Annotated in this window: 395 protein-coding genes, 2 tRNA genes, 1 rRNA gene and 2 pseudogenes (1 of these 400 only partly in view); 235 read left to right on the forward strand and 165 right to left on the reverse strand. The window is 33.8% G+C overall.

Translation table 11 applies throughout. From position 1 onward, the window contains the following. The 3 genes from NCC77_RS05795 to NCC77_RS05805 form a co-directional block, all read right to left on the reverse strand. Positions 1-590, reverse strand: the 5' portion of a protein-coding gene (locus tag NCC77_RS05795) for an ankyrin repeat domain-containing protein (protein WP_250834739.1). 592 nt of this gene lie to the left of the window's left edge; the window shows 590 of its 1,182 coding nt (coding positions 1-590); it begins with the start codon at positions 588-590; its stop codon lies beyond the left edge, outside the window. Positions 591-865: 275 nt separating this feature from the next. Next, positions 866-1,702: a hypothetical protein gene (locus tag NCC77_RS05800; protein WP_250834740.1), complete on the reverse strand. Its 837-nt coding sequence runs from the start codon at positions 1,700-1,702 to the stop codon at positions 866-868. A gap of 220 nt (positions 1,703-1,922) precedes the next feature. Further along, the gene (locus NCC77_RS05805) at positions 1,923-2,759 is read right to left on the reverse strand and encodes a hypothetical protein (RefSeq protein ID WP_250834741.1); all 837 of its coding nucleotides are present in this window, start codon (positions 2,757-2,759) and stop codon (positions 1,923-1,925) included. Positions 2,760-3,049: 290 nt separating this feature from the next. Here NCC77_RS05805 and NCC77_RS05810 point away from each other — a divergent pair, with 290 nt between their 5' ends. The 6 genes from NCC77_RS05810 (at position 3,050) to NCC77_RS05835 (ending at position 12,152) form a co-directional block, all read left to right on the forward strand. Then, positions 3,050-4,456 (forward strand): PSP1 domain-containing protein, encoded by a 1,407-nt coding sequence (locus NCC77_RS05810; protein WP_250834742.1) that lies wholly within the window; start codon positions 3,050-3,052, stop codon positions 4,454-4,456. Next, positions 4,440-4,919, forward strand: coding sequence for a gliding motility lipoprotein GldH (locus NCC77_RS05815; protein ID WP_095930250.1), 480 nt, complete (start codon positions 4,440-4,442; stop codon positions 4,917-4,919). The genes NCC77_RS05810 and NCC77_RS05815 overlap by 17 nt, the downstream gene beginning before the upstream one ends. 10 nt (positions 4,920-4,929) lie before the next feature. Continuing rightward, a complete protein-coding gene (locus NCC77_RS05820; RefSeq protein WP_250834743.1) occupies positions 4,930-7,236 on the forward strand; it encodes a penicillin-binding protein 1A in 2,307 nt (768 codons plus the stop codon). Between the two features lie 165 nt (positions 7,237-7,401). After that, positions 7,402-8,103, forward strand: coding sequence for a CoA transferase subunit A (locus NCC77_RS05825; protein WP_250834744.1), 702 nt, complete (start codon positions 7,402-7,404; stop codon positions 8,101-8,103). 124 nt (positions 8,104-8,227) lie between these two features. Beyond that, positions 8,228-8,884 (forward strand): 3-oxoacid CoA-transferase subunit B, encoded by a 657-nt coding sequence (locus tag NCC77_RS05830; protein ID WP_250834745.1) that lies wholly within the window; start codon positions 8,228-8,230, stop codon positions 8,882-8,884. 484 nt (positions 8,885-9,368) lie between these two features. Then, entirely contained in the window at positions 9,369-12,152 is a 2,784-nt protein-coding gene (locus tag NCC77_RS05835; RefSeq protein ID WP_250834746.1) for a M4 family metallopeptidase, read from the forward strand. A gap of 101 nt (positions 12,153-12,253) precedes the next feature. Here NCC77_RS05835 and NCC77_RS05840 read toward each other — a convergent pair whose 3' ends face one another. Then, positions 12,254-12,781, reverse strand: a complete 528-nt coding sequence (locus NCC77_RS05840) for a DUF6646 family protein (protein ID WP_250834747.1) — start codon at positions 12,779-12,781, stop codon at positions 12,254-12,256. Positions 12,782-12,830: 49 nt separating this feature from the next. Further along, positions 12,831-13,565, reverse strand: a complete 735-nt coding sequence (locus tag NCC77_RS05845; RefSeq protein WP_250834748.1) for a metallophosphoesterase family protein — start codon at positions 13,563-13,565, stop codon at positions 12,831-12,833. Between the two features lie 140 nt (positions 13,566-13,705). Between NCC77_RS05845 and dinB the strand changes: the two genes are divergently transcribed. Both dinB and NCC77_RS05855 read left to right on the forward strand, forming a co-directional pair. Continuing rightward, the gene (gene dinB / locus NCC77_RS05850; RefSeq protein WP_250834749.1) at positions 13,706-14,788 is read left to right on the forward strand and encodes a DNA polymerase IV; all 1,083 of its coding nucleotides are present in this window, start codon (positions 13,706-13,708) and stop codon (positions 14,786-14,788) included. Positions 14,789-14,892: 104 nt separating this feature from the next. Next, positions 14,893-15,393: a PAS domain-containing protein gene (locus tag NCC77_RS05855; protein WP_250834750.1), complete on the forward strand. Its 501-nt coding sequence runs from the start codon at positions 14,893-14,895 to the stop codon at positions 15,391-15,393. Positions 15,394-15,523: 130 nt separating this feature from the next. On the opposite strand, the gene NCC77_RS05860 is transcribed toward NCC77_RS05855, so the two are convergent. The 8 genes from NCC77_RS05860 to NCC77_RS05895 all read right to left on the reverse strand — a co-directional run bounded on the left by NCC77_RS05860 (position 15,524) and on the right by NCC77_RS05895 (position 24,012). Further along, positions 15,524-17,128, reverse strand: a complete 1,605-nt coding sequence (locus tag NCC77_RS05860; protein WP_250834751.1) for a fumarate hydratase — start codon at positions 17,126-17,128, stop codon at positions 15,524-15,526. Positions 17,129-17,204: 76 nt separating this feature from the next. After that, positions 17,205-17,951: a hypothetical protein gene (locus tag NCC77_RS05865; RefSeq protein WP_250834752.1), complete on the reverse strand. Its 747-nt coding sequence runs from the start codon at positions 17,949-17,951 to the stop codon at positions 17,205-17,207. A gap of 217 nt (positions 17,952-18,168) precedes the next feature. After that, positions 18,169-19,608: a nucleoside recognition domain-containing protein gene (locus NCC77_RS05870; RefSeq protein ID WP_250834753.1), complete on the reverse strand. Its 1,440-nt coding sequence runs from the start codon at positions 19,606-19,608 to the stop codon at positions 18,169-18,171. 275 nt (positions 19,609-19,883) lie between these two features. After that, positions 19,884-20,954, reverse strand: coding sequence for a winged helix DNA-binding domain-containing protein (locus NCC77_RS05875; protein ID WP_250834754.1), 1,071 nt, complete (start codon positions 20,952-20,954; stop codon positions 19,884-19,886). A gap of 69 nt (positions 20,955-21,023) precedes the next feature. Continuing rightward, positions 21,024-21,737, reverse strand: a complete 714-nt coding sequence (locus NCC77_RS05880) for a 3'-5' exonuclease (RefSeq protein WP_250834755.1) — start codon at positions 21,735-21,737, stop codon at positions 21,024-21,026. An 86-nt stretch (positions 21,738-21,823) separates the two neighbouring features. Then, positions 21,824-22,300, reverse strand: coding sequence for a methylated-DNA--[protein]-cysteine S-methyltransferase (locus NCC77_RS05885; protein WP_250834756.1), 477 nt, complete (start codon positions 22,298-22,300; stop codon positions 21,824-21,826). 185 nt (positions 22,301-22,485) lie between these two features. Then, positions 22,486-23,061: a hypothetical protein gene (locus NCC77_RS05890; protein WP_250834757.1), complete on the reverse strand. Its 576-nt coding sequence runs from the start codon at positions 23,059-23,061 to the stop codon at positions 22,486-22,488. 129 nt (positions 23,062-23,190) lie between these two features. After that, positions 23,191-24,012, reverse strand: a complete 822-nt coding sequence (locus NCC77_RS05895; RefSeq protein ID WP_250834758.1) for an SDR family oxidoreductase — start codon at positions 24,010-24,012, stop codon at positions 23,191-23,193. Between the two features lie 186 nt (positions 24,013-24,198). On the opposite strand from NCC77_RS05895, the gene NCC77_RS22955 reads away from it, so the two are divergent. Then, a complete protein-coding gene (locus NCC77_RS22955; RefSeq protein ID WP_284705079.1) occupies positions 24,199-24,324 on the forward strand; it encodes a rhodanese-like domain-containing protein in 126 nt (41 codons plus the stop codon). A gap of 116 nt (positions 24,325-24,440) precedes the next feature. On the opposite strand, the gene NCC77_RS05900 is transcribed toward NCC77_RS22955, so the two are convergent. The 5 genes from NCC77_RS05900 to NCC77_RS05920 are packed head-to-tail and all read right to left on the reverse strand — an operon-like array spanning position 24,441 to position 30,044. Continuing rightward, the gene (locus tag NCC77_RS05900; protein WP_250834759.1) at positions 24,441-24,860 is read right to left on the reverse strand and encodes an SRPBCC family protein; all 420 of its coding nucleotides are present in this window, start codon (positions 24,858-24,860) and stop codon (positions 24,441-24,443) included. A 2-nt stretch (positions 24,861-24,862) separates the two neighbouring features. Next, positions 24,863-25,732 carry a tetratricopeptide repeat protein gene (locus tag NCC77_RS05905; protein ID WP_250834760.1) on the reverse strand — a complete coding sequence of 290 codons (870 nt, stop codon included), beginning with the start codon at positions 25,730-25,732 and terminating at the stop codon, positions 24,863-24,865. A 29-nt stretch (positions 25,733-25,761) separates the two neighbouring features. Further along, positions 25,762-28,155 (reverse strand): M28 family peptidase, encoded by a 2,394-nt coding sequence (locus tag NCC77_RS05910; RefSeq protein ID WP_250834761.1) that lies wholly within the window; start codon positions 28,153-28,155, stop codon positions 25,762-25,764. 15 nt (positions 28,156-28,170) lie between these two features. Next, positions 28,171-28,518, reverse strand: a complete 348-nt coding sequence (locus NCC77_RS05915) for a hypothetical protein (RefSeq protein ID WP_057115356.1) — start codon at positions 28,516-28,518, stop codon at positions 28,171-28,173. Beyond that, on the reverse strand, positions 28,515-30,044 hold the full coding sequence (locus NCC77_RS05920) for a bifunctional GNAT family N-acetyltransferase/carbon-nitrogen hydrolase family protein (RefSeq protein WP_250834762.1): 1,530 nt from the start codon (positions 30,042-30,044) through the stop codon (positions 28,515-28,517). Before NCC77_RS05920 ends, NCC77_RS05915 begins: the two co-directional genes overlap by 4 nt. 177 nt (positions 30,045-30,221) lie before the next feature. On the opposite strand from NCC77_RS05920, the gene NCC77_RS05925 reads away from it, so the two are divergent. Next, positions 30,222-30,554, forward strand: a complete 333-nt coding sequence (locus tag NCC77_RS05925; protein WP_250834763.1) for a single-stranded DNA-binding protein — start codon at positions 30,222-30,224, stop codon at positions 30,552-30,554. Between the two features lie 320 nt (positions 30,555-30,874). Here the strand turns inward: NCC77_RS05925 and NCC77_RS05930 are convergent, their stop codons facing one another. The 11 genes from NCC77_RS05930 to metG form a co-directional block, all read right to left on the reverse strand. Beyond that, entirely contained in the window at positions 30,875-31,567 is a 693-nt protein-coding gene (locus NCC77_RS05930) for a DUF2461 domain-containing protein (protein WP_250834764.1), read from the reverse strand. Positions 31,568-31,650: 83 nt separating this feature from the next. Next, on the reverse strand, positions 31,651-31,836 hold the full coding sequence (locus NCC77_RS05935; protein ID WP_029271150.1) for a hypothetical protein: 186 nt from the start codon (positions 31,834-31,836) through the stop codon (positions 31,651-31,653). Positions 31,837-31,919: 83 nt separating this feature from the next. Further along, positions 31,920-32,438 carry a ferritin gene (locus NCC77_RS05940; RefSeq protein WP_095930276.1) on the reverse strand — a complete coding sequence of 173 codons (519 nt, stop codon included), beginning with the start codon at positions 32,436-32,438 and terminating at the stop codon, positions 31,920-31,922. Positions 32,439-32,624: 186 nt separating this feature from the next. Next, the gene (locus tag NCC77_RS05945; RefSeq protein ID WP_250834765.1) at positions 32,625-33,761 is read right to left on the reverse strand and encodes an OmpA family protein; all 1,137 of its coding nucleotides are present in this window, start codon (positions 33,759-33,761) and stop codon (positions 32,625-32,627) included. A 157-nt stretch (positions 33,762-33,918) separates the two neighbouring features. Then, positions 33,919-35,313, reverse strand: a complete 1,395-nt coding sequence (locus NCC77_RS05950; RefSeq protein ID WP_250834766.1) for a hypothetical protein — start codon at positions 35,311-35,313, stop codon at positions 33,919-33,921. 33 nt (positions 35,314-35,346) lie between these two features. Next, positions 35,347-35,976 carry a chloramphenicol acetyltransferase gene (locus NCC77_RS05955; RefSeq protein WP_250834767.1) on the reverse strand — a complete coding sequence of 210 codons (630 nt, stop codon included), beginning with the start codon at positions 35,974-35,976 and terminating at the stop codon, positions 35,347-35,349. Next, positions 35,976-36,683, reverse strand: coding sequence for an HAD family hydrolase (locus tag NCC77_RS05960; protein WP_250834768.1), 708 nt, complete (start codon positions 36,681-36,683; stop codon positions 35,976-35,978). Before NCC77_RS05960 ends, NCC77_RS05955 begins: the two co-directional genes overlap by 1 nt. A 267-nt stretch (positions 36,684-36,950) precedes the next feature. Then, positions 36,951-37,835 carry a DMT family transporter gene (locus NCC77_RS05965; RefSeq protein ID WP_250834769.1) on the reverse strand — a complete coding sequence of 295 codons (885 nt, stop codon included), beginning with the start codon at positions 37,833-37,835 and terminating at the stop codon, positions 36,951-36,953. A 120-nt stretch (positions 37,836-37,955) separates the two neighbouring features. Further along, positions 37,956-39,407, reverse strand: a complete 1,452-nt coding sequence (locus tag NCC77_RS05970) for a hypothetical protein (RefSeq protein ID WP_250834770.1) — start codon at positions 39,405-39,407, stop codon at positions 37,956-37,958. A 146-nt stretch (positions 39,408-39,553) separates the two neighbouring features. Then, a complete protein-coding gene (locus NCC77_RS05975; protein ID WP_250834771.1) occupies positions 39,554-39,832 on the reverse strand; it encodes a hypothetical protein in 279 nt (92 codons plus the stop codon). Between the two features lie 370 nt (positions 39,833-40,202). Beyond that, entirely contained in the window at positions 40,203-42,338 is a 2,136-nt protein-coding gene (metG, locus tag NCC77_RS05980; RefSeq protein WP_250834772.1) for a methionine--tRNA ligase, read from the reverse strand. Positions 42,339-42,786: 448 nt separating this feature from the next. Between metG and NCC77_RS05985 the strand changes: the two genes are divergently transcribed. Continuing rightward, a complete protein-coding gene (locus NCC77_RS05985) occupies positions 42,787-44,286 on the forward strand; it encodes a family 43 glycosylhydrolase (RefSeq protein WP_250834773.1) in 1,500 nt (499 codons plus the stop codon). Positions 44,287-44,604: 318 nt separating this feature from the next. Beyond that, positions 44,605-44,832 carry a CDGSH iron-sulfur domain-containing protein gene (locus tag NCC77_RS05990; RefSeq protein ID WP_012022943.1) on the forward strand — a complete coding sequence of 76 codons (228 nt, stop codon included), beginning with the start codon at positions 44,605-44,607 and terminating at the stop codon, positions 44,830-44,832. A 63-nt stretch (positions 44,833-44,895) separates the two neighbouring features. Here the strand turns inward: NCC77_RS05990 and NCC77_RS05995 are convergent, their stop codons facing one another. Together NCC77_RS05995 and NCC77_RS06000 are read right to left on the reverse strand one after the other, a co-directional pair. Then, positions 44,896-45,486 carry a hypothetical protein gene (locus NCC77_RS05995; RefSeq protein ID WP_250834774.1) on the reverse strand — a complete coding sequence of 197 codons (591 nt, stop codon included), beginning with the start codon at positions 45,484-45,486 and terminating at the stop codon, positions 44,896-44,898. 15 nt (positions 45,487-45,501) lie between these two features. Further along, a complete protein-coding gene (locus NCC77_RS06000; protein ID WP_250834775.1) occupies positions 45,502-46,404 on the reverse strand; it encodes a PhzF family phenazine biosynthesis protein in 903 nt (300 codons plus the stop codon). A gap of 288 nt (positions 46,405-46,692) precedes the next feature. Here NCC77_RS06000 and NCC77_RS06005 point away from each other — a divergent pair, with 288 nt between their 5' ends. Beyond that, complete coding sequence (locus NCC77_RS06005) at positions 46,693-48,192, forward strand: patatin-like phospholipase family protein (protein ID WP_250834776.1); 1,500 nt, start codon at positions 46,693-46,695, stop codon at positions 48,190-48,192. Between the two features lie 16 nt (positions 48,193-48,208). Here NCC77_RS06005 and NCC77_RS06010 read toward each other — a convergent pair whose 3' ends face one another. From NCC77_RS06010 to NCC77_RS06020, 3 genes are all read right to left on the reverse strand, one after another. Beyond that, a complete protein-coding gene (locus NCC77_RS06010) occupies positions 48,209-48,469 on the reverse strand; it encodes a hypothetical protein (protein ID WP_250834777.1) in 261 nt (86 codons plus the stop codon). 30 nt (positions 48,470-48,499) lie between these two features. Further along, the gene (locus NCC77_RS06015) at positions 48,500-48,949 is read right to left on the reverse strand and encodes a protease complex subunit PrcB family protein (RefSeq protein ID WP_250834778.1); all 450 of its coding nucleotides are present in this window, start codon (positions 48,947-48,949) and stop codon (positions 48,500-48,502) included. A gap of 330 nt (positions 48,950-49,279) precedes the next feature. Then, positions 49,280-49,783: a hypothetical protein gene (locus NCC77_RS06020; protein WP_250834779.1), complete on the reverse strand. Its 504-nt coding sequence runs from the start codon at positions 49,781-49,783 to the stop codon at positions 49,280-49,282. Between the two features lie 216 nt (positions 49,784-49,999). Between NCC77_RS06020 and NCC77_RS06025 the strand changes: the two genes are divergently transcribed. The 9 genes from NCC77_RS06025 (at position 50,000) to proC (ending at position 59,293) form a co-directional block, all read left to right on the forward strand. After that, positions 50,000-50,539, forward strand: coding sequence for a DMP19 family protein (locus NCC77_RS06025; protein WP_250834780.1), 540 nt, complete (start codon positions 50,000-50,002; stop codon positions 50,537-50,539). A 78-nt stretch (positions 50,540-50,617) separates the two neighbouring features. Continuing rightward, positions 50,618-51,538 (forward strand): hypothetical protein, encoded by a 921-nt coding sequence (locus NCC77_RS06030; protein WP_250834781.1) that lies wholly within the window; start codon positions 50,618-50,620, stop codon positions 51,536-51,538. 158 nt (positions 51,539-51,696) lie between these two features. After that, entirely contained in the window at positions 51,697-52,968 is a 1,272-nt protein-coding gene (gene serS, locus NCC77_RS06035) for a serine--tRNA ligase (protein ID WP_250834782.1), read from the forward strand. An 84-nt stretch (positions 52,969-53,052) separates the two neighbouring features. Further along, positions 53,053-53,898, forward strand: a complete 846-nt coding sequence (gene lgt, locus NCC77_RS06040; protein ID WP_250834783.1) for a prolipoprotein diacylglyceryl transferase — start codon at positions 53,053-53,055, stop codon at positions 53,896-53,898. Positions 53,899-53,945: 47 nt separating this feature from the next. After that, a complete protein-coding gene (locus tag NCC77_RS06045) occupies positions 53,946-55,727 on the forward strand; it encodes a tetratricopeptide repeat protein (RefSeq protein WP_250834784.1) in 1,782 nt (593 codons plus the stop codon). Positions 55,728-55,853: 126 nt separating this feature from the next. Beyond that, entirely contained in the window at positions 55,854-56,165 is a 312-nt protein-coding gene (locus NCC77_RS06050; protein ID WP_008465514.1) for a DUF4286 family protein, read from the forward strand. A gap of 121 nt (positions 56,166-56,286) precedes the next feature. Then, entirely contained in the window at positions 56,287-57,072 is a 786-nt protein-coding gene (gene rsmA, locus NCC77_RS06055; protein WP_095930325.1) for a 16S rRNA (adenine(1518)-N(6)/adenine(1519)-N(6))-dimethyltransferase RsmA, read from the forward strand. Next, on the forward strand, positions 57,056-58,405 hold the full coding sequence (gene mgtE, locus NCC77_RS06060) for a magnesium transporter (protein WP_095930296.1): 1,350 nt from the start codon (positions 57,056-57,058) through the stop codon (positions 58,403-58,405). The genes rsmA and mgtE overlap by 17 nt, the downstream gene beginning before the upstream one ends. A 111-nt stretch (positions 58,406-58,516) precedes the next feature. After that, entirely contained in the window at positions 58,517-59,293 is a 777-nt protein-coding gene (proC, locus tag NCC77_RS06065; protein WP_250834785.1) for a pyrroline-5-carboxylate reductase, read from the forward strand. Positions 59,294-59,469: 176 nt separating this feature from the next. Here the strand turns inward: proC and nhaA are convergent, their stop codons facing one another. Continuing rightward, on the reverse strand, positions 59,470-60,609 hold the full coding sequence (gene nhaA / locus NCC77_RS06070; RefSeq protein ID WP_250834786.1) for a Na+/H+ antiporter NhaA: 1,140 nt from the start codon (positions 60,607-60,609) through the stop codon (positions 59,470-59,472). Between the two features lie 208 nt (positions 60,610-60,817). Here nhaA and NCC77_RS06075 point away from each other — a divergent pair, with 208 nt between their 5' ends. From NCC77_RS06075 to NCC77_RS06115, 10 genes and pseudogenes are all read left to right on the forward strand, one after another. Then, positions 60,818-61,768, forward strand: a complete 951-nt coding sequence (locus NCC77_RS06075; RefSeq protein WP_250834787.1) for a 2-hydroxyacid dehydrogenase — start codon at positions 60,818-60,820, stop codon at positions 61,766-61,768. A gap of 186 nt (positions 61,769-61,954) precedes the next feature. Further along, positions 61,955-62,371: a DUF805 domain-containing protein gene (locus NCC77_RS06080; protein ID WP_250834788.1), complete on the forward strand. Its 417-nt coding sequence runs from the start codon at positions 61,955-61,957 to the stop codon at positions 62,369-62,371. A 16-nt stretch (positions 62,372-62,387) separates the two neighbouring features. Next, entirely contained in the window at positions 62,388-62,666 is a 279-nt protein-coding gene (locus NCC77_RS06085; protein WP_111284944.1) for a TM2 domain-containing protein, read from the forward strand. Positions 62,667-62,865: 199 nt separating this feature from the next. After that, positions 62,866-63,204: a DUF805 domain-containing protein gene (locus tag NCC77_RS06090; protein WP_250834789.1), complete on the forward strand. Its 339-nt coding sequence runs from the start codon at positions 62,866-62,868 to the stop codon at positions 63,202-63,204. 155 nt (positions 63,205-63,359) lie between these two features. Further along, positions 63,360-63,755: a DUF4240 domain-containing protein gene (locus NCC77_RS06095; protein ID WP_250834790.1), complete on the forward strand. Its 396-nt coding sequence runs from the start codon at positions 63,360-63,362 to the stop codon at positions 63,753-63,755. A gap of 222 nt (positions 63,756-63,977) precedes the next feature. After that, on the forward strand, positions 63,978-64,949 hold the full coding sequence (locus NCC77_RS06100; RefSeq protein ID WP_250834791.1) for a hypothetical protein: 972 nt from the start codon (positions 63,978-63,980) through the stop codon (positions 64,947-64,949). Continuing rightward, a complete protein-coding gene (locus NCC77_RS06105) occupies positions 64,942-65,151 on the forward strand; it encodes a hypothetical protein (RefSeq protein ID WP_250834792.1) in 210 nt (69 codons plus the stop codon). The genes NCC77_RS06100 and NCC77_RS06105 overlap by 8 nt, the downstream gene beginning before the upstream one ends. A 149-nt stretch (positions 65,152-65,300) precedes the next feature. Then, positions 65,301-65,600: a hypothetical protein gene (locus NCC77_RS06110; protein ID WP_250834793.1), complete on the forward strand. Its 300-nt coding sequence runs from the start codon at positions 65,301-65,303 to the stop codon at positions 65,598-65,600. A gap of 147 nt (positions 65,601-65,747) precedes the next feature. Beyond that, a pseudogene (locus NCC77_RS23030) lies at positions 65,748-65,843 on the forward strand (TM2 domain-containing protein); the annotation flags it as partial. 153 nt (positions 65,844-65,996) lie between these two features. Next, a complete protein-coding gene (locus tag NCC77_RS06115; RefSeq protein WP_250834794.1) occupies positions 65,997-67,094 on the forward strand; it encodes a suppressor of fused domain protein in 1,098 nt (365 codons plus the stop codon). A gap of 65 nt (positions 67,095-67,159) precedes the next feature. On the opposite strand, the gene NCC77_RS06120 is transcribed toward NCC77_RS06115, so the two are convergent. Further along, positions 67,160-68,962, reverse strand: coding sequence for a GNAT family N-acyltransferase (locus NCC77_RS06120; RefSeq protein WP_250834795.1), 1,803 nt, complete (start codon positions 68,960-68,962; stop codon positions 67,160-67,162). Between the two features lie 119 nt (positions 68,963-69,081). Here NCC77_RS06120 and NCC77_RS06125 point away from each other — a divergent pair, with 119 nt between their 5' ends. The 5 genes from NCC77_RS06125 to NCC77_RS06140 all read left to right on the forward strand — a co-directional run bounded on the left by NCC77_RS06125 (position 69,082) and on the right by NCC77_RS06140 (position 72,982). Beyond that, positions 69,082-69,843 (forward strand): exodeoxyribonuclease III, encoded by a 762-nt coding sequence (locus tag NCC77_RS06125; protein ID WP_250834796.1) that lies wholly within the window; start codon positions 69,082-69,084, stop codon positions 69,841-69,843. A 113-nt stretch (positions 69,844-69,956) separates the two neighbouring features. Continuing rightward, entirely contained in the window at positions 69,957-70,901 is a 945-nt protein-coding gene (locus tag NCC77_RS06130) for an OmpA/MotB family protein (RefSeq protein WP_250834797.1), read from the forward strand. Positions 70,902-71,150: 249 nt separating this feature from the next. Beyond that, on the forward strand, positions 71,151-71,402 hold the full coding sequence (locus tag NCC77_RS06135; protein WP_250834798.1) for a hypothetical protein: 252 nt from the start codon (positions 71,151-71,153) through the stop codon (positions 71,400-71,402). A gap of 37 nt (positions 71,403-71,439) precedes the next feature. Next, positions 71,440-71,688 carry a type II toxin-antitoxin system RelE/ParE family toxin gene (locus tag NCC77_RS23035; protein ID WP_432442303.1) on the forward strand — a complete coding sequence of 83 codons (249 nt, stop codon included), beginning with the start codon at positions 71,440-71,442 and terminating at the stop codon, positions 71,686-71,688. Positions 71,689-71,944: 256 nt separating this feature from the next. After that, positions 71,945-72,982, forward strand: coding sequence for an aldo/keto reductase (locus tag NCC77_RS06140; protein ID WP_250834799.1), 1,038 nt, complete (start codon positions 71,945-71,947; stop codon positions 72,980-72,982). Positions 72,983-73,277: 295 nt separating this feature from the next. Here NCC77_RS06140 and NCC77_RS06145 read toward each other — a convergent pair whose 3' ends face one another. Beyond that, on the reverse strand, positions 73,278-75,242 hold the full coding sequence (locus tag NCC77_RS06145; protein ID WP_250834800.1) for a transglycosylase domain-containing protein: 1,965 nt from the start codon (positions 75,240-75,242) through the stop codon (positions 73,278-73,280). Positions 75,243-75,497: 255 nt separating this feature from the next. On the opposite strand from NCC77_RS06145, the gene NCC77_RS06150 reads away from it, so the two are divergent. After that, positions 75,498-75,983, forward strand: a complete 486-nt coding sequence (locus NCC77_RS06150) for a DUF6252 domain-containing protein (protein ID WP_250834801.1) — start codon at positions 75,498-75,500, stop codon at positions 75,981-75,983. 85 nt (positions 75,984-76,068) lie between these two features. On the opposite strand, the gene radA is transcribed toward NCC77_RS06150, so the two are convergent. The 4 genes from radA to panC form a co-directional block, all read right to left on the reverse strand. After that, entirely contained in the window at positions 76,069-77,430 is a 1,362-nt protein-coding gene (gene radA, locus NCC77_RS06155; RefSeq protein ID WP_250834802.1) for a DNA repair protein RadA, read from the reverse strand. After that, positions 77,430-78,584, reverse strand: a complete 1,155-nt coding sequence (locus NCC77_RS06160) for an alpha/beta hydrolase (protein WP_250834803.1) — start codon at positions 78,582-78,584, stop codon at positions 77,430-77,432. Before NCC77_RS06160 ends, radA begins: the two co-directional genes overlap by 1 nt. 202 nt (positions 78,585-78,786) lie before the next feature. Next, positions 78,787-79,137: an aspartate 1-decarboxylase gene (gene panD / locus NCC77_RS06165; protein ID WP_008465481.1), complete on the reverse strand. Its 351-nt coding sequence runs from the start codon at positions 79,135-79,137 to the stop codon at positions 78,787-78,789. Between the two features lie 14 nt (positions 79,138-79,151). After that, on the reverse strand, positions 79,152-80,000 hold the full coding sequence (gene panC, locus NCC77_RS06170; RefSeq protein WP_250834804.1) for a pantoate--beta-alanine ligase: 849 nt from the start codon (positions 79,998-80,000) through the stop codon (positions 79,152-79,154). Between the two features lie 106 nt (positions 80,001-80,106). Here panC and NCC77_RS06175 point away from each other — a divergent pair, with 106 nt between their 5' ends. The 19 genes from NCC77_RS06175 to NCC77_RS06265 all read left to right on the forward strand — a co-directional run bounded on the left by NCC77_RS06175 (position 80,107) and on the right by NCC77_RS06265 (position 106,385). Then, on the forward strand, positions 80,107-80,913 hold the full coding sequence (locus tag NCC77_RS06175) for a glycogen/starch synthase (protein WP_095930313.1): 807 nt from the start codon (positions 80,107-80,109) through the stop codon (positions 80,911-80,913). Positions 80,914-80,934: 21 nt separating this feature from the next. Next, the gene (bamH, locus tag NCC77_RS06180) at positions 80,935-82,566 is read left to right on the forward strand and encodes a BamH family beta-barrel-assembly machinery protein (protein ID WP_250834805.1); all 1,632 of its coding nucleotides are present in this window, start codon (positions 80,935-80,937) and stop codon (positions 82,564-82,566) included. Positions 82,567-82,575: 9 nt separating this feature from the next. After that, positions 82,576-84,426, forward strand: coding sequence for a glutamine--fructose-6-phosphate transaminase (isomerizing) (gene glmS, locus NCC77_RS06185; protein WP_250834806.1), 1,851 nt, complete (start codon positions 82,576-82,578; stop codon positions 84,424-84,426). Positions 84,427-84,571: 145 nt separating this feature from the next. Further along, positions 84,572-85,018, forward strand: coding sequence for a T9SS type A sorting domain-containing protein (locus tag NCC77_RS06190; protein ID WP_250834807.1), 447 nt, complete (start codon positions 84,572-84,574; stop codon positions 85,016-85,018). Positions 85,019-85,024: 6 nt separating this feature from the next. Beyond that, the gene (locus NCC77_RS06195) at positions 85,025-91,408 is read left to right on the forward strand and encodes an FG-GAP-like repeat-containing protein (RefSeq protein WP_250834808.1); all 6,384 of its coding nucleotides are present in this window, start codon (positions 85,025-85,027) and stop codon (positions 91,406-91,408) included. Between the two features lie 16 nt (positions 91,409-91,424). Beyond that, entirely contained in the window at positions 91,425-91,919 is a 495-nt protein-coding gene (locus NCC77_RS06200; RefSeq protein WP_490019313.1) for a PH domain-containing protein, read from the forward strand. 127 nt (positions 91,920-92,046) lie between these two features. Continuing rightward, the gene (locus tag NCC77_RS06205) at positions 92,047-92,262 is read left to right on the forward strand and encodes a hypothetical protein (RefSeq protein WP_250834810.1); all 216 of its coding nucleotides are present in this window, start codon (positions 92,047-92,049) and stop codon (positions 92,260-92,262) included. A 15-nt stretch (positions 92,263-92,277) separates the two neighbouring features. After that, positions 92,278-92,772: a PH domain-containing protein gene (locus NCC77_RS06210; RefSeq protein WP_250834811.1), complete on the forward strand. Its 495-nt coding sequence runs from the start codon at positions 92,278-92,280 to the stop codon at positions 92,770-92,772. Between the two features lie 455 nt (positions 92,773-93,227). Further along, positions 93,228-93,906, forward strand: a protein-coding gene (locus NCC77_RS06215) for an IS1 family transposase (RefSeq protein ID WP_432442304.1) whose coding sequence is annotated in 2 segments (ribosomal slippage) — positions 93,228-93,722 and positions 93,724-93,906 — 678 coding nt in all. Because the reading frame shifts where the segments join, the coding sequence is not laid out codon by codon here. 565 nt (positions 93,907-94,471) lie between these two features. Beyond that, entirely contained in the window at positions 94,472-95,392 is a 921-nt protein-coding gene (locus tag NCC77_RS06220; RefSeq protein ID WP_250834812.1) for a hypothetical protein, read from the forward strand. A 302-nt stretch (positions 95,393-95,694) separates the two neighbouring features. Then, positions 95,695-98,523, forward strand: coding sequence for a TonB-dependent receptor (locus tag NCC77_RS06225; protein ID WP_250834813.1), 2,829 nt, complete (start codon positions 95,695-95,697; stop codon positions 98,521-98,523). A gap of 84 nt (positions 98,524-98,607) precedes the next feature. Beyond that, on the forward strand, positions 98,608-100,134 hold the full coding sequence (locus NCC77_RS06230) for an SGNH/GDSL hydrolase family protein (RefSeq protein WP_250834814.1): 1,527 nt from the start codon (positions 98,608-98,610) through the stop codon (positions 100,132-100,134). Between the two features lie 235 nt (positions 100,135-100,369). After that, positions 100,370-101,881: a F0F1 ATP synthase subunit beta gene (atpD, locus tag NCC77_RS06235; protein ID WP_250834815.1), complete on the forward strand. Its 1,512-nt coding sequence runs from the start codon at positions 100,370-100,372 to the stop codon at positions 101,879-101,881. A gap of 96 nt (positions 101,882-101,977) precedes the next feature. Then, entirely contained in the window at positions 101,978-102,259 is a 282-nt protein-coding gene (locus tag NCC77_RS06240; RefSeq protein ID WP_095928500.1) for a FoF1 ATP synthase subunit delta/epsilon, read from the forward strand. Between the two features lie 190 nt (positions 102,260-102,449). Next, positions 102,450-103,088 carry an NAD(P)-dependent oxidoreductase gene (locus NCC77_RS06245; protein ID WP_250834816.1) on the forward strand — a complete coding sequence of 213 codons (639 nt, stop codon included), beginning with the start codon at positions 102,450-102,452 and terminating at the stop codon, positions 103,086-103,088. A 73-nt stretch (positions 103,089-103,161) separates the two neighbouring features. Beyond that, a complete protein-coding gene (locus tag NCC77_RS06250; RefSeq protein ID WP_250834817.1) occupies positions 103,162-104,298 on the forward strand; it encodes an aminotransferase class I/II-fold pyridoxal phosphate-dependent enzyme in 1,137 nt (378 codons plus the stop codon). A 105-nt stretch (positions 104,299-104,403) separates the two neighbouring features. Beyond that, a complete protein-coding gene (locus NCC77_RS06255) occupies positions 104,404-105,270 on the forward strand; it encodes a TraB/GumN family protein (RefSeq protein WP_250834818.1) in 867 nt (288 codons plus the stop codon). A gap of 7 nt (positions 105,271-105,277) precedes the next feature. Next, the gene (locus tag NCC77_RS06260) at positions 105,278-105,781 is read left to right on the forward strand and encodes an RNA polymerase sigma factor (RefSeq protein ID WP_250834819.1); all 504 of its coding nucleotides are present in this window, start codon (positions 105,278-105,280) and stop codon (positions 105,779-105,781) included. After that, a complete protein-coding gene (locus tag NCC77_RS06265) occupies positions 105,771-106,385 on the forward strand; it encodes a hypothetical protein (RefSeq protein WP_250834820.1) in 615 nt (204 codons plus the stop codon). Before NCC77_RS06260 ends, NCC77_RS06265 begins: the two co-directional genes overlap by 11 nt. A gap of 39 nt (positions 106,386-106,424) precedes the next feature. Here the strand turns inward: NCC77_RS06265 and NCC77_RS06270 are convergent, their stop codons facing one another. Both NCC77_RS06270 and NCC77_RS06275 read right to left on the reverse strand, forming a co-directional pair. Continuing rightward, a complete protein-coding gene (locus NCC77_RS06270; RefSeq protein ID WP_250834821.1) occupies positions 106,425-110,648 on the reverse strand; it encodes a DUF8693 domain-containing protein in 4,224 nt (1,407 codons plus the stop codon). Between the two features lie 406 nt (positions 110,649-111,054). Then, complete coding sequence (locus NCC77_RS06275) at positions 111,055-111,537, reverse strand: regulatory protein RecX (RefSeq protein ID WP_250834822.1); 483 nt, start codon at positions 111,535-111,537, stop codon at positions 111,055-111,057. A gap of 278 nt (positions 111,538-111,815) precedes the next feature. On the opposite strand from NCC77_RS06275, the gene NCC77_RS06280 reads away from it, so the two are divergent. The 3 genes from NCC77_RS06280 to NCC77_RS06290 all read left to right on the forward strand — a co-directional run bounded on the left by NCC77_RS06280 (position 111,816) and on the right by NCC77_RS06290 (position 126,800). Continuing rightward, on the forward strand, positions 111,816-116,654 hold the full coding sequence (locus NCC77_RS06280; protein ID WP_250834823.1) for a DUF8693 domain-containing protein: 4,839 nt from the start codon (positions 111,816-111,818) through the stop codon (positions 116,652-116,654). Between the two features lie 152 nt (positions 116,655-116,806). Beyond that, a complete protein-coding gene (locus tag NCC77_RS06285; RefSeq protein ID WP_250834824.1) occupies positions 116,807-120,673 on the forward strand; it encodes a DUF8693 domain-containing protein in 3,867 nt (1,288 codons plus the stop codon). Positions 120,674-121,127: 454 nt separating this feature from the next. Then, positions 121,128-126,800 (forward strand): DUF8693 domain-containing protein, encoded by a 5,673-nt coding sequence (locus tag NCC77_RS06290; RefSeq protein ID WP_250834825.1) that lies wholly within the window; start codon positions 121,128-121,130, stop codon positions 126,798-126,800. Between the two features lie 44 nt (positions 126,801-126,844). Here the strand turns inward: NCC77_RS06290 and NCC77_RS06295 are convergent, their stop codons facing one another. The 3 genes from NCC77_RS06295 to NCC77_RS06305 all read right to left on the reverse strand — a co-directional run bounded on the left by NCC77_RS06295 (position 126,845) and on the right by NCC77_RS06305 (position 129,357). Further along, positions 126,845-127,711 carry a cupin-like domain-containing protein gene (locus NCC77_RS06295; RefSeq protein WP_250834826.1) on the reverse strand — a complete coding sequence of 289 codons (867 nt, stop codon included), beginning with the start codon at positions 127,709-127,711 and terminating at the stop codon, positions 126,845-126,847. Positions 127,712-127,873: 162 nt separating this feature from the next. Further along, positions 127,874-128,311: a hypothetical protein gene (locus tag NCC77_RS06300; protein WP_250834827.1), complete on the reverse strand. Its 438-nt coding sequence runs from the start codon at positions 128,309-128,311 to the stop codon at positions 127,874-127,876. A gap of 98 nt (positions 128,312-128,409) precedes the next feature. Then, a complete protein-coding gene (locus NCC77_RS06305; protein WP_250834828.1) occupies positions 128,410-129,357 on the reverse strand; it encodes a bifunctional riboflavin kinase/FAD synthetase in 948 nt (315 codons plus the stop codon). A 192-nt stretch (positions 129,358-129,549) separates the two neighbouring features. On the opposite strand from NCC77_RS06305, the gene NCC77_RS06310 reads away from it, so the two are divergent. After that, on the forward strand, positions 129,550-132,225 hold the full coding sequence (locus tag NCC77_RS06310) for a zinc-dependent metalloprotease (protein ID WP_250834829.1): 2,676 nt from the start codon (positions 129,550-129,552) through the stop codon (positions 132,223-132,225). Positions 132,226-132,239: 14 nt separating this feature from the next. On the opposite strand, the gene NCC77_RS06315 is transcribed toward NCC77_RS06310, so the two are convergent. Further along, entirely contained in the window at positions 132,240-132,920 is a 681-nt protein-coding gene (locus tag NCC77_RS06315) for a ComF family protein (protein WP_250834830.1), read from the reverse strand. 98 nt (positions 132,921-133,018) lie between these two features. Between NCC77_RS06315 and NCC77_RS06320 the strand changes: the two genes are divergently transcribed. From NCC77_RS06320 to NCC77_RS06340, 5 genes are all read left to right on the forward strand, one after another. After that, complete coding sequence (locus tag NCC77_RS06320) at positions 133,019-134,560, forward strand: glycine--tRNA ligase (RefSeq protein WP_250834831.1); 1,542 nt, start codon at positions 133,019-133,021, stop codon at positions 134,558-134,560. A gap of 270 nt (positions 134,561-134,830) precedes the next feature. Next, complete coding sequence (locus NCC77_RS06325) at positions 134,831-135,640, forward strand: LytR/AlgR family response regulator transcription factor (protein WP_250834832.1); 810 nt, start codon at positions 134,831-134,833, stop codon at positions 135,638-135,640. Positions 135,641-135,815: 175 nt separating this feature from the next. Beyond that, on the forward strand, positions 135,816-136,091 hold the full coding sequence (locus NCC77_RS06330) for a hypothetical protein (protein ID WP_250834833.1): 276 nt from the start codon (positions 135,816-135,818) through the stop codon (positions 136,089-136,091). 96 nt (positions 136,092-136,187) lie between these two features. Next, positions 136,188-138,242 carry an ATP-binding protein gene (locus tag NCC77_RS06335; protein WP_250834834.1) on the forward strand — a complete coding sequence of 685 codons (2,055 nt, stop codon included), beginning with the start codon at positions 136,188-136,190 and terminating at the stop codon, positions 138,240-138,242. Further along, positions 138,232-138,930: a response regulator gene (locus tag NCC77_RS06340; protein ID WP_250834835.1), complete on the forward strand. Its 699-nt coding sequence runs from the start codon at positions 138,232-138,234 to the stop codon at positions 138,928-138,930. Before NCC77_RS06335 ends, NCC77_RS06340 begins: the two co-directional genes overlap by 11 nt. A 118-nt stretch (positions 138,931-139,048) precedes the next feature. Here the strand turns inward: NCC77_RS06340 and thiL are convergent, their stop codons facing one another. Continuing rightward, positions 139,049-140,095, reverse strand: coding sequence for a thiamine-phosphate kinase (thiL, locus tag NCC77_RS06345; RefSeq protein WP_250834836.1), 1,047 nt, complete (start codon positions 140,093-140,095; stop codon positions 139,049-139,051). A 292-nt stretch (positions 140,096-140,387) separates the two neighbouring features. On the opposite strand from thiL, the gene NCC77_RS06350 reads away from it, so the two are divergent. Together NCC77_RS06350 and NCC77_RS06355 are read left to right on the forward strand one after the other, a co-directional pair. Then, positions 140,388-140,867: a DinB family protein gene (locus NCC77_RS06350; RefSeq protein ID WP_250834837.1), complete on the forward strand. Its 480-nt coding sequence runs from the start codon at positions 140,388-140,390 to the stop codon at positions 140,865-140,867. 47 nt (positions 140,868-140,914) lie between these two features. Then, a complete protein-coding gene (locus NCC77_RS06355) occupies positions 140,915-141,415 on the forward strand; it encodes a DinB family protein (RefSeq protein ID WP_250834838.1) in 501 nt (166 codons plus the stop codon). 48 nt (positions 141,416-141,463) lie between these two features. On the opposite strand, the gene NCC77_RS06360 is transcribed toward NCC77_RS06355, so the two are convergent. Continuing rightward, on the reverse strand, positions 141,464-142,423 hold the full coding sequence (locus tag NCC77_RS06360; RefSeq protein WP_250834839.1) for a helix-turn-helix transcriptional regulator: 960 nt from the start codon (positions 142,421-142,423) through the stop codon (positions 141,464-141,466). Positions 142,424-142,616: 193 nt separating this feature from the next. Here NCC77_RS06360 and NCC77_RS06365 point away from each other — a divergent pair, with 193 nt between their 5' ends. The 3 genes from NCC77_RS06365 to NCC77_RS06375 are packed head-to-tail and all read left to right on the forward strand — an operon-like array spanning position 142,617 to position 144,943. Further along, entirely contained in the window at positions 142,617-143,360 is a 744-nt protein-coding gene (locus tag NCC77_RS06365; protein ID WP_250834840.1) for a prolipoprotein diacylglyceryl transferase, read from the forward strand. Further along, positions 143,350-144,741 carry a radical SAM protein gene (locus NCC77_RS06370; RefSeq protein ID WP_250834841.1) on the forward strand — a complete coding sequence of 464 codons (1,392 nt, stop codon included), beginning with the start codon at positions 143,350-143,352 and terminating at the stop codon, positions 144,739-144,741. Before NCC77_RS06365 ends, NCC77_RS06370 begins: the two co-directional genes overlap by 11 nt. Before the next feature lie 4 nt (positions 144,742-144,745). Further along, positions 144,746-144,943, forward strand: a complete 198-nt coding sequence (locus NCC77_RS06375) for a hypothetical protein (protein ID WP_250834842.1) — start codon at positions 144,746-144,748, stop codon at positions 144,941-144,943. 93 nt (positions 144,944-145,036) lie between these two features. On the opposite strand, the gene NCC77_RS06380 is transcribed toward NCC77_RS06375, so the two are convergent. The 4 genes from NCC77_RS06380 to NCC77_RS06395 all read right to left on the reverse strand — a co-directional run bounded on the left by NCC77_RS06380 (position 145,037) and on the right by NCC77_RS06395 (position 149,304). After that, positions 145,037-145,654 (reverse strand): outer membrane beta-barrel protein, encoded by a 618-nt coding sequence (locus NCC77_RS06380; RefSeq protein ID WP_250834843.1) that lies wholly within the window; start codon positions 145,652-145,654, stop codon positions 145,037-145,039. A gap of 238 nt (positions 145,655-145,892) precedes the next feature. Next, complete coding sequence (gene lepA / locus NCC77_RS06385) at positions 145,893-147,689, reverse strand: translation elongation factor 4 (RefSeq protein ID WP_095928470.1); 1,797 nt, start codon at positions 147,687-147,689, stop codon at positions 145,893-145,895. Between the two features lie 162 nt (positions 147,690-147,851). Further along, the gene (locus NCC77_RS06390) at positions 147,852-148,553 is read right to left on the reverse strand and encodes an NUDIX hydrolase (RefSeq protein WP_250834844.1); all 702 of its coding nucleotides are present in this window, start codon (positions 148,551-148,553) and stop codon (positions 147,852-147,854) included. A gap of 34 nt (positions 148,554-148,587) precedes the next feature. Continuing rightward, positions 148,588-149,304, reverse strand: coding sequence for an NUDIX hydrolase (locus NCC77_RS06395; RefSeq protein WP_250834845.1), 717 nt, complete (start codon positions 149,302-149,304; stop codon positions 148,588-148,590). Between the two features lie 425 nt (positions 149,305-149,729). On the opposite strand from NCC77_RS06395, the gene NCC77_RS06400 reads away from it, so the two are divergent. The 12 genes from NCC77_RS06400 to NCC77_RS06455 all read left to right on the forward strand — a co-directional run bounded on the left by NCC77_RS06400 (position 149,730) and on the right by NCC77_RS06455 (position 173,307). Then, on the forward strand, positions 149,730-149,870 hold the full coding sequence (locus tag NCC77_RS06400) for a hypothetical protein (protein WP_250834846.1): 141 nt from the start codon (positions 149,730-149,732) through the stop codon (positions 149,868-149,870). 44 nt (positions 149,871-149,914) lie between these two features. Then, a complete protein-coding gene (locus tag NCC77_RS06405) occupies positions 149,915-153,004 on the forward strand; it encodes a SusC/RagA family TonB-linked outer membrane protein (protein WP_250834847.1) in 3,090 nt (1,029 codons plus the stop codon). A gap of 12 nt (positions 153,005-153,016) precedes the next feature. Continuing rightward, positions 153,017-154,597 carry a RagB/SusD family nutrient uptake outer membrane protein gene (locus tag NCC77_RS06410; RefSeq protein WP_250834848.1) on the forward strand — a complete coding sequence of 527 codons (1,581 nt, stop codon included), beginning with the start codon at positions 153,017-153,019 and terminating at the stop codon, positions 154,595-154,597. Between the two features lie 18 nt (positions 154,598-154,615). Next, positions 154,616-155,485, forward strand: coding sequence for a hypothetical protein (locus NCC77_RS06415; protein WP_250834849.1), 870 nt, complete (start codon positions 154,616-154,618; stop codon positions 155,483-155,485). A 137-nt stretch (positions 155,486-155,622) separates the two neighbouring features. Further along, on the forward strand, positions 155,623-158,109 hold the full coding sequence (locus tag NCC77_RS06420) for a glycoside hydrolase family 2 TIM barrel-domain containing protein (protein WP_250834850.1): 2,487 nt from the start codon (positions 155,623-155,625) through the stop codon (positions 158,107-158,109). A 125-nt stretch (positions 158,110-158,234) separates the two neighbouring features. Next, a complete protein-coding gene (locus NCC77_RS06425; RefSeq protein WP_250834851.1) occupies positions 158,235-160,634 on the forward strand; it encodes a glycoside hydrolase family 31 protein in 2,400 nt (799 codons plus the stop codon). A 298-nt stretch (positions 160,635-160,932) separates the two neighbouring features. Next, complete coding sequence (locus tag NCC77_RS06430; protein ID WP_250834852.1) at positions 160,933-162,939, forward strand: glycoside hydrolase family 97 protein; 2,007 nt, start codon at positions 160,933-160,935, stop codon at positions 162,937-162,939. Between the two features lie 139 nt (positions 162,940-163,078). Then, on the forward strand, positions 163,079-164,650 hold the full coding sequence (locus NCC77_RS06435) for a GH39 family glycosyl hydrolase (RefSeq protein WP_250834853.1): 1,572 nt from the start codon (positions 163,079-163,081) through the stop codon (positions 164,648-164,650). A gap of 98 nt (positions 164,651-164,748) precedes the next feature. Continuing rightward, on the forward strand, positions 164,749-166,986 hold the full coding sequence (locus NCC77_RS06440; RefSeq protein WP_250834854.1) for a glycoside hydrolase family 3 C-terminal domain-containing protein: 2,238 nt from the start codon (positions 164,749-164,751) through the stop codon (positions 166,984-166,986). 95 nt (positions 166,987-167,081) lie between these two features. Next, positions 167,082-168,572, forward strand: coding sequence for a cellulase family glycosylhydrolase (locus tag NCC77_RS06445; RefSeq protein ID WP_250834855.1), 1,491 nt, complete (start codon positions 167,082-167,084; stop codon positions 168,570-168,572). Between the two features lie 114 nt (positions 168,573-168,686). Further along, complete coding sequence (locus NCC77_RS06450) at positions 168,687-170,633, forward strand: sialate O-acetylesterase (protein ID WP_250834856.1); 1,947 nt, start codon at positions 168,687-168,689, stop codon at positions 170,631-170,633. Positions 170,634-170,910: 277 nt separating this feature from the next. Beyond that, positions 170,911-173,307, forward strand: coding sequence for a glycoside hydrolase family 95 protein (locus tag NCC77_RS06455; protein WP_250834857.1), 2,397 nt, complete (start codon positions 170,911-170,913; stop codon positions 173,305-173,307). Positions 173,308-173,561: 254 nt separating this feature from the next. Here the strand turns inward: NCC77_RS06455 and NCC77_RS06460 are convergent, their stop codons facing one another. Further along, positions 173,562-174,107, reverse strand: a complete 546-nt coding sequence (locus NCC77_RS06460) for a CvpA family protein (RefSeq protein ID WP_250834858.1) — start codon at positions 174,105-174,107, stop codon at positions 173,562-173,564. A 243-nt stretch (positions 174,108-174,350) separates the two neighbouring features. Between NCC77_RS06460 and NCC77_RS06465 the strand changes: the two genes are divergently transcribed. The 7 genes from NCC77_RS06465 to NCC77_RS06500 all read left to right on the forward strand — a co-directional run bounded on the left by NCC77_RS06465 (position 174,351) and on the right by NCC77_RS06500 (position 180,132). After that, on the forward strand, positions 174,351-174,707 hold the full coding sequence (locus tag NCC77_RS06465; RefSeq protein WP_250834859.1) for a hypothetical protein: 357 nt from the start codon (positions 174,351-174,353) through the stop codon (positions 174,705-174,707). 172 nt (positions 174,708-174,879) lie between these two features. Continuing rightward, positions 174,880-175,329 carry a hypothetical protein gene (locus NCC77_RS06470; RefSeq protein ID WP_250834860.1) on the forward strand — a complete coding sequence of 150 codons (450 nt, stop codon included), beginning with the start codon at positions 174,880-174,882 and terminating at the stop codon, positions 175,327-175,329. An 84-nt stretch (positions 175,330-175,413) separates the two neighbouring features. Further along, positions 175,414-176,433 carry a phenylalanine--tRNA ligase subunit alpha gene (locus NCC77_RS06475; protein ID WP_248728619.1) on the forward strand — a complete coding sequence of 340 codons (1,020 nt, stop codon included), beginning with the start codon at positions 175,414-175,416 and terminating at the stop codon, positions 176,431-176,433. A 162-nt stretch (positions 176,434-176,595) separates the two neighbouring features. Continuing rightward, on the forward strand, positions 176,596-177,003 hold the full coding sequence (locus tag NCC77_RS06480; protein WP_111365565.1) for a hypothetical protein: 408 nt from the start codon (positions 176,596-176,598) through the stop codon (positions 177,001-177,003). A 246-nt stretch (positions 177,004-177,249) separates the two neighbouring features. Further along, a complete protein-coding gene (locus NCC77_RS06485; RefSeq protein ID WP_250834861.1) occupies positions 177,250-178,026 on the forward strand; it encodes an isocitrate lyase/PEP mutase family protein in 777 nt (258 codons plus the stop codon). Between the two features lie 6 nt (positions 178,027-178,032). Further along, the gene (locus tag NCC77_RS23015) at positions 178,033-179,070 is read left to right on the forward strand and encodes a bifunctional transcriptional activator/DNA repair enzyme AdaA (RefSeq protein ID WP_349306040.1); all 1,038 of its coding nucleotides are present in this window, start codon (positions 178,033-178,035) and stop codon (positions 179,068-179,070) included. Between the two features lie 363 nt (positions 179,071-179,433). After that, entirely contained in the window at positions 179,434-180,132 is a 699-nt protein-coding gene (locus NCC77_RS06500; protein ID WP_250834862.1) for a hypothetical protein, read from the forward strand. 56 nt (positions 180,133-180,188) lie between these two features. On the opposite strand, the gene NCC77_RS06505 is transcribed toward NCC77_RS06500, so the two are convergent. The 3 genes from NCC77_RS06505 to NCC77_RS06515 all read right to left on the reverse strand — a co-directional run bounded on the left by NCC77_RS06505 (position 180,189) and on the right by NCC77_RS06515 (position 183,640). Continuing rightward, the gene (locus tag NCC77_RS06505) at positions 180,189-181,184 is read right to left on the reverse strand and encodes an NAD(P)H-dependent glycerol-3-phosphate dehydrogenase (protein ID WP_250834863.1); all 996 of its coding nucleotides are present in this window, start codon (positions 181,182-181,184) and stop codon (positions 180,189-180,191) included. Positions 181,185-181,542: 358 nt separating this feature from the next. Next, the gene (locus tag NCC77_RS06510) at positions 181,543-182,700 is read right to left on the reverse strand and encodes an iron-containing alcohol dehydrogenase (protein ID WP_250834864.1); all 1,158 of its coding nucleotides are present in this window, start codon (positions 182,698-182,700) and stop codon (positions 181,543-181,545) included. Between the two features lie 178 nt (positions 182,701-182,878). Beyond that, complete coding sequence (locus NCC77_RS06515; RefSeq protein WP_250834865.1) at positions 182,879-183,640, reverse strand: type 1 glutamine amidotransferase domain-containing protein; 762 nt, start codon at positions 183,638-183,640, stop codon at positions 182,879-182,881. Positions 183,641-183,725: 85 nt separating this feature from the next. Between NCC77_RS06515 and NCC77_RS06520 the strand changes: the two genes are divergently transcribed. The 14 genes from NCC77_RS06520 to NCC77_RS06585 all read left to right on the forward strand — a co-directional run bounded on the left by NCC77_RS06520 (position 183,726) and on the right by NCC77_RS06585 (position 195,189). Then, positions 183,726-184,631, forward strand: coding sequence for a LysR family transcriptional regulator (locus NCC77_RS06520; protein WP_250834866.1), 906 nt, complete (start codon positions 183,726-183,728; stop codon positions 184,629-184,631). Between the two features lie 114 nt (positions 184,632-184,745). Next, positions 184,746-185,114: a PKD domain-containing protein gene (locus NCC77_RS06525; RefSeq protein ID WP_250834867.1), complete on the forward strand. Its 369-nt coding sequence runs from the start codon at positions 184,746-184,748 to the stop codon at positions 185,112-185,114. 110 nt (positions 185,115-185,224) lie between these two features. Then, the gene (locus NCC77_RS06530) at positions 185,225-185,917 is read left to right on the forward strand and encodes an NUDIX hydrolase (protein WP_250834868.1); all 693 of its coding nucleotides are present in this window, start codon (positions 185,225-185,227) and stop codon (positions 185,915-185,917) included. A gap of 74 nt (positions 185,918-185,991) precedes the next feature. After that, positions 185,992-186,825, forward strand: coding sequence for a ribose-phosphate diphosphokinase (prs, locus tag NCC77_RS06535; RefSeq protein ID WP_250834869.1), 834 nt, complete (start codon positions 185,992-185,994; stop codon positions 186,823-186,825). 17 nt (positions 186,826-186,842) lie between these two features. Continuing rightward, the gene (locus NCC77_RS06540) at positions 186,843-187,682 is read left to right on the forward strand and encodes an ADP-ribosylglycohydrolase family protein (protein ID WP_250834870.1); all 840 of its coding nucleotides are present in this window, start codon (positions 186,843-186,845) and stop codon (positions 187,680-187,682) included. Positions 187,683-187,830: 148 nt separating this feature from the next. Next, positions 187,831-188,166 carry a hypothetical protein gene (locus NCC77_RS06545; protein ID WP_250834871.1) on the forward strand — a complete coding sequence of 112 codons (336 nt, stop codon included), beginning with the start codon at positions 187,831-187,833 and terminating at the stop codon, positions 188,164-188,166. Positions 188,167-188,168: 2 nt separating this feature from the next. Next, a complete protein-coding gene (locus NCC77_RS06550) occupies positions 188,169-188,978 on the forward strand; it encodes a hypothetical protein (protein WP_250834872.1) in 810 nt (269 codons plus the stop codon). Between the two features lie 210 nt (positions 188,979-189,188). Continuing rightward, positions 189,189-190,271, forward strand: coding sequence for an adenylosuccinate synthetase (locus NCC77_RS06555; protein WP_250834873.1), 1,083 nt, complete (start codon positions 189,189-189,191; stop codon positions 190,269-190,271). Between the two features lie 9 nt (positions 190,272-190,280). After that, positions 190,281-190,808: a riboflavin biosynthesis intermediates N-glycosidase gene (gene ybiA, locus NCC77_RS06560; protein ID WP_250834874.1), complete on the forward strand. Its 528-nt coding sequence runs from the start codon at positions 190,281-190,283 to the stop codon at positions 190,806-190,808. 52 nt (positions 190,809-190,860) lie between these two features. Continuing rightward, on the forward strand, positions 190,861-191,409 hold the full coding sequence (locus NCC77_RS06565) for an RNA 2'-phosphotransferase (RefSeq protein ID WP_250834875.1): 549 nt from the start codon (positions 190,861-190,863) through the stop codon (positions 191,407-191,409). A 66-nt stretch (positions 191,410-191,475) separates the two neighbouring features. Then, complete coding sequence (locus tag NCC77_RS06570; RefSeq protein ID WP_250834876.1) at positions 191,476-192,036, forward strand: prolyl hydroxylase family protein; 561 nt, start codon at positions 191,476-191,478, stop codon at positions 192,034-192,036. A 3-nt stretch (positions 192,037-192,039) separates the two neighbouring features. Continuing rightward, positions 192,040-192,771, forward strand: coding sequence for a metallophosphoesterase family protein (locus tag NCC77_RS06575; RefSeq protein ID WP_250834877.1), 732 nt, complete (start codon positions 192,040-192,042; stop codon positions 192,769-192,771). A 1-nt stretch (position 192,772) separates the two neighbouring features. Beyond that, a complete protein-coding gene (locus NCC77_RS06580) occupies positions 192,773-193,708 on the forward strand; it encodes an ADP-ribosylglycohydrolase family protein (protein ID WP_250834878.1) in 936 nt (311 codons plus the stop codon). A gap of 11 nt (positions 193,709-193,719) precedes the next feature. Beyond that, entirely contained in the window at positions 193,720-195,189 is a 1,470-nt protein-coding gene (locus NCC77_RS06585) for a nicotinate phosphoribosyltransferase (protein ID WP_250834879.1), read from the forward strand. A gap of 220 nt (positions 195,190-195,409) precedes the next feature. Here NCC77_RS06585 and nadD read toward each other — a convergent pair whose 3' ends face one another. The 4 genes from nadD to NCC77_RS06605 form a co-directional block, all read right to left on the reverse strand. Next, the gene (nadD, locus tag NCC77_RS06590) at positions 195,410-195,991 is read right to left on the reverse strand and encodes a nicotinate (nicotinamide) nucleotide adenylyltransferase (protein ID WP_250834880.1); all 582 of its coding nucleotides are present in this window, start codon (positions 195,989-195,991) and stop codon (positions 195,410-195,412) included. Positions 195,992-196,103: 112 nt separating this feature from the next. Continuing rightward, positions 196,104-196,676, reverse strand: coding sequence for a guanylate kinase (gmk, locus tag NCC77_RS06595; protein WP_250834881.1), 573 nt, complete (start codon positions 196,674-196,676; stop codon positions 196,104-196,106). Positions 196,677-196,745: 69 nt separating this feature from the next. Beyond that, positions 196,746-197,606, reverse strand: coding sequence for a YicC/YloC family endoribonuclease (locus tag NCC77_RS06600; RefSeq protein ID WP_095928434.1), 861 nt, complete (start codon positions 197,604-197,606; stop codon positions 196,746-196,748). 95 nt (positions 197,607-197,701) lie between these two features. Beyond that, positions 197,702-198,049, reverse strand: coding sequence for an arsenate reductase family protein (locus NCC77_RS06605; RefSeq protein WP_095928433.1), 348 nt, complete (start codon positions 198,047-198,049; stop codon positions 197,702-197,704). A gap of 79 nt (positions 198,050-198,128) precedes the next feature. On the opposite strand from NCC77_RS06605, the gene NCC77_RS06610 reads away from it, so the two are divergent. Further along, positions 198,129-198,584 (forward strand): DinB family protein, encoded by a 456-nt coding sequence (locus NCC77_RS06610; protein WP_250834882.1) that lies wholly within the window; start codon positions 198,129-198,131, stop codon positions 198,582-198,584. 29 nt (positions 198,585-198,613) lie between these two features. Here the strand turns inward: NCC77_RS06610 and NCC77_RS06615 are convergent, their stop codons facing one another. The 14 genes from NCC77_RS06615 to uvrC all read right to left on the reverse strand — a co-directional run bounded on the left by NCC77_RS06615 (position 198,614) and on the right by uvrC (position 216,526). After that, on the reverse strand, positions 198,614-199,102 hold the full coding sequence (locus tag NCC77_RS06615) for a septal ring lytic transglycosylase RlpA family protein (RefSeq protein WP_250834883.1): 489 nt from the start codon (positions 199,100-199,102) through the stop codon (positions 198,614-198,616). A 91-nt stretch (positions 199,103-199,193) separates the two neighbouring features. Continuing rightward, positions 199,194-199,616: a hypothetical protein gene (locus NCC77_RS06620; RefSeq protein ID WP_250834884.1), complete on the reverse strand. Its 423-nt coding sequence runs from the start codon at positions 199,614-199,616 to the stop codon at positions 199,194-199,196. Positions 199,617-199,724: 108 nt separating this feature from the next. Next, entirely contained in the window at positions 199,725-202,463 is a 2,739-nt protein-coding gene (locus tag NCC77_RS06625) for a TonB-dependent receptor (RefSeq protein ID WP_250834885.1), read from the reverse strand. A gap of 321 nt (positions 202,464-202,784) precedes the next feature. Continuing rightward, complete coding sequence (gene pgi, locus NCC77_RS06630) at positions 202,785-204,428, reverse strand: glucose-6-phosphate isomerase (protein ID WP_250834886.1); 1,644 nt, start codon at positions 204,426-204,428, stop codon at positions 202,785-202,787. 112 nt (positions 204,429-204,540) lie between these two features. Next, positions 204,541-204,873, reverse strand: a complete 333-nt coding sequence (locus NCC77_RS06635; protein ID WP_250834887.1) for a hypothetical protein — start codon at positions 204,871-204,873, stop codon at positions 204,541-204,543. Between the two features lie 28 nt (positions 204,874-204,901). Then, entirely contained in the window at positions 204,902-205,516 is a 615-nt protein-coding gene (locus NCC77_RS06640; protein WP_250834888.1) for a hypothetical protein, read from the reverse strand. Between the two features lie 24 nt (positions 205,517-205,540). Continuing rightward, positions 205,541-206,347 carry a hypothetical protein gene (locus NCC77_RS06645; protein ID WP_250834889.1) on the reverse strand — a complete coding sequence of 269 codons (807 nt, stop codon included), beginning with the start codon at positions 206,345-206,347 and terminating at the stop codon, positions 205,541-205,543. An 18-nt stretch (positions 206,348-206,365) separates the two neighbouring features. Beyond that, positions 206,366-207,586: a M23 family metallopeptidase gene (locus tag NCC77_RS06650; RefSeq protein WP_250834890.1), complete on the reverse strand. Its 1,221-nt coding sequence runs from the start codon at positions 207,584-207,586 to the stop codon at positions 206,366-206,368. A gap of 26 nt (positions 207,587-207,612) precedes the next feature. Further along, positions 207,613-208,554: a tryptophan 2,3-dioxygenase family protein gene (locus NCC77_RS06655; RefSeq protein WP_250834891.1), complete on the reverse strand. Its 942-nt coding sequence runs from the start codon at positions 208,552-208,554 to the stop codon at positions 207,613-207,615. Then, positions 208,554-209,324, reverse strand: a complete 771-nt coding sequence (locus NCC77_RS06660) for a DUF3108 domain-containing protein (protein ID WP_250834892.1) — start codon at positions 209,322-209,324, stop codon at positions 208,554-208,556. Before NCC77_RS06660 ends, NCC77_RS06655 begins: the two co-directional genes overlap by 1 nt. A gap of 297 nt (positions 209,325-209,621) precedes the next feature. Next, positions 209,622-210,782, reverse strand: a complete 1,161-nt coding sequence (gene hppD, locus NCC77_RS06665; RefSeq protein ID WP_198855313.1) for a 4-hydroxyphenylpyruvate dioxygenase — start codon at positions 210,780-210,782, stop codon at positions 209,622-209,624. Positions 210,783-210,979: 197 nt separating this feature from the next. Beyond that, positions 210,980-212,137, reverse strand: coding sequence for a homogentisate 1,2-dioxygenase (locus tag NCC77_RS06670; RefSeq protein WP_250834893.1), 1,158 nt, complete (start codon positions 212,135-212,137; stop codon positions 210,980-210,982). 317 nt (positions 212,138-212,454) lie between these two features. Beyond that, positions 212,455-214,725 carry a patatin-like phospholipase family protein gene (locus NCC77_RS06675; protein ID WP_250834894.1) on the reverse strand — a complete coding sequence of 757 codons (2,271 nt, stop codon included), beginning with the start codon at positions 214,723-214,725 and terminating at the stop codon, positions 212,455-212,457. 7 nt (positions 214,726-214,732) lie between these two features. Next, on the reverse strand, positions 214,733-216,526 hold the full coding sequence (gene uvrC / locus NCC77_RS06680) for an excinuclease ABC subunit UvrC (protein WP_250834895.1): 1,794 nt from the start codon (positions 216,524-216,526) through the stop codon (positions 214,733-214,735). A 137-nt stretch (positions 216,527-216,663) separates the two neighbouring features. Here uvrC and NCC77_RS06685 point away from each other — a divergent pair, with 137 nt between their 5' ends. From NCC77_RS06685 to NCC77_RS06695, 3 genes are all read left to right on the forward strand, one after another. Then, a complete protein-coding gene (locus tag NCC77_RS06685) occupies positions 216,664-217,641 on the forward strand; it encodes a succinylglutamate desuccinylase/aspartoacylase family protein (protein WP_250834896.1) in 978 nt (325 codons plus the stop codon). Further along, positions 217,628-218,197, forward strand: coding sequence for a 5-formyltetrahydrofolate cyclo-ligase (locus NCC77_RS06690; RefSeq protein ID WP_250834897.1), 570 nt, complete (start codon positions 217,628-217,630; stop codon positions 218,195-218,197). Before NCC77_RS06685 ends, NCC77_RS06690 begins: the two co-directional genes overlap by 14 nt. Positions 218,198-218,810: 613 nt before the next feature. Next, positions 218,811-220,361: a vWA domain-containing protein gene (locus NCC77_RS06695; protein WP_432442305.1), complete on the forward strand. Its 1,551-nt coding sequence runs from the start codon at positions 218,811-218,813 to the stop codon at positions 220,359-220,361. An 84-nt stretch (positions 220,362-220,445) separates the two neighbouring features. Here the strand turns inward: NCC77_RS06695 and NCC77_RS06700 are convergent, their stop codons facing one another. From NCC77_RS06700 to NCC77_RS06740, 9 genes are all read right to left on the reverse strand, one after another. Next, positions 220,446-221,192, reverse strand: coding sequence for a tetratricopeptide repeat protein (locus NCC77_RS06700; protein ID WP_250834898.1), 747 nt, complete (start codon positions 221,190-221,192; stop codon positions 220,446-220,448). Positions 221,193-221,282: 90 nt separating this feature from the next. After that, the gene (locus NCC77_RS06705) at positions 221,283-223,031 is read right to left on the reverse strand and encodes a BatD family protein (protein WP_250834899.1); all 1,749 of its coding nucleotides are present in this window, start codon (positions 223,029-223,031) and stop codon (positions 221,283-221,285) included. 108 nt (positions 223,032-223,139) lie between these two features. Then, positions 223,140-223,901, reverse strand: a complete 762-nt coding sequence (locus NCC77_RS06710) for a tetratricopeptide repeat protein (protein ID WP_250834900.1) — start codon at positions 223,899-223,901, stop codon at positions 223,140-223,142. 39 nt (positions 223,902-223,940) lie between these two features. Then, positions 223,941-224,975, reverse strand: a complete 1,035-nt coding sequence (locus tag NCC77_RS06715) for a vWA domain-containing protein (RefSeq protein ID WP_248728578.1) — start codon at positions 224,973-224,975, stop codon at positions 223,941-223,943. Positions 224,976-225,118: 143 nt separating this feature from the next. Continuing rightward, positions 225,119-226,120 (reverse strand): vWA domain-containing protein, encoded by a 1,002-nt coding sequence (locus NCC77_RS06720; protein WP_250834901.1) that lies wholly within the window; start codon positions 226,118-226,120, stop codon positions 225,119-225,121. After that, the gene (locus tag NCC77_RS06725; protein ID WP_250834902.1) at positions 226,120-227,757 is read right to left on the reverse strand and encodes a hypothetical protein; all 1,638 of its coding nucleotides are present in this window, start codon (positions 227,755-227,757) and stop codon (positions 226,120-226,122) included. Before NCC77_RS06725 ends, NCC77_RS06720 begins: the two co-directional genes overlap by 1 nt. 87 nt (positions 227,758-227,844) lie before the next feature. Continuing rightward, entirely contained in the window at positions 227,845-228,201 is a 357-nt protein-coding gene (locus NCC77_RS06730) for a four helix bundle protein (protein ID WP_250834903.1), read from the reverse strand. Between the two features lie 74 nt (positions 228,202-228,275). After that, positions 228,276-229,139 carry a DUF58 domain-containing protein gene (locus NCC77_RS06735; RefSeq protein WP_095928411.1) on the reverse strand — a complete coding sequence of 288 codons (864 nt, stop codon included), beginning with the start codon at positions 229,137-229,139 and terminating at the stop codon, positions 228,276-228,278. A gap of 80 nt (positions 229,140-229,219) precedes the next feature. Next, on the reverse strand, positions 229,220-230,224 hold the full coding sequence (locus NCC77_RS06740; RefSeq protein ID WP_095928410.1) for an AAA family ATPase: 1,005 nt from the start codon (positions 230,222-230,224) through the stop codon (positions 229,220-229,222). A 212-nt stretch (positions 230,225-230,436) separates the two neighbouring features. Between NCC77_RS06740 and NCC77_RS06745 the strand changes: the two genes are divergently transcribed. The 4 genes from NCC77_RS06745 (at position 230,437) to NCC77_RS06760 (ending at position 233,949) form a co-directional block, all read left to right on the forward strand. Further along, the gene (locus tag NCC77_RS06745) at positions 230,437-231,312 is read left to right on the forward strand and encodes an aldo/keto reductase (RefSeq protein WP_250834904.1); all 876 of its coding nucleotides are present in this window, start codon (positions 230,437-230,439) and stop codon (positions 231,310-231,312) included. 19 nt (positions 231,313-231,331) lie between these two features. Then, on the forward strand, positions 231,332-231,838 hold the full coding sequence (locus NCC77_RS06750; RefSeq protein WP_250834905.1) for a GNAT family N-acetyltransferase: 507 nt from the start codon (positions 231,332-231,334) through the stop codon (positions 231,836-231,838). A gap of 97 nt (positions 231,839-231,935) precedes the next feature. Next, entirely contained in the window at positions 231,936-232,691 is a 756-nt protein-coding gene (locus NCC77_RS06755; RefSeq protein WP_250834906.1) for an SDR family NAD(P)-dependent oxidoreductase, read from the forward strand. 112 nt (positions 232,692-232,803) lie between these two features. Next, on the forward strand, positions 232,804-233,949 hold the full coding sequence (locus NCC77_RS06760) for an ATP-binding protein (protein WP_250834907.1): 1,146 nt from the start codon (positions 232,804-232,806) through the stop codon (positions 233,947-233,949). Positions 233,950-234,304: 355 nt separating this feature from the next. On the opposite strand, the gene NCC77_RS06765 is transcribed toward NCC77_RS06760, so the two are convergent. Then, positions 234,305-235,048 (reverse strand): DUF3298 and DUF4163 domain-containing protein, encoded by a 744-nt coding sequence (locus tag NCC77_RS06765; RefSeq protein WP_250834908.1) that lies wholly within the window; start codon positions 235,046-235,048, stop codon positions 234,305-234,307. 104 nt (positions 235,049-235,152) lie between these two features. On the opposite strand from NCC77_RS06765, the gene NCC77_RS06770 reads away from it, so the two are divergent. Next, positions 235,153-236,295, forward strand: a complete 1,143-nt coding sequence (locus NCC77_RS06770; protein WP_250834909.1) for a cystathionine gamma-synthase — start codon at positions 235,153-235,155, stop codon at positions 236,293-236,295. Positions 236,296-236,464: 169 nt separating this feature from the next. Here NCC77_RS06770 and NCC77_RS06775 read toward each other — a convergent pair whose 3' ends face one another. After that, on the reverse strand, positions 236,465-237,256 hold the full coding sequence (locus NCC77_RS06775) for a THC0290_0291 family protein (RefSeq protein ID WP_250834910.1): 792 nt from the start codon (positions 237,254-237,256) through the stop codon (positions 236,465-236,467). Between the two features lie 327 nt (positions 237,257-237,583). Here NCC77_RS06775 and gdhA point away from each other — a divergent pair, with 327 nt between their 5' ends. The 3 genes from gdhA to recO all read left to right on the forward strand — a co-directional run bounded on the left by gdhA (position 237,584) and on the right by recO (position 242,160). Beyond that, positions 237,584-238,927, forward strand: a complete 1,344-nt coding sequence (gene gdhA / locus NCC77_RS06780; RefSeq protein ID WP_095928401.1) for an NADP-specific glutamate dehydrogenase — start codon at positions 237,584-237,586, stop codon at positions 238,925-238,927. Positions 238,928-239,052: 125 nt separating this feature from the next. Next, the gene (gene porZ, locus NCC77_RS06785; protein ID WP_250834911.1) at positions 239,053-241,335 is read left to right on the forward strand and encodes a type IX secretion system anionic LPS delivery protein PorZ; all 2,283 of its coding nucleotides are present in this window, start codon (positions 239,053-239,055) and stop codon (positions 241,333-241,335) included. A gap of 111 nt (positions 241,336-241,446) precedes the next feature. After that, a complete protein-coding gene (gene recO, locus NCC77_RS06790) occupies positions 241,447-242,160 on the forward strand; it encodes a DNA repair protein RecO (RefSeq protein ID WP_250834912.1) in 714 nt (237 codons plus the stop codon). An 82-nt stretch (positions 242,161-242,242) separates the two neighbouring features. On the opposite strand, the gene NCC77_RS06795 is transcribed toward recO, so the two are convergent. Next, positions 242,243-243,016, reverse strand: a complete 774-nt coding sequence (locus tag NCC77_RS06795) for a T9SS type A sorting domain-containing protein (RefSeq protein WP_250834913.1) — start codon at positions 243,014-243,016, stop codon at positions 242,243-242,245. A gap of 300 nt (positions 243,017-243,316) precedes the next feature. Between NCC77_RS06795 and ileS the strand changes: the two genes are divergently transcribed. Together ileS and NCC77_RS06805 are read left to right on the forward strand one after the other, a co-directional pair. After that, positions 243,317-246,718: an isoleucine--tRNA ligase gene (gene ileS / locus NCC77_RS06800; RefSeq protein ID WP_250834914.1), complete on the forward strand. Its 3,402-nt coding sequence runs from the start codon at positions 243,317-243,319 to the stop codon at positions 246,716-246,718. Between the two features lie 6 nt (positions 246,719-246,724). Next, positions 246,725-247,105 carry a TraR/DksA family transcriptional regulator gene (locus NCC77_RS06805; RefSeq protein WP_012022792.1) on the forward strand — a complete coding sequence of 127 codons (381 nt, stop codon included), beginning with the start codon at positions 246,725-246,727 and terminating at the stop codon, positions 247,103-247,105. Between the two features lie 258 nt (positions 247,106-247,363). Here the strand turns inward: NCC77_RS06805 and NCC77_RS06810 are convergent, their stop codons facing one another. Together NCC77_RS06810 and NCC77_RS06815 are read right to left on the reverse strand one after the other, a co-directional pair. Beyond that, positions 247,364-247,744, reverse strand: coding sequence for a hypothetical protein (locus tag NCC77_RS06810; protein WP_250834915.1), 381 nt, complete (start codon positions 247,742-247,744; stop codon positions 247,364-247,366). Between the two features lie 35 nt (positions 247,745-247,779). Further along, positions 247,780-248,136, reverse strand: a complete 357-nt coding sequence (locus NCC77_RS06815) for a roadblock/LC7 domain-containing protein (protein ID WP_091494460.1) — start codon at positions 248,134-248,136, stop codon at positions 247,780-247,782. Between the two features lie 180 nt (positions 248,137-248,316). Between NCC77_RS06815 and NCC77_RS06820 the strand changes: the two genes are divergently transcribed. From NCC77_RS06820 to NCC77_RS06850, 7 genes are all read left to right on the forward strand, one after another. Further along, the gene (locus NCC77_RS06820; RefSeq protein ID WP_250834916.1) at positions 248,317-248,532 is read left to right on the forward strand and encodes a hypothetical protein; all 216 of its coding nucleotides are present in this window, start codon (positions 248,317-248,319) and stop codon (positions 248,530-248,532) included. A gap of 119 nt (positions 248,533-248,651) precedes the next feature. Further along, entirely contained in the window at positions 248,652-249,248 is a 597-nt protein-coding gene (locus tag NCC77_RS06825; RefSeq protein ID WP_250834917.1) for a lipoprotein signal peptidase, read from the forward strand. Positions 249,249-249,390: 142 nt separating this feature from the next. Beyond that, complete coding sequence (locus NCC77_RS06830) at positions 249,391-252,549, forward strand: UvrD-helicase domain-containing protein (RefSeq protein ID WP_250834918.1); 3,159 nt, start codon at positions 249,391-249,393, stop codon at positions 252,547-252,549. A gap of 81 nt (positions 252,550-252,630) precedes the next feature. Then, the gene (gene kbl / locus NCC77_RS06835) at positions 252,631-253,824 is read left to right on the forward strand and encodes a glycine C-acetyltransferase (protein ID WP_201999468.1); all 1,194 of its coding nucleotides are present in this window, start codon (positions 252,631-252,633) and stop codon (positions 253,822-253,824) included. Positions 253,825-253,937: 113 nt separating this feature from the next. Then, positions 253,938-255,419: an OmpA family protein gene (locus NCC77_RS06840; RefSeq protein WP_250834919.1), complete on the forward strand. Its 1,482-nt coding sequence runs from the start codon at positions 253,938-253,940 to the stop codon at positions 255,417-255,419. Positions 255,420-255,483: 64 nt separating this feature from the next. Further along, positions 255,484-258,246, forward strand: a complete 2,763-nt coding sequence (locus NCC77_RS06845) for a PD-(D/E)XK nuclease family protein (RefSeq protein ID WP_250834920.1) — start codon at positions 255,484-255,486, stop codon at positions 258,244-258,246. Positions 258,247-258,601: 355 nt separating this feature from the next. Then, positions 258,602-259,219, forward strand: coding sequence for an ATP-binding cassette domain-containing protein (locus NCC77_RS06850; RefSeq protein WP_284705087.1), 618 nt, complete (start codon positions 258,602-258,604; stop codon positions 259,217-259,219). Positions 259,220-259,225: 6 nt separating this feature from the next. Here NCC77_RS06850 and NCC77_RS06855 read toward each other — a convergent pair whose 3' ends face one another. Beyond that, positions 259,226-259,369 carry a hypothetical protein gene (locus NCC77_RS06855; protein WP_248728558.1) on the reverse strand — a complete coding sequence of 48 codons (144 nt, stop codon included), beginning with the start codon at positions 259,367-259,369 and terminating at the stop codon, positions 259,226-259,228. A gap of 273 nt (positions 259,370-259,642) precedes the next feature. On the opposite strand from NCC77_RS06855, the gene NCC77_RS06860 reads away from it, so the two are divergent. Continuing rightward, complete coding sequence (locus NCC77_RS06860; RefSeq protein ID WP_250834922.1) at positions 259,643-259,978, forward strand: roadblock/LC7 domain-containing protein; 336 nt, start codon at positions 259,643-259,645, stop codon at positions 259,976-259,978. A gap of 24 nt (positions 259,979-260,002) precedes the next feature. After that, entirely contained in the window at positions 260,003-260,377 is a 375-nt protein-coding gene (locus tag NCC77_RS06865) for a hypothetical protein (RefSeq protein ID WP_095928390.1), read from the forward strand. Positions 260,378-260,461: 84 nt separating this feature from the next. On the opposite strand, the gene NCC77_RS06870 is transcribed toward NCC77_RS06865, so the two are convergent. Both NCC77_RS06870 and NCC77_RS06875 read right to left on the reverse strand, forming a co-directional pair. Next, positions 260,462-261,238, reverse strand: a complete 777-nt coding sequence (locus NCC77_RS06870) for an alpha/beta fold hydrolase (protein ID WP_250834923.1) — start codon at positions 261,236-261,238, stop codon at positions 260,462-260,464. A gap of 169 nt (positions 261,239-261,407) precedes the next feature. Next, complete coding sequence (locus tag NCC77_RS06875) at positions 261,408-262,211, reverse strand: TIGR00266 family protein (protein WP_250834924.1); 804 nt, start codon at positions 262,209-262,211, stop codon at positions 261,408-261,410. Between the two features lie 177 nt (positions 262,212-262,388). Between NCC77_RS06875 and NCC77_RS06880 the strand changes: the two genes are divergently transcribed. Both NCC77_RS06880 and NCC77_RS06885 read left to right on the forward strand, forming a co-directional pair. Beyond that, complete coding sequence (locus NCC77_RS06880; RefSeq protein ID WP_250834925.1) at positions 262,389-262,745, forward strand: hypothetical protein; 357 nt, start codon at positions 262,389-262,391, stop codon at positions 262,743-262,745. Between the two features lie 89 nt (positions 262,746-262,834). Next, the gene (locus tag NCC77_RS06885) at positions 262,835-263,353 is read left to right on the forward strand and encodes a ferritin (RefSeq protein ID WP_095928386.1); all 519 of its coding nucleotides are present in this window, start codon (positions 262,835-262,837) and stop codon (positions 263,351-263,353) included. A gap of 60 nt (positions 263,354-263,413) precedes the next feature. Here NCC77_RS06885 and NCC77_RS06890 read toward each other — a convergent pair whose 3' ends face one another. Continuing rightward, positions 263,414-264,706, reverse strand: a complete 1,293-nt coding sequence (locus tag NCC77_RS06890; RefSeq protein ID WP_250834926.1) for an aminopeptidase P family protein — start codon at positions 264,704-264,706, stop codon at positions 263,414-263,416. Positions 264,707-265,441: 735 nt separating this feature from the next. On the opposite strand from NCC77_RS06890, the gene NCC77_RS06895 reads away from it, so the two are divergent. After that, positions 265,442-265,993, forward strand: coding sequence for a hypothetical protein (locus tag NCC77_RS06895; RefSeq protein ID WP_250834927.1), 552 nt, complete (start codon positions 265,442-265,444; stop codon positions 265,991-265,993). A 116-nt stretch (positions 265,994-266,109) separates the two neighbouring features. Here NCC77_RS06895 and NCC77_RS06900 read toward each other — a convergent pair. After that, positions 266,110-266,464: pseudogene (locus NCC77_RS06900) on the reverse strand (helix-turn-helix domain-containing protein). Between the two features lie 150 nt (positions 266,465-266,614). Between NCC77_RS06900 and NCC77_RS06905 the strand changes: the two are divergent. Genes NCC77_RS06905 through NCC77_RS06920 form a run of 4 tightly spaced genes read left to right on the forward strand, consistent with a single transcriptional unit; the run spans position 266,615 to position 269,486 of the window. After that, entirely contained in the window at positions 266,615-267,985 is a 1,371-nt protein-coding gene (locus NCC77_RS06905; RefSeq protein WP_250834928.1) for a polymer-forming cytoskeletal protein, read from the forward strand. Next, positions 267,982-268,578 carry a hypothetical protein gene (locus tag NCC77_RS06910; protein WP_250834929.1) on the forward strand — a complete coding sequence of 199 codons (597 nt, stop codon included), beginning with the start codon at positions 267,982-267,984 and terminating at the stop codon, positions 268,576-268,578. Before NCC77_RS06905 ends, NCC77_RS06910 begins: the two co-directional genes overlap by 4 nt. A 57-nt stretch (positions 268,579-268,635) precedes the next feature. After that, the gene (locus tag NCC77_RS06915) at positions 268,636-269,076 is read left to right on the forward strand and encodes a GNAT family N-acetyltransferase (RefSeq protein ID WP_250834930.1); all 441 of its coding nucleotides are present in this window, start codon (positions 268,636-268,638) and stop codon (positions 269,074-269,076) included. 38 nt (positions 269,077-269,114) lie between these two features. After that, positions 269,115-269,486 (forward strand): hypothetical protein, encoded by a 372-nt coding sequence (locus NCC77_RS06920; RefSeq protein WP_250834931.1) that lies wholly within the window; start codon positions 269,115-269,117, stop codon positions 269,484-269,486. Between the two features lie 453 nt (positions 269,487-269,939). On the opposite strand, the gene NCC77_RS06930 is transcribed toward NCC77_RS06920, so the two are convergent. Beyond that, positions 269,940-271,301, reverse strand: coding sequence for a hydroxymethylglutaryl-CoA synthase family protein (locus NCC77_RS06930; RefSeq protein ID WP_250834933.1), 1,362 nt, complete (start codon positions 271,299-271,301; stop codon positions 269,940-269,942). A 356-nt stretch (positions 271,302-271,657) separates the two neighbouring features. On the opposite strand from NCC77_RS06930, the gene NCC77_RS06935 reads away from it, so the two are divergent. The 5 genes from NCC77_RS06935 to NCC77_RS06955 all read left to right on the forward strand — a co-directional run bounded on the left by NCC77_RS06935 (position 271,658) and on the right by NCC77_RS06955 (position 276,982). Further along, positions 271,658-272,323: a succinate dehydrogenase cytochrome b subunit gene (locus tag NCC77_RS06935; protein ID WP_248728545.1), complete on the forward strand. Its 666-nt coding sequence runs from the start codon at positions 271,658-271,660 to the stop codon at positions 272,321-272,323. 11 nt (positions 272,324-272,334) lie between these two features. After that, positions 272,335-274,335 (forward strand): fumarate reductase/succinate dehydrogenase flavoprotein subunit, encoded by a 2,001-nt coding sequence (locus NCC77_RS06940; RefSeq protein WP_201999492.1) that lies wholly within the window; start codon positions 272,335-272,337, stop codon positions 274,333-274,335. Positions 274,336-274,386: 51 nt separating this feature from the next. Continuing rightward, a complete protein-coding gene (locus tag NCC77_RS06945) occupies positions 274,387-275,133 on the forward strand; it encodes a succinate dehydrogenase/fumarate reductase iron-sulfur subunit (RefSeq protein ID WP_095928369.1) in 747 nt (248 codons plus the stop codon). A gap of 267 nt (positions 275,134-275,400) precedes the next feature. Beyond that, positions 275,401-276,177 (forward strand): DeoR/GlpR family DNA-binding transcription regulator, encoded by a 777-nt coding sequence (locus NCC77_RS06950; RefSeq protein WP_250834934.1) that lies wholly within the window; start codon positions 275,401-275,403, stop codon positions 276,175-276,177. Between the two features lie 37 nt (positions 276,178-276,214). Then, positions 276,215-276,982, forward strand: coding sequence for an amidohydrolase (locus NCC77_RS06955; RefSeq protein ID WP_250834935.1), 768 nt, complete (start codon positions 276,215-276,217; stop codon positions 276,980-276,982). On the opposite strand, the gene NCC77_RS06960 is transcribed toward NCC77_RS06955, so the two are convergent. Further along, entirely contained in the window at positions 276,979-278,667 is a 1,689-nt protein-coding gene (locus NCC77_RS06960) for an Ig-like domain-containing domain (RefSeq protein WP_250834936.1), read from the reverse strand. The genes NCC77_RS06955 and NCC77_RS06960 overlap by 4 nt on opposite strands. Positions 278,668-278,960: 293 nt before the next feature. On the opposite strand from NCC77_RS06960, the gene NCC77_RS06965 reads away from it, so the two are divergent. The 5 genes from NCC77_RS06965 (at position 278,961) to NCC77_RS06985 (ending at position 283,366) form a co-directional block, all read left to right on the forward strand. Next, a complete protein-coding gene (locus tag NCC77_RS06965; protein ID WP_250834937.1) occupies positions 278,961-279,836 on the forward strand; it encodes a hypothetical protein in 876 nt (291 codons plus the stop codon). Next, entirely contained in the window at positions 279,796-282,156 is a 2,361-nt protein-coding gene (locus NCC77_RS06970; RefSeq protein ID WP_250834938.1) for a hypothetical protein, read from the forward strand. Before NCC77_RS06965 ends, NCC77_RS06970 begins: the two co-directional genes overlap by 41 nt. A 7-nt stretch (positions 282,157-282,163) precedes the next feature. Then, the gene (mce, locus tag NCC77_RS06975) at positions 282,164-282,568 is read left to right on the forward strand and encodes a methylmalonyl-CoA epimerase (RefSeq protein ID WP_095928359.1); all 405 of its coding nucleotides are present in this window, start codon (positions 282,164-282,166) and stop codon (positions 282,566-282,568) included. Positions 282,569-282,715: 147 nt separating this feature from the next. Then, positions 282,716-282,789 (forward strand) — tRNA-Ile (locus NCC77_RS06980). A 157-nt stretch (positions 282,790-282,946) separates the two neighbouring features. Continuing rightward, complete coding sequence (locus NCC77_RS06985; protein ID WP_284705081.1) at positions 282,947-283,366, forward strand: very short patch repair endonuclease; 420 nt, start codon at positions 282,947-282,949, stop codon at positions 283,364-283,366. On the opposite strand, the gene dcm is transcribed toward NCC77_RS06985, so the two are convergent. Continuing rightward, a complete protein-coding gene (dcm, locus tag NCC77_RS06990) occupies positions 283,363-284,349 on the reverse strand; it encodes a DNA (cytosine-5-)-methyltransferase (protein ID WP_250834940.1) in 987 nt (328 codons plus the stop codon). The two genes, NCC77_RS06985 and dcm, sit on opposite strands and share 4 nt — an antisense overlap. 477 nt (positions 284,350-284,826) lie before the next feature. On the opposite strand from dcm, the gene NCC77_RS06995 reads away from it, so the two are divergent. Then, on the forward strand, positions 284,827-285,096 hold the full coding sequence (locus NCC77_RS06995; protein WP_250834941.1) for a hypothetical protein: 270 nt from the start codon (positions 284,827-284,829) through the stop codon (positions 285,094-285,096). A gap of 32 nt (positions 285,097-285,128) precedes the next feature. On the opposite strand, the gene NCC77_RS07000 is transcribed toward NCC77_RS06995, so the two are convergent. Beyond that, positions 285,129-285,719, reverse strand: a complete 591-nt coding sequence (locus NCC77_RS07000) for a riboflavin synthase (protein WP_250834942.1) — start codon at positions 285,717-285,719, stop codon at positions 285,129-285,131. Positions 285,720-285,776: 57 nt separating this feature from the next. Here NCC77_RS07000 and pdxA point away from each other — a divergent pair, with 57 nt between their 5' ends. The 12 genes from pdxA (at position 285,777) to NCC77_RS07060 (ending at position 294,265) form a co-directional block, all read left to right on the forward strand. Next, positions 285,777-286,826 (forward strand): 4-hydroxythreonine-4-phosphate dehydrogenase PdxA, encoded by a 1,050-nt coding sequence (gene pdxA, locus NCC77_RS07005; RefSeq protein WP_250834943.1) that lies wholly within the window; start codon positions 285,777-285,779, stop codon positions 286,824-286,826. Positions 286,827-286,931: 105 nt separating this feature from the next. Continuing rightward, positions 286,932-287,474, forward strand: coding sequence for a YceD family protein (locus NCC77_RS07010; protein WP_250834944.1), 543 nt, complete (start codon positions 286,932-286,934; stop codon positions 287,472-287,474). 9 nt (positions 287,475-287,483) lie between these two features. Then, positions 287,484-287,678 carry a 50S ribosomal protein L32 gene (gene rpmF, locus NCC77_RS07015; RefSeq protein WP_008465217.1) on the forward strand — a complete coding sequence of 65 codons (195 nt, stop codon included), beginning with the start codon at positions 287,484-287,486 and terminating at the stop codon, positions 287,676-287,678. 175 nt (positions 287,679-287,853) lie between these two features. Then, positions 287,854-288,852 (forward strand): beta-ketoacyl-ACP synthase III, encoded by a 999-nt coding sequence (locus tag NCC77_RS07020; protein WP_095928351.1) that lies wholly within the window; start codon positions 287,854-287,856, stop codon positions 288,850-288,852. 23 nt (positions 288,853-288,875) lie between these two features. Further along, entirely contained in the window at positions 288,876-289,361 is a 486-nt protein-coding gene (gene accB / locus NCC77_RS07025) for an acetyl-CoA carboxylase biotin carboxyl carrier protein (RefSeq protein ID WP_095928350.1), read from the forward strand. Positions 289,362-289,471: 110 nt separating this feature from the next. Next, positions 289,472-290,818, forward strand: coding sequence for an acetyl-CoA carboxylase biotin carboxylase subunit (gene accC, locus NCC77_RS07030; RefSeq protein ID WP_095928349.1), 1,347 nt, complete (start codon positions 289,472-289,474; stop codon positions 290,816-290,818). 344 nt (positions 290,819-291,162) lie between these two features. Beyond that, on the forward strand, positions 291,163-291,459 hold the full coding sequence (locus tag NCC77_RS07035; protein WP_250834945.1) for a hypothetical protein: 297 nt from the start codon (positions 291,163-291,165) through the stop codon (positions 291,457-291,459). A gap of 75 nt (positions 291,460-291,534) precedes the next feature. Next, positions 291,535-291,831, forward strand: a complete 297-nt coding sequence (locus tag NCC77_RS07040) for a hypothetical protein (protein ID WP_248728511.1) — start codon at positions 291,535-291,537, stop codon at positions 291,829-291,831. A gap of 28 nt (positions 291,832-291,859) precedes the next feature. Further along, entirely contained in the window at positions 291,860-292,150 is a 291-nt protein-coding gene (locus NCC77_RS07045) for a hypothetical protein (RefSeq protein ID WP_248728510.1), read from the forward strand. A gap of 18 nt (positions 292,151-292,168) precedes the next feature. Continuing rightward, positions 292,169-292,462 carry a PepSY-like domain-containing protein gene (locus NCC77_RS07050; protein WP_250834946.1) on the forward strand — a complete coding sequence of 98 codons (294 nt, stop codon included), beginning with the start codon at positions 292,169-292,171 and terminating at the stop codon, positions 292,460-292,462. 14 nt (positions 292,463-292,476) lie between these two features. Continuing rightward, positions 292,477-292,773 (forward strand): PepSY-like domain-containing protein, encoded by a 297-nt coding sequence (locus tag NCC77_RS07055; protein WP_250834947.1) that lies wholly within the window; start codon positions 292,477-292,479, stop codon positions 292,771-292,773. 136 nt (positions 292,774-292,909) lie between these two features. Continuing rightward, positions 292,910-294,265 (forward strand): sigma-54-dependent transcriptional regulator, encoded by a 1,356-nt coding sequence (locus NCC77_RS07060; protein ID WP_250834948.1) that lies wholly within the window; start codon positions 292,910-292,912, stop codon positions 294,263-294,265. 39 nt (positions 294,266-294,304) lie between these two features. Here NCC77_RS07060 and NCC77_RS07065 read toward each other — a convergent pair whose 3' ends face one another. Continuing rightward, positions 294,305-296,743 carry an ATP-binding protein gene (locus NCC77_RS07065; RefSeq protein WP_250834949.1) on the reverse strand — a complete coding sequence of 813 codons (2,439 nt, stop codon included), beginning with the start codon at positions 296,741-296,743 and terminating at the stop codon, positions 294,305-294,307. 176 nt (positions 296,744-296,919) lie between these two features. Further along, the gene (locus tag NCC77_RS07070) at positions 296,920-298,821 is read right to left on the reverse strand and encodes a S9 family peptidase (protein WP_250834950.1); all 1,902 of its coding nucleotides are present in this window, start codon (positions 298,819-298,821) and stop codon (positions 296,920-296,922) included. 245 nt (positions 298,822-299,066) lie between these two features. On the opposite strand from NCC77_RS07070, the gene NCC77_RS07075 reads away from it, so the two are divergent. From NCC77_RS07075 to NCC77_RS07085, 3 genes are read left to right on the forward strand one after another with little or no spacing between them, the layout of a single operon-like run. Next, on the forward strand, positions 299,067-300,182 hold the full coding sequence (locus tag NCC77_RS07075) for an NAD(P)/FAD-dependent oxidoreductase (protein WP_250834951.1): 1,116 nt from the start codon (positions 299,067-299,069) through the stop codon (positions 300,180-300,182). After that, the gene (gene mtgA, locus NCC77_RS07080) at positions 300,179-300,970 is read left to right on the forward strand and encodes a monofunctional biosynthetic peptidoglycan transglycosylase (protein ID WP_250834952.1); all 792 of its coding nucleotides are present in this window, start codon (positions 300,179-300,181) and stop codon (positions 300,968-300,970) included. The genes NCC77_RS07075 and mtgA overlap by 4 nt, the downstream gene beginning before the upstream one ends. Next, positions 300,945-301,916 carry a lipid A deacylase LpxR family protein gene (locus tag NCC77_RS07085; RefSeq protein WP_250834953.1) on the forward strand — a complete coding sequence of 324 codons (972 nt, stop codon included), beginning with the start codon at positions 300,945-300,947 and terminating at the stop codon, positions 301,914-301,916. The genes mtgA and NCC77_RS07085 overlap by 26 nt, the downstream gene beginning before the upstream one ends. Positions 301,917-302,103: 187 nt before the next feature. On the opposite strand, the gene tnpA is transcribed toward NCC77_RS07085, so the two are convergent. The 5 genes from tnpA to NCC77_RS07110 all read right to left on the reverse strand — a co-directional run bounded on the left by tnpA (position 302,104) and on the right by NCC77_RS07110 (position 305,476). Beyond that, the gene (gene tnpA / locus NCC77_RS07090; RefSeq protein WP_250834954.1) at positions 302,104-302,556 is read right to left on the reverse strand and encodes an IS200/IS605 family transposase; all 453 of its coding nucleotides are present in this window, start codon (positions 302,554-302,556) and stop codon (positions 302,104-302,106) included. Between the two features lie 195 nt (positions 302,557-302,751). After that, entirely contained in the window at positions 302,752-303,336 is a 585-nt protein-coding gene (locus NCC77_RS07095) for an SMI1/KNR4 family protein (protein WP_250834955.1), read from the reverse strand. A 35-nt stretch (positions 303,337-303,371) separates the two neighbouring features. Beyond that, the gene (locus tag NCC77_RS07100; protein ID WP_250834956.1) at positions 303,372-304,403 is read right to left on the reverse strand and encodes an oxidoreductase; all 1,032 of its coding nucleotides are present in this window, start codon (positions 304,401-304,403) and stop codon (positions 303,372-303,374) included. Positions 304,404-304,445: 42 nt separating this feature from the next. Further along, the gene (locus NCC77_RS07105) at positions 304,446-304,853 is read right to left on the reverse strand and encodes a hypothetical protein (protein ID WP_250834957.1); all 408 of its coding nucleotides are present in this window, start codon (positions 304,851-304,853) and stop codon (positions 304,446-304,448) included. A gap of 179 nt (positions 304,854-305,032) precedes the next feature. Next, positions 305,033-305,476 carry a hypothetical protein gene (locus tag NCC77_RS07110; protein WP_250834958.1) on the reverse strand — a complete coding sequence of 148 codons (444 nt, stop codon included), beginning with the start codon at positions 305,474-305,476 and terminating at the stop codon, positions 305,033-305,035. Between the two features lie 198 nt (positions 305,477-305,674). Between NCC77_RS07110 and NCC77_RS07115 the strand changes: the two genes are divergently transcribed. After that, positions 305,675-305,851 carry a hypothetical protein gene (locus tag NCC77_RS07115; protein WP_250834959.1) on the forward strand — a complete coding sequence of 59 codons (177 nt, stop codon included), beginning with the start codon at positions 305,675-305,677 and terminating at the stop codon, positions 305,849-305,851. Positions 305,852-305,945: 94 nt separating this feature from the next. Further along, positions 305,946-306,962: a hypothetical protein gene (locus NCC77_RS07120; protein WP_250834960.1), complete on the forward strand. Its 1,017-nt coding sequence runs from the start codon at positions 305,946-305,948 to the stop codon at positions 306,960-306,962. A gap of 72 nt (positions 306,963-307,034) precedes the next feature. Here the strand turns inward: NCC77_RS07120 and NCC77_RS07125 are convergent. Then, positions 307,035-307,108 (reverse strand) — tRNA-Ala (locus NCC77_RS07125). 188 nt (positions 307,109-307,296) lie between these two features. Between NCC77_RS07125 and NCC77_RS07130 the strand changes: the two genes are divergently transcribed. From NCC77_RS07130 to NCC77_RS07145, 4 genes are all read left to right on the forward strand, one after another. Continuing rightward, a complete protein-coding gene (locus NCC77_RS07130; protein ID WP_250834961.1) occupies positions 307,297-308,061 on the forward strand; it encodes an enoyl-CoA hydratase/isomerase family protein in 765 nt (254 codons plus the stop codon). 90 nt (positions 308,062-308,151) lie between these two features. Next, complete coding sequence (locus NCC77_RS07135) at positions 308,152-308,328, forward strand: hypothetical protein (protein ID WP_008465178.1); 177 nt, start codon at positions 308,152-308,154, stop codon at positions 308,326-308,328. Between the two features lie 33 nt (positions 308,329-308,361). Further along, the gene (locus tag NCC77_RS07140) at positions 308,362-308,814 is read left to right on the forward strand and encodes a 6-pyruvoyl trahydropterin synthase family protein (protein WP_201999534.1); all 453 of its coding nucleotides are present in this window, start codon (positions 308,362-308,364) and stop codon (positions 308,812-308,814) included. Positions 308,815-308,912: 98 nt separating this feature from the next. After that, positions 308,913-309,656, forward strand: coding sequence for a UDP-2,3-diacylglucosamine diphosphatase (locus tag NCC77_RS07145; RefSeq protein ID WP_250834962.1), 744 nt, complete (start codon positions 308,913-308,915; stop codon positions 309,654-309,656). Here the strand turns inward: NCC77_RS07145 and NCC77_RS07150 are convergent, their stop codons facing one another. From NCC77_RS07150 to NCC77_RS07190, 9 genes are all read right to left on the reverse strand, one after another. After that, the gene (locus tag NCC77_RS07150; RefSeq protein ID WP_250834963.1) at positions 309,657-310,865 is read right to left on the reverse strand and encodes a cytochrome c3 family protein; all 1,209 of its coding nucleotides are present in this window, start codon (positions 310,863-310,865) and stop codon (positions 309,657-309,659) included. Positions 310,866-310,948: 83 nt separating this feature from the next. Next, on the reverse strand, positions 310,949-311,305 hold the full coding sequence (locus NCC77_RS07155; RefSeq protein ID WP_111425144.1) for a hypothetical protein: 357 nt from the start codon (positions 311,303-311,305) through the stop codon (positions 310,949-310,951). A gap of 98 nt (positions 311,306-311,403) precedes the next feature. Then, positions 311,404-311,760, reverse strand: coding sequence for a hypothetical protein (locus NCC77_RS07160; protein ID WP_250834964.1), 357 nt, complete (start codon positions 311,758-311,760; stop codon positions 311,404-311,406). A gap of 160 nt (positions 311,761-311,920) precedes the next feature. After that, positions 311,921-312,835 carry an alpha/beta fold hydrolase gene (locus NCC77_RS07165; protein WP_250834965.1) on the reverse strand — a complete coding sequence of 305 codons (915 nt, stop codon included), beginning with the start codon at positions 312,833-312,835 and terminating at the stop codon, positions 311,921-311,923. After that, positions 312,836-314,119, reverse strand: a complete 1,284-nt coding sequence (locus NCC77_RS07170; RefSeq protein WP_250834966.1) for an MFS transporter — start codon at positions 314,117-314,119, stop codon at positions 312,836-312,838. Further along, the gene (recJ, locus tag NCC77_RS07175) at positions 314,106-315,809 is read right to left on the reverse strand and encodes a single-stranded-DNA-specific exonuclease RecJ (RefSeq protein ID WP_250834967.1); all 1,704 of its coding nucleotides are present in this window, start codon (positions 315,807-315,809) and stop codon (positions 314,106-314,108) included. Before recJ ends, NCC77_RS07170 begins: the two co-directional genes overlap by 14 nt. 124 nt (positions 315,810-315,933) lie before the next feature. Further along, a complete protein-coding gene (locus tag NCC77_RS07180; protein ID WP_207294492.1) occupies positions 315,934-316,278 on the reverse strand; it encodes a HopJ type III effector protein in 345 nt (114 codons plus the stop codon). A gap of 168 nt (positions 316,279-316,446) precedes the next feature. After that, positions 316,447-317,166 carry a 16S rRNA (cytidine(1402)-2'-O)-methyltransferase gene (rsmI, locus tag NCC77_RS07185; RefSeq protein ID WP_250834968.1) on the reverse strand — a complete coding sequence of 240 codons (720 nt, stop codon included), beginning with the start codon at positions 317,164-317,166 and terminating at the stop codon, positions 316,447-316,449. A 111-nt stretch (positions 317,167-317,277) separates the two neighbouring features. After that, the gene (locus NCC77_RS07190; RefSeq protein ID WP_250834969.1) at positions 317,278-318,324 is read right to left on the reverse strand and encodes a DUF8457 domain-containing protein; all 1,047 of its coding nucleotides are present in this window, start codon (positions 318,322-318,324) and stop codon (positions 317,278-317,280) included. A 236-nt stretch (positions 318,325-318,560) separates the two neighbouring features. On the opposite strand from NCC77_RS07190, the gene NCC77_RS07195 reads away from it, so the two are divergent. Continuing rightward, positions 318,561-319,151, forward strand: coding sequence for a thymidine kinase (locus NCC77_RS07195; RefSeq protein WP_095928508.1), 591 nt, complete (start codon positions 318,561-318,563; stop codon positions 319,149-319,151). Positions 319,152-319,197: 46 nt separating this feature from the next. Beyond that, complete coding sequence (locus tag NCC77_RS07200) at positions 319,198-319,617, forward strand: DUF8479 domain-containing protein (protein ID WP_250834970.1); 420 nt, start codon at positions 319,198-319,200, stop codon at positions 319,615-319,617. A gap of 355 nt (positions 319,618-319,972) precedes the next feature. Here the strand turns inward: NCC77_RS07200 and rpoN are convergent, their stop codons facing one another. The 5 genes from rpoN to NCC77_RS07225 all read right to left on the reverse strand — a co-directional run bounded on the left by rpoN (position 319,973) and on the right by NCC77_RS07225 (position 326,896). Beyond that, positions 319,973-321,433: an RNA polymerase factor sigma-54 gene (gene rpoN / locus NCC77_RS07205; protein ID WP_095928315.1), complete on the reverse strand. Its 1,461-nt coding sequence runs from the start codon at positions 321,431-321,433 to the stop codon at positions 319,973-319,975. Between the two features lie 119 nt (positions 321,434-321,552). Further along, the gene (locus NCC77_RS07210) at positions 321,553-321,948 is read right to left on the reverse strand and encodes a GxxExxY protein (RefSeq protein ID WP_250834971.1); all 396 of its coding nucleotides are present in this window, start codon (positions 321,946-321,948) and stop codon (positions 321,553-321,555) included. Positions 321,949-322,144: 196 nt separating this feature from the next. Then, positions 322,145-323,590, reverse strand: a complete 1,446-nt coding sequence (gene asnS / locus NCC77_RS07215; protein WP_012022674.1) for an asparagine--tRNA ligase — start codon at positions 323,588-323,590, stop codon at positions 322,145-322,147. Positions 323,591-323,910: 320 nt separating this feature from the next. Further along, the gene (locus NCC77_RS07220) at positions 323,911-324,492 is read right to left on the reverse strand and encodes a DMP19 family protein (protein WP_250834972.1); all 582 of its coding nucleotides are present in this window, start codon (positions 324,490-324,492) and stop codon (positions 323,911-323,913) included. A gap of 37 nt (positions 324,493-324,529) precedes the next feature. Further along, positions 324,530-326,896: an efflux RND transporter permease subunit gene (locus NCC77_RS07225; RefSeq protein WP_250834973.1), complete on the reverse strand. Its 2,367-nt coding sequence runs from the start codon at positions 326,894-326,896 to the stop codon at positions 324,530-324,532. Positions 326,897-327,117: 221 nt separating this feature from the next. Between NCC77_RS07225 and NCC77_RS07230 the strand changes: the two genes are divergently transcribed. The 3 genes from NCC77_RS07230 (at position 327,118) to NCC77_RS07240 (ending at position 330,994) form a co-directional block, all read left to right on the forward strand. After that, positions 327,118-327,879, forward strand: a complete 762-nt coding sequence (locus NCC77_RS07230) for a sensor histidine kinase (protein ID WP_250834974.1) — start codon at positions 327,118-327,120, stop codon at positions 327,877-327,879. Continuing rightward, the gene (locus NCC77_RS07235) at positions 327,842-328,561 is read left to right on the forward strand and encodes a LytR/AlgR family response regulator transcription factor (RefSeq protein WP_250834975.1); all 720 of its coding nucleotides are present in this window, start codon (positions 327,842-327,844) and stop codon (positions 328,559-328,561) included. Before NCC77_RS07230 ends, NCC77_RS07235 begins: the two co-directional genes overlap by 38 nt. Before the next feature lie 162 nt (positions 328,562-328,723). Continuing rightward, positions 328,724-330,994 carry a cation:proton antiporter gene (locus NCC77_RS07240; RefSeq protein ID WP_095928309.1) on the forward strand — a complete coding sequence of 757 codons (2,271 nt, stop codon included), beginning with the start codon at positions 328,724-328,726 and terminating at the stop codon, positions 330,992-330,994. Between the two features lie 347 nt (positions 330,995-331,341). Here NCC77_RS07240 and NCC77_RS07245 read toward each other — a convergent pair whose 3' ends face one another. The 4 genes from NCC77_RS07245 to pyrH form a co-directional block, all read right to left on the reverse strand. Continuing rightward, positions 331,342-331,566 carry a hypothetical protein gene (locus NCC77_RS07245; protein ID WP_250834976.1) on the reverse strand — a complete coding sequence of 75 codons (225 nt, stop codon included), beginning with the start codon at positions 331,564-331,566 and terminating at the stop codon, positions 331,342-331,344. Positions 331,567-332,012: 446 nt separating this feature from the next. Continuing rightward, positions 332,013-334,508: a DUF5686 family protein gene (locus tag NCC77_RS07250; protein WP_250834977.1), complete on the reverse strand. Its 2,496-nt coding sequence runs from the start codon at positions 334,506-334,508 to the stop codon at positions 332,013-332,015. 120 nt (positions 334,509-334,628) lie between these two features. Next, entirely contained in the window at positions 334,629-335,192 is a 564-nt protein-coding gene (gene frr, locus NCC77_RS07255; RefSeq protein ID WP_095928306.1) for a ribosome recycling factor, read from the reverse strand. A gap of 75 nt (positions 335,193-335,267) precedes the next feature. Continuing rightward, positions 335,268-335,975: a UMP kinase gene (gene pyrH / locus NCC77_RS07260; protein WP_057122376.1), complete on the reverse strand. Its 708-nt coding sequence runs from the start codon at positions 335,973-335,975 to the stop codon at positions 335,268-335,270. 139 nt (positions 335,976-336,114) lie between these two features. On the opposite strand from pyrH, the gene NCC77_RS07265 reads away from it, so the two are divergent. Both NCC77_RS07265 and NCC77_RS07270 read left to right on the forward strand, forming a co-directional pair. After that, complete coding sequence (locus NCC77_RS07265) at positions 336,115-336,645, forward strand: hypothetical protein (RefSeq protein WP_250834978.1); 531 nt, start codon at positions 336,115-336,117, stop codon at positions 336,643-336,645. Between the two features lie 214 nt (positions 336,646-336,859). After that, positions 336,860-337,477, forward strand: coding sequence for a thioredoxin family protein (locus NCC77_RS07270; RefSeq protein WP_250834979.1), 618 nt, complete (start codon positions 336,860-336,862; stop codon positions 337,475-337,477). 336 nt (positions 337,478-337,813) lie between these two features. Here NCC77_RS07270 and truB read toward each other — a convergent pair whose 3' ends face one another. The 7 genes from truB to NCC77_RS07305 all read right to left on the reverse strand — a co-directional run bounded on the left by truB (position 337,814) and on the right by NCC77_RS07305 (position 345,021). Continuing rightward, positions 337,814-338,503, reverse strand: coding sequence for a tRNA pseudouridine(55) synthase TruB (gene truB, locus NCC77_RS07275; protein WP_095928300.1), 690 nt, complete (start codon positions 338,501-338,503; stop codon positions 337,814-337,816). Continuing rightward, complete coding sequence (locus NCC77_RS07280) at positions 338,503-339,300, reverse strand: undecaprenyl-diphosphate phosphatase (RefSeq protein ID WP_095928299.1); 798 nt, start codon at positions 339,298-339,300, stop codon at positions 338,503-338,505. The genes truB and NCC77_RS07280 overlap by 1 nt, the downstream gene beginning before the upstream one ends. Before the next feature lie 103 nt (positions 339,301-339,403). Next, positions 339,404-339,661 carry a DUF3098 domain-containing protein gene (locus NCC77_RS07285; RefSeq protein WP_095928298.1) on the reverse strand — a complete coding sequence of 86 codons (258 nt, stop codon included), beginning with the start codon at positions 339,659-339,661 and terminating at the stop codon, positions 339,404-339,406. A gap of 107 nt (positions 339,662-339,768) precedes the next feature. Then, positions 339,769-340,644 (reverse strand): cell division protein FtsX, encoded by an 876-nt coding sequence (locus tag NCC77_RS07290; RefSeq protein WP_250834980.1) that lies wholly within the window; start codon positions 340,642-340,644, stop codon positions 339,769-339,771. Between the two features lie 635 nt (positions 340,645-341,279). Further along, on the reverse strand, positions 341,280-341,870 hold the full coding sequence (locus NCC77_RS07295; RefSeq protein ID WP_250834981.1) for a molybdopterin-dependent oxidoreductase: 591 nt from the start codon (positions 341,868-341,870) through the stop codon (positions 341,280-341,282). Positions 341,871-341,882: 12 nt separating this feature from the next. Further along, positions 341,883-344,438, reverse strand: a complete 2,556-nt coding sequence (locus NCC77_RS07300; protein ID WP_250834982.1) for a TonB-dependent receptor — start codon at positions 344,436-344,438, stop codon at positions 341,883-341,885. A gap of 235 nt (positions 344,439-344,673) precedes the next feature. Continuing rightward, a complete protein-coding gene (locus NCC77_RS07305) occupies positions 344,674-345,021 on the reverse strand; it encodes a winged helix-turn-helix domain-containing protein (protein ID WP_250834983.1) in 348 nt (115 codons plus the stop codon). A gap of 250 nt (positions 345,022-345,271) precedes the next feature. Between NCC77_RS07305 and leuS the strand changes: the two genes are divergently transcribed. The 4 genes from leuS (at position 345,272) to NCC77_RS07325 (ending at position 350,549) form a co-directional block, all read left to right on the forward strand. Beyond that, the gene (gene leuS / locus NCC77_RS07310; RefSeq protein ID WP_250834984.1) at positions 345,272-348,136 is read left to right on the forward strand and encodes a leucine--tRNA ligase; all 2,865 of its coding nucleotides are present in this window, start codon (positions 345,272-345,274) and stop codon (positions 348,134-348,136) included. A 505-nt stretch (positions 348,137-348,641) separates the two neighbouring features. After that, positions 348,642-349,487, forward strand: coding sequence for an alpha/beta fold hydrolase (locus NCC77_RS07315; protein ID WP_250834985.1), 846 nt, complete (start codon positions 348,642-348,644; stop codon positions 349,485-349,487). A gap of 5 nt (positions 349,488-349,492) precedes the next feature. Continuing rightward, positions 349,493-349,966: an RNA polymerase sigma factor gene (locus NCC77_RS07320; RefSeq protein WP_250834986.1), complete on the forward strand. Its 474-nt coding sequence runs from the start codon at positions 349,493-349,495 to the stop codon at positions 349,964-349,966. Continuing rightward, entirely contained in the window at positions 349,953-350,549 is a 597-nt protein-coding gene (locus NCC77_RS07325) for a hypothetical protein (protein ID WP_250834987.1), read from the forward strand. The genes NCC77_RS07320 and NCC77_RS07325 overlap by 14 nt, the downstream gene beginning before the upstream one ends. Before the next feature lie 74 nt (positions 350,550-350,623). Here NCC77_RS07325 and NCC77_RS07330 read toward each other — a convergent pair whose 3' ends face one another. Continuing rightward, complete coding sequence (locus NCC77_RS07330) at positions 350,624-351,025, reverse strand: MmpS family transport accessory protein (RefSeq protein ID WP_250834988.1); 402 nt, start codon at positions 351,023-351,025, stop codon at positions 350,624-350,626. Between the two features lie 167 nt (positions 351,026-351,192). Between NCC77_RS07330 and NCC77_RS07335 the strand changes: the two genes are divergently transcribed. The 3 genes from NCC77_RS07335 (at position 351,193) to NCC77_RS07345 (ending at position 354,612) form a co-directional block, all read left to right on the forward strand. Then, complete coding sequence (locus NCC77_RS07335) at positions 351,193-353,205, forward strand: ATP-binding protein (RefSeq protein WP_250834989.1); 2,013 nt, start codon at positions 351,193-351,195, stop codon at positions 353,203-353,205. Further along, positions 353,195-353,824: a response regulator gene (locus tag NCC77_RS07340; RefSeq protein ID WP_250834990.1), complete on the forward strand. Its 630-nt coding sequence runs from the start codon at positions 353,195-353,197 to the stop codon at positions 353,822-353,824. Before NCC77_RS07335 ends, NCC77_RS07340 begins: the two co-directional genes overlap by 11 nt. 101 nt (positions 353,825-353,925) lie before the next feature. Next, entirely contained in the window at positions 353,926-354,612 is a 687-nt protein-coding gene (locus NCC77_RS07345; protein WP_095928287.1) for a zinc metallopeptidase, read from the forward strand. Between the two features lie 224 nt (positions 354,613-354,836). Here NCC77_RS07345 and NCC77_RS07350 read toward each other — a convergent pair whose 3' ends face one another. From NCC77_RS07350 to NCC77_RS07360, 3 genes are all read right to left on the reverse strand, one after another. Further along, positions 354,837-355,307 carry an Lrp/AsnC family transcriptional regulator gene (locus NCC77_RS07350; RefSeq protein ID WP_095928286.1) on the reverse strand — a complete coding sequence of 157 codons (471 nt, stop codon included), beginning with the start codon at positions 355,305-355,307 and terminating at the stop codon, positions 354,837-354,839. 381 nt (positions 355,308-355,688) lie between these two features. After that, positions 355,689-356,438 carry a uroporphyrinogen-III synthase gene (locus NCC77_RS07355; protein ID WP_109190797.1) on the reverse strand — a complete coding sequence of 250 codons (750 nt, stop codon included), beginning with the start codon at positions 356,436-356,438 and terminating at the stop codon, positions 355,689-355,691. Between the two features lie 14 nt (positions 356,439-356,452). Continuing rightward, positions 356,453-357,121 carry a DUF4271 domain-containing protein gene (locus NCC77_RS07360; protein ID WP_250834991.1) on the reverse strand — a complete coding sequence of 223 codons (669 nt, stop codon included), beginning with the start codon at positions 357,119-357,121 and terminating at the stop codon, positions 356,453-356,455. A 107-nt stretch (positions 357,122-357,228) separates the two neighbouring features. Between NCC77_RS07360 and NCC77_RS07365 the strand changes: the two genes are divergently transcribed. The 3 genes from NCC77_RS07365 to NCC77_RS07375 are packed head-to-tail and all read left to right on the forward strand — an operon-like array spanning position 357,229 to position 359,806. Continuing rightward, a complete protein-coding gene (locus NCC77_RS07365; protein ID WP_095928284.1) occupies positions 357,229-357,954 on the forward strand; it encodes a polyprenol monophosphomannose synthase in 726 nt (241 codons plus the stop codon). A 10-nt stretch (positions 357,955-357,964) separates the two neighbouring features. Beyond that, positions 357,965-359,305 carry a dihydroorotase gene (locus NCC77_RS07370; protein WP_250834992.1) on the forward strand — a complete coding sequence of 447 codons (1,341 nt, stop codon included), beginning with the start codon at positions 357,965-357,967 and terminating at the stop codon, positions 359,303-359,305. A gap of 9 nt (positions 359,306-359,314) precedes the next feature. After that, positions 359,315-359,806, forward strand: coding sequence for a DUF4296 domain-containing protein (locus NCC77_RS07375; protein WP_250834993.1), 492 nt, complete (start codon positions 359,315-359,317; stop codon positions 359,804-359,806). Here the strand turns inward: NCC77_RS07375 and NCC77_RS07380 are convergent. Further along, the gene (locus tag NCC77_RS07380) at positions 359,801-360,802 is read right to left on the reverse strand and encodes an NAD-dependent epimerase/dehydratase family protein (RefSeq protein ID WP_250834994.1); all 1,002 of its coding nucleotides are present in this window, start codon (positions 360,800-360,802) and stop codon (positions 359,801-359,803) included. The genes NCC77_RS07375 and NCC77_RS07380 overlap by 6 nt on opposite strands. A gap of 136 nt (positions 360,803-360,938) precedes the next feature. After that, positions 360,939-362,174 carry an outer membrane beta-barrel protein gene (locus NCC77_RS07385; RefSeq protein WP_250834995.1) on the reverse strand — a complete coding sequence of 412 codons (1,236 nt, stop codon included), beginning with the start codon at positions 362,172-362,174 and terminating at the stop codon, positions 360,939-360,941. 360 nt (positions 362,175-362,534) lie between these two features. Between NCC77_RS07385 and NCC77_RS07390 the strand changes: the two genes are divergently transcribed. From NCC77_RS07390 to NCC77_RS07400, 3 genes are all read left to right on the forward strand, one after another. Continuing rightward, a complete protein-coding gene (locus NCC77_RS07390; RefSeq protein WP_250834996.1) occupies positions 362,535-362,966 on the forward strand; it encodes a hypothetical protein in 432 nt (143 codons plus the stop codon). Between the two features lie 162 nt (positions 362,967-363,128). Continuing rightward, complete coding sequence (tyrS, locus tag NCC77_RS07395; protein WP_250834997.1) at positions 363,129-364,424, forward strand: tyrosine--tRNA ligase; 1,296 nt, start codon at positions 363,129-363,131, stop codon at positions 364,422-364,424. Positions 364,425-364,602: 178 nt separating this feature from the next. Then, positions 364,603-364,947, forward strand: coding sequence for a hypothetical protein (locus NCC77_RS07400; RefSeq protein ID WP_095928277.1), 345 nt, complete (start codon positions 364,603-364,605; stop codon positions 364,945-364,947). A gap of 46 nt (positions 364,948-364,993) precedes the next feature. Here the strand turns inward: NCC77_RS07400 and NCC77_RS07405 are convergent, their stop codons facing one another. The 4 genes from NCC77_RS07405 to NCC77_RS07420 form a co-directional block, all read right to left on the reverse strand. Further along, entirely contained in the window at positions 364,994-365,974 is a 981-nt protein-coding gene (locus NCC77_RS07405) for a LuxE/PaaK family acyltransferase (protein WP_250835067.1), read from the reverse strand. Between the two features lie 125 nt (positions 365,975-366,099). Next, positions 366,100-366,438, reverse strand: coding sequence for a T9SS type A sorting domain-containing protein (locus NCC77_RS07410; protein WP_248728456.1), 339 nt, complete (start codon positions 366,436-366,438; stop codon positions 366,100-366,102). A gap of 107 nt (positions 366,439-366,545) precedes the next feature. Continuing rightward, positions 366,546-367,727, reverse strand: a complete 1,182-nt coding sequence (locus tag NCC77_RS07415) for a hypothetical protein (protein WP_250834998.1) — start codon at positions 367,725-367,727, stop codon at positions 366,546-366,548. A gap of 249 nt (positions 367,728-367,976) precedes the next feature. Next, the gene (locus NCC77_RS07420; RefSeq protein WP_250834999.1) at positions 367,977-370,733 is read right to left on the reverse strand and encodes a TonB-dependent receptor; all 2,757 of its coding nucleotides are present in this window, start codon (positions 370,731-370,733) and stop codon (positions 367,977-367,979) included. A gap of 243 nt (positions 370,734-370,976) precedes the next feature. Between NCC77_RS07420 and NCC77_RS07425 the strand changes: the two genes are divergently transcribed. From NCC77_RS07425 to NCC77_RS07435, 3 genes are all read left to right on the forward strand, one after another. Further along, positions 370,977-371,660: a response regulator transcription factor gene (locus tag NCC77_RS07425; RefSeq protein ID WP_008465097.1), complete on the forward strand. Its 684-nt coding sequence runs from the start codon at positions 370,977-370,979 to the stop codon at positions 371,658-371,660. A 253-nt stretch (positions 371,661-371,913) separates the two neighbouring features. Beyond that, positions 371,914-372,999, forward strand: coding sequence for a sensor histidine kinase (locus NCC77_RS07430; RefSeq protein ID WP_250835000.1), 1,086 nt, complete (start codon positions 371,914-371,916; stop codon positions 372,997-372,999). Positions 373,000-373,162: 163 nt separating this feature from the next. Further along, positions 373,163-374,473, forward strand: a complete 1,311-nt coding sequence (locus NCC77_RS07435) for a porin (RefSeq protein WP_250835001.1) — start codon at positions 373,163-373,165, stop codon at positions 374,471-374,473. Between the two features lie 184 nt (positions 374,474-374,657). Here the strand turns inward: NCC77_RS07435 and NCC77_RS07440 are convergent, their stop codons facing one another. The 4 genes from NCC77_RS07440 to NCC77_RS07455 form a co-directional block, all read right to left on the reverse strand. Next, positions 374,658-375,737 carry a glycosyltransferase gene (locus tag NCC77_RS07440; protein ID WP_250835002.1) on the reverse strand — a complete coding sequence of 360 codons (1,080 nt, stop codon included), beginning with the start codon at positions 375,735-375,737 and terminating at the stop codon, positions 374,658-374,660. A 215-nt stretch (positions 375,738-375,952) separates the two neighbouring features. Next, positions 375,953-376,507 carry a hypothetical protein gene (locus tag NCC77_RS07445; protein WP_250835003.1) on the reverse strand — a complete coding sequence of 185 codons (555 nt, stop codon included), beginning with the start codon at positions 376,505-376,507 and terminating at the stop codon, positions 375,953-375,955. Positions 376,508-376,570: 63 nt separating this feature from the next. Beyond that, on the reverse strand, positions 376,571-380,005 hold the full coding sequence (locus tag NCC77_RS07450; protein ID WP_250835004.1) for a DUF8818 domain-containing protein: 3,435 nt from the start codon (positions 380,003-380,005) through the stop codon (positions 376,571-376,573). A gap of 99 nt (positions 380,006-380,104) precedes the next feature. Then, positions 380,105-380,323 (reverse strand): hypothetical protein, encoded by a 219-nt coding sequence (locus NCC77_RS07455; protein WP_250835005.1) that lies wholly within the window; start codon positions 380,321-380,323, stop codon positions 380,105-380,107. A 93-nt stretch (positions 380,324-380,416) separates the two neighbouring features. Between NCC77_RS07455 and NCC77_RS07460 the strand changes: the two genes are divergently transcribed. Further along, positions 380,417-381,475: a helix-turn-helix domain-containing protein gene (locus tag NCC77_RS07460; protein ID WP_250835006.1), complete on the forward strand. Its 1,059-nt coding sequence runs from the start codon at positions 380,417-380,419 to the stop codon at positions 381,473-381,475. A gap of 111 nt (positions 381,476-381,586) precedes the next feature. Next, positions 381,587-383,833 carry a TonB-dependent receptor domain-containing protein gene (locus NCC77_RS07465; RefSeq protein WP_250835007.1) on the forward strand — a complete coding sequence of 749 codons (2,247 nt, stop codon included), beginning with the start codon at positions 381,587-381,589 and terminating at the stop codon, positions 383,831-383,833. Between the two features lie 4 nt (positions 383,834-383,837). Here NCC77_RS07465 and NCC77_RS07470 read toward each other — a convergent pair whose 3' ends face one another. The 3 genes from NCC77_RS07470 to NCC77_RS07480 form a co-directional block, all read right to left on the reverse strand. Continuing rightward, the gene (locus tag NCC77_RS07470; protein ID WP_250835008.1) at positions 383,838-384,029 is read right to left on the reverse strand and encodes a hypothetical protein; all 192 of its coding nucleotides are present in this window, start codon (positions 384,027-384,029) and stop codon (positions 383,838-383,840) included. Positions 384,030-384,171: 142 nt separating this feature from the next. After that, positions 384,172-385,431: an aspartate kinase gene (locus NCC77_RS07475; RefSeq protein ID WP_095928265.1), complete on the reverse strand. Its 1,260-nt coding sequence runs from the start codon at positions 385,429-385,431 to the stop codon at positions 384,172-384,174. Positions 385,432-385,581: 150 nt separating this feature from the next. Then, a complete protein-coding gene (locus NCC77_RS07480) occupies positions 385,582-386,070 on the reverse strand; it encodes a GNAT family N-acetyltransferase (RefSeq protein ID WP_250835009.1) in 489 nt (162 codons plus the stop codon). A 171-nt stretch (positions 386,071-386,241) separates the two neighbouring features. Here NCC77_RS07480 and fbp point away from each other — a divergent pair, with 171 nt between their 5' ends. Together fbp and NCC77_RS07490 are read left to right on the forward strand one after the other, a co-directional pair. Next, the gene (gene fbp, locus NCC77_RS07485; RefSeq protein ID WP_250835010.1) at positions 386,242-387,246 is read left to right on the forward strand and encodes a class 1 fructose-bisphosphatase; all 1,005 of its coding nucleotides are present in this window, start codon (positions 386,242-386,244) and stop codon (positions 387,244-387,246) included. A gap of 184 nt (positions 387,247-387,430) precedes the next feature. Further along, positions 387,431-387,805, forward strand: a complete 375-nt coding sequence (locus NCC77_RS07490; RefSeq protein WP_250835011.1) for a hypothetical protein — start codon at positions 387,431-387,433, stop codon at positions 387,803-387,805. 138 nt (positions 387,806-387,943) lie between these two features. On the opposite strand, the gene NCC77_RS07495 is transcribed toward NCC77_RS07490, so the two are convergent. Further along, on the reverse strand, positions 387,944-388,375 hold the full coding sequence (locus NCC77_RS07495; RefSeq protein WP_095928262.1) for a TerB family tellurite resistance protein: 432 nt from the start codon (positions 388,373-388,375) through the stop codon (positions 387,944-387,946). Positions 388,376-388,543: 168 nt separating this feature from the next. On the opposite strand from NCC77_RS07495, the gene NCC77_RS07500 reads away from it, so the two are divergent. The 6 genes from NCC77_RS07500 to NCC77_RS07525 all read left to right on the forward strand — a co-directional run bounded on the left by NCC77_RS07500 (position 388,544) and on the right by NCC77_RS07525 (position 392,582). After that, entirely contained in the window at positions 388,544-389,137 is a 594-nt protein-coding gene (locus tag NCC77_RS07500; protein WP_095928261.1) for a HupE/UreJ family protein, read from the forward strand. 5 nt (positions 389,138-389,142) lie between these two features. Beyond that, positions 389,143-389,574: a deoxycytidylate deaminase gene (locus tag NCC77_RS07505; protein WP_095928260.1), complete on the forward strand. Its 432-nt coding sequence runs from the start codon at positions 389,143-389,145 to the stop codon at positions 389,572-389,574. Further along, positions 389,574-391,151, forward strand: coding sequence for a S41 family peptidase (locus tag NCC77_RS07510; RefSeq protein WP_250835012.1), 1,578 nt, complete (start codon positions 389,574-389,576; stop codon positions 391,149-391,151). Before NCC77_RS07505 ends, NCC77_RS07510 begins: the two co-directional genes overlap by 1 nt. Positions 391,152-391,167: 16 nt before the next feature. Next, positions 391,168-391,533: a nuclear transport factor 2 family protein gene (locus NCC77_RS07515; protein WP_095928258.1), complete on the forward strand. Its 366-nt coding sequence runs from the start codon at positions 391,168-391,170 to the stop codon at positions 391,531-391,533. 91 nt (positions 391,534-391,624) lie between these two features. Continuing rightward, positions 391,625-391,942, forward strand: a complete 318-nt coding sequence (locus tag NCC77_RS07520; RefSeq protein ID WP_250835013.1) for a hypothetical protein — start codon at positions 391,625-391,627, stop codon at positions 391,940-391,942. Positions 391,943-391,967: 25 nt separating this feature from the next. After that, complete coding sequence (locus tag NCC77_RS07525) at positions 391,968-392,582, forward strand: hypothetical protein (RefSeq protein ID WP_250835014.1); 615 nt, start codon at positions 391,968-391,970, stop codon at positions 392,580-392,582. Positions 392,583-392,587: 5 nt separating this feature from the next. Here NCC77_RS07525 and NCC77_RS07530 read toward each other — a convergent pair whose 3' ends face one another. The 3 genes from NCC77_RS07530 to NCC77_RS07540 form a co-directional block, all read right to left on the reverse strand. Continuing rightward, positions 392,588-393,193 (reverse strand): FAD-dependent oxidoreductase, encoded by a 606-nt coding sequence (locus tag NCC77_RS07530; protein ID WP_095928505.1) that lies wholly within the window; start codon positions 393,191-393,193, stop codon positions 392,588-392,590. Between the two features lies 1 nt (position 393,194). After that, positions 393,195-393,398, reverse strand: coding sequence for a hypothetical protein (locus NCC77_RS07535; RefSeq protein ID WP_095928256.1), 204 nt, complete (start codon positions 393,396-393,398; stop codon positions 393,195-393,197). Positions 393,399-393,505: 107 nt separating this feature from the next. Then, positions 393,506-394,084 (reverse strand): MarC family protein, encoded by a 579-nt coding sequence (locus NCC77_RS07540; RefSeq protein ID WP_008465051.1) that lies wholly within the window; start codon positions 394,082-394,084, stop codon positions 393,506-393,508. Positions 394,085-394,468: 384 nt separating this feature from the next. Between NCC77_RS07540 and NCC77_RS07545 the strand changes: the two genes are divergently transcribed. From NCC77_RS07545 to NCC77_RS07645, 21 genes are all read left to right on the forward strand, one after another. Then, positions 394,469-395,038, forward strand: a complete 570-nt coding sequence (locus NCC77_RS07545; protein ID WP_250835015.1) for a DUF3109 family protein — start codon at positions 394,469-394,471, stop codon at positions 395,036-395,038. Between the two features lie 336 nt (positions 395,039-395,374). Continuing rightward, positions 395,375-396,352, forward strand: coding sequence for a ribonucleotide-diphosphate reductase subunit beta (locus NCC77_RS07550; RefSeq protein WP_248728436.1), 978 nt, complete (start codon positions 395,375-395,377; stop codon positions 396,350-396,352). Positions 396,353-396,617: 265 nt separating this feature from the next. After that, positions 396,618-399,011 carry a ribonucleoside-diphosphate reductase subunit alpha gene (locus NCC77_RS07555; protein WP_250835016.1) on the forward strand — a complete coding sequence of 798 codons (2,394 nt, stop codon included), beginning with the start codon at positions 396,618-396,620 and terminating at the stop codon, positions 399,009-399,011. A 672-nt stretch (positions 399,012-399,683) separates the two neighbouring features. Continuing rightward, positions 399,684-400,970 carry a reverse transcriptase domain-containing protein gene (locus NCC77_RS07560; RefSeq protein WP_250835017.1) on the forward strand — a complete coding sequence of 429 codons (1,287 nt, stop codon included), beginning with the start codon at positions 399,684-399,686 and terminating at the stop codon, positions 400,968-400,970. Positions 400,971-401,279: 309 nt separating this feature from the next. Then, complete coding sequence (locus tag NCC77_RS07565; protein ID WP_250835018.1) at positions 401,280-402,677, forward strand: DUF1800 domain-containing protein; 1,398 nt, start codon at positions 401,280-401,282, stop codon at positions 402,675-402,677. 12 nt (positions 402,678-402,689) lie between these two features. After that, positions 402,690-403,853, forward strand: a complete 1,164-nt coding sequence (locus tag NCC77_RS07570; RefSeq protein WP_250835019.1) for a DUF1501 domain-containing protein — start codon at positions 402,690-402,692, stop codon at positions 403,851-403,853. A 437-nt stretch (positions 403,854-404,290) separates the two neighbouring features. Then, positions 404,291-405,118: a prephenate dehydratase gene (locus tag NCC77_RS07575; RefSeq protein WP_250835020.1), complete on the forward strand. Its 828-nt coding sequence runs from the start codon at positions 404,291-404,293 to the stop codon at positions 405,116-405,118. 168 nt (positions 405,119-405,286) lie between these two features. Continuing rightward, positions 405,287-406,432, forward strand: a complete 1,146-nt coding sequence (locus NCC77_RS07580; protein WP_250835021.1) for a pyridoxal phosphate-dependent aminotransferase — start codon at positions 405,287-405,289, stop codon at positions 406,430-406,432. Positions 406,433-406,622: 190 nt separating this feature from the next. Next, on the forward strand, positions 406,623-407,483 hold the full coding sequence (locus tag NCC77_RS07585; protein WP_250835022.1) for a prephenate dehydrogenase: 861 nt from the start codon (positions 406,623-406,625) through the stop codon (positions 407,481-407,483). 12 nt (positions 407,484-407,495) lie between these two features. Then, positions 407,496-408,578, forward strand: a complete 1,083-nt coding sequence (locus NCC77_RS07590) for a bifunctional 3-deoxy-7-phosphoheptulonate synthase/chorismate mutase type II (protein WP_095928247.1) — start codon at positions 407,496-407,498, stop codon at positions 408,576-408,578. Positions 408,579-408,798: 220 nt separating this feature from the next. Continuing rightward, positions 408,799-412,197 (forward strand): DUF2135 domain-containing protein, encoded by a 3,399-nt coding sequence (locus NCC77_RS07595; protein ID WP_250835023.1) that lies wholly within the window; start codon positions 408,799-408,801, stop codon positions 412,195-412,197. Between the two features lie 140 nt (positions 412,198-412,337). Next, the gene (gene rsgA / locus NCC77_RS07600; protein WP_250835024.1) at positions 412,338-413,315 is read left to right on the forward strand and encodes a ribosome small subunit-dependent GTPase A; all 978 of its coding nucleotides are present in this window, start codon (positions 412,338-412,340) and stop codon (positions 413,313-413,315) included. 145 nt (positions 413,316-413,460) lie between these two features. Further along, entirely contained in the window at positions 413,461-413,913 is a 453-nt protein-coding gene (gene dtd / locus NCC77_RS07605) for a D-aminoacyl-tRNA deacylase (protein ID WP_250835025.1), read from the forward strand. 65 nt (positions 413,914-413,978) lie between these two features. Next, positions 413,979-415,886, forward strand: coding sequence for a DUF3858 domain-containing protein (locus NCC77_RS07610; protein WP_250835026.1), 1,908 nt, complete (start codon positions 413,979-413,981; stop codon positions 415,884-415,886). Between the two features lie 32 nt (positions 415,887-415,918). Continuing rightward, positions 415,919-417,928 carry a DUF3858 domain-containing protein gene (locus NCC77_RS07615; protein ID WP_250835027.1) on the forward strand — a complete coding sequence of 670 codons (2,010 nt, stop codon included), beginning with the start codon at positions 415,919-415,921 and terminating at the stop codon, positions 417,926-417,928. A 2-nt stretch (positions 417,929-417,930) separates the two neighbouring features. Then, positions 417,931-419,919, forward strand: a complete 1,989-nt coding sequence (locus NCC77_RS07620; protein WP_250835028.1) for a DUF3858 domain-containing protein — start codon at positions 417,931-417,933, stop codon at positions 419,917-419,919. 4 nt (positions 419,920-419,923) lie between these two features. Continuing rightward, positions 419,924-420,250 (forward strand): nucleotide pyrophosphohydrolase, encoded by a 327-nt coding sequence (locus NCC77_RS07625; protein WP_095928239.1) that lies wholly within the window; start codon positions 419,924-419,926, stop codon positions 420,248-420,250. Between the two features lie 134 nt (positions 420,251-420,384). Further along, positions 420,385-421,614: a 3-phosphoshikimate 1-carboxyvinyltransferase gene (locus NCC77_RS07630; protein WP_250835029.1), complete on the forward strand. Its 1,230-nt coding sequence runs from the start codon at positions 420,385-420,387 to the stop codon at positions 421,612-421,614. Positions 421,615-422,003: 389 nt separating this feature from the next. Then, a complete protein-coding gene (queA, locus tag NCC77_RS07635) occupies positions 422,004-423,053 on the forward strand; it encodes a tRNA preQ1(34) S-adenosylmethionine ribosyltransferase-isomerase QueA (protein ID WP_095928237.1) in 1,050 nt (349 codons plus the stop codon). A 351-nt stretch (positions 423,054-423,404) separates the two neighbouring features. After that, positions 423,405-424,679 carry a kynureninase gene (gene kynU / locus NCC77_RS07640; RefSeq protein WP_250835030.1) on the forward strand — a complete coding sequence of 425 codons (1,275 nt, stop codon included), beginning with the start codon at positions 423,405-423,407 and terminating at the stop codon, positions 424,677-424,679. Between the two features lie 353 nt (positions 424,680-425,032). Next, the gene (locus tag NCC77_RS07645) at positions 425,033-425,467 is read left to right on the forward strand and encodes a YMGG-like glycine zipper-containing protein (protein WP_250835031.1); all 435 of its coding nucleotides are present in this window, start codon (positions 425,033-425,035) and stop codon (positions 425,465-425,467) included. An 83-nt stretch (positions 425,468-425,550) separates the two neighbouring features. Here NCC77_RS07645 and NCC77_RS07650 read toward each other — a convergent pair whose 3' ends face one another. The 3 genes from NCC77_RS07650 to NCC77_RS07660 all read right to left on the reverse strand — a co-directional run bounded on the left by NCC77_RS07650 (position 425,551) and on the right by NCC77_RS07660 (position 430,063). Beyond that, positions 425,551-426,123, reverse strand: a complete 573-nt coding sequence (locus NCC77_RS07650; protein WP_250835032.1) for a hypothetical protein — start codon at positions 426,121-426,123, stop codon at positions 425,551-425,553. Positions 426,124-426,298: 175 nt separating this feature from the next. Next, entirely contained in the window at positions 426,299-428,095 is a 1,797-nt protein-coding gene (locus tag NCC77_RS07655) for a hypothetical protein (RefSeq protein ID WP_250835033.1), read from the reverse strand. 411 nt (positions 428,096-428,506) lie between these two features. Beyond that, positions 428,507-430,063, reverse strand: coding sequence for a hypothetical protein (locus tag NCC77_RS07660; RefSeq protein ID WP_250835034.1), 1,557 nt, complete (start codon positions 430,061-430,063; stop codon positions 428,507-428,509). A gap of 108 nt (positions 430,064-430,171) precedes the next feature. On the opposite strand from NCC77_RS07660, the gene NCC77_RS07665 reads away from it, so the two are divergent. Further along, the gene (locus tag NCC77_RS07665; protein WP_250835035.1) at positions 430,172-432,562 is read left to right on the forward strand and encodes a penicillin acylase family protein; all 2,391 of its coding nucleotides are present in this window, start codon (positions 430,172-430,174) and stop codon (positions 432,560-432,562) included. 327 nt (positions 432,563-432,889) lie between these two features. Here the strand turns inward: NCC77_RS07665 and NCC77_RS07670 are convergent, their stop codons facing one another. The 4 genes from NCC77_RS07670 to NCC77_RS07685 all read right to left on the reverse strand — a co-directional run bounded on the left by NCC77_RS07670 (position 432,890) and on the right by NCC77_RS07685 (position 437,643). After that, positions 432,890-433,333: a hypothetical protein gene (locus tag NCC77_RS07670; RefSeq protein WP_250835036.1), complete on the reverse strand. Its 444-nt coding sequence runs from the start codon at positions 433,331-433,333 to the stop codon at positions 432,890-432,892. 159 nt (positions 433,334-433,492) lie between these two features. After that, positions 433,493-434,941: a serine hydrolase gene (locus NCC77_RS07675; RefSeq protein WP_250835037.1), complete on the reverse strand. Its 1,449-nt coding sequence runs from the start codon at positions 434,939-434,941 to the stop codon at positions 433,493-433,495. A 323-nt stretch (positions 434,942-435,264) separates the two neighbouring features. Further along, complete coding sequence (locus NCC77_RS07680; protein WP_250835038.1) at positions 435,265-436,776, reverse strand: serine hydrolase domain-containing protein; 1,512 nt, start codon at positions 436,774-436,776, stop codon at positions 435,265-435,267. Between the two features lie 78 nt (positions 436,777-436,854). Further along, positions 436,855-437,643 carry a helix-turn-helix domain-containing protein gene (locus NCC77_RS07685; protein ID WP_250835039.1) on the reverse strand — a complete coding sequence of 263 codons (789 nt, stop codon included), beginning with the start codon at positions 437,641-437,643 and terminating at the stop codon, positions 436,855-436,857. Between the two features lie 195 nt (positions 437,644-437,838). Here NCC77_RS07685 and NCC77_RS07690 point away from each other — a divergent pair, with 195 nt between their 5' ends. Further along, positions 437,839-439,323 (forward strand): DUF1254 domain-containing protein, encoded by a 1,485-nt coding sequence (locus tag NCC77_RS07690; protein ID WP_250835040.1) that lies wholly within the window; start codon positions 437,839-437,841, stop codon positions 439,321-439,323. Between the two features lie 72 nt (positions 439,324-439,395). On the opposite strand, the gene NCC77_RS07695 is transcribed toward NCC77_RS07690, so the two are convergent. The 3 genes from NCC77_RS07695 to NCC77_RS07705 form a co-directional block, all read right to left on the reverse strand. Next, positions 439,396-440,226, reverse strand: coding sequence for an alpha/beta fold hydrolase (locus NCC77_RS07695; RefSeq protein ID WP_250835041.1), 831 nt, complete (start codon positions 440,224-440,226; stop codon positions 439,396-439,398). A 174-nt stretch (positions 440,227-440,400) separates the two neighbouring features. Then, positions 440,401-441,495: a hypothetical protein gene (locus NCC77_RS07700; protein ID WP_250835042.1), complete on the reverse strand. Its 1,095-nt coding sequence runs from the start codon at positions 441,493-441,495 to the stop codon at positions 440,401-440,403. 45 nt (positions 441,496-441,540) lie between these two features. Beyond that, complete coding sequence (locus NCC77_RS07705) at positions 441,541-442,146, reverse strand: GNAT family N-acetyltransferase (protein ID WP_250835043.1); 606 nt, start codon at positions 442,144-442,146, stop codon at positions 441,541-441,543. Between the two features lie 218 nt (positions 442,147-442,364). Between NCC77_RS07705 and NCC77_RS07710 the strand changes: the two genes are divergently transcribed. Beyond that, on the forward strand, positions 442,365-443,708 hold the full coding sequence (locus NCC77_RS07710) for an FAD-dependent oxidoreductase (protein ID WP_250835044.1): 1,344 nt from the start codon (positions 442,365-442,367) through the stop codon (positions 443,706-443,708). 108 nt (positions 443,709-443,816) lie between these two features. Here the strand turns inward: NCC77_RS07710 and NCC77_RS07715 are convergent, their stop codons facing one another. After that, entirely contained in the window at positions 443,817-445,334 is a 1,518-nt protein-coding gene (locus NCC77_RS07715; RefSeq protein WP_250835045.1) for a helicase HerA-like domain-containing protein, read from the reverse strand. A 381-nt stretch (positions 445,335-445,715) separates the two neighbouring features. Between NCC77_RS07715 and NCC77_RS07720 the strand changes: the two genes are divergently transcribed. From NCC77_RS07720 to NCC77_RS07755, 8 genes are all read left to right on the forward strand, one after another. After that, entirely contained in the window at positions 445,716-446,540 is an 825-nt protein-coding gene (locus NCC77_RS07720; RefSeq protein WP_008464979.1) for a MotA/TolQ/ExbB proton channel family protein, read from the forward strand. 41 nt (positions 446,541-446,581) lie between these two features. Next, a complete protein-coding gene (locus tag NCC77_RS07725; RefSeq protein WP_095928222.1) occupies positions 446,582-447,193 on the forward strand; it encodes an ExbD/TolR family protein in 612 nt (203 codons plus the stop codon). Between the two features lie 19 nt (positions 447,194-447,212). Continuing rightward, positions 447,213-447,773, forward strand: a complete 561-nt coding sequence (locus tag NCC77_RS07730; RefSeq protein ID WP_250835046.1) for an ExbD/TolR family protein — start codon at positions 447,213-447,215, stop codon at positions 447,771-447,773. A gap of 38 nt (positions 447,774-447,811) precedes the next feature. Then, complete coding sequence (locus tag NCC77_RS07735; protein WP_250835047.1) at positions 447,812-448,612, forward strand: energy transducer TonB; 801 nt, start codon at positions 447,812-447,814, stop codon at positions 448,610-448,612. Next, positions 448,612-448,839, forward strand: coding sequence for a hypothetical protein (locus NCC77_RS07740; protein WP_095928219.1), 228 nt, complete (start codon positions 448,612-448,614; stop codon positions 448,837-448,839). Before NCC77_RS07735 ends, NCC77_RS07740 begins: the two co-directional genes overlap by 1 nt. A gap of 5 nt (positions 448,840-448,844) precedes the next feature. Further along, positions 448,845-449,768 carry a PstS family phosphate ABC transporter substrate-binding protein gene (locus NCC77_RS07745; protein WP_250835048.1) on the forward strand — a complete coding sequence of 308 codons (924 nt, stop codon included), beginning with the start codon at positions 448,845-448,847 and terminating at the stop codon, positions 449,766-449,768. A 16-nt stretch (positions 449,769-449,784) separates the two neighbouring features. Next, positions 449,785-451,452: a tetratricopeptide repeat protein gene (locus tag NCC77_RS07750; RefSeq protein WP_250835049.1), complete on the forward strand. Its 1,668-nt coding sequence runs from the start codon at positions 449,785-449,787 to the stop codon at positions 451,450-451,452. Positions 451,453-451,554: 102 nt separating this feature from the next. Continuing rightward, the gene (locus tag NCC77_RS07755) at positions 451,555-452,187 is read left to right on the forward strand and encodes a 7-carboxy-7-deazaguanine synthase QueE (RefSeq protein WP_198855500.1); all 633 of its coding nucleotides are present in this window, start codon (positions 451,555-451,557) and stop codon (positions 452,185-452,187) included. A gap of 76 nt (positions 452,188-452,263) precedes the next feature. Here the strand turns inward: NCC77_RS07755 and NCC77_RS07760 are convergent, their stop codons facing one another. Both NCC77_RS07760 and NCC77_RS07765 read right to left on the reverse strand, forming a co-directional pair. After that, positions 452,264-452,809: a YfiT family bacillithiol transferase gene (locus NCC77_RS07760; protein WP_250835050.1), complete on the reverse strand. Its 546-nt coding sequence runs from the start codon at positions 452,807-452,809 to the stop codon at positions 452,264-452,266. A gap of 21 nt (positions 452,810-452,830) precedes the next feature. Further along, positions 452,831-453,538 carry a class I SAM-dependent methyltransferase gene (locus NCC77_RS07765; protein WP_250835051.1) on the reverse strand — a complete coding sequence of 236 codons (708 nt, stop codon included), beginning with the start codon at positions 453,536-453,538 and terminating at the stop codon, positions 452,831-452,833. 71 nt (positions 453,539-453,609) lie between these two features. Between NCC77_RS07765 and NCC77_RS07770 the strand changes: the two genes are divergently transcribed. From NCC77_RS07770 to NCC77_RS07785, 4 genes are all read left to right on the forward strand, one after another. Beyond that, on the forward strand, positions 453,610-454,104 hold the full coding sequence (locus NCC77_RS07770; protein ID WP_198855503.1) for a YkgJ family cysteine cluster protein: 495 nt from the start codon (positions 453,610-453,612) through the stop codon (positions 454,102-454,104). 102 nt (positions 454,105-454,206) lie between these two features. Next, positions 454,207-455,442 (forward strand): ABC transporter permease, encoded by a 1,236-nt coding sequence (locus tag NCC77_RS07775; RefSeq protein ID WP_250835052.1) that lies wholly within the window; start codon positions 454,207-454,209, stop codon positions 455,440-455,442. Positions 455,443-455,966: 524 nt separating this feature from the next. Next, complete coding sequence (locus NCC77_RS07780; protein ID WP_250835053.1) at positions 455,967-456,155, forward strand: hypothetical protein; 189 nt, start codon at positions 455,967-455,969, stop codon at positions 456,153-456,155. A gap of 311 nt (positions 456,156-456,466) precedes the next feature. Then, positions 456,467-456,772: ribosomal RNA gene (locus tag NCC77_RS07785) — 16S ribosomal RNA — on the forward strand; the annotation flags it as partial.

Below are 456,772 nucleotides of genomic sequence, written 5' to 3' on the forward strand. Positions count from 1 at the left end.
TTGTTTCTTTTTACAGCGTACATCAGCGGTGTTGTACCCACTACATTTTTCTCGTTGATGTCGACTCCGTTTTCGAGAAGTATTTTAATATATTCTTTGCCTTTTTCGGCATTTAAAGAATAATTGTTTACGATTTTATGAATTAGATTTTCTTGAGCGTTGTTTTGGTATTGCGCATTGCATCCAAAATCTTCTATCAAGCTTTTAATGACTTCTGGAACGGCTTCTTTTTCTATAAAATAACCCAATAAAGTCTGATCGCTGATTTCGTCATTAATATTGTCGACTTTTGACATTATCTCTTTGAAGAAAGAAAGAGATTCTTCGTCATTTTTTATATTTCGAGAAAGCGGATTGAATATCGATTTGTCAAAACTGTCCAATTCGTAAATATCGGTTTCAATGAAGCCCGCTTTTATTAGTCGTTGGATGAAATCCATTTCTTTGGCTTCGATAATTTTGGCCGCTATTTGAGAGAAATTGTTTTTAAGATACTGATCGTTAAAGTTTTCTCCGTTATTTAGGCATTCTCTGGCCTCGTCAAATTTTCCCTGGAAAAGGAAATTTTCAATCTGGTTTTGTGTTTGCATTGGAAATATATTTAAAAATGATTATAAGTTTTACTCGCAATTTTGGCTTGTAATTAGTGGCCTCACAAACATTGCTGTAAGATAAAACATAAAAATGAGAAATATATTTCAGGATAAAAATTAAAAATGGCTTTTTATGGCATAAAATAGACAGAATAGATATTTTAAGGTTTTTTTTGGTCTGATTTTTTTTAAAAATAGACAGAAAGTATATTTAAGAGAAAACCCTATTTTGCAATTGAAGCAAAATAGGGTTTTTTATTTGTGGAGATTTATCAGTCAATACATCCCAACTTTTTGCAAGCATACAAAAAATCCTGTCGAAATGCAGTTGCATTGAATGCATCAAGTTTTTTCTGCTTATCGACTAAAACTTGAGTTGATTCATATAATAACTCAAATACATATGAGCAAATTGATTCTTCAGATGAAAGCTTTCTTAGTTTTTCAAAATCTGGTTTAACACTATAATGGCCTACATTGTAGGTGTATAATTCGGTATGAGATTCTGGATTATCAACTCTTTTTTGAAAACGAAAAGGCCAAGAATCCCTACTTTTTAAATGACTTTCAACTAATTCTAAATCTATCCAAAGATGTTCTAAAATTCCTCCATAATCTTTGTGTAATTCCTTTTCAAGATTAGAGAAATGATCTTCAATGGCATCAGCAACTTTCTTGGTGCTTGAATCCAAAATGTTTGCGTGAAATGCTACCTTTAGAGGTGTTCCATCAGTTCTTAAACGGCTTTTAGGAAAATCTCTAATTATTCCACTACTAAAGACTCCGTAGGTGGTAAAATGGATAATTTTTGTGCATGAAGTATTCATTACACCAATTTCTTTTTTGTGCAAAATTTTACCGATTTCTTCGACAACAATTGATTTTGAAACCAATGAACTTTTATTTGATGAAATAAAAAGATAAACTTCATCTTCTTCAAAAGTGTCATTTATTGATTCTTTAACTATTTTGGAATTAAAATCTTGATTAATTCCACAATAGACCCATTTTACTTCGCCATCGTTTTGAGCCAATTCGCCATTATCATTCAACCAGTTTGCCTTGAAAAATTTGCTGTGATATAATCTGAATAATTGTTTTGAGTCCATTTTAATTAAAATTTATTTTTTTGGATTTCCCCGATCGCGTATCTCAGCAACGATAGCGCGGATTTGCAATCCGTGCCCGCAAAGATTGGTTTATTCTCTTTGTGAATATAAAAAGTACATTAATTCGTGTATCTTTTTTAATGATTTGTTTTGTGTCTTACTATTGCTGGCACGGATTGCAAATCCGCGCTATCGGGGTTATCGAGGTTGAGCCAAGTATTTAAATTTCTTCCACTCTTATTTTTGCGTCTAAAAAAGTAAGATAATTTATTAATTCTTTTTTATTATCGCCATATCCCTCAGTTAAAAAAAAAGGAGTGTTTTCTAATTCTTTAATTATTTCATTGAAAGACAATCCGGTTTCTTTTTTTATAGCTACTATTACTTTAGAACGGTTTTTGCCCACGTCATCTAAATAGATATATTTCTTTTTAAAGTTATCAAATTTTGGTAGTGAATTAAAAGTTTTGTTAGCCTTTGCAATAGGGAGAAATTCCTTAATATTTTGAATTTCTTGTTCAGTTAGTTTAACTTTCCACTCATTTTCCAAAGAATCATAATATTCGGATTTATATTTACCATTGTGATAATATTCATCATTGTGCTTACTAAGCCAAACACCTAGAAAATAATCGAATTTTTCAAGTGAATCTACTAATAATTGTGGAGAAAAATCTCCGCCCACATAATCATAATAGATTGGTGTTTTAGGTTTAGCTATATCTGCGATTATTGGATTGCCATTAATAGTTGAAATAATAATCCAATTGCGTTGCCATTGCATTTCTACAAGATCTTCCCAATTTGCATTGTTTTTAATATATCGAAAACCCTCAAGAGCAACATTTAAGTTATTAGATGCAATTATATCAAAATCATTAGTCCAAAAAAATGTAATGTTTTCATCTTGTGGTAAATCTATATACCATTGTGTCAAATCTTGATTTAAAGTTGGAATTTGAAAGTTTTCCAAAAGTTCCTTTTTAGTTTTTTCGGAAACTTCATAAGATTTAATTTTCTCTTGATTGTTTTTAATAGAATTTGCTAAATAATTCATATTTCTATCCAATTTTTGGTTTTAAAAAATTACCCACAAAATTAATTTTGAAAAGAATTGAGAACGTCCCTAATAAGCCATAAAACAAACAGAATAAGTCTTTTATTTAGAGAAGAATAAAATGTTTTTATCAGTGAATTTTAAAACTATTATTTTTAAAAACCGAGTCAAATTTTATTTAACAACCCTTTAGAACTAATCTATAAATAGCCAAATAAAAAAAATACTATCTTTACCGATCAAACGTTTATGAACTTAAGCTGCATTCTGGCAGCACTACATATATAATTATGGCATGTACAAGTTGTTCAACCTCAGATGGTGGCGCACCAAAAGGTTGTAAAAATAATGGGACTTGCGGCACCGATAGCTGCAATAAATTGACGGTTTTTGACTGGCTTTCGAACATGAGTCCGTCTAATGGAGAGGCGATTTTTGATTGTGTTGAGGTTCGTTTTAAAAACGGACGTAAGGAATTTTTTAGAAATTCGGAGAAATTAACTTTAAGTATTGGCGATATTGTAGCAACTGTTGCTTCGCCAGGACATGATATTGGAATTGTGACTCTTACAGGAGAATTGGTTAAGATTCAAATGAAGAAAAAAGGAGTGAATTACGAAAGTAATGAGGTTCCAAAAATTTACAGAAAAGCATCTCAAAAAGACATCGATATTTGGTCTGTAGCGCGTGATCGTGAGGAACCAATGAAAGTTCGTGCTCGTGAATTGGCAATTCAGCACAAACTGGAAATGAAAATTTCGGATATTGAATTTCAAGGTGACGGATCTAAAGCAACATTTTACTACACAGCAAACGATCGTGTCGATTTTAGAATGCTGATTAAAGATTTTGCTAAAGAATTCAGCACTAGAGTAGAGATGAAACAAGTTGGTTTCCGTCAGGAAGCGGCTCGTTTAGGAGGAGTTGGATCTTGTGGACGCGAACTTTGCTGTTCGACTTGGCTAACCGATTTTAGAAGTGTAAATACATCAGCAGCTCGTTATCAGCAATTATCTTTGAATCCGCAGAAATTAGCAGGGCAATGTGGTAAATTAAAATGCTGTTTGAACTATGAGTTAGACACTTACATGGACGCATTAAAAGATTTTCCGGATTACGATACCAAACTAATCACAGAAAAAGGAGATGCTGTTTGCCAAAAACAGGATATTTTTAAAGGATTAATGTGGTTTGCTTATACAAACAACTTCGCAAACTGGCATGTTTTAAAAATTGATCAGGTAAAAGAAATCATTGCAGAAAATAAACAGAAAAATAAAGTTTCTTCTTTAGAAGATTTTGCTGTTGAAGTAGTTGCAGAACCAGAAAAAGATTTCAATAATGCAATGGGTCAAGAAAGTTTAACCCGTTTTGACCAGCCAAAAAGAAAGAAAAAACCAAATCGCAAGCGCAAGCAAAATGCAGAGGCGGCTATCGTTGCAACTCCAGCAAAACCACAGCAGGAGAAAAATACAAACCACGCTAAACCAGCAGGAAATAGCAATCCGAACAATGGTAATGCAAACAATGGCAATGGAAATAAGCCAAATAATCAGAATAATCCAAATAAGCAAAATCATAAGAAAAAGCATAATTCGAATAAGAACAATCCGAATAAGCCAAATTCTAATGAAAACAAACCTGCTGCTGAACCTAGAAAACCAATAACGAATACTAAAAATGAGAATAAAAAATAGCGGAATTCTTCTTTTGGTAGCCATACTTCTTTTTTCTTGTGATAAAAAAAGAGTATTTGATCAGTATAAATCTGTTGGAAGTGCTTGGCACAAAGACAGTATTGTGAGCTTTGATCTGCCAGTTTTAGATTCTACGAAAAAGTTCAACCTCTTTGTAAACATAAGAGACAATAACAATTATCCGTTTAATAATTTGTTTTTGATTGTAGCTTTAGAAACTCCAAGCGGTTTTACAAAAGTGGATACATTAGAATACCAAATGGCAGAGCCAGATGGAACATTGTTAGGAAATGGATTTTCTGACATAAAAGAAAGTAAGCTTTATTACAAAGAAGATGTGAAGTTTACAGGAAAGTACAAAGTTCACATCAAACAAGCGGTTAGACAATCGGGTAAAATTCCAGGTGTTGAAGCTTTGCAAGGAATTACAGACGTTGGTTTTAGAATAGAACAAAAAGATTAGATAAATAGTTATGGCTGCTAAAAAAAACAATCAATCCAAAAACGTTAAGGATATTAATTATTATAAAAAGAAATTTTGGCGGGTTTTTGCCTACTCTTTACTAGGAGTTTTAGCCTTCTTCTTATTTGCTTCTTGGGGTTTGTTTGGATCTATGCCTTCATTTGAAGATTTAGAAAATCCAGATTCAAACCTTGCTACCGAAATTATCTCTTCTGATGGAGTGGTACTTGGTAAATATTTCAAGACCAATAGATCGCAACTTAAATATTCTGATTTGCCTAAAAATTTAGTTGAAGCACTTGTTGCAACTGAAGATGCACGTTTTTATGACCACTCGGGAATTGATGGGCGCGGAACTTTAAGAGCTGTTTTTAGTTTAGGAACAAATGGTGGAGCGAGTACATTGACACAACAGCTTGCAAAACAGTTGTTTCACGGTGAAGGATCGAAATTTTTACCTTTTAGAATTGTACAAAAAATAAAAGAATGGATTATTGCCATTCGTCTGGAAAGACAATATACAAAGAACGAAATCTTAGCGATGTATTGCAATGTTTATGATTTCGGAAATTATTCTGTTGGAGTAAGTTCTGCCGCTCAGACTTATTTCTCAAAAGAGCCAAAAGACTTGACAGTTGACGAATCGGCTATTTTGGTCGGAATGTTCAAAAATTCAGGTTTGTACAATCCGGTAAGAAATCCGCAGGGCGTAAAAAACCGTCGTAATGTGGTTTTGTCGCAAATGGCAAAAGCAAAAATGATTTCGGAAGCTGAAAAAGAAAGACTTCAAGCACTTCCAATTACGCTAAAATTTAAATTGGAAAGCCACCGTGAAGGTATCGCTACTTATTTTAGAGAATATCTTCGTGATTACATGAAAAAATGGGTTGCTGAAAACAAAAAACCTGATGGATCTGATTACGATATTTACAAAGACGGTCTTAAAATTTACACTACGATAGATTCGAGAATGCAGACTTATGCTGAAGAAGCTGTTGCGGCACACATGCAAAATCTTCAACAGCAGTTTTTTATTGATCAGAAAAACAATAAAAATGCTCCTTTCGTAAATATTACACAAGCTGAGACAGACAGGATCATGATGCAGGCAATGAAAAATTCTGTTCGTTGGGCTCAGATGAAAGATATGGATAAAAGCGAAGACGATATCATTGCGTCATTCAAAGTAAAAACTAAAATGCGTGTCTTTACTTGGAAAGGCGAAAGAGATACCACTATGACACCACTAGATTCTATTCGTTATTACAAACACTTTTTACAATCTGGTTTAATGTCTATGGAACCTCAAACAGGAGCAATTAAAGCTTGGGTTGGAGGAATCAATTATAAATATTTCCAATATGATCACGTTGGACAAGGAGCAAGACAGGTAGGTTCTACTTTCAAGCCTTTTGTTTATGCAACAGCAATCGAAGAATTAAATATGTCGCCATGTGATTCTATTCTTGATGGACCTTTCATGATTCATAAAGGACGTCATCACGTAACAGAAGACTGGGAACCAAGAAACTCTGATTACAGATACCGCGGAATGGTAACTTTAAAACAAGCTTTGGCGGCTTCTATTAATACAGTTTCTGCTAAATTAATTGATAGAACAAGTCCAGAAGCAGTTGTAGAATTGACTAAAAAATTAGGGGTAAAAACAGAAATTCCAGTTCAGCCTTCAATCGCATTAGGAGCGGTAGATATTACAGTTGAAGATATGGTTGCGGCGTATAGTACATTTGCAAACCAAGGAGTTTATGTAAAACCACAGTTTTTAAGCAGAATTGAAAACAAAAGTGGAGAGGTTATCTACGAACCAATTCCGGAATCTCACGACGTTTTAAATAAAGATATCGCTTTTGCGGTAATCAAATTGCTTCAAGGGGTTACAGAAAGTGGTTCTGGTGTACGTTTACGTACGCAAGGCGGCGGAAGCGGTGATAATCGTTGGACAGGATATCCATACATGTTTACAAATCCAATTGCAGGTAAAACAGGTACAACGCAAAACCAGTCTGATGGTTGGTTTATGGGAATGGTACCGAACTTGGTAACTGGAGTTTGGGTTGGATGTGAAGATCGTTCAGCACGTTTCAAAAGTTTGACTTACGGACAAGGAGCAACTGCAGCTTTGCCTGTTTGGGGGTATTACATGAAAAAGTGTTATACTGATAAAACCCTTCAGGTTTCTAAAGGCGAGTTTGAACGTCCCGCAAACCTTTCTATAAAAGTGGACTGTTATGCTAGACCAGTTATAGTGAAAGATACCACACAGACGGAACAAAATACAGATGAGTTCGAATTGTAACATTGTTGCAATAAATCTTATCTAATTATACATCAATCCCTTTGCCAGTCTTCTAGAAGATTTGTAAAGGGATTTTTCTTTTCATTTTATTTTTACGAAATCGTTATAATTTCACCTAAAAATCTTATTTTTATCAAAAATATTCAGCAATAAAGATAGTTTGTTATGATAACAAAAAAAGTAAATAGCGTTCATGAAGCTATTGAAGGAATCGATAGCGGTATGACCATTATGTTTGGTGGTTTCGGATTATGTGGCATTCCTGAAAATACAATCGCAGCTTTGGTAAATACATCCATTTCAGATTTGACCTGTATTTCCAACAATGCTGGTGTAGGCGATTTTGGTTTGGGATTGTTGTTGCAGAAAAAGCAGATTAAAAAAATGATTTCTTCTTATGTGGGAGAAAACGCCGAATTCGAACGTCAGATGCTTTCGGGAGAATTGGAAGTTGAATTGACGCCTCAAGGAACTTTGGCAGAACGCTGTCGTGCGGCTCAGGCTGGAATTCCTGCTTTCTTTACACCAGCAGGTTACGGAACTGAAGTTGCAGAAGGAAAAGAAGCGCGCGAGTTTAATGGAAAAATGCATATTATGGAAGAAGCTTTCAAAGCCGATTTTTCTATTGTAAAAGCTTGGAAAGGCGATGAAGCCGGAAATCTGATTTTCAAAGGAACAGCTAGAAACTTCAACGCTTGTATGGCGGGTGCAGGAAAGATCACAATTGCAGAAGTAGAAGAGTTGGTTCCTGTGGGTACATTAGATCCAAATCAAATTCATATTCCTGGAATTATGGTACAGCGCATCTTTCAAGGAGAAAAATTTGAGAAGCGAATTGAACAACGCACAGTAAGAGCTAGAAATTAGATAATTAGAAAATGAGGCAATTAGATAATTAATTTAGATTGCATATAGAATTATCTTATTATCAAATTGACTAATTGACACATTAAAAAAATTGACACATTAAAAAAATTGACACATTAAAACTATGGCACTTAGTAAAGAAGATATAGCAAAACGAATTGCAAAAGAAGTAAAAGACCGTTATTTTGTAAATCTTGGAATTGGGATTCCGACTTTGGTCGCAAATTATGTTCGAGAGGATATAGCGGTTGAATTCCAAAGTGAAAATGGAGTTCTCGGCATGGGGCCTTTTCCTTTTGAAGGAGAAGAAGATGCAGATGTGATCAATGCAGGAAAACAAACTATCACGACACTTGCAGGGTCAAGTTTCTTTGATTCTGCTTTTAGTTTTGGAATGATTAGAAGCCAGAAGGTAGATTTGACGATTCTTGGAGCAATGGAGGTTTCTGAAAACGGTGACATCGCAAACTGGAAAATTCCAGGTAAAATGGTGAAAGGAATGGGAGGTGCAATGGATTTGGTGGCTTCCGCCGAAAATATAATCGTGGCTATGATGCATGTGAATAAAGCAGGAGAGTCAAAAATCTTAAAAAGATGCACTTTGCCATTAACGGGCGTAGGATGCGTTAAAAAGGTTGTAACCGAGCTTGCAGTTCTCGAAGTAATAAAAAAAGGTTTTAAGCTCTTAGAACGAGCGCCAGGTGTCTCAGTCGAGCACATCATCGCCTCAACCGAAGCCGATTTAATCATTGAAGGAGAAATTCCTGAGATGTCGATTTAAGAGAAATTGCCACGAAGGCACAAGGACTCGAAGTAATTTTAAGGAGAAAAATAAAAAACTGCCCCAAAAGGCGGTTTAGCCTTAAAAAAAACTTGGTGACTTGGTGCCTTTGCGGCAATCATACTTTTTTCTAAAAAACCGATCAAGGCCAGCTTTTAAAAGAGCTGGCCTTTTTTGTAGGAATTAACAAGAGGATTTACAGCTATTGTTTAATGAACTATAGTAGATTCAAAAACTTATTTTTAAATATAAATAACTATTAATCAATCAAATAATTATTTTTTAAGGCATTTTCTTACGGGATTGTTATGGTTTGTTAAATAAAAATGGAATTAATGTAAAAAATGTTGCGTTTTATCGATTAACGACATATTTAATCGATTATATAACATAAATAAAATATTTTTACACAAAAATAAAGTATTTACCTACATTAAATATTTTGTTTGTAATCCATTTAACCAAAATTAAATACCACATTATTATGGAAAGAAAATTACTTAAGATTATGGCGTCAGCCGTTATTATTCTTACATTTTCAGCGCCTGTATTTGCTCAGAATACAGACAAGCGGATAAGTCAGAAAAATTTATCAGAAAATGGACAACCGAGTCTAATCACTTTTAGTGATAAATCTACCTACAAGGGAACCGATTACAATACTGTTTTTAAAGAGCAACTTGGACTAAAAGATAATCAGTCTTTTTTGAGAGTTAAAACCGAATCAGATAGAGAGGGGTTTACTCATGAAAAGTTTCAGTTGTATGAACAGGGAATTAAAGTAGAATTTGCCAATTATACATTACATTCTAAAGAAGGTAAATTAGTTTCTATGAATGGTGAGTTTTATGCTTTTAATAATGTAAAAACTACTCCAAAATTATCAAGTCAGGATGCATTTGCTAAAGCGATTGCTTACACGGGAGCAAAAGAATACTTATGGGAAAAACCCGAAGATGCTGCTGCAATGGATTATGAAAAACCAAAGGGGGAATTGGTTTTATTGCCAGATATGGAAGAACAAGGACAGGATAGAAAATCAGACAAAGTTAGATTGGCTTATAAGTTTGATATCTATGCTACGAATCCGTTGAGCAGAGGTGATCTCTATATCGATGCTGAAACCGGAAATGTTTTGTTTTATAATGCTACAATAAAACACCTTGGAGAACATAGTCACGGAGGGAAATTGGAATCTGCGAAAGCAAAGCAAGAGGTAGCATCTAATGCAAAAGTTGCCATTGTTGCAGCAAATGCAGCGACACGTTACAGCGGAACTCAGACGATTCAGACTACTCTAAGCGGATCTTCTTATATTTTATCTGATGGAACTCGAGGAAATGGAATTCAAACCTATAATTCTGCCAGAACAGCGACATACCCAACAACCAATTTTACAGATGCTGACAATAACTGGACAGCTGCAGAGTATAATAATACAAATAAAGATAATGGAGCTTTAGATGCACATTGGGGTGCTGAAATGACCTATGACTATTGGTCTGCTGTTCATGGAAGAAACAGTTATGACAATGCTGGAGCAAAAATTAAAAGTTATGTTCACTACAATTTAGTAGCTGCTGGATATCCAAATAATAATAATGCATTCTGGAACGGAAGCGTTATGACCTATGGTGACGGAACAGGAACAGGAGGGTTTGATATTTTGACGTCAATAGATGTTGCTGGACATGAAATAGGGCATGCGGTTTGTACTTATACAGCAAATCTTGCTTATCAAAAAGAATCGGGGGCAATGAATGAGGGTTTCTCTGATATTTGGGGAGCTTGTATCGAATATCGTGCTGCACCAACAAAATCAACATGGTTAGTGGGAGAAGATATTGAAAGAAGAACTGGTCATCTTGCTTTGCGTTCTATGAGTAATCCAAAATCTGAGGGGCAACCAGATACTTATGGAGGAACTAATTGGGTGAGCCAAAGCTGTACACCAACTAGTAGTAATGATTATTGCGGCGTTCATACCAATTCTGGAGTTCTGAATCATTGGTTTTATATTTTATCAGTTGGTAAATCAGGAACAAATGATATTGGAAGCACCTATAATGTGACTGGTATTACTATTGATAAAGCAGCAAAAATTGCCTATCGTTTAGAGAGTGTGTATTTAACCGCAAATTCTACTTATGCAAATGCAAGGACATCGGGAATACAATCTGCAATAGATTTGTATGGTGCAGGTTCGGCTGAAGTTATAGCAACAACCAATGCTTTTTATGCAGTAGGTATTGGCGCTGCTTATGTAGGTTCTAGTGATACTGTTGCGCCTACAGCTCCAACAAGTCTTGCAGCTTCGGGTACTACAGGAACAACGACTAATTTATCGTGGACAGCATCAACAGATAATGTTGCTGTTACAGGGTATGATATTTACCAAGGAACAACATTAAAAGGTTCTTCTACAACAACTAGTTATACCGTAACTGGTTTAACAGCATTAACAGCTTATAGCTTTAGTGTAAAAGCTAAAGATGCTGCAGGAAATGTTTCGACAGCGAGTAACACAGTTAATGTTACAACTACTTCTGCCGCACTAGCATATTGTACATCTCAGGGGAATAGTACAGCAGACGAAAGAATTGGTAAAGTTGTATTTGGAACAATCAATAATACATCTACAGGAACAGCGGGTTATGAAAATTATACCGCAATTTCGACAAATGCAGCAAGAGGAACTGCATATACAATTACGATCACACCGAGCTGGACATCTACAGTTTACAGTGAAGGATATGCTGTATTTATAGATTACAATCAAGATGGTGATTTTGCCGATTCTGGTGAAACGGTTTGGACAAAAGCTACATCAACAGCAACTTCGGCATCTGGAACTATTACAATTCCGGCAACGGCAACTCTTGGGACAACAAGACTTAGAGTTTCTATGAAATACAATGGAGTTCCAACATCTTGCGAAAGTTTTTCTTATGGACAAGTCGAAGATTATTCGATAAACATAACAGCTTCAGGAGCAATTGTGAATGAAGAACTTGTTGCGGGATTGATAGAGACTAATGAAAATTCTGAATTTGTATTATATCCAAATCCTGTTACAAATGAGCTAAATGTTTCATTTCTAAACAATAAAGGATATACATTTAGAATTACAAATGTTTTAGGGCAGCAAATTAGTAATGGTGAACTTTCTGAAAGCCCTATAGATGTAAGTCAACTAAGTACAGGAATTTATCTTATAGAATTGAACAACGGTACAAAAAGAATCGTTAAGAAATTCGCTAAAAAATAAAATAATAATACTATAAAAAGTAAAAAACCGCCTACTTGGGCGGTTTTTCTTTTTCAAAATCTTAGAAACTTAGGATCTCAGTATCTTAGAAATTTTAAAAACTATAAATTAAATGAAGCTCCTAAACTAAAAGTAGCTTGATTATTCAAATGATAAAAAGGATCATTGTTTGAACCGTATTTTGCAATTGGGAATCCGATTTCTGTGAAAACACCAAATCCATCAGTGAAGAAATAACGCCCACCAACGTGTCCGCCGAAATTATGTAAACCTAAGCTTAATCCAGGGTAAACATCCAATTCTTTTACACCAATTACGCTAGATAAGTTAGCATTGATTCTTGCTTTTGCATCAAAACGATCAGAGAAATCTGGCTCAGCGTCACGGTAAGGATTTGTGCTGCCGTGGTAGAAACCGTTAAAATTATCAAATCCTAGTATGTAGTTGGCAACAAAACCAAAAGAGAAATTTTCTCCTAAACCAAAATCAACAGAACCTTGAATTCCAGAACCACCATCTTGTAAATTAGCTCCTACGTTTACTTTAATATCTCCCTTTCCTTTAAAAGCTTCTTGAGCATTAACAAATCCGAATGTCACTAAAAATACAAGTGTAATAACCTTTTTCATAAAAATTTAATATTAATTATTTGGGTAGCAAATGTAAATTTTAAATAAATTAATTCCTACCTTTTTCGTTAAAATAGAGTTCGTTTAGTGGTTCACTTTGCCAGTATTCTTTCGTGTCAACATCTAAAATCGTAAGCGGACCTCTAAATGCTGCGCCTGTATCTACATTCCAGACACAAGCTCTGTTGACAGGAACCGTTTCTCCTATTCGGGTAACAGGCGTGTGGCCAATATAAACTTCCTTATAAACGGTAAATCTTTTTGGATAGTGTAAATCGTCTTCTTTTAATTTGGGGTCTAATGAAAGTGCTGTTTCCCAAAGGGTTCTGTCCCAATAAAATAGTTTAGAAAAATATTCCCATTTTACACCATTTAAATTAGTGAAGCCAGCATGAACAAACAAACGATTTTGGTCGTCAAGATGAAAATCCTGAAGATTTTCTAGAAATTCGATATGCGCTTTCTTTTTCTCTTCAGAAATTTTAGCATAACCTTCAACAGTAGCTTTTCCGCCATGTTTGTACCACATTTCTTCGTCAAAATCATCATGCCTGTTTTCGAGCCAGTCCAAAGCCAGCTGATCGTGATTTCCTCGTATGCAGATGCAGTTTTGTTTGCTTTTTAAATCAATCAAATAGTCGATCACTTCAACAGACTGACTCCAGCCGTCAACATAATCGCCCAAAAAAATTAGAGTATCTTCTGTGGTAACGTTGGCTCTCTCGAGTACTTGTTCAAGTGCAAGTAATCCGCCATGAATGTCACCTATAACAAATGTTCGCATTATTTAATTTTTCGAGTAGAAGAACAAAAATAGAAAGAATAATTGGTTTGAACTCATCGAATTCAGATTCTTTAAAAATTGATATGATTTATAACTACTTACAATACTTTTTTATTGTTTTTCCTCAGTAAATTTGCAAAATGTCTGAAACACCAACATATCGCAAAATTATCCATATTGATATGGATGCATTTTACGCATCTGTAGAACAAATGGACAATCCGGAATTAAGAGGCAAACCGGTTGCAGTTGGAGGTTCTGAAAATCGCGGTGTAGTTTCGGCGGCAAGTTACGAAGCTAGAAAGTTTGGTGTGCGAAGCGCTCTTAGTGGGGCTTTGGCCAAAAAATACTGTCCAGAAATTATATTTGTCAGACCGAGATTTGATCGTTACAAAGAAATTTCATCCAAAATTCATAAAATCTTTCATGATTATACCGATTTAGTCGAGCCTCTTTCGCTTGACGAAGCCTATTTGGACGTTACTCAAAATAAAAAAGGAAATCCTAGCGCAAGCCTTTTGGCACAGGAAATTAGACAAAGAATTTTTAATGAAGTAGGGTTAACCGCTTCGGCTGGAATTTCGATCAATAAATTTGTGGCTAAAATTGCCAGCGATTATAACAAACCAAACGGACAAAAAACGGTAAATCCCGACGAGGTAGAAGCTTTTCTGGAGGATCTTCCCATTCGTAAATTTTACGGAGTTGGAAAAGTAACTACAGAAAAAATGTATCAGCTCGGAATTTTTACTGGAACCGATTTGAAAAGCAAATCTCTGGAGTTTTTAGAAAAGCACTTCGGAAAATCGGGAACATTTTATTATCATGTGGTTCGAGGTATTCATAATAGCGAAGTAAAATCTTCACGAATTACCAAATCTGTTGCTGCAGAACACACTTTTGATGTGAATTTGTCTTCGGAGATTTTTATGATGCAGCAGTTGGAGCGTATTGCAACTTCGCTAGAGAAACGTCTTCAAAGGCATAACATATCTGGAAAAACGATCACGCTCAAAATCAAATACAGCGATTTTTCACAACAGACGAGAAGTAAAACGCTGCCCTATTTTATTTCCGATAAAAGTCTGATTATGGAAAACGTTGAGGAATTATTGTATCAGGAAAAAATGAAAGATTCTGTACGATTGCTCGGAATTTCGTTGAGCAATTTGAATAATGAGGTGAAAAAAGCGGTGGTAGTACAGCTTAAATTTACTTTTTAATAACAATTTTGAAAAGTTTAAAATAAGGTCTAGATTATGAATAGCAAGATTTTTCTGCTATCTTTGAGTAAAAAGATGATATCTGTCTTCTGAATTGATTTTGTATGAAAAATAGAAATTCCGACGATCCGTTACAGCGAAATTCAGTTCCAATTCTTTCTTGGGATTTTCACTACGAATATCTAAATGAGCTAAAAGCATTAAGCACTGATTTAAAAAGGGTAAGCGAAATCTCAGATGAGTTTATCTGGGATGAAAAAACGCTCAATATTCAGGAAAGAATCAAAAATGAAGTGGTTTTAATAACCGATTTAGATTTGAAAATAGTTTTCGCGTCAAGCGGAATAAAAAAAATGACGGGTTACAAAGAAGAAGAAATCTTAGGAAAAACGCCTAAGATGTTTCAGGGCCCAGCAACTTCAGAAAAGGATTTAAAGGAAATTAGAGATGCCGTAAAAAAGAAGATTCCCTTTGCCAAAACCATCGAGAATTATAGAAAAAACGGTCAAACCTATAAATGTAAAATCGATGCTTCGCCAGTTTATAACCTGAAAGGTGAAATATCTCATTTTATAGCCTTCGAAAAACAAGACATAAGCGCGTAGTTATTTTGCCACAAAGGCACTAAGACGCAAAGATGTTTTTTAAAGAGAAGAAAAAAATAAAGCTATCCGTTAGGGATAGCTTTATTTTTATAAAAAACTTTGTGGCTTAGTGCCTTTGCGGCAAAGACCCCTATAAGTTAGCAAAGAAATCATTTCCTTTATCATCTGTAATAATAAAAGCAGGGAAATCTTTAACGGTAATTTTACGAACAGCTTCCATTCCTAATTCTTCAAAGTCAACAACTTCTACTTTTAAGATATTATCTTGAGCCAGAATCGCAGCAGGCCCTCCAATAGAACCCAAATAGAATCCGCCGTATTTGTTGCAAGCATCAGTAACTTGTTTGGTACGGTTTCCTTTTGCCAGCATAATCATACTTCCGCCATTTTTCTGGAATTCATCCACATAAACGTCCATACGTCCAGCAGTTGTTGGTCCGAAACTTCCTGAAGCCATTCCATCTGGAGTTTTTGCAGGACCGGCGTAATACACTGGGTGATTTTTGAAATACTCTGGCATTGGTTTTCCAGCGTCTAACAATTCTTTGATTTTTGCGTGAGCAATATCTCGGGCAACAATTACAGTTCCGTTTAGTTTTAAACGAGTTTTAACTGGATATTGAGATAATTTAGCCAAAATATCTGCCATTGGCTGATCTAAATCAATTTCAACAGGAGCTTCTAAATGTGGAGCTGTTTCTGGTAAAAATTGTTTTGGGTTTACTTCTAATTGCTCAACAAAGATTCCGTCTTTAGTAATTTTTCCTTTAATATTTCTATCTGCCGAGCAAGAAACTCCAAGTCCGACCGGACAAGAAGCTGCGTGACGAGGCAAACGGATTACACGAACATCGTGCGTGAAATATTTTCCTCCAAATTGCGCTCCAATAGCACTTTCTTGGCAGATTTTCTGAACTCTTTCTTCCCATTCAAAATCACGGAAAGCTTGGCCCGCCATGTTTCCAGAAGTTGGAAGGTGGTCATAATATCCAGCAGAAGCTTTTTTAACAGCGCTTAAGTTGGCTTCGGCAGAAGTTCCGCCAATTACTAAAGCTAAGTGATATGGAGGACAAGCAGAAGTTCCTAAATCTTTAATTTTTGTGCGAATGAATTCATCTAATGATTTTTCATTCAACAAAGACTTTGTTTGTTGGTATAAGTATGTTTTGTTTGCAGATCCTCCACCTTTTGCCATGAACAAAAATTCGTAAGAAGTTCCTTTTTTAGCATAAATATCAATTTGTGCTGGCAGATTTGATCCTGAATTTTTCTCTTCAAACATCGAAATCGGAACAATCTGAGAATAACGTAAATTTCTTTTTTGATACGTATTAAAAATACCACGGCTTAACCACTCTGCATCATCAACACCAGTAAAAATACTTTCGCCTTTTTTAGCCATTACAATCGCAGTTCCAGTATCTTGACAGCTCGGCAACTGACCTTCAGCAGCGACAGAAGCGTTTTGAAGCAAGTTGTAAGCTACAAATCGATCATTGTCTGTTGCTTCTGGATCGTCAAGAATTTTTCTTAGTTTCTGTAAATGCGTTGTTCTTAGCATAAACGAAACATCTGTCAAAGCTTCTTCAGCCAATAATTCTAAACCTTTTGGGTCAACGGTTAAAACTTCACGTTCTCCAAATTGTTCTACTTTCACAAAATCAGAAGTGATTTTGCGATACTGCGTATCATCCTTTAAGATCGGATAAGGATCTTGGTATATAAAATCGATCATTGTTTTGTTTTTTTACAAATTTAGAAATTATTTACCTAAGAAAGAATTTGAATTAGGACTCTTGTGCAGATGTTTTTTACTCTGCAGCGTTAAATTGATCAAACGTCATCTTTTTTTCGAAGTATGGTTTGTCTTTGGCAGACAGTAACATCTTTTTCCATTTATTATCTTTTAATTCAAAAGCTATGGAGTCTGAGTGCTTAAGGATGCCCATATCCATGTTTTCATCTTCGTCTGCAGGTATAAACGCAACAGTTTTGCAATAAAAGGATTTAGGTTCAGATTTGGTAGAAGGATTTACGATTTCAACCCAGCTACCCCAACCGCTGTCGGTCATAGAGCTCCATTGGTGTACCAATTGTAATCCGCTGTTTTTTAGATAATACAAGTAGTTGTCATGCGAATAACCACAAGCAGGAAATCCAACGGTGATTTGTATGAATGGCGAATTTTTAGAAGTTTCAGATGTTAATCCGTAAGAAGCCGTCCACTCAGAACCTTTCTCAAAACCTTTTATAGCAACTTTAGAAGATGCTGTTTTGGTTTTATTTTGATAAAAGTCTAATCGGTATTTTACCGTAACGATACTGTCCTTGTCTGCTTGCTGATCTACCAAATGCGCCAGGATAAAATCTGTAGAAGATTCTGTTCCGTCTGTGTAAATGGCTACGGTATCGGTTTTAATGATCTTTTCATCAGCAGAAACCTCTAATGTCTCTTGTGGTTCAATTATCTCTGCTATTGGTGGCGCAGCATCTGTTGGTTTTGTTTTTTGACATCCGATAAAAATAAGTAGGGAGAAAAATAGAGTGTGGATTTTCATCTTTGGGGAGATATTTAATTGTTTTTTTAATTCTAGCGAAACCTCTAAAGTATAAAATTATGAGATTTTTTTGAAGAAAAAAGAAAAAGAAGCACTTGAAAAATAAGTTTAATTACTTTCAAGGCTTCTTTTAAAACTTTAATTAATTAGTCTTTATTCTTTGTAATAAAGGTATTTAGATTGTTTTTTTTAAGGAGAAAAAAATGTTCTTAATTTTTTAAAAAAACCAAGTCGCTACAAAAATCGCTGTAATCACACAGATTAAATCTACCAAAAGCATTGTACCCAAAGCGTAACGAGTGTTTTTGATGTTTACAGATCCAAAGTAAACCGCAATTACGTAGAAAGTACTCTCGGCGCTACATTGGAAAATACTGCTCAATCTTGCAGTTAAAGAGTCGGCTCCAAAGGTATTCATCGAATCGATTAGAAAACCTCTTGAACCTGCAGAACTAAATGGACGAAGCATCGCAACTGGCAGCGCATTAGTAATTTCTTTGCTTACACCTAAATTCGAAAAGACAAACCCGATTGCATCGCTGATAATTTCGAATAAACCGCTGTTTCTGAACAGCGAGATTGCAACCAGCATTCCTAAAACATAAGGAAAAATGGTAACTCCAGTTTTAACTCCGTTATTGGCGCCAACTACAAAAGTGTCGAAAACAGTGGTTTCTGCCTCTTTGAATTTTTTTTCATGTATGAATGAGAAAATTAGAGTAAATGCAATAATGGCAATTAAGATTAATCCAGAAAGGTTAGAAGTAAAATAGTTTTTTCCGATTAAGTCCAAATGATTCACATACATCAATAAACTTACAATTGCAGCAATTAGAACCATCAAACCAATAAGAAGCGAAGCACTTTTAAAATTGATTTTTTGTTTGATTCCCACAATTAGGAAAGCTGCAATGGTTCCGATAAATGAAGTTATAATGCAAGGCAACATAACATCGGCGGGATTACTAGCGTTTGCCGCAGCACGGTAACCAATAATTGAAGTTGCAATTAAAGTCAAACCAGAAGCATGAAGGCACATAAACATGATTTGCGCATCACTCGCTTTGTCTTTTTCGGGGTTTATTTCCTGTAAACTTTCCATTGCTTTCAATCCGAATGGCGTTGCAGCAGAATCTAATCCCAAGAAATTGGCAGCAAAATTCAAAGTCATGTAGGATATCGAAGGGTGATTTTTAGGAATACTCGGGAAAACTTTCACAAAAACCGGACTTAAAGCTTTGGCCAATTTTCCTGAAGCTCCAGAAACGATTAAAAGTTCCATCAAACCACAGAAAAAAGCTAAATAAGCAATAAGAGGCAAAATTAGATCGACCAAAGTGCTTTTACAAGTGGGCAATAAACCATCAGATTTTTGAAGTCCGCTGTAAATTTTTACGGTTTTGTTTTTGTAAACGTAAGTAGTGTCGGCATTAAGCGTATCACGATTGATAATCATGGTCTGATCTGGCGCTTTTTTAATGCTGTCTTTTAAGAAAGCAGGAAGTTCTTCGACGTATTTTTCAGAAACCAAAATTGGATCGTCTTTCTTTCCATTCAAAATAGAATCAATAGTATACGTGTTGGCAGTAAACAAACTGACTACAATAAAAACAATCGAAGAAATAAAAATCGCTAACCAAAATCTGCTTAATACCATAATTGTAATTTTTTGTAAATGTAATTATTTAGCAATAATAAGCATAAAGATTTTATGTAATGAAACGGTAATTTGAGTTTATATGTCGCCCAGCTGTGGCTTTTTGAAATAGGGAAATTTCATTTGCTATAAATATTTTGTTCTTCCGGAGCTTTTTTTGAATTTTAGTCAGATGAATAGCTCTGGAAGAGCGAAATATTTATAGAAATCGATCAGGTTATAATTAAAAAGGCCCAAGCAGGGCAAAATCTAATTTATCTATTTTTTAAAATGTACTACACAATCACAACTTTGGTATCCAAATAGGTTTCAAAAGCTTTAATTCCTTCAAACAAAATTTCCTTTTTTGAACTTTCGGTTTCATTAAAAAATTCCGTTTCAATTTTGGCGTGATCTTTTTTTATGGTTCGTTTCCAGATTCCGATTACTTTTCCGTTTTCTAAAATTATGGGTTTAAAGATGCCATTATTGGTAAAAACTTTCGATTGATGTTCGGTACTAAAAGAAGCGTCACGCGTTTTGTACGAAATTAAAATCTCATCAAAAGCGGGAAGAAAATGTAAGCTTTCGCGAAAATTTCCCTCATCTCTTAGCCCTTTTTTGAACCAATATTGTTGATTGTCAATACTAATACCCTCTAATTGCAACTCTATTGCGTTAATTGTTTTCTTGCATATTGTAGCAGGAAATCCTGACCACCATGAAAAATCATGCACTGTTGCTGGACCATGACTTTCAAAATAGCGTAAGGCAAGTTTGGCTAATGCTTCTTCTGTTGACAATTTGGTTTTTGGTTTAGAAACTCTTTCTTCCAGCAGCGCATAAGTAATTTGTTTGCCTTTCATTTTACCATTGCAAACTAAACCATCCAATTCGGCATTCATCATTACAATAACAGGGGATAAATCTCCAGCTTTTTTGTGAATGTTAAGTTCCTGCATGATTTCCTCTCGTGTTAAATGATTATTTCCTGCTAGAAGTTTTTCTATGGCGGCATTGACTTGATCGAATTTCTTTTCATCAAAACCATGCTCTTTAGCCATAGTAGCAAAAAGGCGCTTTACTTGTGGCGAAGAAAGCTCCAGCATCCAATAAATATCATCAGGAGAAACAAAATGCCAAGTTGGACGCAGAATATGAGTTCGAATAATTTGAGCTGAATTTATGGCTTCTTCTATTTCTTTTTCGCTTGAACTACAACGAGAACCAATTGCCCATTTTGCCATAGTATAATCCTGAGCTTGCATAGCACCAAAATGCTTTACAATTTCTTGAGGAGAACTTAGATTTTCCTGATAAAGCTTCTGAGAAACCATACGATAATGTGAAATTTCGGAATGAATCATTTAAATAAAATTAAAGATTATAAGTTTAAACCTCTGTTTCTTTGCAACTTTGACCTTTTGTACCTCTAATTAAACATGAATAATTTCATCATCAATTAACAAATCCTCTCGTCGCAATCGAAGAAAAATCTGCGCAACAGCAATGGTGTCTTTTTCGCAATACGTAATAATTCGATCAATGTCTTTTTCGACATAATAGACGTGAGCAACCTGGCTTCCGTCAATATCGCCTTTTGGTGAAGGAACTCCCAAAATCTTGGTAAGCAATTTTAGCGAAGTAAAATGTTTATAATCGCCAAATTTCCATAATTCAAGAGTATCCAGATGCGGAATTTCCCAAGGTTTTTTACCGAACAAATTCAATTTGTCGGGAATGGGCATTTGGTTAATGATCATTCTTCGGGCAATAAACGGAATATCAAATTCTTTCGAATTATGTCCGCACAGCAAATGTTGAGGTTGATTAAAATGATTGTTAACCAGATTCGAAAAGTCTTTTAAGATTTTCTTTTCTTCACCAAAAAAAGAAGTCACTCTAAAATTTCGAACGTCTCCTTTGATGGTAAAAAAGCCAACTGAGATGCAGATTATCTTTCCGAACTCGGCCCAGATTCCGGCGCGTTCGTAAAATTCTTCTGGAGAAAATTCGTCTTTTCGCTGATATTGTGTTTTCAAATCCCAAAGCGATTGCATCTCCGCGTCAAGCGAATTGAAATTCTCTTCTTCAGGAACGGTTTCTATATCAAGAAATAAAATGTTATTGAGGTTTACTTTTTCAATCATTTTTCAGACTTCTTAGATATTAGATAATTAGACTTGTATTTTTATATTTTACAAATATGCGTAAAATTCTTACTATTTGAAAATCATTAGAATAAACTTTGTTGTGCGGACGGACATTCGTGTTCTAAAAGCCATTTTTTGCGTGACAATCCGCCAGCATATCCAGTTAAAGACCCATTTGTGCCAATAACGCGGTGACAGGGAACCACAATCCAAAGTGGGTTTTTACCATTTGCTGATGCTACGGCGCGAATTGCTTTTACATCGCCCAATTTCTTGGTCTGATCCATATAACTAACCGTTTTTCCGTAAGGAATTTCTAAAAGAGATTTCCAGACTTTCTGCTGGAATCCGGTTCCTTGCGGATTTAGTTTAAGATCAAAATCGGTTCTTTTCCCTTCAAAATATTCATTCAATTGCGAAACGGCTTCTTGCAAAACGGCTGGAATTTCCTTAGAAACTTCATTTGTTCCAACATCGGAAACAGAAATTACCGAAATACCGTTTTCATCTCCAATGATTTTGGTGATTCCGAGAGGCGAATTGATGAAAACTGTTTCCATGATTTATGAGTTATAACCGTATAGAAGCAAAGGTCAATCGCAAAGTTCGCAAAGTTTTTTTAAATCATGTAAGTAATTTAAGTTTTTGTATAACGCTTTAAAGGATTGTCACCCTTAGCGAAGTCGAAGGCTTGTGAAAATAATATATCCTTGACTCTGTTAAGTCTAGAAGGATAAAGAATCAATTAAAAAGTCATTAATAGTCCACAGTTTGATTCTTTGGCTTCTTCGTAAATCTCAATTAATTCTTCATAAGCTTGGATAACTTCTTTATCTAAGCTCTCAGTCTCGAAGATATTTATGAAGTTTTGTTTTAAACTTATTAGTTCTTTATGAATGCTAGAAATTTGCTGAGAGTCAATAAAACCAAGTCCCATTCTGCCTGGGTCTAGAGTAAATTTTTCAGAATCTAATGATTTGCCAAGTATATAATATTCATTATTAAACTTAAGGTCTAATTCATCAAATGACTCTAATAATAATTCCCAGCTATAAGATAACCCTAATTCTTCATCAGGATTATAATATTTTGTCATTGCAAAATCTGCTAGTTCTTGAATATCTTCGGTTTCTAACTCTTCTATCCATTCAACTGTAAGTTCTTCTCCCGAATAAGGCGACTTTAAATCGTTTAAATTTTGATTTATAAAAGAAATTAGCAATTTTTCGTTATCTGTTTCTCCGGCAGTAAGAATAATTTCTGATAATTCTTTTGTGAAGGCTGATGTATTAAACAAAAATGATTTGTGTTCCATTGACATGATTTTCGCTTTAAAATTTTTTGCAAAAATGTTTCATGGACGTGTCTTTAATAGCCTCAATAAGATGTATTTATATCATTTTAAGTTTAAATTAGGATTTTAACTTTACCAAGCTGGATATCTTAGAATTTAATAATTGTCTAAACAAAATTTATAGTTCAAATAGTTTTCAATCTTTTCGCTAGAAACTACTTTTTTAATATTTGATTTTTCAGAACTGAATTTTGGTTCTGGCAAATTCATTTCAATTGCTTTTTGAGTATAATAGTCTTCTCTTGTTGGGTGAAAAGGTGCAACGGCATTAAAAACTTCATTCCATTTGGATTGATTTATGATTTCGTCAATAATGCCAATACAATCGTTTTGATGAATTAAATTGATTGGAGCATCAGGATTATCTAGGTTTTCTTTTCCGGCTAAAAACTTTACAGGATGACGATCTTCACCAATTAATCCGCCGAAACGCAGAATTGTAGTGTCGAAGTTTTGATTTTCTTGAAGAAGCTTTTCAGCTAAAACTAACTGTTTACCACTTTCAGTATCTGGATTTGGACTCGTTTCTTCTGTTACCAAACCATTTTCATCTCCATAAACCGATGTTGAACTTACAAAAAGGACTTTCTTAACCGTTGATTTTGCTATAAACGGAATCAAATTCTTGATTTTGTTTACAAATGTCATTTCGAGCGGAGTTGAGAAACTTTGATTGGCTCTTAATTTTGGAGGAATGTCTATGATTAAGATTTCGCTTTCCGCTAAAAAATTAGTGGTATTTTCAGAAACACTTTCGCTTTCAACAGTTACTAAAAACGAATTTATTCCCGCGTCTTTTAAAATTGAAAGTTTATTTTCTGAAGTTGTTGACCCGTTTACCGAATTACCTGTTGCAATTAATGTTTTTGCTAAAGGAAGTCCTAACCAGCCACAGCCAAGTATACTAATTTTTGTCATTTTTTTCTTTTAAGGTGCAAAGTTACAAAGTTACAAAGTTGCAAAGGTTTTGTTTCAAGCAGATTTAAAAAGGTTTAAGCTGATATCCGCAGATAGTTATTTAAATCTGCTGAATCTGCGTGAAACAAAAAAGATTTACAAAGTTAAAGTAAATCGGACTTTGTCTTTTCCTTTTGCGCCTTGAATATGACTAAATTAGGTTTTAAAGTAAAAGAACTAATTGGTGGACTAGAATGGTGGAAAATCGACGGATATGCTACCGAAGGTACAAAAGTCGAAAAGCAAGGATTGAAAATAGAATGCGCTTGTTGATTTTTGAGTTGTAAAGGTTCAGAGAAACAAAGGCGCAAAGTTTTTTCAACATATCTTAAAAAACAAAAGCACTATGAAAATAGTGCTTTTTATCTTGATGTTTCTGAGGATAAATTTTACGATTCAATTAAAGATTTTAAGCCTAGTAAAATCGGATTCTCTTCGCCTTGCGGTTCTTCTTGAATTGCGCCTAGACGATTATCTTCTTGAATTATTTCAAGTTTTGTTTTCTGATTTTCTTCAGTCAAAACATAATTCATTATAAAATAATTCTCCGGTTTATCTTCTAAACCAGGTCTTGGAAAAAACAGAGAGTATTTGATTTTCTGATTTGGAACAACTTCTAAAACTGTTCCCCATTGTTCAAAAACTTGACCATCCCATTCATTTCTAAATCTGATTTCGCTTCCAGTTTTCCAAGTCGTAAGCAAATCGCTTCCGTATTGCCATTGTTTGACTAATTCTGGTTGTGTTAATGCATTCCATACTTTTTCAACTGATGCATTTAAAACGATTATAGAAATATTTGTTGCCATGTTTATTCAATTTTAATGTTGTTTTTCTCCGCAATTTTTTTGAATACATCCTCTTTGTTTTCCGATTTCATTTTCTGGTAAAGAGCACCTATAAGCTGTTCTGAATCTTTTGCATATTCAGAATTTTCATTGGTATAAATGATATGGGCCAAAAAAAGATTATCCAACGCTTTTTCATCATCTTTCAGCATAAAATAGTTTTTTCCAGCACCAAAATAGCCTTCAGCATTGTCTGGATGATATTGAATCAGCTTTTCATAATAACTTATCGCAGTTTGATAATCAGATTTAAAAGTATAGGCAACACCAATATTCATCAAAGCAAAATTTCCTTCGGGATAAATTTCGAGCGATTTTTTGTAATATTTAATGGCATTATCATAATCGTTTAACTGTCTGTAAGAAACCGCCATGTCATCAAGAGCAAGAACAAAATTTGGATCTTCTTTTAAAGCTAGGTGAAAACTTTCAATAGCCATTTTATAGTTGTTCTGGCGCATAAAATCTTTGGCAATTACATAAGAGTTCTGTGCGTTTTGGTTTTTTGATTTGCTATAAAAAACATCGTCTTTGTTTTCCGTTAATTCTGGAACCAGATTTGGACATTTTTTTGAAATGACCCCTTGAACTTTCAGAATCATGCTCTGAATGCCTTCAACTGTATTTATTGATTCTCTAACTTTAGGATCTTTATCTGTCAAGATCAGTTCGCTCATTGGTTTAGTTAGACAATCTCTATAAACATCTTCAGTAACTTTTGAACTTTTTTCTAAACACTCGCATGCTTTTGTGGCGATTTTTTCTTCAACGGTTTGTGCATTCATTGCTAAAAAGCCGCTAAAAGTTAAAAATAACGAAAAGTTTTTTTTCATTTTAAATGATTAAGGTTAGAGTGATTTTCTTATTCTGGTTTAACAACTGCCGGTTTCAAAGTATCTTTACTTACCGCCAAACTATCTACTGGCACAACAGGCTCGATAGGTTTTACTGGCGGAACATATCTTTTGATTTTCTGCTGTATTAAAATGGCGTCATTTAAAACAAATGGTGTTGGCATCATCCAATCATTTCTTGGTTTAACATTCAATAGCGGATTGCTCATTAAATCGAATGAACTTTCGATTAAATCCATATCAAAAATAGACGATTTATTGATGTAGAATTCCATTTCAAGCGGTTCATTTCCTGCAACATAATAACATAAAATTTTGCTGTCTTCTCTTTGCAGACGATTTCCTTTTTCGCCAGAAGTTGCCACTCCATTTGCTTTAAAGTTAAAGAACGTCATTTTCGGATTAGCATAAATGTCGTAACGGTTTACTTTTCTGTTTGGAGTAATTTTGATTTTTAGATATCTATTATTTCCAATTACACTATCTCTTAAAAACTGAATTGTTGGTTTCGGAACTTCAACAACCGGAGCAATAGCGCTATAGGTAAACGTTGTATTGTATTTACTTGCCAGAGGAAGCGTATTTAATCCAACTGCTTTTTGATTGTTTTCACCTAAATAAGATTTAGTCCATTCGTCCAAATTAGTATCGTATGTGGTCCAAACAGCCGAATTATTGTCTGCATTGTAAACATATAATAAACTATTCGATTTTGCTTTACCATGTTCGTAACCAGAATTGTATCCCGCGTAAATGAAAAATGCCATAGAAGAAAGGAAGAAAACAACGATCCAAGCTCCTTTTTTTGCAAATGCTCCAAATATCGGAAGTAATAATCCGAACAAAAGAACGGTTAGAACAGCACTTCCGTACAATATTTTAAGACCTAAACCAACAGGGAACATTACAATGAAAGGTGCAACAATTGCTAGGGCAGGAATAGAAAATATTAAATTCATTCCTAAACTGTAATGTTGTGTAAAGACAAAGATTCCGAATAATAAGATTCCAAAATAAACCGGAATAATTAAGAAACCTGCACCTGTTAAGCTATTTGCTAAAAAGGCATTGATAATAATCCAAGTCAGTAAGGGCGCCACAAAATGGTTCATCGTAGTTTTTGCCTCAGAAAAATGATGGTAAAAAGCAAAACAGATTGCAGTACTTAACGTAACAAAAGCGCCAATGTAAGCATGACCGTTATAAGTAAATCCGTTTAGAAGATCAGAATACTGCGGGTAGATTTCAAGAACAAGTTTCCATCCTAAAAACGTTACCAATCCTGCAATTATAAGTGATCCGAGAAGCGGAACAAAACCTTTAAAAATTTCTGTGAAAGTAATGATGCGTTTTACTTTTCCAACGAAAATGAAAATAACCAATAAGCCAAAAGCGATAAGTGTCATTGGCATTACCCAAGTAAACGGATAACTGATGAAAGTAAAAGGAGCGTTGAAATAAACATCGTCTTCTGTAGACTCGGTTTGGTTTAAATCAATATTAGAGAAGTATTTTATCAAAGGCATGATGTAAGTGCCTTGATGCGCCAATGTGTTTTTGTTTAGATGCTGAACATCATCCTGTTGCGTATGATAGTTAAAGTGCCCATCGATAAATGCAAAATTAAAACCTTGAATATTTCCTTGTTCTCTAAAAACAGTTAAATCGGTATCGTTAGGAAGCATTTTGTAAATACTGTACATCAACGAATTGGAAACGGGATGGGAAGGTTTTGCTTTGGTAAATTCCTTAATTAGAGCTTCGTTTCCTTTATTGGTTTCCATCAGCATGTAGCTTGGTCCAGAAGTTCCTCTTGCTTCAAAGTTTAAAACCAAACCAACGTCTTTTGCCCAAGGATGTTTGTTTACGAATAAAGCAGCGCCGTTTAAACCTAATTCCTCAGCATCAGAGAATAATATGATAATATCGTTTTTTTGAGGGTGTTTTGAGTATAAAAAGGCACGAACACCTTCTAAAATGGTAGCGACTCCAGAAGCATCGTCGCTTGCGCCTTTTGAAAACGAGTGTGGCGCACTATCATAATGAGAAAGAAGTAAAAGCGCTTTTGTATTGTTAGTTCCTTTAATTCGAGCCAAAATATTTTTTGACTTTACCAAAAGACCTTTATCGTTTAACGTAAAACCTTCCTGGACACTCGTTTCTAAACCTATTCGGTTTAATTCTAGCTTTAAATAATTGGCAACAAGTTCGTGATTGGTTGATCCTACATAGTGCGGTTTCTGTGCAATAATCTCGACCTGATTTAAGGCTCTTTCGGTCGAAAATTCAGCAAGCGCTTCGTCATCTTTAGAGATTCCTTGCGGCATCATCGTGGCGTATATAATGCCAAGTAGGGCTAAAACGCAGACTATGGCTAGAATTGAGGTGGGGTTTTTTCTCATGGTAATAAATACTAACTATATTTCTTTTTTAACAAGCATAAAATAATCATTGTCCAAGGAACGATAGCCTTGATCGTACAAGAAATAATATGTATTTCCTGTCTTGGTCTGTAAAATGTTTGTAAAGAACTCAAAATCAAAACCTTTTGTTAGTAATTTATCTCTCGAAGCTTTCGATTTTCCGTCTACATTTAACTCTGCCAAAATACGGTAATTTTTGCGTAACTTGTTGTTTATATTTCGCATGAAATTCGTACTATCTTTATTTATTTTGTTATTGTAGGCATTTCGACAACTGTCTGAGCAGAATTTCTTGTCTTCTCTGCCAACAATTTTGGCTGAGCATTCGAGGCATGTTTTCATGAATTCAATTTTTTAATTTCATAAAGATCTGATCTTCTGTCTTTTAATGTTTTTACGCTTCCATGTTCATGAAGTTCTTTCAGTAAGTTTAAATCAACATCAACAATTAGGGTCATTTCGGTGTTTGGCGTAGCTTCTGCTTTGATTCCGTTACTTGGAAAAGCAAAATCGGATGGCGTAAATACAGAAGACTGCGCATATTGAATATCCATATTATTTACTTTCGGAAGATTTCCAACGCAACCTGCTATGGCTACATAACACTCATTTTCGATGGCGCGTGCCTGCGAACAATGTTTTACGCGAGTGTACCCGTTTTGAGTATCTGTTAAAAATGGTACAAACAAAATATTCATTCCCTCATCTGCTAAAAGTCTAGAAAGTTCTGGAAACTCAACATCATAGCAGATTAAAATTCCGATTTTACCGCAATCGGTATCAAAGGTTTTAAATTGAGATCCGCCTTTCATTCCCCAATGGATAACTTCGTTTGGTGTGATATGAACTTTGGTATACATTTCTGATGTCCCATCTCTTTTGCATAAGAAACCAACATTATAGAGATTTCCGCCTTCGAGATAAGGCATACTTCCAGTAATAATGTTGATATTGTATGAAATGGCAAATTCTTGAAACTTTTTTCTAATAGGATCAGAGTGACGAGCCAGTTCACGAATGGCTTCTGCTTCAGACAAGTGATTGTAATCGGCCATTAAAGGCGCAATAAATAATTCTGGAAATAAAGCAAAATCAGAACCATAGCCTGAAACGGCGTCAATAAAAAATTCGGCTTGTTCAAAAAGCGCTTCAACATTATTAAGCGGACGCATCTGCCACTGAATTAATCCTAAGCGAATAATGTTTTTCTTCAAATTAATCAGCTTCGGACTATCATCATAGTAAATATTATTCCATTCCAATAGAACCGCAAATTCTTTCGATTCTTCATCTCCTTCAAGGTAATTTTTGATGACTCTCAAAACGTGAAAATCGTTGCTTAACTGAAAAGAAAGAACAGGATCGTATAATTCTTTAGTGCGTACTTTTTCGATATAAGTTTTTGGAGACATCTTTTTGGCATGTTCTCTATAGTTCGGAATTCTTCCTGCAAAAACAATCGCCTTAAGGTTCAATTGTTCGCAAAGCTCTTTTCTTGCATCGTACAAACGACGCCCTAAACGCAAGCCTCTATAATTTGGATGAATAAAAACATCTATTCCATATAAAATTTCAGCATTCGGATTGTGGGTTGAGAAGGTATAATCGCCACTAATCTGCTGATAATTATGTCTTTTTTCTACTAATTTTTCGTCAACAATAAGAGATAGGGCAGAGCCAACAACTTTTCCGTCAACCAAAATCACCAGCTGTCCTTCTGGAAATATTGAAAGAAGTCTTTCTATATCCTCAGATCTCCAATAAGAATCGGCCATTTCTGGATACGATTCGATCATCGATTTTTTTAATTGCTTATAATCTTCTATTTCAAGATTTCGTAACTCTACTTTTTTAATTTTTGCCTGCATATCGTAAGATTTATCTCAAATATACAAAAAACAATTTCCATTTACAAACGCTTACAAATAGTTACAGTCGATAGTAAATAGTTAATAACCGACTGTCTCGTCTGAGCTTTCGCATCTTTGCCATGTTGAATTTAATAAACGATTCAATTTAATAGTAACATTAAAATAGTATACGCCATGAGTGCAATTAGAAACAAAGTTCAGTTAATTGGGAATGTTGGAAATGATCCAGAAATTAAAACATTAGAAAGCGGTAGAAAACTAGCACACCTTACGATCGCAACAAATGAGGTTTATAGAAATGATAAAGGCGAGAAAGTAGAACAAACGGAGTGGCATCGAATAACTGCTTGGGGAAAAACCGCAGAACTTATAGAAAAGTATGTCGTAAAAGGTAAAGAAATCGCTGTTGAAGGAAAACTGACACACAGAAGCTATGATGATAAAAACGGAGAGAAACGTTATATAACCGAGGTTGTGGTAAATGAAATTTTACTTCTAAGTAAATAACGCTTTTGCGAAATAGTAAAACCCGACAGGTTTCCAAAACTTGTCGGGTTTGCTATAAAAAAAATATTCCGTTAGGAATATCTTGTCGGTATAAAAAAAATGATTTTGTTTGTGTAGTGTCCGGTAGGGACACCTGTTTTGCGAAATAATATATCCATGTAATCAATCAAAGGTTCCTACGGAACGTAACACGGCAATTCAAATCGAATTCTACCGATGAGACATTCCTACGGAATGATTTTTTATGCGCAGAAAATGATTTGTTAAACCCTACAGGTTTCCAAAACCTGTAGGGTTTAATATTTTACTGGAAATTGTTTTTATAAAATCGAAACACCATTAGCATCGGTAGTAAGCACTTCACTCATATAATCAAAAAAAGGTCTCATATTTTTGAAAGCGTCCAAAGCCATTTCTAAAAATTTCGGACTCAATACTTCCTCATCGGTAAAACGTTTTATGACCAAGAATTGTTTGAAACGAAGCAAATCAATGGCAGGATGATCAACATCAAAACCTTTTGGCTTTGTTTTGAGCTGTTCTCCTTGCAAAGTGCCAAAATTGCTTTTGAAAGAATCTGAATTTAATATTTCTTGAAAGGTTTCGGGATCATGAGCAAATTCGTTTCTTATCCGTTTTAAATCTGCGGCATTTGGTCCCCAAAAACCACCGGCAAAAAAGCTGTTTCCTTTTTCCAGATGAAAATAATAACCGCCACGTCTTGCTGCAGTTGCTCGTGTGTAACTTCCTCCCCAATAATGTTTAAAAGGAGTTTTATCTTTAGAAAAACGAATGTCTCGATAAATTCTGTAAACACTTTTCTTGCCCGAAGCATTTTCTAAAACATCAGTTTTGGAAAGTTCCTTCAATAAAGCGCCTGCAAAATTTTCAATATGATTGAGCTCTATTAAATATTGTGGTTTATGTTCTTCAAACCAAGGTTTATTGTTGTTCTTTTTCAGTTCAACTAAAAAGTCAAGACTAGATTTGGGAATTGTAACGGTGTTTTCCATAATTGAATTTAAAAATCGAAAGTGACTGCAATTTAAAACTAAAAAACCCACCAGAGAAATCTGATGGGTTTTTCTATATTGTATTAAGCAGTTTTTTTGAATAAGTCAAACATAGGACAGCGTGAGCAGCGTTTCTTTTCGCTCTTTTTATATTTCTCACAGCAAGAAGATTTACAGTTTTCAATCTTCTTAATTTTATCAAGGATGTCTTTGTTTTTCTTTTTCTTTTTATCCTTTTTTTTGTCCTTGTCTTTTTCTTTCTTGCTCACTTTTTCCTCTGAATTTTAAAAACAGAGACAAATATAAACCAAAAAAAGTTATTTTTAAATGTTCTAAATAAATTTTAACTTTTTTATTTAGGATTGATAGCGATTGAACTTGTAACTGTTAATTGCTGGATATCACGGTCAAACAAATAAAGTCCGCCTTTATCATCACCAATTAAGTTGATTTTATCTAAGATCGATTTAGCTGTAGCTTCTTCTTCAATTTGTTCAGAAACGTACCATTGCAAGAAATTGTGCGTAGCATAATCTCTTTCTTCAAAAGTGATGTGCACTAATTCGTTGATAGATTGCGAAACAAAAAGTTCGTGATTGTAAAGCTCCTCAAACATCTCTTTGAAAGTAGTATAAGTTGTTTTTGGTGCTTTAAGATCTGTAACCTGAGCGTGACCTCCGCGTTCGTTTACATACTTAACTAGTTTAAGCATATGTGCGCGCTCTTCATCTGACTGTGTGTACATAAATTGAGCAATTCCCTCTAATCCTTGTACTTCAGCCCAACAAGCCATAGAAAGATAAGTTTGCGAAGATTCTGCTTCTATGCGGATTTGCTTGTTTAAAGCCGATTCAATATTTTTTGCTAACATAATAAGTGTCTTTTTTGTAAAATTAAGCAAAATTATTCATTTCATTTTTCTAAAGCTCGAAAACATTAGACTCTTTGATTAACTGTAAGTGAAATAATAGTAAGAAGTTAGGCTTTAGTTGTATAGCATAAAAAAAGCCCCTAAGAAAAAATCTTAAGGACTTTCGAATCAAGTATTAAAAAGAAATTATTTTACAATAAAAGTAACTCGTCTAGCTAATCTTCTAGCTTCGTCAGAATCTTTTTGAATTGATGTATCTGCACCATTTGCAACAACATTTAAACGAGAAGAAGCAATTCCAGCTTTTTCGAAAATTGTTTTTACGTTAGTAGCTCTAGTGTAAGATAATTTTTCATTATACTCAGCTTTTCCAACTTGGTCAGCATAACCAACAAGGTCTAGAGATGCAGAAGGGTTTTTTCTTAAGTAATTTAACACAACGTCAATTGCAGCTGTTGAGTTCTCGATTGGAGTTGTTTTATTGAAATCAAAATAAACACTGTAATATTTGTCATTAATCATTCTTCTGATTAATTCATTATCAGTTGCCTGAGGAGTGTTTATTTGTTTTTCAACTACTACTTCCTTTTGTGCAGGTATTTTTTTGATTTGTGCTTCAAGATCTGCTACTTTGCTTTCTAAACCAGAAATATCCACATTGTTACCTTCACTTGAAGTTACAGTCCAGTCTGCATGTTTTGCATTTTTCCCTAAGTACACATTTAAACCAATTGTACCATTAAAAATCAATCCTGAGAAACCTCTGTTTTGAGCTACATAAGCTCCGTCAAAGGTATGATCTTGTGATGCATTCAAAATAGTAGAGAAATCACCAGTTAAAGCAACTCTGTTTGATAATTTTATTTGTCCCGTTACACCGGCAATAAAGTTACCCACTTCATCTGCTCCTTTAAAGTTATCACTTCTTAATTGACCATAACCAAAACCAGCATGTCCTAATAAACCTAAAGTGTTTGTCCACGTTTCAAAATTCATGATACGGCCTAAGTTAGCAACAGCCTGTAAATCTACTCTGTAGTTTTTTGAATCAAAATCGATAGAGTTGCTTTTTGAAGTAAAACTGTTGTATCCAAAATCGGCCTTTAAACCAAATTTGTTGTTGAACATATAACGAACTCCTACTTCGCCAACCCAAGGACTTGGAGTACTTGTTGAGTAACCTGCTGAAAATGATCGTTGAGGTTTAGTTAGTCCGCCAGCTAATTCTACAGACCATTTATTATAGCTGCTATTGTTTTCTGTTTGCGCATGTACTCCTGTTAAAGCCAGGGCAAATGCAAGAGTCATTACAATTTTTTTCATTGTTTCTTAATTTTAAATATTGTCCAAAACAACAACAAATTGTAAGTAAAAACTTTCCCTTAAAGCCAAAAAAGTATTAAAATAGGGTAATTGGCAAAATCGAAGTGATAAAAAAAATAAGGAAATAAAAGTAAACAGGCTTTATCAACGAATTGATTTAATTAAATCCGTCAGTAAATTTGCGAAGAACAAGCTGTTTCGCAACCATATCGTAATAAGTTAAAATGCTGTAATTACTTAGTTTAACAGAATTAGGAAGAACTGCTTCTCGATGGGAATCTAAAAAGTAGAAGATTTTATCTGTCGCAAAAGGCTCGTGTGTTTCTTGTGTTGGTTCTAGTTTTTTGGTCCAGATACTTTCAAAAAAAACAGAATAATTGGTCTCAACATTGTAATAATTGTTTGAAGGAAAATCTCCAAAAGGATCACTAAAATTAAAGCCATTAATAGATACCGTATTAAAATCTCTTCCGCTTCCTCCTAGAGTGATAAACAGATTTTTCTCGTTTTTATAAACCGAAACTCCGGCGTCAAGAGAAGATAAAGCTTTTAAAAATTTCGCTGTATTCTTTAACTTTCTTGGCTCACGATCTTCAATTTGCATTAGTAATGGGGAATTGCTAAAACGAATGGTGTCTTTTTTTGAAACCGCAAAAGACTTTATCGATTCACCAGATCCATAATCTTTGATGTCAAGCAAAAGCTCATCGGCATTAAGATTAATTTGATATAATTTATTCTCGTGATAATAAGAATTAGACGTTTTTGGGTTTTTATCTCCAACGGGTTTTAAAAAGGTCTTTTCTTTTATTTCTAGATTTTCTAAATCAATATCAAACAATTGCGTTTTTCTAAAATTTTGATCTAAAGTTAGAATCAAACGATTAGGAAGGGTATAAATTTTACTTTTGGCAGTAACCTTATACAACGGATTATATTCGCCAGATCCCATCAGTTCTATTGGATTTTCAAACAAAATTTGATGAAATGTTTTAGGCTGGTTTTTCTGATCTATAAATTTGAAAGCGCTAAAATCTAAAAACTTTTGTTCGGCCATTCCGTTTTTAAAAATAAAAGCAATCAAAGCCTCTTTTGTTCGATCTTTCATCAACAAATAGAAGTTGTTGTCTCTCTGATAATTTGTTATTAGCGAATTCTCTTCAAGCGGAATCTGAAATTTTAATGCTCTCGAGGTTTTGTTTTCCAGATAATATTTAATTAAAATAATTGATTTGTCTTCTTTCGAAAACCAATATAAAGTAGGATTTCCATCGTCGCTGAAACTGTACCCCATTAAAGATCTGTTTTGAGTATACTGACGATTGGTAACAAATTTATCTCTAAGAAATAAAGCACTATTGTACTTTAATATCGAAAGGCTATCTGCACTGGCAGCAAAAAGAAAAACATCATGAGTAATGGTATTTTCACCAATCATAATTTCAGATTGGCCAATTTGGTTTTTTAAATCTATTGCATAAGAAGTCAGCACTGTTTGGCTTAACAAAACAGAACTAGAGATAAAAAACAAAAAAAGAAAAATTCGCTTCATATGTTTTTGGGCGCAAAAATCATTCCGATTATTTTATTGATTCATAAGCTCTTGAAAAAGATCTACAAATTGACCAACATGCATTCCGTCCATTAAACCATGATGAACATAAACGGCCATCGACATGGTTCTTTTTCCAGTTTCGGAAACCATCATTTTGCCAAAAGAAATTTTCGGACAGCTGTCTGGATACGTAAAACTGCGTGCATGGGTTATCGAACTAAAATTCAACCACGGAATTGCCGAAAAATGAATCAGATTATCATCATCAAAAGATCTGGTAAAAAGTCCGGTTGTATTTTGAATACGCTCGATTTCGGTTAAGGCAATTTGTTCGAATGTTTTAAAATCTGGATGATATTCAATTAGAGAAAATCCGAAAGTGCCATCTTCACGACCAATAGTAGCAGAAGCATCTATTTGGTCGTTAATGTAAATCTCGTTTTCTGAAATGCGATATTTGAAATTTTCGATTGCGTTTACCGCAGCCAAAGTTTTATGTAAATAGAAAATGAAAAAAGAAGCGTTTATACTTTTTGCGGTTTGATACGCTTTGGTGCAGTCAATTTCTACGGTGACTCCAAAAAAGGGTTCTTCCATTTGTTTAAAATGGGCAAAATGCTCTTTTCTATTCCAATTTTCTAGGTCTAATAATGTTTTCATTATAATAAATTCGGAACGACTTCTGCAATAGTTTCAAATGTACTAAAATGCTCGTGTTCTATAGTATGATTAATTTTTTCGTGTTCCCAAGTAGTGTGAAACGGAATGTGAACGGCATATCCGCCAATTCCTAAAACAGGAAGAACATCTGATTTTAATGAATTTCCGATCATCAAAAATTCGTGTGGCTCAATATCTAAACGGCCAAGCAATTTTTGATAATCGATTTCTTGTTTGTCTGACATTACTTCGATATGATGAAAATAATGCCCCAAACCAGAACGATGCAATTTGCTGTGCTGATCTTTCAAATCGCCTTTTGTAGCAACGACCAATTTGTATTTTCCTTTTAAAGCTTCAAGAGTTTCTTCAATTCCGTCTAGCAATTCGATTGGTTTTTCGAGTAATTCTTTTCCGTATTGAATGATTTTTTCAATAACTTCAACAGGAATTGTATTGTTCGAAATATTCATCGCAGCTTCAATCATCGAAAGGATATAACCTTTGATTCCATATCCATACAAAGGCAGATTGGCAATTTCTATTTTGAACAATTCCTGCGAAATGCCTTGATGTGAAAGGTAATCTTCCATCAAAGCGCAAAATTTATGTTCGGTTTCCTCGAAATAAGGTTCGTTTACAAACAAAGTATCATCGGCATCAAATGCGATTACTTTTAAGTTTGGTATTTTAGTTTTATGTAACATAGAGTTTTTTGTTTCAAGTTTAAGGTTTTCTTTGTTTCAGGTTTTCTCAAATAATTTTAAATACATAGAAACATAGTTTCACTTTGTGCATGAAGGCGTTTCACTAATTAAAATGCACATAGTTTCTATGTGTAAAAGCATGCTTTTTTAACAAACTTAAATAAAAACAAAAAAATCTATGTTTCTATGTGTTTAAATTTTTTACTCACAGTTTACAAATTAATCTGTGTTAATTCTTTAAATCTGTGGAAATCTGTGAGCTGTTCTTTACTTAGAAAAAAGCCCTTTCAAAGAAATCGTTTTATCGTAAAACGTAATTCGGATTCCGAAAAGCAGAATAATTCCGCCCAAAACCATCTGTAAAGTTATTTGTTCTTCCAAAAACAACCAAGCTAAAATGGAGGTAATTACAGCTTGACTCAATAAACTTAATGAAACTCTTGTAGCACGCATGTGTTGAGTCGCATAACTAATCGAAAGCCAAGCACACAATTGACAAATTACAGCTTGAAGAACCAAAACAAACCAGCCCATATCTGTAAATCCTGTGAAAGGTTCGTTTAATGAATAACATAAAATTCCCAAATAAATGCTTGAAGCCATTAAACTAATCGTCATAAACGAAAGAACATCAACTGTAGAAAGAACATTTTTACTCACCAAAAGATAAATTGAGTATAAGATTCCCGATAAAACAGCAAATAGAAATGCTTTATCAAAGTTTAAATCGATAAAAAACTCAAAACCGACCAAAGTGACCATTCCGAATAAAGCGACCAATGTTCCGATCCAAAAATTGGTTGCAGGTTTTGCTTTCAGAAAAAAGAAAGAACCAACACCAACCCAAACCGGAGATAAATTGGTTAAAAGTGAAGCCTGAGTCGCGCTTGATTCCTGAATAGCGATATTCCAAACGGCAACATCAGACGAAAATAAAACACCGCAAAGTATTGCCAAAAGTGCAAATTTTAGTTTTGGAAGTTTAAAGTTTCCGCTAAAAAGGACATAAGGCAATAGCAGAACGACCGCGAAAAACATTCGGTAAAAAGCCGAAATTAATCCTGGTGTTAAACGTAATTTTACCAATATCGGGAAAATAGATATGCAGAGTATACCGCAGATTAGGGCTAATCTTGGTTTGGTGAGTTTCATTGAATGTGTTTTATTCTTGTATTATTTTTCAAAGATAACTCACAAAAAGGAATAGTTTGAAAGCAAAAGACGTGAATTGGTTAAAAATTAACTATTCACGCCTTTTTTATTTTCTAATTATTAATCTACAAATTTCCTAATTGTATATTCTTTTGTCTTGTTATCATAATATCCTAAATAGTAAACTGCGTCCATATTAAACAAGATTTGAGAGGAGACATCTTTATACTCATCAAAGAAAGTACGGATTTTATCAAATGCCAAAGGCTTTAAATCACCTTTTATATGATTGTCTTGATTATCAAAAAGACCTTCAATTTTAACTACTTTTCTATTGGCATAAGCATTAAAATTATCCATTGTGGGACTAAAGAATGCTGCCCCAACTAAAGCCCCAATTAATCCAAATTGATTTGCTGTGACTTGTCCGGTAGATTGACCAACAGAAGAAATACCACCAAAAGTAATAAGGGTGTTCTCTCCTATATGGTAACAAGAAAGCCCAGCATTTAAATTGATAATTTTTCTTAAGAATTGAGAGCTGTTTGTTAAGGTTCTTTTTCCTCCAAAATCTCCTCCTTCTTGATAAATCTCGGAGTTTTTAAAATCTATGGGAGTATTAGATGTTGCAGTAAATTCTTTTAAGGTGTTATCTTCCAAATCTTTTACGGTAAAGAAAAATTGATCTTCTGAAGATTTTAAGATGTAAAATTTATTGTCAAAATAAAATGAATTCGAAGTTACAGCGATTTTATATCCTGAAGTAGTTACATTAGAAATCCCTGGAGATCGAACTATTCTTTCTGTTGCCGAAAATTTATCTAAGTCAATTATAATTGCTTGTGTATAATCTGAATTGGTATCTAGGGTTATAACAATTGTTTTGCTATTAAAATAACATTTTCTTTTTCTTGCCGCATCTGTTAATGAAGTCGGATTGTCAACATTGATATTTTTAATGGTAAAAGGTGCTTCAAATGGAAGTAAATTTTGCCCTAATATTCCATAGATATCAGATTTTGTATAATCTGATTTGAAGAAATGAAATCCGTCTAGAGAAATAACTCTGGACGAATAAACACCATTTTTGTCAAAAATATGCAGTTTTAAAGAATTACTTTTTTTGATTACGCTTAAAAGATAAAACTTATCAGTGTCGCTAAATTTCTGTAAAAGCTTTTCTTCTTTCAGTGCAAGAGAATATTCTTGTGTTGTAACTTTTTGACTGCTAATATTATATAATTGAGCAATAACCTTTTCGTAATCATTAGATGCCCAAAATAAACGAGGATTGTTATTGCTACTGTTATAACCAATCATCATATCGTAAGTTTTAGTATCTGGTCTTGTGGCAGAAATACTATCAACAATTTTCATATTTTGGTCTAGATGAATTGCTTTTACTTTTATTTTATCACTGATAAATAATGTAACATCTTTTTTTTCATTGTTTACAACTTGAAAAATATCGCGATTTTTCTTTAATTCAATAGGAACAGAATTTACAATTTCTTGCGAAAATGAATTTAAACTGCTTAGAAATAAGCAGGAATAGAGTATTTTTTTCAACATCAATATGATTTGTTTTTGGTTTGTTTTTTTGGGCGAATATCGAAATTTTTTTTGAATGAAAACTATTTTTATAAAAATCGATACTGATGTGTTTTAGAAAATAAAAGCGCATGAAATTAACCTTATTTTCATGCGCTTTTTTAGTTTTAATTAATTGCAAATTTACTGCAAGCTTTCTGAATTTGTTTATCCGAAAACGGTTCGAGTGTTTCGGCAAGCATTTCACTAGTTTTGATGCATTCCATCATTTTTGATCTTAGCTCTTTGTCATCTCCCAATTCTGTTTCAAGAATTCGCTTGAAAATTTCAGATAGATAATGGGGCTGTTCTCTAAAATCGCCTTCAAACCATAAATCTGAAAGGAATTTTGCCATCGATGGCATTACATCTTGATGTGTCGGTTTTTGATTTTCTCTTTTTTGCATAAACCTGAAAATATTAAACGCACGAATCCCTCGTTTTAGATGTGCAAAAAATACCCCATAGGGATAGGTTTTCCCATTGTTTCCGCAGGGACATCATGACGAGGGATTCGCTTATGTTAACTTTGTTTGAAAGTTCCTAAATAAATCCTATAGTGTATTTTTTGCAGAACAAACTTACAAAAAGGATTTTGAAAAGAAACAACAAAATGTAGGAATTTTATTTTGTTTTTTTATTCCTGCAAGGTTTTCAAAACCTTGTAGGTATGGCAATTTATTCAAACCTACAAGGTTTTGAAAACCTTGCAGGACAGCCAAAATAAACTTAAAAGAGATAAAAAAAAGATGTGTTATTACACATCTTTTAAAATCTTTAGTTTACTGTAGCTCCATTTGGCGCATCAGCATCTGGATTAACAAAAACCAATTTTCCTTCAGCGTTTGTTGTCATCAAGATCATTCCTTGACTTTCAACACCGCGTAAAGCTCTTGGAGCAAGGTTTGCTAATACAGAAACACGTTTTCCGATAATTTCTTCTGGCGAAAAACTTTCAGCAATTCCTGAAACAATTGTACGAACATCAATTCCAGTATCTACTTTTAGAACTAGAAGTTTGTTTGCTTTTGGCATTTTTTCAGCCTCTAAAATAGTTCCGATACGGATATCCATTTTCGCAAAATCATCAAACTGAATTAAATCTTTTTGTGGTTCTGCTTGTTTGTTTTCAGCAATATTTGCGGTTTTTGTCGCTTCCAATTTATCTACTTGTTTTTGTATTTCTTCGTCTTCAATTTTAGCAAAAAGCAATTCTGCCTCGCCAATTTTATGTCCTGCTGGAATTAAATCTGAATTTTCAGAAATGTCATTCCAACCTAAAGTTTTCTCAATAAAGATGTCTTTTGCATCGCGATCTTTCTCTTTCAAGAATTTACTGAAACCTGCAAAATACTCTTTAAGGTCAGCCAAATTCAATATTTTAGAAAGTTTCGCAGCAGTAAAAGGTAAAAACGGTTCAGCTAAAACGCTCAACGCTGCAGCAATTTGCAAGGCCACATACATTTGAGTTTTTACACGCTCTGGATTGTCTTTCATTACTTTCCAAGGCTCTTCGTCTGCAAGGTATTTATTTCCTAAACGAGCAACATTCATCAATTCGCCTAAAGCTTCACGGAATCTGTAACGTTCCACCGAACTTGCAATCACAGCTGGATACGCTTTTAATTCGTTTAAAGTTTGTTCATCAACTTCTGAGAATTCGTTTGGAGTTGGGATAATGCCATCGTAATATTTGTTGGTTAAAACCACAACACGATTCACGAAGTTTCCGAAAACGGCAACCAATTCGTTGTTATTTCTAGCTTGGAAATCTTTCCAAGTAAAGTCGTTATCTTTTGTTTCAGGAGCGTTTGATGTTAAAGCATAACGTAAAACATCTTGCTTATCTGGAAACTCTTCTAAATATTCGTGTAACCAAACGGCCCAGTTTTTAGATGTCGAAAGTTTGTTTCCTTCCAAGTTCAAAAACTCATTTGCAGGAACGTTGTCTGGTAAAATATAGCTTCCTTCAGCTTTTAACATTGCTGGGAAAATGATACAGTGAAAAACAATATTGTCTTTTCCGATAAAGTGAACCAATTTCGTTTCTTCATCTTTCCAATACGGTTCCCAATTTTTTCCTTCGCGCGCAGCCCATTCTTTTGTAGAAGAAATGTAACCAATTGGCGCGTCAAACCAAACATATAGTTTTTTGCCTTCGGCACCTTCAACAGGAACATCAATTCCCCAGTCTAAGTCACGCGTTACTGCACGAGGTTCTAATCCTGCGTCGATCCAAGATTTTACTTGTCCGTAAACATTCGTTTTCCAATCGTTTTTATGTCCAACTAAAATCCATTCCGTTAAGAAATCAGAATAACGGTCTAAAGGTAAAAACCAGTGTTTTGTTTCTTTAAGAATAGGAGTTTCTCCGGTAATTGTCGATTTTGGGTTGATCAAATCAGTCGCGTTCAAAGTAGATCCGCAATTTTCGCACTGATCTCCGTAAGCTCCATCATTACCACATTTTGGACAAGTTCCCACAACAAAACGGTCTGCTAAAAACTGATTTGCTTTTGCATCGTACAATTGCTCTGTAACTTCTTCAATAAAATCGCCTTTATCATACAATGTTCTAAAGAATTCCGAAGCTGTGTCGTGATGAATTTTTGCCGAAGTTCTTGAATAGTTGTTGAATGAAATCCCAAAATCTTCAAACGATTTACGGATAATCCCGTCATATTTATCAATAACTTGCTGTGGTGTAATTCCTTCTTTTTTGGCTTTCATCGAAATTGCAACTCCGTGTTCATCGCTTCCGCAAATAAATGCTACATCTTTTCCTTGCAATCTTAAATATCTCGAATATATATCTGCAGGCACATAAACTCCCGCCAAGTGACCAATATGAATAGGTCCGTTGGTGTAAGGCAATGCCGCCGTGATCGTATATCTCTTTGGATCTTGTATCATAATTCAATTTTATTGAGTGCAAAAATAAGCAATAGATTTGAGATTTTAATATTACACGAAGATTCACGAAGAAAAAGCACAGAGATTCGCTAAGATTTTTTTGAATTTGGCTCTCGCAAAGTCGCAGAGTCGCAAAGTTTTTGTTTCAAGGTAAGGATTAACCATGCAGTTTGTCATTTCGAGGAACGAGAAATCTCCGCGAGTAACTCCGCTCCTAAAATAGCCAATCTTTGTGGAGATTTCTCGTTCCTCGAAATGACAAACTATTCCTAAAAACTTCGCGCCTCTGCGACTTTGCGAGATTATTTTTAACTTCTTTCATAAAAAACTTTGCGAATCTCTGCGAAATTCTTCGTGCATCTCTGTGTAAAAACTCAACAAAATTTCACTCCATTAAAACCTTATGGTCTTTTTGACTATATTTGAAAAAAATATCAAAACATACATCATGAATAAAATATATCTAACCTTTTTAGTATTGTTTTCGCTTTGTGGTTATTCTCAATCACAATTAGAAAAGGATTTAAAGCAAGGACAGTATTCAAATCCAATTTTTGCCGGCGATTATCCCGATCCGAGTTTGTTGCGCGACGGAAAAGATTATTATGTCGTTCATTCTTCATTCGATTATTATCCAGGACTTTTAATTTGGCATTCTACCGATTTAATGAATTGGGAACCGGTTACAAATGCGCTTCACAAATATGTTGGAGCAGTTTGGGCACCCGATTTAATCAAGTACAACAATAAATATTACATCTATTTCCCAGCAAATAATACCAACTTCGTAGTTTCAGCCGATTCTATAAACGGACCTTGGAGTGAACCTGTCGATTTAAAAATCGGAAATATTGATCCTGGACACGTAACAGATGATAAAGGGAATAGATATTTATATTTCAGTAACGGAGGTTATGTGGCTTTATCCAAAGACGGGCTTTCGGTAACAAGCGAATTAAAACATGTTTATGACGGATGGAAAATTCCGCGTGAATGGAGCATTGAATGTTTTTGTATGGAAGGGCCAAAATTATTCAAGCGTGGAGAATATTATTATTTAACGGTTGCCGAAGGCGGAACAGCTGGACCCGCAACAAGTCATATGGTCATTTCGTCAAGATCAAAATCGCCATTTGGTCCTTGGGAAAACTCGCCATATAATCCGATTGTGAGAACCAATAGCAGTTCTGAAACTTGGTGGTCAAAAGGACACAGCACCGTTTTTGAAGATGCAAACGGAAAATGGTGGATGATTTTTCATGGTTACGAAAAGGATTATTACAACTTAGGACGTCAGACTTTATTGCAGCCGGTTGAATGGACAAAAGACGGCTGGTATAAAATTCCAGATAACATTCAGACCGATAAACCAATTGCAAAACCAGAAGGAAAAACGCTTCCTGAATTTTCTCTGAGTGACAATTTTGGAGGTTCGGCTCTTAAACCGCAATGGAAGTTTTATAGTGGAGTAGAAGCTTCAAGATTTAAAGTTGCCAATAACACTTTAACTATTGAAGGAAAAGGCGACGGAGTAGGAAACAGTTCTCCTCTAGTAGTTGTTCCAGGTGGACATTCGTATATGGCTGAAGTTGAAATGGAAATTGAAGGCAACGCAACAGGCGGATTAACGCTTTTTTACGATAATAAATATTACTCTGGAATACTAGCCGATCAGAACAACATTTTGGCAAACTTGAGAGGTTGGCAGTTTCCAACAGAAAAAAACACACATAATAGAAAAGTCTTTCTTCGTTTAAAGAATATCAAAAACACAGTAGATATGTTTTACAGTTTAGACGGAAAAGACTGGAAGAAAATCGAGAATTCAGTTGAGGTTTCAGGATACAATCATAATGTCTTAAGCGGATTTTTGGGATTAAGAATTGGTCTTTGTTCTATTGGAAAGGGAAGTGTGAAATTTAAGAATTTTGTTTACAAGACGCTGTAGGTTTTTTTGCCGCTAAGGCACAAAGACGCTAAGATTTTTATTAAGAATCTATTAAAATCTGCGTGCAACAATATGTTTTAGTTTTTTGCCACTAAGACACTAAGGCGCTAAATTTTATTGCTTCACGCAGATTTTAAAAGATTTTGGCAGATTAGCACAGATACTTAGTTAAGAAACTTCGATTCTTTAAAAAAAACTTAGCGCCTTAGCGTCTTCGTGGCAAATCCCCTCAATAAAATAGAACCAGTTTAAACTACGTTTCCCGCTTATAAATGAGAATATATTTCGCAATCTTTGCACTCGAAAAAAAACAAACTTATGAGCAAGACTAAATTAATCATCAATAAAAATGGGTCAATCAAAATCGAAGGTGATTTTGAAATTATGGATCCAGAAGGAGCACTTTACGGTTTACAAGGAAGATCTGCATTAGGTCTTTGCCGTTGCGGATTATCTGCAAACAAACCATTCTGCGATGGAGGACACAGAAACAATTTCGAACACGATTCTGTTGCGTTTGATTTGCCACCAATGAAAACGAACTAAGAAGAATTATCTAGTTTTAAATAGTTAAACCGCATTCTGCCAGATGCGGTTTTTTTGTTTGATTTAATATACGATGCAGTTTTTAGTTTTTAAATAAAAACCTTGACTTTCTATTTTTTTTAATTGCCCCGATGAATCTATAGAAACGATAAATGATTCTTTGGATTCGGGACAGTTGATATATTTCATGACTTTTAAATCATAACCATTTTTTGTTTTGAGATAACCATTTCCTTTTGGGTTATATGGATCAATATTAAAATCATGGATTTTAGCAATTAGAAAAGCTTCTTCTGGATTATCAATTTTATTTATAAAAGAAGCCAATTCTTTTTCATCATAAATATAATTCCATTTGGCATTTTCTAAATAAGCCACAGTATAGGAACAAGAAACTGGTTGGCAACCTTGAAAAAAACCACCATAAACTGGGGTGTAATTATATCGATTTTTTAATTTTTTATCTCCTTTATGAAAAATAGTTTTAGGTGTAATCGATAAGCAAAAGTTTACTTCCCAATAATCATAAGCTTTATTTGGATTAATTTTTTTTAGAAGGCTTTCCGTATCTACTTTTTCTGGGCGTAATGACTCATAGTTAGAGTTATTACAACCTAACAGAATTAGAAAGAGTAAGAATGCAGTTTTTTTCATTACTGTTTGTTTATATTAAACATATAATTCTCCTTTCATAGTAATAATCGAAGAACCACCAACCAGAATATCTTCGTCACGATTCATGACTTCAATCATTGAGGGCTGCTTTAATTTAACTCCTTGAAGAATTTTATACTCTTTATCTGGTTTAGTAAATTTCTTTTGCGTTAAAAAACCAATTAAAGGGCCAGCGGCTGTTCCCGTCGCAGGGTCTTCATTTATCCCGATTATCGGATTAAAAAACCTTGTTTCTACTATATGATCCTGACCTTCCTCTGCGGGAGCGAAACAATAAAAGCCTTCGAAATTATATTCTTTTGAGATCTGAATTAAAAGCTGGTTGTCTGGAACAAAACTGTTCAATATCTGGCTGTTTTTTATAGGAACCATTGTATGTGCAACTTCTGTTTTAACTATGGTTGGAACAAAAGAATTTACATCCAAATCTTCAATCTTTAATCCCAGCGCGACCGCAATTCTATAAGTTGGAATTTCGTTTTTTATAACTGCCGATTTTTGATGCATTTGAACAACTGGTGAATAATTATCCAAATCGAAACTTACTGTTAATGGAATTGCCGAGTGGTTCATAATTACAAACGGTTCGCTTTCATTTTGCTCCTCAAAAATGGGGATTCCTTTTAGGAGAGCTCCGCAGACTGCGCCTAATAAATTGTGACCTGCACCATCGATTTCGATTCCGGTCGGAGTAAATGAACGGACTACTAGTGATTTTTCTCTTGTAGAATAATAGACAAATGAGGTTTCAGAATAGCGAAATTCCCTAGAAATATCCTGATAAGTTTCTAGTTTTAGATTTCCGTCTGTAAAAACTACAGAAAGCGGATTTCCTTTATAGCTTTCGTTGGAGAATACGTCTAAAACGTAATATTCTAATACTTTTCTTCCGTTCATATTTTCCTGTTTTGAATCTAAAATGATTCTTAATGGAATAAAATTACGGTTTATTCTTGTATTTCATAGACACGTTTTGTTTTTCATGGTTATTTTAGCATTACTTTTTAGTTAAAAGTTGGCTTTCGAAATCAAAAAACAAAAGGAGAAAAGTTAAAAAATCCTAGGCAAGGATTTCATTTTGAATTAATTCAGTTAATTTTAAAACTTCAAAATAATGTAGTCGTTTTTATGATGTTTAAAAAGCTTTCGATAGGATTCTTTTTTCTTTTTCTAATAAATGAAGGGATGGCTCAAAATAAGATTAATCTTTTTTCTGAGATTAACTATAATTCTATTCCTGCAGTCAATTTAAACGAATACAAATCGGTTCAAGATCGCGACAACCGAATCCAAAATCCAAATATTGCTTTGGGAGTTGCTATTTCTGGAGGCGGATCGAGAGCGCAGTTTTTTAGCATGGGTATTCTTTTGGGATTGGAAGAAATTCAAGAAGATAATTCGAGTCATAATTTTCTAAATGAAATCGATTATTTCTCTACTGTTTCTGGCGGATGCTATTCGGCAGGATATTACTTGACAATTCTGAAAAACAGATTGCAATATGATAATTGTTCTTTTAACGAATTTTATTTTTCAAAAGCCGATGCTTTCAAATCGGATGTCAATAAATCGGCTACTATTTTTTCTCTTTTAAATAATGGCAGAAACGAAAAAGGAGAAAAAGTCTCGATGGCACAGCGTCTTGATCTGGAGGTTTTGCAATACGATAGCTCCAATCCAGAAAATCAGAATAAGTTTAAGACTCAAATGCTTTTATCGGATTTCTTTATTCCGAAAGACAGCAAACTCAATCCGCAGTTGCCCATTATGGTGGCTAATGGAACGGCTTACAACAATGGAGAACGCTTTCCGTTTATGCCACATATTATTCGAGCCTTAAAAATCAATTCGTCTTTGGCTCCAAATAAAGCTTCACTTTCGCTTGACGAAAATCATATTAATAATGGGTATGATTTTCCGCTGACTTATGCGATTACGGCTAGTTCGGCTTTTCCTGGAGTTCTTCCTAAAACGAAATTCGGAATCAAAAATCAAGATAAAATTTTATGTGTGATTGATGGTGGCGCTTCAGATAATATGGGTTACGAAACTTTGATAGAACTGCTTCACAATGATTCTAAAGTTAAAGACAAAAACAAAAAAGCACTTTTTATCGATTGTTTAGGGCAAGGAAAGAAAGCGCCTTTTATAAACGATGGTAAAATCGGATTGCTTTCTTTGCTGGAAACCGCTTCTTTATATACGGTTCAAACCAGATATATGACTTTCGAGAAAGATGTCGAAAATGTGCTGGAAAAATATAAAATTCCGACTTCAAATTATCAAGTTATTGGTTTTACGACTTTGCGTGATTATTTACTAACCTTAAAAAAAGATCAAGTTTATGAAGATTTAGTCTCACAATTGAAAGAAACCGATGATGACGCCGGAAATTGGCTGAAACTTCATGATAGTTTTAAAGCAGAATTGATTGCAAAATTTGGTGCAGATAGTTTTAAGAAAGATAAATACGGCGAACCTATTCTTTCTAGCTTGGATAAGGAAAAATTTAAAGATTTTGACGCAGGTAAACTTTTAATGCTTTATGAATATGCTTCGCATGTTGAAACCAAACTAAAAACAACTCCAGAAGAAAAAGAAATGTTATTGCTATCTGGACGTTTTGCCGCTTATTTAAAAACCAATGAATTGAAAGATTTGCTAGTGGAGAATAAGGGAATTTAGTCTGAATTTGAAGCGTTTATTTTCTTTCTCCTTTTTGATCGACAACGTATACTGTCTCAGATTTATGATTGCGAATAAAAAATTCGATGTTTGAATTTTTAGAAATGCCTTCTTCTGTAAATGCTTTCGCTAATTCTAAATTTTCAAATATGGAGTAAACTTCAAGAATGTCTTCTCCTGAGTTATAATATTGATTGTTTTTCTTTAATATTATTCCAGTAGTGTATTCTGCTTGTCCAACAGCAAATTGATTTTCTTTTATTTTTGGAGTATCCATTAAAGACTTTAAAAGTTGTAATTATAAAGATTATTGCTCAAAAATAACTTTTTTGTCTGTCTTATCTGTTTTGATAATGTCGTAAGGTCTGGATAGTTTTAAAGTGCTATTGCCGCTTTTTAGTCTTTCTACTTTTACAATTATCGTATTTCGGTTTTCGGTAATTTCAACAATATCTATCGAATGACCTTCTGTGTTTTGAGTTTTATCTATAACCGCAATAACTTGATATTTGCTAAAATCAATATTAATTTCTTTAAAATCTTTAGACAAATTGGTAGAAACATTCATTTCTGCAATCAATTTATCCCAAGCTTTTTGATCTTTAATAATCAAATGTATTGGCGCAAGACTTTCATCATTTGGAAAAGAATCTCCTTTAGCTATTAACGAATATTGCACATCAGAATTTGGTAAGTCCTCATTCTCGCAACTCGTTAAAGCTAGCAATATGCTAAATATTAGGATAATCCTTTTCATGGTTTTGGTTTTGGTTGCAAAGACTTTTTGTTTAAAGTCTTCTCTATATAAACAGATGCATTTTTGTTCAAATAGTTGCGTAAAAGGTGTTTAGTTTTATCTGCATCTTTTATTAGATAAAGATAACGCTAATTTTGAAGAAAGATTGTGCTCAATAGCAAATAAATGTGATGCAAAAGGTTTTATTTTACTTCATACCGTTTTCATCTATTAGCATTTGTTTTCTTATATAAGTTTGAAACGACTTATTTGTGTAATAAAGTTCTCCGCTTTCATGCCAAAATTCAACGACTTTGCCATCATTCTGATCCAAGTTTATCGCCATAAAATTTAGTCTTCAAGTTCTTTCCAGCAAATATCTATTTCGCGTTGTACTTCATTTTTCAATTTTGGCAATTCGTTGGTAATCCAATCTTGGCTTTCTTTGCTGAGGTAGTTTTGATTTTCGTTTAGTTTATACTTCATGGCGCCATTAATGACGTCTATCATTTCTTCAACTTCAGATGTGCCGTTCGCAAAGTTTGGACCTATTAAATATTTTAAAATTTCTTTTTCATATAAAGGTTTATAGTAAAGAATATGGCTTACTATTGGAAAAAAGAAATAAAAATGATCGGTGGGGTTTGATGGATATTGTGTTTTATGTAAGGCTGTTATTAAAGAGTCTGATTCTGAATCTGTAGTTTGAAAATTCAACTTTTTTAAAAGATCGAAACAAATTTTGGACTGAGGCAGTATTTTTCCAACTTCTTCCAGATAAGTAAATGTTTTTTCAAAATTAGTGCTGTCATTATTTCCAAAAGAACTAATAAGAGTACGTATTATCTTTTTCATTTTAAATCTATGGAGTAGTCTAAATGATACATTTTTGAGATGTATTATTTGGAAGTTTTTAATTGGCGGAAGAGTTTGGGATAGTGCTAAAATACAGTTTTTCTATTTAGGGACGACGAAATTACAGCTCGATAAGCAAGGAAACGTGCAAAAAAATGTAATTTATATTATTATTTCTCTCAACTTTGCATCACAATCTTTTAAATATAAATACAAATGGAATTCGGTAAAATCATAATTTCAGAAACTGCAGCGAACAGTGAAAATCCGCAAGACGTTGTCAATTCGAATATTTCAGTAATCAATTTAATGCGCGAAGAAAAGATAGACGACGATTTAATTCACGAAGATGCTTTAATGAGTTATTATTTAGATTTTTACGCTTCAAAGTATGCCGAAGGAAATTTTTCGAAGTTTGTTTATGATTCGGGGTGGAATAAAGAATTGAACGAATTAATCGAAGAAGGTTTAGCTTTAATTGGCGCAGAAAAACATTTGGAATTGTTTAAAGAGCAATGCCGTAAGCTGCGTTTGCAGAGTACTATCAAATTAGGGAAATTTCTAAAAGAGAAATACGATACTCCAAATGCTTTCAAAGATTTGCTAAACAACAATGCTTATTTTGAATTGGATGAAAATTTGGTTGAATTGAATGCTGCATTCTTAAAATCGCATCCCGATACAGAAGTGCTTTCGGTAGAAGAAATGTTTGCCACACTGGAAGAGTTTATAGGACACGAAATTAAGAGAGATTAAGTTTTTATTTTTTTTGCGGTGGTTTGTAAGAAAATTATATATTTGAAATGCCCTAAAATTTCTAACAAACCTAAGCCTATGAAAAAAACGATTCTTTTAAGCACCGTTTTGATGTTTTTGTTTTCTTGCGGGAAAAATGAAAAGGTTCCAAACGATGCCGAGGTTGAGTATCAGGAACTGCTTTCGGAAACACAAGCACATCTTGGTCTTAATAAAAAACCAATAAAAAAACTCATTTTTAAAAATCTGGATGAGATCGAAGATTCTAAAGAAATGAATCTGAAGTTGCTCGCCATAGTGGCATCAAACTTAAAAATCAAATATTCAGATATTAAAATTGCCGAATCGAGTTCCATCAATTATGATAATCAAACCACTTTTTTTGTCCTGACAACTGTGGCACACGATAAAAAAGTGTTGAAATCTCCAGATGAAGAAGAAATGGGAAATTATTTTCAGCGTAAATACTTATTCGTGAATAGTGAAGACGGAAGCATAATTGCCGAAGAATTTGATGAGAATCTAGGTTATTACGATAATGAAGCCATTCAGTTTTCAAAATCGCATATTTTGAAAGAACTTGTTTTTTTAAACGAAAATACTCCAGCAATTGCCTTTTACACAGAAGCGAGTGCAAGCAGTAGAATTGTTTTGTATTCGGAGAAGAAATTTACATTGGTTACTTTGGCTGACAATGAAATTAAAAAGGTCTTATACGAATATCCAATTCGATTAACGAATGGCGATTCTAACGGAAGCGGGACTTTTCAAGTAGAAACACTAGAAACCGGCATGAGCTTTTCGGATCATAAAACGAATGGTTATTTCGATTTGATTATAACCAAAAACTTTTCGTATGAAGAAGCGGTCGAAAGTGATTCTGAAAATGGAATTGCAGAAAAAAACGATCTGAAAATTAAAAAAGAATTAGAGAAGATTAAGTATAACGGAAGAGAATACGCTTTTCACAGAGACGACAGACATCGTTTTCTGGAGTAAAATTCAAAAAAAGCGAATAACATCAAGGGCACTTTTATAGTGCTTTTGCTGTTTATAGGAGATTTCGGTTTTACTGCAAAACTTTGACCTATTGTTAACAAACATTTCCTTAAATTTGCTTCCGTTATAAAAAATACAATAGTTATAAAAATCAAGCTATGTTACAAATTGCATTTATTAGAGAAAATCAAGAGAAAGTAATCAAAGCTTTAGCAAAACGAAATATCGATGCTAAAAGCGTTGTTGAAGAGGTGGTTCAATTAGACGAAAATCGTCGTGCTGCACAGGTGGAATTAGACAATACTTTATCAGAATCTAATAAATTGTCCAAAGATATTGGTGAATTGATGAAAGCAGGAGAGAAAGCGAAAGCCGCAATCTTAAAAGAAAAAACAGTTTCACTAAAAGAGAAAAGTAAAGAACTGAGCGAAAAAGCAGAAGCTTTGGCTGTTGAGTTAACCAATAAATTATACACTTTACCAAACCTTCCAGCAGATATTGTTCCTGAAGGAAAAACGCCAGATGACAATTTGAATGTTTTCCAAGAAGGAGATATTCCAGTTTTGCATGAAGGCGCACAACCGCACTGGGAATTGGTAAAGAAATACGATATCATCGATTTTGAATTGGGTGTAAAAATTACTGGGGCAGGATTTCCTGTTTACAAAGGAAAAGGAGCTCGTTTACAACGTGCTTTAATCAATTACTTTTTAGACAAAAATACTGCAGCAGGATACAATGAAGTTCAGGTGCCGCATTTGGTAAACGAAGCTTCAGGTTTTGGAACGGGACAATTACCAGACAAAGAAGGACAAATGTATCATTCTACAATTGATGATTTATATTTGATTCCAACGGCTGAGGTTCCAGTTACGAATTTATTCCGTGATGTTATTTTGAACGAAAGTGAATTGCCAGTTTTACATACAGCGTATACGCCATGTTTCCGTCGTGAAGCGGGTTCTTACGGAGCACACGTTCGCGGATTAAACCGTTTGCACCAATTTGATAAAGTTGAAATTGTGCGTGTGGAGCATCCTGATAATTCTTATGCGGCTTTAGACGGAATGGTAGAACATGTAAAAGACATTTTAAAAGAATTAAAATTACCTTACAGAGTTTTACGCCTTTGCGGTGGCGATATGGGATTCACATCTGCTTTAACGTATGATTTTGAAGTGTTTTCTACAGCACAAGACCGCTGGTTAGAAATCAGTTCTGTTTCTAACTTTGAAACGTTCCAGGCAAATCGCTTGAAATTACGTTTTAAAGACAAAGATGGAAAGAATCAATTGGCGCATACACTTAACGGAAGTTCATTGGCGCTTCCTAGAGTTTTGGCCGGAATTATAGAAAATTACCAAACTCCAGAAGGAATCGTAATCCCAGAAGTTTTACGTCCTTACTGTGGATTTGATATTATAAACTAAAAAAAGATAGTTTTTAAGATACAAACCTAACAGGTTTTAAAACCTGTTAGGTTTTCTTAATTTATAGAAATTAAAAAACGGAGCATGATGAATGGAATTTTAAACTGGAACGTAGATCCTGTTATTTTCTGGATTACAGATAGTTTTCCTTTAAAATATTACGGAGCTCTTTTTGCCTGCGGAATTCTTTTAGGTTTCTACATTGTTAGAAATATTTATAAGAAAGAAAATCTTTCGCTAGATAATCTCGATACTTTATTGATTTATGTAATTGTCGGAACCGTTTTAGGTGCTAGACTTGGACATTGTTTCTTTTACGAACCGGAGTATTTCTTGAAACATCCGATAGAAATTCTTTTACCGATTCAGAAAATAAAAGGAGTTTATCAATTTGTGGGGTACCAAGGTTTGGCAAGTCACGGAGGATCAATTGGGGTTATAACGGCAATGATTTTGTACTGTCGAAAATATAAAGTTCAGTTTTTAGGTCTTTTAGATAAAATGGCAGTTGCTGTTCCTGTAACGGGTACTTTTATCAGAATGGGAAATTTTATGAATTCTGAAATCTACGGAAAACCGACCAACGGAAATTGGGGAGTTGTTTTTGAAAGAGACGATCTAATCCCGAGACATCCAACACAATTATATGAAGCTTTTGCTTATTTGTTGATTTTTGGAATTCTGTTTTATATGTACAAATCAGAAAAAATTAGAAATGCACAAGGATTAATCTTTGGAACTTTCTTAACTTTATTATTCACAGCTCGTTTTATAATTGAATTTTTCAAGGAAAATCAAGAAGCTTTTGAAAATAATATGCTAATTAATATGGGGCAGATTTTAAGTATCCCTTTTGTTTTAATTGGTTTAGGATTGATTTTTTGGAAAACTAGGAAAGTCTCAGTGGACAGTGACAGTTTACAGTTTTAACAAGACTGAAAACCGCGACTGTGACTGAAAACTAAAAAAAAGGCAGTATGAAAAACATATTGATTGGAATCGTTTTATTATGTTCTGGTTTGGCGTTTGGTCAGAACGAACAGCTGGCTCAATATTATTACGACAAAGGCGATTTTGATAAAGCTAAAATCAGTTATGAAGAGCTTTTAAGAAGTGCGCCATCCAATACGCAATATTTTTTACGAACTGTAGATTGCTGTCAGCAATTGCAGCAGTTTGCCAATGCAGAAAAAGCAATCCAAGAGCGTTACAATCGTTACAAACAAGGAGTGTTTTTGGTTGAATTAGGATATAATTTCCAGTTGCAGAAAAACGATTCGAAAGCTAAAAATTACTACGAACAGGCAATCGAAAAAATAAAGGTCAATCCAAACGATGTTTATGGAGTTGCGAGTTCGTTTGAGAAAAAAGTATTATTAGAATATGCTTTAAAAGCGTATCAGACTGCAATGCAAATTCAGCCAAACTTCAATTTCAATTTTCAAATCGGAATGTTGTACGGACAGTTAGGTAAAACCGACTTGATGATCGATTTGCTATTGACAGAATCTTTTACAAATCCTCAAAATACCAATTTGATTCAGACGCAACTGTCGCGATTCATGAATGGTGAAACTGATAATACGGCTTTTAAAGATGCAATGCGAAAAGCCTTAATCTTGAGAACCCAAAAAGATCAGGACGTTTTCTGGAATCATTATCTAAGTTGGTTTTATGTACAGCAAAAAGAATTCGGAAAAGCCTTTATTCAGGAAAAAGCCATTTACAAACGCGAACCAGAATCGTTGATGAGTATCGTCAATTTGAGTCAGTTTGCAATGAATGAAGGAGACACTGATACGGCGGAGGAAATTCTGAATTTTATTCTCCAAAACACAAAAGACCGTGATTTACTGATTCAGTCTAATGCCTTTTTAATGCAGATCAAGATCGATAAAGCGCAGGAAAAAGATTATCCAGCCATCAATCAAGAATTGCAGCAATTATTGGCAACTTACGAAATCAGTCCTTTTACCTTATCTTTGCAAATCATTCAAGCCCATTTTCTGGCCTTTAATTTGAAAAAGACAGAAGAAGGGAAGGCAGTTGTCAAAAAAGCTTTAGAATTAAATTTAAACGAATATCAAAAAGCCGATGCTAAAATGGAGCTGGCCGATATTCTGCTTTTAGAAGAAAAGTACAATCAGGCGCTTATTTACTATTCGCAGATTCAATTGGATTTAAAGAATGATGTAATGGCGCACGAAGCGAGTTTGAAAGCAGCTAAAACCAGTTATTATAAAGGCGATTTCGAATGGGCGAATAAACAGTTTAAAGAATTAAAAGCAGCCAATACGCAGTTAATCGCCAACGATGCATTAGAATATTTTCTTTTAATTAATGATAATACCGCAGCAGATTCGACCCAGGTTGCGCTGAAACAATTTGCAAAAGGAGATTTTTTAATTTATCAGAATAAAAAACAAGAAGCGATTGCACAGTTTCAGAATATTTTAAAAACCTATAAAGGTCAGGAAATCGAAGCCGTAACATTATTGCGTTTAGGAAAAGTTTACGAAAGCCAGAAAGATTTTGCTTCGGCTTTAAGTCAATACCAGCAGATTATAGACCATCACAGCGACGGAATTTATGTTGATGAAGCGCTATTTTTCTCAGCCGAAATTTACAACGACGAACTAAAAGATCCAGAAAAGGCAAAGCCTTTATATGAAAAGGTAATTTTTAATCATCAAGACAGTATTTACTTTGTCGATGCTAGAAAAAAATACCGCGAGTTAAGAGGGGATAAGAATTTATAAATTTCAATATTTTAAATTCCAAATTCCAAGAATAAAAATTAGTAAAATGATGATTTGAAAAGATTTAAGAGGCAAGAGGAAAAACTCAGAACCTTAGAATCTTAGCATCTCAGAACCTTAGAAAAAATGATTATTTACAACGTTACCACAAACATACACGAAAGCGTTCATGACCAATGGTTAAAATGGATGCAAGAAAAGCACATACCAGAAATTCTGGCTACTAATAAATTCTCTTCGGCGCGAATTGTAAAAGTTTTGGTTGAAGAAGAAATGGGCGGAATTACGTATTCTGTACAATACATAACAGACAGCAAGGAAACGCTAGAGAAGTTTTATATCGAAGACGAACCAGAGTTTCATAGAGAGGCATTAGGTTTATTTGCAGATAAAATGCTTTCTTTTAGAACAGAATTGGAAGTTATTTCGGAACACTAATATTTAGTGTTCAGTTTTTAGTAATTAGTATTCAGTCAAAAGAAATTAAATCTTTGTGTCTTTGAGCCTTTGTGGCAAAAAAAAGAATACTTTTGCGCCCTCGTGGCAAACAAGAAATGAAATGGAAAAAGTAAAAGCCAAAAAACATTTAGGACAGCACTTTCTTAAAGACGAAAGCGTAGCAAAAGCTATTGCAGACACTTTAAGTCTGAAAGGGTACGATGAGGTTTTAGAAATAGGACCAGGAATGGGTGTGCTTACTAAGTATTTGCTTGAAAAGCCAATTACTACACATGTTATAGAAATCGATACCGAATCTGTAGCGTACTTGGATGCACATTATCCAAAATTAAAAGACAAGATTATTTCTCAGGATTTCCTGAAGTATAATATAAATGAAGTTTACCAAGACAAGCAGTTTGCCATAATTGGAAACTTTCCGTACAATATTTCTTCTCAGATTGTTTTTAGAACATTAGATCTTAAACATCAGATTCCTGAATTTTCAGGAATGTTCCAGAAAGAAGTAGCCGAGCGCATCTGCGAAAAGAAAGGCTCGAAAACCTACGGAATACTATCCGTTTTAGCCCAGGCTTTCTATACTACAGAGTATCTGTTTACGGTTGATGAAAACGTTTTTATTCCTCCGCCCAAGGTGAAATCGGGTGTGATGAGAATGACCCGAAAGGAAGATTACAGTCTTCCTTGCAGCGAAAAGTTATTTTTTACAGTTGTAAAAACCGCTTTTCAGCAGAGACGAAAAACATTACGTAACAGTTTGAAAACATTAAATTTATCAGACCATTTGCGAGAAGACACTATCTTTGATAAACGTCCGGAGCAGCTTAGCGTCGATGAATTTATTGAACTAACTCTAAAAATAGAAACCGATGGAGTTCAAAGTTAGTAAAGAATTTATACACCAGCTAGAGGAGCTGATCAATAAGAAAAACGACAGTGAATTAGAAGTTTTACTTAATGATCTGCACCACGCTGATATTGCCGAAATTTTAGACGAATTAGATTTCGACGAGGCAACTTATATCTTTAAGGTTTTAGATAGTGATAAAACAGCCGAGATTCTTCTTGAATTGGAAGAGGATCTGCGTGAAAATATCTTAAGCCGACTTTCACCAAAGGAAATCGCAGAAGAGCTTGACGAGCTTGAAACCAATGACGCTGCCGATATTATTGCAGAACTTTCGCAGGAAATCAAAGCGGAAGTAATCTCTGAAATATTAGACGTTGAACACGCCAAGGATATTGTTGATCTTTTGCGTTACGACGAAAACACTGCAGGTGGTTTGATGGGTAAAGAGCTTGTAAAAGTGAATGAAAATTGGAACGTTTTGACCTGTGTTAAAGAAATGAGAATTCAGGCTGAAAATGTATCTCGAGTACATTCTATTTACGTAGTGGACGATGAAAACCGTTTAAAAGGAAGATTATCGCTGAAAGATTTACTGACTTCTTCAACCAAAACTCAGATTGGTGAAGTCTATATCCGAAAATTAAATTTTGTAAATGTTGATACAGAAGACGTAGAGGTCGCTCGTATCATGCAGAAATACGACTTAGAGGCAATTCCGGTTGTGGACGAATTAGGCCGTTTGGTAGGAAGAATTACCATTGACGATATCGTAGACGTAATAAAGGAAGAAGCCGATAAAGATTACCAGTTAGCTGCCGGTATTACCCAAGACGTTGAATCGAATGACAGCGTTTACGAGTTGACCAAAGCGCGTTTACCGTGGCTTTTGATCGGAATGGTGATCGAAATTGTAGCCTCTTTTGTTTTAAAAGGCAATGAAGCGACGTTTCAGAAATATTCTACACTAATCATTTTTGTTCCTTTGCTTTCAGCAACAGCAGGAAATATCGGAGTTCAGGCTTCGGCAATTGTAGTGCAAGGTTTGGCAAACGGAACGCTTAAAGATTTCAGCCGTGCTTATTTTACTAAAGAAATTACGGTTTCAATGATTTCTGGAAGTATCATTTCGTTTCTTTTGTTATGCTATCATTCTATCATGTATCAGCAGTATTTAGTAGGATTTGCGATTTCAATTTCAATGATTGTCGTGATTTTGTTTGCGGCGACTTTAGGAACTTTAGTCCCTCTTTTCTTAAATAAAAATAAAATTGATCCCGCAATTGCGACTGGTCCGTTTATCACAACAACCAATGACGTATTCGGAATTATGCTCTACTTTGGAGTAGCAAACTTAATTCTTGGATTTTAGATTTTTGCCACAAATTAGTAGATTACAGTGATTTAAGATCTCTAAAATCTACGTAATTTACAGGCGGAAAAAATGCTGTTTATCAGCTACAAATAATTAAAGCCAACCAGAATGAAAGTACACATTATTGGAGGAGGAAACCTTGGGGTTTCTATTGCCTTGGGAATTGCTAAATTCTCGAAAAACAACCAAGTTACTGTCACAAGAAGAAACATAGCAAGCATTCAATATTTATCTGAATATGGAATTGCTGTTTCTAACGATAATAAACACAACATCCAAGAAGCCGATGTTGTAATTCTAACTATAAAACCATATCAGGTAGATACTGTTTTGGCCGAAATTTTGCCCGTTATTCAAAACAAAACAATTGCTTCAGCAGTAAGCGGATTGTCTTTGGATGTGCTTCAAACCAAAACAAACTACGAATATCCGGTTGTACGCATTATGCCAAATATTGCAGCACAGTTTGGAGAATCGGCAACTTGTATTTCTTTCCCAGAAAAATATGCAGCAAACGCTTCGCCAATTGTTGATTTATTTCAAGACTTAGGAACAGCTCCGGTAATTGATGAAAAATTGATGGATGCGGCAACCGTTTTAGGTGCTTGTGGAACTGCGTATGCATTGCGTTATATTCGCGCGTCTATGCAGGCAGGAATCGAAATTGGTTTTGATTCTAATACCGCTTTAGCAATTGCAGCACAAACCGTAAAAGGAGCAGCAAAAATGCTTTTAGAAGAAAAAGTACACCCAGAACAATTAATCGACCGTGTGACAACACCACAAGGTTGTACAATTGTAGGTTTAAATGAAATGGAGCATAATGGCTTCAGTTCGTCTTTAATTAAAGGGATTAAGACTTCTTTGAAACAAATCAAAGGTTAGGTTTTTAAAGAAATTCCGAATATTTTTAAATTCCAAATTCCAATTTTCAAACTGGAGTTTGGGATTTTTTTTACGTATAACGATTGTCAGTCTGAGACCATATAGGTTGTAAAGTCCTTCGACTTCGCTCAGGAAGACAAATAGTATAGAAGAATGTTATTGTTTAAATTGGAATTTTACTTCAATCTGTTTAGCGTGTATTTCAAATAAACAAATCCCATAATTCCCGCTAAGAAAGAAGCAATTAGAATCGCTATTTTAGAAAAAACAATAATTTCAGGATTTTTAAAAGCAAGAACGGTAATGAAAATAGACATTGTAAAACCAATTCCGCCGAGCATTCCTGCACCTAAAATATGCGCCCATTTTAAATTTTTCGGCAAAGTGCATAAACCTGCAGTTACGCCAACAGAAGAAAAAAGCAAAATACCAAGCGGTTTTCCGACTACTAGTCCAAGAATGATTCCGTAAGTGTTCACGTGATTAAGACCTTCATGCCAGTTTTCGGTAATCGTTATAGCCGTATTTGCAATCGCAAACAATGGAAGTATGAAAAAAGCAACGGGCTGATGTAAAAAATGCTGCAATCTATAAGACGATGTTTTTTCCCCGCCATCTCCAAACGGAATAACAAAAGCTAAAATTACACCCGTTATTGTGGCATGAACTCCAGAATTAAGCATGAAATACCACATTATGACTCCGCCAATGAGATACGGAATGAGATTGTGAATTTTCATTCGGTTTAAAACAAAAAGAAGACACCAAATTCCAAGTGCAATTCCGAGGTTTAAAAAAGAAATAGAAGTCGTGTAGAAAATAGCAATCACGATTATAGCGCCTAAATCGTCAATAACGGCCAAAGCGGTCAAAAATACCTTTAAAGAAGCTGGAACTCTGTTTCCTAAAAGAGATAAAATCCCGATTGCAAAAGCAATATCTGTAGCCATCGGAATTCCGGCTCCGTTTTGAGTTGTTGTTCCGTAATTTAAGACCAAAAAGATTGCTGCAGGAACCAGCATTCCGCCAAAAGCAGCCATTATGGGTAGCGAAGCATTCTTAATATTGGATAATTCACCATGATAAATCTCGCGTTCCAGCTCCAAACCGATCAAAAGAAAGAAGATGGTCATCAATCCGTCATTGATCCAATGTGTAATAGAATGGCCAGAAAATTCTTTTTCCCAAAAAGAAACATACGGAATTTGAATTGAAGAGTTAGCGAGACAAAGTGATAAAATCGTGACCACGAGCAAGATAATTCCTCCCGATTTTTCGTTTTCAAAAAAGGCTTTAAAAGTCTTGGTTAATTTCATTGGGAAGATTTTCTGAAGATTTATATGAAAGATTGCAAAATCTTTATTCTTTCAAAGTTAAAAAAAAATCTGACCAATAAAAAGTTTAGGAGCAAAGGCGCAAAGATTCAGAGGTTCAAAGTTTATTGTAATAGGGAAAACTTTGTGGGTTTGTGACTTTGCGAGATTAAATAAACCGTATTTTTGTGTCTTATAAATTCAGAAAATAATGAGCATAAAAATTCTTCATATCGACAGCAATAATCCAATTTTATGGAATCAATTGGAAGAAGCTGGTTTCGAAAATCACGCCGATTTTAAATCTTCAAAAGAAGAAATTGAAGCGAAAATTCAAGACTATAACGGAATCGTAATTCGCAGCCGTTTCAAGATTGATAAGACTTTTTTAGACGCTGCAACAAAGTTGCAATTTATTGCGAGAGTTGGCGCAGGTCTTGAAAGTATTGATTGTGAGTATGCTTCTTCAAAAGGAATTCATCTTATTGCTGCGCCCGAAGGAAACCGCAACGCTGTTGCAGAACATTCGCTTGGCGTAATTTTATCTTTATTTAATAATCTAAACCAAGCTGATGCAGAAGTAAAAGCTGGACAATGGAATCGCGAAAGCAATCGCGGCCAGGAATTGGATTTAAAAACAGTCGGAATTATTGGTTACGGAAATATGGGAAAAGCTTTTGCTAAAAAACTGAGAGGGTTTGATACAGAAGTTTTATGTTATGATATTTTGGATAACGTTGGTGATGAAAATGCAAGGCAAGTTTCGTTGGAAGAATTACGTGAAAAAACAGACGTTTTAAGTCTTCACCTTCCTTGGACACCAGAAACAGATAAAATGGTCAACAGCAACTTTATAAATGCCTTTAAAAAGCCTTTTTGGATCATCAATACTTCTCGCGGTAAAAACATTGTTACGGCCGATTTGGTTGAAGCTATGAAGTCTAAAAAAGTTTTAGGTGCTGGTTTGGATGTTTTAGAATACGAAAAACTTTCGTTTGAAACTTTATTCCAAGAAAATAATACACCAGAAGCACTTCAATATCTTATGGAGGCAAAAAATGTATTGCTAACGCCTCATATTGCCGGTTGGACTTTTGAAAGTCACGAACGTTTGGCTCAGGTAATTGTCGATAAAATCAAAGCAGTTTATGGTAAAAAATAGCACACAGGCTTTAGATTTTAATAACGAGTTTTTTCTTGTGAATTTTATTTAGTGAGATTAGTTTTATTTGTTAATTTTTAATAATATTGTTTCCGAATTTCAAAAGAATGAGTCTAAATAACTTGTATTTGAGTTTGGAGAAAGCCGAAAATCCCAAGAGTAGGTCCAAAACAAATTATTCTAAATATGATAGAATGGTATAAAATTGCCATGTTCCAGAACTATGCAAACTTTAGCGGAAGAGCTAGAAGAAGTGAATATTGGTATTTTCGTCTTGCGACAGGAATCCTCTTTTTTGTATTTGCTTTTTTAGCGATAATATTATCTGCGATTTTAGGCCCAACAATAGGTCTTTCAATTGCTGGAGTTCTATTTTTTCTTTACATGCTTGCATCTATAATTCCGTCTTTGTCTGTTACAGTTAGAAGAATGCATGATTTAGGCAAAAGTGGCTGGACAATTTTAGTTGCTTTAATTCCGTTGGCTGGACCTATTTGGATGTTAGTTTTGTTGATTACTGAAGGAGAGTTTGGAGAAAACTATTACGGTCCAGATCCTAAAAGTACAATAGAAGAAATTGATGAAATTGGAATTAATAATTAACTAAATAATATAAAAAATGGAAACAACAAAACCAGAAAGCTGGAACACGCCGTCGCAACCAAGACAGGAAAATAAGAAAGTATTAGCTGGACTTATGGGTATTCTTTTTGGATCTTTAGGAATTCACAAATTTGTACTTGGTTATACTCAAGAAGGAATTATACAAATCGTAATTAGTGTAGTTACTTGCGGAATTGGTAGTATAATCGGATTTATTGAAGGAATCATTTACTTGACAAAATCAGATGAAGAGTTTTATCAAACGTACCAAGTTGGTAAAAAAGGCTGGTTTTAAGAGAAAACGCATATAATACTAGAAATCCCATTCAGAAATGAATGGGATTTTTTTTTGACTAAAAAAGTCTTTTTATGATATTTTAAAAACTTTTAGTGGCTGTTCGCGATTGGCAAAGTGAGTAATCTTGCACTCTGATAGAAACGAGTAATGGAGTAACTGAAAATCCGTAAGAGTAGGGAAATTATAAAAAAGTATTATGTTAGAAATTTACAAAAAAGTAGTTTTACAGAATTACGCAAACTTTAAGGGAAGAGCAAGAAGAAAAGAATTTTGGATGTTTTTGTTAGCGAATGCTATAATTGGTTTTGTTATTGGTTTTCTTGCCGGATTGATATCAGAAAAGCTAATGATTCTTGCAAGTATTTTTAATTTGGCAATTTTATTACCTTCTATTGCTGTTGCAGTAAGAAGATTACAAGATGTTGATAAAGAATGGTGGCATATTTTTATTCCATTTTACAATATTTATTTGTTTTGCCAAGATGGTACAGTAGGACCTAACCAATACGGAGCAGATCCTAAAAACAGATTATAAGATATTAGAGAGATCGGAAAAGATCTAAACTAGTTTATAAAAAATTGTAATTAAAAAAATCCCATTTGTTTATGCAGATGGGATTTTTTGTAGAAAAATAGATTTTGTGATAAAGGCAGCTGAATTTGTTTAAGGAAAATGAAAAATACATAAAAATGAAAAACTCGGAGATAATTTTACCAGATGAATTAAAACACATTAATGACTGGTTTTGGGATATAATAAGTAAAGCGAAGCAGGACGAAAACAAACTTCGTAAAATACTTGAAAAAATGGATAAAGATGCAATATATGATTTTCAAGATTTATTTATAGAAGCAGCGGTTGAGTTACGTTGTCAGCCTTTTACAGATTTTACAGAGAGCTCAGAAGATGGAATTGACGATATAAGTAATTGGGTTGTAAGTAAAGGAAAAGCCTATTATGTTGAAATTTTAGATTATCCAGAAAGAATACCTTATTCTGTTGAAGACAAAACAGAAGAAATTATTGCTCATGTAGCAGATGAGGTTTATTTTGAAAAGTTTGGCGAAACTACAGGTCTTTATTGATTTATTCAATATGGCGCGGAACAGCGACAACCGATAGCGCGGATTTACAATCCTTGCCCATTCCAATGAGAACGAAAAGTGTATAAGAAACAAGGTCAATAAATAAAAGATCATAAGATATATTATGCGGGCACGGATTGCAAATCCGCGCTATCGGGTTAAATAATAGATTTTGCAAATTCACACTATTAGAATTCTTAATTATCATAAACTTTAGAAATTATGGATATTAACGAAAAATTGAAAAGAGCTTACAGAAAGTATGAAGAGAATTTTTCTACAGGAATAAAGTTAGGAGACGTAGCGAAAGATTATGAAGTAGGTAAAACCAAAATAATTGGTATAGTTGAAAGTAATAATATTGAAAAAGACCATATTTTGCTTTTAAATTTGCGAAATGTTTATTCTCTAAATCTCTCCAAATGGAAAGATGATGTTGTTTTAAGTGGAGGAAATGATATTCAACATTTGAAGAACATGCAAATGGTCACTTTTTACCAATGCATGGCTCAAGAGCTTTACAAAATAAAATATCCTACAATGATAACTTCTTACAATTTGTGGACAGTTGTTGTTGCTTTAATTCATTTTGTGATTTTTGGATGGAAACGGGAAGAAGAAATTTTATTTGAGTTCATAAAAAGAAATTTTGGTAGCAGTTTACTGAAATCGAATACGACATCTGAAAAACATGTATGGTTTTTACTTAGTCTTTATTTAGAATATAGAAATAAGACAATTGAGAGGGTTAATGAAAAGAAAAGCTTCGTAAGTGCTCTTTTTAAAAAGAAAAAAACTGAAAATGCTTTAGATTATGAATTGGGTATTTATGAAGATGTTTTAAAAAAATGGAATATAAGTAATCTAGAGAAAATAGAAGAATTAATTAATAAAATGATAGAGTATCATTCAGAATTAGTTTCGAAAATAGGTCAATTAGGCGAGTTTACGAATTTTCAATATGGTTTCTATCCGTATGAGATTTTGTTTTTAATGCATATTAGAAAAAGTAAAGGATTGCCAAATCCAACTCAGTTTAATAGCTTTTTAATGAATACAGTTGAAGCAAAATTGACATTTAAAGATTTTGAGCCTTATCCAGAATTTGATCCTTTGGTTCGTATTGTTGATGATTTTTATAAAAAGAATTATTCGGATTATATTCCAAATAAGGTTGATAAATTGTTTGAATGAAAAAAAACATACAAAAAGAGAAAAAGCAAATTACGTTCACGAGCGGGACGCTCGCGCTAGCGTTGAATTAGTGGATGCTGGGCAAGGTATGTTGAGAATAATTATTCCTAAGATTATGTTAGAGTATTCTAAATGTCTTATTTGTGATGTTTTTCAAAAAGAGAAAAACATTGTTGAAGAAAACGAGTGGTGGTTAGATTAGATATGTCGATAACACCGATTGCAAATCCGCGCTATCGCTTTTTTTGCGGTTTATGGATCTAATCAATCCGCTAGAGTTAGTCCTGCTCGTGACCGCAAATTGAGAACCCCAACTTATAAAAGAAAGTACAAATTGGAAGATAAGTAAATATGACGAAAAAAGAAATTGAGTTACTAAAATTAGAAATAGTTGAACTAACAGAGTTGTTTTATAATGAATGGGATGACTTACGTGATGCATTAAGTAATGCTGGTGTAAAAATTAATAACGGCCGTTTAGTTGCAATGTATGAAGATGAGAATGATAATATGGATGGTGTTTTTATAACAGAAGATAATCTGATAGTTAAGTACGAAATTTTAAATAATATTGCGTACGTAAAAATTATTTCAAATGTTGATGAAGTCTCTGAAGATTATCCACAAGTTATTGTTGCTATTCAAAGTTAAATACCCGATAGCGCGGATTTGCAATCCGTGCCCGCTCCAATAAGAAAAAAAACAATGTCAATAAAGTACGAGGGAATTACAACAGACCAGGTTGTGGATTTATTGTGACACTCTTTGCTGGCACGGATTGCAAATCCGCGCTATCGGGGTATGGTTGGATTTGTTGAAGGAATCATCTACTTAACAAAATCGGATGATGAGTTTTACCAAACGTATCAAGTTGGAAAAAAACCTTGGTTCTAAAAATTTTACAAATCCCATTTCTGATTGCTGAAATGGGATTTTTTTTGGAAATTTCTCCCAAAGAAGTGATTTTAACTTAAGACATTATAATAAAAATTTTATTTTACTAAATAAAAAACGTTACTTCATTGTAATTAAATTTTAATATAAAATATGGGATTATTTAGCAGAAACAATAAGATTGAAAAACCCGAAGTTCTTCTTGAACTACGAAGTCCAAGTTGTCCAATAACAGCGGTTGTAGAACAAGACAATAGAACAGCTTATTTTTATTTGTTTGGTGATAACGAAGATTTTGGTATGAAAAGCTGCTGGATTCGAAATTTAATTGAAGCACCAGAAAAAATAGAAACAAAACTGATGGAAAAAGGTGTTCCTCCTATGTTAACCAAAGAGTTTTGCAAATTTCCAAAAGGTCAAGAAGCGCTTAATGCTGATAATTTGGAGATTGTTTGGTTGGAAGAAGGGGATGGGGCAGCATTATTGGAAAATGGAGAGATTTTATGCGTAATTCCTAGTTGGGGAGGAGATGGAGGATTTTATGGTTATGCACGCGATTGCATTGGTACGGGTGATTTTGCTTGGGAACTTTCAGAAGATAATGAAATGCGCAAACGTGTTAAAAGTGCAATTAAATTTTTTGAAGCATGGGAGAAATTCGTCAATCCTTTTCAATTAGTACAGCCTGAAATCTTAAAGTACTATGATGAAATGTTTGGTAAAAGCGAAAAATATTTCGCAATTGATGGACCAGAGGGGCCGCCAAAAGGTTTGTATGTGCTTGAAGGAAATGAAAAAACTGTTTTTGCAACCGTGGCAGTATCATTACGACCACAGCCAAAAGTAGAGATGTATTATGAAAATCCTGATGAAGTCAATAGAATTGAACTTGGAGTTATTCTAAAATCTGGATTGACAAATGAGCAAGTAAACGATGTTGCGGGTCTTATAAGTGGAATTGCAATGATACCGTGGGATTATATTACATTTTTGGCAGAAGGGCATACGGTAGAATTTCAAACAAGTATTAGCGAAAAATTTAAGTATGCAGTACTTACTAATAAATTAAAAGTTTTACCTCAAATTAACTTAACTAGTTATGCCAAATCAAATGTTTCTTTTTTATTGATTGTACCCATTTCAGAGAGAGAAATGGAGGTAATGAAAGAATCTGGATCACAAGCTGTACTAAGTAAACTTGACAGCATAGGGGAGGAAATATTCAATTTAGAGCGAAATGAAGTGGTTTAAGGGTAGTTTGAAAAAAAAGAAAACTCATAGGTCTATGAGTTTTCTTTTTTTTTATAATTATTTTTTTAATCTTCCTTCTCGGATAATTTACGTTCCAATTCAATCTGAAACTCTTCGATAACAGGTTTCATTGTGCTTTCTGGAATATCGGCGATTCTAATGTACATTAAACCGTCGATAGCGTTATTAAATAACGGATCAACGTTGAAAGCTACAACTCTTGCATTTTGTTTGATGTATTTCTTAATTAAAACAGGCAAACGTAAGTTTCCTGGTTCTAATTCGTCAATGATTTTATCAAACTTATTCAAATCAGATTCTGCTTCGTCGAAAATGAAATCTTTGTCAGCGTCTTTCAGTTTTACTTTGTACGCTTTTTTCGGGTGAATGTATTGTGCGATATACGGATCGTAATAGTTCGATTTCATGAACTCAATCATCAATGATTTAGAGAAATCTGAAAACTGATTACTGATACTTACACCTCCAACTAAATATTTGTGTTCTGGATGGCGCAAAGTGGTATGAATAATACCTTTCCACAATAAGAACAAAGGCATTGGTTTTTGCTGATACTCTTTTACGATAAATGCACGACCCATTTCGATCGATTTGTGCATCATATCATGAAGTTCTGGTTCAAACCTGAAAAGATCCGTTAAGTAGAAACCTTCAATTCCGTATTTTGGATAGATTTCAGAACCTAATCCCATACGGTAAGCACCAGCGATTTTTTTGGTTTCATCATCCCATAAAAACATATGGTGATAATATTGGTCGTATTCATCTAAGTCAATAGATTCATTTGTTCCTTCTCCTACTTCACGAAAAGTAATTTCACGAAGACGCCCTATTTCATGTAAAATGTTCGGAATCTCTTTTGCACTTGCAAAGAAAACCTCATAGTTTTTGCTTTGTAAAAATCTGCTGTCATTATCACGCAATGCCTGAACTTCATCAATCAATTTTGATTCGCTTGCAGCTGTTACAATTTTTTTAGGTGCTTTTGGTATTTTAAGACTTGCTGTATCAATCAGTTTGGTGTCTTTTTCAAACGGATTGGCTAGCATATAGGTTTTCTTTCTCAAGAATTCTGAGTATTCTTCAAAAGATTCAATTTCGTTTTGTTCAGATACAGAAATTGGTTTTCCAATACGAACTTTAATTACACGATCTTTTTGCGTAAGCAATTCTGAAGGTAATTTAGCGGTACGTAAAGTGTCATCAATTTTAGAAAGCCAGTAGAATAATTTACTGTTTTTGGCATGAAAATAAATCGGAACTACAGGAACTTTTGCTTTTCTAATTAGTTTAAGAGCACCTTCTTCCCAAGGTTTATCCACTACTAATTTACCATCTTTATAGGTAGAAACTTCACCAGCAGGAAAAATACCTAGTGGTTTTCCGTCGCTTAAATGGCGCAACGTTTCTTTAATACCAATTACGCTCGATTTTGCATCCTTATGGTTTTCAAAAGGATTAACCGGCATAATGTATTTTTTCATCGGAACAATTCTGTGTAATAAGAAATTGGCAATGATTTTGAAATTTGGCTCTCTTTCAAGCATTAATTTCAAAAGCAAAATTCCGTCAATTCCGCCAAGCGGATGATTTGAAATGGTAATATACGCACCATCTTTTGGTAGACGTTTTAAATCTTCTTCTGGGATTTCGAACTTAATTTCCATTTCATCCAAAATTCCGTTCAAAAACGCAAGGTCTTCCAAGTGTTTATTGCGGTCGTAAATTTTATTAAGGGTCGAGATCTTAAGAACCTTCATAAGAATCCAGCCAGAAAAGGTACCGAAAACTCCGTACTTTTCAACATTTATTGCCTTTGCAACTTCTTTCGCGGTAACTAAACCCATGTACTACTTTTAATTTATTAGAACAGCGAACAAAGATAACAAAAAAGTCTACTTTTCGTTGTTTCCAAGACAAACTTTGCACTTTTTTATTACATTTGAAATCCTTAAAAAAATCACTGATGAAAATTATTTCTTATAATGTAAACGGAATTAGAGCCGCAATAAACAAAGGGTTTATTGAGTGGTTGCAACAAGCAAATCCTGATGTTATCTGCCTTCAGGAAATAAAAGCTACGCAAGATCAAATTCCGGTAGATGATATAACAGCAGCGGGTTATCCGTTTCAATACTACTATCCTGCAACCAAAAAAGGGTATAGCGGAGTAGCTATTCTTTCTAAAACTAAACCAAACAATATTGTTTACGGTACTGGAATTCATCATATGGATTTTGAGGGTAGAAATCTTCGTGCAGATTTTGATGATGTTTCTGTAATGAGCTTGTATCTTCCATCTGGAACAAACATTGAAAGGCTGGATCATAAGTTTATGTTTATGGATGATTTTCAGAATTATGTCAATGAATTAAAACTTACGATTCCGAATCTGATCATCTGCGGAGATTATAATATCTGTCACGAAGCAATTGACATTCACGATCCAGTTCGTAACAAAACAGTTTCTGGATTTCTTCCGGCAGAGCGCGCTTGGTTGGATACTTTTATGAAATCTGGATTTATAGATAGTTTCCGTCATTTCAATAAAGAACCGCATCATTATTCTTGGTGGAGTTACCGTGCAGGAGCAAGAGGAAACAATAAGGGTTGGCGTATCGATTATAATTTGGTAAGTAACGCATTAGAAGACAGATTAAAAAGAGCGGTTATACTTCCAGATGCTATGCATTCAGATCATTGTCCGATTTTAGTTGAGATTGATTAATTTTTGGTATTGTTCTTGCTGAAAAAGATTTAAATTTTAAAATTGATATTGCAATTGGCATTGAATTTTGAAATTTAAAATTATTAAATGCCTAAAATAAAAACTGATTAAAGATGATTAAAAAAGCCTCCATCGGATTACTAGTATTAGCTTTGTCCACAACGTCGTGTGTTTCTAAGAAAATTTACAATGATCTAGAAACAAAATATTCAGATTTGAAAAAAGAAAATCGTTCTATTGCTGATGAAAATGAAAATTTGAAGAAAGCAAAGAATCAATTGGAAACCGATCGTGATAAACTGGTTAAAGATTTAGCAACTGCTAATGATGATTTGGCAAAACAAAAAGCAGATTTGGCGGCGGCTCAAAATAAATATAAAGTTTTACAAGATTCGTATAATGCATTGGAGAAAAACAGCAATGATGCATTAGAGAAAAACATGGCAAAAAACCGTGAATTGTTAGCACAATTAGAAGCAAAAGGTAAAGCTCTTGCAGAGGAACAGGCTCGTTTGGACAAAACAGCAAATCGTCTAAAAGAATTGGAAGATATGATTGCGGCGAAAGAAGAAGCAATGCGTAAGCTTAAAGAAACTTTATCTAAAGCATTAACTGGTTTTGAAGGTAAAGGTTTGACAGTAGAACATAAAAACGGAAAAGTTTATGTTTCTATGGAAAACAAATTGCTTTTCAATTCAGGAAGCTGGGCTGTTGGAACAGAAGGTAGAAAAGCGGTTGTCGAACTTGGAAAAGTTTTAGGTGATAATCCAGATCTTTCTGTTTTAATTGAAGGACATACAGACGACGATCCGTACGCTGGTTCGGGGCCAATCGCAAACAATTGGGATTTATCTACTAAAAGAGCAACAGCAATCGTAGCGATTTTAACCGAAAACCCAAAAATCAATAAACAAAAACTAACAGCAGCAGGAAGAAGCGAGTTTTCTCCTTTGGCAAGCAACGCAACTCCAGAAGGAAAAGCGAAAAACCGTAGAATCGAAATTATCTTAACTCCAAGATTAGATGAGATTGCGGAGATGCTTAATACTATTAATTAAGAGGCTAAGGTTCTGAGATACTAAGTTTCTAATATTTTAAAAAAAGGGTTGAAGTTTTACTTCAGCCCTTTTTGTTTCCTGCAAGGTTTTTAAAACCTTGTAGGTTTAGCTCGTTTGTTTGGAGAAGAAATACACCTCTAAGGCTTTGAAAACCTTTTAGTTTAAACGTTAGATTTGGAATTTGGATTTTTTAAATTGGGATTTCTGTTTTATTATTTTCGTAACTTTGGATTTCAAAAAGATTAAACTATGGGGCTTCCTGAATTAAAAGAGAAAATAAAAAATCAATTGGATTTGGCTGATGAAAGAGTTCTGCGAATTGTTTCTTCAGTTTTTGATAATTATTTAAATGAAGTGGTTTCGTATGATGCGAAAGGAAATCCTGTGACATTAATTGATTATCATAATAAAGTAGAAGAAGGTTTAGAGGATATTAAATACAATCGCATAATCTCAAGTCAAAATTTGTCAAAAGAAATGAAAGATTGGGATAATGAATAAACCAACAGTTTTTTGGTAAGAGCATGCAAAATTAGATTTGAAGGAAATTTATTTTGAATTTAAGAGTAAATATTCGAAAGAAACAGCATTAAAAGTTAGAGACGAATTATTTAATAGTGCGAATAATATCATTTTTGCCGAGCAATTTCAATTCGATGAATATAGAATAGATTGCCGTAGAATTGTGGTTAGAAATTTTAAAATTCTATATAAAATCAAAGAAGATTCTGTTTTTATTGTTAGAATTTTCAACACATTTCAAAATCCATTAAAAGGCTTAAAATGAACTTAGGTTCAAAGTGACAAAGATGCAAAGGCTCAAAGTAAAAAACTTTGAGCCTTTTTATTTCCTGCAAGGTTTTCATAACCTTGTAGGTATAGGTTTAGGTTTGTTTGTAATAAAAGAAACACCTACAAGGTTTTGGAAACCTTGCAGGAGAGATCAAAAAAAACTTGTAGTTTTTTTAACCTTTTTCAAATCCTAATTTGAAAAATCCCTTTGTAACTTTGTCTCTTTGCAACTTTGAACCTTTAAGAAAAAAATGAAATACACTACATTACCCAACACCGATATAAAAGTTAGTAAAATATGCCTTGGAACAATGACTTTCGGGCAGCAGAATACAGAAGCAGAAGGACACGAACAAATGGATTATGCTCTTGAAAGAGGAGTTAATTTCTTTGATACTGCCGAAATGTATTCGGTTCCGGCGAGTGAAGCGACTTACGGAAGCACAGAAAAAATTATTGGGACTTGGTTTAAAAAATCAGGAAATAGAGACAAAGTGGTTTTAGCATCTAAAATTGCAGGTCCGAATCCGAATTTTGGATATATGCGTGAGAAATTGGATTTTTCTCCGGCAAGTATTAAGTATGCAGTTGAAAACAGTTTGAAAAGACTCCAAACTGATTATATCGATTTGTACCAAATGCACTGGCCAGAAAGAAAAACGAATAATTTCGGACAGCGCGCTTTTCACGGACATGATGATGTTTGGGAAGATAACTTTAGAGAAATCTTAGAAACTTTCGATGGATTAATCAAAGAAGGTAAAATCAAGCACATTGGGGTTTCTAATGAAAATGCTTGGGGAATGATGCGTCTTTTGGAAGAAAGCAAATACAACAATCTGCCAAGAATCAAAACCGTTCAAAATCCGTATTCTTTATTGAACCGTTTGTTTGAAGTGAATTCTGCAGAAGTTTCAAAATATGAAAATGTTGGCTTATTAGGATATTCGCCTTTAGCATTTGGAGTTTTGACTGGAAAATTTTTAACTGGAGAAAGTCATCCGAAAGCGAGAATTAATCTTTTTCCGCAATATAAACGTTACAATAGTGACCAATGTACTGAAGCGACTAAATTGTATCTGGAAATCGCTAAAAAACATGGTTTAACGTTAACGCAATTGGCAATGGGATTTGTTTTGCAACAGCCGTTTTTGACAAGCGCTATTATCGGAGCGACAACTACGGAACAATTAAAAGAAAACATTGATACTATTGATGTGGTTCTTTCTAAACAAATCTTAGCAGAAATTGATGCGGTTCAGGCTATAATTCCAGATCCTGCGCCATAAGTTTTTTTTTGCCACGAAGGCGCTAAGGCACGAAGTTTTTTAATCTCGCAAAGACGCAGAGTCGCAAAGTTTTTTTTTAAGCTCAATAGCGTCCAGCTTTAGCTGGATGAGAAGATAAATGCAAATCAAAGGGCTTTAGCCAAACTTTACTAGTTTGGCTAAAGCCCTTTTCTATTTCGATTTTTTTCCCCCTAGCTTAAGCTAGGGGCTATTGAAAAACTTTGCGACTCTGCGTCTTTGCGAGATTAAAAACAAAAAAACTTTGTGTCTTACCGCCTTCGTGGCAGAAAAAAAACTATAAATCAAATTCATCATCAACAGCCAAAGAATCTTTTTTGATTGCTGTAGAATCTGGAACTTTAATTTTGATTAAAGAACGCGCATTTCCTGAAATGTAAACAGGCAATAATCCGATTGTGTCTTCTGGAACTAAAAGCCCTCTTCTAAACATTAAGTTCTTTAGGAATTTTTGGTTTTTAATAGCATAATCTTTCAAGTTACCTTCATCGTTAAACTGATACATGAATTTTCTTGGTTTCGGAATAATAGTTGCCAAATACAAACATTCGTCAACATTTAAAGCCGAAGGACTTTTTTGAAAATAGAAATGACTTGCTTCTCCAATTCCGTACACATTTGGTCCCCATTCAATAATATTGAAATACACTTCTAGCATTCTTTCTTTGCTTACAATTCGGTTGTTTTCTAAAATGTAAACTAGAAGGATTTCTTCAAGCTTTCGCGAAAGCGTCTTTTCACGAGTTAAAAAGACATTCTTAATTAACTGCATGCTGATTGTGCTGGCACCGCGAGAGAATTTCTTAGTTCGAATGTTTTTAAGAATCGATTGTTTGAACGCTTCGTTTATGAATCCGCGATGCGAGAAGAAAGAAGGATCTTCTGTCGTTAGAACAGATTTTCTTAGATAAGGAGAAATTTGGTCCAAAGGCGTATAATTCGGATTTGCATTTCCGACTAAAATAGGTCTTTGCAACACATTCTGAATAATGGCACGATAAACAAACTCGCCGTTTAGTTTATTTAAATCGGCTTCGCCATATTTAGTGATTTGTAAATCTTCTTTGTTAAGCTTACTATCAAAAACAAGCGTATTGGGTTTGTTTTTATTGAATTTGAAATCTAATTTGTAATCGAAATTTCCAGTGGCCTGCATTCCTTGGAAATGGGTGAATAAACCGTCAGGAAGCGAAACGATAAAATCTTGCGCTTTCATTTTCGGAATATCCATTTTCAAAGTATAAATCGTGTCTTTTTCGGTATCGTAAGAAATGTAAGGACGAACTTTGATTTTATTCAACTGCATGCTCGAAGTGCTGTCGATAGAAATAAAGCTATCGCCTAATAAAAATCGGTAATCAAAACGCGCATTTTTTATAACCACATCTTTGCTAGCGATTTTTGGATGATTGATTTTAAGATTGGCAATAGAAGTGTAACCGTCTATATGGAGTTCGCTGCCGCTTTTGTCTATGTTTTGAACATTTAGGCGAATAGAATCAAAACTGGCTTTTAAGTTATAACGCTGATCTAAATACGGAACGCGAATAGCGCCAGTATCTAAGTTGAAAAAGCGAATATCGGCCTTTTTATTTCTCGGATCAGCAAATCCTTTAATATTCCAGCGTTGATCAAAATCTTTTGCTTGGACATGAAGATTGGTTTCGAGCTGTTTGTTGCTTAAAACGAGTTTATCTACAGCAATATTGGTTTGTTTTCCGTTATCGTCAATTTTGAATTTGAAATTTTTCAAATCCATATCGGTCGGAACCAAATTCAATACTTTCGAAATGATTCTGTAAGCAAAAGCAGCGTATTTACGTTTTTCATTTGAATCGGTTTCTTCTCGATCTCTTTTTAGAAAAGCATCAAAATTTCGTTTTTTGCCTTTTTTTACTAATTGAATATATCCATTGTCTACTTTTAAAGTTCCAACTTGAACATCTCCAATTAATAAATTACTTAAACTGATGCTGGTTTCGACATTTTTAATTTTGACAAGGGTATCAGCATTTATTGGAGCCAAAACAACATCAGTCAATTTTATAGTCGATAAACCATCAAATGAAGCCGATTGTACAGAAAAGTTACTTTGGTATTGAACAGCCATTTTGTGGGTAACTTTTGCAATGGCTTGTTTTAAAAGGGAATCACGAAAATAGTAAAGTCCGATGCAAAGCACTACGATTACTATTCCTAGTATTTTTAATGCTTTGTATATTTTTTGTTTTGGAAAATTCATAAAATTAGTTTGCGTCGAAATTATTCAGTTTTCAAATCTAGGATAAATTTAAATTTAAAATTATAAGCATGTACAATTTTTCTTTTAATTTTTGAGTGACGCATGTAAAGGGCTTGTGTAAAATTAAGTAAATGTATTTTTTGCCGAGTGATTTAAGTTTGTCAGTGCAGTTTTTTTTTCAATTTACGGAATACCGTAATATTTTATAGTATTTATCTTATATATTTGTCGAATTAAATATTAAAAAATAGTAAAATGAAAATTTTAAAGAAAATTATGTTTTTGTCTTTTGCAATTGGTGCATTAGTATTGTCTTCATGCAGTAGTGATAATTCGTCTGATGATACAGATACTCCGAGCAGTCAGGAAGGATTTATGAAATTTAAGTATAATGAAAAAGAATATACGTTTTCTGAACCTGCTTTAATTACTTCAGGAAGTGTAAATATAATGGGAAGCACGGGAAGTGATGACACGTATAAAAAAATCTCTTTATGGGCTCCTTTAAATATTACGACAGGAAATCATCCAATAGTTTATGATTTGTCAAATCTTACAACTACTTATCAGGCTACTTTTAGTTTTATGCCAGAAATAAACAATACCGAGGCTACATCTGGAACTATAAATATCACTACCAATGATGATAAAAAAATTGAAGGGACTTTTAATTTTTCAGGAACTTCAAAAGGAAAAACATTTACAGTTACTGAAGGAAGTTTTAGAATTATAAAATGGTAAGAATTTAAAAAATGCTATAAATAAATCCTGCAAATGAGGTATATCATACTCACGAGCAGGATTTTTTATATTGATACCCTGAAAATTATCCAAAAAGGATACTTGCAACATCTTCAATTTTTGCTACAAGCTCAATCTTAATTCCGGTATTTTTTAAAGCAATTTTGTTGTATTTAGAAACAAAAATAGTATCGAAACCTAGTTTTTCAGCTTCCTGAATGCGTTGATCAACGCGATTAACAGGACGAATTTCGCCAGAAAGTCCAACTTCGCCAGCAAAACAGAACCCTTTTCCAACAGGAATATCTTCGTTTGAAGATAAAATCGCAGCCACAACGGCCAAATCAATTGCAGGATCATCTACAGAAATTCCGCCAGTAACATTCAGGAAAACGTCTTTTGCGCCTAAGCGAAATCCAGCTCTTTTTTCTAAAACAGCCAAAATCATGTTTAGCCTTTTTGCGTTGTAACCTGTTGTACTTCTTTGTGGTGTTCCATAAACAGCGGTACTCACCAAAGATTGTATTTCGATCATCAACGGACGCATACCTTCTAAAGTTGTCGCAATTGCAGTTCCGGATAATTCTTCGTCTTTATGAGAAATCAGGATTTCTGAAGGATTGCTAACTTCTCGCAATCCGCTTCCCAACATTTCATAAATTCCTAGTTCTGATGTAGAGCCAAAACGGTTTTTAAGCGAACGCAAAATTCGATAAATATGATTTCTGTCGCCTTCAAATTGGAGCACAGTATCAACCATGTGTTCTAGGATTTTTGGTCCAGCGATATTTCCATCTTTTGTAATATGTCCAATCAAAATTACAGGAATATTGCTTTCTTTAGCAAATTTTATCAATTCTGCTGTGGTTTCACGAATCTGAGAAATACTTCCCGCAGTCGATTCGATATAATCGGTATGTAAAGTCTGAATGGAGTCGATTATGACCACTTCAGGTTGAATGGTTTCAATTTGTTTAAAAATATTCTGCGTTTTGGTTTCCGTTAAAATATAGCAGTTATCGCTATTTGGCGTTATTCTTTCGGCACGCATTTTAATTTGTTTCTGACTTTCTTCTCCAGAAACATATAATGTTTTATACGGTAACTTTAATGATACTTGAAGTAAAAGTGTACTTTTTCCGATGCCGGGCTCACCGCCCAAAAGAGTCAAAGATCCAGGAACAAGTCCGCCGCCTAAAACACGATTCAATTCGCTATCAGTAGTGTCCATTCGAACTTCCTGAGTAGAATCAATTTCGTTAATTTTTAAAGGTTTTGGTGCTTTGCTTATTGGAGTAGGTTCACTTTTCCAAGCGACCTTATCTTGTTTTTGAATGATTTCTTCGGCAATCGTATTCCATTCTTTGCACGCGTTGCATTGCCCTTGCCATTTGGCATATTGGGTTCCGCAGTTTTGGCAGAAAAAGGAAGTTTTAACTTTTGACATTATTTACTTTTTTTAGCAAGTGTATTCATTTCGTCAATTTTCTCATACATCAAGTCTTTGTTCAAATCACCAATTGGCTCCATTTGTGAAGCGTTTTGGTATTTTTTCGAAGCATGTTTAGGATCGCCCATTTTTTCGTACATCAAACCTAATTCATATTCTCCCAACATGGCTTTAGGGTAATTTGCATTTCCTATTTCAGCCATTTTCCCTAGTTCGCTGTAAGCATTTCTTTTTAAAATAAGATTTTCTACTACTTTAAAATCGCTCATTCGAACTGGAATTTGAACTCCTAAAGCTTCAGACATTGTAGCATATTTTTTTTCTAAATATTCTGCATAACCTTCTTGAAGAACCGCAATTTTGTCGTTGTATTCGGCAGAATTTATAGGACGGTATACTTCAAAAATCTGGTATAATGCACTTGGTATAGAATGCAATACTTCTGTATAATGTGTTGCGCCTTTAAATACATCATATTTATAATTCACTAACGGATTATTGGCGATTTTAATATTGCTGTTTAATTTTTCTATTGGCTCTTTAATTTTTTTAATATCGCCTTCTCCTGCAGAAAGGTAATAAAAGACAGGGCTTTTTATTTTAGCAAATTTCTCTGCAATGCGCACTTCCATTTTTGGGGCAAGTTCTGGACTTAAACAGATATAGGCATTAAAAAGCGGAATTTCTTTATATAAATAAAAATTAGCAAAACTTGCTGTTACATCATGACCTGCAATAAGTCTGAAAGGCGAAGTGCGGTATTTTTTTTCGATATAAGGAATTAATTCTGCTCCAATAAATTCAAAAAATTTTGCTCCTTTTTCAAAAGGAAGACCTTCGTTTTGGTCAATTGTTGTGTCGTCATAACGTTCTTCATCTTTGTTTTGATGAATTCCGATAATGATCATTTCTGGAATATCATCCCAATAAGTTCCATAACTTACGGCTCCAGAAAAAGGATCAAATAAGTAATCTCCATCCAATAAATAAAGAACAGGATATTTTTTGTCTTTGTTGGTTTCGTAAGAAGCGGGAAGTCCAATTGTAATTCTGCGCTCTTCTCCGAGTTTTTCCGATTTAATGTTGTCGAACGTTTTTTGGGCAAACGACGAAAACGAAATTAATAAAAATAGTAGGTAAACTTTTTTCATGATTTGTGGCATTTCAGTAAATTAAAAAGTATTGAAAATAGTGTAGCAATATACTATTTTATTTGCTTCTTTGTTAATGAGGTTAAAATTTGAAGCACAGTATTTTAGCGTCAAAATCATTTTAGATTAAGACAAAAGAAAGTTTTTTTGTTCAAAATTGACTTTTGACAAAGTAGGGGAATTCGGTAAGAAAAAGAAAATCTTAGGTTAAAGAATTGTCGTTTTCATTCGGGAAAATAATCCATGGTTTGAAGGTTTTGGCCTCTTCAAAATCCAAAGTAGCATAAGAAATGATAATGATGATATCATCTTTTTGCACTTTTCTAGCTGCAGGACCATTTAAAGTAATTTCTCCTGAATTTTTTTCACCTTTAATAGCGTAAGTCTCAAAACGCTCGCCATTATTAATGTTAACAATAGATACTTTTTCGCCTTCAATAATGTTTGAAGCCTCTAGTAGAGTTTCATCAATAGTAATACTTCCAATGTAATTTAAATCGGCTCCAGTTACTTTAACTCGATGAATTTTTGATTTTATAACTTGAATTTGCATGCTGCAAAGTTAGATTAATTTAATGAAATGGTGTCAATCAGTCTTATAGAATTAACAAATACCGCTATAAATGCGCGATATTTTTTATCATTCTCTTTCTTATCGATAGACAAAAGTGTAGATTCGTCAGCAATAACAAAATACTCCAGTTCGAACTCTTTGTTGTCTTTGAAAGAATTTTCTACAAATTCGATTGTTTCTTGCGGAGAGTGATTTTGGAAAATCTCTTTTGCCTCGTTCAAAACTTTGTAGATAATAGAAGCGTCTTTTCTTTCTTGCGGAGTTAGACGTTCGTTTCTTGAACTCATTGCAAGCTCATTTTCTTCTCTAAAAATGGGACAACCGACGATGTTTACTGGTAAGTCAGTTTTTTCAACTAATTTTTTTACAATTTGAAGCTGCTGAAAATCTTTTTCTCCAAAATAAGCATTTGTTGGAGTTACGATTTCAAAAAGGCGTTTTACAATTGTTCCAACACCATTAAAATGACCAGGTCTGAATTTTCCTTCCATCTGGTTTTCCAATCCGTCAAAATCAAAAGTCTGAGAAACGGTATTTCCTTCGTAAATATCTTCGACTGAAGGTGCGTATAAAATAATTTTATCGCTTAATGTACGCATTTTCTTAACATCTTCTTCTAGTGTCCTAGGATATTTTGCTAAATCTTCGGCGTTGTTAAATTGAGTTGGGTTGACAAAAATACTTACTACTGTATCGTTGTTTTCTTTTAACGAACGTTGCATTAAAGCCAAATGTCCTTGGTGTAAAGCGCCCATTGTGGGTACAAATCCGATAGTAGAATTTGCGGTTTTGATAGTTTTTAGATAAGCTATCAAGGCTGCTTTACTGTAGAAAATATGCATTGAGGTATTATTAAAATTTATGCAAACATAATATATTAGTTATAAACTGCATAAATTTTTGTAATTTTGCGACGTTTTTATTACCAAAATTAAGTAAAATACTATTATGAAAGATAAGAGGATATTATATGTATCATCTGAAGTCGTGCCTTACTTGGCTGAAAATGAGGTTTCTTTAATGTCTTATGACGTTCCGAAAATGATTAATGACCAAGGTGGCCAGATAAGAATTTTCATGCCAAGATATGGAAATATCAATGAGAGAAGACACCAATTGCATGAAGTGATTAGACTTTCAGGGATGAATTTGGTAGTGAATGACTTAGATATGCCGTTGATTATTAAAGTAGCTTCCATTCCGAAAGAAAGAATCCAGGTTTATTTTATTGATAACGATGAATATTTCAAACGTAAAGCCACTTTTACAGATGAAGAGGGCGCTTTATATCCAGATAATGACGAAAGAGCAATTTTCTTTGCAAAAGGCGTTGTGGAGACTGTGAAAAAATTAAACTGGGTTCCAGATATCATACATGTTCACGGTTGGCTTGCGGCAATGCTACCAATTTATATGAAGCATTATTATAAACACGAAGCCCTATTTTCTGAAACGAAAATTATTACTTCTGTTTATGGGCAGTCATTTGATGAGAACTTAGATTTAGAAATGATAAATAAAGTTAAGTTTGATGGTGTTCCTCATGAAGCAGTGTCAGATTTGGAAGTGCCAAATTATGAGAATGTTTTAAAAGCTAGTATATTACATTCAGATGGTGTAATCATTGCGTCGGAAAATGTTTCTCCAAGTTTAACAAAATTTATAGAATCTTCAGGAAAACCTTTTTTACCTTTCGCCACGAAAGATGCATTTGCTGACGCTTATACAAATTTCTATAGAACATTTGGACTTTAAATTTTAATTTTATTTTTTGACATGTATAAAACTTCTTTTATTAAGAAAGCTCTTTTGGCTGTAATGGCTGTTTTTCTATATTCTTGTGACAAAGATTTTAATGCGATTGGTGATGGTTTGATTGGAGATGATCATTTTGGACTTGAGGCTGAAAAATACGATGTTGTAGCATTTAATCAAGAAGTTACCCCTATTCAGTCCAATACCATGACGCCAAATGCTCTTGGTATTTTAGACAATCCGCTTTTTGCAAGCACTACGGCAAATTTTGTAACTCAGGTCGGACTTTCTAGTTATCCTATAAAAGTTGGGGATTCTCCTGTAATTGAAAGTGTTGTGCTTGAAATTCCATATTTCAACCATGCAACAACTACAGATAATGAAGGAAATACCACTTATGTATTAGATTCTATTTATGGAGACAAAAATGGAAAAATTAAATTAAGTGTTTATGAGTCTGGAATCCAGATGAGAAGCAGTTATTTAAGTGGAGGTACCCAGTTGCCACAGTTTTATTATACAGATCAAAACACTGATTTTTTCAACAATAAATTGGGAAATCGCTTAAATGATGAAAAAGCGACAGATGGAACTTTTAAAGATGATCAATTCTTTTTTGATGCGAATGAAATCAGAATCGAAACAACTGATGATAAAGGAGCAAAGACAACTACAAGAAAAGCACCTCAAATGACACTGCAGCTTAACAAGCAGTTTTTTCAAGATAGGATATTAAATGCAGATGCTTCAAAGCTTGCTGCAGAAGATGTTTTTCAAGAATATTTTAGAGGTTTGTACTTTAATGTTGAGAAATCGGGATCTAATCCGAGTAATTTGGCACTGATGGATTTTTCTAAAGGGGTTATTACAATTAAATACAAAGCAAAAACTAGCTCAACTACAGATGATCCTGAAGCTACCGAAGACAAGGAGATTCTTTTGAACTTGAAAGGTACTTTTACAACCACGGCTAATTTTCTACAAGATACTAGAAATGCAGACTATCAAAGTGCTATAACAACAAATGTAAATAAAACAGATGGAGATGAAAGGCTGTATTTAAAAGGTGGAGTAGGCTCTTTGGCAGTTATAAAACTTTTTAATCCAACAGATGTTTTAAGTTATGATTCTAATGGCGCGGTAGTAAATGGAGCAAATGGAGTTGCTGACCAATTGGATGAAATTAGAAGTAATGTCGTTATTAAGAATTGGAAAGTAAACGAAGCTAATTTAGTATTCTATATCGATGCTGATAAAATGGCTGGTGCGCAAGAGCCAAATAGAGTGTATTTGTACAATTTAACAGATAATACCATTTTGGCAGATTACTCTACAGATGCTGTATCTGCTTATGGTGGAGTAATTAGTAAAGGTACTGATAAAAGAGGAAAAAGCTATAAGATTAGAATCACGAGCCATATTCGTAATTTAGTAAAAGATGCGACGGTTAAAAATGTTGATTTAGGCTTGGTTGTTTCTCTAAGTCCAACTACAGTTGCATTTAATGCGCTTAAGGAGAAAAATGCTATTACTCCAGTAGTGCCTAGAACATCATTGTTAAATCCTCTTGGGACAATCATATATGGAGCAAAAGCTTCTATTCCAGAAGATAAAAGATTGAAGCTTGAGGTGTACTATACGAAACCAAATTAATAAATATATATGTGTGGAATTGTTGGATATATCGGTCATCGAGAGGCTTATCCTATTGTAATAAAGGGATTAAAGCGTCTGGAGTACAGAGGATATGATAGTGCCGGCGTTATGTTGTATGACAACGAATCGGGCATTAAAGTTTGCAAAACAAAAGGTAAAGTTTCAGATCTTGAAGCTAAAGCCGATGAAGGTTTTACAATAAACGGTAATATTGGAATTGGACACACACGTTGGGCAACGCACGGGGTTCCAAATGATGTGAATTCTCATCCTCATCTTTCTAATTCTGGTGATTTAGCAATTATTCATAACGGAATTATAGAGAATTATGCGCCTTTAAAAGAGGAGCTTATCAAAAGAGGTTATACTTTTAAGTCAGATACAGATACTGAAGTTTTAGTTAATTTGATCGAAGAAGTTCAAAAGAACGAAAATCTTAAATTGGGTAAAGCTGTTCAAGTTGCATTAAACCAAGTTGTGGGTGCCTATGCAATTGCTGTTTTTGACAAAAAAAATCCGAATGAACTTGTTGCGGCTAGATTAGGAAGTCCGTTGGCAATTGGTGTTGGAGAAGGAGAATATTTTATTGCTTCTGATGCTTCACCATTTATTGAATATACTTCTAATGCCGTTTATTTAGAAGATGGCGAAATGGCAAATATTAGATTGCATAAGCCAATTAAAATTAGAAAAATCCAAGATGACTCTTTAGTGGATCCTTATATTCAAGAACTTCAAATGAATTTGGAGCAGATTGAAAAAGGAGGATATGATCATTTCATGTTGAAAGAAATCTACGAGCAGCCAAGTGTAATTAAAGATACATACAGAGGAAGGCTTCATGCCAATGAAGGAATTGTTCAAATGGCTGGTGTTGAAGATAATTTAGAGAAATTCTTAAACGCAAAACGTATTTTAATCGTAGCGTGCGGAACTTCATGGCATGCAGGTTTAGTGGCAGAATATATCTTTGAGGAATTTACCCGTATTCCTGTAGAGGTTGAATATGCTTCTGAGTTTAGATACAGAAACCCAATCATCAACAAAGACGATGTAGTTATCGCTATTTCACAATCTGGTGAAACTGCAGATACTATGGCGGCTATTAAATTGGCTAAAGAAAACGGAGCATTTGTATTTGGAGTTTGTAACGTAGTGGGATCTTCTATTTCTAGAGAAAGTCATGCAGGCGCTTACACGCACGCAGGACCAGAAATTGGAGTAGCTTCTACAAAAGCATTTACTACTCAGATCACTGTTTTAACGATGATTGCTTTACGTTTAGGAAAAGCGAAAGGAACATTGTCAAACACAGATTTTCATACGTATCTTCAAGAATTAGAAATTATTCCTGAGAAAGTAGCTGAAGCATTAGAAACTAATGATAAAGCAAAAGAAATTGCTGCTGCCTTTAAGGATTCACCAAACTGTCTTTATTTAGGTAGAGGATATAATTTCCCTGTTGCTTTAGAAGGTGCACTAAAATTAAAAGAGATTTCATACATCCACGCAGAAGGATATCCAGCTGCAGAAATGAAACATGGTCCGATTGCTTTAATTGACGAATTTATGCCGGTTATTGTAATTGCTCCAAAACAAGGGCACTACGATAAAATTGTAAGTAACATTCAGGAAATTAAATCAAGAAGCGGTAAAATTATCGCTGTGGTTACAAAAGGAGATACTCAAGTACGCGAATTGGCAGATTATGTAATCGAAATTCCAGAAACTTCAGATGCATTATCACCATTAGTTACCACAATTCCGTTGCAACTACTTTCTTATTACATTGCTGTAATGAGAGGTTGTAATGTTGACCAACCACGTAACTTAGCGAAGTCGGTTACAGTAGAATAAAAATTCTATTTTAAAATATTAATATGTTAAAAAAGCGAGATTTAGGTCTCGCTTTTTTTGTGCTCAAAAGTTAAAATTAAGATAAAATTTGTAAGAATATAATTATTTTATATGTTTGTAGGAAATATTTTAAATTTTATATGCCGTGCAAAGATTTCTACTCCTTATTTTTCTTCATTGCTCCTTTTTTTCAATAGCTCAAACTAAACTCAACTTCAGCTACGATCAGGCGGGAAACCAGATTACGAGAATATTGTGCATTAATTGTTTGGCTAAATCTGCAAAAGAAATTGTAGAGCCAGAAGCCATAACCGAAAATGATTTAGAAAAATTCTATCCAGAAGATGTTGTTTCCTACTACCCAAATCCAGTAAGAGAAGAGCTGTATTTGCATTGGGAATTGGCACATGATAATTATGTGACTGCTGTACATGTTTATTCTATGACAGGACAAGTATTGCGAACTTTCCAAATTAGCACTACTGCAAATAATTTAAGCATCCCTTTTCAGCAATATCCTACTGGGGTTTATCTGGTACTGCTTTCGTACAAAAACGGCGGAGAAAAATCTATTAAAATCATTAAAAAGTAGTTCGTAATGAAGAAGTTTTATATTGGCCTATTGTTTTTATTAGTTGGTTTATTGGGGTTTGGGCAAAATCAGTCAGGGATTATTAGTGAGGAAACTACAATAATTAAGAGAGTAGATAGCTCAGAAGAAAATTCTAATGTAATTACTACTACAGCGGCATCACCCAATTTACTTAGTGCTGCAAATTCTCTGACTGGCAGTTCTGCTGAAACTGGCATTTTAGAAGGTGATTTGTCTATTTCGTTAAATGGTAATGCAAATTATACAGTTCCTATAAAGGTTCCGAAAGGAATTAATGGCATTGAGCCTTCTGTAAATATTACTTATAATAGTCAAAATGGACTTAATGGAAATATAGCCAGAGGTTGGGATATTTCGGGAATTTCATCGATAACACGAATCCCATCGACTAAATTTCATGATGGAGTTATTGATCCTGTCGATTTTAATGCATTAGACAGATTTGCGCTTGACGGGCAAAGATTGATAGTGAAAAATGGTACGAATGGAGTTTATGGAGCCGATAAAACAGTTTACGAAACGGAGTATTTTTCAAATCTTAAAATAACATCTTATGGTGTTTCACCTTTTGGTTCAAGCTATGGTCCAGCTTACTTTTTAGTTGAGTATCCAGACGGATCAAAAGCATATTATGGCAATTCGACAGATTCGAGATCAATTTTAGAATGGTCAATTCTCTATTTTGAAAACGCTCAAGGAGTTCGAATTAATTATAGTTATGTATTGTTAAATAATGCCTTATATGTTGATTCAATTAAGTTTGGAGCCCTTGGAAATAATTCTCAGCCAAATGAAGTAAAATTTGTTTATGAGGATAGAGGAGTTCCTGATAATATTTATGTTGGAGGAAAAAATATAATAAGAAGTAAAAGACTTAAAGAGATCAAAGTCTTTACAAACGGAATAGGTTTTAGAAATTATAGCGTATCCTACTTAAACGTTGATCGTATCAATAAAATTACAGAAATTAGTGGTGATGGTACAAAGAGTTATAATCCGACCGTTTTTGATTATAATATGGTTTCTGAGGAAATTAAATATATCGATATAACAACATCACTTGATATTGGCAATGTAAAATCTCTAAATGCAGCAGCTGTTTCAGGAGATTTTGATGCTGATGGTAAAATGGATTGTTTAGTTTATCCAACCTTAGGCACCGAAGCTAAAACAAAGTATTGGTTATATGCCGGAATTGAATCAGGATTTAATATGGGCTTAGAGCATAAAGTTGGTGCTTTTGAAGATATTTTTCCGGCTACATTTTTAAGTGAAGAAAATAAAATTTTACCACAAGGTTGGGTTGTTGCTAAAAATACTGATTCTAATTATACTTTTTCAGTGTATAGTATGGTTCAATATCTGGGTACTCCTTATGTCAAAAAACAACATGATAAAGTTGTTAGCATTCCAAAAAATAGTTTTCCAAAAAAAATAGCATCAGGTGATTTTAATGGTGATGGTTTAACGGATATTTTAATTATTGATAGACCTCAAAACAACCTTATCGAAGGCAAACAAGTTTGTTTTATTGATTTAAAAAGAGATAATACTGAAAGTTATCTAACGATAGGACGGTTAGCTGACGCGCTATCGGTAACTGCTAGAACAGAAGTTGCTGATTTTAATGGAGATGGAAAATCTGATTTGTTTGTTTTTGATACAGGTATTTTAACTATTTATTCTTTAAATGCAGAGAATAGACCTGTTGTTTTGTATAGAAGCCCATCTTTTGATAACGCTTTTTCGACGACTTTTCCTTATTCGACAACTAAATTTCCCATTTTAATTGGCGATTATAATGGAGACGGGAAATCAGATTTTTTGATTCCAAAAGCATACGGTTCGTCACAATGGTATAAATATACTTCAACAGGAAGCACTTTTATAAAGGAAGAAAAAACATATCCAGTAGATTTTAGTTCTAATAACTCGTCTAGTACTTATAATTACATCGCAACAGATTTTAATAATGATGGCAGAACAGACTTAATAAAAGTTTTGAATTTTATTGACAGTTCAAAAGGATATATTACTATACAGTGTTTTAGAAATACCAGCGATGATTTTAAATATGAACCACAAATAAGTTCAACAGGACCAAAATCAGATATTAATATTTATGCTCTTCCGGTATATTTGCCGCAATCCCTAAATGCATCGAACACTATTGGTAACAAAGTAAATTCGACATTAGAAATAGCATTTTTTAATCAAAATAAAATTCATTTTTTTAATTCTGGCTATGATTACAAAAAGGAAAATTTAATAACCAATATCACTACGGGTAATGGAGTGCAGGAATCTATTAGTTATATTCCATTAAATACGCAGTTTGCCAATACCTATCAAAATACGCCAATTTATAAACCTAGTAAAGATATTGCCGTTTACCCCAATTTGGATATTCTTATTGATCCTAATCTTTATGTGGTTTCAAAACAGGAACAACAGAGTAAGGATAATTATAAAAAGAGATTATTTGCGTATTATGGAGCTGTATCTAATGCTGAAGGTCTTGGATTTATGGGATTTCGTTCGGTAATGCAAACAGATTGGTATAATGACAATAACCCGATGTTTTCAAATATTGTGAAAAATGATATTGATTTAAGAGGGGCAAATGTTGAGAATTATTATGCTCAGGGATTTAGAGAGCCTTTAATAGTCAATCTATACGCTAATACCCCTAAAACAATTGTTAAAGGGCAAGGTACAGATTATACAGTAACACAATCTGATCATTTAGTAGCAACAGAAAGTATTGTCTTAAAACCAAATACACATATAAAAGCAGGAAGTACATTTTCTGCAAAAATAAATCAAGGAGCCAATGATTCTCCAAATACGCCTACAGATTATATAACAAAATCAGTTTTGACTTATCAAAACAATCTTTTGGCTAACAAGGTTTTTAAATTGACTAATACAAGTACAAAGCAATTTAATACTCTTACTAATACCAATAGTGAGGAAAACACAGAATATGATGCATACGATAATCCAATAAATTCTACTGCTGTTATAAAGGAAGGTGCTTCAACAGTGCAGACAACCGTCTCAAACGTTGCCTATTACAATAATACAGCATCATCGCCTTACATTATTGGACGACCATCAAATAAATCAGAAAGTGTTTCAGTTACAGGAAGCACAATGAGCTCAGAAGAAATATATGATTATAATGCCAATGGACTTCTTAACCAGGTTAAAAGAAAAGGAACCAATACCAATTATATTACAGAGAATAACAATTATGATAGTTTCGGAAATATTATAAATAAAAAAATATCGGCTGTTGGCCTTACACCAAGAGAAACAACTTATAGTTATGATATTTCAGGTCGATTTTTGACAAAAATTACGGATTCAGAAAAGCTTGCAACGCAATTTGAATACAATACTAATGGAACATTAAAATCTGAAACCAACCCATACAATCTTGCTACATCTTATACCTACGATTCATGGTTTAAAAGATTAACAGTAAAAAATGAAAAACTAAATAAAATAATAAGCTATAAGTATACCAGAAATGCAGAAAACACAATTGTTTCTGTTACTACAGATGCATTAGACGGAAGTGCAACCGAGGAAACATTTGATGATCTAGGCAGAAAAATTAAAACATCTCAAAAAGATTTAAATGGCAATTTTACTTCTGTGTCTTTTATGTATGATATTTTCGATAGAAATTATAAAACAAGTGAGCCTTATTTTGGATCGAATGCGTCTCAATGGAACGAAACTAAATTTGATATTTATAGCAGACCAGAACAAAGCAAGTCGTTTACTTCAAGAACAATTACAGCTTTGTACAATGGATTGACATCAACAATTGTTGATGGACAGAAAACAAAAAGCTTTACCAAAAATGCTATTGGAAACCTGATTTCGACTGCAGAAACAACTGGCGGAACAATTAAGTATGATTATTATGCAAACGGAAATCTAAAACAGACCGATTATAACGGAGTAAAAATTACTATTGAACAAGACGGCTGGGGACGCAAAACAAGTATGACAGATCCATCAGCGGGTGTATATACGTATAAAAACAATGATTTTGGAGAGCTGGAAGTAGAAACCAGTAAAAACGGAGAAGTCGTGACCACAATAACTCGTGACGAAAATGGTAAGCCGATCAAAAAAACAGTTACGGGTTCTGGAACAGATACCGAAACGGTTTACGAATATAATTCGTTGACCAAACTGCTTTCTAAAACTACTTTTACAGATAAAAAACAGCCAGTAGGAACCAATAAAATTATTACAACCTACACTTACGACGATGTTTTTAAAAGGCTTCTAAAAATAGAAGAGGACAAAACAGGAGTTACGAAGTTTACAACCGCATTTTCTTATGACGAATTAGGAAGAATAAGCACCGAAACCAAAGAGGCACAATTAGGTTCTAAAAGAAGTACAGTAGCCATAAAGAGAGAATATAAAAATGGGGCATTGTACCAAATTGTAGACAATAATACCAAAAAAGTGCTTTGGCAAACCAACACATTAACCGCAAAAGGACAAATTAAAGAAAGTGTTTTAGGCAATGGTATAATAAATACCAACGAGTATGATACCAATGGTTATATAGAAAAAATAAAATACGATAAGGCAAACAATCAAGGGAATGTTTTGACATTGAATACTAAATTCGATTTTAAAACAGATAATTTAGAGAATCGTACCAATAGTATATTTAATAATTATACCGAAAAGTTTAAGTATGATGAATTGGACCGACTTGTAGAATTTACCAATAAATTAGGAACTCAGGAAACACAAAATTATGAGTCTTCTGGTAAAATAAAAAGCAACTCTTTAGGAACTTATGAATACGGAACTTCAACAAAACCGTATCAAAATACGTCTATTTCTCTTACGCCAGAAGCGTATGGATATTATGCCAATAGAGAAGGCAGTTTTAAAGAAGGCGCACAAAGCACAGAAAGGAAATTAGATGTTACCTATAACGCTTTTAAAAGCCCGCTCCAAATTACAGAAAGCACTATAGATAAAATAAGTTTTACTTATAATGAGTATAACCAGCGCAGTACTATGTTTTACGGAAGCATGGAAGATGAAGCACTAAGGCCTTTGCGTAAACATTATGCCGCAGATGGCACCATGGAGATTAAAGAAAATATAAAAACAGGTACTGCCGAATTTGTTACCTATATAGGCGGCGATGGATATTCCGCACCAGTAGCACTAAAAAGTAATGGGCTTACTACTGCAGATTATTTATATTTACATCGCGATTATCAGGGGACTATTTTGGCAGTTACAGATGCCAATGCCAATACTGTAGAAAAACGTTTGTTTGATGCTTGGGGGGCTATTATTAAAGTGGAAAATGGAGCAGGAACTGCGCTTGCGGGATTAACAGTTTTAGATCGCGGTTATACAGGTCATGAACACCTGCAAAGTGTAGGATTGATTAATATGAATGCTCGTTTGTACGATCCAATGCTGCACAGATTCTTACAGACAGACAATTATATACAAGATATAACAAATACCCAAAACTTCAATCAGTATGGTTACGTGTATAATAACCCATTGTTGTATATAGATCCGAGTGGTAATGTGTCTCAAGGTGGAGGTGGAGACTGTAAAGGTTGTGGAATAGGTATTGGACCTGGAGACCAAACAGGAAGTTCTTGGGATATTGAACAATTTGGTAAAGATTATGGAATAGACAGATGGCTTAACAAAAATTTTAATTTGAAGAATTGGGATAGATGGAGAAAAGACAAAATAAGTCTAAATAACATATTCGGGCGTCACAAACAGCATGGTCCTCCGCCTAATATGAGTAGTTATGTGAGTTTGAATAATGCTAGTTTGACTGGGGCTTATCCAGGAACTAACTATTCAAATACAAAATATAATATTACAAGTGACTACTCGACCTATCTAAGACCTGTTGATTTTGAGAAAGTAGCTGTAAAAACTAATGAAGTAGCAACATCAACTGCAATAATTACAGCGGGTCTTGAAGCAACTGGAAAAGCGGCTCCTTATATGTTAAAAGTTGGTAAATATGGAGGTAATTTAGGAACTCTTGCTCAAATAACTGATAATAGTTTGAAACTTCATAAAGGAGAGGCTAATGGAGGAATATCTGCTGAATTATATAGTTATAGAATGATAGGAACTGGCACATCATGGGCAGTCGGAACAGCTGTTTCAGAATTTAGTGGACCATATGGAGTTTTAGCGGCCATAATAATTGGTGGTGGTTTTCAAGCAATTGAATATTCATATGACATTATTGCGCCACAAATAAGTTCAAGTTATAATGGTTTTATTCGTAATTTATATGCAGCCTCTTATAATGCTCAGTTTAGTGGGCGATAATTTAATTTATTTTTTTATGAAGTTGAAAGTGAGTTTTTGGAGTCAATTTAAAATGTTATTCGATTTGATTTTTATTTCATTAGCATTTTTTACATTTATTTTCTTAGGTTGGAATTCTTTTGATTTGAGATTGAAAATTTTTCTCATGAGTCCTTATTTTTTAATGTTTTTTTTTCCTGTGGTAATTTTGCATCTTAATTATTTGAAAGAAAATCAGGGAGTTGTTTTTGAAATAAATAAAAATGAAATAATTAAGAAGAGCAAAGATGTTATTTCGAAGTATTATACTCAAGATGTTGAAAAGATTGTAATTTATAGCGGTGGAACTCGAAATAGAGGTTATGGTGGTCTCGCGCACAGTAGCTATTATTATGCAAAGATCAAATTTCTGGATGGATCAGATTTTATAATTACATCCTTATGTTCAAATAAAATTGATAAAATATTAAGTGAGAATTTTGAAGATGTTGATATGAAAGTTGAAAGAGAATTTTATCCTATTATTAATTAGTATAGCAAAGATTTAGGATATATAAGATATAGCCAATAAGCAAAACTACAACAACCCAGCTCATACTATCAAAGTTAATAAAAGTGAGAAAGAGGGAGGAATTTCTAAAGGTACTTATGCTTATAGAATGACTGGTACAACAGCGTCATGGGGCGTTGCCTATGTAATTGGCCAGTGGGGAATCGGTGGATCTTTGGCAGGCCCATATGGGGTTTTAGCGGGAGTTGTTATTGGAGCTGGTTTTCAAGGAATCGAATATTCTTACGATATAGTTGCTCCACAAGTAAAAGGAAGTTATAACCATTTCTTTAACGCTTTAAATAGCGGTAATTTTGTTAGATAAATCAAAACAAATATTATGGAAATAAAAATTAATTTTTTAAGCCAGTTAAAAGCATTAACAGATTTAATAGTAATGTCAATAATTTATTCTTTTGTAATACTATGCACATCTATGGATGATTTAAAACTGATGTTTTTTTTACTTATACCATACTTTTTAATGTTTTTTTTGCCTACAGTATTTTTGCATTGCAATTATTTAATGGAAAATAATGGGATTGTTTTTGAATTAACTAAAAAAGCTATAATTAAAAAAGTTAAAAATAGTATTTTAGAATGTACGATTGATGATATATGTGAAATTGTAATTTATACTGGGGGAACAAGGGGTACAGTGGCACCTGGTTTAGCACATAGTAATTACTATTATGTGAAAATTAATTTTTTGGATGGTTCGAGTTTTGTAATTACTTCTCTATGTTCTAATAAAATTGATAAAATTCTACAGAACAATTTTCCAGATATTAAGACAACAACTGAAAAAGTGTTTTACCCCATGATAAATAAATGATGCAAAAGATATTTTAGGTGAAAAGATATAACCAATACCAAAAACGGTAGTGTATCAGATTAGGTGTTTTTGTAATATGGTGATTTAATCAACTGAAAAACAGTATGGAATTTAATAATTTGGATAACAGAGGAATAACCTGCTGATTGATTCTTCTATTTTTTGAGCTTTAAAAAACCTTAAAATGCTTTTATTGTATTATAGTGTTTCACATTAGGTCATGAAAATAAAATGTAAATTTTGCAATAGCCACTACAGAAAAACAAGACATAACCAATACCCAAAACTTCAATCAGTATGGTTACGTGGTAATGTATCAAATGTGTTGGTAGTTATGTTTTAAAAAGATAACTATTGGTTATCAGGTTTTTAATGAATTGTTTAAATAGTAAATAAGTAAATAGGAAAAAGGCTAAGTTGGTTTTTTATTATTTAATGTCTCAAATTGGGATAAAATGACTTTAAGTATGGGTTCGTGTTTCAGATGTGTTGGTGAAATTATGTGTATGATAAAATATGGCAAAACAAAATCAGGCAATCAAAGATATATTTGTAAACGGTGTAAAAGAACAAAAGTCGAAAACTATGTTTATCAAGCCTATAAGCCTGATACTGATAAAAACATTATTCAATTCACAAAAGAAGGATTGGGAATTAGAAGTACTTCAAGAATATTAAGAATCTCAACCACTACGTTGTTAAAACGAATAGTATCAATTGCTAAAAATATTAATCAACCTATTATTAGTATAGGCAAAAGCTATGAAGTCGATGAAATGCGTATATATGTCAGACACAAACTAAATTTTATTTGGCTCGTGTATGCACTTGAAAAAAATTCAAAGAAAATAGTAAGTTTTAATGTAGGTAAACGCACCAATAAAACATTAAGCCGGGTTCTCGATACTTTAAAATTATCAGCAGCTAAAAAGATATTTACAGACAAATTAAAAAAATTATAAATACTTGATTGATTCAAAAAACCATTCTGTAAAACGTTTCGGTACAAACCATATCGAAAGACAGAATCTCACATTAAGAATTCATCTTAAAAGATTGAATCGAAGAACGATTTGTTTTAGCAAAAGTTTGATAGTTTTAATTTCTATTTTGAAAATTTATTTTTGGTCTTAAAAGCCAAACTTCCATCTCTAAAGATTCTTATATTATTGAATGTGAAAAATTTTCATTTTGGATATTAGGTCATATAGAAAATGATGGACGTGAATTCCTAGCCATGCAGAATAATCTAATCCCCCTAAATTGTTTTCTAAGAATTACACAATCGATTAATCTTGTTTAAATAAATAAGAAAAATAATATAAAATACATTGCTATTTGTTGTTTTTTTATAAATTTGAAAGATTTTACTTTAAAAAAAATATAATTTTGTAAAAAATGCTTTTTACTAGTAAAGTAAAAGCTGTTAAAAAGCGCGGAACTGATTTTGTTTTTTTAAAGAGTAAGTTTTTGACATTTTAGAACAAATACGAGAGGCATTACTGAAAAAAGGCATTTGGAAAACATTTCAAATGAAGAAGAAGTTTTTAAAAATGGAAATCAATTTGGGAGAAATGAATGGTAAATTATTGCAGAAAAATAGAAGAATTAACGCTTTATATGATTGAGCAAAACAAATTGACTAACAAAATAGAAATAGAAAATCAAAAAATAATAAACAATTCAAAGGAAATTTTTAATGATGAAGAAATTAATTTTATTGCTCTTTTTACTTAATGTATGTGTCAATTTTGCACAAAATAATTTTGATCCAACAGGTAATGTAGGCCTCGGAGTTTTAAACCCTCAGGTTAAATTGGATGTTTTGGGGGGTAGCCGCTTCAGAGTTCCTGATGATCAGTCGGCTATAGGAGGGTTGACAATAGAGACTACTAATGGAACGAACCTGAAATTAGGAGGGAACTCAGCATATAGTTGGATACAATCTCACGCTGCATTACCACTTTATATAAATGAGCTTGGAAATAATACGATAATTAATCTAAGGTATGGAGGTAATGTTGGTATTGGAACAAATAATCCATTGGCAAAATTAGAGATTAGCGGTGGTAGTATACTTGTTAGAAACTCTGCTAATGTAGATAATGAATCTTCAGTTATGATCGCGCATTCTATTAAAGCGGGTGATCTTGATGATTTTGGAACTTCAATAAGAACAATTACGCTGAACGCAGGATATAATACTTATGGATTGCAGTTTTTTACTAAAGAATCTTATTTGCATCATCAAGTGGAAAAAATGAGAATTCTAGGAAACGGTAACGTTGGTATTGGAGAATTAAATCCAAAAAATAAATTAGATGTAAAAGGAACGATTCACTCGCAGGAAGTAAAAGTAGATATGCAAGACTGGTCAGATTTTGTATTTAAAAAAGAGTATGTTTTGCCAACTTTAGAAGAAGTAGAAAAGCAAATTACGGAAAAAGGGCATTTAGAAAACATTCCAAATGAAGAAGAAGTTTTGAAAAACGGAATTAATCTTGGGGAAATGAATGCCAAGCTTTTACAGAAAATCGAAGAAATGACTTTGTATATTATTGAGCAAAACAAGCAGATTATAGACTTGAATAAACGATTAGAAAAAGTAGAGTCAAAGTAATTGAAAGTATAAATATGTTAAAAAAGCGAGATTTAGGTCTCGCTTTTTTTTATTGTCAATAATTTTTTTGGGCACATGTATTTTTATGAAATTTTCAGTTTTTTGATTAAAATTTATATGTATGCATAGTATATTGGTTTTTCTTGTCATTTTATTTGTTTTTATTACAATAAATTGAATTAATAAATAGTTAAAATATTGTATGATTTGATAGTAAATATTGATTTTATTTAACGTTTTTTTATGTATATTAAAATATTTTCTTATTTTGGCTATATATACTAACGAAAAACTAACCCAAAATGAGAGTCTACTTGCTAATTATGTTGTTATTCAGCGGAGTGTCCTTTGCGCAGAATACAATTACTGGTTCGGTTACAGATGCTAATAAGCAATCTATTCCTGGTGCTAATGTTGTTGTTGTCGGAGAAAATAGTGGTGCTTCTACTGATTTCGATGGATCGTTTAAATTGACTACTAATGCTAAACTGCCTTTTTCTATAAAAGTTACGGCGGTAGGATTTGAGACTAAAACGATAAACGTAACAGCTGCAAATCAAAAAGTAAATGTGATTTTAAAAGATGAAGAAACAAAATTGGATGAAATTGTAGTTTCTGCATCAAGAACGCCAGAAAGAGTTCTGGAGTCGCCTGTAACCATTGAGAGAATGGGGGTTCAGGAAATCAAAAAAACAGCTTCTCCTTCTTTTTATGATGGTTTAGAAAATATGAAAGAAGTCCAGATGAACACAAGTAGTATGTCGTTCAAGTCTATAAACACTAGAGGGTTTGCTACTGTAGCGAATACTCGTTTTATGCAGCTAGTAGATGGAATGGATAATTCGTCTCCGTTATTGAATTTTGTTTTAGGAAACATGATTGGGGTTTCGGAAATCGATGTTCAAAGTGTGGAATTGCTTCCGGGGGCATCATCTGCTCTGTATGGGGCTAATGCTTTTAATGGGATTTTGTTTATGACTAGTAAAAGCCCGTTTGTAGATCAGGGAGTTTCGGCTTATTTAAAGTATGGGGTAACTTCTCAAGAAGCTGCTGGTACAAATGGCTATTATGATTTTGGTGTTCGATTTGCTCGTGCCTTTAATAAATACATTGCTGCTAAAGCAAACATTACTTACATGCAGGCTACTGATTGGTATGCTACAAATTATAATGACAAGACTAGGGCAGGTGTTGATAGAACGAACCCTAGCTATGATGGAATTAACGTTTATGGAGATGAAGCGGCTACAAATATTAAGGGTGTCGGTCAGAAGTTGGAAGCAATGGGTTTGATTCCGGCAGGGGCATCTAATCTTTTGCCAAATTCTATGGTTAGTAGAACAGGGTATAATGAAATTGATTTGACAGATAATAAAGCGGCGAATATGAAAGTTGATTTCTCTTTGCATGCAAGACCTTTTGGAGATGAAAGATTGGAAGTTGTCTGGCAGAGTAAAATTGGTACTGGAAATGCTGTTTATCAAGGGGCAAACAGGTATTATCTGAATAACTTTTTTATGTATCAGAATAAATTAGAGCTCAAAGGAAAAAACTTTTTTGTAAGAGGTTATATGACTGGTGAGGATGGAGGAAATTCTTATGATATGATTTTTACCGGTATTAATGTAAATAGAAAATGGAAAGACGATAATACTTGGTTTGGTCAATATGCTGGGGCTTTCATACAAGGGACTTTGGCAGGAATGAATCCGCAGCAAGCGCATGCGGCGGCTAGATCTACAGCAGATACAGGTCGTTTTTTACCAGGAACACCTGAGTTTAATAATGCATTTAATCAGGTTATAAATGATCCGGATGTTTTAACTGGATCAAGATTGGTTGATAATTCAAAAATGTATCACTCAGATGCAAATTATAATTTTAGAGATGTAATAAAATTTGCTGAAATTCAAGTTGGAGGTTCTTTTAGAGCATATGAGTTAAATTCTCATGGAAGAATTTACACAGATGCTAATAGTCAGATAAATTACAATGAATATGGTGCATATGCACAATTGATGAAAAAATTTATGGACGACAGATTGAAGTTCACAGGGTCTATTCGTTATGATAAATCTAAAAACTTTGATGGCAATTTCTCTCCGCGTTTATCTCTTGTGTACTCTGCAGGTGAAAAAAGAAATCATAATTTCAGAGGATCTTTCCAAACAGGTTTTAGAAATCCAACAACTCAAGATCAATACATAGGATTTAATATCGGAAATGCAGTATTGTTGGGTTCTGCTCCTGATAACTTAACTAGATTTAACGAAACATTCAATTTAAGTGCAGAAGGCCAGCTTTATACTGGAAGTCCAACAAAAGTTATGAATGGTAATGATGCTTATGGGAACTCTTATATAGCAAGTTCGGTAACTGCATTTTCTGCAATGGCAGGAACAGATCCAGTAGGTGCTGCTGCGCTGTTGAAAAAATCTAGAGCTAATTATGTTAAGCCAGAAGAAGTAAAAGCTTTTGAGTTAGGATACCGTTCTGTTTTTGAAGGTACATCAATAGATATTAATGGATACTACAATATCTACAACAATTTTATTGGTAATTTAAATGTGGTTTCTCCTTTCTACGGAACTGCTCAAGATAAGCCTAACATTGCTGCAGGAACTTCTGATCCAGGAGTTCAGTCAATTAGAGCGCTTCAAAATGGAGAATATAGAACGTATCAATTGTATACAAATTCAGATGTAGAAATAAATTCATTAGGATTTGGAGTTGGACTTTCTAGAAAAATTATTTCAAACTTTGAGTTGGGAGTGAACTACAACTATGCTCAGTTTGATTTTGATCAAGCAAAAGATCCAAGTTTTGAGCCTGGATTTAATACGCCAAAACATAGAATTAAAATGTCAATTGGAAATGATAAGCTGTTTAAGAATTTCGGATTTAATGTTAGCGGAAGATGGAATAGTGAATATTTATGGCAGGCTGGTTTTGCTGATGGTATAATTAAAGAGGCAACTGTAATTGATGCTCAGATTAATTATGGAATTCCGAAATTGAAATCGGTAGTAAAATTAGGAGCTGCTAATATTGGCGGTAAAGAATACTATCAAGTAATTGGAGCTGGATTAATCGGACAGCAGTATTTTGCTTCTTGGACTATTAATCCGTAATTGATTATTAACTCTTATTCAAATTCATTATTTATGTTTCTCGATGCAGATTTGGAAACAGATAATTATAAAAAATTACAAATTATGATAAAAAATTTCAAATGGCTTTTATTGGTTTCGTTAACCTTTATGGCTTGTAATAGTGATGATGATGTGACTCCTCCAGTAGAGTCGTCTGATGGTAAGCCTTTGACTTCTGGAAGTGCTGATTTTGCCAAATATGTTGCTTTAGGAGATTCTTTTGCGGCAGGATTTAGTGATAATGCTTTGTTTATTAAAGGTCAAGAGGGAGCCTATCCGAATATTTTAGCGCAGCAATTCGCTCTAGTGGGCGGTGGCGAATTCAAAACGCCTTTTGCAAATGATAATATCGGCGGTTTGCTTTTAGGAGGAAATGTTGTTGCTGGTCCGCGTTTGTATTTTAATGGAGCACCTGTGCCGGTTACGGGAGCGCCAACAACTGAGGTTACGGCTCATTTGTCAGGAACATTTAATAATTTAGGAGTCCCTGGGGCAAAAAGCTTCCATTTGCTTGCTCCTGGTTATGGTAATGTTGCAGGTGTTGCTGCAGGAACGGCAAATCCTTATTTTGCTCGTTTTGCATCTAGCGCTACAACAACTGTTTTGGCCGATGCTTTAAGTCAAAACCCTACTTTCTTTTCTTTATGGATTGGAGGGAATGATGAGTTAGGATATGCTACTGCAGGTGGAGATCCAACAGTAAATCCGTTAACGCCTCCTGCGACTTTTGAGGCGGCTTATAAAGGCTTAGTGGCTCAGCTTGTTGCGGGCGGAAGAAAAGGAGTGATTGCTAATTTGCCAAATATTACCACACTTCCTCATTTTCATGTGATAACATACAATCAGCTTACTCAGGCTAATTTAACAGTTGGAGGAGCGAGTATGGTTGGTACTTTAAATGCACAATTGTATGGGCCATTGAGTAATGCATTGAAATTTTTAGGGCAAGGGGATAGGATTAAACTTTTATCTGCAACAGGGAATAATCCGTTGCTAATAGTAGATGAAACGTTACCAGATTTGTCGGCCAATTTAAAAGCAGTGCTAATGGGTGGTGGATTAGATGTTAATACTGCTACGGCAATGGGAATGATTTTTGGAAGAGCAAGACAAGCGCTTCCTACAGATTTAATTGTTTTAGGAGCTTCGTCAAGAATTGGAAAAGTGCCAACGGTAGCAGCTGATGGAATTGCTTCCCCTTCGGCTTCACTGTCTCAATTAGGAATTACTTTTCCGTTACCAGACAGATATGTTTTATTGCCTTCTGAAGTGGCAGAGATTGAAGCGGCTACTACAGCATATAATTCTGTAATTAAAGCAGCGGCTGAAGCAAACGGCTTGGCAATGGTTGATGCTAAAACAATCATGGATGATTTAAACAAACCAAGTGGAGTTACAATGAACAGCTTTACATTAAAAGCTACATTTGTTACTGGCGGTATGTTTTCTTTAGATGGTGTTCATCCATCTCCAAGAGGATATGCTTTTATTGCTAATAAATTTATACAAGCGATTAATGCTAAATATGGTTCTAACTTAAAAGGTGTAGATATTGGTAATTATCAAGTTTTATTTCCGGCTACATTATAATGTATAACTATTTTTAACCTTAAAACCGCTCATTTTTACCAATGAAGCGGTTTTTTTCATTTAATAAAAAAATGCTGTTTTTGTTATTTTTTAGCCAAGTTTTATGAATCAAACAAAATCATGCTATTTTTTATGAAAAAAAAATTGATTTTATATTTTAAAAAATTATCTTTGCGCTCTGAAAAAAGAGGTATTTTCGATAAACCTAAATAGCTATTTAATAAATACATAAGTAATGTCAAAAGTAATAGGAAAAGTTGCTCAAATCATTGGACCAGTAGTTGACGTAGTTTTCAACGGTAAGGATGTTGAACTTCCAAAAATTTATGATTCACTAGAAGTCACTAAAAAAGACGGAACTATCTTAGTTCTAGAAGTACAATCTCATATTGGTGAAAACACTGTTCGTACCATTTCTATGGATTCAACAGATGGTTTAAGCAGAGGATATGAAGTAGTTGGAACTGGAAATCCAATCCAAATGCCAATCGGTCCAGACGTATATGGAAGATTATTTAATGTTGTTGGAGATGCCATTGACGGTTTAGGTGATTTGCCTAAAACTGGAGAAAACGGTCTGCCAATTCACAGACCTGCACCAAAATTTGAAGATTTATCAACTTCATCTGAAGTTTTATTTACAGGTATCAAAGTAATCGATTTGATCGAGCCTTACGCAAAAGGAGGTAAAATTGGATTGTTCGGTGGTGCTGGTGTTGGTAAAACAGTATTGATTCAGGAGTTGATCAACAATATAGCAAAAGGTCACGGTGGACTTTCTGTATTCGCTGGAGTAGGTGAAAGAACACGTGAAGGAAATGACTTGCTTCGTGAGATGTTAGAGTCAGGAATTATTAAATACGGTGATGATTTCATGCACTCTATGGAAAATGGAGGATGGGATTTATCTAAAGTAGATATGCCAGGAATGAGAGAGTCTAAAGCTACTTTCGTTTTCGGACAAATGAATGAGCCACCTGGAGCTCGTGCACGTGTGGCACTTTCAGGATTATCTATCGCTGAGTATTTCCGTGATGGAGCTGGATCTGACCAAGGTAAAGATGTATTATTCTTCGTTGATAATATCTTCCGTTTTACTCAAGCAGGTTCTGAGGTATCGGCACTTTTAGGTCGTATGCCATCTGCGGTAGGTTACCAACCAACTTTGGCAACAGAGATGGGTGCTATGCAAGAGCGTATTACATCTACAAACAAAGGATCTATTACATCTGTACAAGCGGTTTACGTTCCTGCGGATGACTTAACTGACCCGGCGCCAGCTACAACTTTCGCCCACTTAGATGCAACAACGGTATTGTCACGTAAAATTGCTGAGTTAGGTATCTACCCTGCGGTTGACCCGTTAGATTCTACTTCTAGAATCTTAACTCCTCAAATTTTAGGAAACGAGCACTATGACTGTGCACAAAGAGTTAAAGAAATTCTTCAAAAATACAAACAATTACAAGATATCATTGCGATCCTTGGTATGGAAGAGTTATCTGAAGAGGATAAACTTTCTGTATCTAGAGCACGTCGTGTACAACGTTTCTTGTCTCAGCCATTCCACGTAGCAGAGCAATTTACAGGTATCCCAGGTGTATTAGTTGATATTAAAGATACTATTAAAGGATTTAACATGATCATTGATGGTGAGTTAGATCACCTTCCAGAAGCAGCTTTCAACTTGAAAGGTTCTATTCAAGATGCAATCGAGGCTGGAGAGAAAATGTTAGCTGAAGCATAATAATCAAGCAGAGCTTGATAAAATCAAAAAAATAAAAATTCCAAATTCCAAGATTGGGATTTGGAATTTTATAATTTGGAATTTTAAAAAACAGTTATGATTTTAGAAATAGTATCACCAGAAGCGAAATTATTTTCAGGAGAGGTAACATCGGTTACTTTACCAGGAGTTAATGGAAGTTTTCAGATTTTAAATCATCACGCGCCAATTGTTTCTATCTTAGAAGAGGGAACAATTAAAATTGCAGCTCCAAGCTTCAATTTTTCTAAAGAGGCTGCTGATAAATTTACGAGAGTTAATGACCAAACTTATACTTTAGAGATTAAGTCAGGAACAATCGAAATGAAAAACAATAAGATAATTGTTTTAGTTGACTAAGACAATTTCAAAATAAGCAGAAAAGCCAGACAGTATTGTCTGGCATTTTTTATTTTATTACTTTTGAACTATTAAAATCTCTTTATAAAATATTCGACCAATAGTAAAAGCTCAGTAAGCTTTTACAGTTTTGCTTTATGATTGGACAATGAAGCAACATTTTTTATGTCAAATTTTATAAAGAATATATATGAAAAATATATCAAAAGTTGCTGTTCTTGGCGGCGGCGGAAGAACTGGAAAATATCTTGTAAACCAGTTATTAGAAAACGGATTTAGCGTAAAACTTCTATTGAGAAATCCGGACGATTTTACCATTCAAAACTCAAAAATAGAAATCATTAAAGGTGATGCTATTAATGAAGAATCAATAAACTTATTGCTTAAAGATTGTCAAGCAGTGGTCAGTACTATTGGTCAACGGCCAGGTGAGCCTATGGTTGCCAGTCAGGCAACAAAGAATGTTTTGAATGCCATGAAACGTAACGGTATTGAGAGATATGTTTTATTGGCGGGGTTAAATATCGATACTCCATTTGATAAGAAGAGCCCAAAGACAATTATGGCAACCGATTGGATGAAAACGAATTTTCCTGAAATCCAAAAAGACCGACAATTAACCTATGATCTTTTGGTTGATAGTAAAATAGATTGGACACAGGTTCGTGTTCCTTTCATTGTTTTTTCTACTGACAGTTCTGAAATCGCTGTAAATATTGAAGATTGTTTGAGCGAAAAAATTTCGGCTTTAGATATTTCAAAGTTTATGGTAAAAGAAATGATCGAGTCAAATTATAGTAGGCAATCGCCTTTTATTAGTGCCATTTAATTTAGTAAAGCAGCGGATTTCATATAATCCGCTGTTTTGTTAATTCTAAAATGAATTGCCTAACTTTGATTTTATGAAGCCGCCAGAAAATCTTAATCGTAAATTAGAAAATTTTAGACAGGAAAATCAGTTTAGAAAACTTCCTGTGTTTAATAATCTCATTGATTTTTCTTCTAATGATTATATCGGATTTTCTAAATCGGAAACTTTATTCAAACACACTCATGCTTATTTGCTAGAAAATGAGATTTTTCAAAATGGAGCTACAGGTTCTAGATTAACTTCAGGAAACCATTCTCTTTATCCAATTGCAGAAAGTTTTATAGCTCAATTTCATGAAGCAGAAGCGGCTTTAATTTTCAATTCGGGATACAATGCCAATTTAGGATTTTTTAGCGCTGTACCGCAAGAAAACGATGTTGTTTTGTATGATGAATTATGTCACGCTTCTATAAAGGATGGTATTGCGATGTCTCGAGCAAATTCGCATCATTATATTCACAATGATTTTGAAGATTTAGAAAAAAACATTCTTAAATTTCCAGGTGCCACAATTTATATTGCAACCGAAACTGTGTTTTCTATGGATGGAGATAGTCCGAATTTAGAAGAGTTGATACAGCTTTCAGAAAAATACAATTGTTATTTAATTGTTGATGAAGCGCACGCTTTGGGCGTTTTTGGAGAAAAAGGGGAGGGACTGACTCAGTATCTGAAACTGCACGATAAATTTTTTGCCCGAATCGTAACTTTTGGAAAAGGTTTAGGGTGTGAAGGAGCAGCAATTTTAGGAAGTGTTGACCTTAGAGAATATTTAATCAATTTTGCACACAGTTTTATTTTTACGACGGCTTTGTCGCCTCATGCTGTGGCAACAATTTTTATGGCTTATCAGCAGTTGGAAATCGAAAAAGAGACTATTGAAAAGCTTCGCCAGAATATTGTATTTTTTAATCAGCAGAAAAATTTGTTGGGTTTAAGACCAATGTTCGTTCACAGTAAATCTCCAATTCATTCTGCAATTGTTCCAGGAAATGAAAATGTCAAAAAATTGGCAGAAGAACTTCAGAATAAAGGATTCGATGTGCAGGCAATTGTTTCGCCAATTGTTCCAGAAAATCAGGAACGTCTTCGTTTTTGTATTCACAGTTATAATTCGCAGGAAGAAATTAATCAGGTTTTGGAATTAGTTAGAGATTTTGTTTTTTAGATTCTGATTTTCCAAGACTAAAATTTGAAAAAAGAGTAAAGTTTTTTGTAACGTTTCGTTTATTCGATTACTTACAAGCTGTAATCAAATAAACGATATTAAATCATGAAAACCAGATTTCAATTTATAGTAGCTTTTATATTCTTCTTTATTGTTTGTAATAACATTTCGGCTCAAAACAAAACTTCAAAACTGGAAAGTTCTCTTCTTTGGGAGGTTTCAGGAAAAGGGCTTCAGAAGTCTTCTTATTTATTCGGAACAATTCATATGATCTGTTCAAAAGATTATTTTTTATCTGAAAAAGCCAAAAATGCTTTTGAGAAATCGGACAAATTGTTTTTAGAAATCAACTTTACAGATCCGAACGAAATGAGTCAAATGCAGCAATTGGCAATGGGAAAAGAACCTTTGAGTAAAAAGCTAACACCAGAACAACTTGCAAAATTAGATTCTATTTTAAAAAAGAGCACTGGAATGTCGGTACAGCAAGTAGACAGTTTTGATCTTGTGACGGTTTTGAGTCTGATTTCTATGAAAAGTTTTGGTTGTACAGATTTGAAGTTTTATGAAATGGAGTTTTCAGATGCAGCCAAAAAAAGGAATGTTTCTATTTCGGGATTAGAATCTGTCAAGTCTCAATTCGAAATTCTTGAAAATGCTTATTCTAATGATGAAATGCTGGCGCTTTTAGAAGAATCAACTCCTGAAGAAACAATTGAATTAGTAGATGCCTACAAGAAAGAAAACATTGAAGCGATGTATGCATTTAGTACAGATAAACGATTTACAAGTGAAAAAACTAAAAAGCAGATTCTTGATAATAGAAATTTAAACTGGGTAAAACAAATGCCGGAGTTATTAAAGCAAAATGGTGTTTTTATTGCTGTTGGTGCAGCGCATTTAGGAGGTGAGTATGGAGTTATTAATTTATTGAGAAAAGAAGGATATACTGTAAAACCTGTAATGAACTAAATCTGTTTTGAAAGAGAAGGAACAAGAGTTTTTAAATCGAATAGAAAGCCATAAAGGAATTTTGTATAAAGTTTCTAAGATGTATATGGATAATTCTGATGATCAGCAGGATTTGTTTCAGGAGATTGTGTGTCAACTCTGGAAATCATATGAATCTTTTCGGAATGAAAGCCAGTTTTCGACATGGATGTACAGAGTAGCAGTAAATACAGCAATTGTCTTTTTGAAGAAAGAAAAACGGAAGGTAGACAGGTATGAAATCGCTTCAGAAAATGTAAAAGATGATGAAGGAGATTCTCATATAAAAGAAAGTCAGTTGGATCATTTTTACAAAGCAGTACAGAAACTCGAAAAAATAGATAAAGCTATCATTTTCTATCAACTGGAAGGTTTCTCTCATAAAGAAATAGGAGAGAATCTAGGAATATCTGAAGGAAATGCTAGAGTGAAATTGAATAGAGCCAAAGAAAAATTAAAAGAAATTATTAAAAAACAAGGATATGGATTTTAACGACATACAAAATGCATGGAATAACGAAAAACCTGAAAATGTTGTTCTGCCATCAAACTTAGAAAAGATTCAATCTGCTAATACGCCCTTAGACAAAATCAGAACAAATCTAAAAAATGAATTTGTCTATCAAATTGTATCCATAATTTTTATGGGAGCAATTCCGATAATTTGTCACTTTAATGAACAGATGATTTTTTTATACTATTTAATCTATAGCTTGTTTTTGGCTGTTTGCGTTTATTATTTAGTAAAATTATATTTCTTTTTTAAAAGATTGAATGCAACAACATTAAAAACAAAAGATAGTTTGTATGAGACGTATTTTGATATTAGACTGAATATGGAATTGTACAAAACATTTGGCTTCTCGCTAACTCCTTTTATCGTTGTGTACTTACTGGGCTTTTATTTTTATGGTCTTTCTGAAAAATCAGGTTTATTAAATCACGAATTTACTAACGGACAATTATTTGGTTTTTTTGCTATCATTGTTTTTACGGTGCTTTCTATGGGAATTTCTTTAGAATGGTGGGTCCAAAAGTTTTATGGAAAATACGCCAAAGAGATTAAAAAAGTAATTGACGAGTTGAAAGAAGAATAAAAACAAGAAACCCATCAGTAATGATGGGTTTCTTGTTTTTTAATTGAATATAATTTTCTTCGTGACTACATGACCATTTTCTAGCATTACTTTTACTAGTAAAACCTGATTGCTAGAATGTAAATTTGTAATCTCTAATTCTTTTGCATCTATTTTACTTTTGTTGTAAAGCAATTGTCCGCCTATAGTATAGATTTGCACTTCTTTAATGTTTTCAGTTCCGCTAACTGCATTGATTACTTTTGATTTTATCGAAACTAAAACTCCATTTTCTACATTTTCAAAATCATCTGTGCCTAATGTTTTATTGGTATAACGTAATACAAAACGATCTGTAAAAGTTCCGATGCCAGTTTTGAAAGTATAATTTGAAGCGCGAAGATCTGTTATTGTTCCTGTTGTTTTATCTTCTAGATAAACCGCTTGTTTGTTAAAAAATCCATCTGCGTGATCTATCGAGATTGTAAGCTGAGTTTCAGCGACTGATTTATAGCCAAGAGGAATTCTTTCTGTATTGTCAAAAGGCAAACTTCTCGCTTGGATAGACAGCTTTTGAGCCTCATTGATAGTATAGAAGTCTACGTAAGTGTTTCCTGCTAACGTAACAGCATCATAATTGTAATCGAAGCTGTTCGTTGCGCCTTCTGCGTATCCAATCAATATTTGTTTATAGGCATCGTCGGTATTGCTTAGATTTAACCATAAGCGGTTTACTTCAATTTCGGATTCCTTTGATGTAGTTTTAAAAAATTGTGAGTTCTGCGCTTTTATACGCTGGCCATTATTAAATTTAACTGAAGTAACTTTTGGTTTTATAAAGAAACCTTGCCCTACGCCAATATATCCCGAAGGAGTCTCGCCTCCAGTTGTAGCCCTTGTTGCTCCAAGCAATGTGAATACTGCATAATCTGGACTACTGTATTTGTAGGTATTGCTTCCTTCCGCTTTTTTTGGCAGCGATACATGCGTCCAGAAGTATAGTGCTCCAACATCTCCATTATCGGTAATGAATTTTCGGCCATCGATAGCAGATGGGTAAGGGTTTCCGATCAGAAGATATTTATCTGCTGTGGTTGAAATTGGAATGTCTCCGTTATTAGGTGTTCCAAAGAATTTTCCAGTAAATTCAGCAGGAGTTTCAATGCTAAAAGACTGCGGACCTCTAATGCTATAGCCTATCCCAGGTTTCATTTCCATATTGCCGTAAAGATCTGTTGCCCACTTGAAACTAGAAGACCAATAGGAATATTTGTCAAATAAAGTTTCTGGAGATAAATCTTTCATCATAAAACCATCTTGTTTTGTTGAAGTGATAGGACTTGACCAATATGTCAAGTCAAAACGGCGAATTTTGGTTGTTCTTTCTATTTGAAAAGCAGTATTGCTTCCTGTAAACATATTTTTACTTGTAGAAGTTTGAAGAAATGATCCTCCGTCTAAAATTAAAAGTTTTCCTCCTGTACCAACGTTTACATTTTCATCAACAGTTAAAGTAACATCTTTTGGAACTGTTAATGTGATATTCGGATTTATGGTACAAGAACAAACTGTAATATCTGACTTTAGTTCTGTATTTGCACTTATCACTAAAGAGCTACCATTCGGAATAGTGCCAGTTCCATTGTATATAATATCCGTTTTTGTAAAATTAATTCCAAGATTGGCATCACCACCATCTTCTCTTAGACGTATTTCTACTCTAGACTCACTGTTTAAAGGGTAAAGGTCTCCTCCGTTAATTAAATAAGTAGCATTGTCCCATCCATCTTTAGAAAAGATTAATTTATCATCGATATAAAGCTGAATTGCATCATCATGATTCATATGTTTTAACTGATATAATCCACAATCGAAACCTTTACGTTTGTAAACCACAGTAAAATTGTTGTCTGGTACTTGAGAACCTTGCCAAATGGTTGCAGACGAAGGTGATTTGTCTTTTGGCCAATAATTTGTTGAATCAGGATTTAAATGAGGATCAACATAATAACCTGCATATCTAACATTTTGTAAGGTTATATCGTTGTTAACATAACCATAAACGTTCCATACTTTGTCTCCATATTCAGTAGGATTTCCTTTTTGTATGCCAATGAAAAAAGAAACTCTTGAGTCTCCGCCGTCTTCATAATACTCTAGAACAAATTTATGTTGGCCTACAGTTAGATTTTGTGTAGCGTAATCCATAGTAAAACCGTGACCATTCCATCTTGTTATAACTGGAACAGCTGCATCATCGATGTAAAGTCTTACTCCATCGTCGCTTCCAACATCAAAACTATATACGCCAGCTTCGGTAATATCAGCAAGCATTTTATATCGTACAAAGAATCGGTCAGAAGGAGCAGCATCACAAGCAAAATTTGAAGTTAGACCTGTAACTGAACCGCCTCCAATATTTCTATCAAAGTTTTTGTTTTCAGATACATTTCCTATGTAAGTTGCAATGCTAGTACTTGGTAAAGCTGGATATGAAACATTTGGAGGCATGGCAGCATTATTTGCCATTTTATAAACATAGCCAATCCAAGCATTAGATCCAAAAGAAGTTTGATCTCCAGTTGGAGTACATGGTGGGGCGGTAACGTTTACAGTTACGGTTGTTGTCGAATAATTTGTTCCATTTGAGATAGTGTATTCAAAAGTTGTTGTTCCAACGAAACCAGCTGTTGGTGTGAAGGTAACATTTGTTGTGCCATTAACTACAACAGATCCTCCCGTTGTTGGTTGTGTAGCATTAATGGACGCTAATGGAGTATAATTTTCATCGTTTGCTAAAATTGGAATGTTAATAGCGGTGGCTGAATTTGTATTTGCAGTATCTGGATTAGCAGTGATTAAGTTTGAAGGCTCGACAATACCAGTAAGAGTTGGTCCAACTTCTCCACCATAATCATGCTTTATTTTAAAATATCCGTTATATAAATTTTGAACAGCGTACGGATATATTCTGATGTAAAATGTTTGATTCGTATTGCTTGAAACTGTTGTTCCTGTTGGAAAATTTAGAGTAACTGGAGTATCGGCCCCTTTTACTGCTGTTGTTGGTCCCAAAAGGACTGTTCCTCCACCAGGGAAAGTCGGATCAGTTGAATAATGTACCTCAAACATTGAAGCACCTTCAGATCCGGATGGAGAATTATATATAAAATTGAATTGTGTAAGCGTTAATTTATAATTTGTTTTTGGTGTAATACTCATTTGAACATATCTGTTCAATGTTAATGCTGTTGAACCCCCATTTTCTAATTTTTTAACGTTAAAATAGTCTGGGTTGCTGTTGGTAATAAATTCAAACCCAGTTCCAGTAATATCATTTCCAGTTATGTTAGGGTCGGTTACAACTGCTTTTGGTTGGGCTAAAATTCCATTCCAAATAATTAATTTTGGACTTAGATCTGTTACATATACAACGACAGTTGCCGTAGAAGTTCTGGCTCCATTTGTTAGCGTGTAAGTAAATGTAGATGTTCCCTTAAAATTTGTTGCAGGAGCAAATGTAAAGATGTTTCCGTTCCTGCTAACTGTTCCTTCGGTTGCTGATGGTTGCGTAAAAGTTATACTTGCACCAGCGGTATTAGTATCATTCGTCAACGGATTAAATGAAATAGTACGTTTTTCTTGTGTAGTCACAAGATCATCATTTGCATTTAAAACAGTTGGATCATAAGCAGAAACTGTTCCAGTAATTGTTGGGCTAGTGTTTCCTGCTTCTGTAGCAGTATTACGATTCATTAAAAATAAAGGCGAGTTATCGTCTTTACCCGATTGTAATTTGTAACCGTAAATACGAAGCGTTAATTTTTCTCCAGCGTAAAGAGTTATTTTAGATAAATCTATTGACTTGTTTACTTTGCCAGCTTGAGTTGGTTCATCTAGTAATAAGGTGCTAGTAGCGAAATCATCTTTAGAATAGCGTACTTGATATCTTTTTACGTACAAATTACCATCTCCTTTATAGGTGAAATTGTAAGCTCCAAGTTTTATTTTGTATCCAGTTTTAGCGGATACTGTAACCTGAAAGTATTTATTTTCATCTATGCTGAAAGAAAATGGCCAAGAACTTCCTTTAAAACCTTCCCATTGTATAGGCTGAAATGAGATTCCATTTGCGCTTAGATTTTCAGCAGATACTGCATTACTGTATGCTGGGGTAACATTAGCAGTTGTAGCACCAGATGGATCGTCCCATTTGACTAAATTAACTTGAGAAACTCCCAAAAAAGGCAATAAAAACAAAAGTAAAAGTAAAGTTTTTTTCATGTTAAATGTTTTCTATCAATTTGTTATGCTGGCATAAGACTTTTCGAACCGCGCAAAGATATACACATCTACGAGCTACAATTTGATAGGGTTTTGGGAACCCTCATTTAATCGATGAATTGTTAAAATAGTCGATGAACTACATTAAAAATTTTAATGTTCGGCAAATATTCTTATAAAATCATGAAAAATATTATAAGAATATTCGTAAAATAAGAGGCTTTTAAAGACTGTTTTTTGAGTTTTTTGACTAAAAAACGTCAGATTTGCCATAAATTCTTCAAAAACGGAATAATTTATAACTTAAGAGAATGTGCCTTTTGAGGTGTTAAAAAGGGGAGTAGAGAATTTTAAATAATTTAGAAAAGTTGCAAATATTCTCTTTTTTGAATGCTGAATAATGAACTTAGTTTTCTTCTAATTCTTTTGCTTTTTCGTAAACTAAATTACTTTCATAACCTCTGCGAAGCATATAGTCGCAAAATTTTTTTCGTTTTTTGAGAAGATTGGTTTCAGAAATAGAATTCCAAGATCTTTCCGCAAGATTTTCAAAAGTTTCAAAATATTCTTCAGAAGAAATTTCTTTCAGAGCCAAGGTAATATTGGTTGAAGAAATATTTCTTGCTTTTAATTCATTTGTGATCCTGATTTTTCCCCAATGCTTAATTCTGTGTTTGCCTCTTGCGAAGCTGCAAGCGAAGCGAGTTTCGTTCAGAAAATTTCCTTCAATAAGCTGTACTACAACAATATCAATCTCATCTCGAGTCATTTTTAGGCTGTATAATTTAGCCACAACTTCATCATGGCATCGCTCTTGGTAAGCACAAAAGTGCTCTAGTTTTTGTAAAGCTTCTTTGATGGTGAAAGTGCTGTTCGTCGGGTTTTTCATGCGTTTTAACGTTTAAATTCAGTTATGCTCGATTTGTTATAAAATAATTCTGAAATTTGTTAATATTTTATAAAAAGAAATAAATTATAACCTTGTGTATTAGGCTAATTTAAATATTTTTGTACGGAATTTTAACATTTTAAATTTCGGCCTAAGATGTCAGAATTTAACATTTTAGGGTTCAGCGAATTATCTAAAGAACATTGTTCTTTTTGAAAGAAATGCCTTTTTTGCTTTAAGCAACCAAAAACAAATTTAAAACAAATACCTACTGTTATATGATGAGAAAATTACTTTACTCGTTTTTATTCTTCATTTCTTCTAAATCTTTCTACAAAAGATTAAGTACACCAAGTTTAGGCTTGCTTTGTGTTGGAATGTTTTTTGTGTTTTCAACTAACTATGGGCAATGTGGCTTTGGAGGTTCACAGTATGGAACTACTCAGTCTATAATTTACAATAGAGATAATGTTTCGGGGAATATAGGGGCTGTTACTTTTAATAACGTGCCTGTAGGACGATATGTAGGGGTTAATGTAATTCAGGGGTTAACGTATACAATTACTGCTACATCAAATCAATCTTTTAGAAAGCGAATCACTCTTTTTAATCCAAGTAATGCAAGTGTAGGAACAGCAGATGCAACTTCTAATAATGGGAACGTTTCTATTAACTGGACTGCTAGCTTCACTGGAACATTATTGGTAAGAATTAATAATAGTACAAATTGTAATTCCACAGCGGGAAATAACTCTACCATTACCGTGAGTTATACAGGTGGTAATAATACTGTTGACCAGGTTAATGCGAATGCAGAGGGAAACAATTCATGGATTGCTCACGTTTATGATTTTTCAGATACAGCTTCAGTAAATCCTCTTACGGATACAAATGCTTTTACTAATGGTAGTTACTTAGGGTACTTTTTACAACCAAATACTATAACTGGAAACACGACTTCATTCTCTCAAGATTATGGCGGAGGACTTACTCCAAATGTTCCTTTTATTGCGACGGGAAGTGGTTCGCAACAATTATTTTATGGCGAGACATTTGCTGTACGCTATAGAATGAGATCAACTTTGCCAAAAGGTTGCTATTTTGTTACGGTAAGGGGAGATGATGGGGTAAGACTTTTTGTAGATGGTGTTAAGGTTTTTGATGCATGGGTACAACAAGGTCCAACAGAATATACAAACGTATTGGTTTACCTGAATGGAAATAGTCAATTGCAATTGGATTACTATGATAAAGATGAAGCGAATGTGACTGATTTTAGTATTTATCCAGCCGATGATACAATAAATTCTGTAAATGGTATAAATACTGCAGGTCCTGTTTATCGTTGTGCGGGAAGTAATTCAGTTTTAGATGGTTCAGCCATTACTTATCAAGGATCAAATACTAACCCATCTATTAAGTTTCAATGGCAATCATCACCAGATAATGTGAGTTGGACAGATATTGGTACTAATGGGACATCGGAGAATTATACAGTACCAGCAACAAATCCTACATCGCAAACAACAGTTTATTACAGAAGAAATGTTACAGGGACGGCTAGTAATGCAGGATCTTGTACTTATAGTACAGAATCAATTGCAGTAATAACAAGTGTAAATACAAATCCTACTTTAGGTACAACTATTACAGGAACAGCAAGTCAATGTCCTGCAGTTACAGGACAGGTTTATTCTATTACGACAACGAACGCCACATCTTTCAATTGGGCAGTACCATTAGGATGGACAATAACATCTGGACAAGGAACTAATAGTATTACTGTAACAACAGGAACTGCGGGAGGAACAATAAGTGTTACTGCTACAAATGGATGTGCTGGAAGAACGGCGACAAGAAATTTAGCGGTAACAATGAATGCAAATAATACCGTGGTACTAAATTCAGCTACAGGTACAGATGCCCAAACAAGATGTATTAATACAGCAATTACAAACATTAGATATAATACAACAGGTGCGACCGGCGCAACTGTGACAGGACTTCCAGCGGGAGTTACAGGAAGCTGGGCAGCAAATGTTGTAACGATAAGCGGAGCCCCTACAGTAAGTTCGGCAACGCCATATTCTTATACAGTTACCTTGAATGGCGGATGCGGGACAGTAACGGCTACAGGAACAATAACTGTAAATCCTAACAATACGGTATCGCTGACTTCAGCTGCGGGCACTGATGCGCAGACTGCATGCATCAATACTCCGATTACAAATATCACCTACTCAACAACCGGAGCAACAAGCGCGACTGTAACAGGTCTTCCATCCGGAGTTACAGGAGGCTGGTCAGGAAATGTAGTGACGATAAGCGGTACTCCGACAGTAAGTTCGGCAACGCCATATTCTTATACAGTTACCTTGAATGGCGGATGCGGAACAGTAACGGCTACAGGAACAATAAGAGTAAATCCAAACAATACGGTATCGCTGACTTCGGCTACGGGCACAAATGGGCAGACTTCATGCATCAATACTCCGATTGCAAATATCACCTACTCTACAACCGGAGCAACAAGCGCAACTGTGACAGGTCTTCCAGCCGGAGTTACAGGAGGCTGGTCAGGGAATGTAGTAACTATAAGCGGAGCCCCTACAGTAAGTTCGGCAACGCCATATTCTTATACAGTTACCTTGAATGGCGGATGCGGAACAGTAACGGCTACAGGAACAATAAGAGTAAATCCAAACAATACGGTATCGCTGACTTCAGCTGCGGGCACTGATGCGCAGACTGCATGCATCAATACTCCGATTACAAATATCACCTACTCAACAACCGGAGCAACAAGCGCGACTGTAACAGGTCTTCCAGCCGGAGTTACAGGAGGGTGGTCAGGAAATGTAGTGACTATAAGCGGAACTCCGACAGTAAGTTCGGCAACGCCATATTCTTATACTGTTACCTTGAATGGTGGATGCGGAACAGTAACGGCTACAGGAACAATAAGAGTAAATCCGATCAATACAATTACCTTAACTTCAGCAGCAGGTACAGATGCGCAATCTATATGTTTTAACTCAGCAATCACAGACATTACTTATGCGACTACTGGAGGATCTGTAGTTATGACTTCAGGTTTTCCAACTGGACTTAATATAGCATGGTCAGGAAGTGTTTTAAGAATTAGCGGAACCCCAAATGTAAGTTCTGCAAGCCCTTATAATTATACTGTTGCGTTGCAAGGCAATTGTGCAACTGTTACACTTTCTGGAACAATCACGGTAAAACCATTACCTGCAACTCCAACAATTACAAAAAATAACGATGCTGCGTGTAATACTTTAGGAAGCATAACAATAGCAGGTTTATCAGGAAACTGGACTGTAAATCAAACAGGAGCAACGACTCTGCCAAAAAGTTATTCTGGGCCAGGTGTTTCTTTAGCTATTCAAGATTTAGTAGCAGACACCTATAGCTTTACTGTTACAAATAATGATACAGGTTGTGTTTCAAGTGCAGTTACTGTTACGATAACAGATACAAGCTCTAATACAGATTGGGGACCTTCAGGATGGACAAATGGAGAACCTGATGGAAGTAAAAGTGTTACGATTTCATCTTTAGCAAATGGTCAGCCTTTTTCACTGGCTAAGCCAAATATAGACGCGTGTTCTTTAACTATTACAGTTGGATCTGATGTAATTATCCCATCAGGAGTAACTTTGACTATCACAAATAAGGTAACAAGTAATGGTAAATTGGTGTTTGAAAGTGGCTCAAGCTTAATACAAACTACCAATGTACAAAACAGTGGAGATATTGTATACAAAAGAGCAACTTCAATTCGTCGTTTTGATTTGACATATTGGTCAAGTCCTATCACTTCAACGAAACAAGATGGTTTTATGATGAAAGATTTATCTCCAGAAACTTTATTTGACAAATATTCCTATTGGTCTTCTAGTTTCAAGTGGGCAACAGATCTTTACGGCAATATGGAAATGAAACCTGGGATAGGCTATAGCATTAGAGGTCCGCAGTCTTTTAGCATTGAAACTCCTGCTGAATTTACTGGAAAATTCTTTGGAACACCTAATAACGGAGACATTCCAATTTCAACCACAGCAGATAAATATCTTCTGATCGGAAACCCTTACCCATCTGCTATCGATGGCCGAAAATTCATTACCGATAATGGAGATGTTGGAGCACTATACTTCTGGACGCATGTATCGCTGCCAAAAAAAGCGGAAGGAAGCAATACCTACAAATACAGTAGTCCAGATTATGCAGTATTCACATTGCTTGGAGCAACAAGGGCTACAACTGGAGGCGAGACTCCTTCGGGATATATTGGCGTAGGTCAAGGTTTCTTTATAAAACCAAAAGTTACTTCGATTAAATTTAATAATGGCCAGCGTGTAAAAGCAGAAAACTCGCAATTTTTTAAAACTACCGCAAAAGAAGCTGCAATTGAAGTAAACCGCTTATGGTTAAATCTAAGCAATACCGACGATGCCTATAAACAAATATTGATCGGATACGCAGAAGGCGCAACAAACAGCTTCGATTACAATTATGATGCTGTTACGTTAGCAGGTAACTCTTACATAGACTTCTATACGATCAATGAGGCCCAAAAGCTGTCAATCCAAGCGAGAAGTCTGCCTTTTGACAATACAGAAGGAATCCCTCTTGGCTATAAATCAGTCGCTGAAACTCAGCTTACCATCTCGATAGATCATGCAGATGGATTTTTTAACAAACAAGCGGTTTATCTTGAAGATAAAACAACAGGAACAATAACAGATCTTCGCGCTTCAAATTATACTTTCAAAACTGGCATCGGAACTTTTACAGATCGTTTTGTATTACGTTATACAAATAAAACATTAGGAACCGACGACATAGAAAATCTTGAAAATAGTGTTTTGATTTCTGTAAAAAACAAAACAGTTAGTATTACTTGTTCTAAAGAAACGATCAAAGATGTTACTATTTTCAACGTTGGCGGTCAATTAGTATACAGCAAAAACAAAGTGAATTCATCAGAGTTGCAAATTACAAATTTACACTCTAGTGATCAGGTTTTATTAGTTAAAGTAACTTTAGAAAATGGTTCTATAATTACTAAAAAAGTGATTTTTTCTAATTTGTAATAAAAAATAATATTTCTTCAAATGCTCATTCTTTTATTAAAGAATGGGCATTTTTTTTATAGAAAAAATCCCTAAATCTTGGTATTGTGTTTTTAATTATGGCTTTATAATTTAGTTTAATTCTTACAATATTAAACTTTAATTACACCGTTTTGATTAAAAATATATTTTATTCGTTCATTATAATCTCATTATCATCTCAAGCAATTTTTTCGCAACAAGGTAAAGTTGATAGCTCATTTAATGTTCTTGATGATGGTCAAAATGGAGATGGATTTGATAATACTGTACGTACACTTCTTCTTCAGAAAGATGGAACTTTACTTGTAGGAGGAGATTATCTGAGTTTGAATGGAGCACCAACTTCATATCTTACTCGTTTAAATCCAGAAGGGTCTATCGATGAAAGTTTCACTACAGGTACGGGTTTCAATGGTAAAATTTATGCTTCTTGTTTGCAGTCAGATGGGAAAATTATAGTTGGAGGAAACTTTACAAGTTATAACGGAATTAGTGCGGGAAGAATAATCCGTCTAAACGAAGATGGTTCTTATGATGCCACTTTTAATACAACAATTGGAGCAACTACAGGAATTGTTTATGATATTGCCGTACAGCCTGATGGGGAGATAATTATTGTTGGCAGTTTTACAAAATATAATAATAGTACAGTAAATAGAGTGGCACGTTTATTACCAAACGGAACACTCGATTCTACTTTTTTAACAGGTTCTGGATCTGCATTAAACATTACACACGCAAAAGTTTTATCTGATCAGAAAATACTTCTCACAGGCAATTTTACAGTATTTAACGGTGTTTCTGCTAATCGAATAATTCGATTAAATGCCAATGGAACTTTTGATTCTACCTTCAATAGTGGTACTGGCTTTAATGATGATGTTAATGCCATAGCGTTACAGCCTGATGGGAAAATGGTTTTAGGAGGTAACTTTACCCTTTTTAATAATACTGTAGCGAATAGAATTATTCGATTGAACGAAGATGGGACTAAAGACGAAAGTTTTGTAACAGGTTATGGCTTTAGTAAAGAAGGAGTTTCAGCAATTAGAATTAATAAGAACGGTGATATCATGGTTGGAGGATCCTTTACAGGATTTTACAATACTACTGAAGCGTTAAGATTGATTTTTCTGCAATCTGATGGAAGTATAAAACCAAATTTTGATATCGGCTCTGGACCTGCTTCTGCTTCAGTTTTAGCTTTAGAATTAGACGAAGAAGATTCTTGGTTTGCTGGAGGCTCTTTTACTGTTTTTAATGGCCAAAATCAAGGCAGGTTGGTAAAAATTAGTAGTGATGGCGAACATGATATTTCATATTTGGCTTCTGGAATTGGATTTGACAATTCTGTTCTTAGTATTCTGCCACTTCCAAATAGAAAGATAATAGTTGGAGGCAATTTTAAAAAGTTTAATGGAAATGTTGCTCCCAAAATTACTTGTCTATTAGAAAATGGAATTATTGATCCTGCTTTTAATAATTCAGGAAGTAATAACTTGGTAAAAACTGCAGCATTGCAAACTGATGGAAAGATTATTTTAGGGGGAAATTTTACAAAATACAATGATCTTACCAATAATCGGATTGTTAGAATATTTTCGGATGGAGAAATAGATGAATCATTGAAGACAGGTGATGGGTTTAATGGACAAGTATATACATTGGCAATTCAGCCTGATCAAAAAATAATTGCCGCTGGAGCATTTACAAAGTATAATGGTTCAACAGCTAATACGAGTAGAATTGTTAGAATACTGTCAGATGGAACAAAAGATCCTGATTTTGATATTGGTTTAGGTGCTGATGGAACTATAGAAAGTGTAATTATTCAATTAGACGGAAAGATTCTTGTGGGAGGACATTTTAAAAAATTTAATGATATGCCTTTTGCAGGTTTGGTAAGGTTAAATCAAGACGGAAGTATTGATGCTAGCTTTAATATAAAAGAGGGTTTTGATAAATATGTTTATGCAATTGCACTTCAATCCAATAAGATTATAGTTGGAGGTTCTTTTTTGACTTTTAATAAGGTTTCACAAAAACGCATTCTTCGATTAAATAGTGATGGAAGTCTCGATGCTACATTCCAATCAGGCGCTGGCTTTAGTAAAGGAGATGTTCGTGCTATTTTAGTGCAGCCAGACGATAGAATTTTGGTAGGAGGAAGTTTTTCGGGAACATATAATACTATTGCTTCTTCTAGATTGATTCGTTTACTGCCTTCAGGATTGTATGATAATTCTTTTGTAGCACCATCAAATAATACGCTGTTTGCAATGAAATTTGATGAAGATTATAGATTGATGATCGGAGGGAATTTTAATTCTGTTTCTGGTATTTCAAAACATAGAATTGCACGTTTAAAACTTTGCGTTAATACCACAGCTTGGGATGGAATTTCATGGTCCAACGGTTATCCGTCTGCGGGAAAAGATGTTTATTTTAAAGAAAGTTTTCCAAACTTAACATCAGTCAATATTTGCGGATGCAATATTGAACAAGGTAAAACGGTAACCTTACTTGAAAAAAACACATTAGGAATCGAGTTTGCGTATACCGGTCAAGGGATACTTGTTTTAGAAGATTCTGCTAGTTTATATCAAGAGGATGAGGAGATAGTAAACACAGGAATTGTTCATTTAAAAAGAAAAACAAAACCAGTAATTCGATTTGACCTTACCTATTGGTCTTCTCCAGTGGCCGATATGAAATTATTCGATTTTTCGCCTGAAACACTTTTTGACAAATATTCTTGGTATGATCCTATTGCAGGTTGGAAAACAAGTCTTTACGGAAGCATGACAATGACTTCTGGTCGTGGCTACAGCATTAGAGCTCCGCAAAGTTTTTCTACTACAGAGCGAGCAATATTTGAAGGTGTTTTCAAAGGAATTCCAAACAATGGTAAAATAGCAGTTGAGTTGATTGCTGCAGATCGTTTTTATCTAGTTGGTAATCCATATCCATGCGCCATAAGTGCAGATGATTTCTTAACAGAAAATGAGCCGAAAACAAAGGGAGCATTATACTTCTGGACGCATAACACTCCGCCTAGAATTACAATTCCAGGAACTAATACCTATCGATATACTAATGATGATTATGCAGTTTACAATTTATTAGGAGGTGTTGGCACAAGCTCAGCTTTAAGTTCTGGAGTTAGTAATGATGCACCAAACGGTACAATTGCTTCAGGACAAGCCTTTTTTGTAAAAAGCAACGTAACAGGATTCCTAGAATTTAAAAACAGCATGAAAGTTCGAGATAAAAATACTTCCTTTTTTAGACCAGCTCCAAACTCACAAGCAAAATCTGTTGCCGAAAAGCATAGGTTTTGGCTAAACATTAAAAACCACGAAAATGAATTCAAACAGATTTTACTAGGATATGCATCCGGCGCTTCAAATTCTTTAGATCTGAATTATGATGCAGAGTATTTAAGTTCAGGAATGTCATTGGATTTTTACAGTGTAATCGAAAATAAAAAATTAGTAATCCAAGGCCGTGAATTGCCTTTTTTAGAAAGCGATTCAATAACTATAGGTTATAAAACTACAGTTAGTGATAATTTAAAAATTGAAATAGATCATAAAGATGATTTTTTTAATGATAAGCCTATTTTTCTAGTCGATAAAAAATTAAATAAAACGCATAATATTTCTGAACTTCCGTATCAATTTGATTCTGAAGCAGGAACCTTTAATGATCGTTTTTCTATAATTTACAGTAATAAAACTTTAGGAAATAATATTTCTGATAACATCTCGAAGAATATTGTAGTATCGGTTAAAAATCACAATATACATATTGAATCTTTTGCTGAAACAATAAAAGAGGTAGTGATATTTGATGTATTAGGAAATCTACTGTATACAAAAGATCAGCTTGAAACCAAAAGAACTTCCATCGAAAACTTGTTCTCTTCTCATCAGGTTTTATTAGTAAAAGTCATTTTCGAAAGTGGCAAATCAGCTTCAAAAAAAGTCATTTTTTAAAAGCTGAACAGAACGTATATAATTATAACTTCTTTTGATTAAGTTATTGTAAATCAATTATTTGAAAATAAAATATTTTCAAATTAACAGTTTTTTCTTATTTTTTATGTTTTCTGAGTTTTTAGTGTTAAAATTATGGGTTTAATACTACATTGGGAATTTCTACGTAAATAAAATCGTACCTTGTAGTTGGTTTTTATCGATGAAATGCTTTTTTTATCGATTAAATACTTTTCTATAAGCCAATGATTTAATTTTTTTTCTTCAAAAAGCACAGTTTCAAAAACGGTGTTTTATCTGCCTTAAGTTGATTGTAAAATTGGAGCGCTTCATTGATTCTATATTAAAGATTTAGTCTTGTTTATATGAGGCCTTAAAGCATTTGTCTTTTTCATTTTGCAATTAATCTTGTTTTGAGTTTGAATTTATTTTTCAATTACTAAAATGCCACAAGATGAGAAAAGATTTACTTACTATGCTGAGTTTCTTCAGCCTTTTATCTTTAGTAACTTATATTGAGAAACCATTAAAATCAAGTAAGAGATTGAGAATCCTTCTAATTTTAGTTTTATCAATCTTCTATACCACGTCAAAAGCACAAACTTTAGTACATTCAGTTCCAGCTAGTAATCCTTCTTTTCCTCTTCCTGCGGGTATGGACATAGTTACTGTTGAAGCTTGGGGCGCAGGAGGCGCAGGAGGTGCAGCAAATGTGACACCTCTAGTTGGAAGGAGTGGTGGCGGTGGTGGTGGTGGTGCTTATGCAAAAGGAACGATTGCCACAACAGGACTATCAAGTTTGAATGTTGTTGTTGGGCCAGCTACCTCAGGGGGAACTGGTAATGGAACTTCAGGGGGGGCGTCATATATAACAACTTTTACAGGTTCTTTCTATGCGCCAGGTGGCCAGGGAGGAAATGCGAATACTGCAACAACTTCTAATCCAACAGGTGGGCTTGGAGGTACTCCCGCTATTGGGAACCTTGCTACTTCTAATGGTTTAAATGGGGGAGCAGGCGGAAGTTCGGCAGTTGGTTTGCTTCTTACTTCTGGTGCTGGAGGAAATGCAGGTAATTTTGGTCCTGGACTTGGAGGGGCTGGGGGAGCAGCGAGAAGCACTGTAGCATTGGCTACAGATGTAGGTAATCCCGGAAGTATTTACGGAGGCGGAGGCGGAGGAGCTATCAGTGCTTCTACTTTACAAAGTGGTGGAAGTGGTGCCAGAGGCCAAGTTAACATTACATATACTTGTAAAACGTATGGTTTAACTGCAATATCGGCGCCAAATGTTTGTACAGGGACAACCACACAAGTACAATTAACAGGTACAGCAACGAGCTTGCCAGCTGGTACATACATAGTAACGTATAGTACAAGTCTACCCAATGCGGTAGGACTAACAGAAACCATGGTAGTTGGGGCTGCCGGATCTGGAAGTTTTACCGCAAGGGGCTTGACTACTTTAGGGAATAGCACTATTACAGTTACTTCTTTAACTTCTGTAGATTGTACCTCGTCTATTAGTGCAAATAATGTTGTCAATATTGTAGTTAGTGCTCAGCCAACAATAACTTTAGGCTCAACTACTGCTGTATGTGCTAGTGCAAGTTTGCAAAATGTATCATTGCCTTATTCGGCAGTTACGAATGCACCAACAAACTATAGTATAACATGGAATCCAAGTCCGACAAATACCTTTGCAGCAGTTACAAATGCTGCTTTACCAGCAAATTCAATAAACATTGCTGTTCCAGCTGGAACAGCTGCTGGGACATATACAGGATCGCTAACAGTTAGTAATGCGGCTGGGTGCGTGTCTGCAGCTCCAACAAATTTTACTATAACTGTAAATCCGTTACCTACAATAACTTTGGGAGCCACTACTGCGGTATGCGCAAGTACAAGTGCACAGAGCACGACGTTGCCTTATAGTGCTGTCACAAATGCACCAACGACATACAGCATTACGTGGAATGCCAGTCCGACAAATACTTTCGCAGCAGTTACCAATGCTGCATTACCAGCAAACTCAATCAATATCCCTATACCTGCAAATACGGCAGCGGGAACCTACACGGGAACCTTAACGGTTAGAAATGCAAACGGATGCGTATCATCAGCAAACAATTTTATCGTTACTGTAAACCCATTGCCGACAATAACACTAGGAGCTACTACCGCGGTATGTGCAAGTACAAGTGCACAAAGCACTACTTTGCCTTACAGTGCTGTTACAAATGCACCAACGACTTACAGCATTACATGGAATGCTAGTCCGACAAATACTTTTGCAGCAGTTACAAATGCTGCTTTACCAGCAAATTCAATAAACATTGCTGTTCCAGCCGGAACAGCTGTTGGGACATATACAGGATCGCTAACAGTTCGTAATGCTGCTGGATGTGTGTCTACCACTCCAACAAATTTTACTATAACCGTAAACCCATTGCCAACAATAACATTGGGAGCCACTACCGCAGTATGCGTAAGCACAAGTGCACAGAGCACAACTTTACCATATAGTGCTGTCACAAATGCACCAACGACGTACAGCATTACGTGGAATGCCAGTCCGACAAATACTTTCGCAGCAGTTACAAATGCGACATTGCCAGCAAACTCAATCAATATCCCAATACCTGCAAATACGGCAACGGGAACATACACGGGAACCTTAACGGTAAGCAATGCAAACGGATGTGTGTCATCAGCAAACAATTTTACCGTTACCGTAAACCCATTGTCGACCATAACATTAGGTGCTACTACTGCAGTATGCGCAAGTACAAGCGCGCAGAGCACAGCATTGCCTTATAGTGCTGTTACAAACGCACCAACGACATACAGCATTACATGGAATGCGAGTCCTACAAACACTTTTGCAGCAGTTACAAATGCTGCATTGCCAGCAAATTCAATTAATATCCCAATACCTGCAAATACGGCGGGGGGAACATACACGGGAACCTTAACGGGAAGCAATGCAAACGGATGCGTATCTTCAGCAAATAATTTTACCGTTACCGTAAATCCATTGCCGACCATAACATTAGGAGGCACTGCTGCGGTATGCACAAGTACGAGCGTACAGAGCACAACTTTACCATATAGTGCTGTGACAAACGCACCAACAACCTACAGCATTACATGGAATGCGAGTCCTACAAACACTTTTGCAGCAGTTACCAATGCGACATTGCCAGCGAACTCGATCAATATTCCGATACCTGCAAATACGGCAGCGGGAACATACACAGGAACCGTAACGGTAAGCAATGCAAACGGATGCGTGTCATCAGCAAACAATTTTACCGTTACGGTAAACGCATTGCCGACAATAACACTAGGAGCTACTACCGCGGTATGTGCAAGTACAAGTGCACAAAGCACTACTTTGCCTTATAGTGCTGTTACAAACGCACCAACGACTTACAGCATTACATGGAATGCTAGTCCAACAAATACCTTTGCACCAGTTACAAATGCTACGTTACAAGCAGGTTCAATTAATATTCCAATACCTGCAAATACAGTGGCGGGAACATACACGGGAACATTAACAGTTTCTAATGCAGCTGGCTGTGTTTCAACAGGCAATAATTTTACGATAACAGTTAATTCAGTTCCAACAATTACAACATCAGGAAATTTAATTCCAATTTGTCAAAATGCACTAGAGCAGATGGCTTCTCTACCATATTCTGTTGTAACAGGTTCTCCAGTTAGCTATTCTATAGACTGGGTATTATTGAATGATCAAGCAGCTACTGCTTTTTCTTTCGATTCGGGAGGAGGAAATATCAATAATATTATTGTTCCAGCAAATACAGCAGCTGGAAATTACAGTGGAGTAATGACAATTTTTACGTCAAATGGATGTTTGGCAACTCAAACCATTTCTTTAACGATTAATGCCGTTCCAACAATAAGTACTGCAGGGGTTTTTACTCCAGTTTGTCAAAGTTCATCAGCGCAGACGACTACTTTAAGTTACAATTCTACTACAGGTTCTCCAGTTAGTTATGAAATCGATTGGATTGCATTGACAGATCAAGGAGCGACACCGTTTCCTTTTAGTTCTGGATCAGGAGATATTATAAATGTGAATGTTCCGGCAAATACGACAGCAGGTACTTACAATGGTATAATGACTATTACAACATCAAATGGGTGTCCTTCTACTCAAAATGTTTCTTTAACTGTAAATGCAATTTCAGTTGCGCCAACTGCTTCGGTAACACAACAGCCAAGCTGTATCAATAATACGGGTGTTATCACGGTTACTTCGCCTGCATCTGGAACAGGATATACATATAGTGTTGATGGAGTAGATTTTAGTAATACTTCGGGAATATTTACAGGTTTGTCTTCTGGAGCTTACAATGTGCAAGTGAGAAATAGTACATCGGGATGCGAATCAGAAGTAACACCAATTACAATAAATGCTTTTGTTACCAAAATATGGAATGGAAATGCGAGTGCCAATTGGGGAGATTCTGCAAATTGGACGCCAGCAGGAGTTCCTATTGCCTCTGATTGTATAGATATTCCAGATGTAGGTGTTGATCCTATTATCTCTGGAACCAATGGAAGTTTTTTTGCCAGTCGATTAACGATTGAAAATAATGGGTCATTAATTGTAGAAGAAACAAATTCTTTAACGGTGACAAATGAAGTCAGTGTATTGGGTAATGGAGTTTTGATTTTTGAAAATAACTCAAGTTTGGTTCAGGTTGCCGATGTCAATAATACTGGAAATATAACTTACAGAAGAAAAACATCTGTAAGACGATTTGATCTTACCTATTGGTCTTCTCCAGTAGTAGGTGTTACTATGAAAGATTTTTCGCCAGAAACTTTATTCGATAAATACTCTTATTGGTCTTCTGATTTTAAGTGGGCAACCAATTTGTACGGTACAATGGAAATGGAACCAGGAGTAGGTTATAGCATTAGAGGTCCGCAATCTTTCGCTACTGGAACTCCAAGTGTTTTTTCAGGGGAATTTATCGGAGTGCCAAATAATGGAACAATCCAAGGTCCTACAGCCGCTGCTGAAAAGTTTTGCTTTTTTGGAAATCCATATCCTTCAGCAATTTATGCGGATCTATTTATTCGTGATAATGCCGCTAATTTTTATGGGACACTATTTTTTTGGACTCATAACACCTCTCCTAGAATAACTGTTCCAGGAACTAATACCTATCGTTATACTAGTGATGATTATGCAATATATAATTTGTCAGGCGATACTTCAGTTGGTAATTTAATTGGTACTGGTGCTCCATCACCAGGAAATCAAACTCCGCCAAAAGGGTATATTGCTGCTGGACAAGCATTTTTTGCTAAAGCCAGAACAGGGCAAAGAGGAGTTTTTACAAATTCAATGCGAGTACCTAGCAATAATAGCCAATTTTATAAATCTACGTTAGTTGTAGAAAAACATCGCGTGTGGTTAAATCTTACGAATAAAGAAGGGGCTTTTAAGCAATTACTAATTGGATATGTAACAGGGGCGACAAATTCTTTTGATTTTAATTATGATGCGGTTACATTAAATGGAAATCCTTATGTAGATTTTTATAGCATCAATGAAGGTAATAAACTAGTTATTCAAGGAAGAGCAGTTCCTTTTGTTGTAACAGATACCATTCCGTTAGGATATAAGTCTACTATTGAAAAAGGTGATTTCACAATCGCTATCGATCATACAGATGGAGATTTGTCCAATAAGGATATATTTTTGCACGATAAGGTAACAAATACGGTACATAACCTTAAATCTGGAGGATATACATTTACCTCTGCGCCAGGAACTTTTCTAGATCGATTTGTATTGCGTTATACAGATGGCAAGTCTTTAGGAAACGAGGATTTTGAGAATCAAGATAAAAGAGTTTTTGTTTCGGTTAAAGATAAAAATATCAGATTGCAATCTATGTCTGAGCAGGAAAATCTGGACGAAGTTGCTATTTATGATGTGGGAGGTAAATTGTTATATCGTAAAAAACAAATTGAAAATAAAGAGTGGCTCATACCAAATTTTCAATCAGGCCCTCAAGTTTTATTGGTTAAAATCACTTTAGATAATGGAAATACTGTGACAAGAAAAATAGTTTTTAGATAAATAAAAAAGCGGTTGAATTTAAACTCAACCGCTTTTTACATTTATTAGGCAGTACGCTGTAAATTTTGATGCGTGTTGGTAATCGCCTTTTCGTTTTTATAGTCAATCCATTTTTGGCCTTGAATTTTACGCATCATAATATCAAAATGACGCATAATAAAAACATTGTATGCGGCTTTGGATAAATTGACAATGTTTTTTGGAAACGATCTCAAACTCATAGAAAATCCTGGTGTTAGGTATTTCATATAATGCCAATATCCTTCGGGCATATAAAGCATTTCTCCATGTTTTAGATTGGTAATATAGCCTTCGGCATTTTTGAGTGCTGGAAATTTTTCGTAATCTGGATGGTCAAAATCTATATCTTCTCTCGAAATTAATGCATGAGGAACTTTATACATAAATTTTGATTGGCTAGGAGGGAAAATCATACATTGTTTTTCTCCGTGAAAATGAAAATGAAGAATATTCGAATAGTCAATATCATAATGCATAAACACTCTCGAATTTTCACCACCAAAAAACAACATTGGCATTTGCTTGACTAATTTTAAACCAATTTCAGGCCATAAAAAGTCGTTTTTTAACGAAGGAACCTGTTTCATTAAGTTGTAAAGAAAAATTCGATAATTGGTAGGCTTTTCTTGTAATAAGTCGATGTAATCGCTCATTTTCATTGTGGTGTGCGCCTCGTTGAATCCGTCTTCGTGATTTACAGGTCTGTCGTCGTATAAAGGAACGACCAAATCTCCTGCGATTTCTTTCATATAAGATAATTTCCATTTGTTATAAGCTGGCCATTCTTCGGTCAATTCTTCGATAACAACAGGAATTTGTTTTTTTACATATTGGGAAACAAACTCTTCTTTTGAGATTTTTTTTACCCTTTCAATTTGTTTTAATTTCATTTTTATAAATAAAAAAATTGCTTATAACTCTCTGCTACAAGCAATTTAAAAATATTTATTGAGAATTAAGATCTCTATTGACTAAAATTTTTAATCTAATCGATGCTCAAAAGAGGCATTTATAAAAAGTGATTTCCGTAAAATTTTTGCAGCAGTTTTAGATTAATCGGCTGCATATTTGTTATTCCAATACAGCATCATCATTAAAGTAACAATTACAGAAGAAGCGATTCCTTCAAATAATAAGCAAATACAATAAGTTGGCACTGATGGATTTCCTCCAAACATGAAAGTTTCAGATAATGTTCTTACATAAGCATCTCCGCCTCGAGCGTAACTATAAACTAATAAGCCAAATACACTCATAGATACACCAACCACAGAAGTGGTCATTGCAGAAATAGCATTCGATAGAAAATTGGTTTCTCCTTCCTGTAGGTTCATCTGCATTGTCCTGTTAACACCGTAGAATATAAAGAAAACGTTCAGTGTTCTCAGATAAAACAAATCTGCTAAACCTAGTACATTCATTAATAAAAAATAAATGCCAATTCCGAGGAAAATCAAAAACCCGTTGGTAATTTCTTTAGGTAATTTCATAGTGGTTATTTTTTAGAAGTTAATAGTAAATATTTGAAAAACAGTGTTCTATCAAATTTACTAAAAAAATAACTACGATGATTTAAAAACGGTAAAAACTATACAGTCTGATTTTTTAAAGAAGAATCTATAAAAGCCAAAGAATCCATTTTATCCTGATGAAGCTGTGCTTTTAAGGCATCTACCGAACTGAATTTCTGCTCATCGCGAATGTAATGAAGCAAAGAAACTTCGATGTTTTGATCGTAAATGTCTTTATCAAAATTAAACAAGTGAACTTCGATGGTTTGCTTTTCGCCATTAACCGTTGGATTAAATCCAATATTCATCATGCCAAAAAGACTTTCGTTATTTATGGTAGCTTTTACAACATAGACACCAATTTTTGGTATTAGTTTGTACTCTTCTTCAATGTTAATGTTAGCTGTAGGAAATCCAATTGTTCGTCCCAATTGTTTTCCTTTCACAATAGTTCCATTCAAGAAATAGTTATAACCTAAATACTCGTTGGCCAAAGCCATGTTTCCTTCATTTAAAGCATTTCTAATTTTGGTCGAACTCACCGAAACATCTTGGATTTCTTCTGCAGAAATTTGCTCAACTTCAAATCCGTATTCTATTCCAAAAGCAATTAAATCATCAATATTGGCAGTTCTATTACGGCCAAAACGGTGATCATGCCCAATAATAATTTTTTGAATCTGAAATTTCTCCACCAAAATAGTACGAACAAATTCTTCTGCTGTAAGTCTAGAAAAACTTTCATTAAAAGGATGGACAATTAAGTTCTCAATACCTGTCGCTTCCAAAAGTTTTATTTTTTCGCCAATAGTATTCAGTAATCTGATTTCAGATTTTTCTTGAAGAACCATTCGCGGATGCGGAAAAAAGGTAAGAACCAGGCTTTCATATTTCCCATTTTCAGTATTCTCAGTAATTCGTTTTAGAATTTTTTTATGACCAATATGCACACCATCAAAGGTACCAAGAGTTAAGATAGTTTTCTTGGTTGACTGAAAATCGTTTATAGAATGAAAGAGCTTCAAAACAAATTATTTAAGATGCTGCAAATTTATACTATTCTGTTTTAAATTTAATACTATGCCAAATCGAATTTTAGCGCATAATCTATCTTTTTGCAAAAATTTGCCAACTCGTCGACGAAAAAGCAATAATTGTCGGATAGATAATATGATTTCAAATTAATTAAAGTAATTTTGATATTATATTTTGAGGGTATGAAAAAACAACTACTTTATATATTTTTAATTTTTTGTTTTGCCAATGCTAATGCACAGGATGCTTTATGGCAAAAAGTAACTTCTTCATCGCTTTCAAGAAAGGCAGGTGGAGCAAGTTCTAATAAATTATATTATAAGCTAAACGCCAATCTTCTTAGTTCTAAGCTGGTTTCGGCATCGAGTAAAACAGCAAAAAGTACGACATCAGAAATTACAATTCCAAATACTGATGGAAATTTAGAACGTTTTGCAGTTTGGGAATCATCTAATTTTGATCCAGGATTACAGGCAAAATATCCACAAATTAGATCTTATGAAGGTCGCGGAATAGATGATAAAAGTGCAAAAGTATATTTTAGTGTTGCTCCAATCGGCATACAGACAATGGTTTTTAGAACTGAAAAACCAACTGAATATATGGAACAAAATCCTGATAACAAATCAGAATATGTTTTGTTTAAGTCGGCAGATAATGCAGATTCAAGAGCGCTTTTGAATTGTAAAACAATCCATTCGATTTCGGATGATAAATCTACGACTACTGCAAAAACAGCTTCTAGCGCCAAACAATTTAAAACACTTCGATTGGCATTATCTTGTACAGGTGAATACGCAGCCTATTTTGGCGGTACAAAAGAAGGCGTATTAGCGGGAATGAATGCTACTTTAACTCGCGTAAATGGCGTTTTTAATAGAGACCTTGCTGTAGAACTAATTTTAATTGCCAATAATGATGCTGTTGTTTATACAGATGCTGCTGCAGATCCTTATTCTATTCCGAGAATAGGTGCTGATCTCAATAATCCTACTTGGCCGAAAGAAGTTCAGACCACATTGACTAACGTTATTGGTGAAGCTAATTACGATATTGGCCATTTGTTTGGAGGTTCTGGAGGAGGCGGACTTGCCAGTTGTATTGGCTGTGTATGCGACAGTCCAACCCCTAGCAATTCTGTTGGAAAGGGTAGTGCTTATACCTCTCCAGCAGATGGAAAACCAGAAGGAGATAATTTTGACATTGATTTTGTTGCTCACGAAATGGGGCACCAACTTGGGGCAACTCATACTTTTTCATATGCAAATGAAGGACTGGGGGCATGCTACGAACCGGGAAGTGGCTCTACAATTATGGGATACGCTGGTGTAACAGATGGCTATAATGTTCAGGATCATTCTGACTCTTATTTTTCTTATGCAAGCATCAATCAGATACAGAATAATTTGGCTGGAAAAACGTGCCCAGTTTCAACACCTATAGTAGATAATAATCCGCCTGTTATAAATGCTGGGCCAGATTATACCATTCCAATTAGTACTCCATTTATTTTAACAGGAACCGGTTCTGATCCTGAAGGGAATACGATAACCTATACTTGGGAGCAATATGATAGTGCAACTACGGCTTTTGGAAATAATAGTTTCCCTTCTCCAACAAAACGAGATGGGCCAATGTTTAGATCGTTTACGCCAACAACATCGCCAGTCCGTTATATGCCTGCTCTTAATTCAGCACTCAATAATCAGCTGACTACAACTTGGGAATCTGTTTCTTCTATTGGAAAAACAATGAATTTTACCCTTACGGGAAGAGACAATGCGGTACAAGGAAAAGGACAAACCTATACAGATGCGATGGTTGTAACGGTAACTGCTGCAGCTGGGCCATTTGCCGTAACTTCACAAAAAGAAGGCGATATCGCATGGGCAAAAGAATCTGCACAAACCATAACTTGGAACGTAAACAACACAAATACACTTCCAGGATCGTCAAACGTGAATATAAAATTATCTCTAGATGGCGGATCAACATTCCCAATTGTTTTAGCAGGCAATACTCCAAATGATGGAACAGAAACTATCTTAGTTCCGTCAGAAATTGAGGTTTCTACAACTTGCCGACTTTTAATAGAGCCAGTTGGTAATATTTATTATGCCGTCAACAGTACTCCTTTTGCTGTAGGATACACAGTTTCTACATCTTGCGCATCTTATAATTTTGGAGGCGGATATTCGACAGGAGATAATGTTTATGTGAATAGAACGGTTTCTGTGCCCGCTTCTTCTGGATCTATTTCAGATGTCAACGTTTCGGTAAATGTAACACATGATAGATTTTCAGATTTGACTATGGAAATCGTAAGCCCGAAAGGAACAGTTGTAACTTTATTCAATAAAAATTGCGCTAATACAAAATCAACTTTTGCTTTACAGTTTGATGATAGCGGATCTGCATTAAACTGCGGTACAACGACAAGTCAAATCGTGATTCCATCAAGTTTATTAAGTGCTTTTAATGGAGAAAATTCGCAAGGTATATGGACTTTTAGAGTTATTGACGATAAGGTGGGGATGACAGGAACGATTAACTCAGCTTCGGTAAATATTTGTAATAGAACCTATACTTTAGGAAACGATGATTTTGAAAATGTTGACTTTGTTGCCTATCCAAACCCAAATAAAGGAAGTTTCACAGTACAATTTAGTAGAGATTCAGTAAGCGAGATTAAAGTCTATGTTAATGATATTGTAGGGAAATATGTTTACGAAAGAACTTTTCAAGGTTCAGGATATTTCATCCAAGACATTCAATTGCCAAATGTGCCTTCAGGACTTTATTTCTTAACGGTTACAGATGGGGAAAGAAAAGTAGTGAAGAAGATATTAGTGAACTAAACTTTTGGAAATGCCTAATGGGCCATCGCCATACAAATCATACTGATTTTTACGCCAGGAATTTTTGATAAAGCTAGCGAGCAAGCTTCAATTGTTGCTCCTGTTGTGAGTACGTCATCAACAATTAAGAAATGTTTGTTGTAATCGGCTTCAGTAAATTCGACATCAAAAATGTTTTCGATATTTTCCGATCTTCCCAAAAGATTCTTTTTGGATTGTGTTTTAGAATATATCTTTCGAATTAAAATATTTTCCTTAAACGGAATTTCAAAACCAGAGGCTATTGCTTTTCCAAAAGTAGTAACCTGATTATAGCCACGTTCCTTAAATTTTCTTTTATGAAGCGGTACTGGAATAACAGCATCAAAAGGAGTTTCAAATTGAAGTTCTTTTAAATCTTCAACATACCAGCTTCCTAGCACAGTGCCAATTTCTTGATGGCCTTTGTACTTTAAATTATGAATTAATTCTTGAACGATTCCCTTTTTATTAAAATACAAAAAGGTAGCGGCAAATTGAATATCGATCTTGCCATAAAACTTTTTCATGGCCTCATTTTTCGGATCTAAATGATATTGAGTAAGAGGCATTTCATGTCGGCAAATCGTACAGAAAACCGTTTCATTTTGAAGTAAAAGCGCACGGCATCCGCTACAGACTTTAGGGAAAAACAGATTTATTAGATAATTAATCACAAAAAGAGAGATTTTATTTACAAAAGTAACAAAATCAACACGTCAATCTTCATAATTTTTCTTTTTTATATAGGTAGTTTTTATATTTTTGCATCACTATGGCAAAACAAGAAGATATATTTAAGAATGTGGTTTCGCACGCAAAAGAGTACGGATTTATTTTTCCGTCAAGCGAAGTTTACGATGGTTTAAGTGCTGTATATGATTACGCACAAAACGGTGTCGAATTGAAAAAGAATATCCGTGAATATTGGTGGAAATCAATGGTTCAGATGAATGAAAATATTGTCGGCCTTGATGCTGCAATATTAATGCATCCAACAACTTGGAAAGCTTCTGGCCACGTTGATGCATTCAATGATCCATTAATTGATAATAAAGATTCTAAAAAGAGATATAGAGCTGACGTTTTGGTTGAAGACCATGCTGAAAAAATTCACCAAAAAGCGCAAAAAGAAATTGACAAAGCAAAAGCTCGTTTTGGCGATGCATTCAACGAACAAGAGTTTGTAACTACAAACGCTCGTGTAATTGAATATTTGGCTAAAGAAAAAGAAATTAGAGAGCGTTTAGGTCGTTCTTTGGGAAACGGAGATTTGGCTGATGTTAAAGCTTTGATCGAAGAACTTGAAATTGCTGATCCTGAAACGGGTTCTAAAAACTGGACAGAGGTAAAACAATTTAACTTGATGTTTGGAACAAAATTAGGTGCATCTGCAGAAAATGCAATGGATTTGTATTTACGTCCAGAAACGGCTCAAGGTATTTTTGTGAACTTCTTAAATGTTCAGAAATCGGGGCGTATGAAAGTTCCTTTTGGAATTGCTCAAACGGGTAAAGCATTTAGAAATGAAATTGTAGCAAGACAATTTATTTTCCGTATGCGTGAGTTTGAACAAATGGAAATGCAATTTTTTGTACGTCCAGGAGAAGAAATGAAATCATACGAATACTGGAAAGAAACGCGTTTGAAATGGCATTTATCTTTAGGATTAGGAAAAGAAAATTACCGTTTTCACGATCACGAAAAATTAGCGCACTACGCAAACGCAGCAGCAGATATCGAATTTAATTTCCCATTTGGATTTAAAGAATTGGAAGGAATTCACTCTCGTACCGATTTCGATTTGAAAGCGCACGAAGAATATTCTGGAAGAAAATTACAATATTTTGATCCTGAATTAAACGAAAATTATGTTCCTTACGTAGTAGAAACTTCTGTTGGTTTAGATCGTATGTTCTTGGCTGTTTTTGCCACTTCATTAAAAGAAGAAACATTAGAAGACGGTTCTACAAGAACAGTTTTAAAATTGCCAGCAGTTTTAGCGCCAACTAAAGCAGCAGTATTACCATTGGTTAAAAAAGATGGCTTACCAGAAGTTTCAAGAAAAATCATTGAAGATTTGAAATGGGATTTCAATGTGGCTTATGATGAAAAAGATGCTGTAGGACGTCGTTACAGAAGACAAGATGCTTTAGGAACGCCTTTCTGTATTACGGTAGATCATCAAACTCTTGAAGACGAAACAGTAACAATTCGTCATAGAGATACAATGAAACAAGATCGTGTAAAAATTACTGAATTAAGAGGTATTATCGAAAACGAAGTTTCGATGAAAAACTGGTTAATGAAAATGTAATCTTTACAGTTTAGTATAGAAATCCCAAATTCCGTAACGGAGTTTGGGATTTTTGATTTTAAAAAGCAGGTATTTTATCGGCTTTTTTTGCATTTCATCTTTATGTATTAACATTTGGGTTTAATGTGTTAACAATGAATTGTTTAAGATGTTTAAATCCGTAATTTTAAATTTGTAATACCGTCAAGAGCAATTTTTTTCTTCATTACATCAAATAAAAGCGATTTTTTGATTATGATTGCGTAGTGAGAAAACCAACAAAAACCGAAATTGAAAAAGTATTCGTATATTATAATTGATGATGACGCTGAGAGTATTTTGAAGACTCAAACAACCGCTTCAGGTTTTTCAGAATTATCTTTTACGGCATCGGCATCCAATTTTGAAGACGGTTTAAATTTGGTTTTAGAGCACCAGCCGGCTTTGATTTTTCTCGAGATCGAGCCCCAAAATGCTGCGAGTCATTTGTCTTTGACTTTTATTAGCGAGCTTCATCGTTTTTTGCAGCAGATTCCCAAAATTATTGTCACCACAAAACAAAAAGACAAAGCTTTTGATGCTATTCAATATGGCGTTTTTGATTATCTCTTAAAGCCAATTCTATCAAACGATCTTTTAAAAACAATTTTAAAACTAAATAGAGCCAATTTAGGGACGCAAATTGCTCCGTTTAGGGAAGAACCTTCTTCTCTTGTTATAGATCAAATAACGATTCCGCAAAACATTCAAAAACCATTAACAATTTGTATAAAATCATATGGCGATTATCGATATTTAAATGCAGAAGATATTTGTTATTTTCAAGCCGATAATAACTCGACAGATATTTATTTAAACACTGGCGAAATGATTACAGCGTTTAAAACTTTAAAGCATTTTGAAAGTGTTTTGACGTATCCTTTTATCCGGATTCATAACAGTTATGTAATTAATCGAAATTACATTTCAAGGATTCATAGCGGAAACTCAATCTGTTACATAAAAAACTCCACTAAGAAGATTCCTTTTTCTAAAACCTATCGAGGAAATGTAGAGCAGATTATTGCCGATTTTGCAGCAGGAAATTACCTAGAAGTCTAAAAATTAGGCGATTACATTGATTTGCTATCCATTGACTATCAATTGGGTACGATCTACCACAAACTCATTTTTTCGTATAAATTTTTTTCGACCTCAGTATTAGTTTTACACTCTGATTCGCAACAAACAACGAATCATCTCCAAAAAAATAATACAAAACATTAAACCTCAGGTCATGAAAAAAACAGCTTTAACATTCGGATTATTCTCATTAGTAATAGTTGCAACTTCTTTTGCAAACCCAACAGCTTCTGCTCGTCCAAGTGAAGAATTAACTATTATTACTCCAATAGATGGAGGGCAAAAAACAACTCCAGACAGAAAACGTGATAGCTTTCAACCTATAGATGGAGGACAAAAAACAACTCCAGATAGAAAATCAGATTTTGCAAATATTGGTGGGGTTAATTCTGACTCTCAATTATCTACTTTAAATAGAAAACTTGACTAAAAGTTAAAAAATAAAAATATAAGAAAAGGCTATCAAGAATTGATAGCCTTTTTTTGTATCTATACTTTTGTTATTTTTGATGAAAATCAAAATCTTTTGAAAAAATATAACCAAATAGTATTGCTTCTATTCTTAATTTTATTTGGTTGTACCAAGAAAGATAACCTTTATAAAAATTTAAATCCTTCTAAAGATAGCCTGTCTATTTATCTCTCATTGGCAAACGATATTGATTTATCTCGTAAGCTTAAAGAGGATTATAATGAAAAAGCATTAGCAATTATCTTAAGCGAAAAAGATGATTCTTTAAATAAAGTAAATTTATTTAAAGTGGCCAATCGATACTATAATATGAACGATTTACAGTCGTATGGCCGCATTTCTAAATTAATTGTAACAAGATCCCTAAACAGTCGCGATTCGATAAATTTAGCAAAAGCGTATACTTATCTTGGAGATTATTATAGTCGAAAGTCAGTTTCAGATAGCGCTTTTTTAGTTTACTTCAAGGCAGAAAAAATATACAAGCAAATTGATGATAAAATTAATTTAGCTAAAACCTATTTTAGTAAAGCCGATCTTCAGTTTAAAGGAAGTGACTTGTTTGAAAGTGAAATTACCATTTTTAAAGCGCTGAAAATACTTAAGGACCAGAAAAATGTAAGCGATCTGCTCTATCAATGTTATAATCTGTTGGGAGTATTGTATAATGAGCGTGAAGAATATAATAAAGCTTTAGAGTTTCATAATAAAGCATTGGCGATTTTAAAAGATCCATCGATTCCGTCAGATTTTCAGCTCAAGGCAACTTCACTTAATAATATTGGTTTTGTGTATTTAAGTATGAAGAATTATAAAAATGCAAAACAAAATTTTTCTGAAGGGCTCAAACAAAAGAATTTATTTCAAGAAAGCACATCGTTGTATGCCATGTTGTTAGATAATCTAGCATACTCAAAAATTAAAATGAATGAATTTGACGATATTCCAAAACAATTTTATGCATCGCTGAAGATTAGAGACAGCTTAAATTTGACATCGGGAATAATTTTAAATAAAATACATCTGTCTGAATTTTACGCTATTAAAAAAGATACTTTTCAGGCAATTAAACTCTCTCAGGAAGCTTTAAGCCTCTCTAAAAAATCCAATAAACTAAGAAACACACTTGAAGCCTTAAAACAGTTAGCTGTCGTTGATCCTAAAAATGCATCGGAATATTCGAAAGAATATATTCAGTTAAATGACAAATTGTTAAAAGCAGAACGAAGAATGGGAGAGAAGTTCTCTCGCATTGAATACGAAACCAACGAAATTAAAGACCAAAATTCCAATCTTCAGGAAAAAAATAAAACTTTGGTTTATGTATTTAGTATTTGTACATTGCTCGGACTGTTTTTTTATGTTTACAAAACACAGCAAGCCCGAAATCGAGAATTGCTTTTTAAACAGCAGCAACAGATTGCAAATGAAGATATTTACAATTTGATGATTTCGCAGCAAAATGAAATTGAGCTTACAAGAATAAAAGAAAAGAAAAGAGTTGCACAAGAGCTGCACGATGGCGTTTTAGGACGAATGTTTGGTATTCGAATAAGTTTGGATAGTTTGGATAAACTAGACGAAGAAGAAGCTGTTTTTAAAAGAAAAAAGTATCTTACAGAACTAAAAAATGTAGAGCAGGATATTAGAGAAATTTCGCATGACTTAAATAGAGAAAAGTCAGAATTAATTAATAATTTTGTCTCTATTTTAGGAAAACTGTTTGAAGATCAAAGAAATACGTATAGTTCGAAGCTGATTACTACTTTTGATCCTGATATTAAATGGGATTCAATTAGTAATATTGAAAAAATCAATTTGTATCGAATTGTTCAGGAAGGACTCCAAAATTGTAATAAATATGCCAATGCTGATATTATAAAAGTGGCGTTTAAAAACGAAAATAATAATTTGGTTTTAACCATTGAAGATGACGGAATTGGATTTAATACCAATAAGACCAAAAACGGAATTGGTCTGCATAATATAGAATATCGTGCGAAAGAATGTAAGGGTACAGTTACGATAAAATCTGCCAAAGGAGAAGGAACAATTCTCACTATAAAAGTCCCAATAGAGCCAAATAATAACCTGCATAATGACATTTGATTTAACAGCCTCAGTTCCACAATTAGTTAGAAAGAATATTTTAATAGTAGATGACCATCCGTTTATTATTGAAGGTTATAAAAATGCTATAACTCGTTATAATCCAAAGCAATATGAGTTTTTAATTTCACAGGCGCATGATTGCAGATCGGGTTATGATATAATTGAAAACAATAGCACGCCACAGTTTGATATTGCTTTTTTGGATATCAGTATGCCTCCTTACGAAGAAAAAGAGATATTTTCGGGTGAAGATCTGGCAAAATTACTTTTGAAAAAAATGCCTTCGTGCAAGATTATTCTTTTGACGATGTATACCGAATTGCTGAAAATTAAAACCATTATCAGAACAATTCAGCCAAACGGATTGATCATTAAAAATGACCTTACTTTTGACGAATTACTCCTAGCTTTTGATAAAGTAATGAAAAATGAAAAATATTATAGCCAGTCGGTTGTAAAAATGCTGAATCAATCTACGCATAATGCAATAGAGATCGATCAATACGATAAACAGATATTAATTCATCTAGAAAACGGAACCTCAATTCATGAAATGCTTCAGGTTATTCCGATTTCATTAAATGCCGTTGAAAAAAGAAAAAAGCATTTAATGGATTTGCTAAAAATAAAAAGTGGTTCTGATCAAGATTTGGTTAAAGAGGCGAAAAGCAAAGGACTTTTTTAAAAGTCAAATTCGAATAATGAAATTCCAAATTCCAAAAAAAGCGAAATAGAAAATCCAAATTCCAATGTTCAAGTCATTATTGGAATTTGGATTTTTTAATATTGGAATTTTCTAAAAATTATTCACTCAAAGCATCCCATCCGCGTGCTTTTAAAGCGATTTTTGTGTTGGCGCGGGTTACAAGGTGGATTCCTTCATTTTCCTCCGTCATATGTCCAATAACAGAGAAGTTCGGATTTCCTTTTATTTTGTCAAAATCATTAATATCAATCGTAAATAAAAGTTCGTAATCTTCACCGCCGTTTATAGCAACTGTGGTACTGTCGATATTAAATTCTTCGCAAGTAGAAATAAACTGAGGATCTAATGGCAATTTATCTTCATATAAATTACAACCCACTTTTGATTGCTTACAGATATGAATAATTTCAGAAGATAATCCATCTGAAATATCAATCATTGCTGTTGGTTTTATGTCTAAAGCATGAAGTAGGGTGCGAACATCTTTTCGTGCCTCAGGTTTCAATTGGCGTTCTACCAAATAAGTATAAGGATCTAAATCGGGCTGATTGTTTGGATTAACCTGAAAAACTTGTTTTTCGCGTTCCAAAACTTGCAATCCCATATAAGCCGCACCAATATCACCCGTTACAACCAATAAATCTGTTTTTTGAGCCCCGTTTCTGTAAACCAGTTCGTTTTCGTCAGCTTCACCAATTGCAGTAATGCTGATAATTAATCCTTTTTGAGATGAGGTTGTATCTCCGCCAATAACATCAACTTTATATTCTTTTGCGGCATGTGTAATTCCTGCAAATAATTCTTCTAAAGCTTCAAGCGGAAAACGATTAGAAACCGCAACCGAAACTGTAATTTGAGTCGGTTTTGCATTCATCGCACAAATATCAGAAACATTTACCACAACCGCTTTGTATCCTAAATGCTTCAATGGCATATAAGCCAAATCAAAATGAACTCCTTCAATTAATAAATCGGTAGAAACTACTACTTTTTTGTCTTTAAAATCAAGAACAGCAGCATCATCGCCAATACTTTTTAAGGTAGATTCTTGAGTAACGTCAAAGTTTTTGGTTAAATGTTCAATTAAACCGAATTCGCCTAATTGCGCTATACTAGTTCTCTGCTGATTTTTATCTTCTATCATTTCTCTTAAGTTCCAAAGTTATTAAGGTGCAAAGGTACAAAGGATTTTTTTTAAAGATGCTAAGATTCTGAGATACTAAGGTTCTAAGTTTTTTATTCTGTAAAGACGCACCGTGCGTCTTACGTCCTGTATATAGTCATTGTTTAAGACATACTGTGTGTAGACGGACTGCAGTGCGTCTCTACGTTTGTGAGCAGTAAAAAAAAATTCATTTATTTTTTTGCTACTGACAAACTGTTGTCACCGGCCCATTCTACTTTTGAAGTATTAAAAATATTTAAACTTTAAAACCATGAAAACATTAGAAGCACAAGTTATTACTTCAGAAGATTTATTAAAACACTGGCAAGGACACAGAGCACTTACACGTCGTTTAATTGAGATTTTTCCGGAGAAAGATTTTTTCGAATTTTCAATTGGCGGAATGCGTCCTTTTGCAAAATTAGTAGATGAACTTTTGGCTATTGCAGTTCCAGGGTTAAAAGGAATTGTGACTAAGCAAACGGAAGCATTTTCAGAAGGAAAAGACAATTTGATTTTCAAAGCGCAATATTTGGAAAAATGGGACGAAGCTACAGCAGAAATCAATAAATATTGGGAACAATTATCGGTTGAAGATTTTAGCGAGACCTTTAATCTTTTTGGACAATATGAATTTCCTGTAATTCAGAATATTCTATATTTTATTGATAATGAAGTGCATCATCGCGGGCAAGCTTACGTTTATTTAAGAGCTTTAAATATCGAACCACCGTTTTTCTGGGAGAGATAATTAATGATTTTTTGCTAACTTAATATCAGAAATCTAAAACTAAGATTATGAGCTTAAAGAAGATAATGTCAAATTACGCGGATTATAATTTGTGGGTAAATCAACAATTTGTGAATTGGCTTTCGCCGAAATCAGATGAATTGCTTTATGCTGAAGTGCCATCGAGCTTTTCTACTATTATGAAAACACTTGATCATATCTGGTTTACGGAAGAATATTGGTTTTCGGTAATTTCTGAAAATGATTTGGCAGAAAAGAAGCCTGAAAACGAATTGTCGAAAGAAGAAATATTTGCCGGATTGCTTAATTCGTCTACAAAATTGAAACATCTTATTAACTCATTATCTGAAGAAGATTTAATGAAAGAAGTTAAAATCGTAAATCCGTGGTTTGAGTGCGAATTGCCCATTTCCGAATATTTAATCCAAGTTATCAATCATGGAACTTATCATCGAGGCCAGATTGTAACAATCGGTAGAAATGTCGGAATTACAGATGCTTCAAACACCGATTATAATTTTTATAATGTAATTAAGACTATGCAATAATTAAAAAAACTCCCAAAGATAGAATCTGAAATTCTCTTTGGGAGTTTTTTATAAAAGTCTTTTTTTATTGATCTCTAATAATTCTAAAACTCTAGTTTTTAAAGATTCTGGTTCTAGGATTTTGGCATAATCTCCAAACATTAAAAACCATCTCGGAAAACCATCTTGCAAACTATGAGACATAAATGTCATTTCGATTTCGTCGCCTACTTCTTTTTGAGAAATAAAACCGTGGTATTTCCTCTCTGTGGCTAAGTATCGTGCTATTTTTTTTTGAACCAAAATTCGAACTTTTGTTGTCGGAATCGTTTCAGTTTTGGTCAAATATGTTTCTAGAGAATCATGTTCGATTGTAAAATCAAGCTCTGTTTTTTTTATTTCCTGAATTCTATCGGTTCTAAACTGGCGATAGTCTTTTCTAAGATGGCAATAACCTAGAAAATACCAATTGTTATTATCGTGAAAAACGCCTACAGGTTCTAAATTTCGTTGCGTAGTTTCTTCTTTGTCAAAAGTTTTATAAGTTAAAAGAATTTGTTTTTTCTCAGCAATTCCTTCAAAAAGAATTGCTAAAGTATTGGGCGAATTATCATTAAACATGGGTTCTGCATCCTGCATTACAATTCTAGATTCGATGCTCGAAAGATAATCTTTGTCGTTACTTCTTAAAACCGATTTCAGTTTGTACATCGCCGATGCGTAATGCGTTCCCAAAGAAGGATCGGTAAATTTCTGCATCAGTTTTTCGGCTGCAATAAAACTGCTTACTTCTTCGCGCGTAAACATAACTGGCGGTAGCCGATAACCATCCATCAATGCATAGCCAACTCCCGCTTCACTATAAATAGGAACGCCAGAAGCTTCCAAAGTTCTAATATCTCTATAAATTGTCCTCAAACTACATTCAAAACGATCGGCTAATTCTTGTGCTTTTACAATCTTTTTAGATTGCAATTGAATAAGAATAGCTACAATTCGGTCAAATCGTTTTGGAGTTTCGTCAAGCATTTTTTTTAAGATTCTAAGGTTCTGAGTTGCTAAGATTCTAAGTCTTTTGCTAATTCAAAGATACAAATGTAAAAAGTAAAGAGGATAAAAAAAGCTGTTCTAAACTAGAACAGCTTTTACTTTATAAGTCAAATGAATTTAAACATTTTTTCGCATCTTTACAGAATTATAGTACTAAATCTTAGCGTAAAAAATGAAGTTTCCTTTTGAGCCAGTTATTTTTGGTTATGAAATCAATATCCATTTAGTTTTAGAATATCTGGCATTTTTTTTAGGATATCGTTATTATGTTTTTTTGAGAAAAAGAACCAATGACACTATTGTTTCTTCCAATAGATTATCTATTATATTGGGAGCTGCAATTGGAGCTTTTTTGGGTTCTAGAATTATGGGTTTTCTAGAAAATCCTGTTTTTCAACTTGATGCAAGATCAATTTTGGAACTTTTCAATGCGAAGACCATTATGGGAGGATTGTTTGGCGGACTTTTAGGCGTTGAAATTGCTAAGAAGATTATAGGAGAAAAAGAATCGTCGGGGGACTTATTTACCTTTCCGATTATTCTAGGAATTTTTATAGGAAGAATAGGCTGTTTTTTATCTGGAACCAATGAGTTTACATATGGAAAACAAACGAACTTTTTTACAGGTATGAATCTTGGTGACAATATTATGAGGCATCCAATTGCCTTGTACGAATTAATTTTTCTGATCATTTTATTTTTTGTTCTGAAGAAATTAAAAAACAGAAATAGAAAAAACGGACTTATATTTCAGTATTTTATGATTGCCTATTTTGCATTTCGCTTTTTTGTAGAATTTCTGAAACCCAACTATTTCCTGATTTTTGGAATAAGTTCGATTCAGATTTTATGTTTGATTTGTCTGCTCTATTATAACAAAACAATTTTAAATTTATTTGTAAAAAATGCCAGTTAGAAAATATACTTATTATGACTTTACATTAAGCCTTTGTCCAGAATGCTTAAAAAGAATTGATGCTAAAATTGTTTTTGAAGACGAGAATGTCTACATGCTTAAAAGATGTCCGGAACACGGAAGCTCTAAGGTTTTGATTGCGGATGATATTCAGTATTACAAGAATATCCGAAACTACAATAAACCATCTGAGATGCCGTATACTTTTAATACAAAGACACATTATGGCTGTCCATACGATTGTGGTTTATGTCCAGATCATGAACAGCATTCTTGCCTTACAGTTGTTGAGGTTACAGATCGATGTAATCTGACATGTCCGACTTGTTATGCTGGTTCATCGCCTAGTTATGGGAGACACAGAACTCTCGAAGAAATAAAAGCAATGCTCGATACGGTTGTTAAAAACGAAAAAGAACCAGATGTTGTACAGATTAGTGGAGGAGAACCAACCATACATCCTGAGTTTTTTGAAATTTTAGATTATGCAAAATCGATTCCGATAAAGCATTTAATGCTAAACACAAACGGAATTAAAATTGCAAAAGACAAAGAATTCGTTCAGAGGCTAAAAAGCTATGCTCCAGATTTTGAAATCTATCTTCAGTTTGATTCTTTTGAAGATAGTGTATTGCAAGAATTGCGTGGAGCCGATTTAAGCGAAATAAGAAAACAGGCTTTAGAAAATCTAAATGAAGTTAATTTATCTACCACTTTGGTTGTTACGCTTCAAAAAGGATTAAATGATCATGAAATAGGTAAAATCGTTGAGTTTGCGCTAAAGCAAAAATGCGTTAGAGGCGTTACATTTCAGCCGACTCAAATAGCGGGTAGATTGGAGAACTTTAACCTAGAAACAGATCGCATGACATTAACAGAAGTTAGAAGAAAAATTCTGGAGCAAACCACAGTTTTCAATTCAGATGATTTACTTCCAGTTCCCTGCAATCCTGACGCTTTGGTAATGGGTTATGCGTTGAAGTTAGGAGACGAAGTTTTCCCGTTAACGCGATATATTAATCCAAATGATTTATTGGATAATAGTAAAAACACCATTATTTATGAGCAGGACGAAGTGCTTCGGGGTAAAATGATAGATTTGTTTAGCACAGGAAATTCTGTAGAAGTAGCGCAAGAAAACTTGAAATCGATATTATGCTGTCTTCCTAATATTGATGCACCAGAATTAGGATATGACAATCTGTTTAGAATTATTATTATGCAGTTTATTGATGCCTATAATTTTGATGTTAGAGCAATAAAAAAATCATGCGTACATATTGTCAATAAGGATAATAAAATAATTCCTTTTGAAACCATGAATTTGTTTTACAGAGATGATAAAGTAAATAGATTAGAAGAATTAAGAACTAACATATAAGAATATGACAGCGCTAGAAGTAGGTAATTTAAGTGGTTTGGTCGCAATTTTTGTAGCGATAATGGTTGGCCCACCAATTTTAATGACGATCATTGGTTTTGCAGTTAAGAAAAATAGTCCCAATGGAGCAAAGGTTTGTTTTATTATTGGAGCTCTATATCTGATTGTTGGATTAGGAATATGCGGAACACTTCTGTCCTAAGAAAATTCAAGAATTAATAGAATTCTTTGACAAATAAAAAAAAGCTGTTCCAAATTGAAACAGCTTTTCGATCGTTAAATCGCAAAAAAAAAATTAAAATCTATACAAAACTCCAAATTGAGGTTGATTGAAAATGTTTTCAAATAAGTTGATGTTTAATTGAAAAGTATCAGACGATGGACCATTTTCTGGAGATACGCTATTGTAAGCCAAAACATTTGCTAGAACAAAAGTTACTGCAATATTTTTAGTCACAAAATAATTTAATCCAACATTGATGTCAGCTGTTAAGCTATTGTCTGTATCGCTGCCAACTAGAGGAGCTTCAGTTTTGTTTCTTCCATAACCCAAACCAACTTCAGCATAAGTTTTAAAACGTTTTTTGTCTAACTCCAAGAAATAATAACGAGCAAAAGCGCCAACTCCAAAAACATTAGTTTCTATCTGAGTAGTTTCTACTTTATTACTTGAGTAATTTAATTTGGCTCCAACTGCAAATTTATCATTTAACAAATAGCCAAACTTTGGACTAAAGCCATAGTAATCTGCGTCACCGCCTGTACTAATTTTAATAGAACCTTCAAGAAACATATCTCCTTGTTGAAAAGTCACACCTTTTGCAGAATTCATTTCAGCTTCAGCTTGATCTTCTTGTGCGTTTGCAAAACAAAAGGTAAAAAGGGCTAAAATAACTGATAATTTAGTTTTCATAATCTTAAAAAATTTAATTGTTTGTAAGATTAAAAATACATTTACTGTTTTTAAAAAACCTTAAGTTTAGTTGAAAGCGTTAAAAAACAATTTATTAGGTTAATATTTACATAAATTAGTAAGTTTTTACTTGTTTTAATTTGAATTTAAAAAACGTAATCTGAAACAAAAAACCCGATAACTTTCGTCATCGGGTTAGTCTATTATCTTATTTCTTTACTCTTTTATCAAAAAAGAACTAGTCATTCAATTTCAAAACAGCCATAAATGCTTCTTGCGGAATCTCAACGTTTCCTACTTGACGCATACGTTTTTTACCTTTTTTCTGTTTTTCAAGCAGTTTACGCTTACGCGAAATATCTCCACCGTAACATTTTGCGGTAACGTCTTTACGAAGTGCTTTAATCGTTTCACGAGCGATAATTTTTGCCCCAATTGCAGCCTGAATCGGAATGTCGAATTGCTGTCTTGGGATTAATTCACGTAATTTCTCGGTCATTTTTTTACCGATGTTGTAAGCGTTGTCTTCGTGAATCAATGCAGAAAGTGCATCAACTGTTTGAGCATTCAAAAGAACGTCCAATTTAACTAATTTCGAAGTTCTCATTCCGATAGGAGAATAATCGAAAGAGGCATAACCTTTAGAAACCGTTTTTAAACGATCGTAAAAATCGAATACAATTTCAGCCAAAGGCATGTCAAAGTTCAATTCAACACGTTCTGTTGTTAAATAAGTTTGGTTGGTAATTAAACCACGTTTTTCGATACATAAACTCATTACGTTTCCAACAAAATCAGATTTTGTAATGATAGTAGCTTTAATATATGGCTCTTCAACTCTATCCAGTTTTGAAGGCTCTGGTAAATCTGAAGGATTGTTTACAATTAACGCTGTTTCAGGATGTTTTTTGGTGTAAGCCAAATACGAAACGTTAGGAACTGTTGTAATAACCGTCATGTCGAACTCGCGCTCTAAACGTTCCTGGATAATTTCCATGTGAAGCATTCCTAAGAATCCGCAACGGAAACCAAATCCTAATGCCGCAGAACTTTCAGGAGTAAAAACTAATGAAGCGTCATTCAATTGTAATTTTTCCATTGAAGAACGTAAATCTTCGTAATCTTCTGTATCAACAGGATAAATACCAGCAAATACCATTGGTTTTACATCCTCAAAACCAGTAATCATATTGGTAGTTGGTACTTTTGCATCTGTAATGGTATCACCAACTTTTACTTCACGAGCTTCTTTAATTCCTGAAATCAAGTAACCAACATCTCCAGCGGAAACTACGTTTTTAGGAACCTGATTTAATTTTAAAGTTCCAATTTCGTCAGCAAAATATTCGTTGTCTGTAGCCATGAATTTAATTTTCTGGCCTTTTTTGATTTCACCATTTACAACTCTAAAGATTACCTCAATTCCGCGGAACGGATTGTAAACCGAGTCAAAAATTAAAGCTTGTAATGGTTCTTCTGGATTTCCTTTTGGAGCTGGAATTTTTTCGATAATAGCGGCAAGAATGTTCTCAACACCAAAACCAGTTTTTCCAGATGCGTGAATAATATCTTCTAATTTACATCCTAATAAATCGATAATATCATCACTAACTTCCTCTGGATTTGCACTTGGCAAATCGACTTTGTTTAAAACTGGGATAATTTCTAAGTCGTTTTCAAGAGCTAAGTATAAGTTTGAAATCGTTTGTGCTTGAATACTTTGAGCAGCATCAACAATCAACAGCGCACCTTCGCAGGCAGCGATTGATCTTGAAACTTCGTATGAAAAGTCAACGTGCCCAGGAGTATCAATTAAGTTTAAGATATATTCTTCACCCTTGTATTTGTATTCCATTTGGATGGCATGACTCTTAATGGTAATTCCACGCTCGCGCTCCAGATCCATGTTGTCAAGCAATTGTGCTTTTTCTTCACGAGCTGTAACGGTTTGTGTTGCGCCTAGTAATCTGTCCGCCAATGTACTTTTACCGTGGTCAATGTGTGCAATAATGCAAAAGTTACGTATCTTCTTCATTTTATATATCAGTTCTCTATAACGAGTTTTAGTATTTTTTGGGTGTAAAACAGCCTAAAGCAATTGCTTTAAAGCATGTTATTAAGGCGCAAAGATAGCGCAAAGTTTTGGATTCTGGAATCTTGATGTTGGATAGTTGATTGGAAAGAATCAAAAATGATATTAAAATTCAAAATTGAATCCTTTTTCTGTTAATTTCTTATACATTTCGGGGTCAAATTTATAAAGTTTGGCCGCTCTGTGCGAAACATCTTTTTGCTTTTCATCCAATGCTGTCAGCAGTTTCATGTGAAGCACTTTTCGTCTAAAATTAGATTTATCCAATTCGATTCCCAAAATTTCTTCGTACAAATGCATTAATTGCAATAGCGTAAATTTTTCTGGAAGAAGGTTAAAACCAATTGGAGCCTGACGAACTCTATTGCGTAATTGCAATAAACTGAAATCAAGAATTTCGTTATGGTCAAAAATCAAATCTGGAATTTCGTTTATCTTGAACCACTTTGCTTCGAAAACCTTTAAACTGGCCTTAATATTATAATCTTCTCTATTGACCAAAGTATAATAACCAATGGTTACCACACGTCTTTCCAGAACACGCTGCGGATTTGTAAAGGCTTTTAATTGTTCCAAATAGATGTTTTCAAGACCCGTAAGTTCTTGTAAAATTCGTTGGGCAGCATTGTCTGCACTTTCGTCTATTTGAAGCCATCCGCCAAGAAGTCCCCATTTGCCTTTACTTTCTCCTTCGGCATGCTGTACCAAAAGCACTTCGAGACTTTCTTTGTTGAATCCGAAGAAAACACAGTCAATCGTGATTCCGTCTACTGCTGGTTTGTGTTGGTTAGTAGTTATTTCAGCCAATTTGTTGTTGTCGTGTTATTTTGTGTATTGAAAATTAGAACTCAAAATTGAATCCTTTTTCAGTTAGTTTTTCATAGATTTCTGGATCAAACTTGTACAGTTGAGCCGCTCTGTGCGATACATCCTGCTGTTTTTCGTCTAATGCAACCAGGAGTTTCATGTGAAGAATTTTTCTTCTAAAGTTGGGTTTGTCCATTTCGATTCCTAAAATTTCTCCATACAAATGCATCAATTGTAATAAAGTGAATTTTTCGGGCAATAGATTAAAACCAATGGGTGTCTGACGCACTTTATTTCTAAGATGTTTTATGCTGTAATCCAGAATTTCGTTGTGGTCGTAAATCAAATCTGGAATTTCATTGATTTTATACCATTTAGCATCTGAAGCCGTAAAACCTGCTTTAATGTTATAATCTTCTCTTTTTACAAGAGCATAATATCCAATCGTAATAACGCGTCGCAACGGAAAACGATCTGGATCTCCAAATGCTTTCAACTGTTCTAGGTAAATATTGTCAAGACCCGTAAGCTCATTCAATAACCGATGAGCGGCACTGTCTGTGCTTTCTTTTTTATAAATCCATCCACCTGGAAGTCCCCATTTCCCCTTACTGATACCTTCGGCGTGTTGTACCAAAAGTACTTCAAGACTGCCTTTGTCAAATCCAAAAATGACACAGTCAATTGTGATGGCATTCATCGCACTGTTTTCATTTTTTAAAGCAGTTTTGTCGTCTACATTTTCAACCATATATGAGATAAATTTTGACAAATTAAATAAATAAAATCATTATTAACCTTTTTGAAAGCCTTATATTTTTTTTAACGAAACAAAATTTTGATAATCAGTCATTTAAAAATGTGCTAAAAAAGGGCTCTTTTTAAATTAATTCTTAAACGACTGATTGTCAATTTTATAAAACGTTGATTTTTTTATATTTTTTATTTCAATTCTTGTTCATATTTTACAACATTAATAAAAATGGATTGGTATTAATCAGAATCGAAAAAAAATAACCCTAATATTTTGTTAATATAGAAAATTTGTTTTACACTTGTAGTCAAATTTACCATAAGATAAATTCAAATTGACTATAAGTAAAAAAGAACAAAACTACACTTAACTTAAACTTACCACAAATGTTTTTTTTAGAAATTGATTTAAATCGCTTTTTGATGAGATTACCATCATCAGATTTTGCCCAAAGAATCGATTTTAAAGTTGTTTATAGTCAGCAAGTACTAAATGTTGGAAATGAGATTCAGGCCCTCATTTTTGACATGACCTGCTTGGGAAGTTTTCCAGATTTCTCTTAGGGTAAGAAACACTAACTATAACTTAAACTTAATCAATTCTTATTATGAAAAGCAAAAATTGTATTAAAACAACAAAGCTTCCATATTTTATGGCGGTGCTGCTTAGCGTATTTATGATGCAGTTTGGATTTGCTCAAGAATCCAAAACTGTAAGTGGGACAATTACCTCTTCCGAAGACGGATTTGGAGTTCCAGGAGCAACTGTACAAGTACAGGGAACAAAATCGAGTACTGTTACCGATTTTGATGGAAAATATAAAGTGGAGGCTAAAACAGGAGATGTTTTGGTAATCACTTTTGTAGGTTTCAAATCGCAGAATATCACGGTTGGAACTCAAAAAGTTATCAATGTCGTTTTGAATCCAGAAACTTCAGAACTTAAAGAAATTGTAGTCATCGGTTACGGTACTCAAAAGAAGAAAGTAAATACTGCGGCAACTTCTTTGGTGTCTGGAAAAGACATTCAGCAGGTTGCGAGTCTTGATGTTGTAAATGCTTTACAAGGTCAAGCTTCTGGGGTTTCGGTAACTTCATCTTCTGGACAGCCAGGTGCGAATATGGTGGTAAATATTCGTGGAGCAGGTACAGCAGGAAACAGTGATCCGCTTTATGTGGTTGATGGTGTAGTAGTGGATAATGGAATTGGATACCTTGATCCTTCGGTAATTGAAAGGGTTGACGTTTTAAAAGATGCTTCTGCAGCTTCTATCTACGGAGCAAGAGCGGCAAACGGAGTTATCTTGGTTACTACTAAAAAAGGAAAAGATGGTAAAATGAATGTGTCTTTTAGCTCTTATACAGGTTTTCAGCAGATTGCTAAAAAACTGGATTTGATGAATACACAAGAGTATACAACAATAATGAATGAGGCTCGTGTAAACTCTGGATATGCGCCTTTATATACTAAAGAGCAAATTGCTGCATTTCCAGACCATGACTGGCAGAAAGATTTATTCAACGAAGGTGCAATGAAACAGAATCACTCTCTTTTGATTACAGGAGGTGATGAAAAATCTACCATTGCAACTGGTTTATCTTACTACGGACAAGAAGGTATGATTGGAGGATCTACTAACCAATCTCAATACGATCGTGTTACTTTTTCAGTAAACTCGACTTCTGAAGTTATTAAAGGATATTTGAAAATTGGTGAAAACTTCACTTTATCAAACATCAAATCTAGTGGGGTTGCAGATGATGGTATCTACAGCAATGCAATTAGATCTTTCTTAAATGCTGCTCCAATTGATCAGGCTTATGACGAAAATGGAGATTTTGCACGTTCTATTATTTCTCAAGATATCAGCAATCCAGTTGGATCTTTATACTATAACAACTTTAATCAGACTAAAACAAATCGTTATGTAGGTAACATTTTTGCGGAATTAAAATTTGCAAAAAACTTTACTTTCAGAACTAGTTATGGTGTTGATATGACAGATAGCAATTACCGTTCTTTCAGACCAGTTTATTCGCTTTCTTCAAATGATAATAATACAGTTTCTAGCGTAACTCAAAGCGCGACAAAATCGTTAGGATGGATTTTTGAAAACACACTTCAATACAAATTCAACATTGCCGATTCTCATAATTTTGATGTGTTAGTGGGTACTTCTGCTAAAAAGAATACTTCTGATTATATGGAAGGGCAAGGAAGAAACTTAATTTTTGATGATTTCGAGCATGCTTATTTAGATAATGCAAAAGATCCTACATCAAATGTGGTAAAAGGAAATCGTAAAGATTATGCGATTCAATCTTACTTCGGACGTTTATTGTATGATTACAACAATAAATACTTATTCTCTGCAACAGTTCGTCGTGACGGTTCATCAGAATTTGGTCCAAATAACAAATATGCTATTTTTCCATCGTTCTCTGCAGGATGGAATTTAGATAAAGAAGCTTTCTTCAAAGAAAACAAAGTTTTAAATACGTTCAAATTAAGAGCAAGCTGGGGACAAAATGGTAACGATCAATTTGCTAGAAGATTTGCTTATATGTCAACTGTAAATTCTACGGACAAAACATATCATTTCGGAACTGGTGACGAAACTCTCTTAGTAGGTTCAAGCCCTGACCAATTAGCAAACCGTAACTTAAAATGGGAAACTTCTGAGCAGTTAGATTTAGGTTTTGATGCTACTTTGTTCAACAACTTTACTTTAACTTTTGATTACTATGACAAGAAAACCAAAGATTGGTTAGTATTGGCATCTATCCCAACTTATGCTGGAGCAACTGCACCTTACATTAATGGTGGAGACGTAAGCAATAAAGGTTTTGAAATTGGTTTATCTTACCGTACACGTTTTGGAAAAGACTGGAATTTTGCTATCAATGCAAACCTTTCTCGTAACCAAAACGAAGTGTTGAAAATTGCTAATAATGAAGGAATCATTCACGGAGAATCAAACGTTTTATTCCAAGGTCTAGACGAAATGAACCGTGTTGAGGTTGGAAGACCAATGGGTTATTTCTACGGATTAAAAACAGACGGAATTTTCCAAAATGCTACTGAAGTTGCAGCAGGTGTTCAGCCAAATGCACAGCCAGGAGATGTTCGTTTCGTAGATTTAAACGGTGACGGAAAAATCGATGCAAACGATAAAACTCAAATTGGTGATCCAAATCCAGATATTAACTATGGTGTGAATTTAGAATTATCATACAAAGCTTTTGATTTCTCTATTAATACTTACGGTATCGCTGGCGGACAAAATGTTTTTGGAATTCACGATTATACTCGTGCTTACACAAACAACACCACAGAGGTGTTAGGAAGATGGACAACTGAAGGAACTTCTAACAGAATTCCAAGAGTTACCTACGGAACAGATGATAATGGTAACTATACTAAATTCTCTGATTTGTATATTCAGGACTCAGATTTCTTCAGAATTAAAAATGCTACAATCGGATGTGATTTAACAAAGCTGACAACAAAACTTAGTTTCTTCAGTAAATTCAGATTGTATGTTGCAGGAAATAACATTTATACATTCACAAAGTACAAAGGAATGGATCCAGAAATTGGTTTCGGAAACGTAAATCAGTCTTGGGCTAAAGGTATTGATGTTGGATATTATCCTCAGCCAAGAACCTATTTGATGGGTCTGAATGTTAACTTTTAATTTTTGAAAACGATGAAAACATATATAAAATTATTTGCTCTTTCAAGCTTACTTGTTTTAGGCTCTTGCTCGGAAGATTTTTTAGAAAACGAACCATATACAGATAAAGTAACGGAGAATTTCTATAAAACTCCATCTGATGCTTTTGAAGGTTTAGTGGCAGTTTATGATGTATTACAGAGAGAAGCTTACGGTACACAATTGATCGTAAGTGAGCAGGTATCTGACAACTGTTTTGGAGGATTTGGTATTGCAGATCCAACGGTAGATTTGCAGTGGGACCGCTTTCAATATACTACAGATAAAGATATGAACGCCCTAACATGGACAAACTCTTATCTTGGTATTTACAGAGCTAACGTTTTATTAGAGAACTTAGACAAAGTTAACTGGGGATCTAATACCGCTTTGAAAACACGTTACGAAGCAGAAGCTCGTTTCTTAAGAGCGCACTTTCATTTCCAAGCGGCAAAAATGTTTGGAGATATTGTTCCGCTAGACCATACCGTAACCACAAGCGAATTTGAATTGCCAAGACAAGCTCCAGAAGTTACTTATGCTTTAATTGCAAACGATTTAAAATTTGCAGCAGACAACTTAGGTCCTGAAAATTACTCACAAGCAGGAAATGCAAACTACGGACGTATTACAAAATGGGCAGCAGAAGCGTATTTGGCTAGAACATTTTTGTTTTACACAGGAGCTTATAGCAAAACAGATTTAGCGGGTGTAGTTACCAAAGCACAAGCTGTAACGTATATCAATGATGCTGTAAATAACAGTGGTCACGGACTAGTTGCCGATTTTGCTAATCTTTGGTTAGCCGCTTCTTTCGAAAACTTTGCTGGAGAAGATAATACAGAAATGGTTTGGGCTGTGCGTTTTAACGGTTCAGGAAAAGGAAATTGGGATCTTCACGAAGGAAACCGTTTTCAAGTAAACATTGCACCTCGTGGAGGCTCAATTGGAAAATATGCAACAGGATGGGGAGGAGCAACAGTGAATCCAAAATTGGTTCAAGCATACGAATCTGGCGATAGTAGAAAAGCAGCATCATTTATTGATTATGTTGGTGAAGGTTTAAATTTTGATCCACAGGCTAGAGAACAACGTCAATACACAGGATATTCTTGGAAAAAATACTGCCCAATTACAAACGCAGCAGGAACAGCAGTTGTTGAAGCAAATGGAGGAAACTTCCAAATTGATAACTATCAGGATTATGCAATCATTCGTTTTGCAGATGTTTTATTAATGGCTGCCGAATTAAATTTGGAAGGAAATGCAGCTTTAGCACAAGCAGATTTAGACCGAGTTCGTGACCGTGCTTTCAAGAGTACTACGCATAGAATTCCTGTAACTAAAGCAGTTATTATGGAAGAGCGTCGTCTAGAATTGGCATTAGAAGGATTACGTTATTTTGATTTAATCAGACAAGGTATGCCAGCAATGAAAGCTGCTATCGATAACACGGCTGGAGATTCTCAGTTTGCAGTTACTTTTAGACCAGAAACTCTTGGTTGGTTTGCATTGCCACAGTCGCAGATAGTACTTTCAAATGGTACTATTCAACAAAATCCAGGTTGGAATTAACATTTAAACAAATTGATTATGAAACGTATATTATATATAATATTAGCGGCTGTAACTATCAGTTCGTTTTTATTTTCTTGTGAAGCAACTGAGGATCGTGAAAGCCTTCCAGCAGTAACGCTTACGCCAGAAACACTTGAGTTCTCGATAACTCAAAATGCAGCAAAAAAGAATGAAGTAGTTTTAAAGAATGATGATCCAACTGTAATTCCATTTTGGAGATATGTTGATGGAAACGGAAATGAACTTGGGCATTCTAACAAAAGTGACGATAAAGTAAATTTCCCTTTTGCAGGAAAGTATACTATTTACTATACAGCATTTGTTAGAGGCGGATCTGTAGAAGCGGCACCAGTAACGGTAGAAGTTCCAGAGAATGATGATGCTTTCTTTAGTGATCCAAGATGGGAAAAATTGACCAACGGACAAGCTGGAAAAACTTGGGTTTTGTATATGACTGCTCCATTGGAATTCATCGGAAATAATCCAGGTTATATTAACAGAGAAGTAAGTCCTCCAGGTTGGTGGCCAAATCTATCTGATATTTCTTGGGCAGGTTTAGAAAATAAAGATTGGGGAGAAATTACATTTGATCTTAATGGAGGTTATAATGTTTCGGTAACACAAACCAACCCAGCTTTAGGAAATACACAAAAAACAACCAAAGTAGGAACATTCAATTTTAGTCTTACAGCTGGCGAAACAAATGATAGAATTTCGTTTAACGGAGGAACAGAAATGCTTCATCCAAATGAACCAAGTTACTTTAGTCCATCATTTAGTTTTACCAATGTAAAAATTGTTGAACTTACTGATAAAAGTTTATGTTTTATAGCTATTAGAGCAGATAATGATTATTTGATCTATCATTTAGTTCCAAAATCGTAAGTTAGTTAGTTTTGAAGTCTCAGTTTTAAATACATTTATAATGTGCTTTAAGACTGAGACTTAAATTATTTTGGGTAGGAATAAATGAAATCGATTTTTATTTCTATCTTCAAATTCCAAAAAACAAAAAAGTACCCATGCATATTATAAAAAACATAAAAAACATAAGTTTATGGGCAGTTGCAGCCGGAGTTCTTTTCTTGAATTCTTGTGCAAAAAAAGAAGATGCATTTGTAAACCGAAAAGTTTCTTTTAATGCAGATTGGAGTTTTCATCTTAATGACAGTATTGCTGATAAAGACACTATTGGAACTTCGACAAAATGGAGAACTTTAGACGTTCCTCACGATTGGAGCATCGAAGGAAAATTTGATGAAAAAAGTCCTGGCGGTTATGGCGGAGGATCTCTAAATGGAGGTTTAGGCTGGTACAAAAAAACATTCAAAGTAGCTGCAGAAGACAGCACAAAAATCACTTCAATTACTTTTGACGGTGTTTACAGAAACAGCGAAGTCTGGATAAACGGTCATTATTTAGGAAAACGACCAAACGGATATATTGGTTTTCAATATAACATGTCACCTTATTTAAATTACGGAGACAAAAACAACGAAATAATTGTTAAGGTTGACAATTCAAAACAACCCAATTCACGCTGGTATTCGGGTTCAGGAATTTTTAGAAATGTCTGGATCGAAACCACAGATAAACTTCATGTGGGACAATGGGGAACGTATATTACAACTCCAAAAGTTACAGCCGAAAAAGCTTCTGTAAATATTGAAACGACAATTAAAAATCAATATGCAGCAAGTAAAAAAGCAACGGTAACCACCACTATTTTTAAAGAAGACAAAAAAGTAACATCAGTTACTCAAGATATAACAATCAATGCCAGCGAAAACCAAACGCTGAATCAATCGGCAGAAGTTGAAAACCCGATTTTATGGTCAGATGAAAACCCAGAATTGTACACAGCAGTTACCGAAATTTCGCTTGACGATAAAATCATCGATCAATACAAAACCACTTTCGGAATTAGAGATTTCAAATTCGATTTGAACAAAGGTTTTATTTTGAATGGAAAACAAGTCAAAATAAAAGGAGTTTGTATGCATCATGATTTAGGTCCGCTTGGTTCTGCAATCAACACACGTGCAATCGAACGTCAGTTGGAGATTTTGAAAGAAATGGGCGTAAACGGAATCAGAACTTCTCACAATCCACCTGCTCCAGAACTTTTACAACTTTGCGACAAAATGGGTTTCATTGTTATGGATGAAGCTTTTGATATGTGGAAACAAACCAAAACCAAATACGATTACGGAAACGATTGGGACAAATGGCACAAACAAGATCTAATCGATCAATTGTTGCGCGACCGAAATCATGCGAGTATTTTTATGTGGAGTATCGGAAATGAAATTCCGGAACAATGGAGTGAAACAGGTGTTGAAATTGCGAAAGAATTGGCCGCAATTACACGTCAATATGACAAAACACGTCCGTTGACTGCAGGAATGAATCCGCCTGTAAATATGAATATTGATGCCGTGACTTTACAATTTGAGAAAAAAGAGGTATCGATTAATCCGCTTGCAGGATCTGGAGTTTTAGATTTAATTGGATACAATTATGCGCATCAAACATTCGAACATCATCTGAAGAATTTCCCAAATACTCCTTTCATTGCAACTGAAACCACTTCAGGTTTACAGACAAGAGGATATTATGATGCCGTTTCAGACACTATCAAAAAATGGCCAGTAAGATGGGATCTTAAATTTACAGAAGGAAATCCAGGAAATACCGTTTCGGCTTACGATCAGGTTCAGACACCTTGGGGCTCAACGCATGAAGCGACTTGGAAAATCATTAAAAAACATGATTTCTTGGCAGGAATGTACGTTTGGACAGGCTTCGATTACATCGGAGAACCAACTCCATACGAATGGCCATCGGTAAGTTCGTATTTCGGAATTGTTGATTTAGCCGGTTTCCCGAAAGACGTGTATTATATGTACCAAAGCGAATGGACAGACAAAACCGTTCTTCACATTTTCCCACATTGGAACTGGAAAGCAGGGCAAACTGTAGACGTTTGGGCATATTACAATAAAGCCGATGAGGTTGAACTTTTTGTAAACGGAAAATCGGTCGGAAAAAGAAGCAAAAAAGGAGATGATCTGCACGTAATGTGGAGAATTCCTTTTGAAGCGGGAACTTTAAAAGCCATTTCTCGTAAAGACGGAAAAGTAGTTTTAGAAAAAGAAATTAAAACCGCTGGAAATCCTTCTCAATTAAAACTGACTGCGGACAGAAGTACCATTAAAGCAGACAAAAACGATTTGTCATTTATTACAGTTGATATTTTAGATGATAAAGGAACGATTGCGCCAAATGCGAATAACGAAATTAATTTCTCTTTAAAAGGAAATGGAAAAATCGTTGGGGTTTGTAGCGGAGATCCAGTTAGCCACGAATCGTATAAAGGAAATAAACATACGGCTTTGGCTGGAAAATGCTTGGTTATTGTACAATCTGGAGATAAATCAGGAAGATTGGAATTAACCGCTAAAGCAAATGGATTAAAACAATCCACAATTGTAATTACAACAGAATAATACGTTACGCTCCTGCAAGGTTTTCAAAACCTTGTAGGTATAAATTATAAGTTTCGAATAAAAAAATATAAACCTACAAGGTTTTGGAAACCTTGCAGGAGAACTAACATCTAGATTATTAACCAATGAAAAACTCAAAACTAACCGCATTATTTTCTGCTCTTATGTTTGGATTTTTGGCAGTTCCAAATGCTAATGCTCAAATCCAAAATGCAGATGTATTAAATGCTCCAATAGATATAAGTAAAGATTTTCAGAACTATCTGAATACTTTTTATTTCGCAGACGAATTGGCTTCTTTTGATCCTGCAACGGGAAAAGGAACGATCAAATATTTGAGATACAATTATAAAACGCGTCAGGCTTTCAACAACATGATGATGAAACCAGATGTGGAAAAAGCAAACGAATTTCCAACAACAGAATATGCAGAATCCCCTGTTTTGCCATTCGAAATTCAGTTTGTTTCAGATCGAACAGTTAGAATCAAAACCACTTCAGGACCGCAATTTCATCCGCAAAAAGAATCTCTAATGTTGGTTGACGGCGTTGCGCCAAATCACCCAGAATTATGGAAATATGCTAAAATTGAAGGCGGTCACAGTTATACAAGCAAACACGGGAAAGTTGAAATTTTGACAAAACCTTGGCACGTAAAAATCTACGATGAAAAAGGAAAATTACTGACAAGTACGCTTCACGATACTGATTTTAAAAACACATACACGCCGACACTTCCGTTTTCTTACGTTCGCAGAAACAGCGATTATTCTAGAAGTATGGGCGCGGCTTTTAGTTTAGAACCAGACGAAAAAATATTTGGTTGTGGAGAATCATTCACGCAATTCAACAAACGCGGTTCAAAAGTAGTTTTATGGACCGATGATGCAAACGGAATCCAAAATGAGACCATGTACAAACCAATTCCGTTTTACATGAGCAGCCGTGGTTACGGAGTTTTCATGCACCATTCAACACCAATTACAGTTGACTTTGGTAAATACTTTTCAAGTGCCAACGAAATGTACATTGGAGACGACGAAGCCGATTTGTTTTTCTTCATCGGAGAACCAAAAGATATTTTAGACCAATACACCAATTTGACTGGAAAAGCTGCTATGCCGCCACTTTGGTCTTTCGGTTTTTGGATGAGTAGAATTACTTATTTCTCTGAAAAAGAAGGAAGAGAAGTAGCAAGAGATTTACGTAAATATAAAATCCCAACAGACGTAATTCACTTTGATACAGGATGGTTTGATGTAGATTGGAGAAACAACTACGAGTTTGCAAAATCTCGTTTCCCAGACGCGACAAAAATGATGTCTGATTTAAAGAAAGACGGTTTCCAAGTTTGTCTTTGGCAGTTGCCTTATTTCACGCCAAAGAATACGTTGTTTCCAGAAATTATGGATAAAAACTTAGCGGTAAGAGACAGAAAAGGAAATCTTCCGTACGAAGATGCTGTTTTAGATTTCTCAAATCCGGAAACAGTAACATGGTATCAAGGAAAATTGAAAAAGTTATTTGATGAAGGCGTTGCGGTTTTCAAAGTAGATTTTGGAGAAGCAGCTCCGCCAGACGGAATTTATCATTCTGGAAGAACAGGTTTCTATGAGCATAATTTATACCCTCTTCGTTACAATAAAGCAGTTGCAGAAATCACTCAAAAAGAAAAAGGATACACTTTAATCTGGGCTAGAAGTACTTGGGCAGGATCACAACGTTATCCATTACATTGGGGAGGAGATTCTGAAACTACCAACGGAGCGATGTCGGCAGAATTACGTGGCGGACTTTCTTTAGGTCTTAGCGGATTCAGTTTTTGGAGTCATGATGTTGGAGGATTTGCTACAAAATCTCCTGAAAATATTTATAGAAGATGGACACCATTCGGAATGCTGACTTCACACGTAAGAAGCCACGGAGAACCGCCTCGTGAACCTTGGTTGTACAGCAAAGATTTCTTAGAAGGATTTAGAAAAGCAGATAATATGCGTTACGAATTAATGCCATATATCTACGCTCAAGCAAAAGAAAGTTCTCAAAAAGGATTGCCAATGATGCGTGCTCTTTTTGTAGAATATCCAAACGATCCGGGAGCTTGGTTGGTAGATAATCAATATTTATTTGGTTCAAGTATGTTGGTTGCACCACTTTTTGAAGAAGTTGAAGAAAGAGACGTTTATCTTCCAGAAGGAACTTGGATCGATTACCAAACTAAAAAAGTGTACCAATCGGGCTGGCATAAAATTAAAGCGGGCGAAGTGCCAATCGTAGTTTTAATTAAAGACGGAACTGCAATTCCGCACATTGGTTTAGCGCAGTCTACAAAAGATATGGATTGGAGTAAATTGACTTTAAAAGTATATGCAAGTGATAAAACGACTTCGGCAACAGCCAAAGTATTTTTACCAGAAGGTGATGCGGTACAAGAAATAAAAGTGAACAAAACTGGAAACAATTTTGATGTAGCTGCAAATCCATTAAACGGAAAAACCACTTTTAAAACAGAGTGGATTAAATAAAAAAGTTAAACACAAATTACACGAATTACCACGAATTAAATTGGTGATAATTGGTGTAATTCGTGGCAAAAAATAAAATATTTAAACACATAGAAACATAGGTTTTTGTTTGTAAATAAAAGGAGTTGGAAAGAAACTAGTTTCTCACACATAGAAACTATGTTTGTTTAAACAAGTGAAACGCCTTTTTTAAGTTTCTAATAAGCTATGATTCTATGTGTTTAAAAAATATAGCCACAGTTTTAAAATCCATATAATCCTTTTAATCTGTGGCAAGAAAAATATAATACCAAAAAACATGAAAAACTATCTAATTCTCCCAGCCATATTGTTTTCAATGACAATCGGCTACAGTCAAAAAACGAAAAACGCTTACGAGTTGGCATCGCCAAACGGAAAGAATACCATCAAATTTGAGCTGGTAAAAAACGCTCCAAAATATGCTGTTTCTCACGGAAAAACCGAAGTGATTTCTCCGTCTGATATGGGATTTGTTTTGAAAGGAAATGAAGATTTAAGTTCAAACTTTGAAATTAAAGGAGCCAAAACTTCTACGTTTGACGAAACTTGGGAACAAGTTTGGGGAGAAAAGAAAAATATTAGAAATCACTACAATCAATTGGTAGTAGATTTACAGCAAAAAACAGGCAACAAAAGAAAATTACAAATTCAGTTCCGTGCTTTTGACGACGGAGTTGCTTTTAGATATGTTTATCCTAAACAAAATGTAAAAGACAGTATTTTCATCATGGATGAAAAAACGACTTTCAACTTAAAAGAAGACGGAAAAGCGTGGTGGATTCCAGCAAACAGAGAAAACCGTGACGAATATCTTTTCAAAGATGCGCCGGTAAGTACTTTGGATACCGTTTTAACTCCGTTAACAATTGAAAGCAAAAGCGGATTAGCTTTAAGTTTCCACGAAGCAAACTTGATCGATTTTGCAAGTATGACTTTGGTTAACAATAAAGGAACAGAATTAAAATCGGATTTAGTGCCTTGGCCTGACGGTGTGAAAGTTCGTGTAAAAGATACGTTTACTTCTTCTTGGAGAACACTTCAAATTGGAGAAAATCCAGGAGAATTGATCACTTCTTATTTGGTTTTAAACTTAAACGAACCAAACAAATTAAAAAATACAAACAGCTATTTCAAACCTTATAAATATTTAGGAATCTGGTGGGGAATGCACATTGGTAAATATACTTTTTGGGAAAGCGACAAACAAGGCGCAACAACCAAAAATGCTGAAACGTATATCGATTTTACAGCAAAAGAAGGTTTCAACCATTTATTGATCGAAGGATGGAATAAAGGTTGGACTCCAGGTTGGTATGAAAACCGTATGCACATGTTCAGTTTCACGAAAAGCGCTGACAATTTCGATTTAGAAAAAGTAGTGGAATACGGAAAGAAAAAGAACATCGAATTAATCGGTTACCACGAAACAGGTTCAAACTTAATTAACTACTTAAAAGAAGTTGATGAAGGTTTTGCTTTATACAAAAAACTTGGAATCCATACCGTGAAAATCGGTCACGTAGGCTCTAAATTGAATATGAAACAAATGCACTTTGGACAATTTGGAGTAAATTATTTCAGATACATTTTAGAAAAAGCAGCACAATACGATTTAGCCGTTTTGTACCACGAATCAATTAAAGATACTGGAGAAAGAAGAACTTTTCCAAACATGGTTTCTAGAGAAGCAGCGCGCGGACAAGAATATAATGCTTGGAGCGAAGGAAATCCGCCAAACCATTTAAGTATAATTCCGTTTACAAGATTACTTTCTGGACCAATGGATTTTACACCTGGAATTTTTGATGTTGAAGTAAAACAAGGTTATCCTGGAAAAAGAATTCAAGGAACAGTTGGTCAGCAATTGGCATTGTATGTAACGATATATTCTCCAATTCAAATGTTGGCAGATCTTCCTGAAAACTACGAAGGAAAACCAGCTTTACAATTCTTAAAAGATGTTCCAACAGATTGGGAAGACACTAAAATCTTAGAAGGAAAAATTGGTGAATACATCACAACAGTAAGAAAAGACAGAAACAGTGCCGATTGGTATTTAGGAACCTTGACCAATGAAAAACCTAGAAACGTAGAAATTTCTTTATCATTTTTAGATCCAAGTGCAACTTACGAAGCGCAGATTTATGTTGATGCCGAAGGAACAGATCAAACGCATAATCCAGAAGCGGTAGCAATTTCGAAAAAAACTGTAAAAGCTTCAGATAAATTACAATTGAAATTAGGCGGAGCTGGCGGTGGAGCAGTGAGATTTAAAAAAATATAACTATTAGATTTAGTATCCTAACAGGTTTCCAAAACCTGTTAGGTATCAATATCATATTCAATTAAAGAAGCTTTTAGATTAGGTAAAATAAATACCTAACAGGTTTTGAAAACCTGTTAGGATAAAAAACATTTTTCAGATGAAAAGAATTTTAATACTCTTGGTTTTAATTCATTCAATCCAAATCATTGGACAAAACAATAATGCTGAAAATCGAACCATAAAAGTAGATTTCAATAAAACTGCTGGAAAATTAAACACCATGTTTAAAGAATGCATTGGTGCCGGAAGAGCAAACGAAGGTTTGAGAGCCGACTGGCAGCAGCAATTGGCATTGGTTAAAAAAGAATGCGATTTTAAATACATCCGTTTTCATGGTTTATTGTCAGATGATATGGCCGTTTACCGTGAAGACAACAAAGGGAATCCAGAATACAATTATCAATATGTAGACGTTCTGTTTGATTACATTGTAAGTCTGAAAATGAAACCTTTTGTTGAATTAGGTTTTATGCCTAATGCGTTAGCAAGCGGAAAAGAGACTATTTTTTGGTGGAAAGGAAACGTAACACCTCCAAAAGATTATAAAAAATGGGAAGATTTGATTAAAAATCTAACTGCACATTTTAAAGAACGTTACGGAGATGAAGAAGTAAAAACTTGGTACTTTGAAGTTTGGAATGAGCCTAACTTATCACCAGGTTTCTGGACAGGAACGCAGCAAGAATATTTTAAATTATACGATTATGCAGCCCGCGGTGTAAAAGCTGTAAATCCTGCATATAAAGTTGGCGGACCAGCAACGGCAGGCGCAGGATGGGTTCCAGAAACAATTGAGTTTTGCGCTAAAAATAATGTGCCATTAGATTTTATTTCGACACATACTTATGGTGTAAATCAAGGATATTTGGATGAATTCGGAACTTCTGGAACAGTTTTGAGTCCAGATGTAAACAGTGTAAATGGAGATGTTATTAATTCGCGTAAGCAGATCACCAATTCGGCTAAACCTAATTTAGAATTGCATTATACAGAATGGAGTTCCTCTTACACACCGGCAGATCCGATTCACGACAGTTATCATTCGGCAGCTTATATTCTGCAAAAACTCAAGCAAGTCGGCAGTGCTGCAAACTCGATGTCATATTGGGTTTTTACCGATATTTTTGAAGAACCAGGACCAAGATTTACACCTTTCCACGGCGGTTTCGGATTATTGAATACGCAAGGAATTAAAAAACCAGCTTATTTCTCTTATTATTTAATGAATAAATTAGGAGAAACAGAACTTCAAAATTCAGATAGAGCTTCTTGGACTTCTAAAAATGCAAAAGGCGATGTACAGGTTTTGTTATGGGATTTTACGAATACGCATCCCGGCGATAAGGTTTGGAATCAAACTTATTACATTCAGGATCTTCCATCAAAAGAAAAAGGAAAAGTAAAAGTGGAGATTGATGGCATTCAAAAAGGAAAATATCTTTTAGAAATATATAAAGTCGGCTATAAAGTAAATGACGCTTATGCAGATTATTTGGCAATGAATAAGCCGAGTCAATTAACACGTCAGCAGGTAAATTTCATAAAAGAGAAAAATAACGGAGCGCCAATTTCGACAGAAAAAATTACAATTGACGGAAAAGGAACTTTCAGCAGAGAATTCAAAATCAACGAAAATGATGTTGTCATGCTGAATTTAATTAAACAATAATAAAGAGAAAACCACAAACATAAAAATAGTATTAACGGTATTTAAAGATGATGTGTGAGGAATCAAAAATCTTTAAATCAAGAAACACCTAACTATCTATGAAAAACAAAATGATATTCCTTTCATCAGCTCTAGTTTTTGCATTCTTTACTTCATGTAAAAATGATGCCCAAACTTTAGCTTCAAATTCGGCACAAACCGAAGAATACGTTGGAAAAGAAATAAGCACAGATCATGATGCTGAAATCGACAAATTGATTTCGCAAATGACATTAGAAGAAAAAATCGGAATGCTTCACGGAAACAGTATGTTTGCCAACGCAGGCGTAAAACGTTTAGGAATTCCAGAATTAAAAATGGCCGATGGTCCGTTGGGCGTTCGTGAAGAAATCTCACGTGACAATTGGGCTCCAGCAGGATGGACAAACGATTTTGCAACGTATTATCCAGCAGGAGGTGCTTTAGCAGCAACTTGGAACGCAGAAATGGCGCATACTTTCGGAACCAGTTTAGGAGAAGAATTACGTGCAAGAGACAAAGACATGTTGCTTTCGCCAGCGATCAATATGGTGAGAACACCGCTAGGAGGAAGAACATACGAATACATGTCTGAAGACCCATTTTTGAACAAAAAAATCGCGGTGCCTTTGATCGTTGGTTTACAAGAAAAAGACGTAATGGCGTGTGTAAAACATTACGCAGCAAACAATCAGGAAACCAATCGTGATTTTGTCGATGTTCAAATTGACGAGCGTACACTTCGCGAAATTTATCTTCCCGCTTTTGAAGCTTCGGTTAAAGAAGCAAAAGCATACAGTATAATGGGAGCTTACAATAAATTCAGAGGCGAATATTTATGTGAGAATGATTATATGCTGAATAAAATCCTTCGTGATGAATGGGGATTTAAAGGTATTGTAGTTTCTGACTGGGCTGCGGTGCATTCTACTGCTAAAGCATTGAAAAATGGTTTAGATATTGAAATGGGAACACCAAAACCTTTTAATGAATTTTTCTTAGCAGATAAATTAATCGCTGCTGTTAAATCGGGAGAAGTTTCAGAAAAAGAAATCGATCTTCACGTAAAACGCATTTTAAGAACATTGTTTCAGGTAAAAGCAATGGGAGGAGGAACACGTGCAAAAGGAAGCATCGCAACCGAAGCGCATTACCAAGATGCTTACAAAATTGCAGCTGAAGCAATTGTATTGTTGAAAAACGAAAACAATGCATTGCCATTAAAACTAGACGGAGTAAAATCTATTGCCGTTATTGGAAACAACGCAACAAAGAAAAACGCTTTGGGCGGATTTGGAGCGGGTGTAAAAACCAAAAGAGAAGTTACACCTCTTGAAGGTCTTAAAAACAGACTTCCTTCATCAATCAAAATCAATTATGCTGAAGGATATTTAGAGCGTTACGATGAGAAAAACAAAGGGAACTTAGGAAATATTACGGCTAATGGTCCAGTTACAATTGATGCTTTAGATCCTGCAAAAGTTCAAGAAGCAGTAGAAGCAGCTAAAAATTCAGATGTAGCCATCATTTTTGCGGGTTCAAACCGTGATTACGAAACAGAAGCTTCAGACCGTAGAGATTTGCACTTGCCTTTCGGACAAGAAGAATTAATTAGAAAAGTAACAGCTGCAAACCCTAAAACGATTGTGGTAATGATTGCTGGGGCTCCTTTTGATATTAACGAAGTAAGCCAGAAATCTTCTGCTTTAGTTTGGAGCTGGTTCAACGGTTCTGAAGGTGGAAACGCTTTGGCTGATGTTATTTTAGGAAAAGTAAATCCGTCAGGAAAATTACCTTGGACAATGCCTAAACAATTGAAAGATTCTCCTGCGCACGCTACAAACAGTTTCCCTGGAGACAAAGCGGTAAATTATGCTGAAGGAATTTTAATTGGATACCGTTGGTTTGACACTAAAAACGTAGCGCCATTATATCCTTTCGGTTACGGATTATCATACACGACATTCGCGCTTGATAATGCAAAAGCAAATAAAGATTCGTATGCTCAAAACGACGTAATCGAAGTTACAGTTGACGTTAAAAACACTGGAAAAGTAGACGGAAAAGAAGTAGTACAATTATATACTTCAAAATCTGATTCTAAAATCACTCGTGCAGCGCAAGAATTAAAAGGTTTCAAAAAAGCAGCTGTAAAAGCGGGAAGTTCAGAAAAAGTAACGATTAAAGTACCAGTAAAAGAATTGGCTTACTACGATGTTGCTGCTAAAAAATGGACAGTTGAGCCAGGAAAATATACTATTAAGTTAGGAACTTCTTCTAGAGACATTAAAAAGGAAATTCAAGTAACAGTTAAATAAATTGTTATTGCTATAAAATAACCAAACCACCAACGCCAGCCCATTAAAAGCTGGCGTTGATTTTAAAAACTTACACTTAACTTACACTAAACCAAATGAAAAAATCAATCAAAGACTACCTCTTGTCTCTTATTCTATGTTTTGCTTTCTTAGGAGTTTTAGCTTGCAGTTCAGATAAAGAAGAAGCTCCAGTAAGTATAAAAACGCTTACTGCGAGTACGAGTAAAATCGATTTTGAAAGCAAAGAGAATTCAATTGAAGTAACGATTAATTCTAATGGAGTTACTTGGACATTGAGTAATCCTGTAAGCTGGATAAAAGTAAGTCAGACTACAGGAACTTCAGGAAGTACTGTAGTAAAAATTACTGCTTTAGAAAACACGACTACAGCTTTGCGAAATGCTGTTATTACTTTGACAAGCACCGAAGTGCCGTCTGCAACAATTTCAGTTTCTCAGGCCGCAGGAAGTTTATATCCAAGTTACAATACCAATCCAATTGCAGCTGATGCTTCCGGAATGGGAAGTTCTGCGGTTGAATTGGCAGCTAAAATTAAATTAGGATGGAATATCGGAAATACTTTGGAAGCAACCGGAGGCGAAACCGCTTGGGGAAATCCAAAAGTAACAAAAGCTTTAATTGATGCCGTAAAAGCAAACGGATTCAATGCGATCAGAATTCCGTGTTCTTGGAATCAGAATTTAGAAAATGATGCAACAGCAAAAATCAAAGTGGATTGGTTAAACCGAGTGAAAGAAGTAGTGCAATATTGTGTAGACAACGATATGTATGTTGTCGTAAACATTCACTGGGACGGTGGCTGGCTGGAAAACAATATTACCGAAGCCAAAAAAGTAGAAAACAATGCCAAACAAAAAGCTTTTTGGGAACAAATTGCAACACATTTACGAGGTTTTGACGAACATTTACTTTTTGCAAGCGCCAATGAACCAGCTGTTGAAGATGCGGCGCAAATGGCCGTTTTAAATTCGTATCATCAAACTTTTATTGATGCCGTTCGTTCAACGGGAGGAAAGAACGCTACTCGTGTTTTAGTTGTTCAGGGACCAACAACAGACATTGAAAAAACAAATAAATTAATGACTACATTGCCAGTAGATAAAGTTACAGGCAGAATGATGGTCGAAGTACATTATTATGCTCCGTGGAATTTTGCTGGTTTAACTAAAGACGAAACTTGGGGTAAAATGTTCTATTATTGGGGAGCAGGATTTCATTCCTCAACCGATACAGAACGAAATGCAAGTTGGGGAGAAGAAGCAGATTTAGAAAAGAATTTCAAATTGATGAAAACCCAATTTGTAGACAAAGGAATTCCTGTTTTATTGGGAGAATTTGGAGCAATCCGAAGAACAACTTTGACAGGAGACGCTTTAACTTTACATTTAAATTCGAGAGCTTATTATTTAAAAACGGTAGTCAAAACAGCAAAAGCAAACGGATTATTACCATTTTATTGGGACGAAGGAAGTACCGGAAATAATGGTTTCGGAATCATAAATAGAACTAATAATACGGTCTTCGATACACAAGCTTTAAACGCATTAATAGACGGATTAAAGTAAAAATGAGGTTAAAAACCATATAAGTGATATAAGATAATTTAAGTTTAGATTGAGTTTATAATTTATATTTACTTATATCACTTATAGGATTCAAAAAATATTTAAATTAAAAAAATGAAAAAGAGTATAATATTTATTTTTCTGTTAATTAGTGTTTTATCCAATGCTAATGTGAGAATGCCTTTAATATTCTCTGACGGAATGGTACTTCAAAGAGACAAACAAATTCCGATTTGGGGTTTTGCTGATGCGAATGAAAGTGTAGAAATTCATTTCAATAAACAAATTAAGAAAACGCAAGCTGATAAAAACGGAAAATGGACGGTAAATTTAAATGCTGAAAAAGCAGGCGGACCTTTCGAATTAATCATTATCGGAAAAAATAAAATCACCATCAAAAATGTTTTGGTGGGAGAAGTTTGGATTTGCAGCGGACAATCGAATATGGAATTTCAGGTTTTCAAAACCATGAATGCGGAAAAAGAAATCAACAGTGCCGATTATCCAATGATTCGTCATTTTGGTGTGGCGCAAGATTTAAGCGGTACTCCAAAAGACGATTTAAAGCAAGGAAAATGGGAAGTGGCCAACAAAGAAAATGTAGGCAACTTTACAGCAGTCGGTTATTATTTTGCTAGAAAACTATATTCAGAATTAAAAATCCCAATCGGGATCATCAACACTTCTTGGGGCGGAACCAATGTTGAAACTTGGACAAGCCGTGAAGCTTTTGAAAACAGCCCAGATTTTAAAGCCATGATTTCCGATGTCCCAACTGTAGATATCAATGCTATTTTTGAAACGTATAAAAAATCGGTTTTAGACAACTTGAAAAAAGTGCAGGGTTTTGATGTTTCGATGGAAAACGAAGATCAATTTAAAAACCCAAACTTCCAAGACAAAAACTGGCAAGAAATAAAAGTGCCATCACTTTGGGAAAATCAGCAGATTGGCAATATAGACGGAATTGTCTGGATGCGAAAAACCATTGTTTTAACAGCAGAACAAGCCAAAAAAGAAGCCGTTTTACATTTAGCAAAAGTAGATGACGAAGACAAAACGTATGTAAATGGCGTGGAAGTAGGAACCAATAATCTTTGGGATAAATTGCGAGTTTACAAAATTCCTGCAAATGTCTTAAAAGAAGGAACAAACGTAATCGCAGTAAGAATTACAGATTACAGCGGCGGTGGCGGAATCTACGGCGATCCGCAAGATCTAAAAATCGATTTTAAAGATTCAAATGTACCATTAGAAGGACTTTGGAAATTCAATGTCATAAAAGTGAGAATCGAAGTTTCACCAAACAGTTATCCATCGTTATTGTACAATGCAATGGTAAATCCGCTGGTTCCTTATGCGATGCAAGGTGTTTTGTGGTATCAAGGAGAAGCGAATGTTTGGAGAGCGGCAGAATACAAAAAATCATTTCCGTTATTGATCAATGATTGGAGAACAAAATTCAAACAAGGTAACTTTCCTTTTTATTTTGTTCAATTATCAACTTTCGATGAATTCGGAGGAAACAGCCAAAAAGGGAGCCGTTGGGCAGAACTTCGCGAAGCACAATCTGAAACTTTAAAATTGCCAAACACCGGAATGGTGGTTACAACAGATATCGGAAATGCAAAAGACATTCATCCAACCAACAAACAGGACATTGGTTTACGTTTGGCGGCAATTGCAATGAATAATCTTTATGGCAAAAAACAAGTTCATAGAGGACCAACTTATAAATCTCAAACAATAAAAGGAAACGAAATTATTCTTACTTTCGATAACATCGGCAGCGGATTATCAACGCCAAATAACGATGAATTAAAAGGATTCGAAATTGCAGGTTCAGACAAGGTTTTTCATTCCGCGAAAGCGATAATTAAAGACAACAAAATAATCGTTTCAAGCGATAAAGTTCAAAATCCCGTAGCAGTTCATTATGGCTGGGCAGATGATGATACAGCAATTAATCTTTTCAATAAAGAAAAATTCCCTGCATCGCCATTTAGAACCGATAATTGGGAAATGCTAACGGCGAATGAGAAGTATAAAGTGAGCAAATAGTTATTAGGCGTTAGTGATTAGCCCCTAGTAAAGAGCTAGATAACACACAACGATATATGTTCCGCTAGGAACATTTCATCGGTAGCAACGGATGAAATCCGTTGAATAAAATGTATATAACAAAAAAATGTTCCGTAGGAACATCTGATTTATAACGTTTTTTATGTCCTAACAGGTTTTAAAAACCTGTTAGGTATCACTAGATTTTTTTATTAGTTTAGATAAAAAATAAATACCTAACAGGTTTTTAAAACCTGTTAGGATAATATAACCAAATATGATTAAAAAAACATTTCTCATTTTACTTTTCACGTCTTATTATGCAAACATTTCGGCACAATCCAAAAATGTTTTGTGGTATAAACAACCTGCAGAATTCTTTGAAGAAAGCTTGGTTTTAGGAAACGGAAAAATGGGAGCAACGGTTTTTGGAGGAGCCAATTCAGACAAAATTTATTTGAATGACATTACGCTTTGGTCAGGCGAACCTGTAAATGCCAATATGAGTCCGGAAGCTTACAAAAATATTCCGGCAATTCGTGAAGCTTTACAAAACGAAAACTACAAACTGGCAGAAGAACTCAATAAAAAAATTCAGGGAAAAAACTCCGAATCGTATGCGCCTTTAGGAACATTAGAAATCAATAATTCTGAAAAAGGAAAAGCGGTTAATTATCATCGAGAACTGGATCTTTCAAATGCCATTTCTAAAGTTAGTTACGAAATGGCGGGTATCAAATATACGCGAGAATATTTCGTATCGGCTCCAGATAAAGTTATGATTATCAAACTGACAGCCGATCAAAAAGGAGCTTTAAACTTTGATATCAATCTAAAAAGTCTTTTAAAATCAAATGTCGAAGTGCGAAACAATATTTTGGTTTTAAAAGGTTCTGCGCCAATTCATGAAAACGCAGGGTATGATGTTTCTCCAAAATATTTGAGCTTAAAAGAAAGAGGAACACGATTTACAGGTTTAGTCCAAATCAAAAAAACAGACGGAAAAATTACAAGTTCTCGAGAATCGTTAACGCTAACAGATGCAACTGAAGCGGTTATTTACGTTTCTGTGGCAACAAGCTTTAACGGTTTTGACAAAAATCCGGCATCAGAAGGATTAGACGAGGTATCGATCGCCTTGCAAAATCTGAACAATGCATACGCAAAACCATTCGATAAACTAAAAGAATCTCACATTGCCGATTATCAAAAATTCTTCAATCGGGTCAATTTAGATTTAGGAAAAACAACCGCTCCAGATTTACCGACAGACGAACGTTTATTGCGTTATGCTGACGGAAAAGAAGATAAAAATCTAGAAATTCTCTATTTCAATTTCGGACGTTATTTATTAATAAGTTCATCAAGAACTTTGGGTGTTCCAGCCAATTTACAAGGACTTTGGAATCCGCATTTAAGTCCGCCTTGGAGCAGTAATTATACGATGAATATCAATCTGGAAGAAAATTACTGGCTCGCAGAAAACACCAATCTTTCCGAAATGCATTCGTCACTTTTGAGTTTCATTAAAAATCTTTCGGTTACAGGAAAAGTTACAGCCAAAACTTTTTATGGTGTAGATAAAGGTTGGGCTGCTGCTCATAATTCAGATATTTGGGCAATGACCAATCCGGTTGGACAGTTTGGAAAAGAAGACCCGATGTGGGCGTGCTGGCCAATGGCGCAGGCGTGGTTGAGTACGCATATTTGGGAACATTATACTTTTACCCAAGATGTAGCTTATTTAAAAAAAGAAGGTTATCCTTTGATGAAAGGCGCAGCCGAATTTTGTTTAGGTTGGATGGTTACCGATAAGAACGGAAATTTAATTACATCGCCTTCGACTTCACCAGAAAATCAATATAAATTGGCAGATGGTTTTGTGGGCGCAACATTATACGGAGGAACTGCCGATTTAGCCATGATTCGCGAATGTTTTGATAAAACCATAAAAGCTTCAAAAGTGCTGAATACAGATGCTGATTTCAGAAAAAAACTGGAAACAGCGTTGTCAAAATTGCATCCGTATCAAATTGGTAAAAAAGGAAATCTGCAGGAATGGTATTTTGATTGGGAAGATAATGACCCAAAACATCGTCATCAATCGCACTTATTCGGACTTTTTCCTGGCGATCATATTACTCCATTAAAAACTCCAGATCTAGCGGAAGCTTCAAAAAAGACATTAGAAATAAAAGGCGACGAAACCACAGGCTGGTCAAAAGGCTGGCGAATCAATCTTTGGGCGAGACTTTGGGACGGGAATCGCGCTTATAAAATGTATCGTGAATTACTTCGCTACGTAGATCCTGACGGAAAGAAAACAGAAAAACCAAGAAGAGGTGGAGGAACGTACCCGAATTTATTCGACGCACATCCGCCATTTCAAATTGATGGTAATTTTGGAGGAGCTGCAGCCGTTGCTGAAATGTTAGTGCAATCAGACGAAAACGAAATCAGATTATTGCCTGCTTTACCAGACGCTTGGTCAGAAGGTTCTGTAAGCGGCATTTGCGCAAGAGGCGGATTTGAAATTGAAATGACTTGGAGTGATAAAAAACCTGAAAAAGTAATTGTTTCTTCTAAAAATGGAGGAAAAACAACGTTGATTTTTGGTGATAAAAAACAAGAGATTGTTTTGAAAAAAGGAGAAAGTATAGAAATCAAGTTTTAAAAATAATGTTTGATATTATAAGAAGATAAGCTTCGGAGAAGCGTAATATTTATAGAATAAAATAGATATTTACAATATAAAGCTCCAGCGGAGCGACATATAAAATATTTACAATTCAAATATTTCGCTCCGCTGGAGCTCTTTACATTCGGACGGTTTAATTTCTATAAATATATCGCCTCGCTGAGGCTTTTTAATAACAAACCCGACATGTTTCAAAAACCTGTCGGGTTTAATTCTAAATGATCGAACTATTATTTTTCTGTCTGTTCTTTTTCTTCTTCTTGTTTCTCAGAATGTTCCTTTTTAAAAATCTCGTACCATTTTTCAATCGACGGATACACAAAAGCAGCGACTTTTTTTACTGGATTATAAAAAATGTAATTATCTAAAGTTTCTTTTTTAGCGAAAGTATTATTGAAATTGATTTTCTCAAATAAAGCAATGAAAATACTCAATATTAGAATCGTTTTTAAAACCCTGAAAAATCCGCCTCCAAGTTTATTCATCCAGCCTAACATAGCGAAATCGGCAATTCCGGTTAAAATTTTGGCTAAAAAATAAACTCCAATTACAACTAGAATAAACGTCAGGATAAAAGCGGTAATTTGAATATTAGTTGGATTCCACGAAACATGTTTTGAAATCCATCCTGTCATTAATGAAGAAAATTTAATAGCAAGGTAAATTCCTAACAACAAAGAAATAAAAGAAGCGACTTCTACAAAAAGACCATTTTTAATGCCTTTATACAAACTGTAACCCAAAAGTGCAGCTACAATAATATCAAAAAAACTCATGTTTAGATTTGGTGTTTAATGAGGCGCAAAGATATATCTTTTTTTAGGTTCAAAGGTTCATAATGACAAAGGTTGAGAGGTTTTTGCAGTTCTGTTTTTCGATGAATTTATTTTTTTTAGGTACATTGAGTTTGAACTCTGTATCTTTGCAAATCAAATTTAGAGTTCAGATTGCATTCTGCCCCTTCAGAATTGATTTTTAAATCAGCAATCTAAAATCTACAATCTAAAATCATAAATTAAATGTCTAGAGATACACAATTAAAAGAGCGATGGGAAAAGCTCGTTGATATACTTTCCAATCAGTTTTCGCAAGGCGAAGACTTAGATTTGGATGCCATAATTTACTTAATCGGAGTTCAAGAATACGGAAAAGTGCACCGCGAATACAAAAAAGACGAAAAACTGAATTTAATGCACATTGCAATCTGTCGATTACTAGAACCATACGGATTTTATGAATTTGAATATTTTGACGATGAAGGCTGGCCTCATTATAAAGTAAAAGAAAATTTACCGCCGTTAAAAGCAGGAGAACAATCGATTTTAATGAAAGAAGCGATTGTGAGTTATTTTTTAGAAAGAAAACTTATTGAGTAGATTTTTTTTAAGTGTTGAGTATTCAGTTGCTTAGTGTTCAGCGCTGTAAACGGAATATTGACCACTAAAAACCTTACCACTGACCACTAAAAAAATGTGCAGATACGCAATGACATCTTATAAGCCTCATTATGCTTGTTTTAATTGTCGAAAGACCTTTAAAAGAAGATTGATGGTTGATGTAAAAAAAGGAGAAACATCGGTTTTTGAAGCCAAATGTCCGCAATGCGGTGAATTTATGGCTAATATGGGACTAGATTTTGAATCGCCTAAAAAAGACGATGTCAAAAAGTGGGAACATATTAAAAGTTTATTTTCTGTAGGCATTACGTTTCACTCCTGCGGTTGTAGTGGGCCCGGCTATATTCCAAATTCAAAAGAAAAATTAGTAGAGTATTTTGAAGGCATAAAAAAAAGATATCTTGAAAATATGGGCTTTTGGCGCACTAGAATCGAACCAACAAATAAACAAGAAAGAGAACGGGATTTAAATAAAAACTGGCATAAACTCAGCAGTATTTCTTCTAATTACAAAAAGGAAATAGTAACCAATCAGGAAGGTTTAGATTATTGGCATGTAAAGATTAAACAAGTTGAAGAAAAGTTAAATCTGATAAAATAATTTACAGAAAACCTAAAACTGCGACGGTGACCGCACACTTTCAACTAAAAACACTAAATTTGTACTCTCAATTATCGAAGGAAAATGATAGATAAGATAAAACAACATATAGAGGAAGCTAAAGCCTTTAATGAGAAAAATAAAGAATCGTTAGAACAATTCCGTATTAAATATTTAGGAAGTAAAGGTTTGCTGAAAGAACTTTTTACTGAATTTAAAAATATACCAAACGACCAGAAAAAAGATTTTGGACAAGTAATCAATACTTTAAAAGCGGTTGCTGAAGAAAAAGTAAGAGTTATTCAGGAAGAGCTTGAAAGCAAAGAAGAGTCTAAAGGAATTTTCGGAGATTTAACACGTGCGGCAGAACCTGTAATTATTGGTTCTCGCCACCCGATTTCTATCGTTAAAAATCAGATTATAGATATTTTTGCTAATATCGGATTCAATGTTTCTGAAGGACCAGAAATTGAAGACGACTGGCATAACTTTACAGCATTGAACTTGCCAGAATACCATCCGGCGCGTGATATGCAGGATACGTTTTTTATCCAAACTAATCCTGATGTGTTGTTGCGTACGCATACATCATCGGTTCAGGTGCGTTATATGGAAAATCACAAACCGCCAATTCGTACCATTTCTCCAGGACGTGTTTTCCGTAATGAAGCGATTTCTTCTCGTTCGCACTGTATTTTCCATCAAGTGGAAGGATTGTACATTGACAAAGATGTGTCTTTTGCCGATTTGAAACAGACGTTACTTTATTTTACAAAAGAAATGTTCGGAAAATCTAAAATCCGTCTTCGTCCATCTTATTTTCCATTTACAGAGCCAAGCGCTGAAATTGATATCTATTGGGGATTAAAAACGGAAACTGATTACAGAATCACAAAAGGAACGGGTTGGTTAGAAATTGGAGGTTGCGGAATGGTAGATCCAAACGTTTTGAAAAACTGTGATATCAACCCAGATGAATACAACGGATTTGCTTTCGGAATGGGAGTAGAGCGTATTGCAATGCTTTTATACCAAATTGGAGATATCCGTATGTTCTATGAAAATGATGTTCGTTTCTTAGAGCAGTTCAAATCAAATATTTAGGAGCTATTTCCTGCTGTCCGCTGTATCTTTTGTTTTTTAAAGAAAAAAACAAAAGGATGCCGCTTCCATCAGGGCTATGACTTTACGTTATAAATTACCTTTACAGTAAACAAACCTTTGTTGAAGCTTCAGGCTTTGACAAAGGTTTTTAAAATTTAATAGATGAAAAAAGATATAATAATTCCAGAAGTTGAAAATGTATTTCTTGCTGCAGTGCAGGAATGGAGCGACGATTTTATGGAAAAAGTGTGGTACGCTTATTTGGTTAACGACAGTGATTTTAATTTAGACAGCGTTATGGTAGTTTCAAAAGCATTTGGAACTATTGATGGCGAAATGAAAAAGACTTCAATCTTGCGTCATGCATTCGTTGAGGTTCCTTCGGTTTCTGTTGTAAAGATAGAATTAGTAGAAAAGAGCCTTTTAGCGCTTAATAATGAGTTCATGGTAACTTTCTTCATCGGAAATACTTTATACGATAAGAAGTTTATTTTTAAAGCCAATTCGCTTGACGAAAACAATACGGAAGAAGTGCCGATTTTGTTTGTTGAGGGGATTATGGTCAAATAGTATTCAGTGGTCAGTTTTTAGTGGTCACTTTTACGATAGAAAAAAAGTCAGATAAATAATTTATTCTGACTTTTTTTTATTTAATACCTAGACTTAAAACTATGACGGTGACTGATTGCTTAAAAATAGTATGAAATCACGATCATTTATGGTCGTGATTTTTTATTAAAAAAAATAGATGTCAATTTTTCGGTTGCAGAAAGTTTTCTCCTAAAAGTACTTTTGTCAAAACTAAAAGAGTAAAATATGACAACAAGATTTGAAGAATTCAGAAAACTGCACTATAATGAAACTCCGCTATTACTTGGCAATGTTTGGAATGTTCAAAGTGCGTTGCAATATGAGAAATTAGGATTTAAAGCGCTTGGAACTTCAAGCGCAGCAATTGCTTCTGATTTAGGTTATGAAGATGGCGAAAATATGCCTTTTGAGGATTATTTTTTTATGATTCGAAGAATAAAATCGGCTGTAAAAATTCCTTTAAGTGTTGATTTAGAAGCTGGTTATGGTGATACTGTTAAGGAAATAGTTGCAAATATTTCAAGATTATATGAAATTGGAATAGTCGGAATTAATATTGAAGATTCGGTTGTTATCAACTCAAAAAGAGAAATAACAGAAACAGAATCTTTTGCAACAAAATTGAAAGCAATCGTAGAAAACTTAAAAAAGAAAAACATCGATATGTTTATAAATGTGCGTTCTGATGTATTTCTTCTAGATTTACCGAACAAAATGGAAGAATCTAAATACAGATTAAAACAATATGAAAAGGCTGGGATTGATGGTGTTTTTCTTCCGTGTATTACAAATGAAAATGATATAAAAGAAATTGCTGCAATAATAAAACTTCCTCTTAATGTGATGTGCATGCCTAATCTTTCTAATTTTGAAAAGTTAAAAGAATTGGGAGTAAAGCGCATTAGTATGGGGAATTTTGCAAATGCTTTTCTAAACAAACAATTGGAAAAAGTTACTTTACAGATACTTGAAAGAAATAGCTTTTCTCCTATTTTTGAATAATCGGTTATGGAACTTACAGACGATATAATGTATCAGGCAGCAGTAAATAAAGACACTTCTTTTGAAGGAGTGTTTTTTACTGCGGTTAAAACAACTGGAATATTTTGCCGACCAACTTGTACAGCTAGAAAACCAAAAAGAGAAAATGTAGAATTTTTTACCAGTTCAAAGGAGGCTATTTTAAAAGGATATCGGCCATGTAAAGTTTGTTTTCCTTTGGAAAAATATAATGAAACGCCTGATTTTATAAAGGAGATTTTAAAAGAGCTTTCAGAAAATCCAGCTCTAAAATTCAAAGATGCAGATTTAATACAACGCGGAATTGAACCGAGTAAAATGCGACGATGGTTTTTAAAAAATCATAAGATTACATTTCAGGCTTATCAAAGAATGTTTCGTATTAATAGCGCTTTCAAAAAGATAAAAGAAGGAGAAAGTGTTACTTCAACAGCTTTTGATATTGGTTATGAATCTTTGAGTGGTTTTAATGATTCTTTTAAATCGATATTTGGCGTTTCTCCTAAAAATAGTAAAGCACAAAATATAATTGATCTTAAAAGAATAGAAACTCCGCTCGGAACGATGTATGTCTGTGCAGTAAAAGAAGGAATTTGTTTGCTCGAATTTACAGACAGAAAAATGCTGGAGACAGAATTTAAGGCATTGGCAAAAATATTCAATGCTTCAATTATTCAGGGAGATAATATTCATTTTGAAATTTTAGAAGAGCAATTAAAAGAATATTTCGAAGGAAAAAGAAAGAAATTTACAATTCCGATTTGCTCTCCAGGATCTGATTTTCAAAATAAAGTTTGGACAACGCTACAAAATATACCTTATGGGGCTGTGAGAACTTATAAAGAGCAGTCTATTGCCATTAATAAACCACAAGCAATTAGAGCTGTAGCTAATGCAAATGGAGCAAACAGAATTTCAATACTTATTCCGTGTCATCGTGTTATAGGCTCAAATGGAGAATTGACAGGATATGGAGGCGGATTATGGCGAAAGAAATGGCTTTTGGAACTGGAGAGTAGAAGTTAGTTTTCAGTCTCAGTCACGGTTTGCAATCAGATGATTACCAAAACTGAAAACTGAGACTAAAAACTAACTGTGGTAAAACAGAGGGTATGATTCTATAAGATCGGTTGATAGACTCATAATAAAATCTTCCTAAAGCGGTTAATTCAGATGCATGACGATCTAGTTTTTTAATCAGTTTTGATGTTGTGGGAAACAAAGTATCGTTTAATTGATTTTCTTTTCGTTTTGGCTGAGGCATTTCAGCATTGTAGATGTTTAAAATACCTAGTAAATTTGAAAATATTCAACAAATCTTATTTAGTCTGTTTAAAAATAATGTTATATTTTTGTTTTATAAATATGTATAATCCTATAAATTAAATTATGAAAACAAGAATTACATTGTTATTAGTCAGCAGTTTGTTTTTTAATTGGTCATGTAGCACAACAAGTGCTTATGAAGAAAATATTATTGCTAACAAAGAGATTGAAAGAAAAGGAGATGTTTATCTTTTAATTCCTTCCACAAAAGATACTTTATATTATAAAGATTTATCAAAAAAAGATTTCTATTCTCATAAGGAAAATCTCGATTTAATTAAAGATATATTTGCCAATCCTGAAAAATATGGTTTAAGCAATGAAGGCGAAAATAATGATAAAAGTATTTACACTAATTCTAATGGTTTTTTGATTAGAAAAGGAGGAGAAAATAATTCGTTAAATACAGGTAAAGCTTTATTTGATGATAATGATGGTCCAGGTGCGACTTTTCATGTATATGGAGAACAAACAATTTGTGATGGTCTTATGACGCAAGAATCAATGGATTTTCTCATAGATAATAGCTGTCCTTATAATATGGATCCAATGATTCTTTTATTGGCGGGTAAGGATAGTCCAAATGGCTATCGCCCATCAAATATTGCTTTCATGTCAGCTAATGATCGCGTATTCCATGACGGAAAGAATCATTATATTGTTTTAGAAGCAATTGTTTATACTTGGAGTAGAGCGTGGACTGAAAATTTTGAAGCTGCAATGGCAGTAGATCCTGTTGATTGTATTGTTAGATTGCAATAGTTTTAAAAAAAAAATCAGGTATTGCGCAGATACCTGATTTTTTAAAAAGTATATTTTTAATCCAAAGACTCGGTCAACTTCTTGAAAACCGTTTTGGCGTCTTTTCCTTCGTATAGAACAGCATAAACAGCGTCTATAATTGGCGTTTTCGCACCGTAACCTTGATTTAGTTTATAGGCACTTTTTGTTGCGTAATAACCTTCGGCAACCATGCTCATTTCCATCATAGCACTTTTTACGGTATATCCTTTTCCGATCATATTTCCGAACATTCTATTTCTAGAGAAAACAGAATATCCTGTAACCAACAAATCGCCTAGATAAGCCGAATCGTTAATGTTACGTTTCATTCGGTGTACTTTTCTAATGAATTTCTTCATTTCGCGAATCGCATTACTCATAAGAACCGATTGGAAGTTGTCGCCATAACCTAAACCATGCGCAATTCCGGCAGCAATGGAGTAAATGTTTTTTAGCATTGCTGCATATTCAGTTCCGATGATGTCGTCTGAAATTTTGGCTTTAATATAATTTCCAGAAAGTGTTTTGGCTACAATTTTAGCTTTATCCGGATCGCCGCAAGCAATTGTCAAGTACGAAAGCCTTTCTAAAGCTACTTCTTCTGCGTGGCAAGGTCCTGTAATTACTCCAATATTATAATATGGAATGTCGTATTCAATGTGGAAATGTTCGCCGACAATTAAACTCGTTTCTGGAACAATTCCTTTAATAGCAGAAAAAATGATTTTATCTGATAAAGAAACCGTCATGTTTTTTAACTCGGCATCTAAGAAAGCAGAAGGAATTGCAAAAATAATGTAATCTGCATATTCTATCGCTTCATTTATATTGTTGGTTAATTTGAGTTTTTTGGTATCAAATTCAACAGAACTTAAGTAGTTCGGATTGTGCTTGAATTTCTCGATATGCTCAATAGCAGCATCATTGCGCATGTACCACGAAATTTCAGAAAGATTTACACATAACATTTTTGCAATTGCCGTTGCCCAGCTTCCTCCACCAATCACTGCAAATTTTAAATTTTCGCTCATTATTTTAATAATTTAAAACAAAAGTACTTAATAATGTGCTAATAAAGCAAAATCTGTTTTAAGAAATTTTGAAAACAAGCTTTAATTGCAATGACTTTCAAGAAGTTTAAGAACAAAAAAAAAATTTTTAATGTTCAAACAATAAAACTATCTGACTTACGTTATAACAATTTATAAATTAGAATTTTAATGAATTTAAAAAAAATTGAGTTAGTTAGTTTTGTTTTAGTATTTTGAAAAGGCGTTCCTAAACTTGTTAAGAACGCCTTTTTTATTTAAATCTCAATTCTAAAATTCCAAATTCCAAGTGGGTAATCTCAAAAGATTTGGAATTTGGAATTTTCAAATTGGAATTTCATTAATAAGAAAGTTCAACAATAGATTTTACTTTATCTAAAGTCACTAATTGATTTTCTCCTAAACCTTTCCAACCTCTTTCCTCAAAGCGATTTACGATAAAATCGGCAGTTTTAGAATAGTCTTCTGTATATTGAGAAAGTTTAGTGTCCATGCCCATTGTATGGAAAAATTCAACCGTTTTGTTAATGGCTTCTTTTGCAACTTCTTCGTCAGAACCAGTTAAGTTGAAGATTCTTCTTCCGTATTGTGCTAGTTTTGCTTTTTTAGTTTCAAACATTACATGGTACAAACTTGGGCCAATTATCGCCAAAGTTCTAGCATGATCAATTTCATAAAGCGCTGTCAATTCGTGACCAATCATGTGCGTTGCCCAATCGCTTGGAACACCTTTCTGAATTAATCCGTTTAAAGCCATTGTGCAGCTCCACATAAAATTAGAAGCCAAAGTATAATCATTTGGGTTTGCTACGATTCCAGGACCAACTTCAATTAAAGTCTGTAGAACACCTTCTGCAATTCTATCCTGAAGAAATGCATCCGTAGGATACGTTAAATATTGTTCCATAACGTGCGTGTATGCATCTACAACACCATTTTCGATTTGTCTTTTTGGTAAAGACGAAATCACTGTAGGATCACAGATTGAAAATTGAGGAAATAAAGCACTTCCGCCAGAAGATAATTTTTCTTGAGTTGCTTCAATTGTTACCACATATCCAGAATTCATTTCACTTCCTGTTGCCGGAAGAGTTAAAACCGTTCCGAATGGCATTGCATTTTCTTTAATTAAAATTCTTTTTTGAAGAATGTCAATCGGATTTCCTTCAAAGTTTACTGCTGCCGAAATAAACTTCACGCCATCAATTACAGATCCGCCACCAACAGCCAAAATAAAATCGATTTTTTCTGCTTTGATGACATCAACCGCTTTCATCAAAGTTTCAAATCTCGGATTGGGTTCGATTCCACCAAATTCTACAATTTCAAAACCTTTAAGGTTGTTGGTTACTTGATCATAAATTCCGTTTTTAAAAATACTTCCACCGCCATAAGCCAAAAGCACTTTTGCGCCTTTTGGAACTAAAGTCGAAAGTTTTTCAATTTGTCCTTTTCCGAAAACTAAATTTGTCGGATTGTATAATTCAAAGTTGAGCATTTTTTTAGAGTTTCTAAGATGCTAAGTTTCTGAGTTTTTTGCTTTAGAACATAAATTCTCAGAAACTTAACATTGTGATTTATTAATTTTTATTTTCCCATTTAGTGAATAAGAGATTGAGTTTTTAGATTTCTAAAAGAAAACCTTAGCATCTTAGAGCCTCAGTCCCTTAGACCCTTTATTTTAATTCTTGTAACAATTTTGCAGCTACCAATTTAGATGAAGCTGGGTTTTGTCCTGTAATTAAAAGTCCGTCTGCAACTGCGTATGGTTGCCAGTTTGGACCTTTAGAAAAAATTCCTCCGTTTGATGCCAAAGCATCTTCTAATAAAAACGGAACTACTTTTGTCAATCCAACTGCTTCTTCTTCCTCATTAGTAAATCCGGTTATTTTTTTGCCTTTTACTAAATATTCACCTTTTACTTTTACGTTTTTCAAAACAGCAGGAGCGTGACAAACAAATGCTACTGGTTTTTTATTCGTATAAAAAGCTTCGATTAAAGCAATTGAATTTTTGTCTTCTACTAAATCCCAAAGCGGTCCGTGACCTCCTGGATAAAATACTGCGTCGTAATCTTTTTGGTTAACTGTAGAAAGTTTTAAAGTATTTTTTAATTTTTCTTGTAAAGCTTTATCAGCGTCAAAGCGTTTGGTGTCTTCAGTTGCCGAAGCTGGATCGGCACTTTTTGGATCAATTGGCGGTTGTCCTCCAAGCGGAGAAGCAATTGTAATTTCGACTCCCTGATCTAACAGTTCATAATAAGGTGCTGCAAATTCTTCAGACCAAAATCCTGTTTTTTCTCCAGTGTTGCCCAGCTTATCGTTGCTGGTTACAACAAATAATACTTTTTTCATACCTTTTTTATTTGATTTTTGAGCTACAGCAGATGTGCTTACAGCGGTAAATGCAATTATTGCGAGTAATGCGATTTTTTTCATAATTTTAAATTTTTAACAAATTTACGTCTTAAGTGATATCAGTAAAAATAAAATAAACTATGTTTGTTATAAGTAAATTTATGTCATGGTAAATCTAGAATGGTACAGAACTTTTAAGGCTGTATATAAAAATGGTAATTTTTCGGTAGCCGCAAAAGAGTTATTTATGAGCCAGCCTGCGGTTAGTCAGCAAATTTCTATGCTTGAGGCTCACGTTGGAAATAAATTATTTAATCGGAAATCAAAAGGAGTAGAGCCAACCGAATACGCTAAGTTACTGAATAATTTGATAATAGATGCGCTCGATCGTCTTGAAAGTGTCGAAACAGGTTTTCGTGCAAAAGCAGAAGACGCTAATCGATTAATTTCTGTTGGAATCTCTAAACATCTTTTTGACTGCGTTGGAAATCTCTTAATTTCAAAGTTTGACTTAATAGATTTTACTTTTGCAGAAAATGACGAACTTTTTGCATTGGTAGATTCAAAAAAACTGGATTTTGCCATTACAACCAAAAGGTTCGATACTTTTGATACTACTTATGAAATAGTTGGAAAAATTAAACTGATTTTGGTTGCTCCAACTAGTTTGGATATAACCGATTTCCGCCAGAAATTAAAAGCTGATAATTTTACCGAAATAGAGCAATGGCTTAACGGACAAAAATGGTACAGTCATGATGCGCGAATTCCGCACATAAAAGTATTCTGGCTTCATGCTTTCAATAAAAAAAGGCCTTCGATGGTTCCAAACTATATTATTCCTTCAGAATCTGAAATGCTGAGACTGCTTTCGAAGAATGATGGTGTTGCGGTGACCTGGAATTGTAATGCCAGAAATTATATTAAGGAGAATAAATTGCAGTTAGTTTGGAATAGCTTTCATGTTCCAGAAGAATTTGTGTATTTATTAGTGCCAAAAAATAATAATGTAAAGTCGTTTTTTGATATCATTGAAAAGGAACTGAAATTGTTTTTTGGGAATAGGTTATGATTAACTTATTCAGTTAGTTATGTTTTTTTTATTAGTTAAAAATTCTTTCTTTTCTTTTGAGTGTATCTTTTAAAAGAATAAATTTGAGTAAGAAACCAATAAAAATTTCCAATTATGAAAAAGGTAAAAGTAGCTTTAATGTTTATTGCAGTATTTTTTGTAATCAATTCTTGCAGTAAAAGTGATGATGAAGCAATTGTAGATTGTTTTGGAGACTCAATATTAACGGAATTAAAACATTCAGCAGATGGAACTAATCCTAAAATAATTAACTATTCCATACAATACAGTGGAAGTAATACGGTAACTTCTGTAAAATGGACTTTTGGTGATGGAAAAACAGAAACCATAAATAGTTCGACCGGAGCTGTATCGCATACTTATAGTGCTGCAGGAACTTTTGAAGTTAAAGCAGATGTAACGCTAAAAAAAGACGGTGGAAGTTGTACTGTTAGCCCAAAGAAAAGTGTGACAGTGAACTAAAATACTGCTTGTAAAAATAGTAATGAGGATCAACTTTGTAATTTATTGCGGAAGCATAGATTACAAAGTTGATCCTCATTCGTTATATTTGTTTGATATGATTTAGGAATATGGAAAAGTTACAAAATATTAGAATTGCGGTTGATGCGATTGTTTTTGGTTATAAAAACAATGGCTTGTATGTTTTATTAATTGAACAAAAGTTTGGTTCTGCAGAGAAATATTGGGCATTACCGGGTGGTTTAGTGCAGAACGACGAATCTTTAAGTGATGCTGTTATTCGCGAATTGCATGAAGAAACCAATGTACAATTAACTTTTATGGAACAATTGTACACTTTTGGAGATGATATTTACAGAGATTCCAGAAATCGTGTTATTTCGGTTGCTTATTACGCTTTGGTTGATGCTTCCAACTTAGAAATTAAAGCAGATACAGATGCAGAAAGAGTGCAATGGTTTAAAATTGATGAAATTCCGTCTTTGGCTTTCGATCATAATATCATTTTAAAGAAAGGAATAGAAAGATTAAAAGCCAAACTGACTTACGAACCAATTGGTTTCGATTTACTTCCCGAGGAATTCTTATTCTCAGACCTCGAAAATCTTTATTGCACGATTTTAGAAAAAGAAATAGATCGCCGAAACTTCAGAAAAAAAATACTGAGCTATGGTTTTTTAGAAGAAACCGATAATTTTTCTCCAATAAGAAGCGGAAGACCAGCAAAATTATTTAAGTTCAATAAGCTAAAATACAATGAGTTAATTGATAAAGGCTTTCACTTCGAAGTAAAGTTTGCGTAATTTTTACACAAAATAAATTGTTTATTTAAAATTAAATTCTACATTTGCGTATAATTAACGCAAACCGCAACACTATGATACTAAATCTCGACCCAAAATTCGCTCCATTTCAAAATCAGGAAGAAATCAAATTTCAAAGTTTTACTTTCTCAGGAGGAGAACCACACATCAAAATCGCTCCAGATTTTGATCCAAATAGAAAAGTTACCATTACACATCGATTGAATTCATTCAACGATTTAGGTTTGTTATGCGTTACAGTTGATGCGCTAAGAAGAATGGATGTTAAAATCATTGATCTTTTTATTCCGTATTTCCCAGCTGCGAGACAAGACCGTGTTATGATTCCTGGCGAACCATTATCTGTAAAAGTATACGCCGATATTATTAATGTAATGCAATTGAACAAAGTTTTTGTTTTTGATGCGCATTCAGAAGTAACTCCAGCTTTGTTGAATAATAGTACCGTAATTCCGAATTACACTTTTATCAAAGAAGTTTTGAATAGAATTGGCGAAAACGTAAAACTGATTTCTCCAGACGGTGGCGCTTTGAAAAAAATTTACAAAGTATCTGAGTTTTTAGGTGGTGTTGAGGTTGTAGAATGCAGTAAAAGCCGCGATGTAAAAACGGGAAAATTATCTGGTTTTAAAGTTTACAACGAAGATTTGCAAGGAATGGATTGCTTAATTGTAGATGATATCTGCGACGGAGGAGGAACTTTTGTAGGATTAGCCGAAGAGTTAAAAAAGAAAAATGCCGGAAAATTATACTTAGCGGTAAGCCACGGAATTTTTAATAAAGGTTTTGAAGTTTTAAACTGCTTTGATGGCATTTTTACAACCAATTCTTTTAAAGATTTTGAAGACGAAAGTGTTCAAGTGATTGGATTAGATCAATTAGTTTAACTTTTGAATCGTAAAAAATGATACTAGAAGCAGCAATAGGAGACGCTTACGGGGCAGGATTTGAATTTCAGGAGTTAGATTATATCATTAAAAACAATCATTTAACGCAATATCATAAACATGGCATGTATACAGAAATCTACAAAAGATATACTGACGATACACAAATGGCCATTGCAATAACAGAACTTTTATTGGAAGATGACAATTGGAATGAAGTAAAAGTTGCCGATAAGTTTGTTGAAGTTTTTCATAGAGATAAAAGAAGAGGTTATTCAGATAGGGTTTATAATGCATTAGAGGCTAGTAAAAATGGAACTGATTTTCTAAAAATTATCGATAATAGAAGCAGTGGAAATGGATCGGCCATGCGAGCTTACTCCATCGGACTTATAGAAGATGTTAATCAGTTATTGGATTTTTGTGAAATTCAGGCAAAAACATCTCATTTTACTGCAGAAGGAATTAGCTGTGCTAAAAGAATAGCTTTAGCGGTTCATTTTTACAAATATAAATTGGGAGACAAAAGCTCTTTGATAGATTTTGTAAATGATACTTTAAAAGAAAAAGAAGTATACCAAGTAACATCACCAATTGATATGCACGGGTATTTTAGCACTCAAGCTGTTATCAAAATGGTTTCTGAAGCAGATTCTATGCAGGATTGTTTAAAAACAGGAATCGATTATGGTGGAGATACAGATACCGTTGCAGCTTTGTGTATGGCGATTTTGAGTCAGAAAGAGAATTGCGAAAAAACACTGCCAAAGTTTTTATATGACGAATTAGAAAACGGCACATACGGAAGAGATTTTCTAATCAGTTTAGATCTTAAATTGAAAGAGAAGTTTCATTGAGATAAGAAGTTTCACGTTTCAAGTTGTTGTTGCGAGTGTGAAACATGAAACAAAAAAATACTATTAACTTTTTCAAGTTTAAAACCAAATTTCAGGCCCAGCATACAGCCTGAAACTTTAAACTTGAAACAAAAACAACCAAAATATTATGAGCGACGATTTAAAACTAAGATTTATTGAGTCTTTAAAAAGAAACAATGATCAGATAAGAGAAGACAGAGCCAAAGTAATTGGTGAGGACTCAGAATTAATATACAGAAGAAGAGTCGAAGATATCGAATTAAAAATCAAAAGACTCGAAAGAGAACAAGAAGGACTGATTGATATTAGTCCATTGGATAAAAACAGTTTGACTTTTGCCGATTTTCAGCCAGAAGCCTTTGTTCAGAAAGACATGGAAATTTCGCTGACCATTAGAAATTTAAACATCCAGTTTGAGGTTACAAAAAAGAGATTTGAATATTTATTTGGTAAAAAATATTAGTCATGGGAGGTACAAGATATGATTTCGGTGCTCGTGAAGACAGAGCAAAAAAAGTAGGTTATGCTAGTAAATCAGCTAGCGAGATTTTTACACAGAATGCATTACGAATGGCCCATGAATCGATGAACCCAAACGGAGTGGTTTTTAGAGAAGCAAGAGATTCAGATGTGCATCCCAATACAGTTCCGATTATTTTAGGATTGGACGTTACCGGAAGTATGGGACATATTCCGCATGAATTGATAAAAGAAGGACTTCCAAAATTAATGGGAGGAATTATTCAGGGTGGCGTTCCAGATCCAGCGCTTTTATTCTTAGGAATTGGCGATCACGAATGCGACAGATATCCGCTCCAAGTCGGACAGTTTGAATCTGGCGACGAAGAATTGGATATGTGGCTGACAAGAACCTACATTGAAGGTGGAGGCGGAGGAAATGCTGGCGAAAGTTATCTTTTAGCGTGGTATTTTGCAGCATTTCATACCAAAACCGATGCTTTCGAAAAAAGAGGACAAAAAGGATTGTTGTTTACTGTTGGTGATGAGCCAGGTTTGAAAACGCTTCCAGCTTCAGCAATTAAAGAAATTATGGGTCAGGGACAACAGACTTATACGCATCTTGAATTATTAGCAGAAGCGCAAAAAAAATACGATGTCTATCATATTAGTGTATTGCATTCAGGACAAGCCATTAATGCCGATGTAGAATGGAAGGAATTACTAGGACAAAACTGTTTGTCTATCGAAGATCACAGAGAAATTCCAAACGTAATTAAAAAGATCATCTGCGATAAACATAAAAGTTCTGTTTAAGGTTTAGGAACAAGTCCGGTTTCAGGAGGTTTAGATAATATAGAAATGCTTTAAAATTTTCTGAGTTTCCGATATTAAAATGTAAAGTTTTTTTCTCAGCAACTAGAAATTTGCTCGCAAAGCCGCGAAGGCGCAAAGCCTTTTAATTTAAAGGTTAAACTTAAAAAACTTTGCGGCTTCGCGCCTTTGCGAGATTAAAATAAAAACAAAATGAAAACAGCGAAAATAGTTATAGGTTTAGGATTTGGCGATGAAGGAAAAGGAATAACCACAGATTTTCTGGCGAAACAAAATCCTGAATCAATAGTTATTCGGTTTTCAGGAGGACAGCAGGCCGCTCATACCGTCATGATTGGCAATAGAAAACACGTGCATTCGAGTTTTGCAAGCGGAGCACTTCGCGGTCTTCCATCTTATTACAGCGAACACTGTACGATTCATCCACTTTTTTTATACAACGAAAGAGAAGAATTAAAAGAAAAAGAGGCTAATCTGGATTTGTACATTCATCCTTTAGCAAAAGTGACCACTCCTTTTGATGTTTGGCACAACAGAGGAAATGCTAGAAATATTGATCACGGAACCTGTGGAAAAGGGATTGGCTCAACCATGAAAAGAAATGAAGGTCCATATAAATTATTTGCTATAGATTTGATTGCACCTCGAGAAATGCTTTTAGAAAAACTAAACCAAATCGCCTATTACTATGGTTTTTTAAACGAAAGCGAAATCGACGAAGAAGTCAATCAATATTTGGAAGCAATCGATAAATTAAAATGGAATATTGTTGATTATACGTTTCTTTCAAAATACGAAAATCTCATTTTTGAAGGTAGTCAGGGAATTCTACTTGATATGGATCACGGTGTTTTTCCGAATGTAACCTATGCCAATACCACTTCAAAAAATGCAATTGAAATTTGTAATAAGCTAAAGATTGAAGATGTAGCCATTTATTACGTAACCCGAAGTTATGCAACCCGCCACGGACACGGCTGGATGGCCAATGAAGGAGAAATTAAATTAAAAAATAACGAAGAAGAAACTTGTGTTTTTAACGACTACCAAAAGCATTTACGTTTTGGAAAGTTGAATTACGAACTTCTGAATTATGCTCTAAAACTCGATGCCGCTTACAGCCCAATGGCAAAACGAAATTTGGTTGTAACCTGTATGGATCAGCTGGAGCAGGATTATGAGTTTGAAAGTCTCACAACAGAGTTCAATGAAATCTATGGATCATTTTCGCCCGATTCAAAAGATTTTAAAAACATTACTTCTTTGTTCCAATAAATAGAAAAAATGAAATATAATATAGATACCATAGCTCCAGAAAGTAAGTTTGTATTTTTCTGGGGTCATCAACCGAGTAAAGACGGAAAAATTCTTAAAACCTGTTTCAGCCAATGGTGGTTGAGTTCTTTTAAAGTAGATAAAGTAACTTATAAAACTGCAGAACATTGGATGATGGCAAAGAAAGCCGAATTATTCAACGATCAAGAAATTTTAGAAAAAATCCTTAAAGCCGATTCTCCTGCCGAAGCTAAAAAATTGGGTAGAGAAGTTAAAAATTATGTAGATACGATTTGGCTAGAAAATCGATACGAAATTGTAAAACAAGGAAACTTTCACAAATTCAGCCAAAATGCCGATTTGAAAACGTTCTTACTAAACACTAAAGAACGTGTTATTGTAGAAGCAAGTCCAGTTGATCCAATTTGGGGAATCGGAATGGCAGAAGATCACAAAGATGTCCTAAAACCAGAAGCCTGGAAAGGATTGAATCTTTTAGGTTTTGCTTTGATGGAAGTTAGGGATGAATTGAGGTAATTAGAAATTATAAAAAATAAAGATGTTCCGTAGGAACATATCATAGGTAATAATGAATGAAAATATAGCAAAAAGCGTCAGCAAGTTTTTAAGTCTGGTGCTTAGACATTCGCCAGAAAAAATCGGATTAAAATTAGATGAAAACGGTTGGGCAGATGTTGAAGAATTAATTACAAAATGTAATAAAAAAGGACAACGCATGGACGCAGAACTTTTAGATTACGTAGTAGAAAATAACGATAAAAAGCGTTTTGCTTATAACGAAAATAAAACCAAAATCCGTGCAAGTCAGGGGCATTCAATTTCGGTTGAATTAAATCTAGCAGAAACAGAACCTTTGGAATATTTGTACCACGGAACGGTCGGGAAGTTTATGGAGAACATTCGTGCAGAAGGTTTGAAAAAAATGAACCGTCAGCACGTGCATTTAAGCAAAGACAAAGAAACGGCAACAAAAGTAGGAAGCCGAAGAGGAGTGCCACAAATTTTAACCGTTAGAAGCGGCGCGATGCATAGAGACGGATTCAAATTTTATTTATCCGAAAATAATGTTTGGTTGACCGATGAGGTTCCAGCGAAGTACATTGAGTTCGCATCATAATAAAATGATTGCTTTAGAGATCAGACTTCTCAAGAAACAATTTTAGTAATTTCTAAATACATAATCATGCTGAATATTATTAATGAAGAAAAAGAAATTTACACAATCGATAATTTTCTTACCGTTGAGGAGTGTAATGAGTTAATAGAGAGAAGCGAACAAATTGGCTTTGAAGAAGCTGAAGTAAATGTTGATGGCGCACAAAAAATGATGAAAATGGTACGCAATAACGAGCGTATCATGTATCAGGATGATGAATACGCCTCTTTATTATGGCAGAAACTGCAACCATATGTTAGGGCAGAAGTAGGAAACAGTACAGCTATTGGATTAAATGAAATGTTTAGGTTTTATAAGTATAATCCAAGTCAGCGTTTTAAAATGCATATTGACGGAAGTTATAAACGCAATGAAACAGAATCTAGCTATTATACATTTCTTATTTATCTGAATGATGGTTATGAAGGCGGAGAAACAAAATTTGCTTCGGGTGAAATTATTGAACCCAAAACAGGATCAGCTCTTATTTTTGAACATAAACAGCGTCATGAAGGAGCATCTTTGATCTCGGGAATAAAATATGTTTTAAGAACTGATATTATGTATAAAAGTAAAGACAGTATTTAATTAATGAAAAGAACACTAGTTTTTGGAGATATTCACGGAGGATTAAACGCTTTGGTTCAATTACAGGAGAGGGTCTCGATATCTGAAAATGATAGATTAATTTTTTTAGGAGATTATGTAGATGGATGGAGCGAATCGGCACAGGTTATTGATTTTCTGATGGATTTATCCCAAAAGCACGAATGTATTTTTATAAAAGGAAATCACGATGCTTGGTGTCAAGAATGGTTGATGAACGATGTTGTAAATGATATCTGGTTTCTTCATGGAGGAAAATCGACAATAGAAAGTTATCAGAATGTTGATTTTTCGGAAAAACAGAAACATCTCGAGTTTTTTAATCAAATGAAAGATTATTTCGTAGATGAAAACAACAATCTTTTCATTCATGCTGGCTTCTCGTCTATGCATGGACCAGAAAAAGAACATTACCAAACCAATTTTTCGTGGGACAGAACGTTATGGGAAATGGCGCTGACAGTGGACAATCGAATCAAAAGGGATTCGATTTTATATCCAAAAAGATTACTGCTTTTTAATGAAATTTATATCGGTCACACACCGACACTTCATTACAATGTAGAAATCCCAATGCAAGGTTGTAATGTTTGGAATATTGATACAGGAGCAGGTTTTTATGGAAAACTTTCCTGTATTGATATAGAATCAAAAGAATTTTGGCAGAGCGATGTCGTGCAAACCTTGTATCCTAACGAGAAAGGAAGAAATAAATAAAATGAAAAATACAATAGAATCTGGTTTATTTGGCCTGGCTGTTGGTGATGCTTTGGGAGTTCCGGTTGAATTTCAATCTCGAGCTTATTTAAAACAAAATCCAGTTACAGAAATGTTTGGTTTTGGAACGCATCATCAGCCAATTGGAACTTGGAGTGATGACAGTTCACTAGCTTTTTGTTTAGCGGAGAGTTTATGTTCGGGCTATGATTTGAATGATATTGCTAGGAACTTTGTAAAATGGTATAGCGCAGAATTGTGGACACCACACGGACAAGTTTTTGATATTGGAATAGCAACCAGAAATGCAATTCTAAATATCGCAAAAGGACATCAGCCTGATTTATGCGGAGGATTTTCTGAAAGCGATAACGGAAATGGCTCCTTAATGCGTATTTTGCCATTGGTTTTTTATCTTCAAAAAGAAAATAATATTGAAGTTATTTATCAAAAAGTAAAAGAAGTTTCATCTATAACACACGCACATTTCAGATCTGTATTTGCTTGTTTTATTTACGTGGTTTATTGTTTGGAAATCTTAAAAGATAAAGATAAATTCGAAGCTTATAAAAATACCCAACTTGTTCTTTCTAAATTTCTGGAAGATAAAAGTTTTAATCCTGTTGAAATCGGATTATTTAATAGAATTTTAAAAAATGATATTTCAAAATACAATGAAAACGAAATTCATTCTTCGGGTTATGTGCTTCATAGTTTAGAAGCGAGCATCTGGTGTTTTCTAAATTCGGATTCTTATGAAGAAACTGTTTTAAAAGCAGTCAATTTAGGGCAAGATACAGATACAACCGGTGCTATTGCAGGAGGTTTGGCAGGAATTTATTATGGAATCGAGAGTATTCCGCAAAAATGGATTGAGAATTTAGTAAGAACAAACGATATAAAAGATTTAGCAGAACGCTTATCAAATAAAATATAAATAACTTATATATGAACCCACTACTATTAACTGACGGTTACAAAGTTGACCACAGAAGACAATACCCAGACGGAACCACAATTGTATATTCTAACTGGACACCAAGAAAATCAAGAATTGAAACAGTTGATGAAGTAATCTTTTTTGGACTGCAGTATTTCATTAAAAAATATATCATTCATGACTTCGAAGAGGATTTCTTCAAAAAGCCAAAAGAAGAGGTGATTAAAAAATATTCTCGCAGAATCAATAATTATTTAGGCGAAAATTTAGTTGGAACTAAACATATAGAAGATTTACATGATTTAGGCTATATTCCGATGGTGTTCAAAGCTTTGCCAGAAGGCGCAAGCGTTCCGCTAAGAGTTCCAATGTTTACGATGTACAATACGATTCCAGAATTTTTCTGGTTGACGAATTATTTCGAAACGTTACTTTCTGCAGTAGTTTGGCTGCCTTGTAACTCAGCAACCATTGCAAAAGAATACAGAAAAGTATTGGACAAATATGCGGCAGAAACTTCTTCTGTTCCAGAATTTGTAGATTGGCAGGCGCATGATTTCTCAATGAGAGGAATGGGCGGAATAGAAGCTGCTTTAACTTCTGCAGCTGGGCATTTATTGAGTTTTACAGGATCTGACACAATTCCTGCAATTGATTTCTTAGAAGAATATTACAATGCCAATTCAGATCTAGAATTGGTTGCAGGTTCAGTAGCAGCAACAGAACATTCTGTTATGTGTATGGGAACTACAGAAGGCGAGTACGAGACATTCAAAAGATTAATTACAGAAGTATATCCAAAAGGAATCGTTTCTATCGTTTCTGATACTTGGGATTTATGGAAAGTTTTAACGGATTATCTTCCAAGATTAAAAGAAGAAATCGTTTCAAGAGAAGGTAAAGTCGTAATTCGTCCTGACAGCGGTGATCCAGTTGATATTATCTGCGGAAATCCAAACGGAAAAACAGAACAAGAGAAAAAAGGCGTTATCGAATTGCTTTGGGATGTTTTTGGAGGAACAACAAATGCTAAAGGATTTAAAGAATTGGTTCCGCAAATCGGAGCTATTTATGGAGATAGTATTACAGTAGCAAGAGCAACTCAAATTTGCGAAAGATTAAAAGAAAAAGGATTTGCTTCTACGAATGTTGTTCTTGGAATTGGTTCTTTCACTTATCAATACAACACCAGAGATACTTTCGGATTTGCAATGAAAGCAACTTACGGAGAAGTAAACGGAGAGGGAAGAGCCATCTTCAAAGATCCGATTACAGACGACGGAACTAAAAAATCGGCTAAAGGATTAATGAAAATCGATTTAATCGATGGCAAGTATCATTTAACAGATAATGTTTCTTGGGAAGAAGAAAAACAAGGTGAATTGAAAGAAGTTTTTAGAGATGGAAAACTTTTGGTTGATCAATCGCTGAGTGAAATCAGAACGAGAGTAAAAAGTGAAGTGAGTATCGAAGCTTAATTATAAATAGAAAGCCTGAATGTAAGTTCAGGCTTTTTTGTGATTTGAATTTTTTACGTTCTGTTTGTCATTTCGACCAAAGGGAGAAATCACACTCGTAAATCGACAAAGATAGGATGCCCTTTGCGGAGTTTCTTGTGTGATTTCTCCCTTTGGTCGAAATGACATTATTGTGTGAAATAAAAAACCTCCAGTTAAAACTGGAGGCAATTCAAATTCTTTATTTCTTATAAAAATTATTATGATCAATATATTCCCAAACCTTTGGAGGCAATAAAGGCTGAATGTTTTTACCTTCTTTAATACTGTTTCGAATAAAAGTCGAGGAAATCTCTACAATTGGCGCATCTATTACATGAATTTTGGGATGCGATTTTAGCTCGACATTTTCAGGTTCATCAGAAATTCTTGGGTATACATAAATATCATGATTTTCCAGTATCACTTCATAGTTTTTCCATTTATGAAGCGTTTTCAGATTGTCTTCGCCCATAATTAAAGAAAACTCATGGGTTGGATATTTCTCTTGTAAATGAGCGAGCGTGATAACGGTATAACTCGGCTGAGGTAATTTAAATTCGATATCAGACGGTTTTATCTTTGTGTAATCTTCCGTAGCCAGAAAAACCATTTGCAGACGCTGTTGGTCGTCTAATAAAGTCGATTTCTTTTTTAACGGATTGTGAGGCGTAACGACCATCCAAATCTGATCTAAATCTGCAAACTCGGCCATGTGATTCGCAATGATTAAATGACCAACATGTATAGGGTTGTATGTTCCGAAGTAAAGACCTATTTTCATTTTTTATAGTTTCACAGAGAGTCGCTAAGATAGCACAAAGATTCGCAAAGTTTAAAATAATACTTTTGCGAATCTCTGTGTTTTTTTTGTTGTGTATCTCTGTGGAATAAAATTACTTGTTTATGAAATCTTTTACCAGTTGATGTGCTTCTTCAAGAGCAACTGATAAGTCATAGTTTTTGATAATCACGTCGAACTGAGGCGCTGTTGCCAATTCTACAGAAGCTTTTGCGATACGCATATTGATTTTGTCTTCGCTTTCTGTAGAACGTTGTTTTAATCGACGTTTTAATTCGTCAACACTTGGAGGTTTAACAAAAACAGCTAAAGTTTCTTCTGGAAATTTGTGTTTAATACGAAGGCCGCCAACCACATCAATGTCAAAAATGACATTTTTTCCTAAAGCCCAGATTCTTTCAATTTCCGATTTTAAAGTTCCGTAGAAGTTATCGCGATATACTTCTTCCCATTCCAAGAAATCTTCAGCTTTAATGTGCTTTTTGAATTCTTCCAACGAAATAAAATAATAATCCTTTCCGTCTACTTCTTCACCTCGTGGCGCACGCGATGCTGCCGAAATCGAAAATTCAAGATTTAAATCTTCCTGACCTAATAAATGTTTTACGATAGTTGTTTTTCCTGATCCTGAAGGTGCCGAAAAAACAATTAATTTTCCTTTGTTCATTGTGTATGCTTTAGGCTTTAAGCAATATGCTCTAAGCTTGATATTTGTGTGGTATTTATGCTCTAAGCTTTAAAGCACATTCAAAACCTGCTCTTTAATTTTCTCCAATTCATCCTTCATCATCACAACCAATTTCTGCATTTGAGCATGATTTGATTTAGATCCCATTGTGTTTATTTCGCGTCCCATTTCCTGAGTGATAAAACCAAGTTTTCGTCCATTAGCTTCAGTTCCATTAAGGGTTTCTATAAAATAATCCAAATGATTGCCTAAACGGACTTTTTCTTCAGTAATGTCTAATTTCTCTAAATAATAGATTAATTCCTGCTCAAAACGGTTTTCGTCAACGTTAACCTGTAATTCTGAAATTGCAGTCTGCAGACGATCTTTAATGGCTTGTACGCGTTCTGGATCAAGTGCCAAGGTGTCATTCATGAATTGACGAATGTTTCCAATTCTTAAATTGAATTCTTTTTCAAGAGATTCACCTTCGTCTTTACGGAAGTTTAAAATGTTTTGAAGTGCCTCATCAATGATAACTTGAATTTGCTCCCAGTCATTTTCGTCGATTTCTTCGCGTTCTGTTTTTAATGTGTCTGGCATACGAACCGCCATTTTCATTAATTCAGTTTCATCAGCATTTGGATTTACTTCTTTTAACTGCGCAATATAATTTTTTACGACAGGCACATTTACTTTAGTTGAAGTTTGTTCTGCAGTACTTTCTACATAGATTGCAAAATCAATTTTTCCTCTTTCCAATTTAGTCGAAATAAGAGTTCGCAATCCAAGTTCCATCTCACGGTAAACCGATGGCATTCTTACATTTAAATCTAAACCTTTAGAGTTTAGAGATTTTACTTCAACGGTGATTTTTTTTGTAGGCAATTGCAAAGAAGCTTTGCCAAACCCTGTCATAGATTGTATCATATAATTGAGTATAAAGGCGCAAAGATAAATAAAAGTTTGATGTGTTACGTTGTAAATTGTGAATCAGTTTTATAGATCAAAATTTGCGGTTATTCTTACGTTAGTGCATTTATAACTTCAGCTACATTTTTTTGGCTGTTGCCGATGTAGATTTTTCCGTCAATAATAAAAACCGGACGGCTTAAGAAAGTGTAATGCTCTAAAATGTATTTTTTAAAATCGGCTTCAGTCAAAGATTTTTCTTTTAATCCCATTGACTTGTACAATTGAGCCTTTTTGCTAAATAACGCTTCATAACTTCCAGAAAGTTTATACATTTCTTCCAGTTGTTCTTCTGTAATGGGGTCTTGTCTAATGTCTTGAAAAACTAAATTGTTTTCTGGAAGACTTTTAATGATTTTACGACAAGTATCACAGGATGCTAAGTAATATATTTTGTTCATTATTTATGAATTTGTTAGAATGCAAAGAAAATCCATTTGAAGCTTAAAAATGATTAATTTTAGAAAAAAAAATAAAATTATGAGTTCAGTTTTTGATGTGCAGAAAACTATTAGAGAAATTCTTTTGAAAATCTTAGACAGTCATTCGTTAGAACAATTAAACAAAGTTCCAGATGGTTTTAGCAATAATATTATTTGGAATATTGGCCATTGTATTTCTTCACAGCAGGTTTTGGTTTATAAATTATCAGGCCTTCCGACAATGGTTTCGGAAGATTTCATTAACAAATACAGAAAAGGAACCAAACCAGAAGGGGATGTTTCTCAAGCTGAAGTTGATGAGATTCGAACATTGCTTTCTACAACATTAGAAAAAACAAAAAATGATTTTGAGAGCGGACTTTTTGTTGATTACCACGAATATACTACAAGTATCGGTTTCACGCTTCGTCATGTTCAAGGAGCCTTGGATTTTAATAATTACCACGAAGGGCTTCATAGTGGAATTGCAATGGCGATAAGAAAATTGGTTTAAAAAAAGTCCCGCTTTAAGCGGGACTTTTTTTATTCAATTATAGTTTCAATGGTAACCTTCATAGCTCCGGCACCTTTGTGTTTTGTAATGTCCATAAAAGCTCTTTTAGACAAATCGATTTCACGGGTTTTTACAAAGGGTCCGCGATCTGTAATTTTTACGATAACGAATTTGCCATTGGCTTCATTGGTTACTTTAACTCTTGTTCCAAAAGGAAGTTTTTTGTGAGCTGCAGTATAGCTGTTGTTGTTGAATCTACTTCCATTAGCGGTTCTTTTTCCATTAAAACGATCTGCGTAGTAGGAAGCATGAGCGTTTTTCTTGTATGGTCTTAGTTTTAAACCTTTGTCAGTAAAAACAGAATCCGGCAACGGAATAATAGCTGGTTTTACATTTTTAACAGTATCTTGAATGATTTTAGGTTCTGTTGTAGGTTTGGTCTGGCTTATGACATACGTAAAGCCACTAATTAAGGTTAAAGCGATTGTGGCGAATAAAATGTTCTTTTTATTTCTCATGGGTTATTCTTTTTCAGACTTGGGGGGAGTTTGTACAAATAATATGCCGAGATAAAAAAAGCCCTCATTAAGGGCTTTTAATTGGTATTTTTTAGAACCAAAGGTTCCATGGAATTCTACTTAAAATAAGCAATAATCCTAATCCGTAAAAAATAGCAAAGGTTTTAAATTTAGCTTCGATATTGATTAATTTTTTATGTTTAGACCATCCGATAGTAATCAAGATGATAGCAATAATATTAATTAGAGGGTGTTCTAATGATGTTAATCTTAATTCTGCATTTGACATTTGTCCAAATGCTGCTTTTCCAAGCGGAGAAACAAAATATAAGATTAAACCAATCAATAATTGAGTGTGTGTGCCAATTAAAGCAAATAAAGCGATTTTACGATCCTTACCAGTAAATTCTTTTTTTGAAGTTACTCCGATGATAGCGTTAACCACTGCAATTACTAAAAGAAGCAATGCTAAGTACGCCCAGCCAGAGTGAAATTTTTGTAGAAAATTATACATAAACTGTGTTTTTTGTTCAAAAACAAATATAACAAAAAAGGCTATAAAAAAACGGCATTAAACTTAAAAGTCAATGCCGTTTTTATTATTTATTTAGATTCTAAATTCTTAGAAATCGTAACGTAATGCGAAGTTCCAAGTTCTACCGAAACCAAAGTATACTTGGTTTGTAGTAGCAATACCTTTGTAAGTTGTAACAGTAGGAACATCAGCAGCAAATATATTTGTTTTTGCTTCAGCAATGTAAGTGTAATCAAAAAGGTTGTTTACATTTAATCTGAAACCTACTGAGTTGCTTTTGTTTCTACCTACTAACAATTTGTATGATAAACCAGCATCAGCAGTACCGTAAGATGGTAATTGTAACGCACCTCTGTTATCTTCTTTAGTAAAGTTTCCTGGAGAGATAGCAGCATACAATTTGTCAACATAGTTGTAGTTTGCATCTACAGTAAAACGAGGTAAGATTTCATAAGTTGCTCCTAAAGCAGCAGTTGTTTGAGCAGCATCACCAACTCTTACACCGTCAAGGAATAATGTTGAACCAGTTCCGATTTGATTGTTAGCTGAATCGTAACGGTTACTTGTACTTGTTCCTTCATATTTCCAATCTCCAAGAGATAGCATACCTGTAATAGTAAGTTTGTCAAGCACTTTAGCAGTACCATCAATCTCAATACCTGAGTGGATTTCTGTAATTCCAGCGAAATCAAAGTAACCACCTGGATTATCAGCAGCACCATCATTAGATCTTTGGTATCTGTCTTTCCAAGAAGTTCTGTATAAGTTAACATTTGCAGTAAATTTACTTGTACGTAAACCATATCCAGCTTCAACAGCAAAGATTTTTTCGTTTGTTAAGTTACCAGCTACAATTGAACTGTTGTTTGGGTAAACTGCGTTAAAGAATGGTTGTTTTGAGTAGTATCCTGAGTTAACAAAAACATTATGGTGCTCGTTGATGTTGTAGTTAACACCACCTTTTACGTTACCACCTAAGATGTTTTCGTAATCTGTACTTGCTAATGGAGTTCCAGCTGCATATTTGAAATAGTCAACTCTTTTGAATCCTTGTTGAGAAAGTGCACCTTGAACGAATGCAGTAAATTTATCAGAAGTATACTCTAATTGAGTAAATCCTCCATACCATCTTACGTCACCGTCATTGTTGAAGTTGATTTTTTCTTCTTTGTCAGTGCTTTTGAATACATTCCAAGCTGGGTATGTAGAATATGTTCCGTATAAAACTCTATTTGGGTTGTTCACATCAAAATTGTCAGCGAATGCATCTGCCCCTAGAAGGTTGTTTACGTTTTGGTAGTGAAGACCTTTGTATCCTCTTACATCAACTCCTAAATCCCAAGTTAAATTTTCTGTGAATTTTTTGTTGAAGTTAACAATTGCACCATACCAGTTGTGAGAGTTAACAGATGAAATTTGAGAAATACCATTTGTAGTATTGTTTCCAGTAAGTGAAGTATTTTGGTATTGACCAGTCGTACCTGTTGTTGTACGAGTAGAAGCAGCACCATTGATCATTACCGTTTCACCTGAGTTGTAAGCTACGATTTTGTCATAATCAACTAAACCGTTTGCAGTTCTAAATGCAGCATTAGCATAATTTAATCCTTTAATAAATCCAGTTCCTCTAGATCCTCCTCCACGTCCGAAAGAAGCATAAGCTACAGCAGATAATTTAGATGTTTCATTAATTTGGAAATCATAGTTTAATGAAGTAACAGGTTTGTGGTAGTAGTTTCTTACCATGTTGAAAGCCTGACCATCTTTGTATCCCCAATCAGAGTTATATCTAATGTTTGGATCAGATACTGAACCATATTGTTGATACTGTGCTATAGTGATAAATGTAGATCTTTGATCGTGCCATTGTGGAGCACCAGTAACTGTAAATTGGAAATCGTGTTTGTTATTTTTTGTAGTATAACCAAGAGCTACATAGTAGTTATCTCCGTTAAATTGAGTTCCATCTACATATCCGTCACCTTGAGTGTGGCTGTATAATACAGAAGCAGAGAATCCGCTATCTAATTTTCCTGTGTTGTAAGCAACGTTAGATTTGAAGAAATTATCGTTACCAAAAGAAGTACCAACTGTACCACCTTGTTTTAAATCTGAAGCTTTAGTTACGTAGTTCATAGTACCTCCAACAGAAGCAATAGCTAATTTAGAAGAACCTAAACCTCTTTGTACTTGAATGAAAGAAGTTACGTCAGATAAACCTGCCCAGTTACTCCAGTAAACAGCACCGTTTTCCATGTCGTTAACTGGCATACCGTTAACCATTACCGCAACGTTGTTTTGGCTAAATCCACGAATTGTGATTCTAGAATCTCCAAATCCACCACCAGATTTAGTTACGTAAACAGATGGAGTGCTTTTTAACATTTCAGGAAGTTCTTGGTTTCCTAGTTTTGCCTGAATTTCAGAAGCTTTAATTGTTGATACTGCAACAGGAGTTTTTCTGTCTTTTGCAATATCTACTGTGCTACTTTTAACTACGATCTCGCTCAATTCGTTTGAGTTAGAAACCAAAGTGATAGTTCCTAAGTTTGTAGTTGCGCCGTTAGACACATTAAATTTCACAGTTTGGTTGTCATAACCTAAGAAAGAGATAACAATCTCTCCTGTGCTTGATGTTGAAGTAAGAGTAAATTTACCATCAAAATCTGTTGAAGTTGCTGTAGTAGATCCTTTGATCACTACATTTGCTCCTGGTAATCCACCTGTTCCGTCGGTAATTTTACCAGTAACTTTTCCTTGAGAAAATACGGTTGAAACTATCATAAAGAATAGTCCGGTCAGTAACCAATTTTTCATTTTCTTCATTTTGTTATTGAGTTTATTGTTTTTGGCAAAATTATAACAAATAACTCAGATAATGTTATCGAAATGTTAAGAAAAACAAGTTTTGCTTTTTGTGCTGCGCATTAAAATGAATTTTTCTCTTTTTATTAAAAAAAATATTGATTTGTTGAATTTATATAATGCTTTTTTGTTAAAAATGTAATTATTTCCATAGTCAAGCAATGTTAAAAATGTAAATTAGCGGATTTTTCTGTCTTTTGTCGGAATTTCATACAAAAAACGTCCTAATTTTACTAGTAATTAGGACGTTTTAAAAGTTAAAGAATATTTAAGCCAATGTTTCTATTTGTTTTTTAAGAAATGATTTAACAAAAATGAAGTCGAACTGTCATGATTTTTAACCGTCTTAGAATTGATCTCATCTAAGATTGAGTTTGCTAATTGCTTACCTAATTCAACTCCCCATTGATCAAAACTAAAGATGTTCCAGATCACGCCTTGAACAAATATTTTGTGCTCATATAATGCGATTAAAGATCCTAAGCTTTTTGGGGTAAGTTTCTGAATTAAAATTGTATTAGTTGGTTTGTTTCCTGTAAAAACTTTAAATGGTAATAAGTATGAAGCTTTTTCAGCTGCAAGTCCTTGTTTGTCAAATTCTGCTTGAACTTGGGCTGGAGTTTTACCATTCATTAAAGCTTCTGTTTGAGCAAAGAAATTAGACATCAATTTATCGTGGTGGTCTTCATTGCCATAAAGAGGTTTTACAAATCCAATAAAATCTGTTGGAATTCTTTTTGTTCCTTGGTGAATTAATTGGAAGAAAGCGTGTTGAGAATTTGTTCCTGGCTCTCCCCAAATAATTGTTCCGGTTTGGTAATTAACAGGTTTGCCATCACGACCAACACTTTTTCCATTGCTTTCCATAAAAGCTTGCTGTAAATAAGGAGCAAGTTTATGTAAATATTGTGTGTATGGAATCAAAGCTTCGCTTTCAGCACCATAAAAATTATTGTACCAAACGCTTAATAAAGCCAAAATAACGGGAATGTTTTTGTCGAATTCTGCCGATTTGAAATGTTCGTCCATTTCATTTGCTCCAACTAACAATTGATTGTAGTTTTCAAAACCAATTGCCAAAGCGATGCTCAAACCAACTGCGCTCCAAAGAGAAAATCTTCCTCCAACCCAATCCCACATTGGAAAAACGTTGTCCGGATTAATTCCGAATTCTGTTACATTTTTAATGTTTGTAGAAACCGCTGCAAAGTGTTTCGCAATATCTTCCTGAGTAGCCGATTTCAAAAACCATTCTTTAATAGTTTCTGAATTCGAAAGTGTTTCCTGAGTAGTAAAAGTTTTAGAAACAATCACGAAAAGTGTCGTTTCAGGATTTAGTTTTTTGATAACTTCATTTACGTGGTCACCGTCGACATTTGAAACGAAATGTGTGTTTAGGTGATTTTTATAAAATTGTAAAGCTTCAACCGCCATTACTGGACCAAGGTCTGAACCGCCAATTCCGATATTTACAACATCAGTAAAAGTTTTTCCTGTATATCCTTTTCTTTGCCCAGAGATTACTTCTTCTGTAAAGTTTTTGATTTTATTTTTTACTTCGTAAACTTCTGGAATTACATTTTCTCCGTCAACCTTAATAACTGCCGATTCTGGAGCACGTAATGCCGTATGTAAAACAGCGCGATTTTCTGTCTGATTGATTAATTCTCCTCCAAAATATTGTGCAATTGCATCTTTCAGTCCGATCGAGTTTGCCAATTCTAATAAAAGAGAAACAGTTTCCTGACTAATATTGTTTTTTGAGTAATCTACTAAAAAATCATTCCATTGTAAATTGAATTTTTCAGCACGGGCACTATCTTGTTGAAACAATTCTTGTATTGTGGTTTCGTGAATTGCGTTATAGTGGTTTTGTAGATTTTTCCACGCTTCAGTCCCAGTTGGGTTTGTTGTGTTTAAAGCCATTTTATCTATAATTGAGTTTGTTTTCTGAAACACAAAAATACTGAAATAAGTTTTAAAAGGGGAATGGTTTGCGATTATATAACAATTAGTTACGAAAACGTTTTATGAATTATCACTTTTGATTTTTGGAAGCTATAATGATTGCTCCATCATTTTCCTTTTCGTTATAAATTATACGGCTGCTGTTTTTGTTTATAAAGTCTAAAGTAATAATGTCAAGTTTTTTAAGTGGCAAGAAGACGGTGTCTTGTTTTTTGTTGTATTTAAATGGAATTCCGTTTATTACGATCAAAGGCGATTCTCCAATTAAATCTTTTTCGAAGGCAGTGCTAACTAGTTGCTGTACAAAATATTTGCTTTCTTCTTTTTCATTTAAAATAAAAACTTTTGGCTTGGAGCATCCTACGGCTAATAGTGATAAAAATATCAGAAAGGATTTTTGCATGAATAAATAAGAGTTTAAGAAATATTTTTTACCAGAATTTCCACCAAGGCTTTTTATTAATTTCTATAATTTTCTTCGAGACATCAATATCTATTCTTTTTGGAGATTCGGTTTTAATTTTAGAATCGTCAAAAAATAATTTTCCGCTCCCGTCCATTCCGAGTGGAGATTTTGTTCTTTCTTTCCATTCTTCGGTTTGCAATTCTGAAACGAAAGGTAAATCGATTTTTTCGCGAAAGCGTTTTTGAGCTTTTTCTATAATTTCTTCCTCTAAGTTTGAAGATGAATTTTTGAAAAGCGAAATTGAATTGTCTGGAATATTCAAAAGAAAAATCTGTGTTTTATCACCAATCTTCTGAATGTCTAATACTTTAAAATAGGCAATTGAATCTAATAGAAAATGACCAATTTTTGCTGAGTCAGGATTGAATTTCGACAAATCTTTTGCATGGGAACTGGCAATCAAATATCTAAGGTTGCTCGAAAGGCCTCCGCCAATCGAACTCATATCTGTAAAACCCTTTTCCTGAATAATCTGTCCGACTTTATAATTTAAAATTAGACTTTCAGGAAGATTCGTATCTCTGTAAAATAATTTTAAACCAGAAAAAGTTTCATTAAGGATGGATTTGATTCTTTTCATAACTTTCCGCGTTAGCCTTAAGAATTAATTAAATTCGAAGTTCTCATCTTCTAAATTTATTATAGTTTTAATGCCGTTATTCATTAATTCCATAACTAGATCGAATGGTTTATCGACACTCTGAGGTTTGTATGCTATGAATATTTCAGTTGTGCCATAAAAAACAAGTTTTACTGAAAACAAGCCAAATTTGTCAGGTTTTTGAAATTCATAATTAAATACTAAAGGATTTTCACCCTTTTTTATAAGTTTTAATTCTTTTTCTATGTCAAATTTCTTTTTTATGAATTTTTTTAAAGTTTGCATGTAAGTATCCTCATATTCTAAAAATCCAAAGAAAATTTTTATTTCACCAACGAATTTTGTTTTGTATTCATGGAAATAAATTCCATAAGCAATATGTTCAAAACAACTTTGTAGTCTTGCTATGTTTGGATATCCTATAGAAATTGGTTTAAATTCTTTTTCAGATATTTTAAGGTTAACTATCTTGTGATTTCGTAAAATTTGTTTGTTAAGGAAATCTTTGCTTTTTCTACGAATTGCCCTATCCGATTTGGTTAAAAAATGAAATTGACCAACTGCATTATTTGTTATAATTCCTGATAATGATAACATTAGGAATTCATCATCGTCGGATTTCGACGTATTGTGGAGGTCGCATGAAGGAACTTTTATGAGGTTTTTTTTGAAATCAATTCCTCTTGTGTCCTTTTGTTCCGGAAATAAACATTTAGGAGGAACATGTTCTTGTGAAGTTGCAATATTTTCACACATATAGCATTTTTGTGTAATATTATCTTTTGAAATATTTTTACCTTCTAATGCCATTTGTATTATTTGAGTTGCTTACAAATTCCCAATACTATCCAATTCTCTTTTCAAAGGCTCAATCTGTTTCATGAAACGAGTTCTGTCGTTTCCTGTCAAAGATTCTCCAGTTGGAAGATTCAGTCTGAGAGCATCTACTTGTACTCCGTTTTTCCAAAAACGGTAACAAACGTGAGGACCAGAAGCTAGACCTGTACTTCCTACCAAACCAATTGTCTGACCTTGAGTAACGCGCTGTCCGCGGCGAACCAAGATTTTAGACATATGTAAATATTGGGTAGAGTAGGTTCCGTTGTGTTTTACCTTTACAAAGTTTCCGTTTCCTGCAGTATATCCTGTAGCTTCAACAACACCAGAAGCGGTTGTAGAAATTGGCGTTCCTGTTGGAGCGGCGTAATCTGTTCCTTTATGCGCTTTCCAAGTATGTTGAACGGGATGATATCTATTCATAGTGAATCTTGAAGTGATTCGGCTGAATTTAATTGGAGTTTTTAAGAAAAAGTTTTTAAGTGTTTTTCCTTCATCATCATAATATTCAACTTTACCAGAAGTGGTGTCTCTTGCAAAAGGGAAGGCATAAATTATTTTGCCTTTATATTCAAAAAATGCAGCCTCAAGATCTTCAACGCCATCATATGTTTTTCCGTTGATAAATCTTTCAGTGAAAATTAATCCGTAGCGATCTCCTTTTTTAAGTTTAAAAAAGTCAATAGACCAAGAAAATACTTTTGTGATTCTGCTCGCCAAAGCTGTTTCAACACTTTCGTTTCCTAAAGTTTCAGATAATGAACTTTTAAGAACGCCACCAATCATTTTTCTTTTTAGAGAAACAGGTTTTATTTTTTTATATGCTTTTGCAATGCTATCTCTTAAATCAATAACATAATAACTTAAGGCGTCTGGCTGATAAACAAAAACTTGAAGATTATTCGTTTTGTTTTTAGAACGAAGTAAAGTAAAGGGTTTGCCATAACGAATACTTCTTACATTGAACGAATCTTTTACCTGTTCTACAATATCATGTACTTTTTTATCTCCAATATTTTGACTTTGTAGTATGGAGCCAAAAGAATCTCCTTTTGAAATAGTATCATTAACAACATTAAAGTCTGCGTAATTAAAACCGAATTCTATTTTTTTGGTTGCTGGTTTAGTAATTTTTGTTTCTACTTTTTCTTCTGCTTTTTTACATGAAAAAATAGAAAACAAGACAATTAAAATTACGACTGCTTTTTTCAAACTTTTAATATTTTTTTGTGGTGAAATTAAACTTCGGTTTCATTTCCCCAATTGGACAATTCTTCTTCGGTCCACAATTTAGGAAAAAAGATGCGTCTTTGGTATTTTGGGTGCATATATTTTTGCCAATCACTTCCTCCAGTAGCTTCTCCGTTACCTTTTCCGCTTTCTAAAATGTATTTTCTAGCCGTATTAAGGTGCTGCATTACCCAAGTAATGTTTACCGTTTTGTCGTAATGGCGCATTACTGCAATTAGTTCTGTATTTTGTTGGTCTTCAATAGGTAATTGAATGAATTTTTGCCAAAGATTTTTGGTTTTAAAAGAAGCCATTTGTCTTAAAAACTGCTCTTTGTACTTTTTCTCAAACTCATTTAGTAAATATGATTTTTCGCCGGTATGATAATCTTTTCCGGCAGCTTGCCAATAAAGATGTTCGAAGCTAGTTTCTAAATCGGTATTTTCGTCAAAGTTTGCTTTGTATCTGCGGTCTGTCAAATTGATCACATCAGTCGAAGCAAATTCGATCATTCTATATTGAGCACTTTGGAATCCGCTGGCAGGAGTAAGCGTATTTCTAAATTTCATGTATTGATCTACTTCCATACCGTTTTCCATAATACTGAAAGAGTTGGTAAGCATGTCAAAATATCTTGTGATTCTTGATAGTCTTTCGCTAAAAAAATCAACTTGAATGTTTTCTGTTTCGGCAATCTGATCAATTTCCCACAGAATCATTTTAAAAATCAATTCGTTTACCTGATGGTACATTATAAATACCATTTCGTCAGGAAGTGTGGTGCGTTGAATTTGCAGATTTAAAAGGGCATCGGTCTGAATATAATCCCAATATGTGATAGGTTTAGCCCAAAGCAATCCTTCTAATTGAACATCAGTTTTTTGATTTATGGCTTGAAATTTAAGATCAATTTCTTTTAAAAGTGCTTCAGAATTATCTGTAGGGTTCATTATTTTTTTACTTTAAGTGGACTTTTTAATCCTTTATAATCATCAAGATCTGCCTTAAGCGATCCGACAGCCAAATCTGCTTTAATTCTTATGGGAACTTTGTTTACATCATCTGTTATCCAGAGTGTTAAGCTCTCTTTTTCTTTAAATACTCTACCTGTTTGTACCAATGGCTTAAAGACCATTGTAGAAACGGTTCCAAATTTAGTCGTAATATCTTGACGGCCTACAAATTTTAACTTAAATTTTGTGATTTCTTCATCAAAAAACATATCGATTGTAATGGCTTCACCAGATTTAAGTTTATCGATATTGGGATGGTTTCTCAAAAAGTAAAAGGCCGACACAATATCTTGTACCTCTTCTGATACTAGAATCGTTTTTTCTGATTTTCTTTTATAGTCTTTTACTAAAACTCTATTTTCTGCTTGATTGAAAAAACCTTCTTGATTTTTGGTGTAGCCACCTTCGTCAATTTTTCTAACATAACGATAGGGTTTTCCTGTTTCTTTGTCGAAATAACTTTCGTATAAATCTTCTACTTTAAAGAAAAATTTAGACATTCCAGTTGTGTAACCTTTTCCAACAGAGTGATATACCTTTTTGTTGTTTATCGTGGCATCTTTAACTTCAAGTGTAGCGTAGCCCGCATTTACAATTCCGTAATGTATTCTAAATTTAAAATATTCTCCTGTATCGAAGGCATCTTCTTTTTGAGGCGCAAATGAGAGTGTTGTTAGTGCTAATATAGTCAGGATGAGCTTTTTCATAGTACATTCTTTACATTTTATTATAAAGATAGACAAATGCAAATTCTATTCCAAATGTACCAAAACAAAAAAACTCAGTCAAGAATGACTGAGTTTTTATGCTATTAACTAACCAAAAAACTATAAATTATGAAATTTATATCAATTCGGAAGGAAACCACCCCTTCCTGATTTGCGGTGCAAAGATAGATAGAAAGTTCAAAAATAAAATAGCAAAAGTCAAGTTTAACATAACATTTGCAAAAAAAGCATCGTTTTTTGGCGAATTATGTGATTTTGTGCATCAAAATTAACATTTTATAGCGTTCCTCTCAATTCTTGCTCTCTTTCGATAGACTCAAAAAGGGCTTTAAAGTTACCTGCACCGAACCCTTTTGCACCCATTCTTTGAATAATTTCGAAGAAAAGCGTCGGTCTGTCTTGAACTGGCTTTGTAAAAATTTGTAAAAGGTAACCATCTTCGTCGGCATCGACCATGATTGCTAATTTTTCGATTTCGTTCAAATCCTCTTTCATCATGTCCATATGAACACCCAATCTTTCAGGAATTGCTTCGTAATATGCGTGTGGAGGAGCCGATAAAAATTCAACACCACGTGCTCTAAGTTGTGATACCGTTTTAATAATATCGTCTGTAGCAATGGCGATATGCTGAATTCCAGGTCCGCCGTAAAAATCTAAATATTCTTCAATTTGAGATTTTTTCTTTCCTTCTGCAGGTTCGTTGATTGGAAATTTAATTCTTCCGTTTCCGTTTGACATTACTTTACTCATCAAGGCAGAATATTCTGTAGTGATTTGTTTGTCATCAAAAGATAGGAAATTCACGAACCCCATAACTTCTTCGTAGAATTTTACCCAAGTATTCATTTCGTTCCAACCTACATTTCCAACCATGTGGTCGATGTATTTTAATCCAGTTGATTCTGGGTTAAAGTCAGATTTCCATTCTTTATAACCTGGCAAGAAAACCCCATTGTAATTTTTTCTTTCTACAAAAATGTGAACTGTCTCTCCGTAAGTGTAAATTCCAGAACGAACTACTTGTCCAAATTCATCTTCTTCAACCGTTGGTTCCATAAAAGAACGCGCACCACGTTTCATGGTTTCTTCGTAAGATTTTGTAGCGTCTTCAACCCAAAGAGCAGCCACTTTTACACCGTCACCATGTTTTTTCAAATGCTCGTTTATTGGAGAATCTGCTGTTAAAGGTGTTGTCAAAACAATTCTAATTTTATCTTGTTTCAAAACATAAGAGGCTCTGTCTTTTACTCCAGTTTCTAATCCAGCATAAGCTAATGACTGATATCCAAATGCAGATTTATAATAATGTGCAGCTTGTTTTGCGTTGCCTACATAAAATTCTACATAATCTGTTCCTAATAATGGAAGGAAATCTTGCGCTCCTTCAAATATTTTCTCTAATCCGTATTCTACTGATTTTACTTCTTTTGACATGATGTTTATTTGTTTAATCGGTTAATCGTTTATTTGATTTTACCGAAGTGTTGTGTTTAAAATTTGTTTTTTTACCGCAAAGAGCGCAAAGATTTTTTATTAATAGGATTTTGTTAAATCGCAAAAGGATGCAAAGCTTTTATAGCGATCTTTGCGTAAAATCCTTGCGAACTTTGTGGTTAGATCGAAAGTGAGATTTATTCACACCAAGATTTATAGTACTGACCATCATCTAATCCCATAGCTTCTTCAGTAACCATTAATGGACGGAAGGTATCCACCATAACGGCTAATTCCTGAGTTTCTTTATGACCAATGCTGCGTTCCATTGCGCCTGGCGCTGGTCCGTGCGGAATTCCTTTTGGGTGTAAAGTGATATGACCCTGCTCAATATTATTACGGCTCATAAAATCGCCGTCCACATAATATAGTACTTCGTCAGAATCTATATTGCTGTGATTGTATGGCGCCGGAATTGCTTTCGGATGATAATCGTAAAGTCTTGGGCAGAATGAACAAACGACAAAAGTTGCCGTTTCAAAAGTTTGATGTACTGGAGGTGGTTGGTGTACGCGTCCAGTTATAGGTTCGAAGTTATGAATTGAAAATCCGTATGGGAAATTGTAGCCGTCCCAGCCTACAACGTCAAACGGATGTGTGGCATAAACCACTTCATGAATCATTCCTTCCTTTTTGATTTTAATTAAAAAATCGCCTTTTTCGTCATGAGTTTCCAATTCGCTTGGCAAAATAAAATCACGCTCACAAAATGGAGAATGTTCTAAATGCTGTCCAGATTGGTTTTTATAACGTTTTGGAGTATAAAAAGGAGAATAAGATTCTACATAAAATAATCGGTTGTCTTCTGTTTCGAAATCGATCTGATAAATAATACCGCGCGGAATAATTAAATAATCGCCATATTCAAACGGAATATTTCCTAACATGGTTCTTAATTTTCCTTTTCCTCTATGAATGAAAAGCATTTCATCGGCATCGGCATTTTTATAAAAATAATTTCGAAGCGATTCTTTCGGCGCAGCCAAACCAATAATACAGTCTTTATTGACAAGCATTGCTTTTCGGCTGTCCAGAAAATCATTTTCGGGTTTTAATTCAAAACCTTTAAAAAGAAGCGATTTTATATTTTTTCCGATTGCAATTTTAGGTTCAACCGAATAAGAGTTTAAAATTTCTTTAACCTGAGTTGGTCTGTGTACGTGATAAGACAATGAAGAATGTCCGTGAAAACCTTCGGTTCCGAACAATTGTTCATAGTAAAAACCTCCGTTTGGTTTTTCAAATTGGGTGTGTCGCTTTTGCGGAAATTCTCCGAGTTTGTGATATAATGGCATGGCTTTTCAATTAGATAATTAGTAAATTAGATAATTCGAAAATTTGAATTGCAGAGTGAATAATCAGTCCAATTTTTTCAATTGACTAATTATCTCAATTCGATAGAAGCATTATTCTGGATTTCTCTTAATAAGAAATTGAAGATACTCTAATAAACCTGTCCAATTTGTTTTCATTATAACAAATGTCGTAATTTTTTCGAAGTAAAAATAAAAATTATATTATTTATAACTATAAAATAACTTAGTTTTTTTGATTTAATTTTTATGATGTAAAAAAATACACTGTTTTTATTGAAGTATTCTCGGTTATAATACTAAAATTGAAACCCGATACTAAACCACGTAAAGCTTTTTGACATTTCTGGAGACCAAGATTGTTTTACTTCGATTGGTCCAATTATGGTTTCTAAACCATAACCAATGGCATATCCTGTATACTTTGGCATAGAAACCCAATCTACAGAAGAAAAAATATCATCTCCTAAGTTGGCAAAATTTGCAGATACATTGATGTGATTTTTTTTGAAGATTTCGTAATCAATATTAATATCAGTTTTAATGTAACTGTTGCCGGCAATGCTTAGAAAATCGTATCCGTAGAAATAATTGAAATTGTTTATTTTGTTGTAACCATAACCACCAAATATAAAATCAAAAAAAGGAACACTGTCGCTGCCAATATTAAACCCAGCATCGGCTCCAAATTTTATGGTTGCTTTTCTAAATAGCGGTCTAACAACTGATATTTCGGCTTTTGCAATCGAGAAAGGTTTAAATTGCTTTGTATAATCTGATGATGCCATATAGGTTTGCAGATCTGTAGAAAAATATAATCCAGAACTTGGGTAATATTTTTCATCTAGCGAATCGTACTTTAAATAGGCAAAGGCACTAAAATAATTGCTTTTTTCAATTATGTTATCTTCGTTTGTAAGTGTTGGGGAGTTAATTTTTAGATACTTATATTCTAATCCACCGCCCATTAAAAATTTCTGGACAAAAATAGTCTGAAAATAAGCCTGATTGGTTATATCCATGAAGTCAACATTAATAAGATTGACATTTGGATTCTCTTTAAGAACACCACTCAAACTAGTCGTTACATTTCGATTAAATTGATTTAGTCTCGAACGGAAGCCAAAACTGATGTTAAAACCATTTTCGACATAATAATTAAAATCATATCTGAAATTATCACCCAAAATGATATCCAAAGAAGTAACATCGTTTTTTAAAAAAGTCTTTTTATGAGTTAGGTTTAATAAAACCGCACTTTTGTAAAGGCCATCATAATGAAGTCCAAGTTTTAAATAAGTCTGAGTTGGATTTTCTCGTAAAACCAAATCCAAATCGTCCTTATCGCCATCTGGCTGAAGGCAATAGGAGATAGTGCTAAAGTTTTGTGTTGCATTTAAGTTGTTTATCCCAGCTTTAAGTCCATCATAAGTTATGGTGCTTCCTGGTTTAAAACGAAGTTTACCGCGAATATATTCTTTGGTGTAATTATCTAATTTATCAGTATTTATGTCTTGAATATGAAGTGTGTCTGTTTCAACTTTTAATTTTGGCTTTTTGTAAAAGTGGTTTTCATCACTCAGAGTCTTGATTTTTTCATAAACTGCAAAAGCGGCTTCTTCTCCTTTTCTAATGATTTCTTCTCCTCGGTCAAACGAAATAACTCCAAAATCACGAATATCGGGTCTGATGTAAACATCTGTGTCCTTTATTTTGTTTTTCATTTTTTCGATGGATTGCAGATTGGTAATCTGAACCAAGATTCGTGTGGCGTTTTTTAGGTTTTTTCTTTTCAGCAAATCGTCTTGAACATCTACACCAATAATAATATCTGCGCCGAGATTGCGAACTTCTTGTATGGGATAATTGTTTACAACACCACCATCAACCAACAAGTTTCCGTCAATTTCAACTGGTGTAAATAGGGAAGGAAAGGCCGAACTCGCCATCATGGCCTGAACCAGATTTCCTTTATTAAGCAAAACTTCTTCCCCTGTTTCAATATTAGTTCCAATACATAAAAAAGGAGTTGGCAGTTTGTTGAAATCGCGAATGTGACGTACATTTCTAGTTAAACTGCTTAATAAATTATAATTGTACATTCCTTTTGAAAGTGCTTCTGGAATGCCGACTCTGAAATTACTGAAAGGCAAGACAATCGCATATAACTCGTCATTCTTCTTGCCATAAAAATTCTTAGATGAACGCGGAATATAATCGTTTATTAATTCGTCGAAGTTGGTTTGTTTGAAAATAGAATCGATTTGAGAAGCATTGTAGCCAGAAGCATAAAGTCCGCCAATTACAGATCCCATACTGGTTCCGCCAATGTAGTCAATTTTGATTCCGGCTTCTTCCAAAACTTTCAAAACTCCAATATGTGCAAAACCTTTGGCGCCGCCGCCGCTTAAAACTAATCCTATTTTGGGTCTTTTAATACTATCTTTTTTTGTTTCCTGCGAAAATGATCTTGACGAAAACAAAAAGGTCAGCAATAAAACAAATGAGAATGCGTACGAAGAAGCTCCTTTGAGACAAATTTTTGAAATGTACAGTTGGAATGAACGCATAAAAATTTTAATTGGTTTTGTAAAAGTCGACAATTTTTTTGGCTTTAGAAACACCTATAACGTCTGAAATTTCTTTTTCTGTAGCCAATTTTAATCTTTTAACACTTTTGAAATGCTGAATTAAAGCAAGCATGGTTTTTTCTCCAATTCCAGGAATGCTTTCAACGGAAGAATTAAGTGCCGATTTGCTTCGTTTGTCTCTATGAAAAGTAATTCCAAATCGGTGCGCTTCGTTTCTTAAATGCTGAATGACTTTTAAGGTTTCCGATTTTTTATCCAAGTAAAGCGGAATCGAATCTCCAGGATAAAAAAGCTCTTCCAAACGTTTTGCGATTCCAATAATTGCCACTTTTCCTCTCAATCCTAAATCATCGATACTTTTTAATGCGGCAGAAAGCTGTCCTTTTCCACCGTCAATAATAATCAGTTGTGGAAGAGGTTCATTTTCGTCCAACAATCTTTTGTAACGGCGATAAACGATTTCGGTCATCGAAGCAAAATCGTTCGGGCCTTCAACAGTTTTGACATTAAAATGGCGATAATCTTTTTTGCTTGGTTTTCCATCTTTAAAAACCACGCAAGCCGCAACAGGATTTGTTCCCTGAATGTTCGAGTTATCAAAACATTCTATATGTCTTGGTTCAACAGGAAGACGTAAATCTTTCTGCATCTGCGCCATAATTCTTTTAACATGACGATCTGGATCTACAATTTGCAATTGCTTCAATTGTTCGATTCTATAAAATTTGGCATTTCGAATCGATAAATCTAAAATCTGTTTTTTGTCTCCAAGCTGAGGAACCGTTGTTTTAATGTTTTCGCCCAAATCCATTTCAAAAGGAACAATGATTTCTTTTGATAATAATTGAAAACGCTCGCGAAGTTCTATAATGGCCAATTCTAATAATTCTTCATCACTTTCATCCAGCTTTTTCTTCATTTCTAAAGTGTGCGAACGAATAATAGAACCGTGAGAAATCTGAAGGAAATTGACAAAAGCCGCACTTTCATCAGAAACAATCGAGAAAACATCGATATTGGTAATCTTCGGATTTATGATCGTCGATTTTGATTGATAGTTTTCTAAAACCTCAATTTTTTCTTTTATTTTTTGCGCTTCTTCAAACTGTAAATTCTGCGCATAAGTGTTCATCAGTTTCTTGAAATCCTTTAAACTTTCTTTGAAGTTTCCTTTCAGGATTTCGCGAATTGCATTGACTTGTTTTTGGTATTCTTCTAAAGGTTCCAAACCTTCGCAAGGACCTTTGCAATTGCCAATGTGATATTCCAAACAAACTTTAAACTTGCCAGAATTAATATTCGATTCGCTTAAATCGTAATTGCAAGTTCGAAGCGGATACAATTCTTTGATTAACTCTAAAATCGTATGTACGGTTTTGAAATTGGTGTATGGTCCAAAATATTCTGAGCCATCTTTGACCATTCTTCTAGTAGAAAATATTCTAGAAAAAGGCTCTTTTTTGATACAAATCCAAGGATACGTTTTATCATCACGAAGTAAAACATTGTATCGTGGCTGAAGTGTTTTAATTAAATTATTTTCTAATAAAAGTGCATCGGTTTCGGTTGGAACTACGATGTGTTTTATCGTTACGATTTTTTTTACCAGTACATTTGTCTTGGCAGTATCGTGAATTTTATTGAAATAAGAAGAAACCCTTTTTTTTAAATTTTTAGCTTTGCCGACATACAAGATTTTCCCGTCTTTATCATAATATTGATATACGCCAGGATTGTCTGGTAAAGTTAAAATTTGAAGATCTAAGGCTGGTTTTTGCATTCTTTTTTATGTGTGAAGATACTCGAAAAGCTTTTTTCAAAAACCATTCCGATTTCCAAATGAAGCTTAACATTGAATTAGTTTCAAATTTACAAAATCAAAAGAATAATTTCTATATTTAGATTTTATAATTCTACATGAAAAATAGTACTCCATTGGTTATTTTTGGCGAATCGATTTTGCCGGGAGAACACAGAACGATAAACGTCGAAATTGCTCGGCTTCATACTACAACAAAACTAAATATTCCTGTTATTGTTCGTCGTTCCAAGAACGAAGGGCCGACTGTTTTATTTTCTGCCGGAATACACGGAGACGAAATTAACGGTGTTGAAATTGTTCGTCAGATTATCAGTAAAAAAATCAACAGACCTGCATGCGGTACAATAATTTGTATTCCGGTGATTAATATGTATGGTTTTGTGAATAAATCTCGCGAGTTTCCAGACGGGCGCGACTTGAATCGTGTTTTTCCAGGAAGTAAAAAAGGTTCGCTTGCCAGCAGATTTGCCTATCATATTGTCGAAGAAATTTTACCAATTTTAGATTATGCAGTCGATTTTCATGCGGGTGGAGCAAGCCGATTTAACGCGCCACAAATTAGAATCACAGAAAACAATCCTGAACTGAAAGTTTTGGCCGATATTTTTAATGCGCCATTTACACTTTATTCTAAAAATATAAATGGTTCTTTTAGAAAAACCTCTGAAAGTGCCAATGTAAAAATGCTTCTTTTTGAAGGTGGAAAATCTTTAGATATCAATAATGAAATTGCAAATCAAGGTGTTTTAGGAACAAAACGTTTGCTCCATTATCTCGGAATGTTAGATTCTAAACAAATTATGGAACCTGCTTTAACGCCTTCAATTTACATTAAACAATCGGTTTGGCTTCGAGCAAAATGTTCGGGTTTGCTTCATGATTTTAACTTGATCGGAAAATTTGTAACCAAAGGCACTATCTTGGCTATTATTACAGATCCGTTCGGGAAGTTTGAACAAAAAATCAAAGCACCGCACGATGGTTATGTAATCAATGCCAATCATTCGCCAATTGTTTATGAAGGCGATGCTATTTATCATTTATCTAAAACTCCAGACAATGCCGACGAGTAAAAAAGAACTTCGAATAGAATATAAAAACCTACGTAAAGCACTTTCTTTTGATGAAGTAGAAGAGAAGAGTTTGGCAATTGCAAACCAATTGATTCAAATGCCAATTTGGGATAAAATTTATTATCATGTTTTTCTTCCGATTGAAGAGCATAAAGAAGTCAATACCGAATATGTTCTGCATTTGCTTTCTGGAAAAGACAAAGAAATCCTGATTTCGAAAAGTGATTTCGAAACCAGAAAAATGACTCATTTTCTTTTAACAGATAATACTAAAATCAAAAAGAACGAATACAACATTCCTGAACCTGTTGATGGAATTGAAGTTCCGTCTTCTAAAGTCGAAGTAGTTTTTGTACCACTTTTAGCTTTTGATGTTTTTGGAAATAGAATTGGTTACGGAAAAGGTTTTTATGATAAATTCCTTGCAGAATGCAAAACCGAAACCTTAAAAATTGGACTTTCATTTTTTGATGCCGTAAATCAGATTGATGATGTTTTTGAATCGGATATCAAATTAGATTATTGCATAACGCCAGAAAAGATTTATCAGTTTTAATTTAATTGCAAAAAAAAATAATGCCACAGATTAGAGGATTATAAAAGATTAATCCATTTAATCATTTTTAATCTGTGGCAAAAACACACACATTTAATTTTTTACACCCCATTTTATTGTAGAGATGCATCGCATTGCTTCTTACACAATGTTTGCCGATTAATTGGATGTAAAAAAATAATGCCACAGATTAAAGGATTATAAAAGATTAATCCATTTAATCATTTTTAATCTGTGGCAAAAACACACACATTTAATTTTTTACACCCCATTTTATTGTAGAGACGCACCGCAGTGCGTCTAACACAATGTTTGCCGATTAATTGGATGCAAAAAAATAATGCCACAGATTAGAGGATTCAAAAAGATTAATCTATTTAATCATTTTAATCTGTGGCAAGAAAATATTCGGATTTCACAAAAAAATATTCTACACCAAATTCCTTTAAAATCAAGGTTTCTCAATTTATTTTCACATAAGAAAAAGATTTTTAAATTTTTTGGCACGATTTTGCTTACTCGAAAAAATGCAAATAATCCCCTCTAGTACATCCGGAATGCTAGTCCTTATTTGAAGCCTATAACCTTTTATTAATTTTTAAAAATTTACTTTATGAGAAATCTTAATTTCTTTATGATGGCATTCCTCGTACTTACTATTTTCAGCTGTAAGAAAGCGTATGCACCAGAAGAAGCTGCGGATTTAGCCGAAATCGCAGTAGCAACAACTGATTCAGTTTCAGATGAAGAATATATTCCCGAACCAAACACAGAAAGCTACGCAGGATTGGAAGAAAATCCTTTTGAATCTCCCCTAAAAGAGCCTCTTTCTACTTTTTCTATTGATGTTGATAATGCATCCTATACCAATATTCGCCGATTTATAAACGAAGGACAGAAAGTTCCCAAAGATGCCGTTCGTGTTGAAGAAATGATCAATTTCTTTAAATACAAATATCCACAGCCAGACGGACAGCATCCTTTTGCAATTCATACAGAATACAGCGATTGCCCGTGGAATAAAAACAGCCGATTGCTAAAAATAGGTTTGCAGGGAAAAGATGTTCCAATGACAAATTTGCCGGCTACTAATCTTGTATTTCTGGTTGATGTTTCTGGTTCGATGGATGAACCAAATAAATTGCCATTGCTAAAAGAATCTATGAAAATTTTGGTGAAAGAACTTCGCAGTACCGATAGAGTTTCGATTGTAGTTTATGCAGGATCTGCTGGAGTAGTTTTAGAACCTACTTCTGGTGACAATAAAGACGAAATTATGGATGCTTTTGATGATTTGCATGCAGGTGGAAGTACGGCAGGAGGAGAAGGAATCGAATTAGCCTACAAATTGGCACAGCAGAATTTTATTAAAGAAGGAAATAATAGAGTGGTGATAGCTACTGACGGTGATTTTAATGTTGGCGCTTCTTCCGATGATGATATGCTGAAATTGATCGAACAAAAAAGAGAATCTGGAGTTTTCTTAACCGTTCTTGGATTTGGAATGGGAAATTACAAAGACAGTAAAATGGAAATTCTTGCCGATAAAGGAAACGGAAATTATGCTTATATTGATAACATTCAAGAGGCAAATCGTTTTCTTGGAAAAGAATTTAAAGGTTCTATGTTTGCTATCGCGAAAGATGTAAAAATCCAAATCGAATTTAATCCGAATCACGTTCAGGCGTATCGATTGATTGGTTATGAAAACCGAAAATTAAATGCTGAAGATTTTAAAAATGATAAAATTGATGCAGGCGAATTAGGCAGCGGACACTCGGTTACGGCTTTGTATGAGATTGTTCCGATTGGTGTAGAAAGTGATTATGTTCCTTCAGATTTAAAATATACTAAAACGCAGAAAGTGGCTGGAAATCATAGTGATGAATTAGCTACAGTAAAATTTAGATATAAAAAACCTGATGGCAACAAAAGCATTGAAATCGTAAATGTAATTGCAGACCAAAAAACGGACTTAGAAAACAGTTCTCAAGATTTCAAATTTACAACTGCCGTTTCTTGGTTCGGATTAAAATTACGTGACTCAAAATATATAGCAAACAGTTCAAGTTCTGATATTAAAAGATTGGCAAAATCTGGTTTGTCAAACGACGAAGAAGGTTACAGATCTGAGTTTGTAAGATTGGTTGATGCAGTAAATTAATTTAAAATTTCAAATAATTAAAAAATCCCAAATTTCAAGCAGTGATTGGAATTTGGGATTTCTATATTTAAATATTTTAAAACTTTATTTTACTTCTTTTATAGTTGAAGAATCTATCCAACCTTGTGTTCCGTCTGTTAATTCTATTTTTTTCCAGCCTGCAACACTTTCCAAAACATAAACTTTTGCTCCTTCATGCAATAAAATAATTCCAGTCGAAGATTTTTTAGGTTCATGTCTAACTTGGCTTAATTCACAAAAAACAATGGCTACACGATCGTTTTCAAAATGATTTTTTTCAGACATTCCCGCTGAAATGCTTAAAGCAAAAGCCACCAAAACGATAAACATTCCGACAAAATAAATTCTTTTTGCAAGTGTAGCGTTCGAAAAATAATACCCAATAAAACTCAACAAAAACACAAAACCGAGCGCAACAGAAATTTTAGCCCAAGTATTATAATCAAAAATAGAAGTAAAGTTTTGAATCAGTTTGGCAAAACCTACTTTTGGAACTTCTTTGATTTCATCAATCGTTAGTTTTTTGGCAAATTTTAAGTTGTTTAAAGTCTCAGGATCGTTTGGTTTAAGAACCAAAGCTTTTTCATAATTGTAAATTGAAGGTGCAACCTGATTTAGTTTGTAATAACAGTTTCCAAGATTAAAATACACTTCGGCAGAATGTAATTTATCTTCTTTTATAATGTTTTCATAAACCTGTGCCGCTTCTTTATATTGCCCTTTTTGGTACAATGCATTGGCCGATTCAAAGCGACCTTGTGCAAAGAAAATCTGCGAGATGAATAAAAAGAGATATAGTATGTTTTTCATTTTCTATTATAATAAAGATTATCAACTTTGCGAACTTAAATTCGACTCAATCTAAATCAATTTTCTTAGCGAACTTTGCGGTAAAAAAAATTAAACAATCTGTTTTTCTAATTCAGAAATAATCAATACAGCCTTATCATAATCCTGTTGAATTGAAGCGCTTGATGCTGGTGCATAACGTGCAAATTCGCAGTTTTCAGTTAGAGCAATAAAATTCTGAACCGTTTCTGGATTTGCATTTCTAGATAACAGCAATTCTCTAATATTATCTTTACTCATTTCTGAAGTTTCGATATGTAGTTTTGCTTTCAAGAAATTATGCATTGCTTTTTCAAGTGCAATATAGAAAGGCTCTTTGTTGTTAAGATGTTTCTTCGCTTGTGATAAATATTTTTTAGCCAGCTTATTGTTCATTCTAATTCTGTTTCCAGTAACATCACTATCCATAGCTTCTTTTTTCTTTCTAGCTAAAATGATTATCGGAATAATTATAAATGGAGCAAACAATAATCCTAAATACAGATTCGAATCATAAAAATCTTTTTTCTCAATAGGAATTAATACTGTTCTAGATTTAATGTTTTTGAATTGATCTGCTTTCGCCACCGCATTTTTAGAAGCCGATGCTCCTGGATTTGCTTCAGCAGGTGTTGGACCGTCCAAAACATCAATCATAATTTCTTTTGAAGTGATGGTTTTATAAGTTCCAGAGCTCAAATCGAAATACGAAAACTGCATTGGTTTTATCGCATATTTTCCTCGGTATTGTGGTACAATAGTGTATTTGTCTGTAATTCTTCCAGACATGCCGCTTAGAGAAGTAGTTACTTGCTCGTCATGAACAGGATCGTACATTTCTAATGCATTTGGAACAACTGGTTTTGGAAGCGTAAATAACTTCATATTTCCAGTTCCTTGGGCACTTACGATTAAGTCCAGCCCTTCACCATTTTTAAGCGTTGTTTTTGATGGAATAACGGTAAAATTCAGTCTTCCGACAGCTCCAGTAAATCCTTCTGGTTTTGTGCTTTCAGGAAGAGGTCTGACATTGATTGTTTTTGCTCCAGCAGAAACTATTTTATTATCTTCTGTAATAATCATTTGTCCAAACATATCACGACGATTTGTTGGCAATTGCACACCTATATCTAGTGAAAGAGGTTCAATAGTAAGCTTTCCTGATTTCTGAGGATATAAAATGGTCTTTTTCAGGATCACATAATAACATTTTTGGCCTTGGAAATTTCCTTCTTCAATTGCCAATTGTTTGATATCAATGTTCTGATTCCAGAAATCATTGTATTTAGGTTTGGCCAATTCTTTAAATCCTGTAACTCCAATATTATTGAAATACAATTTGTAAACCGCTGTTATTGGTTCGTTTAGATACGGATTTGTTTTTGAAATTTCGGCAACAAGAGTCAATAGTTCATTTCCAGATCCTGGAGGTCTGTCGTTTGGATCTCTTTCTTGAGCCACGGCATTGGTCACCGTAACCTTAATCGGATTTGTTTTGTAAACCTGACCGTTGAATTCTATTGCGGCCTGCTTAATGGTGACAACTCCTTTTCGCTCAGGCTGTAAGATATAAGAATATATTTTTTGAAAAGAGCTTCGGCCATTTATCCAAGACTGGCTGATCTGTTGGCTTGGTCCCGCAACCATTCTAAATCCCTCAAAAGAAGGTTGCTCGAAATTATCTCCGTCAACATTCATGATGAAGTCGATGCGAAGTCTTTCATTTATTCCAAGCGAGTTTTTGCTGACTCTGGCTTCAAATTGTACTTGAGCCATAAGTCCTTGAAAAGTGATTAGAAATAGAATTAAATATCTTTTCATTACTTGTTTAATCGTTGTTTTTAATGCTTAATCGTTTAAACGTTATTTTGTTTAATCGTATTGTTTGGATCAAATAAACAAATTAACGGTTAAACGATTAACCAAATTTTACCAGTCTTTTTCTGTTTTCTTAGGATTAGTTTTTACTTTTTGAGCATTTACTTTGTCCTGAATTTTCTTTTCCTCATTATTTACAGCGTCAAGCAAATTCTGAACACGTTCTTTTGATATTCCTCCAGGCTGTGGTTTTGGCTCTCCTTGATTATCAGATTTGTCATCTTTCTTAGGATCGTTTTTACCGTCTTTTTTGTCTTTATCCTGGTCGCCTTTATCGTCTTTTTTATCCTTGTCTTTATCTTTATTTTTGTCCTTGTCTTTATCTTTGTTTTTATCCTTATCCTTGTCTTTGTCCTTATTTTTATCTTTCTGATCGTTTTTAGGAGGATTCTCTTTTAATTTTTGTTTTGCGTAAGCATAATTGTAACGTGTTTCATCATCAGTCGGGTCGTTACGAAGTGCTTGTTTGTAAGCTTCAACGGCTTGAGAATAATCTTTCTCTTTCATGAAAGTATTTCCAAGGTTATGATAAGCCTTGTGTTTTTCAGGTCTCGTTTTGGCATTTTTTATCGCTTTCGCGTAAGCAAATTTAGCTTCCGAAATCTGATTTTGTCTATAAATGGTATTTCCTAAATTATAGGGCGCTGCTGATTTTTTAGGAAATTTTGATTCCGAAATTCTATAGTTTGCCTCAGCATCAGTAAATTTATTCTGTTTATATTCTTCATTACCAGCAGGCAATGATTTGTCCTTTTCTTGTGCAGCAGCTGCAAAAGAAACCGTTAGTAAAATATAAAGGATTAAATTTTTCATTCTAATTTTGTTTTCTGTTCTGAATTTCACTCTGAACATTTATTTCTTTTCATTAAATAAATCCAACTCTTTGATCCAGCTTGTTTTTCTTTCTAACAAGAAAATGTCTAGGAAAAGCAGTAAAAACGCAAATCCGATAAACCATTGGAACTGCGATTGAAATTCTGCCATTTGTGTGGCTTCAAATTCTGTTTTCTGAATATTGTTCAAAGCATTTTTTACATATTCTAAAACTTCTTTCGTGCTTCCGCCGTAAACATAACCACCTTTTGTTGCTTTTGCAATTGTTTTTAAACCTTCTTGATTTAATTTGGTAATAACTGTTTCTCCGTTTTGATCTTTTTGATAGCCTCTTACAACACCATTTTCTTTTAACGGAATTGTTCCTCCTCTTTCTGTTCCAACACCAATTGTAATGATTTTCATTCCTAACTTATTGGCTTCTTCTGCCGCAGCAGTTGCGCCTTCAGAATGATCTTCACCATCAGAAATCAGAATTAATAATTTACTGGTCTTACTCTTTTCATCAAAATAAGTAGAGGATAATTTAATCGCTTCATCCAAAGAGGTTCCTTGAGAGGAAACCATTCCTGGATTCATACTTTGCAAGAACATTTTTGCAACGCTGTAATCTGATGTAATGGGTAAAACTGGGAAAGCGCTTCCTGCATACGCCACGATTCCGATTCTATCGCTTCCTAAATTGTTAATGATTTGAGAAACCAACTGTTTACTTTTATCCAAACGGCTAGGAACAACGTCTTCTGCAAGCATACTTTTAGAAACGTCAACGGCAAAAACAATATCAATACCTTCTCGTTTTACGGTTTCCATTTTGGTTCCGATTTTCGGATTTACCAAGCCAATAATCAAACAAGTAAGGGCCAAAAGAATTACAACAATTTTTAAAACAGGTTTAAAAACCGATTTCTCAGGGCTCAATCTTTTTACCATTTCCAAATCACCAAATTCACGTTGCGTTCTTCTTTTCCAATACATATTGAAAAGAAAAATACATACCACAATTGGGATAAGTAATAAGAGATATAAATATTTTTTTTCGTCTAATTCCATAAATATTTTTAAAATTCCAATCTCAAATAATGCTGAGATAAATTCCAAATTCCAAACTTGTTTTAAGCTACAATTTTAAAAATTCCAAATTCCAATTTGTTATTTGGAATTTTTAAAATTGGAATTATTTAATTTTGAAAAAATTAAATAAAGCTTCTGTAAACCGTATTTCTTAATCCAACTTCAAGCAATAACATTAAACCTGCAAATAAGACAAAAAACCTATATTTTTCGTCGTAATCGTAGAATTTCAGTTCCTGAATTTCTGTAGTTTCCAATTTATTGATCGATTTGTATATTTCTGCTAATTTATCATTGCTTGTTGCTCTAAAATATGTTCCGTCTGTTTTTTGGGCAATACTTTTCATCAACCTTTCATCGATTTCAACTTTTTGCATTTTGAATAAGAAACCTCCGTTTGGTGCGTATGCGTATGGAGATTCTGCCATTCCGTTTGTTCCAAGACCAATTGTGTAAACTTTTATTCCGTATTGTTTTGCAATATCAGCGGCAGTTTCTGGTTCGATAAAACCAGCATTGTTAACACCGTCAGTAAGTAAAATAATTACACGGCTTTTTGCTTTGCTATCTTTCAAACGATTTACAGCAGTTGCCAATCCCATTCCAATTCCGGTTCCGTCTTGTAAAACCGTATCGTATTTAATTCCTTTTATAGCTTCAAGAATAATAGCTTTATCGCTTGTAACAGGCGTTTTGGTGTATGCTTCAGAAGCGTACAAAACCAATCCGATTCTGTCATTGGGTCTTTCTTCAACGAAATCGGCTGCAACTCTTTTTAAAGCTTCCATACGATTTGGCTTTAAATCTTTTGCCAGCATAGATCCAGAAACGTCAATTGCCATTACAATATCAATTCCTTTTGTCGTTTTAGTCTGGTTGCTAATATCTACAGTTCTTGGGCGTGCCAATGCTATAATTAATGAGCTTAAAGCGAGAATTCTGAAAACGTATAAAGCAGGTTTGAACTTGATCCAAAACGATTGATTATTTTGGAATCCTGCTGTCGAACTCATTTTTAAGGTAGCCGACTGCTGGTTGCGTTTCCAGAAAAACCAGATTATCGCAATCGGAATTAATAGAAACAACCAAAGAAACTCTGGATTTAGAAAAGTGATCTTGCTCATTAGTTGTTTGCTCTTTGAAGTTCAACAGAATTTAATATTCGAGTCGTGATTTCATTTGCATAAGTATCGCCTTCTTCGTGCAAAATCAGGATTTGCTGTAAACCTTGATCTTGTTTGAAAAGTAACAATTCATAATATGCTTTTGTACTCGTTTTGGTTGCTGGATTCAAAACAGTCATTGTTCCGTAACCTTTTACTCCCTGAATACCTTCATTAGTTTGAAAATCTTCTTGTTTTACTATAATATTTTGTCCGCCTTGAGCCTCAATAATTTTTAAAGTGCCTTCAAGCGTTTTACTTAAATCAATATCTGTTGGCTGTTTGAATTTAGATGTTGAAACCGTTACGTAAAAATTATCAATCATACTTCCGTAGGCAAAAAGCTGCATTTCTTTGATAAGTGCCATTGCTTCTTTTGGAAGTGCTTTTTGCGCGTCTATTCTTTTTAAAACCTTTGGCGTTTCAATAATAACAGCAGGACTTCCGTAAGCACTTTTTACCCATTCGCCTTCTAATAATTCTTTAGAAGGGTGACCAATTACATTGTCTTTTACATAATTGAACCCTTTGGTAACCACAAAGAAAGTTGTGGTAGCAAACAATAAAAGTATGATAGCGGCAACGGAATAACCAATTCTTGCATTACGCTGTTTTTTAAGCTGTGCCTGAATTTGTTTTTGTCTTTGCGCTTCGTTTAATAACTGATCTTCAATTTCTTCTGGAACTTCAGTTGGAATTGCATTATCAAGGGTTAAAATTACTTTCTGAATTTTATTTCTATCATCAGTAATTTCAAAATCAAGCGGTTTAGATTTCGCAAATTTTACCAAATCGGCCTGACGCAAAACGCGTTCTAAATTTTCAACCGTTTCTGGTGTAAGGGTCATTTTCTTTTTGGTCGAAGCTTCTCTAATTGCAGCAATTAACTCAGAAGTTGTGCTTTCCATTGCTGGGATATGAATGGCTTCTTCAATATAATTTCTAGCAATATCGGTCAGTTCGCTATAGTATTCTTTGATTTCTCCTTTTTGAACCAGTTCTTTTTGTTCTAGATTATTTAATAAACTAGTCGCTTTTTCGATAGGAGTTTTGTAAACTTCTTCTTCGATTTTTTTCAACTGGCGTTTTTTAACATACCAGTAAACGAAAGCGCCAATTCCTAAAATTGCTAGAACGATTAAAGTGTAAATCCACCAATTTCCCATTCCTTCATCAACAGAAGAAATGTCTTTAATATCGTACATTTTCTGCTGTAAGGTATCAACTTTTACAGCGGCAACTTCAACTTTAATAGAATCAGAGTAAAAAGGTTTTTTATCAATTAAAATTTTGATGCTCGGAATCGTATAATGGCCAGAATCAAACTGTGTTAAACCATATTTTTTTATAAGTTCGTAATTAGTGGCATCTTTCTTAACCGTATCAATTGGATAAGACTGGATAACTTCTAACGGACCAATGTTTTTAAGTTTAGGAAATTCAACTTTTGATGTTGAAGTCACAACTGTTTTCAGGGTCAGTTTGAACTCGGCACCAATTTTATTTTTGGTGGTATCAATACTTGTTTCTACTTGTTTTTGCTGAGCAAAAATCATGGTAGAAAAAAGCAATAAAAATATATAAAGTTTAAATTTCATTTGATTAACGATTGAAGATTAACGATTTTTGATTTTTGATTTTTCCAAGGATTGTCAATAGTTCTCTAAAATAGTAATCTTTAATTTTTATGAATTATTTTTTGATGTTTTAATGCTGGACACAAAAATGGAAATTAATTGATTTGCTTCTATTTTTACTTGCATTAAACTTTCTCTGTCTGTTGATAAATTTGCTTTTTCTATTATTTTCAAACAAACAAATGTTTCTCTTAATTCTTTCAGACAAATTCCCATTTTATGAATAAAATCTTTTTTACTCTCTGCACTTTGCGCTTCACCGTAATTTAACGCTGGCGATGTTCCCGATCGGATTATTTGCCCAGACAAATGATTTCCTGCATAATTTTTCTCAAACTTACTTGCTATAATTATAATTGTTGCTGCAAAATCAATCAATCTATTTTCTAAATCTTGTTTGGTCATTTCTTAAATACTTCCTTTAATCTCAAATCACACACATCATAAATCAAAAATCGTTAATCAAAAATCAAAAATACTTATCTCGATTTAAAATAGCCTAATAGTTTAGTAACGTAATTTTCGTCTACTCTGGTATTTACAATTCCTGCTCCAGATTTACGGAATGTGTCTTTAAAGTAGTTCAGCTTTTCTTGATAATGTTTTTCATAATTCATTCGAACAGCTTTAGAACTTGTATCAACCAATTGTATTTTTCCGGTTTCGGCATCCAGCATGTTTACCATTCCTAAATTCGGAATTCTTTCTTCACGAATATCGTATACACGAACACCTGTAATGTCATGTTTTTTTGAAGCAATCTTTAATGTATGCTCATAAGAATCAGACATAAAATCAGAAATCATAAAAATAATAGCTTTCTTTTTCTGTGTTCCAGATAAGAATTTCAAGGCTTGAGCAATATCTGTTTTATGACTTTTTGGTTCAAATTCGATCAATTCACGGATGATACGAAGTACGTGAGAACGTCCTTTTTTAGGTGGAATATATAATTCTACAGTATCAGAGAATAATATTAAACCAATTTTGTCATTATTCTGTGTAGCCGAAAAAGCCATCGTTGCCGCAATTTCGGTGACGATGTCTTTCTTGAATTGATTTTTAGAACCAAAAGATTCCGAACCCGAAATATCGACCATTAAAACCATGGTTAATTCGCGTTCTTCTTCAAATACTTTAACGTGAGCTTCATTGTAGCGTGCGGTTACATTCCAATCGATGTTACGAATATCATCTCCGTATTGGTATTGACGCACCTCGCTAAACGTCATTCCTCGTCCTTTAAATGAAGAGTGGTATTCTCCCGAAAAGATATGATTACTCAGTCTTTTCGTTTTGATTTCTATTTTCCGTACTTTTTTTAAAAGCTCTTTTGTATCCATTCTATTTGTTTAAAGTTTAAAGTTTAAAAGTTTCAAGTTCGTTTTGCAACAACTTGAAACCTGAAACCTGAAACAAATTTTTAAGGTACCTCAATCTCGTTAACGATTTTGTTGATAATGTCTACAGAAGTGATGTTTTCTGCTTCTGCTTCGTAAGTGATTCCAACTCTGTGACGTAATACATCGTGAACAACTGCACGAACGTCTTCTGGAATTACATAACCACGACGTTTGATAAAAGCATAACATTTAGCGGCATTAGCCAAGTTGATACTTCCACGAGGAGAAGCTCCAAAACTGATAAGCGGTTTTAAATCGGCTAATTTGTATTTTTCTGGATAACGTGTAGCGAAAATAATATCAAGAATATATTTCTCGATTTTTTCATCCATATAAACTTCACGAACAGCTTCCTGAGCACGTAAAATCTGATCTACAGAAACTACCGGATTTACTTTTTCGTAAGTTCCTTTTAAGTTTTGACGAATTACAAAACGCTCTTCATCAATTTTTGGATAATCAATAACAGTTTTCAACATAAAACGGTCAACCTGTGCTTCAGGAAGTGCATACGTTCCTTCTTGCTCAACTGGGTTTTGTGTTGCTAATACTAAAAACGGACGGTCTAATTTAAATGTAGTGTCACCAATAGTAACTTGTTTCTCCTGCATCGCCTCTAATAAAGCAGATTGAACCTTTGCTGGAGCACGGTTAATCTCATCGGCAAGTACGAAATTGGCAAAAATTGGTCCTTTCTTAATTGAGAACTCATTTGCTTTAATATTGTAAATCATGGTTCCGATAACATCGGCAGGTAATAAATCTGGCGTAAACTGGATACGGCTGAAAGATCCTTGAACTGCTTGGGAAAGCGTGTTGATGGCTAAAGTTTTTGCCAGACCAGGAACTCCTTCCAATAAAATATGCCCTTGTCCAAGTAATCCGATCAATAGACGCTCGACCATATGTTTCTGACCCACAATAACTTTGTTCATTTCCATTGTAAGAAGGTCTATAAAAGCACTTTCTCTCTCAATTTTTTCATTTATCGCTCTAATGTCTAAAGTCGTTGTATTTTCTTCCATATAAATATTTTTAAAACCTTGATTTTAACGCCTAATTTTTGAGAGTGCAAATTGAATATTTTTTAAGAAGTAAGATGTTAAAGAATGGTTAAAACTTCGACCAAAGACCTAATTTTAAGGACTAATTGTGAATCTATTTTTATATTTTTAAGAACTTTGATGATTATGTTTTAGTAAAGCATAATTATTACCAAAAATAACGCATAATTATTATGAGCAAAACAGTCTTATCGCCTATAATTTCGGGCACTATGAATTGGGGAGTTTGGGATAAAAACCTTACAACTAAAGAAATGGAAAACATGATACAGGTGAGTATCGAAAACAAAATTACGACTTTTGATCACGCGGATATTTACGGTTCGTATACGACCGAAGCCGATTTTGGAAAAGCCTTTCACGCAAGTAAAATTGATCGTGAAAAATTACAATTAATTACCAAGTGCGGAATTCAGATGATTGCTGAAAAACGCCCCGAAAACAAAATCAAACATTATGATTATTCTAAAGACTATATTATTAAGTCTGTAGAAACATCTTTGAAGAATTTAAAAACAGATTATGTAGATGTTTTTTTACTTCACAGACCAAGTCCGTTAATGCAGGCTGATGAAATTGCAGAAGCGGTTGAGAAATTAAAAGGAGAAGGGAAAATTATTGATTTTGGACTTTCAAACTTTACAAGTTCACAAACTGAATTGATTCGTCAGAAAACAGAAGTAAGCTATAATCAAGTTCAGTTTTCTGCTACGCATTATGAAGCAATGACTGACGGAAGTTTAGATTATATGCAGACTAACGGAATTCGACCTTTATCATGGAATCCGCTTGGAACGGTTTTTAGAGAAGATACAAAACAAACTCGCCGTTTGAAAAAACTGTTTTCTACTTTATTAGAGAAATATCATTTAGGTGCAGATACACTTTTATTAGCATGGATTTTAAAACATCCAGCAAGAGTTATTCCTATTGCAGGAACTGTTAATGTTGCCAGAATTCAATCTCTGTCAAAAGCAGTTGAATTAGAAATGGATAAAGAAGATTGGTTTGCGATCTGGACAGAAAGTATGGGTGATGACGTGCCTTAATTTTATACTATTCTGAAAAATGATATACCTAGAAAAATTTGAGAGAAAAGATTACTTTGAATTAATTAATTCTGTCAAAAGTGCCAAAGATTTAATGCAATTTGGAGGACCAGAATTTACTTTTCCTTTAACAGAAGAGCAAATAGATAAAACGCTTTCTGATGAAAATAGAATTGCTTTTAGAGTTGCAAATATTTCTAATGGCAATACTATTGGACATTGTGAGATTTATTTTTATAATGGTTTTGCAAAATTAGGTCGAATCTTGATTATGGATCAAAATCAAAGAGGAAAAGGAATTGGTGAGCAGATGGTGACTTTATTGTTGCAATATATTTTTGAAAACAGAAAAGAAAGAAACGTAGAATTAAATGTTTTTGATTTTAATATTGGAGCTCAAAAATGTTATGAAAAAGTTGGGTTTATTTTAAATCCCAATAAAAAATATTTAAGGGAAGTAGATGGAGAAACTTGGACAGCGCTCAATATGGTATTGAATTTAGAAGAATGGAAAAATAAGAATTAAAATATTTTACCATAGATTAAAAGATTTCTAGGATTTCAAAAAAAATCATTTTAATCCTTAAATCTGTGGCAAAAAAATCTTTTTTAAAGAAAAAACAATGAAAAAAACAGTTTTAATTACTGGTGCTACAAGCGGAATTGGAAAAGCAACCGCTCAGATTCTGGCAAAAAACAATTATAAAGTTATCCTTTGCGGAAGGCGTAAAGACCGTTTAGAAGAACTCGAGAAAGAGCTTTCGGCTTTTACAGAAGTACATTCTTTAGAATTTGATGTTCGTAATAAAGAGGAAGTTTTAGAAAAAATAGGTGCTTTGCCAAACGATTTTTCTGCGATTGACGTTTTAATTAATAATGCAGGAAATGCCCATGGTTTAGATCCGATTCAAAATGGAAATTTAGACGATTGGGATGCCATGATTGATATTAATGTGAAAGGTCTTTTGTATGTTTCAAAAGCGATAATTCCACAAATGGTCGAAAGACAATCGGGGCATATTATTAATATTGGATCAACAGCAGCAAAAGAGGTTTACCCAAATGGGAATGTATACTGTGGTTCTAAACATGCGGTTGATGCTATTACTGCAGGAATGCGAATAGATTTAAATCCGTTCGGAATTAGAGTTGGAGGAATTCATCCAGGAATGGTCGCAACAGAATTTAGCGAAGTTCGTTTTAAAGGCGATGCCGAAAGAGCTGCAAATGTTTACAAAGGATTTGATCCGTTACAAGCTGAAGATATTGCAGATATTATTCATTTCGTGGTTTCAAGACCTTATCATGTAAATATTGCAGATTTGGTTGTCATGAGCACGGCACAGGCGTCTTCTACAATTGTGAAGAAAAATATTTAAAAAATAGATGTTAGACTTCTTAGAAAGTTAGATCTTTAGATTATCTTAGGAATCTGAAAATCATAAATCTAAGAAGTCTAAAAATCTAAGTCAGTCTAATAATCTAAAAAGAATGATTAATAAACGCCTTTTAATTAAAAATCTCCTCGCTCATAATGACGAAAGTAGTTTTTATGATAAGAAAAGGCAGTTGAATCTTCATTCGCGCGAAGGGAAGGGCAAGTTTCTAAAACACATTTGTGCGTTATCCAATTCCAACCCAAACAATAATTCTTATATCGTTGTTGGAGTAGAAGATCAAGATAATGAGATTGTAGGCGATGATTTCTTCGATGATAGCCGAATTCAGAATCTGGTCAATGCATTTTTAGAAAATCCTCCAAAAATTCAATACGAAAACGTCCCTTTTCCCAATCTTCCAAAAGACAAAGTAATCGGTCTGGTTACCATAAAACCTAAAAGTAAAATCTCGTACTTTAAAAAAGGAATCCATACTATTCTAGCCAATAGCGTTTTTGTGAGACGTGGCAGTAATTCTATTCCACTAGAAGAACATGAGATAATCGAAAAGAGCAATCAAAATACCGAAACGGTTATCGGAATAGAAAATAGCTCTCGAAACAGTATTCAATATACTTTAGACGGCGTTATCGATTTTATGAATTTCAGACATAAAGATATGTCGCCAAAATACCGTGTTTTTAAAGAATTATTTGTGATTTGTTGGGCTGGAGTTCCGAAAAAATTACGCGATAAAACGTATTTGTCTCGTGTTGATATCGAATTAATAAACGAACAAATTAAACTTTTTTATTCGGCACAAGATGTTGTTACAATACATTATAATGATGATACTTTTACCATTACAGAATATGTTCCGCTGGGATTGAATGACAAAACGAGTTATTATCCGTTAGAAGAACAAACGATTCATTTCTTTGATAACGGTTATTATAAAATTGACCGTCAAATGCTTTTTCAGCCGCCAGAGTTTAATCGAAAAATGCTGTACCATATTTATAATGCAAATATGGCTTTATTAGCGAAACTTCAAAAAGAAATCAATTTGTCTGAGCGAGAAATGAAAGATTTAGAAAATCTGCCTTCTACTTTCATGATTTGCTATTTGAACGGTTTTGAGGATGCCCGACAAAAATTAATAGATGCAAAATTGCTTTTGAAACCGTATAAGAATGTGTACTCTTCTTTTAAAGAAGCTTTGAGGGTTTTAAGAAAAATGAAATATGATGTTCAATAAAAAGGTGCAGAGGTTCAGAGAAACAAAGTGACAAAGGTTTTTCTGTAGAGACGCATAGTAATGCATTTAACATTGTGGATTTTTTTATTGACAAAGTTTTTCTGTAGAGACGCACCGCAGTGCGTCTACGTCCAGCATATCGACAAAGATTGTTTTAAAACATTGTGTTAGACGCACTGCTGTGCGTCTCTACGATATATAGGAGCCAAATAAAATGTCTCAATTTCTTTCTGAATTGCTGATTTACGAGAGTTTTAAGATTTTTTCTGTAGAGACGCACCGCAGTGCGTCTACGTCCAGCATATCGACAAAGATTGTGTTAGATAAGGGATAAAAACATCTTGATTTTATTTTTCTATTGAAAATTCAAATATTTCTTTATTTCTTCATAAGGAAATATAAGCTCTTTTGGGCCGTCTGCATAGGATGCCGCTTCGTATGAGTTGTAATATAAAAGCAAACCTTCGGAGGTGTAAAAAATGTTTTGAGGCAATTGAAATTTGTCATTCTCAAACATTAAACCTGTAGCGTTGATATTGGCTTTTTCTGGGATTTTATATTTTGATCTGAATGTTTTTTCAGCGAAAGTTTTAAACTCGTTTTCGTTTTTAAATAACTGATTATTGAAAATGGTTTTTCCTGTTTTTTTATCGAATAATAAAGAGCGATAACCTTGATAACCGTGAGCGCCGCCAGTAAAAGTATAATGGTCAATTTTAAGATTTAAAATTTGGTCAGATTCAAATTCGACATTTCCAATGATTTTTGCTTCCCAGCCAAAAGTATCATTCGGAAATTTTTGATGCATTTCTTGATAGGAAGCAATAAAAGATTTCGCCAATGCTTTGTAGCCATCAACTTTTACCGAATCGTCTTCAAAAAACACAATCTCTTTAATGACGGCAAATACTTTCTTATTAATGCTGTCTGAGGTTGCTTTAACATTTTTAGCAATTGGAACTTCTATGGTGATTTTTGGGCAATCATTTTTGCATGGGACAGTAGATTTCTCTTCAAACGTTTCATTCTCAAATGAAAGCTCTTTTTTGCAACTTGTAAAAATCAAACACAAAAAGAGTATAAATAATGAATTTTTCATATCAAAAAGTGTTAATTATCTACAAAGGTAAGAAGTTGTGTCGCGATAAAATAAATTAAGCGGTAAATTTGTAAAAGAATTAAGGATTTAAAATTTATAACTATATGAAATTCAATACAAAAGTTATTCACGGAGGACAGCATCATGATCCAAGTACAGGCGCTGTTATGCCGCCAGTGTATCAAACTTCAACATTTGTACAAACAAGTCCAGGGAAACCTTTGGCAGATTACGAATATAGTAGAGCTTCAAACCCGACACGTACGGCTTTAGAAGACGCTTTGGCTAGTATTGAAAACGGAACTCGAGGATTAGCATTTTCGTCTGGTCTTGCTGCGACTGACTGTGTTTTAAGATCTTTTAAAGCTGGAGACGAAATCATTGCGATGGATGATTTGTATGGCGGAACTTACAGAATGTTCTCTCGTGTGTATAAAGATTCCGGTATTAAATTTCATTTTGTTGATATGACGAATATCGAAAAACTGAAAAGTTTAATTAACGAAAATACGAAGTTAATTTGGGTAGAAACACCAACCAATCCGTTGATGAAATTGGCAGATATTCAGGAAATTGCAAAAATAACTCAAGAGAAAAAAATTCTTCTTGCGGTTGATAATACTTTTGCAACGCCTTATTTACAAAAACCTCTTGATTTAGGAGCAGACATTGTAATGCACTCTGCTACGAAATATTTAGGAGGTCATTCTGATGTTATTGCTGGAGCATTAATTGTAAAAGACGCAGCCCTTGGAGAACAATTGCATTTTCAGCAATTTGCAACAGGAGCGACTCTTGGGCCAATGGATAGTTTTTTGGTTTTAAGAGGAATCAAAACGTTAGCTTTAAGAGTTCAGAGACATTGTGAAAATGGAGAAAAAGTAGTTGAATATTTGAACAACCATCCTAAAATTAAAACGGTTTATTATCCAGGTTTAAAAAATCATCCGTTTCACGAAATTGCTAAGAAGCAAATGAAAGCTTTTGGAGGAATGGTTTCTTTTGATTTTAAATCAGGAAAGAAAGAAGATTCTATCGCATTTTTAGAAAAACTGAAAGTGTTTACTTTGGCAGAATCTCTTGGTGGAGTTGAATCATTGGCTAATCATCCAGCTTTAATGACGCACGCTTCTATTCCTGCAGATAAAAGAGCAGAAGTTGGTATTACTGATGATCTTGTTAGATTGAGTGTTGGTATCGAAGATGCAGAAGATTTAATTGCCGATTTAGAGCAAGCTTTAGCTTAATATAAATTCCAATGAGAAAATCCCAAATTCCAATTTTTTTCAGAGTTTGGGATTTCTTATTTTAAAATTTCTTAGAATAGAAGACGCTAAAATGTCTAATGAAAAATCCCAAATTCCAATGAATAGTTTTGGAATTTGGGATTTTTTATATTTTGAGATTTAAACTTTTTTAGAATTCTAAATAGTAGATGTATCCAAAGTTAAACCAAACCTGCCAATCGTTAGATTTGTTTTCTTTATAAATATCTTTATTTGGGTTTAATCCGTCAATCCAGTCTGAGCTGTACATATGAAAACGAGTTTCAAACATTAAATCACTCATTTCAGTTAGTTTATAATGTACACCTACTGCTGCTGTTGCCGCTAAAGCTACACCAGTTTCTGTAGAAAAACCATGTGCACGTCCATCAGATGGAGTTAAGTATTTTCCTGGTGTATTAGCAGGAAGTGTAATGTCTCCTAAATGTGATCCAACTTTTGCTGAATAGTAGCTCACCTGAAACCCTACAGCTCCATACGGACTGAAGCTACCAACTGTGTTTTCGAAATCGTGGATTTTCATAAAAGGAGAAAATTCCATCTGTGCTCCCAAGCTTACTATACTAGAACTTGCATGCATGTTTCTTAATTGTGTTGCAAATACTCCGTTAGGTTTGTATTCAACCCATTGGCCGTGGTGTTTTAAAGTGGTTCTGCTATAAGACAGATCAGATCTTACTTTAAAATGTTCTGTGAAAAAATTTTCTCTATTGTTATTGGCAGAAAAGTTTATAAAGTGCATGATTCCAATGCCAAAACCAGTGTTTCCGACATTATTATCAAAGTTGTTTCTTTCTCCAAAATCGGACTGTAAAGTTACTGGTCCTGCGTAGATTCCGATCTCTTGGGCTATTCCTTGCGCTGATACAGCAGTTGAGATGCCCAATAAGGCAAATAATGTGATAAATAGGTGCTTAGGCATTTTTTTGGGGCTTACAAATCTCGGCAAATATATAAAAAACATAATCGATTCAAAATATTAAATTGACGTATTGAAAAATAACTAGCAAAATACTTAATTTACTAACTTTTAAAAGGTGTTTTGCATGTAAACACCTACATGTAAAATGCGTTTTTTTCTATTGTTTGAAAAAAACACAAATCGCTTCAAAAAAGTGAAAAATGTAACATCGAATCATTATTTGATATATCTTTGTCCGTTAAAACGAAAACGTTTTCTTAAACGTAGTTTCTTATTTTTTATAAGAGTAAAAATTAAATCTAAATTATCTGAAAATTTATTTTAAAGATGGAACAAAAAATAAATGAATTTATGGCTCTTGTTGAGTCAAAAAATCCAAACGAGCCAGAATTTCTTCAAGCAGTTAGAGAATTTGCAGAAACTGTAATTCCGTTTATATCTGAGCGTAAAAAATATGACGGAAAGAATATCCTTTTAAGAATCGCTGAACCAGAAAGATCAATAATATTCAGAGTTCCGTGGGTAGACGATAAAGGGGAAATTATTGTGAATAGAGGTTTCAGAATTCAAATGAACTCTGCAATTGGACCTTACAAAGGAGGAATTAGATTTCATCACTCGGTAAACTTATCGGTTTTAAAATTCTTGGCATTTGAACAAGTATTTAAAAACAGTTTGACAACACTTCCGATGGGAGGTGGAAAAGGAGGTTCTGATTTTGATCCAGAAGGAAAATCTGATGCTGAAATTATGCGTTTCTGCCAGTCATTCATGACAGAATTATGCCGTCATATTGGTCCAGATCTTGACGTTCCAGCTGGAGATATTGGTGTTGGTGCACGTGAAATCGGTTACTTATTTGGTCAATATAAAAGAATTAGAAATGAATTTACAGGAGTTTTAACTGGAAAAGGTTTGGCTTACGGAGGTTCATTAATCAGACCAGAAGCTACAGGATATGGGGTAGTTTATTTTACAGATCAAATGCTTCGTACAATTGGTCACGAAATTAAAGGAAAAAGAGTTGCTATTTCTGGATTCGGAAATGTGGCTTGGGGTGTTGCTTTAAAAGTAAATGAACTAGGAGGTAAAGTAGTTACTATTTCTGGACCTGATGGTTATATTTATGATGAAGAAGGTATCTCTGGAGAAAAAATCGAACATATGGTTGAGATGAGAGCTACTGGAGATAATAGAGCAGAAAGATATTTAGAGAAATATCCAAATGCTATTTTCCACAAAGGAAAAAGCCCTTGGGAAGTAAAAGTAGATATTGCTATTCCATGTGCTACTCAAAATGAATTGAATGGTGATGATGCTAAGAAATTAATAGATAATGGCGTTTTATGTGTTACGGAAGCTGCCAATATGCCTTCTACTTTAGATGCTATTAAACTTTTCTTAGATAGTAAAGTGTTATTCGCGCCAGGAAAAGCTGCAAATGCTGGTGGAGTTGCTGCTTCAGGATTAGAAATGACTCAGAACTCAATTCGTTTAAACTGGACTAGTGAAGAGGTAGACTTGAGATTGAAAGAAATCATGATCGGAATTCATAACCAATGTAAAAAATACGGTGCAGAAGAAGACGGATATGTTAACTACGTAAAAGGAGCTAATATTGCCGGATTTGTAAAAGTTGCCGATGCTATGCTTGCGCAAGGTGTAGTTTAAGATTTAATTGCAATAATTAGAATTACCCTCGTTATCTTAATAAGATATCGGGGGTATTTTATTTGTGCTAAAAATTAAATAAAAACCCGATTGTATTATATTTGTCTATTCGAATACATTATATGATGAAAAAAGTATTTTTCTGCGGTTTGTTTTTACTTCTAATTCAGTTTTGCGAAGCGCAGAGCAAATTGTCTTGGCAGGGATATTTTTCATTTAATGAAGTAAAAGACATTTCAGAATCTGGAACAACTGTTTTTGCGGCTTCCGAAAACGCACTGTTTTCAAAAAATACAACAACAAATGTTCTTAAAACGACGACGACTGTTGATGGACTTTCCGGTCAGACGATTTCGGCAGTTTATTACAGCGAAGCATCAAAAAAAACAATTATTGGCTATGAAAATGGTTTGATGATCTTGATTAATGAAGCCGATGGGAGTATTCTAAAAGTTGTAGATATAATTAATAAGCAATTGCCAGCAAATACTAAAAAAATCAATCATTTTATGGAAAATAATGGATTGATATATGTTTCTTGCGATTTTGGAATTGTTCAATTTAATCTTAAAACGTCTCAATTTGGCGACACTTATTTTATTGGTGATAATGGGGCGGAAATAAGCGTAAAGCAAACCACAATGTTTAACGGATTTATTTTTGCAGCAACATCAAGCGGTATTAGAAAAGCAGACATTACAAATGCTAATCTTATAGATTATAGCCAATGGTCAACGGTTAATGGCGGAGATTGGTCAAGTGTTGAGGCTTTAGATTCAGAACTTATTGCAATAAATAGTACGGGGTATATTCATAGATTTAACTCCAATACTTTTGTGGGCTTTTTGCAGCTGCCTCAAGCGTCTGTTGATACGCGAGCGAAAAACCATAATTTATTTGTCACAACTGCCAATACAGTATACGTTTATAATAATCAAATGGCGCTGAGTCGACAAATTACAAATTCTCAAGTTTTAGATAATACCTTGAATTTTAGTTGTGCAACTGCAGTTGGAAATCAGATTTTTATTGGAACAAAAGAAAAAGGATTGTTTGCTTCTGCTTTAAATAATTCAACAGCTTTCGAAAACAGTACGCCTAGCGGTCCCGTGCGTAATGATATTTTTTCTATAGATGCCGGTTCAAATGTTTTGTGGGCGGTTTATGGAGATTATGATGCGGTGTATAATCCATACCCTTTGGATAGCTACGGTATTAGTCGATTTAATGCTTCGGGATGGTTAAACATTCCATATTCTGATGTTTATGATGCCAAATCAATAACGAGAATCTATATAAATCCTAATAACGAAAAACAGGTGTATGCCGGTTCTTTTTTCTCTGGATTATTGAAAATTGAAAACGATATTCCAACTCATTTATATAATGAAAAAAATAGTGGTTTAGAGTCACTTAAAACAGCATCGCCAGATTATGTAGATGTCCGAATCAATGCAACGGCTTTTGATAAATCTGGAAATCTTTGGGTGACCAATAGCAGAATCAATAATGGATTGAAAGTTTTAAAAACAAATGGACAATGGGGTAGTTATTCGATGACTTCCATATCAGATGATGTGGGAGAAGATAATTATTCAAGTATAGTGGTAGATCGCAACAATGTAAAATGGATTGGAACTTATAAAAATGGAGTTGTAGGATTTAATGAAGCTACCAATACCTTCAAAAAAATGACTTTTGGAACCGATGCTGGAAATCTACCAATTGCCGATGTTAGAGCAATAGCTTTAGATACAAAAAATCAGCTTTGGATAGGAACAACAAAGGGTTTGAGAGTTCTTTCTAATGTTTCTAGTTTTCAAACAGATAGTCAGTTAAAAGCAAATTCAATTATTATAACCGAAGACGATTTGGCTCAAGAGTTGTTATACGAACAGTTTGTAACTTCCATAGCGGTAGATGGCGCAAATAATAAATGGATTGGAACGGCAGATTCTGGAATATTTATGGTTTCGCCAAATGGCCAAGAAACAAAATATCATTTTACAATAAACAATTCGCCTTTGCCAAGTAATTATATAAATGATGTCAAGATAAATGCTAAAACGGGAGAAGTTTTTATTGCAACCGACAAAGGATTGGTTTCGTTTGGCGGAATTGCAACAGGGGCAAATGACGATTTAATCAATGTGTATGTTTATCCAAATCCTGTACGTCCTACTTATTCGGGAACCGTTAAAGTGGCGGGATTAATTGATAAGGCTAATGTAAAAATCACAGATATAGAAGGAAATTTAGTTTATGAAGTGACTTCTTCTGGCGGAACAATCGAATGGGACACAACTGCTTTTGGCAAATATAAAGTAGCATCTGGTGTTTACATGGTTTTTATTTCTGCAGAAGATGGTGGAGAAACTAAAGTTAAGAAAGTGATGATTATACGATAAGATCAGTGTTCAGTGCCCAGTATTCAGTGTTCAGTCTTTTTTAGTTTTCAGCTTATCTTCAATTTCATAAACCTGAAACCTGAAACAAAAAAACAAAAAAAACAAAAATTTGTGCTCGTCAAAACAAAAGCCATAGTAATTTCGTCTTTAAAATTCCAAGAGAAAAGCTTGATTGTAAAATGCTTTACACTTTCTAGCGGACTAAAATCTTATTTTGTGCGTGACGCTTTTTCGAGTAGGAAAGCAAGTCAGAAAATTGCTTATTTTCAGCCTTTTTCGATTTTAGAAATTGAAGCTGTTCATAAGAATAAAGGAACTTTAGAGAATTTTAAAGAAATAAAAAGCGCTGTTCCGTTTCAGACTATTCATACTGATATTGTAAAAAGTACAATGGTGATGTTTTTGTCCGAAATGCTTCATTATTCTATTCAAGAAGAAGAGAAAAACGAACAGCTTTTCCTTTTTTTAGAAGCTGCACTGACGTGGCTGGATCATCATAATGAAATTTCTAATTTTCATTTAATTCTGCTTTTAGAAATCACAAAATATCTCGGTTTTTATCCTGATATTTCTGAAATTGATTTGCCTTTTTTTGAAATGAATGAAGGTGTCTTTACACTTTTTCAAAAAGGAAATGTACTTTCAGAACACGAGACCAATCTGTTTAAGAAGCTATTGGAATTAAAATTTGATAACGATCAAAAAGTCTTTCATGTTTTAGAAAGGCAGATTCTTCTGAAGATTTTAATTGATTATTACAGTCTGCATTTGGAAGGTTTTAAAAGACCGAAATCTTTGGACATTTTAAAAGAGGTTTTTTCTTGAGAGTATGTTTTCTTTAAATTGTATAAAAACAAAAAGGATCGAGTTAAACTCGATCCTTTTTGTTTTAGGTTGCTTAACCTTATTATTTGATGAATTTAACTGAAGTGCCTAAGTCGTTTAATTTTAATAAATAAACTCCGTTTGGTAATCCAGAAATTGCAATAGTTTCAGATGAGTTATTGTTGACTCTTTTTACTGCTTTACCATCGATAGAGTAAATTACATAAGAAGAATTTTTAAAATCATTGCTTAATTTTATTTCATCTTTAGACATAGATGCAATAGGGTTGGTTTTTTTATCAAAATCAACAGTGCCTAACGTGCCTTTTTTTGCTACTATCACATTGTCAAAATAAATTGAAGCATCAGCATACATAGATGAAGCTGTAAAATATGTAGCTAAAGTTGCTGATGTTGCACCTGGAAAGAATTGTGCTTTAAAATCATATGTGATTGTCTTCCAAACTCCAAACTCCTTATTTACTAGTGGAGCCATCGGAGCATCAAGATAGACAGAACCATTTGAAGAAACCTTTGTAATTTCATATGACAGACTTCCTATATTAAGAGGGGATGCTGGGCCTGGAATATAATAGTCAAATTGTAAAGTGTAATCAACACCTTCGGATACAGCAAATTCTTGTTTTAATTGTATATTTCCTGATACTGTTGTGGCTTTTAAACTTGAAGTTCCAACGTTTTTAATTGTTTCTTCTTTTGATGTAGCTCCGTAAATTATGGTCCATGAATCAGGAGCGTCAGCGGTAAATTGTTCAAAACTACCGTTTTGTAGAAGATTCTGGCTTTTTGCAAAACTTACTGTAAGTAAGCATAAGATAAGTAATTTTGTTCTCATACACATTTTTTAAAGTTGGGTATAAAACTACAATTATTAATCTTACAATTCCTAATAATAGATTTCGATATGTTAAAATTTAACAAAAAATCATCACTGTAAACTGTAATGCTGTTAATCTTTTAGAAAAGTGTATTTGAATTAAGAAATGTTGAAAAAAAGCGCTCTTAATTTCTTGTTTTGATAATGATTTCTTTTTTACTCTTAAAAATTGTCTTAAAAGTGCCAACTTTTGGCTTTAGATATTCTACTTCTGACTTAAATTTACTACTTTCGCACCTCGTTTAAGAAAAGGATAAAATGAGTACAAAATTTACTGAATACAAAGGACTTGACTTGCCAACTGTAGCGTCTGAAGTTCTTGATTTTTGGAAGAAAGAAAATATATTTGAAAAGAGTGTAACAACTCGCGAAGGTGCTGAGCCTTTCGTATTTTTTGAAGGTCCGCCTTCAGCAAACGGATTACCTGGTATTCACCACGTAATGGCACGTGCGATTAAAGATATTTTTTGCAGATATAAAACTCAAAAAGGTTTTCAAGTAAAAAGAAAAGCTGGATGGGATACTCACGGTTTGCCTGTTGAATTGGGTACCGAAAAAGAATTAGGAATTACAAAAGAAGATATTGGTAAAACCATTTCGATCGAAGAATATAACGAAGCGTGTAAAAAAACCGTTATGCGTTATACCGACGTATGGAATGATTTGACCGAAAAAATGGGGTATTGGGTTGATATGGAAGATCCGTATGTGACTTATAAACCAAAATATATGGAATCGGTTTGGTGGCTTTTGAAACAGATCTACGATAAAGGTTTGTTGTACAAAGGATACACAATTCAGCCGTATTCTCCAAAAGCAGGAACAGGATTGTCTTCTCACGAGGTAAACCAGCCAGGAGCTTACCGTGATGTTACTGATACTACAATTGTAGCGCAGTTTAAAACATTGCCAGAAACATTACCTTCATTCTTGCAAGGTTTTGGAGATATTCACATTTTAGCTTGGACGACAACTCCTTGGACACTTCCATCAAATACAGCGTTGACAGTTGGGCCAAAAATCGATTATGTTTTAGTAAAAACATTCAATCAATATACTTTTGAGCCAATCAATGTTATTTTAGCTAAAAACTTAGTTGGAAAACAATTCGGGAAAGGGTTTTTCTTAAGTGAAGATGATGCTGATTTTGACAATGTGAAAAACGGTGACAAAAAATTGCCGTACAAAATTTTAGCAGAAGCAAAAGGAGCAGATTTAGTAGAAATCCGTTACGAGCAATTATTGCCTTACGTATTGCCTTATGAAAATGCTGAAAACGCATTTAGAGTAATCGCAGGTGATTTCGTTACAACTGAAGATGGAACAGGAATTGTGCATACAGCTCCTACTTTTGGCGCAGATGATGCTAAAGTAGCAAAAGAAGCAAAACCAGAAGTGCCACCAATGTTGGTTTTAGACGAAAACGGAACTCCAGTTCCATTAGTAGATTTACAAGGAAGATTTACTTCTCATGTAGGTGATTTGGCTGGTAAATATGTTAAAAATGAATATTACGATGCGGGACAAGCTCCAGAGAAATCTGTAGATGTTGAAATCGCTATTCGTTTAAAAGAAGAAAACAAAGCTTTTAAAGTTGAAAAATACGTGCACAGTTATCCACACAGCTGGAGAACAGACGAGCCGTTATTATACTATCCTCTAGATTCATGGTTCATAAAAGTAACCGATGTAAAAGATAGAATGTTCGACCTGAACGAAACTATCAATTGGAAACCTAAATCTACTGGTGAAGGACGTTTTGGAAATTGGCTTAAAAATGCCAACGATTGGAACTTATCTCGTTCTAGATATTGGGGAATTCCGTTGCCAATTTGGAGAACAGAAGATAAAACAGAAGAAGTTATTATCGGTTCTGTTGAAGAATTGTACAATGCAATCGAAAAATCGATCGAAGCAGGTTTCCAAAAAGAAAATCCGTTTAAAGGATTTGAAATCGGAAACATGTCTGAGTCAAATTATGATTTAATCGATTTGCATAAAAATGTTGTTGATGGACTTACTTTAGTTTCAGCTTCTGGAAAACCAATGAAGCGCGAAAGTGATCTAATCGACGTTTGGTTCGATTCTGGAGCAATGCCGTATGCGCAATGGCATTATCCTTTTGAAAACAAAGAAAAAATTGATGGCAACAAAGATTTTCCAGCAAATTTCATTGCGGAAGGAGTAGATCAGACTCGTGGATGGTTTTATACTTTGCATGCAATCGGAACTTTGGTTTTTGATAAAATAGCCTACAAAAACGTAGTTTCAAACGGTTTGGTTTTGGATAAAAATGGAATTAAAATGTCTAAGAGTAAAGGAAATACTATAGACCCATTTAAAACCATTGCAGAAAACGGTCCAGATGCTACACGTTGGTATATGATTATGAATGCAAATCCGTGGGATAACTTGAAGTTTGACCTTGAAGGAATTGCTGAGGTTAAACGTAAATTCTTCGGAACACTTTACAATACCTATTCATTCTTCTCATTATATGCAAACATCGACGGATTTAAATATGAAGAAGCCGAAATTCCGTTAAACGAAAGGCCAGAAATCGATCAATGGATTATTTCTGAATTACATTCGTTAATCAAATTTGTAGACGAATGCTACGAAGATTATGAGCCAACAAAAGCGACAAGAGCAATTTCTGACTTCGTTCAGGAAAACTTAAGCAACTGGTACGTTCGTTTATGCCGTCGTCGTTTCTGGAAAGGGGAATATGCAAAGGATAAAATTGCAGCTTACCAAACGCTTTATACTTGTTTGCTTACAATCAGTAAACTAAGCGCTCCAGTAGCTCCATTTTTTATGGATAAATTATACCGTGATTTAACAACTTTGACGGGAACTGAGGATTTTGCTAGTGTTCACTTGGCTGAATTCCCAAAATTTGTCGAAAACTTTGTTAATAAAACGTTGGAAAGCAAAATGCAGAAGGCGCAAACGATCTCATCTTTGGTTTTATCACTACGTAAAAAAGAGATGATTAAAGTTCGTCAACCTCTGCAAAAGGTAATGATTCCAGTACTTGACGAGAATCAGCGTGCTGAAATCGAAGCAATTTCTGACCTTGTAAAAGCCGAAGTAAATGTTAAAGAAATCGAACTTTTAGACGATGCTTCTGGTATTTTGGTTAAGCAGATTAAGCCTAATTTTAAAGCTCTTGGGCCGCGTTTTGGTAAAGACATGGGCTTGATTTCTAAGGAGATACAAGGTTTTTCTGCAGATCAGATCAATCAGCTGGACAAGCAAGGAACGCTAGATATTGTTATTGCAGGAAATAGTGTAACTTTATCATTAGAAGATGTGGAAATTACATCACAAGATATCGAAGGATGGTTGGTTGCTAATTCAAACGGAATAACAGTTGCGCTTGATATTACTCTTACCGAAGAATTAAAAAATGAAGGTATCGCTAGAGAGTTAGTAAATAGAATACAAAACATTCGTAAAGATTCAGGATTTGAAGTTACGGATAAGATTAAAGTACAAATAAAAAGAAACGGTATTTTAGAAGATGCGGTTTCAAAAAATGAAGACTATATTAAGTCTGAAACATTAACAGACGAACTGGTTTTTGCTGACACGTTAGAAAACGGCACAGAAATTGAGTTTGATGATATTAGAACCATTATATTAATTTCAAAATAGTAGAAAATGATAGATGAAATTACAAGATACTCTGATGCAGATTTAGCAGAGTTCAAAGAAATAATCCAAGCAAAAATTAAAAAAGCACAAGAAGATCTTGATTTGATCAAAAGTGCCTATATGAACGATTTGAATAACGGTACCGACGATACTTCTCCAACTTTTAAAGCTTTTGAAGAAGGAAGTGAGACCATGTCTAAAGAAGCAAACTCTCAGTTGGCTATCAGACAAGAGAAATTCATTCGTGACTTAAAAAATGCTTTATTCCGTGTAGAAAACAAAACTTACGGTATCTGCAAAGTAACAGGTAAATTAATTAGCAAAGAAAGGCTTAAAATCGTTCCTCATGCAACAATGAGTATCGAAGCTAAAAACTTGCAAAGATAAGATTGCGTAGAACTACGTAAGAGAAAAAGCGCTCCTTTAAGGGGCGCTTTTTTTGTTTAACATTTAGCTATGAGTGTGTTTATTGCTTAGTTTGTTCTTTGAAAGAAATTATCTATAATTATTCAAAATAATTTCAAAGAGAAGGTGTTCGTTTTTGTAAGAACTATTTTGTTTGGATTCTTTTTGGTTTTTAGTCTGCTTTTTAAATAAAAAAACCGCCTTTAAGGACGGTTTTTTCAGTGTATATGTTTAAGAAAGTTATGCTAGATTTTTTTCAACATCAGCTTTATGTTTTCTTAAAATAGCTCTTGTCATGCCTAAATTAGCTTTTGAAGCATCAGCAGCAAGATAGATCATGAATTTTTTGTTTGGAGAAATATCGATAATGTGAATTTGATTAGAAAGAGTAATCAAAATATCTTCGATGTCCTGGTTTAGGTTTAGTGCTTTTACAGCGCTCAATTTAGCTTTTACAACTTCTAAGTTATAGGCTGCTGCAAGTTCAGGATCAAAACTTGGATCGACAGTTAAATTTCCAAAGCTTAATCCAGATTCAATTTCTGTTACTGCTACAGCGATAAAGCCGTTTACGTTGCTTTTCATTTCGTTCAAAAACACGTTTAAAAAATCATTGCTCATAGTTCATTTGGGTTATTTGTTAATAGAATTTTATGTTATTTCAATAGTGAATTTTTGCTTAATTCTGCAGAAACTTCTTCTGTAGAGCGCATCAATAATGCTAGGTTACTTCCTTCTTTAGAGAAAGCAACGATAAAGTTAGAGCCGCTTATTTTGTTTCCAACAATAACGCCTTCGGCACTTTTTAGATATAATTGTTTTAGAGAGCCTTTTTCCAAATCAATTAAGAATTTTTCGCTCATAGATAAAATAGCTGCACTCATTGCGGCAATACTGTCGCCGTAATCAAGATTTAAGGAAGTGATAAGTTTTCCTTTTCCATTTAAAATTAATGCAGCAGTAGATTTTGTGCTGACAAGAAAGTCATTTAGTGTAGTTGTGATTTCATTCATGTTTTGTAGGATTTTGGGAGGAATGTTAAATTCAGTTTGTGTTGGTATTCTTTTTTAAAAATTAATTCAAGTTATCCTAAACAAGTGTTAATTTTTATTAACAAATATAAATTAAATTATGTATCATTGTAGAACCAAATCAGTAATAATTTAAATTATTTACTACAAAAAACTTACATTATGGCTAAAGCATTGAAATTCAAAGAAGTAAACTCTGATGTAGAGCGCAGAATGAAGGAATTTGAAAAACTGCGCGTTAAGTTTAAAGCTGATGTAAAAAAGGGAGAAGCTAAGAAATTGGCGGCCGGAAAAGAAAGCAAGGGAATATTCAAGTCTATTTCAGAATTTTTCTCCGACAGCCCAAAAACGCCAGCAAAAGCTGCTGTAAAGAAGTAAACTTTACTAGGTTTAGATTAGCAGATAAACTTGTTTAGTTTGTTAGAAAAGAATTAACGCTCCTTTAGGAGCGTTTTTTTTGATTAAATTGCTATTTTTGCCCATCAAAAAATAATAAAATGTCATTACGAAAAGCGTATTTCCTTATATTCTTAGTTTTAATTGTTGATCAGCTTTCTAAAATTTATGTCAAAACAAATTTCGTTTTAGGCGAAGAATTTATAATTGCTGATTGGTTTAGAATTCATTTCATAGAAAATGAAGGAATGGCTTGGGGAACAAAAATTCCTGGAGAGTACGGAAAATTAATTTTGACCGTATTTAGAATCTTTGCAGTTGTTGGAATTGGCTGGTGGCTTTCTGATTCAGTAAAAAAGCGTCATTCAAATTATTTAATAGCAGCTATTGCATTAATCTTTGCTGGAGCAGCAGGAAATATTATTGATTCAGTTTTCTACGGGGTTATTTTTGATGATAGCACACATAACTTAGCGACTATTTTTTCTCCAGTTCCATACGGAACATGGTTTCATGGTTTAGTTGTCGATATGTTTTATTTTCCTATTTGGGAAGGAGAACTTCCAAGTTGGCTTCCAATATTTGGCGGAAAACATTTTGCTTTCTTTAATGCGATTTTTAATGTAGCCGATGTTGCAATTTCTACAGGTGTAGGTATACTTTTGGTTTTCAATAAAAGAGCGTTTCCAAAACACTAATTATTTTTAAAAATACAATATAAAAAATTCCAAATTCCAATTTTTGTTTGCAATTAGTGCTTCAAAAATTGGAATTTGGAATTTTTCATTATTGGGATTTAATATTTAATTGTGCTATTTTTACAATATTAAAACCAAACTTATGCAAAGTCCGTCTTTTTCCATTTATGATGCTTCTGCGGGATCAGGAAAGACGTATACTTTGGTAAAAGAATATTTAAAGATTATTCTTTCTTCTCCAAAAAACGATGCGTATCGAAATATTTTAGCCATTACTTTTACCAACAAAGCGGTTCATGAAATGAAAAGCCGTATTGTTGGAAATCTATCTGAATTTGCAAAAGACGACCCGTCTCCAAAAGCCGCCGATTTGATGGAGGATTTATCGCGTGATACTGGACTTTCGATTATTAAAATTAAAACCAAATCGCAGCAAATCATTAAGCACTTAATTCATAATTATGCTGCTTTTGATATTTCTACAATTGATAAATTTACCCATAAAGTTATTCGTGCTTTTGCACATGATTTGAATCTTCCGATGACTTTTGAAGTTACTTTGGATACCGAAAATTTATTGGTTGAAGCTGTTGATGCAATTATTGCACAAGCAGGAGAAGACGAAACATTGACCAAACTGCTCATCGATTTTACAATGGAAAAAACCGATGACGACAAAAGTTGGGACGTTTCTCGTGAAATTCTGGAAACCGGAAGATTGGTTTTGAATGAAAACAATCGAAATGAAATTCTTCATTTTCAAGATAAAACTATTGAAGAGTTTGTTGAGATTAAAAAGAAGATGCAAGGGCTTTGTAAAGATCTGGAAGATGTAAATGAAGGTCTTGCAACGAAAGCAATAGAATTGATTGATAAAAACGGAATTGATCCAAAATCTTTTTCAAGAGGAACTTTTCCAAATCATTTGCAAAGTATTCGAGATGGAAAATTCAATCCAAAAAATAAGACCTTTCATGAGCTTGATGATATTGCGATTAACAAAACGGCAAAAGACCGAGCATTAATTGAAAATATTATTCCAGAATTGCTTCAAATATTAAAAGAGGTTTATCAAAACTTTGAAAAAAGAGATTTTTACAAAGCTTTTTTAAAAAATATAACACCACTTTCTTTGCTGAATACTGTGAGTAATGAACTTGCAAAAATTCAGTCAGAACAAAATATCTTATCGATTTCAGAATTCAATGCAATCATTCATCGCGAAATTCAGAATCAGCCAGCACCTTTTATTTACGAACGTTTGGGTGAGCGCTATCGTAATTTTTTTATCGATGAATTTCAAGATACTTCAGAAATGCAATGGCAGAACTTGATTCCGCTTATTGATAATTCGCTTTCTGGTCTAGATGATTTTGGTAATAAAGGAACTTTGATGATTGTTGGGGATCCGAAACAGTCTATTTATCGCTGGCGCGGAGGAAAAGCAGAGCAATTTATCGAATTAAGTAAAGAAGAGGTCGCTTTTTTTCATCATGAAAAAATAGTGAAGCATTTAGATACCAACTATAGAAGCTATAGTGAAGTTATTGAATTCAATAATGCTTTCTTTAAATTGATTTCGGCTGAATTTACAAATGAAGATTATAAGGATTTGTATGAAAATCACAGTTTTCAAAATACCAATTCAAAGAAAGGCGGTTATGTAAACATTTCTTTTCTTCCGATTGCTGAGAAAAATGAATCTGTAGAGGAAGAAGAGGTTGTAGAGAAATCTGACTTGTATGTTTTAGCGACTTTAAATACAATTCGAGAAGTAGTTAAACAAGGTTTTGAATATAAAGATATTGTAATTCTGACCAGAAAAAGAGATCAAGGAATTGCGGTCGCAAATTATTTGACAGAACAAGGTGTTCCGCTTCTTTCTTCAGAGACATTGATGATTCAAAATGCATCAGAAGTTCGTTTGATAATTCATCTTTTGAGATATTTAAACAATAGTGCTGATTTAGAGTCGAAAGCCAACTTTTTGCATTTTCTTTCTTCAACAAAAGATTTGTCAATGCCTGTTCATGATTTTATCGCATTGGGAATGAGTCAAAGATTTGAAAAAGAATTTGAAGAATGGCTTGTGACTTTTGATGTTTCTTTTTCGTTTGAAGATGTGCGAAAGAAATCTTTGTATGAAGCGGTAGAAATCATCATTTCTAAATTTATTCTTCCGTCTGAAGGAAATGCTTATGTGCAGTTTTTTCTAGATATTGTTTTGGAAAGAGATATTCGAAATCAATCTGGAGTTGCAGACTTTTTGATTTTCTGGGATAAAAATTCCGAGAAATTTAGTGTCCCGTCTCCAGAAGGAAATAATGCGGTTCGTATTATGACCATTCATAAATCTAAAGGATTAGAGTTTCCAGTTGTAATTATGCCTTTTGCGGATGAAGATTATAATAGAAAACCAAAAGATAAGTTGTGGCTAGATACAGAGGAGATCGATTTGGGAGTTCCAAAAGCTTTGGTTGATAATAGCAGTGCTGTTGAGGGATTTGGCGAAAGCGCTTCGGCAGTTTTCAATTTGAAAAAACAAGAAGAGCTTTTAGATAATATAAATGTGCTATATGTTGCGCTAACTCGTGCTGAAGAACAGTTGTATGTAATTTCTCAATCGTTAAAAGCTAAAAGCGATGGCGAATATCCGAATAATATGGCTTCTTTTTTTATTAAATTCTTAATCAATGAAGGGGTTTATGAAGAAGAAAAATTGAATTACGAGTTTGGAAATAAAACCAGATTGTCAAAAAATACAAAAACGGTAGATACAGTCAAGTCGATTCCTATTGTGAGAGAGGTTTTAAATCCGAAAAATATTAAAATCGCGCAACGAGAAGCTTTGATGTGGGGGACGCATCAGCAGGAAGCTATTTCATATGGAAACATTGTTCACGAGATTCTGGCTTATGTGAAAGATAAATCAGATGTTGATTTGGCCGTAACAAAATCTGTCGAGAATGGTTTGATAACGTATGACCAAGTAGATCAGGTTTTGAAAACTCTAAAAGAAATTGTAAATCACCCCGAATTGAATATTTGTTTTGATGGAAAAGATAGGGTTCTGAATGAACAGACTATTGTGCAGAAAGAAGGAAGGGTTTTAAAGCCAGATAGGGTTGTGTTTTTAGAAAATAAACAAGCTTATTTGTTGGATTATAAAACTGGAGCTGTTAATGCAAAATACCAGCAGCAAATTCAGGAGTATCAGGATGCAATTGAAGATTTAGGATACACGGTTCTAAAAAAGGCATTAGTGTATATAGGAACGGAAATTGAAGTGGTAAATTTGTGAAAAAATTAATCAGATGTTAAAGAAAAACGAAGCTTTATTTTTGTTAAGCTGTTAATTTTTAACGTTTTAAATAAATAAAAAATGTACGGTAAAATAAAAGAACATCTGCAAAAGGAATTGCAGACAATTGAGGAAAATGGAATTTTTAAAAAGGAACGTATTATTACGTCTCCTCAAGGTGCAGAAATCAAAATTTCGACAGGTGAAACAGTATTGAACTTTTGTGCTAATAATTATTTAGGGCTTTCGTCTCATCCAGAAGTTGTACAGGCTGCTAAAGATGCAATGGATACGCATGGTTTCGGAATGTCTTCTGTTCGTTTCATTTGTGGAACACAAGATATTCATAAAACATTAGAGAAAAAAATTGCTGATTTTTATGGTACAGAAGATACCATATTGTATGCGGCAGCCTTTGATGCAAATGGAGGGGTGTTCGAGCCTTTATTAGGGGAAAATGACGCAATTATTTCAGACAGCTTAAATCACGCTTCTATTATAGATGGTGTTCGTTTGTGTAAAGCAGCTCGTTATCGTTATGAAAATAATAACATGGAAGATTTGGAGCAGCAATTAATAAAAGCAAATGAAGCGGGAGCTCGTTTTAAATTAATTGTTACTGATGGAGTTTTCTCTATGGATGGTCTTGTAGCGCCACTAGATAAAATCTGTGACCTTGCGGATAAATATGACGCAATGGTTATGGTAGATGAATGTCACGCGGCTGGTTTTATTGGAGCAACAGGAAAAGGAACTCTTGAAGCAAAAGGGGTAATGGGAAGAGTAGATATTATTACGGGAACTTTGGGTAAAGCCTTAGGAGGTGCCATGGGAGGATATACTACTGCGAAAAAAGAAATAATCGAATTATTGCGTCAGAGATCTAGGCCTTATTTGTTTTCAAATTCATTGGCACCTGCAATTGTTGGGGCTTCAATTAAAGTGTTTGAATTATTAGAAAAAGACACAACACTTCGTGATAAACTAGAATGGAATACCAACTATTTTAAAGAAGGTATGAAAAAAGCAGGTTTTGATATTATTGATGGAGATTCTGCAATTGTTCCAGTTATGTTGTATGATGCAAAATTATCTCAGACGATGGCAAATGAACTTTTGAAACAAGGAATTTATGTAATTGGATTTTTCTTTCCAGTGGTTCCAAAAGATAAGGCTAGAATACGAGTACAGCTATCTGCGGCGCACGAAAAAGAGCACCTTGATAAAGCTATAAATGCCTTCACAGTTGTCGGTAAAATGTTAAAAGTTATATAATTACCACTTTGGTTAAATTTTTGTAGGTTTTTTTTAACATTTCATTTTGTATTTAAAAAATTTGGTGTTACTTTTGCTTGTAATTAACTAAATTGTAATTAAAAAAATTAAGTATGAAACATCTTAACAAACTTTTAGTTGCTGTATTGATGGCGATGGGTTTAAGTTCTCACGCGCAAGACAGTAACAATCCATGGGCGATCTCTTTCGGGGTTAATGCTGTGGATACTAGAACAAGTTCAGGAGGTGGTAGTGGTTTCTTTGACCAACACTTCTCTCAGCCATTCGCTGTAAAAGACAACTGGAATATTCTTCCTTCTCTATCTTACATTGGAGTAAATAGATATGTAGGACATGGTTTCTCAGTTGGTTTACAAGGGTCTGTAAACAAAATTGATAAAGCTGTTTATTTTAGACCAACTGCTCCAGGTCATGATGGAAGAGGTAACGTTGTAACTAATCCTGGTGACTTAATGTACTACGGAATTGATGCTACTATCAAATACAGCTTCCAAGAATTAATCAAATCTAAAGTGGTTGATCCTTCGTTATCTATTGGTGGAGGTTATACTTTCTTAGGGGATGACAGTTTCGGAACTGTTAACCCAGGTGCTGGAATCACTTTCTGGTTTACAGATGCTATTGGTCTTGAGCTTGCTACAAGATACAAATGGGCTGTTGCTTCAGGTTCAGGAGATAATCCTGGAAGAAATGACTACAATGGAGAAATTGATACTCCATCTCACTTCCAACACACTGCAGGTTTAATTTTCAAATTCGGAGGTAAAGATACTGACGGAGACGGAATCTATGACAAAGACGATGCTTGTCCAGATGTTGCTGGTTTAAAACAATTCAACGGATGTCCTGATACTGACGGTGACGGAATCGTTGATGCTTCTGATGCTTGTCCAGATGTATTTGGTTTAGCTGCATTAAACGGATGTCCTGATACAGACGGAGACGGAATTGCTGATAAAGATGATGCTTGTCCAGATGTTGCTGGTTTAGCTGCTTTAAAAGGTTGTCCTGATACTGATGGAGACGGAATCGCTGATAAAGATGACAAATGTCCTACAGTTGCTGGTCCTAAAGAAAACGGTGGTTGCCCATTCTTAGATGCTGATAAAGACGGTGTAGCTGATAAAGATGACGATTGTCCTACAGTTGCTGGTCCAGCTAGTAACAGAGGATGTCCAGAAGTAACTTCTGAGGCGTTAGAAGATCTTAAAGTTCAAGCTAGAGCGGTATACTTCAACTCAGGAAAAGCTACTTTCAAAACTGGAGATAAAGAAACTCAAGCTAGATTAGATGCTATTAAAGAAATCCTTAAAAACTATCCAAACGCGAAATTCTCTATTGAAGGACACACAGATAGTACAGGTTCTGCTAAAATCAACCAAAAACTTTCTGAAGACAGAGCTAAAGCTGTGTTAGATGCATTAGTTCAAAGAGGTGTTAACCCAGAGAACTTAGAGTCTAAAGGATTTGGATCTAGCCAACCAGTTGCAAGTAACAAAACTGCTGCAGGTAAAGCACAAAACAGAAGAACTGAAATTAGACACATTGGTTCTAAATACCAAGGTAAACTATAATTAGTTTTCTAAATAAAACAGGAAAAGCCATTCTTAATTGAATGGCTTTTTTTATTTTTATCCTATGGTAAATACTTCTTTTCTTCAAAAAATTGCCTCTGTTGTAATTCAGGACTTTGCAGATAAACTTTCTGAAATTACAATAATACTTCCTAATAAAAGGGCAAAAGTTTTTTTGATCGAAGCTCTTAAAAAAGAGACTTCAAAAACTATTATTGCTCCAGAGATTACAAGTATAGAAGATTTTGTTCAAGATGTAGCTTCAATTCGTTCTGTTGATTCGATAGAGCTTTTGTTTGAATTTTATGAAGTTTATTTATCTATTACAGAACAAAAACAACAACAATCTTTTGAGCTGTTTGCAAATTGGGCAAAAACGCTCCTACAGGACTTTAATGAAATTGACAGATACCTTCTGGATCCTTCGCATGTTCTGTCTTATCTGAAAGATATTGAAGATATAAAAAGATGGGGGCTGGAAGTAGATCAAAAAACAAAACTTCTTGAAAACTACATAGATTTCTGGAAGTTGCTTCCGTTGTACTACGATTCGTTGTACAATCATTTACTTTTTAAGTCAATTGGATATCAAGGTTTGATTTACAGAGAAGCAGTAAATAATCTTAATCATTTTTCGAATACTATTGGAAATCGCACATTTATTTTTGCTGGTTTCAATGCTCTGAATGCTGCCGAAGAAAAAATAGTGCAACATTTACTTGCTTTGGATCAAGCTAGAATTTATTGGGATGCTGATCAGGCTTTTCTAAATGATCCATATCATGATGCGGGACTTTTTTTAAGACGATTTAAGGAAAGTTGGAAACATTATAAGTCCAATATTTTTGAATGGATTGTTGATGATTTTTCACAGTCAAAAAACATTCAAATTATAGGAACTCCAAAAACAATTGGGCAGGCTAAACTAGCAGGAAGTATTATTGAAAATTTAATAGATCAAAATCCTGATGCTTCGTTGGATAAAGTTGCAGTTGTGCTAGGTGAGGAAAACTTATTGGTTCCCGTTTTATACTCACTTCCTTCATCTGTTGGAGCATTAAATATTACGATGGGATATTCTGGAAAAAATAACCCGTCGCAGATATTTGTTGCCAAATTATTTAAAATGCACACCAATGCGCTTTCTCGTAAGGGGAGCAGTTATGTGTTTTATTATAAAGATGTGCTTGATGTTTTAACGCATCCATTAGTTGAGCCTTATGCGAACGCACATAGATTAGTAAGAATAATAAAAGAGAATAATTATACTTTTATTACGCATCAGAAAATTTTAGAACTACATCCTGAGTCTTCTATTTTTTTTAATTTACTATTTGAAAAATGGGAAAATGGTTCAATTGCAGTTTTAAAGAATATTTCGGCTTTGTTGATCGCAATTAAAGATCATTTTAGCAATGACAATGAAGAAGAAAAAATTGCGAAAGCTTTTGTGTATGGCGTTTTTAAAGTAATAAATAAGCTTATAAATTATTACTCTAAACATCATCACATTCATAATATAGATACACTGCATTCTATTTACAAACAGATTGTAGATTTAGCGGAAGTATCTTTTGAAGGTGAGCCATTACGAGGTTTGCAGATCATGGGGGTTTTGGAAAGTCGTGTTTTGGACTTCGATACTGTTATTATAACTTCTATGAATGAAGGTAAATTTCCAGCTGGAAAATCGCAGAATTCATTTATTCCTTATGATGTAAAAAGAGAGCTTGGACTTCCAACTTTCAAGGAAAAGGATGCTATTTATACTTATCATTTTTATCATTTATTACAGAGGGCTAAAAATATTTATTTGATTTATAATACTGAAAATGACGGATTGGATGCTGGAGAACGAAGCCGTTTTATTACGCAACTAGAAGTCGAAAAGAAACCGCAGCATAATATTACTTTTGATATTTATAATCCTGATCTTCCAAATACAGCTTATGAGCCCATTTCTGTCCCTAAGTCTGAGTTAGTAATGAAACGATTGAAGGAGATTGCTGTTAATGGTTTTTCGCCTTCAGCATTGACGAGTTATATTCGAAATCCGATTGAGTTTTATTTTCAGAAGATATTGAGAATTCGGGAAGTGGAAGAAGTGGAAGAAAATATTGCTTTGAATACTTTAGGAACAATTATTCATGAAACATTAAAAACGCTTTATGAGCCTTTTATCGGAAAATTTATTTCTGAGAACGATCTTTTAAATTGTTTTAAATTGCTGGATGATGAAGTTCTCAAGCAGTTTAAGTTGGTTTATAAAGAAGGTGAAATCAAGAAAGGGAGAAATCTTTTGGCTTTTGAAGTCGCAAAACGAAATGTGGCTAATTTCTTGAGAATGGAATTAGAATCGGTAAAAAACGATGAAGCGATTCAGATAATTGCTTTAGAGCAGACTTTTGAACGCGAGTTTGTTCACCCAAAATTGCCATTTCCTGTTTTGATTAAAGGAAATGTCGATCGAATTGAACGTCGAGATGGGAAAATCCGAATTATCGATTATAAGACCGGAAAAGTAGAAAAGTCTAATGTTGTATTGAAATCTTGGAATGGATTGACACAAGAGCTTAAAAATGATAAAATCATTCAGGTTTTGGCTTATGCTTTCATGTTCGAAAAGCATGCAGGCGGACTTCCGATAGAAGTTGGAATTATATCCTTTAAAAACTTAAAATCGGGTTTTATACCTTTTGGCTTTAAAGAAGAAAAGGATTTAGATGTTATAGTGTCACCTCAAATCTTGAATTCTTATTTGGAAGAAATTGCTAATTTGCTAGCGGAGATTTTGGATATTAATATTCCTTTTGAGGAAAAAATCTAGAACATCTTATCAGGAAATTTAGAAACATATTTGAATTTTATAAGACGACTTTGATTGTGAATTTTGCCGTTTCTGCCATTGCATTTCTTTTTGGCGGATTTAATCATTTTTTATTGATGATAGCTACGCTAGGTTTTGCTTCAAGCATTGGATTTAAAGAAATGTATCGCCAAAACGAATATTTGTTTTATAGGAACAATGGTCTTTCAAAAAGTAGGCTTTTGTTTTGTAGTTTTCTGCTAAATTTTGGTTTTGTATTTCTGTCTGCGACGATTTGGGTTTTAATTCAAAAAATATCTTGAAAAAACATATTCTTGAAGTAAGCGGAATTCAAAAAAGCTTTGATAATAAATTATTGCTTTCGGATATTTATTTGAAATTGGAAACAGGTCAAATAATGGGCTTGTTTGGCAGAAATGGCTCTGGAAAATCTACATTGTTAAAAATTATATTTGGGATAGTGTCCGCTTTGAATAAAAGTATTTTTGTTAACGGAATTTCAAAAAATAACACCTCTACTTTGTTAAATGAAATTGGTTATCTACATCAAAACCAATTTATTCCAAATCATTTTTCGGTTTTGCAAACCATTTTGTTATCTGTCGATAAACAAAAAGCACGTTTCGTTTGTGAAGATGATTTTTTAAAATCTCTTTTAAATCAAAAAATTAGGGATTTGTCTTTTGGAGAATTGCGATATCTTCAGGTTAAATTGATACTTTCTAATCAATCAAAATTTACATTATTAGATGAGCCGTTTAGTGGTTTATCTCCTAAAATGGCAGATATTGTCGCTTTATTAATTAAAGAAAATTCTCAAGAAAAAGGAATAATTGTTACAGATCACAATTATAGAAACGTTGTAGAAATTGCAACAGATTTAAGAATATTAAGTGATGGTAAGTTGCATATAATCAATGAAAAAGCCGAACTTATACAGAAAGGTTATCTGATAAATTCGGCAATTTTTTAGATGCTTTTAGCTGAATATTTTTTTGAAAAAACCTTTTTTAGATTTTTCTCCAGAAGTAGAGTTGTTAATGTGTCCGTTTTCAATACGAAATCTTCTAAACTTCTCCAATTTTACATTTAAGTCAAAACGTAATTCGTCAACAGTTTTCATTTTGTTAAATTTTTTTGCAAAGCTATAGAAAAACTTTTGTCAAATGCAATAATCTGCAAATGTTAATTTTAGAAATGAGTTTTGTTAAGCGAATTGTTATGTTTTTAGTATTATTTGCTTTTTATGTTAATTTTTTTTGCAGATTTTTTGCAAAAAAATAGGATTAATTAAGTGATAAATAAAAGTGCGTCAGTACGTTATACTACATCTTTTTTTAACAAGTGTTTATCGCGCAATTGCCAATATTAAAATATCTTTGGCGCTTCCAAAAACATGACAAATAAGAAAATGATTGATTTACAAACACTAGTAGAAGAGACTGGCGCAGAGTCTGGACTAAGTTTTAATATTGATGGAATCTTGAATGAGTCTGTTAATTTAGAATACGACGGGAATGTTGCAGCAATGATCGGAATGATTTTAAAGATGTGCCTAGAAATGTCTGAAGACGTTAATAATGGAGATCTTAAACAAGTTATGATAAAAAATAACGATGGAATTGTTGTAGCAAGCAAAAATCAAGATGATAATTGCATCGCGTTGCTTTCTAAAGATTTAAGTAAAATGGGTCTATTGCTGAGAAAAATGGATTCTATTTTTAACAACTAATTTAAAACCAAAAATTTAATACACATGTCAGATTTTTTGCAAAATTTTCAAAACGATTTAAAAGAGAATGTTAACGGATTTATTGCTGTTTCGGTTACAGAAGTTGAAACAGGAATGTCATACTGCTCTCTAACAGTAAAATCTGATTTTGATCCAGAATTGGCTTCGGCTTATAATTTAGAAGTTGTAAAAGCTAAATTAAATGCACTTAGAGCTTTAGGATTAAATCAAAAAATTAATGATATTTTAATTACCCTTACAGATCAGATTCATATTATTGATGTTTCTGAAGATGGAAGATATTTTATCTACTTGGCGGTAGATTCTACTAAAGCAAATCTTGGATTAACAAGAGCGACTTTATCTAAATACAAGAAAGACATTACTTCAAAGTTATAACGATATTTGCCCCCAAGAATGAGAAAAAGGCTATTTCAACCCTAGGTTAGAAATGGCCTTTTTTGATTTTGACAGTTTCTTTTTTTATTCGAAGAAATCTAGTAAAATAGTTTTCAGAGCTTCTTTGTTTTCAATCTGGCTCATATGTCCGTCCTCAAAAGAAACCAATTCTGCTGTCGTATCTTCGATTTGAGAAAGGCTTTCTTCGTAATTTAAAACAGGATCTTTTTTTCCTAATATCAATAAAATTGGAAATAAATTTTTGCGAACCAGTTCTTCTCGGTCTTTTCTAATTTTCATTCCTTCCTGAGAAGCGATAATTCCTTGCAAAGGCGTTTTTAAAGCTTCCGTTTTTACTTTCTCGATTTCTTCTGCTAATCGAATTCTGTTGTTTTCGCTGAATAAATTTGCAATCGCTAAACTTACAAAATTGACATAATTTTGTTTGACAGCTTTAATGGCTCGGGTTCTGTTTAATTTTTTCTCCGCGCTGTCTTCTTTTGAAGTGGAGTTTAGTAAAACTAATTTCTGAATTTTTTCTGGATATAATTCGGCGAAAGCCAAACCAACATAACCTCCCATTGAATGTCCGACGATTGTAGCTTTTTCAATATCCAAATGTTCTAAAACTTCATTTACAGCAGCTGCATTGTCTTCCATTTTATGGACATATCCTAAGCAATCAGATTCACCATGACCTAATAAGTCGATTGCTACAACGCGATATTTTTCTGAAAACAGATTACTATATTCTAACCACATTTTTTTGTTTTCAAGAAAGCCGTGAAGTAAAACTATTGTGTTTCCAATTCCAGAATCTGAGTATGATATTTTAGTATTTTTATATAAAATCGTTTTCAAAATGAAATTTTTTTGTGTGAAGCACAAAGTTAAGAAAGCTTAAGTAAAATATCATGATGTCTTGATTTAATTAGGAAATCTTTAAAATAGCTATAAAATTATTTATAACATTGTTTGGTTTGTGAAACAATAAAAAATGGCTCCCATTTCTAAAAGCCATTTCTATAAATTAAAATCGGTTATCACCATCCAAAAGATTTCCTAGCCCGCCAAGTAGGCTTCCTTCATCACGACTATTTCCGCCAGATCGCGGTGCCGATGCAATAATACGGTCAGCCAATCTTGAGAAAGGTAACGATTGTATAAATACTGTTCCTGGACCTTTTAAAGTGGCATAAAATAAACCTTCGCCACCAAAAATGGAATTTTTAATGCCGCCAATAAATTCAATATCATAATCTACATCTTTGGTAAAACCAATAATGCACCCCGTATCTACTTTTAAGACTTCGCCAGAAGCTAACTCTTTTTTAGCCATTGTTCCTCCAGAATGTACAAATGCCATTCCGTCTCCTTCAATTTTCTGCATGATAAAACCTTCACCGCCAAATAAACCGCGACCTAATTTCTGAGAGAATTCAATTCCGACAGAAACGCCTTTGGCTGCGCATAAAAAAGAACTTTTTTGACAGATAAATTTGTCTTGAAATTGAGTTAAATCAATTGGGAGAATTTTTCCAGGATATGGTGATGCAAATGAAACTTTACTTTTGGTGTGACCCTGATTTAAAAATGCAGTCATAAACAAGCTTTCGCCAGTAAGAACTCTTTTGCCTGCATTTAAAAGTTTACCAAACAAACCCGAACCTTGTTGTTGCGAACCGTCTCCAAATATAGTTTCCATTTGGATATTGTTTTCCATCATCATAAAACTGCCTGCTTCGGCAATTACAATTTCTTGTGGATCCAATTCTATTTCCACATACTGCATTTCTTCGCCAAAAATCTGATAATCTATTTCGTGTGCCTGCATAATTTCTTAGGTATTTGTTTTTAAAATTAGACAAAAAATAATGTCGAATGTTACAGTGTTTAACGCACTTCGGCTGTTTTTAAGAACTTTAAATGATTTTGTTATTTTAAATTAGTCTTAATTATGTGTTTATTTGCCTTAAATTATATATTTTTGCATCGTTATAATTTTATCAGAATGTCATTAGTTAGCGATTTGACCACCAAAGTATTATTTGAGACCGAAAAAGGATACAGTTACCAATGTGATTTGACCAATAGTATAATTATCAATTTTGTTGATACTGTGTCAAGTTATAAGATTCAAGATTTTTTGATTTTTCAAAGAAAGGTTAATAGTGTTGATATTCTTAACATGCTTTATGACTTATCTGACCAATCAGATGCACAGCTGATTGAAACTACCAAAAGAAATTTTTCTAGAAATCTTACTATCTGCGAAATAGTGCAGTTAAGAGATTTGTTAAACGGAACAAAATTTACCCTCAACCTGCATTCTATGCTTTGCAATATGGTAAATGTTGAGCTTATTTAGATTCTTACTTAGATTAAATCCAAATTTTCAAAGGGTTACGATCGGCTTCTTTAATTTTTGTAATTTTACACGTATAAAAATTAAAGGTTATGAAAGATTTACTAAGAACACGTACTTCATTAGTTGAAGGTGTAGAAAATATATTGAATTTACAAGCAAAATTAGAAAGTGACGCTTCTAACAAATATTTAGCTATGGCTGCATGGTTGGATAGAAATGGTTATGCGAATACAGCATCGTATTTGTATAAGCAAGCAGAAGAAGAAAGAGAGCATTTTCTAAAAATTTTCAAATTCATTACAGATATGGGAGGGATTGCAATTACGCCATCGGTTCCAGAAGTACAACAAGAATTTGCTTCTTTTAAAGAAGTATTCGAAATTGCTTTGCAAAACGAAATTGCAGTTACTCAAGCAATTAATAAAGTAATCGCAAAATGTAGAGCTGAAAATGACTACGCTACAGAAGATTTCATGATGTGGTATGTAGCGGAACAAAGAGAAGAAGAGAAAAATGCAAGAAGAGCTTTAGAACTTTTTGATCTAATCAACGGAAACGAAGCCGACGGTAAATTCCAATTGGATGTACAAATCTCAAAAATCGGATAATTAACCGATTTAGATAATAAAAGAAAGCCCTTAATATTTTATTAAGGGCTTTCTTTTTATTTATGAATTCATCAAAGTCTCAATCTCATCTGCTTCAACAGGAATGTTGCGCATTAAGTTGAAAGGTTCTCCTTTTTCCTGAACCACAACGTTATCTTCTAAGCGGATTCCGAATTTTTCTGCTGGAATGTAAATTCCTGGCTCAACCGTGAAAACCATATTCGCTTTCATTGGTTCGTGAAGCAATCCGTAATCATGCGTGTCAAGACCTAAGTGGTGAGACGTTCCGTGCATGAAATATTTTTTGTAAGCAGGCCATTCTGGATTTTCATTCTGAACATCGGCTTTGTCAATTAAGCCTAAACCAAGTAATTCAGAAGTCATGATTTTACCCACTTCAACATGGTATTGTTTCCAAAGCGTTCCTGGAGTCAACATTTTAGTCGCTTCATTTTTAACTCTCAAAACAGCATTGTAAACTGCTTTCTGACGATCTGTAAAACGTCCAGAAACTGGAATTGTTCTCGTCATGTCGCTTGAATAATTTGCATATTCAGCCGCAACATCTAACAAAATCAAATCTCCGTCTTTACATTGCTGATTGTTTTCGATATAATGTAAAACATTAGCATTGTTTCCAGAAGCAATAATTGGCGTATAAGCAAAACCTTTAGAACGGTTACGGATAAATTCGTGCGCTAATTCTGCTTCGATTTCGTATTCTGTAACGTTTGGTTTTACGAATCCTAATAATCTACGGAAACCTTTTTCTGTGATATCACAAGCGTGCTGAATCAAATCGATTTCTTCGCTTTCTTTTACAGAACGAAGTCTTTGTAAAATTGGGTTGCTTTTTGCCACATTGTGTGCTGGATAACGCTCTTTCCACCATTTTACAAAACGAGCTTCGCGAGTTTCTGTCTCAACAGTCGCACGGTAATGTTCGTTTGTATTGATGTACATCGTATCGGCATACGTCATCATTTCGTTCAAAACTTTATGAAAATCCTGTAACCAATAAACCGTTCTAATTCCAGAAACCTGAAAAGCACGTTCTTTAGTCAATTTTTCACCTTCCCAAACAGCGATATGATCGTTGGTTTCTCTTAAGAAAAGTATTTCTCTTTGGTGCTCATAAGGTGCATCTGGAAACAAAAGTAAAACGCTTTCTTCTTGGTCAACACCACTTAGATAAAAAATATCTCTGTGTTGAGCAAAAGGTAAAGTACTATCGGCACTAACTGGGTAAATGTCGTTTGAGTTGAATACAGCAACCGAATTAGGTTTCATTTCAGCCATGAACTTTCTGCGGTTTTTTACAAAAAGAGCGCTGTTTATTTGATGATATTTCATAATTATTTCGTTTTTGAACTTCGAATTTCAAAATTAATGATTTTTGAATTAGTGGCGTATAGCAGATTTATTAAAGTTTTCTTATTTATTGTTTTTGCCATGAAGGCGTTAAGGTACGAAGTTTTTTAACCGCAAAGAACGCTAAGGTTTGCGCAAAGTGCGCAGGAGATTTTTGCTCGCAAAGACGCGAAGTCGCAAAGTTTTTTGTTGCAAAGAGCACAAAGTTTAAGTTCTGTTTTGTCTTCCTGAGCGAAGTCGAAGGATCTGCGCAAAGCATTTCTTTAAACAATAACGAAATAATCTCGCAAAGTCGCTAAAGCGCAAAGTATTTACCCAATATTGTCATTTCGACGAAGGAGAAATCTCCGCAAGTAACTCTACAAAGATTTGTATACACACAGTTTTGTCATCTCGACGAAGGAGATATCACACTCGAAATTCCACAAAAATTAGCGGTTTTGTTTCACGCGGATTTAGCAGATTCTGTAGATTTTTTCTTTTCAAATTCGTAATTAACCACAATCTTGTCATTTCGACGAAAGGAGAAATCTCCGCAAGTAACTCTACAAAGATTGGTAAACACAAAGTTTTGTCATCTCGACGAACGAGAGATCACACTCGTAACTCTATAAAGATTGGCGATTTTTGTTTCATGCAGATTTTGCAGATTTACATTTAATTATCTTTTAAACGATTTTGTATATTGGCTAATAATATTCTAAACCTAACAACAGAATGAAAAATCTCCTTATTTTAATATTTATCTCCAATATTTCATTTGCGCAGACTGCTGTTTTAAGATTGAAATTTCCAAAAGATCCAAAGATTTCTCAGAAGTTTCAAAATGCAATAGATGAACAAAAAAATCAATTCTGCTGGGTTTATAAGAATAACAAAGAAGAAGTTCAGAATTATACAACTGAATTTATTTTAGATAAAATCGATAATAATCGGGAATATGGGTATTTGTTCGAAGCTGAATATTGGGTAGGATATAATTACGAAAAGATAATTCCACAATTAATAAATCGGATAACAAATAAAAAAGAAGTTGGTCTTGTGAATAGCGCCGATTTGATGATATTTGAAAGAATAGAAAGTGGAGACTTAAAAGCCTACGGACATGGATTGATAGTTAATGATGATTTATTCACAATTGCTGGAAGAGCAAACAGATTGCTAACAGTTGTAACAGGAGAAAATTTTGGTTCAGTTTCGATGAAATCAACTCCGAAAGATTTACATATTCTTCAAGAAAAATGGATTGTTTGGTTGAATGAGCTTTAAAAAAAATAGACTTCTTAATATAAATATTTAGGATATGCTTTATAAGTTAAATTGATAAAAAACCGAAGTTTTGAAATTTCAAAGCTTCGGTTTTTTCTTTTTATAAAAATAAATTTCTATTTCTTATCAAGTAACTTTTCCAAAAGAGCAACTTTATCTTTTTCAGCTTGAATTAACTGTTGGTAAAGTTTTTTATTCTCTTCATAAGATTCAATAAGTTTATCTAAGGGATTAAATGTGCAACCATGATTTACAGAAGAAGAACCATTATCATATGTATTCCCCATAATGTTAAAAACAGCTTCTAATTACTTCAACGGGAACTCCTAAGGCTTGAGCAATTTTCTTTAGTTTTTCTTCATCAACACTTTCACTTCCAATTGCAATAGCAAGTGCTTCCTGCTTCATATCTCTCAGTTCTCTAATTCGGCTAATGTTTCTGCCGATATGTTTTGGTTTTACTGTGCTCATGATTCAAAGATATTTAAAATTCTTTTACCTTATTTGGTTTATGTAGAAAACAAGGTTTTTCTTGTGAGATACAAATTGTAAATCTTTTCGTGAGTAAAAATACAATTTTTCTGACTATCGAATTGGTTTTGAATTTAGAATTGTGTAATCTTGATATTCAAAAAATCAACTTCTATTAATACCAATAAAATGCAGACTTCCAATTTCAAATTAGTTACTATAGCCGAAATCAAGAACAAATATTCTTTTTTAACTGAAGATGAAAAGTTCGATTATTTTGACGAATGGGAAGACGAAGATTTTTTTCTTACGGCAGATGAAGATGTCAATTTTGAAGGGAATTTTTATTTAGATCTTTATGAGGATAAAGAGAAAAAATGGTTGGCTAAATTGCTAAATCTTCCGGCTAAAAAAATCGAAGAAATAAGAATTGAAGGCATTTTTATAAACGGAGATTTTTCTGTTAATGCTTCAATTATTAATGCCGAAGGCGATTATGGACCATATATTTTTATCAACGGAAATGTAAACTGCCAAAGTCTTTTGCTTGGTGGCGCTAATGTTGAAATTAAAGGAAATGTTACAGCAAAAGAAGTGGTGATGAGCTATTATAATCATGGAAATTTCAATTGTTCAGGCGCTATAAATTCTCCAGTTTTTATTGTTACAGATCACAATACAGCATTTGCGGAAAGAAAAAATGATTTGTTTTATTATAATGATAGAGATGAAATTGATCCAAAAAACGAATGCGAATATGACGATGAAACCGATGAAGAAATTATTTCAAACGAACTCCGAAAATTACTCGATAATCCGTTAATTGAAACGTTTGAAGAATTAGAACGAGATTTGGCAAGAGGCGAATTGGTTTTAAAACAAAATAATCCGCCCGCTAAAACTTATGAATATTGGCGTGATCGTGTTTTGGCAAATTACAGAGATCTTAAACTCGTTCCAAAGCAGTATAAAAACGAAGAGCTTTGCAATCTGGCATTAAATATTACTTTTCATGCTTTGCCATTTATCGATCAGGATTTAATAACTTCTGAGCTCTGCGAAAAATTAGTTAACAAAGATGGTTTTGCGATTCAAGTAATTCCTGATGAGTTTATCACAAAAGATCTTTGTTTTAGAGCAGCAGAAAGTGGTACAATGTTGAGATTAATTCCATCAGAATATTATTCGGAAGAATTAATTTTGTTAGTTTTTAAAAACGGAAGACATGAACCAGATATCAACGATGTTCCTCCTCAATTTATAACAGAAAACTTTCTTGTAGAATATGTGAAAATCGGAAAAGGATTGTGGCTCGATAAAGCTTGCAAAGCAACTGGAATTGATAAATTGCAGGTTTTAAAACAAGTGATAGATTCTGGAATAGAATATTTAGATAATATTTTTGGAAATCATTTTAGTAAAGAAACCGTTGATTATGCTTTTTCTGTTTATAAAAATCAAGAGGAGTGGAGTAAGTATGCTCAAAAGTATAAACAGAAATTTGAACGACTTGAGAAATGAAAGAGCTATTAATTGAAAGTAAAGGGATAAAAACTAGCGAGTATTTTATACCACCTTTTGAACTTAGAAAAGGGGAACTGCTTCTCATTCACATATACGGAACAGCTTACTTTTATGAAATGAAAGCTGAGTTAGTAGATATTTTTACAGGAAAAATACAATATGAAAATATAAAGGTCCTACAGCCTTTAGCTTTTGCAGAGAATTTTAAAGAATCACGATTTGAACGCATTTTTAATTCTATAACAGTAAGTAGATACTTAAAAAGAAATACAAATTTGCATGAAGACTCAGAGCCAAAAATATTTGAAGAAAACGGTATCTCTAAAAAAGACAAAGTAAAAAGCCTTGATTATAGTCAAAAAAAGTTACTTTCTTTATATTCTCTTTTTACGAAAACAAGAAATATAGTTTTTGATTTAAGTGGAGAAGGTCCTGTTGGAGCTATAAAAACATTTGATTTTGTTAAAGGTCAAATTAAAAATGATGGTGCCGCAATTTTAATTGATTGGGCGGGAAGTGATGTAAAAGATAAATGTTCAAAAGTTGTTGCTATTGAATGGTTTATTGAACCTAGAAAAGGGACTTTATAATAAAACCTGCAAATTAAAATGGTTGAGAGAATTTGCTTAAGCTAATTGATTTTTAAGATGAAAGATGAAAAAACAAAAATCAGAAAAATCCAAAACCAAGATCTAAACTTCGTCTACAAAGCAATCTGCGAACTCGAAAATGAAGTTTTAGATTTTGAGGTTTTCGAAATGATCTTCAATGAAAATATTTCAAACCCAAAAAATCTTTATCTAATTGCCGAAAACGAAAATGAAGGTTTAGGTTTTGTTAGCTTTCACACTCAAAATCTCCTTCATCATTGCGGGTTGGTAGGGGAAATTCAGGAGTTTTTTATTTATCAAAAATACCGCGGACAAGGCGTTGGAAGATTATTAATAAATGAGATTTTAGATTTTGCTCAGAAAAATAATCTAAAAAGTATTGAAGTTACAACAAATAAGAGACGAATAGAAAACGTGGCGATTTATGAGAATCTGGGTTTTAATTTGAGTCATAATAAGTTTACGATTCATAAATAGATTCCATATATTTGAATGATAATTCTAAATAGAATCGATTGAAAAAATATACAAAATACTTAATTGCACTTTTTCTGACTTTTGTCGTAATTGCGGGCGATGGTACTTTATATTCTCAATCTAAATCGGCAGAATATTACGAGTCTTCATTTGTAGTTTTAAGAAGAGAATTAAATCTTAAAAGTTCTCGTTTATATAAATTTGGACAAGCTGTTTCTTGGAATAAAATGAGATTTTCAATTGTTTTGAATTTTCTTAAAACCGAAAATGTCTTTACTTTCCAAATCAAGAAATTACTGAAACTTCAAAACCTGCTTTATCAAAACCTAACTTCATTTGTAAATCAATCTGTTTTTATAAATGAAATAATCACTTCAAAAGACTTCGCTAAAAGTTTATACAACGCTTAAGAAATTTATTTCTGAGCATAGATGATTCAATAATGTCTAATCATTTATCATTTTCAAAATGTATAAACAAAATAAAAATTCTCGCTTGGAGCAATCTAAGCGACCACTTCTTCATTGGATAAAAAGAAAATTTATAATCGTAATTACAGCCTTTATGTTAGGAATGGCAAACGGAATGCATACCGAAGATACTCGAATTAAAGGAAATCAAAATTGTACTGAGCAGTATAAAAAAGATTGATTACCTTTTGTTTAACCGCAAAGGGCGCAAAGTTTTTTTTGCGATATCTAAATAAACGCGAAGTTCGCAAAGCTTTGTATTCATGAAAAGCTTTGCGAACTTTGCGTAATCCTTTGCGAACTTTGCGGTTAAATTTAAAAAAAAAAAAAAAACATAAAAAAAACCGAAACATCAAGCTTCGGTTTTGGAATTTGGAATTTCTTTTTTGAAAATTATTCAATCCATTTATAATATCTCGCTCCAATCAAAACAGGAATCTCTTTTTCAATTCGGTCTAGAACCCATTCGTTTTTAGGAGTTCTTACGCTTTGTTTTTGTTCTTTTTTATGAAGACTTTCGTAAGTATTGAAATCAATTTCAACGCTTTCGGCTAAATTTTCGAAGAGTTTTACATTTTCTAAAGCTGATTTCCATTCTGGCTGGATCGTTCCTTCAAAAACTTTCGATTTCGATCCGCTTCCGTAAGCTAAGAAACCAAATTTTGTTCCGGCAACTTCTTTGTTTGTATCATAAAAATGAGCTAACGTAGACAACAATCCCATGAAAATAGAACCTGTATAAAGATTTCCAATTAATGAAGAAGCCAATTCTGCTGGTTGTAATTTCTCTGTTACAAAACTTCTGTAATCTTCAGATTTTGCTACTTCTTTAATTTTTGTCTGATAATCTGCTGGTGCAATATCATCGGCAATAATTTTTTCGGCACTATCTAAAGCGTAGATTTCAGATAACATTCTTCTTCCTTGGAAAGAATATGGCAAGTGCATTACAATACTATGCCAAGTGTTATATAACGTTTCGGTTGTGTTTTTTAATTTTTTGAATGAAAAGTAAGCATTTCGCGTACGATCCATATAACATTGATTAGAATATTGGCCGTCAAAAACTGGCTGATCTTTATGAATTTCAATTTCAGCTTCTAAATTATCAAACCAAGAATCGTTGTTTGCGTTTTTAGTGATTTCTTCTTTAGCAATTGTTCTATATGGTTTAAAGAAGTCGAAAACACCTTTTGTGCTTGTTGCCCAATTATCATCAAAAGCAATGATTTTTGGGTTTGCAGTAATCAGCATCGCAACCGCTCCAGCGCCCTGTGTGTATTCTCCTCCAGAATTTAAATCGTATTTTGCAAAATCAGACGTAACTACAATTGCTTTTTTAGTTGGATTTAATTTTACAAAATCAAGACAATTTTGCAAAGCGTCTACACCGCCAATACAAGCGAAAGTAAAATCTACAACATCGCATTCTGCTAATGAATCTTCGCCAAATTTCTGCTCCATTAAGCTAATTAAATAAGAAGCAATTGGTTTAGAGCTGTCAATACCACTTTCGGTACCAACATAGATTCGGCTGATTTCTTTTAAGTCAATTTTATTGTCAATGATAAGTTTTGTTAAAGCATTTGCTCCAAAAACAACCGCATCCTGATGTGCGTCTGGGAAAGTCATTTTTATTAGACCAAGACCTTTTTCTAGTTTCTCGGGTTCAATATTTCTGGCAACAGCCAAAGTTTTTATGGGTAAATGTATGTTTGCTACGTCAAATGAAATAGCATCAATTCCTGTTTTCATTCTTATTTTTTTGAGCCGCTAAAGGTAAAACTATGTTGCGGAATGGCAATTTTTTACTTAGACAAAATTTTGATGACCCTACACTTTTGAAGAAAACAAATTAAAACTTCGAATAAAATAACAATATCATAAATTTTTAGTAATCTACTTAGAGTCGAAATCCTTGATTCTGTTTTATAAAGCAATGATTTGAGGTTTCCTATAGTGAATTATTTTTTATCAGTTTTGATTTTGTACGTAAAAATACGTAGAATTGTGCTATTTTAAAATCATTATAAATAACAGCGAAATGGTTGTAGTTCTTTTGTAATTGAGTTATTTTTGTCTAATTTTTTAAAACAAACTACTTAACACTTATGGCACAATCTGCACTATTGAATGCTTCCATCTTAAAGAAAGTAGCTATGGCTCTTTCGGGAATATTCTTAATCACGTTTTTAGCGCTGCATGTTTCCTTAAATTTTATTTCTATTTTGAGTGAAGATGTTTTCAACGAAGCTTCTCACTTTATGGGATACAATCCGCTGATACAATATGTAATGCAGCCAGTTTTGGCATTCGGAGTAATTTTCCATTTCGTAATGGGATTTATTCTTACTGCTCAAAATAGCGCGGCACGACCAATTGCGTACGCTAAATACAACGGAGCGGCAAACGCTTCATGGAGTTCTAGAAATATGATTATTTCTGGATTGGTTATTTTGGCTTTCTTAGGATTGCACTTTTATGATTTCTGGTTTCCTGAAGTTAGCTATAAATATATAGCTGGTACGGCACCAGATGCTACGAGGTATTATGGTGAGTTAGTTCACAAATTTCACGACCCAATTCGTACGGCATTGTACTGCGTGTCATTTATCCTTTTAGGATTCCACTTGTGGCATGGGTTTGCATCTTCTCTTCAATCTGTAGGGATGCACAACAAGTACTCTAGATTTTTATCAAAAGTAGGTTACTGGTTCGCAGTTGTGGTTCCAGCGCTTTTTGTGATTATCGCTTTATTTCATCATTTCAATAATTAATATCAATTATAATGGCATTAGATTCAAAAATTCCAAATGGTCCTATAGCGGACAAATGGACAAATTATAAAGATCATATTAATTTAGTAAACCCTGCTAACAAACGTAATCTTGATATTATTGTAGTTGGTACAGGTTTAGCTGGAGGTTCGGCTGCGGCTACTTTAGCGGAGTTAGGATATAACGTAAAAGCATTTTGCTTCCAAGATTCTCCACGTCGTGCGCACTCTATTGCGGCACAAGGAGGTATCAACGCAGCAAAAAACTATAAAGGTGACGGTGACTCGATTTACAGATTGTTTTACGATACTGTAAAAGGTGGTGATTACCGTGCTCGTGAGGCAAACGTTTATCGTTTGGCTGAAGTTTCAGGAAATATTATTGACCAATGTGTGGCTCAAGGGGTGCCATTGGCTCGTGAATATGGCGGACTTTTAGATAACCGTTCTTTTGGAGGAACTTTGGTTTCTCGTACATTTTATGCGCAAGGACAAACTGGACAGCAATTATTGTTAGGAGCTTATTCTGCAATGAACCGTCAAATTGGTCGTGGAAAAATTAAAATGTACAACCGTCACGAAATGCTAGACATTGTAATCGTGAACGGAAAAGCGAGAGGTATTATCGCTCGTGACTTAATTACAGGAAAAATAGAAAGACATTCTGCTCACGCAGTAGTAGTTGGTTCTGGAGGATACGGAAACGTATTTTTCCTTTCGACAAATGCTATGGGAAGTAACGCAACAGCAGCTTGGAAAATTCATAAAAAAGGAGCGTTTTTCGCAAATCCTTGTTATACACAAATTCACCCAACATGTATTCCAGTTTCAGGAGATCACCAGTCTAAATTGACTTTGATGTCTGAGTCTTTACGTAATGATGGTCGTATTTGGGTACCAAAAAACCTTGAGGATGCAAAAGCTATCCGTGAAGGAAAGAAAAAAGCAACAGATTTATCTGAAGACGAAAGAGATTATTTCTTAGAAAGAAGATATCCAGCTTTTGGTAACTTAGTACCTCGTGACGTTGCGTCTCGTGCAGCTAAAGAAAGATGTGATGCTGGTTTTGGAGTTAACAAAACTGGAGAAGCGGTTTACTTAGATTTTGCGGCAGCTATCAAACGTTACGGAACTGAAGATGCTTATGTAAAAGGTTTAGACGATAAAGATGCTGCTTTGGTAACTAAATTAGGAGCTGCAATCGTGAAAAGTAAATACGGAAACTTATTCCAGATGTATTACAAAATCGTCGACGAAGATCCTTATACAACACCAATGATGATTTACCCAGCAGTTCACTACACAATGGGTGGAACTTGGGTTGATTATAACTTGATGACTACAATACCTGGATGTTTCTCTATTGGAGAGTCTAACTTCTCTGATCACGGAGCAAACAGACTTGGGGCTTCTGCTCTAATGCAAGGTTTAGCTGATGGATATTTCGTATTGCCTTATACTATCGGAGATTATTTAGCTCCAGATATTAAAATGGGTGAAATTTCTACAGACTTACCAGAATTCGTTGAAGCTGAAAAAGCGGTTGTAGATCAAATCAATAAATTTATCAATAATAACGGTAAACATTCTGTAGATTATTTCCATAAAAAATTGGGAAAAATTATGTGGAATAAAGTAGGTATGGCTCGTAACGCTAAAGGTTTAACTGAAGCTATCGAAGAAATTGCTGCTTTACGTGAAGAGTTTTATAAAGATGTAAAAGTTCCTGGAGGCGCTTACGAATTTAATCAGGAATTAGAAAAAGCAACTCGTGTTGCCGATTTCTTAGAATTAGGAGAATTGTTCGCGAAAGATGCTTTACACCGTAACGAATCTTGTGGAGGTCACTTCCGTGAGGAATACCAAACAGAAGAAGGAGAAGCACTTCGTGATGACGAAAACTTTGCATATGTTGCAGCTTGGGAATACAAAGGAAAACCAAGTGATGCAGTATTACACAAAGAACCTCTTAACTACGAAAACATTAAATTAGTTCAAAGAAGCTATAAATAGTATTTAGAAAAGTCTTAATACTTTTTTCTTAATACTTAATACTTATACAAAATGAAACTTACATTAAAAATATGGCGTCAAAAAAACGCTCAAGATAAAGGAGGGATTGTAGAATATCCTATTGACGGAATCGAGCCGGACATGTCTTTCCTTGAAATGTTAGATGTTCTTAACGAAGGTCTAATTAACAAAGGAGAAGAACCAGTTGCATTTGACCACGATTGTCGTGAGGGAATCTGCGGAATGTGTTCTTTATTTATTAACGGTGAAGCACACGGACCAGACAGAGGAGTTACAACTTGTCAGTTGCACATGCGTATGTTTAAAGATGGAGATACGATTTTTATCGAACCATTTAGAGCAAAAGCTTTCCCTGTAATTAAGGATTTAGTGGTTGACAGAAGTTCTTTTGACAGAATTCAGCACGCAGGAGGATTCATTTCTGTAAATACTTCAGGAAATACAATCGACGCTAATACTATTCCAGTTAACAAAGACGATGCAGACAAATCATTTGATGCTGCTGCTTGTATTGGTTGTGGAGCTTGTGTTGCAACTTGTAAAAACTCTTCAGCAATGTTATTCGTTTCTGCAAAAGTTTCTCAATATGCATTATTGCCACAAGGTAAAGTTGAAGCAACGGATCGTGTTTTACACATGGTTCACCAAATGGATTTAGAAGGTTTCGGTAACTGTACAAATACAGGAGCTTGTGAAATCGAATGTCCAAAAGGAATTTCGCTTGAAAATATTGCACGTATGAACCGTGAGTATTTAGCAGCAAGCTTGAAAGGATAATACGCAATTTAGTATATTTTAAAAAACGCTTCCGTTACGACGGAAGCGTTTTTTGTTTCTATTTACAGCATAATATCTAAAACTGAATCAATATCTCTTAAAAGCTTCAATTTGTTGTGTAAGAGAGTTTAAAATATATGATTTTAGACTTTTGGTGTAAACTGGTTCTGTTTTATTTTAAATTGATGTAATGCTTTAATTTGGCTTTTTGTTTCGATAAATTATTTAATGAAATGTTTATTTTTGTAATTAGAAAAAACAATCGGCATGAGCACTGAAAATGAAGTTTTAAATTACAGTAAAGAAGAACGTAAAAATCATATTCTAAAAGAGATCAATTTGCACACGCGTGTGAGTTTTGAAACTCTTTCGGCTAAACTTGGTGTTTCCGAAGATACTGTTCGTCGTGATATTAATGAACTGGACGCTGACGCACTTTTAATTAAAGTAAAAGGTGGCGCCATGACCAAAGGATATCACTATTCTTCATCTAACCAGACTTATGCTGTTGAAGCCAAACAAGTTATTGCGCAAAAAGCTGTCGGTCTTCTTCATGACGGAATGGTTTTAATTGTTGATGGCGGAACTACCATTCGCGAGTTCATCCGATTAATTCCAAACGATCTTAATTTAACTGTTTTTACGATTACGGCTTTAACTGCGGTTCAGCTTTTAGACAAACCCAATATTAAAACGATCATGATTGGCGGAAGCATTTCTTCTTACAGTCAGATGTGTGTGAGCGGAGAAGCTTTTCATCAATTGGCCAATATAAAAGCAGACCTTTTGGTTTTAGGGACAAATGCTTTAGACGTAGACGGCGGTTATTCAGATTCTGATTGGGAAACTGTTCAGGTAAAAAAAGCAATGATTCAGGCTTCTAAAAAAACGGCAGTTTTAACTATTACGGAGAAACTAAATACAGTTCTTAAAATGAAAATTGCTAGTTTGTCTGAACTGAATTATGTTATAACCGAGGAAGAACCGGCTCATGAAAAATTGAAGTCATACAAAGAGAATTTTCCTGAATTGACTGTGATTTAATTTCAAAACCAATTTTTCTACTTATCTCTAAAATCTGATGAAAATTGCTTTAATCCAAACCGATCTTTTTTGGCAAGATGCCAGTAAAAACAGAGAAAATTTTGATTTAAAAATTGATGAAATTCAATCGGAAGTCAATCTCATTGTGCTCCCTGAAATGTTTTCGACCGGATTTACAATGAATGCTTCTGAGGTTGCCGAAACAATGCAAGGAGAAACGATTGAATGGATGAAATTGAAAGCAAAACAAAAAAATGCTGCCGTAACAGGAAGTGTTGTTATCACAGAAAACGAGAAGTTTTATAATAGGATGTTTTTTGTTTTTCCGTCAGGAGAATTTCAGTATTACGATAAAAGACATTCTTTTTCTCTCGCCGGTGAAGACAAAGTGTACACCTGCGGAAATAAAAAGGTAATTATAGATTATCTAGATTGGAAAATATGTCTGCAGGTTTGTTACGATTTGAGATTTCCGGTTTTTGTACGTAATGTAGAAAACTACGACCTTATTTTGTATGTCGCAAATTGGCCAAAAGTACGCACCAATGCTTGGGATGCTTTGCTAAAAGCACGTGCCATAGAAAATCTTTCGTATGTGGTCGGAGTAAACAGAATTGGTAATGATGCTCACGATTATGAACATATTGGCCATTCTCAAGCAATAGATTTTTTGGGCAATTATATTTTAGAGCCACAAGAAAAAAATGGTGTCTTTGTCGTAGAATTAGACAAAAACACCATGTATGAAACGCGTAAAAAATTAGACTTTTTAAGCGATAGAGATCAGTTTGAAATTAAGTTTTAAAAGGCTTTTCGTTTCTTTTCTGCTTCTTTTTTCTTTTTATCGTCTTGTTTCTTCTCGACTTCTGGATTAAAAGGAATGCTCAAGTCAATTGTTTCGTTCCGATCCCAATTGGCGCGCACATCAAATTCTTCTTGATTATAAAATACTTCTTCTGCGTATTTCTTTTCTAAGAAATTACCAGTGTCGTATTGTTTGTTTTTATTGTCGTCATAAATAATGCGCACAGTAAAAACATCAGGTTGCAGTAGATTGAATTCTAAAGTAGTTGCGCCTTCAGAATACCCTTCGGCTAAAACTACATCTCCTTTTTTATTGGTCAATTCAACAATTATAGGAAAACGTTTGACATTTTTAAGAGTCAATATCAGATTTCCATAGTCAGCATGTTCTTTAGTGCTGAGTTTATAAGATAAAGTATCATTTGTCTTTTCATAAAAATCGGTCAAAGCACCTGGTAAGAAAGTAAAACTATATTTGTCCAATGGTTCTTTTTGGAAATCGAAATATAATTTTTGTTCAAATTCATCATATTCTGTTGTATAAGGAACAGCAACAGAATCTTTATTGACCAAAGCGATTTTAGATTTGTCAAATTTTACCAACGGAGTTTCGGTTTCCAAAGTAAAACGTTCTCTAAAATTAATCTGACCGTTTTGTACCGCTTTAATATTTAAAGTATCTTTTTTTAAGGCTTTAATCTTGAACGAAAATCTTTTTTTATAATCTCCTTTTTCAACTTCCATTGATAACGAATCGGCTTTTATTGGTTTGTACCAAACTTGAAGCGAATCTTTTTTAGGAAACTGCGTTGCGATAGTTTCAAGAACTTCGTCGCCATTTTTAAGTGTAATTTTTGGTTTTGAATTTTTGAAATCCTGTTTTCCTTCATAAGGAAGAAACAAACGGTTTCCTGAAGCTTGAATAGGTTTGAAAGCTTTTAATGGCAATGTTTCTTTAAATAGTTCCACCTCATAAACCGTGTCCGACGGAATTGTGATATAACTTTTCAAAAATCCGATTTTGTCATCTTTTGGATTAAATTTATTGTTTGAACCTTTATCTTTTAACGCTACCAAAAGATATTTTCCTTCTCTTAAATTTTCAAACTGAAAAGTTCGCATACTGTCCAAAGTGTTCGTAATGTAGCGCGGAAACTCTTTGTAAATGGTAGAATCTTTAAATTTATCATTTACCTCATATAACATTACAGAAACGAAATTGTCAACATACTTTCCGTACGCATCTTTAATTTTCCCGTTCAGTTTAAGTGAATCGATATGAGATCCAGTCGAAAACACATATTTAAATTGGTTTAGCGCGTTTCCTTCATTATTGTCTGTAATCGCCTGTCCAAAATTTAAACTATAAGTTGTATTGGGTTGCAAAGTATCTCGAAGTTCGATCTTTATAAATTTGCTGACATTTGTAGGCGTAATTAATGGCTCATTTTTTAAAGGCGGAGAAATAATAAGCTGTTTATTGGTGTTTTTAAGTTTGACATATTCGTCAAAATTTAAAGTAATTGTGTTTCCTTTAAAATCGGTTGTAAAGTTTTTAGGCAAACTTGATACCAAAACAGGAGGTAACGTATCTTTTAAACCGCCGGTAATGCTGCCTCTTTTGGCGCAGCTTATCATGGATATTAGAATTACAAATGCAATGTATTTTAAGGTGTCTTTCAACATAACGGTTTTTCAATTTGATTGCACAAAATAACGATTATATTTGCTTTAATTGAAATTTTTTATCCATTTATTAGGATTTGGGACTTTTGGAAATCTTCCAAAATTTTAGTGTTTAAAATGCTATAATTTCTTACTTTTGAATTAAAATGTAATTTTCCTAAGTTTTGTTCAAGCGATTTTTCCCAGTTTTGTTTCTCTTTTTAATGTTATCATGCACTAAAAGTGAAAAGCTCGTAATCTCCTTTTATTACTGGAAAACAATCTTCAAATTTTCTGAAACGGAAAAAGAAGCATTGAAAGAAAACAATGTACAGAAACTTTATGTAAGGTATTTTGACATTGGAATTCATCTAGAATCTAATTTTCCAATTCCGATTAGCCCAATTCGATTTGAAGAAAATCCAAAGGAATATGCTATAGTTCCAGTTGTTTTTATTCAGAACAAAGTCATGCTCCAGCCTAATCTTGATGTGAAGGATTTGGCTCAAAAAACCTTTGATTTTATAGAACAAATCAATTCTAAAAACAAAATCGCGTGTCACGAAATTCAAATTGATTGCGATTGGACCTTAAAAAGCAAAGAGAATTATTTAAAATTTATAGAGGTTTTTAAAAAACTTTCGAAGAAGAAACTTTCAGCTACCATTCGATTGCATCAGGTGAAATATTTCAAAAAGACAAAAATTCCAAATGTCGATTCTGGAGTTTTGATGTATTACAACATGGGATCCATTGCGCCCGATTCTCTAAATTCTATTTACGATAAGAAAGTGGCAGAACGATATCTTAAAAGTTTAAAAAGATATCCTCTTCATTTAGATTTTGCTTTTCCAATTTATTCGTGGGGAGTTCATATTAGAAATAATAAAGTGATCGGACTTCGTTCTAAAATGAATAGTAGAGAACTAGAGAAAGATTCCAATTTTGAAAAAACAAGTCCGATTTTTTTCAGGGTAAAACATTCCAACTATAAAAATGGTGTTTTTTATGAAGAAAACGATCTCTTGAAAATAGAAGAAATAAAACCAAAAGATTTAAAAGAAATGGCAGAAGATTTGCAAGATAATCTTGTTGAAAAGCCAAACGAAATTATATTTTACGATTTAGACGAATTCAATTTAAAAACTTATGAAAAAAATACTTTTAAGCAGATTATTTCTTGCTTCTAGTGCCGTTTTGCTTTCTGCATTCGGAATTATATATGCCTGCGCAGACGGAGATTGGGATTATTTAGGATCTTATAATTCAAATTTTACCCCAGAAACTTTTGCCGATAAATCGTATTCGCCTTTGTTTTTATCTGGTGGTATTTTTTACGGAATTGGTTTTGATACCCAGCATAATTCTCGTTTTAATAAAAATATAAAATCAGATTGGGCAGATTATCTAAAAGGAAAAGTTGATACCACAACTGTCAATTATTTTTTGATTGGTGATGAAAAGCCTAGATATTATTCTGATGACAAAAATACCATCAAAAATAAAGAAGAAATAGAAGGTTTGCATCTTTATTATAAAACAAAAAAAGAAAATAAAAGCACGCAAAAATGGGGCAAAAAGCTGAATCTGAAAGAGGAGAAAGTAAAAAACTTTGTCGAGTTTTTGTATTTGGCTCAAAAAATAGAAACGGTTTCTATTGGAGACGATTATTGGAGCTACGATCCCGTTGTGGCAAAAACGTTCAACGATGCCAAAATGATTCAGTCGATAGAAAATGTATATAATACTTTATCAGATCCGTTTTTGAAAAACAGATATTGGTTCTTGACCATGAAAGCGCGTTTTTATAGTAACGACAAACAAAAAGCAATTGATTTTTTTAATAAAACAGAAAGTTCTGTTATCAGAAATACTTTGTATTATCGCGCTTTAGCGTATGTTGCCGGTATTAATTATAAACAAAAAAAATACGCGACTTCTAACTATTTATACGCTCAGGTTTTTGATAAATGTCCAGAATTAAGAGTGGTTACAGCTTATAGCTTTAAACCAAAAAACGAGTCAGATTGGACTAAGGCTTTAGCGTTGGCAAAAGACAATAAAGAAAAAGCGGCGCTTTGGGCAATTCATGGATATTATAAAGACGAAAAACAGGCAATTGAAAAAATCTACGAATTAGATCCTAAAAGCGAACATTTAAATTATCTCGGAACAAGATTGGTTAATTCGCTAGAGCAAAAAATAAACAATTCGTTTCAGACGGATGGGCAAGGAGAGAATCAGAAACCAAAACCGCAAACTGTTGCTGAAAATAAAACAGAAAACAAAGCAAAAGTTGATAATAGCGCCATCGATTTAATTGCAAAAATTTCTGCTGCAGGAAATGCCGATAAGCCTTATTTGTGGGATATTGCACTTGGATATCTTCAAACGCTAAAAGGCGATTATGCCAATGCAGATAAAAATTACAGCAAAGCAGAAAAAACGCTTCCGAAAACGGAATTGGCGGGAATGCAGCTTCGTTTGTTGCGTTTTGTAAATAATTTAAGCAAGATTGATAAGCTGACGGATAAGAACGAGAAAACTATTCTGGCTGATTTAAATTGGTTATACACAGGACTTCCTAAAAATTATAAAGGAGATACATTTCGTTATCAAAATGCTTCTTCATGGAGCAGAATCTATTTGTCGCATTTATATAAAGAAAAAGGAAATCAGGTTATGGCTGAGATTTATGGAGAATCACGCTATAGCTACTGGAATGATGGAAATGCATATTATGACAATGAAAAGAATTTGTTGGCAATAAAAAGCTTTTTGGAAAAAACTAATAAATCTGAAATCGAGAAAATTGGTGCTGGAATTTATAGTTTAAAACTGAAGGATATTAATAATTTTCAAGCAATTCAGTCCACTTTCAAAAACAAAATTCCAGAAGCAATTGCTTTTATGCAACAAACAGATTCTGTTCAGTACGTTAAATTCTTAGGAAATCCGTTTAACGGAAATATAAAAGATTGTCATGATTGCGAGCACGCGGCGTATCAGAAAAGAAAATATACTTTTATGGATTTCTTGACCACAATAAAAGAAATGCAGGATAAATTGGCTCAGAAAGAAGATGTTTACACCAATAGCCTTTTGTTAGGAAATGCGTTTTATAATATTTCTCATTTTGGAAACGGAAGAACTTTTTACGAGATGAGCATTGTAGGGTACGGGTCGGGCCCATATTCTTTTAGAGATACGATGAAAGAAATGATTACGAATAATTCGGTTTCTAAAATGTATTATCAGAAAGCTTTTGAAGCCACTTCAAATAAGGAACAAAAAGCAAAATGTTTGTATCTGATTTCGAAATGCGAACGAAATGACTATTACAATAAAAAATATAATACTGTAAATAGCTATTGGGAAATTCAAGATGATAAAGTTAATTTTATCGCTTGGAACTCGTTCAAAGCTTTAAGAAAAGACTATTCGGATACGAAATATTATCAGGATGTAATTGCTGAATGTGGTTATTTTAATACATACATAAATCAATAATGAAGTAATGGTAAATAAAATAGAACATATTGGGATTGCGGTAAAAAACATGGACGATGCTAATGTTTTGTTTGAAAAAATGCTTGGTGTTCCGTCTTATAAAATGGAAGCGGTAGAAAGCGAAGGGGTTTTAACGTCCTTTTTTCAGACGGGAAATAATAAAATCGAACTTTTGGTAGCAACAAACCCCGAAAGTCCTATTGCTAAATTCTTGGAGAAAAAAGGAGAAGGGATTCATCATATCGCTTTTGATGTTGATGATATCGAAGCCGAAATTGCACGTTTAAAAAACGAAGGTTTTGTCTTGATTAATGAAGTTCCGAAGAAAGGAGCAGATAATAAATTGGTTGTTTTTCTGCATCCGAAGAACACAAATGGCGTTTTGGTCGAGCTTTGTCAAGAAATTAAATAAAAAAATGTCATTTTAATTTTTGAATAAGAGGTTGAAAATCAATTTCGTTTTTGAGTTTCGAAGAAAGATTTAAAATTAAATTGAAAATCATGTCTTAAAATATTTGGAGTGAATGAAAAATAGTAGTAATATTGCATCCTCTAAACCGGTCCTATAGCTCAGCTGGTTAGAGCACCTGACTCATAATCAGGTGGTCCCTGGTTCGAGCCCAGGTGGGACCACTCTTTTAGAAACATAAAGCCTTTACAGAAATGTAAAGGCTTTTTTGTTTTTCGGTTTTTTGAAGTGTGAAAAATGAAATTTTGTCTCTTATTATTTAAACGTCCATTTCTGTAAAATCCCTTAACTTTATCCATCCAAAACAAATTTAATCTTCAGATGGATAGATTAACTCCCGAACAAAGGAGGAAAACTATGCAGGCGATAAAAAGCACTGCTACAAAAGGCGAAGTAAGGCTTGCAAAAGCATTATGGAAATTGGGTCACAGATACCGAAAAAATAACAAAAAGGTATTTGGAAGGCCTGATCTTACTTTTGCCAAATATAAAATTGCCATTTTTGTTGACAGCGAATTTTTTCATGGAAAAGATTGGGAAACACAGCAATTGAGAATTAAAACGAATCGAGAATATTGGATTCCAAAAATTGAGAGAAATATTGAGCGTGACGAAGAAGTTAACGCTTTTCTTATTTCTGAAAACTGGACGATTCTGAGGTTTTGGAGTAAAGAAATAGAGAAAAATCTCGAGGTTTGCTTGGCAAAAATTGAAGGAACAATTATGCTTTTAAGTATTTAAACTTTTTCAGCTTTTAGCTTTCTAGCTTCAGCTTTCTCAATGCATTTGAATATTTCAGAAGCAATCCTTTCTATAACGGGCATACTTACAGAATTTCCAGCTTGTTTGTAAAGGCTGGAATTTGAAATTTTGGGTAATTTGTAATGATCTGGAAATCCTTGAAAACGAAAACATTCTCTTGGTGTTAATTTTCTAAAGCCAAATTCTGTTGTGATGATCGGAACATTGTGGCCGCCGGTTCCCATGTTTGCGGTTAAAGTAGGACAAACTTCTTTTTTATTTTCTCGAACATACTGCCTCCTGAATTGATAAATTCTGTCTTCTCTAACAACGGCTTCCTTTAGCATGTTGTACATGTATTTGTCTTCGGTGTAATAGAATTTTTTATCGACTTTTTCTTTTGTAATTAAGTCGGTAACCTTTTTTGTTAATTCTTCTTTCTCTGGGAAATTAAATTTAAAGCCTTTTTTTACAAATTTTTTATCAAAAGCAACCATGAAAATTCGCTCACGATTATGCGGAATATTTCCGAAATCTTTAGTGTTTAAGATAGCGCTGTCAAAAGTATAATCGCGTTTTTTAATCTCGCGCTGAATTACTTTCATTGTATTTCCTTTATCATGTCCTTTTAGGTTTTTGACATTCTCAAGGAACACTACTTTAGGGCGCATTTCATCAATGAAATCTAATATTTTAAAAAAATGATTTCCTCTGCTGTCTTTAAAACCTTTTCGATGCCCAGCTAGAGAAAAGGGTTGGCATGGAAATCCAGCTGTAAGGATATCAATTTTATTAAGATCTTTTACGTCGAGTTGCATTACATCTCCTTCAATAAGAGTGTGCTCGAAATTGTTTCTGTAGGTAACACAGGCCTTTTTGTCAAATTCATTTGCCCACTCTAATTTAAAACCTGCATTTTCAAAACCTAAACAAATACCGCCAACGCCTGCGTATAAACTTCCGACTGTATATGGTTTTTTCATTTGATTAATTAAAATTAAAAATAGATTTGTATTTGAAGTTTAAAATCTTTTGGAATTGGATTGGATTTGTGTTTTGATTTTACAAATATATTAATTTGAGAACATTCTCTTGAATATGTAATTAAAGTTGAATCCAAAGTTCTTTTTTTTTGCGTATATTAGGTGAAAGAGATTTTTAAGAGGGTTAAGAAGATTACTTTTATTACGATAAGTAAATTCTTATAGCCTTTTGGGTCTTGTGAATAGTGTTGTAAATGAACGTTGTTCTTCTAGAACGTTTTCTGAAAAGGATTAGAAGTGTTTTTAAGAAAAATGTTAAAATTTGTTCTGGATTTTTGGTTTTAAAAGTTGGTTTTGAGTAAAAAACTTATACTTTTGTCCAAGATTTTGGAAATGGAAATGCGTTTGTGCGAAATTTCTATTAAAGAATATTTGTCAATAATTATCTAGAATTGCTGTTTGCAATAGCTTGAATTTATGAAAAATCTAAAAGCCCCATTTTTAGTAATTGCCTTATTTTTGAATGTTTTAATTGTGTCTGCAGAAACTTCTTCGCATCCGCCTACTCCTAGTGCGAGTACGGCGAGAAGTATGACTACAACGGCTGAAGAAGAGTGTCCTCCATTGTATCCCGACTGTGATGATGCTTTTCCAATAAATCAAAATATTTTATTTCTAGCAATCGGAGGTTTGGCTTTAGGCCTTACATTCATATATAAAAATCAAATAAAAAAAGCTTCAATTTAAATTGAAGCTTTTTTTATGGAAAATCTAAAAGATTACTTGTTTATCGAATAAAGTCTAGAGATGTATTTTCCAACTACATCAAATTCAAGGTTGATTTTTGTTCCAACTTTGAAGTCTTTAAAATTAGTGTGTTCATAAGTATATGGAATAATGGAAACACTAAATTCATTCGTTTTAGAATTTACAACCGTAAGACTAACGCCATTTACTGTAATCGAACCTTTTTCGATTGTGATATTGTTTAGGTTTTTATCGTATTCAAAAGTATAATTCCAGCTTCCGTTTGCTTCTTCAATTTTAACACAGGTTCCAGTTTGATCTACGTGGCCTTGTACGATATGTCCGTCTAGGCGGTCGCCAAGTTTCATCCCTCTCTCTAAATTTACAATATCGCCGGTTTTCCAATCGCTAATATTGGTTTTTAGAATAGTTTCTTCGATTGCCGTTACGGTATAAAGAGAATCTTTAATAGCTACTACTGTAAGGCATATTCCGTTGTGCGAAACGCTTTGGTCTATTTTTAATTCGTGAGTTATGGATGAGTCAACTGTTATATGAAGATTGTTTTGATCTTTTTGAATTTCGTGAATCCTTCCGAGTGTTTCTATAATTCCTGTGAACATTGTGGTTTTATTTTACTAAATTTGCACATCAAAATTAGTAATAAATAAACTGAGCTCATGAATAAAAAAGCAGAAAATATAATTGTTGGAATTTCAGTTGGAGATTTAAACGGTATTGGAAGCGAAGTTATACTGAAAACATTCGAAGATTCTCGTATGTTGGAATTGTGTACGCCGGTTATTTTTGCAAATGCTAAAATTCTTTCATTCGTTAGAAAAAACTTTACGTCGACGATTCAATTTCATGGAGTTGATAAATTAGATCAAATTATTCCAGGTAAAGTAAATGTTCTGAATCTTTGGAGAGAAGGAGTTGATATAAACTTTGGGGTAAATGATCCTAAAATAGGAGAATATGCAATTAAATCTTTTACGGCAGCAACGAAAGCTTTGAAAGATGGCGAAATAGATGTTTTAGTAACGGCTCCTATTAATAAATATAATATACAGTCTGAGGATTTTAAATTTCCTGGGCACACCGATTATTTGAATCAGGAATTAGATGGCGATGCGCTAATGATGATGGTTCAAGATAATTTACGAGTGGGCTTAATTACAGATCATGTGCCTTTAAACGAAGTTGCTTCTCATTTAACAGAAGAATTGATAACTAGAAAAATAGAAACTGTAAGAAAATCTTTGATTCAGGATTTTAGTATAGTGAAGCCGAAAATTGCAGTTTTAGGACTCAATCCGCATGCTGGTGATGGCGGTGTGATTGGAAAAGAAGATGATTTGATTTTGAAGCCAACTTTAAAGAAAATCTTCGATTCGGGAACAATGGCTTTTGGTCCATTTCCTGCAGATGGTTTTTTTGGAAGCAGTCAATATGAAAAATATGATGCTATCGTGGCAATGTATCACGATCAAGGATTAATTCCGTTTAAGACATTGTCTTTTGGAAAAGGCGTGAATTATACAGCAGGTTTAAATAAAGTTAGAACCTCTCCAGACCACGGTACAGCTTATGATATTGCTGGAAAAGATATGGCAGATTACAATTCTTTTAAAGAAGCAGTCTATCTTGCGATTGATATTTTTCGCTCGCGTAATCAGTATGAGGAGATTAGCCAAAAACCTCTTAAAATAAAAGAAAAACAGTTATAAACAAAAAAAGGTCAATAAGATTATTAGATTTGTAATAATTTTATATCTTTGCACCCCAATTCAGATATCTAGTTTTAGAATCGAATTGATCAAATTGATGTTGAAATGAGCAAAACAAAAGAATTTTTAATTCCTTTCGTAGGATTAAAACTAGGAAAACACCATTTTGAGTATCAAATAAATAACGAGTTCTTTAAGAATTTTGAATACGATGAGTTTCAAAGTTCAGATATTAAAGTTAATGTGCTTTTCGAAAAGAAAAGTACTATGTTAGAGTTAGAATTCAAACACAAAGGAACAGTTAACGTGCCTTGTGATCTAACAGGCGAAGATTTTGATTTACCTATAAAAGGGAAAATGAAGTTAATTGTTCGCTTTGGAGACGAATTTAATGATGATAATGAAGAATTGTTGATTTTGCCACATGGTGAACACGAGATAGATGTAGCGCAATATATTTATGAAATGATCGCGCTTTCTGTACCTCACAAAAGAATTCATCCAGGTGTTAAAGACGGAAGTCTACAAACAGAGGCTTTGACAAAACTGAATGAGTTAAGTGTAAAAGAACAAAAGGAAGAGAGTAACAAAGAAGAAGATATTGACCCGCGTTGGGAAAAATTAAAGAAACTATTAACGGATAAATAATATAGTAAAATGGCACATCCTAAGAGAAAAACCTCGAAAACAAGAAGAGATAAGAGAAGAACACATTACAAAGCTACTGTAGCTCAAATCGCTACATGTCCTATTACAGGTGAGGCGCATTTATACCACAGAGCTTACTGGCATGAAGGTAAAATGTACTACAGAGGGCAAGTTGTTATCGATAAATCTGAAGCGGTTGCTTAATACGTTTTTGTAAATTATACTAGAACTCTCACATAGTGAGAGTTTTTTTTGTTGATTATAATTTTCGTTTTTTAGGAAAATATAGACAAATTCGTTACGTTTTTTTTTGTAATTTTCGGGTCTTTTAAAAATTTTTCAAATTATCCATAATTTGAAAATAAAATAATAGAATATAATGAATACAATCACAGCCGCAATTACCGCTGTTGGAGCTTATGTTCCTGACTTCGTTCTTTCGAACCAAGTATTAGAAACAATGGTTGATACCAATGATGAGTGGATTACCGCTCGAACAGGAATTAAAGAAAGAAGAATTCTTAAAGATGCTGATAAAGGTACATCTTACCTTGCTATACAAGCAGCAAAGGATTTAATTGCAAAAGCAAATATTGATCCGCTTGAGATTGATATGATTATAATGGCAACTGCAACACCAGATATGATGGTGGCTTCTACAGGAGTATTTGTTGCAACAGAAATTGGAGCAACAAATGCATTTGCATACGATTTGCAAGCGGCATGTTCAAGTTTCTTATACGGAATGTCTACAGCTGCAGCATATGTTCAGTCTGGACGTTACAAAAAAGTACTTTTAATTGGTGCCGATAAAATGTCATCTATTGTAGATTATACGGATAGAGCAACTTGTATTATTTTTGGAGATGGAGCTGGAGCAGTTCTTTTCGAACCAAATTATGAAGGTTTAGGTTTGCAGGATGAATATTTAAGAAGTGATGGTGTAGGGCGTGACTTCCTTAAAATACCAGCAGGAGGTTCTTTGATTCCGCCTTCTGAAGATACTGTAAAAAATAGACAGCACAATATTATGCAAGACGGTAAAACTGTTTTTAAATATGCTGTAACTAATATGGCAGATGCCAGCGAATTGATTTTGCAAAGAAATAATTTGACAAATCAAGATGTTGACTGGTTAGTGCCACACCAAGCTAATAAACGTATTATTGATGCTACTGCTGGGAGATTAGAATTGGAAGATTCTAAAGTTTTAGTAAATATTGAGAAATACGGAAATACTACTTCTGGAACTTTACCATTAGTACTGGCTGATTTTGAAAATAAGCTTAAAAAGGGAGATAACATTATCTTTGCCGCTTTTGGTGGTGGATTCACTTGGGGATCTATCTATTTAAAATGGGCTTACGATAAAAAATAAATTAAAACTAAAAACGAATCATTATGGATTTAAAAGAAATTCAAAACCTAATCAAATTTGTTGCAAATTCGGGCGTTGCAGAAGTGAAGTTAGAAATGGATGATGTAAAAATCACGATCAGAACAACTTTAGAAACAAATGTAACTGAAGCAACTTACGTACAGCAATTACCTGCTCAGGCAGCTTTACCTCAAGCGGCAGTTCCACAAGTAACGGCTCCAACAGTTGTAAGTGTAACTCCAGAAGCACCAGCTGCTAACGATTCTAAATATATTACTATAAAATCTCCAATCATTGGTACATTTTATAGAAAACCATCTCCAGATAAACCAGTTTTTACAGAAGTTGGAAGCACTGTTTCTAAAGGAGACGTTCTTTGTGTAATTGAAGCAATGAAATTATTCAACGAAATCGAATCTGAAGTTTCTGGTAAAATTGTAAAAATTCTAGTTGACGATATGTCTCCAGTAGAATTTGACCAACCTTTATTCTTAGTAGATCCATCATAAATAAATTTAGATTTTAGATTTTAGATTTTAGATTGATCTGACAGAATTAATACATCAGGCATCTAAAATTATCTAATTATCAAATTGTCTAATTATCTAATTAAAATAAGATGTTTAAAAAAATATTAATTGCGAATAGAGGAGAAATTGCACTACGTGTAATTCGTACATGTAAGGAAATGGGAATCAAAACTGTTGCAGTTTACTCTACAGCCGATGCAGAAAGTTTACATGTTAAATTTGCTGATGAAGCGGTTTGTATTGGTCCTCCTCCGAGTAACTTATCGTATTTGAAAATGTCAAATATCATTGCTGCTGCAGAAATTACAAATGCAGACGCAATACATCCAGGTTATGGATTTCTTTCTGAGAATGCTAAATTCTCAAAAATCTGTCAAGAGCATGGAATTAAATTTATCGGTGCTGCTCCAGAAATGATCGACCGAATGGGAGATAAAGCTTCTGCTAAAGCTACAATGAAAGCGGCAGGAGTACCTTGTGTGCCAGGTTCAGACGGATTGTTAGAATCTTACGAACATGCACAAAAAGTAGCTAAAGAAATTGGTTACCCAGTTATGATGAAAGCTACTGCTGGTGGTGGTGGAAAAGGAATGCGTGCAATCTGGAAAGAAGAAGAGCTTTTAAAAGCTTGGGAAAGTGCGCGTCAAGAAGCTGCTGCAGCATTTGGAAATGACGGAATGTACATGGAGAAACTTATTGAAGAGCCTCGTCATATCGAAATTCAAGTTGTTGGAGATTCTTACGGAAAAGCATGTCACCTTTCTGAAAGAGACTGTTCTGTGCAACGTCGTCACCAAAAACTAACTGAAGAAACACCTTCGCCTTTCATGACAGACGATCTTCGTGCAAGAATGGGAGAAGCTGCTGTAAAGGCTGCTGAATTCATTAAATATGAAGGAGCTGGAACTGTAGAGTTTCTTGTGGATAAACACAGAAATTTTTACTTCATGGAAATGAATACTCGTATTCAGGTTGAGCACCCAATTACAGAACAAGTTATTGATTATGATTTGATCCGTGAGCAAATTATGGTTGCTGCCGGAATTCCAATTTCTGGTAAAAACTACCTTCCACAATTACATGCTATCGAAGTTCGTATTAATGCTGAAGATCCTTACAACGATTTTCGTCCTTCACCAGGAAAAATTACTACGCTTCATATGCCAGGAGGACACGGAGTTCGTTTAGATACTCACGTATATTCAGGATATAGCATTCCACCAAACTACGATTCTATGATTGCTAAGTTAATTACAACTGCGCAGTCTCGTGAAGAAGCTATTAGCAAAATGCGTAGAGCTTTGGATGAGTTCGTAATCGAAGGTGTGAAAACTACAATACCTTTCCACAGACAATTAATGGATGATCCAAAATATATTGCAGGAGATTATACAACTGCATTTATGGATACATTTAAAATGAATAGTCCAGAATAATTATAAAGGCTTCCAAATTTGGAAGCCTTTTTTCTTTTACAAAATTCCAATCTCGAAACTTGGGGATAAATTCCAAATCCCAAAATCTCGAACTTTTACTCCTTTCTTGGAATTTGTGATTTTAAAATTTGTAATTTCTTTCGAAAGGTTACACTAAAAGTGTTTACTTATTACACACCTTTTTTCTCATTTACACACCTTTCGCGTTTTATCTTTTTTTGTTATATTTGATGTAAAGTCTTTTAATACAGGTTTTTACGGTCTTTGGCATGGCTCTTTTCTTTTACGGCATAATAATTTCATTACTTAAAGCGTAAACAACTATTAATTTAAATATATACGTTATGAAAAATTTATTTTTATCAGCCGCAATTGTTTTAGGAAGTTTAACTTCATTTGCTTCAACTACTCCAATTACTCATACAAATGTAAAAGTAGTTTCTATCGCAGACGATTATACAGAAATCAAATTAGAAGAATTACCAGCTGCGATTAAAGACGCTTTGAAAAAAGCATATCCAGAAGCAGTAATTACTAAAGCATATAAAAACGAAAAAGAACAGTATAAACTTGACGTAACTGTTGGCGACAAAGTAGGAAACTTATTTGCTAATGCAGACGGAACTTGGATTGCACAATAATCTAAAAATCAGGTTTTGTGAAAATCCGGATCAAGAATACTAAGATCAAATTAACTATATTAAAAAACAACTATCATGAAAAATTTATTTTTATCAGCCGCAATCGTTTTGGGAGGTTTAACATCATTTGCTTCAACTTCGCCAATCTCAAATACAATCGTAAAAACAATCTCTATCCAAGATGATTATACAGAAATTAAATTGGAAGAAGTTCCAGCAGCAATTACAGATGCTCTTAAAAAAGCATATCCAGATGCTGTGCTTTCTAAAGCATTTAAAAACACAAAATCTGAATACAAGCTTGAAGTAACTGTTGGAGATAAATCAGGGAATCTTTTTGCTAACGCAGATGGAACTTGGATTAAAAAATAATTAAGTCTAACCCTTAAAAACTATTACTATGAAAAAGTTAATCTTATCGGCAGCAATTGTTTTAGGCAGTTTGTCGATGAACGCAGAAACCCCTGTTGCAACCAATTTAATGGTGCAGACAGTAAATGATCAGGATGGATACAAAGAAGTAGATGGAGTTCCCGCAGCCGTAAAAAAAGGCTTAGATGAAGCTTATCCTGGTGTAGTGCTTGAGAAAGCATGGGTAAATGATAAAAAGGAGTACAAAATTGAGATAACCGTTCGAGGTGAAAAATCGATCGTTTATACAGACGCTTCTGGTAACATTCTTAAAAAATAATTTAAACCACTAAATATTATGAAAAAGTTAATCTTATCAGCAGCGATTGTATTAGGAAGTTTTACAGTAAATGCTATGGTTCTTCCAGCAGTTTCGATTTCTCAATCAGTATTCGTTCAAAGTGAGTTTACTGAAGTAGCTATAGATGCCGTTCCGGCCGCTGTAAAATCTACACTTGAAAAATCTTTCCCGAATACTAAGCTAGAAAAAGCTTATAAAAACGAGAAAAATGAGTACAAACTTGAGATTTCAAGTGGAGAAAAGAAGTATACTATTTTTACAGATGCTTCTGGAAATATCATTAAGAAATAATTAAAATCAGCATCATGAAAAAACTAATCTTATCAGCAATAGTGGTTCTAGGAACTATGTCAATACACGCAAATGTATTGCCTGTTTCTCCAAACACTAAAGCAACTGTAGCTATTCAGTCAGAATACACAGAGGTTACAGTAGATGCTGTGCCTGCACCTGTGAAAACAGCTTTGCAGACAGCTTATCCAGGAGCAAAACTGGATAAAGCATTTGTCAATGACAAAAAAGAGTACAAACTAGAAATATCAGTTGGAGACCAAAAGGCTACTGTTTACTCAGATGTCAATGGTAACTGGTTGAAGATATAATTAGGTGAATTTAGATTTATGTTTTTGGTGAAAAAGAGATTGCATTGTGCAATCTCTTTTTTTTTACATATTTTGCATAATTTTATGAAATAACAAGTTTAATAATATTATTTTAGCAAAAAGACCCTACAAACAAATGCCGAAGATATTACTGATAGAAGATGATATTGCGTTCTGTAAATTATTAGAGAAATTTCTAATCAAAAAAGCCTATGAGGTAACCACTACTTTCTCAGCAACAGAAGCGCGTGAAGCAGTTAAAAATGAATCATTCGATTTGATTTTGACCGACCTTCGCTTGCCTGATTCTGATGGTATCGGACTTATGTCTGAATTTAAAAATTCTCACCCACATATTCCGGTTATTTTAATGACAGGATATTCTGATGTAAACACTGCTGTTAAAGCCATAAAAAATGGAGCGGCAGATTATATTTCTAAACCATTTAATCCAGACGAGGTTCTTCTTGTAATTACCAATGCACTACAAGCACCAAAAGAGGAAGAAGAACAAGCTCCTGTAAAAGAAAAAAAGACAGTAAAAAAGCAGGCTTCATCGGGAGACAATGAGTTTGTAAAAGGAATTTCTGTTGCATCCAAAAAACTTCTAGATCATATTCAATTGGTAAGCCCGACAGATATGTCAGTTTTAATAATTGGTGAAAGCGGTACAGGAAAAGAAATCATTGCTAAAAGCATTCATCAGCAAAGCAGAAGAAAAGACAATAATTTTATTGCAGTAGACTGCGGAGCGATTCCGAAAGAATTGGCTGCAAGCGAATTTTTTGGACATCTAAAAGGATCTTTTACTGGAGCAATCAATGATAAAAAAGGATATTTTGAAGCTGCCAATGGCGGAACTTTGTTTTTAGACGAAATTGGAAATCTTTCATACGAAAATCAAATTCAGTTATTGAGAGCACTTCAGGAAAGAAAAATCAAACCCGTTGGAAGCAATAAAGAAATAAACGTCGATATACGCATTATTACGGCTACCAATGAAGATTTACGCGAGGCAGTAAAAAACGGCGATTTTAGAGAAGATTTATACCATAGAATCAATGAATTTTCAATCCAGTCACCATCTTTAAAAGATCGAGGCGAAGATTTAATGGTTTTTGCAGATTATTTCTTAGAAAAAGCCAATCAGCAATTGCATAAAGATGTTATTGGGTTTTCTCCAGAAGTGGTTTCTATTTTTCAGAACTACTCTTGGCCAGGAAATTTACGAGAATTGCAAAACTGTGTAAAACGTGCCACTCTTTTAACTCGTGGTGATTTTATAGAAAGTGATGTGCTTCCAGCAGAATTTTTTCAGATCCAAAATCAGCCTGCCGCAACTGCCGAAGTTTTCTCATTGTCTGAAAACGAAAAAGAAACTATTATTAGTGCCTTGTCAAAAACGCAAAATAATAAATCTGAAGCAGCAAAACTGCTGAAGATTACCAGAAAAACACTTTACAATAAATTGAAACAATATAATATCGAATAAAAAAAGCAGTCTCTTTAAGACTGCTTTTTTATTGCTTCATTAAATCTCTTGTTTCAATTCCTTAAAAAGGACTTCTACTTTTTCAGATAAATCTGCGTACGTTGCTTTTATATCGATTGTATTTAAATCTTCTTTTTCTAAATTTTTTAAAATTTCGCCAATCTCATTTGCCTGAATTTGCTTGAACATGGGAGCAATACGATGCGCAATAGATTTTATTTCATCATGATTTTTCTCTTGAACGGCAGCTTTTAAAAAACCTAAATTTTCGATCGATGTTTCTATAAAAGACTTCAAAACTTCTTTCAAAGCCGATTCATCCTGACCTAGAAAATCTTTCAAAGTTTCTAAAGAATATATTTGAGAAGCATTTTCATTTGCATTCTCTGTATATTCAGTTATCGGAATTTCTTCATGATCTAAAATATGCTGAATCGTCTCGAGCAAAATTTTTGGCGAATAAGGTTTCTTTATAACTGTTGTAAAACCAGCATTTTTATAAACTGAAAGATCCAAATCGGTGCGGCCAGTCAATGCGATTACAGGCTGATTTTTAAAAATGGTATCTGGAAGTTCACGAAGTTTTTCTAAAAATAGAAATCCGTCTATTTCTGGCATTTGAATATCAGTAATGACAAAATCAAAAGGCGTGGTCTCAATCGTTGCTAAAGCTTTTGCCGGATTAGTAAAAGAATAAACCCTATGCTGTTCTTGTTTTAAAACCCCGCTTGTTAGATTCAAAAGATTAATGTCGTCATCAACAACAATAAAAGTTTGTGTTTTACTGCTTTTTGCCGTCTTAGGTTTTAGTTCGGTTGCAGTAAAGTTTTGGCTATTATCGAATAATAAAGGCAGTTTAATAAGGAATGTGCTTCCTTTTCCAAAAATACTATCTAAAGTTAAATTGCCGCCCAGAATAGAAATGATCTTCTGACAAATTGATAACCCTAAACCAGTTCCGCCATATTTCTTTTCAATGTTTTCATTCGCTTGGGCAAATTCTTCAAAAACCAATTTCTGATTTGCTTTTTCAATTCCAATTCCGGTATCTTGAATTGAAATGGTAAAAAACTGATCGTCATTTATGTAAGCGGCAATTCGAATATGGCCTTCCTCGGTAAATTTATAAGCATTTCCGATAATGTTAGTCAAGATTTGTTTTAAACGAAATGGATCGCCTACAATACGTTTCTGAAATTGTTCGTCTACATTGATAATAAGATCAATGTCTTTTTGCTTGTAAACCGTTTGAATATTTCTGGCCACATCTTCAATGATTTCCGGCAACGAAAATGGAACTTTTTCTATAGAAATTTTCCCTGCTTCGATCTGCGAAAAATCGAGTAGATCCTGAACCAATTGCGTAATATATTCAGACGAGTTTTTAATATTTTTAATAAAATAGGATTGCTTCGTATTGATGTCTGAATTTCCTAAAAGTTCAGAATAACCAACAATGGTGCTCAAAGGTGTTTTTAAATCGTGACTCACTGTCGAGATTAATTGTTCACGGCTTTTTAGCAGATTTTTGGTTTTGAAATTCGCGATTTCGAGCTGTTTTTTATACAATTGAGATTTTGAATAATCGCTTACAATTAGAATCGAGAAAAAAACCGTCAGCAATAAACCGATAACTGCCGAAGCCGTTACAATTTCGTTGACTCTTTTTAATGATTTTTCTTTTAATGAATTGTTTTTGATCGAATTGATAATGATTTCTCGCTCAATAATTCGAAGTATTTTTCTAAGTTGATCTGAAATTGCAATTTCATTCTGAAGCAGTTTGTTTTCTTCAAAATTTAAAGATTCTTTTTTCTTTTCGGCTTTTATTTTTACAGAACTCAAAAGCTTTTTAGAATTGGCCAAAATAGAATCTGAAGCTTTTTTGCTCAATGTATTGGTGCTGTCGTCTGGAATGTTCGAATTTAAATAATCAACATATTGCTGTAAAACACTTCGCTGATAACTCCCCAACTGATTTGGGTTTTTAGTGAAATCCTGAAGTTCGAGTTTTCTCAAATTGAACTCCATTTTCGTGATTTCATCAATAGCATTGTTTACAGAAGTTTCATCGTCTGCTTTATTCTTGATTTCTCTTAACTGTTTAATGTTTTCTGTCTTTTCAGACAAAAAATATGTTACACTATCTAGAAGTGTTTTTTGATATTCGGTAGTAACAACTTGCTTTAAAGTATCGATACGTTTGCGAAGAGAATCGGTTTCGATAAGATAATTTTTAAAATCTTTTTCGGAGTTGTTCTGAATGGTTTGCCTTGCTAAACTTTCGGTTTTATAAACATTAGAATACAATCTGCTGACTCTGATAATTTTGTTTTTTTCTAAAGCAATCTTATCTTCCAGTTTATTGTAAACTACATTTTCAGAATAAAGAAACCATCCAACTGTAACAACCAAAGCCAATAATGCAACATAGCTGAATAAAACTTTAATTGCGGTGTAGCTTCTTTTTGTTTCCATATTTTGCTTGAAAGATTTGAGGGAATGGGGGTATTATTAAAATATTGCAATTTATCTAAAAAAATCTGTTTTACGAAGAGTAAATCTACCCATAATGTTACATAATTGTAAGGTCTGCAAAAAAAAACAGCCGTAGATTGTGTAAATTTACGGCTGTCAAACATTCTTTTTATGTATTACAAAGTTTCATCTAACCATTTGAAGAATTCGCCTTGCCAAACCTGAGCGTTCTGAGGTTTTAAAACCCAGTGATTTTCATCTGGGAAATAAACAAATCTACTTTTGATTCCTCTTAATTGAGCGGCTTGGAAAGCTTCCTGTCCTTGCCCGATTGGCACACGGAAATCTTTTCCTCCTTGGAAAATCAAAATTGGTTTGTTCCAATTCTGAACCAGAGTTGCAGGATTAAAAGTTGTATAAGCCTTTTGTGCTACAGCATTATCTTTTTCCCAATATGGCCCACCAAAATCCCAATTATTAAAGAAAACTTCCTCAGTAGTTCCTAACATAGAAACAGTGTTGAAAACTCCGTCATGAGCAATAAATGTTTTGAAACGATTTTTGTGAATTCCTGCTAAATAAAATACAGAATATCCTCCATAACTAGCTCCAACGCAACCTAAACGGCTTTTGTCAACATAACTTTCTTTTGCCACATCATCGATTGCAGAAAGGTAATCGTCCATAACTTGTCCGCCCCAATCTTTACTAATTTGCTCATTCCATTCAACACCATGTCCTGGCATTCCACGACGATTTGGCGCAACAACCACATAACCTTTAGCTGCCATTAGAGAGAAATTCCAACGGAAAGAATACGATTGTGTCAACGGACTTTGTGGTCCACCTTGGCAGAATAATAAAGTTGGATATTTTTTTGAAGCATCAAAATTTGGAGGAAGAATTACCCAAACCAACATCTTTTTCCCGTCGGTTGTGGTAACGTAACGTTTTTCAGTTTTGCTTAACGCTAAAGTTTTATAAGTATCTGTATTTACATTTGAGATTTGTTTCCAAGTATTTTTCTTTAAGTTGAAAGAATAAATCTCACCTGCATGATTCATATCAGTTCTTGTAACAATGATCTCATCGCCAGCAAAACCAACTAAATCATTTACGTCAAAATCTCCATTAGTCAATTGACGAACATTGATGGCGATTTTAGTTAAACCAGGAAAATTAACCGAAAAAAGTTGTTTTGTTCCGTCAACCGGAGCTACAAAAAATACCGTTTTTCCATCTTTACTCCAAATAAAATTATCTACAGTTCCGTCCCAATTTGCAGTTAAGTTAGTTTTAATTCCTTTAAACTCGACAATAATATCGTTTTTGTCAGACTCGTAACCGTCGCGTTTCATTTGTAGCCAAGACAAATTTCCTGTTGGCGAAAATTGTGGAGCCGTATCGTAACCTAAATTACCTTCAGTTTTATTCGTTGTTTTTTGAGTTTCTAAATTGTACTCATAAATGTCTGTGTTGGTAGAAATCGCGTAGGCAGTTCCTGCTTTTTTCTTGCACACATAAAAAATGCTTTTGCTGTCTGGAGACCAGATGTAATCTTCGTCACCACCAAAAGGCTTTTGCGGAGAATCGAAAGTTTCACCTTTCATGATGTCGGTTCCTTTTGCTCCGTCTTTGTTTTCTTTATAAAAAACGTGATTAAACTTACCTTCGTTCCAAGTATCCCAATGACGGTAATCCAATCCATCATAGATTTGAGCATCAGATTTGTCAAGGCTTGGGTAGAAATCTTTACCTAAAACTTTGTCGATTTTTACTTCATCATTGTAAACAACAAATTTTCCTTCAGGAGAAATATTTTTGTCTTTTAAAATGTCTTTTGTGTCTTTGATTTCAGTGGCATTACCTCCGTTTACTGGAATAATATAAAGTTTAGAAGTCGATTTGTTATCGGCAACAGAAGGTGTTGAAACCTTGTAAACAATATTTTTTTCATCTTTCGAAAGTCCGAGTGGAGTTACTCGTCCTAATTTCCATAACAATTCCGGAGACATTACATTCTGTCCGATAGCATTTAAACTCATCATTATTAAGGTTGTTACTACTACTTTTTTCATAATCAAATTATTCTTTTTTTTGTGGTGCTAAAAATACAACATTTAAAGGCCAAGTTGTTAAAATCCAAATCCCAAAAAATGTTAAAATTCCAATGTGAAGAAATTCCAAATTCCAAAGTTTATATAGTTTCACTTCTTGGAATTTGAGATTTTATATTTGGGATTTCATTTAGTTTTGTAATTTAACCCAAGATTGGAATTTGGAGTTTAAAAAAATAGAATTTATTTTTTAGAATAAAAAATTTATGGAACTAAGCTACTGGGAACTCAAAAATTGGTTTACGAATATTGATTATACTATTGTAGGAAGCGGAATAGTAGGTTTGCATACTGCATTACGCTTACGCGAAAGATTTCCTGCTGCAAAAATTCTGGTTCTTGAACGGGGAATGTTGCCTCAAGGAGCAAGTACCAAAAATGCTGGTTTTGCTTGTTTCGGAAGTCTGTCTGAAATTATGGATGACCTAAAAATACATTCAGAAGAAGATGTTGTGGGACTTATAGAAAAACGATGGAAAGGTTTGCAATTGCTCCGAAAAAGATTAGGAGACGTGGCAATCGATTTTAAACCTCACGGGGGATATGAATTATTTTTGAAAGAAGATGAATTTGGATTTAACGAATGTATTTCGAAAATTCCGTTTATCAATGAAATTCTAAAACCACTTTTTAAAGCTGATGTTTTTTCGAAAGAAGTAGACCGTTTTGGATTTGGAAATAGTAACGAGTATTTAATTTTTAATCCATTTGAAGGACAGATCGATACTGGAAATATGATGCAAGAATTGCTGAAGCAAGCCATTGCTGCAGATATTTTAATCTTAAATCAGCAAACGGTAAAATCGTATATCGATGAAGGAAATCAGGTCGAAGTTGTAGTAAACGATTTTAGTTTTAAAACCCAAAAACTGCTTTTTGCCACCAACGGCTTTGCTGGCGAACTAACAAAAGGTGCTGTAAAACCGGCGAGAGCGCAAGTGCTTATTACAGAGCCCATTCGCAATTTAGACATCAAAGGAACGTTTCATTTAGATCGGGGCTATTATTATTTTAGAAATATTAATGATCGAATTTTATTAGGAGGAGGAAGAAATCTTGATTTTGAAGGAGAAACAACTACTGAATTTGGACAGACGAAAATTATTCAAAATAGATTGGAAGATTTACTGAAAAATGTAATTTTACCAAATCAGGATTTTCAGATTGCGCACCGATGGAGTGGGATCATGGGAATCGGAAATAGTAAGAATCCCGTCGTAACCCAACTTTCTGAAAATGTATTCTGTGGAGTGCGTTTAGGCGGAATGGGAGTCGCGATAGGCAGTTTAATAGGAACAGAATTAGCAGATTTAATAGAATGAAAGTAACCAAAAAACCGGCACCAAAAACAACTACAAACAAACCAAAACCTAAAACTTCGGCTTCAAAAAAATCGAATCGTTCTTTTGGAGAAAAAGTGAAATGGTTTTTTATCAAAGCCGCTTTATGGTTTTTTGGAATTTCTATCGGGTCGGTTATATTTTTTAAATATGTTCCTGTACCATTTACGCCATTAATGCTCATTCGTGCAATCGAAAATAAAATGGCAGGAAAAGAAGTTTATTTTGACCATGACTGGGAACCGATTGAGAAAATCTCAATGAATTTGCAAAAAGCAGTTATTGCCAGCGAAGACGGAACTTTTTTAACTCACAATGGTTTCGATTTTAAAGCATTACAAAAAGCATATAAAAGTAACGAACGCGGACGCCGAATTCGAGGCGGAAGTACGATCTCCCAGCAAACGGCCAAAAATGTCTTTTTGTGGCAAGGAAAAAGTTATTTCCGTAAAGGTTTAGAAGCGTATTTTACGATTTTGATTGAAATTATCTGGGGCAAAGAGCGCATTATGGAAGTTTATTTGAACAGTATCGAAATGGGAGATGGAGTTTATGGTGCTTACGCAGCAACAGAACATTGGTACCGTAGAGATGCTTCGAGTTTAACCCCAATGCAAGCAGCAGGAATTGCAGCGATTCTTCCAAATCCAAGAAAATTTAAAGCTACAGGATCTTCAAGTTATATCAATAGAAGAAAAGAACGAATTGTACGTGAGATGCGTTACGTTGGAAAAATCAATTATAATGGAAAAGAAGAAAAGAAAAAGTAAAAAATCGCTTTTTGCTTTTCTAATATTGACCGTAACGCTCACTTTTGGACAAGGAAAAACTGCAGAAATAGGTTTTATATCTGATAACGATTTATATACATCGTCTAAATATGATATGTATTATACCAATGGTTTGGAGCTTTTTTATCGCTTTTTATCAAAAAATGATAATCCGAAAATCAATAAAGAAATTACCGAATTTAGAATTGGGCAGTATCTTTACAATCCGAGGTTTTTAAACAAAGAAGCCGTTACGGTAAACGATCGTCCTTTTGCAGGTTATCTTTTTGCTGAAGTAGGAAAAAGCTTTTTTTATAAGAGCGAATCGGTTTTAAAGACCGATTTTCAAATTGGTTTTCTTGGACCGAATGCTTTGGGTGAGGAATTACAGGAAGGTTTTCATAAAATAATTGGCTACAAAAAAGTATATGGCTGGGAAAATCAGATTCATAATGCTTTAGGGGTGCAGGCTCACGCTGTTTATTCTAAAAAAATGTTTCCTTCAAAACATAATGATTTTGTAGATCTTCATTGGCAGTCGGAAGGTAATCTGGGAACGATTTTTTCAGGAATTTCAACAGGATTTATGGCTAGATTCGGATTTAAAAAATTACTGCCAATTTATGACTCTAATATGCACGATGCTTCGATAAGTACACAAATTCAACCCAACATTAGAGAATTTTATTTCTACGCAGCGCCAAGTGTCAACTATCAGTTTTATGATGCCACAATTGAAGGAAGCATGTTTAATGACACAAGTCCGATTACTTTTGAGTTGGAGCCACTTCGTTTTAATGCCGAAGCAGGTTTAAAATACCGACACAACAACTTTAATATTTCTTATTCTTTTCTTTATCGAGGAAGAGAATTGAATGATCCTGGAATTGATACTAATTCGGGATATTTTTATGGATCGATAAGGATGGGGTTTTTGTTGCGATAGTGCTCGCTGCGAGATAGCGCTGTGAGATAGTGCGTTGCACTATCTTGATGTCTTTTAGGCTTTCAGCCTACAACTAAAAATAGCTCTGAAAGAGCAAAACCAACAGAATAGTGCAACGCGCTATTGAAAATAGGCGTAACCCGATATGAATATGAATATAGAGAGTTAGCCCTGAAAGGGCGAAAGCCTAATCCCAAAGATAACGTTCGTCATATTCAACATTATATTTGTTTAGAAAGGCTAAAAGTTCTTTTTTGAATGTTTTTTTTCTATGATGTTCCTCTTGGTTTTTAATATACTTTATCACTATATCTAATTGAGAAGGATTAACAGAAAAAATACCATAACCGTCCTGCCAGTAAAAGTTTGCATAACGCGAATCTATTGTTTTTACCCATTTTGACGATTGTTTTTTTACTTCTTCAACTAATTTCATTTGCGTAATTTTTTTAGACAACAGGCATAAAATATGAACATGGTCATCATGTCCTCCTATTTGAATAGGATTGCATTCTAAACCTTTGCAAATCCCTCCAAGATAGGCCCATAGTTTTTCTTTCAGATTGTCATCAATAAATGGATAACGCCTTTTTGTGCTAAAGACTAGATGCACATATACTTTGTATAATGATTGTGGCATGTTTTTCTCTTTTGTAATTACATTTTATGAATTTTAAGCCGTAAGATGAACGATTTGAAATGCAAATATTGTATACGTAAATAGAGAATTTGGATCTTAAAAGTTTTATTTATGACACAATAGGGCATAATGTAAAAAAAGCCACTTCTGTTAATTTCCAGAAATGGCTTTTTGTTATAATGAATAGATTGCCCTTTAATCCCAACGGCTTAAATTTCCTTCGGCACGTTCAAATAATTCTTCCAAAACATTTTCAAGAGATCTTTCGGGAAGACCAGATTCTAAAAAATCCAGTAATTGATCTGTAGTAGCTTTAATATTATCCTGATGACAATAAATGTTGGTAAAGTTTCCGTTTTGATCAAAAATAACATATTCGCTACTTTCCTCTATATCTTCTTCAGATGTCATCCAGCCAATACATTGAAAGTTTGAATTTATTTTTTCAGTTTCTTCTAGAGTAAGCAATTTGTATTTCTGAAGTTCTGGTCTGTCATTTCCCCAATAAGCAATAATCATATCGATAATACCTGTAGAATTATGGGTAAAATCGGCTCTCTGTTTCATGTATTGGGTTAGATTTTGAGCAGAAGAAATACAAAAAATCTCATCAGATTCGATACCGCCAATGGTTTTATAAAAGTGTATTAATTCTTCAGGTAAAGGCAGAGAAAAATAAGAAGTCAATTCTTGTATTTCTTCGTCTGAAGCTGGAGACGACTCTTTTATTTCATCGTATTCAAGTTCACATTCGGTAATGCGTATTTTTATTTGTTCCATAGTTGTCGTAGAATTGATGTTGTTGAAAATGATTATTAATGACGATTATCGCATTGCAGAAAAATCTCCTCATTAGATTTATCAATAATTGAAATATTTGGGCAGCCAAAAGACATATATTCGAAACCAAAAACAACTTCAGGTTTATTTTTAAAAAGTTTTCCTGTCCATTGTTCAACAGCATCATCTCCATTTTCATAATTTAATGGAGCAGGAGATGTGCCTTCGCTTTGGCTAAAAAGCTTTTCGATTATAACATTTTTCGTTTTAGAATCGACAACCAAAAGACGTCTGCCATAAATTATTTTATTGCTATCTAAGTAGTCTTGTAAAAAATACTCATAGCTTTCTGTTTTAAAAAAATACGTATTCCCTGTTACTGTGTTCTTTAGCAAAGTACGGTCGTTATTTTTCATTGCTTTTGATGGATAATCTTTTTTTGCAATTTTTTCCCACTTAATAGGCTTCAAACGTTCTTTTGAAAACGGATTTTCTTTACCTACATATACCAAACCATCTCTATAATATTCGCTGAACCCGCTTAAATATTTTTTGCTGATTTCAAACCCAATCATAAAATCATAATTTTGATAAGGCCAATCTTCTTCAGAAGAATAACCATTTAACATCGCGGCGGTTTTTAGGTTTTTTACAGCAAAAGAAACGTGTTTGTTTTTAGCATAATCGATTATGAAAACAGAATCGGTTTCTGATATGTTGGTTTTAGACAAAAATCTTTTTCTATAGTTTTTGTCAAACGTGAAATACACCGCATTGTACTTTCCTATTTTTTGGATGTTTGGTAAAGCAAGAGTATCTTTTTCGTCGTTTACAGGATAAATATCCGAAAGAGAAACAAAAGCAACATCGCTGCTGTCTTTTGGAGTAATTGTAAATAAATTGATGCTTTCTTTTCTTGTAGCTTCTTCATTTTGAAGAGTATCGGTTTCAGTTTCTGCGTGTTCTGTCACTTCATGAAGTGCAGTTGTTGTGGTATTTTCTTTTTTATTGCAGGCAGATAATAGAATTAAAAAAGTGGCTGATAATAAAAACGATTTTGTTGTCATTATTTAAATTTGATTTTGGGGTTCGCTATGTACGAAAGTACTTTAATTGTTTTTTATTGCAATACTATTTCCTGTGTTTTTATCGAAAGTAATAGTTTTGTTTGGTCCGCCGTAAAAGAGAGTCAAAGTCAGCGTGCTATCGGTTTCACTTCTAAAAATAATATCTTTTGCCGTCCTGATTTTGATATCCAGATTGTCATTCATAAGCTGAGAGTCGGTGCATTTGATAATTCTTTTTTCTAACAATCCTTTTTTCTCAATTACTTCCAGCCATGGATGACCCATTGCACTATAACCCACAATTTGCGCTCTGTAATTTTTATTCAAATCTTTGTTTTGGTATAAACCTAAAGATGTACTTGAAAGCAATAAGGCGAAAAAAGGCATCATCATGGCCATAATGCTAATTGCAAATGTTATTGTTATCGCCGCAAAAAGAAGTTTTGCCAAGAGTTTTTTCCAAAAAACAATAATTATTACAAAATTGCTTATCAGCCAGAGCCATGATAAAACTACATCACTATAATAACCGCGAAGACTGATTGCTTGAAAGTAATATAAAAGGCAATCCAGCACAAAAAGTACACAAATAATGAAATAGATTCGTAAAAGTATTTTTTTTCCCGAGCTCATAATTTTCTTAGGATATAGTCTAAAGTAGATACTATAACAATAGATAAAATTGAAATAGGAAGGAAGGAAAATTTAAGAGTATACATTATTTCTTCTTTAAATAGATAAGTGCTCCAAGCAGATTCTCGATCTACAAAAATGGTGTAATTCCAGAAAAACCAAACAGAAATTAAGATTAGTAATTGAAGTATAACTTTTAAAATACTGTTTTTAATGAAAGAAAGAGCCAGAAAAACTATGGATAAGAAAACAGTAGAAAATAAAGTCATTAAATAAGCATCATCAAAAAAAGAACAATCTAAACAGCCACTTGATATTTTGTCAGAAAAGCTTCCCATTGCCCAATATATTTCAATTAAAGTAAAAACGAAAAGTAAAACTGCAATTATAAGAGGTTTCTTTATGAATGAGAATATTTTGTGTTTTAAGGTTTGATCCATTTGGAAATGTTTGATAAACTATTAAAAATATAGTGGTTTGAATTTTGTCTCATGCAAAAATAGAAAACAGTTTTTCAAAGAAATATCCTTCAAAGAATATTATTATATGAAAAATAGGTTTTATAAAAGACAAAACACTTAACTGTTTGATAACATGAAAGATGTTTTTAATTATTTACTTTAATTAAAATTTTAATTATGGATGTCAATTGGAACATAATAGCGATTGTAGCAATATTGGTAGTTATTCTTGTCGTGCTAACAATCAGAAAAAATCTTCGTGAGAAAAAGAAATTAGAAAATTTGCTAAACAACAATTTTAAAAAAGCTGAGAAAGATAGAGTTGATGCAGATGATGCTGCTAATGAGAAATAAGTGAAAATTGAAAGATAGGAGTATAAAAATAAGATAATTATCTAATTGGTATAATAGATAAATAGTATATTAGTGCTCTAAATAATCGATCAATATGACGAAAAAACTACTTAATTTACTACTAGTTTTTACCATTTTATTTCAATTTACAGTGATTAGCTGTTCTTCCGATGAACCACCTGTAGAGCCCGAAGTTGTAGTTCCTGTAGATCCAAAACCCGTAGATCCAGTAAAGCCTAAACCTGTTCTTCCTAAGTCAGAAATGATGAAACCTGCTATTGTAAATATTAGTTCATCTAAAACTTCAAAAAGCAGTGAAACAAGAAAACGACTAGTCAGATCTACTAAGTTTGCTCAAAATTATATGGGCAAAATTTATCAATATAATCTTGACAGAGATGCTGCAACATATAAAGATTTGCCTTCAGAAAATTTATATGACACTGTAGAAACGGCTTTAAACAAAAAGACAGAAAGAGATTATGAACTTGTTTATAAGTATAATAATTTAGGACAGCTTACTAAAATTGAAGCCGCTAAAGTATATACAAATAATGGTAACACTAATACACCAGAAAGCTTTAGTTTTGCATATAATGAGAATGGTTCGTTAAATGAAATGATCTCGTCTTACGCATTTGGGAGTAGTTACACTTATAATGATAAAGGCTTGATTGATAAAAGAATTGAAAAAGACGGTTTTGTAAGTTATAAGTATTTTTATGATGACCAAGATAGAATTAGCGATGTTTATTTTTACATTCATGATGTTTTACAAATGAATTATAAATATACTTATCCAGATGATACGAGTTACATTAAAGGCTGGTATACTGTTAATGAGGATAAAACTGGAACTTTGACAAGTTATGTAGTATATACATTTGATCGTAATAAAGCTGGAGTTTATAATAAAGAACCGTATTATAGATTGGATAATCAATATCTTCATGTAACAAAAATTTCTGCAAAAATTTTATCTAATGGAAACTGGCAGTCACAATTTGAGGCAGTTCCGAAATATTTCTATGATGAAGATGGTTACTTAATAAAATATGACGCAGCTGGATTTAATTATACAACCGATATTACTGTTTTTGAATATGAGTAGTATGAGGTTTAAATAATCTAAATAATTAAAAACCCTTGTAAAACAAAAGTTTACAAGGGTTTTTGACTTTTGTGGAGAATACCGGATTCGAACCGGTCACCCCTTGCCTGCCAGGCAAGTACTCTAGCCAAATGAGCTAATCCCCCGTTTGTTTTTGAAAAATACCAGATTCGGACTGTCACCCTCACGATTTTTCATCGGGATGCTCTAGCCAAATGAGCTAATCCCCCAAAGCGTTAACAAATAAAGTCAAATAATTCTCAAAAAACAAATTTGTAGAAGTTTCAGAGGAATTATTTTCAAAAGCGTAACTTTACCTTTAAATGTAATTTTTATGAGCCTAGAAAATACAAATGGAAGCTTAGAAACTTCTTTTCAAAATACTATTGCAACTGTACAATTTGGTCATCCTGCAAGTAATTCTTTTCCACGTGAATTGTTAAATAGACTTACAGCTGAAATTAATTCTTTAAGTCGAAATGAAGATGTTTCGGTAATTGTTCTGAAAAGTGAAGGAGAAAAAACGTTTTGCTCGGGAGCTTCTTTTGATGAACTTTTGAAAGTTGAAAGTGAAGAGCAAGGTCTAGAGTTTTTTTCAGGTTTTGCACATCTGCTCAATGCTATGCGAAATTGCAACAAAATTATAATTGGACGCGTACAGGGAAAGGCTGTTGGAGGCGGTGTCGGAATTATTTCGGCTTGCGATTATGTTTTTGCAACTCCGCAAAGTGATATTAAATTATCGGAATTAGCAATCGGAATTGGACCATTCGTAATTGAACCAGCCGTTTCTAGAAAAATAGGAAAAACAGCAATGACACAAATGACATTAGCGGCTCACGAATGGAAATCGGCAAATTGGGCTTTTGAAAAAGGGCTTTTTTCGGTTTTATGTGACGCTGAAAATTTGGATGCTGAGGTTGAAAGTTTTGCTCAAAAACTGAGTTCTTATAATCCTGAAGCGCTTTGTGAAATGAAGAAGATTATTTGGGAAGGAACAGAACAATGGGAATCACTTTTATTTGAACGTGCTGCCATTACGGGTAAATTGGTTTTGTCTGATTTCACTAAAAATGCTTTGCTGCAGTTTAAAAAATAGGTATGATATAAGTCATTGATTTTAGAAAAATAGGAGCATAGCTTTGAAAAATGTTTTAAAATCAAATTTTCACTATATAAATTATTGAACATGACTATTATTTCGTTAATGCAAAAAGTGGACATTGCAGAGAAAATTAAAGATGCTCCAGACAGCGGTTATCAAATTGGCGTTGTCATTGGATCTTTCATTCCGTTTCTAGTTTTGGGCGGAATTGCTTTGTGGATGTATACTCGTGCTAAAAAAAGAGCTAAAAACGGCAATTAATTTGTAAATTTGCAAGCTTAAAATTAAAAATCGATGAGTAATATCAGAATTACAAAACAATTTAGTTTCGAAACCGGTCACGCTTTGTACGGTTACGACGGAAAATGCAAGAACGTTCACGGACACAGTTATAAATTATCGGTAACAGTTATTGGTTCGCCAATTACAGACCGATCGAATGTAAAGTTCGGAATGGTGATTGACTTTTCTGACCTAAAGAAAATTGTAAAAGAAGAAATCGTCGATCAGTTTGATCATGCTACAGTTTTCAATCAGACAACTCCGCATATCGAATTGGCAAATGAATTGAAAAACCGCGGACATCATGTTATCTTAGTAGATTATCAGCCAACGAGCGAAAATATGGTGGTTGATTTTGCTGAAAGAATTAAAAATCGTCTTCCTGCCGGAATTTCTCTTTTCTCATTAAAACTTCAGGAAACAGAATCGTCTTTTGCAGAATGGTACGCATCGGATAATATCTAAAATTCAATTTTTTTAAATTCCAAATTCCAAACTCTTCGACTTCGCTCAGAGAGACAAAAGTCTAAAATTCTAAGAAGTCTAGTAATCTAAAACTCTAAATGAAAAAAATATATTTTGCTTCAGATCAGCATTTTGGTGCGCCAACTCCAGAATTGAGTTTACCGCGTGAAAAGAAATTTGTGGCTTGGCTTGATGAGGTTAAAGAAGATGCTGAAGCAATTTTTTTATTGGGAGATTTATTTGATTTTTGGTTTGAATATAAAACGGTTGTTCCAAAAGGTTTTGTACGTATTTTAGGAAAACTGGCTGAAATTCGCGACAGCGGAATTCCGATTTATTTTTTTGTCGGAAATCATGATCTTTGGATGAATGATTATTTTGAAACCGAATTGAATATTCCGGTTTATCACGATAATAAAGAATTTACCTTTAACGGAAAAACCTTTTTAATTGGTCACGGAGACGGAAAAGGTCCTGGTGATAAAGGTTATAAAAGAATGAAAAAGGTTTTTACCAATCCGTTTTCAAAATGGCTTTTCCGCTGGCTTCATCCAGATGTTGGCGTAAGTTTGGCTCAATATTTATCAGTAAAAAATAAACTGATTTCTGGTGCCGAAGATGTAAAGTTTTTAGGTGAAGAAAACGAATGGTTGGTTTTATACGCCAAACGAAAACTAGAAACCAAACATTACAATTATTTCATTTTCGGACACCGCCATTTACCCATGATTATTCCAGTTGGAGAAAACTCCGAGTATGTCAATCTTGGCGATTGGATCGGCTATTTTACTTACGGTGTTTTTGACGGCGAAAAATTCGAGCTTAAAAAATTCGAAAAATAATTACTTTGCATTCGGATAAATTCCGATTTTATGCGTTCGCAAAATGTATTCTGAAAGTTGTTTGCTGTTTGAAAGCTGAAATTTAATTGCTCCAGATGCTTTTTTCGGCATGTGGCATTCTACACAATTGCTTGCCAATAATTGCTCTGGCATTGTTTTTAAAGTGGTTTCTTTGTGCTTTAAACCTTGATGGCAACTCATACAGATTTTAGAATACGAAGCCAAGTTTTTAGAAGCATTTTCATGCGGATTATGACAGGTAATGCAATCCATTTTATCGCTTTTTATAAAACATTTGCTCTGCGCCATCAATCGATATTGATTGCCATGAACATCAAAATTTGTTGTGTCATTAATGCTTTTGGTTTCGCGAAAGAACTCCGATAAATTATTTCCAGGCTTAAATTCAAAACGAGATTTTAATTTCATGCCATCGTTTCCTGCGTGGCATAAAGCGCAGGCATCTAACTTTTGCTGTCTGCTTAAGGTTTTTATACTGGTAATACTATTGGCAACTTTTACGTTCGGATTTTTTAAATGAAAGTCAACATGTTTTTTAGCAGGACCGTGACAGCGTTCGCAGTCAATTCCGTAAACAATGGTTTCTTTTCTGATGATATCTTCAACATCCATAGACATCATATTTCTTTCTTCAGAATTTTGATTCACGCTTCGGCTGCTCGCATTTGAGGCATGACAAGAATAGCAGTCTTTTACCACCATACGGTCAAAATAAGGTTTGTCTGCAGGAAACCCTGGACTTGTTGCCCAGTTATTTATAGAGTGATAAAAAGAAACTGGCAACTCGTATGTATTATTGTCTTTCCAGTAAACAGAAGTTTGTGCGTGTTTGGTTCCGAATACAATTTCGAATTTGTATTTGGCTGTTTCTTTGCCGTTTTTATAAACAACTTGGTACAAACTGTCGCCACGTTTTTCCATGACTAGTTTGGTGTCTTTATCGTAAATGAATGTGTGATTTTTAGCATCGAAATCGCCCGAAACGTTTCCTAAAATTGCTGGAGAAGTTGCTTTAAAGTGCGAACTTTTGAATGCCATTTCAGATTCTACTTTATGACATTGTATACAGCTTTCTGAACCTGCATAATCGGTTCCTCGAGGATCAATATATTCTTCAGATTTGTTGTTGCAACCTACAACGAGAATTGCCAGAAGTGTAAGAGTTAGTCGAAATACAGCTTTTTTCATTGCTGTAAATATACTTTTTTTTGAATTGAATCAAAATATATTTCAATAATGAAAAAATGCTGTTAAAATATTTAGAATGTTTCTTAATTCATGCCAACTCCATAAACATATTCATCCAGTTCGATTTTGAACAAAGAACCTTCAACCAAATCTTTAATTGATTTTAATTCGGTCATGTTTACAGCCAAATCTATAGAATTGCAAGGTGTTTTCAATAAAAACTTATGGCAAGAATATTTCATTTCGCATGCTTCACAACAAGCATTTTCTATCATGCTGTCTTCAATCAAATCGCAAAAATGATTTAATTCCTGAACCGTAAAATAAAAGCCAGTTTCTTTAAAAACCAATTGCACTTTGTCGGAAATCGTAGTATTGTGATCTTTCCAGTAAAAAGCTATTCCAAAGTTGTTATGATATATCTGCTCAATTTCTCTCATCGTAAATCCTTTTATTTCAACAAATATAAATATTATTTATATTAATTCTAAATAAAAAAATCATAAAAGTTTGAAAAAGAATATTTGTTGAGAAAATTTTAGTTCATACCCGAACCGTAAATATATTCATTAAGATTAAGTCGAAATAATGAACCATCAACCAAGTCTTTTATAGAATCTAATTCCATTGGTGATATTTCTAAATCTATAGCAACATATGGTGTTTTCAATAAAAATTTATCGAAGGCGCGTTTTACACCACGTGCATCATAATCATTATGGTCTGTTACGCAGTCTTCAATTAAATCGTGAAATTCATTTAATTCCTCAACTGAAAAATAAAATCCCATTTGTTTAAAAAGCAACTGGATTTTATCTGATATAATTTGGTTGCCTTCTTTCCAATAAAATGAAATTCCAAAATCGTTTCGGTATATCTGCTCGATGTCTTTCATGGCAATTTTTTTAGGCCACAAAGATACGAACTGTTTGTATTAATACTTGACTAAGAAAAGCATAAAAAAAAGCTAAAAACCAACATTACTATTTGATTTTTAGCTGTTTATAAAGTATTTGTGATTTTGCTTTTTTATGAAATTCTATCTCATAATAAGATTATTTCAGCCAATTTTTTAGCTTAGAAATAAATGCTGCCTGTTGGTCAACAAATAAATAATGCGAGCAATTATTAAGGAAAGTAAAGTGATTCTCTCCAGTAATTGCCTTAAGAGAATTAATTTGTGCCGATGAAAAAATACCGTCATCTTTTCCGTAGATTCCATAAATAGGAACTCCAGCAGATTTGATTTTCTTTAAAATCGCGCGCGTATCGATGTTATTTTGTTTTTCATTTTGATAAAAAACCAATGGTGCATTTTTATTTCGAATATTCGTTTTATAAAATTCTCCAGCTTCATAATCAGAATAAAGCTTTTTAGATTCTGCTGTCGGATTTGGCATTTTAAAAAAGCCATTTTCACCAGCAAGTTCAAAACATCCTTTTCTGTATTCGGCTGAGTTTTTATTTAGATTCTCAACAATGCTGATTTTTTTTAATTGTTCAGAATCGTTGCTGTACTTTTTCTTCAGCGTATTTAAAATGTGATCGTAAGTTTCCTGTTGAGAAAATAAAGCGCCAGCCAAAACCAAAGCGCTTACATTTTGCGGATATTTATTGGTATAAAGTGTCGCAACTAAACCGCCAAAACTATGCCCCAGAATAATAGCTTTCTTTAAGTGATATTTTGTATAAATTGAATTTAGATCCTGAAAAGCTTCTTCGTAAGTAAATTTCGCATTTGGGTCTGCAGATCTTCCTTCGCCTCTTCTATCGTATGCAATAACATAAAAACCTTGATTAGCTAGTTTTTGAGCCGTTGTTCCTTCAAATAAGGTTGCGTTGCCGCTAGGACCTCCGTGAATGAAAATTATCGGTTTATTTTTTTCGTTTCCGTAAGTTTTGACATAAAGATTTTGTCCTTCCGCAAAAAAGGAAAATATTAGAAATAAAGAAAGAAAAAACGACTTCATCTATTCTAATTTATGATGATCGTCCATATCTTTTTTCAAATCTAAATTTCTAAATGTTGGCGATTTCAATGCAGTAAAAACTACAGTTAAGAGTGTAACACTTCCTCCAAAAACAACAGAAGTAACAGCTCCCATCAATTTGGCAGTTGCACCACTTTCAAAAGCACCTAATTCATTTGAAGATCCAACAAAAATCGAGTTTACGGCACCCACGCGTCCGCGCATATGATCTGGAGTTTTAAGCTGTAGAATAGTCTGACGGATTACCACTGAAATTCCATCAGCCAATCCGCTTAAAAATAAGGCGAAAACAGAAAGCCAGAAATAAGTCGATAATCCAAACAGGATGATGGATAAACCAAAAACAAAAATGGCAATTAAAAGTTTCTTTCCTGCATTTTCATACAAAGGTACGTAAGCCGAAATGAGCATCGTGATAAAAGCACCTACAGCAGGAGCGGCTCTTAAAATTCCGAAACCTTCAGAACCCACTTTCAAGATGTCTTGTGCAAACACAGGCAATAATGCAACGGCACCTCCAAAAAGGACAGCAATCATATCGAGTGATAATGCACCAAGAACAATTTTGTTTCTGAATACAAATGTCAAACCTTCCATAAGACTGTCTTTTATAGATTCTCCCATTTTCGGATTTACAATCGGTTTTTGGCTGATTTGTGATAAGGCAATTAACGAAAGAATTGAAAATCCAAAAACCAAACACATGGACCAGTGAACACCAATCCAATTAATAGAGAATCCAGCTAGTGCAGGTCCCATAACGGCTCCAATCTGCCAAACCGAACTACTCCAAGTTGCAGCATTTGGATATACTTTTTTAGGAATGATCAACGATAAAAGAGAGAAAATAGTCGGTCCCATAAAAGAACGAACGATTCCGCCAAAAAATACTAAAGCGTAAATCGAATACAAAATAACATGTGTAGACCAGCCACCAACAACTTTTGGCCAAGTCAATAAGAAAAGTCCAAAACTAATTACTGAAAATCCTAAAATACACTTTACCAATAAGCCTTTCTTTTCTCTTTGATCGACAATGTGTCCTGCAAACAAAGACATTGAAACGGCAGGAATAATTTCCATTAAACCAATAATTCCTAAAGAAAGTGGGTTTTTGGTTAAACTATACACTTCCCATTCAATAACAATAAATTGCATAGACCAGGCAAAAACCATGGCAAAACGCAATAATAAAAATATGTTGAATTCTTTATATCGAAGCGCCTGATAAGGATCGGGTTTGTTGGATTTAATTTCTTCCATTTGTTCTAATGTCTTTCAGCATAAGCTGTGTTGAAACAGTTCCGTTCCATTCGTTTTCGGCAATGCAATATGCCAATTGAAACGGATTTTGATTTTTTACAATATTCAGTTTTTTCCCTAATCCGAAACCAATCGCAGCGATTCCGTCTGAGTTGTTTTGTTTGGCAAAAAGCCTTAAATGTTCTTCTTCTGCACCTAAAGTTTTAGCGTAACCTGTATCAATAGCATTTTCAGTCATAAAAACAGGCGTCATATTCTGAGGTCCGAAAGGTTCGAATTGTTTTAGAATTCGAATTAATTTGGGTGTTATATCGGAGAAATTGATTTCGGCATCGATCTCAATTTCTGGAGTAAGCATTTCGGGTAAAATAGTTTCAGAAACCTGTTTTTCAAAAGCATCTTTAAAAGTTTGATAGTTTTCTGCTTTCAAAGTCATTCCTGCAGCGTACATGTGACCTCCAAATTGTTCCAGATGTTCGGCGCAGGCGTCTAAAGCATTGTAAACATCAAAACCTTTTACAGATCGGGCAGAAGCTGCGTATTTGTCGCCGCTTTTAGTGAAAACCAAAGTCGGACGATAATACGTTTCAATCAATCTTGAAGCCACAATTCCGATTACGCCTTTGTGCCAGTCTTCTTGGAAAACAACGGTCGAAAAACGTTCTTCTTCGTTGTTTTCTATAATCTGCTGAAAAGCTTCTTTGGTGATTTTTTTATCTAAATCTTTTCGATCTGCGTTGTATTGCTCAATTTCTGAAGCAAATTGCTGTGCTTGTTCAAAATTGAATTCGGTTAACAATTCAACAGCGTGATTTCCGTGTTTGATTCTTCCTGCCGCATTAATTCTTGGCGAAATAATAAAAACGACATCGGTAATATCGAGAACTTTCTTTTTTACCTGATGTGTTAAAGCTTTAATTCCAGGTCTTGGTTCGCTATTAATAACTTTCAATCCGAAATGTGCTAAAACACGATTTTCTCCCGTAATAGGGACAATATCTGCAGCAATTGCAGTAGCTACTAAATCTAGATAAGGAACTAAATCTTCAATCGTTTCATTTCGATTTTGTCCTAAAGCCTGAATCAGTTTAAAACCAACTCCGCAACCGCACAATTCATCGTAAGGGTAGGAGCAGTCTTCTCTTTTTGGATCTAAAACAGCCACGGCCTCTGGAAGAAATTCTCCGGGGCGGTGGTGATCGCAAACAATAAAGTCAATGTTTTTTGCTTTCGCGTAGGCGATATGATCAATCGATTTTATTCCGCAGTCTAGAGCGATAATTAAAGAAATTCCGTTGTCATCTGCATAATCAATTCCTTTGTAGGAAACGCCATAACCTTCGGCATAGCGATCGGGAATGTAAGTGGCAATGTTGGGATAATGCGATTTTAGATACGAAGATACCAAAGAAACGGCTGTTGTTCCGTCAACGTCGTAATCGCCAAAAACTAAGATGTTTTCTTCGTTCTGAATGGCTTGTTCAATTCGGGCAACAGCTTTATCCATATCTTTCATCAAATACGGATCGTGTAAATGTTCTAAAGAAGGACGAAAGAAATTCTTCGCCTCATCAAAAGTTTCAATACCGCGCTGAATCAAAAGCGTTGCTACAAAATCTTCTACATTTAAGGCTTGCGCCAAATGTTTGACTTTTTCTTCAGAAGGTTTTGGTTTTAAGGTCCAACGCATGGGTGGGTTGATTTTAGATTATTGATTTTAGATTTTAGATTTTTGATTTGTCGTAGATGATCTTAAAGTGCTTGATTTTTAAGATCTGAAATCAAAAATCGTTTATCAAAAATCTTAAATAGAATTATTTCAATTCAAGGGCATTTCCTTCAAACTGAATTCCATCCCAACCTAAGTTGATGAAATTTCTAATGTTTTGGTGATTTGTTCCATTTGGATCGCCTAAAACTTCTTCAAAATAAAATGCTCCAAAACACGCCAATGTTTCTTCTTTATTTAGGTTCTGCAATTTCGCGAAAGAAAACAATTTGCAAGAACCTGAATTTTCGCCAGCTGCATTATGCTGAGTTCCGTTTTGAAAAGCGGTTGGAGTAAAGTTGTAATTTTCTTCGATTACTGCAATCGTTTCAGGAAATGTGATTTGTGTTGGAGTTTGTTTTACTTTTTCTAAAAAGGCTTGAATGCTCATGTTGTTATTTGTTGTTTTTTTGCCACAGATTAAAAGGATTAAAAAGATTTTTTTCTATGTGATTTTTTAACCACAAATTACACAAATTTCCGCTAATTAAATTTGTGCTAATTTGTGTAATTTGCGGTAAATCCCAACATTAATCTATGTCAATTTTTAATATTGTTTCTATTCTTCTTCGTCCTTAGAATACTTACTTTTTTTTGCTTCTTTTTCTATTGTCTTCCCTGCAACAACAACTACGATTTCGCCTCGTGGTGCTGTTTTTTCAAAATGCGCTAAAACTTCTTTTGCAGTTCCGCGTACATTTTCTTCGTGTAATTTTGATAATTCGCGTGAAACGCAAACTTGTCGGTCTTCTCCAAAATATTGCACAAATTCGGCTAAAGTTTTAACGAGTTTATGCGGAGAAACGTATAAGATCATCGTTCGGGTTTCTTCGGCTAAAGCCAAAAAACGAGTCTGACGTCCTTTTTTATCAGGCAGAAAACCTTCAAAGACAAATTTGTCATTTGGTAATCCGCTATTTACCAATGCAGGAACAAAAGCCGTTGCTCCAGGAAGACATTCTACTTCGATTTTATTTTCTACGCAAGCGCGTGTCAATAAAAATCCGGGATCTGAAATCGCTGGAGTTCCAGCATCTGAAATCAAAGCGATGGTTTCGCCAGCTTTCAAACGCGCAATTAAGTTTTCGGTTGTTTTATGTTCGTTGTGCATATGATGGCTGTGCATGTGCGTGCCAATTTCAAAATGCTTCAACAATTTTCCGCTTGTGCGGGTATCTTCTGCCAAAATCAAATCGACTTCTTTTAAAACCCGAATGGCTCTAAAAGTCATGTCTTCAAGATTGCCAATTGGCGTTGGAACGATATATAATTTTGACATAATTTATTTTAAAGTTTGAGCACGAATTGCACGAATTGGCACAAATTCTAATTTCTCTAAAAACTGCATCCAGCAAAATTCGTGTTAATCTGTGAAATTTGTGTTTTATTTTTAAGAGAATTTTTTCTCGATAATTCCCATGAAACGCTCTGCATAATCGTCTTTTCCTTCCCAGTTGTTATAATCTGGTTTTACCATGTTTTCGATAAACTCGTTTGCTTCTGCATAGGAATCAAAAGTTAAAAGCTGATTTAAAACACGGCTGTAATCTTCTGTGCTGTTTCCGAAAAGATTTTTAGTAAAAGCAATTCTGTCATTCAAATCAATATGAAAACCTCTTGCCAGTTTTTCGTTCAAACTTACCGATTTTGGCTGTGTCGGAGTTTCAAGAATAGCCGTTTCCACTTTTTTAGTTTCCTTAAAATCACTGATCGAAGGAGCTTGTGTTGGTGGAACAGCTTCAAAACTTTCCACTTTTACAAACTGTGCATCGGCGTAATTAATGCCGAAATCTTCAAATTGAATAGTTGGCTGTGCAGGAGTTTCTGCTTTTGGCTCTTCTATAATTTCTTCTTTGATTTCTTCCTTAATAGGCTCGGTTTCTAATTCAAAAGCAGGTTTGAAATCTGGAATAGGCTTCAACTCATTTACAGTCGTAAACGAAAGAGCATCGATAGGTTTTTCAGTTTCTTCTACCTTTTCAGCAATTGGCTCAACAATTTCTTCGACAATTGGTTCTTCAATAACAGCTTCTTCAATTTCGGCAGCAATTGGCTCAACAGTTTCTTCGATTACTGGTTCTTTAACTTCAACTACAGATTCAATGGCTTCGGTAATTTCTACTGGTTCTTCTTCCGAAGTTTCAGGTTCGTAAGATTCTTCAAGTGCAATAACTTTTTCTTCAGCAGGAGCTTCAAGTTCAATTATAGCTGGAATTGCATCTTCTTTTTCGAAAATAGTTTCCAATTCAGAAGTAATATCGCTTTGCCCGATTGTTGGTTTTGCAGCATCGAAATTCTCTTCCACAAATTTTAATACCGCTAATTTCTCGTATAATTTCTGAGTTTCAAGGTACAATTGATTGATATCGGATTTATTTTTAAGTTTTAAAATTCGATGTGCAATGCTAATTAAATCAGCTTCCAATTTTTTTTTCATAACTGTTGAAAATTATAGTGAATAAGGTATTTTAGTGTATTTGATGTCTGAATGTTTCTATTCTCAAGGAAATTCAAAAGATAATTTTTTATTTCTGTTAATACGCTGTCGCGAATTTAAGGTTTGATAAAAATTTTCTACTTTTGAAAAAATGTAAAACAGTACATTTTTACATCAATTTATTGCCAGTACAAAGTAATAAAAACTATTCATTTTTAAAGGTAGAAAAATACAAAATGTTTCTCGAAAATACAGTAAATCACAAAGAACAATTTGGTTGGATTGAAGTTATTTGTGGATCAATGTTTTCGGGTAAAACCGAAGAGCTGATCCGAAGATTAAAGCGCGCCCAATTTGCCAAACAAAGAGTCGAAATTTTTAAACCCGCTATTGATACCCGTTATCATGACGAAATGGTCGTGTCGCACGATGCCAACGAAATTCGTTCTACGCCAGTTCCTGCGGCGGCTAATATTTTAATTTTGGCCCAAGGATGTGATGTGATCGGGATTGACGAAGCTCAGTTTTTTGATGACGAAATTATTACCGTTTGTAACGATTTGGCAAATCAAGGAATTCGTGTAATTGTGGCTGGATTGGATATGGATTTTAAAGGAAATCCGTTTGGACCAATGCCAGGACTTATGGCAACTGCAGAATATGTAACGAAAGTTCATGCTGTTTGCACCAGAACGGGTAACTTAGCAAATTATAGTTTTAGAAAAACGGCTAATGATAAATTGGTAATGTTGGGCGAAACCGAAGAATACGAACCACTTAGCCGTGCAGCGTATTTTAACGCCATGAAAAAAAATCAAGAAAAATAATCTTATTTTTATTTCAATTTTAAAAGCGATGCAAGAAAAACAAAAGATGAGAAAACAGAACATTTTATTATTAGTTATTATTGGAGTTGCTTTAGCCGTTGCGGCATATTTTCAGTTTTTCCTTTCGGAACAAGCCGATGAAGTTAGTACTGAAATAACAGAATTGGTTGAAAAATACAATAAAAGCTGTCCGTTAAATATTCAAGAAGGAATTCGTTTAGACAGCGTCACTTTGCCTCAAGAAAGAACAGTTCAATATAATTTAACCTTGATAAAGGTGGCTAAAGAAACTGCGGAGATTAGTGTAATTCAGGAAGAAATTAGAAAAAGTCTTTTAAGCACTGCGAAAGCAAATCCTGGACTGCAGGTTTTTAGAGAAAACGATTATACTTTGGTGTATAGCTACTCTGATAAAAAGAAGGTGTTTTTGTTTGATGTAAAAATATTGCCAGACGAGTATAAATAATTCTAAGAAAAAGATATATAAAACCCGACAGATTTCCAAAACCTGTCGGGTTTTTTGTTTTCAAAATATATTTATTCATTCCGTAGGAATGTCTGGTTGGTAGAATTTTTTAATTTGATTCACCAGATATACGTTCCGTAGAAACGTTTGATTGTGGTCCAGCATATTCAATCATTATAACAAATGTCCTCACAGGACACGACCTAAATACCGCCAATATTTTTTTTCTACCGACAAGATATTCCTACGGAATATTTAATTTTAAATAATTGATAAAAACAAAACCCGATAGCTTTTTAAAACTATCGGGTTTGCTATTTAAATGTACTTATATTTCTTATATGGTTAGAGAAGTTTAAATCTTCTTTCTCATTCTCGCCACTGGAATATCCAACTGTTCACGATATTTTGCAATAGTTCTTCTTGCAATCGGATATCCTTTTTCTTTTAAGATTTCGGCCAATTGATCGTCTGGAAGCGGTTTTCTCTTATCTTCTTCCTCAATTGTATTCTGAAGAATCTTTTTAATTTCAAGAGTTGAAACATCTTCTCCTTGATCATTTTTCATGGCTTCAGAGAAAAATTCTTTAATAAGTTTCGTTCCGTATGGCGTTTCTACATATTTGCTGTTCGCCACACGCGAAATTGTCGAAATATCCAAACCAACCATATCTGCAATATCTTTTAAGATCATTGGTTTTAGTTTCGTTTCATCGCCGTCTAAGAAATATTCTTCCTGATAATGCATAATGGCATTCATCGTTACAAAAAGAGTTTCCTGACGTTGTCTGATGGCATCGATAAACCATTTAGCAGAATCTAATTTTTGTTTGATAAACTGAACGGCATCTTTCTGCGCAGTCGATTTATCACGAGATTCTTTGTACGTCTGCATCATTTCCTGATAATCTTTAGAAACGTGCAAAGAAGGAGCATTTCTTCCGTTTAGGGTCAGTTCTAATTCGCCATCTACAATTCTTATGGCAAAATCGGGAACAATGTTTTCTGTAACTTTATTGTTTCCGGTAAAAGAACCGCCTGGTTTTGGGTTCAAACGTTCAATTTCGTGAATTGCTTTTTTAAGCTGTTCGTTAGAAATGCTGTATTTCTGTAATAATTTATCGTAATGTTTCTTCGTAAAAGCATCAAACTGATTTTCGATAATGTCAATTGCTAAATCAACATATTCAGTTGGAGTTTTATGTTTTAACTGAAGCAATAAACATTCTTGTAAATCACGCGCGCCAACTCCCGAAGGTTCAAGCTCATGAATCACCGTCATCATTTTCTCGACCATTGCTTCATCAGTATAAATTCCCTGAGTAAAAGCCATATCGTCTACAATATCTGGAATACTTCTACGGATATAACCCATATCATCAATACTTCCAACTAAGAATTCAGCGATTTCGCGCTCTTCATCATTCAAAATAAAAGTATTCAGCTGATTGATTAAATCCTGATGAAAACTGATTGGAGCCGCAAAAGGCGTTTCGCGCTCTTCGTCGTCACTGTAATTATTTACCTGAGTTTTGTAATCAGGCATATCGTCGTCGCTTAGATATTCGTCAATGTTAATGTCGTCTGCTTCGATTCTGTCTGATTCTGCATCATCATAATCGTCGTAGTCTTCATTAGCATATTCATCAGCTTCGTAATCGTCTTCTTTTCCAGCTTCAAGAGCTGGATTTTCGTTCATTTCTTCTAATAAACGCTGTTCAAAAGCTTGCGTAGGCAATTGAATTAACTTCATCAGCTGAATTTGCTGTGGAGATAATTTTTGGGATAATTTTAAATTTAAAAATTGCTTTAGCATAGTTAAGGCGCTATTTTTTGCCACTAAGGCGCGAAGGCACAAAGTTTTTTTATTTGTTTTTTATTTATGGCCACAAAGGCACAAAGTTTTTTTTTACTTTCTTATATTTCAATGAAAACTTAAAATACTCTTTTTGTATTTATAAATCTTCTGATGCCACTCTTTATTAATGGAACATTGAAGTTAATTAAAAATCCTAAATCTTTATTCAGCAATTTTAACTGACTTATAATTTGTGCTTCCCAAACTGGATTTATTTGGTCAACTGCTTTTATTTCTATTATTATAGAATCTTCAATCAGTAAATCTAATCTTAATCCTTCGCTAAATTCAATTCCATCATAAAAAATTGGAATATCAACCTGGCGTTTTACATCAAGACCAGCTTTTGTGATTTCATGGGCTAGACAAACTTCATAGACTCTTTCTAATAATCCAGGTCCAAGTTGTTTATGAACCTTAAATGCCGAGTTTACAATTATTTTTCCAATTTCTTCCGTTCTTTCCGAGAGCATATTTTTTAGGGATTTGCCACGAAGGCACAAAGGCACAAAGTTTTTGTTTTGAAAGTTTTTAAATCTTCAATAAACAATAAAATAATACTTGTGAATTTATGTCTTCGTGGTATTATTTTAAAATTTTTAGAGTCTTTCAATCAGTTTAAAAATAAACTTAGCGTCTTTGTGCCTTCGTGGCAAAAAACCTTACGTATTAAAACTCCGCACTTCCAGGAGTTCTTGGGAAAGGAATTACATCTCTAATGTTTGTCATTCCAGTTACAAACAATACCAAACGCTCAAATCCTAAACCAAAACCTGCGTGAGTTGCAGAACCAAATCTTCTGGTGTCTAAATACCAGTATAACTCTTCTTTATCAATTCCAAGTTTTTCCATTTTCTCAACCAAAACATCGTAACGTTCTTCTCTTTCAGAACCACCAACGATTTCTCCAATTCCAGGGAAAAGGATATCCATTGCACGAACAGTTTCTCTTCCTGGTTCTGTGTTGTCATTCAAACGCATGTAAAACGCTTTAATGTTTGCTGGGTAATCGTATAAAATTACCGGACATTTAAAGTGTTTTTCAACCAAGAAACGTTCGTGTTCTGACTGTAAATCAGCTCCCCACTCATTGATTAGATATTGGAATTTCTTCTTTTTATTTGGAGTTGAATCTCTTAAAATATCAATTGCTTCTGTATAAGAAACGCGTTTGAAGTTGTTTTCCAATACGAAGTTCAATTTCTCTAACAAAGCCATTTCGCTTCTTTCAGCCTGTGGTTTTGATTTTTCTTCTTCAAGAAGTCTTCCTTCTAAGAATTTCAAATCGTCTTTACAGTTGTCTAAAGCATATTTAATTACATACTGAATAAAATCTTCAGCCAAATCCATGTTGTCATCAAGGTCGTTGAAAGCAACTTCAGGCTCAATCATCCAAAATTCAGCAAGGTGACGAGAAGTATTTGAATTTTCTGCTCTAAACGTTGGCCCAAAAGTATAAATCTGACCTAAAGCCATTGCGAACGTTTCACCTTCTAATTGTCCAGAAACCGTCAAGTTGGTATGTTTTCCGAAGAAATCTTTTTTGAAATCAATGTTTCCTTCTTCATTTTTAGGAAGATTATCCAAAGGCAAAGAAGTAACTTGGAACATTTCTCCAGCACCTTCAGCATCAGCTCCAGTAATGATTGGCGTGTTTACATAAACGAAACCTTTTTGCTGGAAATAGCTGTGAACAGCATAAGATAAAACCGAACGGACACGCATAATCGCACCAAAAGCATTTGTACGTACACGCAAGTGAGCATTTTCACGTAAAAATTCTAAAGAGTGTTTTTTAGGTTGCATCGGGAATTTCTCAGCATCAGAATCTCCAAGAATTTCAAGTTTGTTTACTTGAATTTCATATTTCTGACCTGCACCCTTACTTTCAACCAAAGTTCCAATTACAGAAACCGCTGCTCCAGTTGTGATTCTTTTTAAAGTCTCTTCTGGTGTATTTTCAAAATCAACAACACATTGAATATTATTAATTGTAGAACCGTCATTTAAAGCGATGAACTGATTATTTCTAAAAGTTCTCACCCAACCTTTTGCATTCACTTCCTGTAACGTCGTCGTACTGTTTAATAAGTCTCTAACTTTTGTGTGTTTCATTTTTATATATAATTGATATTAAATAATATTCGTTTTGAACAACTGCAAATATAATCGATAATAATTAATTTTTGAAGCTGATTCCTGCTCTTCGCTATATCTTTCTATTTTTAAAGGAAAAATAGAAAGGATGCCGCTACGATCAGGGCTAGGGCATTTAGTTTCAAAAGAAGCACTTTCTTTTGCTTTTTTTCATTTCGACGAAGTAGAAATCTTCTTAAGAAACTCGACAAAGTTAAGAAGTACTGCGCGGAGCTTCTTGTGGAGATTTCTCCTTCTTCGAAATGACAAATTATCTCTTGTTTCTTATCAAATTAGGATTATTTATCTACAAATTCACTTTTGTTTTGACGAATATATTCTATCAGCAAATTTTCCAATTTTTCTGTTTTATACAAATCATAGAATTCATCATCTAATTTGTTAAGAGGATTGTCATCGTATGATTTGCTAAAACCTTCAAGAGTGCCATCTTGATGTTTCGTTATATTTTTGTATTCTTTTTTATAGATGTTATTTGCTTTAACTACTAGATCAGCAAATTTATTGGCATGAATAAGTTTTAAAGCATCAGGTACAAGATCTGCAAATTGTCCACTAGAATTAAAATAATATTGATTAAACCCGCCATTATTAATTTCTCCTTCAAGATTCCAAATAATATAAATTGCTTGCTCTGATTTAGATAATTTTAAGACACTTTCATATTCTTTTTCATAATCAGTTGAAAGTTTTGATGATATATTATTCCAAACTTTTTCAAGTAATTCTGTGTCTTTTGTTCCGTTTATTGTTTCTTCGGTGAAATTTGGTTTTGTGATTTTTGTTTCAACCTTTTTTTTGCAACCAAAAAGATTTAGAATAGATGCAATCATTATTAATAATATTATTTTCTTTTTCATTTTTTTCTTGATAATTGCAGAATCAGTAAAGAAAAACTTATTTCTCCAATCCCTCCAATTCCTCTTTTTTAGTTTTCTTCTTCTCAAAAGTTAAAACCAATGAAGGCAATACAACCAAATTAGCAAACATTGCAAAAACCAAAGTACAAGAAATTAATCCTCCTAAAGCAATTGTTCCGCTGAAGCTTGATAAAGTAAAAGTTGCAAAACCTAAGATCAAAACGATAGAAGTGTAGAATGTACTTACTCCAGTTTCTCTTAAAGCGCTGAAAACAGATTTTTTTACTTTTCCTTTATTTTGAGTCAATTCATCTTTGTATTTCGCCATAAACTGAATAGCATTATCAACCGAGATTCCAAAAGCGATACTGAATACCAAAATAGTTGAAGGTTTTAACGGAATGCCAAAATAACCCATTAATCCAGAAGTGATGCAAAGCGGTAAAATATTTGTAATCAAAGAAGCTGCTACCATTTTGAACGAACGGAATAAATACAGCATTAAGATTGCAATAGTTAAAATCGCAAACAATAATGACTCAATTAAGTTATGCGCCAAATAAGTTGTTCCTTTCTGGAAAACTAATGCTTTTCCTGTAATCGTAACTTCATAACGGTCTTTAGGGAAAATTTCGTCAATTTTTTTACGCAATTTTCCTTCTACTTTTGCCATTTCATCTGTTCCAATATCTTTCATAAAAGTTGTGATTCTGGCATATTGTCCAGTAGAATCAACATAAGCTTTCATTAAGTTTTCTTTACTGTTTTTGGTTGCATTTTTAGCATAACCTAAAATAAAAGTCTGTTCCTGAGAAGTTGGTAGTTGGTAATATTCAGGATTTCCGTTATAAAAAGCCTGTTTTGCATATTTAACCAAGTTTACAACAGAAACTGGTTTTGCTAATTCAGGAATTTCAGAAATGGTGTTTTGTAATTCATCCATTTTACGAATGGTCGCTGGTTTCATAACACCTTTTTTCTTTTTGGTGTCAATCATGATTTCCAGTGGCATTACACCGTTGAATTCTTTTTCGTAAAATAAAATATCTTTAAAGAAAGAAGCGCTTTTTGGCATTTCACCAATCAAACTTCCTGAAACTTTCATTTGTCTAACTCCATTCAAACTCACAAGAAACAGAACAGCGTAAATGCAATAAACAATTGTCTTTTTGCCTTTTACGATAGTTGTAACTGTATTTAAAAGCGTTGAAATATAAGTTTTATCTAAATGATATAAGTGTTTTGCTTTTGGTAATGGCATAAAACTGTAAATAATTGGCACGATAAAAAGTGTCAAAGTATAAACAGAAATCACGTTGATAGAAGTGACCAATCCAAACTCAAAAAGCAGTTCGTTTCCTGTAATCATTAAGGTTGCAAAACCAATTGCAGCCGTTAAGTTGGTCATGAAAGTTGAATGCCCAATTTTTGAAATAACACGCTGTAAAGCTTTTGCCTGATTGTTGTGTATTTTGATCTCCTGCTGATATTTGTTGATCAGGAAAATACAGTTTGTAATTCCGATTACGATAATCAGCGGCGGAATAATTGCTGTTAAAATCGTGATTTTATAACCAAATAATCCAAGTGTTCCAAACGACCAAGTTACTCCGACAATTAAAATGCAAATCGAAATAAAAGTAGCTCTGAACGAACGGAAGAAGAAAAAGAAAATCAAAGAAACGGTCAATAAAGACGCTCCAATGAAAAGTCCGATTTCGCCTTTCATATTATCCGCATTGATTGTACGGATGTACGGCATTCCTGAAACTTTAAGATCGATTCCCGTTTCTTTTTCGAATTTATCGATTTTCGGAACTAAATCTTTTAAGATAAATACCTTTCTTTCGGCTGTATTTACCAGCGCTTTATTCATGTAAATGGCAGAACGAACACTTCCGCTTTCTTTGTTAAACAACAAACCTTCATAAAAAGGCAGATTGTGAAACAAATCGTATTGAACACTTTTTAAATAAGCAGCATCCAATACTTTACTTTCGTCAATAAACGGTGCTAAAACAAATTTTTGGTTTACGGTATCTTTTTCAAGTTTCTTTAGATCATTTAAAGAAATTACTAAATCAACTTCTTTGGCTTTTTTCAAACCGTTCATTAATTCGGTCCAAGCCGCATAATTTTTTGGTGTAAAGAATTTAGGATCTTTAAAACCAATAACGATTAAGTTTCCTTCTTCGCCAAATTTGTCTAAGAATTTTTGATAATCTTTATTTGCAATATGATCTTTTGGAAGCAGGTTAGCTTCGGTATAAGTCATAGAAAGATTCTTCCACTGATAACCAAAGAAAATAGTTAAAGCAGAAAGTATAACCAGAATCGTAATTCGGTTTTTAAGTATGATTCGGGCTAACTTTTCCCAAAATCCAACTTGGATAGCGTTTTTCATAAAATCTTTAAAAATGGATGCAAATGTAGTGAAAAGTGCTCGAAATCATAAATATTCGATTCTATTTTACTTTATGTTAACACAAGATGCAAGATTTTTAAAAACAGGATAATTTACTTGCTTTTTGCCAATTAGTCGTTAGCTTTTGCCATATTTGCAATTCGTTTTACAGTAAAAAATACTGTTATTGTAATTTTGCACTCAAAAATAGATCAGCAACAATGCAACAAAATAATACTACAACTTTCATTTTTCTAACCATTCTTTTGCTTTTAATTGTTATTATTTGCTTTATGATTTATCAATTAAAGCAAACGAAGAAAGCTAAAGAAGATGCTGAAAAAAGTTTTTATGCTTTAGAATCTAAGGTAAACGATTTGCAGTTGGAGAATTTAGAATCCAAACTAAATCCGCATTTGTTTAAGAATATCTTAAATTCGATTCAGTCGCATGCTTATCAAACTTATTTTGCTCTGGATAAATTGGCCAATGTTCTGGATTATATTTTGTACGAAAGCAAAAAGAAATTTGTAACGGCTAAAGAAGAAATAGATTTTGCATTGAATTTAATAGAAATCAACAAAATCAAAATCAGTCCGCTTTTTGAACTTAAGGTTAAAACCAATATTAATCAGGAAGACAAATTATATGAACAGCCTTTGCTAGCGCCTTTAATTTCGATTGATTTAATTGAAAACGCATTCAAACATGCCGATCTTCAAAGTGCAGACGCTTTTATTTCGGTAGTTTTTGAATTTAAAAACAATGCTTTTTTTATGACGGTTTCCAATAAAATATCAGATAAAAAAGTACTGAAAAAAGAACGAAGCGGTTTTGGCCATACAACGCTCGAACACCGTCTTCGCATTATTTATAAGAATAATTTCAAACTCGATAGGTTTATAGAAAACGATGTTTATATTGCCCATCTAAAAATTGATTTACTTGAATACAAAACTGAAATGCTTGCTTCTGGACGATGAACTTCCAGGATTGACTTACCTAAAAATGCTTTGCGAACAAATTCCCGAATTGGAGATCGTGAAGACATTCAATAATCCTGAAAAACTTTTGTCTGATATACCTAATTTAGATTTTGACCTGCTAATTTCGGATATTGAAATGCCCGGAATTGATGGGCTACATCTGGCTGAAAAACTGCAAGATAAATTGGTGATTTTTTGTACTGCGTATAAAGAATACGCGGCCGAGGCATTTAATATCGATGCTGTAGACTATATTACAAAACCTGTAAAATTGGAACGTTTGCAAAAAGCAGTCACAAAAGCTTTGGAGCGTTTTGAGAAATCAAATTCAGATAAAAAATTCATTCAACTCAATACAGACAAAGGAAAAACGCTGTTGTATTTTAATAAAATTCAGTACATAAAAACTGCTGCAAGTGATAGTCGTGACAAAACGGTACTGCTTACCGATGGAAGTTTTTTGAATTTGAAAAATGTAAAATTCGATACCCTTTTAAACGAATTGCCAGATGCTGATTTCTGTCGAGTTAATAAAAAAGAAATCGTGGCAGTAAAAGCAATTAAGTTCTTTAATCATAACGAAATTGTGTTGCACCATGTTGAAGAAAACAGCAAAAACACAACGCTAATCTTAAGCGAAACTTATCGAGCTGATTTTTTGAGAAAGGTGAAATTATAGCCATTTGCGATAATTGGTTTGGCTTGGGATGACAATCATTTCTAAAACTTATTACAATTTTTTCCTGACTTGTTACATGTGATTGAAATTAACAAGTGAATTACTTTTTCACTAAATTCACAGTGCTGATATTTGCGTTAATTAAATCTAAAGAACGAGTTTATGAATAACGTTAAGAACTCTCTATTCTACATAACAGTTATTGGTGGTTTTACAGCGCTAATATATTGGGTAATTTCAAAAGGCGCTTCATTAGAAGTCGGGCGTAATATTGTAAAGAAAAGTGTTGAAAGTAATCATTGGAAAGACTTTCTTCATTCGATGGTCGAAAATCTGCAGCATCCTCTGGCTATTTTATTAGCGCAGATCGTTACCATCATTTTAGTTGCCCGTTTGTTTGGATGGTTTTTTAGAAAAATCGGACAGCCGTCTGTAATTGGTGAAATGATTGCAGGAATTGTGTTAGGACCATCTTTGGTCGGAATGTATTTTCCAGAGTTTTCGGCTGCTTTATTTCCAAAAGAATCTTTAGGTAATCTACAGTTCTTAAGCCAAATCGGTTTAATCCTTTTTATGTTTGTTATCGGAATGGAATTGGATTTGAAAGTGCTAAAAAATAAAGCGCATGATGCAGTTGTAATCAGTCACGCCAGTATTGTAATTCCGTTTGCTTTAGGTTTATCATTGGCATTTTTTATTTATGAAACGTATGCTCCATTGGGAGTTGAGTTTTCTTCTTTCGGTTTATTTATGGGAATCGCCATGAGTATTACCGCTTTCCCGGTTTTGGCTAGAATAGTTCAAGAACGTGGCATGCAGAAAACAAGATTAGGAACCATTGCTATTACTTGCGCGGCTGCAGACGATATTACGGCTTGGTGTATTTTGGCAGTTGTTATTGCGATTGTAAAAGCGGGTTCGCTTTCGAGTTCACTTTATGTAATCGGAATGGCGATTTTGTATGTGATCATCATGCTAAAAATTGTTCGTCCCTTCTTAAAAAGAGTGGGAGATTTAAATGCGACGAGAGAAAGTTTAAATAAACCAGTTGTTGCTATTTTCTTTATTACACTTTTAATTTCTGCTTATGCGTCTGAGTTAATTGGAATTCATGCTTTGTTCGGTGCTTTTTTGGCTGGAGCGATTATGCCAGAAAACAATAAGTTTAGAAACATATTTATCGAAAAAGTAGAAGACGTTGCCATCATTGTTTTATTGCCATTGTTTTTCGTTTTCACAGGTTTGCGTACACAAATCGGATTGTTGAATGATCCTGAATTATGGAAACTTACTGGTTTGATCATTTTGGTTGCTGTCGTTGGTAAATTCTTCGGGAGTGCTTTGGCAGCGAAATTTATGGGACAGAACTGGAAAGACAGTTTAGCCATTGGAGCCCTGATGAATACAAGAGGTTTGATGGAGCTGGTTGTTTTAAACATCGGTTACGATCTAGGGGTATTGTCAACAGAAATCTTTACTATGATGGTAATTATGGCATTGGTGACTACTTTTATGACAGGCCCGGCTTTAGATTTTATTGGATTCATTTTTAAAGATAAAATCACAGCCGTTCCAGAGGAAATAGGGACTAAAAGTAAGTACAAGATTTTACTTTCGTTTGCTACTCCAGAAAAAGGGAAAAAATTACTCAAAATTGCCAACAGCCTTGTTAAAAAGCAAACGGATAATTCGGTTGTAACAGCCATGCATATTTCTTTAAGTACAGAAATACATTCTTTTGATGTTAAAGAACATGAACGAAAAATGATCGGGCCAGTGGTGGAAGAATCGCAATTGTTAGATCAAAATTTAGAGAGCTTGTTTAAAGTTTCGAGTGATATTGATTCAGATATTATTGATACGGCAAACCATGGAGAATATGATTTATTATTGGTTGGTTTAGGACAATCTATTTTTGATGGAACTTTGTTGGGGAAAATTCTCGGATTTACAACCAGAATTGTAAATCCAGATCGTTTGATTGATAAGTTCACAGGAAAAGAAGGTTTGTTTGAAAACAATCCGTTCGATGAGAGAACACGACATATTATTACTAAAGCGAAAATGCCAGTTGGTATTTTTATCGATAAGAATCTAGAAGAAGTAAACCAGATTTTTATGCCCGTTTTTAGTAAAGAAGATGCTTTTTTAATTGATTATGCTAAAAAGCTAATTAATAATAATGGTTCTCAGATTACAGTTTTAGATGCTGGTGGAGAAGTTAAAAATACAAGAGAAATTCAGGAAACAATTCGTTCTATCGAACAAATTGCGCCAAATCATATCATGATTATGAATGACAGAACACTGAAGAAAGAATTTTTAGAAAGCCAAAATCTAATGATTATCAGTTTAGATAGCTGGAAAAAACTAATAGAATCTCAAAGTATTTGGCTGAATAATTCGCCATCGGTTTTGATTCTAAAGCCATAAAATTTTAAATTCCAATTTTTTTAAATTCCAAATTCCAAAGTTGGGAATTTAAAAAAAAAAACAAAATTCCAAATTTCAATTGACTATTGGAGTTTGGGATTTTTTTATTGTGTATGTCATTTCGACCGAAGGGAGAAATCACACTAGTAGCTCGACAAAGATTGACAATTTTCTTTGCGGAATTTCTAGTGTGATTTCTCCCTTCGGTCTAAATGACAAAACTTACTGAAGTTTTCTGTTTTTTAGAGCACGCAGAACTTTGTCAAAGTTTCAAACTTTGACAAAGTTTTTTAGTAATATTTGTTATCTTGAAGATGATCACAGTAGTAACTTCGGCTTATACAAAATTATACGTCTTCGTACCATATTTGTTTTAACAGTATTCCTTTCTTAAAAATTTCTTCTGTTTCGTCTTCAAAATTAACTTTAACTATATAATCTTCATCATCATCTGATTGTTGAACCCAATCAATCCATTCAATCGCAGGAGATAAATCTCCATTTTCTCTTACTATTCTATATCCTTCACCAAGGTTTTCAGAAAGTACTTCTTCAATTTTTTCTAAATTCATTTTGTTTAATTTTTGACATTATTAATTTCTTTCATCCAGAATAATTTAATCTTACAAATAGTAAAAAGAGTGTTGTTTGTAGAATAAACTACTGCAATAGTAGTTCTTATGACGAATTTCGTCGGTCTAAATGAGATATAAAAATGACAGAATAAGGCAATTATGGAAAACGAGTTTTGATTTAGAAATCATAAATAGTTTTAAAATTCCAAAGTAGGGAATTTAAATAAACAAAAACCCAAATTCCAATTTTACTTATTGGGGTTTGGGATTTTTTTTAGCCACGAATTCACGAATTTTATTGAATTTCTTTACGCTGTATTTATCGATAAATTGCACAGATTTGCGCAGATTAGTAGCGGAAATTAGTGAAATGCATCGGTAAAATTTCCACAAAGTTTAAGTAGATAAATTTGTGAATTCGTGGCGAAAAAATGAATTTTAAATTAAAGCCCAAGATCAAGAACATAAGAAATCTTAACCGCAATATTGTCCTCAAACTTCAATAACTGATTTGGTCCATATCTATAGAATCCGCCTAAACCAAAACCTTTAAAGATTCTGTTCAATTCGATTCCTGATTCAAAATAACCTTTATCCAAAGTTTTATATTCTGGGCCAACATGCTGTTCTGGATTTTCCATACTTCCCCAGGCCATTCTAGTAACTAAAACTAACGATGGGCGAACTTTTCTCATAATTCTAATTCGGTCAAAACCGTGCTTAATTTGAAACATCAAATATTGGCTTGAGAAGAACTCGTTAAAATACATGGTTTCAAAAGCATTTCTTCCGGCAAAAGTGATACGCTGAATAACGGTTTCCTTCGTTAAGTTATTCGGAGAGGTATTGTATAAATGTGTAATAGGAACATCTCCCATTGCATAACCAGCCTGTAAAAGCAAACTTGTTTTTTGGCGGTTTAAATACTGTTTTTCGTATTCGGCTTTAAAATCTATTTTGCTAAAAGTAAAATCATTTTCAAAAACATTTGGTAACGACTGCGTATATTGAAAAGTAAATCTCGGAAACTTTTTATCGCTTTCAGTTCTTCCTGTTGGAGTCTGCATATAATTGCTGAAAGGTGCCCACACAATCGAAAGCATTGCTGTGGTCATGATATAATTTGAATATAAATTCCCGTTTAGATTAAAAAGATAATCAAATTTTGGCTCGATATAATTTCGCGAAAATTCCAAAACGGCTTCAGTTTTCGGAATAAATTTGGTTTGAACATTGGCACGCCATCCTATATATTCATAAAATGTACTAATGTTTATCGGACGCGGATCGTAAATTTTAAAAACACGTTTATCAACAGAAAAAACGGTACTTGCAATTTCTCGCACATCATCAGTATAATAACCATTAAACCAAGTATTGGTGTATTTGTCTAATAAAACGCCACCTCCAACACTGTATTTAAAAACACCATCTTTTGTTCCGTATGCGGTGTAGCCTTCTAGGCGGAAGTTTTTAGATAAACGATCGTTTGTAATTCCGCCAACGCCAAGACGAAAACCTTCGTAATTGTTATAACTTATGATTTTTTTCAAATCTAAATCGACAGGGCCAATCGGGTAGAAGCCATTAATGATTTTTCGGCCAATTCCTAAACGTTTTTCGATTCGATTTCGAATTGAAAGACTATCTAATAGCAAATAAGTTTTTTGGCTTTTTAAATCCAAATTTTCCTTTCGGTAAGCTTGCCAGAAACTTTCCGGTTTTTTGGCCGCATCGTCTTTAATTTCGATATAAAGTGAAGTGTTTTTTATTGGACTGTCGGTGTTTACACGAATGTCAAAACTATTACTTTCAGAAAGGAGATAGGTAAAATCTGAAGCCACTTTTTTTCTGGGTTCGAAATTCTCTTCAACATCTCCGTCAAATTGAATTGTACCGCCCAAAATTCGAATATCATCATCATTTTTACCTTTTACGATTTTAAAAGTGGTGTTGCTTTGAAACCATATTTTCTCTTTCGGAATATATTCAAATTCGTGAATTCCACTAATATCCAAAACACCCTTAATACGCATTACAGCTTTCGCGACAGCGTAATTTTCTTTATCAATATATAAAACCCCTTCTAATCCAGAAGTTCTGTGTTTTGATTTATTTTTAAAATAGATCATATACGCGTCACGACCTTTAATGCCAACAGTGTCTAAGAGTTTATAATTGTAGTTAGAAGGTGCATTTTTCGAAATCGGATTTTCATATTTGGTTTCAAATAATTCGTACTTAGAATCGTAAATTGAGATAGATTGAAGGTTGAAGGCCAGAACTTCATAAATAGGCTGTTTGAAACCTGCAATTTTGGTTCCCAAAACGGTTTCTTTGAGCTTGTGGTCTCCAAACTGATATTGAGAAACTTTCTCGGTCTGAAACAAATGCTGTTTGCTTACAATTTCTTTAAACTTATAATCGGAAGAATCGATATTGATAACTTTTTTACTTAAGTCTTTATATGCCGCCGAAGTATCGATACGTCCATCAATCGAATCCGGATTAGCAGTAACAATAAGTTTGTTATAGGTTTTATACTCAAAATTATTGAGTTTTTTCTGCGGATCGTTTTTCGCTTTATTGGCAATAACTTTTTTAATAATGGTAAGCGCAGGGTTTTCATTAGAAACAACAACTTCTTTTAGATCATCTGTCTGCTGTAAAAGCGCTACCGAATAAAAGGTTTTGTTATTGATTAACGCAATAGTCTTAGTTTGGAAACCTACATAAGAAACCGTAAGCGATGTAGCCGAACTGCTAATTTTAAAAATAAATTTTCCATCAACATCTGTAATAGTGTTATTGCTTTCTGAGGTGGTAATGGTGGCAAACGGAAGAGGTTTGTTGTTTGAATCGGTTACGATTCCGTTTATTTGAATTTGCGCTTGAAGGGTAAGCGTAAAAAACAAAGTCAAAAAACAAAATAGCTTCATACAGAATGATATAGTTTCAAAAACGAAAAAAAAATAATTTTCGTATGCAAAAATAGCAATAAAAAAATCCGTCTGGTACAATAAACCAAACGGATTTTTTATTTTATCTCAATCTCAAGATTATACTTTCATGATTTCAGCTTCTTTTGCAGCCAATAACTCATCAATTTTTTTGATGTAAGAGTTTGTTAAGTTTTGAACTTCTTCTTCTGCAGATTTACAGATGTCTTCAGAAGTTCCTTCTTTTTCTAACTTTTTAATATCAGTATTAGCATCTTTACGAGAGTTACGAATACCAATTTTAGCATCTTCAGCTTCAGATTTTGCTTGTTTCGCTAAATCGCGACGACGCTCTTCTGTTAATGGTGGTACGCTAATGATGATCATATCTCCATTATTCATTGGGTTAAAACCAATGTTAGCGATCAAGATTGCTTTTTCAATTGCTTGCAGCATATTTTTTTCAAATGGCTGTAATGTAATTGTTCTAGCATCTGGAACACTAATTTTAGATACTTGAGAAAGCGGAGTTGCAGATCCGTAATAATCTACAAAAACACCTCCAAGCATAGCTGGAGAAGCTTTCCCTGCACGAATATTAAGAAATTCTTTCTCTAAGTGTGCAATAGTACCGTTCATTGATTCCTCAGTACTTTCTAAAATAAAGTCTATTTCTTCAGTCATTTTTTTTTTAGTTTTCAGTTTTCATTCTCAGTTTTCAGTTAAAGTCTTGCGCGACTGTAAAACTGTTGCTGATGACTATATATTTACTACAGTTCCAATGTTTTCGCCTTCGCAAATTTTCAATAGGTTTCCGATTTTGTTCATATCAAAAACAACGATTGGAAGTTTGTTTTCTTGGCTTAATGTAAATGCAGTTGTGTCCATTACATTTAATCCTTTTTTGATTACATCATCAAATGAGATAAAATCAAATTTTACTGCAGAAGCATTTTTTTCTGGATCAGAATCGTAAACACCATCAACACGAGTACCTTTAAGGATAACATCAGCATTGATTTCGATACCTCTTAAAACAGCAGCTGTATCGGTTGTAAAATATGGATTTCCAGTTCCGGCACCAAAAATTACAATTCTGCCTTTTTCAAGGTGGCGATCTGCTCTTCTTTTAATATATGGTTCTGCAATAGATTCCATTTTCAAAGCAGTCTGCAAACGCGTTTTCATTCCTTTATCTTCAAGAGCGCCCTGCAAAGCCATTCCGTTAATAACAGTCGCAAGCATTCCCATGTAATCGCCTTGTACTCTATCCATTCCAGCACTTGCTCCGGCAACGCCTCTAAAAATATTTCCTCCTCCAATAACAATAGCAATTTCTACTCCTTTTGCGTGAATCTGCTTGATTTCATCTGCATATTCGGCTAATCTTTTCGGGTCTATACCGTATTGTAAATCACCCATTAAGGCCTCGCCGCTAAGTTTAAGAAGAATTCTTTTATATTTCATGTGTGTGTTGCGTTAATTTGTGCAAATATAGACATATTCTGATTTTTAAAAATAATGTTTGCAAAATTATTTTGAGAAGCGTCAATTAATTAAATTTTTTAATTTTGTAGGAAAATATATTTAAGTTTTTAAAATGGTAATGGATACAAAATTTGCTTTGGATTTTTTGCAAAAGCATCAACCAATGCCTGATGATGAAGATTTATCGGAAGAATTAATAGCGACTTATAACGAAATTAGAGAATACTTTATGAGAGTAAAGGACAAGAAGTGCATTAAGTTGTTTTTGAATTCTTTTGGATATCTAGATGGATTTGGAGTTTATCAATTGGTAGATAGTGTAATTCTTCAATTTTCGATTGAAGATATTTTGGATGATTTGATTGATGGATTAAAAAGTGAATATTTTAGTGTGCGTTATTGGTGCGCAATGATCTCAGCTAATTATCCATGTTTGGAGCTTGTCTATTCATTGGAAAAATTATTGTATGAAAATAATTTATCTCCTGAAGATGAATTTGATTTAAAATCAGCAGCTTTAATAAGCCTAAGTATGTTTGAATTTCCAGAAACAATAAAAGTTTTAAAATCTTATATAAATAAAGAAAGTGATGAAGAATTGTTGAGTGAAGCAAAAACTTTTCTTTCTGAACTTGAAAAAATGTTATGAATCATTTAGAATTTCTTTAAGAAAATTGAAGATTAAAGGTTTTGAAGAAAAAATGAAAACCATCATAAATTCTGAAAAAGGTTGGATAAAGTCAGAAGCAAAAAAGTATTTGGATAAGTCAGCTTCGTGGTAAAATTATCAATAATGTGACAAATGTCATTTCTAAGTCATTTCAAAAATTCGTATTTTTATTGTAACCTAAAAATAAAAAAATATGAAAAGCATCGTAGCCAAATCATTATTCAATAGTCATTCTTATGCTGAATATAGAAAAATAGTAACCGATTTATTGACTGAAGGAAAATCTACAGGAAATGAACAATCTGAAAGTCTTACCAATTATTCCAAGTTGAATGAAGCCAGAATGAATAGGCTAGACAAAACGATAACTATTTCAGATTCGATTGCAGAGAAGCTTCAAAATTTAGACAATCATTATATCTGGCTGGTTCTTTCGGAAGGTTGGTGCGGAGATGCAGCCCAGATTCTTCCAGTTTTAAATAAAATGGCCTTGGTTTCTCATAAAAAGATTGATTTGAGAATTGCATTTCGCGATGAAAATGACGATTTGATGAACCATTATCTAACCAATGGCGGAAGAGCAATTCCTAAAGTAATCGTTATTTGCAAAGAAGCCGGAATTGTACGTGCAGATTGGGGGCCAAGACCAAAAGGAGCAACCGAATTAATGGCCAAACATAAAAGAGAAGTTGGCGCTATTGACGAAAAAATTAAAACCGATTTACAGTTATGGTATTTAGCAGATAAAGGAATTTCGGTTCAGGAAGAATTGGTTGAAATCATGGAAAATATCAAATATAATCGCCTTTAATCGGATTAATGTGTTGATAAGCAGATGATTTAGTTAATAAAATTATCTTAAAGTCTTTTTGACTTCAAAAGATTTTTGTAACTTAGTGAAAGTAACCCACTTCTATTATAACTTTCAGATTTACTCTTTTTATTGGTGTTTTATTTATTGTCCAACAATTAAATACACTATTATGAAAAAGTTATTCGAAAGGTTTTATGATTTCTTTTCTAAATTTCTATTTGGAGGAAAGAATGTGCCTCACTATTAAACAGAAATAAGTATGAAATAATTTTACTTGTTTTTAGGAGCTTGGCACATTACTTTTCAAATTGTAATGTGCTTTTTTTGTTTTAATTATTTAAAGCTTTCTTCAAATAAAGTAATATCAATTGCATTTTTTACGTCGTAATCGCCAATTTTAGTTCGGCGTAAAACAGTTAAATGCGAACCTGAATTCATGGCTTTTCCAAAATCATAAGCCAGAGAGCGAATGTAAGTTCCTTTAGAGCAAACTACTCTAAAATCTATTTCAGGCAATGCAATTCTTGTAATTTCAAATTCGTGAATCGTAGTTTTTCTGCTTTCAATTTCGATAGATTCTCCTGCGCGAGCATGTTCGTACAAACGAACGCCGTCTTTTTTAATAGCTGAGAAAATAGGCGGTTTCTGATCGATTTCGCCCAAAAATTGTTTTACCGTTTCATGAATCAAAGCTTCATCGATATGATCGGTTGGAAATGTCTGATCTATTTCCGTTTCTAAATCGTAAGATGGAGTAGTGGCACCTATATAAAAAGTACCTGTATATTCTTTTGCCTGACCTTGAAGTTCTGAAATTCTTTTAGTGAATTTTCCGGTGCAGATTAATAAAAGTCCCGTCGCTAAAGGATCTAAAGTTCCTGCGTGACCAATTTTGAACTTTTTTGGAAGTCCAACTTTATTAATTAAAAGGTATTTTAATTTATTAACAGCTTGAAATGAACTCCATTTTAATGGTTTGTCAATCAATAAAACTTGTCCTTCTAAATATTCTTCAGGTGTCATTATATAATCGTAAGCGGATGAATGAAAAAGTGAATCAATAATAAAATGATTCCGGCAATGATTCGGTAGTAACCAAAAACTTTAAATCCGTTTTTAGTTAAAAATCCGATGAAAGTTTTAATTGCCAATAATGCTACAGCAAAAGCAACAATATTCCCAATAACCAACATGTTTACTTGATCGTGAGATAATTCAAAACCAGCTTTGTAATAATCGTAGCATTTTTTTGCAGTTGCTCCCAACATAGTAGGAACGGCTAAGAAAAATGAAAATTCTGCAGCTGTCGTTCTTGATAATTTTTGAGACATTCCCCCAACAATACTAGCTCCGCTTCGAGAAACTCCAGGAATCATAGCAATACATTGAAACAATCCGATTTTGAAAGCTTGTAAATAACTGATTTCTTGAGAGGTTTCAGCTGTATTTGGATTGTTAAACCATTCGTCTACTTTCAATAAAATAATTCCACCGATTAAAAGTGAAATGGCGACAGTTACCGGATTTTCTAATAAGCCATCAATAAAATCGCTTAATAATAATCCTAAAACAACTGCTGGAATAAAAGCAACAAGAAGTTTAAAGTAAAAATCAAAAGTTTGAAAGAAACGTTTGAAGTATAAAATAACAACAGAAAGTATCGCGCCAAGCTGAATTACAATAGTAAAAAGTTTAGTGAAATCGTCATGAGCGATTCCAAAAAAAGAAGAGGCAATAATCATGTGACCTGTAGAAGAAACAGGCAAAAACTCTGTAATTCCTTCAATAATAGCAAGAACAATAGCTTGTAGTGTATTCATTTAGTTTAGATTATTAGATTTTTAGACTTCTTAGACTTTTTAGATTTAAAAAGATTAATTTAATAATCTAAAGATCTAAGAAGTCTAAGCTGTCTAAGAAAGTCTATTTTGATTTTTTGAATATAGAATAAATCGTGATTCCGAAACCGATTAAAACAGTTGTCGGTGCTAAACGAATACGTCTAAAGTTAAAAATATCTTCGTTAAAAACATTTGGATCTTTACTTCCTCCGCCAGACATTAAAATAAATCCTAGCGCAATTACAGCAATACCAATCAATAAAATTTTATAATTGATGCTGTCAAAAAGGAATTCTTGTTTTTGAACTTGTTGTTCTTCTTTATTATTGTTGTTTTTCATTTTTATCTTTTGTTAAACCAGCAAAGCTAAGTTTGTTTATTTGTAGCCTGAGCAAAAGCGAAGGCGTTATAATCTAAAATCTACAGTCTGCAATCTAAAATCAAAAATTAATAAAGATCGTCAGTTCTTAAATTCAAGAAACGCTGTGTTGCGAAATGTGTGCTTACCCAAGTAATTAGAACTCCTAATCCGAAAACGGCAACCAAGACTAAACCGGTTAGAGCTTTGTCTTCTAGAATTCCTAAACCAGGGAAATTTGTATCGACATAAAGCAACAGTGCGATCAAAGCAATAATGGCAAGACCAGCACCAAGCATTCCAAGTTTTACACTTCGCATTACAAATGGTTTACGGATAAACGCTTTTGTAGCGCCAACCATCTGCATGGTTTTGATAATAAAACGATTTGAATGTATAGATAAACGTAGCGAACTGTTGATTAATAAAACAGCAATTACAGTTAAGAAACCGCTGATAATCAAAATCCACATACTTACTTTTCTGATGTTGTCATTTACCAGATTTACCAATTGTTTGTCGTAAACAATATCTGAAATCATAGCATTTTTGCGAAAGTTGCTTTCAATCTTAACAATGCTGTCTCTTTCTACGTAATCTGCTTTTAAGTGAATATCGTATGAATTCAATAACGGATTTTCTCCCAAAAAGGTTAAAAAGTCTTCTCCAATGATGTCAGTATGGTCTTTTGCCGCTTTTTCTTTGGTTACATAAACAAAAGATCTCGCAAAAGGAGCTCTTTTAAGTTCCGTATTAAATGCTTTGATAACACTGTCGTTTGCTTCATTTTTAAAGAAAACCGTCATGGCGATTTTTTCTTTAAAATCGTCCGCCAACTGTTTTGAATTAATAATGAATAATCCTAGTACTCCCAAAAGGAATAAAACCAAGAATACACTTAATACTACCGAAAAATAAGAGGAAATTAACCTGCGTTTTTGAAATTTATCAAAGTTAGAACTCATAGTCTGCTTAAATTATGTGGTAAAAATAATAAAGAATTTCTTTATTTAAAGTTAATAACAAACTTTTATACTTAAAAGTACAATTTAAATCTTGAATAAAGTTTTTATTTAATCCCAAAGTGTGCAAGGTTTTGTGTGAAGTTTCTAAACAAAGCTTATTTAATCTCGCAAAGTCGCAGAGTCGCAAAGTAGAAACTATAGCCACAGATTAAAAAGATTCAAATGATTTTTTAAATCTTTGTAAATCCTTAATCTATGGCAGAAAATTGCGTAAAGCCTTTTGCAAGGTTCGCAAAGTAAAAAGTATAGCCACAGATTAAAAGGATTGAAATGATTTTTAAAATCTGTGTAAGTCCTTTAATCTGTGGCAAAAAAATAAAGCTTTGCATTTTGCACGTATTGTTTTTCAAATATAGCCCGTGGTTTCAACCACGGGGACACAATCATGGGCACGATCCGTATTTCAGTGGATTCGATCACGGGACGAAAAATATATAAAAACGTTTCCCGTGGTTAAAACCACGGGCTATATTTGACAAGCAGATATTTAAAATTAATTGAACAAAAACTTTGCGACTCCGCGACTTTGCGAGCAAAAAAACTTAGTAGCTTAGCATCTCAGAATCTCAGAATCTTTACTTAACCTTATAAACTTCGATACTTTTTAGCCAATAAACATGGCGTGGTCCTGTTCTAATATCATTTTTACAAATTGCGATCATTTTGCCGTTTTTAACTGGTTTTCCATTTTCTTCAAAAAGAATATAGGCATTTTCTCCCGTCGGATTATTGAAAAGTTCTGCCCATGAAAAAGTTGCTTTATAATCATCTGAAGCTCTAGCTACAATATAGAAGTTTCGGTCTTTATGATCTTCCTGCTTGATTTTGGCTTTTTCGAGAATATCTTTTAAAAGAACGCCTTTGCAAGCTTTAATTTCTCTTTTTACTTCTCCATTTTTCCCAGTAATTTTAAAATTGTCAAGGGTAACAACTTTCATTTTTTTTAGAGAATCGACTGTTAAATGTAGCGGAAATTCAACTTCGCCCTTTACTTCAATTTGATGATTGACTAATTTCAAGCTGTCTTCTGCCGTAAGCGTTCCATGTTCATGTTTTTTAGTTTCAGAAGTTTTTTCAGTTGAAATTTTTTCTTCTTTTTTAGATGAATTGCACATGGAGCATGAAAATGCAATTAAAAGAACGAGAATGTAATTTTGTGTTTTCATAAGAGTTGTGATTTAAATTTTACTGCTTTCCCAAACCAATGACAAATAATATAATCCGCCAATTGATGGGCCGCCGAGAATTGAAGAGTAGGGTTTGTTCAAAATATTTGTTCCGCCCAATTTTGCCGAAATTCCTTTTTTGAAAGCATAATTTACCTGAGCATCCATTGACCAATATGCAGGAACGGTTCCGCTGACTAGAAAAGAAACATAATCAAAATTATTTTGATAACGTGCGGTAACACTCGCTCCGAGATTTTTCCAGATATTTTGAGCAATCAAAGTTCCGTTTACATTAAATTCGGGTGTATTGAAACCGTCTTCTAAACCATCTTTATCATCTGTTCTGTCTAGTTTGGTATAAGTTAAATTGGTAAGCGCGCTGAAAGTATTATCAAAACGGTATTTCAAACCTAAGCTTCCTCCATAATTGTAAATTTTACTTTTAGAATTGGTCCAAAGTCTGTAGCGATTTTGAGTGTTTTTAGAATATAAAGCAGTCGGAATCAAATTTGGATCTGTCGTATTCGGAATACTGGCTTCTACCTGAGCGATGAAATTTTTATAAGAGTTGTAATAGAAATCGGCGTCAATAAAAAGATTTCTGTTTAATGCCAATCCTCTAAAACCAACTTCAAACGATTTTACAAATTCTGGTTCCAGATATGTATAAGGATTTTTCTGAATCGTATTTTTATTTTTTTCGATCGCCTGTGCCTGCGTCAAACCATTTGTGTTTACATCGGTATTTACCTGTGCTTGAAATTTATCGATTGAAGCTTTTGTATAAGAGTTTTCAAAAACGCCATCAGACATAATTCGTAATCCGCCAACACGTTTTACACCGCCTGAATTTACATTCGAAAATCCTTCAAAAATACTGGGGAATCGATACCCGTTTTGGTAAGAAGCTCTAAAATTGATGGTTTCTTTTGGAGAATAAACTGCGGTAAACTGCGGCGTAAATTTCGCATCAAAATAATCAGCTTTATCCATTCTAACAGTTGCACTCAAACGTAATTTATCTGAAAAAAAATCTTTTGTCACTTGTGTGAAAGCGCCGGTTTTTTGATACGTCAGATTTTCATCAGCATGAACGGGATTGATGAAATAATTTCCGTCGGGAACTATAGTGTAATTTCTGTAATCGACACCGCTCAAAAGTTTCGCATCAATTTTTTCGAAAAATGAAACAAAAGCTTTATCCCAATTAACCAATCCTTCGCCATGTGCTAAAGTCGATTTTACTCTCAGAGCCGCGCCAATATCCCAATTGTTAATATCGATCAATTCGTTTTTCTTTTGTTCGTAAGCTTCAGTTCCGGGCAAAAATCTTTCTACATCAGATTGCGTTCTGGCAATTCTGTGTGCGTCGGCAACGCTTGCTCCGCTTGCAACAGCATTTTTATAAGCCATACCATAATCAGCAAACCATTTATCATCCGATTTATAAGCGCGATCCATATTTTCTGCCAACGAACGCATATTGTATGAATCGCCAGTATTTTCGGTTGTTGCGTATGCTTTTACCTGAAAAATAGGGGTGTGATAATCGGCAGAAAATTGATTTAAAGTATAATTGTCTAATCTAAATCTATTTGAACGCTGATAAATCGTATTGATTAAAGCTGTTTTGTAAGTCACAGAAAGTTCATGATCTTTTTTTGGTCTAAAATACAATCCGAAATCAGCTTTGTAATTTTTTATTTCGTAATCAGAAATGTCTGTTTCTCGATAACCTGTTCGGGCAACAACATAATTTTTGCCATTTAAGTTTAATGTTTTTCTGTTCGCCGATTCATTTCCGTAACCGTTCACTTCGTCATACGCTGGATTATCTGCACCAAACAAACCTGTTGAAGCATTGGCATTTGGAGCCAAATCGGTTCTGTCATCGGCAACCCAATCTGTTCCACCTGTTGTTGAAGCATTGATTTTAAGCGCCCATTTTTCATTGAAAGCTTTTGCGATTCTTAAATTAAACTGAGAATATACTTTCGGTGAAAACCGATCAATATTCCCGACATGATTTACGCCAGTCAATTGCTGTATAGCGATTCCCTGATATTCAAAAGGATTTTTGGTTTGAATATTGGCTAAACCATTAATCGCATTCATTCCATACAAAGCGGCAGCCGTTCCGGGAATGATTTCGATTTTATCAATATCCAAATCATTTGCACCTAGCGCATTTGCAATTGGAGCGCCCAAGTGTGGAGCCTGATTGTCGATTCCGTCTACCAATTGGGCAAATCTTACATTGGTAGAATTGGCAAAACCTCTTGTATTGATGACTTTAAAACCTAGACTTGGCGTAATAATCTGAACGCCTTTTACATTTTCTAATGCTTCATAAATACTTGGCGATCCCATTGCTTTCGCTTCCGCCGATTTTAACTGCTCAATACTTATGGGAGAATGCATTAATTTTTCAGAACGGCGAGATGCAGTAATCACGATTTCATTTAGTTCTTCTTTTTTAATGCTGTCTTGCGTTTTCGAATTTTGGACTTGAGAAAAACTTTTCAGGCTTATAAAAACAAAGAATAAATACAGTTTTTGGTTCATGGGTTTTGGCGGTTAAATTCAGTATGTTTTAAAATGAATACTGATGGTTAAAAAAAAAGTCGGTTTGGTTGGTTATTTTTTTAAACACATAGAAACATAGGTTTTTTTATCCTCAAAAAGATTGTAAAAAAGAAACTAGTTTCTAAAACATAGATTTGCTATGTGTATTTGAATTAAGAGAAACGCCTTTTTACGATTGCTAAAGCTATGTTTCTATGTGTTTAAATATTTGTTTTTAAAACTTCAAATTCTGAGTTTCTTTTTGAGCAAACTCTTTAATACGTTTTTCAACTTCATAAAAAATAGTAATGGCTCTTTCTCCAGCATCGGTTAATCTTGCACCTCCGCCGCCTTTTCCTCCAAGAAGTTTTTCAACTAATGGACTTTCAGCACGCTGATTCATTTCTTCGACCAATTGCCAAGCTTGACGATATGCCATCTTCATTTCTTTTGCAGCATTGGTAATCGATCCCGTTTTCTTGATGTTTTCAAGAAGCCAGATTTTACCAATTCCAAGAAATGCGCCTTCAGCTTCCTCGATCCAAACACGGACTTCAACATTGTATTTTTTACTGTCGGCCATTTTAATTTTTTAAATGCTATTCAAAAATAATTCTTTTCTGATAAAAATATTCTGTCAACGTAATATATTTTCTAAGTATAAAAATGCAAACATAAGTATTTTTACGTAATTAAAAATAAGTATTTTGTTATTTTATTTGTTTGTCAGTGAAATAGCTTTGCTACAATCCGCAATAAATGTAAATTTGCGGCTTAATTAATTTAGTGAAAAGCTTAGAACCTTAGTAACTTAGAATCTTAGTCACTTAGAAATGAAGTACAATCCAAACGAAATTGAAGCCAAATGGCAAAAATATTGGGCAGAAAATCAAACTTTTGCAGCAAAGAATAACTCTGAAAAAACGAAACACTATGTTCTCGATATGTTTCCTTATCCATCTGGAGCAGGACTGCATGTTGGGCACCCGCTGGGTTATATAGCTTCAGATGTATATTCTCGTTTCAAAAGACATCAAGGTTTCAATGTTTTGCACCCAATGGGATACGATAGTTTCGGATTGCCAGCAGAACAATATGCGATTCAGACCGGACAGCGTCCAGAAGATACAACTCGCGTAAATATTGACGGAGGAGTAGACAAAGAAGGAAAACAAATTGCAGGTTACAGAAAACAATTAGATAAAATCGGATTCTCATTTGACTGGGCGCGTGAAGTGCGTACATCAAACCCTGATTATTACAAGCATACACAATGGATTTTTATTCAATTGTTCAACTCTTGGTATTGCAGAAAACAAGGTCAAGCTTTTGATATTTCTGAGCTTGTAACTGTTTTTGAAGAAAGCGGAAATGCATTGGTTGAGGCGGTTTGTGATGATAACGTTGCTATTTTTACTGCTGACGAATGGAAATCTTATTCTGAAGATCAAAAAGAGAAAATCTTGTTGCAATACAGAATGACGTATTTGGCAGAAACAGAAGTAAACTGGTGTCCAGGCTTAGGAACTGTTTTAGCAAATGACGAAATTGTAAACGGAGTTTCGGAACGTGGTGGCTTTCCTGTTATAAGAAAAAAAATGACACAATGGAGTATGCGAATTTCTGCTTATGCCGAACGCTTACTTCAAGGTTTAAATGATATTGACTGGAGCGAGTCAATTAAAGAATCTCAAAGAAACTGGATCGGGAAATCGGTTGGGGCTTTGGTGACTTTTAATGTGAAAAATCATGATGAAGTAATCGAAGTTTTCACTACTCGTCCTGATACTATTTTTGGAGTTACTTTTATGACTTTGGCGCCAGAACATGATTTGGTTGCTAAAATTACAACTCCAGAACAAAAAGAAGCTGTTGAAGCGTATATCGAAAAAACAGCAAAACGTTCGGAGCGTGAGCGTATGGCCGATGTAAAAACCATTTCAGGAGTATTTACTGGAGCTTATGCGGAGCATCCGTTTACAAAAGAAGCTATTCCGGTTTGGATTGGTGATTATGTTTTGGCAGGCTATGGAACTGGTGCTGTAATGGCAGTTCCTTGCGGAGACGAAAGAGATTATGCTTTCGCTAATTTCTTTAAAGGTCGGAATGGAATGCAGGAAATCAAAAATATCTTCGCGAATGTTGATATTTCTGAAGCGGCTTATGGATCTAAAGACAATGTTGAAATCGCAGCTTCTGATTTCTTAAACGGATTAAATTACAAAGACGCGACAGCAAAAGCGATTTATAAGTTAGAAGAAATCGGACAAGGAAAAGGAAAAACAAATTACCGTTTGCGTGATGCTGTTTTCTCTCGTCAGCGTTATTGGGGTGAACCGTTCCCAGTTTATTATGTGAATGGATTGCCTAAAATGATCGATACACAGCATTTGCCAATTATTTTGCCAGAAGTAGAGAAATATTTACCAACAGAAGACGGTTTGCCTCCATTAGGAAACGCGGCAGTTTGGGCTTGGGATACAAAACAAAACAAAGTTGTTAATACAGATTTAGTTGATAATGTTTCGATTTTTCCTTTAGAATTGAACACTATGCCAGGATGGGCAGGAAGTTCATGGTATTGGATGCGTTATATGGATGCGCACAATGAAAATGAATTTGCAAGCAAAGAAGCTTTAGCTTACTGGGAAAATGTAGATTTATATATTGGAGGAAGTGAGCACGCAACAGGTCACTTGTTGTATTCTCGTTTCTGGAACAAATTCTTAAAAGACAAAGGTTTTGCTCCGACCGAAGAGCCATTCAAAAAACTGATTAATCAGGGAATGATTTTAGGGACTACAGCTTATGTTTACAGATTAGAAGGTACAAATACTTTTGTGTCTAAAAATAAAATTGAAGGTCAAAATGTACAGCCAATTCGTGTTGATGTTCATTTTGTTAATTCTTCAGATGAATTAAATATCGAAAAGTTCAAAGCTTGGAGAGAAGATTTCAATACAGCAGAATTTATTTTTGATGAAAACGGAAAATACATTGTAGGTCGTGAAGTAGAAAAAATGTCTAAGTCATACTATAATGTGGTAACTCCAGATGATATTTGTGCTGAATATGGAGCTGATACATTACGTTTATACGAAATGTTCTTAGGTCCGTTAGAGCAAGCAAAACCTTGGAATACTGCTGGTATTTCTGGAGTATTTGGCTTCTTGAAAAAATTGTGGAGATTGTATTTTGATGATAACGGTTTAATCGTAAACAACGACGAACCAACAAAAGACAACTTGAAATCATTACATAAAACGATCAAAAAAGTAGCAGAAGATATCGAGAATTTCTCTTTCAACACTTCGGTTTCTCAATTTATGATTTGTGTAAACGAATTGTCTTCTCAAAACTGTCATTCAAGAGCGATTTTAGAACCGTTAGCAATTTTGGTTTCACCATACGCACCTCATATTGCAGAAGAATTATGGTCGCAATTAGGACATACAACTTCGATTTCTGAAGTTGCGTTCCCGATTTTTGATGAGAAACATTTAATTGAAACCAATAAAGAATATCCAGTTTCTTTCAACGGAAAAATGCGTTTCACCATCGAATTGCCTTTGGATTTAACCAAAGAACAAATCGAAGAAATCGTAATGAAAGACGAAAGAACACAAAAACACTTAGACGGAAAAACGCCAAATAAAGTGATTATTGTTCCTGGAAAAATCATCAACCTTGTAGGTTAATTTTAAATTCCAATATGAAAAATTCCAAATTCCAATTTTACGATTGGGGTTTGGGATTTTTTTTTCGTCTTGTTTTGTCAGTCTGAGCGAAGTCGAAGACCGCATAAGTAACTCTACAATGATTGGCGATTTTCTTTACGGAGCTTCTTGCGTGGTCTTCGACTTCGCTCAGACTGACAATGCGTAGAGTTTGTCATCCTGAGGAACGAAGGATCGCACGCGAAACTCGACAAAGATTGGCGATTCAGTTTACGGAGTATCTTGTGTGATCCTTCGTTCCTCAGGATGACAAGATTGGGAAAAAAACTTCGCGACTTCGCGTCTTTGCGAGCAAAAAAACTCGCGTTCTTTGCGTAAATCTTCGCGCTCTTCGCGGTTAAAAACCCACACCAACATTGGAATTTGGATTTTTTTTATTGAAATTTTCATTTTCGTTGTAACATTTTAATAGTTGTCGTATCAAAAGCATGGATCCGATTTAATTAACAACTTAAAACTATTAAAAATGAAAAAGTATATCATCTTAATTATCGCATTCTTATTCTCAGCATTATGTTTAAATGTTTTTGCGCAAACGAAACAATTTCCGTTTGAAGTTTTAAAAACCGGAAATGGAGATCAGTCTATTATATTTATTCCTGGTTTTGCATCGTCTGGAGATGTTTGGAATGAAACTAGGGCTACATTCGAAAATCAATTTACCTGTTATACCCTTACAATGGCTGGTTTTGCGGGAAGAAAACCACAGCCGAATGCTTCGTTCGAAAACTGGAAGAATGGAATTGCCAATTATATCAAAGAAAATAATATTGAAAAACCAATTTTAATTGGCCATAGTATGGGAGGCGGACTTGCGCTTGCCATTGCAGCAGATTATCCAGATTTGATTAGTAAAATCGTGGTAGTAGATGCGCTTCCTTGTTTGGCGGCGTTAAGTGATCCTGCTTTTAAATCAAAAATGAATAACGATTGTTCTTCGACTGTAAATCAGATGACAGGAATGACCAATGATCAGTTTTACGATATGCAGAAAAAGACAATGCCAAGACTTTTGGCTGATGCATCTAAGCTGGATATGGTTGTAGATTGGAGTGTAAAATCGGATAGAACAACTTTTGGGCAAATGTATTGTGACTTTTACAATATTGATTTAAGAGAAAGAATTGCACAGATAAAATGCCCCGCTTTAATTTTATTAGAATCTTATTTTATAAATTTAAAACCAGCTATAGAAGATCAGTATAAAAATTTGAAAACGGCCAATTTTCAGTACGCTACAAATGGCCTGCATTTTATTATGTACGATGATACAGCTTGGTACTTAGAGCAATTAAGCACTTTTTTAAAATAGAAAGAATGGAATTTGAACAAATCTACAAAATGTATTGGGATCGAATTTTCAGGCTCTGCATGGGTTTCGTGAATGATTATGATACCGCTCAGGATTTGACTCAGGAAACTTTTATAATTGTTTGGCAAAAGCTGGAAACTTTTAGAAACGAGTCGGCAATTGGGACTTGGATTTTTAGAATTGCTTCTAATAATTGTTTGAGACAAATTGAAAAACAAAAACGTTTCCCAAAATCAGAACTTCCTATTCATCTTTCAGAAGAAAAACAACATTCTATAGAACCTCAGATTCAATTCTTGTATAAATGTATTGCTGAGCTTCCCGAAACCGATCGTATTATTATTTCATTAGAATTGGAAGACATCAAACAAAATGAAATTGCAAAAATTGTCGGACTTTCTGAAGCCAATGTTAGAGTGAAAATCCATAGAATAAAAGAAAAACTGACTCAAAAATTTAAAGAAAATGAACAACGATAACAATATAGATTTTAAAGATTTATGGAAAAAACAATCCGTAAGTCAGCCAGACCTAACCGATTTGCTGGCGCGATTAAGTAAATTTAAAAAAGCGGCTTTGCGCAGTTTATGGATGATCAATATTTTGCTTTCGGTAACAAGTGTCTTTATTGTTTTTATTTGGATATATTATCAGCCACAATTTGTTTCGACTAAAATCGGAATTGTGCTTACCATTCTTGCTATGGTCGTTTATGTGTTTGTCTATAATAAGTTAATGGGCGATTATAAAAACATAGATGCTACACAGCCCAATCAGGAATACCTTCAAAAACTGATTTCGATAAAAAAGAAGCAACAGTTTCTGCAAACCAAAATGATGAGTTTTTACTTTATGGCACTAACACTTGGAATTTGTTTGTATATGTACGAATACGCTAGTAGAATGAGTGCTTTAGGAGCGGGTTTAGCGTACGGAATCACTTTGCTTTGGATGTTGTTCAATTGGTTTTACATTCGCCCGAAACAAATTAAAAAACAGCAGGAAAAAATAAATACTTTAATTGAAAAGTTTGAAGAAGTCGACAATCAATTAAGGTCATAAAAAAAAGAAGCTTCGTAAAATCTTACGAAGCTTTCTTTTTACCAAAAACTTAAATCTAAATTCTAAACTAATTTTTAAAGAGGAAAAACGTACGGTGTAAGAGATAATACAATTATTCCGTCGCTATTTGCTGTCGCAGTTAATTCATTCTCTAATTTTCCTCCAATGTAAATTTTTCCAGTTAAGGTTTGTCCAGCAACACCACCGTATCCACTTGCGCTTAATGATGCTCCAAGAGATTTTGCTTCAGCAGTAAATTCTTTAGTCCAAGGAAGTTTGGTCATATCTTCATTTAATGCATTACCTCCTTTTTCAAAGTAAGTAACTGAAGCTGTTCCTGTATAATTTCCAGTTATTTCATATTTAACATCTCTTGATACACTTCCTGAGCCATTATCATCATTATCGCTGCTGCAAGAAACTGCTGTAAAAGCAAGAGTCATTACAATTGCTAGGGTTTTCAAAATTGATTTCATAATAAAATTCTTTAATTAAAATTCATAACTTAACAAAGTTAGACGCTTATCCTACGGATGGCAATACCTGATAAAATGTATTTTTTATTACCTGATATCAGGTAAAAGCAAGTGATTTTTTTTTGAAAGTCGTTAAGCTTTAATAACTTTGAGTAAATGCCACATTTATGAAGAAACTCTACGCCTTATTCTTTTTTTTATTTTTCACTGCAATTTCCAGTTCGCAAGTAATTCTTTCATTAGATGATGATACGGTTTATATTGACAGTATTGTTAAAATCACAAAAAACACAAAATCCGACAGTGTCAAAAGTTTGAATAGTTTTAGATTGTCAAAACTATTTTTAATGGCCCAGGATGCAGAAAAATCAAAGGAATACCTTAATCAAGCAAATCGTCTAAAAATTAAATTTCCTTTTTTAAGAGATGCTTCTGTTTTTTATAATGCGTACAGCTTTATAGAAAAAGGCGATTTAGAAGGTTTTGAAAAAGCTTTACTAGATGCAAACGAGAAACTTAAAAAGTATCGTAATAAAGAGGCATATAAACTTCGTGCTGTTATACTTCAGAACTACGGCATTATGCAGCAAAGGAAGAATAATGAAAACGCTTATATGAAATTGCTAGTGAACGAAGCGATTCCTATTGCGAAAAAAAGTGGTGATTATGAATTGATAAGTGCTTTAAATAAAGCAGTTGCCATTATTTTTATGAATAATGATGAACGCGAAAAAGCGGCAGAATATCTAGATCAAGCGCAGAAATATATTGAAAGTGCTACGAAAAAATCGGCAACTTTAGCCGAGTCTAAGATGGAGACGTATATTATAAATGCAGAAAATTTAGTTGAGCTGAAGCATTTTTATGATGCTAAAGAAATTCTGGAGAAAGCTTATGCAACATTAGAAAAATACCCAGAATCTAATCTAAATGATTCTTATTTTTATTCGGAAGGACTTTATTATGCGAAACAAAATAAGCATAATGAGGCATTGCAAAGTTTTGATAAAGGAATTAAATCGGCAGAAAAGCATCATAATGCTATAGCGGTAAACAGATTGAAGTTTGCAGAATATGAAGTACTCTTTAAACTTAAAAATTATGATAAGGCCAAAAGCAATTTGGAATATTTGATAAAAAACACTCCTTTTATTATAGACAAGAAAAACTATTATAAAGAATTGTCAAAAGTTTATAACGCGACCAAAGAATATCCAAAAGCCTATTATTATTCGAATAAATACAATGTCATTAATGATAGTCTAAATGATGCCAAACTGAAAAATGAAATTGTAGAGCTCGAAGCCAAGTATAAAAAAGCAGAAAGCGAAAAGAAAATTGGTTTGTTGCAATCTGAAAATGAAAAAGCGGTTTTGCAGGTTAATAATAATCGCTTGAATATGATGCTTTTTGCAGTGCTTTCGTTTGTATTGTTTTTGACTGTTTTGTTTTTGTGGAGTTGGAATAATTATCAGAAAAAGATAAGTTTTCAAAAAGAAGTCAATCATAAACAAGAACTTGAAGCATTAGAGAATCAGCAGAAATTATCTGTTTCAAATGCCTTGATTGAGGGAGAAGAAATCGAACGTAAAAGAATTGCCAGAGATTTGCATGACGGACTAGGAAGTATGCTTTCTGGATTGAAAATTCATTTGAATCTTGCGGAACGTGAAAACAATGAAAATGTTTCCAATATAAACGGAATGCTGAACGATTCGATAAAAGAACTTCGCAATATTTCTCAGAATTTAATGCCTGAAAGTTTAATGAAATTAGGGCTCGAACATGCTCTAAGAGATTTGTGTGCATCGCATTCAACACCAGAGACAGCAATAGAATTTCAGTATTTGATAAAAAAAACAACTTTACCGCAGCATTTTAAAATAATGATTTTCAGGATTATTCAAGAGCTTTTAAATAATGCTTTAAAATATGCAAAAGCTTCTCAGATTTTAGTTTCCTGCTCTCAAAATAAAGACGTATTTTTTATAACAGTTGAAGATAATGGAGTTGGTTTTAATGTAGAATATGCAGAAAAAAGAGATGGAATGGGCTTGCGAAATATTAAAAACCGTGTGGCTTTTTTAAACGGAAAATTAGAAATTGATTCTGTCCTGGATAAAGGGACTTCAACTTATATCGAATTAAAATATAACCCAAATCATGATTATGAAGTATAAAACGGTAATAGTAGACGACCATCCAATTGTGATTTCTGGAATTGCGGGCTTACTTTCAGAGTTAGATAATATAGAAATTGTAGAAAAATTCGAATCGGGAATTGCGCTTTTAGATTATATAGAAGACAATAAAGTGGATTTGATTTTAATGGATATTTTTCTACCTGTAATAAATGGAGTAGATCTGTGCAAAACAATCAAGCAAAAGCATCCTAAAATTGTAATTATAGGGATGAGTAGCCAGTCTGAAAGAAGTTTGGTTATGCAGTTTATCCAGAATGGAGGCAACGGATATATTCTTAAAAATGCTTCTTTTGATGAATTTAAAAACTGTATTTACAAAGCAATTGAGGGCGAAATTGTTTTTAGCGAAGAAGTAAAAACGATAATCAGTCAGCCTTTGTCTGAAGATTTAGAACGAATTCCAGGTTTGAGCCGAAGAGAAAGAGATATTGCATTACTGCTTTCGCAAGGAAAATCGACTCAGGAAATTGCTGATGATTTATTTTTGAGTTTTTTAACCGTTCAAACACATCGACGCAATATTCTTCAGAAATATAAAATGAAAAATGTGGCAGAATTAATTGCCTTTCTACTTAAAAACAATATGTTGAATTAAGTCAAAAGTGGTAAAATAATGTCAAAATGACATTTTGTTAAAATGGTTCGCAATTTGCAGTTTGTTTTGTAAATTTAAAAATCAATCTAAAAACACAAAAAATGGGATCAGGATATTTAATTATTGCTGGAGCTATAATGCTGTTCAGCTGGCTGGTAAGCTCGCAGCTGAAAAGTAAATTTGAATTGTATTCGAAGTTGCAATTGAGAAACGGAATGAGCGGAAGAGAAATTGCTGAAAAAATGCTTGCCGATAACGGAATCACAGATGTTCGTGTTATTTCGACACCAGGTCAGTTAACAGATCATTATAACCCTTCAGATAAAACAGTGAATTTAAGTGAAGCAGTTTACAACCATCGCAATGCAGCTGCAGCGGCCGTTGCAGCACACGAATGCGGTCACGCTGTACAGCATGCTATTGGTTACGAATGGCTGACTATGCGTTCTAAGTTAGTGCCTATTGTTAGCGTTGCTTCAAATTATGTACAATGGATTTTAATTGCAGGAATTTTAATGATTAAAGTTTTTCCGGGATTATTATTAATCGGAATCATCATTTTTGCTGCAACGACTTTGTTCTCGGTTATTACGCTTCCGGTAGAATATGATGCGAGTAATCGCGCTTTGGCTTGGCTAGAAAACAAACACATGCTTACGCAAGAAGAGCAGGCTGGAGCAAAAGATGCCTTAAAATGGGCGGCAAGAACGTATGTAGTAGCAGCAATTGGTTCAATCGCAACGTTGTTGTACTATATATCAATTTATTCTGGAAGTAGAAGGAACTAATTTGATAATTGAGATAATTAGTCAATTAGATAATTTATAGCAAACCCGACAGATTTTTAAAATCTGTCGGGTTTTGTTTTATAATGACTTTTTGATCAATTGTCAGACTGAGCGAAGTCGAAGCCCTTATGTCTAATTAAGCCTTCCACTTCGCTCAGGATTACAGTAGGATATTATTCGTTTTCAAGAATTATCTAATTATCAAATTGACACATTATCTAATTCTAAAGCTGTATCTGTCTATCAATCTGCTGATCCAGTGAGATAAAGGTTTCAGTTCTCGAAACTCCTTCAATTGCTTGGATTTTGTTGTTCAAAAGCTGCATTAAATGTTCGTTGTCTCGACAGATAATTTTGATCAGAACCGACCAGTTTCCTGTGGTATAATGACATTCTAAAACTTCGGGTATTTTTCTAAGTTCTTTTACGGCTTCTGAGTTTCTGGAAGCTTTATCCAAATAAACTCCAACAAATGCCATGGTATTGTAGCCTAGAACTTTTGGGTTTACAGTAAACTTAGAACCAGAAATTACGCCCGATTGTTCCAGTTTTTTTAATCTCTGATGAATCGCGGCTCCAGAAATTCCGATTTTATTGGCGATTTGCAAAATCGGTTTTCGAGCATCTTCCATTAGGTATCGAAGAATCTCTTTGTCGATTCCGTCAATTTCAATTAAGAGGGAGTTGATTTTCATAACTTACAATTTGAAACTATTTTTGTGATTTGGGTTTTGAATAGAAATCAAATGTAATTAAAATGCAGAACAAAAGAAAATTCCATTTTTTTTAAATTCCAAAAACTAAAAAGCAAACTCCAAAAAATCAAATTCCAAATTCCAAATTCCTTCACCTGTTCATTACCGCTCGAGTCCAAATTTCAAAATTCAAATATAACCCGTGGTTTCAACCACGGGAGACGTATAGCATAGATCCCAAATCTCCAATCCCAAAATTTAAAATATAACCATTGGTTTCAGCCACAGGACAAATCGTGAAAATCCTAAAAACAAAAAATCCAAATCCCAGTGATTAGTTGGAATTTGGATTTTTAAAATTTGTATATTTTTATTCTTAGGTTATTTTCCTTTGTTGGCTTCTGCTACGTATTTTTCTAAAGCCATTGTCATAGAAGGAGTTTCAGGAGTTGGAGCAAGAATATCAATTCTTAAACCATGATCTAAAGCTTCTTTCTGAGTAGTACTTCCAAATACAGCAATTCGAGTATCATTTTGTTTAAAATCTGGGAAATTTTTAAACAATGATTTGATTCCTGTTGGGCTGAAAAAAGCTAAAACATCATAATAAACGTCAGCTAGGTCAGATAAATCGCTCATTACAGTTCTGTAGAAAATAGCTTGTGCCCAATCTACTTTTAAACTGTTTAAGGTAACAGGAGCATCTGCATTTAATTGGTCAGATGCAGGAAGTAAAAACTTCTCGTCTTTGTACTTCTTAATTAGCGGAGATAAATCTGCAAAATCTTTTGCTCCAACGTAAATTTTACGTTTTCTGTACACAACATACTTTTGAAGGTAGAACGCAACAGCCTCAGATTGACAAAAATACTTCAATCCTTCAGGAACTTTGTAACGCATTTCATCAGCCACTCTAAAAAAATGATCTACAGCATTTCGACTTGTTAAAATGATCGCAGTGTAATGATTAAGATCGATTTTTTGTAATCGAATCTCTTTTGCGCTAACCCCTTCTACATGAATAAATGGTCTGAAATCAATTTTTATTTTGTGTTTTTGTTGGAGCTCAAAGTAAGGAGAATTCTCCACTTTAGGTTCAGGCTGTGACACCAAAATTGTTTTCACTTTCATATTATAAATATTTACTAAGCACTCCCTTTTGCTATCCAATAATAGAGAAAATAATAAGGGGCTATTTCAAGAGCGCAAAGATACAAAATAAAATAAAATAACTTACCGATAATTACGTTTTGATACGTTTTAATTGAAATAAAGTAAGAGTATACACTAATACACAGGGAAATACCTATGATTGCTAGCGGAATAATCTGCGGAATATTGTTGTAATAGAACAAAATAGCATTGATTGGAAGGATTAAAACGCCAATATAAGTCCTGTAAGTTACTTTTTGTAGATTAAATAGCTCTACAAAATCGTCAATATTGAATGAAGCGGCTACAATTTTTTCGATTAAATACTTTCCTAAAATGAAATAAAGCAAAAAAGTGGCAATCTGAATAAATAGAACCCAGTCGGTTTTTGAAGCGTAGCCAAAACTATTCATGGTAAGCAGAATAAAAAAGGCAAACGATACAATTTGTACAAAAAATAAACCAACCGTAAAGCTGTTTTTCATGTGGCTGTTGTCTCGATAAATTTTAGCGTATTTATCAGAAAAAATAAGTTTACTAAACTCACTAAATCTTGTTTCGTAAGCAGATTTTGTCATGGCAACAACGGCAAAGGTCACCACAAATAAAAGTGTTGCCCAGTCCTTGTTTTCGATTATTCGAGGATGAAGTTGTTCAATCATAGCGATACAAAATTAGTAATTTTTTGATGCAATACTTTTATTATATATTTATTATGAATCAAATGCTATAAAAAGTTTACTTTTGCGATGAAATTACCGAGAAAAAAATGAATGATAGTATTGTCATAATTCCCACTTATAACGAAATTGAAAACATAGAAAGTATAGTAAGAGCTGTACTTTCGCAACATAAATCTTTTCATCTGCTTATTATTGATGATAATTCTCCAGATCATACTGCTAAAAAAGTGATCGCTTTACAGGAAGAATTTCCAGGAAAACTTTTTTTAGAACAAAGAACAAAAAAGTCTGGATTAGGAACTGCGTATGTTCATGGCTTTAAATGGGCTTTGGAGCGTGACTATCAATTTATTTTTGAGATGGATGCCGATTTTTCGCATAACCCAAATGATTTAGAAAAATTATATGATGCTTGTCATTTTGGCGGAGCAGATCTTGCAATTGGATCTCGTTATGTAACAGGAGTAAATGTGGTGAACTGGCCTTTAAGCCGAGTTTTGATGTCTTACTTTGCATCTGTTTATGTGAAATTTATTACCGGAATGAAAATTCATGATGCTACTGCAGGTTTTGTTTGTTATAAAAGAGAGGTTTTGGAAAAAATTAATCTGAACAAAATAAAATTTGTTGGATATGCGTTTCAAATCGAGATGAAGTACAGAACCTATTGTGCTAAATTTCAAATTACCGAAGTCCCAATTATTTTTACAGACCGAACAAAAGGTGTTTCTAAAATGAGCAATGCGATCATTAAAGAAGCGATACTTGGAGTAATTTCACTTAGAATAAGAAAATTAGTCAATTCATTATAAACCAACCAAAATGAACAGGATTTTAATAAAGAATGCCAAAATTGTAAACGAAGGGACAATTGTTGAAGGTGATGTTTTAATTGAAAATGATCTGATTGTTGAAATTGCAGACAGCATTTCATTAAAAACTTCAGATTGCATTGTAATCGATGCTGAAGGAAATTATTTAATGCCTGGCGCGATAGACGATCAAGTGCATTTTAGAGAACCAGGTTTAACACATAAAGGAGATATCGAATCGGAATCTCGTGCTGCTGTTGCGGGAGGAATTACTTCTTTTATTGAACAGCCGAATACAGTTCCGAATGCAGTTACTCAGGAAATTTTAGAAGATAAATACCAAATTGCTTCTCAAAAATCATTTGCGAATTACTCGTTTATGATGGGAGCAACAAATGATAACTTGGAAGAAGTTTTAAAAACAAATCCAAAAAATGTTGCTGGGATTAAAATTTTCTTAGGTTCATCTACAGGGAATATGTTGGTTGATAATGAAGCGGTTTTGGAAAAGATTTTTTCAAGCACTCCAATGTTAATTGCAGTTCATTGTGAGGACGAGACTACGATTAAAAATAATCTTGCTGCTTTTAAAGAGCAATATGGAGAAGATGTTCCAGTTACGGCACACAATTTAATTAGAAGTGCAGAGGCTTGTTACATTTCTTCTTCAAAAGCAGTAGCTTTGGCTAAAAGAACAGGAGCAAGATTGCATATTTTCCATCTATCAACGGCGAAAGAAATGGAATTGTTTACGAATAAAATTCCATTAGAAGATAAAAAAATTACCGCTGAGGTTTGCGTGCACCATCTTTGGTTTACTGACGAAGACTATAAAACAAAAGGTAATTTCATTAAATGGAATCCTGCTGTTAAAACTGCCGAAGATCGTGCAGAACTTTGGAAAGCTTTAAACGACGGAAGAATTGACGTAATTGCAACAGATCACGCTCCTCATACAAAAGAAGAAAAACAGCAGTCTTATTTGAATGCGCCTTCTGGAGGTCCGCTGGTACAGCATGCAGTTGTAGCAATGTTTGAAGCGCATCATCAAGGAAAAATTAGCGTGGAGAAAATTGTGGAGAAAATGTGCCACAATCCAGCTAAGATTTTTAAAATTGAAAAAAGAGGTTTTATTAAAGAAGGATACCATGCCGATTTGGTAATCGTAAATCCAAGTTTACCTTGGAGCGTGAAACCAGAAAACATTTTATACAAATGCGGATGGTCTCCATTTGAAGGTTTTACTTTTAAATCTAGAATCACACATACTTTTGTAAACGGTGAATTGGTTTATAATAACTTTAAAGTAAAAGATACCAGAGCGGGTAAAAGATTATTGTTTGACAGATAAAAAGCAACTATGAAGAATTTTATAGTAATAATATTGGTTATATTTCTTTCTATAAGCTGTAAAAAGGATGTTGTAAAACAGCCTGCAAAGCTTATTGAGAAAGATAAAATGATTGATATTATGTACGATTTATCTCTTTTGGAAGCAATGAGATATCAGAAACCGTTGTCTTTGGATTCTATAGAAAATGATCCGACGAAATTTATTTTGAAAAAATACAAAGTAGACAGTCTTCAATTTGCTCAAAACAACATGTATTATGCTTCAGATTATGAGAATTATAAAGACATGTTTGATCAAGTGAACAAAAGGATTTCTGTAAACCAGCGAGCGGCAGATTCTTTAGCTAAAATTGATGAGAAAAAAGCAGCTAAGGAGGCTAAAAAGAAAGCCCCAGAAGTTTCAAAAGATTCGGTAAAGAAAGTAGCTCCTAAGATTAATGTCGATTCTATAAAAAGAGCTCACATGCAAATGCAAGACAGAAGAAAAAAACGATTATAGTTTAGAGCTGTCTTTAATATATTGATGAATATTAGTAAAAACCGTTCCTAGAGCGGTTTTTATTTTTTCATTACTGTACAGATTTTTTGAATACGAAGCTTTTGCTGTTGCTTTTGTAATGCTTCTTTTTCTAAAGAATAAAGTAGAAAATATCCCATCAGTAATCCACAAGAAATTCATTAGAAAAGGCTTTGCATGAATGTGTGGCCTTTTTACTTTTAAAGCATCAGAAACGGTGTCTAAAAGATCTTTAAAAATAATATTGTCTGAGATAAGCGTGAAACGTTCGTTTTTTATTTCGCTTTTCATCAATTCAAAACTTACTTTAGCAACGTCGTCGACAGAAATAAAACCAGTACTTCCAAGTGTGTAGAATGGAAGTCCTTTTGAAACTTTTCGATAAATTTCACTACTGCCTTCGTCAAAAATATCCATCATTTTTGGCGGTCCTAAAATAACTCCCGGATTTACAATAATAACATTTAAGCCTTCTTGATGCCCTCGCCAAACTTCCATTTCTGCACCATATTTAGAAATAGCGTAATCGCTGTGTGGTTTCTCGGGATTCCAATCGGTTTCTTCGGTAATGTGTGTTTCGTGAGGAGCAATATCGCCTAAAGCGGCAATCGAACTGATGTAGCAAAATTTTTCTACTTCTTTGGCAATGGCAAAATTAATCATATTGGCAGTTCCTTCGATATTGGTTTTTCTAAGGATTTCTTCGTCTTTTGGTTCAAACGAAATAAAAGCTGCGCAATGATATACTTGTTTAATATCGATAAAAGCAGTTTCGAGTGAAGGTACATCTAGAATATCGGCTTCAAGCCAATTGATTTTTTCAAACAAATCTGCTTTTTTATAAAAATCAAAAACCGATTTTGTTTTTTCAATTTTATTTTGACTTCTGTAAATAGCCCGAACATTTTCTCCATTTTCTATTAAATGAAGCAATAAATGTGCGCCAACTAAACCAGTTCCTCCAGTTACTAATATCATGTTGTAAAGATAGTACTTTTGTATAAATGAGATTTGGTTACAAAGGGAGTTGTTGATAAAATTAGATAAAAAACAGTTTAGAGAAATCATTAATTTCTGTAAACTGTTTAATTATTAAGTCGTGAAAAAAATTGGCTTAAAAAATCGTGTATGAAAAGATAAAATCAACAGAGCCATAGTTTGCGGCAAGATCGCTATACTCGCTCATTAAATCTTTTTTGGTATTTAGTCTTGCTTCCACACCAAATTTATCTCTAAAATTATATCCAAAACCAAAGGCTAGATTAGATCCTGCTGTACTTTCACTAACTCTATCTTTATCATAGACCACTTTACTTTTTCCTGCATCGAAAGTAAATCCTGCGTTGATAAAGAATTTTGAATTTTTGTTCAAGAAAAGGTAGTGGCGAATTCCCATCGGAATCTGTATTCCGCTGTATTCTACATCTACTTCATGTTCCTCTAAAGGAGATGTAGGGAAAAGACCAGGAAGGCTGTAGCTTTTTTGATTTTTGTATTTCTGGTATGTCGGATTTAAAAATACGCTCCATTTATTTTTGTTGAATGGAAGAATATATTCTGCTTCAAGACCGATTTTAAAATTGGTTTTATTGTCTAATTTTATATTGCGGTACGGAAGACTTTTACTGTCCATGGATAAAGAAATTAAGCTTATTCCAGGAGTAATTTTAATATGGAAAATGTTTTTCTCTCCATCATCTGATGTTTTTTTAGTTTCCGTATCAGGAGAAATATTGTTGAATTTTATAAAATATTTCGTCAAATCAGATTTTGTGTAAGACAAGTTTTTAATATCGTTATCAGTAATGTTTGACGATCTTACATTTAGGTTTAGCTGTTGCTTATAATAAGTGTTCTCCTTAATATTTTTGCTAGCGTTTTCATTTTGTGTTTCAATGTATCTAAGGTACACAAGCTGTTCAAGCGGCACTTCTTTTGTTTCATAAAAGTATCTGAAAAGATTGGCTTCTCTATAAGAATATAATGAGGCTTCGCCAATAACTAAAACACGAAGAAAAAGAGTGCTTTCTTCCCAAACTGGTTTTCCTGTTTGTGATATTTTAGATAAGTCATCAGTTGAACGATCTATCTTTACTTTTGCTCTTTTGAAGGTAATACTGTTTCCAATTCCAAATTCAGAAACGTTTGCAATAGTTTCGCTTACATAGTCCTTGTCGTTTGGATCTATTTTGTATCTAAAATCGGTTGGGTTGTCTTTCCAGTCTAAGTTTCGGATTAAACATTCTGTTCGATTTCCATTGTTGGAAATAAAGTATCCTTTTTCAAAAGTAACCTGTGCATTGATGAAAGTGCAACAAAGAAAAAGAATAAGTAAAAAAGTTTTTTTCATTATGGGTAGTTTTTTTGGGAGGCGAAACTAAGGAAAAAACAAAATATTTTTTTACGTGTTTCCGTAAATTGATTTATTTAATGTACTTCGGTCTGCTTTTTAGAAAACAAAGTGTCTAAATATGCATTTAACACACACTTTGTTTAAATTTTATAAAAATAAAAAACTTTGTGCCTTAGTGTCTTCGTGGCAGACTTTTTTAGCAGTCACTAAAAAGTAAGATTATTATTATATTTTTTAATGTTATAGGAAACTCTTTTAATATCTTTGTATTATTAAATTGGCAATGTTTAAATTATGGAAAAACAAAGCACTTATATAATTGAGCTAAGTAAAATGCTTGAAAATGCTATAAGGAGAATGAAGATAGAACACCCAAATTTTATAATCTATACAACAAGTATTTGGACTGACCATTCGGCTAAAGTTAGTGCTATAAGTTTTGATAGTAAAAGTAATTCATTGCAGAATATAGATGCGTCAAATATATATAACAAAAAGCATTACGACATGTATATATCTGAAGGGAATTTTAAAATGGCGGATATGTTTAAACCAAACGAAAGCGATAGATTTTGTAATCCGGCAGATTTTGAGCTAGAATCTTTTGAGGAATTTAATCATAATTCTGTACCTTCTAAATGGTATCCAACTCTTGTGAAATTTGGAAAATTGGCTTTTGAAAAGATTGTTTGGGAATTGAATGTCGATGAAGATAATTTTGAATTGGGAATAAACAGCACTAAGGATTGGTATGATAAGACATGGAATATTCGGAATTCAAAAGGATGAAGTAAGATATAAAGAATAATCAATAGTTTTTTGAATTTTGCTACAAAGAGTTAAGGCGCAAAATTCGTAGAAATAAAAAACTTTGTGCCTTAGTGTCTTCGTGGCAGACTTTTTTGATATTGCCATTGACATTGATTACATTTGCGCAAATTATTTAAAAAAATGAAGAATCTAGTTGAAGAATTAAAATGGCGCGGGTTATACCATGATAGTATGCCTGGAACGGAAGAACAATTGCTAAAAGAAGCAACCACTGCCTATATCGGTTTTGATCCAACGGCAGATTCACTGCACATCGGAAGTATGGTTCAGATTATTTTATTGGTTCACTTAAAGAATTTTGGTCACAGACCGATTGCTTTAGTAGGTGGAGCAACAGGAATGATTGGTGACCCTTCTGGTAAATCTGATGAAAGAAACTTGCTTGATGAAGTAGCTTTGGCTAAAAATGTAGCGGGAATCAAAAGTGTTTTGTCTCGTTTCTTGGATTTTAATTCAACCGAAGCAAATGCGCCAGTAATGGTGAATAACTACGATTGGATGAAAGAATTCTCTTTTATTGATTTTGCACGTGAAGTTGGAAAAAGAATCACTGTAAATTATATGATGGCTAAAGATTCTGTAAAAAAGAGATTTAGCGGAGAAGGTGAGGGAATGTCTTTTACAGAGTTTACATACCAATTAATTCAAGGTTACGATTTTTATCATTTATATAAAAACAATAATTGCATTCTGCAAATGGGTGGTTCTGACCAATGGGGTAATATTACCACAGGAACAGAATTAGTGCGCAGAATGGGAGGAGAGAATGCCAAAGCGTATGCTTTAACAACGCCTCTAATTACAAAAGCGGACGGATCTAAATTTGGTAAATCTGAAGGTGGAAATGTTTGGTTGGATGCTGATAAAACTTCTGTATACAAATTCTACCAATTTTGGGTAAACACAACAGATGTTGATGCAGAGAAATACATTAAAATCTTTACTTTCTTAGATAAAGAAACTATCGATGGATTAATCGAAGAGCACAAAGCTGCTCCACATTTGAGAGTTTTACAAAAGAAATTGGCAGAAGAAATCACTGTTTTTGTTCATAATCGTGAAGAATTAGAAAAAGCAATTCAGGCTTCAAATATTTTATTCGGAAATTCAACTGCCGAAGATTTGAAGAAATTGGATGAAGCGACTTTTTTAGAAGTTTTTGATGGAGTTCCGCAAGCTGAAATCGCAAAAGCTGATTTAGAAAACGGATTGGATATCATCACGGTTTTAAACGAAAAAACAGGTTTCTTTAAATCAAATGGAGAAGCGAGACGTGCTTTGACAGCAAACTCAATTTCTGTAAATAGAGAAAAAATCAAAGAAGATTTTGTTTTAACAGCAAATGATTTAATTAACGATCAGTTTGTTTTGTTGCAAAGCGGAAAGAAAAATTATTTTGTAATCCGCGTTGTTTAAAAACGTTTAACTCTTTAATCGGTTAATTGTTTAATCGATCTGTAAGAATCTTAATAAATTAAATATATAAATCCCAATGTTCGGAAAGGATGTTGGGATTTTTTATTTTAATTCGCTGACAATGAAAATATAAAACTTTTTTTATTAAGTTTATTCCCTAAAAACTAACAAAACGATTATGATTGGAATTTTACTTATTTATTGGATTTGGAAAGGATATACCAATTTGGCTCTTGAATATGATAAGAACAAATGGGGTTATTTCGGAATTGGAATAGCGTCTTATTATGGAGGCACTCTTGTTTCTGGATTTGTTGTTGGACTTTTATCCGTTCTTATCAGCGGTGTTGAAAATGTAAACGATGACAGTTTTAGCAATCCAGGATGGAATATACTTTTTGTGCTTTTTGGCGCTTTGGCTTGCTATGGAGTTTATAAGCTTTTAGAAAGTAAAGGTGAAAAAGAAAAAGCGCTTCAAAAAAGAGAAGGGATTGAAAGTATCGGTGTAATAGAGGAGAATTAATTTTTCTTGCGATTAAACGATTTCACAAATCAGCGATCAGACCTTTTTACAAAACCATCAAATTACAGCCGCGAATATCAGAATTATCAAAACGTCCCAATACTTCAAAAGAGTTGTTGGGATTTTTTTTGCCTAAATCCTGCGTGGCAATAAAAGAACAGGAATTGATGTTGGCTAAATCAATTACATTGATTCCGCCAGTTTTTCCGTCTTTCACGTAAGTGAGAGCATCTTCGGGATCTCGAACCAAAATATGCATCCAAGAAGGGCATTCAAAGACACCTTCGCCTAAAGAATAGGCTTGCGCTAAAAGCTCGGTCATTCCGTATTCTGAATGAATAGAAGAAACGCCGAAACCTTTACAAAGTATTTCATGTAATTCTTCACGAATCATTTCTTTACGTTTTCCTTTCATTCCTCCAGTTTCCATAATAATGGTATTTTGAAGGTTGAATTGGTGTTTTTCGATCAAATCTAATAAAGCGTAAGTCACCCCAATTAAGATTACATTTTGGCCGGCTTCGTCCAATTCAAGAAGTTTTTTGATTAAGTCATCGTGGTTGTGTAAATAAAACCCGCTTTCAGGCTGATTAGAGAGTTTTATTAAATCTTCTACCATGTAAATTAAAGAAGAGCCTTCACGTTCTAAATAAGAGGGCAAAAGGGCTAAAACAACGTAATCTTCGATGTTTCCGTAAAATTGCGAAAATCCTTTGCGGTAACTTTCCTCATATAGGGAAATATCGGTCACTAAATGTCTGCTTGTAATCATTCCAGTTGTTCCACTGCTGGTAAAAGTTACTTGTGTCGGATCTGTATTAGAAACTACATCATGACTTTTGAAAAACTGAATGGGTAAAAATGGAATTTGCTGAAGCGATTTTACTTGTTGCGGATTAACATTTAAAAAATCACAAAAATCACGATAAACTTTGTTGTTCTCGTGCTGAAAACGAAACACTTTTAATGCTATTTTTTCAAATTGTTTCTGACTTGAAATGGTAAAGATATCGTTGGCTGTGATCAAAACTTTTTTTTGCAAAGATATTGTTTTTTAGTGTTCAGTTGCAGTATTCAGTCACAGTTTTCAGCAAAGTATGTAAACTGAAAACTGCCACTGAGACTGAAAACTAAAAAAAGCTCCAAAGGAGCTTATCTTATAATGAGTTTTCGGGTTGCCGATGCATTTTGTTCGCTTATTTTGATGATATAAACACCTGGCGGTAATTCTGAAACACTTAGCTCTCTTGATACTAAATGCGCTTGCAATACTTTTTTGCCTAAAATGTCAAACACAATAATTTCTTTCTCTAAATCGTTTTTAGATGAGATATAGACTTTTCCGTTTGTAACTGGATTAGGATACAAGCTAAGACCCTCGATAGAAGTAGATTCTTGAGTTTTTGGTAATTGCTTGCTGTCCTGAGCCGAAACGCTTACAGTGAAGAAAAATGCCAATAAGAAAGTAATATAAAAGTAGTTTTTTGCCATCGCGTGTATTTGATTAATGTAAATATACAAAAAAAATTACAAAAAGTACGCCAAAAAAAAACATCCTAAAGAATTAGGATGTTTTTAACATTATGTTTTCGAAGTAATTAGAAACCTACTGTCCATCCAGCAGCCCATGTTGGTTGAGCAACACCAGCTCCAGCTCCAGTTGCAGTAGCAGATTCTACTGATACAGCAGCTACGTCAGCAGAACTTCCGTCTGTTTTCTTTCCTTTAGTTTTTGTAGGTACATCAGCAACGTAAAGTACGTTTGAAACTTTTAAAGCTGATGGTACGAAAGCGATAGTTTCATCGTTTTCAACATCGATACCAGTTTTCCATCCGCTTAAAACTACGTTAGAAACTTGACCTTTAGTTCCTCTTCTGAATTTGATACCTTGGTTTTCAGTGTAAACAGTTGCATCTGCAGCACTTCCAGGTCCAACAAGAGTCATGTTAGTGATTGTTGGGTTAGCGATTGGAGTATTAGCATATCCTAATTCGAAGTTATCAGCTTCAATTCCTCTGTTTCCTTTTCCGAAAGCTAATTTACCATACCAGTTAGTGTTAGTTCCAGACCATCCTTCAGTCCAGTCAAATTGATCATCTTCGTTACCAATAGCAACTAAGTTAGAAGTATTTACAGTTCCACCGAAGAATTCGAATCCGTCATCAGAACCGTGGAAAGCTTGTACGTTTTCAACAACTGTACCTGAACCAACTCCGAAGAAAGAAAGTGCGTTGAATTCTTTTTCAGTGTTAAATGCAGCACCAGCGTACTCGATTCTTAAGAATTTAATAACTCCAGAGTTATCGTTAGCAACAGTTCCACCGTAAGTTAAGTCAGCAACTTCAGATTGAGCAGTTCCTGTACCACCAGATGTACGGTTGATTGGAGCTTTTCCACAGATTACTAATCCACCCCAGTCTCCAGGAGCTTTAGTAGCTAAACCAGATGTCATGATAACAGGTTTTGCAGCAGTTCCGTTTACGTTGATTTTACCTCCTTGTGCGATTGCGATATAAGCAGATGTACCTCCAACTCCTTGAATTACTGTTCCAGCAGGAATAGTAAGAGTAGCGCCAGAGTTAACTTGAATTTTTCCTGTTAGTTTGTAAGTTGTTCCTGCATCAAGAACTACTTCTCCGTCAGTAATTGTTCCTTTAAAATCATTTGCGTTAACAACAAATGAAGATGATGGTTTGTTGTTGTCATCACTAGAGCAGCTTGTCATTAAACCTGCAGATAAAGTGACAATTCCAATTAATTTTACAATTGAGTTTTTCATAATTGTGTTGTAATTTTTGTGTTTAATTTCTTGAGGCAAAGATGGAATAGAAATCTTTTTTAGATGTTAAGAAACCGTGATTGTTAGTTTAACAAAAACCGTATTTAATATTAAGTAAATGTTAGGTTTGTAAACTGAAAATAAACTGCTTTTACGAGCCCTAGAACCTGCGCGTTTTTATATAATAGAAATAAAAAGAGGCCAGTTGTTAAACTGACCTCTTTGTCTATAATTGTTTCTTGTATTAGATTAGAATGTGTAATTAAGTTTGAAGCTTAATCCTAATCCTTTTTTGTATGATAATACATTTACATCTCCAGAAGCATTTTCTTGTACTCTGTTGATTTTTGGATCAAGAATGTTTTTTACTACGAAATCTAATCCTAAGTTTTTGTTTAATTTAGATTTAGCAATAAAATCTAATGAACCAAAAGCTTTGTCAACTAAGTCTCCTCTTCCGTTTGTTCCTATTGCGTTGATACGATCTGAGAAATAAGTATAAGCAACGGTTGTGTTTAAACTTCTATCATTTTCCCATTCTGCTAAGTAAGAAAGGTCAGCGTTTAACAGTAAATCTGAAGCTCCTGTAAATTGGCTTTTAGAGTTTGTAAATACAACTTGGTAATCTGTTTCTCTATCAACTTTGTCTGCGTTTAACTCTTGACTTGTATGTAAGTAAGATGCGTTAATACCAGCAGATAATTTTTTTGCATTTACTTCGTCAAAATTGAAAAGCATTTTACGGTATTCTACTTCAGCTCCAGCTACATATCCGTAATCTCCTGTGTTAATGTAAGAGATATCATTAGAAGAAGAAGCAATAGTAACTTCGTTCATTGGGTTAAGAATGTACTTTCCAAAAGCAGTGAATGAAATTAACTCGTCACTAGTTGGGAACATTTCCCATTTAAGATCTAAATTGTAATCATCAGATTCGTATAAGTAAGGGTTACCCACTTTTACTTGTAATACTTCTTCGTAAACAAATAATGCTCTTTCTTTAAATTGAGGCAATGTATATGTTTTACTGAAACCTAAACGTAAATTTTGTTTTTCGTTCAATTCATATTTCATTGTTAAGCTTGGCAAAAATGCTACTTTGCTTAACTCATCGCTTCCAACATCTCCTAATTGAGTGTTCCAATCTACATTTTGAACAATTGATTCTGCACGTAAACCTAAAACAGCTGTTAATTTTGGATTGAATTTGTATTCTGTGTTTAAGTAACCTCCAAAGATTGTTTGTTTACCATCATAAGTTTGAGGATCTAAAGCATTTGATACTTGAGAGTTTCCTCTAAAAGTAGAAATGTTGAAGTATCCGTTGTTTAAGTTTGCTTCGTTGTAAAACAAATCTAAATTATTCGGGTCAACAATGGTGTTGGTGTAACCTGGTTGAGATAAGAAGTTAAATTGAGAAGCCTCAAAGTTTCTGTTTTTAATTCTTCCGCTTGCTCCTAATGTGAATTTTCCTTTGTATTCGTCATCAGAATTTTTGTTGAATTTATAATCTACAGAAATATTACCTGCTAATTCGTCTTCTTTCAACTTTTGGAAATATCTGTGGTTATCTGGTCTAGAGATAGAAGATAATACGTAACCAGTTGGTTCGTTTCTAAAAGTATTTTGTGCTCTATCTGGCATTGAACCATCAATAATGTTGTAAGATGCTCCCCAGTTTAATTTAGATCTGTCGCTTAATTTGTGATCTCCAAGTAATTGGTTAATCCAAAGACTGTTTTTCTCGTAGTTAAAACGACGAATTAAACCATTTCCGTTGTTGGCAAGATCGACAATATATCCAGCATATTCTTCTTTAGATTGAGAAGAAGTATTAATGTAAACAGTATTAAAACTTACTTTGTTATCTGAGTTAATTTTATAACCAACATTCAATAAACCTGTAGAGTTTGTTTGGTAACCCATATCAGTATACGAGTAGAAATCTTTGTTTGCAACTCCAGCACCGTTTACACCACCTTTTGCAGTAGCATTACGAATAGAGTTGTATTCATTGCTGAAATTAGCTGTAGCAAAGAAACTTAATTTTCCACCGTCACCAACATTAAAAGATTTTCCACCTGAAATTCCTAGCGAACCAGCAATAGGATTTTTTCCATCCATTTGCAAAGTGTTGTAATTGTATTGAGTAAGCGGATTGCTTGGAACTGAAGGATTATCAAATCCGAAGCTGTTGATGCCTCTTTGTAATTTAAAATCTTTTTCAGCTAATGCATTTGTGTTTACATTAGAACCCATTTCGATTTTAAAATATCCGTTTCCTTTGTAATCTTTAGAAATGATATCTACGTTTCCTCCAGCAAAATCTCCGTATAATTTACTGCTGTAAACTTTGTCAATAGAAACATATTCTAAGATATCAGTAGAGAAAATTTCAAGATTGATGTTTTTCTTTTCAGGATCGTTTGACGGAATTGGTAATCCGTTCATTGTTGTAGAGTTGTAACGGTCACCTAAACCTCTTACGAAAATATTTCCAGAACCTTCCTGTTTTGTAATACCAGTAGTTTTAGAAACTGCAGCTGCAACATCGCTAACTCCTTTTCTAGAAAGTTCTTGCGCACCAATAGATTGTTTAATATCTACAGCATTTTTTTGTTCCAAAAGTAAAGCAGATTCTTTTTGTTTGCTTCCAGTTGAAGCTTGAACCACTACATCTTTAAGAGTATAACTTCCTGATGAAAGCCCTTGATTAACCGTTACAGTTTCGTTTGCTTTTACAGCTACAGGAGCTTCTACAGATTCATATCCTAAAAAACTAAAAATTAAAGTATAATTTCCAGGATTTACGCTTAAGGAATATTTTCCATCTACGTCCGTATTTACGCTAATATTTGTACCTTTAACTAAAACATTAGCAAATGGTAACGATGCGTTGTTCATATCTTTGTCAGTCAGAACTCCAGAAATCGTACCTTTGTTTTGCGCGATCGAAATCGTACAGATAAATAATGCAATAAAGAGAAATCTTAAATTGAATTTCATTTTTTTTCAGTGTTGTGTTTGTGTCTTATTATTTTTGTGCAAAGAAAGAACCGCTCTGTGAAGTCCATGTTACCGACTTGTTATGTTTTTGTGTTGTTAAGATTATCAAATTGTTACGAGATTAAATTACGGTTAACACCATTTTTTAAAGGTTCTTTTGTTAGTATATTTACCCTGTGAAATAAGAAATATCGAATGTTTAATGAAGAAGTTTCGATATAAAAATCTCAATTTTTGCTATTTATGAAAAAAACACAAACTAAGATTTTATTAGTTGACGACGAACCAGATATCTTAGAAATCGTTGGCTATAACCTTGCTCAGGAAGGCTATCAGATTGTTACAGCTTCTAATGGAAAAGATGCTATAGCAAAAGCACAGAAAGAGCTGCCAGAATTAATCATTATGGACGTGATGATGGCAGAAATGGACGGAATGGAGGCTTGCGAGCATATTAGAAAAATTCCTGAATTAAATAATGTTATCATAACATTTCTTACAGCAAGAAGCGAAGATTATTCTCAAGTAGCTGGTTTTGATGCAGGTGCCGATGACTATATTACTAAGCCAATTAAACCAAAATTATTGGTCTCAAAAGTAAAGGCGCTGTTAAGAAGGTTAAAAGAACAAGAAGTTGTTACAGATACTTTAAATGTAGGCGGAATCGAGATTAATCGTGAAGAATACAAAATCATAAAAGGCAATGTAGAAATTGCTTTGCCAAGAAAAGAATTCGAATTATTTTATCTATTGGCTTCAAAACCAGGGAAAGTTTTTAAAAGAGACGAAATCCTAGATAAAGTGTGGGGTAATGAAGTTGTAGTTGGAGGAAGAACAATCGACGTTCACATCAGAAAGCTGCGCGAAAAAATAGGCGAAGATCTTTTTAAAACTATAAAAGGTGTAGGCTATAAATTTGAAGTTTAGATTTTAAGATGCTAAGGTTCTAAGATACTAAGTTGCTAAGTGATTTTAGAATTTTGGTAAAGATTTAAGCCCATTCAAATTCTTTTAAAAATATTCAATACATTTAAACCATATAAGAATTGAAGCTGTACAATCTTCATTTTCTTATATGGTTTTTGAGTTATTCCTTTTTTGTTTTTGGATTTATTCAAAAGAAAATAACTTAAAAACAAAACTTAATTTTTCTTAATTCCTTAATGGTTCAATTTTTCCAATGAAGATTAATTTTAAAAAAACATACAAATTCGCCATAAAATCGGCATTGTACATCAGTCTCTTTACAACAGCATTTGTACTGATGTTAATGTCATTATTTTATAAAAATCAATTAAAACACCAAGTTGCGTTTGGAATAATTTTCATTATTGTAATCTATATTTTCTCTTTTCTGGTTTTGCAATATCGTGTAGAACGCTTTATTTACCGAAGAGTGAAGAAAATTTACGATGAGGTTTCGCTATTAGAATCAACAACATTAATCAATCAGCCGATTAATACCGATATGGAAACGCTTTCGCGTGAAGTGAAAAAGTTCGCGACCGATAAAAAGCTTGAAATCGAAATGCTCGAAATCCGCGAGCAATATAGAAGAGAGTTTTTAGGAAACGTTTCGCACGAACTAAAAACCCCTTTATTTACCGTTCAAGGCTACGTCTCAACTTTACTTGACGGAGCAATGGATGATAAAAATATTAGAAAGAAATATTTAAAACGCGCCGAAAAAGGAGTGGAGCGTCTTATCTATATAGTAGAAGATTTGGATATGATTACCAAATTAGAATCGGGCGATTTAGATTTGAATATGACCGATTTTGATGTTGTCGAATTAATTCAGAATGTCTTTGAATTGCTTGAAATGAAAGCTGATAAAAAGAAAATTAAATTGGCTTTTGAAAGTAAAAATATACAATCGGTAATAATTAGAGGAGATCAGGACAGAATACAGCAAGTGCTGGAAAATCTGATTGTAAATTCTATTAAGTACGGAAAAGAAGGCGGTCTGACAGAAGTTGGCGTAGTTAATTTAACCAAGAAAAAAGTCCTTATACGTATTAGTGATAACGGAGAAGGTGTTGAAAAACAAAACATTCCGAGGCTTTTTGAGCGTTTTTACCGAGTGGATAAAAGCGGAACAAGATCGGAAGGTGGTTCTGGTTTAGGTTTGGCAATTGTAAAGCATATTATTGAAGCGCATAAAGAGAAAGTTTATGTAGAAAGTGAGTTCGGAATTGGTTCTGAATTCTCTTTTACGCTCGAAAAAGCAAATAAAGCATCAAAAATCGACGTTAAAAAATCGTAACGTCGGTTTTGCTGAAAGCCCTAAAACAAAGGTGTTTAACAATAAATAAACATACTGATTTAGGTCATAACATTAAATTTTTATTATAGTAACATCTGGTTAATGATTTCTTAACATAGGTGCTCCATCTTTGCATCCTGAAATTAAGGGAATTACAGAACTAATGATAAAAAGAAAACTTTTAGCCGTTTTATTACTGTTGGCTTGTGCTGCAAATGCACAGGAAACTAATAAGCAAGAATTAAATAAACAGGATGTAAAAAACGAAGTAATGCGTATTTTAGATTCTATAAATAAAGCTAAACTTCCAGAGACAAAATCTGGAGGAGGAGTTGAAGAACATTGGTACGATAGAATCTCCTTAAGAGGTTACGCACAAATTAGATACAATGGCTTGCTTTCTACAAACGATAAAGTATCTTGCGAACAATGTGATAGATCTTGGGGAACCACTTCGACAGCTCCAGATGCAAAAGCAAACAACGGACTTTTTATTCGCCGTGCCCGTTTAGTATTTTCTGGTCAAGTTCATCCAAATGTATTTTTCTATTTTCAGCCCGATTTTGCAAGTTCGCCTTCTAGTGGAATTAATAATTTTGTACAGATTCGTGATTTGTATTTTGATCTTTCTTTTGATAAAAAAAGAGAATATCGTGTGCGTGTTGGACAAAGTAAAATACCGTACGGATTTGAGAATATGCAGTCAAGTTCACAGCGTTTAACTCTAGATCGTGCAGATGGAATCAACTCTTCAATCTTAAATGAACGTGATTTAGGAATATTCTTTTATTGGGCTCCAGCCGAAATCAGAAAGCGTTTTGAAATGCTGGTTAGAGATGGTTACAAAGGTTCTGGAGATTTTGGTGTTTTTGCTTTAGGAGTTTACAATGGTCAAATCGCAAATAAATTAGATGGAAACAGAGACTTAAATGTGGTGGCTAGAGTAACTTATCCTTTTGTTATTGGAAGCCAGATTATAGAACCTGGAATTCAGGCTTACACCGGTAAATGGGCTTTTACAGGAGAAGTTTCGCCAGGAGTTACAGTTAACGATCCTCAATATGTAAAAGATCAACGTGTTGGAGCGACTTTCGTTTTATATCCAAGACCGTTCGGAATCCAGACCGAATACAACATTGGAACTGGACCTCGATATAACACGCTTACCAATACAATTGACCAAACCGATTTAAATGGAGGTTATGTTTTGTTAAACTATAAATGGGATATTAAAAAACAGCATATTTATCCTTTCGCTAAATTCCAATATTACGACGGAGGAAAAAAATACGAAAAAGATGCTAGAAGTTACGTAGTAAGAGATTTTGAATTTGGTGTAGAATGGCAGCCAATTAAAGCCTTAGAACTAACAGCGGAATATGTAGTAGCAGACCGAACTTTTGAAGACAGCGTCTTGCCCGTAAACAGACAGCAAGGAAATGTTCTTAGAATGCAGGTACAGTTTAACTTCTAAAATAAGTACCCAGATAAAACAGATTTGCTTTCGCGAAGACGCGGATAAAAACTTATTTTTATTTGAGAAAAAATTCAATTGCCTCCAGCTTTAGCTGGAGGTTTTTTTATTGTAGTAAAGAATAACGGTAAAATCCGCTTAATCCGCGTCTTTGCGAAAGCAAATCCGTTTCATCAGCGTACAATTATGCTGTTTTGTCTTCAAAAACCTTAAATAAAGAATCCCAGTCAATATTGTTTTCAAATTGAGATAATCCTTTAAACGACTTTACTTTTGATAAATCTTCAATGCTAAAGTCATCCTGCATGGCATAAGGTACAAGATTTTCTTCCTGAAGTTTTATGGCCAAATATTCCTGTTCATATTGACCAGGTGTCGGAATAAAAAAGGCTTTTTTACCCAACTTTGCCAAATCCATTACAGTCGTATAACCAGATCGGCACAATACAAATTCACTTTCATTAAAAGTCTGCTCCAACTGTTTCGAGTTCATGAAATTATAATAGGTAACATTTCCAGCCTGCCATTTTTCTTGCGATTTTTCTACAATTCCCTGTACAAATACCACTTTTCCGGGATAGTTTGCCGCTTCTTTCTGTAGTTTTTCATCCAAAAAAGTACGCTGAGGTTCAGGGCCAGACAATATAATCATCAAATCATATATTTTCGGAGTATCCTTTTTCTTCATGCGGCTCAACGGGCCAATATATTTTAGATTGAGTTCATTCGATTTTAAATGACCTAAATCTCCCGTTAAGTTAACTTTTCCGTCTGTATCAGGAACCCAGCATTCATTGTATTTTTTAATAATATGCTGGTGACATTTACTTGTAAACCAAGTCGTATTTCCTGTCATTACATTCAATTGATGCGTCATAAAAACCGAAGGCACTTTTTTACTGAAAACCCCCAATCTGTTATCTGAGATTATGCCATCAATGCCGTGTTTTTTGATCCAATGATTTACCATTTTTTTCTCATCCAAAATGGCAGTAATCATTTTCGGAAGATTCTTAATCAGTTTCCATTTAAAGTTTTTACCATTCTTTGCATATTCAATATGATAAGAAGGCAATTCTAAAGTTTGTATATAAGGAAATTCTTTTCGTAACAGAGCCAGCGCAACACCATCTGAGGCGATAATCGGAATGTAATTATTCTCTTGAAGCGCTTTGATAATTGGAATGCAGCGAGTGGCATGCCCAAGTCCCCAATTTAATGGAGCTACTAAAATAGTTTTATTCGCAGAATAATCTATGCTCATTTTTAACACGTTTTAAAAACGAAGATAGACAAATATGTTTTCTGTGTTATTTCGAGGGTATTACTAAATTATTAATTTAAGGTTCTAAGTTTTGGAGTTGCTAAGTTACTAAGATGCTAAGTCTCTAAGCTCAAAGATTTTCTATTTAAAAAAAGAAAGCCGAACTATAAGTTCGGCTTAATCTTAGAATCTCAGCGTCTTAGCATCTTAGAAACTTAATCTTGAATATACGTTTTATTTCCATTTTTGTTAATATAGTATTTACCGCCTCTTGGTCCAGTATATACTTTTTTACCATTGTATTCGCCAGTTACTTTGTCTGGAACAGATGGTGCTTTTTCGTTAGTTTCTTTTAAAGTTTTTGTGGCCGATTTTTTAGCAGCAGTCGCATCTTTTTTGGCAGCGTCAGCTTTTGCGGTCGATTTCTTCGCATCGGCTTTTGCTTTGTCAGCAGTAGTTTTGGCTTTATCAGATTCTACAGTAGCTTTTTTTGCATCGGCTTTAGCTTTTGCAGCTTCCTTATCAGCGGTTTTTTTTGCAGCGTCAGCAGATTCTTTCTTGGCTTTTGTTGAAGCTGCTTTTGCATCGTCAGCGGCCTTTTTCGATTTTGTGGCTTCTTTTTTTGCGTCAGCCGAAGCTTTGTCCGCACTTGCTTTGGCTTTTTTTGCCGAAGTTTCTGTTTTGCTTTTTGCAGTCTTTGCAGTTGTTTCCTGAGCATAAAAATTAGAAGAGAAAGCAACCATTAAACAGAACAATACTAATTTTTTCATAAGGCTAAAAGTTTAAATTTCAATTAAAATTAAACAATTTATTGTCATCTTTTTCGTGTTACATTAAAAATATGCACGAAGCTGAACGTTTCCTGTATGAATCGTATTTCCGGTTTCACTTTTTCTTCCTTGATAATTTAAATTAACATCCAAAAAAGACGTAATGTTCTTTTGCAGAAGCAGTTTCCAAACCAAATTTGATCCCGCTTGAAGTCCTTCTAGCATCTGAAAACCTACTGATGAAAATTCATTTCCGCTAAATTTATTTTCATAAAAAGAGAATTCTCCATTAATCGTAACTTTCTTTTCGCCTGCATAAGAAAAAGAAGTTCCAAGCCTGTTTTGGTCTAAAGTTTCCAGATTTCCAATTTGATTTTTCTTGTTTTGAAGTTCGTAAAAGAAATCCAATTTGGTGTTTTTAGAAAATAAATAACTGATTTTTGGCGCCAGCTGCCAGCCTTGAATATCATAATTTTTCTCTGTAAAATCTTTAGAAACCAAATCGGTTTTAATGGTTTTGGTAAAGAGATTAAATAGCCAGCTTTTTTGGTACAAATGGGTATATTGAATTTGATGCGAATAATTCTGTACGTTTTGCGAACCAATAGAAAGCAGACTTTTGCCTTTATTGACCAAATAAGAATAGGTTACAGAATGTTTTTGTTTGCCTCGATTGTAAAATAAACTGTTTCTAAAACTGGAATTCAAGCCTAAAATATTTTCTTCTGAGGAATCAAACGGATTGAGTTCTAATTTTTCGCCCTCGCTTTTCACCTTTCGATCCATTATAAAAGAGGTCTGATTGTAAAAATAAGACAGCAGTTTTTTGACGCCTTTTTCATTCTGCCATTGTAGCGGATTCAAAGTTAAAGATTGTGAAAACTTATTTTGGTTGGTTTTTATATAGACCTGATTCGGTAAAAAGACTCTGACATATCTCGCCTGATCTTGGTAAACCGCAACTTCAAATTCTTCCAGTTCCTGAATTCCGTTTCCGTTATAATCGTTCCAAGTGTAAACTCCTTGACCAGTTGGAACTTCTACGTATGTAAATTCTTGTTGGGCAATAGTTCCAGAACTCGTTTCGTAAGCCGTTCCAATCTGCATGAACTGATTAAAAAAACGATCGTTGTATAAAACTCTCGAATTTAAAGAAGGTTCATTTTGCCTCAATTTGTCTGTAAAATCTAAGTTTCGATAACTCGCATAAACTGCTAAATCGGTCTTTTTGGTCTGAATTAATTTCGACTTTAAATAATACGTCTGCGAATTGTTTACATGCTGCAATAATCCGTTTTGCAAACTATCGTTGCGTCTTTGCAGAAAACCAAGTTCAACGAAAACTTTGGTGCTGTCACCACGTCCCGTAAATACGCCATATTCTGTAAATCTTTGGCTTAAAGCCGAAAACTGATTGCTTACTTTGTCTTTTTCCTGATTGTTTTCTAATTGCATAGTGCCACCAATCCAGTTTTTTCCAAAATGATATTTGGTTCTAGTCTGGTTTCTAATAAATTTTGAAGTCGAAACTGTAGCATCAGAATTCAGGAAACTTCCGTTGTTTTCGATCGTCCAATTTTTCAATTTGAATAAAGCGTTTGTGGTATGTCGTACGCCTGTGTAGCTTTCGCTAAAATCTAATTTTTCAAATTGGTACGTTAGCAAACCGATATTGGAAGTCTTATTTTTAGAAAACAAATCAAAATTTAATCCCGTAACCAAAAGGCTCTGATTGCCATAAAGTGTTCCAGTTAAATTCCAATCGCGATTAAACTCAATATTGTATAAACGTTCTACCGATTTAAAATTCTGCTGCACATATTGATAATTTGCAAAAGCGTCTAAACTCCAGTCTCTAGAAAAAAGACGTTTTTTAAGATTGGTTTTAAAAGCAACTCCTTCATTATTAGCATCGTCAATTGTAGAAAATAAATTCTGGTCATTATTGCTGACAGCCAATTCAAAATCAACCAACGTTTTTTCATCGGGATTATATTTTCCTAAAAACGTTGCCACTTGAAGTTTCATTGGCGCGACAAGCTGAACAATTGGTTCGTAATTTCCCTGTAGAATTCCGTTAACAGGTTCCACGTATTGATAAATTCGTTCAACAGAATTACTGTTTTGAATGATATAATTTCCAGCATTTGCGCCCACTTGGCTAAATCTTACATTGTACAAAACATCGGCAGAATTATTCGAATATTCATAAACTTCAACAGAATTGACGAGTATTTTTCGATACAAAATTTTATTATCGGCATAAGTATCTTCGTAAGCAGAAGGCGCTTTCATTAAATTGATGTCATCACCCGCCTGACTTAATATCTGAACTTGTTCTGGAGAAAGATTTTGCTGCAAAGGCTGATTTTTCATATCATTTTCAGAATACAAATAACCGCCAAAACTCCAGTTTTTGTTTTCGTGAGTTGCGCCTGCGTATGTTACAAGACGATTATAATTTCGTTCCGAATATTGGTATTCCACATTAATACGCATTTCTGAAGTAATGGTAAAAAGCGAAGTAAAAACAATTTCTCCTGCATTGTAATCAATCACATAATCGTTGTTTTCGCCCCTTTTTAATAAAACCCCGTTTACATAAACGCGTTCTGAACCCGAAATAACGAGAACATACAATTCTCCATTTTGGCCTTTTAGTTTGTACGGACCCTGATTTCCTTCCTGACCCGTAAAAGTACTTTTGGCATATTGTCCTTTTACAAAAGCAACCGAAGCAAAAACATTGGTCTTACTTTTTCCGGTATCAAAATCAAAGTTGGCAGAAAGTCCCTGGACCTTTTTATTAAAGCCCAAAAATTGAGTTTTCCTGTTTTCTAAAAAAACATCGCCGGCGCGAATGTTCCAGTCCTCACTAAAAAGTTCGATGAAAATATTGTCAAACTGATCAAGTTTTTGCGAATAACCGCCATCTTGCAGCGGAATATTATTGTCTTGAAGTGAAGCTCTCAAACTCACTTTGTCTGAAAGTTTTCCTGTAATCTGTAAATCTAAATTGGAGTTTAAAACCGTACTTTGATTATTACCAACCGTAATGCCTCGAGTAATGCTTCCAGAAGTTTCCAGACCGTCAAATGGTGTTACTTTTTTGGCGTTTGAATTGTTGTCTATTCGGTAAAGTTTTTCTGTTCCGACATCGCCGCTTACAATTTGTTCCGATTTGTAAAGACTGTATTCTTTGGTTAAGAGATCGGGATAATTAAGATAATTGACAATTAAGGTATCTGAAACCGATTGGAAATTTTCATTTAAAAGCAAATATCCTTTTTGAAAATCGACTTTATAAGAAGTAGAATCAATCGGTTGGTTTTTAGTATTTAGAATTTGAAAAAATCCAGAATTTATAGAGACTTTTTCCAAACGAATAGTGTCTTTTGAAACGATTACTTTTTTGGTTTTGTACAGTGATTCAGTTTCCTGAGCCTGAAGCGCAGAAAACCAGAAGAAAACCGTCAAAAACAGTAATTTTTTCAACATAAATACTTTAACTCTAAAAAGTCAAAAGTAGTATTTATAATTGGGAATTGTAGTCTAGGATATTGTAGATTTATTGATTAGCTATTGAGGTTATTCTCTCTATTTAATAAAAGCTAAAACGATCAAAATCAATGAGGCAATAATTACAACAAAAATAGGATTTGCATAATTAGCATGCCATCCAAATTCATTTATTCTTTTTGGGAAATAGGATCTTTTGTCTTTTGGGTTATAATAAAACATTCCCCAAATCCAATTGTCTGGATCATTTTCCCATTCGTTTTTTGTTTCTTCACTTGGTTCGTTAGCGTTTTTCATAATTTTTTGTATTAGTTGGCTATTATAAAGTTAATTGATTTTCATTTAGAAATAATCTTTTTAGCTTTGTTAACGATATGACAAATTTAAATTATGGATACTAGCAAAGAACTTTTATTCTTTTTTAGTGCTTTAGGAGTTTTCAACGGAATTATTCTCGGCGTGTACTTCTTCTTTTTTACTAAGAAAAAATACCTGACGAATTATTTTCTTGGAGCACTTTTGTTTGCTCTGAGTGTCCGTATCGGAAAATCTGTGTTTGTTTATTTTCATCCCGAACTTCCAAAAATGTATCTTCAGTTTGGGCTTACGGCTTGTTTTTTTATCGGACCATTTTTGTATTATTTTATCAAATCGGCAGTTGATGAAGTGCAGATAATGCCCAAATCATGGAAATTTATTCTGGCATTTTGGGGAACATTAATCGTTGCAGTTGGCATTTTATATCCGTACGAAGCGTATCCAAAATTTTGGGGAGGTTATTTAATAAGAATCATTTATTTTCAATGGTTTATTTATATTGTTTTTGCTGGTTTTGAACTTCGTGGCGTTTTGAAAAAAATCCTCACCCCGAAAGAAAAAACAACTCCAGCCGAAATGTGGTTCGGAATGCTTTTTTTAGGTAATTTTCTCTTGTTTCTATTTTATTTTCTATCCATTATGGGAGCGCCAGGAGCTACCTATATAAGTGGAGCGGTCGTTTTTTCGTTTATTTTATACTTAGGGATTTCGATTCTTTTGTACCGAAAAAAAACAGACGATTTATTTTTATTGAATGGAAAGATTTCGAATAAAAAAATAGAATCAGCAGATGCAAGAATGTGGTCAGAAAAATTGGAGAACGCCATGTTTGAAAAAAGTTTATATAAAAATCCAAACCTGACACTTCAAGATCTTTCTCAAGAAATTAATATATCAAGCCATCAATTATCGCAGTTTCTGAATAATAATCTAGGAAAGAATTTTACCAGTTACGTAAACGAATTTCGAATTAACGAAGCGTGTAAAATTATCACTTCTTCAGATAAATTGACATTAGAATCTGTGGGTTATGATGTTGGTTTTAATTCTAAATCCACCTTCTTTGCCGCATTCAAAAAACATACGGGAACAACTCCGCTTAACTATCAGCTTCAGGCTTTACAATCCTAATTGAGTATCGATTTATAAATTCGTACTCCTGATTTCGCTTTTTGCAATCTCATTTATTGATTTTCAGATGACTTTTGTTTCATCAAAGTCAAACTTAATCGCTAAAAATTTATGAGATTTATAAAATTGGTTATCATTTCTATTTTTTTTCTGATTTTTTCATCAATAGAAATTAAAGCGCAACGCTTCAAAAATGTTAAAGACAAAAGTTATTATAGCGATGATGTAATCCTTAGAAAAAAAACATTAAAGTCTCCTCAAGATACTGTAATTATTAAAGAGAAAGAGAAAGAGCACAATGAGCTAAATGAAGTGGTTATAAAAAGCCAAGTTTCATTATTAAAATACGGAGCAAACGGCAATATTGATGTCAATGTAAACGGAACTGTTCTGGCAACCAGCAGTTCGGTAAACGAATTGTTAGGAAGAGTCCCCAATGTTGTGGTTGCCGACGGAGAAATAAGTGTTGTTGGAAAAGGTGAAGCTATAATTTATCTCAACGGAGTTTTGATTAATTATGAACGCTTTGCTGCAATTCCCGTTTCGCAAATTCAAAAGATTGAAGTCATTTCCAATCCTTCTGCGAGATATGATGCCGAAGGAAAAGCGGTCATTAATATTATAACCAAAAAAAATATCGAAAGTGGTGTAATGGGAACTGTCAATCAGCATGTAACCGTTTCTAAATTTGGCGGAACAATTTATAATACGCTTGTTGATTTTAATTATTCGAAAGGGAAATTTTCGTTTGTAACCAACTACGGTTTGCAGTTAGGAAGAAACCGCGAGTTGCTGTACACCACAAGAACACGCCCCGATTCTGATGATTTTATGAAATCTGAATTGACAACCGACTGGAAAAGAAGATTTAATAATTATTCTAATTTCGGATTTGGACTTCAGTATAGTTTTTCTCCCAATAATTATATTTCACTGGCGTATAGTGGAAATGTAAATGATCTAGGTGGAATTACAGAAAGCAGAAATTCGATAACCAATAATTTTGAAAAAAGTTTTTATGCCACAGATGTTGACAGAAACGATGTTTTGTTAAATCAGTTTGTCAATTTGAATTATAATTGGACAACAGCTAAAGGTTCGACATTGTTTATAGGATCACAATTTTCAAATTATAATCAAACCATAAGAGATTTTATTGGCGAAAATAGCTTGGTCGACGAAACAGATTCCGAAAGATTTTTAAAGAATAATGTGGGAAGCCGGATTAATATAATCGCAGTTCAAGCAGATTATTCGAAGAAAATAAATGAAAAGGCAAAACTAGAAATAGGAGCGAAGCTAAGCCACGCTACAATAAATTCAGGAACAGATTTTTTGATTTCTGATGATGAAATGAATTTTGAGCTGGATGACGAACTTTCAAGTGATTTTGAATACAATGAAAAAATCGCTGCGGCTTACTTTAATTATATCGGAACATGGAGCGAAAAGATTCATTTTTCTCTTGGCGTAAGAGGCGAAAAAACAAGTTATGATTTATTTACAAATGCCAACGGAATTCAAAAATTTGATAAATCGTACGGCAATTTTTTTCCCAATGCACTTTTAAACTTTAATCTTTCAGATGATTGGAAAGGGCATTTCTCCTATGTTTCCAGAATTACAAGACCGAGATATCAAGCTTTAAATCCGTATGTGATTTATCAGGATCCGTTTACTACGATTGAAGGAAACCCAAATCTGCTTCCAGAGAAAACTCACGCTTTTGAAATAGGAACGATGTATAAAAAATTCGATTTTAAAGTTGGCTATACTTATAAAATCGATCCCATTTCTGCGGCAGCTTTGCGCGGAGACACGCCAAACAGCTACATTTTAAGAGCACTAAATCTAGAAAAAGGACATACTTTTTTTACTTCACTTTCAAGAGCTTTCAATTTCAAATGGTGGAATTCTGTTAACACAGCAAGCATTTCCTGGCAGAAATCGGTAGACAATTATTATGAATTTGCTTTTAGTCCAGTAGAACCTCAAATTTATTTATATACTAATAATACATTTACAATCCCTAAACTTTTTAAACTGCAGCTTTTGGCTTGGTATTTAAGTGATAGAAGTTACGGGTTAGGAAGCGAAAACGGTCGTTCGACAGTCACTTTAGGAATAGAACGGAACTTTTTTAAAGATGCACTAAAGCTCAATTTCACAGCCAATGACATCTTTCATAAGTTTATGGTTTCTGGTGATTATAATGTTGGACAAACCCAAATTTATTATCACAGAACCTATAGCACTGATTATTTTAAATTAATTGCAACTTATGATTTTGGAGATTCAAAAAAGACCACTTATAAAAAATCGGAAGTTGAGCAGTCGGAGAATAATAGGGCGAGATAAATAATTAATTTTTTCTTCTTTTCAGTTGTGTATAAGTAATGAGGATTGCAACTGTAGAAAGAAAAGGAGCGATCACTAATCTAAAATCGGAGTATGAAATATCTTTAATGTCTTTTGTAAGCAACGGACTTAAAGATATACTGATGTATAATAAACCAAGGATAATGAAAACTAATAAAAAGCTCTTTTTGCTCATTTTAAGTTCTTTAGAAAGAAAGTAAATATAATCAAAAACAAGTTAAGTGAAGAAAATTCTTTCGAAATAAAAAAGGCTTCACTTAATTGTGAAGCCTTTTCAATAATTTTTGAATTAAATAATTACCTTTTATAAAGCAATATTAGATTAATTCTTTCGTCACAATTTGCATGGTTTCGCGGCTAACTTGTTTCAATAAAACTTCTTTGTTAGCTTCTACCGTTTGAGCTGCCTCTTCTGTAAAGTGACGAATGGTATATAAGGTTACATTTTCGCTGTATTCTACTTTGAATTTTTTAGAAAGAATCGAATTCAATTCTGGGAAATTTCCAAATTTATCTTCCACACAAACAGAGAAACTAATGGCAGAGTTCTGAATTAAGTTTACTTTGATTTTGAATTCGTGGAATAAACCGAAAATCTCACTGATGTTTTCCTCCATAATGAAAGAGAAATCAATTGATGAAAGCGATATTAAAAGCTGTTCTCTTTTTACGATAAAACATGGATATTGTGGTTCCAAGTCAACTCCTTTAGAAACACAAGTTCCTTTTAATAACGGATTGATAAACGATTTTACGTATAATGGAATTTCTTTTTTCTGTAACGGCTGTAATGTTTTTGGGTGAATAACCGTTGCTCCGTAAAATGCTAATTCGATCGCTTCACGATATGAAATCTGGTTCAATAAACTTGCATTTTCAAAATAACGCGGATCGGCATTCATAACTCCAGGAACATCTTTCCAGATCGTTACACTTTCGGCATTTAAGCAGTAAGCAAAAATTCCAGCAGTATAATCAGAACCTTCACGGCCAAGAGTTGTAGTGAAGTTGTTTTCGTCGGCACCTAAGAAACCTTGTGTAATATTCAACTGTTTTCTAGGTACATTTTTGCTGATGTTTTGTTGCGTTGTTTCCCAATCAACCTCTGCATCTCTGTAGTTTGCATTGGTTTTGATGAAATTGCGAACGTCAAGCCATTGCGTCTGAATTCCCATGAAATTCATAAAATGACTTAAAATATTAGTCGAAATCAACTCACCAAAACTAACAACCTGATCGTACACAAAGTTATAATTTGGAGATTTATTATGTGCTAAGAAATATTCTAGTTCAGCAAATTGTGCATTTACAGCTGCAAAAACGGCATGATTTTCATCTTCAAACAAATCCAATAAGATCTGATTGTGGTATTTTTTGATTTCCTGAACAGAAGAATTCAATTCTGTCGATTTTTCAAAGTAATTCTTGATTACTACTTCAAGAGCATTTGTTGTTTTCCCCATAGCCGAAACTACAAGAATTACGTCTTCGTAACCTACTTTTTGTAAAACGTCGTATACGTTTTTAATTCCATCTGCATCTTTTACCGATGCTCCTCCAAATTTAAATACTCTCATTTTTTAATTAATAGATTTTTAGATTTTTTTCCGCCACGAATTCACGAATATTTTTTTCTAATCTTTACGAATAAAAATTCATGAATTCGTGGCGAATTGCCAAAGACTTTAAAATCATGTTAATCCTTATAATCTGTGGCTAAATATTTTTTATAATTTTTCTAAGAACGAATTAACTCCTGCTTCATCCATTTGAACCACTTGCCAGTCTTCTAGAATTCTTGCGCCAGAATTCTTGTAAAAGTTTACCGCTGGTGTGTTCCATGCCAAAACATTCCACTCAACTCTTCTCACATTATCTTTTTTTCCTTGCTTCATGATTTCAGCATAAAGAGCAGAACCTAAACCTGTCCCACGCATCTTTTCTTTTACAATCAAATCTTCAAGATGAATTGTCTTTCCTTTCCAGGTAGAATAGCGGTAATAATACAATGCAATTCCAACAATTTCTTTCTGTTTTTCTTCGTTTTCGATTTCTGCTACAAAAACGTGAAATAATGGCTTTTCGCCAAAACCATCACGTATTAAATCTTCCTCAGTAATGACAACCGCATCAGGCTCTTTTTCGAATATAGCCAGCTCCTGAATAAGCTCTAACACCGATTTCATGTCTTCAGGATTTCCTTTTCTAATATTCATATATTCCTATTTTTAACTATTTAATATCTAAAAAAGCTTCGTTTTATTGGTCGCTTTTTGCAGATTATTAGCAAATATACAATAGTAACAAACTAACAAAATAATTTTTAAATCATTCTCACAAAATAGACGATATTTGTGACTTAAAAATAAAACTATAACGATTTAGCAATGGAAGAACGCAATAAAACACTGGGAGAGTTTATTATTGAGCACCAAAAAGCATTTCAGTATTCGTCGGGAGAACTTTCCCGAATTATTAACTCGATACGTTTGGCAGCAAAGGTTGTCAATCATAAAGTTAATCAAGCAGGTTTAGTAGACATTATTGGCGCCGCGGGCGAGCAGAATGTTCAAGGAGAAGACCAGCAAAAATTAGATGTCTATGCAAACGAAGTATTTATCCAGACGTTAATAAACCGTGAGATTGTCTGTGGTATTGCTTCTGAAGAAAACGACGATTTTATTACTGTTCAGGGGAGCGACAACAGTCATAATAATAAGTACGTGATCTTAATGGATCCGCTTGACGGATCTTCAAACATTGATGTGAATGTTTCTGTCGGAACTATTTTTTCTGTTTTCAGAAGAATTACTCCAATAGGAACCCCGGTAACTAGCGAGGATTTTTTACAGCCGGGAATCAATCAAGTTGCAGCAGGCTATGTAATTTATGGAACTTCTACAATGCTGGTTTATACAACTGGACATGGGGTGAATGGTTTTACACTAAATCCTGCGATAGGTACATTTTACCTTTCGCATCCAAACATGAAATTTCCAAGAAATGGAAATATATATTCGGTAAACGAGGGGAATTATGTTCATTTTCCGCAGGGGGTAAAAAATTACATTAAATATTGCCAGCGTGAAGAAGAAGACAGGCCGTACACTTCGAGATACATCGGAAGTTTAGTAGCCGATTTTCACCGAAATATGATTAAAGGTGGAGTTTATATTTATCCAACAAGTTCAAAAGCTCCAAAAGGGAAATTACGTTTACTGTACGAATGTAATCCGATGGCGTTTTTAGCAGAACAGGCAGGAGGAAAAGCAACAGATGGTTTTGGAAGAATTCTAGAAATCCAGCCAACTGAACTGCACCAAAGAGTTCCTTTTTTCTGCGGAAGCTATAATATGGTAGAAAAAGCTGAGGAATTTATGGCGGCTGAGTGAGTGATCAGTTTTTAGTTTTCAGTCACAGTCGCAGTTTTCAGTCTGGACTATAAATAGCAAACCCGGCAGGTTTTTTTAAAACTTGTCGGGTTTTTGTTTGAAGTGAGATCATGTTTTTGTTGAACTTAAGTTGTAATTATTTATGTGCATTTTTTATATATTTGTAAGTAAAAAGTTATAATTTATGAAAATTGAAAAAATTATTAATGAATTTGATAGGTTGATAAAAATTGCTAGTGAAGAAGATAATAAATATGCTTTTCAAGATCCAGCATATGAACTTATAGATGATTTAGAAGAATCAGGAAATGCTTTTGATTTTGTAGAACCTATATTTCGTTTAATTGAAAAAAGTCCAGACATTGATTTTGGAGGTCCTGGTCCTTTTGGAAGTTTTTTGGAAAAATTTTACCATAAAGGTTATGAAGAAAAATTGCTGGATTCATTAAATCGTAATCCTAAAAAGTATACAATTTTCTTGTTATCTCGTTTATGTAATGATTCAAATAATCCTAAAAATAAAGAGTATAAGTCTATTTTGAGTTCGCTTGAAAAATAATTTTTGATAATCTCATTTTTATTAGAAATTAAAAAAAACAAAACCCGATAAAATCAATTATCGGGTTTTGTTTTTTAAATTTTCATTCGCAGTCAAGTTTCAGTACAAAACTGAACACTAAAAACTGAACACTGAATTTTATTTATGCATATGCTGCATTTCATAGATAAAAGTATCTGCATCTACTTTTTTGTCAACCAATGACAATGCTTTTGCAATGATATAATCTACGTTGCTTGGTGTGAATCCTAGCGCAACACTTATTTTTTTCAATAATACTTCTTGTTTGTCTTCAAGATGATGATCAACATGAACCATTCTTGTTAAATCATATAAACGCTCTAAACGTTGAACATATGAATAAGGTGGATTGATAGGATATTTTAATGGATCGCTAAGAATTTCTTCGTATTCCGATTCTGTAATTTCTAAACGAGAAGCAAGTTTGTCTAAAAAGGCTTTTTCCTCTGGATATACTACTCCATCTGCTAATGCTACACGTACGATAGCAGAAAAGTGTCCTTTGTTTCTTTGCTTGAATTCGCTATCAAATAATTCTGAAAATGACATAATTATTAAGTTTTTATATCACAAATATAAATTTTATTTTACATTAACGATTTTAAATTTCTCATAAAATTTAACTTATTTTTATTGCAGGAATTGGATGCTTGAATCTTTAATTTTGAAAATTAATCGTAAGTTTACAACCCCTAATTATTTAATTACAATATACCTATGTCACAATTTTGGATTTATTTTCAAATAGGATTAAAACACGTTTTAGATATCAATGCTTACGATCACGTTCTTTTTTTAATCGCCTTAACCGTTCCGTATCTTTTTAAAGACTGGAAAAAGATTTTTCTTCTGGTTTCTATTTTTACAATTGGTCATACTTTGGCTCTAGTGCTTTCTGTTTACGGCATTATTGCCATAAAAGTAGATGTTGTAGAATTCTTGATTCCGATTACAATTCTCGTAACCGCTCTTTATCATTTGTTTACGGCTGGAAAGACCTCAAAAAATGATGGCGTAAATTTGGTATTTTTCATAACTTTATTCTTTGGAATTATTCACGGACTAGGTTTTTCTAATTATTTCAAAACAATTTTAGGTGGCTCTGCAACCTCAAAATTGTTACCTTTGGGAGAGTTTGCCTTAGGGATAGAAGCTGCTCAATTAGTAGTAGTTTTTGTTGTTCTGGTAATTTCATATATAGTGCAGACGGTTTTTCGTTTTTCAAAACGCGACTGGGCGCTTGTAATGTCGGCTTTCATTATTGGAGTTGTAATTCCGATGATTATTGAAAGTCCAATTTGGAACAGATAAATTAAATGGAAGTAAAAAAGCTGAATAAATACGATAAAGCATATCTGCGAATTGCAAAAGAGTGGAGCCTGCTTTCTTACTGTAAACGTAAACAAGTTGGTGCTATTATCGTAAAGGACAGAATGATCATTTCTGATGGCTACAATGGAACGCCGTCTGGATTTGAAAATTGCTGCGAAGACGAAGACGGATTAACACGCTGGGATGTTTTACACGCCGAAGCAAATGCGATCCTGAAAGTAGCCAGATCAACTCAGTCTTGCGAAGGCGCAACATTGTATATTACGCTTTCGCCTTGCAAAGAATGCAGCAAATTAATACATCAGTCTGGGATAAAAAGAGTGGTGTATAAAGATGGATATCGTGATGATTCTGGAATTCAATTTTTAATAAAAGCGGGCATAGAAGTAGAGCATATTCCTGTTTTAGAAGAGTAATGAAATTTAACTCAAAATATTTACCCATAGTCATAGGAGCAACTTTTGCTCTTGGAACAATTGCCGGAAGCCTGATGAATGCTCCCGGAAGCGACCAGTTTTTGGCTAAAAATTACTCTAAAACCAAATTGAATAAACTTATTGATTTTATTAATACAGAATATGTTGATAGCGTCAATACCGATTCGATTGTAAATCTTACGGTCGATAATATTCTTTCCAAACTAGATCCGCATTCGGTTTATATTCCGCCAAGCGAACAAGCTGAGGTTGCCGAAAGCATGAAAGGAGATTTTGTCGGAATCGGAATCAATTTTTATATGTATAAAGATTCGGTTGCCATTATAAAACCAGTTGAAAACGGACCTTCGGCAAAAGCGGGAATAAAATCTGGCGATCGTATTTTATTTGCTGGAAAAACGAAATTATACGGTAGAAAACTGCCTTCGGATAGTTTGTTTTCTAAATTAAAAGGGCTTCAGGGTTCAGAAATCGAGCTGACTGTTTTTAGAAAATCAGAACAAAAGAAACTCAAGTTTAAGGTTAAACGCGATATTATTCCAATTAAGAGCGTTGATGCCTCTTTGCTAATTGGAAACAATGTCGGTTACATCAAAATAAATCGTTTTGCAGAAACTACTTTTAATGAATTCAAAACGGGATTAACGAGATTAAAACAAAAAGGAATCCAGTCGCTTGTAATTGATCTTCGTGATAATGGTGGCGGTTATATGGAAGAAGCAATTGCTATTGCCGATGAATTTTTAAAAGACAAACAGCTGATTGTTTTCACGAAAAGTAAAAATGGCTCGACCGAAAAAACCTATGCAACAAAAGCAGGAAGTTTTGAGACAGGAAGGGTTTATGTTTTAATTAATGAAAATAGTGCTTCTGCAAGCGAAATTTTAGCAGGTGCTATTCAAGATAATGATCGCGGAACTATTGTTGGTCGCCGTTCTTTCGGAAAAGGATTAGTTCAAAGGGAAATGGATTTTAATGACGGATCAGCCGTGAGATTGACCGTGGCGCGTTATTATACGCCAACAGGAAGATCAATTCAGAAACCATATAAAAAAGGAAACGAAGAATATTTTAAAGAATCTGAATCTAGAATTGCTACTGGAGAATTTTATGCAAAAGACAGCATAAAAGTGGCAGATTCTTTAAAATTCAAAACTCCAAAGGGTAAAATAGTTTACGGTGGTGGCGGAATTGTTCCAGATGTTTTTGTGCCCTTAGAAGCAGAGCATGGGAATGAAAATGTTGCTTATTTGCTGCAAACAGGAATTGTGGGGCATTTTGTTTTTGAAGAATTAGATAAAAATAGAAATGCTTTTGCAGGGGATAGTTTTGCTGATTTTTTAGCTAAAATGAAAAGTTCAGATACATATTTTAAGAAATTCAAGAATTATATCTTGATGACAGGCCTGGATTTAAAAATGGATAAAACAAAAGCACTTGTCAACCGTTATATCACGGCTGAATTTGCCCGACAGCTTTATGGAGAATTGTACTATTATGATGTAATCTTAAAAGAAGATGCCATGATAAAAACAATTCTGACTCCGAAGAAATAACTTCAATCTTTATATCATGAAAATAGAAACCGTTGTTAATGCAGAAATCGAACTTCTAACTGCCATTAAAAAATCGGATGTTTTGGCTTTGGATACCATCCTTCATGATGATTTATTATTCAACATGCCAGACGGACAAACCATCACTAAAGATTTTGATTTGCAGACATACCGTTCTGGGAAGATTAAAATTGATTCTTTGGAGGGTTCTGACCAAATCGTTAATATAATTGGCGATTCGGCGGTAGTTACTGTTACAGTCGCTTTAAATGGAACTTATGATAATACTCCGATTAATGGCGTTTTCAAATACATAAGAGTTTGGAAGAAAATAGGGAAAAATCTAAAAGTTATTGCAGGAAGCTGTGTTCAGCTGGCATAAAGTTTGAAGCTGGAGAAATAATATTAACTTAAAACATGATTAGGCAATCTGAGTATAAATAAGAGCTTAATCTGCGGTAAAATTAAATTATATGAAAAATCTAAAAAGAATAAGTTTATTAGCGATTTTAATGACTTTTGTAATCTCTTGTAAAACAATGAAAAATGATCCCAATACTGCAGTTTCTGGAAAAGTAGATTCTATTGAGGCAGGAAAAGACGGGTACACAGCAAAAATTACTACAGACGCTAAAGAAGTGTATTTTGCCACAATTAGCATTGTAAACGTTGGCGGTCCTCAAAACTACAAAAAATTAAAAATTGGAGATGTAGTATCTGTAAAAGGAGAAAAGTGGAAAAGCGAGGACGAAAATCATATTAAAGTAACAGAAATCGTTTCGGTGAAATAGAAATTTATTAAAATAGTTACTATTAATGAAAAAACTTCTAATAGGTTTAATCTTTTTTAATTTTGGATGTTCTTCAAATCAAGAAGATATTAGAAGTATTGAGTTAATATGCTATAATTGGAATTTAAAATATCCTACAGAATCTTTTAAGGGAGAATTTTATATTCAACCAAAATTATATTCTATTCTTAATTTAAATGGAGAGAATGAAAGCTATGTCTGCGAATTCTCTCCAAATAAAACTGAATTTTATTTTCATTCGAAGGTTGATGCGAAATTAATAACTGATTTAGTGAAGTGTTTACCTGAAATTGATAAAAACAAAGTTCTTATAAGTTCGTATAAACAAGATGGATGTATGGAAAGTTCTCCAACATTTAGGCTAAAAGTGGTTCATTCTAACAATGAAGAAAAGTATTATGAATATTATTTTCAAAAAAAGAACAATATAGATTCGGTTATAAAGAAATTATATGTCGCTTTAAAAATAAATCAGATTGAGAGAAAATATGAAAAGATAAAAGACACTCTTTCTTTTGCTGAAAAAAAGAAAGCTATAATATCTTTTTCAATGCATAAAGATACGTTGGCAATGCCTTTGCCAGGATTGCCAACTTACAATAAAGTTAAATTCAAATAGTAATTTTATCGAATACTATCGTGAGCGTGAGTCTGCACGCCATTATTCCATAAAGTAAGAATATCTGTTGCTACAGCAGCGCCACTTCCGGCAGCAATTGCCAATTGACTTCTCCAGCCCGCTAAAGTCCCAATTACATAAATGCCATCAGCAACTTTGTGATCTTCATTTTTAAGCTGAATACGCTGTTTTTCTGGTAGTGCTTTTTTATGTGGTTCAATGTATTGCATTAAACCTTCAATGTCGAAAGTATTGGCAGAACCAATTCCGACTACGATATTTTTTGTTTGGTATGAATTCTTGTTGGTTACAACAGTAAATTCAGGATAACTGCCTTCAATTTTCATTACTTTTTCATTTGGAATCTGAGTAATGTGTGGGTAAGTTGTAGCTAAATCCTGTGTGCTTTCAGTTAAAAGTTCAGAACCTAATTTTCCTGGTGTAATTCCGTAAGCGTTATAAAATATTGCTTCTTGTAAAGAAGAATTTTTCTGGTGGGTAAAAATTCCGATTTTTTTATCAGTAACAAAAGTTTTGTTTTTTGCGGACCCTAAGACAAGAGCACATGACATTCCTGATACTCCTCCTCCGATAATTAAAACATCAAACATATTATCTGTTGTCATTCATTTTTTCTTCAATTCTTTTTGAAATTCTAAAAATCAAAAGAATCAAAACAGCGCAAAATGAAGCGGCGATTCCAATAAAAGCTACCATACTATCTCCTTGAAAAGGGTTCTGAAAGTCTAATAGCGTAATATTAAAAACAATTAAAGCTAGTGCCAAAAGCACTAAGATTGAAGTGAAAATTTTCATAAGGTTGTTTTGTTTTTGCCTAAAATAATAAAGTAGAACTTTAATGGGGAAAATGCCTTAAAGTTGTATTTTAGAAATTTTACGGGGTAAATTTATAAAAATAAAATTTAGACAAACAAACCTTTAACATTAGCAGCGAATAATTTAACAGCAATCGCCAAAAGTATTACTCCAAATGTCTTGCGAACTACTCCAAGTCCGTTTTCTCCCAATAGATTTTCGATTTTTTTAGAAGACTTCAAAACGATGTAAACCAAGATAATATTTAGAACAATCGCGATGATGATATTAATGGTGTGAAATTGAGATCGAAGCGATAACAAAGTCGTCATTGTTCCTGCTCCAGCAATTAGCGGGAAAGCCAAAGGAACGATAGAGGCAGATCCTGGTTCTTCGTCACGGTAGATTCTGATTCCTAAAATCATTTCTAGCGCCAAAAAGAATAAAACGAAAGATCCTGCAACGGCAAATGAGTGAACGTCGATACCAATTAAGTTTAGTAAACCTTCTCCAACAAAGAGAAAAACAATCATAATAGCTCCTGCAACAATAGAAGCTTTTTCAGATTCGATGTGTCCGACTTTAGCTCTTAAATTCACAATAATCGGAATTGAACCAACAATATCAATTACGGCAAAAAGCACCATACTAACGGTAATGATTTCTTTAAAATCGATTTCTAACATATCGCTTTGATTTTTAGGGTTTAAAAAACTGCTGCAAAAGTAGTTAATAAAGTTAGGTGTTTTTTCGTTACTATGTATTTTTGTTATAAAAACATGTTTTATTGGTTAAAAAAGTGATATTTGTAACAATTATGTAGTTTGGATTGCTAAATCAAAGACAACTCTGAAGATTTTTTTTGGATAGTATAAAAAATTTCACGCAGATTTAGCGGATTTGAGCAGATTTTCAATTTTCTTAAATCATTTTCATCGTTTTTAAGATTTACCAAATAAAATCAATCTCTTTATCTGCTCATATCTGCCAAATCTGCGTGAAAAAAGAATAAAAAATTATCTGTTTTCTTTGACTATCTTTGCATTTTAAAATTTACAGTATTTAATATCATGTTTCAGTTAGGTAAAACTATTATTTCAGAAGACATTCTGGAAAAAGAATTTGTGTGCAACTTGTCTGCTTGTAAAGGAGCTTGTTGTGTTGATGGAGATGCGGGCGCGCCTTTAAGTGAGGCTGAAACTAAAATCTTAGAAGAAATTTATCCAAAAGTAAAGCCTTTTTTAAGAAAAGAAGGAATCGAAGCAATCGAAGCTCAGGGTACCTGGGTAAAAGGAACCGATGGAGATCTCGAAACTCCACTTATCGATAATAAAGATTGTGCTTACGTAATTTTTGACGGAAAAACGGCTCTTTGTGGAATCGAGCAGGCTTATAATCAAGGACTCGTTGATTGGAAAAAACCAGTTTCTTGTCATTTATATCCAATTCGTGTAAAAGACTTCACAGAATTTGCGGCTGTAAATTATGATAAATGGGACATCTGCGATGATGCTTGTTCATTAGGTGCAGCATTGGAAGTTCCAGTTTACAAATTTGTTAAAGAAGCACTAATTAGACGCTTTGGCGAAGATTGGTATTTGGAGCTGGAAAAAGTAGCCGAAGAACTTAAAAATTCATAAAAATTCACAGTCGAAATTATAGTCTTTTTGACTACATCTTTTGACTCAAAAAAATAAAGTTTTGACTCAAAAAAAACTTTTTAAAACTATTTAAAATTTCTTGCTTTTTATTCGAAAAAGTCTATATTTTACAGGGCTTTTGAAGTATAAAATAGCTTTTAAATCATTCATTTGCAGTAAATTAATTATTGTCTGAAAAGTTTTTCAAATTTTAGGCTTTGTTAAAAACTACGTCCGATTGTGAATAAGTTTGGCTTTTATTTTTGCCGTTAATTGACAATCTTTGTAGTGCACTGAATGTGTAAAAATTCAATAAAAAAATTAACAGAATCTGTCATGTCACAAATCGAACCAATATTACAAGAAAATAAAAATCGTTTCGTTATTTTTCCGATTAAACATCATGATATTTGGGAGTGGTATAAAAAGATGGAAGCAAGTTTTTGGACTGCAGAAGAAATCGATTTACACCAAGATTTGACAGACTGGAATAACAAATTGAATGACGACGAAAGATATTTTATTAAACATATCTTAGCATTCTTTGCTGCTTCTGACGGAATCGTAAACGAAAATTTGGCTGAGAACTTTGTAAACGAAGTTCAATATGCTGAAGCGAAGTTTTTCTATGGTTTCCAAATTATGATGGAAAACATTCATAGTGAAACGTATTCACTGTTAATTGATACTTACGTAAAAGACGAAGCAGAAAAAGCAGAATTATTTAATGCTTTGGAAGTATTTCCAGCAATTGGTAAAAAAGCAGAATGGGCTTTAAAATGGATCGAGTCAGATTCATTTGCAGAAAGACTTATTGCTTTTGCAGCAGTTGAGGGAATCTTTTTCTCAGGAGCCTTCTGTTCTATTTATTGGTTGAAAAAACGTGGTTTAATGCCAGGTTTAACTTTCTCTAATGAGTTGATTTCTCGTGACGAAGGCGTACATTGTGATTTTGCAGTTCACCTGCATAATCATCACTTAGTAAACAAAGTGCCAAAAGAAAGAATTAAAGAAATTATTGTCGATGCCTTAGATATCGAAAGACAGTTTGTTACAGAATCTCTTCCGGTAAGTTTAATTGGTATGAATGCTGGTTTAATGACACAGTATTTAGAGTTTGTTGCCGATAGATTATTAGTAGAGTTAGGTTGCGAGCGTGTATACGGTTCGGCAAACCCATTTGATTTCATGGACATGATTTCTCTTCAAGGAAAAACTAATTTCTTTGAAAAACGTGTTGCAGAGTATCAAAAGTCAGGTGTTATGAACAATGACAGTGATGCTCAAAAAATTTCATTTGATGCAGATTTTTAGACAACAAAAAATACTTTTAGCGTCTATCTTCTAGAGACGCTAAAAAAAAAGATTACAGGAATATTTTAAAGGTTGAATCTCTTTCCCCAAGTCGCAGATTCAATAGCAATTTTTGACGCATTTAAATTCGAATTTCGAATTTGAAATGAGTAACTATTGAGAATTTGGTAATTCTCCAAAATTAATTTAAAAACACGCAATGTTTAAGTACTAGGGCTCGTTCTCTAGGTACTTTCATTTTTTCAATAACTAAAAAGGTAAGCTTATGTATGTAGTAAAAAGAGATGGCCACAGAGAGCCCGTAATGTTTGATAAGATTACAGAAAGAATCAAAAAATTGTGTTACGGCTTAAATGAGCTTGTAGATCCAGTTAAGGTAGCGATGAGAGTTATCGAAGGATTGTATGATGGGGTTTCGACTTCTGAGTTGGATAATCTTGCAGCAGAAACGGCGGCTTCTATGACAATTGCGCATCCAGATTATGCTCAATTGGCAGCTCGTATAGCTATTTCTAATCTACATTCAAATACTAAAAAATCTTTCTCTGAAACGATGAAAGATATGTACAATTATGTGAATCCAAGAAATGGACAAGACGCTCCATTAATTGCTGACGATGTGTACAAAGTAATTCAAGAAAATGCTGCTTTTTTAGATTCTCATATTATTTATACAAGAGATTTTAATTACGACTACTTTGGTTTTAAAACTTTAGAGCGTTCTTATCTTCTTAAGATAAACGGAAAAATCGTGGAGCGTCCGCAGCACATGTTAATGCGTGTTTCTGTTGGTATTCACTTAGACGATTTAAAATCGGTTATTGAAACTTACGATTTAATGTCTAAAAAGTTCTTTACGCATGCAACGCCAACGTTGTTTAATGCAGGAACTCCAAAGCCTCAAATGTCTTCTTGCTTCCTTTTGGCAATGCAGGATGATAGTATTGATGGTATTTATGATACATTAAAACAAACAGCAAAAATCTCGCAATCTGCGGGAGGAATCGGGCTTTCTATTCACAACGTTCGTGCGACAGGATCTTACATTCGTGGTACAAACGGAACTTCAAACGGAATTGTTCCGATGTTGAGAGTGTTTAATGATACAGCTCGTTATGTAGATCAAGGTGGTGGAAAACGTAAAGGAAGTTTTGCGATTTATATCGAAACTTGGCATGCTGATATTTTCGATTTCTTGGATTTAAAGAAAAATACAGGAAAAGAAGAAATGCGTGCGAGAGATTTATTCTTCGCGATGTGGACTTCAGATTTATTCATGAAACGTGTTCAGGAAGATTCGACATGGACTTTAATGTGTCCAAACGAATGTCCAGGATTATATGATGTTTACGGAGATGAATTCGAAGCATTATATACGGATTATGAATTTAGAGGAAAAGGAAGAAAAACAATCCGTGCTCGTGAATTATGGGAGAAAATCCTAGAATCTCAAATCGAGACTGGAACACCGTATATGTTGTACAAAGATGCAGCAAACCGTAAATCGAACCACAAGAATTTAGGAACTATCCGTTCTTCTAACTTGTGTACAGAGATTATGGAGTTTACATCTAAAGACGAAATTGCAGTTTGTAACTTGGCTTCTATCTCATTACCAATGTTCATTGAAAACGGACAGTTTGATCACCAAGCACTTTACAATGTTACAAAACGTGTAACTCGTAACTTGAACAAAGTAATCGACAGAAACTATTACCCAGTAAAAGAAGCAGAAAACTCTAACATGCGTCACCGTCCTGTTGGTTTAGGGGTTCAAGGTTTAGCAGATGCTTTCATTATGTTGCGTATGCCTTTTACAAGTGATGAAGCGAAAAAATTAAACCAAGAGATTTTCGAAACTTTATACTTCGCTGCTGTAACTGCTTCTATGGAAATGGCAAAAGAAGAAGGACCATATTCAACTTTTGAAGGTTCGCCAATGTCTCAAGGAGAATTCCAATACAATATGTGGGGAATGAAAGATGAAGAATTATCAGGTCGTTGGGACTGGGCTTCATTAAGAAAAGAGGTTGTAGAGCATGGAGTTCGTAACTCATTGTTAGTGGCGCCAATGCCAACTGCATCGACTTCTCAAATTCTTGGAAACAACGAAGCTTTCGAACCTTACACATCAAACATTTATACTCGTCGTGTATTGTCTGGAGAATTCATCGTAGTAAACAAACATTTACTAGAAGACTTAGTGAAACTAGGTTTGTGGAACGAAGATTTGAAACAAGAAATTATGCGTCATAATGGATCTGTTCAAAACATTGATAGAATTCCGCAAGACTTAAAAGATCTTTACAAAACAGTTTGGGAAATGTCGATGAAAGATATTATCGATATGTCTCGTCAAAGAGGATATTTTATCGACCAGTCACAATCGTTGAACTTGTTCATGCAAGATGCTAACTATTCTAAACTAACATCAATGCACTTCTACGCTTGGCAGTCTGGTTTAAAAACAGGAATGTATTACTTAAGAACAAAAGCGGCTGTAGATGCGATTAAATTCACATTAAACAACGATAAAAAAGAAGAAACGGCTCCATCTTTAGTTGCAGAAACGGAAGCAATCAGTGTTGAGGATTATAAAGCTATGCTTTTAAAAGCTCAAGCTGCTGATCCAGAAGATTGTGAGATGTGTGGAAGTTAATATTTCATGATAAAATATATAGTTAAGTTTTTGTTTTTTATGTTTCATTTAAAAGAAAAACTTAACTAATTTAAAATTTAGTTCTTTGAATTAATTTGGTTTGACTTTAGATTGTCTCTTCAATCTTTCGTCAGGATTGCCCAAGAACACCTTTCCAAAGTGTTAGTTCGAACTTCATTCGTTGTTTGGCTATTCATTTCATTAAAGGGTTCTGTGTCTATCTCGTTTGATGCCACTGTGTATGACAGACAGAAACCTATAGAAACATTGGCACCAAGCTATTTATTTAGTGAGGCGGACAGGCAGAAAGCTGCGGATTTAAAAAACCATGCGAAATTTCGAAAAAACTTTCGTATTCTGGAAAAAAACTTAATTTTGAAAACTATGGATACACTATCGGATTCAGAACTGGAGAAAACCCAGCAAACCAAAAAAATGCAGTCTTTAACGCTCAAGAGTTCCAGCTTAGATTTCGATTTAAGTTAGCGTTCGACTTTAGATTGTCTCTTCAATCTTTCGTCAGGATTGCCCAAGAACACCTTTCCAAAGTGTTAGTTCGAACTTCATTCGTTGTTTGGCTATTCATTTCATTAAAGGGTTCTGCACTCATTTTGTGGAGTCTGTCATACTAACAAATTGTTATTCTAAGGGTCTTTACAATCATATAACTACATGTCAAAATCATTATTAGAAAAAATATCTTCGGTTGAATCTTTAAAAAAAGCCTGGGATAATTTAGATAAAACTAATAAATCTTCTCAAGGTATTTCTGGTGAAACAATAGAAGATTTTGAAAAAAATAAAGATTATAAAATTACTTCAATATCATCTCTCTTGTTAAAAGGGAAATACTTTTTCTCACCCAACAGAGCTGTGTTAATTCCAAAAAATAATGGAAAATTTAGACCATTACAAATTCCTGAAATCTCAGATAGGGTTGTGTTAAAATCTATTGCTATAGAGCTTGAAGAAGTATTTAAAACATTACTAGAAAAAAGCAACGGTTTTAGTTTTGCCTATCAAAAAGGTCTTGGAACGAAAGATGCAATTTTTAAAATCATTGAGCATTATAAAAATGGTTATATATATTCTTTAGAAGCAGATTTGATAAATTTTTTTGGAAAGGTTAATAAGGATGATTTATTAAATAATTATATTTATCCAAAGCTGCAAGATGATTCTATTAATAAATTATTAGATAAAGCACTTAATCAGGAATTAGGAGGATTAGATAATTTTGATGTTGAAAAAAGATCTAATTTTAAAGATGTAGATAAAGGTATCCCACAAGGCAGTCCTTTGTCACCATTATTCTCTAATATATTTCTTTCGCCTTTTGATCAATTTCTTATTGAAAGAGATTATAAATTAGTTCGATATGCAGATGATTTTGTAATTCTTTGTAAAACTAAAGAAGAATGTGAGGAAGCTTATGTGGATTGTTGCAAAATTTTAAAAGAATTAAAATTAGATATCCATAGTTTAGAAGAAGGAGAAAAAACTAAGATCCTAAAGATTGATGTTGATTTTCTGACTTTTCTTTCGGTAACTTTTGATGGAAAGCAAATTTATCCGTCTTTAGCTAATTTTGATAGATTAAAATCGAAAATTAGAGATGTTTGTAATGGCAAAGTGGATTATACCGTTTTTTTTCTCTTAAAGAAAATAATTAATATTCATGATGGTTGGATATCATCATTTATCTATACTAATTTATATAAATATTCTGAAGAACTGGATTTCTATATTGATAGACAGGTGTTTTTAGCTCTTAATAAATTTGGTTGGAAATTTACTAAGGCAAGTTTGGGAGAGCTACCAAAAAAATATAGACATACAAATAAGAGTAAAGATTGTTTGTCGAAGGAACAAAGATTAAATTCAGGAATTCCTTTTTCTTCGAAATTAATAAGGGACAAATGGAAAAGTTATAATGAGAATTTAGAGAATAAAAAATAGAATTAGGCATGTAATGCAACATTAGAATACTGCTTTTTCTATAATTTTAAAAATGCTGTTTAAACATAGCCCGTGGTTTCAACCACGGGAAACGAATTGGGGAAACGCATTGTGTTCCCGTGGTTGAAACCACGGGCTATGTTTCATTATGATTGCCGAATATAATTAAACAATATCTCCAAAAAATCCCCGTTTTAATTATTACCAAAGACTTTAAAATCTCAGCACCTCAGAATCTTAGCAACTTAGCCTCTTTTAAAATTAAACCTTTAAAAGAAACTCAAGTCTTATTGTAATAATTTCTGAACGATGAAAAAAAGCAGTCTTTGGTCCTTACGATTAGGTTTTTCAGGAAAACAAGCTTCAAAAATTGAAAAACTCGGCTTAGAAAAATTTCTAAAGCAATCTTATAATTCGAAATTTGATACAACACTTCCAGACTTTTTGCAAGATCAGCCTAAAACGACTTTAGAGTTGAAACAAGTTCGGGAAGTAATCAAAACTTCCGACCCCGAGACTAAAAAGGAAATTCAGAAAAAAGAAAATCAAGCGACTGCCGAATTCAAAAAATGGTGGATTGCAAAAATGCGTAATGATGAATTCCCCCTTCGTGAAAATATGGTTTGTTTCTGGCACAATCATTTTGTTTCGACTTTTCAAAAAGTAAAAATCAATTACTGGATTTATCAGCATAATATGATTTTGCGCGAAAATGCCTTTGGTAATTTTAAAGAATTAACCAAACAGATTCTAAAATCAAATGCCATGGTTCGGTATCTCGATAATGGCGATAATAAAAAAGGAAAAGTAAACGAAAACCTAAGCCGTGAGTTATTGGAACTATTCACAATCGGAATTGGAAATTATACCGAAGAGGATATTAAAAACGGCGCAAAAGCTTTGGCAGGTTTAAATGTTGGCGATGAAGGTGCAGTTTATATAAAAAATATAGAAGATAACAGCGATAAAATCTATTTTGGAAAAACCGGAAATTGGAAAGCGGATGATTTAGTGGATATTATTTTCGAACAGAAAAATATTCCATATCTCATTACCCGAAAAATCCTGAAATGGTTTATTTATGATAATCCGCCCGAAGATTTAGTAGTTTATTATGGCGATTATTTCCGAAAACAAAAGTTTGAAATAGAACCTTTATTGACTAAAATTTTTACGGAAGAATTTAAAAAAGAGAATTCAGGAAATAAAATCAAAAATCCGCTGGTTTATATTTTACAGCTATGTGATGAATTGCATTTGGAGAATGTTAATGATGCTGCTATTATGGCGTTTATAAAACAGCAGGGAATGGATTTGTACAATCAGGTAAATGTAAAAGGCTGGGACGGCGGAAATTCATGGCTCACTTCGCAGATTTATCTCCAAAGAAACAATACAGCCGATTTATTATGCAGTGGAAAAAGTCTGAATAGAAAAGTTCTGAAAACGATGATGAACGGAGTTGAAAAAGAGAAGTCAGAATATGAAAAAACTGCGGTAAAAGTCAATTTTGATTCAGAAGGAAATAACAAAACGATTATTTCTGAATTATCAGACCGGTTATTATTTACCGTCAGTGATTCGGCTCAGAAAGACATGGAAAATCTGTTGAAATACGATTTTGATCCCAAAGATCCGCACGCCGATTTTGCTGTAGTCAGACTTTTTAATTATATCACAAAACTTCCCGAATATCAATTAATCTAAAAAGCAGTAATCATGAACAGAAGAAATTTTATAACACTGACCGGAACTTTTACAGGCGGACTGCTGGTGCTTCCTGATTTTTTACATGCTTTTGGTTCTCAAAACAATTTGATTGTGGGAGAGCAATGTGTCGTTTTTGTACAGCTGAATGGTGGAAACGATGGTTTAAATACTTTTATTCCGTACGATGATCCATTGTATTACGATTTAAGAACGAAGATTGCTTTAAATAAAGATTTGGTTGTTGGAAAGAATAAAGGAATGGCTTTTCATCCTTCATTAAAAGATTTTGCTCAAATGCAGCAAAACGGAGATTTAACGGTAATTCAGAATGTGGGTTATCCAGAACCGATTCGTTCGCATTTTAGAAGTCAGGAAATTTGGCAGACGGCGACGGATTCTAATAAATATATAAATGAAGGCTGGCTCGGAAGATTTCTGGATTTGCAATGCAACGGTCATCAAGCGACGGCTGGAATCAATTTAGATTCGATTGATAATTTGGCTTTAAAAGGAGTAGAGCCGAATTTTATAACGGTAAAAGATCCAGATCGATTTAAAGTAAAATCAAAAGAAGAGAATGTGACTTTGTCTAAAAATCCGCATTTAGATTTTGTTCGAAAAATTGCCAATTCGGTTACAGAAGGTTCAGATGAGATTCAGAAAGCATTAGCGAGGTCTAAAACGGAAATCAGTTATCCGAAAACAGAATTATCTAAAAACCTAGAATGGATTGCACGATTGATAAAAGGAAATCTAAACTCAAAAGTATATTACACATCGCTCAACGGATTTGATACACACGATAATCAGCTCTCCATTCACGAACGAAAATTGACTGATTTAAATGATTCCTTATATAGTTTTTATTCTGATTTAAAACAATCTCAATTATTGCAGAATGTCACAATAGTAGTTTTCTCAGAATTCGGAAGACGAGTAAAAGACAACGGAAACGGAACCGATCACGGAACTGCAGCGCCAATGTTTATCATCGGAGGAAATAATAAAGGAACGATTTTAGGAAAAAATCCAAATTTGGCCGACTTAGATAATGGTGACTTGAAATACGAAATTGATTTTAGAAGTGTTTACGCTTCTTTATTGAAAGAAAAAATGGACTTCGATTATGCTAAAATCGGGATTGTTAATAAAGCAGTTTCAGGGTTGTTTTGATTAGAAGATAGCCACGAATTCACGAATTTTATTTTTTAAAATCTGTGTAATTTGATTTTATAACCACAAAGATTTGTACTAATTCGTGAATTCGTGGCGAAAAAACCTTAGAATCTAAAAATAGCTATTGTATATATCTCATTTTAAGCTGATTTTTTTATATTATCATACAAAACCTGCTAAATTTGTTAAGAAATCCTTTTTTGTTTCATAAAATGCAATCTTTTTTTTGGTGCACTAAAAATAATTTATACATTCGCAGAGAATTTAAAACAAAACACAAACAAAATGGCAAGTAACCGTTTTTATTTTAGCAACTCTTTTTATTTCTTCTTTAGTAGAAGTGAGGATTGTGCTATGGTTATTTGAGATCAAATTTTAAGACAAATAAAACTAATATACAATCCTGATGCAAATCAGGATTTTTTTTTGACTATATGACAACGAAAATTGCAATACAAGGTATTAAAGGATCATTTCATCATCAGGTTGTAAAAGAGTATTTCTCTGAAAATGTGGATATTGATGAATGTCTGTCTTTTGAAGAATTGATCGACAGCCTTATTGCCGGAAAATCTGATCAGGCTGTTATGGCGATCGAAAATTCGATTGCAGGGCCGATTATCCCGAATTATGCATTGATTGACAAGAATAATTTACACATAATCGGAGAGCATTATTTAAACATTCAGCAGAATTTAATGGCTTTAAAAGGTCAGAAAATTGAAGATATTAGAGAAGTTCATTCGCACCCAATGGCACTTTTGCAGTGTATGGATTTCTTGAAACAATATCCAAACATCAAGTTGGTTGAGGATAAAGATACAGCTGAAACAGCAAGAAGAATTCAAGAAAAACAGTTAACTGGAATTGCAGCGATTGCAAGTGTTACGGCTTCTGAAATGTATGATTTGGATATTATTGCGTCATCGATTCAAACGATCAAAAACAATATGACTCGTTTCGTAATCATCAAAAAACAAAATTCATTTTTGCCAGAAAGCGAAATCAACAGAGCCTCTGTAAAATTTGAATTAGATCATAAAAGAGGAAGTTTAGCGGCGGTTTTAAATGTAATGAGTGACTGCAAACTGAATTTGACAAAAATCCAGTCGCTTCCAAAAATTGAAACACCTTGGAAATATTCATTCTTCGTAGATGTGACATTCGAGAAATACGAAGATTTTGCAAAAGCCAAAGCCTTATTAAACATAATGGCAGAGTATTTTAAAGTACTGGGAGAATATAAGAATACGAGACCATAAGAAGTTAAAAGTTATAGGTTAAAAGTTAAAAGTTAAAAGTTTTGTCAGGCTGAGCGAAGTCGAAGCCCGCTCCAATTGGAAAGCCCTTCGACTTCGCTCAGGGTGACAAATCAAAAAAGAAAAAGCATATAGCCTAAGGCTTAAAGCATACAGCAAAAATTAAAAACAATGATTACAACAGCAAAACGATTAGACACAGTTGAAGAATACTACTTCTCATCAAAACTAAGAGAAGTTCGTCAGTTGATGTCTGAAGGAAAATCGATCATCAATATGGGAATTGGAAGCCCTGATTTGAGTCCGTCAAAAGCAGTAATTGAAGCAGTCGCTGCAGCAATTCAAGACGAAAACGGGCATGGTTATCAAAGCTATCAGGGATTACCAGAAATGAGGCAGGCGATGGCAGATTTTTATAAAGATCAGTTTGGTGTTGCAGTGAATCCGAATAATGAGATTTTACCTCTTATGGGTTCAAAAGAAGGAATTATGCACATCTCGTTAGCATTTTTAAATGAAGGCGATCATGTTTTAATTCCGAATCCAGGTTATCCAACTTATACTTCGGTAACCAATTTGGTTGGAGCAGTTCCAGTTTATTATGATTTGAAGGAAGAAAATGCTTGGGAACCAGATTTTGAAGCTCTTGAAAAATTAGATCTTTCGAAGGTGAAAATAATGTGGTTGGGTTATCCGCACATGCCAACAGGAGCGAGAGGAAGTTTAGCGTTATTTGAAAAATTGGTTGCTTTTGCTAAAAAACACAACATATTATTAATCAACGACAATCCGTACAGTTTTGTTTTGAATGATAATCCGATGAGTTTATTGCAGGTTGAAGGAGCGAAAGAGGTGGCTTTAGAATTAAACTCTTTAAGTAAAACATTCAACATGGCAGGCTGGAGAGTAGGAATGGTTTTAGGAAATCCTGAAATTATCGATGCGGTTCTAAAAGTAAAAAGCAACATGGACAGCGGAATGTTCTACGGAATTCAGAAAGGAGCTATTGTAGCGCTAAAATGTGATAAATCTTGGTTTGAAGATCAAAACAAAATTTACAGACGCCGTAGAGAATTGACTGAGAAACTAGCAGAAAAATTAAACTGCAAAGTGTATAAAGAAGGAGTTGGTCTTTTTGTCTGGGCGAAATTACCAGAAGGAATCGAATCAGCAGAAAAGTTCATTGACGAAATATTATACGAGAAACATATTTTTATCACGCCTGGAACCATTTTCGGAAGCAACGGCGAAGGTTATATCAGATTCTCATTGTGTGTGAAAGAAGAAAAAGTACAGGAAGCGATAGATCGATTTTAGTATTAAGACTTTAGAATTAAGTATTAAGATTTTATCCAGATTGTCAGGCTGAGCGAAGTCGAAGCCCTTGCCAATAGGAACGTCCTTCGAATTCGCTCAGGATGACAAATTGAAAAGCAAGATCTGTAATTTAGACCCGAGCGATAGCGAACAGGCGAAGCAATTTTAAAACTTGGAATTTAAAAAAGATATGAAAGTATACGTAATAGGAATAGGGTTAATAGGCGGTTCAATGGTGCTAGACATTAAGGGACGTTATCCTGATGCTACTATTTTAGGAATCGATAACAACGAAAAACATTTGCAGGAAGCGATTGATTTAGGTGTTATCGACGAAGCAGGAAGTTTTGAAGATTTGCAAAAAGCAGATTTTGTAATTGTTTCGGTTCCGGTAGATGTGGCGCTAACGGTTTTGCCTAAAGTTTTGGATGCTGTAGGAGATAAAACGATTGTTTTTGAAGTAGGATCTACTAAAAAACCAATTTGCGAAGCAGTGGCCAATCACCCGAAAAGAAGAAATTTTATTGCAACGCACCCAATTGCCGGAACAGAGTTTTCGGGGCCATCAGCAGCAATAAGAGGCTTGTTTCAAGGAAAAACAAACATTATTTGCGAAGTAGAAAAGACTGCTTTTAAATTACAAGAGAAAGCATTAAATCTTTTTACTTCGATCGGAATGAGAATTCGATATATGGATCCCATTTCGCACGATAAACACATTGCCTATGTTTCGCATTTATCGCACATCAGTTCGTTTATGCTTGGAAAGACGGTAATGAATAAAGAAAAAGACGAACAGGATATTTTTGATATGGCGGGAAGTGGATTTGAAAGCACTGTTCGTTTGGCAAAAAGTTCGCCTGCAATGTGGACACCCATATTTAAACAAAATAAAGAATACGTTCTTGAAACTTTAGAAGCTTATATATCAAACCTGAGTCGGTTTAGAGATTTGCTAAAAGAAGAAGATTACAATGCCATTTTTGAAGAAATGGAAAGCACAAATAAAATAAAAGAAATACTAAACGGATTAACAACAACTAAAAAGTAAATTAGAATTAAGATGGAAAATAAGAAAGAAATGAGAAAGTGGTTAGAAGATTTCAATTTAAATCACCCACTTGTGATAGCTGGACCTTGTAGTGCAGAAACTGAAGATCAGGTTTTGAAAATCGCTCACGAATTAAAAGATTCAAAAGTTAGCGTTTTCAGAGCAGGAATCTGGAAACCAAGAACTCGTCCAGGAGGATTTGAAGGTGTTGGTGAAATCGGATTAAAATGGTTGCAAAAAGCAAAAGCTGAAACTGGTTTATTAATGGGAACTGAAGTAGCAACTGCAGCTCACTGTAAATTAGCTTTAGAACACGATATCGACGTTTTATGGGTTGGTGCACGTACCACTGCAAACCCATTCGCAGTTCAAGAAATTGCTGATACGTTGAAAGGTACAGATAAAATTGTTTTGGTTAAAAACCCAGTAAACCCAGATTTAGCTTTATGGTTAGGTGGTGTTGAGCGTTTACATATGGCTGGAATCGAGAAATTAGGAGTTATCCACAGAGGTTTCTCTACTTACGAAAAAACAAAATACAGAAATATTCCAGAATGGCAGATTGCGATCGAATTGCAAAATAAATTCCCTGATTTACCATTAATCATCGATCCATCTCACATTACTGGAGATCGTAAAATGATTTTTGAAGTAACGCAAGAGGCTTTAGATTTGAACTACGATGGTATGATTATCGAAACGCACTACGATCCAGACAATGCTTGGTCTGATGCTGCGCAACAAGTAACTCCAGATTCTTTGAAACAAATCATTAAAGATTTGACGATTAGAAAAACAGATGATACTACAGACGAGTACAGCCAAAAAATGACTAAGTTAAGAGCTAACATCGACGTTTTGGATGCTAACTTATTAGAATTGTTAGGAAAACGTATGAAAGTGGCTGACGAAATTGGTCAAGTGAAAAAAGATGCAAACGTAGCGATTCTTCAAAACAACCGTTGGAACGAAATCTTAGGAAAAATGATTTTAGAAGGCGAGAAAAAAGGTCTTACTGAAGAGTTTGTTTTAAGAATGTTCAAAGCAATTCACCAGGAAAGTATTGGTCACCAAGAGAAAATTTTCAACGCATAATTTTCTTTGAAACCATATAAGTGATATAAGTTAATTTAAGTTTTGAAAAAAACTTGTTATTGGGTTCAATTATATCACACATTTAAAATTAGATTGTTTTTTATATTAAATCTCCATTGCTTTCGGGCTTTGGAGATTTTTTTTTGAAAATAAGTAATATCTTCCCAACCTTTTATCGTTTTTTGTTCTCTATAACAATATGAACCTTAATTTTTGTATCATGAAATTAAAATTGTTTTCGTCTGTGCCGCGCATTTTTCAAATGAATTTGAATGTATTGTTTTTCTTTCTCATTTTCATGGGCACAAAAACTTTTGGACAAAGCCCTGAGCTTACCGTTAAAGGAGAAGAAGCTGAGAAAGTACGAATGAGTCAATTGAAAGTCAATGTGAAAATCGTTGGCAATATTGCTTACACTACAGCAGAAATGCATTTTTTTAATTCGGGAAATCGTCAAATGGAAGCAGAGCTTGTTTTTCCGTTGCCTGAAAATGTTTCGGTTTCTAGATATGCGATTGATATTAATGGAAAACTGCGAGAAGCGGTTCCGGTAAATAAAAATAAGGGGAAACAAGTTTTTGAAGCTATCGAGCACCGTCGTGTTGATCCAGGATTATTGGAAAAAGTGGATGGGAATAATTTTAAAACTAGAATTTATCCGTTAATGCCTAATGGCGAACGAATTGTTGTTATTGGTTACGAAGAAGAACTTGCGGCTTCAGACAAAGATAATTTGGCGTATCAGCTTTTGAGCCGTTATCCTAAAAAGTTAGATAAATTTGAAATTAATGTTTCGGTTTTAGGTGCCGCTGCAAAACCTGTTGTGACGGGAGATTCTGAAAAAGAAATTGTTTTCTCAAAATGGAATCAATCTTTTGAAGCTTCTGAAAAGAAAGAAAACTATCAGCCTGCTGAAAAATTACTTTTTAAAATTCCAATTCAGCAAGATATTCCGAGTGTTGTAATGCAGAATGCTGGTGGGCAATATTATTTTTATGGAAATAATTTTGTTGAAGGAAACAAAACTGCTAAAAAAACTCCAGCTTCAATTGGTTTGATTTGGGATAATTCTTTAAGTTGTCAGAATCGTGATCTAAAGAAAGAATTGGATTTGCTGGAAGCTTATTTTCAGAAAATAAAAAATACAAAAGTGACTTTGTATTTTCTGAATTATACTTTCGAAAAACAAAAAGAGTTCGTGATTTCGAACGGTAATTGGTCCGAATTAAAAGCAGTTTTAGAAAAAACAAAATACGATGGCGGAACTCGTTTCTCTCAAATTAGCTTTGAAAATCAAGATGAATATTTATTTTTCTCTGACGGATTATCTTCTTTGAGTGAAAATCTTCTTCCAAAAACTAAAAAACCTGTTTATACTATTACATCTTCTGTTTCTGCAGATTTTGCTTTTTTGAATTTTTCTTCAATGAAAACGGGAGGTAATTTTATCAATTTAAATCAGATAAATGCTGAAACGGCTTTGGATAAATTGACAAATACAAATTTGAAGTTTCTAGGCATAAAAGAGAATTTAACGGTAACCGATTTATTTCCGATGGAAGGAACTTCGGTTTCAGGGAATTTTAGTTTTTCTGGTATTTCTTTGAATCCAAAAAATGAAATTACGTTGTTATTTGGCTATGATAATGAAGTTACTTTAGAAAAGAAAATTACGCTTGATGTAGCGGTTCAAAATTCTAATGATGTGAATGTTGAAAAACTTTGGGCGCAGAAAAAAATTGCCAATCTTGAATTGCAATACACTAAAAACGCAGATGAAATTGAGCTTCTTGGAAAGAAATTCGGGATTGTAACCAAAAACACATCATTGATTGTTCTCGAAAATGTTCGGGATTATATTATGTACGATATTTTGCCGCCAGCAGAATTACGTGCTGAATTTGATTTAATCAAAAAACAGGAACATGATGCTACATTAGCACAGCAAAAAAATAATTGGGAGAGTATTGAAAGTTATTTTGCCAGTATAAACGCTTGGTGGAAAAAAGACGTCAAATACGCAGAGCAGAAAATCGCATCTAAATATAAGTACAATAGACAAGTTCCACCGCCACCGCCACCTCCAAATGGTAGAAGTAGAGTTAGAAATAGAGACAGAAGAGAAGCAGCTGAGACTATAAAAGGAGATCCTGATGCAGTACTGACAGTTGATGAGCCTGTTGGAAAAGGACCAGTTGCAACAGTAATTGAAGGAGATAATGCTGTATACAATACGCCTCCTCCGTCATCTGCGGCAAAAGTGGATCAGGTAAAATTTGTTTCGCCAGTTGTTGCAAAAGCAGAAGAGGTTACCGATGATGTACCAAAAATTGTTGAATTAAAAGATAAGAAAGTTGGAAGTGAGGTAATTAGGGAAGATTCAGGTTTTACTAAATTACAAGACACAATAGCTGTAGGATACGCAACACAAAAAAAATCTGATGTTGTTGGTGCTATAGGAGAAGGTACTTCAAAAAATAAAGATCTTTTGCAAGATTCAAATTTCAATAGAGGTTATTTAGCTGGAGATTCAAAAAAGCCTTTAATTATAGTTGATGGTCAGTTTTATGAAGGTGAATTGACCGATTTAAAATCAGAAGATATCGAATCGGTGGATGTTTTGAAAGATGCCGCGAGAATTGCTACTTATGGTAGCAGGGGAGTAAATGGAGTTATTATTATAACAACAAAAAAGAAGTCTTCAAATAATGGAGTCGTTCAAACAAAAAGTTGGAATCCAGATCGATTATATTTAAAAGCGTTGGCATCGGCGCCAAAAGAAAAACAATACGATTTGTATTTCGAATTGAGAAAAGCTCAGGAAAGAAATCCAAGCTTTTATTTTGATGTGGCGCACTTTTTCTACAATCAAGGAGATGTTAAGAAAGCATTGCAAATCATCAGCAATATTGCCGATTTAGGTTTAGAAAATCATCAGCTTTATAAAACATTGACTTATACTTTGAGACAATGGAAAGATTATCAGGATGCCGTTTTTACTGCAAAACAAGTTGTAAAATGGAGATCTCACGAACCTCAGAGCTTAAGAGATTATGCTTTGGCGCTTGAAGATGCCGGAAAATATCAAGAAGCATTTGATGAATTGGTAAAATCGCTTGAAGTGAATTATTATGGAGAAATGAGCGGACAATACGAAGGTATTGAAGATATTGTTTTAATGGATATTAATCGATTAATAACGGCACATCCAGGATTGAAAACAGGCAAATTAGAAAAAAAATACCTTGCTAAAATGCCGGTTGATATTAGAATTATTATGAATTGGAACCAAATGGATGTCGATTTGGATTTGCATGTTATCGAACCAACTGGTGAAGAGTGTTATTACAGTCATAAAAGTACTGCAATTGGCGGGAGATTCTCAAAAGATTTCACGCAAGGCTACGGCCCAGAGCAATATATCATCAGAAATACGGTGAAAGGGAAATATCAAATCAAGACTAATTATTTTGGCGAAAGCGAATTAACCGAAAATGGCCCAGCAACAATTATGGTTGAAATTTATACCACAAAAGCGGGTAAAGTATCGAGAACTTTAAAAACAATTCAGCTAGGAAAAGTAAAAGAGAATGAAACTTTAGCCGAAATAGTTTGGTAAAGTCTTCAAATTAAGGATATGTCTTTCAAATTTAAAAGGCGAAATTGCGTTGTTCCATTCTAAAAACGTAATTTTGCCTTTTATTTTTTAGGTTTTAAAGCGTAATCTAAAATCTAAAATTTACAATCTAAAATTAAAGAATGACAGGAACCGTTTATAAATCTACAGGAAGCTGGTATACCGTAAAATCTGAAAAAGGAGATTTTGTGGAATGCCGAATGAAAGGGAAATTCAGAATAAAAGGTATTAAAAGTACCAATCCTATTGCTGTAGGCGATATTGTTGATTATGAGTTGGATGAAACTTCAGATGCCATTACAGGAACAATTCATACTATTCACGAAAGAAAAAACTATATCGTTCGTAAATCGGTTAACTTATCGAAACAGATTCATATTATTGCTTCTAATATCGATCAGGTTTTTTTATTGATTACAATTGATAATCCGCCAACAACGACAAGTTTTATCGATCGTTTTTTGGTTACTGCAGAAGCATACGGAATTGAAGCTATTCTTGTTTTTAATAAAATAGATACTTTAACAGAGCAGACTTTAGACGATCAGCTTTATCTGCAGCATATTTATTCTGAAATTGGATATAAATGTCTTCGTATTTCTTCGACAGAAAACAAAGGCGTTGACAAGCTAAAAGAAATGATGCTTGGTAAAGTAAGTATGTTTTCTGGACATTCTGGTGTTGGAAAATCAACTTTGGTTAACGCACTTGAACCGAGTCTACATTTAAAAACTTCTGTAATTTCAGAACAAAGCAAGCAAGGACAGCACACTACAACTTTTGCTGAAATGTATGATTTGTCTTTTGATGCTCGAATTATCGATACGCCTGGAATTAAAGGTTTCGGAATTGTTGATATGGAGCCTTCAGAAATAAGCGGTTATTTTCCTGAATTCTTTAAGCTGAAAGACCAATGTAAATTTAACAACTGTTTACACAAAGAAGAACCGCATTGTGCCATAAAAGCAGCATTAGAAAAAGACGAAATTGCTTGGTCACGATATAATAGTTACTTAAAAATTCTTGAAGGCGACGAAGAGCATTATCGTACCGATACGTATGGTGAAGATCGCGCTGCAAGTGATGAAACACGTAAGTAATTAAAATTCCAATTTTAAAATTCCAAATTCCAAAACAGAATACGAGAATGATTTTATTGTAGAGACGCACTGAAGTGCATTTAACGTGTTGATTTTAAAATCTTTTTAATCATGTGTAATCTGTGGCTAAAAACAAAAGTTAAGAATGAGAGTAGTTATCCAAAGAGTTTCCCAAGCATCAGTAACTGTTGAAAGTCAAAAAACGGCCGACATTCAAAAAGGTTTATTGGTTTTAGTCGGAATAGAAGATGCCGATACACAAGAAGATATTGATTGGTTGGCTGGGAAAATCATTAAAATGAGAATTTTTGGAGATGAAAATGATATTATGAATTGTTCGGTGCAGGATATTGACGGGGATATTATTGTTGTAAGTCAGTTTACACTTCATGCATCAACTAAGAAAGGAAACCGTCCTTCTTATATAAAAGCCTCAAAACCAGATTTTGCAATTCCGACGTATGAGAATTTTGTTCAAGCAATAGAAAAAGAGTTGGGCAAGAAAGTGCAAACAGGAATTTTTGGCGCCGATATGAAAGTCAGTCTTCTCAATGACGGGCCCGTTACCATTGTAATGGATAGCAAAAACAGAGAGTAAAAATATTATTAAACATTTGTTAAGAATTTCTGAAAATAATATATATTTGACGAAAATCCCTACTAATGAAAAACCTTTTTTTTGCGTTATTTTTATTCTTAACAACCCTTAATTCATTCGCCCAAAAGAGCAATTATCCTATTCTTTCTATTCCAGATAGTTTAAAACAGAACGCCAATGCTGTTATCCGTTTAGACCAAATGGATATTGTTATTGCTTCGCAAAGAAGTATGAATATTAAGACCCAAAGAGTGGTTTCTGTTTTAAATGAAAAAGGTTTAAATGATATTGATGCATACTGTCATTACGATAAAACAACTTCAATAAAAAATATTGAAGCTATAGTTTATGATGCGTTGGGCAATGAAATTAAAAAAATCAAAAGAAAAGATTTTAAAGATCAGAGCGCTGTAGGCGGAAGTACTCTTTTTTCTGATAATCGAGTACTTTATTTAAATTATACACCCATTTCATATCCTTTTACAATTGCTTACACCAGCGAAGTTGAAACTTCAAATACGGCATTTATACCAAAATGGTATTTTATTGGAGGATATTATTTAAGTGTAGAAAAATGCGTTTTGAATGTAACTTTCCCAAAAGGATTGGGCTTTAAGAAAAAAGAGTTCCAATTTGATAACTTCAACATAACCAAAACAGCCGATACAGATACAAATCTGAGTTATACAGCAACAAATATCACGGCTCAAAAACAAGAAGATCTTAGCCCTTCTCCTTCAGATCTTTTTCCTAAAGTCATGATGGGATTAGAAAACTTTCACTTAGAAGGAGTGGACGGAAATGCTACTACTTGGGAAGCATTTGGAAAATGGTATGAAGATAAAATCTTAACCGGTACGACTGTTTTGACAGAAGAGACCAAAGCAAAAATTAAAGCATTGGTTGGAGATGAAAAAGATCCTATCAAAAAAGCTAAAATCATTTATGATTATGTACAGAAAAAATCGCGATATGTAAACATTGCAATTGGCATTGGCGGTTGGAAACCCATGCTAGCCAACGATGTTGACCGTTTAGGATATGGAGATTGCAAAGCATTGTCAAACTATACAAAAGCACTTTTACAGGTTGTAGATGTCCCATCTTATAATACTATTTTATATGGCGATCGTTACAAAGAAAATATTCAATCTGATTTTGTTTCGATGCAAGGGAATCATATGATTTTGGCGATTCCTAATAAAGATAATTATATCTGGTTAGAATGTACGAGTCAAGACGATCCGTTTGGATATCAAGGAACTTTTACTGACGATCGCGATGTTTTGGTTGTAAAACCTGAAGGAGGCCAAATTGTAAGAACTAAAATCTATGATGATAAAGGAAACACGCAAGTAGGTAAAGGAGTTTACACAATTGATCCAACTGGGAATTTTTCTGGCACTTTAAAAATAGCCTCTCAAGGAAGTGTGTATGCTTCTAAATCTCGAGTAGAAACCATGCAACCAAATGAAAAAGAGGAATATTACAAAGAGTATTGGGATAATATCAACAACTTGAAACTAGGTAAAATTACTTTTACGAATGATAAAGAAAATATTCGTTTTACCGAAGATGTTCAGATAAGCGCTGTAAATTATGGAGCTATTACGGGTAACAAAATGATTTTTGTAGTCGATGCTTTCAATCAATATACAGGAAACGTAAAACGCATTAGAAACCGAAAAAATCCTTTTCAAATACAACGTGGTTTTTTAGATACCGATGAAATTGAAATCAATCTTCCAGAAGGTTTCAGTATCGAATTCCTGCCTTCCAATTATGAGCTAAAAGGCAAATTTGGCGAATACAAAACCGAAATCATTAAAAAAGACAATAATAAACTGACTTATAAAAGATCGATGTTTTTAAATAAAGGAAAATATTCGAACAAAGAATATGACGAGTATCGCCTATTTATGGAACAAGTCTCTAGAAACGATAACGCCAAAATAATATTAACCAAAAACTAACAAGTGTAACCAAAGTAAACCAAAAATTACCAATGAAAATTATTAAATTATTTAGTCTCACTGTGCTTTTATTGATCGCTTCAAAAGCGATGTCGCAGGAATTTAAATTAGGAAAAGTATCCATTGCAGAATTAGAACAAAAGTCGCACCCGAAAGATTCGGCAGCGACAGCAGCTATTTTGTATAAAAAAGGAACTGCAAGAATTGAATATGATGTTAATGACGGTTTTGTTACAGTGACAGATGTAGAAACCAGAATTAAAATTTACAAAAAAGAAGGCCTAGATTGGGCAAACCAGGATGTTTGGTTCTATAATTATTCTGGTCTAAGAGAGAAAGTGTCTTTTTCGGATGCTGTAACTTACAACATAGTTGGTGGTAAAATTGAAAAAACGAAGCTTAAAAGTGATGGCGTTTTTGAGGAAGTACTAAATAAATATAAAAGCTTAAAAAAAATAACAATGCCTAATGTAAAAGAAGGTTCTGTTATTGAATTTAAATACAGTATTAAATGTCCACAGGAAATAATAAGAGATTGGGATTTTCAAACGAGTATTCCAGTCAACTATTCTGAGTTTTCAACATTCATTCCCGAATATTACACTTTCAGTCCAAGACAAAAAGGTTATTTTTTTCCTAAGGCAACAACAGCAAGGGTTGCCAAAAGTATTACTTTTAATAGCAAGGAAAGATCGGGTGGACGTGTGACATCAACTAATTTCTCTACTGATTACTTAACTTATATGGAAGATCAAGTTACGTACAAAGCGGTAGATTTTCCAGCAATGAAAGATGAGGCGTATGTTAACAATATTGATAATTATACATCGTCTGTTGCTCACGAATTATCAATGACTAAATTTCCAAATCAGGTGCTTAAAGAATATTCTGCAGATTGGGCTTCGGTTGTAAGAACAATTTATGATTATGATGATTTTGGTCCTGAGCTTAATAAAACAGGTTATTTTGAAGATGATTTGAAAAAAATACTTTCAGGAATCAATACTCCTGAAGAGAAAATCTTAGTTATTTTAAATCACGTAAAATCAAACGTAAAGTGGAATAAATATTACGGTTATGGCTGTGATAATGGGGTTAAAAAGGCGTACAAAGAAAAAACGGGAAATATTGCCGATATAAATTTAATGCTTACAGCGATGTTGCGTTATTCAGGATTAACAGCAAATCCAGTTTTAGTAAGTACACGTTCAAACGGAATAGCGTTGTTTCCTAACAGAACGGCATTCAATTATGTAATTGCTGCAGTAGAAACTCCAAACGGATATGTTTTACTAGATGCCTCAGAAAAATTTACGGTTCCGAATGTTTTGCCATTAAGAGTTTTAAATTGGTCAGGAAGATTGATTAGAAAAGACGGTTCATCAGAAGAAATTAATTTAATGCCAGAAAAAACTTCTGTTGATAATGTTTTTATGAATTACAGTATCGATAGCGCTGGAAAAGTTACAGGAAAAACAAGAAGACAATACATGGATTATAACGCCATGATTACGCGTGGCAATATTGAAGGCTTAAAAGAAGAAGAATATTTAGAAAAGCTAGAAAACAAGAATAAAAAAATCGAAATAAGCGATTATTCAAAAACAAACGAAAAGGATATCCTTCTTCCAATTATAGAAACTTATTCTTTTACTGGAAACGATTTGTGCGAAGTTATTGGAGGTAAAATTTATTTGAATCCAATGTTGTTTTTTGCGACAAATAATAATCCGTTTAAGCAGGAAAGTAGAGAATATCCAGTAGACTTTAGTTTTCCATTTACAGATAAGTACAGTATTAATATTGAAATACCAGAAGGCTTTGTGGTTGAAACATTGCCAGCTCCAGCAGCTGTAACAATGGAAGATAATTTGGGCGTTTTTAAATTTAACATTGCGGCAAATGACAATAAACTTCAGTTGTCTATTTTGCATCAAATAAATGAAGCTATCGTATCTGCTGAAAAATATGAGATGCTGAAAGAGTATTATAAAACAATGGTAGAAAAAGAAACGGAAAAAATCGTTCTGAAACGTATTTAATTATGCTGAGATTCCTTCTAATTTGTATTGCCCTTTTGGGAAGTACAATAACTATTCAAGCTCAAAATTATGACTTGGGAAAAGTAACTATTGCAGAGTTAAATGAAAAAGTTCATCCTAAAGATAGCAGCGCACCCGCTGCTATCTTGTTTAAAAAAGGAAGAACTTATTTTGGCTATAATAAAGATGTTGGATTTTATGCCAACCATGTCTGCGAAGTGAAAATTAAAATTTATAAAAAAGAAGGTTTAAGCTGGGCCGACCAGAAAGTGCGTTTTTATATCGGTTATGATAAGTTAAATGAAGACCGTTTAGAATTTTCAGATGCAGTGACCTATAATTTAGAAAATGGCAACATTGTAAAAACTAAATTGAATAATCAAGGCGAGTTTAAAAATAAAATCAATCAATATTGGAAAGAAAAGACGATTACTTTGCCCAATGTAAAAGTAGGTTCTATTATTGAATACAAATATGTTTTAAGATCTGAAAATCTGGTGAAGTTTCCCGATTTTGATGTTCAGTTCAGTATTCCTGTTGACTATTTTTATTACAAAACACAGATTCCAGAATTTTATATTTATAAACCCATTTTAATTGGAGGAATTCCGTTAGAAACAGAATCTAAATTTACAGCCGCCAGTCAAAGTTTTGATAATGCTTACAGTCAGACAAGCTCATTTAGCTATAAACAAATCGAAACCTTTTATAAAGGAAAAGATGTTCCAGCATTAAAAGAGGAGCCTTACATCAATAATCTTGAAAATTATCGCGGAAGCATTCAGCAAGAATTAGAAAGAGTGCGTCTTCCAGATCAGCCTGTAAAAGATTATAGTTTAACTTGGGAAGGTGTTGCTAAAACTATTTTTAAAGATGACAGCTTTGGGAAACAATTGAATCAAGGAAGTTTATTTACAGATGATTTGAATAAATTATTGTCTAATGTAGAAGATAAAAAGGAAAGATTAAATCTGATTTTTACATATGTTAAAAATCGAATGAATTGGAATGAGATTAATAGCTGCTATACAGAAAAAGGAGTCGAAAAAGCTTATAAAGACCAAACTGGTAATGTCGCAGAAATCAATTTTATTCTGATAAATATGCTTCGTGCGGCAGGTATAGAAGCCAATCCTGTTTTGGTAAGCACAATACAAAACGGACTTCCAGTGTATCCAACAAGAACGGGATTCAATTATGTAATAGTTGCAGCTGAAATTGATGGTAAAAAAAATCTTTTGGATGCAAGTCATAAACTTACGGCGCCAAACATTTTACCATTAAACGTTTTAAATTGGAACGGAAGATTAATCAAAAAAGATGGCAATTCTGAAGAAATTCAATTAGATCCAACACAACAGTCTAAAGAAATTTACAGTCTTATAGTTAAAATAAATCCTGACGGAAAAATGAATGGTCAGGCTCGAGTTCAAAGAACAGATTATGACGCATACAGTTTTAGAGTAGAAAATAATACTAAAACGGAAGATGCTTATCTTGAAAAATTAGAGAATAGATTGGGAGGTTTAGAGATTTCAAATTATGCAATAGAAAATCAGAAATCAAACTTAGATCAGTCGGTCATAGAAACTTTTTCTTTTGCATCAAGCAACCGTTCGGATATTATTGATGGGAAGATTTTTGTAAATCCTCTATTGTTTTTTACCCAAAGTAAAAATCCGTTCAATCAGGAAAAAAGGCAAATGCCTGTTTATTTTGGATATAAAAACATAGAAAAGTTTAATTTGAATATTGAAATTCCGCAGGGATATACTGTAGAATCACTTCCTAAACCATTCAGAATATCTTCAGAGGACAAGTTGATGTCTTTCATTTTAAATTTTTCGTTTTCTGAAAACAAAATTCAAATTGTGAGTCAAAAAGAAATCAACAGTAGTATTTTTGTAGCTGAGGATTACGGAATGATAAAAGAGTTTTTTCAGAAGATGATCGTAAGCCAAAATGAAAAAATAATTCTTAAAAAGATATAAAGAGATGGATTTAAAAAATGCACAATTAGCTGTTGATACTTGGATAAAAGAACATGGTGTTCGCTACTTTAACGAATTGACCAATATGGCGCAGCTGACAGAAGAAGTTGGCGAGGTTGCTAGAATCATTGCGCGCCGTTATGGAGAACAATCTGAAAAAGAAAGCGATAAAAACAAAGACTTAGGAGAAGAATTGGCAGATGTTGTTTTTGTCGTGCTTTGTTTAGCCAACCAAACAGGAATTGATTTACAAGCCTCTTTTGATAAAAAAATGGATCTAAAATCGGTTAGAGATAAAGATCGTCACAAAAACAACGATAAATTGAAATAATTGTGAAATATCACTCATAAGTTTTGAATTATGAGTTTTGAATTTTGAATTATGAATGGGGAGTGGTAAATTGCGGGGCTGAATTATGTCTCTAATCATTCCTAATTCATAATGCACAACTTACAATTAAAAAAATGAATTTAAAATTAAGCACGAATTCAATATTCACTATTGATGATTCGCAACTAAATATCACTGGTTCTAAAAGTGAAACGAACCGCTTATTGTTATTAAAAGCATTATTTCCAAATATTACTTTAGCCAATACTTCCAACTCAGACGACAGCGAAGTAATGCAGAAAGCATTAGCAGGAAATGATGAAATTGTAGATATTCATCACGCAGGAACAGCAATGCGTTTTCTTACTGCTTATTTTTCGGTTAACGAAGGCAGAGAAGTGGTTTTGACAGGTTCTAGCAGAATGCAGGAACGTCCGATTAAAATTTTAGTGGAAGCTTTGGCACAATTGGGTGTTGAGATTTCATATGAGAAAGAAGTAGGATATCCGCCAATTCGAATTAAAGGAAAAAAAGTTACCGCTTCAAAAGTAACTTTGGCAGCCAATGTAAGCAGTCAATATATTTCTGCACTTTTATTAGTAGCTTCAAAATTAGACAATGGTTTAGAGTTGACTTTAGAAGGAGAAATTACTTCGATTCCGTATATCAAAATGACTTTGGCTTTGTTAGCTGATTTAGATATTAAAACGAGTTTTGAAGGAAATGTGATTAAGGTATTCCCTAAAGAATCAGTTGAAACTAAAGAAATGGTGGTAGAGTCAGACTGGAGTTCGGCTTCTTATTTCTTTAGCCTTGTGGCTTTGGCCGATGCAGCAAAAATTACTTTAAGTAGTTATAAAGAAAACAGTCTTCAGGGAGATTCTGAATTGGTTTCTCTTTATGAGAAGATGGGAGTGAAAACAACTTTCCAAAACAACAAAATGACTTTGGAAAAAGTTTCTGGATTCAATTACGAAGATGTAAATTTTGAATTGAACAATACGCCAGATATCGCTCAAACTATCGTAGTTACTTGTTTAGGTTTAGGAATTGGATGTCATCTAACAGGACTTCATACTTTAAAAATTAAAGAAACAGACCGATTAGAAGCTTTAAGAATTGAGCTTACAAAATTAGGAGCTAATATTTCTGTTACTAATGATAGCTTGACTTTATTGCGTTCTGGCGATATTAATCATGATGTGCATATTGCAACATACAACGATCACCGTATGGCAATGGCATTTGCACCATTAGCAATAAAAGTCCCGATTATTATTGACGATGCCGAAGTAGTTTCCAAATCGTACCCAGATTTCTGGAACGATTTAAAAGCTTTAAACTTTCAAATAACAGAATTGTAATTTTAATTGAACCATATAAGTGATATAAGTTCAATTAAATTAAAAATTAATAATACAGAGCCTCTGGTTTTTAATCAGAGGTTTTTTTATGCGTATTTAAATAGCTAACTAGACAGGTTTTAAAAATCTGTCGGGTTTATAATGTTGATTTGGCGCTATTTAAAATTTTAGCTAGAATGAACTTATATTTCTTATATGGTTCGAAAAAGTTAAAATTGACTTAAAGAATAGCTTTTTAAGTCAATGTGAAACCTCAGTAAATCAAGGACTTTTGAAAATAAACGTCAAAACACTTGACAACGCCTATCTCACAATCGTATATTTGCAACCGATTTAAATTTTTAGATAAACAAATCTAAAAGCTACACTCTAAAATCAACAATTCAAATATGAAATTATCACACTTCAATTTCAATTTACCGAAAGAACTTTTGGCTGAATTCCCAGCAGAAAATAGAGATGAATCTCGTTTAATGGTAATTGACCGTAAAAAAAACACTATCGAACATAAAATGTTTAAAGACGTGATCAACTATTTTGATGACGGAGACGTTTTAATTCTTAATAATACAAAAGTTTTCCCTGCACGTTTGTATGGAAACAAAGAAAAAACTGGAGCTAGAATTGAAGTTTTCTTATTAAGAGAATTAAATTCAGAGCAACGCCTTTGGGATGTTTTGGTTGATCCAGCTAGAAAAATCCGTATCGGAAATAAACTTTATTTTGGTGATGACGATTCGTTAGTTGCTGAGGTAATCGATAATACAACTTCTCGTGGTAGAACATTACGTTTCTTATACGATGGGTCTTACGAAGAATTCAGAAACAAATTGACAGAACTTGGAGAAACTCCAATTCCTAAATACATCAACAGAGAAGTTACTGCTGAAGATGCTGAAAGATACCAAACAATCTACGCAAAAGAAGAAGGAGCTGTAGCGGCACCAACTGCTGGTTTACACTTCTCAAAACACCTTTTGAAAAAATTAGAAATCAAAGGAGTGAACTTTGCTGAGGTAACTTTACACGTTGGTTTAGGGACTTTTAACCCAGTTGAGGTAGAAGATTTATCTAAGCACAAGATGGATTCTGAGGAATTGATCATCACTCAAAAAGCGTGTGATATTGTAAACGAAGGAAAAGCAAAGAAAAAACGTATTTGCGCAGTTGGAACGACTTCTATGCGTGCAATTGAAAGTTCTGTTTCTTCTGCTAATACTTTAAATCCTTACGAAGGATGGACAAATAAATTTATTTTCCCTCCTCACGATTTCAGTATTGCAAATTGTATGATTACAAACTTCCACACACCAAAATCGACATTATTAATGATGATTTCTGCTTTCTGTGGTCACGATTTAATGAAAAAAGCATACGATGAAGCGATCAAAGAAGGATACAAATTCTATTCTTACGGAGACGCGATGTTAATTCTTTAATTAGAATTTATATTATAAAGAAGACCCGACAGTTTTTTAGAAGCTGTCGGGTTTTTGTTTTTTAATGGTCTCAAGTTTCAAGTTTCAGGTTTCAAGTTTGACGTTCGTTGAGAAATTTAAACGCAAAGTTCGCAAGGTTTTTTTTGCTCAAATTGTGTTTGCAAAATGCAAAAGAAAGCAAAGCTTTGCGAACTTAGCGTTTGTAAACGTTAACCTTGATAAAAATCCTTGCGAACTTTGCGGTTAAACACACAAAGCATATCAACATGAAACATCAAACTTGAAACTTGAAACCCGAAACAAAACAAAACAAACAATTTTTGTTATTTTAGCAGACAAAACAAAAACACAATGACTTTTCAAAATACACGCGAATTTGCACGAGAGTTAGATTCGAAAGACACACTAAATCACTATCAGGAACAATTTATTTTTCCAAAAGTAAACGACAAACGAGTAATTTATTTTACAGGAAATTCACTAGGATTACAGCCAAAACGCACCAAAGCTTATGTTGATGAAATAATGGATGATTGGGCAAATTTGGCAGTTGAAGGTCATTTTTATGCTGAAAAACCTTGGTGGGATTATCAAGAAAGATTTGCAGAACCTTTGAGTAAAATTGTGGGTGCGCTTCCATCTGAAGTTACGGTGATGAATACTTTGACTGTAAATCTTCACTTACTGATGGTTTCTTTTTACCAGCCAAAAGGGAAGCGTTATAAAATTATCTGCGAAGAAAAAGCTTTTCCTTCAGATCAATATATGTTTCAGAGTCAGGTCAATTTTCATGGATATAAACCTGAAGATGCGATTGTAGAAATTAAACGAAGAGAAGGAGAACACAATATTCGCTTAGAAGATGTTTTAGCCAAAATTGAAGAAGTTGGCGATGAGCTGGCATTAGTTTTAATTGGTGGAGTTAATTATTATACCGGACAAGTTTTTGATATTAAAACCATCACTGCCGCCGGACAAAAGGCTGGAGCCAAAGTAGGATGGGATTTAGCGCACGCTGCAGGAAATATCAAATTAGAACTTCATGATTGGAATGTAGATTTTGCTGCTTGGTGCAGTTATAAATATATGAATTCAGGCCCAGGAAATGCTTCGGGTTGTTTTGTTCACGAAAAACATCATAATTCAGACTTGCCAAGATTTGCAGGATGGTGGGGACACAACAAAGAGCGCCGTTTTAAAATGGAACCTAATTTTGATCCGGTACACGGAGCAGATGGATGGCAGATTAGTAATCTTCCGGTTTTATCTTTAGCGCCATATTTGGCTTCAGTAGAAATGTTTGCTGAGGTTGGAATGGATACTTTAATTGCAAAACGCGATCATATTACTTCTTACTTGGAATTTATTCTTCATGAAATTGATAAAGAAGTAGAAAGTACCTTCGAAATTATTACACCTTCTAACCCAGAAGAAAGAGCTTCACAATTATCTGTTTTCCTTCACGGAGAAGGAAGAGCATTGTTTGATTATTTAATGAAAAATGGTGTCATTACAGATTGGCGCGAACCAAACGTTATTCGTCTAGCACCAGTTCCGTTATATTGCTCTTATGAAGATATGTATGATTTCGGACAAATTCTAAAAAAAGGAATTTTAGGGAAGTAAAAAAATAATCTCGCAAAGGCGCGAAGGCGCAAAGTTTTTTATTTAAAAGAAATAATTAATAGAGCCATTTGTCATTTCGAGGAACGAGAAATCGCACTAGTTATTCCGCAAAGTATGTCGTCAATCTTTGTAGAGTTTCTAGTGCGATTTCTCGTTCCTCGAAATGACAAAATGAGAAAAATCTTTGCGTCTTCGCGACTTTGCGAGATTAATTTCATTCAGCTTGAAAAATAAAACACAGCGAGAAACATCAAAAGCTTCAAATCTTATAAACTTTTCAAAAAATTCTGTAATAATTATTATAGCAGATATTAAGTACTTTGTGATGTATAATTTTTTTAAAACTTATAATCATGAAAGGCTTATATATTTTATTGACCGTATTATTTTTAACTTCTTGTCAACAACAAAACAAAGAAGATATAAATAAAGCCAAACAAGCCAGCATTGATTCAATGAAAGTTGAGATTAACAAACAGCGTGTTATCGATTCGATGAAGACTGAAATGGCGAAATTAAACGAGGAAAAGATCGAAGCTCAAAAAGAGAAAGTTGTAGTAGTGCATCAGCAAGCCGCAGCTACAACAACAGCTGCTGCACCAGCAAAAAAGAAAGGTTGGAGTGCAACTGCTAAAGGTGCTGTAATTGGTGCTGGAGTAGGAGCAGCAACTGGCGCAATTGTCAGTAAGAAAAAAGGCGAAGGCGCGATTATTGGCGGTTTAGCTGGAGCTGCGCTAGGAACTGGAACAGGAGCTGTTATTGACAGTAAAAACAAAAAGAAAGAATAATCATCATTTGCATAACTAGATATAAAAAATGGCGAACAATTTATTTGTTTGCCATTTTTAGTTTATTAAAGAATTTTAAAGTTTTAATTTACCGATGCATATTCCCTATTGCAACAATCAACAAAATTAAAAAAAGCTAAATTATTATTGTTATACCACAATTTCATATAAGAGCTGTCAGGGAATTCATAAACATCCCATGCCATTCCAAAACCTATTGAGCCTGTATTAGGGCCAATTAAATTTACTACTTTGTTATATGTCATTCCTTCTTTTACTTTACAGAAGTCATTTATAGATATTGTTCTGTTTTTTTGGTTTGGTCCACTAGGAAGAATACCTGTTTTTGCAGTAGATGAAATAGAGGTTTGATTCGATTTTAATTGATATTCTCTTTTACAAGGATCAATAAAAAGTATTTTATTCAGTTTGTCGTTTTTATAGATTAGTTTCATTTTGCATTCATAATCTAAATTGTAGATAAAATTTGATTTTAATTTTTCTTGCGGTTTGCCAATAAATTTTTCTATATCAGCACGTTTTGTTCCAATATTAATTTTACAAAAATCTTTAATTTTTAAATTTTCTTTAGCAAAACAACTCATTAGAGAGAATAATACAAATGTTAAACTAGCTGTTATAGTTTTTTTAAACATGGTTCTTGATGTTTTATCAATATAATAATTTCAAGATAAATTTATATGTTGAAATCTGAATGATATTTAATTCTAGTTTATAAAAATCGAATTGAATTTTTTATTGTTAAATCATTTTTAATGAAAAAAATTGGAAAAACAAACCCAAATTACTTTTAATTTGGGTTTTTCAATTTTAAACCAACTCTGAAACGGGAATTTTAATACCAACTAATTCTGATTTACAAGAATCGAGTTGATCAAGATGACCCTTAAAGACTGACGTCGATTCAAATAAATTTTTATAATATTCAATTCCATCTAACAGATTAGATTTAAAAGAATTCCATTTTTTAAGTTGAGCCGCTGTAAGTTCTCCAGAAATAGATTGAATTTCATTTCTAAAATAGGTAATATACATTTTAAGCTCTTTTATAAACAAGTTTGGTCGTTCAGTTCTAATGATCGATTTTCCTTGATAAATATGCTGAATCATATCTTTTAAGGAAACTTCCTGATCAAAATAAGCTAAGTTTGGTCCAGGACAAATTACTACGCCTTGTGCCTGACCTTTTATTTTAATATCATTTTCTAGATAAGAAGCATTGGCCAAACCAACACAAAGACACGATTTTTCGGTGATTTTGATTTTGTTTTTCTCAAATTCATCAGCCGAAAGTGAATCTTTTTTTGCTTCTAATTCTTCCAGTTTAATATCCTGATATTTTTTTGAAGCCGTGCAGATTCCGTGTGGATCATATTCTTTGCTTAAAGCTAAAAATTTCTTCGGACAAGAACTTCCTGCTTTGTTTTCGTGAATTCGCTTTTGCTTTAAAAATTCATTTGTAGTTCCTTTCAAAGTATTAAAAGGAACTCCCAAGGGCGAAATATTACTTAAATAAAAATCATCTTCTTTGGCATTCATCAGTAGATTACGAGTCTCTTTATCGACAGATGTTGCTTCTGGAACCAATAAAAATGGCGAACCCCAACCTACAGAATCGACATTGTATTCGTCTAGTAAAAACTCATGTTCTGCTGCAGTTCCAACGCCGCCTTGAACCGTAATTTTTAATCCTAACGGATTTTTAGGAATAGGCTGATTTTTTGCCTGTAAAGCTTTAATCATTAATTCGTGGGCCGATAGTACCAATTGTTCTTTTTTTTGCTTGAATTCTTCTAAAATCGTACCCAATAAGAGTCCGTCGGTTGCAAAGGCGTGTCCGCCGCAGTTTAATCCCGATTCGATTCGATATTCTGAAACCCAAAGCCCTTTTTTGGCCAAGAAATTTCCTTGAATCATAGCCGATCTAAAATCACTTACTTTTAAGATAATTTTCTTTTTAAGTTCGTTATTCTCATTTGGAAAAAAATCTTTGAAGTTTTCGAAGTAACCAAACAATCTCGGATTCATTCCAGCAGAAAGCACTACAGAAGATTCTAGATTACTTTTGGCAAAACCTCTTAAAGCAGCATGTGCATCATTAAACTCAATTGGAAGCTGTTCATTTTTAACAAAATTATCTTTGTCCAATTTGGTCATAATATTAACATCGATTTCTCCTGGAAAAAGATTGGTTTCAATATAATTTTGGATGTTCTCTTTAAAAGCAATTCCGTCATCCAATAAATTCTGAAATCCTTTTTTAATATCAGAAGTATTCGGTAGTATTGACATAAAGTTTTCTAAAGCTGTTTTGCTTTCTGTCAATTCTGTTTTGAAATTTTCGAATTTCTCTTTTACAATTTTATCGACTAAATTTAAATAAGAGGTAATTCTTTCAGCGCGATAATCGTGAAATTTTTGAGTAATTTCTTCGTATGGAATATTGAATTTTGTGCTGTAAAAATTACGCATCTTCTCAATCAGATCATCGTCTGCTAAAGCAACAACAGATGAAATCCCGTACTGCGCTACTCGAATAGGACTGTCAATAGTATAAGCAAGTCCCATTACTGGAATATGAAAAGTATGCAGGTTATTTTTTGTCATTTGTATTCGGATTAAAATAGGAACAAATGAAAAAAAATATTTTATCCTAAAACCTGATATTTGTCAGGTTTGTAAGTAAAGTTTTTGCGCCACGACTCTAGCGACAGCTAACAGGCGAAGCAATTCACGGTTTCTATTTAAAATGATTAAATTAAAAATATTTCTACGAATTGTAAAAAAATATAGCCCGCGGTTTCAACCGCGGGGAATGTATTGTGAGAATGTATTGTGAGAATGTATTGTGAGAATGTATTGTGAGAATGTGTTATAGAAATGCGTTGAGGAAAATTTTTGTAGAAATTCGTTGCGTTCCTGCGGTTGAAACCGCAGGCTATGTTGCCAGAAAGATTGAAAAAATAATTAGTGAATTGCTTCGCCTATTCGCTGTCGCTCGAGTCGTGGCATAAAAAACTAAATCAAAATCTTTTTCAAAGACTCTGCAATGCTTCTCCACAAAAGGTTGTAGAACGATCTGTCTTGAAGACGTTCGACTTCGACTTCGGCGGATTTGGGTTTTTCTTTCGAATCGTTTTTAACTAATAAATTAGCAACTGCCGTTTTGAGTTTGGATTCTTTTTCAGGATTTTTCTTTTGGTATAATTTTACTTTCAGATCTTCATAATCCAATGAAGCATTTCCTTTCGATCCATTATCATTTCCGTAGAAATTAAAACGGTATTTATTGAAAGTTCCGGTAAAAGTACTGTTGATGTAGGGTTTAGTGAATCTTGTCATAGCTCCAACATCAAAATTTGAAATCACACCTTGAATATGAAATCCGTCACTTTTGTCCAGAACATTAAAACGCCAATCGACATCAAGCGGAGAATTCTTCATGAAAATACATTTGACTTTAATTTTTACATCATCCGTTTTTTTCAGACCAAAACCGCTTCGCAGATTCGTTGCTTGTAAATTGAATTTATCAAAAGTTAGCATTCCTGGCCCTTTAGCAAAATCAAGTTCTTCTTCATAAACCAATTTTGATTTTAAAACCTGCAGTGTATCAATTTGAAGTGGGAATTTTAGATTTCGCAATAAATGATTGTAAAGATATTTTTTGCTTGGATCGTCTTTTACCATTTTTCCGCGGTAAATATTAGCATCAAAATGATTAATTACCAGAGAATTGGCTTTGAAATAAAAACGGTCGTTTTTGAAACCCCAATCCATTTTTTCAACCTGCGCCGAGTCAAATTTTAAATTGTAAATATCCTTTTCTTTTTCAAGACGTTTTGTAAATTCTCTTCGGCTAAACTGAGGAAGATTAGAGAAATTATTAATCTTTAAGAAATTCTTTTCGGTACTTATTTTTCCAATGTTGATATGATAGAAACCATTTGGTCTGTAAAACAAACTGTCACAAACCAAGGCATAGCTTTTATATTGAAGCGGAATTTTTTCTTTTAATGTAGCATCAGTAATTAATATGCCTTCCAGTTTTAAAAGGATTTTTTTAATGCTGAAAATCGGCCTTTCCGTATCGAGAGAAACCACATCGACCGTTCCATCGTTCAGGTAAATATTGGAAACGGCTATAATTTTACGGAATGGATCTACAATTTCTGTTTTAATGCTTTTGCTGTTGTTGATCAGTTTCTCGCCTTTTTTATATAAAATGACTCGCGGTTTATTGATAATAATACTTTCGGCTTGAATAATGTCGCGAAACGCTAAGTCCCAAATATTAAAATGTTTAATCGTAATAGACTCAATTTTGGCGAAAAGCCCATTTTTACTGTCTTTTGGCTCATTTTTAGGGCTTACCAATAAAGTCTGGGCATTAATATTTCTAGAAAAAAGAGAAACTTCTATTTTTTCATAATTAATATTATATGCAGTTTTATTTTTTTCGTGAATAATGATGGGAAGCTGTTTTTTGATCCAGTAATTCAGCCCGATGTTGGCAAGAATTACAAGTGCAAGAAGAGAAATTACGACAATCGCTATTTTTTTATATACAGACATTTATAGGATTAATTTTAAATACATAAATTTAGACTTTTAAAGACTGTTGTCTCTTATAAGATTTTGAAGAAAAGTTACATTATTACGAATTTCATCCTTTTTTAGAATATGAGAATAATTAAAAAAATCCTGCTGACATTATTGGTGGTTATTGTAATTCTTGCGATTGGTTTATGCGCTTATATTTTTCATCTAAAACCCAAATATGAAGGTCCTGTACAATTAAATAATCTAGAAAAAGAAACCACAGTCTATTTTGATGATTTTGGAGTGCCTCATATTTATGCAGATTCTGAAAAAGATGCCATGACTGCACTTGGTTATGTACACGCGCAGGAAAGATTGTGGCAGATGGAATTATTGCGACGAATTGCTCCAGGCCGTCTTTCTGAAATTTTTGGCGGAGTTGCGCTTAAAAATGATAAATTTTTTGCCGGAATAGGAATAGAAGAAGCTTCGGCAAAAGCCATTGCTAAATTGGATAAAAATAGCGAAAGTTATAAACTAACTCAAGCTTATCTGGACGGAATTAATCAATATCTGGAGGAGGGCGCTACGCCGATAGAATTTACTTTGGTTGGTGTAAAAAAACAAAAGTTTACCATAAAAGACGTTTATAACATTTTTGGCTACATGTCTTTCAGTTTTGCCATGGCGCAGAAAACAGATCCGTTAGTAACTGATATTAAAAATAAATATGGAGCCACTTATTTGAAAGATTTAGGTATTGAAGGAGAATTCAATAATACGAAAATCAAAATTTCAAAAGAGAAGACTGAAGAATATACCGAGATTTCAAAATCTATAACTGCAATGCTGGATCAGTCTCCGATTCCGCCATTTGTTGGAAGCAACAGCTGGGTTGTTGGGCCGCATAAATCGAAAACAGGAAAAGTTATTTTTGCAAATGATCCGCATATCGGGTTTTCGCAACCGGCAACTTGGTACGAAGCACATATTGTAACGCCACAACAGGAATTATATGGGTGTTATTTGGCTGGAACTCCATTTCCGCTTCTGGCACACAATAGAGATTATGCCTATGGTTTAACGATGTTTGAAAACGATGATATCGATTTTTACCAAGAAAAAAATAAAGCAGACGATGCTTCTCAATACCAGACTCCAACAGGTTTCAGTGAATACAAAATCAGAAAAAAAACAATAAAAGTAAAAGATTCTTCAGATGTTGTCTTGACAGTTAAGATTACGCGTCATGGTCCAGTTATGAATGATTTTATAGATCGTTTAGAAAAGAAAAATCCAATTGCAATGTCGTGGACATATACGAGAGAGCCAATTCAAATCTTAGACGCGGCTTATGGGCTTTCGCATGCCAAAAACACTACCGACTTTAAAAAGGCAGTTTCTTTAATTGCAGCGCCAGGATTAAACGTTATGTATGGCGATGCTAAAGGAAATGTGGCTTGGTGGGCGAGCGGGAAATTGTACCGACATAATGAAGGCGTTAACACACATTTAATTTTAGACGGTTCAAGCGGAAAAGATGATATCACCAAATTTTTAGATTTTGAAGAAAACCCGTCAGCTGAAAATCCAGAATGGGGATATGTGTATTCTGCCAATAATCAGCCAGAAGCTATAGATAATGGTTATTTATATCCTGGATATTATTTGCCAGAAGATCGCGCCAAAAGAATTTCAGGGATTTTAGATGCAAAATCAGATTGGGATAAAGAAGCGATCAGTAAAATGATTTATGATAATACTTCGGATGTTGCAGTTGAAGTTTCGAAAAATTTAATAGCAAGTTTAGACAACAAACCGCTTTCTAGTAAAGAAAAAGAGATTATAAATGTTTTGAAATCTTGGAAAGGAACCACAAATGTAGAAGACGTTGCGCCTACGATTTACAATAAATGGATTTATTTGTACCTGAAAAATACATTTGAAGACGAAATGGGCAAGGATAACTTCAATTTGTTTTTGGGAATTTCTTTAGGAAAACAAGTTATTGCCAATCAGATAAAAAATGAAAATTCGGTTTGGTGGGATAATATCAAAACAAAAAATGTAAAAGAAACCAGAACAGACGTTGTTTCAAAATCTTTTCATGATGCTGTTGCTGCCTTGCAGAATCAGCTGGGAGAAAATGTTTCAGAATGGAATTGGGGAAAAGTACATACGGTAGAACACGAGCATCCATTAGGAAAAGTCAAAGCGCTTCGCGGATTATTTAATGTGGGGCCTTTTAATTCTCCAGGTTCAAATGAAGTAATCAATAATTTATTCTTCGGATTTAATGATGAAGGAAAATATTACACGAAAGGCGGACCTTCAACAAGAAGAATTGTCGATTTTGCCGATGTAGAAAATAGCTGGAGTATTTTGCCAACAGGCCAATCTGGAAATCCTTTCAGCAAACATTACAACGATCAAGCAGAAATGTACAACGCAGGTAAATTCAGAAAAATGAAATTGAACAAAGAAGAGATTATAAAGACTTCAACCAAACTGATTTTGAAACCTAAGAAGTAGCTTTTTTGTTTTAAGTTTCATGTTTCAGGTTTCAAGTTGCAACCTTTGTCAAAGTATAGAGCTTAGAGTGTAAGGAACTTTGATAAAAAAATATAATGAAGTTGGTTTGTGCATTTTTGTGATTTCAGAAATGACAAACTATAAGTTAATTCCTGTCTTCAAATATAGCCCGTGGTTTCAACCACGGGAACACAATACGAGGCATGATAATATTGCATCCCCGTGGTTGAAACCACGGGCTATGTTTAATTAATTTGCGTGTAAAAAATGAAAAAGATGTTGTGAATCAAAACACTTTGAACCTTAGTCTTTTAACACCTTAGAACCTTACTTAGAAATATACTTCCCAAGCACAATATCATTTGCAAAAATGTTCAAATTATTAATCAGAACTTTATTGTTGGTCATCACATTTTGTGTTTGATAAGCTGGGTCTTTTTCATAGGCTTTTAATAAAGTTTCTAGTTCAACTTCGTCAAATACAACAAAACTGTTGTAAATCGCATCTCTAAAATTTTTATAATTAATGGTTTGAGTAATTTCCATTGCCTTTTGGTCATTCCAACCTTCTTTTGCAGAAGCCTCATTTATTTTTGAAAGGCAAAAATCGATAACATAATTTTTATACCGAGTTGCTTCAACAATTTTATCGATTATGATTTTGTTCTGCTGACTTGGCATCAACGGCTGATTGCTTTGAGATAAAGATTTAGAAGAAATAAAAAGACACAGGAACGCAACCAGAAAATGGTGTTGGTTTAGATTTTTCATAGGTTATTCAATTATTTTGGGTGAGGCTAAAATACTATTTTTAAAAAATAATTTCCCAATTTTGAATGTCCCAAGTTGTAACAAAAAACTCCGATACAACAACTGCTAGAGCTATTGTATCGGAGCAATTTTAAGAATTTAATCTAGAATACGCTGTCTTTATTTTTTAGAAAGTTCTTCTAAAACTTTTTTTCCACCTTCATTTGTAGGATCCAATTCCACCGATTTCTTGTAGTTAGCAATGGCCAGTTTTTTATCTCCATCAGCCAAATAAGCTTCGCCTAAACTATCATAAACATTTCCAGATTTTGGAAAAGTATCAACGTTGATTTTGAAAACTTCGATAGCTTCTTTCTTTTTTCCATTTTGAAGCAATTGATATCCAACTCTGTTCATATCGCCTTCTTTAATGGCATAGGTTGGATCGTTTTTTAGCTTTTTGTAAGTTTCTGTTCCTGCTACTGCACCTTTTTCGTTATAGACATCCAATAGATCAAGAGCTAGGGATTTTTTTGGCTGGTTAAAAGGCTGATTGTATAATATTGAACGTATTGCAGTGTTCATTTCTCCCAAAACAGTTCCGCCAGTATTATTCAATAAAACCACAAGATTTTTATCTTTCGGAATGCGAGAAATAATAGTATTAAATCCGTTGATACCGCCGCCGTGTTCAATAACAGTTAATTTATCATTTCCGTTTGGCACTTCGTAAGTTGACCATCCGTATCCGTAAAAACCATTCCACGCTTTAATGTAAGGTTTGAACAAAGATTCCATTGATTTTTGAGAAAGCAGTTTATTAGTATAAAGCGCCTGATCCCACAAATACAAATCTTCTACAGTAGAATACAAAGATCCTGCAGCGTACGGAATGCTCATGTCAATATAAGCAGCGTTTACAATTTTCTTTCCTTCTTTTTCATAACCAGCAGCTCTGTTTTTTAAAATAACTTCGCTATGATCGTAACCAGAATTAACCATTTTTAAAGGCGTGAAAATAGTTTCTTGTAAATTCTGCTCATATGTTTTGTCTGTAATTTTTTCGATAATATAACCCAATAAAAAATAACCCGAATTACTATAATTGAACTTTTCGCCCGGAGTAAATTCAAGCGGTAAACTAGAAAATGTCTTTACAAAAGCTTCTGGAGCATAAGGATTTCTTGCTTTATCTTTAAAAAAGTTAGGCGCGCTGGTATAATTTGGAATTCCAGACGTATGAGTCAATAAATGATGAATGGTGATTTTATCTCCGTTTTCTTTTGGATAATCTGGAAGATAAGTGGTAATAGGCACATCTAGTTTTATTTTCCCCTCTTCTGCCAGTTTTACAATCAAAAGAGCCGTAAATTGTTTACTAATAGAACCCAATCTGAATTTGGTATCTGGCTGATTCGGAATATTCCATTCCATATTGGCAGAACCAAAACCTTTTTTGAAAATTACTTTTCCGTTTTCCGCCACCAAAGCCGAACCGTTAAATTGTCCGTATTCGTTGTATTTGTTTAAAAGCTGTTCGATTTGCTGTGCTTTATCTTGAGCAAATGTGCTAAATGACGAAAGCTGAAAAGCGACAAAAAGCACAATAAGTTTGATTGATTTTTTCATAGTGGATTGATTATGGTTTTAGATTAATGAAATTCTTTTTTGATTGATGATTGAAACTTCTTGAATGAAATAAACAGATGTTCTAAAAGGTTAGACGATTGATTTGCGATTTGGTTTCAAGATTATTCCAAAATTTTATTTTTTTTTCGATTATAAAAAATTAGAGCACAGACCATTTACTTAAAAAGTAGGCCTATGCTCATAACTAACAAATATTTTTAGTGCTATTAAGTAGTTAAAATTTTACTTATGTATACTAATAAAAGGATGAATAATTTGAACATGTTACTCAGATTAAAGTTAATATCTGATGATGATAGCAATTATTGGGTTTCAATATCGACTATTTTTCTGCCGTTTTCTCCTAGATAATGAACAACTATATTTTCATAAACTTTGTAACCATCATCAACATTGGTAAAAATGATTAAACCTTGTTTCGTTTTTGGAAGCAGAATAAAAATAGTTTGAACACCTTTATCCGCTCCGCTGTGAGAAAGTGCATAATTTTCGTTTCCTAAATCATAGATTTCAAAACCCAAACCAAAATATTTATTTTTTTTCGTCTGGACTTGATGCGAAATCATATCGTCAAAAACTTTTTTGCTTAATCCTTCGCTGTTCATTATACTAGATAAAAATTTGCCGTAATCTGCAACTGTAGTCAAAAGATCGTCTGCAGCGCTTGCGGTTTTATTTTTAGTCGGGTCGTAAGCATTACCGTCTTTGTCATAATTAACGGCATATCTCGAAAGATCAATTTTATCATTCCATATGAATTGAGAATCGTTCATCTTTAAAGGAACTAAAACTAATTCTGAAGCCAATTGATCTAATGTTTTGTGAAATTTTTTCTCTAATGCTTTTCGCAGATATTCAAAACCTTCTCCAGAATATTGGTATTGAGTTCCAGGTTTAAATTTGAAATCTAATTTTTTAGATTCATTAAAATACCTCCAATTCGGAAAGCCAGTTTGATGGCTTAAAATAATTCTTGTCGTCAATAATTTATGATTCGGATCTTTAGCAATATCTGGATCAATCCAATATTGATCAAGCGGTTCGTCTAAATTCCATTTTCCTTGCGAAACCAATTTCAAAGCAACAATTGCAGTTACTGGTTTGGTTAGCGAAGCAACATTCCAAATCGTGTTATAAGGCGCGGGAACATCGCGTTTCAGATTACCAAAAGTTTTTATTTGCTTCAGTTTTCCATCCGAAATAATTCCAATTCCTAAAGCAGGAACATTATTTTCTTTTAGCCATTTTTCCGTTACTTGATCATTGTCAAAAAGATCAGATAAGCCGGCCGTAGAACTAGTCATTTGATGATTGTAGCTTAGCGATCTTGCCAATTTCCACTCTTTATTTTTTAAGAGCCAAAGATGCGTGAATTTGGCAAAGCTTCCTGCTTGTTCAGGATTGCTTGCAGAAGTTTCATAAAAGCGATGCGTTCCCATTTGAATTGCACCGTACAAAATGCCATTTTTAAATAATGGATAAATTTCGGTACTCCCAGGAATTAGTTCTCTGCGGTAATTGTATTTTCTAGTTGGAGAACAAATGCCACTTTTGAAAGTCTTTAAAAATCTCGCTTTATCCGAAACGCTGTCCTTATCATGATAAAACTCAAAGTCTTCAGTATATAAATTTTCGAATTGTTTTACATCGCAAGTATTAAAACCTATATCAAATAAAAGACTGTCTTTTGACATAATGGTTTTGTACAAAGCAGAGGTTTTTTCTTCTTGAGAAAAAATAATTTGTATTTGGAAGAGTAAAATTCCAACTAAAATAGTTTTTAATTGAAACAAAATCGGATTGATGATTTTCATTTTGATGTTTGATTGATGATTATTGATTTTGCAAGAATACTTCAATCAAAAGTATCAAAATTGTATAAAAGCGAAATTTTATCTTTTTTGCGAAAGAAAATACAAATTAGGATTGAACATTTTTGGAGTTGTTTTAGTCACATCTTTAAACTTTCTGATAAAATGCGATTGATCGAAGTATTTATTATAAAGTGCAATTTCGGTTAAACTCATTTTCTCTAAATCGACGTTCAGCATTTGATCGACCGATTTTCTGAATTTTAAAATCTGAATGTATTTTTTAATCGTAAGTCCAGTCGCGGTTTTAAATTTTATTTGAAGTAATCGCTGCGAAGAATTCAACAACTTTCCTATTTCAGATACCGAAATTTCATCTTCGCGAAGTCGTATAATTTCACAGATTTTTTCAATTATATTTTGATGCGAATCTGCTAATGCTTCAAAATAAGTATTAATTGTTTGTAGTAGTATTTCAATATCAGATTGAATCTCCACTTTAAAAGGCAATTCAGCGGAATTAATTTTAATAATCGAATCTGTAAAATTGCTCAAATCGTATTTTGGAAACAGAGAAAGCGTCCAAGTATGCAACTGGATTATGGTAACTTTTGTTTTCGGCTGAATGTTAACGAGCACTTTATTAGTCATTTGAGAGCAGAAATAAATGCCTTCGTTCATTTCATATTTGTTTTTACTCGTATGAACTTCAATCGAATTGCCGTTAACAATAGCAAGATTAAAACAGCCGTTTGGCAAAACCAGTTTATTTTCAATTAGGCTTTCGCCGATGCTGTTATCGAGGCACCAAATTTTATTGACAAACCTTTCGGATTTTTGGCTGACGTAATGTTCTGTGTATAATTGCATTTTTAAGTTTGATTTGCCAATTTGATTTCAAATTTAGACTAAAAATAGGATGAAGTAAAAATGAATGCCCATAAAAAATAGGTTTCATTTTATAACTTGAAACCTATTTGAAGAATCTAAGTAGCTAATATTATATGGACTAGATTTAAATTTGATAGGAGTTTTATCCCTAATTTAAGTTTAAATCTAATTATTATGAAAAAAATCATTCCTTGTTTGTTTTCATTATTCCTTCTTGCAACAGCGTGCAAGAAAGAAACCGTAGTAAATACTGAACACGCTTCTGCAGATTCTTCAAGTGTAGATGGCTATGAATTTGTTGGCGGATATCCAACAGAGGCAACTATACAAAAAGCATACGATGATGCCGATCTTAATCGTGCCATACAAACCTATAAATTTTTCTATCCAACAGTTTCTGGTGCAGCGATTGGTCTCGGAAATCTTGAAATTGGAGTAAAAGCCAATTCTGTTTTTGGAACATTGGATACAAAACCAGGACAAATAGGTTATACATTAAATTCGGACACACCTTATGCTCCAGTAGTTTTAGATTTGTCCAAAGGTCCTATGGTTGTCGACATTCCTACAGGCCCACTTATCGTAGTGGCTATGGACGTTAATCAGCGCTGGGTTGCCGATATGGGAATTCCGGGGCCAGATGCAGGAAAGGGAGGGAAACACTTAATTCTTCCATTTGGTTATAAAGGAGCAATACCATCTGCTGGATATTATGTTTGGCACGCTTCTTCTGACAATTTAACTGTTGGAGTACGTTCGCTTCCTGTTGGTGGAGATGTAAAAGGAGCTTTGGAACGTTTAACAACAGTAAAAGTTTATCCGTTTAATAAAACTTCCGACTGGAAAGAGCCAACTTGGCTTCCATTAACAGACAAACCGCAAAATAGTACGCCTTTAAAATATGAGACAACTTTTAAATACTGGGAAGTTTTAAAAGAAGTTATTGACCGTGAACCATCTTATGATGGATATCGTAACTATTATGGAGAATTGGCAGTGCTAGGAATTGCAAAAGGAAAACCTTTTACACCAGATGAACGTATGAAGAATATACTTTCAAAAGCAGCAAAAATCGCCAATGCTCAAATGCGCGTGCAATCGTTCGCCGATCGTCGTCCAGATCGTATAGTTTGGAAAGACCGTCAATGGGAATGGGTAGGGCTTCGTCCTGAAAATGGAGATTTTAATACGCAGAATTACGTTGATATAGACGCAAGAGAAACTTGGTTCTACCAAGCAATTGGTGCTTCTCCAGCAATGTTTAGACGTCAGGAAGGTTCAGGGTCTTTATATTGGCTAGGATTGAAAGACAATACAGGAAAATATGTTGATGGAAGTAAAACCTATAAACTGACAATTCCAACTCCTGTGCCAGCAAAACTTTTCTGGTCTATCACGGTTTATGATGCCGAAACTAGAAGCCAGATTGCTACAGACCAAAATAAGGCAGCACTTCGTTCTATGTTTGAGCTTAAAGATAAAATAGGTGGAAAAACAGTTGATTTGTATTTTGGACCAAAAGCGCCCGAAGGCAAAGAAGGGCAATGGATAAAAACAATTCCAAATAAAGGTTGGTTTGTTTACATACGTATTTATGGGCCTGAAAAAGCTGCTTTTGATGGAAGCTGGAAGCCAGGAGATTTTGAAGAAGTAAAATAATACTGTTTCATTAAAAGGTAAATTAATTCGATATAAAAACCCAGCTGTAAAGCTGGGTTTTTAGTTTTATATTTATTTCTTTCCTGTAAATATATCAACCGTTGATGTTTTCTTAAACGGGTCATTAAAAAAACTCGTAACAATTAAATTGAATAATTCTGGTTTTTCATAAGCTCCAAAATGTGTTGCGCCTGGCATTACAAAAAAGTTCGAATTCGGAATATTATCAAATATTTCTATAGAATGTTCTAATCTAATAGCATCTCGATCTCCTGACATTATTAATACAGGACATGTTATTTTCTGTAGATCCTTCTTAGAAATATTAGGCTGTTTTGCCAATAAAGTATATAAGTTTTTTGTGTGAGGATCTTTCGTGGCTTTTAAGGTGTCTAAAACCAATTGATCAATTTCACTATAAACTGCTTTTTTACCAGGATATAAATTAGCTCCAAAAACAGCAACTTTTTCGGTTTTGTCAGGATGATGAATAGCAAGCAATAAACCTAAAATCCCACCATCGCTTTGTCCCCAGATATAGGCATTTTTTATTTTTAACGAATCAAGTAAAGCGCTCACATCATCTGCCATTTCATTATAATTCAATTGCTTGTTAGAAGGGTCAATAGATTTTCCATGCCCTCTGCTGTCAATTGCAATAACCTGAAATTGCTTTTTAAAATATTCTATTCTTTTGCTGTGGCCTTTAATAGAACCGCCATTGCCATGAAGTAAAACCAAAGGTTTTCCGGTTCCATAAATTTCGTAGTACATTTTAAAGCCGTTAATTTCTTTATAATTTCCAACTTCCTTGTTGTTGCCATATTTTATTGGTTCTGTTTGAGCATAAAGATCTGCTGCAGATAAAAAGACCATTAATAATAAAAGAATTGATTTTTTCATGATTTTGATTGATTAGTGTGAAATGTATTAAAAAGTAAGACGCGCAATTGTTCAATTTGTTTCATTTTAATACAATCTAATTGGAAAGAGAATGATGATTAGAAAAGTTCAATTCAATTAAAAACCCCAGCTTTATGGCTGGGGTGTGTTTTTTATTCTTTAAATAATCGTGTGCTACTTTAATAATGTAATGGTGTAATGGTCTTTATTGTATTTATCACCAACAATTAATTTTGTATCTAACTCAGAAATCGTTATTTGTAAACTATTTGTAGTTACGTTTACTTCGTTTAAAGTTTTATTAGTGCTGACCGATTTACTGTTTTTTAAAACTAGTTTAGTGCCTTCATTAGAAAAATTTAGTATTAGATTTTTATTCTTAAAATCTAATTTAATTTCAATCGAATTAACTGGAAATGAATGTTCTTCATTTAGAATATTTAGATATTGATTAGGCACTTTTAGAAAGCAACTTTTGTTTGTATTGATAAGAATTTTTTGTTGTAAAACGTCATCAACAGATTCTGTAATATTTTTAGAAAATAATTTACTTAAATTTTCAAAAGTCTTTTTATCATCAGTTTTCTCTAGTACAAAAGTATTAAAGAGCACTTGGTGAAATTCTTCATCAAATTGGTCTTTTAAAGATTCAGTTATTTTTTCAATTTTTTCATCGCTGCTTAGTTCTTCCTCTTCTCCAAAAACCTCTTTAGACGAAGGATTGTCAAGTTTATATTTACCGTTTATTTTTTTTAGAAAGAGCGAAAATCTTTTTTCAAAAGAAGGCTCAACAAATAAATCAGTCAAAATTTGCTTTACGATTTCTTTATCCGAATACTCATTGATTTCAGTCGCTAGATTAAAATAAGAGAAAGCCGAAAAGGTATTTTTGTCTAAAACAAACTCAGGTTTATATTTTAAATAATCAAAAGAATAATCAACATATAAGGTTTGCTCTTTTAAAGGTTTTTTAGTTTTAAAATCTTGAAAATAAAGCGAAAATCCATTTGTATATGGCAATTCATAATTTAGATCTGATGTAGACTTTAATTTAAATTGATAATTCGAACTGTAAGTATTATTGCCGCCAACAATCAAATCATAAATAAGAATATCAGAACATAATTTGTCAATAAACATTTTAGCTCTTTTCATTTCGGCCGGAAAATTGTCTTCTATATCATATACGCTTTTGAGTGTGTTTTGAGAGTTTATAGAAATGGAAAAAAAGAATATGAATAATCCAGGCATTAATTTTCTACAAGTCATTGGGATTTAGTTACGTTAAAAGTCAAAAATAGTGATTTTAATTTCCTAAAATATATTTTTACTATATTCTCTAAAATAATCCTGTTTAGTATTTTCCCATTCTTCAGAAATAATGCTAAAATAAACGTCATCTTTACTTTTTCCTTCAGAATCCACATAATTATTTCTAAAAACGCCTTCTTTTACAGCGCCTAGTTTTTCAATTGCTTTTTGCGATCTTATATTTTCAAGATCGGCGCTGAATTGTATTCTTCTAAATTGAATTTGTTCGAAACCAAAATTCAGCAATTCAAATTTGCATGCTTGATTTAATCCCGTTCCCTGAAAAGCTTTGCCGTACCAAGTCCAGCCAATCTCACATTTTTGACTAGCGTGATTTAAGTAACCGTAACGTGTACTTCCTGCAACTTTGTTAGTCGCTTTGTCAATTATTAAAAAAGGATAACAAATCCCGTTTGTTTTCTGTTTTAATGTACTTTTTATATAGTTTTCGAAATCTTGATCGTTTCGAACATACATTCCCATATATTTCCATATTTCATCGTCAAATATGATTTCTTTGAGTTCTATATTTCTTTCGCTTTCAAAAGGAATCAAAAGCACTTTCTCGTTTTCTAAAATAATCTCCGATTGGATAATTTCGCTGTTCATGAATTTTGTTTTTTATGAAATGAATTAAATCGAAAGCGAAATTAGTTGTTTAATTTCTGTGAATAAATCAAATAAAATAACAATTTGTTATATTTTTAAGGTATCAAAAAACAGGATAATCTTTGTGAATCACTATTTACAAACAATTTGTTCATTTATTTTAAGGCTCATGTACAATTATTAGTTATTTTTACGACCCAATATTAGATTTTCCCTCGATGCAAACATCTTTAAAAATTGCTGTTGTTGGTTCTGGACTTGTAGGATCGTTACTGGCAATTTATCTTAAAAAAGCTGGTCACTCTGTTCATGTCTATGATCGAAGTCCAGATATCCGAAAAATAAATTTTTCTGGACGTTCTATTAATTTAGCAATGTCCAACCGTGGCTGGAAAGCTTTGGATGCAGTTGGTGTTGGAGATTCAGTTCGAGAAATTGCAATTCCGATGGATAAACGTGCCATTCACTTGGTAGACAAATTAAATTTTCAGAATTACGGTCAAGAAGGAGAATCGATATATTCTATTTCAAGAGGAAAACTAAACAGAAAAATGATCGATCTTGCTGAAGAAGCTGGAGCCGAATTTCATTTTGAACAGAAAGTTTGGGACGTTACTTTGAACGATGCTACGCTTCATATTGGCGAAAGTGAAAGAGGCGAGTGGGAAGAAAGAAAGTTCGATATGGTTTTTGGTGCCGATGGCGCTTTCTCTAGAATTCGTCACAGAATGCAGCGCCAGAGCATGTTCAATTATTCGCAGGAATTTTTGAATATGGGATATAAAGAACTAAATATTCCAGCAAATCCAGACGGAACACATAAATTAGATAAAAACTCATTTCATATTTGGCCACGAGGCGAGTACATGTTAATTGCACTTCCTAATCTTGATGGAAGTTTTACTTGTACTTTGTTTATGCCTTTTGAAGGCGAAAACTCATTTGAATCATTGATAGACCGTAAAATGGTAGAAGATTTCTTTGAGAAAAATTTCCCAGACTCGATTGAAGTAATTCCAGAATTGGCAAATGATTTCTTTAAAAATCCAACCAGTACTTTGGTTACCATGAAATGTTTTCCGTGGACTTACGAAAATAAAATTGCCTTAATTGGTGACGCTTGCCATGCCATAGTTCCATTTTACGGACAAGGAATGAATGCTGGGTTTGAAGATATCACCGTTTTGAGCGAAATGATTGAAAAGTACCAAGACGATTGGAAAAAAATATTTTCAGAATATCAGATCTCAAGAAAACCAAATGCAGATGCCATTGCAGAACTTTCCTATCGAAATTTCTTAGAAATGAGTACCAAAACAGCAGATGAAAAATTCTTACTGCAAAAGAAAATAGAAAAAGTCTTTTCAGACAAACATCCAGACAAATGGATTCCGCTTTATAGCCGCGTTACTTTTAGTGATCGTCCGTATGCTGAAGCTTTGGCAATTGGAGATTATCAAAACGGAATTATGGAAGAGGTTCTTAGAATGGAAAATATAGAAAACATCTGGGATAGCCCAGAAGTTGAAAACAAGATTTTAGCATTATTAGAGCAGGCTTAAGTTTTTATACCTATTTATATAAGTAAATATAATCTTTACACATAATAATAAACCCGACAGATTTTCAAGAATTTGTCGGGTTTTATATTTTAGGTTGGTTAAGTTCTTTTATTTTTTAAAGATTTTAGTCAAAACTCCAAACACACCTCTTATAAAAGTAGCGCTAGTTACGACTTTCAAAACAGATTTTGTAACAACTTCGGTAGTGCTTGGTCCTGTTTTTGATGATTTAGTAGGTACTTGTTCTTCTTGTTGTGCTGCAGCTTCTGCGGCTTCTGTCAGCTTTTTATTTAAAATTTCAAAAGCACTTTCACGGTCAATTTCTTCAGCATATTTTTTAACTAATTTCGATTTGCCGTTTATTTCATCAATTTCAGTTTGAGATAAAACATCCATTCGGCTCATTGGTGCGCGCATCATGGTCGCAACAAGCGGAGTCGGAATACCTTTTTCGTTAAGCGCCGTAACCAAAGCCTCTCCAATTCCTAAACTCGTTAATAATTCATCAGTTTTATAATAAGGAGAAGTAGGGTAGTTGTCGGCTGTCTTTTTAATCGCCTGACGATCGTTCGCTGTAAAAGCTCTTAACGCATGCTGAATCTTTAGTCCTAACTGAGCTAAAACACCGCTCGGAACATCCATCGGGTTTTGGGTAACAAAATAAATTCCAACACCTTTAGAACGAATTAATTTTACAATAGTTTCGATTTGTTCTAATAGAGCTTTACTCGCCTCATTAAAAATTAAATGCGCTTCGTCAATAAAAATTACTAATTCTGGTTGGCCTACATCTCCTTTTTCGGGCATTTTCTGATAAATTTCAGCCAAAAGACTTAACATGAAAGTCGAGAATAATTTTGGTTTATCTTGAATATCCGTCAAGCGGATGATATTAACGTAACCTTTTCCGTTTTCATCAATTCGCATTAAATCATCGGTTTCAAAAGACAATTCGCCAAAAAACAAATCACCGCCTTGCTGTTCTAGTTCTATAATTTTTCTAAGAATGGTTCCTGTTGTGGCAGTTGAGATCTTACCATAACTAGCAGCAATTTCATCTTTACCTTCCTCAGTAATATAATTAATTACTTTTTTGATGTCCTTTAAATCCAATAAAGGCATTTGATTATCATCGCAATATTTAAAGATAACCGCTACAACTCCAGCCTGCGTATCATTTAGGTCTAAAATTCGAGAAAACAGTACAGGGCCAAATTCAGAAACTGTAGCACGAAGACGAACTCCGTTTTGTTTAGAAAGCGACATTAATTCAACAGGAAATGCAGCTACATTATAAGGTACATTTATTTTAGCATGACGTTCTGTAATAAAACCCTCTTCTTTACCTTCTTTGGCTATACCGCTAAAATCTCCTTTAATGTCCATCATTAATACAGGAATTCCGGCATTAGAAAGTTGCTCCGAAAAAACCTGGATTGTTTTGGTTTTTCCTGTTCCAGTTGCACCAGCAATTAATCCGTGGCGATTTAAAGTTTTAAGCGGAATTTTTACATGTACTTCCGCAATTGGCTCACCGTCAAGCATTGCGCCTCCAAGTATGATGCTTTCTCCCTTTGAAGAATACCCTGTATTTATATCTGCAATAAAATTCTCTTTTTTATTCATGTTTTTATTTGTAATTTAGATTGTTATATGAGTATTGCTTTGTTTTTGGATACTTTTTATATGGTTTTTTTTAGTAAGAAAAAGCTTTTTTTGATTGAAAAATTAATAAAAAAAAAATTCGCAGCTTTTTAAGAAGATATCAAAGGAATCTTTGAATATTTACTAAAACGTTGTAATTTTTCTAATTATCGACCTTTTTTTTGTTTTATCTAAAAAATGACGCCGCCAATTTAATGAGATATTTTTTAAATCGAAGTTAAATTTCGGTCAATTAAATTAAAAAAAGTTTTTTTATTTAAACTAAACGTATAAATTTGCTCCTCTACAAGTTAAATATAACTAAAAAATAAAAATTATTTAAAACTATTAAAATTAAAAAAAATGGCAAACGTTAAAGTTAAAAAAGAAAGCACTTCAAATGGCGGAGGAATGATCACAGGAATCATTATTGTAGCGTGTATCTTAGTAGGGGTGTTTATTTGGAAAGTAATCATGGGGGATTCTGCTAACTTCGAAGGAGGTAATCCAGAAACAGGACATCCAATCAATACATTAGGACAAGTATATAAAGGAGGTTTCATCGTACCAGTATTATTAGGTATGTTTTTAATGGTTGTTGTTTTTTCTATCGAAAGATTTATTGTTATTGGTAAAGCTGCTGGAAAAACTAACCTTGACAAATTCATGAAAAGCGTTCAAGGAAGTATTAAAGAAGGAAACATCGAAGCTGCTATCGCTTCTTGCGATAAACAACAAGGTTCAGTTGCAAATGCAATTAAATCTGCTTTGGTAAAATACCAAGATGTTAAAAAAGAAGGATTCAACAGTGAAGAAGCTTCTGAAGTAATCCACAAAGAAATTGAAGAGGCAACTTCATTAGAAATGCCAATGTTAGAGAAAAACATGACTATTATCTCTACTTTAGTATCTTTAGGTACATTAGGAGGATTATTAGGAACTGTATCTGGTATGATTAAAGCGTTTGGTGCGTTAGCTTCTGCTGGTACTCCTGACCAAGCTGCTCTTGCAACAGGTATCTCTGAAGCACTTATCAACACTGCTACAGGTATCTCTACTTCTATCTTAGCAATTGTTTCTTACAACTTCTTTACTGCTAAAATTGACGATTTAACTTACTCTATCGATGAGGCTGGTACTACAATCGTGAATACTTACAGAAAATTCAGAGGAAGTTTAAGACAATAATTAATTTTTGATTTTATATCAAAAAAATAAAATAAAAGATAATGGCTAAAATAAAAATGAAAAAAAAGTCTACATCGACAGATATGACTGCGATGTGTGATGTAGCGTTCCTTTTGCTAACGTTCTTTATTTTGACCGCTACTGCTAAAGTGCCTGAGGCATTGCCTGTAGATATGCCTGCTTCTGTTGCAATAAGTAAACTGCCAGATACTGATTTGGCTATTATTACAATAGGAAAAGGGAAAGTATTTTTTGACATCAAAGGAAGAGAAGTTCGTAAAAGAACTCTTGAAGGAATGGGTGCAAAATATGGTATTGAATTTTCAGAAGAAGATAAAACCAAATTTGCTCTTATGGATGATTTTGGTGTGCCAATTACAGGTTTGAAGCAAATCATTGATATGAAAGCGGCTGACAGAACCAAAGCAAACCAGCCTGGAATTCCTTTGGACTCATTAGATAATCAATTAAAAGAATGGCTTCTAATTTCTAGAAGAGCTACAATTGATTTGGATGACAAAGAATTGCAGATTGCGATTAAAGGAGATGCTAAAGAAGAATATCCAAGAATTAGAAAAATTATGGATATTTTGCAAGATCAGAAAATCAATTCCTTTAACTTAGTTACTGGTAAGAGAGGAAGAGACTTTTAATTAAAAAATATACACTAAGATGGCTGAATTAAATACCGGCGACGGCGGTGGTGGTAAAGGTGGTAAAGTAAGAAGTAAAAAGCAGAATTCGAAAGTCGATTTAACAGCGATGGTGGATTTGGCATTCTTATTGATCACATTCTTTATGCTAACTACTTCGTTGTCAAAACCTCAATCGATGGATTTGTCATTGCCAAATAAAGATGATGATCCAACTAAGAAAACTGAGGATACCAAAGTAGACGAGAATCGTACTATGACAGTAATGTTAGGTGGCGATAATAAAATGGTTTACTATATGGGGTTATTGGCGACACCAAAAGTGGGGCCAAAAGATATTGCATATGGTAAAGATGGTATCCGTAGAGAATTGTTGAAACAAAAGAAAAATGTTTTAGCATATTCTGCAGCTTTAGGGAAACCTAAAAACGGAATCATTGTGATCATTAAACCAACTAAAAAATCAAATTACCGTAATTTGGTTGATATTTTGGACGAAATGGCTATCACTGGAGTTGAGACGTATGCAATTGTTCCTGAGTTTACACCAGAAGAAGCAAAAGTGATAGATAAAAAATAAGAGTGATCTTAGTTTTATCGACTTAAAAATCAAGAAGTATGAAATTAGATATTATAAAAAATCAGTGGCTTGATATCGTATTCGAAGGACGTAATAAGATATATGGAGCATACGAGCTGAGAAAATCAAACGGAAAAACAACTGTGAAAGCACTTGTTATTGGTTCTCTTATCTTTAGCGCTGCTATTGCTGCTCCTCTTATCGCGAGTTTGTTGCCAGACTCAACAGAAGAAGAAGAGGTAAAAGAGGTTAAGATGGCTGCGGTAAAATTACCTCCTAAAAAAGAGGAAATTAAGCCTAACATGCCACCGCCACCGCCGCCACCACCAAAAGTGGATCAGGTTAAATTCGTTAAACCTGTGGTTGCAAAAGCGGAAGAAGTAACTGAAGACCCACCAAAAATTGTTGAGTTAAAAGACAAAAAAGTTGGTGCTGAGACTATCAAAGGAGATCCAGATGCAGTTTTAACTGTTGATGAGCCAGTTGGAAAAGGACCAGTAGCAGAGGTGGTACAAGAAGATAACACTGTATATAACACAGCTGGTATCGAAGTAAAACCAGACTTCCCAGGAGGTATTGAGAAATTCTACAAATTCGTAGGAAACAACTACAAAACTCCAGAAGAAGAAGGCTTAAAAGGTAAAGTTTACGTTACGTTTGTAGTTGAAAAAGACGGGTCATTAACAGATATTAAAGTTTTAAGAGATATCGGTTATGGTACAGGAGCAGAAGCAATTCGTGTTCTTAAGAAATGTCCAAAATGGACTCCCGGCGAGCAAAATGGTAAAAAAGTTAGGGTATTATACTCTCTTCCTATTACTATTCAATCTGCAGAATAATGTTAAAAGATATGCTTAATAATATTCAGAAGAAATCGCTCAAAGAGCGATTTCTTCTTGTTTTAGGAATACTGTTTTTTTTAATTTATCTTGTGCTCGGTTTAATGATTATGTTTTGGGAAAAACTCCCGCTTAACATGGAACCAAAATACAGATACGCTTTTGGTGGATTACTAATTGTGTATTCTGCAATAAGATTTTTAAGATTAATTAATTCAAAAGAATAATAATTATGTTGAAATATAGTAAGCCTTTAGGTTTGGTTGTTTTTGTCTTTTTGTTTGCCATGTGCAACCAAAAAAGCAAGAATGAAACTGAAAAAGAGACCATTTTGAAAGGATCACTTGATCTTGCGGTTGACGAAACGGTAAAACAAATTGTGGACGATCAGATTGCTGTTTTTGAAGGTACTTACTATGATGCAAAAATTAAGGTAAAACCAGAATCAGAAGCTGAAGTAATTAATGATTTGTTAAATCAAAAGGCTAAGGTCGCAATTACAACTCGCGATCTAACTGTAGAAGAAAAAGCTCGTTTTGACAAAAGTAAAATTAATCCAAGAGTAACTCCTTTTGCTCATGACGCTATTGCTTTTATTTCAAGCAAAAGCAATAATGATACATTAATCGCGTTGAAAACTGTGATTGATTTCATGCAGGGCAAAACAGATGGCAAAATTAAAGGCCTTGTTTTCGATAATCCTAATTCAAGTACGGTTCGTTACATGAAAGAATTAGCAAAAGTGAATGAAATACCTAAATCTGGAGTTTTCTCATTTAAAACAAATAATGAAGTAATCAAATTTGTTTCAGAAAATGAAGGAATGATTGGTGTTATTGGTATTAATTGGTTTTATCAGCCAACTCCTGACATGACAGAGACTGTTAATAAAATTAATGTTCTTTATGTTAAAGGTTTGAACAGTAATGAATATTATAGTCCAACTCAAAATGACTTGGAAATTGGAAAATATCCTTTGGCACGTGATTTGTTTATTATCAATTGTCAAGGTTATTCTGGACTAGGAATGGGGTTTGCTTCATTCATAGCAGGGGACATTGGCCAAAGAATAGTTTTGAAATCAGGCCTGTTACCATACAAAACTCCAGGGCGAAAGCTAAAAATTAGAAATGAAATTATAAAAGATAAAGAATAAATTAATTACAATAAAGATGAATAAATTTAAAATTTTAAGTCTTGCATTAGTTGCTTCGGCTACCGCGGCAAGTGCGCAAGATATCAACCAAGCGAAGAAGGCAATTGATGCTGAACAATTTGATAAAGCAAAAACGATCCTTAAATCAATTATCAAAACTAAACCTTCAGATGGAGAAGCAAATTTTGTTTTAGGAAATGTTTATTTAAATCAATCAGTTGTCGATTCTGCAAAAATCTATTACAATAATGGATTACAAGCTTCAGATAAGAAAAATTTAAGCTACATTGGTTTAGGACAATTAGATCTTGATGCAAAGAATACTGCTGCTGCTCAAGCTAATTTTACGTTAGCAACCAAAGACATGAAGAAAAAAGATGTAAATGAATTTATTTACATTGCTAGAGCTTATATGAATTCTGAGAATCCAGATTATAAAAGTGCTACTGACATCTTGAAAAGAGCTTTATTAGTAGATCCTCAAAATGCACAAGCACTTTTGGCAATTGGAGATGCTTACTACGGAGCAAACAACCAAAACGATGCTTACAAAGCATATCGTGATGCTTTTACAGCTGATAATACTTTATTAAGAGCGAAAATGCAATTAGGAGTTTTATTAAAAGGTGCTAAATCTTACGATGAAGCAATTAAATCTTTTAATGAAGTTATCGCGTTAGATGCTAATTACGGACCAGTTTACAGAGAACTTGCTGAAACATACTACAAATGGGCAAGAAACAAACCTTCTACTGCTAAAGTTAACTTGCAAAATGCAATTACAAACTATGAGAAGTACTTAAGTTTGACAGATTACTCTCTTGATTCTAAAATGCGTCATGCAGATTTCTTAATCTTGGTTAAAGATTACAAACAATTAGAGACTGTTGCAAACAAAATGATTGCTCAGGATAAAGTAAATCCTAGAATTTACAGATATTTAGGATATGCTGCTTACGAAAATGGAAATGTTGATGTAGCTATTAAATCTATTGAAGATTATATCAAAGCTCCAGGAAACAAAGTTATTGGTAGAGATTATTATTATTTAGGTTTGGCTAAAATCAAAAAAGGAACTGCAGCGGATGGTACAGTAGATCAAGCAGCTTTTGATGCAGGTTTAGCTGACATCAAAAAAGCAGTTGAATTAGAGCCTTTAGTAGTAGAAGAATTCGCTGATTTCGGAAAAGAGTTATTTGGTAAAAAACAATACGCACAAGCAGCTGCTATTTTTGAACTTGGAGCAGCTAATTCTGAGTCTAAAAATTACTTAGATGACAGTGTTTATTATGGAATTTCTTTATACTATGGTAATGCTAGTAAACCAAAAGAAAGCCGTGATACTGCTGCTTTAGGGAAAGCTGATGCAGCTTTTGATAAAATTTTAGTAACTGCTCCTAGCTATGATGAAGCGTACTTGTACAAAGCAAGAATTAATTCTTTATTAGATAAAGATGATTTGATCATTAAAAACTACGAAGAATACGTTACTAAAATTTCAGCAAAAGGTGCAGAAGAAGTGGCTAAGCCAGCTGTAGCTAAGAAATTTATTGAAGCTTACAATGGTATTGGTGCAGCTTATGCTAATACAGATAAAGCTAAAGCTATTGAGTATTTTAATAAAACTTTAGTTTTAGATCCTGCAAATTCATACGCTACACAATCTATAAAAGCTTTAAAATAATTATAAGTTTAAAGAGAATATAAAAAACCGATAGTTCAATTAACTATCGGTTTTTTTTGTTCCGTATATTATTGACTATCTTTGCACTCTTAAAATATTAAAATGTTACCAAAAGAAATACAATTAGAAGTAAATAAAGGAGCAATGCTTCCTTTGATGGAAGAATTTTATACCATCCAAGGAGAAGGTTCACATACAGGACGAGCTGCTTATTTTATTAGAATTGGTGGATGCGATGTAGGATGTCATTGGTGTGATGTGAAAGAAAGTTGGAACGCCGAGCTTCATCCGCCAACAAGTGTGGATTTAATTGTTGAAAATGCTGCAAAATATGCTGATACAGTTGTAGTGACTGGTGGAGAGCCTTTATCTTGGGATATGACACTTTTAACAAAACGATTAAAAGAAAAGAATTTAAAAGTACATATCGAAACTTCTGGAGCTTTTCCGTTATCAGGAACTTGGGATTGGATTTGTCTTTCGCCAAAAAAGAACAAATTGCCAACACAAACCGTGTATGATAATGCTCATGAGTTAAAAGTGATTATTTATAATAAACACGATTTTATTTTTGCAGAAGAGCAGGCAGAATTAGTAAACGATAATGCAATTTTATTCCTTCAGCCAGAATGGAGTAAAAAAGAAGAAATGACTCCGCTTATTGTTGATTATGTCATGAACAATCCAAAATGGAGAGTTTCATTACAGACACATAAGTATCTTAATATTCCATAAAACAAAAAATCTCTTCGATAGAAGAGATTTTTGTTTTATACAAGTATACAGTTTTGTGTAAAAAATATACACCCGATTATTTCCAATTTTTATAATTTTTCAAGACGGTAATGTGTGCTAGATGATGGTTTCCATGCCAGGCATACATTCCGATAATTTTTTTGAGTTTGTTTTCCGAATTATCTGAAGGATGTATAAACGTTTTTTCTAAATCAGATTCAGATAAATTTTTCATAATATAGCCTAGTCTGAAATGAAGTCCTTTCAATAATTCCAAAGTTGGTTGAATAGGCATTGTTAAACTATCATTTAGTTCAGACCAAAGAACTTCGTCGTAAGCTTTGATAACTGGATTGTTCTCTGTTAATGTCCATTTAATTCTGATAAAACAATGCATATGGCTTTCGGCGCAATGATGAATGACTTGTCTCACGGTCCATCCGTCAGGACGATAGGGCGTGTCTAATTGTTCATCTTTTAAATGAATCGTTTCTTTTGCTAATCTTTCTGGAAGAGTTTCAATTTCTTTAATTTTTTCAGAAAGGTATTCTGCTGAAAAATTTTCTGGAGCAATAAATTTCCCGATAGGATATTTTAATTTCTCTAAATCTAGTTCTTTCATAGTTTTTTTTATGGTTTATTTTTAAATGGTGAGCCTGGCTAAATAATCATAATGCTCGCCCTCTAGAACAAGTTCACAATTTAAATCATTGGCAATCGCTGCATTTTGAAGCGTGTTATAATCCAAATACAACCAATCAAAAGGTTCTTCTTTTTCTCCTTTATAGCTAATATTAAAAACGAGCTCTCCATAATAATCATTTTCAGACGGAATCCATTTTCCGCCATCTTCATCCTCATCAAACATATAAATGATATCCGAACTGTCAATTAAAATTTGTCCGCCAGGATTTAAAAGAGATTTTAGTTTAGTTAAATAGGAATTGCAGTTTTTTAACTGGCCAAAAATCCCTGTTCCGTTCATTAGAAGTAAAATTGTATCGAATTTTTCTCCATCAAAATCGAGAATATTTTCAACTTTAGCATTTTTTATTCCTCGAAGACGGCAAGTCTCAATTGCTTTTTCCGAAATATCAATAGCTGTTACATCTAAACTGCGTTCATTTTGCAGGGATAAAGCATGACTTCCAGCTCCGCACCCTACATCCAATATTTTTCCTTTTGCCAATTGCAAAGCCTTTTGTTCAATTTTCGGCATTTCGTTATAAGAGCGGAAAAGATATTCGACACTCATTTCATCTTCTTCAGAAATAGAAGTTTCAGTAATAATGTCTTCAGGTGAATTTTTGGTGTAAAAATCAAATATTGCTTTCCCAAAAAGATCTTTCATTGTTTTAGTTCAAAGTTAAGGTTTCAAGTTCAAAGTTGTTTAATTTTGCAAATCAACTTTAAATACTAAACTTGAAACAGATTTTAAATAATTTAAGTAAGTTAGCCAAAGATAAGCATAACGAGAATAAAAAGTATTTCGATAAGCTTAAAAAGAAACCGCCAAAGAATTTAGATTACATTATGCAAGATTTGCATGATGCCGAATTTAAAAGAACGGATTGCTTGAAGTGTGCTAATTGCTGTAAAACGACAGGGCCATTGTTTACTTTGGCAGATATAGAACGAATTTCTAAACACTTTAGACAAAAGCCTCAGCAATTTATTGATCAGTACTTGCGAATTGATGAGGACAAAGATTATGTTTTGCAAAGTGTTCCATGTACGTTTTTAGATAATGAAAATTATTGTATGATTTATGATGTACGTCCGAAAGCCTGTAGAGAGTTTCCTCATACAGATCGAAACAAATTTTATCAGATTTCTAATTTAACTTTGAAAAACGTCGAAATTTGTCCAGCAGCATTCAACATCGTCGAGGAAATGAAAAAGAAGCTGCCGTTATAATGGAATAAATAGGCAATTGTTTCTAATAATATCTTGATTTCCTCTTTTAAAATTTATTTTTGAGAAAGGAAATAATTAAACAACATAAAGAAAACTCATAATTTGAATTTAGAATATTTCATAGCCAAAAGACTTATTACTGCGAAAGATTATAAAAGCAGTATTTCGGCGCCGATTATAAAAATTGCGATTTCTGCAATTGCAATCGGAATAATCATGATGATGGTTTCTGTGGCCACAGGAATAGGCTTGCAGAAAAAAATTCGCGATAAAGTTTCTGCTTTTAATGGCCAAATCATAATTTCTAATTATGACAATAATAATTCAGAAGTTACAACAGTTCCAATTTCAAAAGAACAAGATTTTTATCCTAATTTTAAATCGGTTCCAGAAGTTAGCCATATCCAAGCAGTGGCCAGTAAAGCTGGAATAATTAGAACAGAAAATGCTTTTGAAGGAATTATATTTAAAGGTGTCGGAGCAGATTACGATTGGAATAATATTAAAGAATATATTGTTGAAGGTAAACTTCCAGATTTTGCGAAAGCATTGAATGAAGATGTTATTATTTCAAGATTTCTTGCAGATCGTTTAAATTTAAAAATTGGAGACCAGTTCAATACTTTTTTTATAAAGGAAGAGCAAGGTAAACTTCCAAATAGCCGTAGATTTAAGATTGTAGGAATATTTAATTCCGGATTCCAAGATTTTGATGCAACATATATTATCGGAGATATCCGCCATATTCAAAGAATCAATAAGTGGAGTGAGAGTCAAGTTGGAGCATTTGAGGTTTTTGTAAAGGATTTTAATGAAATTAAATCCACAGGAAATAAAATTTACGAAAAAACCTCTTCTAATCTAGATACACAAACCATTGTAGAAAAATACAGTTATATTTTTGACTGGCTTAAGCTCTTTGATTTTAATATAGTAATCATTTTAGGGGTCATGATTCTCGTGGCAACAATTAATATGGTAGTGGCATTGCTGGTTCTCATTTTGGAAAGAACTCAAATGATTGGAATTTTAAAATCTATGGGTGCAAATAACTGGTCAGTACGTAAGATATTTTTATATAATGCCTTTTATCTAATTCTACGTGGACTATTCTGGGGAAATTTGATCGGAATTTCAATTCTATTAATACAGCAGCAATTCGGCATAATTAAGCTCAATCCAGAAAACTATTATGTAAATCAAGCGCCAGTTTATCTAAATTGGATGTATATACTATTATTAAACCTGCTTACGGTTGGTGTTTGTTTCTTGGTGCTATTAATACCTTCTTATATAATAACAAAAATATCACCTGTAAAAGCGATCCGTTTCGACTAAGTAAAAAGTAAAGCATAATATCCAACCCGACAGTTTTTCAAAACCTGTCGGGTTTGTTTTTTTTATGCATATGTATAAGGGGAGAATCTAGATTGTCAGGCTGAGCGAAGCCGAAGCCTTTTTAGCGGCAGCATTTGGAATTTGGAGCTTGAAAATTGAAATTTTGTTATTTATTAGGAGCCTGATCCCGCTATCCGCTCCAATCTTTTGCTTTTTAAAGAAAAAAGCAAAAGGATTTCCGCTTCTATCGGGGCTAGGGCACTAGTTTTCAGAGGCGGCTTAAAGGGAAAAGGGCGGGTTTTGGAAGCAAGAGAGGGGAAAACTTGACGTTTTGGCGCCTTTACGGGATTAAAAACGGAAGATGTCGGCTTTTGAAAACATGGAATTTCTTCAAAAAACGGGCTTAAAGGCTGAAAACTCCATAAAAAGGGAATGCCGAAACTGGCGGAAAATGCCAAAATAATGAAGATGTGCAGAAAAACCTCACAAGTATTCAAAAAAGTTTAAAATGTAAACAGGCTGTTATGAGTGAGTTAAGAAATAAAGCAAAAAAAGATGGGAAAAATGTAAAAGAAAGTGTTGGAAATGTAAATAAAGGTTCTACTTTTGCACCCGCAACAGCGAAGGCGTTCATCGAAATACTGGCAGGAAAGGAGAATCTGGCGAAAAGAAATTTTCAGAAAAAAAGATTCGAAAAAGCTTGCGAGATTTGAAAATGCTTTCTACATTTGCACCCCGCAAAACACGGAAAGTTCATTGATAGATTGGAAGAGAAATTAGAGAAAACGGGATTGAAAAGATCTCAAAAAAAAACTTTAAATTTTTCTTGCAGGAAACAAAAAGAAGTTTTAGTTTTGCACCCGCTTTGAGAGATAAGCGAAAACAAAAGAAGACACGTTCGTAGACATATTGAATTGACAGCCGTTCTGAAAGAGATTTCAGAACAAAAAGAATAAGAGCAGTAGAAACGGAAGATTCGAAAAGAACCGGTAGGAAAAGCATCGACTATATAATATTAAAATATACGATGAAGAGTTTGATCCTGGCTCAGGATGAACGCTAGCGGCAGGCTTAACACATGCAAGTCGAGGGGTAGAAGTCTTCGGATTTTGAGACCGGCGCACGGGTGCGTAACGCGTATGCAATCTGCCTTTCACAGAGGGATAGCCCAGAGAAATTTGGATTAATACCTCATAGCATAATCAAACCGCATGGTTTGATTATTAAAGTCACAACGGTGAAAGATGAGCATGCGTCCCATTAGCTAGTTGGTAAGGTAACGGCTTACCAAGGCTACGATGGGTAGGGGTCCTGAGAGGGAGATCCCCCA

The sequence above is a fragment of the Flavobacterium tyrosinilyticum genome (genome assembly GCF_023656565.1).
Classification (GTDB): domain Bacteria; phylum Bacteroidota; class Bacteroidia; order Flavobacteriales; family Flavobacteriaceae; genus Flavobacterium; species Flavobacterium tyrosinilyticum.

What these genes read in the sequence shown, in the direction of transcription:
- NCC77_RS05800 (WP_250834740.1), bottom strand. Translation starts at nt 1,702, where the DNA reads ATGGACTCAAAACAATTATTCAGATTATATCACAGCAAATTTTTCAAG.
- NCC77_RS05805 (WP_250834741.1), bottom strand. Translation starts at nt 2,759, where the DNA reads ATGAATTATTTAGCAAATTCTATTAAAAACAATCAAGAGAAAATTAAA.
- NCC77_RS05810 (WP_250834742.1), top strand. Translation starts at nt 3,050, where the DNA reads ATGGCATGTACAAGTTGTTCAACCTCAGATGGTGGCGCACCAAAAGGT.
- NCC77_RS05815 (WP_095930250.1), top strand. Translation starts at nt 4,440, where the DNA reads ATGAGAATAAAAAATAGCGGAATTCTTCTTTTGGTAGCCATACTTCTT.
- NCC77_RS05820 (WP_250834743.1), top strand. Translation starts at nt 4,930, where the DNA reads ATGGCTGCTAAAAAAAACAATCAATCCAAAAACGTTAAGGATATTAAT.
- NCC77_RS05825 (WP_250834744.1), top strand. Translation starts at nt 7,402, where the DNA reads ATGATAACAAAAAAAGTAAATAGCGTTCATGAAGCTATTGAAGGAATC.
- NCC77_RS05830 (WP_250834745.1), top strand. Translation starts at nt 8,228, where the DNA reads ATGGCACTTAGTAAAGAAGATATAGCAAAACGAATTGCAAAAGAAGTA.
- NCC77_RS05835 (WP_250834746.1), top strand. Translation starts at nt 9,369, where the DNA reads ATGGAAAGAAAATTACTTAAGATTATGGCGTCAGCCGTTATTATTCTT.
- NCC77_RS05840 (WP_250834747.1), bottom strand. Translation starts at nt 12,781, where the DNA reads ATGAAAAAGGTTATTACACTTGTATTTTTAGTGACATTCGGATTTGTT.
- NCC77_RS05845 (WP_250834748.1), bottom strand. Translation starts at nt 13,565, where the DNA reads ATGCGAACATTTGTTATAGGTGACATTCATGGCGGATTACTTGCACTT.
- dinB (WP_250834749.1), top strand. Translation starts at nt 13,706, where the DNA reads ATGTCTGAAACACCAACATATCGCAAAATTATCCATATTGATATGGAT.
- NCC77_RS05855 (WP_250834750.1), top strand. Translation starts at nt 14,893, where the DNA reads ATGAAAAATAGAAATTCCGACGATCCGTTACAGCGAAATTCAGTTCCA.
- NCC77_RS05860 (WP_250834751.1), bottom strand. Translation starts at nt 17,128, where the DNA reads ATGATCGATTTTATATACCAAGATCCTTATCCGATCTTAAAGGATGAT.
- NCC77_RS05865 (WP_250834752.1), bottom strand. Translation starts at nt 17,951, where the DNA reads ATGAAAATCCACACTCTATTTTTCTCCCTACTTATTTTTATCGGATGT.
- NCC77_RS05870 (WP_250834753.1), bottom strand. Translation starts at nt 19,608, where the DNA reads ATGGTATTAAGCAGATTTTGGTTAGCGATTTTTATTTCTTCGATTGTT.
- NCC77_RS05875 (WP_250834754.1), bottom strand. Translation starts at nt 20,954, where the DNA reads ATGATTCATTCCGAAATTTCACATTATCGTATGGTTTCTCAGAAGCTT.
- NCC77_RS05880 (WP_250834755.1), bottom strand. Translation starts at nt 21,737, where the DNA reads ATGATTGAAAAAGTAAACCTCAATAACATTTTATTTCTTGATATAGAA.
- NCC77_RS05885 (WP_250834756.1), bottom strand. Translation starts at nt 22,300, where the DNA reads ATGGAAACAGTTTTCATCAATTCGCCTCTCGGAATCACCAAAATCATT.
- NCC77_RS05890 (WP_250834757.1), bottom strand. Translation starts at nt 23,061, where the DNA reads ATGTCAATGGAACACAAATCATTTTTGTTTAATACATCAGCCTTCACA.
- NCC77_RS05895 (WP_250834758.1), bottom strand. Translation starts at nt 24,012, where the DNA reads ATGACAAAAATTAGTATACTTGGCTGTGGCTGGTTAGGACTTCCTTTA.
- NCC77_RS22955 (WP_284705079.1), top strand. Translation starts at nt 24,199, where the DNA reads ATGACTAAATTAGGTTTTAAAGTAAAAGAACTAATTGGTGGACTAGAA.
- NCC77_RS05900 (WP_250834759.1), bottom strand. Translation starts at nt 24,860, where the DNA reads ATGGCAACAAATATTTCTATAATCGTTTTAAATGCATCAGTTGAAAAA.
- NCC77_RS05905 (WP_250834760.1), bottom strand. Translation starts at nt 25,732, where the DNA reads ATGAAAAAAAACTTTTCGTTATTTTTAACTTTTAGCGGCTTTTTAGCA.
- NCC77_RS05910 (WP_250834761.1), bottom strand. Translation starts at nt 28,155, where the DNA reads ATGAGAAAAAACCCCACCTCAATTCTAGCCATAGTCTGCGTTTTAGCC.
- NCC77_RS05915 (WP_057115356.1), bottom strand. Translation starts at nt 28,518, where the DNA reads ATGAAAACATGCCTCGAATGCTCAGCCAAAATTGTTGGCAGAGAAGAC.
- NCC77_RS05920 (WP_250834762.1), bottom strand. Translation starts at nt 30,044, where the DNA reads ATGCAGGCAAAAATTAAAAAAGTAGAGTTACGAAATCTTGAAATAGAA.
- NCC77_RS05925 (WP_250834763.1), top strand. Translation starts at nt 30,222, where the DNA reads ATGAGTGCAATTAGAAACAAAGTTCAGTTAATTGGGAATGTTGGAAAT.
- NCC77_RS05930 (WP_250834764.1), bottom strand. Translation starts at nt 31,567, where the DNA reads ATGGAAAACACCGTTACAATTCCCAAATCTAGTCTTGACTTTTTAGTT.
- NCC77_RS05940 (WP_095930276.1), bottom strand. Translation starts at nt 32,438, where the DNA reads ATGTTAGCAAAAAATATTGAATCGGCTTTAAACAAGCAAATCCGCATA.
- NCC77_RS05945 (WP_250834765.1), bottom strand. Translation starts at nt 33,761, where the DNA reads ATGAAAAAAATTGTAATGACTCTTGCATTTGCCCTGGCTTTAACAGGA.
- NCC77_RS05950 (WP_250834766.1), bottom strand. Translation starts at nt 35,313, where the DNA reads ATGAAGCGAATTTTTCTTTTTTTGTTTTTTATCTCTAGTTCTGTTTTG.
- NCC77_RS05955 (WP_250834767.1), bottom strand. Translation starts at nt 35,976, where the DNA reads ATGAAAACATTATTAGACCTAGAAAATTGGAATAGAAAAGAGCATTTT.
- NCC77_RS05960 (WP_250834768.1), bottom strand. Translation starts at nt 36,683, where the DNA reads ATGTTACATAAAACTAAAATACCAAACTTAAAAGTAATCGCATTTGAT.
- NCC77_RS05965 (WP_250834769.1), bottom strand. Translation starts at nt 37,835, where the DNA reads ATGAAACTCACCAAACCAAGATTAGCCCTAATCTGCGGTATACTCTGC.
- NCC77_RS05970 (WP_250834770.1), bottom strand. Translation starts at nt 39,407, where the DNA reads ATGTTGAAAAAAATACTCTATTCCTGCTTATTTCTAAGCAGTTTAAAT.
- NCC77_RS05975 (WP_250834771.1), bottom strand. Translation starts at nt 39,832, where the DNA reads ATGCAAAAAAGAGAAAATCAAAAACCGACACATCAAGATGTAATGCCA.
- metG (WP_250834772.1), bottom strand. Translation starts at nt 42,338, where the DNA reads ATGATACAAGATCCAAAGAGATATACGATCACGGCGGCATTGCCTTAC.
- NCC77_RS05985 (WP_250834773.1), top strand. Translation starts at nt 42,787, where the DNA reads ATGAATAAAATATATCTAACCTTTTTAGTATTGTTTTCGCTTTGTGGT.
- NCC77_RS05990 (WP_012022943.1), top strand. Translation starts at nt 44,605, where the DNA reads ATGAGCAAGACTAAATTAATCATCAATAAAAATGGGTCAATCAAAATC.
- NCC77_RS05995 (WP_250834774.1), bottom strand. Translation starts at nt 45,486, where the DNA reads ATGAAAAAAACTGCATTCTTACTCTTTCTAATTCTGTTAGGTTGTAAT.
- NCC77_RS06000 (WP_250834775.1), bottom strand. Translation starts at nt 46,404, where the DNA reads ATGAACGGAAGAAAAGTATTAGAATATTACGTTTTAGACGTATTCTCC.
- NCC77_RS06005 (WP_250834776.1), top strand. Translation starts at nt 46,693, where the DNA reads ATGGCTCAAAATAAGATTAATCTTTTTTCTGAGATTAACTATAATTCT.
- NCC77_RS06010 (WP_250834777.1), bottom strand. Translation starts at nt 48,469, where the DNA reads ATGGATACTCCAAAAATAAAAGAAAATCAATTTGCTGTTGGACAAGCA.
- NCC77_RS06015 (WP_250834778.1), bottom strand. Translation starts at nt 48,949, where the DNA reads ATGAAAAGGATTATCCTAATATTTAGCATATTGCTAGCTTTAACGAGT.
- NCC77_RS06020 (WP_250834779.1), bottom strand. Translation starts at nt 49,783, where the DNA reads ATGAAAAAGATAATACGTACTCTTATTAGTTCTTTTGGAAATAATGAC.
- NCC77_RS06025 (WP_250834780.1), top strand. Translation starts at nt 50,000, where the DNA reads ATGGAATTCGGTAAAATCATAATTTCAGAAACTGCAGCGAACAGTGAA.
- NCC77_RS06030 (WP_250834781.1), top strand. Translation starts at nt 50,618, where the DNA reads ATGAAAAAAACGATTCTTTTAAGCACCGTTTTGATGTTTTTGTTTTCT.
- serS (WP_250834782.1), top strand. Translation starts at nt 51,697, where the DNA reads ATGTTACAAATTGCATTTATTAGAGAAAATCAAGAGAAAGTAATCAAA.
- lgt (WP_250834783.1), top strand. Translation starts at nt 53,053, where the DNA reads ATGATGAATGGAATTTTAAACTGGAACGTAGATCCTGTTATTTTCTGG.
- NCC77_RS06045 (WP_250834784.1), top strand. Translation starts at nt 53,946, where the DNA reads ATGAAAAACATATTGATTGGAATCGTTTTATTATGTTCTGGTTTGGCG.
- NCC77_RS06050 (WP_008465514.1), top strand. Translation starts at nt 55,854, where the DNA reads ATGATTATTTACAACGTTACCACAAACATACACGAAAGCGTTCATGAC.
- rsmA (WP_095930325.1), top strand. Translation starts at nt 56,287, where the DNA reads ATGGAAAAAGTAAAAGCCAAAAAACATTTAGGACAGCACTTTCTTAAA.
- mgtE (WP_095930296.1), top strand. Translation starts at nt 57,056, where the DNA reads ATGGAGTTCAAAGTTAGTAAAGAATTTATACACCAGCTAGAGGAGCTG.
- proC (WP_250834785.1), top strand. Translation starts at nt 58,517, where the DNA reads ATGAAAGTACACATTATTGGAGGAGGAAACCTTGGGGTTTCTATTGCC.
- nhaA (WP_250834786.1), bottom strand. Translation starts at nt 60,609, where the DNA reads ATGAAATTAACCAAGACTTTTAAAGCCTTTTTTGAAAACGAAAAATCG.
- NCC77_RS06075 (WP_250834787.1), top strand. Translation starts at nt 60,818, where the DNA reads ATGAGCATAAAAATTCTTCATATCGACAGCAATAATCCAATTTTATGG.
- NCC77_RS06080 (WP_250834788.1), top strand. Translation starts at nt 61,955, where the DNA reads ATGATAGAATGGTATAAAATTGCCATGTTCCAGAACTATGCAAACTTT.
- NCC77_RS06085 (WP_111284944.1), top strand. Translation starts at nt 62,388, where the DNA reads ATGGAAACAACAAAACCAGAAAGCTGGAACACGCCGTCGCAACCAAGA.
- NCC77_RS06090 (WP_250834789.1), top strand. Translation starts at nt 62,866, where the DNA reads ATGTTAGAAATTTACAAAAAAGTAGTTTTACAGAATTACGCAAACTTT.
- NCC77_RS06095 (WP_250834790.1), top strand. Translation starts at nt 63,360, where the DNA reads ATGAAAAACTCGGAGATAATTTTACCAGATGAATTAAAACACATTAAT.
- NCC77_RS06100 (WP_250834791.1), top strand. Translation starts at nt 63,978, where the DNA reads ATGGATATTAACGAAAAATTGAAAAGAGCTTACAGAAAGTATGAAGAG.
- NCC77_RS06110 (WP_250834793.1), top strand. Translation starts at nt 65,301, where the DNA reads ATGACGAAAAAAGAAATTGAGTTACTAAAATTAGAAATAGTTGAACTA.
- NCC77_RS06115 (WP_250834794.1), top strand. Translation starts at nt 65,997, where the DNA reads ATGGGATTATTTAGCAGAAACAATAAGATTGAAAAACCCGAAGTTCTT.
- NCC77_RS06120 (WP_250834795.1), bottom strand. Translation starts at nt 68,962, where the DNA reads ATGGGTTTAGTTACCGCGAAAGAAGTTGCAAAGGCAATAAATGTTGAA.
- NCC77_RS06125 (WP_250834796.1), top strand. Translation starts at nt 69,082, where the DNA reads ATGAAAATTATTTCTTATAATGTAAACGGAATTAGAGCCGCAATAAAC.
- NCC77_RS06130 (WP_250834797.1), top strand. Translation starts at nt 69,957, where the DNA reads ATGATTAAAAAAGCCTCCATCGGATTACTAGTATTAGCTTTGTCCACA.
- NCC77_RS06135 (WP_250834798.1), top strand. Translation starts at nt 71,151, where the DNA reads ATGGGGCTTCCTGAATTAAAAGAGAAAATAAAAAATCAATTGGATTTG.
- NCC77_RS06140 (WP_250834799.1), top strand. Translation starts at nt 71,945, where the DNA reads ATGAAATACACTACATTACCCAACACCGATATAAAAGTTAGTAAAATA.
- NCC77_RS06145 (WP_250834800.1), bottom strand. Translation starts at nt 75,242, where the DNA reads ATGAATTTTCCAAAACAAAAAATATACAAAGCATTAAAAATACTAGGA.
- NCC77_RS06150 (WP_250834801.1), top strand. Translation starts at nt 75,498, where the DNA reads ATGAAAATTTTAAAGAAAATTATGTTTTTGTCTTTTGCAATTGGTGCA.
- radA (WP_250834802.1), bottom strand. Translation starts at nt 77,430, where the DNA reads ATGTCAAAAGTTAAAACTTCCTTTTTCTGCCAAAACTGCGGAACCCAA.
- NCC77_RS06160 (WP_250834803.1), bottom strand. Translation starts at nt 78,584, where the DNA reads ATGAAAAAAGTTTACCTACTATTTTTATTAATTTCGTTTTCGTCGTTT.
- panD (WP_008465481.1), bottom strand. Translation starts at nt 79,137, where the DNA reads ATGCAAATTCAAGTTATAAAATCAAAAATTCATCGAGTTAAAGTAACT.
- panC (WP_250834804.1), bottom strand. Translation starts at nt 80,000, where the DNA reads ATGCATATTTTCTACAGTAAAGCAGCCTTGATAGCTTATCTAAAAACT.
- NCC77_RS06175 (WP_095930313.1), top strand. Translation starts at nt 80,107, where the DNA reads ATGAAAGATAAGAGGATATTATATGTATCATCTGAAGTCGTGCCTTAC.
- bamH (WP_250834805.1), top strand. Translation starts at nt 80,935, where the DNA reads ATGTATAAAACTTCTTTTATTAAGAAAGCTCTTTTGGCTGTAATGGCT.
- glmS (WP_250834806.1), top strand. Translation starts at nt 82,576, where the DNA reads ATGTGTGGAATTGTTGGATATATCGGTCATCGAGAGGCTTATCCTATT.
- NCC77_RS06195 (WP_250834808.1), top strand. Translation starts at nt 85,025, where the DNA reads ATGAAGAAGTTTTATATTGGCCTATTGTTTTTATTAGTTGGTTTATTG.
- NCC77_RS06200 (WP_490019313.1), top strand. Translation starts at nt 91,425, where the DNA reads ATGAAGTTGAAAGTGAGTTTTTGGAGTCAATTTAAAATGTTATTCGAT.
- NCC77_RS06205 (WP_250834810.1), top strand. Translation starts at nt 92,047, where the DNA reads ATGACTGGTACAACAGCGTCATGGGGCGTTGCCTATGTAATTGGCCAG.
- NCC77_RS06210 (WP_250834811.1), top strand. Translation starts at nt 92,278, where the DNA reads ATGGAAATAAAAATTAATTTTTTAAGCCAGTTAAAAGCATTAACAGAT.
- NCC77_RS06220 (WP_250834812.1), top strand. Translation starts at nt 94,472, where the DNA reads ATGATGAAGAAATTAATTTTATTGCTCTTTTTACTTAATGTATGTGTC.
- NCC77_RS06225 (WP_250834813.1), top strand. Translation starts at nt 95,695, where the DNA reads ATGAGAGTCTACTTGCTAATTATGTTGTTATTCAGCGGAGTGTCCTTT.
- NCC77_RS06230 (WP_250834814.1), top strand. Translation starts at nt 98,608, where the DNA reads ATGATAAAAAATTTCAAATGGCTTTTATTGGTTTCGTTAACCTTTATG.
- atpD (WP_250834815.1), top strand. Translation starts at nt 100,370, where the DNA reads ATGTCAAAAGTAATAGGAAAAGTTGCTCAAATCATTGGACCAGTAGTT.
- NCC77_RS06240 (WP_095928500.1), top strand. Translation starts at nt 101,978, where the DNA reads ATGATTTTAGAAATAGTATCACCAGAAGCGAAATTATTTTCAGGAGAG.
- NCC77_RS06245 (WP_250834816.1), top strand. Translation starts at nt 102,450, where the DNA reads ATGAAAAATATATCAAAAGTTGCTGTTCTTGGCGGCGGCGGAAGAACT.
- NCC77_RS06250 (WP_250834817.1), top strand. Translation starts at nt 103,162, where the DNA reads ATGAAGCCGCCAGAAAATCTTAATCGTAAATTAGAAAATTTTAGACAG.
- NCC77_RS06255 (WP_250834818.1), top strand. Translation starts at nt 104,404, where the DNA reads ATGAAAACCAGATTTCAATTTATAGTAGCTTTTATATTCTTCTTTATT.
- NCC77_RS06265 (WP_250834820.1), top strand. Translation starts at nt 105,771, where the DNA reads ATGGATTTTAACGACATACAAAATGCATGGAATAACGAAAAACCTGAA.
- NCC77_RS06270 (WP_250834821.1), bottom strand. Translation starts at nt 110,648, where the DNA reads ATGAAAAAAACTTTACTTTTACTTTTGTTTTTATTGCCTTTTTTGGGA.
- NCC77_RS06275 (WP_250834822.1), bottom strand. Translation starts at nt 111,537, where the DNA reads ATGAAAAACCCGACGAACAGCACTTTCACCATCAAAGAAGCTTTACAA.
- NCC77_RS06280 (WP_250834823.1), top strand. Translation starts at nt 111,816, where the DNA reads ATGATGAGAAAATTACTTTACTCGTTTTTATTCTTCATTTCTTCTAAA.
- NCC77_RS06290 (WP_250834825.1), top strand. Translation starts at nt 121,128, where the DNA reads ATGAGAAAAGATTTACTTACTATGCTGAGTTTCTTCAGCCTTTTATCT.
- NCC77_RS06295 (WP_250834826.1), bottom strand. Translation starts at nt 127,711, where the DNA reads ATGAAATTAAAACAAATTGAAAGGGTAAAAAAAATCTCAAAAGAAGAG.
- NCC77_RS06300 (WP_250834827.1), bottom strand. Translation starts at nt 128,311, where the DNA reads ATGAAATTACCTAAAGAAATTACCAACGGGTTTTTGATTTTCCTCGGA.
- NCC77_RS06310 (WP_250834829.1), top strand. Translation starts at nt 129,550, where the DNA reads ATGAAAAAACAACTACTTTATATATTTTTAATTTTTTGTTTTGCCAAT.
- NCC77_RS06320 (WP_250834831.1), top strand. Translation starts at nt 133,019, where the DNA reads ATGGCAAAACAAGAAGATATATTTAAGAATGTGGTTTCGCACGCAAAA.
- NCC77_RS06330 (WP_250834833.1), top strand. Translation starts at nt 135,816, where the DNA reads ATGAAAAAAACAGCTTTAACATTCGGATTATTCTCATTAGTAATAGTT.
- NCC77_RS06340 (WP_250834835.1), top strand. Translation starts at nt 138,232, where the DNA reads ATGACATTTGATTTAACAGCCTCAGTTCCACAATTAGTTAGAAAGAAT.
- thiL (WP_250834836.1), bottom strand. Translation starts at nt 140,095, where the DNA reads ATGATAGAAGATAAAAATCAGCAGAGAACTAGTATAGCGCAATTAGGC.
- NCC77_RS06350 (WP_250834837.1), top strand. Translation starts at nt 140,388, where the DNA reads ATGAAAACATTAGAAGCACAAGTTATTACTTCAGAAGATTTATTAAAA.
- NCC77_RS06355 (WP_250834838.1), top strand. Translation starts at nt 140,915, where the DNA reads ATGAGCTTAAAGAAGATAATGTCAAATTACGCGGATTATAATTTGTGG.
- NCC77_RS06360 (WP_250834839.1), bottom strand. Translation starts at nt 142,423, where the DNA reads ATGCTTGACGAAACTCCAAAACGATTTGACCGAATTGTAGCTATTCTT.
- NCC77_RS06365 (WP_250834840.1), top strand. Translation starts at nt 142,617, where the DNA reads ATGAAGTTTCCTTTTGAGCCAGTTATTTTTGGTTATGAAATCAATATC.
- NCC77_RS06370 (WP_250834841.1), top strand. Translation starts at nt 143,350, where the DNA reads ATGCCAGTTAGAAAATATACTTATTATGACTTTACATTAAGCCTTTGT.
- NCC77_RS06375 (WP_250834842.1), top strand. Translation starts at nt 144,746, where the DNA reads ATGACAGCGCTAGAAGTAGGTAATTTAAGTGGTTTGGTCGCAATTTTT.
- NCC77_RS06380 (WP_250834843.1), bottom strand. Translation starts at nt 145,654, where the DNA reads ATGAAAACTAAATTATCAGTTATTTTAGCCCTTTTTACCTTTTGTTTT.
- lepA (WP_095928470.1), bottom strand. Translation starts at nt 147,689, where the DNA reads ATGAAGAAGATACGTAACTTTTGCATTATTGCACACATTGACCACGGT.
- NCC77_RS06395 (WP_250834845.1), bottom strand. Translation starts at nt 149,304, where the DNA reads ATGGTTGAAAATGTAGACGACAAAACTGCTTTAAAAAATGAAAACAGT.
- NCC77_RS06400 (WP_250834846.1), top strand. Translation starts at nt 149,730, where the DNA reads ATGAGATTACCATCATCAGATTTTGCCCAAAGAATCGATTTTAAAGTT.
- NCC77_RS06405 (WP_250834847.1), top strand. Translation starts at nt 149,915, where the DNA reads ATGAAAAGCAAAAATTGTATTAAAACAACAAAGCTTCCATATTTTATG.
- NCC77_RS06410 (WP_250834848.1), top strand. Translation starts at nt 153,017, where the DNA reads ATGAAAACATATATAAAATTATTTGCTCTTTCAAGCTTACTTGTTTTA.
- NCC77_RS06415 (WP_250834849.1), top strand. Translation starts at nt 154,616, where the DNA reads ATGAAACGTATATTATATATAATATTAGCGGCTGTAACTATCAGTTCG.
- NCC77_RS06420 (WP_250834850.1), top strand. Translation starts at nt 155,623, where the DNA reads ATGCATATTATAAAAAACATAAAAAACATAAGTTTATGGGCAGTTGCA.
- NCC77_RS06425 (WP_250834851.1), top strand. Translation starts at nt 158,235, where the DNA reads ATGAAAAACTCAAAACTAACCGCATTATTTTCTGCTCTTATGTTTGGA.
- NCC77_RS06430 (WP_250834852.1), top strand. Translation starts at nt 160,933, where the DNA reads ATGAAAAACTATCTAATTCTCCCAGCCATATTGTTTTCAATGACAATC.
- NCC77_RS06435 (WP_250834853.1), top strand. Translation starts at nt 163,079, where the DNA reads ATGAAAAGAATTTTAATACTCTTGGTTTTAATTCATTCAATCCAAATC.
- NCC77_RS06440 (WP_250834854.1), top strand. Translation starts at nt 164,749, where the DNA reads ATGAAAAACAAAATGATATTCCTTTCATCAGCTCTAGTTTTTGCATTC.
- NCC77_RS06445 (WP_250834855.1), top strand. Translation starts at nt 167,082, where the DNA reads ATGAAAAAATCAATCAAAGACTACCTCTTGTCTCTTATTCTATGTTTT.
- NCC77_RS06450 (WP_250834856.1), top strand. Translation starts at nt 168,687, where the DNA reads ATGAAAAAGAGTATAATATTTATTTTTCTGTTAATTAGTGTTTTATCC.
- NCC77_RS06455 (WP_250834857.1), top strand. Translation starts at nt 170,911, where the DNA reads ATGATTAAAAAAACATTTCTCATTTTACTTTTCACGTCTTATTATGCA.
- NCC77_RS06460 (WP_250834858.1), bottom strand. Translation starts at nt 174,107, where the DNA reads ATGAGTTTTTTTGATATTATTGTAGCTGCACTTTTGGGTTACAGTTTG.
- NCC77_RS06465 (WP_250834859.1), top strand. Translation starts at nt 174,351, where the DNA reads ATGTCTAGAGATACACAATTAAAAGAGCGATGGGAAAAGCTCGTTGAT.
- NCC77_RS06470 (WP_250834860.1), top strand. Translation starts at nt 174,880, where the DNA reads ATGGTTGATGTAAAAAAAGGAGAAACATCGGTTTTTGAAGCCAAATGT.
- NCC77_RS06475 (WP_248728619.1), top strand. Translation starts at nt 175,414, where the DNA reads ATGATAGATAAGATAAAACAACATATAGAGGAAGCTAAAGCCTTTAAT.
- NCC77_RS06480 (WP_111365565.1), top strand. Translation starts at nt 176,596, where the DNA reads ATGAAAAAAGATATAATAATTCCAGAAGTTGAAAATGTATTTCTTGCT.
- NCC77_RS06485 (WP_250834861.1), top strand. Translation starts at nt 177,250, where the DNA reads ATGACAACAAGATTTGAAGAATTCAGAAAACTGCACTATAATGAAACT.
- NCC77_RS23015 (WP_349306040.1), top strand. Translation starts at nt 178,033, where the DNA reads ATGGAACTTACAGACGATATAATGTATCAGGCAGCAGTAAATAAAGAC.
- NCC77_RS06500 (WP_250834862.1), top strand. Translation starts at nt 179,434, where the DNA reads ATGAAAACAAGAATTACATTGTTATTAGTCAGCAGTTTGTTTTTTAAT.
- NCC77_RS06505 (WP_250834863.1), bottom strand. Translation starts at nt 181,184, where the DNA reads ATGAGCGAAAATTTAAAATTTGCAGTGATTGGTGGAGGAAGCTGGGCA.
- NCC77_RS06510 (WP_250834864.1), bottom strand. Translation starts at nt 182,700, where the DNA reads ATGCTCAACTTTGAATTATACAATCCGACAAATTTAGTTTTCGGAAAA.
- NCC77_RS06515 (WP_250834865.1), bottom strand. Translation starts at nt 183,640, where the DNA reads ATGAAAAAAATCGCATTACTCGCAATAATTGCATTTACCGCTGTAAGC.
- NCC77_RS06520 (WP_250834866.1), top strand. Translation starts at nt 183,726, where the DNA reads ATGGTAAATCTAGAATGGTACAGAACTTTTAAGGCTGTATATAAAAAT.
- NCC77_RS06525 (WP_250834867.1), top strand. Translation starts at nt 184,746, where the DNA reads ATGAAAAAGGTAAAAGTAGCTTTAATGTTTATTGCAGTATTTTTTGTA.
- NCC77_RS06530 (WP_250834868.1), top strand. Translation starts at nt 185,225, where the DNA reads ATGGAAAAGTTACAAAATATTAGAATTGCGGTTGATGCGATTGTTTTT.
- prs (WP_250834869.1), top strand. Translation starts at nt 185,992, where the DNA reads ATGATACTAAATCTCGACCCAAAATTCGCTCCATTTCAAAATCAGGAA.
- NCC77_RS06540 (WP_250834870.1), top strand. Translation starts at nt 186,843, where the DNA reads ATGATACTAGAAGCAGCAATAGGAGACGCTTACGGGGCAGGATTTGAA.
- NCC77_RS06545 (WP_250834871.1), top strand. Translation starts at nt 187,831, where the DNA reads ATGAGCGACGATTTAAAACTAAGATTTATTGAGTCTTTAAAAAGAAAC.
- NCC77_RS06550 (WP_250834872.1), top strand. Translation starts at nt 188,169, where the DNA reads ATGGGAGGTACAAGATATGATTTCGGTGCTCGTGAAGACAGAGCAAAA.
- NCC77_RS06555 (WP_250834873.1), top strand. Translation starts at nt 189,189, where the DNA reads ATGAAAACAGCGAAAATAGTTATAGGTTTAGGATTTGGCGATGAAGGA.
- ybiA (WP_250834874.1), top strand. Translation starts at nt 190,281, where the DNA reads ATGAAATATAATATAGATACCATAGCTCCAGAAAGTAAGTTTGTATTT.
- NCC77_RS06565 (WP_250834875.1), top strand. Translation starts at nt 190,861, where the DNA reads ATGAATGAAAATATAGCAAAAAGCGTCAGCAAGTTTTTAAGTCTGGTG.
- NCC77_RS06570 (WP_250834876.1), top strand. Translation starts at nt 191,476, where the DNA reads ATGCTGAATATTATTAATGAAGAAAAAGAAATTTACACAATCGATAAT.
- NCC77_RS06575 (WP_250834877.1), top strand. Translation starts at nt 192,040, where the DNA reads ATGAAAAGAACACTAGTTTTTGGAGATATTCACGGAGGATTAAACGCT.
- NCC77_RS06580 (WP_250834878.1), top strand. Translation starts at nt 192,773, where the DNA reads ATGAAAAATACAATAGAATCTGGTTTATTTGGCCTGGCTGTTGGTGAT.
- NCC77_RS06585 (WP_250834879.1), top strand. Translation starts at nt 193,720, where the DNA reads ATGAACCCACTACTATTAACTGACGGTTACAAAGTTGACCACAGAAGA.
- nadD (WP_250834880.1), bottom strand. Translation starts at nt 195,991, where the DNA reads ATGAAAATAGGTCTTTACTTCGGAACATACAACCCTATACATGTTGGT.
- gmk (WP_250834881.1), bottom strand. Translation starts at nt 196,676, where the DNA reads ATGAACAAAGGAAAATTAATTGTTTTTTCGGCACCTTCAGGATCAGGA.
- NCC77_RS06600 (WP_095928434.1), bottom strand. Translation starts at nt 197,606, where the DNA reads ATGATACAATCTATGACAGGGTTTGGCAAAGCTTCTTTGCAATTGCCT.
- NCC77_RS06605 (WP_095928433.1), bottom strand. Translation starts at nt 198,049, where the DNA reads ATGAACAAAATATATTACTTAGCATCCTGTGATACTTGTCGTAAAATC.
- NCC77_RS06610 (WP_250834882.1), top strand. Translation starts at nt 198,129, where the DNA reads ATGAGTTCAGTTTTTGATGTGCAGAAAACTATTAGAGAAATTCTTTTG.
- NCC77_RS06615 (WP_250834883.1), bottom strand. Translation starts at nt 199,102, where the DNA reads ATGAGAAATAAAAAGAACATTTTATTCGCCACAATCGCTTTAACCTTA.
- NCC77_RS06620 (WP_250834884.1), bottom strand. Translation starts at nt 199,616, where the DNA reads ATGTATAATTTTCTACAAAAATTTCACTCTGGCTGGGCGTACTTAGCA.
- NCC77_RS06625 (WP_250834885.1), bottom strand. Translation starts at nt 202,463, where the DNA reads ATGAAGAAAATGAAAAATTGGTTACTGACCGGACTATTCTTTATGATA.
- pgi (WP_250834886.1), bottom strand. Translation starts at nt 204,428, where the DNA reads ATGGCTTTAAACACAACAAACCCAACTGGGACTGAAGCGTGGAAAAAT.
- NCC77_RS06635 (WP_250834887.1), bottom strand. Translation starts at nt 204,873, where the DNA reads ATGCAAAAATCCTTTCTGATATTTTTATCACTATTAGCCGTAGGATGC.
- NCC77_RS06640 (WP_250834888.1), bottom strand. Translation starts at nt 205,516, where the DNA reads ATGAAAAGAATCAAATCCATCCTTAATGAAACTTTTTCTGGTTTAAAA.
- NCC77_RS06645 (WP_250834889.1), bottom strand. Translation starts at nt 206,347, where the DNA reads ATGGCATTAGAAGGTAAAAATATTTCAAAAGATAATATTACACAAAAA.
- NCC77_RS06655 (WP_250834891.1), bottom strand. Translation starts at nt 208,554, where the DNA reads ATGAACCCTACAGATAATTCTGAAGCACTTTTAAAAGAAATTGATCTT.
- NCC77_RS06660 (WP_250834892.1), bottom strand. Translation starts at nt 209,324, where the DNA reads ATGAAAAAGCTCATCCTGACTATATTAGCACTAACAACACTCTCATTT.
- hppD (WP_198855313.1), bottom strand. Translation starts at nt 210,782, where the DNA reads ATGTCAAAAGAAGTAAAATCAGTAGAATACGGATTAGAGAAAATATTT.
- NCC77_RS06670 (WP_250834893.1), bottom strand. Translation starts at nt 212,137, where the DNA reads ATGCCATTATATCACAAACTCGGAGAATTTCCGCAAAAGCGACACACC.
- NCC77_RS06675 (WP_250834894.1), bottom strand. Translation starts at nt 214,725, where the DNA reads ATGCGTTCATTCCAACTGTACATTTCAAAAATTTGTCTCAAAGGAGCT.
- uvrC (WP_250834895.1), bottom strand. Translation starts at nt 216,526, where the DNA reads ATGCAAAAACCAGCCTTAGATCTTCAAATTTTAACTTTACCAGACAAT.
- NCC77_RS06685 (WP_250834896.1), top strand. Translation starts at nt 216,664, where the DNA reads ATGAAAAATAGTACTCCATTGGTTATTTTTGGCGAATCGATTTTGCCG.
- NCC77_RS06690 (WP_250834897.1), top strand. Translation starts at nt 217,628, where the DNA reads ATGCCGACGAGTAAAAAAGAACTTCGAATAGAATATAAAAACCTACGT.
- NCC77_RS06695 (WP_432442305.1), top strand. Translation starts at nt 218,811, where the DNA reads ATGAGAAATCTTAATTTCTTTATGATGGCATTCCTCGTACTTACTATT.
- NCC77_RS06700 (WP_250834898.1), bottom strand. Translation starts at nt 221,192, where the DNA reads ATGAAAAACATACTATATCTCTTTTTATTCATCTCGCAGATTTTCTTT.
- NCC77_RS06705 (WP_250834899.1), bottom strand. Translation starts at nt 223,031, where the DNA reads ATGAAAAGATATTTAATTCTATTTCTAATCACTTTTCAAGGACTTATG.
- NCC77_RS06710 (WP_250834900.1), bottom strand. Translation starts at nt 223,901, where the DNA reads ATGAAAAATTTAATCCTTTATATTTTACTAACGGTTTCTTTTGCAGCT.
- NCC77_RS06715 (WP_248728578.1), bottom strand. Translation starts at nt 224,975, where the DNA reads ATGGAATTAGACGAAAAAAAATATTTATATCTCTTATTACTTATCCCA.
- NCC77_RS06720 (WP_250834901.1), bottom strand. Translation starts at nt 226,120, where the DNA reads ATGAGCAAGATCACTTTTCTAAATCCAGAGTTTCTTTGGTTGTTTCTA.
- NCC77_RS06725 (WP_250834902.1), bottom strand. Translation starts at nt 227,757, where the DNA reads ATGAAATTTAAACTTTATATATTTTTATTGCTTTTTTCTACCATGATT.
- NCC77_RS06730 (WP_250834903.1), bottom strand. Translation starts at nt 228,201, where the DNA reads ATGACCAAACAAGATTTAGAAAATAGATTGATTGATTTTGCAGCAACA.
- NCC77_RS06735 (WP_095928411.1), bottom strand. Translation starts at nt 229,139, where the DNA reads ATGGATACAAAAGAGCTTTTAAAAAAAGTACGGAAAATAGAAATCAAA.
- NCC77_RS06740 (WP_095928410.1), bottom strand. Translation starts at nt 230,224, where the DNA reads ATGGAAGAAAATACAACGACTTTAGACATTAGAGCGATAAATGAAAAA.
- NCC77_RS06745 (WP_250834904.1), top strand. Translation starts at nt 230,437, where the DNA reads ATGAGCAAAACAGTCTTATCGCCTATAATTTCGGGCACTATGAATTGG.
- NCC77_RS06750 (WP_250834905.1), top strand. Translation starts at nt 231,332, where the DNA reads ATGATATACCTAGAAAAATTTGAGAGAAAAGATTACTTTGAATTAATT.
- NCC77_RS06755 (WP_250834906.1), top strand. Translation starts at nt 231,936, where the DNA reads ATGAAAAAAACAGTTTTAATTACTGGTGCTACAAGCGGAATTGGAAAA.
- NCC77_RS06760 (WP_250834907.1), top strand. Translation starts at nt 232,804, where the DNA reads ATGATTAATAAACGCCTTTTAATTAAAAATCTCCTCGCTCATAATGAC.
- NCC77_RS06765 (WP_250834908.1), bottom strand. Translation starts at nt 235,048, where the DNA reads ATGAAAAATTCATTATTTATACTCTTTTTGTGTTTGATTTTTACAAGT.
- NCC77_RS06770 (WP_250834909.1), top strand. Translation starts at nt 235,153, where the DNA reads ATGAAATTCAATACAAAAGTTATTCACGGAGGACAGCATCATGATCCA.
- NCC77_RS06775 (WP_250834910.1), bottom strand. Translation starts at nt 237,256, where the DNA reads ATGCCTAAGCACCTATTTATCACATTATTTGCCTTATTGGGCATCTCA.
- gdhA (WP_095928401.1), top strand. Translation starts at nt 237,584, where the DNA reads ATGGAACAAAAAATAAATGAATTTATGGCTCTTGTTGAGTCAAAAAAT.
- porZ (WP_250834911.1), top strand. Translation starts at nt 239,053, where the DNA reads ATGAAAAAAGTATTTTTCTGCGGTTTGTTTTTACTTCTAATTCAGTTT.
- NCC77_RS06795 (WP_250834913.1), bottom strand. Translation starts at nt 243,016, where the DNA reads ATGAGAACAAAATTACTTATCTTATGCTTACTTACAGTAAGTTTTGCA.
- ileS (WP_250834914.1), top strand. Translation starts at nt 243,317, where the DNA reads ATGAGTACAAAATTTACTGAATACAAAGGACTTGACTTGCCAACTGTA.
- NCC77_RS06805 (WP_012022792.1), top strand. Translation starts at nt 246,725, where the DNA reads ATGATAGATGAAATTACAAGATACTCTGATGCAGATTTAGCAGAGTTC.
- NCC77_RS06810 (WP_250834915.1), bottom strand. Translation starts at nt 247,744, where the DNA reads ATGAGCAATGATTTTTTAAACGTGTTTTTGAACGAAATGAAAAGCAAC.
- NCC77_RS06815 (WP_091494460.1), bottom strand. Translation starts at nt 248,136, where the DNA reads ATGAATGAAATCACAACTACACTAAATGACTTTCTTGTCAGCACAAAA.
- NCC77_RS06820 (WP_250834916.1), top strand. Translation starts at nt 248,317, where the DNA reads ATGGCTAAAGCATTGAAATTCAAAGAAGTAAACTCTGATGTAGAGCGC.
- NCC77_RS06825 (WP_250834917.1), top strand. Translation starts at nt 248,652, where the DNA reads ATGTCATTACGAAAAGCGTATTTCCTTATATTCTTAGTTTTAATTGTT.
- NCC77_RS06830 (WP_250834918.1), top strand. Translation starts at nt 249,391, where the DNA reads ATGCAAAGTCCGTCTTTTTCCATTTATGATGCTTCTGCGGGATCAGGA.
- kbl (WP_201999468.1), top strand. Translation starts at nt 252,631, where the DNA reads ATGTACGGTAAAATAAAAGAACATCTGCAAAAGGAATTGCAGACAATT.
- NCC77_RS06840 (WP_250834919.1), top strand. Translation starts at nt 253,938, where the DNA reads ATGAAACATCTTAACAAACTTTTAGTTGCTGTATTGATGGCGATGGGT.
- NCC77_RS06845 (WP_250834920.1), top strand. Translation starts at nt 255,484, where the DNA reads ATGGTAAATACTTCTTTTCTTCAAAAAATTGCCTCTGTTGTAATTCAG.
- NCC77_RS06855 (WP_248728558.1), bottom strand. Translation starts at nt 259,369, where the DNA reads ATGAAAACTGTTGACGAATTACGTTTTGACTTAAATGTAAAATTGGAG.
- NCC77_RS06860 (WP_250834922.1), top strand. Translation starts at nt 259,643, where the DNA reads ATGACAAATAAGAAAATGATTGATTTACAAACACTAGTAGAAGAGACT.
- NCC77_RS06865 (WP_095928390.1), top strand. Translation starts at nt 260,003, where the DNA reads ATGTCAGATTTTTTGCAAAATTTTCAAAACGATTTAAAAGAGAATGTT.
- NCC77_RS06875 (WP_250834924.1), bottom strand. Translation starts at nt 262,211, where the DNA reads ATGCAGGCACACGAAATAGATTATCAGATTTTTGGCGAAGAAATGCAG.
- NCC77_RS06880 (WP_250834925.1), top strand. Translation starts at nt 262,389, where the DNA reads ATGTCATTAGTTAGCGATTTGACCACCAAAGTATTATTTGAGACCGAA.
- NCC77_RS06885 (WP_095928386.1), top strand. Translation starts at nt 262,835, where the DNA reads ATGAAAGATTTACTAAGAACACGTACTTCATTAGTTGAAGGTGTAGAA.
- NCC77_RS06890 (WP_250834926.1), bottom strand. Translation starts at nt 264,706, where the DNA reads ATGAAATATCATCAAATAAACAGCGCTCTTTTTGTAAAAAACCGCAGA.
- NCC77_RS06895 (WP_250834927.1), top strand. Translation starts at nt 265,442, where the DNA reads ATGAAAAATCTCCTTATTTTAATATTTATCTCCAATATTTCATTTGCG.
- NCC77_RS06910 (WP_250834929.1), top strand. Translation starts at nt 267,982, where the DNA reads ATGAAAGAGCTATTAATTGAAAGTAAAGGGATAAAAACTAGCGAGTAT.
- NCC77_RS06915 (WP_250834930.1), top strand. Translation starts at nt 268,636, where the DNA reads ATGAAAGATGAAAAAACAAAAATCAGAAAAATCCAAAACCAAGATCTA.
- NCC77_RS06930 (WP_250834933.1), bottom strand. Translation starts at nt 271,301, where the DNA reads ATGAAAACAGGAATTGATGCTATTTCATTTGACGTAGCAAACATACAT.
- NCC77_RS06935 (WP_248728545.1), top strand. Translation starts at nt 271,658, where the DNA reads ATGGCACAATCTGCACTATTGAATGCTTCCATCTTAAAGAAAGTAGCT.
- NCC77_RS06940 (WP_201999492.1), top strand. Translation starts at nt 272,335, where the DNA reads ATGGCATTAGATTCAAAAATTCCAAATGGTCCTATAGCGGACAAATGG.
- NCC77_RS06945 (WP_095928369.1), top strand. Translation starts at nt 274,387, where the DNA reads ATGAAACTTACATTAAAAATATGGCGTCAAAAAAACGCTCAAGATAAA.
- NCC77_RS06950 (WP_250834934.1), top strand. Translation starts at nt 275,401, where the DNA reads ATGAGCACTGAAAATGAAGTTTTAAATTACAGTAAAGAAGAACGTAAA.
- NCC77_RS06955 (WP_250834935.1), top strand. Translation starts at nt 276,215, where the DNA reads ATGAAAATTGCTTTAATCCAAACCGATCTTTTTTGGCAAGATGCCAGT.
- NCC77_RS06960 (WP_250834936.1), bottom strand. Translation starts at nt 278,667, where the DNA reads ATGTTGAAAGACACCTTAAAATACATTGCATTTGTAATTCTAATATCC.
- NCC77_RS06970 (WP_250834938.1), top strand. Translation starts at nt 279,796, where the DNA reads ATGAAAAAAATACTTTTAAGCAGATTATTTCTTGCTTCTAGTGCCGTT.
- mce (WP_095928359.1), top strand. Translation starts at nt 282,164, where the DNA reads ATGGTAAATAAAATAGAACATATTGGGATTGCGGTAAAAAACATGGAC.
- NCC77_RS06985 (WP_284705081.1), top strand. Translation starts at nt 282,947, where the DNA reads ATGGATAGATTAACTCCCGAACAAAGGAGGAAAACTATGCAGGCGATA.
- dcm (WP_250834940.1), bottom strand. Translation starts at nt 284,349, where the DNA reads ATGAAAAAACCATATACAGTCGGAAGTTTATACGCAGGCGTTGGCGGT.
- NCC77_RS06995 (WP_250834941.1), top strand. Translation starts at nt 284,827, where the DNA reads ATGAAAAATCTAAAAGCCCCATTTTTAGTAATTGCCTTATTTTTGAAT.
- NCC77_RS07000 (WP_250834942.1), bottom strand. Translation starts at nt 285,719, where the DNA reads ATGTTCACAGGAATTATAGAAACACTCGGAAGGATTCACGAAATTCAA.
- pdxA (WP_250834943.1), top strand. Translation starts at nt 285,777, where the DNA reads ATGAATAAAAAAGCAGAAAATATAATTGTTGGAATTTCAGTTGGAGAT.
- NCC77_RS07010 (WP_250834944.1), top strand. Translation starts at nt 286,932, where the DNA reads ATGAGCAAAACAAAAGAATTTTTAATTCCTTTCGTAGGATTAAAACTA.
- rpmF (WP_008465217.1), top strand. Translation starts at nt 287,484, where the DNA reads ATGGCACATCCTAAGAGAAAAACCTCGAAAACAAGAAGAGATAAGAGA.
- NCC77_RS07020 (WP_095928351.1), top strand. Translation starts at nt 287,854, where the DNA reads ATGAATACAATCACAGCCGCAATTACCGCTGTTGGAGCTTATGTTCCT.
- accB (WP_095928350.1), top strand. Translation starts at nt 288,876, where the DNA reads ATGGATTTAAAAGAAATTCAAAACCTAATCAAATTTGTTGCAAATTCG.
- accC (WP_095928349.1), top strand. Translation starts at nt 289,472, where the DNA reads ATGTTTAAAAAAATATTAATTGCGAATAGAGGAGAAATTGCACTACGT.
- NCC77_RS07035 (WP_250834945.1), top strand. Translation starts at nt 291,163, where the DNA reads ATGAAAAATTTATTTTTATCAGCCGCAATTGTTTTAGGAAGTTTAACT.
- NCC77_RS07040 (WP_248728511.1), top strand. Translation starts at nt 291,535, where the DNA reads ATGAAAAATTTATTTTTATCAGCCGCAATCGTTTTGGGAGGTTTAACA.
- NCC77_RS07045 (WP_248728510.1), top strand. Translation starts at nt 291,860, where the DNA reads ATGAAAAAGTTAATCTTATCGGCAGCAATTGTTTTAGGCAGTTTGTCG.
- NCC77_RS07050 (WP_250834946.1), top strand. Translation starts at nt 292,169, where the DNA reads ATGAAAAAGTTAATCTTATCAGCAGCGATTGTATTAGGAAGTTTTACA.
- NCC77_RS07055 (WP_250834947.1), top strand. Translation starts at nt 292,477, where the DNA reads ATGAAAAAACTAATCTTATCAGCAATAGTGGTTCTAGGAACTATGTCA.
- NCC77_RS07060 (WP_250834948.1), top strand. Translation starts at nt 292,910, where the DNA reads ATGCCGAAGATATTACTGATAGAAGATGATATTGCGTTCTGTAAATTA.
- NCC77_RS07065 (WP_250834949.1), bottom strand. Translation starts at nt 296,743, where the DNA reads ATGGAAACAAAAAGAAGCTACACCGCAATTAAAGTTTTATTCAGCTAT.
- NCC77_RS07070 (WP_250834950.1), bottom strand. Translation starts at nt 298,821, where the DNA reads ATGAAAAAAGTAGTAGTAACAACCTTAATAATGATGAGTTTAAATGCT.
- NCC77_RS07075 (WP_250834951.1), top strand. Translation starts at nt 299,067, where the DNA reads ATGGAACTAAGCTACTGGGAACTCAAAAATTGGTTTACGAATATTGAT.
- mtgA (WP_250834952.1), top strand. Translation starts at nt 300,179, where the DNA reads ATGAAAGTAACCAAAAAACCGGCACCAAAAACAACTACAAACAAACCA.
- NCC77_RS07085 (WP_250834953.1), top strand. Translation starts at nt 300,945, where the DNA reads ATGGAAAAGAAGAAAAGAAAAAGTAAAAAATCGCTTTTTGCTTTTCTA.
- tnpA (WP_250834954.1), bottom strand. Translation starts at nt 302,556, where the DNA reads ATGCCACAATCATTATACAAAGTATATGTGCATCTAGTCTTTAGCACA.
- NCC77_RS07095 (WP_250834955.1), bottom strand. Translation starts at nt 303,336, where the DNA reads ATGGAACAAATAAAAATACGCATTACCGAATGTGAACTTGAATACGAT.
- NCC77_RS07100 (WP_250834956.1), bottom strand. Translation starts at nt 304,403, where the DNA reads ATGACAACAAAATCGTTTTTATTATCAGCCACTTTTTTAATTCTATTA.
- NCC77_RS07110 (WP_250834958.1), bottom strand. Translation starts at nt 305,476, where the DNA reads ATGGATCAAACCTTAAAACACAAAATATTCTCATTCATAAAGAAACCT.
- NCC77_RS07115 (WP_250834959.1), top strand. Translation starts at nt 305,675, where the DNA reads ATGGATGTCAATTGGAACATAATAGCGATTGTAGCAATATTGGTAGTT.
- NCC77_RS07120 (WP_250834960.1), top strand. Translation starts at nt 305,946, where the DNA reads ATGACGAAAAAACTACTTAATTTACTACTAGTTTTTACCATTTTATTT.
- NCC77_RS07130 (WP_250834961.1), top strand. Translation starts at nt 307,297, where the DNA reads ATGAGCCTAGAAAATACAAATGGAAGCTTAGAAACTTCTTTTCAAAAT.
- NCC77_RS07135 (WP_008465178.1), top strand. Translation starts at nt 308,152, where the DNA reads ATGACTATTATTTCGTTAATGCAAAAAGTGGACATTGCAGAGAAAATT.
- NCC77_RS07140 (WP_201999534.1), top strand. Translation starts at nt 308,362, where the DNA reads ATGAGTAATATCAGAATTACAAAACAATTTAGTTTCGAAACCGGTCAC.
- NCC77_RS07145 (WP_250834962.1), top strand. Translation starts at nt 308,913, where the DNA reads ATGAAAAAAATATATTTTGCTTCAGATCAGCATTTTGGTGCGCCAACT.
- NCC77_RS07150 (WP_250834963.1), bottom strand. Translation starts at nt 310,865, where the DNA reads ATGAAAAAAGCTGTATTTCGACTAACTCTTACACTTCTGGCAATTCTC.
- NCC77_RS07155 (WP_111425144.1), bottom strand. Translation starts at nt 311,305, where the DNA reads ATGAGAGAAATTGAGCAGATATATCATAACAACTTTGGAATAGCTTTT.
- NCC77_RS07160 (WP_250834964.1), bottom strand. Translation starts at nt 311,760, where the DNA reads ATGAAAGACATCGAGCAGATATACCGAAACGATTTTGGAATTTCATTT.
- NCC77_RS07165 (WP_250834965.1), bottom strand. Translation starts at nt 312,835, where the DNA reads ATGAAGTCGTTTTTTCTTTCTTTATTTCTAATATTTTCCTTTTTTGCG.
- NCC77_RS07170 (WP_250834966.1), bottom strand. Translation starts at nt 314,119, where the DNA reads ATGGAAGAAATTAAATCCAACAAACCCGATCCTTATCAGGCGCTTCGA.
- recJ (WP_250834967.1), bottom strand. Translation starts at nt 315,809, where the DNA reads ATGCGTTGGACCTTAAAACCAAAACCTTCTGAAGAAAAAGTCAAACAT.
- NCC77_RS07180 (WP_207294492.1), bottom strand. Translation starts at nt 316,278, where the DNA reads ATGAGCATTCAAGCCTTTTTAGAAAAAGTAAAACAAACTCCAACACAA.
- rsmI (WP_250834968.1), bottom strand. Translation starts at nt 317,166, where the DNA reads ATGTCAAAATTATATATCGTTCCAACGCCAATTGGCAATCTTGAAGAC.
- NCC77_RS07190 (WP_250834969.1), bottom strand. Translation starts at nt 318,324, where the DNA reads ATGAAAAAAAAATTGGAAGCTGATTTAATTAGCATTGCACATCGAATT.
- NCC77_RS07195 (WP_095928508.1), top strand. Translation starts at nt 318,561, where the DNA reads ATGTTTCTCGAAAATACAGTAAATCACAAAGAACAATTTGGTTGGATT.
- NCC77_RS07200 (WP_250834970.1), top strand. Translation starts at nt 319,198, where the DNA reads ATGAGAAAACAGAACATTTTATTATTAGTTATTATTGGAGTTGCTTTA.
- rpoN (WP_095928315.1), bottom strand. Translation starts at nt 321,433, where the DNA reads ATGCTAAAGCAATTTTTAAATTTAAAATTATCCCAAAAATTATCTCCA.
- NCC77_RS07210 (WP_250834971.1), bottom strand. Translation starts at nt 321,948, where the DNA reads ATGCTCTCGGAAAGAACGGAAGAAATTGGAAAAATAATTGTAAACTCG.
- asnS (WP_012022674.1), bottom strand. Translation starts at nt 323,590, where the DNA reads ATGAAACACACAAAAGTTAGAGACTTATTAAACAGTACGACGACGTTA.
- NCC77_RS07220 (WP_250834972.1), bottom strand. Translation starts at nt 324,492, where the DNA reads ATGAAAAAGAAAATAATATTATTAATAATGATTGCATCTATTCTAAAT.
- NCC77_RS07225 (WP_250834973.1), bottom strand. Translation starts at nt 326,896, where the DNA reads ATGAAAAACGCTATCCAAGTTGGATTTTGGGAAAAGTTAGCCCGAATC.
- NCC77_RS07230 (WP_250834974.1), top strand. Translation starts at nt 327,118, where the DNA reads ATGCAACAAAATAATACTACAACTTTCATTTTTCTAACCATTCTTTTG.
- NCC77_RS07240 (WP_095928309.1), top strand. Translation starts at nt 328,724, where the DNA reads ATGAATAACGTTAAGAACTCTCTATTCTACATAACAGTTATTGGTGGT.
- NCC77_RS07245 (WP_250834976.1), bottom strand. Translation starts at nt 331,566, where the DNA reads ATGAATTTAGAAAAAATTGAAGAAGTACTTTCTGAAAACCTTGGTGAA.
- NCC77_RS07250 (WP_250834977.1), bottom strand. Translation starts at nt 334,508, where the DNA reads ATGAAGCTATTTTGTTTTTTGACTTTGTTTTTTACGCTTACCCTTCAA.
- frr (WP_095928306.1), bottom strand. Translation starts at nt 335,192, where the DNA reads ATGACTGAAGAAATAGACTTTATTTTAGAAAGTACTGAGGAATCAATG.
- pyrH (WP_057122376.1), bottom strand. Translation starts at nt 335,975, where the DNA reads ATGAAATATAAAAGAATTCTTCTTAAACTTAGCGGCGAGGCCTTAATG.
- NCC77_RS07265 (WP_250834978.1), top strand. Translation starts at nt 336,115, where the DNA reads ATGGATACAAAATTTGCTTTGGATTTTTTGCAAAAGCATCAACCAATG.
- NCC77_RS07270 (WP_250834979.1), top strand. Translation starts at nt 336,860, where the DNA reads ATGAAAAGCATCGTAGCCAAATCATTATTCAATAGTCATTCTTATGCT.
- truB (WP_095928300.1), bottom strand. Translation starts at nt 338,503, where the DNA reads ATGACACCTGAAGAATATTTAGAAGGACAAGTTTTATTGATTGACAAA.
- NCC77_RS07280 (WP_095928299.1), bottom strand. Translation starts at nt 339,300, where the DNA reads ATGAATACACTACAAGCTATTGTTCTTGCTATTATTGAAGGAATTACA.
- NCC77_RS07285 (WP_095928298.1), bottom strand. Translation starts at nt 339,661, where the DNA reads ATGAAAAACAACAATAATAAAGAAGAACAACAAGTTCAAAAACAAGAA.
- NCC77_RS07290 (WP_250834980.1), bottom strand. Translation starts at nt 340,644, where the DNA reads ATGAGTTCTAACTTTGATAAATTTCAAAAACGCAGGTTAATTTCCTCT.
- NCC77_RS07295 (WP_250834981.1), bottom strand. Translation starts at nt 341,870, where the DNA reads ATGAAAACACAAAATTACATTCTCGTTCTTTTAATTGCATTTTCATGC.
- NCC77_RS07300 (WP_250834982.1), bottom strand. Translation starts at nt 344,438, where the DNA reads ATGAACCAAAAACTGTATTTATTCTTTGTTTTTATAAGCCTGAAAAGT.
- NCC77_RS07305 (WP_250834983.1), bottom strand. Translation starts at nt 345,021, where the DNA reads ATGGCCGACAGTAAAAAATACAATGTTGAAGTCCGTGTTTGGATCGAG.
- leuS (WP_250834984.1), top strand. Translation starts at nt 345,272, where the DNA reads ATGAAGTACAATCCAAACGAAATTGAAGCCAAATGGCAAAAATATTGG.
- NCC77_RS07315 (WP_250834985.1), top strand. Translation starts at nt 348,642, where the DNA reads ATGAAAAAGTATATCATCTTAATTATCGCATTCTTATTCTCAGCATTA.
- NCC77_RS07320 (WP_250834986.1), top strand. Translation starts at nt 349,493, where the DNA reads ATGGAATTTGAACAAATCTACAAAATGTATTGGGATCGAATTTTCAGG.
- NCC77_RS07325 (WP_250834987.1), top strand. Translation starts at nt 349,953, where the DNA reads ATGAACAACGATAACAATATAGATTTTAAAGATTTATGGAAAAAACAA.
- NCC77_RS07330 (WP_250834988.1), bottom strand. Translation starts at nt 351,025, where the DNA reads ATGAAATCAATTTTGAAAACCCTAGCAATTGTAATGACTCTTGCTTTT.
- NCC77_RS07335 (WP_250834989.1), top strand. Translation starts at nt 351,193, where the DNA reads ATGAAGAAACTCTACGCCTTATTCTTTTTTTTATTTTTCACTGCAATT.
- NCC77_RS07340 (WP_250834990.1), top strand. Translation starts at nt 353,195, where the DNA reads ATGAAGTATAAAACGGTAATAGTAGACGACCATCCAATTGTGATTTCT.
- NCC77_RS07345 (WP_095928287.1), top strand. Translation starts at nt 353,926, where the DNA reads ATGGGATCAGGATATTTAATTATTGCTGGAGCTATAATGCTGTTCAGC.
- NCC77_RS07350 (WP_095928286.1), bottom strand. Translation starts at nt 355,307, where the DNA reads ATGAAAATCAACTCCCTCTTAATTGAAATTGACGGAATCGACAAAGAG.
- NCC77_RS07355 (WP_109190797.1), bottom strand. Translation starts at nt 356,438, where the DNA reads ATGAAAGTGAAAACAATTTTGGTGTCACAGCCTGAACCTAAAGTGGAG.
- NCC77_RS07360 (WP_250834991.1), bottom strand. Translation starts at nt 357,121, where the DNA reads ATGATTGAACAACTTCATCCTCGAATAATCGAAAACAAGGACTGGGCA.
- NCC77_RS07365 (WP_095928284.1), top strand. Translation starts at nt 357,229, where the DNA reads ATGAATGATAGTATTGTCATAATTCCCACTTATAACGAAATTGAAAAC.
- NCC77_RS07370 (WP_250834992.1), top strand. Translation starts at nt 357,965, where the DNA reads ATGAACAGGATTTTAATAAAGAATGCCAAAATTGTAAACGAAGGGACA.
- NCC77_RS07375 (WP_250834993.1), top strand. Translation starts at nt 359,315, where the DNA reads ATGAAGAATTTTATAGTAATAATATTGGTTATATTTCTTTCTATAAGC.
- NCC77_RS07380 (WP_250834994.1), bottom strand. Translation starts at nt 360,802, where the DNA reads ATGATATTAGTAACTGGAGGAACTGGTTTAGTTGGCGCACATTTATTG.
- NCC77_RS07385 (WP_250834995.1), bottom strand. Translation starts at nt 362,174, where the DNA reads ATGAAAAAAACTTTTTTACTTATTCTTTTTCTTTGTTGCACTTTCATC.
- NCC77_RS07390 (WP_250834996.1), top strand. Translation starts at nt 362,535, where the DNA reads ATGAAGATAGAACACCCAAATTTTATAATCTATACAACAAGTATTTGG.
- tyrS (WP_250834997.1), top strand. Translation starts at nt 363,129, where the DNA reads ATGAAGAATCTAGTTGAAGAATTAAAATGGCGCGGGTTATACCATGAT.
- NCC77_RS07400 (WP_095928277.1), top strand. Translation starts at nt 364,603, where the DNA reads ATGATTGGAATTTTACTTATTTATTGGATTTGGAAAGGATATACCAAT.
- NCC77_RS07410 (WP_248728456.1), bottom strand. Translation starts at nt 366,438, where the DNA reads ATGGCAAAAAACTACTTTTATATTACTTTCTTATTGGCATTTTTCTTC.
- NCC77_RS07415 (WP_250834998.1), bottom strand. Translation starts at nt 367,727, where the DNA reads ATGAAAAACTCAATTGTAAAATTAATTGGAATTGTCACTTTATCTGCA.
- NCC77_RS07420 (WP_250834999.1), bottom strand. Translation starts at nt 370,733, where the DNA reads ATGAAATTCAATTTAAGATTTCTCTTTATTGCATTATTTATCTGTACG.
- NCC77_RS07425 (WP_008465097.1), top strand. Translation starts at nt 370,977, where the DNA reads ATGAAAAAAACACAAACTAAGATTTTATTAGTTGACGACGAACCAGAT.
- NCC77_RS07430 (WP_250835000.1), top strand. Translation starts at nt 371,914, where the DNA reads ATGAAGATTAATTTTAAAAAAACATACAAATTCGCCATAAAATCGGCA.
- NCC77_RS07435 (WP_250835001.1), top strand. Translation starts at nt 373,163, where the DNA reads ATGATAAAAAGAAAACTTTTAGCCGTTTTATTACTGTTGGCTTGTGCT.
- NCC77_RS07440 (WP_250835002.1), bottom strand. Translation starts at nt 375,737, where the DNA reads ATGAGCATAGATTATTCTGCGAATAAAACTATTTTAGTAGCTCCATTA.
- NCC77_RS07445 (WP_250835003.1), bottom strand. Translation starts at nt 376,507, where the DNA reads ATGAAAAAATTAGTATTGTTCTGTTTAATGGTTGCTTTCTCTTCTAAT.
- NCC77_RS07450 (WP_250835004.1), bottom strand. Translation starts at nt 380,005, where the DNA reads ATGTTGAAAAAATTACTGTTTTTGACGGTTTTCTTCTGGTTTTCTGCG.
- NCC77_RS07455 (WP_250835005.1), bottom strand. Translation starts at nt 380,323, where the DNA reads ATGAAAAACGCTAACGAACCAAGTGAAGAAACAAAAAACGAATGGGAA.
- NCC77_RS07460 (WP_250835006.1), top strand. Translation starts at nt 380,417, where the DNA reads ATGGATACTAGCAAAGAACTTTTATTCTTTTTTAGTGCTTTAGGAGTT.
- NCC77_RS07465 (WP_250835007.1), top strand. Translation starts at nt 381,587, where the DNA reads ATGAGATTTATAAAATTGGTTATCATTTCTATTTTTTTTCTGATTTTT.
- NCC77_RS07470 (WP_250835008.1), bottom strand. Translation starts at nt 384,029, where the DNA reads ATGAGCAAAAAGAGCTTTTTATTAGTTTTCATTATCCTTGGTTTATTA.
- NCC77_RS07475 (WP_095928265.1), bottom strand. Translation starts at nt 385,431, where the DNA reads ATGAGAGTATTTAAATTTGGAGGAGCATCGGTAAAAGATGCAGATGGA.
- NCC77_RS07480 (WP_250835009.1), bottom strand. Translation starts at nt 386,070, where the DNA reads ATGAATATTAGAAAAGGAAATCCTGAAGACATGAAATCGGTGTTAGAG.
- fbp (WP_250835010.1), top strand. Translation starts at nt 386,242, where the DNA reads ATGGAAGAACGCAATAAAACACTGGGAGAGTTTATTATTGAGCACCAA.
- NCC77_RS07490 (WP_250835011.1), top strand. Translation starts at nt 387,431, where the DNA reads ATGAAAATTGAAAAAATTATTAATGAATTTGATAGGTTGATAAAAATT.
- NCC77_RS07495 (WP_095928262.1), bottom strand. Translation starts at nt 388,375, where the DNA reads ATGTCATTTTCAGAATTATTTGATAGCGAATTCAAGCAAAGAAACAAA.
- NCC77_RS07500 (WP_095928261.1), top strand. Translation starts at nt 388,544, where the DNA reads ATGTCACAATTTTGGATTTATTTTCAAATAGGATTAAAACACGTTTTA.
- NCC77_RS07505 (WP_095928260.1), top strand. Translation starts at nt 389,143, where the DNA reads ATGGAAGTAAAAAAGCTGAATAAATACGATAAAGCATATCTGCGAATT.
- NCC77_RS07510 (WP_250835012.1), top strand. Translation starts at nt 389,574, where the DNA reads ATGAAATTTAACTCAAAATATTTACCCATAGTCATAGGAGCAACTTTT.
- NCC77_RS07515 (WP_095928258.1), top strand. Translation starts at nt 391,168, where the DNA reads ATGAAAATAGAAACCGTTGTTAATGCAGAAATCGAACTTCTAACTGCC.
- NCC77_RS07520 (WP_250835013.1), top strand. Translation starts at nt 391,625, where the DNA reads ATGAAAAATCTAAAAAGAATAAGTTTATTAGCGATTTTAATGACTTTT.
- NCC77_RS07525 (WP_250835014.1), top strand. Translation starts at nt 391,968, where the DNA reads ATGAAAAAACTTCTAATAGGTTTAATCTTTTTTAATTTTGGATGTTCT.
- NCC77_RS07530 (WP_095928505.1), bottom strand. Translation starts at nt 393,193, where the DNA reads ATGTTTGATGTTTTAATTATCGGAGGAGGAGTATCAGGAATGTCATGT.
- NCC77_RS07535 (WP_095928256.1), bottom strand. Translation starts at nt 393,398, where the DNA reads ATGAAAATTTTCACTTCAATCTTAGTGCTTTTGGCACTAGCTTTAATT.
- NCC77_RS07540 (WP_008465051.1), bottom strand. Translation starts at nt 394,084, where the DNA reads ATGTTAGAAATCGATTTTAAAGAAATCATTACCGTTAGTATGGTGCTT.
- NCC77_RS07545 (WP_250835015.1), top strand. Translation starts at nt 394,469, where the DNA reads ATGTTTCAGTTAGGTAAAACTATTATTTCAGAAGACATTCTGGAAAAA.
- NCC77_RS07550 (WP_248728436.1), top strand. Translation starts at nt 395,375, where the DNA reads ATGTCACAAATCGAACCAATATTACAAGAAAATAAAAATCGTTTCGTT.
- NCC77_RS07555 (WP_250835016.1), top strand. Translation starts at nt 396,618, where the DNA reads ATGTATGTAGTAAAAAGAGATGGCCACAGAGAGCCCGTAATGTTTGAT.
- NCC77_RS07560 (WP_250835017.1), top strand. Translation starts at nt 399,684, where the DNA reads ATGTCAAAATCATTATTAGAAAAAATATCTTCGGTTGAATCTTTAAAA.
- NCC77_RS07565 (WP_250835018.1), top strand. Translation starts at nt 401,280, where the DNA reads ATGAAAAAAAGCAGTCTTTGGTCCTTACGATTAGGTTTTTCAGGAAAA.
- NCC77_RS07570 (WP_250835019.1), top strand. Translation starts at nt 402,690, where the DNA reads ATGAACAGAAGAAATTTTATAACACTGACCGGAACTTTTACAGGCGGA.
- NCC77_RS07575 (WP_250835020.1), top strand. Translation starts at nt 404,291, where the DNA reads ATGACAACGAAAATTGCAATACAAGGTATTAAAGGATCATTTCATCAT.
- NCC77_RS07580 (WP_250835021.1), top strand. Translation starts at nt 405,287, where the DNA reads ATGATTACAACAGCAAAACGATTAGACACAGTTGAAGAATACTACTTC.
- NCC77_RS07585 (WP_250835022.1), top strand. Translation starts at nt 406,623, where the DNA reads ATGAAAGTATACGTAATAGGAATAGGGTTAATAGGCGGTTCAATGGTG.
- NCC77_RS07590 (WP_095928247.1), top strand. Translation starts at nt 407,496, where the DNA reads ATGGAAAATAAGAAAGAAATGAGAAAGTGGTTAGAAGATTTCAATTTA.
- NCC77_RS07595 (WP_250835023.1), top strand. Translation starts at nt 408,799, where the DNA reads ATGAAATTAAAATTGTTTTCGTCTGTGCCGCGCATTTTTCAAATGAAT.
- rsgA (WP_250835024.1), top strand. Translation starts at nt 412,338, where the DNA reads ATGACAGGAACCGTTTATAAATCTACAGGAAGCTGGTATACCGTAAAA.
- dtd (WP_250835025.1), top strand. Translation starts at nt 413,461, where the DNA reads ATGAGAGTAGTTATCCAAAGAGTTTCCCAAGCATCAGTAACTGTTGAA.
- NCC77_RS07610 (WP_250835026.1), top strand. Translation starts at nt 413,979, where the DNA reads ATGAAAAACCTTTTTTTTGCGTTATTTTTATTCTTAACAACCCTTAAT.
- NCC77_RS07615 (WP_250835027.1), top strand. Translation starts at nt 415,919, where the DNA reads ATGAAAATTATTAAATTATTTAGTCTCACTGTGCTTTTATTGATCGCT.
- NCC77_RS07620 (WP_250835028.1), top strand. Translation starts at nt 417,931, where the DNA reads ATGCTGAGATTCCTTCTAATTTGTATTGCCCTTTTGGGAAGTACAATA.
- NCC77_RS07625 (WP_095928239.1), top strand. Translation starts at nt 419,924, where the DNA reads ATGGATTTAAAAAATGCACAATTAGCTGTTGATACTTGGATAAAAGAA.
- NCC77_RS07630 (WP_250835029.1), top strand. Translation starts at nt 420,385, where the DNA reads ATGAATTTAAAATTAAGCACGAATTCAATATTCACTATTGATGATTCG.
- queA (WP_095928237.1), top strand. Translation starts at nt 422,004, where the DNA reads ATGAAATTATCACACTTCAATTTCAATTTACCGAAAGAACTTTTGGCT.
- kynU (WP_250835030.1), top strand. Translation starts at nt 423,405, where the DNA reads ATGACTTTTCAAAATACACGCGAATTTGCACGAGAGTTAGATTCGAAA.
- NCC77_RS07645 (WP_250835031.1), top strand. Translation starts at nt 425,033, where the DNA reads ATGAAAGGCTTATATATTTTATTGACCGTATTATTTTTAACTTCTTGT.
- NCC77_RS07650 (WP_250835032.1), bottom strand. Translation starts at nt 426,123, where the DNA reads ATGTTTAAAAAAACTATAACAGCTAGTTTAACATTTGTATTATTCTCT.
- NCC77_RS07655 (WP_250835033.1), bottom strand. Translation starts at nt 428,095, where the DNA reads ATGACAAAAAATAACCTGCATACTTTTCATATTCCAGTAATGGGACTT.
- NCC77_RS07660 (WP_250835034.1), bottom strand. Translation starts at nt 430,063, where the DNA reads ATGTCTGTATATAAAAAAATAGCGATTGTCGTAATTTCTCTTCTTGCA.
- NCC77_RS07665 (WP_250835035.1), top strand. Translation starts at nt 430,172, where the DNA reads ATGAGAATAATTAAAAAAATCCTGCTGACATTATTGGTGGTTATTGTA.
- NCC77_RS07670 (WP_250835036.1), bottom strand. Translation starts at nt 433,333, where the DNA reads ATGAAAAATCTAAACCAACACCATTTTCTGGTTGCGTTCCTGTGTCTT.
- NCC77_RS07675 (WP_250835037.1), bottom strand. Translation starts at nt 434,941, where the DNA reads ATGAAAAAATCAATCAAACTTATTGTGCTTTTTGTCGCTTTTCAGCTT.
- NCC77_RS07680 (WP_250835038.1), bottom strand. Translation starts at nt 436,776, where the DNA reads ATGAAAATCATCAATCCGATTTTGTTTCAATTAAAAACTATTTTAGTT.
- NCC77_RS07685 (WP_250835039.1), bottom strand. Translation starts at nt 437,643, where the DNA reads ATGCAATTATACACAGAACATTACGTCAGCCAAAAATCCGAAAGGTTT.
- NCC77_RS07690 (WP_250835040.1), top strand. Translation starts at nt 437,839, where the DNA reads ATGAAAAAAATCATTCCTTGTTTGTTTTCATTATTCCTTCTTGCAACA.
- NCC77_RS07695 (WP_250835041.1), bottom strand. Translation starts at nt 440,226, where the DNA reads ATGAAAAAATCAATTCTTTTATTATTAATGGTCTTTTTATCTGCAGCA.
- NCC77_RS07700 (WP_250835042.1), bottom strand. Translation starts at nt 441,495, where the DNA reads ATGACTTGTAGAAAATTAATGCCTGGATTATTCATATTCTTTTTTTCC.
- NCC77_RS07705 (WP_250835043.1), bottom strand. Translation starts at nt 442,146, where the DNA reads ATGAACAGCGAAATTATCCAATCGGAGATTATTTTAGAAAACGAGAAA.
- NCC77_RS07710 (WP_250835044.1), top strand. Translation starts at nt 442,365, where the DNA reads ATGCAAACATCTTTAAAAATTGCTGTTGTTGGTTCTGGACTTGTAGGA.
- NCC77_RS07715 (WP_250835045.1), bottom strand. Translation starts at nt 445,334, where the DNA reads ATGAATAAAAAAGAGAATTTTATTGCAGATATAAATACAGGGTATTCT.
- NCC77_RS07720 (WP_008464979.1), top strand. Translation starts at nt 445,716, where the DNA reads ATGGCAAACGTTAAAGTTAAAAAAGAAAGCACTTCAAATGGCGGAGGA.
- NCC77_RS07725 (WP_095928222.1), top strand. Translation starts at nt 446,582, where the DNA reads ATGGCTAAAATAAAAATGAAAAAAAAGTCTACATCGACAGATATGACT.
- NCC77_RS07730 (WP_250835046.1), top strand. Translation starts at nt 447,213, where the DNA reads ATGGCTGAATTAAATACCGGCGACGGCGGTGGTGGTAAAGGTGGTAAA.
- NCC77_RS07735 (WP_250835047.1), top strand. Translation starts at nt 447,812, where the DNA reads ATGAAATTAGATATTATAAAAAATCAGTGGCTTGATATCGTATTCGAA.
- NCC77_RS07740 (WP_095928219.1), top strand. Translation starts at nt 448,612, where the DNA reads ATGTTAAAAGATATGCTTAATAATATTCAGAAGAAATCGCTCAAAGAG.
- NCC77_RS07745 (WP_250835048.1), top strand. Translation starts at nt 448,845, where the DNA reads ATGTTGAAATATAGTAAGCCTTTAGGTTTGGTTGTTTTTGTCTTTTTG.
- NCC77_RS07750 (WP_250835049.1), top strand. Translation starts at nt 449,785, where the DNA reads ATGAATAAATTTAAAATTTTAAGTCTTGCATTAGTTGCTTCGGCTACC.
- NCC77_RS07755 (WP_198855500.1), top strand. Translation starts at nt 451,555, where the DNA reads ATGTTACCAAAAGAAATACAATTAGAAGTAAATAAAGGAGCAATGCTT.
- NCC77_RS07760 (WP_250835050.1), bottom strand. Translation starts at nt 452,809, where the DNA reads ATGAAAGAACTAGATTTAGAGAAATTAAAATATCCTATCGGGAAATTT.
- NCC77_RS07765 (WP_250835051.1), bottom strand. Translation starts at nt 453,538, where the DNA reads ATGAAAGATCTTTTTGGGAAAGCAATATTTGATTTTTACACCAAAAAT.
- NCC77_RS07780 (WP_250835053.1), top strand. Translation starts at nt 455,967, where the DNA reads ATGAGTGAGTTAAGAAATAAAGCAAAAAAAGATGGGAAAAATGTAAAA.